The organism is Klebsiella sp. PK01 (assembly GCF_057624675.1).
In genome coordinates, this window is sequence record NZ_JBYEZM010000005.1 from 1 (window position 1) to 455,791 (window position 455,791).

Annotated in this window: 422 protein-coding genes, 2 tRNA genes, 2 pseudogenes, 1 riboswitch and 1 other annotated feature (1 of these 428 cut by a window edge); of the genes and pseudogenes, 233 read left to right on the forward strand and 193 right to left on the reverse strand. The window is 56.3% G+C overall.

The features are described from left to right. The first annotated feature begins 402 nt into the window (after window positions 1-402). Window positions 403-1,104, forward strand: coding sequence for a FadR/GntR family transcriptional regulator (locus tag AC22LX_RS16285; RefSeq protein ID WP_045396024.1), 702 nt, complete (start codon window positions 403-405; stop codon window positions 1,102-1,104). Window positions 1,105-1,117: 13 nt separating this feature from the next. After that, window positions 1,118-2,515, forward strand: coding sequence for a multidrug transporter subunit MdtD (gene mdtD / locus AC22LX_RS16290; protein ID WP_045396023.1), 1,398 nt, complete (start codon window positions 1,118-1,120; stop codon window positions 2,513-2,515). Here the strand turns inward: mdtD and rbsR are convergent. The 7 genes from rbsR to kup form a co-directional block, all read right to left on the reverse strand. Beyond that, the gene (gene rbsR, locus AC22LX_RS16295) at window positions 2,512-3,504 is read right to left on the reverse strand and encodes a ribose operon transcriptional repressor RbsR (protein WP_072251486.1); all 993 of its coding nucleotides are present in this window, start codon (window positions 3,502-3,504) and stop codon (window positions 2,512-2,514) included. The two genes, mdtD and rbsR, sit on opposite strands and share 4 nt — an antisense overlap. Window positions 3,505-3,507: 3 nt before the next feature. Beyond that, on the reverse strand, window positions 3,508-4,440 hold the full coding sequence (rbsK, locus tag AC22LX_RS16300) for a ribokinase (RefSeq protein WP_161801952.1): 933 nt from the start codon (window positions 4,438-4,440) through the stop codon (window positions 3,508-3,510). Window positions 4,441-4,539: 99 nt separating this feature from the next. Next, a complete protein-coding gene (gene rbsB, locus AC22LX_RS16305) occupies window positions 4,540-5,430 on the reverse strand; it encodes a ribose ABC transporter substrate-binding protein RbsB (protein ID WP_045396020.1) in 891 nt (296 codons plus the stop codon). Between the two features lie 27 nt (window positions 5,431-5,457). Next, a complete protein-coding gene (gene rbsC, locus AC22LX_RS16310; protein WP_015368991.1) occupies window positions 5,458-6,423 on the reverse strand; it encodes a ribose ABC transporter permease in 966 nt (321 codons plus the stop codon). A 5-nt stretch (window positions 6,424-6,428) separates the two neighbouring features. Continuing rightward, the gene (gene rbsA, locus AC22LX_RS16315) at window positions 6,429-7,934 is read right to left on the reverse strand and encodes a ribose ABC transporter ATP-binding protein RbsA (protein WP_015368992.1); all 1,506 of its coding nucleotides are present in this window, start codon (window positions 7,932-7,934) and stop codon (window positions 6,429-6,431) included. A 10-nt stretch (window positions 7,935-7,944) separates the two neighbouring features. Continuing rightward, window positions 7,945-8,364 carry a D-ribose pyranase gene (gene rbsD / locus AC22LX_RS16320; protein WP_045396015.1) on the reverse strand — a complete coding sequence of 140 codons (420 nt, stop codon included), beginning with the start codon at window positions 8,362-8,364 and terminating at the stop codon, window positions 7,945-7,947. Between the two features lie 186 nt (window positions 8,365-8,550). Further along, a complete protein-coding gene (gene kup, locus AC22LX_RS16325; protein ID WP_045396012.1) occupies window positions 8,551-10,419 on the reverse strand; it encodes a low affinity potassium transporter Kup in 1,869 nt (622 codons plus the stop codon). Window positions 10,420-10,636: 217 nt separating this feature from the next. On the opposite strand from kup, the gene ravA reads away from it, so the two are divergent. Both ravA and viaA read left to right on the forward strand, forming a co-directional pair. Beyond that, the gene (gene ravA, locus AC22LX_RS16330) at window positions 10,637-12,136 is read left to right on the forward strand and encodes an ATPase RavA (RefSeq protein ID WP_045396010.1); all 1,500 of its coding nucleotides are present in this window, start codon (window positions 10,637-10,639) and stop codon (window positions 12,134-12,136) included. Further along, window positions 12,133-13,581: an ATPase RavA stimulator ViaA gene (gene viaA, locus AC22LX_RS16335; protein ID WP_015703920.1), complete on the forward strand. Its 1,449-nt coding sequence runs from the start codon at window positions 12,133-12,135 to the stop codon at window positions 13,579-13,581. Before ravA ends, viaA begins: the two co-directional genes overlap by 4 nt. Before the next feature lie 3 nt (window positions 13,582-13,584). Here viaA and asnA read toward each other — a convergent pair whose 3' ends face one another. Beyond that, the gene (asnA, locus tag AC22LX_RS16340; RefSeq protein ID WP_015368997.1) at window positions 13,585-14,577 is read right to left on the reverse strand and encodes an aspartate--ammonia ligase; all 993 of its coding nucleotides are present in this window, start codon (window positions 14,575-14,577) and stop codon (window positions 13,585-13,587) included. Window positions 14,578-14,729: 152 nt separating this feature from the next. Here asnA and asnC point away from each other — a divergent pair, with 152 nt between their 5' ends. The 13 genes from asnC (at window position 14,730) to AC22LX_RS16405 (ending at window position 26,236) form a co-directional block, all read left to right on the forward strand. After that, window positions 14,730-15,188 (forward strand): transcriptional regulator AsnC, encoded by a 459-nt coding sequence (gene asnC, locus AC22LX_RS16345; protein ID WP_015368998.1) that lies wholly within the window; start codon window positions 14,730-14,732, stop codon window positions 15,186-15,188. Window positions 15,189-15,286: 98 nt separating this feature from the next. Continuing rightward, window positions 15,287-15,727, forward strand: coding sequence for an FMN-binding protein MioC (gene mioC, locus AC22LX_RS16350; protein ID WP_045396008.1), 441 nt, complete (start codon window positions 15,287-15,289; stop codon window positions 15,725-15,727). A gap of 383 nt (window positions 15,728-16,110) precedes the next feature. Beyond that, window positions 16,111-18,000 (forward strand): tRNA uridine-5-carboxymethylaminomethyl(34) synthesis enzyme MnmG, encoded by a 1,890-nt coding sequence (gene mnmG, locus AC22LX_RS16355; RefSeq protein ID WP_015369000.1) that lies wholly within the window; start codon window positions 16,111-16,113, stop codon window positions 17,998-18,000. Window positions 18,001-18,113: 113 nt separating this feature from the next. Next, window positions 18,114-18,737, forward strand: a complete 624-nt coding sequence (gene rsmG / locus AC22LX_RS16360; RefSeq protein WP_047065778.1) for a 16S rRNA (guanine(527)-N(7))-methyltransferase RsmG — start codon at window positions 18,114-18,116, stop codon at window positions 18,735-18,737. Window positions 18,738-19,353: 616 nt separating this feature from the next. Next, the gene (atpI, locus tag AC22LX_RS16365; protein WP_015703918.1) at window positions 19,354-19,734 is read left to right on the forward strand and encodes a F0F1 ATP synthase subunit I; all 381 of its coding nucleotides are present in this window, start codon (window positions 19,354-19,356) and stop codon (window positions 19,732-19,734) included. A gap of 8 nt (window positions 19,735-19,742) precedes the next feature. Then, window positions 19,743-20,558, forward strand: coding sequence for a F0F1 ATP synthase subunit A (gene atpB / locus AC22LX_RS16370; RefSeq protein ID WP_015369004.1), 816 nt, complete (start codon window positions 19,743-19,745; stop codon window positions 20,556-20,558). Window positions 20,559-20,606: 48 nt separating this feature from the next. Continuing rightward, window positions 20,607-20,846, forward strand: a complete 240-nt coding sequence (gene atpE / locus AC22LX_RS16375) for a F0F1 ATP synthase subunit C (protein WP_000429386.1) — start codon at window positions 20,607-20,609, stop codon at window positions 20,844-20,846. A gap of 54 nt (window positions 20,847-20,900) precedes the next feature. Further along, entirely contained in the window at window positions 20,901-21,371 is a 471-nt protein-coding gene (gene atpF, locus AC22LX_RS16380) for a F0F1 ATP synthase subunit B (RefSeq protein WP_004107293.1), read from the forward strand. Window positions 21,372-21,385: 14 nt separating this feature from the next. Beyond that, a complete protein-coding gene (gene atpH, locus AC22LX_RS16385; protein WP_015369005.1) occupies window positions 21,386-21,919 on the forward strand; it encodes a F0F1 ATP synthase subunit delta in 534 nt (177 codons plus the stop codon). A gap of 12 nt (window positions 21,920-21,931) precedes the next feature. Next, on the forward strand, window positions 21,932-23,473 hold the full coding sequence (gene atpA / locus AC22LX_RS16390; protein ID WP_015369006.1) for a F0F1 ATP synthase subunit alpha: 1,542 nt from the start codon (window positions 21,932-21,934) through the stop codon (window positions 23,471-23,473). A 50-nt stretch (window positions 23,474-23,523) separates the two neighbouring features. Beyond that, entirely contained in the window at window positions 23,524-24,387 is an 864-nt protein-coding gene (gene atpG, locus AC22LX_RS16395; protein ID WP_015369007.1) for a F0F1 ATP synthase subunit gamma, read from the forward strand. A gap of 26 nt (window positions 24,388-24,413) precedes the next feature. Continuing rightward, on the forward strand, window positions 24,414-25,796 hold the full coding sequence (gene atpD, locus AC22LX_RS16400; RefSeq protein WP_015369008.1) for a F0F1 ATP synthase subunit beta: 1,383 nt from the start codon (window positions 24,414-24,416) through the stop codon (window positions 25,794-25,796). A 20-nt stretch (window positions 25,797-25,816) separates the two neighbouring features. Then, entirely contained in the window at window positions 25,817-26,236 is a 420-nt protein-coding gene (locus AC22LX_RS16405; RefSeq protein ID WP_015703917.1) for a F0F1 ATP synthase subunit epsilon, read from the forward strand. A 78-nt stretch (window positions 26,237-26,314) separates the two neighbouring features. Here AC22LX_RS16405 and AC22LX_RS16410 read toward each other — a convergent pair whose 3' ends face one another. Both AC22LX_RS16410 and AC22LX_RS16415 read right to left on the reverse strand, forming a co-directional pair. Then, window positions 26,315-27,562: a TerD family protein gene (locus tag AC22LX_RS16410; protein WP_487334100.1), complete on the reverse strand. Its 1,248-nt coding sequence runs from the start codon at window positions 27,560-27,562 to the stop codon at window positions 26,315-26,317. A gap of 587 nt (window positions 27,563-28,149) precedes the next feature. Beyond that, entirely contained in the window at window positions 28,150-29,700 is a 1,551-nt protein-coding gene (locus AC22LX_RS16415) for a DKNYY domain-containing protein (RefSeq protein ID WP_487334101.1), read from the reverse strand. A 256-nt stretch (window positions 29,701-29,956) separates the two neighbouring features. Between AC22LX_RS16415 and glmU the strand changes: the two genes are divergently transcribed. From glmU to AC22LX_RS16470, 11 genes are all read left to right on the forward strand, one after another. Next, the gene (gene glmU, locus AC22LX_RS16420) at window positions 29,957-31,327 is read left to right on the forward strand and encodes a bifunctional UDP-N-acetylglucosamine diphosphorylase/glucosamine-1-phosphate N-acetyltransferase GlmU (RefSeq protein WP_045396006.1); all 1,371 of its coding nucleotides are present in this window, start codon (window positions 29,957-29,959) and stop codon (window positions 31,325-31,327) included. A 185-nt stretch (window positions 31,328-31,512) separates the two neighbouring features. Next, window positions 31,513-33,342: a glutamine--fructose-6-phosphate transaminase (isomerizing) gene (gene glmS / locus AC22LX_RS16425; protein ID WP_045396004.1), complete on the forward strand. Its 1,830-nt coding sequence runs from the start codon at window positions 31,513-31,515 to the stop codon at window positions 33,340-33,342. A gap of 168 nt (window positions 33,343-33,510) precedes the next feature. Continuing rightward, the gene (locus tag AC22LX_RS16430) at window positions 33,511-34,089 is read left to right on the forward strand and encodes a hypothetical protein (protein ID WP_049061545.1); all 579 of its coding nucleotides are present in this window, start codon (window positions 33,511-33,513) and stop codon (window positions 34,087-34,089) included. 226 nt (window positions 34,090-34,315) lie between these two features. Continuing rightward, complete coding sequence (pstS, locus tag AC22LX_RS16435; RefSeq protein WP_063447582.1) at window positions 34,316-35,356, forward strand: phosphate ABC transporter substrate-binding protein PstS; 1,041 nt, start codon at window positions 34,316-34,318, stop codon at window positions 35,354-35,356. 125 nt (window positions 35,357-35,481) lie between these two features. Beyond that, on the forward strand, window positions 35,482-36,441 hold the full coding sequence (gene pstC, locus AC22LX_RS16440; RefSeq protein ID WP_045396000.1) for a phosphate ABC transporter permease PstC: 960 nt from the start codon (window positions 35,482-35,484) through the stop codon (window positions 36,439-36,441). Beyond that, complete coding sequence (gene pstA / locus AC22LX_RS16445; RefSeq protein ID WP_045395998.1) at window positions 36,441-37,331, forward strand: phosphate ABC transporter permease PstA; 891 nt, start codon at window positions 36,441-36,443, stop codon at window positions 37,329-37,331. Before pstC ends, pstA begins: the two co-directional genes overlap by 1 nt. A 46-nt stretch (window positions 37,332-37,377) precedes the next feature. Then, window positions 37,378-38,151, forward strand: a complete 774-nt coding sequence (gene pstB, locus AC22LX_RS16450) for a phosphate ABC transporter ATP-binding protein PstB (RefSeq protein ID WP_015369015.1) — start codon at window positions 37,378-37,380, stop codon at window positions 38,149-38,151. Between the two features lie 49 nt (window positions 38,152-38,200). After that, window positions 38,201-38,926, forward strand: a complete 726-nt coding sequence (gene phoU / locus AC22LX_RS16455; RefSeq protein WP_004145007.1) for a phosphate signaling complex protein PhoU — start codon at window positions 38,201-38,203, stop codon at window positions 38,924-38,926. 475 nt (window positions 38,927-39,401) lie between these two features. Continuing rightward, the gene (locus tag AC22LX_RS16460; RefSeq protein ID WP_487334102.1) at window positions 39,402-41,036 is read left to right on the forward strand and encodes a carbohydrate porin; all 1,635 of its coding nucleotides are present in this window, start codon (window positions 39,402-39,404) and stop codon (window positions 41,034-41,036) included. Window positions 41,037-41,078: 42 nt separating this feature from the next. Further along, window positions 41,079-42,248 carry an alpha/beta hydrolase-fold protein gene (locus tag AC22LX_RS16465; protein WP_063447580.1) on the forward strand — a complete coding sequence of 390 codons (1,170 nt, stop codon included), beginning with the start codon at window positions 41,079-41,081 and terminating at the stop codon, window positions 42,246-42,248. Between the two features lie 49 nt (window positions 42,249-42,297). Continuing rightward, window positions 42,298-43,017 (forward strand): glucosamine-6-phosphate deaminase, encoded by a 720-nt coding sequence (locus tag AC22LX_RS16470; protein ID WP_045395991.1) that lies wholly within the window; start codon window positions 42,298-42,300, stop codon window positions 43,015-43,017. A 69-nt stretch (window positions 43,018-43,086) separates the two neighbouring features. Here the strand turns inward: AC22LX_RS16470 and yieH are convergent, their stop codons facing one another. Further along, the gene (yieH, locus tag AC22LX_RS16475) at window positions 43,087-43,752 is read right to left on the reverse strand and encodes a 6-phosphogluconate phosphatase (protein WP_032713001.1); all 666 of its coding nucleotides are present in this window, start codon (window positions 43,750-43,752) and stop codon (window positions 43,087-43,089) included. A 171-nt stretch (window positions 43,753-43,923) separates the two neighbouring features. Here yieH and AC22LX_RS16480 point away from each other — a divergent pair, with 171 nt between their 5' ends. Beyond that, entirely contained in the window at window positions 43,924-45,261 is a 1,338-nt protein-coding gene (locus tag AC22LX_RS16480; RefSeq protein WP_072206473.1) for an NCS2 family permease, read from the forward strand. Window positions 45,262-45,305: 44 nt separating this feature from the next. On the opposite strand, the gene AC22LX_RS16485 is transcribed toward AC22LX_RS16480, so the two are convergent. From AC22LX_RS16485 to AC22LX_RS16530, 10 genes are all read right to left on the reverse strand, one after another. After that, a complete protein-coding gene (locus AC22LX_RS16485) occupies window positions 45,306-45,872 on the reverse strand; it encodes an NADPH-dependent FMN reductase (protein ID WP_045378124.1) in 567 nt (188 codons plus the stop codon). Window positions 45,873-45,909: 37 nt separating this feature from the next. After that, on the reverse strand, window positions 45,910-46,494 hold the full coding sequence (locus AC22LX_RS16490; RefSeq protein WP_161798780.1) for a 4'-phosphopantetheinyl transferase family protein: 585 nt from the start codon (window positions 46,492-46,494) through the stop codon (window positions 45,910-45,912). 309 nt (window positions 46,495-46,803) lie between these two features. Next, window positions 46,804-47,763: an HTH-type transcriptional regulator YidZ gene (gene yidZ, locus AC22LX_RS16495; RefSeq protein WP_063414963.1), complete on the reverse strand. Its 960-nt coding sequence runs from the start codon at window positions 47,761-47,763 to the stop codon at window positions 46,804-46,806. Further along, a complete protein-coding gene (locus AC22LX_RS16500) occupies window positions 47,732-48,916 on the reverse strand; it encodes an MFS transporter (protein WP_063447578.1) in 1,185 nt (394 codons plus the stop codon). Before AC22LX_RS16500 ends, yidZ begins: the two co-directional genes overlap by 32 nt. A 196-nt stretch (window positions 48,917-49,112) precedes the next feature. Then, complete coding sequence (gene mnmE, locus AC22LX_RS16505; RefSeq protein ID WP_042894095.1) at window positions 49,113-50,477, reverse strand: tRNA uridine-5-carboxymethylaminomethyl(34) synthesis GTPase MnmE; 1,365 nt, start codon at window positions 50,475-50,477, stop codon at window positions 49,113-49,115. Between the two features lie 140 nt (window positions 50,478-50,617). Then, complete coding sequence (yidC, locus tag AC22LX_RS16510; protein ID WP_015369027.1) at window positions 50,618-52,264, reverse strand: membrane protein insertase YidC; 1,647 nt, start codon at window positions 52,262-52,264, stop codon at window positions 50,618-50,620. A gap of 2 nt (window positions 52,265-52,266) precedes the next feature. Beyond that, window positions 52,267-52,524, reverse strand: a complete 258-nt coding sequence (gene yidD, locus AC22LX_RS16515) for a membrane protein insertion efficiency factor YidD (protein ID WP_015703903.1) — start codon at window positions 52,522-52,524, stop codon at window positions 52,267-52,269. Then, entirely contained in the window at window positions 52,488-52,847 is a 360-nt protein-coding gene (rnpA, locus tag AC22LX_RS16520; protein ID WP_015703902.1) for a ribonuclease P protein component, read from the reverse strand. The genes yidD (AC22LX_RS16515) and rnpA overlap by 37 nt, the downstream gene beginning before the upstream one ends. Before the next feature lie 15 nt (window positions 52,848-52,862). After that, window positions 52,863-53,003, reverse strand: coding sequence for a 50S ribosomal protein L34 (rpmH, locus tag AC22LX_RS16525; RefSeq protein WP_015369029.1), 141 nt, complete (start codon window positions 53,001-53,003; stop codon window positions 52,863-52,865). A gap of 217 nt (window positions 53,004-53,220) precedes the next feature. Continuing rightward, the gene (locus AC22LX_RS16530) at window positions 53,221-53,301 is read right to left on the reverse strand and encodes a hypothetical protein (protein WP_419773121.1); all 81 of its coding nucleotides are present in this window, start codon (window positions 53,299-53,301) and stop codon (window positions 53,221-53,223) included. Between the two features lie 321 nt (window positions 53,302-53,622). On the opposite strand from AC22LX_RS16530, the gene dnaA reads away from it, so the two are divergent. The 13 genes from dnaA to AC22LX_RS16595 all read left to right on the forward strand — a co-directional run bounded on the left by dnaA (window position 53,623) and on the right by AC22LX_RS16595 (window position 69,672). Continuing rightward, entirely contained in the window at window positions 53,623-55,023 is a 1,401-nt protein-coding gene (gene dnaA / locus AC22LX_RS16535; protein ID WP_015703901.1) for a chromosomal replication initiator protein DnaA, read from the forward strand. Window positions 55,024-55,027: 4 nt separating this feature from the next. Further along, entirely contained in the window at window positions 55,028-56,128 is a 1,101-nt protein-coding gene (dnaN, locus tag AC22LX_RS16540; protein WP_045378110.1) for a DNA polymerase III subunit beta, read from the forward strand. Between the two features lie 207 nt (window positions 56,129-56,335). Next, complete coding sequence (gene recF, locus AC22LX_RS16545; RefSeq protein ID WP_045378107.1) at window positions 56,336-57,409, forward strand: DNA replication/repair protein RecF; 1,074 nt, start codon at window positions 56,336-56,338, stop codon at window positions 57,407-57,409. 28 nt (window positions 57,410-57,437) lie between these two features. Further along, complete coding sequence (gene gyrB, locus AC22LX_RS16550) at window positions 57,438-59,852, forward strand: DNA topoisomerase (ATP-hydrolyzing) subunit B (protein WP_063447577.1); 2,415 nt, start codon at window positions 57,438-57,440, stop codon at window positions 59,850-59,852. A gap of 202 nt (window positions 59,853-60,054) precedes the next feature. After that, window positions 60,055-60,867, forward strand: a complete 813-nt coding sequence (yidA, locus tag AC22LX_RS16555) for a sugar-phosphatase (RefSeq protein ID WP_032715358.1) — start codon at window positions 60,055-60,057, stop codon at window positions 60,865-60,867. A gap of 315 nt (window positions 60,868-61,182) precedes the next feature. Continuing rightward, window positions 61,183-62,196: a hypothetical protein gene (locus tag AC22LX_RS16560; protein WP_072251479.1), complete on the forward strand. Its 1,014-nt coding sequence runs from the start codon at window positions 61,183-61,185 to the stop codon at window positions 62,194-62,196. After that, the gene (locus AC22LX_RS16565) at window positions 62,193-63,338 is read left to right on the forward strand and encodes a BamA/TamA family outer membrane protein (RefSeq protein WP_063447576.1); all 1,146 of its coding nucleotides are present in this window, start codon (window positions 62,193-62,195) and stop codon (window positions 63,336-63,338) included. The genes AC22LX_RS16560 and AC22LX_RS16565 overlap by 4 nt, the downstream gene beginning before the upstream one ends. A 233-nt stretch (window positions 63,339-63,571) precedes the next feature. Further along, the gene (gene dgoR, locus AC22LX_RS16570) at window positions 63,572-64,261 is read left to right on the forward strand and encodes a D-galactonate utilization transcriptional regulator DgoR (RefSeq protein ID WP_015369039.1); all 690 of its coding nucleotides are present in this window, start codon (window positions 63,572-63,574) and stop codon (window positions 64,259-64,261) included. Next, window positions 64,258-65,136, forward strand: coding sequence for a 2-dehydro-3-deoxygalactonokinase (locus tag AC22LX_RS16575; RefSeq protein ID WP_049059246.1), 879 nt, complete (start codon window positions 64,258-64,260; stop codon window positions 65,134-65,136). The genes dgoR and AC22LX_RS16575 overlap by 4 nt, the downstream gene beginning before the upstream one ends. Beyond that, entirely contained in the window at window positions 65,120-65,737 is a 618-nt protein-coding gene (locus AC22LX_RS16580) for a 2-dehydro-3-deoxy-6-phosphogalactonate aldolase (RefSeq protein WP_487334103.1), read from the forward strand. The genes AC22LX_RS16575 and AC22LX_RS16580 overlap by 17 nt, the downstream gene beginning before the upstream one ends. Then, entirely contained in the window at window positions 65,734-66,882 is a 1,149-nt protein-coding gene (gene dgoD / locus AC22LX_RS16585; RefSeq protein WP_016946147.1) for a galactonate dehydratase, read from the forward strand. The genes AC22LX_RS16580 and dgoD overlap by 4 nt, the downstream gene beginning before the upstream one ends. A 174-nt stretch (window positions 66,883-67,056) precedes the next feature. Further along, window positions 67,057-68,394, forward strand: coding sequence for an MFS transporter (locus AC22LX_RS16590; RefSeq protein WP_032706561.1), 1,338 nt, complete (start codon window positions 67,057-67,059; stop codon window positions 68,392-68,394). A 51-nt stretch (window positions 68,395-68,445) separates the two neighbouring features. Then, window positions 68,446-69,672: a YidR family protein gene (locus AC22LX_RS16595; RefSeq protein ID WP_049060498.1), complete on the forward strand. Its 1,227-nt coding sequence runs from the start codon at window positions 68,446-68,448 to the stop codon at window positions 69,670-69,672. Between the two features lies 1 nt (window position 69,673). On the opposite strand, the gene AC22LX_RS16600 is transcribed toward AC22LX_RS16595, so the two are convergent. Then, on the reverse strand, window positions 69,674-70,003 hold the full coding sequence (locus tag AC22LX_RS16600) for a YceK/YidQ family lipoprotein (RefSeq protein ID WP_020077625.1): 330 nt from the start codon (window positions 70,001-70,003) through the stop codon (window positions 69,674-69,676). A gap of 233 nt (window positions 70,004-70,236) precedes the next feature. Continuing rightward, window positions 70,237-70,311: a sequence feature (ROSE (Repression Of Heat Shock gene Expression) occurs in the 5'-region of heat shock genes and acts as an RNA thermometer to modulate expression.), on the forward strand. On the opposite strand from AC22LX_RS16600, the gene ibpA reads away from it, so the two are divergent. From ibpA to AC22LX_RS16625, 5 genes are all read left to right on the forward strand, one after another. Then, window positions 70,305-70,718, forward strand: a complete 414-nt coding sequence (gene ibpA, locus AC22LX_RS16605; RefSeq protein WP_015703892.1) for a small heat shock chaperone IbpA — start codon at window positions 70,305-70,307, stop codon at window positions 70,716-70,718. (Overlaps the previous feature by 7 nt.) A 116-nt stretch (window positions 70,719-70,834) precedes the next feature. After that, window positions 70,835-71,263, forward strand: coding sequence for a small heat shock chaperone IbpB (gene ibpB, locus AC22LX_RS16610; RefSeq protein WP_015369047.1), 429 nt, complete (start codon window positions 70,835-70,837; stop codon window positions 71,261-71,263). 234 nt (window positions 71,264-71,497) lie between these two features. Next, entirely contained in the window at window positions 71,498-71,836 is a 339-nt protein-coding gene (locus tag AC22LX_RS16615) for a hypothetical protein (protein WP_343203488.1), read from the forward strand. Beyond that, on the forward strand, window positions 71,833-72,114 hold the full coding sequence (locus tag AC22LX_RS16620) for a hypothetical protein (RefSeq protein ID WP_343203489.1): 282 nt from the start codon (window positions 71,833-71,835) through the stop codon (window positions 72,112-72,114). The genes AC22LX_RS16615 and AC22LX_RS16620 overlap by 4 nt, the downstream gene beginning before the upstream one ends. A 514-nt stretch (window positions 72,115-72,628) precedes the next feature. Further along, the gene (locus AC22LX_RS16625) at window positions 72,629-74,290 is read left to right on the forward strand and encodes a putative transporter (RefSeq protein WP_049059679.1); all 1,662 of its coding nucleotides are present in this window, start codon (window positions 72,629-72,631) and stop codon (window positions 74,288-74,290) included. On the opposite strand, the gene AC22LX_RS16630 is transcribed toward AC22LX_RS16625, so the two are convergent. After that, entirely contained in the window at window positions 74,258-75,004 is a 747-nt protein-coding gene (locus tag AC22LX_RS16630) for a GntR family transcriptional regulator (RefSeq protein WP_049059680.1), read from the reverse strand. The two genes, AC22LX_RS16625 and AC22LX_RS16630, sit on opposite strands and share 33 nt — an antisense overlap. A gap of 298 nt (window positions 75,005-75,302) precedes the next feature. Here AC22LX_RS16630 and AC22LX_RS16635 point away from each other — a divergent pair, with 298 nt between their 5' ends. From AC22LX_RS16635 to AC22LX_RS16655, 5 genes are all read left to right on the forward strand, one after another. Then, window positions 75,303-76,925, forward strand: coding sequence for an alpha-glucoside-specific PTS transporter subunit IIBC (locus tag AC22LX_RS16635; protein WP_049059678.1), 1,623 nt, complete (start codon window positions 75,303-75,305; stop codon window positions 76,923-76,925). Beyond that, complete coding sequence (locus AC22LX_RS16640; RefSeq protein WP_020077628.1) at window positions 76,922-78,244, forward strand: 6-phospho-alpha-glucosidase; 1,323 nt, start codon at window positions 76,922-76,924, stop codon at window positions 78,242-78,244. The genes AC22LX_RS16635 and AC22LX_RS16640 overlap by 4 nt, the downstream gene beginning before the upstream one ends. Before the next feature lie 98 nt (window positions 78,245-78,342). Beyond that, window positions 78,343-78,690 carry a YidH family protein gene (locus AC22LX_RS16645; RefSeq protein WP_015369053.1) on the forward strand — a complete coding sequence of 116 codons (348 nt, stop codon included), beginning with the start codon at window positions 78,343-78,345 and terminating at the stop codon, window positions 78,688-78,690. Then, complete coding sequence (locus tag AC22LX_RS16650) at window positions 78,680-79,042, forward strand: DUF202 domain-containing protein (protein ID WP_015369054.1); 363 nt, start codon at window positions 78,680-78,682, stop codon at window positions 79,040-79,042. Before AC22LX_RS16645 ends, AC22LX_RS16650 begins: the two co-directional genes overlap by 11 nt. Further along, complete coding sequence (locus tag AC22LX_RS16655) at window positions 79,039-79,527, forward strand: radical SAM protein (RefSeq protein ID WP_063447573.1); 489 nt, start codon at window positions 79,039-79,041, stop codon at window positions 79,525-79,527. Before AC22LX_RS16650 ends, AC22LX_RS16655 begins: the two co-directional genes overlap by 4 nt. On the opposite strand, the gene dsdA is transcribed toward AC22LX_RS16655, so the two are convergent. Beyond that, window positions 79,524-80,852, reverse strand: a complete 1,329-nt coding sequence (gene dsdA, locus AC22LX_RS16660; RefSeq protein ID WP_047044636.1) for a D-serine ammonia-lyase — start codon at window positions 80,850-80,852, stop codon at window positions 79,524-79,526. The genes AC22LX_RS16655 and dsdA overlap by 4 nt on opposite strands. A gap of 16 nt (window positions 80,853-80,868) precedes the next feature. Beyond that, entirely contained in the window at window positions 80,869-82,206 is a 1,338-nt protein-coding gene (gene dsdX, locus AC22LX_RS16665) for a D-serine transporter DsdX (RefSeq protein WP_045389052.1), read from the reverse strand. A gap of 223 nt (window positions 82,207-82,429) precedes the next feature. Here dsdX and dsdC point away from each other — a divergent pair, with 223 nt between their 5' ends. Continuing rightward, window positions 82,430-83,353, forward strand: a complete 924-nt coding sequence (gene dsdC, locus AC22LX_RS16670; RefSeq protein WP_045395944.1) for a DNA-binding transcriptional regulator DsdC — start codon at window positions 82,430-82,432, stop codon at window positions 83,351-83,353. Between the two features lie 789 nt (window positions 83,354-84,142). On the opposite strand, the gene emrD is transcribed toward dsdC, so the two are convergent. The 5 genes and pseudogenes from emrD to AC22LX_RS16695 form a co-directional block, all read right to left on the reverse strand. Next, window positions 84,143-85,327, reverse strand: a complete 1,185-nt coding sequence (emrD, locus tag AC22LX_RS16675) for a multidrug efflux MFS transporter EmrD (protein ID WP_045397794.1) — start codon at window positions 85,325-85,327, stop codon at window positions 84,143-84,145. 175 nt (window positions 85,328-85,502) lie between these two features. After that, window positions 85,503-86,336, reverse strand: coding sequence for an EamA family transporter (locus AC22LX_RS16680; protein ID WP_487334104.1), 834 nt, complete (start codon window positions 86,334-86,336; stop codon window positions 85,503-85,505). A gap of 67 nt (window positions 86,337-86,403) precedes the next feature. After that, window positions 86,404-86,850 (reverse strand): GNAT family N-acetyltransferase, encoded by a 447-nt coding sequence (locus AC22LX_RS16685; RefSeq protein WP_045397801.1) that lies wholly within the window; start codon window positions 86,848-86,850, stop codon window positions 86,404-86,406. Window positions 86,851-86,939: 89 nt separating this feature from the next. Then, on the reverse strand, window positions 86,940-87,059 hold the full coding sequence (tisB, locus tag AC22LX_RS16690) for a type I toxin-antitoxin system toxin TisB (protein ID WP_004145059.1): 120 nt from the start codon (window positions 87,057-87,059) through the stop codon (window positions 86,940-86,942). A 370-nt stretch (window positions 87,060-87,429) separates the two neighbouring features. Beyond that, a pseudogene (locus AC22LX_RS16695) lies at window positions 87,430-87,598 on the reverse strand (hypothetical protein). Between the two features lie 12 nt (window positions 87,599-87,610). Here AC22LX_RS16695 and ivbL point away from each other — a divergent pair. The 8 genes from ivbL to AC22LX_RS16735 all read left to right on the forward strand — a co-directional run bounded on the left by ivbL (window position 87,611) and on the right by AC22LX_RS16735 (window position 95,499). Then, the gene (gene ivbL / locus AC22LX_RS16700) at window positions 87,611-87,706 is read left to right on the forward strand and encodes an ilvB operon leader peptide IvbL (RefSeq protein ID WP_016162016.1); all 96 of its coding nucleotides are present in this window, start codon (window positions 87,611-87,613) and stop codon (window positions 87,704-87,706) included. 104 nt (window positions 87,707-87,810) lie between these two features. Continuing rightward, window positions 87,811-89,499: an acetolactate synthase large subunit gene (gene ilvB / locus AC22LX_RS16705; RefSeq protein ID WP_063416240.1), complete on the forward strand. Its 1,689-nt coding sequence runs from the start codon at window positions 87,811-87,813 to the stop codon at window positions 89,497-89,499. Between the two features lie 3 nt (window positions 89,500-89,502). Next, entirely contained in the window at window positions 89,503-89,790 is a 288-nt protein-coding gene (gene ilvN, locus AC22LX_RS16710; RefSeq protein WP_016162014.1) for an acetolactate synthase small subunit, read from the forward strand. 150 nt (window positions 89,791-89,940) lie between these two features. Next, window positions 89,941-90,534 (forward strand): response regulator transcription factor UhpA, encoded by a 594-nt coding sequence (uhpA, locus tag AC22LX_RS16715; protein ID WP_015369064.1) that lies wholly within the window; start codon window positions 89,941-89,943, stop codon window positions 90,532-90,534. 17 nt (window positions 90,535-90,551) lie between these two features. Beyond that, complete coding sequence (uhpB, locus tag AC22LX_RS16720) at window positions 90,552-92,033, forward strand: signal transduction histidine-protein kinase/phosphatase UhpB (RefSeq protein ID WP_161801903.1); 1,482 nt, start codon at window positions 90,552-90,554, stop codon at window positions 92,031-92,033. Window positions 92,034-92,044: 11 nt separating this feature from the next. After that, the gene (gene uhpC, locus AC22LX_RS16725) at window positions 92,045-93,373 is read left to right on the forward strand and encodes an MFS transporter (RefSeq protein ID WP_213292914.1); all 1,329 of its coding nucleotides are present in this window, start codon (window positions 92,045-92,047) and stop codon (window positions 93,371-93,373) included. 145 nt (window positions 93,374-93,518) lie between these two features. After that, entirely contained in the window at window positions 93,519-94,910 is a 1,392-nt protein-coding gene (uhpT, locus tag AC22LX_RS16730) for a hexose-6-phosphate:phosphate antiporter UhpT (protein WP_015369067.1), read from the forward strand. Window positions 94,911-95,046: 136 nt separating this feature from the next. Beyond that, window positions 95,047-95,499, forward strand: a complete 453-nt coding sequence (locus AC22LX_RS16735; RefSeq protein ID WP_487334105.1) for a DUF1198 family protein — start codon at window positions 95,047-95,049, stop codon at window positions 95,497-95,499. A gap of 90 nt (window positions 95,500-95,589) precedes the next feature. On the opposite strand, the gene AC22LX_RS16740 is transcribed toward AC22LX_RS16735, so the two are convergent. Both AC22LX_RS16740 and AC22LX_RS16745 read right to left on the reverse strand, forming a co-directional pair. Beyond that, window positions 95,590-95,913: a helix-turn-helix domain-containing protein gene (locus AC22LX_RS16740; protein ID WP_004173862.1), complete on the reverse strand. Its 324-nt coding sequence runs from the start codon at window positions 95,911-95,913 to the stop codon at window positions 95,590-95,592. Continuing rightward, entirely contained in the window at window positions 95,897-96,256 is a 360-nt protein-coding gene (locus tag AC22LX_RS16745; protein ID WP_487334106.1) for a type II toxin-antitoxin system RelE/ParE family toxin, read from the reverse strand. The genes AC22LX_RS16740 and AC22LX_RS16745 overlap by 17 nt, the downstream gene beginning before the upstream one ends. A gap of 211 nt (window positions 96,257-96,467) precedes the next feature. Between AC22LX_RS16745 and nepI the strand changes: the two genes are divergently transcribed. After that, entirely contained in the window at window positions 96,468-97,652 is a 1,185-nt protein-coding gene (gene nepI / locus AC22LX_RS16750) for a purine ribonucleoside efflux pump NepI (protein WP_015369069.1), read from the forward strand. A 5-nt stretch (window positions 97,653-97,657) separates the two neighbouring features. Here nepI and phnX read toward each other — a convergent pair whose 3' ends face one another. Both phnX and phnW read right to left on the reverse strand, forming a co-directional pair. Continuing rightward, entirely contained in the window at window positions 97,658-98,467 is an 810-nt protein-coding gene (gene phnX, locus AC22LX_RS16755; RefSeq protein WP_063447568.1) for a phosphonoacetaldehyde hydrolase, read from the reverse strand. A 9-nt stretch (window positions 98,468-98,476) separates the two neighbouring features. Next, entirely contained in the window at window positions 98,477-99,580 is a 1,104-nt protein-coding gene (gene phnW / locus AC22LX_RS16760) for a 2-aminoethylphosphonate--pyruvate transaminase (RefSeq protein WP_063447567.1), read from the reverse strand. Window positions 99,581-99,721: 141 nt separating this feature from the next. Between phnW and phnR the strand changes: the two genes are divergently transcribed. From phnR to phnV, 5 genes are all read left to right on the forward strand, one after another. After that, the gene (gene phnR / locus AC22LX_RS16765) at window positions 99,722-100,441 is read left to right on the forward strand and encodes a phosphonate utilization transcriptional regulator PhnR (protein ID WP_045397821.1); all 720 of its coding nucleotides are present in this window, start codon (window positions 99,722-99,724) and stop codon (window positions 100,439-100,441) included. A 178-nt stretch (window positions 100,442-100,619) separates the two neighbouring features. Further along, a complete protein-coding gene (gene phnS, locus AC22LX_RS16770; RefSeq protein ID WP_063447566.1) occupies window positions 100,620-101,633 on the forward strand; it encodes a 2-aminoethylphosphonate ABC transporter substrate-binding protein in 1,014 nt (337 codons plus the stop codon). A 5-nt stretch (window positions 101,634-101,638) separates the two neighbouring features. After that, window positions 101,639-102,751: a 2-aminoethylphosphonate ABC transport system ATP-binding subunit PhnT gene (gene phnT, locus AC22LX_RS16775; protein ID WP_063447565.1), complete on the forward strand. Its 1,113-nt coding sequence runs from the start codon at window positions 101,639-101,641 to the stop codon at window positions 102,749-102,751. Next, window positions 102,751-103,611: a 2-aminoethylphosphonate ABC transporter permease subunit gene (gene phnU / locus AC22LX_RS16780; protein WP_002923191.1), complete on the forward strand. Its 861-nt coding sequence runs from the start codon at window positions 102,751-102,753 to the stop codon at window positions 103,609-103,611. Before phnT ends, phnU begins: the two co-directional genes overlap by 1 nt. 2 nt (window positions 103,612-103,613) lie before the next feature. Further along, window positions 103,614-104,411, forward strand: coding sequence for a 2-aminoethylphosphonate ABC transport system, membrane component PhnV (phnV, locus tag AC22LX_RS16785; protein ID WP_063447564.1), 798 nt, complete (start codon window positions 103,614-103,616; stop codon window positions 104,409-104,411). Between the two features lie 226 nt (window positions 104,412-104,637). On the opposite strand, the gene AC22LX_RS16790 is transcribed toward phnV, so the two are convergent. From AC22LX_RS16790 to AC22LX_RS16800, 3 genes are all read right to left on the reverse strand, one after another. Beyond that, the gene (locus AC22LX_RS16790) at window positions 104,638-106,017 is read right to left on the reverse strand and encodes a carbohydrate porin (protein ID WP_165430615.1); all 1,380 of its coding nucleotides are present in this window, start codon (window positions 106,015-106,017) and stop codon (window positions 104,638-104,640) included. Between the two features lie 278 nt (window positions 106,018-106,295). Then, window positions 106,296-107,621: a PTS sugar transporter subunit IIC gene (locus AC22LX_RS16795; RefSeq protein ID WP_045390501.1), complete on the reverse strand. Its 1,326-nt coding sequence runs from the start codon at window positions 107,619-107,621 to the stop codon at window positions 106,296-106,298. Window positions 107,622-107,632: 11 nt separating this feature from the next. Next, entirely contained in the window at window positions 107,633-107,947 is a 315-nt protein-coding gene (locus tag AC22LX_RS16800) for a PTS sugar transporter subunit IIB (RefSeq protein WP_213292919.1), read from the reverse strand. Between the two features lie 293 nt (window positions 107,948-108,240). On the opposite strand from AC22LX_RS16800, the gene AC22LX_RS16805 reads away from it, so the two are divergent. Next, complete coding sequence (locus tag AC22LX_RS16805) at window positions 108,241-109,176, forward strand: LacI family DNA-binding transcriptional regulator (protein ID WP_032709465.1); 936 nt, start codon at window positions 108,241-108,243, stop codon at window positions 109,174-109,176. 27 nt (window positions 109,177-109,203) lie between these two features. Here the strand turns inward: AC22LX_RS16805 and AC22LX_RS16810 are convergent, their stop codons facing one another. From AC22LX_RS16810 to AC22LX_RS16825, 4 genes are all read right to left on the reverse strand, one after another. Next, window positions 109,204-109,773, reverse strand: a complete 570-nt coding sequence (locus AC22LX_RS16810; RefSeq protein WP_213292920.1) for a hypothetical protein — start codon at window positions 109,771-109,773, stop codon at window positions 109,204-109,206. A gap of 27 nt (window positions 109,774-109,800) precedes the next feature. Next, on the reverse strand, window positions 109,801-110,091 hold the full coding sequence (locus tag AC22LX_RS16815; RefSeq protein WP_045390509.1) for a YicS family protein: 291 nt from the start codon (window positions 110,089-110,091) through the stop codon (window positions 109,801-109,803). Window positions 110,092-110,192: 101 nt separating this feature from the next. Next, complete coding sequence (locus tag AC22LX_RS16820; RefSeq protein WP_045375196.1) at window positions 110,193-111,095, reverse strand: EamA family transporter; 903 nt, start codon at window positions 111,093-111,095, stop codon at window positions 110,193-110,195. 63 nt (window positions 111,096-111,158) lie between these two features. Next, window positions 111,159-112,064 carry an AraC family transcriptional regulator gene (locus tag AC22LX_RS16825; protein WP_045390511.1) on the reverse strand — a complete coding sequence of 302 codons (906 nt, stop codon included), beginning with the start codon at window positions 112,062-112,064 and terminating at the stop codon, window positions 111,159-111,161. Between the two features lie 116 nt (window positions 112,065-112,180). Between AC22LX_RS16825 and AC22LX_RS16830 the strand changes: the two genes are divergently transcribed. Further along, entirely contained in the window at window positions 112,181-112,717 is a 537-nt protein-coding gene (locus AC22LX_RS16830; RefSeq protein WP_045362948.1) for a carboxymuconolactone decarboxylase family protein, read from the forward strand. Between the two features lie 19 nt (window positions 112,718-112,736). Here AC22LX_RS16830 and AC22LX_RS16835 read toward each other — a convergent pair whose 3' ends face one another. Both AC22LX_RS16835 and AC22LX_RS16840 read right to left on the reverse strand, forming a co-directional pair. Beyond that, on the reverse strand, window positions 112,737-113,207 hold the full coding sequence (locus AC22LX_RS16835) for a nuclear transport factor 2 family protein (protein ID WP_045411404.1): 471 nt from the start codon (window positions 113,205-113,207) through the stop codon (window positions 112,737-112,739). Next, the gene (locus AC22LX_RS16840; RefSeq protein ID WP_045390516.1) at window positions 113,207-113,836 is read right to left on the reverse strand and encodes a pyridoxamine 5'-phosphate oxidase family protein; all 630 of its coding nucleotides are present in this window, start codon (window positions 113,834-113,836) and stop codon (window positions 113,207-113,209) included. The genes AC22LX_RS16835 and AC22LX_RS16840 overlap by 1 nt, the downstream gene beginning before the upstream one ends. Before the next feature lie 39 nt (window positions 113,837-113,875). On the opposite strand from AC22LX_RS16840, the gene AC22LX_RS16845 reads away from it, so the two are divergent. Then, a complete protein-coding gene (locus AC22LX_RS16845) occupies window positions 113,876-114,847 on the forward strand; it encodes a LysR substrate-binding domain-containing protein (protein ID WP_161801962.1) in 972 nt (323 codons plus the stop codon). On the opposite strand, the gene AC22LX_RS16850 is transcribed toward AC22LX_RS16845, so the two are convergent. Beyond that, window positions 114,844-116,337: an MDR family MFS transporter gene (locus tag AC22LX_RS16850; RefSeq protein WP_047078228.1), complete on the reverse strand. Its 1,494-nt coding sequence runs from the start codon at window positions 116,335-116,337 to the stop codon at window positions 114,844-114,846. The genes AC22LX_RS16845 and AC22LX_RS16850 overlap by 4 nt on opposite strands. Before the next feature lie 80 nt (window positions 116,338-116,417). On the opposite strand from AC22LX_RS16850, the gene AC22LX_RS16855 reads away from it, so the two are divergent. Further along, window positions 116,418-117,065, forward strand: coding sequence for a TetR/AcrR family transcriptional regulator (locus tag AC22LX_RS16855; protein WP_032709455.1), 648 nt, complete (start codon window positions 116,418-116,420; stop codon window positions 117,063-117,065). A 166-nt stretch (window positions 117,066-117,231) separates the two neighbouring features. On the opposite strand, the gene AC22LX_RS16860 is transcribed toward AC22LX_RS16855, so the two are convergent. Then, window positions 117,232-117,648 carry a GNAT family N-acetyltransferase gene (locus AC22LX_RS16860; RefSeq protein WP_487334107.1) on the reverse strand — a complete coding sequence of 139 codons (417 nt, stop codon included), beginning with the start codon at window positions 117,646-117,648 and terminating at the stop codon, window positions 117,232-117,234. Window positions 117,649-117,936: 288 nt separating this feature from the next. Between AC22LX_RS16860 and eefA the strand changes: the two genes are divergently transcribed. The 5 genes from eefA to murP all read left to right on the forward strand — a co-directional run bounded on the left by eefA (window position 117,937) and on the right by murP (window position 126,113). Further along, window positions 117,937-119,061 (forward strand): multidrug efflux RND transporter periplasmic adaptor subunit EefA, encoded by a 1,125-nt coding sequence (gene eefA / locus AC22LX_RS16865; protein ID WP_045390528.1) that lies wholly within the window; start codon window positions 117,937-117,939, stop codon window positions 119,059-119,061. Beyond that, window positions 119,061-122,168 carry a multidrug efflux RND transporter permease subunit EefB gene (gene eefB / locus AC22LX_RS16870; RefSeq protein ID WP_047066676.1) on the forward strand — a complete coding sequence of 1,036 codons (3,108 nt, stop codon included), beginning with the start codon at window positions 119,061-119,063 and terminating at the stop codon, window positions 122,166-122,168. Before eefA ends, eefB begins: the two co-directional genes overlap by 1 nt. Window positions 122,169-122,171: 3 nt before the next feature. Continuing rightward, window positions 122,172-123,536, forward strand: coding sequence for a multidrug efflux RND transporter outer membrane subunit EefC (gene eefC / locus AC22LX_RS16875; RefSeq protein WP_487334108.1), 1,365 nt, complete (start codon window positions 122,172-122,174; stop codon window positions 123,534-123,536). A 216-nt stretch (window positions 123,537-123,752) separates the two neighbouring features. Beyond that, a complete protein-coding gene (gene murQ / locus AC22LX_RS16880) occupies window positions 123,753-124,655 on the forward strand; it encodes an N-acetylmuramic acid 6-phosphate etherase (RefSeq protein ID WP_045390537.1) in 903 nt (300 codons plus the stop codon). 24 nt (window positions 124,656-124,679) lie between these two features. Next, window positions 124,680-126,113 (forward strand): PTS N-acetylmuramic acid transporter subunit IIBC, encoded by a 1,434-nt coding sequence (murP, locus tag AC22LX_RS16885; RefSeq protein WP_487334109.1) that lies wholly within the window; start codon window positions 124,680-124,682, stop codon window positions 126,111-126,113. On the opposite strand, the gene AC22LX_RS16890 is transcribed toward murP, so the two are convergent. Both AC22LX_RS16890 and AC22LX_RS16895 read right to left on the reverse strand, forming a co-directional pair. Beyond that, window positions 126,057-126,473: a hypothetical protein gene (locus AC22LX_RS16890; protein WP_227509248.1), complete on the reverse strand. Its 417-nt coding sequence runs from the start codon at window positions 126,471-126,473 to the stop codon at window positions 126,057-126,059. The genes murP and AC22LX_RS16890 overlap by 57 nt on opposite strands. Beyond that, a complete protein-coding gene (locus AC22LX_RS16895; protein WP_487334110.1) occupies window positions 126,443-126,784 on the reverse strand; it encodes a hypothetical protein in 342 nt (113 codons plus the stop codon). Before AC22LX_RS16895 ends, AC22LX_RS16890 begins: the two co-directional genes overlap by 31 nt. A 130-nt stretch (window positions 126,785-126,914) precedes the next feature. Between AC22LX_RS16895 and nlpA the strand changes: the two genes are divergently transcribed. Continuing rightward, the gene (gene nlpA / locus AC22LX_RS16900) at window positions 126,915-127,724 is read left to right on the forward strand and encodes a lipoprotein NlpA (RefSeq protein ID WP_047047605.1); all 810 of its coding nucleotides are present in this window, start codon (window positions 126,915-126,917) and stop codon (window positions 127,722-127,724) included. Here the strand turns inward: nlpA and AC22LX_RS16905 are convergent, their stop codons facing one another. Beyond that, a complete protein-coding gene (locus AC22LX_RS16905) occupies window positions 127,725-128,267 on the reverse strand; it encodes an NUDIX domain-containing protein (RefSeq protein ID WP_045390543.1) in 543 nt (180 codons plus the stop codon). 167 nt (window positions 128,268-128,434) lie between these two features. Here AC22LX_RS16905 and AC22LX_RS16910 point away from each other — a divergent pair, with 167 nt between their 5' ends. Together AC22LX_RS16910 and AC22LX_RS16915 are read left to right on the forward strand one after the other, a co-directional pair. After that, entirely contained in the window at window positions 128,435-129,214 is a 780-nt protein-coding gene (locus tag AC22LX_RS16910; protein WP_045390545.1) for an MBL fold metallo-hydrolase, read from the forward strand. A gap of 21 nt (window positions 129,215-129,235) precedes the next feature. Further along, window positions 129,236-130,189, forward strand: coding sequence for a GlxA family transcriptional regulator (locus AC22LX_RS16915; protein WP_487334137.1), 954 nt, complete (start codon window positions 129,236-129,238; stop codon window positions 130,187-130,189). On the opposite strand, the gene AC22LX_RS16920 is transcribed toward AC22LX_RS16915, so the two are convergent. The 3 genes from AC22LX_RS16920 to AC22LX_RS16930 form a co-directional block, all read right to left on the reverse strand. After that, window positions 130,186-131,235 (reverse strand): NAD(P)-dependent alcohol dehydrogenase, encoded by a 1,050-nt coding sequence (locus AC22LX_RS16920; protein ID WP_047047612.1) that lies wholly within the window; start codon window positions 131,233-131,235, stop codon window positions 130,186-130,188. The genes AC22LX_RS16915 and AC22LX_RS16920 overlap by 4 nt on opposite strands. A gap of 157 nt (window positions 131,236-131,392) precedes the next feature. Beyond that, window positions 131,393-131,695, reverse strand: coding sequence for a putative quinol monooxygenase (locus AC22LX_RS16925; RefSeq protein WP_047078222.1), 303 nt, complete (start codon window positions 131,693-131,695; stop codon window positions 131,393-131,395). Continuing rightward, window positions 131,696-132,703, reverse strand: coding sequence for a zinc-binding alcohol dehydrogenase family protein (locus tag AC22LX_RS16930; RefSeq protein WP_045390550.1), 1,008 nt, complete (start codon window positions 132,701-132,703; stop codon window positions 131,696-131,698). It abuts the gene before it with no gap. Window positions 132,704-133,201: 498 nt separating this feature from the next. Between AC22LX_RS16930 and AC22LX_RS16935 the strand changes: the two genes are divergently transcribed. After that, the gene (locus AC22LX_RS16935) at window positions 133,202-134,398 is read left to right on the forward strand and encodes a porin family protein (RefSeq protein WP_063416202.1); all 1,197 of its coding nucleotides are present in this window, start codon (window positions 133,202-133,204) and stop codon (window positions 134,396-134,398) included. A 111-nt stretch (window positions 134,399-134,509) separates the two neighbouring features. Here the strand turns inward: AC22LX_RS16935 and AC22LX_RS16940 are convergent. From AC22LX_RS16940 to AC22LX_RS16950, 3 genes and pseudogenes are all read right to left on the reverse strand, one after another. Continuing rightward, window positions 134,510-134,797 (reverse strand): annotated as a pseudogene (locus tag AC22LX_RS16940) (SymE family type I addiction module toxin). Continuing rightward, window positions 134,790-135,074 carry a DUF6680 family protein gene (locus AC22LX_RS16945; protein WP_317852636.1) on the reverse strand — a complete coding sequence of 95 codons (285 nt, stop codon included), beginning with the start codon at window positions 135,072-135,074 and terminating at the stop codon, window positions 134,790-134,792. Before AC22LX_RS16945 ends, AC22LX_RS16940 begins: the two are co-directional and overlap by 8 nt. Window positions 135,075-135,241: 167 nt before the next feature. Then, a tRNA-Sec gene (locus AC22LX_RS16950) sits at window positions 135,242-135,336 on the reverse strand. A 291-nt stretch (window positions 135,337-135,627) separates the two neighbouring features. On the opposite strand from AC22LX_RS16950, the gene AC22LX_RS16955 reads away from it, so the two are divergent. The 11 genes from AC22LX_RS16955 (at window position 135,628) to AC22LX_RS17005 (ending at window position 147,360) form a co-directional block, all read left to right on the forward strand. Further along, on the forward strand, window positions 135,628-137,022 hold the full coding sequence (locus AC22LX_RS16955) for a glycoside-pentoside-hexuronide family transporter (RefSeq protein ID WP_487334111.1): 1,395 nt from the start codon (window positions 135,628-135,630) through the stop codon (window positions 137,020-137,022). Window positions 137,023-137,034: 12 nt separating this feature from the next. Then, window positions 137,035-139,353 (forward strand): alpha-xylosidase, encoded by a 2,319-nt coding sequence (gene yicI / locus AC22LX_RS16960; RefSeq protein ID WP_213292927.1) that lies wholly within the window; start codon window positions 137,035-137,037, stop codon window positions 139,351-139,353. 267 nt (window positions 139,354-139,620) lie between these two features. Further along, on the forward strand, window positions 139,621-141,192 hold the full coding sequence (locus tag AC22LX_RS16965) for a BglG family transcription antiterminator (protein ID WP_047078207.1): 1,572 nt from the start codon (window positions 139,621-139,623) through the stop codon (window positions 141,190-141,192). 10 nt (window positions 141,193-141,202) lie between these two features. Beyond that, the gene (locus AC22LX_RS16970; RefSeq protein ID WP_063447256.1) at window positions 141,203-141,673 is read left to right on the forward strand and encodes a PTS sugar transporter subunit IIA; all 471 of its coding nucleotides are present in this window, start codon (window positions 141,203-141,205) and stop codon (window positions 141,671-141,673) included. A 21-nt stretch (window positions 141,674-141,694) separates the two neighbouring features. After that, window positions 141,695-142,009, forward strand: a complete 315-nt coding sequence (locus AC22LX_RS16975) for a PTS fructose transporter subunit IIB (RefSeq protein WP_015369119.1) — start codon at window positions 141,695-141,697, stop codon at window positions 142,007-142,009. A gap of 23 nt (window positions 142,010-142,032) precedes the next feature. After that, complete coding sequence (locus tag AC22LX_RS16980) at window positions 142,033-143,124, forward strand: PTS fructose transporter subunit IIC (protein WP_015369120.1); 1,092 nt, start codon at window positions 142,033-142,035, stop codon at window positions 143,122-143,124. A gap of 11 nt (window positions 143,125-143,135) precedes the next feature. After that, the gene (locus tag AC22LX_RS16985) at window positions 143,136-143,987 is read left to right on the forward strand and encodes a class II fructose-bisphosphate aldolase (protein ID WP_047078204.1); all 852 of its coding nucleotides are present in this window, start codon (window positions 143,136-143,138) and stop codon (window positions 143,985-143,987) included. Between the two features lie 80 nt (window positions 143,988-144,067). Then, a complete protein-coding gene (locus tag AC22LX_RS16990; protein WP_045386571.1) occupies window positions 144,068-144,928 on the forward strand; it encodes a ketose-bisphosphate aldolase in 861 nt (286 codons plus the stop codon). 49 nt (window positions 144,929-144,977) lie between these two features. After that, window positions 144,978-145,895 (forward strand): ROK family protein, encoded by a 918-nt coding sequence (locus AC22LX_RS16995; RefSeq protein WP_396279304.1) that lies wholly within the window; start codon window positions 144,978-144,980, stop codon window positions 145,893-145,895. Beyond that, window positions 145,892-146,566, forward strand: coding sequence for a D-lyxose/D-mannose family sugar isomerase (locus AC22LX_RS17000; RefSeq protein ID WP_047078202.1), 675 nt, complete (start codon window positions 145,892-145,894; stop codon window positions 146,564-146,566). The genes AC22LX_RS16995 and AC22LX_RS17000 overlap by 4 nt, the downstream gene beginning before the upstream one ends. A 71-nt stretch (window positions 146,567-146,637) precedes the next feature. Further along, complete coding sequence (locus AC22LX_RS17005) at window positions 146,638-147,360, forward strand: MurR/RpiR family transcriptional regulator (protein WP_015369125.1); 723 nt, start codon at window positions 146,638-146,640, stop codon at window positions 147,358-147,360. Window positions 147,361-147,844: 484 nt separating this feature from the next. On the opposite strand, the gene AC22LX_RS17010 is transcribed toward AC22LX_RS17005, so the two are convergent. The 4 genes from AC22LX_RS17010 to AC22LX_RS17025 form a co-directional block, all read right to left on the reverse strand. Then, window positions 147,845-149,224: a family 4 glycosyl hydrolase gene (locus tag AC22LX_RS17010; RefSeq protein ID WP_045390560.1), complete on the reverse strand. Its 1,380-nt coding sequence runs from the start codon at window positions 149,222-149,224 to the stop codon at window positions 147,845-147,847. A gap of 13 nt (window positions 149,225-149,237) precedes the next feature. Continuing rightward, on the reverse strand, window positions 149,238-150,797 hold the full coding sequence (locus AC22LX_RS17015; RefSeq protein ID WP_487334112.1) for a PTS transporter subunit EIIC: 1,560 nt from the start codon (window positions 150,795-150,797) through the stop codon (window positions 149,238-149,240). A 216-nt stretch (window positions 150,798-151,013) separates the two neighbouring features. Beyond that, window positions 151,014-152,711, reverse strand: coding sequence for an AsmA family protein (locus AC22LX_RS17020; protein WP_063447239.1), 1,698 nt, complete (start codon window positions 152,709-152,711; stop codon window positions 151,014-151,016). Between the two features lie 161 nt (window positions 152,712-152,872). Then, window positions 152,873-154,264, reverse strand: a complete 1,392-nt coding sequence (locus tag AC22LX_RS17025) for a nucleobase:cation symporter-2 family protein (protein WP_015369129.1) — start codon at window positions 154,262-154,264, stop codon at window positions 152,873-152,875. A gap of 287 nt (window positions 154,265-154,551) precedes the next feature. Here AC22LX_RS17025 and gltS point away from each other — a divergent pair, with 287 nt between their 5' ends. Then, window positions 154,552-155,754 (forward strand): sodium/glutamate symporter, encoded by a 1,203-nt coding sequence (gene gltS / locus AC22LX_RS17030; RefSeq protein ID WP_015703819.1) that lies wholly within the window; start codon window positions 154,552-154,554, stop codon window positions 155,752-155,754. Between the two features lie 114 nt (window positions 155,755-155,868). On the opposite strand, the gene glpK is transcribed toward gltS, so the two are convergent. After that, window positions 155,869-157,380 carry a glycerol kinase GlpK gene (glpK, locus tag AC22LX_RS17035; protein ID WP_045411423.1) on the reverse strand — a complete coding sequence of 504 codons (1,512 nt, stop codon included), beginning with the start codon at window positions 157,378-157,380 and terminating at the stop codon, window positions 155,869-155,871. A 21-nt stretch (window positions 157,381-157,401) separates the two neighbouring features. After that, the gene (locus AC22LX_RS17040) at window positions 157,402-158,250 is read right to left on the reverse strand and encodes an MIP/aquaporin family protein (protein ID WP_015369132.1); all 849 of its coding nucleotides are present in this window, start codon (window positions 158,248-158,250) and stop codon (window positions 157,402-157,404) included. Window positions 158,251-158,688: 438 nt separating this feature from the next. On the opposite strand from AC22LX_RS17040, the gene zapB reads away from it, so the two are divergent. The 4 genes from zapB to AC22LX_RS17060 all read left to right on the forward strand — a co-directional run bounded on the left by zapB (window position 158,689) and on the right by AC22LX_RS17060 (window position 162,459). After that, window positions 158,689-158,934: a septal ring assembly protein ZapB gene (gene zapB / locus AC22LX_RS17045; RefSeq protein WP_020077673.1), complete on the forward strand. Its 246-nt coding sequence runs from the start codon at window positions 158,689-158,691 to the stop codon at window positions 158,932-158,934. Between the two features lie 151 nt (window positions 158,935-159,085). Beyond that, the gene (locus AC22LX_RS17050; RefSeq protein ID WP_487334113.1) at window positions 159,086-160,075 is read left to right on the forward strand and encodes a sulfate ABC transporter substrate-binding protein; all 990 of its coding nucleotides are present in this window, start codon (window positions 159,086-159,088) and stop codon (window positions 160,073-160,075) included. A 250-nt stretch (window positions 160,076-160,325) separates the two neighbouring features. Beyond that, window positions 160,326-161,090, forward strand: a complete 765-nt coding sequence (locus AC22LX_RS17055; protein WP_045390571.1) for a CDP-diacylglycerol diphosphatase — start codon at window positions 160,326-160,328, stop codon at window positions 161,088-161,090. Between the two features lie 64 nt (window positions 161,091-161,154). Next, on the forward strand, window positions 161,155-162,459 hold the full coding sequence (locus AC22LX_RS17060) for an SLC13 family permease (RefSeq protein ID WP_487334114.1): 1,305 nt from the start codon (window positions 161,155-161,157) through the stop codon (window positions 162,457-162,459). 98 nt (window positions 162,460-162,557) lie between these two features. Here the strand turns inward: AC22LX_RS17060 and tpiA are convergent, their stop codons facing one another. Continuing rightward, the gene (gene tpiA / locus AC22LX_RS17065) at window positions 162,558-163,325 is read right to left on the reverse strand and encodes a triose-phosphate isomerase (protein ID WP_002922909.1); all 768 of its coding nucleotides are present in this window, start codon (window positions 163,323-163,325) and stop codon (window positions 162,558-162,560) included. A gap of 108 nt (window positions 163,326-163,433) precedes the next feature. Further along, on the reverse strand, window positions 163,434-164,033 hold the full coding sequence (locus AC22LX_RS17070; RefSeq protein WP_487334115.1) for a DUF1454 family protein: 600 nt from the start codon (window positions 164,031-164,033) through the stop codon (window positions 163,434-163,436). Between the two features lie 112 nt (window positions 164,034-164,145). Between AC22LX_RS17070 and AC22LX_RS17075 the strand changes: the two genes are divergently transcribed. Further along, window positions 164,146-164,574 (forward strand): DUF805 domain-containing protein, encoded by a 429-nt coding sequence (locus AC22LX_RS17075; protein ID WP_045390577.1) that lies wholly within the window; start codon window positions 164,146-164,148, stop codon window positions 164,572-164,574. Here the strand turns inward: AC22LX_RS17075 and fpr are convergent, their stop codons facing one another. The 7 genes from fpr to gmk all read right to left on the reverse strand — a co-directional run bounded on the left by fpr (window position 164,575) and on the right by gmk (window position 172,444). Beyond that, window positions 164,575-165,321: a ferredoxin--NADP(+) reductase gene (gene fpr, locus AC22LX_RS17080; RefSeq protein WP_032709404.1), complete on the reverse strand. Its 747-nt coding sequence runs from the start codon at window positions 165,319-165,321 to the stop codon at window positions 164,575-164,577. A 95-nt stretch (window positions 165,322-165,416) separates the two neighbouring features. Then, window positions 165,417-166,427 (reverse strand): class II fructose-bisphosphatase, encoded by a 1,011-nt coding sequence (gene glpX / locus AC22LX_RS17085; RefSeq protein ID WP_045390580.1) that lies wholly within the window; start codon window positions 166,425-166,427, stop codon window positions 165,417-165,419. Window positions 166,428-166,478: 51 nt separating this feature from the next. Beyond that, window positions 166,479-168,560, reverse strand: a complete 2,082-nt coding sequence (gene recG / locus AC22LX_RS17090) for an ATP-dependent DNA helicase RecG (RefSeq protein WP_020077678.1) — start codon at window positions 168,558-168,560, stop codon at window positions 166,479-166,481. A gap of 5 nt (window positions 168,561-168,565) precedes the next feature. Further along, the gene (gene trmH, locus AC22LX_RS17095; RefSeq protein WP_047047644.1) at window positions 168,566-169,255 is read right to left on the reverse strand and encodes a tRNA (guanosine(18)-2'-O)-methyltransferase TrmH; all 690 of its coding nucleotides are present in this window, start codon (window positions 169,253-169,255) and stop codon (window positions 168,566-168,568) included. Between the two features lie 96 nt (window positions 169,256-169,351). Beyond that, complete coding sequence (spoT, locus tag AC22LX_RS17100) at window positions 169,352-171,472, reverse strand: bifunctional GTP diphosphokinase/guanosine-3',5'-bis pyrophosphate 3'-pyrophosphohydrolase (protein WP_015369143.1); 2,121 nt, start codon at window positions 171,470-171,472, stop codon at window positions 169,352-169,354. A gap of 18 nt (window positions 171,473-171,490) precedes the next feature. Next, window positions 171,491-171,766 carry a DNA-directed RNA polymerase subunit omega gene (rpoZ, locus tag AC22LX_RS17105; RefSeq protein ID WP_000135058.1) on the reverse strand — a complete coding sequence of 92 codons (276 nt, stop codon included), beginning with the start codon at window positions 171,764-171,766 and terminating at the stop codon, window positions 171,491-171,493. Between the two features lie 54 nt (window positions 171,767-171,820). Continuing rightward, the gene (gene gmk, locus AC22LX_RS17110) at window positions 171,821-172,444 is read right to left on the reverse strand and encodes a guanylate kinase (RefSeq protein ID WP_015369144.1); all 624 of its coding nucleotides are present in this window, start codon (window positions 172,442-172,444) and stop codon (window positions 171,821-171,823) included. 258 nt (window positions 172,445-172,702) lie between these two features. Between gmk and ligB the strand changes: the two genes are divergently transcribed. Beyond that, window positions 172,703-174,376, forward strand: a complete 1,674-nt coding sequence (gene ligB, locus AC22LX_RS17115; RefSeq protein ID WP_487334116.1) for an NAD-dependent DNA ligase LigB — start codon at window positions 172,703-172,705, stop codon at window positions 174,374-174,376. 4 nt (window positions 174,377-174,380) lie between these two features. Here the strand turns inward: ligB and AC22LX_RS17120 are convergent, their stop codons facing one another. Both AC22LX_RS17120 and AC22LX_RS17125 read right to left on the reverse strand, forming a co-directional pair. Continuing rightward, a complete protein-coding gene (locus AC22LX_RS17120) occupies window positions 174,381-174,998 on the reverse strand; it encodes a trimeric intracellular cation channel family protein (protein ID WP_015703812.1) in 618 nt (205 codons plus the stop codon). A 206-nt stretch (window positions 174,999-175,204) separates the two neighbouring features. Further along, window positions 175,205-176,068 (reverse strand): YicC/YloC family endoribonuclease, encoded by an 864-nt coding sequence (locus AC22LX_RS17125; RefSeq protein WP_045390591.1) that lies wholly within the window; start codon window positions 176,066-176,068, stop codon window positions 175,205-175,207. 170 nt (window positions 176,069-176,238) lie between these two features. Here AC22LX_RS17125 and rph point away from each other — a divergent pair, with 170 nt between their 5' ends. Then, on the forward strand, window positions 176,239-176,955 hold the full coding sequence (gene rph / locus AC22LX_RS17130) for a ribonuclease PH (protein ID WP_045390593.1): 717 nt from the start codon (window positions 176,239-176,241) through the stop codon (window positions 176,953-176,955). Window positions 176,956-177,067: 112 nt separating this feature from the next. Continuing rightward, a complete protein-coding gene (gene pyrE / locus AC22LX_RS17135) occupies window positions 177,068-177,709 on the forward strand; it encodes an orotate phosphoribosyltransferase (RefSeq protein WP_015703811.1) in 642 nt (213 codons plus the stop codon). A 94-nt stretch (window positions 177,710-177,803) separates the two neighbouring features. Here the strand turns inward: pyrE and slmA are convergent, their stop codons facing one another. The 3 genes from slmA to coaBC all read right to left on the reverse strand — a co-directional run bounded on the left by slmA (window position 177,804) and on the right by coaBC (window position 180,172). Beyond that, entirely contained in the window at window positions 177,804-178,400 is a 597-nt protein-coding gene (gene slmA, locus AC22LX_RS17140; RefSeq protein WP_015369151.1) for a nucleoid occlusion factor SlmA, read from the reverse strand. Window positions 178,401-178,524: 124 nt separating this feature from the next. Next, window positions 178,525-178,983 carry a dUTP diphosphatase gene (gene dut, locus AC22LX_RS17145; protein WP_020077682.1) on the reverse strand — a complete coding sequence of 153 codons (459 nt, stop codon included), beginning with the start codon at window positions 178,981-178,983 and terminating at the stop codon, window positions 178,525-178,527. Then, complete coding sequence (gene coaBC / locus AC22LX_RS17150; protein ID WP_072047952.1) at window positions 178,961-180,172, reverse strand: bifunctional phosphopantothenoylcysteine decarboxylase/phosphopantothenate--cysteine ligase CoaBC; 1,212 nt, start codon at window positions 180,170-180,172, stop codon at window positions 178,961-178,963. The genes dut and coaBC overlap by 23 nt, the downstream gene beginning before the upstream one ends. A 177-nt stretch (window positions 180,173-180,349) precedes the next feature. On the opposite strand from coaBC, the gene radC reads away from it, so the two are divergent. From radC to mutM, 4 genes are all read left to right on the forward strand, one after another. Beyond that, window positions 180,350-181,015: a RadC family protein gene (gene radC / locus AC22LX_RS17155; protein WP_487334117.1), complete on the forward strand. Its 666-nt coding sequence runs from the start codon at window positions 180,350-180,352 to the stop codon at window positions 181,013-181,015. A gap of 217 nt (window positions 181,016-181,232) precedes the next feature. After that, window positions 181,233-181,469 carry a 50S ribosomal protein L28 gene (gene rpmB, locus AC22LX_RS17160; RefSeq protein WP_002436699.1) on the forward strand — a complete coding sequence of 79 codons (237 nt, stop codon included), beginning with the start codon at window positions 181,233-181,235 and terminating at the stop codon, window positions 181,467-181,469. A gap of 20 nt (window positions 181,470-181,489) precedes the next feature. Further along, a complete protein-coding gene (gene rpmG / locus AC22LX_RS17165) occupies window positions 181,490-181,657 on the forward strand; it encodes a 50S ribosomal protein L33 (protein WP_002922510.1) in 168 nt (55 codons plus the stop codon). A gap of 179 nt (window positions 181,658-181,836) precedes the next feature. After that, the gene (gene mutM / locus AC22LX_RS17170) at window positions 181,837-182,646 is read left to right on the forward strand and encodes a bifunctional DNA-formamidopyrimidine glycosylase/DNA-(apurinic or apyrimidinic site) lyase (RefSeq protein ID WP_015369156.1); all 810 of its coding nucleotides are present in this window, start codon (window positions 181,837-181,839) and stop codon (window positions 182,644-182,646) included. Window positions 182,647-182,724: 78 nt separating this feature from the next. Here the strand turns inward: mutM and coaD are convergent, their stop codons facing one another. The 7 genes from coaD to rfaQ all read right to left on the reverse strand — a co-directional run bounded on the left by coaD (window position 182,725) and on the right by rfaQ (window position 189,661). Continuing rightward, the gene (coaD, locus tag AC22LX_RS17175; RefSeq protein WP_015703808.1) at window positions 182,725-183,204 is read right to left on the reverse strand and encodes a pantetheine-phosphate adenylyltransferase; all 480 of its coding nucleotides are present in this window, start codon (window positions 183,202-183,204) and stop codon (window positions 182,725-182,727) included. Window positions 183,205-183,206: 2 nt separating this feature from the next. Next, window positions 183,207-183,977: a glycosyltransferase family 2 protein gene (locus tag AC22LX_RS17180; RefSeq protein WP_032713074.1), complete on the reverse strand. Its 771-nt coding sequence runs from the start codon at window positions 183,975-183,977 to the stop codon at window positions 183,207-183,209. After that, window positions 183,977-185,251, reverse strand: coding sequence for a lipid IV(A) 3-deoxy-D-manno-octulosonic acid transferase (gene waaA / locus AC22LX_RS17185; RefSeq protein WP_015369159.1), 1,275 nt, complete (start codon window positions 185,249-185,251; stop codon window positions 183,977-183,979). Before waaA ends, AC22LX_RS17180 begins: the two co-directional genes overlap by 1 nt. 92 nt (window positions 185,252-185,343) lie before the next feature. Beyond that, window positions 185,344-186,333, reverse strand: coding sequence for a glycosyltransferase (locus AC22LX_RS17190; RefSeq protein ID WP_045390602.1), 990 nt, complete (start codon window positions 186,331-186,333; stop codon window positions 185,344-185,346). Window positions 186,334-186,363: 30 nt separating this feature from the next. Further along, the gene (locus AC22LX_RS17195) at window positions 186,364-187,458 is read right to left on the reverse strand and encodes a glycosyltransferase (RefSeq protein ID WP_047047653.1); all 1,095 of its coding nucleotides are present in this window, start codon (window positions 187,456-187,458) and stop codon (window positions 186,364-186,366) included. 2 nt (window positions 187,459-187,460) lie between these two features. Further along, entirely contained in the window at window positions 187,461-188,588 is a 1,128-nt protein-coding gene (locus AC22LX_RS17200; protein WP_045390608.1) for a glycosyltransferase family 4 protein, read from the reverse strand. Next, window positions 188,585-189,661: a putative lipopolysaccharide heptosyltransferase III gene (rfaQ, locus tag AC22LX_RS17205; protein WP_045390611.1), complete on the reverse strand. Its 1,077-nt coding sequence runs from the start codon at window positions 189,659-189,661 to the stop codon at window positions 188,585-188,587. The genes AC22LX_RS17200 and rfaQ overlap by 4 nt, the downstream gene beginning before the upstream one ends. Window positions 189,662-189,772: 111 nt before the next feature. On the opposite strand from rfaQ, the gene AC22LX_RS17210 reads away from it, so the two are divergent. The 3 genes from AC22LX_RS17210 to AC22LX_RS17220 all read left to right on the forward strand — a co-directional run bounded on the left by AC22LX_RS17210 (window position 189,773) and on the right by AC22LX_RS17220 (window position 192,709). Beyond that, a complete protein-coding gene (locus tag AC22LX_RS17210; protein ID WP_045390617.1) occupies window positions 189,773-190,735 on the forward strand; it encodes a polysaccharide deacetylase family protein in 963 nt (320 codons plus the stop codon). A gap of 96 nt (window positions 190,736-190,831) precedes the next feature. Next, a complete protein-coding gene (locus AC22LX_RS17215) occupies window positions 190,832-191,473 on the forward strand; it encodes a glycosyltransferase family protein (protein WP_045386549.1) in 642 nt (213 codons plus the stop codon). 6 nt (window positions 191,474-191,479) lie between these two features. Beyond that, entirely contained in the window at window positions 191,480-192,709 is a 1,230-nt protein-coding gene (locus tag AC22LX_RS17220; protein WP_080941141.1) for an O-antigen ligase family protein, read from the forward strand. A gap of 20 nt (window positions 192,710-192,729) precedes the next feature. Here AC22LX_RS17220 and AC22LX_RS17225 read toward each other — a convergent pair whose 3' ends face one another. The 4 genes from AC22LX_RS17225 to rfaD are packed head-to-tail and all read right to left on the reverse strand — an operon-like array spanning window position 192,730 to window position 196,619. Continuing rightward, entirely contained in the window at window positions 192,730-193,644 is a 915-nt protein-coding gene (locus tag AC22LX_RS17225; RefSeq protein WP_045390621.1) for a sugar glycosyltransferase, read from the reverse strand. After that, a complete protein-coding gene (gene rfaC, locus AC22LX_RS17230; RefSeq protein WP_045390623.1) occupies window positions 193,644-194,615 on the reverse strand; it encodes a lipopolysaccharide heptosyltransferase RfaC in 972 nt (323 codons plus the stop codon). Before rfaC ends, AC22LX_RS17225 begins: the two co-directional genes overlap by 1 nt. Window positions 194,616-194,618: 3 nt before the next feature. Continuing rightward, window positions 194,619-195,677, reverse strand: coding sequence for an ADP-heptose--LPS heptosyltransferase RfaF (gene rfaF, locus AC22LX_RS17235; RefSeq protein WP_015703797.1), 1,059 nt, complete (start codon window positions 195,675-195,677; stop codon window positions 194,619-194,621). Window positions 195,678-195,686: 9 nt separating this feature from the next. Then, window positions 195,687-196,619, reverse strand: coding sequence for an ADP-glyceromanno-heptose 6-epimerase (rfaD, locus tag AC22LX_RS17240; protein ID WP_045390625.1), 933 nt, complete (start codon window positions 196,617-196,619; stop codon window positions 195,687-195,689). Between the two features lie 212 nt (window positions 196,620-196,831). Between rfaD and kbl the strand changes: the two genes are divergently transcribed. The 4 genes from kbl to AC22LX_RS17260 all read left to right on the forward strand — a co-directional run bounded on the left by kbl (window position 196,832) and on the right by AC22LX_RS17260 (window position 200,925). After that, window positions 196,832-198,025, forward strand: coding sequence for a glycine C-acetyltransferase (gene kbl, locus AC22LX_RS17245; RefSeq protein WP_015703795.1), 1,194 nt, complete (start codon window positions 196,832-196,834; stop codon window positions 198,023-198,025). Between the two features lie 12 nt (window positions 198,026-198,037). Further along, window positions 198,038-199,063 (forward strand): L-threonine 3-dehydrogenase, encoded by a 1,026-nt coding sequence (tdh, locus tag AC22LX_RS17250; RefSeq protein ID WP_015369171.1) that lies wholly within the window; start codon window positions 198,038-198,040, stop codon window positions 199,061-199,063. Window positions 199,064-199,238: 175 nt separating this feature from the next. Continuing rightward, complete coding sequence (locus AC22LX_RS17255; protein WP_487334118.1) at window positions 199,239-199,967, forward strand: hypothetical protein; 729 nt, start codon at window positions 199,239-199,241, stop codon at window positions 199,965-199,967. Between the two features lie 166 nt (window positions 199,968-200,133). Continuing rightward, on the forward strand, window positions 200,134-200,925 hold the full coding sequence (locus AC22LX_RS17260; protein WP_063447245.1) for a glycosyltransferase family 2 protein: 792 nt from the start codon (window positions 200,134-200,136) through the stop codon (window positions 200,923-200,925). A 6-nt stretch (window positions 200,926-200,931) separates the two neighbouring features. On the opposite strand, the gene AC22LX_RS17265 is transcribed toward AC22LX_RS17260, so the two are convergent. The 3 genes from AC22LX_RS17265 to gpmM are packed head-to-tail and all read right to left on the reverse strand — an operon-like array spanning window position 200,932 to window position 204,708. After that, complete coding sequence (locus AC22LX_RS17265) at window positions 200,932-201,879, reverse strand: divergent polysaccharide deacetylase family protein (RefSeq protein ID WP_045390634.1); 948 nt, start codon at window positions 201,877-201,879, stop codon at window positions 200,932-200,934. A gap of 3 nt (window positions 201,880-201,882) precedes the next feature. Then, complete coding sequence (gene envC, locus AC22LX_RS17270) at window positions 201,883-203,154, reverse strand: murein hydrolase activator EnvC (RefSeq protein WP_045390637.1); 1,272 nt, start codon at window positions 203,152-203,154, stop codon at window positions 201,883-201,885. A gap of 9 nt (window positions 203,155-203,163) precedes the next feature. Next, window positions 203,164-204,708 (reverse strand): 2,3-bisphosphoglycerate-independent phosphoglycerate mutase, encoded by a 1,545-nt coding sequence (gpmM, locus tag AC22LX_RS17275; protein WP_045390640.1) that lies wholly within the window; start codon window positions 204,706-204,708, stop codon window positions 203,164-203,166. Window positions 204,709-204,954: 246 nt separating this feature from the next. On the opposite strand from gpmM, the gene AC22LX_RS17280 reads away from it, so the two are divergent. The 5 genes from AC22LX_RS17280 (at window position 204,955) to cysE (ending at window position 208,191) form a co-directional block, all read left to right on the forward strand. Next, window positions 204,955-205,386 (forward strand): rhodanese-like domain-containing protein, encoded by a 432-nt coding sequence (locus tag AC22LX_RS17280; protein WP_015369178.1) that lies wholly within the window; start codon window positions 204,955-204,957, stop codon window positions 205,384-205,386. Between the two features lie 104 nt (window positions 205,387-205,490). Next, window positions 205,491-205,742, forward strand: a complete 252-nt coding sequence (gene grxC, locus AC22LX_RS17285; RefSeq protein WP_063447246.1) for a glutaredoxin 3 — start codon at window positions 205,491-205,493, stop codon at window positions 205,740-205,742. Window positions 205,743-205,802: 60 nt separating this feature from the next. Further along, complete coding sequence (gene secB, locus AC22LX_RS17290) at window positions 205,803-206,270, forward strand: protein-export chaperone SecB (RefSeq protein WP_015369180.1); 468 nt, start codon at window positions 205,803-205,805, stop codon at window positions 206,268-206,270. Next, complete coding sequence (gene gpsA / locus AC22LX_RS17295; RefSeq protein WP_015369181.1) at window positions 206,270-207,289, forward strand: NAD(P)H-dependent glycerol-3-phosphate dehydrogenase; 1,020 nt, start codon at window positions 206,270-206,272, stop codon at window positions 207,287-207,289. The genes secB and gpsA overlap by 1 nt, the downstream gene beginning before the upstream one ends. 80 nt (window positions 207,290-207,369) lie before the next feature. Further along, on the forward strand, window positions 207,370-208,191 hold the full coding sequence (gene cysE / locus AC22LX_RS17300) for a serine O-acetyltransferase (RefSeq protein WP_004106845.1): 822 nt from the start codon (window positions 207,370-207,372) through the stop codon (window positions 208,189-208,191). 81 nt (window positions 208,192-208,272) lie between these two features. On the opposite strand, the gene trmL is transcribed toward cysE, so the two are convergent. The 5 genes from trmL to AC22LX_RS17325 form a co-directional block, all read right to left on the reverse strand. Next, window positions 208,273-208,746 (reverse strand): tRNA (uridine(34)/cytosine(34)/5-carboxymethylaminomethyluridine(34)-2'-O)-methyltransferase TrmL, encoded by a 474-nt coding sequence (gene trmL / locus AC22LX_RS17305; protein ID WP_045359275.1) that lies wholly within the window; start codon window positions 208,744-208,746, stop codon window positions 208,273-208,275. 139 nt (window positions 208,747-208,885) lie between these two features. Further along, window positions 208,886-210,070: an FMN-dependent L-lactate dehydrogenase LldD gene (gene lldD, locus AC22LX_RS17310; RefSeq protein WP_045390646.1), complete on the reverse strand. Its 1,185-nt coding sequence runs from the start codon at window positions 210,068-210,070 to the stop codon at window positions 208,886-208,888. Continuing rightward, window positions 210,070-210,843 (reverse strand): transcriptional regulator LldR, encoded by a 774-nt coding sequence (gene lldR, locus AC22LX_RS17315; protein ID WP_045390649.1) that lies wholly within the window; start codon window positions 210,841-210,843, stop codon window positions 210,070-210,072. The genes lldD and lldR overlap by 1 nt, the downstream gene beginning before the upstream one ends. After that, complete coding sequence (gene lldP, locus AC22LX_RS17320; protein WP_042893619.1) at window positions 210,840-212,495, reverse strand: L-lactate permease; 1,656 nt, start codon at window positions 212,493-212,495, stop codon at window positions 210,840-210,842. Before lldP ends, lldR begins: the two co-directional genes overlap by 4 nt. A gap of 300 nt (window positions 212,496-212,795) precedes the next feature. Beyond that, the gene (locus AC22LX_RS17325) at window positions 212,796-213,158 is read right to left on the reverse strand and encodes a YibL family ribosome-associated protein (protein ID WP_015369186.1); all 363 of its coding nucleotides are present in this window, start codon (window positions 213,156-213,158) and stop codon (window positions 212,796-212,798) included. A 275-nt stretch (window positions 213,159-213,433) separates the two neighbouring features. On the opposite strand from AC22LX_RS17325, the gene AC22LX_RS17330 reads away from it, so the two are divergent. Next, entirely contained in the window at window positions 213,434-213,658 is a 225-nt protein-coding gene (locus AC22LX_RS17330; RefSeq protein ID WP_045390655.1) for a hypothetical protein, read from the forward strand. Here AC22LX_RS17330 and mtlR read toward each other — a convergent pair. The 3 genes from mtlR to AC22LX_RS17345 form a co-directional block, all read right to left on the reverse strand. Beyond that, complete coding sequence (mtlR, locus tag AC22LX_RS17335; protein WP_045390658.1) at window positions 213,647-214,243, reverse strand: mannitol operon repressor MtlR; 597 nt, start codon at window positions 214,241-214,243, stop codon at window positions 213,647-213,649. The genes AC22LX_RS17330 and mtlR overlap by 12 nt on opposite strands. Then, the gene (mtlD, locus tag AC22LX_RS17340) at window positions 214,243-215,391 is read right to left on the reverse strand and encodes a mannitol-1-phosphate 5-dehydrogenase (RefSeq protein ID WP_063447247.1); all 1,149 of its coding nucleotides are present in this window, start codon (window positions 215,389-215,391) and stop codon (window positions 214,243-214,245) included. Before mtlD ends, mtlR begins: the two co-directional genes overlap by 1 nt. A gap of 101 nt (window positions 215,392-215,492) precedes the next feature. Then, entirely contained in the window at window positions 215,493-217,403 is a 1,911-nt protein-coding gene (locus AC22LX_RS17345; protein ID WP_049060718.1) for a PTS mannitol transporter subunit IICBA, read from the reverse strand. Between the two features lie 538 nt (window positions 217,404-217,941). Here AC22LX_RS17345 and AC22LX_RS17350 point away from each other — a divergent pair. From AC22LX_RS17350 to yiaY, 6 genes are all read left to right on the forward strand, one after another. Beyond that, window positions 217,942-218,307 carry a DUF3302 domain-containing protein gene (locus tag AC22LX_RS17350; RefSeq protein ID WP_045390667.1) on the forward strand — a complete coding sequence of 122 codons (366 nt, stop codon included), beginning with the start codon at window positions 217,942-217,944 and terminating at the stop codon, window positions 218,305-218,307. A gap of 2 nt (window positions 218,308-218,309) precedes the next feature. Further along, window positions 218,310-219,446 carry an HlyD family secretion protein gene (locus AC22LX_RS17355; RefSeq protein WP_063447248.1) on the forward strand — a complete coding sequence of 379 codons (1,137 nt, stop codon included), beginning with the start codon at window positions 218,310-218,312 and terminating at the stop codon, window positions 219,444-219,446. 91 nt (window positions 219,447-219,537) lie between these two features. Continuing rightward, complete coding sequence (locus AC22LX_RS17360; protein WP_045390670.1) at window positions 219,538-220,146, forward strand: glutathione S-transferase; 609 nt, start codon at window positions 219,538-219,540, stop codon at window positions 220,144-220,146. 105 nt (window positions 220,147-220,251) lie between these two features. Continuing rightward, the gene (selA, locus tag AC22LX_RS17365) at window positions 220,252-221,640 is read left to right on the forward strand and encodes an L-seryl-tRNA(Sec) selenium transferase (protein WP_063447250.1); all 1,389 of its coding nucleotides are present in this window, start codon (window positions 220,252-220,254) and stop codon (window positions 221,638-221,640) included. Beyond that, window positions 221,637-223,493 (forward strand): selenocysteine-specific translation elongation factor, encoded by a 1,857-nt coding sequence (gene selB / locus AC22LX_RS17370; protein WP_063447251.1) that lies wholly within the window; start codon window positions 221,637-221,639, stop codon window positions 223,491-223,493. The genes selA and selB overlap by 4 nt, the downstream gene beginning before the upstream one ends. Before the next feature lie 169 nt (window positions 223,494-223,662). Continuing rightward, window positions 223,663-224,814 (forward strand): L-threonine dehydrogenase, encoded by a 1,152-nt coding sequence (gene yiaY, locus AC22LX_RS17375; RefSeq protein WP_045359266.1) that lies wholly within the window; start codon window positions 223,663-223,665, stop codon window positions 224,812-224,814. A gap of 40 nt (window positions 224,815-224,854) precedes the next feature. Here yiaY and araD read toward each other — a convergent pair whose 3' ends face one another. From araD to yiaK, 8 genes are read right to left on the reverse strand one after another with little or no spacing between them, the layout of a single operon-like run. Continuing rightward, window positions 224,855-225,553, reverse strand: a complete 699-nt coding sequence (araD, locus tag AC22LX_RS17380; protein WP_487334119.1) for an L-ribulose-5-phosphate 4-epimerase — start codon at window positions 225,551-225,553, stop codon at window positions 224,855-224,857. After that, window positions 225,547-226,407 carry an L-ribulose-5-phosphate 3-epimerase gene (locus tag AC22LX_RS17385; RefSeq protein ID WP_213292934.1) on the reverse strand — a complete coding sequence of 287 codons (861 nt, stop codon included), beginning with the start codon at window positions 226,405-226,407 and terminating at the stop codon, window positions 225,547-225,549. Before AC22LX_RS17385 ends, araD begins: the two co-directional genes overlap by 7 nt. After that, entirely contained in the window at window positions 226,400-227,062 is a 663-nt protein-coding gene (gene ulaD, locus AC22LX_RS17390) for a 3-keto-L-gulonate-6-phosphate decarboxylase UlaD (RefSeq protein ID WP_045390684.1), read from the reverse strand. Before ulaD ends, AC22LX_RS17385 begins: the two co-directional genes overlap by 8 nt. Then, window positions 227,059-228,564, reverse strand: coding sequence for an FGGY-family carbohydrate kinase (locus AC22LX_RS17395; RefSeq protein WP_045390687.1), 1,506 nt, complete (start codon window positions 228,562-228,564; stop codon window positions 227,059-227,061). Before AC22LX_RS17395 ends, ulaD begins: the two co-directional genes overlap by 4 nt. Before the next feature lie 48 nt (window positions 228,565-228,612). Further along, the gene (locus tag AC22LX_RS17400; RefSeq protein WP_047047711.1) at window positions 228,613-229,932 is read right to left on the reverse strand and encodes an MFS transporter; all 1,320 of its coding nucleotides are present in this window, start codon (window positions 229,930-229,932) and stop codon (window positions 228,613-228,615) included. Window positions 229,933-229,982: 50 nt separating this feature from the next. After that, on the reverse strand, window positions 229,983-230,906 hold the full coding sequence (locus tag AC22LX_RS17405) for a DUF4862 family protein (protein ID WP_063447252.1): 924 nt from the start codon (window positions 230,904-230,906) through the stop codon (window positions 229,983-229,985). Between the two features lie 38 nt (window positions 230,907-230,944). Further along, on the reverse strand, window positions 230,945-231,409 hold the full coding sequence (locus tag AC22LX_RS17410) for a YhcH/YjgK/YiaL family protein (RefSeq protein WP_213292936.1): 465 nt from the start codon (window positions 231,407-231,409) through the stop codon (window positions 230,945-230,947). Between the two features lie 11 nt (window positions 231,410-231,420). Continuing rightward, a complete protein-coding gene (gene yiaK, locus AC22LX_RS17415; RefSeq protein ID WP_045390698.1) occupies window positions 231,421-232,419 on the reverse strand; it encodes a 3-dehydro-L-gulonate 2-dehydrogenase in 999 nt (332 codons plus the stop codon). A 217-nt stretch (window positions 232,420-232,636) separates the two neighbouring features. Between yiaK and yiaJ the strand changes: the two genes are divergently transcribed. Both yiaJ and AC22LX_RS17425 read left to right on the forward strand, forming a co-directional pair. After that, a complete protein-coding gene (yiaJ, locus tag AC22LX_RS17420) occupies window positions 232,637-233,455 on the forward strand; it encodes an IclR family transcriptional regulator YiaJ (RefSeq protein WP_045390824.1) in 819 nt (272 codons plus the stop codon). A gap of 118 nt (window positions 233,456-233,573) precedes the next feature. Then, window positions 233,574-234,062: a 4Fe-4S binding protein gene (locus AC22LX_RS17425; protein WP_045390701.1), complete on the forward strand. Its 489-nt coding sequence runs from the start codon at window positions 233,574-233,576 to the stop codon at window positions 234,060-234,062. A gap of 36 nt (window positions 234,063-234,098) precedes the next feature. Here AC22LX_RS17425 and avtA read toward each other — a convergent pair whose 3' ends face one another. Both avtA and AC22LX_RS17435 read right to left on the reverse strand, forming a co-directional pair. Continuing rightward, complete coding sequence (avtA, locus tag AC22LX_RS17430; RefSeq protein ID WP_015369199.1) at window positions 234,099-235,355, reverse strand: valine--pyruvate transaminase; 1,257 nt, start codon at window positions 235,353-235,355, stop codon at window positions 234,099-234,101. Between the two features lie 172 nt (window positions 235,356-235,527). Then, complete coding sequence (locus AC22LX_RS17435) at window positions 235,528-237,558, reverse strand: alpha-amylase (RefSeq protein ID WP_487334120.1); 2,031 nt, start codon at window positions 237,556-237,558, stop codon at window positions 235,528-235,530. A 315-nt stretch (window positions 237,559-237,873) separates the two neighbouring features. Here AC22LX_RS17435 and AC22LX_RS17440 point away from each other — a divergent pair, with 315 nt between their 5' ends. Continuing rightward, complete coding sequence (locus tag AC22LX_RS17440; protein ID WP_063447255.1) at window positions 237,874-238,701, forward strand: protein bax; 828 nt, start codon at window positions 237,874-237,876, stop codon at window positions 238,699-238,701. Between the two features lie 43 nt (window positions 238,702-238,744). Here AC22LX_RS17440 and xylR read toward each other — a convergent pair whose 3' ends face one another. The 4 genes from xylR to xylF form a co-directional block, all read right to left on the reverse strand. Next, window positions 238,745-239,923 (reverse strand): D-xylose utilization transcriptional activator XylR, encoded by a 1,179-nt coding sequence (gene xylR, locus AC22LX_RS17445; RefSeq protein ID WP_045390709.1) that lies wholly within the window; start codon window positions 239,921-239,923, stop codon window positions 238,745-238,747. A gap of 123 nt (window positions 239,924-240,046) precedes the next feature. Next, window positions 240,047-241,228, reverse strand: coding sequence for a xylose ABC transporter permease XylH (gene xylH, locus AC22LX_RS17450; RefSeq protein WP_045390712.1), 1,182 nt, complete (start codon window positions 241,226-241,228; stop codon window positions 240,047-240,049). Continuing rightward, complete coding sequence (locus AC22LX_RS17455) at window positions 241,206-242,747, reverse strand: xylose ABC transporter ATP-binding protein (RefSeq protein ID WP_045390714.1); 1,542 nt, start codon at window positions 242,745-242,747, stop codon at window positions 241,206-241,208. The genes xylH and AC22LX_RS17455 overlap by 23 nt, the downstream gene beginning before the upstream one ends. Before the next feature lie 64 nt (window positions 242,748-242,811). Beyond that, entirely contained in the window at window positions 242,812-243,807 is a 996-nt protein-coding gene (gene xylF / locus AC22LX_RS17460) for a D-xylose ABC transporter substrate-binding protein (protein WP_045390717.1), read from the reverse strand. Between the two features lie 372 nt (window positions 243,808-244,179). On the opposite strand from xylF, the gene xylA reads away from it, so the two are divergent. From xylA to yiaA, 4 genes are all read left to right on the forward strand, one after another. Beyond that, window positions 244,180-245,502, forward strand: a complete 1,323-nt coding sequence (xylA, locus tag AC22LX_RS17465) for a xylose isomerase (protein ID WP_047047733.1) — start codon at window positions 244,180-244,182, stop codon at window positions 245,500-245,502. Between the two features lie 94 nt (window positions 245,503-245,596). Next, the gene (gene xylB, locus AC22LX_RS17470; RefSeq protein WP_045390723.1) at window positions 245,597-247,051 is read left to right on the forward strand and encodes a xylulokinase; all 1,455 of its coding nucleotides are present in this window, start codon (window positions 245,597-245,599) and stop codon (window positions 247,049-247,051) included. A 169-nt stretch (window positions 247,052-247,220) separates the two neighbouring features. Continuing rightward, entirely contained in the window at window positions 247,221-247,598 is a 378-nt protein-coding gene (gene yiaB / locus AC22LX_RS17475; protein WP_045390725.1) for an inner membrane protein YiaB, read from the forward strand. Between the two features lie 34 nt (window positions 247,599-247,632). Then, a complete protein-coding gene (yiaA, locus tag AC22LX_RS17480) occupies window positions 247,633-248,073 on the forward strand; it encodes an inner membrane protein YiaA (protein WP_045390728.1) in 441 nt (146 codons plus the stop codon). A gap of 34 nt (window positions 248,074-248,107) precedes the next feature. On the opposite strand, the gene AC22LX_RS17485 is transcribed toward yiaA, so the two are convergent. Then, entirely contained in the window at window positions 248,108-249,103 is a 996-nt protein-coding gene (locus AC22LX_RS17485) for an acyltransferase (RefSeq protein ID WP_047047740.1), read from the reverse strand. Between the two features lie 184 nt (window positions 249,104-249,287). Here AC22LX_RS17485 and AC22LX_RS17490 point away from each other — a divergent pair, with 184 nt between their 5' ends. From AC22LX_RS17490 to yidD (AC22LX_RS17510), 5 genes are all read left to right on the forward strand, one after another. Next, entirely contained in the window at window positions 249,288-249,587 is a 300-nt protein-coding gene (locus AC22LX_RS17490; protein ID WP_045390734.1) for a YsaB family lipoprotein, read from the forward strand. Window positions 249,588-249,724: 137 nt separating this feature from the next. Next, window positions 249,725-250,636 carry a glycine--tRNA ligase subunit alpha gene (gene glyQ / locus AC22LX_RS17495; protein WP_001168551.1) on the forward strand — a complete coding sequence of 304 codons (912 nt, stop codon included), beginning with the start codon at window positions 249,725-249,727 and terminating at the stop codon, window positions 250,634-250,636. Window positions 250,637-250,645: 9 nt separating this feature from the next. Next, the gene (gene glyS, locus AC22LX_RS17500; protein WP_020077709.1) at window positions 250,646-252,715 is read left to right on the forward strand and encodes a glycine--tRNA ligase subunit beta; all 2,070 of its coding nucleotides are present in this window, start codon (window positions 250,646-250,648) and stop codon (window positions 252,713-252,715) included. 232 nt (window positions 252,716-252,947) lie between these two features. Further along, window positions 252,948-254,567: an ABC-F family ATP-binding cassette domain-containing protein gene (locus AC22LX_RS17505; RefSeq protein ID WP_163310975.1), complete on the forward strand. Its 1,620-nt coding sequence runs from the start codon at window positions 252,948-252,950 to the stop codon at window positions 254,565-254,567. Window positions 254,568-254,653: 86 nt separating this feature from the next. Further along, window positions 254,654-255,061 (forward strand): membrane protein insertion efficiency factor YidD, encoded by a 408-nt coding sequence (gene yidD, locus AC22LX_RS17510; RefSeq protein WP_074165800.1) that lies wholly within the window; start codon window positions 254,654-254,656, stop codon window positions 255,059-255,061. Between the two features lie 50 nt (window positions 255,062-255,111). On the opposite strand, the gene cspE is transcribed toward yidD (AC22LX_RS17510), so the two are convergent. The 3 genes from cspE to AC22LX_RS17525 form a co-directional block, all read right to left on the reverse strand. Continuing rightward, window positions 255,112-255,324: a transcription antiterminator/RNA stability regulator CspE gene (cspE, locus tag AC22LX_RS17515; RefSeq protein WP_000014594.1), complete on the reverse strand. Its 213-nt coding sequence runs from the start codon at window positions 255,322-255,324 to the stop codon at window positions 255,112-255,114. A 264-nt stretch (window positions 255,325-255,588) separates the two neighbouring features. Beyond that, on the reverse strand, window positions 255,589-255,879 hold the full coding sequence (locus AC22LX_RS17520; RefSeq protein WP_045390740.1) for an HTH-type transcriptional regulator: 291 nt from the start codon (window positions 255,877-255,879) through the stop codon (window positions 255,589-255,591). Window positions 255,880-256,125: 246 nt separating this feature from the next. Further along, entirely contained in the window at window positions 256,126-257,484 is a 1,359-nt protein-coding gene (locus AC22LX_RS17525) for an MFS transporter (protein WP_045390741.1), read from the reverse strand. Window positions 257,485-257,920: 436 nt separating this feature from the next. Between AC22LX_RS17525 and AC22LX_RS17530 the strand changes: the two genes are divergently transcribed. Beyond that, a complete protein-coding gene (locus tag AC22LX_RS17530) occupies window positions 257,921-258,631 on the forward strand; it encodes a DUF3053 domain-containing protein (RefSeq protein WP_045390744.1) in 711 nt (236 codons plus the stop codon). Between the two features lie 66 nt (window positions 258,632-258,697). On the opposite strand, the gene ghrB is transcribed toward AC22LX_RS17530, so the two are convergent. The 6 genes from ghrB to AC22LX_RS17560 form a co-directional block, all read right to left on the reverse strand. Continuing rightward, window positions 258,698-259,669, reverse strand: a complete 972-nt coding sequence (ghrB, locus tag AC22LX_RS17535; protein ID WP_045390747.1) for a glyoxylate/hydroxypyruvate reductase GhrB — start codon at window positions 259,667-259,669, stop codon at window positions 258,698-258,700. A 24-nt stretch (window positions 259,670-259,693) separates the two neighbouring features. After that, the gene (locus AC22LX_RS17540) at window positions 259,694-260,974 is read right to left on the reverse strand and encodes an MFS transporter (protein ID WP_045390750.1); all 1,281 of its coding nucleotides are present in this window, start codon (window positions 260,972-260,974) and stop codon (window positions 259,694-259,696) included. A 100-nt stretch (window positions 260,975-261,074) separates the two neighbouring features. Further along, window positions 261,075-262,010 carry a sugar kinase gene (locus tag AC22LX_RS17545; protein ID WP_063415758.1) on the reverse strand — a complete coding sequence of 312 codons (936 nt, stop codon included), beginning with the start codon at window positions 262,008-262,010 and terminating at the stop codon, window positions 261,075-261,077. Between the two features lie 3 nt (window positions 262,011-262,013). Beyond that, window positions 262,014-262,763 (reverse strand): sugar phosphate isomerase/epimerase family protein, encoded by a 750-nt coding sequence (locus tag AC22LX_RS17550; RefSeq protein WP_063447371.1) that lies wholly within the window; start codon window positions 262,761-262,763, stop codon window positions 262,014-262,016. Window positions 262,764-262,872: 109 nt separating this feature from the next. Beyond that, window positions 262,873-263,889 (reverse strand): LacI family DNA-binding transcriptional regulator, encoded by a 1,017-nt coding sequence (locus AC22LX_RS17555; RefSeq protein ID WP_045390758.1) that lies wholly within the window; start codon window positions 263,887-263,889, stop codon window positions 262,873-262,875. A gap of 102 nt (window positions 263,890-263,991) precedes the next feature. Further along, window positions 263,992-264,654, reverse strand: coding sequence for an OmpA family lipoprotein (locus AC22LX_RS17560; RefSeq protein ID WP_015369222.1), 663 nt, complete (start codon window positions 264,652-264,654; stop codon window positions 263,992-263,994). Window positions 264,655-264,822: 168 nt separating this feature from the next. Between AC22LX_RS17560 and AC22LX_RS17565 the strand changes: the two genes are divergently transcribed. Then, the gene (locus AC22LX_RS17565; RefSeq protein WP_063447372.1) at window positions 264,823-267,153 is read left to right on the forward strand and encodes a molybdopterin guanine dinucleotide-containing S/N-oxide reductase; all 2,331 of its coding nucleotides are present in this window, start codon (window positions 264,823-264,825) and stop codon (window positions 267,151-267,153) included. Here the strand turns inward: AC22LX_RS17565 and AC22LX_RS17570 are convergent. Together AC22LX_RS17570 and tag are read right to left on the reverse strand one after the other, a co-directional pair. Continuing rightward, window positions 267,122-267,562 carry an N-acetyltransferase gene (locus AC22LX_RS17570; RefSeq protein ID WP_049061521.1) on the reverse strand — a complete coding sequence of 147 codons (441 nt, stop codon included), beginning with the start codon at window positions 267,560-267,562 and terminating at the stop codon, window positions 267,122-267,124. The genes AC22LX_RS17565 and AC22LX_RS17570 overlap by 32 nt on opposite strands. Then, window positions 267,559-268,122, reverse strand: a complete 564-nt coding sequence (gene tag, locus AC22LX_RS17575; protein WP_047067270.1) for a DNA-3-methyladenine glycosylase I — start codon at window positions 268,120-268,122, stop codon at window positions 267,559-267,561. The genes AC22LX_RS17570 and tag overlap by 4 nt, the downstream gene beginning before the upstream one ends. Before the next feature lie 258 nt (window positions 268,123-268,380). Between tag and AC22LX_RS17580 the strand changes: the two genes are divergently transcribed. The 10 genes from AC22LX_RS17580 (at window position 268,381) to AC22LX_RS17625 (ending at window position 279,334) form a co-directional block, all read left to right on the forward strand. After that, window positions 268,381-268,965, forward strand: a complete 585-nt coding sequence (locus AC22LX_RS17580; RefSeq protein ID WP_161801957.1) for an autotransporter outer membrane beta-barrel domain-containing protein — start codon at window positions 268,381-268,383, stop codon at window positions 268,963-268,965. A gap of 240 nt (window positions 268,966-269,205) precedes the next feature. Next, window positions 269,206-270,411, forward strand: coding sequence for an L-lactate MFS transporter (locus AC22LX_RS17585; RefSeq protein WP_045390772.1), 1,206 nt, complete (start codon window positions 269,206-269,208; stop codon window positions 270,409-270,411). Window positions 270,412-270,633: 222 nt separating this feature from the next. Next, window positions 270,634-272,325 (forward strand): kdo(2)-lipid A phosphoethanolamine 7''-transferase, encoded by a 1,692-nt coding sequence (gene eptB, locus AC22LX_RS17590; protein ID WP_045390774.1) that lies wholly within the window; start codon window positions 270,634-270,636, stop codon window positions 272,323-272,325. A gap of 91 nt (window positions 272,326-272,416) precedes the next feature. Beyond that, window positions 272,417-272,493, forward strand: a tRNA-Pro gene (locus AC22LX_RS17595). A 757-nt stretch (window positions 272,494-273,250) separates the two neighbouring features. Then, window positions 273,251-274,858, forward strand: a complete 1,608-nt coding sequence (gene dppA / locus AC22LX_RS17600; RefSeq protein ID WP_047047780.1) for a dipeptide ABC transporter periplasmic-binding protein DppA — start codon at window positions 273,251-273,253, stop codon at window positions 274,856-274,858. A 133-nt stretch (window positions 274,859-274,991) separates the two neighbouring features. Further along, complete coding sequence (dppB, locus tag AC22LX_RS17605; protein ID WP_002921786.1) at window positions 274,992-276,011, forward strand: dipeptide ABC transporter permease DppB; 1,020 nt, start codon at window positions 274,992-274,994, stop codon at window positions 276,009-276,011. Between the two features lie 9 nt (window positions 276,012-276,020). Then, window positions 276,021-276,923, forward strand: a complete 903-nt coding sequence (dppC, locus tag AC22LX_RS17610) for a dipeptide ABC transporter permease DppC (protein WP_045390783.1) — start codon at window positions 276,021-276,023, stop codon at window positions 276,921-276,923. Between the two features lie 10 nt (window positions 276,924-276,933). Beyond that, window positions 276,934-277,917 (forward strand): dipeptide ABC transporter ATP-binding protein, encoded by a 984-nt coding sequence (gene dppD / locus AC22LX_RS17615; RefSeq protein ID WP_045390786.1) that lies wholly within the window; start codon window positions 276,934-276,936, stop codon window positions 277,915-277,917. Next, window positions 277,914-278,927 (forward strand): dipeptide ABC transporter ATP-binding subunit DppF, encoded by a 1,014-nt coding sequence (gene dppF / locus AC22LX_RS17620; protein WP_015369233.1) that lies wholly within the window; start codon window positions 277,914-277,916, stop codon window positions 278,925-278,927. The genes dppD and dppF overlap by 4 nt, the downstream gene beginning before the upstream one ends. Before the next feature lie 299 nt (window positions 278,928-279,226). After that, window positions 279,227-279,334 carry a type I toxin-antitoxin system toxin Ldr family protein gene (locus AC22LX_RS17625; RefSeq protein ID WP_015703763.1) on the forward strand — a complete coding sequence of 36 codons (108 nt, stop codon included), beginning with the start codon at window positions 279,227-279,229 and terminating at the stop codon, window positions 279,332-279,334. Between the two features lie 82 nt (window positions 279,335-279,416). On the opposite strand, the gene bcsG is transcribed toward AC22LX_RS17625, so the two are convergent. From bcsG to bcsE, 3 genes are read right to left on the reverse strand one after another with little or no spacing between them, the layout of a single operon-like run. Next, window positions 279,417-281,096: a cellulose biosynthesis protein BcsG gene (gene bcsG / locus AC22LX_RS17630; protein ID WP_047050368.1), complete on the reverse strand. Its 1,680-nt coding sequence runs from the start codon at window positions 281,094-281,096 to the stop codon at window positions 279,417-279,419. Continuing rightward, window positions 281,093-281,290 (reverse strand): cellulose biosynthesis protein BcsF, encoded by a 198-nt coding sequence (gene bcsF / locus AC22LX_RS17635; protein WP_045390791.1) that lies wholly within the window; start codon window positions 281,288-281,290, stop codon window positions 281,093-281,095. The genes bcsG and bcsF overlap by 4 nt, the downstream gene beginning before the upstream one ends. Continuing rightward, window positions 281,287-282,843 carry a cellulose biosynthesis protein BcsE gene (bcsE, locus tag AC22LX_RS17640; protein WP_045390794.1) on the reverse strand — a complete coding sequence of 519 codons (1,557 nt, stop codon included), beginning with the start codon at window positions 282,841-282,843 and terminating at the stop codon, window positions 281,287-281,289. The genes bcsF and bcsE overlap by 4 nt, the downstream gene beginning before the upstream one ends. Window positions 282,844-283,011: 168 nt before the next feature. Between bcsE and bcsR the strand changes: the two genes are divergently transcribed. From bcsR to AC22LX_RS17685, 9 genes are all read left to right on the forward strand, one after another. Continuing rightward, window positions 283,012-283,200, forward strand: a complete 189-nt coding sequence (gene bcsR / locus AC22LX_RS17645) for a cellulose biosynthesis protein BcsR (protein ID WP_045390797.1) — start codon at window positions 283,012-283,014, stop codon at window positions 283,198-283,200. An 11-nt stretch (window positions 283,201-283,211) separates the two neighbouring features. Beyond that, a complete protein-coding gene (gene bcsQ / locus AC22LX_RS17650) occupies window positions 283,212-283,949 on the forward strand; it encodes a cellulose biosynthesis protein BcsQ (RefSeq protein ID WP_045390800.1) in 738 nt (245 codons plus the stop codon). Further along, complete coding sequence (gene bcsA / locus AC22LX_RS17655; protein WP_045390803.1) at window positions 283,946-286,564, forward strand: UDP-forming cellulose synthase catalytic subunit; 2,619 nt, start codon at window positions 283,946-283,948, stop codon at window positions 286,562-286,564. The genes bcsQ and bcsA overlap by 4 nt, the downstream gene beginning before the upstream one ends. A gap of 10 nt (window positions 286,565-286,574) precedes the next feature. Then, a complete protein-coding gene (gene bcsB / locus AC22LX_RS17660; RefSeq protein WP_045390806.1) occupies window positions 286,575-288,929 on the forward strand; it encodes a cellulose biosynthesis cyclic di-GMP-binding regulatory protein BcsB in 2,355 nt (784 codons plus the stop codon). A gap of 6 nt (window positions 288,930-288,935) precedes the next feature. Continuing rightward, window positions 288,936-290,042 (forward strand): cellulose synthase complex periplasmic endoglucanase BcsZ, encoded by a 1,107-nt coding sequence (gene bcsZ, locus AC22LX_RS17665; protein ID WP_045390827.1) that lies wholly within the window; start codon window positions 288,936-288,938, stop codon window positions 290,040-290,042. Continuing rightward, on the forward strand, window positions 290,024-293,509 hold the full coding sequence (gene bcsC, locus AC22LX_RS17670) for a cellulose synthase complex outer membrane protein BcsC (protein ID WP_045390809.1): 3,486 nt from the start codon (window positions 290,024-290,026) through the stop codon (window positions 293,507-293,509). Before bcsZ ends, bcsC begins: the two co-directional genes overlap by 19 nt. Before the next feature lie 196 nt (window positions 293,510-293,705). Then, window positions 293,706-295,712 carry a biofilm formation regulator HmsP gene (gene hmsP, locus AC22LX_RS17675; RefSeq protein ID WP_045390812.1) on the forward strand — a complete coding sequence of 669 codons (2,007 nt, stop codon included), beginning with the start codon at window positions 293,706-293,708 and terminating at the stop codon, window positions 295,710-295,712. 155 nt (window positions 295,713-295,867) lie between these two features. Further along, window positions 295,868-297,154, forward strand: coding sequence for a dicarboxylate/amino acid:cation symporter (locus AC22LX_RS17680; protein WP_015369244.1), 1,287 nt, complete (start codon window positions 295,868-295,870; stop codon window positions 297,152-297,154). Between the two features lie 209 nt (window positions 297,155-297,363). After that, the gene (locus AC22LX_RS17685) at window positions 297,364-298,863 is read left to right on the forward strand and encodes a M16 family metallopeptidase (RefSeq protein WP_049061124.1); all 1,500 of its coding nucleotides are present in this window, start codon (window positions 297,364-297,366) and stop codon (window positions 298,861-298,863) included. 235 nt (window positions 298,864-299,098) lie between these two features. On the opposite strand, the gene kdgK is transcribed toward AC22LX_RS17685, so the two are convergent. After that, window positions 299,099-300,028 carry a 2-dehydro-3-deoxygluconokinase gene (gene kdgK / locus AC22LX_RS17690; RefSeq protein ID WP_045397203.1) on the reverse strand — a complete coding sequence of 310 codons (930 nt, stop codon included), beginning with the start codon at window positions 300,026-300,028 and terminating at the stop codon, window positions 299,099-299,101. 194 nt (window positions 300,029-300,222) lie between these two features. Between kdgK and AC22LX_RS17695 the strand changes: the two genes are divergently transcribed. Then, a complete protein-coding gene (locus tag AC22LX_RS17695) occupies window positions 300,223-302,274 on the forward strand; it encodes an AsmA family protein (RefSeq protein ID WP_213292942.1) in 2,052 nt (683 codons plus the stop codon). Window positions 302,275-302,323: 49 nt separating this feature from the next. Here AC22LX_RS17695 and AC22LX_RS17700 read toward each other — a convergent pair whose 3' ends face one another. From AC22LX_RS17700 to AC22LX_RS17710, 3 genes are all read right to left on the reverse strand, one after another. Next, the gene (locus AC22LX_RS17700) at window positions 302,324-303,646 is read right to left on the reverse strand and encodes an MFS transporter (RefSeq protein ID WP_045397190.1); all 1,323 of its coding nucleotides are present in this window, start codon (window positions 303,644-303,646) and stop codon (window positions 302,324-302,326) included. 271 nt (window positions 303,647-303,917) lie between these two features. Next, complete coding sequence (gene yhjD / locus AC22LX_RS17705) at window positions 303,918-304,949, reverse strand: inner membrane protein YhjD (RefSeq protein ID WP_045397187.1); 1,032 nt, start codon at window positions 304,947-304,949, stop codon at window positions 303,918-303,920. 107 nt (window positions 304,950-305,056) lie between these two features. Continuing rightward, entirely contained in the window at window positions 305,057-305,956 is a 900-nt protein-coding gene (locus AC22LX_RS17710; RefSeq protein ID WP_047065933.1) for a LysR family transcriptional regulator, read from the reverse strand. 118 nt (window positions 305,957-306,074) lie between these two features. Between AC22LX_RS17710 and AC22LX_RS17715 the strand changes: the two genes are divergently transcribed. Together AC22LX_RS17715 and AC22LX_RS17720 are read left to right on the forward strand one after the other, a co-directional pair. After that, complete coding sequence (locus AC22LX_RS17715) at window positions 306,075-306,833, forward strand: SDR family NAD(P)-dependent oxidoreductase (RefSeq protein ID WP_063447374.1); 759 nt, start codon at window positions 306,075-306,077, stop codon at window positions 306,831-306,833. Between the two features lie 359 nt (window positions 306,834-307,192). Next, entirely contained in the window at window positions 307,193-307,801 is a 609-nt protein-coding gene (locus tag AC22LX_RS17720) for a helix-turn-helix transcriptional regulator (RefSeq protein WP_015703753.1), read from the forward strand. Here the strand turns inward: AC22LX_RS17720 and AC22LX_RS17725 are convergent. The 4 genes from AC22LX_RS17725 to AC22LX_RS17740 form a co-directional block, all read right to left on the reverse strand. Beyond that, window positions 307,798-308,220, reverse strand: coding sequence for a glycoside hydrolase family protein (locus AC22LX_RS17725; RefSeq protein ID WP_047047822.1), 423 nt, complete (start codon window positions 308,218-308,220; stop codon window positions 307,798-307,800). The two genes, AC22LX_RS17720 and AC22LX_RS17725, sit on opposite strands and share 4 nt — an antisense overlap. 75 nt (window positions 308,221-308,295) lie before the next feature. After that, complete coding sequence (locus tag AC22LX_RS17730) at window positions 308,296-308,823, reverse strand: GNAT family N-acetyltransferase (RefSeq protein ID WP_049060536.1); 528 nt, start codon at window positions 308,821-308,823, stop codon at window positions 308,296-308,298. A gap of 63 nt (window positions 308,824-308,886) precedes the next feature. After that, window positions 308,887-310,545: an alpha,alpha-trehalase gene (locus AC22LX_RS17735; RefSeq protein WP_047078846.1), complete on the reverse strand. Its 1,659-nt coding sequence runs from the start codon at window positions 310,543-310,545 to the stop codon at window positions 308,887-308,889. A 270-nt stretch (window positions 310,546-310,815) separates the two neighbouring features. After that, on the reverse strand, window positions 310,816-311,964 hold the full coding sequence (locus AC22LX_RS17740; RefSeq protein ID WP_213292949.1) for an iron-containing alcohol dehydrogenase: 1,149 nt from the start codon (window positions 311,962-311,964) through the stop codon (window positions 310,816-310,818). A gap of 99 nt (window positions 311,965-312,063) precedes the next feature. Here AC22LX_RS17740 and AC22LX_RS17745 point away from each other — a divergent pair, with 99 nt between their 5' ends. Together AC22LX_RS17745 and AC22LX_RS17750 are read left to right on the forward strand one after the other, a co-directional pair. Then, the gene (locus tag AC22LX_RS17745; protein WP_487334121.1) at window positions 312,064-312,687 is read left to right on the forward strand and encodes a glutathione S-transferase family protein; all 624 of its coding nucleotides are present in this window, start codon (window positions 312,064-312,066) and stop codon (window positions 312,685-312,687) included. Between the two features lie 193 nt (window positions 312,688-312,880). Further along, complete coding sequence (locus AC22LX_RS17750) at window positions 312,881-313,975, forward strand: serine hydrolase domain-containing protein (RefSeq protein ID WP_047047836.1); 1,095 nt, start codon at window positions 312,881-312,883, stop codon at window positions 313,973-313,975. Window positions 313,976-314,007: 32 nt separating this feature from the next. On the opposite strand, the gene gorA is transcribed toward AC22LX_RS17750, so the two are convergent. Together gorA and AC22LX_RS17760 are read right to left on the reverse strand one after the other, a co-directional pair. Beyond that, window positions 314,008-315,360 (reverse strand): glutathione-disulfide reductase, encoded by a 1,353-nt coding sequence (gorA, locus tag AC22LX_RS17755; RefSeq protein ID WP_047040394.1) that lies wholly within the window; start codon window positions 315,358-315,360, stop codon window positions 314,008-314,010. A gap of 72 nt (window positions 315,361-315,432) precedes the next feature. After that, window positions 315,433-316,275 carry a 23S rRNA (adenine(2030)-N(6))-methyltransferase RlmJ gene (locus AC22LX_RS17760; RefSeq protein WP_015703746.1) on the reverse strand — a complete coding sequence of 281 codons (843 nt, stop codon included), beginning with the start codon at window positions 316,273-316,275 and terminating at the stop codon, window positions 315,433-315,435. A gap of 176 nt (window positions 316,276-316,451) precedes the next feature. On the opposite strand from AC22LX_RS17760, the gene prlC reads away from it, so the two are divergent. Next, the gene (gene prlC / locus AC22LX_RS17765; protein WP_045397157.1) at window positions 316,452-318,494 is read left to right on the forward strand and encodes an oligopeptidase A; all 2,043 of its coding nucleotides are present in this window, start codon (window positions 316,452-316,454) and stop codon (window positions 318,492-318,494) included. Between the two features lie 7 nt (window positions 318,495-318,501). Then, window positions 318,502-319,254, forward strand: coding sequence for a 16S rRNA (guanine(1516)-N(2))-methyltransferase RsmJ (rsmJ, locus tag AC22LX_RS17770; RefSeq protein ID WP_045397154.1), 753 nt, complete (start codon window positions 318,502-318,504; stop codon window positions 319,252-319,254). A 545-nt stretch (window positions 319,255-319,799) separates the two neighbouring features. Here the strand turns inward: rsmJ and AC22LX_RS17775 are convergent. From AC22LX_RS17775 to uspA, 3 genes are all read right to left on the reverse strand, one after another. Further along, entirely contained in the window at window positions 319,800-320,183 is a 384-nt protein-coding gene (locus tag AC22LX_RS17775) for a hypothetical protein (RefSeq protein ID WP_045397151.1), read from the reverse strand. 282 nt (window positions 320,184-320,465) lie between these two features. Beyond that, window positions 320,466-321,938 (reverse strand): dipeptide/tripeptide permease DtpB, encoded by a 1,473-nt coding sequence (dtpB, locus tag AC22LX_RS17780; protein WP_045397149.1) that lies wholly within the window; start codon window positions 321,936-321,938, stop codon window positions 320,466-320,468. Between the two features lie 267 nt (window positions 321,939-322,205). After that, complete coding sequence (gene uspA / locus AC22LX_RS17785; protein ID WP_004145166.1) at window positions 322,206-322,643, reverse strand: universal stress protein UspA; 438 nt, start codon at window positions 322,641-322,643, stop codon at window positions 322,206-322,208. Between the two features lie 384 nt (window positions 322,644-323,027). On the opposite strand from uspA, the gene uspB reads away from it, so the two are divergent. Continuing rightward, window positions 323,028-323,363 carry a universal stress protein UspB gene (gene uspB / locus AC22LX_RS17790; RefSeq protein WP_015703743.1) on the forward strand — a complete coding sequence of 112 codons (336 nt, stop codon included), beginning with the start codon at window positions 323,028-323,030 and terminating at the stop codon, window positions 323,361-323,363. A 66-nt stretch (window positions 323,364-323,429) separates the two neighbouring features. On the opposite strand, the gene pitA is transcribed toward uspB, so the two are convergent. Continuing rightward, complete coding sequence (gene pitA / locus AC22LX_RS17795) at window positions 323,430-324,926, reverse strand: inorganic phosphate transporter PitA (RefSeq protein ID WP_045397146.1); 1,497 nt, start codon at window positions 324,924-324,926, stop codon at window positions 323,430-323,432. A 230-nt stretch (window positions 324,927-325,156) separates the two neighbouring features. Here pitA and AC22LX_RS17800 point away from each other — a divergent pair, with 230 nt between their 5' ends. Continuing rightward, on the forward strand, window positions 325,157-326,350 hold the full coding sequence (locus tag AC22LX_RS17800; RefSeq protein WP_047047843.1) for a BaiN/RdsA family NAD(P)/FAD-dependent oxidoreductase: 1,194 nt from the start codon (window positions 325,157-325,159) through the stop codon (window positions 326,348-326,350). A gap of 39 nt (window positions 326,351-326,389) precedes the next feature. On the opposite strand, the gene AC22LX_RS17805 is transcribed toward AC22LX_RS17800, so the two are convergent. After that, on the reverse strand, window positions 326,390-327,403 hold the full coding sequence (locus AC22LX_RS17805; RefSeq protein WP_320482746.1) for a magnesium transporter: 1,014 nt from the start codon (window positions 327,401-327,403) through the stop codon (window positions 326,390-326,392). A gap of 56 nt (window positions 327,404-327,459) precedes the next feature. After that, a riboswitch (M-box (ykoK) riboswitch) is annotated at window positions 327,460-327,641 on the reverse strand. 168 nt (window positions 327,642-327,809) lie between these two features. Here AC22LX_RS17805 and AC22LX_RS17810 point away from each other — a divergent pair. Next, a complete protein-coding gene (locus tag AC22LX_RS17810) occupies window positions 327,810-328,169 on the forward strand; it encodes a type II toxin-antitoxin system HicB family antitoxin (RefSeq protein ID WP_015703740.1) in 360 nt (119 codons plus the stop codon). A gap of 27 nt (window positions 328,170-328,196) precedes the next feature. Here the strand turns inward: AC22LX_RS17810 and nikR are convergent, their stop codons facing one another. The 7 genes from nikR to AC22LX_RS17845 form a co-directional block, all read right to left on the reverse strand. Then, entirely contained in the window at window positions 328,197-328,598 is a 402-nt protein-coding gene (gene nikR, locus AC22LX_RS17815) for a nickel-responsive transcriptional regulator NikR (protein WP_049059221.1), read from the reverse strand. After that, window positions 328,586-329,377 (reverse strand): nickel import ATP-binding protein NikE, encoded by a 792-nt coding sequence (gene nikE / locus AC22LX_RS17820; RefSeq protein WP_487334122.1) that lies wholly within the window; start codon window positions 329,375-329,377, stop codon window positions 328,586-328,588. Before nikE ends, nikR begins: the two co-directional genes overlap by 13 nt. Next, the gene (gene nikD, locus AC22LX_RS17825; RefSeq protein ID WP_487334123.1) at window positions 329,374-330,138 is read right to left on the reverse strand and encodes a nickel import ATP-binding protein NikD; all 765 of its coding nucleotides are present in this window, start codon (window positions 330,136-330,138) and stop codon (window positions 329,374-329,376) included. Before nikD ends, nikE begins: the two co-directional genes overlap by 4 nt. Continuing rightward, window positions 330,138-330,971 carry a nickel ABC transporter permease subunit NikC gene (gene nikC, locus AC22LX_RS17830; RefSeq protein WP_487334124.1) on the reverse strand — a complete coding sequence of 278 codons (834 nt, stop codon included), beginning with the start codon at window positions 330,969-330,971 and terminating at the stop codon, window positions 330,138-330,140. The genes nikD and nikC overlap by 1 nt, the downstream gene beginning before the upstream one ends. Then, window positions 330,968-331,912 carry a nickel ABC transporter permease subunit NikB gene (gene nikB, locus AC22LX_RS17835; protein WP_045397197.1) on the reverse strand — a complete coding sequence of 315 codons (945 nt, stop codon included), beginning with the start codon at window positions 331,910-331,912 and terminating at the stop codon, window positions 330,968-330,970. The genes nikC and nikB overlap by 4 nt, the downstream gene beginning before the upstream one ends. After that, on the reverse strand, window positions 331,912-333,480 hold the full coding sequence (nikA, locus tag AC22LX_RS17840; protein ID WP_063447379.1) for a nickel ABC transporter substrate-binding protein: 1,569 nt from the start codon (window positions 333,478-333,480) through the stop codon (window positions 331,912-331,914). Before nikA ends, nikB begins: the two co-directional genes overlap by 1 nt. A gap of 117 nt (window positions 333,481-333,597) precedes the next feature. Beyond that, window positions 333,598-334,458 (reverse strand): LysR family transcriptional regulator, encoded by an 861-nt coding sequence (locus tag AC22LX_RS17845; protein WP_049059225.1) that lies wholly within the window; start codon window positions 334,456-334,458, stop codon window positions 333,598-333,600. Window positions 334,459-334,555: 97 nt separating this feature from the next. Here AC22LX_RS17845 and AC22LX_RS17850 point away from each other — a divergent pair, with 97 nt between their 5' ends. From AC22LX_RS17850 to arnF, 8 genes are all read left to right on the forward strand, one after another. After that, window positions 334,556-335,062 (forward strand): phenolic acid decarboxylase, encoded by a 507-nt coding sequence (locus AC22LX_RS17850; RefSeq protein WP_026612202.1) that lies wholly within the window; start codon window positions 334,556-334,558, stop codon window positions 335,060-335,062. 393 nt (window positions 335,063-335,455) lie between these two features. Continuing rightward, window positions 335,456-336,595 (forward strand): UDP-4-amino-4-deoxy-L-arabinose aminotransferase, encoded by a 1,140-nt coding sequence (gene arnB / locus AC22LX_RS17855; RefSeq protein ID WP_045397116.1) that lies wholly within the window; start codon window positions 335,456-335,458, stop codon window positions 336,593-336,595. A gap of 1 nt (window position 336,596) precedes the next feature. Then, window positions 336,597-337,580 carry an undecaprenyl-phosphate 4-deoxy-4-formamido-L-arabinose transferase gene (arnC, locus tag AC22LX_RS17860; protein WP_045397114.1) on the forward strand — a complete coding sequence of 328 codons (984 nt, stop codon included), beginning with the start codon at window positions 336,597-336,599 and terminating at the stop codon, window positions 337,578-337,580. Next, window positions 337,577-339,562, forward strand: coding sequence for a bifunctional UDP-4-amino-4-deoxy-L-arabinose formyltransferase/UDP-glucuronic acid oxidase ArnA (gene arnA, locus AC22LX_RS17865; protein ID WP_063447380.1), 1,986 nt, complete (start codon window positions 337,577-337,579; stop codon window positions 339,560-339,562). The genes arnC and arnA overlap by 4 nt, the downstream gene beginning before the upstream one ends. Then, window positions 339,559-340,461, forward strand: a complete 903-nt coding sequence (arnD, locus tag AC22LX_RS17870; RefSeq protein WP_045397107.1) for a 4-deoxy-4-formamido-L-arabinose-phosphoundecaprenol deformylase — start codon at window positions 339,559-339,561, stop codon at window positions 340,459-340,461. Before arnA ends, arnD begins: the two co-directional genes overlap by 4 nt. Continuing rightward, entirely contained in the window at window positions 340,458-342,113 is a 1,656-nt protein-coding gene (arnT, locus tag AC22LX_RS17875; RefSeq protein WP_045397104.1) for a lipid IV(A) 4-amino-4-deoxy-L-arabinosyltransferase, read from the forward strand. The genes arnD and arnT overlap by 4 nt, the downstream gene beginning before the upstream one ends. After that, window positions 342,110-342,448: a 4-amino-4-deoxy-L-arabinose-phosphoundecaprenol flippase subunit ArnE gene (arnE, locus tag AC22LX_RS17880; protein WP_045397101.1), complete on the forward strand. Its 339-nt coding sequence runs from the start codon at window positions 342,110-342,112 to the stop codon at window positions 342,446-342,448. Before arnT ends, arnE begins: the two co-directional genes overlap by 4 nt. Continuing rightward, complete coding sequence (arnF, locus tag AC22LX_RS17885; RefSeq protein ID WP_045397099.1) at window positions 342,448-342,831, forward strand: 4-amino-4-deoxy-L-arabinose-phosphoundecaprenol flippase subunit ArnF; 384 nt, start codon at window positions 342,448-342,450, stop codon at window positions 342,829-342,831. Before arnE ends, arnF begins: the two co-directional genes overlap by 1 nt. Here the strand turns inward: arnF and acpT are convergent. From acpT to AC22LX_RS17980, 19 genes are all read right to left on the reverse strand, one after another. Further along, window positions 342,815-343,402, reverse strand: a complete 588-nt coding sequence (acpT, locus tag AC22LX_RS17890) for a 4'-phosphopantetheinyl transferase AcpT (protein ID WP_045397096.1) — start codon at window positions 343,400-343,402, stop codon at window positions 342,815-342,817. The genes arnF and acpT overlap by 17 nt on opposite strands. A 1-nt stretch (window position 343,403) precedes the next feature. Then, window positions 343,404-344,633 carry a beta-ketoacyl-ACP synthase gene (locus AC22LX_RS17895; RefSeq protein ID WP_487334125.1) on the reverse strand — a complete coding sequence of 410 codons (1,230 nt, stop codon included), beginning with the start codon at window positions 344,631-344,633 and terminating at the stop codon, window positions 343,404-343,406. Continuing rightward, window positions 344,630-345,361: a 3-ketoacyl-ACP reductase FabG2 gene (locus AC22LX_RS17900; protein WP_045397090.1), complete on the reverse strand. Its 732-nt coding sequence runs from the start codon at window positions 345,359-345,361 to the stop codon at window positions 344,630-344,632. Before AC22LX_RS17900 ends, AC22LX_RS17895 begins: the two co-directional genes overlap by 4 nt. Further along, on the reverse strand, window positions 345,358-345,834 hold the full coding sequence (locus tag AC22LX_RS17905; RefSeq protein ID WP_045397087.1) for a hotdog family protein: 477 nt from the start codon (window positions 345,832-345,834) through the stop codon (window positions 345,358-345,360). Before AC22LX_RS17905 ends, AC22LX_RS17900 begins: the two co-directional genes overlap by 4 nt. Then, window positions 345,834-347,000: a beta-ketoacyl-[acyl-carrier-protein] synthase family protein gene (locus AC22LX_RS17910; protein ID WP_045397085.1), complete on the reverse strand. Its 1,167-nt coding sequence runs from the start codon at window positions 346,998-347,000 to the stop codon at window positions 345,834-345,836. Before AC22LX_RS17910 ends, AC22LX_RS17905 begins: the two co-directional genes overlap by 1 nt. A 1-nt stretch (window position 347,001) precedes the next feature. Next, window positions 347,002-347,586, reverse strand: a complete 585-nt coding sequence (locus tag AC22LX_RS17915; protein WP_045397082.1) for a DUF3261 domain-containing protein — start codon at window positions 347,584-347,586, stop codon at window positions 347,002-347,004. Next, window positions 347,583-349,901 (reverse strand): MMPL family transporter, encoded by a 2,319-nt coding sequence (locus AC22LX_RS17920; protein WP_049059965.1) that lies wholly within the window; start codon window positions 349,899-349,901, stop codon window positions 347,583-347,585. Before AC22LX_RS17920 ends, AC22LX_RS17915 begins: the two co-directional genes overlap by 4 nt. After that, window positions 349,870-350,475 (reverse strand): outer membrane lipoprotein carrier protein LolA, encoded by a 606-nt coding sequence (locus AC22LX_RS17925; protein ID WP_045397076.1) that lies wholly within the window; start codon window positions 350,473-350,475, stop codon window positions 349,870-349,872. The genes AC22LX_RS17920 and AC22LX_RS17925 overlap by 32 nt, the downstream gene beginning before the upstream one ends. Then, the gene (locus tag AC22LX_RS17930) at window positions 350,472-350,894 is read right to left on the reverse strand and encodes an acyl-CoA thioesterase (RefSeq protein ID WP_045397072.1); all 423 of its coding nucleotides are present in this window, start codon (window positions 350,892-350,894) and stop codon (window positions 350,472-350,474) included. The genes AC22LX_RS17925 and AC22LX_RS17930 overlap by 4 nt, the downstream gene beginning before the upstream one ends. Before the next feature lie 3 nt (window positions 350,895-350,897). Further along, complete coding sequence (locus AC22LX_RS17935; RefSeq protein ID WP_045397068.1) at window positions 350,898-352,589, reverse strand: glycosyltransferase family 2 protein; 1,692 nt, start codon at window positions 352,587-352,589, stop codon at window positions 350,898-350,900. After that, on the reverse strand, window positions 352,580-352,933 hold the full coding sequence (locus AC22LX_RS17940) for an ApeI family dehydratase (protein WP_063447385.1): 354 nt from the start codon (window positions 352,931-352,933) through the stop codon (window positions 352,580-352,582). The genes AC22LX_RS17935 and AC22LX_RS17940 overlap by 10 nt, the downstream gene beginning before the upstream one ends. Further along, window positions 352,920-354,269 (reverse strand): class I adenylate-forming enzyme family protein, encoded by a 1,350-nt coding sequence (locus AC22LX_RS17945; RefSeq protein ID WP_045397060.1) that lies wholly within the window; start codon window positions 354,267-354,269, stop codon window positions 352,920-352,922. The genes AC22LX_RS17940 and AC22LX_RS17945 overlap by 14 nt, the downstream gene beginning before the upstream one ends. Further along, entirely contained in the window at window positions 354,266-354,847 is a 582-nt protein-coding gene (locus tag AC22LX_RS17950; RefSeq protein ID WP_045397056.1) for a COG4648 family protein, read from the reverse strand. Before AC22LX_RS17950 ends, AC22LX_RS17945 begins: the two co-directional genes overlap by 4 nt. Before the next feature lie 6 nt (window positions 354,848-354,853). Continuing rightward, window positions 354,854-355,105: an acyl carrier protein gene (locus AC22LX_RS17955; protein WP_045397054.1), complete on the reverse strand. Its 252-nt coding sequence runs from the start codon at window positions 355,103-355,105 to the stop codon at window positions 354,854-354,856. 11 nt (window positions 355,106-355,116) lie between these two features. After that, window positions 355,117-355,374: a phosphopantetheine-binding protein gene (locus AC22LX_RS17960; protein WP_045397051.1), complete on the reverse strand. Its 258-nt coding sequence runs from the start codon at window positions 355,372-355,374 to the stop codon at window positions 355,117-355,119. Beyond that, window positions 355,355-356,170, reverse strand: a complete 816-nt coding sequence (locus tag AC22LX_RS17965; protein WP_045397047.1) for a lysophospholipid acyltransferase family protein — start codon at window positions 356,168-356,170, stop codon at window positions 355,355-355,357. The genes AC22LX_RS17960 and AC22LX_RS17965 overlap by 20 nt, the downstream gene beginning before the upstream one ends. Further along, window positions 356,167-356,889: a beta-ketoacyl synthase chain length factor gene (locus AC22LX_RS17970; RefSeq protein WP_045397042.1), complete on the reverse strand. Its 723-nt coding sequence runs from the start codon at window positions 356,887-356,889 to the stop codon at window positions 356,167-356,169. The genes AC22LX_RS17965 and AC22LX_RS17970 overlap by 4 nt, the downstream gene beginning before the upstream one ends. A gap of 20 nt (window positions 356,890-356,909) precedes the next feature. Then, on the reverse strand, window positions 356,910-357,971 hold the full coding sequence (locus tag AC22LX_RS17975; RefSeq protein ID WP_045397037.1) for a methyltransferase: 1,062 nt from the start codon (window positions 357,969-357,971) through the stop codon (window positions 356,910-356,912). A 61-nt stretch (window positions 357,972-358,032) separates the two neighbouring features. Further along, window positions 358,033-358,428 carry a lipoprotein gene (locus tag AC22LX_RS17980; RefSeq protein ID WP_045397034.1) on the reverse strand — a complete coding sequence of 132 codons (396 nt, stop codon included), beginning with the start codon at window positions 358,426-358,428 and terminating at the stop codon, window positions 358,033-358,035. A gap of 383 nt (window positions 358,429-358,811) precedes the next feature. On the opposite strand from AC22LX_RS17980, the gene AC22LX_RS17985 reads away from it, so the two are divergent. Beyond that, the gene (locus AC22LX_RS17985; RefSeq protein ID WP_045397030.1) at window positions 358,812-360,032 is read left to right on the forward strand and encodes an MFS transporter; all 1,221 of its coding nucleotides are present in this window, start codon (window positions 358,812-358,814) and stop codon (window positions 360,030-360,032) included. 2 nt (window positions 360,033-360,034) lie between these two features. Here the strand turns inward: AC22LX_RS17985 and AC22LX_RS17990 are convergent, their stop codons facing one another. Continuing rightward, entirely contained in the window at window positions 360,035-360,592 is a 558-nt protein-coding gene (locus AC22LX_RS17990) for a DcrB family lipoprotein (RefSeq protein ID WP_045397026.1), read from the reverse strand. 73 nt (window positions 360,593-360,665) lie between these two features. Beyond that, window positions 360,666-361,331: a 7-cyano-7-deazaguanine/7-aminomethyl-7-deazaguanine transporter gene (locus AC22LX_RS17995; RefSeq protein WP_045375765.1), complete on the reverse strand. Its 666-nt coding sequence runs from the start codon at window positions 361,329-361,331 to the stop codon at window positions 360,666-360,668. A 207-nt stretch (window positions 361,332-361,538) separates the two neighbouring features. Here AC22LX_RS17995 and tusA point away from each other — a divergent pair, with 207 nt between their 5' ends. Next, window positions 361,539-361,784, forward strand: a complete 246-nt coding sequence (gene tusA, locus AC22LX_RS18000) for a sulfurtransferase TusA (protein ID WP_015703711.1) — start codon at window positions 361,539-361,541, stop codon at window positions 361,782-361,784. A 630-nt stretch (window positions 361,785-362,414) separates the two neighbouring features. On the opposite strand, the gene zntA is transcribed toward tusA, so the two are convergent. Together zntA and AC22LX_RS18010 are read right to left on the reverse strand one after the other, a co-directional pair. Beyond that, window positions 362,415-364,622, reverse strand: a complete 2,208-nt coding sequence (zntA, locus tag AC22LX_RS18005; protein ID WP_213292966.1) for a Zn(II)/Cd(II)/Pb(II) translocating P-type ATPase ZntA — start codon at window positions 364,620-364,622, stop codon at window positions 362,415-362,417. Window positions 364,623-364,700: 78 nt separating this feature from the next. Continuing rightward, window positions 364,701-365,327, reverse strand: a complete 627-nt coding sequence (locus AC22LX_RS18010) for a lysoplasmalogenase (RefSeq protein WP_015369312.1) — start codon at window positions 365,325-365,327, stop codon at window positions 364,701-364,703. A gap of 141 nt (window positions 365,328-365,468) precedes the next feature. Here AC22LX_RS18010 and AC22LX_RS18015 point away from each other — a divergent pair, with 141 nt between their 5' ends. Continuing rightward, window positions 365,469-365,828, forward strand: coding sequence for a DUF2500 domain-containing protein (locus AC22LX_RS18015; RefSeq protein WP_020077761.1), 360 nt, complete (start codon window positions 365,469-365,471; stop codon window positions 365,826-365,828). A 15-nt stretch (window positions 365,829-365,843) separates the two neighbouring features. Here the strand turns inward: AC22LX_RS18015 and AC22LX_RS18020 are convergent, their stop codons facing one another. Together AC22LX_RS18020 and rsmD are read right to left on the reverse strand one after the other, a co-directional pair. Then, entirely contained in the window at window positions 365,844-366,122 is a 279-nt protein-coding gene (locus tag AC22LX_RS18020) for a DUF1145 family protein (protein WP_015369314.1), read from the reverse strand. Then, the gene (gene rsmD / locus AC22LX_RS18025; protein ID WP_015703709.1) at window positions 366,112-366,708 is read right to left on the reverse strand and encodes a 16S rRNA (guanine(966)-N(2))-methyltransferase; all 597 of its coding nucleotides are present in this window, start codon (window positions 366,706-366,708) and stop codon (window positions 366,112-366,114) included. The genes AC22LX_RS18020 and rsmD overlap by 11 nt, the downstream gene beginning before the upstream one ends. A gap of 193 nt (window positions 366,709-366,901) precedes the next feature. Here rsmD and ftsY point away from each other — a divergent pair, with 193 nt between their 5' ends. The 5 genes from ftsY to livJ all read left to right on the forward strand — a co-directional run bounded on the left by ftsY (window position 366,902) and on the right by livJ (window position 372,709). Next, a complete protein-coding gene (gene ftsY / locus AC22LX_RS18030) occupies window positions 366,902-368,452 on the forward strand; it encodes a signal recognition particle-docking protein FtsY (RefSeq protein WP_049060312.1) in 1,551 nt (516 codons plus the stop codon). Between the two features lie 2 nt (window positions 368,453-368,454). Continuing rightward, complete coding sequence (ftsE, locus tag AC22LX_RS18035; RefSeq protein WP_015369317.1) at window positions 368,455-369,123, forward strand: cell division ATP-binding protein FtsE; 669 nt, start codon at window positions 368,455-368,457, stop codon at window positions 369,121-369,123. Beyond that, a complete protein-coding gene (gene ftsX / locus AC22LX_RS18040) occupies window positions 369,116-370,171 on the forward strand; it encodes a permease-like cell division protein FtsX (RefSeq protein ID WP_015369318.1) in 1,056 nt (351 codons plus the stop codon). The genes ftsE and ftsX overlap by 8 nt, the downstream gene beginning before the upstream one ends. A gap of 255 nt (window positions 370,172-370,426) precedes the next feature. Continuing rightward, window positions 370,427-371,281 carry an RNA polymerase sigma factor RpoH gene (gene rpoH, locus AC22LX_RS18045; RefSeq protein WP_002920815.1) on the forward strand — a complete coding sequence of 285 codons (855 nt, stop codon included), beginning with the start codon at window positions 370,427-370,429 and terminating at the stop codon, window positions 371,279-371,281. A gap of 324 nt (window positions 371,282-371,605) precedes the next feature. Beyond that, window positions 371,606-372,709, forward strand: coding sequence for a branched chain amino acid ABC transporter substrate-binding protein LivJ (gene livJ / locus AC22LX_RS18050; RefSeq protein ID WP_015369319.1), 1,104 nt, complete (start codon window positions 371,606-371,608; stop codon window positions 372,707-372,709). Between the two features lie 395 nt (window positions 372,710-373,104). Here the strand turns inward: livJ and panM are convergent, their stop codons facing one another. Further along, window positions 373,105-373,488: an aspartate 1-decarboxylase autocleavage activator PanM gene (gene panM / locus AC22LX_RS18055; RefSeq protein WP_045394817.1), complete on the reverse strand. Its 384-nt coding sequence runs from the start codon at window positions 373,486-373,488 to the stop codon at window positions 373,105-373,107. A 422-nt stretch (window positions 373,489-373,910) separates the two neighbouring features. Between panM and livK the strand changes: the two genes are divergently transcribed. From livK to ugpQ, 10 genes are all read left to right on the forward strand, one after another. Next, window positions 373,911-375,020, forward strand: a complete 1,110-nt coding sequence (gene livK, locus AC22LX_RS18060; RefSeq protein WP_487334126.1) for a high-affinity branched-chain amino acid ABC transporter substrate-binding protein LivK — start codon at window positions 373,911-373,913, stop codon at window positions 375,018-375,020. Window positions 375,021-375,073: 53 nt separating this feature from the next. After that, window positions 375,074-376,000: a high-affinity branched-chain amino acid ABC transporter permease LivH gene (livH, locus tag AC22LX_RS18065; protein WP_047047924.1), complete on the forward strand. Its 927-nt coding sequence runs from the start codon at window positions 375,074-375,076 to the stop codon at window positions 375,998-376,000. Beyond that, window positions 375,997-377,274, forward strand: coding sequence for a branched chain amino acid ABC transporter permease LivM (gene livM / locus AC22LX_RS18070; protein ID WP_015369324.1), 1,278 nt, complete (start codon window positions 375,997-375,999; stop codon window positions 377,272-377,274). Before livH ends, livM begins: the two co-directional genes overlap by 4 nt. Next, window positions 377,271-378,038, forward strand: coding sequence for a high-affinity branched-chain amino acid ABC transporter ATP-binding protein LivG (livG, locus tag AC22LX_RS18075; RefSeq protein WP_015369325.1), 768 nt, complete (start codon window positions 377,271-377,273; stop codon window positions 378,036-378,038). The genes livM and livG overlap by 4 nt, the downstream gene beginning before the upstream one ends. 17 nt (window positions 378,039-378,055) lie before the next feature. Then, a complete protein-coding gene (gene livF / locus AC22LX_RS18080) occupies window positions 378,056-378,769 on the forward strand; it encodes a high-affinity branched-chain amino acid ABC transporter ATP-binding protein LivF (protein WP_086538103.1) in 714 nt (237 codons plus the stop codon). A gap of 271 nt (window positions 378,770-379,040) precedes the next feature. After that, the gene (gene ugpB, locus AC22LX_RS18085; RefSeq protein ID WP_045394824.1) at window positions 379,041-380,357 is read left to right on the forward strand and encodes a sn-glycerol-3-phosphate ABC transporter substrate-binding protein UgpB; all 1,317 of its coding nucleotides are present in this window, start codon (window positions 379,041-379,043) and stop codon (window positions 380,355-380,357) included. A gap of 106 nt (window positions 380,358-380,463) precedes the next feature. Then, window positions 380,464-381,351, forward strand: coding sequence for a sn-glycerol-3-phosphate ABC transporter permease UgpA (ugpA, locus tag AC22LX_RS18090; protein ID WP_015369328.1), 888 nt, complete (start codon window positions 380,464-380,466; stop codon window positions 381,349-381,351). Then, window positions 381,348-382,193 (forward strand): sn-glycerol-3-phosphate ABC transporter permease UgpE, encoded by an 846-nt coding sequence (gene ugpE, locus AC22LX_RS18095; protein WP_015369329.1) that lies wholly within the window; start codon window positions 381,348-381,350, stop codon window positions 382,191-382,193. The genes ugpA and ugpE overlap by 4 nt, the downstream gene beginning before the upstream one ends. Window position 382,194: 1 nt before the next feature. Beyond that, window positions 382,195-383,265, forward strand: coding sequence for a sn-glycerol-3-phosphate import ATP-binding protein UgpC (locus AC22LX_RS18100; protein WP_032709316.1), 1,071 nt, complete (start codon window positions 382,195-382,197; stop codon window positions 383,263-383,265). Continuing rightward, entirely contained in the window at window positions 383,262-384,002 is a 741-nt protein-coding gene (gene ugpQ / locus AC22LX_RS18105) for a glycerophosphodiester phosphodiesterase (protein WP_020077771.1), read from the forward strand. Before AC22LX_RS18100 ends, ugpQ begins: the two co-directional genes overlap by 4 nt. A 23-nt stretch (window positions 384,003-384,025) precedes the next feature. Here ugpQ and AC22LX_RS18110 read toward each other — a convergent pair whose 3' ends face one another. Then, complete coding sequence (locus AC22LX_RS18110; protein WP_045375783.1) at window positions 384,026-384,346, reverse strand: DUF2756 family protein; 321 nt, start codon at window positions 384,344-384,346, stop codon at window positions 384,026-384,028. Between the two features lie 123 nt (window positions 384,347-384,469). On the opposite strand from AC22LX_RS18110, the gene ggt reads away from it, so the two are divergent. Then, window positions 384,470-386,215 carry a gamma-glutamyltransferase gene (ggt, locus tag AC22LX_RS18115; RefSeq protein ID WP_487334127.1) on the forward strand — a complete coding sequence of 582 codons (1,746 nt, stop codon included), beginning with the start codon at window positions 384,470-384,472 and terminating at the stop codon, window positions 386,213-386,215. Between the two features lie 86 nt (window positions 386,216-386,301). Here the strand turns inward: ggt and yhhY are convergent, their stop codons facing one another. Together yhhY and AC22LX_RS18125 are read right to left on the reverse strand one after the other, a co-directional pair. Next, window positions 386,302-386,790, reverse strand: a complete 489-nt coding sequence (yhhY, locus tag AC22LX_RS18120) for an N-acetyltransferase (RefSeq protein ID WP_045394825.1) — start codon at window positions 386,788-386,790, stop codon at window positions 386,302-386,304. Between the two features lie 227 nt (window positions 386,791-387,017). Further along, complete coding sequence (locus AC22LX_RS18125) at window positions 387,018-387,665, reverse strand: bactofilin family protein (protein ID WP_063415107.1); 648 nt, start codon at window positions 387,663-387,665, stop codon at window positions 387,018-387,020. 265 nt (window positions 387,666-387,930) lie between these two features. Here AC22LX_RS18125 and AC22LX_RS18130 point away from each other — a divergent pair, with 265 nt between their 5' ends. The 13 genes from AC22LX_RS18130 (at window position 387,931) to AC22LX_RS18190 (ending at window position 405,243) form a co-directional block, all read left to right on the forward strand. Continuing rightward, on the forward strand, window positions 387,931-388,968 hold the full coding sequence (locus AC22LX_RS18130) for an oxidoreductase (protein WP_045394887.1): 1,038 nt from the start codon (window positions 387,931-387,933) through the stop codon (window positions 388,966-388,968). 121 nt (window positions 388,969-389,089) lie between these two features. Further along, a complete protein-coding gene (locus tag AC22LX_RS18135) occupies window positions 389,090-389,785 on the forward strand; it encodes a pirin family protein (RefSeq protein ID WP_045394827.1) in 696 nt (231 codons plus the stop codon). A gap of 294 nt (window positions 389,786-390,079) precedes the next feature. Next, a complete protein-coding gene (gene gntR / locus AC22LX_RS18140; protein WP_015369338.1) occupies window positions 390,080-391,075 on the forward strand; it encodes a gluconate operon transcriptional repressor GntR in 996 nt (331 codons plus the stop codon). 193 nt (window positions 391,076-391,268) lie between these two features. After that, window positions 391,269-391,799: a gluconokinase gene (gene gntK, locus AC22LX_RS18145; RefSeq protein WP_015369339.1), complete on the forward strand. Its 531-nt coding sequence runs from the start codon at window positions 391,269-391,271 to the stop codon at window positions 391,797-391,799. After that, window positions 391,799-393,139, forward strand: a complete 1,341-nt coding sequence (gntU, locus tag AC22LX_RS18150) for a gluconate transporter (protein ID WP_015369340.1) — start codon at window positions 391,799-391,801, stop codon at window positions 393,137-393,139. The genes gntK and gntU overlap by 1 nt, the downstream gene beginning before the upstream one ends. A gap of 474 nt (window positions 393,140-393,613) precedes the next feature. Beyond that, window positions 393,614-394,720 (forward strand): aspartate-semialdehyde dehydrogenase, encoded by a 1,107-nt coding sequence (gene asd, locus AC22LX_RS18155; protein ID WP_015369342.1) that lies wholly within the window; start codon window positions 393,614-393,616, stop codon window positions 394,718-394,720. Window positions 394,721-394,957: 237 nt separating this feature from the next. Next, window positions 394,958-397,141 (forward strand): 1,4-alpha-glucan branching enzyme, encoded by a 2,184-nt coding sequence (glgB, locus tag AC22LX_RS18160; RefSeq protein ID WP_032706494.1) that lies wholly within the window; start codon window positions 394,958-394,960, stop codon window positions 397,139-397,141. After that, on the forward strand, window positions 397,141-399,117 hold the full coding sequence (gene glgX, locus AC22LX_RS18165; RefSeq protein WP_045394828.1) for a glycogen debranching protein GlgX: 1,977 nt from the start codon (window positions 397,141-397,143) through the stop codon (window positions 399,115-399,117). Before glgB ends, glgX begins: the two co-directional genes overlap by 1 nt. A 68-nt stretch (window positions 399,118-399,185) precedes the next feature. Next, window positions 399,186-400,481, forward strand: coding sequence for a glucose-1-phosphate adenylyltransferase (gene glgC / locus AC22LX_RS18170; RefSeq protein WP_015703688.1), 1,296 nt, complete (start codon window positions 399,186-399,188; stop codon window positions 400,479-400,481). Further along, window positions 400,481-401,914 (forward strand): glycogen synthase GlgA, encoded by a 1,434-nt coding sequence (gene glgA, locus AC22LX_RS18175; RefSeq protein WP_045394829.1) that lies wholly within the window; start codon window positions 400,481-400,483, stop codon window positions 401,912-401,914. The genes glgC and glgA overlap by 1 nt, the downstream gene beginning before the upstream one ends. Window positions 401,915-401,931: 17 nt before the next feature. Beyond that, entirely contained in the window at window positions 401,932-404,379 is a 2,448-nt protein-coding gene (gene glgP, locus AC22LX_RS18180) for a glycogen phosphorylase (RefSeq protein ID WP_015369347.1), read from the forward strand. A 217-nt stretch (window positions 404,380-404,596) separates the two neighbouring features. Beyond that, window positions 404,597-404,944 carry a type II toxin-antitoxin system RelE/ParE family toxin gene (locus AC22LX_RS18185; protein ID WP_045394830.1) on the forward strand — a complete coding sequence of 116 codons (348 nt, stop codon included), beginning with the start codon at window positions 404,597-404,599 and terminating at the stop codon, window positions 404,942-404,944. Further along, complete coding sequence (locus AC22LX_RS18190) at window positions 404,944-405,243, forward strand: helix-turn-helix domain-containing protein (protein WP_045394831.1); 300 nt, start codon at window positions 404,944-404,946, stop codon at window positions 405,241-405,243. Before AC22LX_RS18185 ends, AC22LX_RS18190 begins: the two co-directional genes overlap by 1 nt. 344 nt (window positions 405,244-405,587) lie before the next feature. Here AC22LX_RS18190 and glpD read toward each other — a convergent pair whose 3' ends face one another. Beyond that, window positions 405,588-407,096 (reverse strand): glycerol-3-phosphate dehydrogenase, encoded by a 1,509-nt coding sequence (gene glpD / locus AC22LX_RS18195; protein ID WP_045394888.1) that lies wholly within the window; start codon window positions 407,094-407,096, stop codon window positions 405,588-405,590. 206 nt (window positions 407,097-407,302) lie between these two features. Between glpD and glpE the strand changes: the two genes are divergently transcribed. The 3 genes from glpE to AC22LX_RS18210 are packed head-to-tail and all read left to right on the forward strand — an operon-like array spanning window position 407,303 to window position 409,293. Further along, window positions 407,303-407,632: a thiosulfate sulfurtransferase GlpE gene (gene glpE, locus AC22LX_RS18200; protein WP_015369349.1), complete on the forward strand. Its 330-nt coding sequence runs from the start codon at window positions 407,303-407,305 to the stop codon at window positions 407,630-407,632. Window positions 407,633-407,684: 52 nt separating this feature from the next. Then, window positions 407,685-408,515 (forward strand): rhomboid family intramembrane serine protease GlpG, encoded by an 831-nt coding sequence (gene glpG, locus AC22LX_RS18205; protein ID WP_015703685.1) that lies wholly within the window; start codon window positions 407,685-407,687, stop codon window positions 408,513-408,515. Between the two features lie 19 nt (window positions 408,516-408,534). Then, on the forward strand, window positions 408,535-409,293 hold the full coding sequence (locus tag AC22LX_RS18210; protein ID WP_015369351.1) for a DeoR/GlpR family transcriptional regulator: 759 nt from the start codon (window positions 408,535-408,537) through the stop codon (window positions 409,291-409,293). Window positions 409,294-409,299: 6 nt separating this feature from the next. Here the strand turns inward: AC22LX_RS18210 and malT are convergent, their stop codons facing one another. Further along, complete coding sequence (malT, locus tag AC22LX_RS18215) at window positions 409,300-412,005, reverse strand: HTH-type transcriptional regulator MalT (RefSeq protein ID WP_045394833.1); 2,706 nt, start codon at window positions 412,003-412,005, stop codon at window positions 409,300-409,302. 621 nt (window positions 412,006-412,626) lie between these two features. On the opposite strand from malT, the gene malP reads away from it, so the two are divergent. Next, window positions 412,627-415,017, forward strand: coding sequence for a maltodextrin phosphorylase (malP, locus tag AC22LX_RS18220; protein WP_045394834.1), 2,391 nt, complete (start codon window positions 412,627-412,629; stop codon window positions 415,015-415,017). Between the two features lie 10 nt (window positions 415,018-415,027). Continuing rightward, a complete protein-coding gene (malQ, locus tag AC22LX_RS18225) occupies window positions 415,028-417,103 on the forward strand; it encodes a 4-alpha-glucanotransferase (protein ID WP_487334128.1) in 2,076 nt (691 codons plus the stop codon). Window positions 417,104-417,547: 444 nt separating this feature from the next. Here the strand turns inward: malQ and gntT are convergent, their stop codons facing one another. The 3 genes from gntT to gntX form a co-directional block, all read right to left on the reverse strand. Further along, window positions 417,548-418,864 (reverse strand): gluconate transporter, encoded by a 1,317-nt coding sequence (gene gntT / locus AC22LX_RS18230; RefSeq protein WP_015369355.1) that lies wholly within the window; start codon window positions 418,862-418,864, stop codon window positions 417,548-417,550. 343 nt (window positions 418,865-419,207) lie between these two features. Further along, window positions 419,208-419,783, reverse strand: a complete 576-nt coding sequence (nfuA, locus tag AC22LX_RS18235; RefSeq protein ID WP_015369356.1) for a Fe-S biogenesis protein NfuA — start codon at window positions 419,781-419,783, stop codon at window positions 419,208-419,210. A gap of 58 nt (window positions 419,784-419,841) precedes the next feature. After that, window positions 419,842-420,516: a DNA utilization protein GntX gene (gntX, locus tag AC22LX_RS18240; RefSeq protein ID WP_047050240.1), complete on the reverse strand. Its 675-nt coding sequence runs from the start codon at window positions 420,514-420,516 to the stop codon at window positions 419,842-419,844. 37 nt (window positions 420,517-420,553) lie between these two features. Here gntX and bioH point away from each other — a divergent pair, with 37 nt between their 5' ends. Continuing rightward, on the forward strand, window positions 420,554-421,336 hold the full coding sequence (gene bioH, locus AC22LX_RS18245) for a pimeloyl-ACP methyl ester esterase BioH (protein ID WP_020077784.1): 783 nt from the start codon (window positions 420,554-420,556) through the stop codon (window positions 421,334-421,336). Between the two features lie 112 nt (window positions 421,337-421,448). Beyond that, window positions 421,449-421,718, forward strand: a complete 270-nt coding sequence (locus AC22LX_RS18250; protein WP_015369359.1) for a YdgH/BhsA/McbA-like domain containing protein — start codon at window positions 421,449-421,451, stop codon at window positions 421,716-421,718. Between the two features lie 86 nt (window positions 421,719-421,804). On the opposite strand, the gene feoC is transcribed toward AC22LX_RS18250, so the two are convergent. The 6 genes from feoC to AC22LX_RS18280 form a co-directional block, all read right to left on the reverse strand. Then, window positions 421,805-422,041: a [Fe-S]-dependent transcriptional repressor FeoC gene (feoC, locus tag AC22LX_RS18255; RefSeq protein ID WP_045394837.1), complete on the reverse strand. Its 237-nt coding sequence runs from the start codon at window positions 422,039-422,041 to the stop codon at window positions 421,805-421,807. Between the two features lie 12 nt (window positions 422,042-422,053). Continuing rightward, window positions 422,054-424,372: a Fe(2+) transporter permease subunit FeoB gene (gene feoB / locus AC22LX_RS18260; protein ID WP_045394838.1), complete on the reverse strand. Its 2,319-nt coding sequence runs from the start codon at window positions 424,370-424,372 to the stop codon at window positions 422,054-422,056. 29 nt (window positions 424,373-424,401) lie between these two features. Beyond that, window positions 424,402-424,629 carry a ferrous iron transporter A gene (feoA, locus tag AC22LX_RS18265; RefSeq protein ID WP_015703677.1) on the reverse strand — a complete coding sequence of 76 codons (228 nt, stop codon included), beginning with the start codon at window positions 424,627-424,629 and terminating at the stop codon, window positions 424,402-424,404. A gap of 388 nt (window positions 424,630-425,017) precedes the next feature. Next, entirely contained in the window at window positions 425,018-427,348 is a 2,331-nt protein-coding gene (locus AC22LX_RS18270; RefSeq protein WP_015703676.1) for a Tex family protein, read from the reverse strand. A 100-nt stretch (window positions 427,349-427,448) separates the two neighbouring features. After that, on the reverse strand, window positions 427,449-427,922 hold the full coding sequence (gene greB / locus AC22LX_RS18275; protein WP_015703675.1) for a transcription elongation factor GreB: 474 nt from the start codon (window positions 427,920-427,922) through the stop codon (window positions 427,449-427,451). Between the two features lie 85 nt (window positions 427,923-428,007). Continuing rightward, window positions 428,008-428,766 carry a FadR/GntR family transcriptional regulator gene (locus AC22LX_RS18280; protein WP_045394839.1) on the reverse strand — a complete coding sequence of 253 codons (759 nt, stop codon included), beginning with the start codon at window positions 428,764-428,766 and terminating at the stop codon, window positions 428,008-428,010. 234 nt (window positions 428,767-429,000) lie between these two features. Between AC22LX_RS18280 and AC22LX_RS18285 the strand changes: the two genes are divergently transcribed. The 9 genes from AC22LX_RS18285 (at window position 429,001) to envZ (ending at window position 437,545) form a co-directional block, all read left to right on the forward strand. Continuing rightward, a complete protein-coding gene (locus tag AC22LX_RS18285; RefSeq protein ID WP_015703673.1) occupies window positions 429,001-429,741 on the forward strand; it encodes an SDR family oxidoreductase in 741 nt (246 codons plus the stop codon). A gap of 35 nt (window positions 429,742-429,776) precedes the next feature. Next, entirely contained in the window at window positions 429,777-430,628 is an 852-nt protein-coding gene (locus AC22LX_RS18290; protein ID WP_487334129.1) for a fumarylacetoacetate hydrolase family protein, read from the forward strand. Beyond that, on the forward strand, window positions 430,625-431,920 hold the full coding sequence (locus tag AC22LX_RS18295) for an L-fuconate dehydratase (RefSeq protein ID WP_045394842.1): 1,296 nt from the start codon (window positions 430,625-430,627) through the stop codon (window positions 431,918-431,920). The genes AC22LX_RS18290 and AC22LX_RS18295 overlap by 4 nt, the downstream gene beginning before the upstream one ends. Continuing rightward, window positions 431,907-432,758, forward strand: coding sequence for an amidohydrolase family protein (locus AC22LX_RS18300; protein WP_045394843.1), 852 nt, complete (start codon window positions 431,907-431,909; stop codon window positions 432,756-432,758). Before AC22LX_RS18295 ends, AC22LX_RS18300 begins: the two co-directional genes overlap by 14 nt. Beyond that, window positions 432,742-433,518 (forward strand): L-fucose dehydrogenase, encoded by a 777-nt coding sequence (locus AC22LX_RS18305; protein WP_045394844.1) that lies wholly within the window; start codon window positions 432,742-432,744, stop codon window positions 433,516-433,518. The genes AC22LX_RS18300 and AC22LX_RS18305 overlap by 17 nt, the downstream gene beginning before the upstream one ends. Next, window positions 433,515-433,871, forward strand: a complete 357-nt coding sequence (locus AC22LX_RS18310; protein ID WP_015369371.1) for an L-rhamnose mutarotase — start codon at window positions 433,515-433,517, stop codon at window positions 433,869-433,871. Before AC22LX_RS18305 ends, AC22LX_RS18310 begins: the two co-directional genes overlap by 4 nt. 31 nt (window positions 433,872-433,902) lie before the next feature. Further along, window positions 433,903-435,126 (forward strand): sugar MFS transporter, encoded by a 1,224-nt coding sequence (locus AC22LX_RS18315; protein WP_045394845.1) that lies wholly within the window; start codon window positions 433,903-433,905, stop codon window positions 435,124-435,126. Window positions 435,127-435,467: 341 nt separating this feature from the next. Further along, a complete protein-coding gene (ompR, locus tag AC22LX_RS18320; RefSeq protein WP_001157751.1) occupies window positions 435,468-436,187 on the forward strand; it encodes an osmolarity response regulator transcription factor OmpR in 720 nt (239 codons plus the stop codon). Next, window positions 436,184-437,545, forward strand: coding sequence for a two-component system sensor histidine kinase EnvZ (envZ, locus tag AC22LX_RS18325; protein ID WP_015369373.1), 1,362 nt, complete (start codon window positions 436,184-436,186; stop codon window positions 437,543-437,545). Before ompR ends, envZ begins: the two co-directional genes overlap by 4 nt. Before the next feature lie 221 nt (window positions 437,546-437,766). Here the strand turns inward: envZ and pckA are convergent, their stop codons facing one another. The 5 genes from pckA to AC22LX_RS18350 form a co-directional block, all read right to left on the reverse strand. Beyond that, window positions 437,767-439,386, reverse strand: a complete 1,620-nt coding sequence (gene pckA, locus AC22LX_RS18330; protein ID WP_045375850.1) for a phosphoenolpyruvate carboxykinase (ATP) — start codon at window positions 439,384-439,386, stop codon at window positions 437,767-437,769. 357 nt (window positions 439,387-439,743) lie between these two features. After that, window positions 439,744-440,622 (reverse strand): Hsp33 family molecular chaperone HslO, encoded by an 879-nt coding sequence (hslO, locus tag AC22LX_RS18335; protein WP_015703666.1) that lies wholly within the window; start codon window positions 440,620-440,622, stop codon window positions 439,744-439,746. Window positions 440,623-440,648: 26 nt separating this feature from the next. Further along, complete coding sequence (gene hslR / locus AC22LX_RS18340) at window positions 440,649-441,050, reverse strand: ribosome-associated heat shock protein Hsp15 (protein WP_015369376.1); 402 nt, start codon at window positions 441,048-441,050, stop codon at window positions 440,649-440,651. Then, window positions 441,047-441,730 carry a GMP/IMP nucleotidase gene (yrfG, locus tag AC22LX_RS18345; protein ID WP_045394847.1) on the reverse strand — a complete coding sequence of 228 codons (684 nt, stop codon included), beginning with the start codon at window positions 441,728-441,730 and terminating at the stop codon, window positions 441,047-441,049. Before yrfG ends, hslR begins: the two co-directional genes overlap by 4 nt. A 59-nt stretch (window positions 441,731-441,789) precedes the next feature. Next, complete coding sequence (locus AC22LX_RS18350) at window positions 441,790-443,919, reverse strand: intracellular growth attenuator family protein (RefSeq protein WP_045394848.1); 2,130 nt, start codon at window positions 443,917-443,919, stop codon at window positions 441,790-441,792. A 285-nt stretch (window positions 443,920-444,204) separates the two neighbouring features. Between AC22LX_RS18350 and nudE the strand changes: the two genes are divergently transcribed. Further along, a complete protein-coding gene (gene nudE / locus AC22LX_RS18355) occupies window positions 444,205-444,765 on the forward strand; it encodes an ADP compounds hydrolase NudE (RefSeq protein ID WP_045394890.1) in 561 nt (186 codons plus the stop codon). Window positions 444,766-444,817: 52 nt separating this feature from the next. Here the strand turns inward: nudE and mrcA are convergent, their stop codons facing one another. Next, window positions 444,818-447,376, reverse strand: a complete 2,559-nt coding sequence (gene mrcA, locus AC22LX_RS18360; protein ID WP_045394849.1) for a peptidoglycan glycosyltransferase/peptidoglycan DD-transpeptidase MrcA — start codon at window positions 447,374-447,376, stop codon at window positions 444,818-444,820. Between the two features lie 214 nt (window positions 447,377-447,590). On the opposite strand from mrcA, the gene pilM reads away from it, so the two are divergent. From pilM to rpe, 10 genes are all read left to right on the forward strand, one after another. Continuing rightward, entirely contained in the window at window positions 447,591-448,376 is a 786-nt protein-coding gene (gene pilM / locus AC22LX_RS18365) for a pilus assembly protein PilM (protein WP_045394850.1), read from the forward strand. A gap of 2 nt (window positions 448,377-448,378) precedes the next feature. Next, window positions 448,379-448,918, forward strand: coding sequence for a PilN domain-containing protein (locus AC22LX_RS18370; RefSeq protein WP_045394851.1), 540 nt, complete (start codon window positions 448,379-448,381; stop codon window positions 448,916-448,918). Continuing rightward, window positions 448,902-449,339, forward strand: coding sequence for a HofO family protein (locus AC22LX_RS18375; RefSeq protein ID WP_045394853.1), 438 nt, complete (start codon window positions 448,902-448,904; stop codon window positions 449,337-449,339). The genes AC22LX_RS18370 and AC22LX_RS18375 overlap by 17 nt, the downstream gene beginning before the upstream one ends. After that, window positions 449,329-449,730 (forward strand): HofP DNA utilization family protein, encoded by a 402-nt coding sequence (locus AC22LX_RS18380; RefSeq protein ID WP_045394855.1) that lies wholly within the window; start codon window positions 449,329-449,331, stop codon window positions 449,728-449,730. The genes AC22LX_RS18375 and AC22LX_RS18380 overlap by 11 nt, the downstream gene beginning before the upstream one ends. After that, complete coding sequence (gene hofQ, locus AC22LX_RS18385; protein WP_045394857.1) at window positions 449,642-450,883, forward strand: DNA uptake porin HofQ; 1,242 nt, start codon at window positions 449,642-449,644, stop codon at window positions 450,881-450,883. The genes AC22LX_RS18380 and hofQ overlap by 89 nt, the downstream gene beginning before the upstream one ends. A gap of 269 nt (window positions 450,884-451,152) precedes the next feature. After that, window positions 451,153-451,674 carry a shikimate kinase AroK gene (gene aroK, locus AC22LX_RS18390; RefSeq protein WP_002920267.1) on the forward strand — a complete coding sequence of 174 codons (522 nt, stop codon included), beginning with the start codon at window positions 451,153-451,155 and terminating at the stop codon, window positions 451,672-451,674. 53 nt (window positions 451,675-451,727) lie between these two features. Beyond that, on the forward strand, window positions 451,728-452,822 hold the full coding sequence (aroB, locus tag AC22LX_RS18395; RefSeq protein WP_015369386.1) for a 3-dehydroquinate synthase: 1,095 nt from the start codon (window positions 451,728-451,730) through the stop codon (window positions 452,820-452,822). Between the two features lie 84 nt (window positions 452,823-452,906). Then, window positions 452,907-454,199, forward strand: a complete 1,293-nt coding sequence (gene damX, locus AC22LX_RS18400; RefSeq protein ID WP_487334130.1) for a cell division protein DamX — start codon at window positions 452,907-452,909, stop codon at window positions 454,197-454,199. 79 nt (window positions 454,200-454,278) lie between these two features. Next, window positions 454,279-455,106: an adenine-specific DNA-methyltransferase gene (dam, locus tag AC22LX_RS18405; protein ID WP_045394863.1), complete on the forward strand. Its 828-nt coding sequence runs from the start codon at window positions 454,279-454,281 to the stop codon at window positions 455,104-455,106. A 17-nt stretch (window positions 455,107-455,123) separates the two neighbouring features. Beyond that, window positions 455,124-455,791 carry the 5' portion of a ribulose-phosphate 3-epimerase gene (rpe, locus tag AC22LX_RS18410; RefSeq protein ID WP_015369389.1) on the forward strand. It continues 10 nt past the right edge of the window, so only the first 668 of its 678 coding nucleotides appear in the window; it begins with the start codon at window positions 455,124-455,126; its stop codon lies off the right edge, out of view.

A 455,791-nucleotide genomic window follows, 5' to 3' on the forward strand; every position in this document is an offset into this window, starting at 1 on the left:
ATGTCACTTTGAGTGCCCACACAGATTGTCTGATAAATTGTTAAAGAGCAGTTGCAACGCGGCTTTCAGCTCACCGTTGCGAGGTCCCGTATATTACGTTTTCCTCATTCAGAGTCAAGCGTTTATTTTCACTTTTCTCTGTCGGTTTTCAGCGTCGTATTTTACTGCTGAAACCCTGCTGACCCGGCGGCTTGCTTGCCGTTGTTCCGTGTCAGTGGAGGCGCATTATAGGGAGTTCTGAGACGTTGACAAGCCCTGTTTTCAAAAAACTTTTCAACCGTCTCTTTTTTCGCCAAAGCGGATGTTGAAATCGTAAAAAATGGCCCTTTTGCTGTTTTAACCACCGAAATAAGCCGTCAGGTGGCATACTGATGAAGTAGAAAAGAGAAAGGAACGGCATTCATGTCTATAAGCGCACAGCAGCTGGCGGCACAAAAAAACATCTCCTGGGTCATCGCGGAGAAGATCGCCCAAAAAATCCTCACTGGCGAATATCCGCCAGAGAGCATCCTTCCCGGTGAAATGGAGCTGGGCGAACAGTTTGGCGTCAGCCGGACGGCAGTACGAGAAGCGGTAAAAACGCTGGCGGCTAAAGGCATGCTGCTTCCGCGTCCGCGTATCGGTACTCGCGTTCTGGCGCGCAGCAGCTGGAACTTTCTGGATAAAGAACTACTCGCCTGGTGGCTGACGGAAGATAATTTCGAAGAAGTGGTTAGCCATTTCCTGGTGATGCGTAGCAGCCTGGAGCCTCAGGCCTGTTTTCTGGCGGCGATTGCCGGTACCTCCGAGCAGAAAGCGCAGCTCAATACGTTAATGGAAGAAATGATCGAGCTGAAAAGACATTTTATCCGCGAACGCTGGATTGAAGTCGATATGGCCTGGCATGAACATATTTATGCGATGAGCGGCAACCCGTTTCTCACCTCTTTCGCGTCGTTATTCCATTCGGTCTATCAGACCTATTTCACCTCGATTACGCAAAATGAAGTCGTTAAACTGGATCTGCACCAGGCTATTGTTGACGCCATTCAGGAAAGCGATGGTCCACGCGCGCAGCTTGCCTGCCAGACATTGTTGAATACCCCAAACCACACAGGTAAATAAAGAAGGAAAAGGCATGACCGGGAAGAAAGGGCGGAGTATGGCCGGACTGCCGTGGATTGCGGCCATGGCTTTCTTTATGCAGGCGCTGGACGCCACTATTCTTAATACCGCGCTTCCCGCTATTGCGCATAGCCTTGGTCACTCCCCGCTGGCGATGCAATCCGCCATTATCAGCTACACCCTGACGGTAGCGATGCTGATCCCGGTGAGCGGTTGGTTGGCCGACCGCTTCGGCACCCGCAAAGTCTTTATCATTGCCGTCAGCCTGTTTACCTTAGGTTCCCTTGCCTGCGCGCTTTCCACTTCGCTACCCGAACTGGTTGTCTTCCGCGTCATCCAGGGGATCGGCGGCGCAATGATGATGCCGGTTGCGCGTCTGGCGCTGTTACGCGCCTATCCGCGTAGCGAACTGCTGCCGGTACTCAACTTCGTTACCATGCCTGGCCTGGTCGGCCCCATTCTCGGTCCTGTACTCGGCGGCGTGTTAGTCACCTGGGCCAGCTGGCACTGGATTTTCTTGATTAACATCCCGATTGGTATCATCGGCATTCTCTACGCCCGCAAATATATGCCGGACTTCACCACGCCCCGCCGTCGTTTCGATACCAGCGGCTTTGTTCTTTTTGGGTTAAGTCTGGTGCTGTTCTCCAGCGGTATTGAACTCTTTGGCGAGAAAATCGTTGCCAGCTGGATGGCGCTGTCCGTCATCGCCCTGAGCGTCGTGCTCATGCTGGCCTATATTCGCCATGCTCGTCGCCATCCCACGCCGCTGATTTCACTCTCCTTATTTAAGACCCATACCTTCTCTGTCGGGATCGCCGGCAACCTGGCCACACGGTTAGGAACCGGCTGCGTACCGTTCCTGATGCCTCTGATGCTACAGGTCGGTTTCGGCTACCCGGCCATTATCGCCGGCTGCATGATTGCGCCGACGGCCATTGGCTCGATTATCGCCAAGTCGACCGTCACACAGATACTACGCTGGTTTGGTTATCGCAAAACGTTGGTGGGGGTCACTATCTTTATTGGTTTGATGATCGCGCAGTTTGCGTTGCAGTCGCCAGGAATGCCGCTGTGGCTGCTACTACTGCCGCTATTTGTGCTGGGGATGGCGATGTCCACGCAGTTCACCTCGATGAACACCATTACGCTTGCTGATTTAACCGATGACAATGCCAGTAGCGGCAACAGCCTACTCGCGGTAACCCAGCAGCTGTCCATTAGCCTTGGCGTGGCCATCAGCGCGGCAGTCCTGCGTTTTTATGAAGGATTTGATAACGCCAGCACCATCGAACAATTCCACTATACCTTTATCACGATGGGTGCGATCACCGTGGTATCAGCGCTGATGTTTATGCTGCTCAGAGCTAAAGATGGCCGCAACCTGATAACGGAGCGTCACAAGCACTAAGCTGAACCGCGAACCACCAGCTCGGGGGTAAGCTGCACGCGCTGCTGTTTTTGCCCGGGATCCGCCATGCGGTGAATCAGCACATCGATAGCCAGCTCTCCCAGTTCATCTTTGGGTTGATGAATAGTGGTGAGCGGCGGGGTCATATAGCGCGCCAGTTCAATATCGTCATACCCCACCAGCGCCATATCCTGCGGAATACGCAACCCGGCCTGATACAGCGCCTGATACGCGCCGACCGCCATCGCATCATTACCGACAAATACCGCCTGCGGCCGTGGCGTTAACGCCAGCAGTTGCTGCATCGCGGTAAAACCGCCGCCAAATTCAAAATCGCTGGTAATGACATAACCTTCGGCGACATCCAGCCCGGCGCGCGCCATCGCCGCATGGTAGCCTTCCAGGCGCAGTCGCGACGGCGTCTTATCCAGCGGCCCGGCAATGCAGGCAATACGGGTATGACCGCGATCGATCAGATACTGGGTCGCCATATCGCCACCGAGCAACGAATTATCCTGAATGAGATCGCTGTCGCCGTCGAACGGCGCCCAGTCCATCATCACCGTCGGCACCGACGGATAACGCTGCATGATCTCCTGGGAAGGTTGATGCGTTTCGGTGCACAGCAGCAGCAGACCATCGACGCGTTTTTGCATCAGCGTTTCCAGATTGCGATTCATCCGCTGCTCATCGCCTTCGGTATTACATAAAACCAGGCTGTAGCCGCGCTCGAAACAGCTGCGTTCCACGCCGCGCACCAGCTCCGAATAAAACGGGTTAGTACTGGCGGTGATCAACATGCCGATGGTTCGCGTCTGATTTAACTTGAGGCTACGCGCCAGCGCCGAAGGTGCGTAGTTAAGACTTTTGATCGCCGCATCAACTTTGGCGGTAATCGCCTCGCTGACAAAGCGGTCTTTATTAATGACGTGAGAAACGGTCGAGGTGGAAACGCCCGCGACGCGGGCCACATCCTTCATGGTAGCCAAGCATTACCCCTGTTGACGCAAGAATTCGTCGATCTCTTTGCGCCACGGCACAGACGGTTGCGCTCCCTTACGGGTGACGGCAATCGCGGCGGCAGCATGGGCAAAACGGATGGCGTCTGCCACTTCACGGCCTTCCAGCAGCGCGGTGACAAATGCGCCATTAAAAGTGTCGCCAGCGGCGATCGTATCGATGGCCTGAACTTTAAATCCGGGGACCCGGCGGCTTTCGCCCTCGCAGCTTAACCACACGCCGCGGCTGCCGAGAGTAATCATCACCGTACCAATTCCCTTCGCATGAAGCGCACTGGCAGCTTTCGCGGCATCGTCGTCGCTTTCAACGCGAATACCGGTCAATTTTTCCGCTTCGGTTTCATTCGGCGTAATGACATCCACCAGCGCCAGCAGTTCATCCGAAAGTTCACGCGCCGGTGCGGGATTGAGTACCACGGTAGTCTGATGCTGATGAGCGATTTTCGCAGCGGCCATCACGCTCTCCAGCGGCGACTCCAGCTGCATTAACAATGCCTGCGCGCTGGCAATTCGTTCTTTTTCCGCCTCAACCTGAGAAACAGAAAGCGCAGCATTTGCGCCGGCATGAATACCGATGACATTCTCGCCTTCCGCGTTAACGAAGATCAACGCCACGCCGGTTGATTCGCCAGCAACGGCACGCACCGGCGCCACGTCGATGTTATCGCTCGCCAGTTGGCGGCGAACGCGTTCGCCGATATCGTCATCGCCAGTACAAGCAATGAAGGCAATATCCGCGCCGCTACGCCCGGCAGCGACAGCCTGATTGGCGCCTTTACCGCCGAAAGCCACTTGATAGTGGTTTCCGGTAACGGTTTCACCTGGAGTAGGGAAGGATTCAAGGTTAAGAATGTGATCGGCATTGATGCTGCCAAGGACGACAAGTTTACCTGCGGTTTTCATCATCTTTGTTCCCGGGAAAGCGCGCCACCGGACTCCGGTGGCGCATGCCCTGCTTTTCTTTTTTATGTTGTCCCTCGGACCGTTGCCGGCCCGAATCGCATTTTACTGCTTAATGACCAGTTTCAGCTCAACCGGATAGCTGGCATCCACTTTTTCACCCTTCAGCACTTTATCAGCGGTTTCGACGCCTTTAACGCCGATCTGCTCCGGCAACTGGGCGATGGTCGCTGCCAGTTTGCCACTATTTACTGCTTTTTCGCCATCCGGAGTGCCGTCAAATCCAACCACCATCACATCAGATTTTCCAGCAGTCTGCAGCGCACGCAGCGCGCCCAGCGCCATTTCGTCGTTCTGCGCAAACACCGCCTGCACGTCCGGATGCGCCGTCAGCAGGTTCTGCATCACGTTCAGACCTTTGGTACGGTCGAAGTCAGCGGGTTGGCTGGCCAGTACGTTGAACTTATGCGCCGCCACGGCCTGTTTGAAACCTTCGCCGCGCTCGCGCGCCGCAGAGGTACCGGCAATGCCTTGCAGCTCAATGACTTTCGCATTTTCCCCGACTTTCTTCGCGATATAGTCGCCGGCCATTTTACCGCCCAGCACGTTATCGGAAGCAATATGACTCACCACATCGCCTTTTGAAGCCTGGCGGTCCAGGGTAATAACCGGGATTTTGGCCTGGTTCGCCATCTTCACCGCATTGCCGACAGCATCGGAGTCGGTTGGGTTAATCAGCAGCAGTTTGGCGCCGCGAACCGTTAAGTCCTGTACGTTCGCCAGCTCTTTCGCCGGGTTATTCTGGGAATCCAGCACCACCAGGTTGTAGCCCAGCTTATCGGCTTCTTTCTGCGCGCCGTCTTTCAGAGAAACGAAGAAGGGGTTATTCAGGGTAGAGATAACCAGTGCGATGGTATCTTTCGCCATCGCGTTTGCGCTAACGGTCGCGCTTAGAGCAACAGCAGAGACCAGGGTCGCCAGTTTTTTCATATTCATAGTTAAGATGTCCTGTAGAGTTCTCAGTTACTGCTTTTTGTTATCTACCAGTACCGCCAGCAAAATCACCACCGCTTTGACGATCATCTGGTAATAGGAAGAAACGCCTAAAAGGTTCAGACCATTGTTCAGGAAGCCAAGAATCAACGCGCCAATCAGCGTGCCGACGATACGACCTTTACCACCGGCCAGGCTAGTGCCGCCAAGTACGACCGCTGCGATCGCGTCTAATTCATAGCCCGTCCCCGCCGTCGGCTGCGCAGAGGAAAGACGCGCCACTTCGATGATCCCGGCCAGTGAAGCCAACATTCCGCACAGCGCATAGACGATGATTTTCACTCTATTCACGCTGATGCCGGAAAGCCGCGTCGCCGCTTCGTTACCGCCCAGGGCATAAATATAACGGCCCAGGCGAGTATGGTGCAGCATGTACCAGGCCGCCAGGAAGACAATCGCCATAATCCATACCGGCGTCGGGATCCCAAGCGGGCGTCCGATACCGAACCAGCCGAACAGATCGGCGTTATCGCTAAAGCCGGTGTTGATCGGGCTGCCGTTGGTGTAAACCATCGTCACGCCGCGCAGCAGCAGCATCATTACCAAAGTGGCGATAAACGCCTGCACGCGCCCTTTCGCGACAATCACCCCTGTCACCGCGCCAATAGCCGCACCGAGCGCCAGCGCGGCGGCAACGGCCACCAGCGCATTCACTTCGATACCGACGATAGACGCCGCGACGGCGCCGGTCAACGCCAGCAGAGAACCGACGGACAGATCGATCCCCGATGTCAGAATGACCAGCGTCATCCCGACCGCCATGATGGCGTTAACGGAAGTCTGCTGCAGAATATTGAACAGGTTATTGACGGTAAAAAAGTTGGGGCTCATGGTCGAAACGATCGCGATCAGCACCAGCAGGGCGATCAGCGATTTTTGCTCCATCAGCCACGCTTTAGTGAAATAGCGGCGACCAGTAACAGCCTGGGTAGTCATCTTTTTTACTCCTGATTCACACGGTTAAGCTTGCCCACAGCGGCAGCCATCAATACTTCCTGGGTGGCCTGCTCGCGTGTGAATTCACCGCCGAGATGCCCTTCATGCATCACAATGATGCGATCGCTCATGCCCAGCACTTCCGGCATCTCCGAAGAGACGAGAATGATGCTCAGGCCATCGGCTTTAAACTGGTTAATCAGCTGGTAGATCTCTTTCTTCGCCCCAACGTCGACGCCACGGGTCGGTTCATCGAGGATCAGCACTTTCGGCCGTGTCATCAGTCCGCGAGCGATAGCGACTTTTTGCTGGTTACCGCCGGAAAGCAGGCCGATTGCCTGCTCCATTGAAGGCGTCTTCACATTAAACAGCCGAATGAAATCACTGACCGCCTGCTGTTCATCTTTATGCTTAAGGCTGCCGCCCGCCCGGCTGAAGTAGCGTAGCGCGGTCAATGACATGTTTTCTTTGACCGACATTCCGAGCACCAGGCCATCACGCTTACGGTCTTCGGAGATATAGACAATGCCGTTCGCCAGGCCATCCTGCGGCGAACGGGTGACGACTTCATGGCCATCCAGCGTCACGGAACCGCTGCTACGCGGCAGCGCGCCGTACAGCACCTTCATCAGTTCAGTACGCCCGGCGCCCATCAGCCCGGCAACGCCGAGGATTTCGCCCTGACGCAGGGTAAACGTCACGTTTTCCACCCCGGATCCGCAGAGATTATCGACCTTCAGACGTACCGCGCCGGGTGCCTTATCGAGATGCGGATATTGATCTTCCAGCTTACGGCCAACCATCATCTCGATCAGTCGGTCTTCATCCAGCGAAGCCACTTCACGCTCGGCAATAAATTGCCCGTCGCGAAATACGGTGACGTCATCGCAGATTTCGAAGATCTCTTTCATGCGGTGGGAAATATAGACAATGCCGCGCCCCTGCGATTTCAATTCGCGGATGACGCGGAACAGCGATTCGGTCTCGGTGTCGGTCAGGGCATCGGTGGGCTCATCCATAATGATGACCTTCGATTCGAAGCTCAGCACTTTGGCGATTTCCACCATTTGCTGATCGCCAATCGACAGATCGCCCACCAGCTTCTGGCTGTTAAAACGTAAATTCAGCTTCGCCAGCAGCTTGTCCGCTTCGGCATACATCTTTTTCCAGTCGATTTTGCCAAAGCGGTTAACGAACTCGCGGCCAAGGAAGATGTTCTCGGCAATCGTTAATTGCGGGATCAGGTTGAGTTCCTGGTGAATGATGCCGATACCGGCTTCCTGTGAGGATTTTGGGCCGTTAAAGGTCGTTTCTTTACCTAACCACAGCAAAGAACCGGCATCACGGGTATAGATACCGGTGAGTACCTTCATCATTGTCGATTTACCGGCGCCATTTTCCCCTACCAGCGCCATTACCCGGCCAGCATAGACATTCAGCGCCGCGCCGGAGAGCGCTTTGACGCCAGGGAACGCTTTATCGATCCCTTTCAGCTGTAATAAAGCTTCCATGGCGGCGACCTCAGAAAGTGACGCCGGCACAGAGAATAATATTCGCATACGGGGAACACTCCCCGCTGCGAATTACCGCCTGACTATCTGCGGTTTGTTTTTTGAACTGCTCATGACTGGTGTAACGAATTTCAATCGTATTTCCCTGGTGCTGCTGCAGCTGCTCAAGATGATTGAGCAACGTCGCGTGGAGTTGCGGATTATGGGTTTTAATCTCTTCCGCGATGACCGCCGCCTCAACCTGCATTTCCGTCGTTACGACCTCCAGAACCTGCATAAATGAAGGTACGCCCTGAGTAAGCGCCATATCGATTCGCGCGCTGCTGCGGGGAACCGGCAACCCGGCGTCGCAAACAACCAGCATATCGGTATGACCGAGGCGGGAGATAACGGAAGAAATATCAGCGTTAAGTACGGTGCCTTTTTTCATTTTTTCTCTTTTGCTCCACTAGCGAAACGTTTCGCTAACATTAGTATTGTAAATGCAGGAGCAAAAAACCATCATCAAAAGAGATAAATGTGATCGCCATCGAAACGTTTCGCAAGGCGTGGGCAGGAAATTGCATCGAGATGTGAGAGACAAAAAAGCCCTTCATTATTGAAGGGCTTTTTGACATCAGATTTCTACCTGAGTACCGAGTTCGATAACCCGGTTCGGCGGGATTTCAAACTGATCCGGCGCGCGCAGAGCGTTACGCTGCAACAGCAGATACAGTTTGCCGCGCAGGCGCAGATACCATGGCCGTTTGCCGATAATCAGCGACTCGTGGGACATAAAGAACGACGTTTCCATCATTCGGCAGCTCAGCCCTTCCAGGCCGCAGCGATGGAACACCTCTTCGACGTTCGGCGTTTCACGCCAGCCATAGCTTGCTACAACGCGCCAGAACGACGGCGACAGTTGCTCAATCTGCACGCGGCGAACGTTATGCACATACGGAGCATCTTCGGTGCGCAGGGTCAGCAGGATCACGCGTTCATGCAGCACCTTGTTGTGTTTCAGGTTATGCAGCAGCGCAAATGGGATCACGTTCAGGGCGCGAGACATATAGACCGCGGTACCCGGCACGCGCACCGGCGGCGATTTCTCCAGCGAGGAGATCATCGCTTCCAGCGAGTTGCCATGCTCATGCATCCGGCGCAACAGGCGGAAACGCTCGCTCTTCCAGGTGGTCATCACCGTAAACATCACCAGACCCAGTGATAACGGCAACCAACCGCCGGAGACGATTTTATCGAGGTTCGCCGAGAATAGCGGAATATCGATACACAGGAAGGCCACCAGCATCAGGCCGACAAACAGCTTATTCCAGTGCCAGTTTTTGCGCGCCACGGTCGCCGACAGAATGGAGGTCAACACCATGGTGCCCGTTACCGCAATACCGTACGCCGCCGCCAGATTAGAAGAGTGCTCGAAGCTGACAATGACGATGACCACAGAAACGTACAGCAGCCAGTTAATGAACGGGATGTAAATCTGCCCGGACTCCATTTCCGAAGTATGGATAATGCGCATTGGCGACAGATAGCCCAGACGCACGGCCTGGCGAGTCAGCGAGAAGACCCCGGAAATCACCGCCTGCGAGGCGATAACCGTCGCCAGGGTCGCGATAATCAGCATCGGGATCAGCGCCCATTCCGGCGCCAACAGGAAGAACGGGTTTTTAATGGCTTCCGGGTGCTTCAACAGCAGCGCGCCCTGGCCAAAATAGTTAAGCACCAGTGATGGCAGTACTACCGAGAACCACGCTACGCGAATCGGTAGTTTGCCGAAGTGACCCATATCGGCATACAGCGCTTCCACACCGGTAATCGACAGCACCACCGCGCCGAGCGCAATAAAGGAGACCGTTTTGTACTGCAGGAAGAAGTTCACTGCCCAGTAAGGGTTCAGCGCCTGCAGAACTTCCGGGTTATCGAGAATACTGCGCGCGCCAAGCACCGCCAGCAACAGGAACCAGATAAGCATAATTGGCGCGAACAGCTTGCCGACCATCCCGGTTCCGTGTTTTTGAATAGCAAAAAGCAGGGTCAGCACAATAATGGAGATGGGGACAATCCAGGTATCCAGCTGTGGGGCGATAATTTCCAACCCCTCTATCGCCGACATCACCGATATTGCCGGGGTTATTACCACTTCACCATAGAAGAAGCTACCGCCAATCAGGCCGAGGATCACCAATACGGAGGTCATCTTTGCCGAGGTGTTGCGCCCCGCCAGCGACATCAGCGTCAAGATCCCGCCCTCGCCGGCGTTATCCGCCCGCATCACGAAGGTGATGTATTTTATTGATACGGTAAAGATCAACAGCCAGAAAATCAGCGACAGAAAGCCAAAAACCGCATCGCGTTCAACGCCAAAGCCAAACTGGCCTGACAGACATTCGCGAAGGGTATACAGTGGACTGGTACCGATATCGCCGTAAACCACGCCGATTGCCGCCAGCGTTATTGCCGGCAACGATTGTTTATTATCAGTGCTCATAGACTAGTCTTTTCGTTTATAAAACAAATGTGTGCCTAGTCCCTTGGCCCACAAAAAGCGCACAGTATGCACGATTATTTGCTGAATCGTACCCCTAACTGACACCATATTAACTTAGCTCAAAGAAAATAAATCGATTCTTCAGGCTATTACCACCCCTAATCAAACATCTATACTCGACGCAATAACGACACACGACAAAGCACGCAACTCTATTATGGCTCAATCACATTTACTGGCAGAAAGAATTTCCCGACTTAGCGCCGCCCTGGAAAAAGGACTCTTTGAACGCAGCCACGCAATACGTCTGTGCCTGCTGGCTGCGCTCAGCGGCGAGAGCGTATTCCTGCTGGGTCCACCCGGCATCGCGAAAAGCCTGATCGCCCGCCGGCTTAAGTTCGCTTTCAGGCAGGCGCGCGCTTTCGAATATCTGATGACCCGCTTCTCCACCCCGGAAGAAGTTTTCGGCCCGCTGTCTATTCAGGCGCTCAAAGATGAAGGGCGCTATGAGCGTTTAACGGCAGGCTATCTGCCAGAGGCGGAAATCGTCTTCCTGGATGAAATCTGGAAAGCCGGCCCGGCTATCCTTAATACCCTGCTGACGGCCATCAACGAACGCCACTTCCGCAACGGCGCCCATGAAGAGAAAATCCCGATGCGCCTGCTGGTTGCGGCGTCGAACGAACTTCCCGAAGCGGATAACAGCCTCGAAGCCTTATATGACCGCATGCTGATCCGCCTGTGGCTGGATAAAGTGCAGGATAAAACTAACTTCCGCTCGATGCTGGTGAGCCAACAGGATGAAAACAGCAATCCGGTTCCCGAAAACCTGCAAATCAGCACCGAAGAGTTCACCCAGTGGCAGCATGACATTGGTACCGTGAAGTTGCCGGACAATGTCTTCGAGCTGGTTTTCCAACTGCGCCAACAATTAGATGCCTTGCCTAATGCGCCTTACGTTTCCGATCGCCGCTGGAAAAAAGCCATCCGTCTGCTGCAGGCCAGCGCCTTCTTTAGCGGCCGCGACGCCATCGCGCCTATCGACCTGATCCTGCTGAAAGATTGCCTGTGGCATAACATCGAAAGCATGAATCTGATGTCGCAGCAGTTGGAATCCCTGATGACCAGCCATGCCTGGGGCCAGCAGGCGATGCTGACTAAACTGGGCGCTATCATCCAACGCCGTATTCAAATCCAGCAGCAGCACAGCGATAAAACCGCGCTTAAAGTCACGCGCGTGGGCGGCATGTTCAGCCGTAAGCCGCATTACGAACTGCCGGACGGAATTGAAGGCGAGACGTTGACGCTGCTTCTCCAGCAACCGCTGAAATTGCACGATCTCGAAGTCATTCATATCGCCTTCGAACGCGAAGCGCTGGTCAACTGGCTGGAGAAAGGCGGCGAGATCCGCGGCAAGCTCAACGGCATCGGTTTTGCCCAGCCATTGACGATGGATGTCGATGCCAGCCAGCACCTGGTGGTGCGCGACGTCAGCCTGCAAGGCTCACGCCTGTCGCTGCCAGGCAGCGAATCTCAGGAAAATATGCCAGCCGAGATCCGCCAGCAGCTGGAAGCGCTGGATGACGAGTGGCACCAGCAACATAACCGCTTTAGCGAACAGCAAAAATGCCTGTTTATTCCCGGCGACTGGCTGGGGCGTATCGAAGCCAGCCTGCAGGACGTCGGCGCGCAAATTAAACAGGCGCGCCAGCCATGACGCTCGACATGCTGAATGTCATGCTGGCGGTCAGCGAAGAAGGGATGATCGAGGAGATGCTGCTGGCGCTGCTGGCCTCGCCTCAACTGGCGGTGTTCTTTGAAAAATTTCCGCGGCTGAAAAATATCATCGCCGCCGATATTCCGCGCTGGCGAGAAGCGGTTCGCGCCCGGCTCAAAGAGACGCAGATCCCTCCCGAGCTGGACGCCGAAGTGCAGATCTATCAGCAGGCCCAGCTGCTTTCAACATCGCAATTTATCGTGCAGCTGCCGCAGATCCTCGGCAAGCTGCATAAGCTCCAGTCGCCCTTTGCCGCCCAGGCGCAGCAGCTGGTGGACGATAACGCAACCTTCACCCCAGCGCTACATACTCTGTTCTTACAACGCTGGCGCTTAAGTCTGGTGGTACAGACCACCACCCTCAACCAGCACTTATTAGACGATGAGCGCGATCAGCTGCTCAGCGAGGTGCAGGAACGAATGACGCTGAGCGGGCAGCTAGAGCCGGTGCTGGTGGAAAACGACAACGCCGCCGGCCGCCTGTGGGATATGAGCGCCGGCGAGCTTAAACGCGGCGATTACCAGCTGATCGTGCGCTATGGCGATTTTCTCAGCCAACAGCCGGAACTGATGCAGCTTGCTGAGCAGTTGGGCAGATCGCGGGAAGCCAAACTGGTGCCGAAGAAAGATGCGCCGATGGAGACCTTCCGCGCGATGGTTCGTGAACCGGCAACGGTACCAGAGCAGGTCGATGGCCTGCAGCAAAGCGACGATATTCTACGTCTGTTGCCGCCAGAGTTGGCAACGCTCGGCATCACCGAACTGGAGTTCGAGTTCTACCGTAAGCTGGTGGAAAAACAGTTGTTAACCTATCGCCTGCATGGCGACGCATGGCGGGAGAAAATCACCGAACGCCCGGTAACCCGGCAGGATTTTGATGAGCAGCCGCGGGGGCCATTTATTGTCTGCGTAGATACCTCAGGTTCGATGGGCGGCTTTAACGAGCAATGCGCTAAAGCCTTTTGTCTGGCGCTGATGCGCGTCGCGCTGGCGGATAACCGTCGCTGCTACATCATGCTGTTCTCCAGCGAAGTGGTGCACTACGAACTAACCGGCCCGCAGGGGCTTGAACAGGCGATCCGTTTTTTAAGCCAGCGTTTTCGCGGCGGCACCGATCTGGCCAGCTGTTTTCGCGCGATCGTTGAACGTTTGCAAAGCCCGCAATGGGTCGATGCCGATGCGGTGGTGATTTCCGATTTTATCGCCCAGCGGTTGCCGGATGAGGTAGTCAATAAGGTGGGGGAGTTGCAGCACAAACATCAGCACCGTTTTCACGCGGTGGCGATGTCGGTACACGGCAAACCCGGCATCATGCGCATCTTCGATCATATCTGGCGCTTTGATACCGGATTGCGTAGCCGCCTGCTGCGTCGCTGGCGGCGTTAATCTTTACAACAGAGCGGCGACGCTTTCACGCACCTGCGTGGGCCATACGCCGCACTGTACCTGGCCGATATGGTCAAGCTGCAGCAACAGCATGGTTAAACGCGACTGGCCAATACCGCCGCCAATGGTCTGCGGCATTTCGCCGCGCAGCAGCGCCTGGTGCCATTCCAGCTGCAGACGGTCTTCATCGCCGGTCACCGCCAACTGGCGCTTCAGCGCCTCGGCGTCAACACGGATCCCCATAGAGGAAAGCTCAAAAGCGTCTTCCAGCACCGGGTTCCACACCAGGATATCGCCGTTCAGGCCGGCAAACCCCTCCGCCGATGGCGAGCTCCAGTCGTCATAATCCGGCGCGCGAACATCGTGGCGCTTGCCGTCAGACAGTTTACCGCCGATACCGATTAAGAAGACGGCGCCAAGCTCTTTAGCGATCGCCCGCTCGCGGCCTTTGGCATCCAGACCCGGATAACGGCTCAGCAGCTCCTGACTGTGAATAAAGTGGATCTGTTCCGGCAGGAATGGCGTCAGACCAAATTCCTGACTTACCGCCAGCTCGGTGGCTTTGATCCCGGCGTAGATCGCCTCAACGGTCGCTTTCAACGTGCCAGTATGGCGTTCGCCGTCGCCCATGACGCGTTCCCAGTCCCACTGGTCAACGTAAACGGAGTGAATTGGGGTGAGGCGGTCTTCATCGGGGCGAAGGGCCTTCATGTGCGTGTACAGCCCTTCGCCCGCGCTGAAGTCGTGTTGTCCCAGGGTTTGACGCTTCCACTTCGCCAGTGAATGAACCACTTCGAATTGGGCGTCTGGCAGTGTTTTCACTTTTACCTGAACCGCTTTCTCGCAGCCGGACAAGTTGTCCTGCGTCCCATCTCCTACGCGGCTTAAGATCGGCGCCTGCACTTCAATCAGGCCAAGCTTCTCTTCCAGCTGACGGGAAAAATGGGATTTAACGAAACTAATCTGGCGTTGTTTTGCGATGTATGCGGTTTTCATTTTTTATGACTCCTGCGTCCTGTTGATATTGATTAAGCAACAGAAATGGCACTGAATTCAATAATCAATCAATAAAAAGACGCCTTGAGTTTTGATTCATTAAATTAACAAGCTAAAATAGAAAGAATCATCAAACATCATAAGAAAAAACAATGGAAAATTATCAGATCGACAATCTGGACCGCGGCATTCTTGATGCCTTAATGGCCAATGCGCGCACTGCCTATGCCGAACTGGCCAAACAGTTCGGCGTGAGCCCAGGTACGATTCACGTACGCGTAGAGAAAATGAAACAGGCGGGCATTATTACCGGCGCGCGAATTGACGTTAGCCCGAAACAGCTCGGTTATGACGTCGGCTGTTTTATCGGCATCATTCTTAAGAGCGCTAAAGACTATCCTTCCGCCCTCGCCCGGCTGGAGAGCCTGGAAGAGGTGACAGAGGCTTACTACACCACCGGCCACTACAGCATCTTTATTAAGGTGATGTGTAAATCCATCGATGCCCTGCAGCAGGTACTTATCAACAAGATCCAAACAATCGATGAAATTCAGTCCACTGAAACCTTGATCGTGCTGCAGAACCCGATCATGCGTACCATCAAGCCCTGATCGCTTTTTTTAATCCCACATTTTTCCACAGGTAGATCCCAGCTCGCTCACAGCGTACAATACGCCACTCAGAATAGTTGAGCGAGCGATCGGCGATCATGGCAGACATTACACTTATCAGCGGCAGCACCCTGGGCAGTGCGGAATATGTAGCAGAACATCTGGCAGAAAAGCTGGAAGAAGCGGGCTACAGCACTGATATCCAGCACGGTCCGCTGGTTGACGATCTGCAGGCTGAAGGGATCTGGTTAGTTATCTCTTCTACCCATGGCGCCGGCGATATTCCGGACAACCTGGTCCCCTTTTATGAAGCGTTGCTGGAGAAGCAGGTCGAGCTTTCTGCCGTTCGCTTTGGCGCGGTGGGCATCGGTAGCCGCGAATATGACACTTTTTGCGGCGCAATCGACAAACTCGAAGCGGCATTAAAGGCCAACGGGGCAAAACAGATCGGTGAAACGCTGAAAATTAATGTCCTCGAACACGAGATTCCTGAAGATCCGGCCGAGGTTTGGGTGGGATCCTGGAAAGATTTACTCTGAGTTTTGTAAAGATCCACACTTTCTTCTGTGGATAAACCTGCTCAAAAGCTTGGATCAACCGGTAGTTATCCAAAGAATAACCGAAGTATGCTTTTTGAGCTGTGCATAACCCTTCATTCTGATCCCAGCTTATACGGAACAGGATCACCGATCATTCACAGATTGTGATCCTTCTTAAGCGTTTGATCTTAAATCGTGGATCCGACTTATCCACAAAGAGAGTCGATCCTAATAAGAGATCACAATAGAACAGATCTCTAAATAAAAGATCTTCTTTTTAATACTCAGGATCCCGGAGTCTTTCTCGAAAGAGCAAAGTTGAGTAGAATCCACGGCCCGGGCTTCAATCCATTTTCAAACCGCGTTATGCGAGGCAGATCACCATGTTTTATCAGGATCCTTTTGACGTCATCATCATTGGCGGGGGTCATGCAGGCACTGAGGCCGCGATGGCAGCAGCGCGAATGGGCCAACAAACCCTGCTTTTGACACACAATATCGACACGCTGGGGCAGATGAGCTGCAACCCGGCGATTGGCGGCATTGGGAAGGGACACCTGGTAAAAGAAGTGGATGCGCTCGGTGGTCTGATGGCGAAGGCGATCGATCAGGCAGGTATTCAGTTTAGGATACTAAACGGTAGCAAAGGCCCAGCTGTTCGTGCGACCCGCGCCCAGGCCGACCGCGTGCTGTATCGCCAGGCGGTACGCACCGCGCTGGAGAACCAGCCGAACCTGATGATCTTCCAGCAGGCGGTAGAAGATCTGATTGTCGAAAACGATCGTGTCGTCGGCGCGGTGACCCAAATGGGCCTCAAGTTCCGCGCTAAGTCGGTGGTGCTGACCGTCGGCACCTTCCTGGATGGCAAAATCCACATCGGTCTGGACAACTACAGCGGCGGCCGTGCCGGCGATCCGCCGTCAATCCCGCTGTCTCGCCGTCTGCGTGAACTGCCGCTGCGCGTAAGCCGCCTGAAAACCGGTACTCCGCCGCGAATTGACGCGCGCACCATCGATTTTAGCGTGCTGGCGCAACAGCACGGCGATAACCCGATGCCGGTCTTCTCGTTTATGGGATCCGCGGATCAACATCCGCGCCAGGTACCGTGCTATATCACTCACACCAACGAGAAAACCCATGATGTGATCCGCAGCAACCTCGATCGCAGCCCAATGTACGCCGGGGTGATTGAAGGTATCGGCCCACGTTACTGCCCGTCGATCGAAGACAAGGTCATGCGCTTTGCCGATCGCAACCAGCATCAGATCTTCCTTGAACCGGAAGGGCTGACTTCAAACGAAATTTATCCAAACGGTATCTCCACCAGCCTGCCGTTTGATGTGCAAATGCAAATCGTCCGCTCAATGCAGGGGATGGAAAACGCGAAGATCGTTCGCCCTGGCTACGCCATTGAGTACGATTTCTTTGACCCGCGTGACCTGAAGCCGACGCTGGAAAGCAAATACATTCAGGGTCTGTTCTTCGCCGGCCAGATCAACGGCACTACCGGCTATGAAGAAGCCGCCGCGCAGGGTCTGCTTGCCGGTCTTAATGCCGCCCGCTTCTCAGCGGAAAAAGAGGGGTGGGCGCCGCGTCGCGATCAGGCCTATCTTGGCGTTCTGGTGGACGATCTGTGCACCCTCGGCACCAAAGAACCGTACCGTATGTTTACCTCCCGTGCTGAATATCGCCTGATGCTGCGTGAAGACAACGCCGATCTGCGCCTGACCGAACAGGGACGAGAGCTGGGGCTGGTGGACGATGAGCGCTGGGCGCGTTTCAACGAGAAACTGGAAAGCATTGAGCGTGAACGCCAACGCCTGAAAACCAGCTGGGTTAACCCGCTGGCGGAAAGCGCAGCCGAAGTGAACGCTCATCTGACCGCGCCGTTATCGCGTGAAGCCAGCGGCGAAGATCTGCTGCGTCGCCCGGAAATGACCTACGAACAGCTGGTTCAGCTTTCTCCGTTCGCGCCGGGCCTGCAGGATCAACAGGCGGCCGAGCAGGTTGAGATTCAGGTTAAGTACGAAGGCTATATCGCTCGTCAGCAGGACGAGATCGAAAAACAGCAACGCAACGAGAATACTTTGCTGCCGGCAACGCTCGATTACCGTCAGGTATCCGGCTTGTCCAACGAGGTTATTGCCAAGCTAAACGACCATAAACCATCATCTATCGGTCAGGCATCGCGTATTTCCGGGATTACTCCGGCGGCAATTTCTATTTTGCTGGTGTGGCTGAAAAAGCAGGGGATGCTGCGCCGCAGCGCCTGATAGCCGTCAGAGCGCGTTAATTTGGCGGATGCAAAATCAGCGATCGCCTTTATAATTCACAGCCCGGTAAGCGTTAGCGCCTCCGGGCTCATTATTTTTAGAAGGTACTCACCGTGCTCAACAAACTTTCTCGTCTGCTGGACGAAGCGGGTATTTCGCTCACCGATCACCAGAAAAATCAGCTGGTGGCGTATGTCGGGATGCTGGATAAGTGGAACAAAGCCTATAACCTGACCTCTGTTCGCGATCCTAACGAGATGCTGGTTCGCCATATCCTCGATAGCATTATCGTTGCGCCGTATCTACAGGGCTCCCGCTTTATCGATGTGGGAACAGGCCCAGGCCTGCCGGGGATTCCGCTGGCTATCGTGCGCCCGGAATCTCATTTCACATTACTGGATAGCCTTGGCAAGCGTGTACGCTTCCTGCGCCAGGTCCAGCATGAGCTAAAACTGGATAACATCACCCCAGTGCAGAGCCGTGTGGAAGAATTTCCCGCAGAGCCGCCGTTTGATGGCGTCATTAGCCGTGCTTTTGCCTCGCTGAACGATATGGTGAGCTGGTGCCACCACCTGCCGGCGCCACACGGACATTTCTACGCGTTGAAAGGACAGGCGCAGGAAAGTGAAATGGCAAACCTGCCAGAAGGTTACCAGGTTTGTGACGTGATTGAACTGCATGTCCCCCAGCTGGAAGGGGAGAGACATTTGGTGGTCATTAAGCCAAACGCCTTATAATTTTTATCAAAAAATGTGGAAAAAATGTGGCCTGCGCATGTTACAAAAATCAAAGTTACCTGCGGGTATTATCTGGCCACTTTTAACCTTGTTTTTACTATGGCTTTTCTAGCGTTTAACTTTAGCGTGGTGGTTTACTGGCAGAATAGTCAACTTTGAAAATATCAGGGTGCTAAAAATCGATGAACTGTCAGTTCATATTGATGTTAAATTTTTATTATAAATGTCAATAAAAGGTTTTTATTGTATGTGGGGTTGTTTTGCAAAAAGACCTCACTTTTTATCTTGAATATCAAAAAGATGAAAACTTACTGATTCTGTACAGATTTAATTCGATTGCACCGAAAATGTTTATTATGTGATCTAATGCACGCTTTAATGGCCGCGTTTTCTCATTATTTGCACTTCTGGTTGATCCCTCACTGATTGACGAAATGCATGAAAAATTGCCGCTCAGAAAATAATTAAACATTTATTCACTATTTTGCTACTTAATGTTTGAAATCACGTGTTGTCACCGTATAATTTGTCCGCTTTTTGACGCTTGACTCTTGGTCTTAAAGAACGTTTTATACGACACGCGGCATACCTCGAAGGGAGCAGGAGTAAAAACGTGATGTCTATGTCGCTCGTGAGTCGAAACGTTGCTCGAAAGCTTCTGTTTATTCAGTTACTGGCAGTAATAGCAAGTGGACTGCTGTTCAGCCTCAAAGACCCCTTCTGGGGCATCTCCGCCATATGCGGAGGTTTGGCAGTTGTTTTGCCAAACGCGTTGTTTATGATTTTTGCCTGGCGCCATCAGGCGCATACACCAGCACAAGGCCGAGTGGCCTGGACCTTCGCCTTCGGTGAAGCATTCAAGGTGTTGCTGACCTTCGCCCTACTGGCGATGGCGCTGGCGGTTTTTGAAGTGGTATTTTTGCCGCTGATAGTGACGTGGGTTTTGGTGCTGGTGGTACAAATTCTGGCTCCAGCTGTAATTAACAACAAAGGGTAAAAGGCATCATGGCTTCAGAAAATATGACGCCGCAGGATTACATAGGACACCATCTGAATAACCTTCAGTTGGACCTACGTACATTCTCGCTGGTGGATCCGCACAACCCCCCAGCCACCTTCTGGACGCTCAATATTGACTCCATGTTTTTCTCGGTGGTTCTCGGTCTGCTGTTCCTTGCCATGTTCCGTAGCGTTGCTAAGAGAGCGACCAGCGGCGTACCAGGGAAATTCCAAACCTTCATCGAAATGATCATCGGCTTCGTCCATGGCAGCGTCAAAGACATGTACCATGGCAAGAGCAAGGTCATCGCGCCGCTGGCGCTTACCGTGTTCGTCTGGGTATTCCTGATGAACCTGATGGACCTGCTGCCAATCGACCTGATTCCTTATATCGGCGAACACATTTTCGGCCTGCCTGCACTGCGCGTGGTTCCGTCTGCGGACGTGAACATCACCCTGTCGATGGCGCTTGGCGTGTTCATCCTGATTATTTTCTACAGCATCAAAATGAAAGGCGTTGGTGGGTTCGTTAAAGAACTGACCATGCAGCCGTTCAATCACTGGGCGTTCATTCCTGTCAACTTAATCCTTGAAGGGGTAAGCCTGCTGTCCAAACCGGTTTCTCTCGGTCTGCGACTGTTCGGCAACATGTATGCCGGTGAGCTGATTTTCATTCTGATTGCTGGTCTGTTGCCGTGGTGGTCACAGTGGATTCTGAATGTGCCTTGGGCCATTTTCCACATCCTGATTATTACGCTGCAAGCCTTCATCTTCATGGTTCTGACGATTGTCTATCTGTCGATGGCATCCGAAGAGCATTGATTTTTACCAACACTACTACGTTTTAACTGAAACAAACTGGAGACTGTCATGGAAAACCTGAATATGGATCTGCTGTACATGGCTGCCGCTGTGATGATGGGTCTGGCGGCAATCGGTGCTGCGATCGGTATCGGCATCCTCGGGGGTAAATTCCTGGAAGGCGCAGCGCGTCAACCGGATCTGATTCCTCTGCTGCGTACTCAGTTCTTTATCGTTATGGGTCTGGTGGATGCTATCCCGATGATCGCTGTAGGTCTGGGTCTGTACGTGATGTTTGCTGTCGCGTAGTAAGTTGTTCGAAAGAAACCTAAGCCACAGAGTTAATTTAAGAGGTATTGTGCTGTGAACATGAACGCAACAATCCTCGGCCAGGCCATCGCGTTTGTTATCTTCGTATGGTTCTGCATGAAGTACGTATGGCCGCCGTTAATGGCTGCCATCGAAAAGCGCCAGAAAGAAATTTCTGACGGTTTAGCTTCTGCAGAACGCGCTAAGAAAGATTTGGACCTTGCACAGGCCAACGCGACCGACCAGCTGAAAAAAGCGAAAGCGGAAGCCCAGGTAATCATCGAGCAAGCGAACAAGCGTCGCTCTCAGATTCTGGACGAAGCTAAAGCTGAAGCAGAACAGGAACGCACCAAAATCGTCGCACAGGCGCAGGCTGAAATCGATGCCGAACGTAAACGTGCTCGCGAAGAACTGCGTAAGCAGGTTGCTATCCTGGCTGTTGCTGGCGCCGAGAAGATCATCGAACGTTCCGTGGATGAAGCTGCTAACAGCGACATCGTGGATAAACTTGTCGCTGAACTGTAAGGAGGGAGGGGCTGATGTCTGAATTTGTAACGGTAGCTCGCCCCTACGCCAAAGCAGCTTTTGACTTTGCCGTCGAACACAAAAGTGTTGAGCGCTGGCAGGATATGCTGGCGTTTGCCGCTGAAGTGACTAAAAACGAACAAATGGCAGAGCTTCTCTCCGGTGCCCTGGCGCCGGAAACGCTCTCAGATGCGTTTATCGCTATCTGCGGCGAGCAACTCGACGAAAATGGTCAGAACCTGATTCGGGTGATGGCTGAAAATGGTCGTCTGAAGGTGCTCCCGGATGTTCTTGAGCAGTTCATTCACCTGCGTGCGGCCAGCGAGGCCATCGCAGAGGTAGATGTTATTTCTGCCAACCAACTGAGTGAAGAACAGCTTGCGAAGATCTCCGGCGCGATGGAAAAGCGTCTGTCACGCAAAGTTAAGCTGAATTGCAAAATCGATAAGTCTGTTATGGCAGGAGTTATCATCCGCTCGGGTGATATGGTCATTGATGGTAGCGTACGCGGCCGTCTTGATCGCCTGGCAGACGTCTTGCAGTCTTAAGGGGACTGGAGCATGCAACTGAATTCCACCGAAATCAGCGAACTGATCAAGCAGCGCATTGCTCAGTTCAATGTTGTGAGTGAAGCTCACAACGAAGGTACTATTGTTTCTGTAAGTGACGGTGTTATCCGCATCCACGGCCTGGCCGATTGTATGCAGGGTGAAATGATCTCCCTGCCGGGTAACCGTTACGCTATCGCACTGAACCTGGAGCGCGACTCCGTTGGTGCGGTTGTGATGGGTCCGTATGCTGACCTCGCCGAAGGCATGAAGGTTAAGTGTACTGGCCGTATTCTGGAAGTTCCGGTCGGTCGTGGTCTGTTAGGCCGCGTGGTGAACACCCTGGGTGCGCCGATTGACGGTAAAGGTCCTGTTGAGCACGATGGCTTCTCGCCAATCGAAGTTATCGCTCCGGGCGTTATCGATCGTCAATCCGTAGACCAGCCGGTGCAGACCGGTTACAAATCTGTTGACGCCATGATTCCAATCGGCCGTGGCCAGCGTGAGCTGATCATCGGTGACCGTCAGACCGGTAAAACCGCGATGGCAATCGATGCGATCATCAACCAGCGTGATTCCGGCATCAAATGCGTATACGTAGCTATCGGCCAGAAAGCGTCCACCATCTCTAACGTGGTGCGTAAACTGGAAGAGCACGGCGCGCTGTCCAACACTATCGTTGTTGTGGCGACCGCTTCTGAATCTGCTGCGCTGCAATACCTGGCGCCGTATGCCGGTTGCGCAATGGGCGAATACTTCCGCGACCGCGGTGAAGATGCGCTGATCGTTTACGATGACCTGTCTAAACAGGCTGTTGCTTACCGTCAGGTTTCCCTGCTGCTCCGTCGTCCGCCAGGACGTGAAGCATTCCCGGGCGACGTGTTCTACCTCCACTCCCGTCTGCTGGAGCGCGCATCCCGCGTTAACGCGGAATACGTTGAGAAATTCACCAATGGTGAAGTTAAAGGTAAAACCGGCTCCCTGACTGCGCTGCCGATTATCGAGACGCAAGCGGGTGACGTTTCCGCATTCGTTCCGACCAACGTAATTTCCATTACCGATGGTCAGATCTTCCTGGAAACCAACCTGTTCAACTCCGGTATTCGTCCGGCGGTTAACCCGGGTATCTCCGTATCCCGTGTTGGTGGTGCTGCTCAGACCAAGATCATCAAGAAACTGTCCGGTGGTATCCGTACCGCGCTGGCGCAGTATCGTGAACTGGCTGCGTTCTCTCAGTTCGCATCCGATCTGGACGAAGCGACTCGTAAGCAGCTGAGCCACGGTCAGAAAGTGACCGAACTGCTGAAACAGAAACAGTATGCACCTATGTCTGTAGCACAGCAGGGCCTGGTACTGTTCGCTGCTGAACGCGGTTACCTCGAAGATGTGGAACTGGCGAAAATCGGTAGCTTCGAAGCCGCTCTGCTGGCTTACGTTGACCGTGACCACGCTCCGCTGATGCAAGAGATTAACCAGACCGGTGGCTATAACGACGAGATCGAAGGCAAGCTGAAAGGCATCCTCGACTCCTTCAAAGCAACCCAGTCCTGGTAAAGTCTGGCGGCTTGCCTTAGGGCAGGCCGCAAGGCATTGAGGAGAAGCTCATGGCCGGCGCAAAAGAGATACGTAGTAAGATCGCAAGCGTCCAGAACACGCAAAAGATCACCAAAGCGATGGAGATGGTCGCCGCCTCCAAAATGCGTAAAACGCAGGATCGCATGGCGGCCAGCCGTCCATATGCAGATACTATGCGCAAAGTGATTGGTCACCTTGCGAACGGTAATCTGGAATATAAGCACCCGTACCTGGAAGAACGCGACGTTAAACGCGTGGGCTACCTGGTGGTGTCGACCGACCGTGGTCTGTGCGGTGGCTTGAACATTAACCTGTTCAAAAAACTGCTGGCGGATATGAAAGCATGGTCCGATAAAGGCGTTCAGTGCGACCTCGCAATGATCGGCTCTAAAGGCGTGTCTTTCTTTAACTCCGTGGGCGGCAATATTGTGGCCCAGGTGACCGGTATGGGTGATAACCCGTCCCTGTCCGAACTGATCGGCCCGGTAAAAGTGATGTTGCAGGCCTACGATGAAGGCCGTCTGGACAAGCTTTACGTTGTCAGCAACAAATTTATTAACACCATGTCTCAGGCTCCGACCATCACTCAGCTGCTGCCATTACCGGCTTCAGAAGATGATGATCTGAAACGTAAGTCCTGGGATTACCTGTATGAGCCCGATCCGAAAGCGCTGCTGGATACCCTCCTGCGTCGTTATGTGGAATCTCAGGTTTATCAGGGCGTGGTAGAAAACCTGGCCAGCGAGCAGGCCGCCCGTATGGTGGCGATGAAAGCCGCGACCGATAATGGCGGCAGCCTGATTAAAGAGCTGCAGTTGGTATACAACAAAGCTCGTCAGGCCAGCATTACTCAGGAACTCACCGAGATCGTCTCGGGGGCCGCCGCGGTTTAACCAGGTTATTTCGTAGAGGATTTAAGATGGCTACTGGAAAGATTGTCCAGGTAATCGGCGCCGTGGTCGACGTCGAGTTCCCTCAGGATGCCGTACCACGCGTGTACGATGCCCTTGAGGTACAGAATGGTAATGAGAGCCTGGTGCTGGAAGTTCAGCAGCAGCTCGGCGGTGGCGTAGTTCGTGCTATCGCCATGGGTTCTTCCGACGGTCTGCGTCGTGGTCTGGAAGTTAAAGACCTCGAGCATCCGATCGAAGTCCCGGTAGGTAAAGCGACTCTGGGCCGTATCATGAACGTCCTGGGTCAGCCGATCGACATGAAAGGCGACATCGGCGAAGAAGAGCGTTGGGCTATCCACCGCGCGGCGCCTTCCTATGAAGAGCTGTCCAGCTCTCAGGAACTGCTGGAAACCGGCATCAAAGTTATCGACCTGATGTGTCCGTTCGCTAAGGGCGGTAAAGTTGGTCTGTTCGGTGGTGCGGGTGTAGGTAAAACCGTAAACATGATGGAGCTGATCCGTAACATCGCGATCGAGCACTCCGGTTACTCCGTGTTTGCGGGCGTCGGTGAGCGTACTCGTGAGGGTAACGACTTCTACCACGAAATGACCGACTCTAACGTTCTGGATAAAGTATCCCTGGTTTACGGCCAGATGAACGAGCCGCCGGGAAACCGTCTGCGCGTTGCGCTGACCGGCCTGACCATGGCTGAGAAATTCCGTGACGAAGGTCGTGACGTTCTGCTGTTCGTCGATAACATCTATCGTTACACCCTGGCCGGTACTGAAGTATCTGCACTGCTGGGCCGTATGCCTTCAGCGGTAGGTTATCAGCCGACTCTGGCGGAAGAGATGGGCGTTCTGCAGGAACGTATCACCTCCACCAAAACCGGTTCTATCACCTCCGTTCAGGCGGTATACGTACCTGCGGATGACTTGACTGACCCGTCCCCAGCAACCACCTTTGCGCACCTTGACGCAACCGTGGTACTGAGCCGTCAGATCGCGTCTCTGGGTATCTACCCGGCCGTTGACCCGCTGGATTCCACCAGCCGTCAGCTGGATCCGCTGGTTGTTGGTCAGGAACACTACGACACCGCGCGTGGCGTACAGTCCCTGCTGCAGCGTTATCAGGAACTGAAAGACATCATCGCCATCCTGGGTATGGATGAACTGTCTGAAGAAGATAAACTGGTGGTAGCTCGCGCTCGTAAGATCCAGCGCTTCCTGTCCCAGCCGTTCTTCGTAGCAGAAGTATTTACCGGTTCTCCGGGTAAATACGTTTCGCTGAAAGACACCATCCGTGGCTTTAAAGGCATCATGGAAGGCGAATACGATCACCTGCCGGAGCAGGCGTTCTACATGGTCGGTTCCATCGAAGAAGCCGTGGAAAAAGCCAAAAAACTTTAACGCCTTAATCGGAGGGTGATATGGCAATGACTTACCACCTGGATGTCGTCAGCGCAGAGAAACAAATGTTCTCTGGCCTAGTCGAGAAAATCCAGGTAACGGGTAGCGAAGGTGAACTGGGTATTTTCCCGGGTCACGCGCCGCTGCTCACCGCCATTAAGCCTGGTATGATTCGCATCGTTAAACAGTTCGGTCACGAAGAGTTTATCTATCTGTCCGGCGGCATTCTTGAAGTGCAACCGGGCAACGTGATCGTTCTGGCCGATACGGCAATTCGCGGTCAGGACCTCGACGAAGCACGAGCCCTGGAAGCGAAACGTAAAGCGGAAGAGCACATCAAGAGCTCTCACGGCGACGTGGATTACGCTCAGGCGTCCGCGGAACTGGCCAAAGCGATCGCTAAACTGCGCGTTATCGAATTGACCAAAAAAGCGATGTAACACCGGCTTGAAAGCTAAAAGCCAGTCTGGCAACAGACTGGCTTTTTTTATGCTTAATGACCTACCCTGAGTTTAGAATCAGATGTATTGTTTACTTCCGCTACGGTTGTTAGGTCTGCCTTTAAAGACGGCAGGGCCATTCATCGTGAGTTCCAGGCTGTTGTCTTGTCGGCGGGTTAACCAAGGAGTGGATTCACTCATCGGTTTAGATGTCACACCTGATGGATATAATTCGATAGTATCCTGATCTATTTCAATCAGGCCAATAACGTAGGTATAAATACAGCTACTGAAGAAACCTTTCTTTTTCGTGAAATCAAAAGAGCATTCTACAATCTTGTCACCATACTCCATGCGCATTTTCGGTTTTAATGACGCTACGGCTACCACACCGTTACTGACGGCGGAATAGACACTACATACCAGCGCAATTTTCCCACCCGCCAGTCGGGATATTTCAGGGTTAATTTCTACCTTTTCAACGCCAGGCGCAGAAAGACTTGCGCTAACGACGTCGCCCGTATGGTAAACCCAGGGTTTTTTATTAAACGCACCTGATTTATCCGGCGCCTGAATGAGGGACATATTACCGTCAGGCCACAGAATTCCTACTCGTAAATCCAGGTCATCATTATCGCGACCATCGCCGTTATCTACCCATGTGGCGCTAATCGTAATTTTTGGGGGCGCATCGCTTCCCTTTATAAGCGAAACGCGGTGTTTATCTTCTGGTTTTTTGAGCGAAACTACCGCATTGTTTATATTAGGTTTTTGTAAGCCAGCAGTTGCAGGCGCCGGTTCACTTTCTACCTCGACACCATACATATTACAAAGCCCGACCAGGCCTGAGGAAAATCCCTGCCACACGGATCGGGCTTTAAATTGACCGTTATGCACATATAATTCCAGCACGATAATCCCAGTCTCCTGATTAAATGAACCGGGAGCTAGTTCCAGTATTTGTTCGCCCGCTTTTATTTGTGCCTGCAGATCGTTAACAGTAGAAAACCCCGCAGCGCTTCCGTCTTGAGTCAATGTGATGGCTATTTTCGTGATGCCAGCTGGTAGCTTTGATAAATCAAAATGAATGCTATGGGACATCACATTATTTTGTAGTTCAGGTTGTATAAACATAGCACAACCAGAGCTATGCTTTTGAGCGTTAAAAAACACCATGCCGTTATCATCTTCCGTCTTTCCTGATGCAGTCAGTAAAAAAGCGGTAAGGTTGATATCCAGCCCATTGCCAGTCCGATGGGAAACGGTGACCAATCCAGTTGGCGCGTTTAAAGACGAGTTTTCGCCAGGTGTGAGGTATTTATGCATGGTTAATTGTTCTTAATTATTGTGGCATAATTTTTTGAGTCTACACTTTTTATTTTCTCTTGGCTTTTGATTTTATTATTGAGCTAGGTTATATATTTTCTGGATTTATTTAATTAGCTATTATTTTTAATAAGTGGGTTCGGCTAATTAAATATCAGAATTAAATATAGAGAGACCTTCAGGTTCCTGTTCGTAGCATAAAAAGTGCGAGGCCCTCCTTCTTTGTTATTGATTAGTTAAATGATGAGGCGTAGACTCTGTTTTGTGATGTGTATCACAAAAAAACATAACCCGCACCTGCAATCTGGAAATCATCATGAAACTGTTCCACAAAATCATCGCCAAATTTAGCGCCCTGAGCTTCTAATCGCTGCGCTACCACCCTGTTTTCACACACTATCGCTCATTCAAACGCCAACATATGTGATGTGAATCCGCGGACAAGAGGTCGCATGAGGGGGGATGCTGGTCACTTAAGGCGATCGGCATTTTTGTCAGGGTATGGTTCGTCACTGCGGTGAGTGCCCTGGGAGAATTTGTCCCCTCAATTCCCTTCTTCATTTCAGTAGAACAAAGGCCTGGTCATTTCAACAATCACCTTTGTTATCGTCGATGAACTGCTTTGTTTTTTTATCCTGAACTTTGGCTAATTCACCCTTAACTATAAAGTAACGGTATTCCTTATCGCTTAGAACGAATGTTCCTGGGGTTGTGTTTTTATCTTTATCCCAATGTAATCTTTTCTTGTTTTTTTCACCACATTTAAACAATGTCTTACGATTATCGATGCTTTGATTCGCTTCATCATAAATCACCCCATGGCTATCAATAAATTTTGAATAATCATAACTCATTAGAAAATCCGAAAAAACGACGGGGCCACGTCTATCATATTTATCTCTTCTATTATGATTTTCGAGATTATATAAAGTGTTGTTGATAATGAGGTACGCGCTTCCGCTATATTTTGCTTTAACAAGAAAGTAAATCTTGTCCTGTGGAGTGATGTCTATTTTATATATATCTTCATGATGGTGTTTGTTTATTTGTACCCATATATTATTTTTTGTACGAATAACAGTGTAACCATCATTCTTCATCGTATTATAAATACTATTATCAGGAAGGTAGCATTCCAGATGGGGAAAGCCAGGAACCGGGCACACAGGTGTTACGAGCGCCGGTGGGATACCCGCTAGCGTTTCAATAGCCTTTCCATAGTAAAAAAGGTGCTGGTTATCTGTGGATAAACCCCGACCACTTGGCAGCGCATAGAGATTGGCAGATATGTCGTTACGAGGCGTTAAAATTAAATTACCTTGTTGATTTTCTATTTTATAAATTTGCTTTCCGGTGCTAATTAATGATTCATTGATCAGATTGACTTCACCGGTAACTGGCACATCCAGAGGTTTTTCTAAGTAATAAATATTGTTCTTATCCCATGCCAGATTACATCCGAGAGAGTATATGTCATGCTCTTTCATTTCGTATGCTTTGAATGATTGAGGGTCGGCGTTTTTTATTTTTGTTCCTTTATAATAAACGTTCTTGTCATCTATGATGTAATTTATCCTACTATACCCACAGTTGTGATTTGGTTCTTTTATTATATTTATACGATTGACGTTAATATTGAGTGAATAATAGTGTTTTTTTTCACGTTCAATTTCCGGAAGGATATTTAAGTCAGGTGTCATGCAGATAACGCCAGCACAACCAGAGTGCCGATTATATGTCCTGCTATTGTAATTAGTATACCAGGCTTTGTTGTTTTTTAATACATAAGGGCTATCTGGTATTGGTTTGTAATTGCTGCCGCATGACATTTTTTCAACTTTGCCATCGTCGTGCCAATATTCCGTGCATGAATGAAATTTCGCATAGCATGCTGAAGTATTAATAAATAACAATAAAGTAAGGATAATTCCGAATTTTAATTTATGCATTGTATTACGCTTCCTGTGCGGATTAACGAGCAGCCTGTTCCTGGCTAACGGCATAGTGAAATAAAAATGAGCTAGCTCAGCGTAAACCAAAATGCCCATAGAGACTATTGAAATGAAACCATCACTGCTTCGCTGGCTAAACAGACTCGCCCATCCATTTGCATAAATGATAAAATGCATATTAATCATAAGATGGTATCCATTTACTCATGCTTTATTTATGTATAAAAAAAACAGCAAAAGCAGTGAGATAGGCGACTATCTCTCTCCCTGTCATCGTTTTTCAGCGTTAAACTGATTTGCGATGGTGAAAAATAGCGCCCTAAAATGGTGTATAGCATTGAGCCTGGACGTTTTCTCCGCGTCTCGTTTCATGATGAAAAATATGTAGCAATTTCAACGTGAAAGGCTTTTACTTTTCGTTCTAACAGCTGTCAGGATGCGTATGTCAAACAGTGCGATGAGCGTGGTTATCCTTGCCGCAGGCAAAGGGACCCGCATGTATTCCGATCTTCCTAAGGTGCTGCATACTCTGGCCGGGAAGCCAATGGTTCAGCACGTCATTGATGCGGCTAAAGATTTAGGCGCTGCCGCGGTACACCTGGTGTACGGCCACGGCGGCGATCTGCTGCGTCAAACGCTGCATGAAGATAACCTCAACTGGGTGCTGCAAGCAGAGCAGCTCGGTACCGGCCATGCGATGCAGCAGGCGGCGCCGTTCTTCAATGATGATGAAGATATCTTGATGCTCTATGGCGATGTGCCGCTGATTTCGGTTGAAACGCTACAGCGCCTGCGCGCCGCAAAACCGCAGGGCGGCATTGGCCTGTTAACGGTGAAGCTGGATGATCCAACCGGTTATGGGCGCATCACGCGTGAAAATGGCCAGGTAACAGGCATCGTTGAGCATAAAGACGCCAGCGAAGCACAGCGCCAGATTCAGGAGATCAATACCGGGATTCTGGTTGCTAACGGCGCGGACCTGAAACGCTGGTTGGCGAAGCTCACTAACAATAACGCCCAGGGCGAATACTACATCACCGATATTATCGCGATGGCTCATCAGGAAGGTCATGAGATCGTTGCGGTGCATCCACAGCGTCTGAGCGAAGTTGAAGGGGTGAACAACCGTCTGCAACTTTCGCGTCTGGAACGAGTATATCAGTCAGAGCAGGCAGAAAAACTGCTGCTGGCGGGCGTGATGCTGCGCGATCCGGCGCGTTTCGATCTGCGCGGCGTGCTGAAACACGGGCGCGATGTCGAAATTGATACTAACGTTATTCTGCAAGGTCATGTTGTGCTGGGCGATCGCGTGAAGATCGGCGCCGGCTGCGTCATCAAAGACAGCGTCATCGGTGATGACTGCGAAATCAGCCCGTATAGCGTGGTTGAAGATGCGCAACTGCAGGCTGCCTGCACCATCGGCCCGTTTGCGCGTCTGCGTCCGGGGGCTGAACTGCTGGAAGGCGCTCACGTTGGCAACTTTGTCGAAATGAAGAAAGCCCGTCTGGGCAAAGGTTCGAAGGCAGGACACCTCTCCTACCTCGGCGACGCTGAAATTGGCGACAACGTTAATATCGGCGCAGGTACCATCACCTGTAACTATGATGGCGCAAATAAGCATAAAACGATCATCGGCGATGACGTGTTTGTCGGTTCTGATACGCAACTGGTCGCGCCGGTCAGCGTCGGTAACGGCGTGACGATTGCCGCGGGCACCACCGTCACGCGTAATATTGCTGACAACGAACTAGTGCTAAGTCGCGTGCCGCAGGTCCACAAACAGGGCTGGCAGCGTCCGGTAAAGAAAAAGTAGTTTTTAGATTGTCGCCGGGTGAGAGTTCGCCCGGCGAACCAGGATGAGAGGATCAATATAGGTCCCCATCCGCAGGCAGTACCATAAAAATAACCCCACTCTCTACAAGGCTCGGGGCGCCCGTAAAGGGCAAATACAGGTCAGCGACAACGCATGGCATATCGCCATTATCAGGAAATTTAACTATGTGTGGAATTGTTGGCGCAGTCGCGCAGCGTGATATTGCTGAAATCCTTCTCGAAGGTTTACGTCGTCTGGAATACCGTGGCTATGACTCTGCTGGTCTGGCTGTGGTCGATAACGAAGGTCATATGACCCGCGTTCGTCGTCTCGGTAAAGTTCAGATGCTGGCTCAGGCGGTAGAAGAGCAACCGTTACACGGCGGTACCGGGATTGCCCATACCCGCTGGGCGACGCACGGCGAGCCGTCTGAGAGCAATGCGCATCCGCATGTTTCTGAACATATTGCGGTGGTCCATAACGGGATCATCGAGAACCATGAGCCGCTGCGCGCCCTGCTGCAGTCTCGCGGCTATGTCTTCGTCTCCGAAACCGATACCGAAGTTATCGCGCATCTGGTGCACTGGGAGCTGGAACAGGGCGGCACCTTGCGTGAGGCCGTACTGCGCGCAATCCCGCAGCTGCGCGGCGCCTATGGTACGGTGATCATGGATACCCGCGATCCGGGGACGCTGCTGGCGGCACGCTCCGGTAGCCCGCTGGTCATTGGCCTGGGCATGGGCGAAAACTTTATCGCTTCTGACCAGCTGGCGCTGCTGCCGGTGACCCGCCGCTTTATCTTCCTCGAAGAGGGCGATATTGCCGAAGTTACCCGTCGTACGGTGGTTATTTTCGATAAATCCGGCGCGGAAGTGAATCGCCAGGAGATCGAATCTAATCTGCAGTATGACGCCGGTGATAAGGGGATTTATCGCCACTATATGCAGAAAGAGATTTACGAACAGCCGAACGCGATTAAGAACACCCTGACCGGGCGTATCAGCCATGGCGAGGTCGATCTCAGCGAACTGGGGCCGAATGCCAACGCGCTGCTGTCGCAGGTTGAGCATATCCAGATTGTTGCCTGCGGAACCTCGTATAACTCCGGGATGGTCTCCCGTTACTGGTTCGAAGCGTTAGCCGGTGTGCCGTGCGATGTCGAGATTGCTTCCGAATTCCGCTACCGCAAATCCGCGGTGCGCCGCAACAGCCTGATGATCACCCTATCCCAGTCCGGTGAGACGGCGGATACCCTGGCGGCGCTGCGCCTCTCTAAAGAGCTTGGCTATCTGGGTTCGTTGGCCATCTGCAACGTTCCGGGCTCCTCGCTGGTGCGCGAGTCCGATCTGGCGTTGATGACCAAAGCCGGTACCGAAATCGGCGTGGCATCGACCAAGGCCTTTACCACTCAGCTGACCGTGCTGTTGATGCTGGTGGCGAAACTGGCGCGTCTCAAGGGCCAGGATGCGGCTATCGAGCAGGATATCGTGCATGGCCTGCAGGCGCTGCCGAACCGTATCGAGCAGATGCTGTCGCAGGATAAGCGCATCGAACAGCTGGCGGAACGTTTCTCCGATAAGCAGCACGCGCTGTTCCTTGGCCGCGGCGATCAGTACCCGATCGCGCTGGAAGGGGCGCTGAAGCTGAAAGAGATCTCCTATATTCATGCTGAAGCTTATGCGGCGGGCGAGCTGAAACATGGCCCGCTGGCGCTGATTGATGCCGAAATGCCGGTTATCGTGGTGGCGCCGAACAACGAACTGTTGGAAAAACTGAAATCCAATATTGAAGAAGTTCGCGCCCGCGGCGGTGAACTGTACGTCTTCGCCGATGGAGACGCCGGTTTCAGCGGCAGCGACAACATGCACATCATCGAGATGCCGCATGTCGAAGAGGTGATTGCGCCGATCTTCTACACCGTGCCGCTGCAGCTGCTGGCTTATCACGTTGCGCTGATCAAAGGCACCGACGTTGACCAGCCGCGTAACCTGGCGAAATCGGTGACCGTAGAGTAATCAGGCTGTACGGACCGACACTCTTTTGAGTGACGCTATAATCCGGTATTTCTGCAAAGGGATGCCGGATTTTTTTATCCGCTATCAACGGTTGATAGTGTGTTTGTGGATAGAGTTACGCCATTGCTTATAAAAAACCATTAAATTTTACTCAGTGGCGATTCTAAAATGAAAAACTTATGTGGTAATAATTTCTTAGCGCTTCTCAAGCATGGTGTGGAAATCGATCAACTTATCAAGCGAAGAGATAGAGATGAGATCGCGCAGCATACAACAACAGATATGATGAGCTTGTCTCATGGGCAACGCTTATCACCTTCTCCGCTAGTTCCTGCTTGTATTTATTTGATATTAATTGTTATTTTTTCAGTTAATGCGGCTTTTATATTGCAGAGTCTCCAACTTACTCCGCCCCGTTTTCTGGCTTTCTACTTTCCGCTGCTCTTAGGGGTTATTGTTATAACTAGCGTAGCTGCAGGGTTAGTAGGTCGAGGTCATGCTGTTGGATTACGTATTTTTATGTACCTATATCTCGCCAATTTGTTTGTTTTTTGTATAGTGCTGGCGCTTGCCGTCATCGCAGATGAAGCTATTGCTGCCAATAAGGTCATTCTTTTTATGTGTGAGATAGCCGTACTCTGGTTAGGCCGTAGATTGATGAATGGAACGGCTTTTACCCTGTTTACGCTTTATCGCCGTACGATCAGGCTTGCTATGGTTGCCCAACATCTCAACGTTGCCAGGTGATTTTACGTTATCCATAATCATGTAATAAAAGCAAAATCTTCCTGTCATATGACCAAAAGATAAAAATGTAATTAATTGATATTATTAATTTTATTTTAGGTTTTCTTACTTTCCCCTGGTGTGTCATAAAACTGTCATAATTCGTACATTTTACTGTCACCTGTTTGTCCTATTTTGCTCACCATAGCTTCGAAACAACGGTTTACGAATCCCAGCAGGAGACATTATGAACGTTATGCGTACCACCGTCGCAACAGTTGTCGCCGCGACCTTATCGATGAGCGCTTTCTCTGCTTTCGCAGCAGCAAGCCTGACTGGCGCAGGTGCAACTTTCCCTGCTCCGGTGTATGCCAAATGGGCTGATACCTATCAGAAAGAAACGAGCAATAAAGTTAACTACCAGGGTATTGGTTCCTCTGGCGGCGTTAAACAGATTATTGCCAACACCGTGGATTTCGGTGCTTCTGATGCTCCTCTGGCTGATGACAAACTGGCGCAGGAAGGCCTGTTCCAGTTCCCGACCGTGATCGGCGGCGTGGTGCTGGCGGTTAACCTGCCGGGCGTTAAATCCGGCGAGCTGGTGCTGGATGGTAAAACCCTCGGCGACATCTACCTGGGCAAAATCAAAAAATGGGATGACGAAGCGATCGCTAAACTCAACCCTGGCCTGAAGCTACCGGCTCAGAACATCGCTGTGGTTCGCCGCGCGGATGGTTCCGGTACTTCATTCGTCTTCACCAGCTATCTGGCGAAAGTGAACGAAGAGTGGAAATCTAAAATTGGCGCAGGATCTACCGTAAACTGGCCGACCGGTCTGGGCGGTAAAGGCAACGACGGTATCGCGGCCTTCGTTCAGCGTCTGCCGGGCGCGATCGGCTACGTCGAGTATGCTTACGCTAAGCAGAATAACCTGGCTTACACCAAACTGCTGTCCGCTGACGGCAAGCCGGTCAGCCCGACGGAAGATAACTTCGCTAATGCGGCGAAAGGTATCGACTGGAGCAAGTCCTTCGCTCAGGACCTGACTAACCAGAAAGGTGAAAATGCATGGCCGATCACCTCAACCACTTTCATCCTCGTCCACAAGGCCTCCAATAAGCCGGAGAATACCGCGGAAGTGCTGAAGTTCTTCGACTGGGCATATAAAAACGGCGGCAAAGAAGCGAATGCGCTGGATTACGCCAGCCTGCCGGACAGCGTGGTTGAGCAGGTTCGCGCCGCATGGAAAACCAACGTGAAAGACAGCAGCGGTAAAGCGCTGTACTAATACCCGCGGAATGTCGAGCTGCCGGCTAGCTTCCTGCAGCTCGAATTATTTCGGGTATAGCATTACCTTTGCCCGTAAGCTCAGTAAAATGCTGGCTTTTTGGGCCCGAACTTAAAGAGTAACCTATGGCTGCAAGCAAGCCGGCATTCAACCCTCCGGGGAAAAAGGGTGACATGATCTTCAGCGCGCTGGTAAAACTGGCTGCGCTGATTGTGCTATTGATGCTGGGTGGCATCATCGTTTCCCTCATCATCTCTTCATGGCCAAGTATTCAGAAATTTGGCTTTTCCTTTTTGTGGACCAAAGAGTGGGATGCGCCGAATGAGATCTTCGGTGCGCTGGTACCGATTTACGGGACTCTGGTTACCTCCATTATCGCGTTGTTGATCGCCGTTCCGGTGAGCTTCGGCATCGCGCTGTTCCTGACTGAACTCTCCCCAGCCTGGCTAAAACGCCCGCTGGGTATCGCTATTGAGCTGCTGGCGGCGATCCCAAGTATCGTATACGGCATGTGGGGCCTGTTTATTTTTGCCCCGCTGTTTGCGACTTACTTCCAGGAACCAGTCGGCAACGTCCTGTCGACGATCCCCTTTGTCGGCGCGCTGTTTGCCGGCCCGGCGTTCGGTATCGGCATCCTGGCGGCCGGCGTCATTCTGGCCATCATGATCATTCCTTATATCGCCGCGGTAATGCGTGACGTCTTCGAGCAGACGCCGGTGATGATGAAAGAGTCCGCTTATGGGATCGGCTGCACCACGTGGGAGGTGATTTGGCGCATCGTGCTGCCGTTTACTAAAAACGGGGTGATTGGCGGCGTCATGCTTGGTCTGGGGCGCGCGCTGGGCGAAACCATGGCGGTCACCTTTATCATCGGCAACACCTATCAGCTCGACAGCGCTTCGCTGTATATGCCGGGCAACAGTATTACCTCGGCGCTGGCCAATGAATTCGCGGAAGCGGAAAGCGGCCTGCACGTAGCGGCGCTGATGGAACTGGGCCTGATCCTGTTCGTTATCACCTTTATCGTTCTGGCCGCGTCGAAGTTCATGATTATGCGTCTCGCTAAGAACGAGGGGGCACGCTAATGGCAACGATCGAATTGCAAACCACCGCCGAACTGGCGGAATCCCGTCGCAAGATGCAGGCTAAGCGCCGCCTGAAGAACCGCATCGCCCTGACCCTGTCGATGGCGACCATGGCATTCGGCCTCTTCTGGCTTATCTGGATCCTGATGTCGACCATCACGCGTGGCATCGACGGCATGAGCCTGGCGCTGTTTACCGAAATGACGCCGCCGCCGAATACCGCGGGCGGCGGTCTGGCGAACGCCCTGGCGGGCAGCGGCCTGCTGATCCTGTGGGCGACCGTCTTTGGTACGCCGCTGGGTATCATGGCCGGTATCTATCTGGCGGAATATGGCCGTAAGTCGGTACTGGCGGAAATCATCCGCTTTATCAACGATATTCTGCTTTCCGCGCCGTCTATCGTCGTGGGTCTGTTTGTCTACACCATCGTGGTGGCGCAGATGCAGCATTTCTCCGGCTGGGCGGGCGTTATCGCGCTGGCGCTGCTGCAGGTGCCCATCGTGATTCGTACCACTGAAAACATGCTGAAGCTGGTGCCGGATAGCCTGCGTGAAGCAGCCTATGCGCTGGGGACGCCGAAATGGAAGATGATTTCCGCGATCACCCTTAAGGCGTCGGTATCCGGCATTATGACCGGTATCCTGCTGGCCATTGCCCGTATCGCCGGGGAGACGGCGCCGCTGCTGTTCACCGCGCTCTCCAACCAGTTCTGGAGCACCGATATGATGCAGCCGATCGCCAACCTGCCGGTGACCATTTTTAAATTTGCCATGAGTCCGTTCGCGGAATGGCAGCAACTGGCATGGGCCGGGGTATTGATTATTACCCTGTGCGTCTTGCTGCTGAATATTCTGGCGCGCGTTGTCTTCGCGAAGAAGAAACACGGTTAATTTTTGCGGCGCGGCCTAAGCGGCGCCGAATGAGGAAGAGATTGAGATGAGTATGGTGAACGCGAATCCGGGTAAAATTTCAGTTCGTGACCTGAACTTCTACTACGGCAAATTCCATGCCCTGAAGAACATCAACCTGGATATCGCTAAGAACCAGGTGACGGCGTTTATCGGCCCGTCAGGATGCGGTAAATCCACTCTGCTGCGTACGTTCAACAAGATGTTTGAGCTGTACCCGGAGCAGCGTGCGGAAGGCGAAATTCTGCTGGATGGCGACAATATTCTCACCAATACCCAGGATATCGCGCTGCTGCGCGCGAAGGTGGGGATGGTATTCCAGAAGCCGACGCCGTTTCCGATGTCCATCTACGACAACATCGCCTTCGGCGTGCGCCTGTTTGAGAAGCTGTCGCGAGCCGATATGGACGAGCGCGTGCAGTGGGCGTTGACCAAAGCCGCATTATGGAATGAAACCAAAGATAAACTGCACCAGAGCGGGTATTCTCTCTCCGGTGGTCAGCAGCAGCGTCTGTGTATCGCCCGCGGTATCGCGATTCGCCCGGAAGTGCTGCTGCTCGATGAACCTTGCTCAGCGCTGGACCCGATCTCCACCGGGCGCATCGAGGAACTTATCACCGAGCTGAAGCAGGATTACACCGTCGTTATCGTTACCCACAACATGCAGCAGGCTGCGCGTTGTTCCGACCATACGGCATTTATGTATCTCGGCGAGCTGATTGAATTCAGCAACACGGACGATCTGTTTACCAAGCCCGCTAAGAAGCAAACTGAAGATTATATTACTGGCCGCTACGGTTGATTGCCCTTCTGCTTTCAGGTGCTAACCCGATGGGCAATCAGGAGACATCATGGATAACTTAAATCTTAATAAACATATTTCCGGCCAGTTCAACGCAGAGCTGGAGTACATTCGCACCCAGGTGATGACCATGGGTGGGCTGGTGGAGCAGCAGCTTTCTGATGCGATCACCGCGATGCATAATCAGGACAGCGATCTGGCGAAGCGCGTAATCGACGGCGACAAGCAGGTCAATATGATGGAAGTGGCGATCGACGAGGCCTGCGTGCGCATCATCGCTAAACGTCAGCCGACCGCCAGCGACCTGCGCCTGGTGATGGCGATCATCAAGACTATCGCCGAGCTGGAACGTATTGGCGACGTAGCGGATAAAATCTGCCGCACCGCGCTGGAGAAGTTTTCCCAGCAGCACCAGCCGCTGCTGGTGAGCCTGGAGTCGCTGGGCCGCCATACCGTCCAGATGCTGCATGACGTGCTGGATGCCTTTGCGCGTATGGATCTTGATGAGGCGGTACGCATCTATCGTGAAGATAAGAAAGTCGACCAGGAATATGAAGGCATCGTGCGCCAGCTGATGACCTACATGATGGAAGACTCACGCACCATTCCGAGCGTCCTGACCGCGCTGTTCTGCGCGCGTTCCATCGAGCGTATTGGCGATCGCTGTCAGAATATTTGCGAATATATTTTCTACTTCGTCAAAGGCCAGGATTTCCGTCACGTAGGCGGCGACGAACTGGATAAACTGCTCGCGGGTAAAGATCCGAAAGAGTAAAGATCATGATGGTTGATTCTGGTAAAGGGAATAATCAGAATCAACAATGATTGTCTGCATCGCTGACATATTGCTGCGATTATCGTCACAATTAATACTCTGGCTATTTGAGTTTTAAATTTTATCGCGTAACAATCTTTCCCACTGACCGGGCGTTGCTGCTCAGAAGGTCAAATGGATTGTTACTGCGACAGCAGGCAAAACCTGATATTGCCCCAGGCGGCGATGTCAGGTTTTTTTGTTTTAGACGCTGAACGGTTGGTGATAAGGGTTGTTACCGCAATGAGCGGGCAAAACCTGAAGAGGATTATCTGTTAATGCAGATGGTCTCCTTCAGGTTTTTTTTTGCCACTTATTCGGCAGGGAAATAAAAGCTGCAGTTATGTGGAATGGTATTAATGCAGTTTATTAAAAACATAACGCTATTTATTCATTACGTGTTTCATTTACGCCAATGCTTATATAAGGGATTATTATGATTAGAAGAAATATGATCGCTTCGGCGATGGTTTTGCTGGCGCCGCTTTCTTATTCAACAAATCTTATTGCCGGGCAACTTACGGTTGAACAACGGCTGGAGCTTCTGGAAAAAGCGCTTCAGGACACGCAAAAAGAACTCAAGAAATATCAGGATCTGGAGAAAAAAAGGAACCAGGTCTGGGCCGCCTGGTCGCAATCGGTAAATAGCCAGAAGAGCCAGAGTGCGAAAGCGCCCACGGCGACCCAAGCGGCCGCTAAGCCGGATGCGGTACTGGTCAAAAATGAACAGCCGGCGCAGGGCGGCGAGCCAACCTATAGCGCCATGACGCTGAAAGATTTTAGCAAGTTTGTAAAAGATGAAATCGGCTTTAGCTATAACGGCTATTACCGTTCTGGCTGGGGGACCGCCTCGCACGGTTCGCCAAAATCGTGGGCCATCGGCTCGCTTGGCCGTTTGGGTAACGAGTATTCCGGCTGGTTTGATTTACAGCTTAAACAGCGCGTTTTTCAGGAGGGCGACAAACGTGTGGATGCCATCGTGATGCTCGATGGCAACGTGGGTCAGCAGTATTCTACCGGCTGGTTTGGCGACAATGCCGGCGGCGAAAACTACCTTCAGTTCTCGGATATGTACGTCAACACTAAAGGCTTTCTGCCGTTTGCCCCGGAAGCGGATTTCTGGGTCGGTAAGCACGGCGCGCCGAAAATCGAGATCCAGATGCTGGACTGGAAAACGCAAAGAACCGATGCGGCGGCCGGCGTGGGGCTTGAAAACTGGAAGGTGGGCGCCGGTAAATTTGATATCGCGCTGGTGCGCGAAGACATCGATGACTATGACCGCTCTTTGACTAATAAGCAGCAAATTAATACCAATACCCTGGATGTGCGTTACAAAGATATTCCGCTGTGGGATAAAGCCTCGCTGATGGTGAGCGGGCGCTATGTCGCCGCCAATCAAAGCTCATCAGAGAAATATAAAGAGGGGAATGAAGGTTACTACCAATGGAAAGATACCTGGATGGTGGGGACCTCATTAACGCAGAAATTTGATAACGGCGGCTTTAACGAGTTCTCATTATTACTGGCGAACAACTCTATCGCCAGCAGCTTCTCGCGCTATGCCGGTTCGAGCCCATATACCACCAATAATGGGCGCTATTATGGCGATCATACCAACGGCACCGCCGTGCGCTTAACCTCGCAGGGGGAAACCTATCTGCGCGATGATGTCATTATGGCGAATGCAACCGTCTACTCATTTGGTAATGACGTTTATAGCTATGAAACCGGCGCCCATTCAGATTTTGAATCTATTCGCGCCGTGGTCCGTCCGGCATATATCTGGAATAAATATAATCAGACCGGCGTTGAATTGGGCTACTTCAAACAGCAGAACAAAGATGTGACGGGGAAGAAATATAACGAATCCGGTTATAAGACCACCTTATTCCATACCTTCAAAGTCAATACCAGTATGCTGACCTCGCGCCCGGAAATCCGTTTTTATGCGACTTATATTAAAGCTGAAGATATCGATCTGGATAAGGCTGCTAACAATACCACCGCGGTTTTTGAAGATGGCAAGAACGACCAGTTCGCACTCGGCGCGCAGGCCGAAATTTGGTGGTAAGGCCGCAAGCGCCTGCTAATAAAAACGTAAAAAGGAATCAAAATGAAACGACATGCAATTTACTTCGCCCTGGCGCTGGCTGGCGCCACATTATTTACGGCGCACGCCGCACCGCTGCCGACGATGCCTGATGCCGCTATTCCTGTCAGCCAATATATTACTCAGGTGAATACGGATAACAGCGTGACTTTCCGGTTATTTGCCCCCGATGCCAGGCGCGTTTCCGTCGTCACGGGGTCGACGCCGGATACCTTTGTCTCTCATGACATGACCAAAGACACCCAGGGCGTATGGACGTGGAAAAGCGATCGCCTGGCCGCCAATCTTTATGAGTACTACTTCGATGTGGACGGTTTTCGTTCCGTCGATACCGGCAGTCGCTACCAGAAACCGCAACGCCAGGTGAATACCAGCCTGATCCTGGTGCCCGGCAGCATTCTTGACGATCGGGCGGTCCCGCACGGCGATCTGCGTACCGTCACCTACCATTCGACGGCGCTTAAGTCAGAGCGTCGCGTCTACGTCTGGACGCCACCGGGCTATAACGGCAGCGGCGAGCCTTTGCCGGTGCTCTATTTCTACCACGGTTTTGGCGATAGCGGTCTGTCGGCCATCGACCAGGGACGCATCCCGCAAATGATGGATAATCTGCTGGCGGAGGGCAAAATCAAGCCGATGCTGGTGGTGGTGCCGGATACCGAAACCGATATTCCTCAAGCGATCGCGGAAAACTTCCCGCCGCAGGAGCGGCGTAAAAACTTCTATCCACTCAATGCGAAAGCCGCAGACAACGAACTGATGCACGACATCATTCCGCTGATCGATTCCCGATTTAACGTGCGTAAAGATGCCGACGGCCGGGCGCTGGCGGGGCTGTCGCAGGGCGGTTACCAGGCGCTGGTGTCCGGGATGAACCATCTTGAGAGCTTCGGGTGGCTTGCCACCTTAAGCGGGGTTACGACAACCACGGTTCCCGACGCTGGCGTGGAGGCGCAGTTGAATAACCCTGACGCCATCAATAAGCAACTGCGTAACTTTACGCTGGTGGTTGGCGAAAAAGACGCCGTCACTGGCAAAGATATTGCCGGCCTGAAAAGCGAACTGGAAAAGCAGAAGGTCAAATTTGATTACCACTCTTATCCTGGCCTGAATCATGAAATGGACGTCTGGCGTCCGGCCTATGCCGAGTTTGTGCAAAAGCTCTTTAAATAACCGTCAGGGGGCATGGCGCCCCCTGTCTCAACCAGTAAAGGAAGATGAGATGAAATTGATTGTGACGGAAGATTATGAAGAGATGAGCCTGGTCGCCTGCCATCATCTTTTAGGCTATATCACGATGCCGCGACGAATGAATCTGGCGGTGACGGCGGGGAGTACGCCGAAGCGTATGTATGAGCATTTGGTGGCCGCCATCAAAGGGAAATCATTCTATGATCGGGTGCACTATTACAACTTTGATGAGATTCCTTTTCGCGGCCAGCAGCGTGAAGGGGTGACGATTTCCAACCTGCGCCAGCTGTTTTTTACTCCAGCGCAAATCAAAGAAGAGAACATCCATAAATTGACGCTGGAGAACGCGGCTCAACACGATCGCCGCCTCGAAGAGGCCGGCGGTCTTGACCTGGTCGTGCTGGGGCTGGGCGCCGACGGCCATTTTTGCGGCAACCTGCCGAACACCACGCGCTTTCATGATGAGACGGTCGAAGTGCCGATTCAGGGGGATCTGATTGGCATTGTCGCGAACGGTGAGATGGGGGGCGATTTCAACGTGGTGCCGGATAGCTATGTCACCATGGGGCCGAAAAGCGTGATGGCGGCAAAAAACCTGCTGCTGATTGTCAGCGGCGCGGCGAAAGCGCAAGCGCTAAAGCAGGTGGTGGAAGGCCCGGTCAGCGAACAGGTGCCGGCATCGGTGCTCAAATTGCACCCTTCGTTGGTGATTATTGCGGATAAAGCAGCAGCGGCGGAATTGCAGCACTAAAAAGCCGCTGGCCAGCGGGGCTACCGTTGTGATCAACCGTAGCCCGGCCGAGCGTAGCGACGCCGGGTCTTAACGAGTAATATCCCAGCCACGCGCTCTCCACAATGCCGGCAGCTCAGCTAAATCGGTGAAGGTCGTTACCTTTGGATGATCGATCGGTTGGTTGTGCGGGTCGGCGCAGAAGTAAAAGACTTCCATACCCGCGGCGATCCCCGATTGGGCTCCCGCGCTGGAATCATCGACCAGAATACAGTTTTCGACTTGTACCTGCATGGCCTCTGCCGCATGGAACATCAGCGCCGGGTCGGGTTTCCAGCGCTGAATGTCGTAACCGCTGTACAGCCGGTCGGGGAAGTGGTGCAGCATCTGTGTTCTACCGAGCGAATGCTGCATTTTACTGACCGGGCCATTCGACACCACGCACATCGGGATCTTCACCGCGTCCAGCAGCGCAGCGGCGCCGGGGATGACCTCCAGCTCGCTATCGAACAGACGGGCGACTTCGGCGCGATACACCGGCTCCAGAGTCTCTTTCTGCAGGTTAACGCCATATTCAGCGTTGATGGTGTCGATAATCTCGTACAGCTTAACGCCCTTGAAGCGCTTAAAAATTTCGGCTAAATCCAGCGTAATACCGAATTCCTGAAACATGTGAACATAGGCGCGTGAGCAAATCACCTCGCTGTCGACCAGCGTGCCGTCACAATCGAAAAATACTGCTTGTGGTTGGGTCATACTCTTTCCAGTTTAACAAGTTTAACGTTTTCGTAATGCTCAATGCCGCGACGCAATCGTTGCCGTATAAGCAAAATAAATGAAAAAAATTACCATACAACCGCGCCTGGTGCCGTAATTTGGTATAGGATAGCCTCGAATTTTCCCTCCTTTTACGTTCGGAAACCGATAATGAGTCAACAACAAACCAGCCAGTCTTCTGGCCAGGGTCTGCTGGAGCGCGTATTTAAACTGCGCGAGCACGGCACCACGGTGCGCACTGAAGCGATCGCCGGTTTCACCACGTTCCTGACGATGGTCTACATCGTCTTCGTGAACCCACAAATTCTTGGCGTGGCGGGTATGGATACCAGCGCTGTCTTTGTGACCACCTGTCTGATCGCGGCCTTCGGCAGCATCCTGATGGGGCTGTTCGCGAATCTGCCGGTGGCGCTGGCGCCAGCGATGGGTCTGAATGCCTTCTTTGCCTTCGTGGTGGTTCAGGCGATGGGCCTGCCGTGGCAGGTGGGGATGGGCGCGATTTTCTGGGGCGCCGTTGGCCTGCTGCTGCTGACCCTCTTCCGCGTACGCTACTGGATGATTGCCAATATCCCGGTGAGCCTGCGCGTGGGCATTACCAGCGGTATCGGGTTGTTTATCGGCATGATGGGCCTGAAGAACGCTGGCGTTATCGTGGCGAACCAGGACACGCTGGTCAGCATCGGTAACCTGACCTCCCACAGCGTGCTGCTGGGCGTGCTCGGATTCTTTATTATCGCTATCCTGGCATCGCGTAATATTCATGCCGCCGTGCTGGTCTCCATCGTGGTCACCACCCTGTTGGGCTGGATGCTCGGCGATGTGCACTATACCGGCATCGTCTCCGCGCCGCCGAGCGTAACCTCGGTTGTGGGTCAGGTCGATCTGGCCGGTTCGTTGAACCTTGGCCTGGCGGGCGTGATCTTCTCGTTCATGCTGGTTAACCTGTTCGACTCCTCCGGCACCCTGATTGGCGTCACCGATAAAGCCGGGCTGGCGGATGCGCAGGGTAAATTCCCGCGCATGAAGCAGGCGCTGTTCGTTGATAGCGTGTCGTCCGTCGCCGGCTCCTTTATTGGCACCTCTTCGGTTACGGCTTATATCGAATCCTCCTCCGGCGTTTCGGTTGGCGGGCGTACCGGCCTGACCGCCGTTGTCGTGGGTATCCTGTTCCTGCTGGTCATCTTCCTGTCGCCGCTGGCGGGGATGGTTCCGGCCTACGCCGCCGCCGGGGCGCTGATTTACGTTGGCGTGCTGATGACCTCAAGTCTGGCGCGCGTGAAGTGGGATGACCTGACGGAAGCGGTACCGGCGTTTATCACCGCGGTGATGATGCCGTTCAGCTTCTCGATCACCGAAGGTATCGCCCTGGGCTTTATTTCCTACTGCGTGATGAAGATTGGCACTGGCCGTCTGCGTGAACTCAGCCCGTGCGTGATTATCGTTTCGCTGCTGTTCGTGCTGAAAATTGTCTTTATCGATGCGCATTGATCCGCACGCATGATGAAATGGCCCGGCATCGCTGCCGGGCTTTTTTATGCTTTAACCCGCTGAATATAATCGCCAAAGGCGGTCAGCTGGCCGCGCAGATGGTCCAGCGTGCTCTGATCGACCACTTCACCCGCCTGCGGATCGACTTTATTCTGAATCACGCCGCCCATAAACTCCGGCTTGTTCATGACCATCGCATCGAGGAAGACCAGAATCTGGCGCAGATGATACTGGCAGCGGGCCCCGCCGATAGCGCCCATTGAGCTGGTCTGGATCAGCACCGGCTTACCGGCCAGCGGCTGTTCCGGTAGACGTGAGAGCCAGTCGATGGCGTTCTTCAGGCCGCCGGGTACCGAGTAGTTATATTCCGGGGTAACGATCACCACGCCGTCCGCTTCGCGGATTTGTTTCGCGATCTCCTGCACGCTCTGCGGGAACCCCTCTTCCTGTTGGATATCGGCATCGTACAGCGGGATATCGCCGATCGACGGCAGCGCGGAGATTTCCATGCCCGCAGGCGCAATGCCTGGCAGCGTACGCGCAACCATGGCATTAAAAGAACCTTTGCGCAGACTTCCGAGTAACGTAACAACTTTCAACGTATCAGACATGAGTGCTCCTTTGCATCATGATGGCCGGCTAAACCGGTCAGTTGAGGGAGAATACTTTTTCTACCGGTAAGCTGGTAAAGCGCATCAGGCGCGCGTCAGTCTCTTTGGCGCGCGTTTGCGCATCAGGCAGGCAGCGCCAGCCCTCTTTACTATCGAATTCCCAGACCTTCAGCGGCCCGATATTCGGGGTGACGGCAATTGACCACACCAGCAGCGTTTCGGCATCACAGATGGCTTCAATCGATTGGGTGCCAGCGGTACGCAGGCGACCAGACCCCGGCAGCAGTTGTACTCGTACCGGGGCTTCACCGGTGAGCTTCAGCACGCTGCGGCGCAGCGCGACCAGTTGGGCGCGGGCTTCATCCGGATCGTGCTGGATGTTAATCCATAAATTCTCATTGCTATTGAAGACATAGCGATCGGCGGCATGTAGCGGATGGACGCCACGCGAGGCGTGCTGCAGTTCCATATCGAGACCGCAGTCACCTTCCGTCGTTAGCGCTACGCCGACGATATTCCCGGCATAAGAGATGGAAAAGCGGGGAAGGTGGGGATCGCGAAATACGGGCCGTCCATTGGGTTCGCTGATGATTTCCGGCAGCTCGCCGATACCATAAAGCATGAAAAGCAGTTCAGCGAGCAGCGAACGCGAGGCGCGATAGCGGCTCTGTCGGTATTCGGGTAGGTTACGTGCGGATTGATGACATGCCGCCGACAAACGCGTCGATAGCGGCTCCCTGGTGTTGAGTATCCCTCTTGCAAAATGCGTTGCCATTCGTCGCTCCGTGATTAATGGTCAGAGATAAAAATTGTGAATGATATTATCGCTCACAATGAGCAGGTTTTAATGCGGAAATTCTTCCTTGAGAAGGGATAATGTCTGACTTTTACAATTTCTTGCGCAACAACGTGAGGATGATGGGCAAATTCCCTACAGCGTATTGGAATAGAGCTGTTTGAGGGTCTCTCTGAGCCATACGATCTTTGGATTATAGCTATTACGCTTATGCCACAGCAGGGTGAACGGCACGCGCATTTTTTCCAATAGCTGCGGCTCCAGCGGTAGCGGACGCGATACCAGCGGCAGATGGTGTTGCTGATTATAGTGCTGACAATAGCGCGGCGCGGTGGCTATCATGGTGTGATTCGGCTGCGCCGCCATAAACAATGACTGTTCAAAGCCGGGTAGGGTCAGCGCGACGGTGCGCTTGTAGCCCAGATCATGTAACACATCATCCAGCGCCCAGGTATCGCTCTGTTCCCAGCAGATGTTGATGTGCGGATAGCGCAGGAAAGCCGCCAGGTTCCACTCTTCATTAAGCGCCGGATGATCGGCGCGCAGCCACACCTGCGGCAGGTCGCTAAACAGGATATCAAAATCGATATACCACGGCAGCAGGCTCAGCTGTTCGCGCGAACGGGGATGGGTTTCCCGGCCGCAAAAACCGATATCGACCTCGCCGCGAATGATCGCATCCAGCGAGTCGTAATCCCAGTTGCGTAAGCGGATCAGCGCCTGTGGATAACGTTGATAAATTTGCTGGGAGAGGGTGTTGAACAGGATCATCAGCAGCGGCGATTCTGCCGCCAGCTCAAACTTCAGGCCGCTTGGCATGGTGTGGTGCGGTTTATCGAGGATCTGATTGCCCATCTGCATCCAGTCGGCGAGATCCTGCTCCATGCTGCTCATTAACGGCGTTGGCGCCAGCCCTAGTGGGGTTTTAACAAATAGCGGATCGTCAAACCAGGCGCGTAGCTTGGCCAATGATTTACTCACCGCCGACGGCGAAACGTTCATCCGTTTCGCCGTGCGGGTGACGCTGCGCTCCTGGGTCAGAAGCTGCAGGCACAGCAGGAGATTAAGATCGAGACTCGACAGGGATTTCTTCATTATCTTGCGTCGCGCGCGCCGGCGAGACGACCAGTATCAGAACAATACTGACTATGCTACAGGCAATGAGTATCCCGATCAGCATATTCATGGCGCTCAGCCCGATGATAGCCGCCAGCCAAATCCACAGCGAAGAACCACAGACCTGAGCGATACCGAGAGCGGAACTGGCGACGCCCGCGCGCAGCGTGAAAGGCCCTAGCGCCTGGCTCATCGCGACGCCAAAGCCGACCGAGAAACCCGCGCAGATCATGCCTAATCCCAGCATGGTGAGGGGCTGGCTGACGGCGAGGCTCAATACCACGCCAGCGACAAGGAACAACGTCTGCGAGGTCAGCATCAGGGTGCGTGGTTTAAACAGCGTCAGGGCGAACGGCGTGGAGAACGACACAGCCATGCTGACCATCGCCATCAGCGCCATCGCCATTGAATAAGTTCCGCGGTCGAAACCCATCTCTTCCATCATCAGCACCGGAGAGACGTTCACGTAGGTCAGAATTGCGGTGACGCTAAGAGTCGTAATGACTATGCGGCTAAGGAAAAACCGGTTTAGCAGCGATTCAGCAGTGGCATTATGCTGTGCGCCTGCCTGCGGATGCGTTGTCGGGCGCGTCTCGCGCAGCATAACCACCGACAATAACCCTACCATCACCCCCATGCCTGTCATGGTGTAGAACAGGCTCTGCCACGGATATTTCAACATGATCAGATGGCCAAGTACCGGCGCGAGAACGGGAATGATGCAGGTAATGCCATTAAGCAGCGACAGTACCTTGGCGCGGCGGCGCTCGTCCAGCGTATCGCGCAGAACGGCAAAAGCGACGACGTAGCAGCTTCCCGCGCCGATCCCCTGGATAAAGCGGCCGATCAGGAAATGCGTGCTGTTATGCGCCTGCGAGCACAGTAGCGAGGCCAGTATGAAGGTGATGGCGCCAAAAATCGCGACCGGTTTACGCCCGGATTTATCCGCCGCGCGCCCGGCAAAAAGCATCGCGGTAGCCATACCGGCTAAATAGACCGAAAAGGCGATATGCAGCTGCGCCTCGCTGGCGCCAAGATCCTGGGCGATGCGCGGTAGGCCGACCAGATACATATCAATGCCGGATGGATAGAGCAGTACCAAAGCGAAACTGCAGATAAGAAAGCGTGCCATAGGACCCTCGCAATAAGAATGGCGTACAGCATAGTGGCTAGCGCCAGGGAGTACGAGTTGCCATTTGGACAACACTCTTTTCCTGAAAGGAAAAACAGGTGATTGCTTCACAGAGTTGATGTGATTAGGGACATTAAATAAAAAACCCGCCATAACAGAACGTTATGGCGGGTTAGTAGATGCTTACCTGTAATGCTTACTTACCGATACAGAAACTGGAGAAGATGCGGCCCAGCAGGTCGTCAGAGGTAAATTCGCCGGTGATTTCGCTTAATGCCTGTTGCGACAGACGCAGCTCTTCCGCCAACAGTTCCCCGGCCCAGGCGCCCAGCAGTTGGGCTTTGCCCTGCTGCAGATGGTTCGCTGCCGTTTCCAGCGCCTGCAGGTGGCGACGACGGGCGAGGAAGCCGCCTTCCATGTTGGTATCGAAGCCCATGCTCTGTTTAAGGTGGTTGCGCAGCACCTCGACCCCTTCACCAGTACGCGCCGACAGGCGGATTAGTGAGTGGCCATTTACTTCGCTGAGCCCCAGCGCTTCGCCGGTGACGTCGGCTTTATTACGCACCACGGTAATCGGCAGTTTAGCGGGCAGGCGCTCGATAAAGTCCGGCCAGATCTCCGCCGGGTCAACGGCGCTGGTGGTTGTGCCGTCGACCATAAACAGCACCCGATCCGCCTGTTCAATTTCCTGCCAGGCGCGTTCAATACCGATGCGCTCCACTTCATCGCTGGCGTCACGCAGGCCTGCGGTATCGATGATATGCAGCGGCATACCGTCGATATGAATATGCTCGCGCAGCACGTCGCGGGTGGTGCCGGCGATATCGGTGACGATCGCCGCTTCACGGCCGGCCAGGGCGTTTAGCAGGCTGGATTTACCGGCGTTAGGCCGTCCAGCGATCACCACTTTCATCCCTTCACGCAACAGGCTGCCCTGACGGGCTTCGGCGCGGACGGCATCGAGATCGGCGATCACGTCGTTCAGTTGGGCTTCAATTTTACCGTCGGAGAGGAAATCAATTTCTTCATCCGGGAAATCAATCGCCGCTTCCACGTAGATGCGCAGGTGAGTGAGCGCTTCCACAAGATGGTTCACACGCGCGGAGAAGGCCCCTTGCAAGGAGTTCAACGCCGAACGGGCCGCCTGCTCTGAGCTGGCGTCGATAAGATCGGCGATGGCCTCTGCCTGCGCCAGGTCGAGCTTGTCGTTGAGGAACGCGCGCTCGGAAAACTCGCCAGGATTGGCGATGCGAACGCCGGGCAACGTCAGAATACGTTTGAGCAGCAGATCCAGAATGACCGGGCCGCCGTGGCCCTGCAGTTCGAGGACATCTTCGCCGGTAAAGGAATTGGGGCCCGGGAACCACAGCGCAATCCCCTGATCCAGCGGCGTACCGTCGGCGTCTTTGAACGGCAGATAGTCGGCATAGCGCGGCTTCGGCAGCTTGCCGAGTACCGCCTGCGCGACGTCTCGCGCCTTAAGGCCGGAGATACGCAGGATGCCCACACCTCCGCGTCCCGGAGGGGTTGCCTGGGCGACGATAGTGTCGTTATGGCTCATGATATGTCTCTTCAAATCGCAATAAAAAAAGGCGGTCATTCGACCGCCTTTTGATTGTAGGCCTGATAAGCGTTAGCGCCATCAGGCAACCCGGCGCGCATTGCCGGATGGCGGCTTCGCCTTATCCGGCCTACACCGAATCAGGATTTTTTCTTCTCGCGGCTATGCAGGCCACGCTTCTCCAGACCACGGTAAATCAGCTGCTGCTGAATAATGGTTACCAGGTTGCTGACGATGTAGTACACCACCAGACCAGACGGGAACCACAGGAAGAACACCGTGAAGATGACCGGCATAAAGGTCATGATCTTCTGCTGCATCGGGTCGGTCACGGTGGTCGGCGACATCTTCTGGATGAAGAACATGGTCGCGCCCATGATGATCGGCAGGATGTAGTACGGGTCTTGCGCGGACAGGTCGTGGATCCACAGGATAAACGGCGCATGACGCAGTTCAACCGAGGCGCTCAGCATGTAGTACAGCGCAAGGAAGATAGGCATCTGAATAATCAGCGGGAAGCAGCCACCCAGCGGGTTAACTTTTTCTGCTTTATACAGCGCCATCATTTCCTGGCTTTGACGTTGTTTATCGTCGCCCAGACGCTCGCGCATTGCCTGAATCTTCGGCTGCAGCATACGCATCTTCGCCATGGAGGTGTACTGCGCTTTAGTCAGCGGGTACATGATGCCACGAACGATAAAGGTGATGACGATAATCGAGAAGCCCCAGTTGCCGAGGAAGCCGTGGATGAATTTCAGCAGCTTAAACAGCGGTTGGGAGATGAACCACAGCCAGCCGTAGTCGACGGTCAGATCCAGGTGCGGCGCGACGGCAGCCATTTTATCCTGCAGAGCCGGGCCGACCCACAGCACGCTTTCCAGCTTGTCGGTTTGACCAGGCTGCACCAGTACCGGCTGTGATTTATAGCCGATAGCGACAACGCCATTACCGAGGTTAGCGGTATAGAAGTTGTTGGTGCCGTTGTTATGCGGAACCCACGCGGTGGTGAAGTACTGCTGCAACATCGCCACCCAACCATCTTTGGTGCTGACGTTCAGGTTTTCGTTGTCGACGATAGTATCGAATTTATATTTTTCGTATTTCGAATCAGCAGTGGAGTACGCCGCGCCACGGAAGGTGTGCATGGTAGACAGACCGCCGGTTTGCGTATCGCGGCTTGATGGCAGCGCTGCCGTTTGCTTCAGCTGACCGAAGGAGGAGATCTCCAGCGGTTTTTCGCCGACGTTTTTCACGTTATAGCCAACGTTCACCGCATAATCACCGCGTTTCAGGGTGAAAGTTTTGGTGAAGACGTTGCCCGCTTTGTCGGTGTAGGTCAGCGGAATAACGATTTCGTTCTGGCCGTCAGCCAGTACATACGCATCTTTATCAGCGTTATACAGCGGACGCGGGCCGTTAGCCGGGTTATCCGGGCCGTCACGACCGGTTAAGCCGCTCTGTGCCTGATAGATAAACTGTGGCGTGGTTTCCAGTAACTGGAACGGTTCAGTAGATTTCAGCGCTTTCGGGTAAGCCGGAAGCAGCGCTTGCTCAACATCACCACCGCTGGTGTTGATGGTCAGATCAAGCACATCAGTTTTAACCGTAATCAGTTTCCCCTGGCCACTGGCCGGTACGCCCTGGTCTGCGGCGCTACCCGCTGCTGTGGTCGTAGTCTGCGTGGTCTGCTGCTGGGTTTGCGGATTTTTGTCCTGCTCCCAGGCTTGCCAGATCATGAAAGACACGAACAACAAAGCGATGATAAGAAGATTGCGTTGCGAATCCATCGTTAGTGTTCTCTGGTATCAAATGGTCCAGGCGGGACGGGGTCGTCACCACCAGGGTGTAAAGGGTGGCATTTTAATACGCGTTTCACCGTCAACCAACTGCCTTTTATCACTCCAAACCTGCGCAATGCCTCAATTCCGTATTGAGAACAGGTTGGCGTGAAACGACAGTGCGGCCCGAGTAGCGGACTAATCAGGCGCTGATAGACCCTGATAAGGCCTATCAGGACCCGCGAGCCAGGCGACAATGGCGGCGCCATAATTTTTCCAACGCTTCCGAGAGAGCACGGTTATCGAGGTCGGCAACCCCTTTCTTTGCCACCACCACGAAATCCATTGGCGGGAGTTCATGTTGACGTAAACGGAAGCTTTCACGCGTCAGACGTTTAATCCGATTGCGTTCATGCGCGCGCTTAACGTTTTTCTTGGCGACGGTAAGACCGATGCGGGGATGCCCCAGCGAATTCAGGCGGCCGAGGATGGTGATTTGCGGCGTGCCAGCCCGTTGTGGCTGCTGGAAGACGAAAGTGAAATGACTGGGAGTTAACAAACGTAACTCCCTGGGAAATGCTAGCTTAACCACGCAGGGTTAGCTTTATTACTTGGAAACGGTCAGACGAGCGCGGCCTTTAGCACGACGACGTGCCAGAACCTGACGACCATTTTTATTAGCCATACGAGCACGGAAGCCGTGAGAACGGTTGCGCTTCAGTACAGACGGTTGAAAAGTGCGTTTCATGGCGATTTCTACCTAAACTTGAATAAATTCACTGACTTTTGCGTAGACCCGAACGAACTTCGAACGACTTACGCCTCAGCGTGGGTGATTAAAGAGGCCGGATTGTAATAATTGTACACTCCGGAGTCAATTCTCTTTCCTTATTTCTCGCACCTTGCCGCACAAAAAATAAGCTGAGACGAGTTGCGAAAACGGGCGTTACGCGCCGGGTGGGGGATTATACGGCCTGGCGGGTAAAGCGCAAGGATCGTAAAGGATCTTTGTTAGATCGATTCTGTTCAAAACCGGCATAGCTCATTAATTTTTCCAATATGCGGGCGAAATCGTGCCGCACTCTCGCCAGGATCGATTACACTTACCCGGTTTCGATCCTCCTGTGGATAAATCGGGAAGAATCTGTTGAGAAACACAAGATCTCTTTCTCAGTTTAGGCTATGATCCCCGGTCCCGATCGCGATCCACGGATCCGTCCCGGGTAAAACCGCAAATAGCGGTTCGCACGTCACCCCTTTTGCGCAGGGGCTTTTTCGGCTTATGCAGGGTCTTGCGACGTGTGCCAACAATCACGATTGTTTCAGTTTTTCTTTTATATCGATTTTATGTTCGAGTGGAGTCCGCCGTGTCACTTTCGCTTTGGCAGCAGTGTCTTGCCCGATTGCAGGATGAGTTACCAGCCACAGAATTCAGCATGTGGATCCGCCCATTGCAGGCGGAACTGAGCGATAACACGCTGGCACTGTATGCGCCAAACCGTTTTGTGCTCGATTGGGTAAGGGACAAATACCTCAATAATATCAATGGGCTCCTCAATGACTTTTGTGGTGCGGACGCCCCACAGCTGCGCTTTGAAGTGGGCGCGAAGCCTGCGGCGCCGTCCCACCAGGGTACGGCCAACGTCGCCACGGCGATCCCGGCCGCTCAGGTGCAAACCGCGCGCGTCGCGCCGGCTGTCGCCCGTCAGGGCTGGGATAACGTTCCGGCGCCGGCAGAGCCCACCTACCGTTCCAACGTCAACGTCAAGCATACGTTTGATAACTTCGTCGAAGGTAAATCTAACCAGCTGGCACGCGCGGCGGCGCGTCAGGTGGCCGATAACCCTGGCGGCGCGTATAACCCGCTGTTCCTATATGGCGGCACCGGTCTGGGTAAAACCCACCTGTTGCACGCCGTCGGCAACGGCATTGTGGCGCGTAAGCCAAATGCTAAAGTGGTCTATATGCACTCCGAGCGTTTCGTGCAGGACATGGTAAAAGCCCTGCAGAACAACGCCATCGAAGAATTTAAACGCTATTACCGCTCCGTTGACGCCCTGCTGATCGATGATATTCAGTTCTTCGCCAATAAAGAGCGTTCGCAGGAAGAGTTCTTCCACACCTTTAATGCCCTGCTGGAAGGTAATCAGCAGATCATCCTCACTTCGGATCGTTATCCAAAAGAGATCAACGGCGTTGAGGATCGTCTGAAATCGCGCTTTGGCTGGGGCCTGACGGTGGCGATCGAGCCGCCTGAGCTGGAAACCCGCGTTGCGATCCTGATGAAAAAAGCCGATGAGAACGACATCCGCCTGCCGGGCGAAGTCGCATTCTTTATCGCCAAGCGTCTGCGTTCGAATGTGCGTGAGCTGGAAGGGGCGCTGAACCGCGTGATTGCTAACGCCAACTTTACCGGCCGGGCTATCACCATTGATTTCGTGCGCGAAGCGCTGCGCGATTTACTGGCGCTGCAGGAAAAATTAGTCACCATCGACAATATTCAAAAGACGGTGGCGGAGTATTACAAGATTAAGGTAGCGGACCTGCTGTCCAAACGCCGCTCCCGTTCGGTGGCGCGCCCACGCCAGATGGCGATGGCGCTGGCCAAAGAGCTGACTAACCACAGCCTGCCGGAAATCGGCGATGCGTTTGGCGGCCGCGACCATACCACCGTGCTGCACGCCTGCCGTAAGATTGAGCAGTTGCGTGAAGAAAGCCACGATATTAAAGAAGATTTTTCCAATTTAATCAGAACATTATCCTCGTGACGCTATGAAATTTACCGTAGAACGTGAACATTTATTAAAACCGCTGCAACAGGTGAGCGGTCCGTTAGGTGGTCGTCCGACGCTGCCGATTCTCGGTAACCTGCTGCTTCAGGTCGCGGACGGCACGCTGTCGCTAACCGGTACCGATCTGGAAATGGAAATGGTCGCGCGCGTGTCGCTGATTCAGCCGCACGAAGCGGGCGCCACCACCGTTCCGGCGCGTAAATTCTTTGATATCTGCCGCGGCCTGCCTGAAGGCGCGGAGATCGCCGTGCAGCTTGAAGGCGACCGTATGCTGGTGCGCTCAGGCCGCAGCCGCTTCTCGCTGTCGACCCTGCCTGCCGCCGATTTCCCGAATCTCGACGACTGGCAGAGCGAAGTGGAATTTACCCTGCCGCAGGCGACGATGAAACGCCTGATTGAAGCCACCCAGTTTTCGATGGCGCACCAGGACGTTCGTTACTACTTAAACGGCATGCTCTTTGAAACCGAAGGTAGCGAACTGCGCACCGTCGCCACCGACGGCCACCGTCTGGCGGTTTGTTCAATGCCGCTGGAAGAGTCGCTGCCGAACCATTCGGTGATCGTGCCGCGTAAAGGGGTGATTGAGCTGATGCGTATGCTCGACGGCGGCGATACGCCGCTGCGCGTGCAGATCGGCAGCAACAATATCCGTGCTCACGTCGGCGATTTCATCTTCACCTCGAAGCTGGTTGACGGCCGTTTCCCGGACTATCGCCGCGTATTGCCGAAAAACCCGGATAAACACCTTGATGCCGGCTGCGACATTCTCAAGCAGGCTTTCGCCCGCGCGGCAATCCTCTCGAACGAGAAATTCCGCGGCGTGCGGCTGTACGTCAGCGAGAACCAGCTGAAAATCACCGCTAACAACCCGGAACAGGAAGAGGCGGAAGAGATCCTTGACGTGACCTACGCCGGAACGGAGATGGAGATTGGCTTCAACGTTAGCTACGTGCTGGATGTGCTCAATGCGCTGAAATGCGAGAATGTGCGCATTCTGCTGACGGATTCCGTATCGAGCGTGCAGATTGAGGATGCGGCTTCACAATCCGCCGCCTATGTTGTTATGCCTATGAGATTGTAGAATCTGCAAAGGGGCTGGTTTACTTGCCATTTCGCCTTCCGGCAGTGCTCGACAAAACGCTATGCGTTTTGGACGTCTGTAAGACGGTCCGAAGGACGAGCGGAGCGAGCAAATGCTCACGTACTTCGTGTACGCTCCGCTTTCTGCGCGCTGGCGGTAGACGAACTGGCTGCGACACCCACGCCCCTTGAATGATGACGAGTTGATATGTCGCTATCCCGACTCCTGATCAAAGATTTCCGCAATATTGAAAATGCGGATCTCGCTTTATCCCCCAGCTTTAACTTCCTGGTTGGCGCAAACGGCAGCGGCAAAACCAGCGTGCTGGAAGCTATCTATACGCTCGGCCACGGTCGGGCGTTTCGTAGTTTGCAAATTGGCCGGGTGATTCGCCACGAGCAGGATTCGTTTGTCCTGCACGGGCGTTTACAGGGCGAAGAGCGGGAAACCGCCATTGGCCTGACCAAAGACAAACAGGGTGACAGTAAGGTGCGTATCGACGGCACCGATGGCCACAAGGTGGCGGAACTGGCGCACCTGATGCCGATGCAGCTGATCACGCCGGAGGGGTTTACTTTACTCAACGGCGGCCCCAAATACAGAAGAGCGTTCATTGATTGGGGATGCTTTCATAACGAAGCCGGATTCTTCACCGCCTGGAGCAACCTGAAGCGCCTGCTGAAACAGCGCAACGCCGCGCTGCGCCAGGTGAGCCGATATGCGCAACTGCGGCCGTGGGACCTGGAATTAATCCCGTTGGCGGAACAAATCAGCCGCTGGCGTGCCGAATACAGCGCCGCTATTGTCGAAGACATGGCGGATACCTGTCAGCAATTTTTACCGGAATTCACCCTCACCTTCTCTTTCCAGCGCGGCTGGGAAAAAGAAACGGACTACGCCGAGGTGCTGGAGCGGAATTTCGAACGCGACAGAATGTTAACCTACACCGCCCACGGTCCGCATAAAGCGGATTTTCGCATTCGCGCCGATGGGGCGCCGGTGGAAGACACCTTGTCGCGCGGGCAGCTTAAGCTGCTGATGTGCGCCCTACGACTGGCGCAGGGCGAGTTCCTGACCCGCGAAAGCGGGCGGCGCTGCCTGTACCTGATAGATGATTTTGCCTCGGAGCTTGACGATGCCCGGCGCGGGCTGCTTGCCAGCCGCTTAAAAGCCACGCAATCGCAGGTTTTCGTCAGCGCAATCAGCGCTGAACACGTAATGGACATGTCGGACAAAAATTCGAAGATGTTCACCGTGGAAAAGGGTAAAATAACGGATTAACCCAAGATTAAATGAGCGAGAAACGTTGATGTCGAATTCTTATGACTCCTCCAGTATCAAAGTCCTGAAAGGGCTGGATGCGGTGCGTAAGCGCCCGGGTATGTATATCGGCGACACGGATGACGGCACCGGTCTGCACCACATGGTATTCGAGGTTGTGGATAACGCTATCGACGAAGCGCTCGCAGGTTACTGTAAAGACATCGTTGTTACTATCCACAGCGATAACTCCGTCTCCGTACAGGATGACGGTCGCGGCATCCCAACCGGCATTCACCCGGAAGAGGGCGTCTCCGCGGCGGAAGTTATCATGACCGTCCTGCACGCCGGCGGTAAATTCGATGATAACTCCTATAAAGTGTCCGGCGGTCTGCACGGCGTAGGCGTCTCGGTGGTTAACGCCCTGTCGCAGAAGCTGGAGCTGGTTATCCAACGCGATAACAAAGTCCACAAACAAATTTATGAGCACGGCGTGCCGCAGGCGCCGCTGGCGGTAACCGGCGAAACCGAAAGCACCGGTACCATGGTGCGTTTCTGGCCAAGCCTGGAAACCTTCACCAACGTCACTGAATTCGAATACGAAATCCTGGCGAAACGTCTGCGCGAGCTGTCGTTCCTGAACTCCGGGGTCTCTATCCGCCTGCGTGATAAGCGCGACGGTAAAGAAGACCATTTCCACTACGAAGGCGGCATCAAGGCGTTTGTTGAGTATCTCAACAAGAACAAAACGCCGATCCACCCGAATATCTTCTATTTCTCCACCGAAAAAGACGGTATCGGCGTTGAAGTGGCGCTGCAGTGGAACGACGGTTTCCAGGAAAATATCTACTGCTTTACCAACAACATTCCGCAGCGCGACGGCGGTACTCACCTGGCGGGCTTCCGCGCGGCGATGACCCGTACCCTGAACGCCTACATGGATAAAGAAGGCTACAGCAAAAAAGCGAAAGTCAGCGCCACCGGCGACGATGCGCGTGAAGGCCTGATTGCCGTGGTTTCCGTGAAGGTGCCGGATCCGAAGTTCTCCTCACAGACCAAAGACAAGCTGGTCTCCTCCGAGGTGAAATCGGCGGTTGAACAGCAGATGAACGAACTGCTGAGCGAATACCTGCTGGAAAACCCGTCCGATGCGAAAATCGTGGTCGGCAAAATTATCGACGCCGCGCGTGCGCGTGAAGCCGCGCGTCGCGCCCGTGAAATGACCCGTCGTAAAGGCGCGCTTGACCTGGCAGGTCTGCCGGGCAAACTGGCGGATTGTCAGGAACGCGACCCGGCGCTGTCTGAACTGTACCTCGTGGAAGGGGACTCCGCGGGCGGCTCTGCGAAACAGGGCCGTAACCGTAAGAACCAGGCTATCCTGCCGCTGAAGGGTAAAATCCTTAACGTCGAGAAAGCCCGCTTCGATAAAATGCTCTCTTCTCAGGAAGTGGCGACGCTGATTACCGCGCTGGGCTGCGGTATCGGCCGCGATGAGTACAACCCGGATAAACTGCGTTATCACAGCATCATCATCATGACCGATGCGGACGTCGACGGCTCGCACATTCGTACCCTGCTGTTGACCTTCTTCTATCGTCAGATGCCGGAAATCGTGGAGCGCGGTCACGTTTACATTGCTCAGCCGCCGCTGTACAAAGTGAAGAAAGGCAAGCAGGAACAGTACATTAAAGACGACGAAGCGATGGATCAGTACCAGATCTCCATCGCGCTCGACGGCGCGACCCTGCACACGAACGCCAGCGCACCGGCCTTAGCCGGCGAGTCTCTGGAAAAACTGGTGGCCGAGTACAACGCGACGCAGAAAATGATTGGCCGCATGGAGCGCCGTTTCCCGAAAGCGATGCTGAAAGAGCTTATCTATCAGCCGACGCTGACCGAAGCCGATCTGAGCAACGAGCAGACCGTCACCCGCTGGATTAACCAGCTGATTAGCGAGCTGAACGAAAAAGAGCAGCACGGCAGCCAGTGGAAGTTTGATATTCGTGAAAACAGCGAGCTGCAGCAGTTCGAGCCGATCGTGCGCGTGCGTACCCACGGCGTCGATACCGACTACCCGCTGGATAACGAGTTCATCACCGGCGCGGAATATCGCCGCATCTGCACCCTCGGCGAGAAGCTGCGCGGGCTTATCGAAGACGACGCGTTTATCGAACGCGGCGAGCGCCGCCAGCCGGTAGCCAGCTTCGAACAGGCGCTCGACTGGCTGGTGAAAGAGTCGCGTCGCGGCCTCTCTATCCAGCGTTATAAAGGTCTGGGCGAGATGAACCCGGATCAGCTGTGGGAAACCACCATGGATCCGGACAGCCGCCGCATGCTTCGCGTCACCGTGAAGGATGCGATTGCCGCCGACCAGCTGTTCACCACCCTGATGGGCGATGCCGTTGAACCGCGTCGCGCCTTTATCGAAGAGAACGCCCTGAAAGCGGCGAACATCGATATCTAAGCCTGTATTTCCCCGGTGACATGATGTCTACCGGGGCTACGGTTTTGCTAAACCCGGTACGCGTTGCGCTGCCGGGTTTTTCTTTTGCGGCAAAAGGGGAATCCGCCTGCGCAATCCATCCTCGTTTTCTCCCGCTGCGAGAGCTGTTTTTTGAGCGGAATCGCGTTAGCATGAGTGAAGACTCATCTTACCCGGGGATCCCATGGCTATTAAACTGATTGCAATTGATATGGACGGCACGCTGTTGCTGCCGGACCATACCATTTCTCCGGCGGTGAAAACCGCCATCGCGGCAGCGCGCGCCCGCGGCGTTAACGTGGTGCTGACGACCGGCCGCCCGTACGCTGGTGTCCATAGCTACCTGAAAGAGCTGCACATGGAACAGCCGGGCGACTACTGCATCACCTATAACGGCGCGCTGGTTCAGAAAGCCAGCGACGGCAGCACCGTGGCGCAAACGGCGTTAAGCTACGATGATTATCGCTTCCTTGAGCAACTCTCTCGCGAAGTTGGCTCGCACTTCCACGCGCTCGATCGTAATACGCTCTATACCGCGAACCGCGATATCAGCTACTACACGGTGCATGAATCCTACGTGGCGACCATTCCGCTGGTATTCTGCGAAGCAGAAAAGATGGACCGTAATATTCAGCTGCTGAAAGTGATGATGATCGATGAGCCTGCCGTTCTCGATCGGGCTATCGCCCGTATTCCGGCGGAAGTGAAAGAGAAGTATACCGTGCTGAAAAGTGCGCCGTACTTCCTCGAAATCCTCGATAAACGCGTCAATAAAGGCACCGGCGTGAAGTCGCTGGCCGATACGCTGGGCATCAAGCCGGAAGAAATTATGGCGATTGGCGATCAGGAAAATGATATCGCGATGATTGAATTTGCCGGCGTCGGCGTGGCGATGGATAACGCTATCCCGACCGTTAAAGAAGCGGCGAATTTCGTCACCAAATCGAACCTTGAAGATGGCGTTGCCTTCGCCATTGAAAAATACGTTTTAGCCTAAGCGCATTTCGGGCCCGGAATTCTCCGGGCCTCAGACTGCTGACAAAGAAGGAAAAAGCGTGGTTTTTCCTTCTTTGTGGTTATCAACCGAAAATCAATAAATTGATTTTCCATGTTTTTTGTCTGGTGCAATCTGTAAGTGCAACGGTTGCATGAGGTTTGTCATCAATCTCAGGCCCGGAATTCTCCGGGCCTGTCTTCTCTTTTTTCATGAATAGATGTTAATCCGCATTTAAATCCCTTAATCAGTATCCGGGATTCTATAAGCTACCCGCCCCCTTTTAACAATACGTTAATAACTAACATCATATTTCCTATGAATAAAAATCACTTTTTGATGTTGGTTGCGCTGCCTTTCTCCTCTCTTCAGGTCTGCGCGGCCGCAGAACCAACAACCCAACTTGAACCCGTATACGCCTGGCACGATAGCGAACCGGCGGATCTGCCCGCGCCTGACAATAGCCAGGCCGCGGCGCCGGAATCGACATCGGTATTGCCCTTTTTAGGTGATGAAGCCAGAAAACACGGCTACGTCCTGCCGCTGCCGTTTGGCGTCGGCGTTAACTATATGGATATGCGGCAAAATATTAATGTCGATAGCATTAATTTTACCGGCTTATCGTTAGGTAATTTTTCACTGGATAACGCCTTCCAGATTGGCGTCGGTAATACGCGGGAAAGCAGTAAAACCGAGACCCTTAAGCTGGATGCCTGGCTGCTGCCGTTTATGAACGTCTATGGCCTGGTTGGACATACTAAAGGCCATTCTATCTCGCAAATCGCCGTCGGTCTGAAAGGGCCGAATGGTAAAGTAGTACCTATGCCAGGTATGCAGGATCTTGATTTTCGTCTTGATTTTAAAGGCACTACCTACGGCGTCGGTACCACGCTGGTGGGCGGCGTCGGCAACTGGTTCACGGTATTAGATGCCAACTATACACAGACGCGTTTTGATATTCTCGACGGCAGCATTGATGCTTTTACCTTTTCGCCGCGTTTGGGCTATCGTTTCAATACGCCGTCGGTAGATGCGCTGCATCTGCCGAACGGGAAGCTGAATGTCTGGGTAGGCAGTATGTATCAGGATGTGCAGCAGGAATTTAAGGGCAGCCTGAACGATCTGTCGATGCCGTCGACGATGCTGCAAAACATGGTCAATCTTGCCAACAAGAACGGCAACGGTCGCTTTGATGTGAAACAGCATCTGCAGTCGCCGTGGAACGTGCTGGTAGGCGCGCAGTATGAGATGACCCGGAACTTTAATATCACCACGGAGTTTGGTTTTGCCGAACGTAACAGCTTCTTTATCGCCGGCGAGTATCGCTTTTGAGCCGACTGTTTAACCCTATCCTGCTGTTGCTAACATGCCTTGTTATTGGGCAGGCACAGGCACAGGCGCAGGCGCTCAGCCGCGAAAAAATCGACGGCTGGTTGCAAAACCTTGGCGCCAGCGACAAGTTTGACGCCAGCAAAGGCATCGACTGGGGCGTCATGCCGGGGCCATTTTATACGCCGGAGCTGGGGCTTGGGCTGGGCACGGCGGTCGTTGGCATGTATCGCCCGGACCCAAGTGACACCATCAGCCAGAACTCCACGCTGACGCTTAGCGGCTACGTTAGCTCCACCGGCGCATTTGGCCTCAGCGTTAAAAACTATGCTTTTTTCGACAACGATTTGTGGCGGGTATTTGTTGAAGGCTCAATGGCCAACACGCCGACATACTACTGGGGACAAGGTTTTCACGCCGGCGACAAAGACAATGAGAAAGAAAAATATACCGCCCAGGTGCTGACCCTGCGCCCGATGGTCTACCGGCAGCTCATCGATAATGTTTATCTGGGAGCGGGGTGGTCGCTGGCGGCGCAAAATGCCGATGAGATGGACCATGACGATCTGCCGAAAATAGAAAACACCCCACAGGGGCCGTCGGTATTCAGCTCCGGCGCCAGTATTGATATTAACTGGGACGATCGCGATTTTGTCCCCAACCCACGCAAGGGCCAGTACGCCAATTTTCGCTATACCCACTATGCGCCGGGACTTGGCAGCGACACGCGATTTGATGAGTTTCGCCTGCACTACAGCCGCTATCAGGCCCTGAGCGATAAAAGCGTGCTGGCCTGGGAAGCGGATGGCACCTTCACCCAGGGCGATGTGCCGTGGAGCATGATGCCGCTACTCGGCAGCGATGAACGTATGCGCGGCTATTACCAGGGGCGCTACCGCGACAAAAACGTGGTCAGCTCTCAGCTTGAATACCGTCGTCAGTTGACGTGGCGACACGGCGTTGTTGCCTGGGTCGGCGCGGGCACCATGGGGCCATCCATTGATTCACTGAATGATGGACGCTGGCTACCTTCGGCGGGCGTCGGCTACCGCTTTGAATTCAAACCTCGGGTTAATATTCGCCTCGACTACGGTATCGGTAAGGGCAGCAGCGGCTTTTACTTCCAGGTCGGCGAAGCGTTCTAACTCTTATTTACCCTCCTTTCCTGATTTGACGGCGCCATCTGTCGTGGTCACAGGCATTTTTATTTTTATGGGTTGTTCTTTTTGTGATCTAAATTGTAGTACAACACAATCATGTTGTACTACATTGAGCTCATGACGACGACGCCTGACATCACGCTAGTAGTACAAAAGTGAGGCGAAATTCGACAGCGACGGTAAAGTAGAGCAGTACACATAGAGCATAAGGACTCTCCATGACTCTCAATAAGACCGATCGCATCGTGATCACGCTGGGCAAACAGATTGTCAGCGGTAAGTACGTACCGGGTTCGGCGCTACCGGCCGAAGCGGAACTGTGTGAAGAGTTTGAAACTTCGCGCAACATCATCCGCGAAGTGTTTCGCTCGCTAATGGCGAAGCGGCTGATCGAAATGAAGCGTTATCGCGGCGCGTTTGTCGCTCCCAGAAACCAGTGGAACTACCTCGATACTGAGGTTCTGCAGTGGGTACTGGAAAATGATTATGACCCGCGTCTTATCAGCGCGATGAGTGAAGTGCGTAATCTGGTAGAGCCCGCCATTGCACGCTGGGCGGCGGAACGCGCCACCTCAAGCGATCTGGCGGAAATCGAGTCGGCGCTCAATGACATGATCGCCAACAACCAAAACCGGGATGCCTTTAACGAGGCCGATATTCGTTACCACGAAGCGGTGCTGCAGTCAGTACATAACCCGGTTTTGCAGCAGCTTAGCGTGGCGATCAGTTCGCTGCAGCGGGCGGTATTTGAACGTACCTGGATGGGCGATGAAGGCAACATGCCGAAAACCCTCCAGGAACATAAAGCGCTATTTGACGCCATTCGGCATCAGGATAGCGACGCGGCGGAGCAGGCGGCGTTGACGATGATCGCCAGCTCGACACGAAGGCTCAAGGAAATCACATGACGGCTCGCTACATCGCAATAGATTGGGGATCGACGAATTTACGCGCCTGGCTTTATCAGGGCGAAGAATGCCTGGAAAGCAGGCAATCTGAAGCAGGCGTAACGCGCCTGAACGGTCGCTCTCCCGCTGCGGTGTTAGCGGAAATTACCCAACACTGGCGCGATGGCGCCACACCAGTGGTGATGGCAGGTATGGTTGGCAGCAACGTGGGCTGGAAAATCGCCCCCTATTTGCCGCTTCCTGCCGCTTTCTCGGACATTGGCCAGCAGTTAACTGCCGTTGGCGACAATATCTGGATAATTCCCGGTCTTTGCGTTTCCCGTGACGATAACCATAACGTCATGCGTGGAGAAGAAACGCAACTGCTGGGCGCACGCGCCTTAGCGCCTTCATCTGTCTACGTGATGCCGGGAACCCACTGCAAGTGGGTACTGGCCGATCGCCTGCAAATTCACGATTTTCGTACCGTTTTGACCGGTGAGTTGCATCATCTGTTGCTTCAGCACTCGCTGGTGGGCGCCGGCTTACCGCCGCAGGAGACGTCCACCGACGCATTCGCGGCCGGTCTGCAGCGCGGTATCAACAACCCCGCCGTCCTGCCGCAGCTGTTTGAAGTTCGCGCTTCGCATGTGCTGGGCGCGCTGCCTCGCGAGCAGGTTAGCGAATTTCTTTCCGGTCTGCTGATTGGCGCTGAAGTTGCCACCCTCAGCGACACGTTCGCCGGGCAGCAGGCTATTAGCCTTGTCGCCGGGGCATCGTTAACGTCCCGCTATCAGCAGGCATTCGCCGCCATTGGCCGCGAAGTCACCGCGGTTGCGGGCGATACGGCATTTCAGACAGGAATAAGGAGCATCGCTTATGCAGTGGCAAACTAACCTTCCGCTTATCGCTATCCTGCGCGGTATTACGCCAGACGAGGCGCTGGCTCACGTTGGCGCCGTTATCGACGCCGGTTTCGACGCGGTCGAAATCCCGCTGAACTCGCCGCAGTGGGATAAAAGTATTCCGCAGGTCGTCGACGCTTACGGCGAGCAGGCGCTTATCGGTGCGGGCACCGTGCTGCAACCGGAGCAGGTCGACAGGCTGGCGGCCATGGGCTGTCGGCTGATTGTGACGCCAAACATTCAACCGGAAGTGATCCGGCGTGCGGTGGGTTACGGCATGACCGTGTGCCCAGGCTGCGCCACCGCCAGCGAAGCCTTCAGCGCCTTGGATGCTGGCGCGCAGGCGCTGAAAATTTTCCCGTCATCGGCTTTTGGCCCGGATTACATCAAAGCGTTGAAAGCCGTGCTACCGCCGGAGGTTCCGGTCTTTGCCGTCGGCGGCGTGACGCCGGAAAACCTGGCGCAGTGGATTAATGCCGGCTGTGTGGGGGCAGGGCTGGGTAGCGATCTCTATCGCGCCGGCCAGCTGGTTGAACGTACCGCGCAGCAGGCAGCCGCATTCGTAAAAGCGTATCGAGAGGCAGTGAAATGAAAATAACCAACATCACCACGTACCGTTTACCCCCACGCTGGATGTTCCTGAAAATTGAAACCGATGAAGGCATCGTCGGCTGGGGCGAACCGGTGATTGAAGGGCGCGCCCGCACGGTAGAGGCGGCCGTTCATGAATTTGGCGACTACCTGATTGGCCAGGATCCGGCGCGGATTAATGACCTGTGGCAGGTGATGTACCGCGGCGGCTTTTACCGCGGCGGCCCGATTATGATGAGCGCCATCGCCGGTATTGACCAGGCATTATGGGATATTAAAGGTAAGGTCCTGAATGCCCCGGTCTGGCAACTGATGGGCGGGCTGGTGCGCGACAAAATTAAAGCCTACAGCTGGGTGGGCGGCGACCGCCCCGCCGAAGTGATTGACGGGATTAAGAAACTGCGCGGCATTGGTTTCGACACCTTTAAATTAAACGGCTGCGAAGAGATGGGGCTCATCGATAATTCCCGCGCGGTTGATGCGGCGGTGAATACCGTGGCGCAAATCCGCGAAGCGTTTGGCAATGAAATTGAGTTTGGTCTCGATTTTCATGGCCGCGTTAGCGCGCCGATGGCTAAGGTATTAATTAAAGAGCTGGAGCCATATCGCCCATTATTTATTGAGGAGCCGGTATTAGCCGAGCAGGCGGAATATTATCCACGGCTGGCGGCGCAAACGCATATTCCAATTGCCGCCGGGGAACGTATGTTCTCGCGCTTTGAATTTAAACGAGTACTGGAAGCGGGCGGGGTGGCTATTTTACAGCCCGATTTGTCGCACGCAGGCGGTATTACCGAATGCTATAAAATTGCCGGAATGGCGGAAGCCTATGACGTTGGGCTGGCGCCGCACTGCCCGCTGGGGCCGATCGCGCTGGCGGCTTGTCTGCACGTCGATTTCGTTTCACATAACGCGGTCTTCCAGGAGCAGAGTATGGGGATCCACTACAACAAAGGTGCAGAACTGCTTGATTTTGTGAAAAATAAAGAAGATTTCAATATGGAAGGCGGCTTCTTTAAACCTCTGATGAAGCCGGGGCTGGGCGTAGAAATTGATGAGGCCCGCGTGATTGAGTTGAGTAAAAATGCGCCGGACTGGCGAAATCCGTTGTGGCGGTATGAGGATGGCTCTGTCGCCGAATGGTAAATGCTCTTCATATTTCACGCCACAGGTGCGTTGGCTGCGATTGCGCACCCCAGTCACTTACTAATGTAAGCTCCTGGGGATTTGCAATCTTGCCGCCTTCCTGCGACGTGAACTATTTAGAGCATTCGTAAGTAAAAAATAAAAAACAAAAACACCCTCTGTAAATTACCGGGCATGGTGAGCGGCTTCGCTATGCCCAAAATCTGGAGACAGATTGCGATGGATATTTCAGTTACCGCTGTAAAAACCGGGCGTCGCCGTTATCTGACGCTCATCATGATCTTTATTACCGTGGTTATTTGTTATGTTGACCGCGCCAACCTCGCCGTCGCCTCGGCGCATATTCAGGAGGAGTTTGGTATTAGCAAAGCGGAAATGGGCTATGTATTTTCCGCCTTTGCCTGGCTGTATACCCTCTGTCAGATCCCTGGCGGTTGGTTCCTTGACCGCGTGGGATCCAGACTTACCTACTTTATCGCTATATTTGGCTGGTCGGTGGCGACGTTGCTACAAGGTTTCGCCACCGGCTTAATGTCGCTGATTGGTTTACGCGCCATTACCGGCATCTTCGAAGCGCCAGCCTTCCCGACCAATAACCGCATGGTGACCAGTTGGTTCCCGGAGCACGAACGCGCCTCCGCCGTCGGGTTTTATACCTCGGGGCAATTTGTGGGCCTGGCCTTCCTCACGCCGCTACTGATCTGGATCCAGGAGCTATTAAGCTGGCACTGGGTATTTATCGTTACCGGTGGTATCGGCATTATCTGGTCGTTAATCTGGTTTAAGGTTTATCAACCGCCGCGCCTGACTAAAAGCATCAGCAAAGCCGAACTCGACTATATCCGCGACGGCGGCGGCCTGGTGGATGGCGATGCGCCGCTGAAGAAAGAGGCGCGGCAACCGTTATCGAAAGCGGACTGGAAGCTGGTCTTTCACCGTAAGCTGGTTGGCGTTTACCTTGGGCAGTTCGCGGTTACCTCGACGCTGTGGTTCTTCCTGACCTGGTTCCCGAACTACTTAACCCAGGAAAAAGGCATCACCGCGCTGAAGGCCGGCTTTATGACCACGGTGCCCTTCCTCGCCGCGTTTTTTGGCGTCCTGCTCTCCGGCTGGCTGGCGGATAAGCTGGTGAAAAAAGGCTACTCGCTGGGCGTGGCGCGCAAAACGCCGATTATCTGTGGGCTGCTGATCTCCACCTGCATCATGGGGGCGAACTATACCAACGACCCCGTTTGGATCATGGCGTTGATGGCGCTGGCATTCTTCGGCAACGGCTTTGCGTCTATCACCTGGTCGCTGGTCTCCTCCCTGGCGCCGATGCGCTTGATCGGCCTGACCGGTGGGGTCTTTAACTTTGTTGGCGGGCTGGGCGGCATCACCGTCCCGCTGGTGATTGGCTATCTGGCGCAGGATTACGGCTTTGGCCCGGCGCTGGTTTATATCTCCGTGGTGGCGCTGATAGGCGCGCTGTCTTATATCCTGCTGGTCGGCGATGTGAAACGTGTAGGCTAAATTTTGGTGATACGATACCCTGATGCGTAAGTCTCGCATCAGGGTATCGTCATGAAACAAGTCACTTTTGCTCCCCGTCATCATCAGCTTACCAATATCAATACCTGGACCCCGGACAGCCAGTGGCTGGTTTTCGACGTGCGCCCGTCGGGGGCCTCTTTCACCGGCGAGACCATTGAACGGGTGAATATCCATAGCGGCGCCGTTGAAACGCTGTATCGCGCCGCTGACGGCGCCTGCGTTGGCGTGGTCACCGTACACCCGACGCAAGATAAATACGTTTTTATTCACGGCCCGGAACACCCGGACGCCAACTGGCATTACGATTTTCATCACCGTCGCGGGGTGGTTAACTGGCAGGGTGAAACCCGCAATTTGGATGCGCTGGATATTACCGCGCCTTATACTCCCGGCGCGCTGCGCGGCGGCAGCCATGTTCATGTCTTCAGCCCTGACGGCCAGTTCGTTAGCTTCACCTATAACGACCACGTACTTCACGAATACGATCCGGCGCTGGATCTGCGCAACGTTGGCGTAGCCGCGCCCTATGGCCCGGTGAGCCCGCAGGGCACCCATCCACGCGAATATGCCGGCAGCCACTGGTGCGTGCTGGTAAGCCGTACCACGGCGAACCCAGGACCCGGCAGCGATGAGATCAATCGCGCTTATGAAGAGGGGTGGGTCGGCAATCATGCACTAGCCTTTATCGGCGATACGCTGGCGGAAAACGGCGACAAAGTGCCTGAACTGTTTATTGTGACGCTGCCCCGGGATGAGGCAGGGTGGAAGCGGCAGGGCGATGCGCCGCTGGCCGGAAGTGCAACGACGATGCCCGCGCCGCCGGCAGGCGTCAGCCAGCGTCGTTTGACCTTTACCCACCAGCGCCGCTATCCGGGGCTGGTGAATGTGCCGCGCCATTGGGTACGCGCCAATCCGCAGGCCACCGAGATCGCCTTTCTGATGCGTGATGATGCAGGCGTTGTACAGCTGTGGCTTATCCCGCCTGCGGGCGGCGAGCCGCGTCAGTTAACACATACTGCTACGGGGATTCAGTCGGCGTTTAACTGGCATCCATCGGGCGCGTGGCTGGGATGCGTGGTGGAAAACAAAATCGCGCTCTGCGATGCCCGCAGCGGCGCGGTAAGTTATTTGACGACCGATCGCGAAAATCCGCCGTCCGCGGATGCCGTCGTATTTTCGCCGGATGGCAAATACCTGGCGTGGATGGAAGACGTCGACGGTTATCGCCAGTTATGGATAACCGAAATGCAGCGCTAGCTTAGCGCGAAGGCATTGGCGCTGGCGGGATAACGGAGTTGGTCGCCAGCGTCTCCTGCTCGCTTTTCTCGACGCGCGATTTTACCGAGCTGTCGGTGCGGAACATATCCCACGGCAGCAGCAGCGTGTCCATGACCGCGGTGAACGGCATATCGAGGGCCACCAGCGATTTCACGCCCCAGTTGGTGTCGTCGTCGCCCAGCGTATGGGCGCTGGAGCGCGTGCCTGGGTAGGTTCCTTCCTTGCCGCCGGTATGCGACATTACGCTGGAGCAACCGCCCACACTAATCATCCCGCTGAACAGGACCAGCTTTAACAATCCGCTTTTCATCACTCTTCCGTCATTTTATCGGGGTTACTTCGGTTATAACGAGCCGTCCCGTGAATGCCTAGCGTTATTGCACTGCACTGTGGCGAGTATCGCACTTTGCCTTTTGTGCTTTGCAACCAGTCTAAGCATTCGCCAGCAAACTGCAAAAAAATTTGGCCGAAAAGGCCTTGAAAAGCGTCGGGGCACACCCATTTTAGTAGTGTCACCCAATGAGGATACGCCTGAGGGGTATTCCGGGTCATAACGGCTTGTCCATGATGGAAAGCCATTGAATTCTCGCTGATTTCAGGAGCTATTTACTATGCGTAATTTCGATCTCTCCCCGCTTTATCGTTCTGCTATTGGTTTCGACCGTCTGTTCAACCTGTTAGAAAATAATCAAAGCCAGGGCAACGGCGGCTACCCTCCGTATAACGTTGAATTAGTGGACGAAAACAATTACCGCATCGCGATTGCCGTCGCCGGTTTTGCGGAAAGCGAATTAGAGATAACCGCGCAAGACAATCTTCTGGTGGTGAAAGGCTCCCATGCCGCCGAGCAGAAAGAGCGCACCTACCTGTACCAGGGGATCGCGGAGCGCAACTTCGAGCGTAAATTCCAGCTCGCCGATAACATTCATATTCGCGGCGCTAACCTGGTCAACGGCCTGTTGTATATCGATCTGGAACGCGTGATTCCGGAAGCGAACAAACCGCGCCGTATCGAAATTAACTAATTGCCCGCTTCAGGCCGCGCGGCGGCCTGAATAAACAACTTGCTCGCCGTCAGGGAGCAGATGCGAATTCGCTGAATTCGCAGGTACCTACTCGCTTCTCAGAAGGAGAAAACACTATGCGTAACTACGATTTATCCCCACTGCTGCGTCAATGGATCGGTTTTGACAAACTGGCTAACGCCCTGCAAACCGCCGGTGAAAGCCAAACCTTCCCGCCCTATAACATCGAAAAAAGCGACGATAACCATTACCGCATTACCCTCGCGGTAGCCGGGTTCCGTCAGGAAGATTTGGATATTCAGCTGGAAGGTACGCGTCTGACCGTTAAAGGCACGCCGCAGGCGGCTGAAAAAGAGACCAAATGGCTGCATCAGGGGCTGGTGAATCAGGCCTTCAGCCTGAGTTTCACCCTCGCGGATAATATGGAAGTCTCCGGCGCCACCTTTACCAATGGCTTATTGCATATCGACTTAACCCGCCACGAGCCGGAAGTCGCCGCCCCGCAGCGTATCGCCATTAGCGAGCGCCCGGCGCTGAATAGTTAATTAAGCCACATCGCTTTCAAGCCCCGATAACTCGGGGCTTTTTTGTGCGTGAAAGCGCATTAAATCACCTTGCTGCAACAGATGTTTCAGTTTAAAAACGAATGCTTGCCATATAAGCTTACTAAAACAAGGGATATGTTATGAATGAACGGCAGTCACTTGAAGTGAGGGGAGCGGCCACCCGTTCCAGTGATGCTGTTAACAGCTATTATGATAAATGAAGCAAGGAGCGATATGTACTACCGGAATGAAGTTCAGGGATATTTTAAAAATAATAGAATCTTAGCTTTGAAATTTGATAGGGCTCTGTCCAGTGTCAGAGTGGGGGTGTCAAATCAGATTGAAATGATAGGTTCAGGAGCTAAAAGAGCGTTGTATTATTCCTCATGCTTTACCAGTGAATATCAGGATGTCTGCAAGCAACAAAAGCAAGAGGATATAAGATTTACAATAGGTCTTGGTCGTGTTATTGAAGGGGATAGTGTGGTTTTTGAAATGGTTAAGGTTTATTTTGATGAGGTTTTTAAGTCCAAAACGACACAGCAATTAGAAAAAATAAAAAAATCCTCATGACTGTAAATATTCACATAGCAGCAAGCACCTTGACACAACAGGGCTTTTCTCTGGGGGTGGCATCGGCTGTCGCAGTAAGTACAAATGTAAGCTTTAGCATGAGTGCATTAACCGGTCGGGCTGCTGGTATAGCTGTTGGGATTGCTGGAGTATATGGCATTGTACAAAAAGCTGCTGAGAGTGCTAATCAACTGCGCTCGCTTCATCCATGGTATTATTTTGCATTATATTCAAAGGGGCTGGAAATGATGTATTTTTCTTGTCTCATCTATATTTGAAAAGGCCGGTGCATTTAGAGTGCATCAAATCTCTGATGATGATATTGCTGATATTATTAAACGAATGATTAGGTAGATGATATGGGGTTTGTGAAGTCACTTTTGAAACGGTTTTTTAAAACGTTAATATCAGCTTATGTTCCAGCTTTGTTGGTTGTTATATTCGCCGTTGTGTTTTTCAGATTTTTCCCTGAAGGTCCTGTTTGGCCTGTGGGGGTATTTGTTATTTTTATTATTTATGTCTTTGCCCGCTATGTTAAGTAGGATGTATTTTAATGATGAGGAGCTTCAATAACGATCGATTCAAAATCCGCAGGCCCCTCGAGTCTTCTACGCAAAGCGCACCTTGCAGCGGCGTCCCTACTGCGCCTGTCGAGTAAAAAGTGCTGCAAAAAAGAAAATGCTCCCGAGTAGCGGAGCTACTCCGCAATTATTGTGCGCCATGCGGCATACAACCCACCCGGCAGCAGTCATAATCCCTGTTAATGATAATGTTATTCACAGGGAAAATAGTATGAGTGATATAGCATTGACCGTCAGCGTGTTGGCGCTGGTTGCGGTGGTGGGATTGTGGATCGGCAATGTCAAAATCCGCGGCGTTGGCTTTGGTATCGGCGGCGTGCTGTTTGGCGGCATTATCGTGGGCCACTTCGTGGATCAGGCAGGGATTACGCTGAGCAGCCCGATGCTGCATTTCATCCAGGAATTTGGCCTTATTCTCTTCGTTTATACCATCGGTATTCAGGTCGGTCCGGGCTTTTTTGCCTCGTTACGCGTCTCCGGCCTTAAGCTCAATCTGTTCGCGATCCTTATCGTCGTACTTGGCGGACTGGTGACTGCGATCCTGCATAAACTGTTCAATATTCCGCTTCCGGTCGTTCTCGGCATCTTCTCTGGGGCGGTCACTAACACCCCCGCGCTTGGCGCCGGGCAGCAAATCCTGCGCGATCTTGGCCTGCCGTTTGATGTCGTCGATCAGATGGGGATGAGCTACGCGATGGCCTACCCGTTTGGTATCTGCGGCATTCTGCTGACCATGTGGCTGGTGCGGCTGTTCTTTCGCATCAATGTGGAAAAAGAGGCGCAGCAGTTTGATGAGAGCAGCGGTAACGGCCATGCTCATCTGCATACCATTAACGTGCGGGTGGAAAACCCGAATCTAAATAATATGGCGATTCAGGACGTGCCAATGCTCAACAGCGACAAAATTATCTGCTCGCGGTTGAAGCGCGATGAGCTATTGATGGTGCCGGCGCCGGCTACGCTTATCCAGCATGGCGACCTGCTGCACCTGGTCGGGCGGCCGGAAGATTTACATAACGCGCAGTTGGTGATTGGTAAAGAAGTGGCGACTTCGCTCTCAACGCGCGGTACCGATCTCAAAGTGGAACGCGTGGTGGTCACTAACGAGAAGGTATTAGGGAAGAAAATCCGCGATCTGCACTTTAAACAACGCTATGACGTCGTGATTTCGCGGCTTAATCGCGCCGGGGTTGAGCTGGTGGCCAGCAGCCATGCCAGCCTGCAGTTTGGCGACATTCTTAACTTAGTTGGACGGCCTCAGGCCATTGATGCGGTGGCTAATGAACTCGGCAACGCGCAGCAAAAGCTGCAGCAGGTACAAATGCTACCGGTGTTTATCGGCATTGGTCTCGGGGTGCTGCTGGGGTCTATTCCGCTGTTTATTCCCGGTTTCCCGGCGGCGTTAAAACTGGGGCTGGCCGGCGGGCCGCTAATTATGGCGCTCATCCTCGGGCGTATCGGCAGCATCGGTAAGCTGTACTGGTTTATGCCGCCGAGCGCCAACCTGGCGCTGCGCGAACTCGGTATCGTGCTGTTTCTGGCGGTGGTGGGGCTGAAATCCGGCGGCGATTTTGTCGACACCCTGCTCCACGGCGAGGGGCTAAGTTGGATCGCCTACGGTATTTTCATCACCGCTATCCCGCTGCTGACGGTGGGCATAGTGGCGCGGATGCTGGCGAAGATGAACTATCTGACCCTCTGCGGCATGCTGGCGGGCTCAATGACCGACCCGCCGGCGCTGGCCTTCGCCAACAACCTGCACGCCACCAGCGGCGCGGCGGCGCTCTCCTACGCCACGGTTTATCCGCTGGTGATGTTCCTGCGGATAATCACCCCTCAACTACTGGCCGTGCTGTTCTGGGGGTTGAGTTAGCGGGCTCTGTGCCTGGACCCGGCGCAGGTGGTAATCCACCTGATACTCGCTGGCGTTGCGGAACATCACGGAATAGTTAAGAAACTCGCCGCTATCGCTGTAGGAAAGCGAGGTAATGCGCAGCAGCGGCGTCTGCTCCGGCACGTTCATTGAGCGTGCCAGCTGTTTATCCGCCAGTACCGGGGTGAGGGTTTCATAGTTGCCGCTGATGGTGATACCGCACTCTTTCTCGATATAGTCGAACTTCGACCCCTCCAGATGACCCAACGACAGATGGCGGAACAGTTTAACCGGCATATAACTGTCCTCCAGCATTAGCGGTTTACCATCGACGTAGCGCACCCGGCGTGAGAAATAGATCCGTTCATCAATTTTAATTCGCAGCTGACTGGCGATAGCCGGCGGCGCGGGCATCACTTCGAATACCAATACCTGACTTACCACTTCTTTACCCTGCTGGCGCAGAACTTCCGCCAGCCCGGTCAGGTTGCTGGTCTCATGGTGTACATCTTTGCGCGCGACATAGGTGCCGGAGCCTTGGCGGCGCACCACTAATCCACTTTCCACCAGCAGGTCAATGGCTTTGCGAATCGTCATGCGCGCCACGCCGAACTCCTGCGCCAGTTTTTTCTCGCCCGGTAACGGGCTGCCAATGTTGAAATCGGAAGAGTTGAGCCGTAAACGCAGTTTGTCAGCAATAGATTTGTAGATCACCAGTAGACCTCTATTCGTCATTGATGAATCAGCGATAGCCAGCTGACGTGAATTATAAAATTATAAAAAACAATAAATTAAAAACTATAAGTGACATTGATTTCGTCACCTCAATTCATCGTGTCTATGTTTTACGCAAAAAGTAGACAACATTGACCGAATTAAAACCATGAATGCGATCACGAATCGCAGCGGCGCAGCATGTTGCCGACGGGGCGAATTCCTATGCTCGAAGCAGGCCGGTAAAGAACAAAAAAAAGGCCACTTACCCTACGAGTTGTTACATGAGGATTTTCAAATGCTCAGTCAAATACAACGCTTTGGCGGCGCCATGTTTACCCCGGTTTTGCTGTTCCCATTCGCCGGGATTGTGGTGGGTATCGCCATTATGCTGCGTAATCCGATGTTTGTCGGCGAAGCGCTCACCGCACCCGATAGCCTGTTCGCGCAAATTGTTCACATCATTGAAGAGGGCGGCTGGACCGTCTTTCGTAATATGCCGCTGATTTTCGCCGTCGGCCTGCCGATTGGCCTGGCGAAGCAGGCCCAGGGCCGGGCCTGCCTGGCGGTACTGGTCAGTTTTCTTACCTGGAACTACTTCATCAACGCCATGGGGATGACCTGGGGCCACTTCTTCGGCGTTGATTTCACCCTGGATCCCACGGCGGGAAGCGGCCTGACGATGATTGCCGGGATTAAAACCCTGGATACCAGCATTATCGGGGCCATCGTTATCTCCGGCATCGTCACCGCGCTGCACAATCGTTACTTCGATAAACCGCTGCCGGTGTTCCTCGGTATTTTTCAGGGATCGTCGTTCGTGGTGATAGTTGCCTTTCTCGCGATGATCCCTTGTGCCTGGCTTACGCTGCTCGGCTGGCCGAAGGTACAGATGGGGATTGAGTCGCTGCAGGCTTTCCTGCGCTCAGCCGGCGCGCTCGGGGTGTGGGTTTACATCTTTCTTGAGCGCATTTTGATCCCGACCGGCCTGCATCACTTTGTCTATGGGCCATTTATCTTTGGTCCGGCGGTAGTGGAAGGCGGCATCCAGGTCTACTGGGCGCAGCATCTGCAGGAATTTAGCCAGAGCGTTGAACCGTTGAAAGCGCTGTTCCCTGAGGGCGGTTTTGCGCTGCATGGCAATTCGAAAGTCTTTGGTTCGGTGGGTATTGCGCTGGCGCTTTACTTCACCGCCGCGCCGCAAAACCGGGTGAAGGTCGCCGGTTTGCTGATCCCCGCCACTTTGACCGCGGTGCTGGTGGGCATTACCGAGCCACTCGAGTTTACCTTCTTGTTTATCTCACCGCTGCTATTTGCCGTGCATGCGCTGCTGGCGGCCACCATGGCGACGGTGATGTATATCTGCGGCGTCGTGGGGAACTTCGGCGGCGGCCTGCTCGATCAGTTCCTGCCGCAAAACTGGATCCCGATGTTCCATCACCACGCGTCGATGATGTTTATCCAGATAGGCATCGGCGTCTGCTTTACCGGCATCTACTTCGTCATCTTCCGCACCCTGATCCTGCGCCTGAACCTGAAAACGCCGGGTCGCGAAGACAGCGAAATCAAGCTTTACAGCAAAGCGGATTATCAGGAGGCGCGCGGTAAAACCAGCGTGGCGGCAGTTGCGGAAAACAAGCTGGGTCAGGCCGCCGGCTTCCTGCAGGCGCTGGGCGGGGCCGGCAATATTGAAAGCATCAATAACTGCGCCACCCGACTGCGTATCGCGCTGGTGGATATGGCGAAAACGCAAAGCGACGAGGTGTTTAAAGCACTCGGCGCTCACGGCGTGGTCCGCCGCGGCAACGGCATTCAGGTCATTGTTGGTCTGCATGTCCCGCAGGTTCGCGACCAGCTGGAAACCTTAATGAAAGATTCTTTATCGACCGAACACACCACCATGACGGAGGCAGTATCATGAAAAAATTCTCAGTTGTTATCGCAGGCGGCGGCAGCACCTTTACCCCTGGCATCGTTTTAATGCTGTTGGCAAACCGCGATCGTTTCCCGCTGCGGGCGCTAAAATTTTATGACAACGACGGCGCGCGTCAGGAGACTATCGCCGAAGCCTGTAAAATTATCCTCAAAGAACAGGCGCCAGAGATTGAGTTCAGCTACACCACCGACCCGCAGGCCGCCTTTAGCGATGTCGACTTCGTGATGGCGCACATCCGCGTCGGCAAATACCCGATGCGCGAGCAAGATGAAAAAATACCGCTGCGCCACGGCGTGTTGGGTCAGGAAACCTGCGGACCGGGCGGGATTGCCTATGGTATGCGCTCTATCGGCGGCGTGCTGGAGTTGGTGGATTATATGGAGAAATATTCGCCAAACGCCTGGATGCTCAACTACTCCAACCCGGCGGCGATAGTGGCTGAAGCCACCCGTCGCCTGCGGCCTAATGCTAAAATTCTCAATATTTGCGATATGCCGATCGGCATTGAAGGGCGGATGGCGCAAATCGTCGGGCTGAAAGACCGCAAACAGATGCGCGTGCGTTACTACGGCCTTAATCACTTCGGCTGGTGGACCTCGATTGAAGATCTCGACGGCAACGATTTGATGCCGAAACTGCGCGAGTATGTGGCGAAATACGGCTATGTACCGCCATCAAATGACCCGCACACCGAAGCCAGCTGGAACGATACGTTTGCCAAAGCGAAAGATGTACAGGCGCTGGATCCGCAAACGATGCCAAACACTTACCTGAAATATTATCTGTTCCCGGATTACGTGGTCGCGCACTCCAACCCGGAACGTACCCGCGCGAATGAGGTAATGGATCATCGGGAGAAAAACGTCTTTAGCGCCTGCCGGGCGATTATTGCCGCCGGTAAATCTTCCGCGGGCGATCTGGAGATTGACGAACACGCGTCGTATATCGTCGATTTAGCGACGGCTATCGCCTTTAACACTCAGGAACGAATGTTGTTGATTGTGCCGAACAATGGCGCAATCCATAACTTTGATGCCGACGCGATGGTAGAGATCCCTTGTCTGGTCGGTCATAACGGACCGGAGCCGTTGACGGTGGGCGATATTCCGCATTTCCAGAAAGGGATGATGAGCCAGCAGGTGGCGGTGGAAAAACTGGTGGTGGATGCGTGGGAGCAGCGTTCATATCACAAGCTGTGGCAGGCGATTACGCTATCGAAAACCGTACCGAGCGCCTCGGTGGCGAAAGCGATCCTCGATGACCTGATTGCCGCCAATAAAGCGTACTGGCCTGAGCTGCATTAACCCTCGTTTTACCGGCATCCATCGGGTGCCGGTTCTTCTCTCCTGTTCGTGATTTAGGCTATGCTGTGGCCTGCTTGCGTGACGAACAAGGACTGCTGATGAAAATTTCCCGCATTGGCGAAGCGCCGGATTACCGCTTTTCGCTGGCCAATGAACGCACCTTTCTGGCGTGGATCCGTACGGCGCTCGGCTTTCTCGCCGCGGGCGTCGGGCTCGATCAGCTGGCGCCGGATTTTGCCACTCCGCTTATTCGCGAAGTGCTGGCGCTGCTGCTGTGCCTGTTTGCCGGCGGGCTGGCGGTGTATGGCTATCTGCGCTGGTTGAGTAACGAAAAGGCGATGCGCCTGAAGCAGGATCTCCCCTATACCCGTACGCTGCTGGTGATTAGCGTCCTGCTGCTGGCGGTCGTGGCGGCGGTGATGCTGCTGGTGCTGTATGGCGGATAAACGCCGGGCGCGGCGGGAGAACGATCCCGGTTTACAGCCGGAGCGCACCTCGCTGGCGTGGTTCCGTACTCTGCTTGGCTACGGGGCGCTGATGGCGCTGGCGATCAAACATAACTGGCATAGCGCCGGGCTGGCGTTCTGGATATCGATTGGCGTACTGGCTGTGGTGGCGATCGTTCTCTGGCGCTACACCCGCAGCCGCCATTTAATGGATGTTGCCGAGAGCGATTTTTTGCAGCCGGGAGCAGTTCGTGACAAATTTTTGATCTCCCTCGCAGTGCTTTCGCTGTCATTATTGTTTGCTGTAACGCATCTACGGCAGATCATTTTATTTCTTAAGGATGTGACATGACAGGATGTCGGACAGAATGCCACTCCCTCGCTCACAACGAACCGGCAGTGCAGGAGGTCAAAGTTTATCGCCACCACTGCCAGCAACCGCAGCAGCTATATCGGGAGCTACGCGCGCAGGGCGTGCGCGCCGTTCGTTTTATTCCGCAGCTCAGAGCGGAAGATGCCAATGCATGGGGAAAATTCCTTTGCGCCATTTTCCATATCTGGGCGCGGGAAGATATTGGCCGCATAACGATTACGTTGTTTGAGGAAACCCTGCGTATCTGGTGCGGCGAACCGCTGCGCGAACAGCGGCAGGTGGCCGCCAATAGCGCCTGTTTTGTCTGTGCATGGCGGCGGCTGTGCGCGGGCGACGACGACCCGCTCTGTGAAGGCTACCGCCAGTTCTATGTCGCCAGCGCCCCCTGTATGCGGGTCATGCGCGATCTGCGTAAACAGCAGCGGTCACCGGGCGAACTGATGCCGCTGCTGCGAGCGATTTAACGTCCCTTCGCCAGATACTGCGCCATCTCTTCTTCCGGCACCATACCGCCGCCGGTCGCCCATACCAGGTGGGTGGCCTGACGTAGCTGTTCGTCGCTCAGTCCTTGTAGCTGATGGTACGCTTTACTGGCGCAGACGCGCTGCGGCCCTGCCATCCCGGCCAGCGCGGACGGCTCAAGGCGAATGTTTTCCGCCGTTGCCAGCCAGCCCAGCATGTCGTACATCGTTTGATCGTCAAGGGTATACAGGCCGTCGAGCAGGCGCTCCATCGCCCGGCCAACGAAGCCGGAAGCGCGGCCGACCGCCAGACCATCGGCGGCGGTCAGGTTATCAATCCCTAAATCCTGCACCGCAATCTGGTCATGGAGCCCGGTGTAAATGCCGAGCAGCATACAGGGCGAATGGGTCGGTTCGGCGAACAGACAGTGAACGTGGTCGCCAAACGCCAGTTTCAGGCCGAATGCGACGCCCCCGGGGCCGCCGCCAACGCCGCATGGCAGATAGACGAACAGCGGGTGATCGGCATCGACCACGCGTCCTGCCTGGGCAAACTGCGCTTTCAGGCGTTCGCCGGCCACGGCATAGCCGAGGAACAGCGTGCGCGAGTTTTCATCGTCGATGAAGAAACAGTTCGGGTCGGATTCCGCCGCCTTGCGCCCCTGTTCGACCGCCACGCCGTAATCTTCTTCATACTCAACGACCGTTACGCCGTGGCTGCGCAGTTTGGCCTTTTTCCATGCGCGGGCATCCGCCGACATATGCACCGTGACCTTAAAACCGATGCGCGCGCTCATGATGCCGATCGACATACCGAGGTTGCCGGTAGAACCGACGGCGATGCTGTACTGGCTGAAGAACTGTTTGAATTCCGGCGTCAGCAATTTGCGATAATCATCTGCGATGGTGAGCAGTCCGGCTTCCAGCGCGAGCTTTTCCGCATGGGTCAGCACTTCATAAATGCCGCCGCGCGCCTTAATGGAACCCGAAATCGGCAGGTGGCTATCTTTTTTCAGTAACAGATCGCCATTAATCGGCTGATTGAATTGTTGCTCGAGGCGGCGTTTCATTGCCGGAATGGCAACCACTTCTGATTCGATAATCCCGCCGGTGGCGGCCGTTTCTGGAAAGGCTTCCGCCAGATACGGCGCGAAGCGCTGCAGGCGTTCGTGAGCGTCTTTTACATCTGCGGCGGTCAAGCCGACATAGGGCAAACCTTGCGCCAGCGTCGTCGTCGCCGGGTTAAACCAGGTGGTTTCTTTCAGCGCGATCAGCTCCTGCACAAGCGGGAAGGTCGCGGTTAATTGGGTCAGGTCAGCGTTTTTCATATTACGTCTCGTTCGCTTAGATGATGAAAGAAAGCAGGAAGGTGGCGGCGAGTGCAAGTAAAGAAGCGATAAATGTCGCCGTCGTATAATACTTGAACGTTTCGCTGAGGCTTGCGCCACAGTATTGTTTCACCAGCCAGAACAGGGAATCCGTTACGATCGTGCAGCCAATGGCGCCGGAACCGATGGCAATAGCGATGATCTCCGGGCTTACGCCGGGATACAGCGGCAGCATCGGGGCGACGATAGCGGTGGCGCCCATCATGGCCACGGTAGCGGAACCGACGGCGGCGTGAAGGATCAGTGCCACCAGCCAGGCCAGCAGAATCGGATGCATATGCAGATTCGAGAGGATCACCGCCAGGCTATCGGCCAGGCCGCTGGATTTCAAAATCGCGTTGAACGCGCCGCCCGCGCCAATAATCAGCAGAATATTAGCAATCGATCCGAAGCCGTTTTCAGTATGAGTCAGCAGGACGCCCATCCCCATCTGGCGACGAATACCGAGAATGTAATAAGCGACAAAAACGGCAATAAACATCGCGGTGATCGGGTTGCCGATAAATTCCAGCAACATATACAGCGTGCCGCCTTTAGCCATGTTCAATTCAGCGACGGTTTTCACCAGCATCAGCCCAATCGGTAGCAGCACGGTAAATAGCGTAGCGCCGAGCGAGGGCAGCGTCGATTCTTCGCGTACTTCAAGGTTGGAAAACTCGGTCGGCACCGGTTTAAACGGCAGGCGGTTGCCGAGCAGCTTGAGGAACAATGGGCCGCCAACCAGCGAGGCAATCAGGCCCACCAGCAGGCCATAGACGATGACCGTACCGATATCTGCGCCGAGTTTATTCGCCACGAACAGCGCGGCCGGATGCGGCGGCACCACGCAATGCACCGCCATCAGCGCGGTACACAGGGGGATGGCCAGCTTCAGCAGCGAGGTATTGGTTTTTTTGGCAATGGAGAACGCCAGCGGGATTAGCAGCACCACGCCGACTTCAACAAACAGCGTAATACCGCAGATCAGGCCAACCAGCACCATAATTACGTCCGCCGACAACCAGCGACAGCGCTGTAGCGCCAGGCCGATGCGTTCCGCCGCGCCGGAGACTTCCATCATCTTCCCGAGGATGGTACCGAGACCGATCACCGCCGCCAGGAAGCCAAGCGTACCGCCAATACCGCTCTCAATGGCGTTGACCATATCCAGCGGCCCCATGCCCATCATCGCGCCGACGAAAAAGCTCGCCAGCAGGAGCGCCAGAAACGGATGAAACTTCAGTTTGACGATCGTTAAAACGATTAACACGATACTGATAAATAGCGTGCCTACCACCCAGATTTGAGATTCCATACCCCACCTCGCCGTAGATAACGTGTGGTTATTGAACAGAAAAGCGACATAGGCTGACAAACGATATAAATCGCTTTTCAGGTGAGCCAAATTGATGCAATAGCGTGATTTGGTTCTTAAATAGCCCGTTAAATGTGTATTGGGTCACTTTTATTCATCTTTCAGGCGCGCTCCGGCTGCGTTTTTTTTACACTTACCGGCAAAGAAAAGGCGAGGAATTGTGATGGATGTGATGAAAGAGATAGGCAATCGGCTGCTGAACGGCTGGCAGTTGTCAAAGCTGTACACCTTTGAAGTCGCGGCTCGCCATGAGTCCTTTGCACTGGCGGCGGAAGAGCTGTCGCTGACGCCGAGCGCAGTTAGCCATCGCATCAACCAGCTGGAAGAAGAGCTGGGTATTCAGCTATTTATACGTTCTCACCGCAGGGTGGAGCTGACCCGCGAGGGGCGGCGGGTATTCTGGGCGTTGAAATCCTCGCTGGATAGCCTTAACCAGGAGATTCTGGATATTAAAAATCAGGAGCTCTCCGGCACGCTGACGGTGTACTCGCGCCCGTCGATCGCGCAGTGCTGGCTGGTACCGGCGCTGGGCGATTTCACTCGCCGCTATCCGTCCATCTCGCTGACTGTGCTCACCGGCAACGATAACGTCAATCTACAGCGCGCGGGTATCGATCTGGCAATCTATTTTGATGACGCGCCGTCAACACAGCTCAGCCATCATTTTCTGATGGATGAAGCGATCGTGCCGGTATGTACGCCGAAATACGCGCAACAGCAGCAGTTAATCCACAATCCAGGCAATCTGCGCTACTGCACGTTACTCCATGACCGCCAGGCATGGAGCAATGATTCCGGCACCGATGAGTGGTTCAGCTGGGCGCAGCAATTTGCAATTGAATTGCCGCAATCGTCGGGTATCGGCTTCGATCGTTCTGATTTAGCGGTGATTGCGGCGATGAATGACGTCGGGGTAGCGATGGGGCGTAAGCGGTTGGTGCAGAAGCGGTTAGAGAGCGGGGAGCTTATTGCGCCGTTCGGCGACATGACGCTGAAGTGTCACCAGCACTACTATGTGACGACCCTGCCGGGCCGTCAGTGGCCGAAAATCGACGCCTTTATCGAATGGCTGCACAGCCTGACATAGGGCGTAAGCCGCCACCCGGGGGATTTCCCTGCTTGCGCTACGCTTAGCAGGGCTACGGTTCTGCGCAACCCACTGCCGGGGGCCTTCATCAGAACGGTAGCCCGGATAAGGCGTAAGCCGCTATCCGGGGATTTCCCTGCTTGCGCTGCGCTTAGCAGGGTTACGGTTCTACGGAACCCACCGCCGGGGCCTTCATCAGAACGGTAGCCCGGATAAGGCGTAAGCCGCTATCCGGGGATTTCCCTGCTTGCGCTACGCTTAGCAGGGCTACGGTTCTACGGAACCCACCGCCGGGGCCTTCATCAGAACGGTAGCCCGGATAAGGCGTAAGCCGCTATCCGGGGGATTTCCCTGCTTGCGCTACGCTTAGCAGGGCTACGGTTCTGCGCAACCCACTGCCGGGGGCCTTCATCAGAACGGTAGTCCGGATAAGGCGTAAGCCGCTATCCGGGGATTTCCCTGCTTGCGCTACGCTTAGCAGGGTTACGGTTCTACGGAACCCACCGCCGGGGCCCTTCATCAGAACGGTAGTCCGGATAAGGCGTAAGCCGCTATCCGGGGATTTCCCTGCTTGCGCTACGCTTAGCAGGGTTACGGTTCTACGGAACCCACCGCCGGGGCCTTCATCAGAACGGTAGCCCGGATAAGGCGTAAGCCGCATCCGGGGATTTCCCTGCTTGCTCTGCGCTTAGCAGGGCTACGGTTCTACGGAACCCACCGCCGGGGGCCTTCATCAGAACGGTAGCCCGGATAAGGCGTAAGCCGCTATCCGGGGAGCGCCATCGGCGCTTATACCGGCTGCTGGTGGCTGGTAAAGCGCGAGGCCAGCGGCAGCCAGCACAGCAGAATCAACAGCCCCATTAACATCATCAGCAGGCCGAGGCTGCTTTGCCCCGTTTGCGGCATCATCGCCGACAGCCAGGCCAGCACGCCGGAGCCGATATTCTGCAAGCCGCCAACCAGCGCGCCAGCGGTACCGGCGAGGAACGGAAATGGCTCCATCGCGCCGCTGGTAGCCAGCGGGAACAACATACCCGCGCCGAAGAAGAACAGCGCCGCAGGCACCAATAATGTCCAGACGGTCATAATGCCGAACAGCCCCGGCAACCACATCATAACTCCCGCCAGCAGGCAGCAGATAACCGACTGCCACATTAGCGTTGAGAAGCGTTTATTCGGACGGCCAGCGAACCACGCGCCGAAGAACGCCGCCGGGATCGGCAGAATAAACAGAATACTGACCGCCATACTGCTCAGGCCGAGCACCGCGCCCATCAGCACGCCGGAACAGGCTTCGAACACCGCAATCCCGGCCAGCCCGCCCACCAGCATCAGCAGGTAACAGTTAAAGGCGCCGGTACCGAACAGCGTTTTGTAACTGGCCAGTAGTTTCGTCCGCGGCGCGCCTTGTGGCCGCGTTTCCGGCATCCATTTCGCCATGCTGAAGGTCACGCCCGCGCACAGCACCAGTAAGAAGGCGTAGCAGGCGCGCCAGTTCCACAGGGTATCGAGGATGCCGCCGAGCAGCGGCGCAATCAGCGGGCTGACCAGTATCCCCATATTTAACAAACTGTTGGCGTGACGTAGCTGCGCGCCTTCATACAGGTCTCGCGGCAGGGTGCGCGCCATGACGCCGCCGACGCCGGTGCCCATCCCCTGCATGGCGCTGGCGGCGATCAACACCGGCAGGCTATGGGTGGTGATGGCAACCAGCGTCGCCAGCATAAAAATAGACATCCCGACGAGGATCACCGGGCGGCGGCCCACGCGGTCAGAGAGCGGGCCGTAGAACAGCTGCGAAATGCCGTACGTCAGGAGGTAGGCCGCCATTACGCTTTGTACTGCCCCTTCACGGACGTTAAGCGATACCGCCATGTCGGCGATAGCCGGAATATAAATGGTCTGCGCCATCTGGCCAACGGCCACCAGCAGTACCAGCATCAACAACAAATTGAAGTTCTTATGCCGTTTCATGTCGATGAATACTTCGTGAGCAATGAGAAATGAAGAATATGTGACTGGCACACCCCTTAAACGATGGAGGAATCTACCACAATAAAATGACAGAACAACTACATAGCACCGATTGTTGGGGAAAATTCAGGCAGGTTTTGTAAACAGGATCGGCAACTAATGTTGCCATTTTAATCTATGAGAGACGCAGCAGGATTGCTCCAGCGGCAATACCACAGGCGGCAACGATGCGCAGCGCTACCACTTGTTCCTTCAGGACGATAAATGCGATCAGCGCGCCGAACAGAATGGAGGTTTCACGCAGCGCGGCGACCACCGCCAGCGGCGCCTGAGTCATCGCCCATAGCGCCAGGCCGTAGGATCCCATGGTGCCGACGCCGCCGAAGATGCCCTTTTTCCAGTGCTGGCGTAAATAACGGCTGGCTTCGCGCCGCCGTGCCGCCATCGCCCAGCACAGCAGGCAGCAACTGTTCATAAAAAAGGTCCACAGGGTATAGCCGAGCGCCGATCCCGCCAGCCGAACCCCGGTGCCATCCACCAGCGTATAGCCCGCGATAAAACAGGCGTTGATCAGCGCCAGCATGATGCCTTTGCGGGAACTGACGCGGCCGTTGAAGGCCATTGCCAGAATCGCCAGACAGATGACGCCAATACCCAACCAGGCCAGCGGCGATAAGCGATCGCCGAGAAATATCACGCTGATAGCCGCGACCAGCAGCGGCGCGGTGCCGCGCATTAGCGGATAGGTCTGGCTCATATCCGACACCTGATAGGTCTTCGCCACCAGTACCGTATACACCACCTGTAATACACATGACGCCACCAGATAGGGGGCGCTGGCCAGCGTCGGTTGTGGCGCGAAGGGGAGCATCACCAGGGCGATCAGCGAGGCCGACCCGCTGACGCTTATCGCCGCGTACATTTTATCGCCGCTGGCTTTGACGATAGCGTTCCAGCTGGCGTGCAGCAGTGCGGCGAACAGCAAAATGCAGAATACGGTGATGGTCATCGCAGGCAAATTCAGCAGTTAAGGTCAGCGGACTGTAACACGCGCCCGCTGCGCCAACCAGCCGCGCTTACAGCGAGCAGAACAGGCGATGCGTAACCCGAGGCTCATCGTATACCGGGCGGAAACCAAAGCGTTCATAAAAGGGCCAGGCCTGCGCCGGGGCATGGGTATTAAGGAAATCGAACCAGGCGCCGGAATGCGTGATGACCGAGACCAGCAGCTGCTGGCCAATTCCCTGGCGGCGATGGCTATCGCGAATATAGAGATGGCGAATGCGCCCGGCCCGCGGCTGCTGGCTGAAGGGGTCGACGTTCAGACCGCAGACCCCAACTAACTGGCCACGGACGAACGCGCCCAGCAGCTTTTCACCAGGGGCGTTAAAGCGGTTTTTGCCGCTTTGCCAGTTTTCCGCCAGCCGACGCAGCATATTGAAGTGCTGTTCAAGGCTTTCGGCGCGTAGCGCGACGAACCCCGGATCATCCGGCGTCGTTGCGGCAATTAATAGCGGTGGCATGGTTCCTCCATCAAGTCATCCCGGAACGCCCGCAGGGCGCCTGCAGGGGGGCGGTTGCCCACCCCCCTCAGGTGCGACTTGAACCTGAATCAGCGGAACTGTTTCAGGACTGCATCAAGTAGTTGCAACACAGCAACCATGAGTTTCAGGATTAAAATAATAATATCCATTCCGCCCATACGCGCGTCTCCTGTGGTTAAGGAGCACAATAAGCTGACGTACCTTTCCGCTGCCTGTTGCCAGCTTATCCCTGTTCTCACAGGGGTTGCGCAGTGATGGCCGCACGGGCCGGACACGACGCATTGTTGACGTAACACAGTGTGCTCTCTCGGGGTTAAGGCACTGACGGCACCACCCGTTTCAGCCAGGACTTCGTTGCGCCGGTCAAACTTGCGGCCCCCGAATGGCACAAAGTGAACACATCCAGTATAGATAAATACTGTATGCATGAACAGTATTTTTTGGACAAATTCGCACCCGCCATCCATACTCTATGACAGAGAAATTTCGACCTTAAATTGCGCGAATTGCAGCGATCGCGTATACTTTTGTCGTTGACGTAATACAGTGTGCTTGCGGCTACCACCCGTAAAAATGCTGATAAAAACCTCGCTCCGGCGGGGTTTTTTGTTTTCTGCCGCTGATGTCGCGAATTGTGATCTTTCGCGCAAATTCTCGTGGATGAAAATAAATCCATTGTGAAAACGCAAAACCTGTGTTTGTATAAATTCAGCTTATTTTTTGACACAACAGGTCCCTAATGAACGCTGCCATGATGACTTCGACCCTACTAAAAACCGCGCCTGCCGCGGTGGTCGTCGTGTCTGTGGTGGTCGTCGTCGGCAATGCGCCGTAGGGTCCGGAACAACACGAATTCCAAACCCCGCCGGCGCAAACCGAGCGGGGTTTTTTGTTGGCGAGCCCCCCGGTAAAGTCGGCCCAGAATAAAAGGACTGGAGCATGGCAAGTTCGGGCACCACATCAAACACAATGCGCTTTACCGGCGCGCAGCTGGTTGTTCATTTACTGGAACGCCAGGGTATCACTATGGTCAGCGGCATTCCGGGCGGCTCCATCCTGCCCATCTACGATGCCTTGAGCCAAAGCACGCAGATCCGCCACATTCTGGCGCGCCACGAGCAGGGGGCGGGTTTTATCGCTCAGGGGATGGCGCGTACCGAAGGTAAACCCGCGGTCTGCATGGCCTGTAGCGGCCCGGGCGCCACCAACCTGATTACCGCCATCGCCGATGCCCGCCTCGATTCTATTCCGCTGGTCTGCATCACCGGCCAGGTTCCGGCCTCAATGATCGGCACCGATGCCTTCCAGGAAGTCGATACCTACGGCATCTCTATCCCCATCACCAAGCATAACTACCTGGTGCGCGACATCGCCGAGCTGCCGCAGGTGATGAGCGACGCCTTCCGTATTGCCCAGTCCGGGCGACCGGGCCCGGTGTGGATAGATATTCCTAAGGATGTGCAGTCGGCGACGATTGAACTGGAAACGCTGCCTGAGCCAGGCGAGCGCGCCCCGGCACCGGCATTCGCGCCTGAAAGCGTGCGTGAAGCGGCGGCAATGATCAACGCGGCGAAACGCCCGGTACTGTATCTGGGCGGCGGCGTGATTAACGCGCCGCAGCCGATTCGGGACCTGGCGGAAAAAGCCAACCTGCCGACCACCATGACCTTAATGGCGCTGGGTATGCTGCCGAAGGCGCATCCGTTGTCGCTGGGCATGCTGGGGATGCACGGCGCGCGCAGCACTAACTTTATTCTGCAAGAAGCTGACTTACTGATTGTTTTAGGTGCGCGTTTTGATGACCGGGCGATTGGCAAGACCGAGCAGTTCTGCCCGAACGCGAAGATTATTCACGTCGATATCGACCGCTCGGAGCTGGGCAAAATTAAGCAACCGCACGTAGCGATTCAGGGCGATGTGGCGGAGGTCTTAGCCCAGCTTATTCCGCAGATTGAAGCGCAGCCGCGTGATGAGTGGCGCCAGTTGGTGGCTGATTTACAAAGAGAATTCCCCTGCGCCATCCCGCAGGAAAGCGACCCGCTCTCCCATTACGGCCTGATTAACGCCGTGGCCGCCTGCGTTGATGATGAGGCGATCATCACCACCGACGTTGGCCAGCATCAGATGTGGACGGCGCAGGCCTATCCGCTCAACCGTCCGCGCCAGTGGCTGACTTCCGGCGGTCTCGGTACCATGGGCTTCGGCCTGCCGGCGGCCATCGGCGCGGCGCTGGCCAATCCACAGCGTAAGGTTATTTGCTTTTCTGGCGACGGCAGCCTGATGATGAATATTCAGGAGATGGCCACCGCTGCCGAAAATCAGCTGGATGTAAAAATCATCCTGATGAACAACGAAGCGCTGGGGCTGGTGCATCAGCAGCAGAGCCTGTTCTATCAACAGGGCGTCTTCGCCGCGACCTATCCGGGGATGATTAACTTTATGCAGATCGCTGCCGGTTTTGGTCTGCAAACCTGTGATTTAAATAACGAATCAGATCCGCAGGCGGCGCTGCAGGCGATTATCGACCGCCCAGGTCCGGCGCTGATCCACGTGCGTATCGACGCGCAGCAGAAAGTGTATCCGATGGTACCGCCGGGTGCGGCCAATACTGAGATGGTGGGGGAATAAGCCATGCAAAAGCAACACGATAACGTCATTCTGGAACTCACCGTCCGCAACCACCCTGGCGTCATGACCCACGTCTGCGGGCTATTTGCCCGCCGCGCGTTTAACGTTGAAGGCATTCTCTGCTTGCCGATCCAGGGCAGCGAGCACAGCCGCATCTGGCTGCTGGTAAATGATGACCAGCGGCTGGGGCAGATGATTAGCCAGATTGAAAAGCTGGAAGATGTCACCAACGTGGCGCGTAACCAGTCCGATCCCACCATGTTTAACAAAATTGCGGTGTTCTTCGAATAACGCTCAAGGCTTGAACAGCTACGCGCTTACCGCTAAGGTAAGCGCCTTTGCCGGATGGCGCTGCGCTTATCCGGCCTACAGGGAGTGAATCCGTAGGCCGGATAAGGCGTTTACGCCGCCATCCGGCGCTTTCAGGCACCAGGAAACACCATGACTACCATCGCCCTTATTGACGATCATTTGATTGTCCGCTCCGGTTTTGCTCAGCTGCTGGGGCTGGAAGCTGATTTTCAGGTTGTCGCTGAATTCGGCTGTGGACGGGAGGCGCTGGCGGGGCTACCGGGGCGCGGTGTACAGGTCTGTATCTGCGATATCTCAATGCCGGATATTTCCGGGCTGGAGCTGCTAAGCCAATTGCCGAAGGGGATGGCGACCATCATGCTGTCGGTGCACGATAGCCCAGCGCTGATCGAGCAGGCGCTGAACGCCGGCGCGCGCGGCTTCCTGTCGAAACGCTGCAGTCCGGATGAACTTATCGCCGCGGTCCGCACGGTGGCGGCGGGCGGTTGCTATCTCACGCCGGATATCGCCATGAAGCTGGCTGCAGGGCGCCAGGATCCGCTCACCAAACGTGAACGCCAGGTGGCGGAAAAGCTGGCGCAGGGCATGGCGGTGAAAGAGATCGCCGCCGAGCTTGGCCTATCGCCGAAAACCGTTCACGTTCACCGCGCCAACCTGCTGGAAAAACTGGGCGTCAGTAACGACGTTGAGCTGGCGCGCCGCATGTTCGATAGCTGGCAATGAAGGCCGTCGTCTCACGATTGCTGTCGGTGATCGGCTGCGCCTTTATCTTCTCAGCCGCCTGGTTCTGCCTGTGGAGCATCAGTCTGCATCTGGTGGAACGCGCGGACCTGGCGGTGCTGCTGTTTCCCTTTGGCCTGCGTTTAGGGCTGATGCTGCAGTGCCCGCGTGGCTACTGGCCGGTGCTGCTGGGAGCCGAGTGGCTGCTTATCTTCTGGCTGGCGCAGGAAGTGGCGCTGGCGCACCCTATAATATTGATGACCGGAAGTCTGCTGACCCTGCTGCCGGTAGCGTTGATTTCACGCTATCGCCATCAGCGCGACTGGCTGACATTATTGCGCCAGGGCGGGGCGCTGATCGCCGCCTCGCTGCTGCAATCGCTGCCGTGGTTGGCGCAAGGGAGCGAAGGATTGACCGCGCTGTTGTTGACGTTGACCGGCGGCCTGACGCTGGCGCCGACGTGCCTGGTTATCTGGCACTATCTTACCAGCACCGTCTGGCGGCCGCTGGGACCGTCGCTGGTGTCGCAGCCGGTTAACTGGCGTGGCCGACATCTGATCTGGTACCTGCTGCTCTTTACCGTCAGCCTGTGGCTACAGCTCGGGTTGCCCGCCGAACTCTCCCGCTTTACCCCTTTTTGTCTGGCGCTGCCGATTATCGCTCTCGCCTGGCACTATGGCTGGCAGGGGGCGCTGATCGCCACCCTGATGAACGCCATCGCGCTGATTGCCAGCCAGACCTGGCACGATCACCCGGTTGATTTATTGCTTTCACTGCTGGCCCAGAGCCTGACCGGACTGCTGCTGGGAGCAGGGATCCAGCGATTGCGCGAGCTTAACCTGTCGCTACAGAACGAGCTGGCGCGTAATCGGCGGCTGGCGGAACGCCTGCTGGAAACGGAAGAGAGCGTGCGGCGCGACGTGGCGCGCGAGCTCCACGATGATATTGGCCAGACTATCACGGCAATTCGCACCCAGGCGGGGATCGTGCAGCGTCTGGCGCCACACAACGGTAGCGTACGGCAGAGCGGTCAGTTGATAGAACAGCTATCGCTGGGGGTTTACGACTCCGTGCGAAGACTGCTTGGTCGTCTGCGTCCGCGCCAGCTTGACGATCTGCCGCTTGAACAGGCGATACGTTCGTTGATGCGCGAAATGGAACTGGAAGACCGCGGCATCGTCAGCCACCTTGAATGGCGGATTAACGAGGCGGGGCTGAGCGAAAACCAGCGCGTAACGCTGTTTCGCGTTTGCCAGGAGGGACTGAATAATATCGTCAAGCACGCCAGCGCCAGCGCCGTCACCCTCCAGGGCTGGCAGCAGGATGGGCGATTGATGCTGGTGCTGGAGGATGACGGCTGCGGCCTGCCGCCGGGTTCGAATCTGCAGGGATTCGGCCTGACCGGCATGCGTGAACGCGTGACCGCGCTGGGCGGTACGTTAACTATCTCCTGCACACACGGTACCCGCGTGTGCGTCAATCTACCGCTGCGTTACGCCTGAAAGGAGCGCCGATGTTTGCCTTTTTAAAAGCGCCGCCGGACGCCGCGCCAATTAGTGATAAACGCGAGCTGGACCAGCGTTATCGTTACTGGCGTCGACATATTCTGCTCACTATCTGGCTTGGTTACGCGCTATTTTATTTCACCCGCAAAAGCTTTAATGCTGCGGTACCTGAAATTCTGGCCAGCAATGTGCTGACCCGCAGCGATATCGGCCTGCTGGCCACGCTGTTTTACATCACTTACGGGCTGTCGAAATTTTTCTCCGGTATCGTCAGCGACCGCTCCGACGCCCGCTATTTTATGGGGCTGGGACTCATCGCCACCGGGGTGGTGAATATTCTGTTCGGTTTTTCCACCTCGCTGTGGGCTTTCGCGCTGCTATGGGCGCTGAATGCCTTCTTCCAGGGCTGGGGCTCGCCGGTGTGCGCCCGGCTGCTGACCGCCTGGTATTCGCGGACCGAACGCGGCGGCTGGTGGGCGCTGTGGAATACCGCGCATAACGTCGGCGGCGCGCTGATCCCGATGGTCGTGGGGGCGGCGGCGCTGCACTACGGCTGGCGTGCGGGGATGACGATTGCCGGCTGTCTGGCGATCCTCGCCGGACTGTATCTGTGCTGGCGGCTGCGCGATCGCCCGCAGGCGGTGGGGTTACCCGCCGTAGGCGACTGGCGTCACGATGCGCTGGAAATCGCCCAGCAGCAGGAAGGCGCAGGGCTGACGCGCAAAGAGATCCTGACCCGCTACGTATTGGCCAATCCCTATATCTGGCTGTTATCGCTGTGCTATGTGCTGGTGTACGTGGTGCGGGCGGCGATTAACGACTGGGGCAATCTGTATATGTCGGAGACGCTAGGCGTCGATCTGGTGACCGCTAACTCGGCGGTGACCATGTTTGAGCTGGGCGGTTTTATCGGCGCGCTGGTGGCGGGGTGGGGCTCGGATAAGCTGTTTAACGGCAATCGCGGGCCGATGAACCTGATTTTCGCCGCCGGAATTTTGCTGTCGGTTGGCGGGTTGTGGCTGATGCCGTTCGCCAGCTACGTCATGCAGGCGGCCTGCTTCTTCACCACCGGGTTCTTCGTTTTCGGCCCGCAGATGCTGATCGGCATGGCGGCGGCGGAATGTTCGCATAAAGAAGCCGCCGGGGCGGCGACCGGGTTTGTCGGCCTGTTCGCTTATCTTGGCGCCTCGCTTTCCGGCTGGCCGCTGGCGCAGGTGATGGATATCTGGCACTGGACCGGATTCTTCGTGGTGATTGCGATTGCCGCCGGCATTTCCGCGCTGCTGCTGCTGCCGTTTTTAAACGCGCAGGCGCCGCGTACCGCCAGCGAAGCGTGATGTAGCTCACCCTTTCGCCGCGAACGGGGCAAAACTAAGAAATTTTCCTGGTTTCACCTGGACGCCGTCTCAGGCCAGACGGCGCGCTGGTTTTTACAATGCCTGGTTATTACGCAGGCATAAAAAATCAGCTCAGGAGATACCCATGCTGGCCTTTCTGAATCAGGTGCGCAAGCCGACCCTGGATCTGCCGCTCGACGTGCGGCGCAAAATGTGGTTCAAACCTTTCATGCAGTCCTACCTGGTGGTCTTCATCGGCTACCTGACCATGTATCTGATCCGCAAGAACTTTAACATCGCTCAGAACGACATGATCTCCACCTACGGGTTGAGCATGACGCAACTGGGGATGATTGGCCTGGGCTTTTCCATTACCTATGGCGTGGGCAAGACACTGGTCTCTTATTATGCCGACGGTAAAAACACCAAGCAGTTCCTGCCGTTTATGCTGATCCTCTCCGCCATCTGTATGCTGGGCTTTAGCGCCAGCATGGGGGCGGGTTCAACCAGCCTGTTCCTGATGATCGCCTTCTATGCGCTGAGCGGTTTCTTCCAGAGCACCGGCGGCTCGTGCAGCTATTCCACCATCACCAAGTGGACGCCCAGACGCAAACGCGGCACCTTCCTCGGCTTCTGGAATATCTCCCACAACCTCGGCGGCGCGGGCGCGGCGGGCGTGGCGCTGTTTGGCGCCAACTATCTGTTCGACGGCCATGTGATAGGCATGTTTATCTTCCCGTCGATTATTGCGCTGATCGTTGGCTTTATTGGCCTGCGCTACGGTAGCGACTCTCCGGAATCCTACGGCCTCGGCACGGCGGAAGAGCTGTTTGGCGAAGCGATCAGCGAAGAGGACAAAGAGACTGAAGAAAATGCGATGACCAAGTGGCAGATCTTTGTTGAGTACGTGCTGAAAAACAAAGTGATCTGGCTGCTGTGTTTCTCCAACATCTTCCTCTACGTGGTGCGTATCGGTATCGATCAGTGGTCCACCGTGTATGCCTTCCAGGAGCTGAAGCTGTCTAAAGAGGTGGCGATTCAGGGCTTTACCCTGTTTGAAGTTGGCGCGCTGGTTGGCACGCTACTGTGGGGCTGGTTGTCGGACCTGGCCAACGGCCGCCGCGCGCTGGTAGCCTGCGTCGCGCTGGCGCTGATTATCGCCACCCTCGGGGTTTACCAACATGCCAGCAACCAGTACGTCTATCTGGCCTCGTTGTTTGCGCTGGGCTTCCTGGTGTTTGGTCCGCAACTGTTGATCGGCGTCGCCGCCGTCGGCTTTGTGCCGAAAAAAGCGATCGGCGCCGCCGATGGAATCAAGGGCACCTTCGCCTATCTGATCGGCGATAGCTTCGCCAAACTGGGGCTCGGGATGATCGCCGACGGCACGCCGGTCTTCGGCCTGACCGGCTGGGCCGGCACCTTTGCGGCGCTGGACGCCGCCGCCATCGGCTGTATCTGCCTGATGGCCATCGTGGCTATCTTCGAAGAGCGTAAAATTCGCCGCGAGAAAAAGAATCGAGTTTTGCAGACTGCCTGATTCACCAGGTATTTGGTAACCTTGCCCGGCCATTGCGCCGGGCTTTTTTATTTCTTGCGTAATATGCCAGGTCCGACAGTCGACAGCAGGCAAATTCCCATTATGATAGTGAGGCTGCGATTGGATGAGAGGATGCATGATCTGGATAGGACTGGCCACCCTGGTAGTGGTATTTGTTGTGGGATTTCGGGTGCTTACCTCTGATTCACGCCGCGCGATTCGTCGCCTGAGCGAACGCCTTGGCATTACGCCTGTTCCGTTGGAATCGATGATCGATCAGCTGGGAAAAACCGCCGGTAATGAGTATTTGCGTTACCTGGAGCGGCCGAATGAAGCACATTTGCAGAACGCCGCGCAGGTGCTGCTCATCTGGCAGGTCGCGATTGTCGACGCCAGCGAAAAAAACCTGCATTACTGGTATCGCCTGATGCAAAAAGCGCGATTAGCGGCGCCGATTACCGACGCGCAGATCCGCCTGGCGCAAGGTTTTCTGCGCGACCTGGACCCGGATGTGATCGATTTACATAACCTACAGCAGCGCTATAACGACCTGTTTCTCCCGGAAGACGGCGTGCACTGGCTGCACTGATCTCATTGTTATCCGGCCTGTGGTTCAAAACCATATCTCCCTTACGTTCTTTGTAGGCCGGATAAGCGTAAGCGCCATCCGGCAGAATGACTACAGTAGGATTTTCAGGCCGTGTTTTTGTACGACGCTAAGCAATTTTAATGACATTCCGCTCGGTCGTTTAGCGCCAGTCTCCCATTTTTGCACGGTAGACACGCTGGTATTCAGATAACGAGCGAACACGGGTTGGCTAACATTGAGTTGTTCACGTAGCGCTTTAATTTCAATGGGTTGAAGTGCGGCTACGCTACCGAGACATGATTCATCAAAATGGCGCATTGTTTCCTGTGGGATTGCGCCAACGCTGAATAGCCCCGACGCAGCGCTATGGATCGCTTCGAAAGCCGGGCTTTTGTATTTATTTTTTGCTGTCATCGCAAATCTCCACCAGTTCTTTACTTTTAACTAAGGCCGTCGTTTTCTCTTCAGAGAGATTGGCATAGTGTTTTGCTAACTCACGAAACCCCATTAATTCGCGATGGTTGATATTGGTCATATCCTGTTTGGCATATAGAAAGGTATAAAACCAATACCCTGCGCTTTTGGTAAGGATGATTGCGCGATCGCGATTCTTGTTGAGTCGCTTTTTATAAACCCCCCCTCCTAAATCAACCACTTTGCCCTGAAGCGCAGATTGAATTGCCTGATAGAGCTCGTCGTCGGAAATGCCATGAGAGCTAGCCTCTCTGGCGAACCATTTGGTTTTAAAGATACGCATTGCTGACATCCTGTCGTTAAAAGTATAGCACATAGTGCTATATTAAATTCTCCTGAGATTTGTTAAAGCGATAGCAAGCATCGTTTTTTTAAACATGCGAGCAGCTACGCATCCTCTTATGAAAAGCGAGAAGAGTTGCGAAAACGTTAAGTACGTCACATACAAAATGTTACACTGCGCAGCTTTCCGCCACTTTCTTCGCAGGTCACTCATGAGTCATTCAAATGAAACCAAACCCCATGCACGCGATCTCGCGCGGCCAAACTGGTCGGCGGTCTTCGCGGTTGCTTTCTGCGTCGCCTGCCTGATTACCGTCGAGTTTTTGCCGGTCAGCCTGTTAACGCCGATGGCGCTGGATTTAGGCATCTCCGAAGGGATGGCCGGGCAGTCGGTGACGACGACGGCATTCGTCGCGATGTTTTCCAGCCTGTTTATCACCACGGTGATAGGTAAAACCGATCGCCGCTACGTGGTTATCCTGTTTTCGCTGCTGCTGACCCTTTCTTGCCTGCTGGTATCGTTTGCCGATAGCTTCACCCTGCTACTGCTGGGGCGCGCCTGTTTGGGCCTGGCGCTCGGCGGTTTCTGGGCGATGTCGGCATCGCTGACCATGCGTCTGGTGCCGATGCGCGTGGTGCCGAAAGCGCTATCAATTATTTTCGGCGCGGTATCAATCGCGCTGGTGATCGCCGCCCCGTTGGGCAGTTTCCTTGGCGGGCTTATCGGCTGGCGCAACGTCTTTAACGGCGCGGCGGTGATGGGCGTGCTGTGTACGCTCTGGGTGCTGAAAGCGCTGCCGTCGCTGCCGGGTGAATCGGCGGCTCAGCAGCAAAATATGTTTGGTCTGCTGAAGCGTCCGGGGGTGATGGCCGGGATGTGCGCCATTTTCATGGCCTTTGCCGGACAGTTCGCCTTCTTTACCTATATTCGACCGGTATACATGACACTCGCCGGTTTTGACGTCGACGGCCTGACGCTGGTGCTGCTGAGCTTTGGTATCGCCAGCTTTATCGGCACCTCGCTCTCCTCGGTGGTGCTGAAGCGCTCGGTCAAAGCGGCGCTGGCGATTTCGCCGCTGGTGCTGACCGCCTGCGCGGCGGCGCTGGTACTGTGGGGAGAAAGCAAAATCGTCGCCTCGACGGTGGCGATTATCTGGGGCTTCGCGTTTGCGCTGATCCCGGTGGGGTGGTCAACGTGGATCACCCGTTCGCTCTCCGATCAGGCGGAAAAAGCCGGGTCGATTCAGGTGGCGGTGATCCAGCTTGCCAACACCTGCGGCGCCGCGGTCGGCGGCGTTGCGCTTGACCACTTAGGGCTGCTGTCGCCGCTGGTGTTGTCAGGAATATTAATGCTGTTTACCGGCCTGCTGGTGACGACCAAAGTGAAGGTGAATTAACCCGCTTACGGCCGCTCGCCTTTTGCCAGCCGGGCGTTGATGTCGGCAATCACTTCCGGCAGATCCGCTATGGTATCAACCACATAGTGAGCCCCGGCGGCATACAGTTGGCCTGCCGCCCGCTCGCGACGGGTGGCGATTTCCTCTTTCGACATCGTCTGGTACTCCTCCCAGGTAGCGCCGAATTCGTTACCGGACACCGCCAGGCCGACGCTCCACATCCCGGCATGTAACCCTTCGCTGATGCCCGGTGCGGCGTCGTCGACCTTCACGCAGTGGGCCACATCGTCTATGCCCAGGGTAATCACGTTTTGCAGCGCCATCCACGGCCCCGGACGACCGCCGACGGCAAGATCATCGGTGGCGACCCAGTGGTCCGGGGCGTAGCCCTGGGCGGCGGCGGCCGGTACCAGCTTTTCCATCACCGGGCGCGGATAACCCGAGCAGGAGCCAATCTTCAGACCCCCGGCGCGTAGCGCGGCGAGGGTGTCGACAACGCCGGCAATCGGTGCGGAAAAATCGACAACCTTAGCGATTTGCAGCGGCATAAACGCGGCATAGATCGCATCGATATCGGCGGCAGTCATCGCGCGGCCAAATTTGGCCTGCCAGCGGCTATCGACAGCAGGGAGTTTGCCCAGCGCCTCAATGTGCTGCCACTTGCCAAGCCCCATTGGCACGCGGGCCTCTTCAAGGGTGATCTCAATATCGAAGGCCTGGCGGAAGGCCTCGACGAAAATTTGCGTCGGGGCGAAAGAGCCGAAGTCTACGGTGGTGCCTGCCCAGTCAAGGATCAGTGCGCTAATACGGTTCATGGCGGTTCCTTATTGTTTCCAGTACATGGCGTTGTCGATAGCCGCCAGCAGGGCGGTGATATCGGCGTCGTAGACTTCGCCAATGTTGCCGATGCGGAAGCAGTCGCTTTGCGATACTTTGCCCGGATAGATAACGAAGCCCTGATCTTTCAGCTTCTGGTAGAAGGTGTGAAAGCGGTACTGCGGCGCATCCGGTGAATAAAAGGCGGTAATAATCGGCGAGTGCAGGCTATCGTCGAGCAGCGGCCGGAAGCCGAGCGCGCGCATTCCGGCGACCAGCCGGCGCTGGTTGTTGCGGTAACGCCGATGGCGGGCGCTGACGCCGCCTTCCTGCGCCAGCTCTTTCAGCGCCTGGGCGAAGGCCAGCACGGTATGGGTCGGCGAGGTGAAGCGCCACTTACCGTGGTTATCTTCCATGCAGCGCCACTGGGCATACAGATCCAGAGATAGCGAGCGCGAACGGCCTTTGCAGGCGGCCAGCTCCGCTTCGCGGGCAATCACGAAGGCAAAGCCCGGTACGCCCTGAATACATTTGTTGGCGGAGCTTATCAGGTAATCAATATTCAGCGCGGCGATATCCAACGGAATGCCGCCAAAGCTGCTCATCGCATCGACGATATAGCGTTTATCGTACCGTTTCGCCAGTTCGGCCACCTCGTCGATCGGATTCAGCATGCCGGTGGTGGTTTCGCTATGTACCATCGCGATATGGGTGATCGCCGGGTCGTTCTGCAGGATCTGTTCGATCGCCGCCGCGTCCGGACGGGAGACTTCGCCGCAGTCGTAAGGGTGGCAGGCGATGCCCATCATTTGCGCCATCTCAATCATACGCGCGCCATAGGCGCCATTGCTGACGATCAGCACTTTGCCTTGTTCGCCGATGACGCTGCCGAGTACCGCTTCGACCGCGTAGCTGCCGCTACCCTGCAGCAGCACCGCTGTATAACCGTCGGCCGGGGTAGCCAACTGTACCAGCTGCTGGCGAATGGTCTGTACCACGCCGAGATTGTAATCATCATCCCAGGTACAGCTATCGAACAACATCGCCTCTTTCACCGTACGGGAGGTGGTTAGCGGGCCGGGGGTCAGCAGCAGGTAGTTCCGTGAAGTCATTTGTCTCACCTTTTGGTCTATACCAGATTTGCATTTATCATGGAGACAAAGCCGGGGCAGGGTCAAAGGAAATGTGGCGTTGCAACAAAAAATTCATCTGGCTATGTATAATGAGCGCACGAAAAGTGGCAGTGAGTAAACATGAAATCACCCTCTGGCGAGATGCCGCAATACCTGATGATTAAGGCGCAGCTGCAGGCGCGTATTCAAAACGGCGCGTTGAAAAGCGGTGACAAGCTGCCTTCCGAGCGCGAGCTGTGCGCGCTGTTCAACACGACCCGGATTACGGTGCGTGAGAGCCTGGCGCAGCTGGAGGCCAGCGGCGTGATTTACCGCGCCGACCGCCGCGGCTGGTTTGTGACGCCGGAGCGTCTATGGCTGGATCCGACGCAGAACACCAACTTCCACAAGCTGTGTCTCGAGCAGGGGCGCGAGCCGAAAACGGTGCTGCTTGATGGCCGCCTGGCTGCCGTGCCGCTGGATGTGATGGCGCCGCTGGCGCTGCAGCCCTTCGATCAGGTCTATTTGCTGACCCGGCTGCGCTATGCCGACGGCCGGCCGGTGTGCTACTGCGAAAACCACTGTCTGCCCGCGCGGGTGCCTGAGCTGCTGCGCCACGATCTCAACGGCAGTCTGACCGAGATTTATCAAACACAGTACGACCTGATCTATACCAGTATGCATCTGTCGTTTTATCCCACCTCAATGCCGCCGCAGGCCGCAGAGGCGTTGGGGGTGATGGAAGGGCGCCCGGCGCTGCTGTTGCGCCGGCTGAATTACGATCAGCACGGGCGTATTCTCGATTACGATATTGAATACTGGCGGCATGACAGCCTGCGGATCGAAGTCGATACCCATTGATTTTATTGGTTAAATTTTTTGATCTCCCCGGGGCGCTAGCGCGTGCCGGGGCTACGCACTTCCCCTCGTTTTAACTCTTTCGACACACTTCTTTCATCGTTTTGTCATAAACCCCCGGTAGCGTGAAGGCAAATCTGGTCTACACCAGAATAACTGACTATCCGATGAGGCTTAAACGATGAAACTCTCCCGACTTGCTCTGCTGTCCCTGTTCGCGCTGACCAGCTCTCCGGTTTGGGCGGACGGCGTCGTCACGGTTTACTCCGCCGACGGCCTGCATGACGGCGATAACAGCTGGTATCAGAGCCAGTTCGCCGCCTTCACCAAAGCGACGGGCATCAAAGTGCAGTATGTGGAAGGCGGCTCCGGCGCGATTGTGGAACGTCTGGCGAAGGAGCGTACCAATCCGCAGGCTGACGTGTTGGTTACGGTGCCGCCGTTTATCCAGCGCGCCGCGAAAGAGCAATTGCTGGCAACCTTTACCCCGCAAGGTAGCGCGCAGATCCCCGGCGCTAACGACCGCTACGCGCCGCTGGTGAACAACTATCTGACCTTTATCTATAACAGCCAGTTGCTGAAAAGCGCGCCGGCCAGCTGGCAGGATCTGCTGGATAGCCGCTACAAGAACAAGTTGCAGTACTCCACGCCGGGGCAGGCGGGCGACGGTACCGCGGTGATGCTGCAGGCGTTCCACAGCCTCGGCGATAAAGACGCCGGTTTTGCGTATCTGGGTAAGCTACAGGCCAATAATGTCGGCCCGTCGGCCTCGACCGGCAAGCTGACGGCGCTGGTCAACAAAGGCGAGCTGTACGTCGCCAATGGCGATCTGCAGATGAACCTGTCGCAGATGGCGCGTAACCCGAACGTTAAAATTTTCTGGCCGGCGGATGACAAAGGCGAGCGCAGCGCGCTGGCGCTGCCCTACACTATCGGGCTGGTGCAGAACGGGCCGAACAGCGAAAACGGCAAGAAGCTGATCAATTTCCTGCTGGATAAACCGGCGCAATCCAGCGTCAGCGCGCGCTCCTGGGGCCTACCGGTACGCAGCGACGTGGCGCCGGATGACGCTAATTTTAAGGCGGCGAAAGCGGCGCTCGACGGCGTGAAGAGCTGGGAGCCGAACTGGGATGATGTCGCGGTATCGCTGTCGGCTGACATTGCCCGCTGGCACCAAGTGACCGATAGCGAGTAAGCCTGATGTTGATGAAAACCACCGTCACTTCCTCCCCGTCGCTGGCGGGGACTTCCGGGATCACCCTGGACTCGCTGCGCGTTTCATACCACGGCAACGTGGTCTTAAAACCGCTGTCATTGACCATTGAACCCGGTGAGGTACTGGCGCTGATAGGCCCTTCCGGTTCCGGGAAAACCACGGTGCTGCGGGCGATCGCCGGTTTTGTGCAACCGGCTGGCGGTCGGATTGTGATCGGCGATACTGACGTCACCCAGCTGCCGCCGTATCAACGCGGGCTGGCGATGGTGGTGCAGAACTACGCGCTGTTTCCGCATATGAAGGTAGAAGATAACGTCGCCTTCGGCCTGCGGGCGCAAAAGCAGCCCAGGGGGCTTATCGCCGAGCGGGTGGCTGAAGCCTTAAAAATCGTCGGTATGGCGGATTACGCCACCCGCTACCCGCATCAGCTTTCCGGCGGCCAGCAGCAGCGCGTCGCGATAGCCCGCGCGATTGCCGTGCGTCCTCGGGTACTGTTGCTTGATGAACCGCTGTCGGCGCTGGATGCGCAAATTCGTCATAACATGGTGGAAGAGATTGCCCGTCTGCATCGCGAACTGCCGGAACTGACCATTCTCTACGTCACCCACGATCAGACCGAAGCGCTGACCCTGGCGGACAAAATCGGCATCATGAAAGACGGTTCGCTGATTGCCCACGGTGAAACGCACGAGCTGTACCACTATCCGCCGAACCGCTTTAGCGCCGAATTCCTCGGCCGCGCTAATATTCTGCAGGCGACGGCGCTGAAGGATAGCACCGAGCCGGGACTGGTTAGCGTGAGCTGCGGCGGCGGCCTGATTAACGCCTTCAGCCGGGGCGGCCTGCATGGCAACAACAAGCTGTTATGCATTCGCCCGCAGCACATGAGCCTGGCGCCGCGATCGGCAACCAGTAATCGTCTCAACGCCACCCTGACCTCGGTACACTGGCAGGGCGATCTGACGCATCTGCTGTGCGATGTTGCCGGCGAAGCGGTGCGGATCGTCATGACCCACGTAAACCCGCTGCCGCGCGCGGGGGACAAGCTGGCGCTCTACTTCGAACCTGGCGATGCGGTTCTGATCGAGGTGCAATGATGGCGCAAACCCTAACGCTTGCGCGTCCGGCGCGAAACTTACGGCCTTACCTGTGGCTGGCATTGCCGCTGCTGGTGCTCGCGACGCTATTTTTCTATCCGCTACTGCTGATCGCCGAACAGGCGTTACGCGACGCCAGCGGCAATCTAAGCCTCGAAACTTTCTGGCAGGTGATTGACTCAAAACGCTTTATTGGCGCGCTGCTCAATACCTTACAGATTGCTGTGTTCGCCACCCTTGGCTGCCTGGTGCTCGGCAGCGTGCTGGCGCTGATTCTGGTATTTATTCCGTTCCCCGGCAGCCAACTGGTGAGCCGGGTCATTGATACTTTTATTGCGCTGCCGACCTTTCTTATCACTCTTGCGTTCACCTTTATTTACGGCTCGGCGGGGCTGCTCAACGGCACCCTGATGGCATTGTTTGCTTTTGAACTGCCGCCGGTAGACTTTCTCTATTCGATTAACGGCGTGATTCTGGCGGAGATTACCGTCTTTACGCCGCTGGTGATGCGCCCGCTGATGGCCGGACTGCGGCAGATAGATAAGAGCCAGCTGGAAGCGGCGAGTATTCTCGGCGCTCACCCGTTACGGGTGATTACCCAGGTTATCTTCCCGGCGGCGCTACCGGCGCTGATGGCGGGCGGCAGCCTGTGCCTGCTGTTGACCACTAACGAGTTCGGTATCGTGCTGTTTATTGGCGCCAAAGGGGTTAATACCCTGCCGATGATGGTCTACAGCAAGGCGATTCTGGAGTCGGATTACAGCGTGGCTTGCATGATTGCGCTGATTAATATTCTGCTGTCGCTGGGGCTGTTTATGCTCTATCGGCTGGCGGCGGCGCGCACTGGCGTAAGGAGTTAACGATGTTGATTTGGTCGCGTAAAGGCCGCGCGGCGGCGGGCGCGCTGGCGGTGACGCTTTTTGCCGGCGTTTTCCTGCTGCCGCTGGCGGTGATTTTACTCTCCAGCCTGAGTAAACAATGGAACGGCCTGCTGCCCACCGGTTTTACCTTTACCCACTTTGTTAACGCCTTTCGCGGCGCGGCGTGGGATTCGCTGTTTTCGAGCCTGATGGTGGGCTTCTGCGCCAGCCTGTTGGCGCTGCTGTGTGGGATGTGGGCGGCGCTGGCGCTGCGCCAGTATGGCGCGACGCTACAGAAATATCTTGGCCTGGCGTTTTATCTGCCCAGCGCTATCCCCTCGGTTTCCGTCGGGCTGGGCATTCTGGTGGCATTTAGTCAGGGACCGCTGCAGATGAACGGTACTTTTTGGATCGTCCTGGCGGCGCACTTTGTACTGATTTCCGCCTTTACCTTCAGCAACGTAACGACCGGGCTGGCGCGGATTTCCGCCGATATTGAAAACGTCGCCTCAAGCCTGGGCGCTTCGCCGTGGTATCGCCTGCGCCATGTGACGCTGCCGCTGATGACGCCGTGGATGATTTCAGCGCTGGCGCTGAGCCTATCGCTGTCGATGGGAGAGCTAGGGGCAACGGTGATGATCTATCCGCCGGGCTGGACGACGCTGCCGGTGGCCATTTTCAGCCTCACCGATCGCGGTAATATCGCCGATGGCTCGGCGCTGACCATTGTGCTGGTGGGCGTCACGCTGCTGTTGATGATGAAGCTTGAGCGCATCGCCCGCCGATTAAGCCAGAGATAATTTGTACCCGGAGCTGTAGCCCGGCTCAGCGTAGCGCCAGCCGGGAATCGGATTGCCTCAGCGCTGTAGCCCCGGTAAGCGGCAGCGCCACCGGGGATTTTGAGGCCGCCAACACCGGCAGTTTCAGCCAGCATGGTGAATAAATTAAAGGCAGGCCGCACGGACCGTAGGCCGGATAAGGCATTTATGTCGCCATCCGGCATAAATGCGGACACAGGTTATTGCCTCAGAACCATGCCTCAAACATGCCGCCGATGTTTAACGAATCCAGCCGCTCGTCGCTGGTGTCGTTGACCTTCGCGGTGTGCTCGTTATCCACCTGGCCGCCGGTAACATAGAAGCGCAGCATCGGGCGGAACTCGGGCCCCATGCCGATGGCGATGTTCTGCGACAGCGTCAGCTTCCAGCCGTGGTTATCCCCGCCCTGGTCGTAGTCAACGCGCTGGTAGCCCGCTTCCAGCCACGTCGAGTGAACGTCGTTCCAGAAGTACATTGGCCGGACGATCGCGCCGTAGTTTTTACGGTTATCGGTATTGTCCTTGCCGTTGTCGTAATCGTGGAAGGCCAACAGATACTCGATCTGCGCCTGCTGAGTGAATTTATGGCTGCCCTCGAAGCTGGCATAGACCGTGGTCAGGTCGTCGGTCTTGTTATAGACGCTGTTATCCGAGTTGTCGGAGTAACGCAGAATAACTTTGTTCACCCCGCTGTCGTTGCTATGGCTCAGCACCAGCCCGCCCTGCCAGGCATCGAGGCGCGCGTCGCTGTCCACCGCTTTTGAGTCAAATCCGTAGTTGGCATATACCTCGACGTCGATCGGCCCGGCCTTGATGTTGTGGGTTTTGGTGGTCAACGCGTAGTGGCCGTTGTCACCGGTATCAGAGCTGCCGGTACAGGTGATGCGCGACGGGTTGGTCTCGTCGGCCATCACTTCCGGGCTACAGGATTTCACCTGCGACACCGTCGCCACGTCGAACTGCACGCCGCCGATATCGAAATTCTTCACCCCGGCGCCCTGGCCGTCGTGGTTCATCCAGAAGTAGTCGTTGATCCCCTGTTGCGGCCGCTGGTGGAAGTCGCGGCCGGCCCAGATATAGGCGTTGGGGTTAGATTCGAGGACGTTGGTGACGCCGACGTAGGCTTTTTTCAGGTTAACCTCGTCGCTCCAGTGGTCAAACATGACGTTGAGATCCCAGATAGCCCCCTGCGCGCTTTTGAACGCTTTGCTGATCTGGAATTCGCCGCCGTTGCTTTCGTTGCCGAGACGGCCGATCGCCGAGGCGCCGTTATAGGAGCCGTCGACGCCGACATATTTCTGGTCGCCGGTCTGGAAGTGGGCGCCATAGCGGGCGTAACCGCTAAATTTCAGGCCGAAAGGGATCGCCAGATCCGGCGAAGCCGCGGTGGTTTGCGGGTTGGTCATCACGTCGACTTTTTTATTGGCCGCGGCGTCGATTTTGGCCTGGCGGTCGGCCAGCGCTTTATCGACGGCTTTCGCGACGATGGCGTCGATCTGCTCCTGGGTAAACTCCTGCGCCAGTACGGAAATTGGGCACAGCGCGGCGATAACCGCCATGGCTAATGGCAGCTTTTTAACTGTATTCATGGTTATCTCACTTTAATAATTAATATATGCAGACAATAACCGCCCCATTCTGGTTAAAATAAAAATAACCAAAATAAGCTGATTTGTTTTTTTCAGGGTACAGCTACGCCGGAGAATAAATATCTTATTCTCAGTGGCGAAATTTAACGACTAATACAGATGGATTAATTTATTAGAAAATAGATCATAATATTTCCTGAGGTTATTGAGTTTATTATCAGGTCAGTGGGTGAAAGTCCCTTTTCCGCATAAATTCATATTTTCAGGTAAGACAATAATTACTGGCTAACGGCTCCGGCGACAGCTGCAACGCTTTTCGCCTTTTCCACTTCATTCTTTATTAATGAACGCTCATAGGCACGCAGGAATGGCAGATAAATCACCGCCGACATCACCATGCAGATAACGCACATCACCACCGGGCTTAAGGTCCAGTTGGCCGCCCACGAGGCGCCAATCGGCGCGGGCGTCGTCCACGGCGTCAGCGACACCACCTGGCTCAGCCAGCCAAGACGGGTTGCGCCGTAAGCCAGCACCGCGTTAACCATCGGCACGCAGACGAAGGGGATAAACATCATTGGGTTCATGATGATCGGCGCGCCGAACAGAATCGGTTCGTTGATATTAAAGAAGCTCGGCACGATGCCCATTTTGCCGATAGTCCGCAGATGCGTGACCCGGCTACGCAGCAGCAGGAAGGCCAGCGGCAGGGTCGAACCGACGCCGCCAATCAGCAAATAGTGATCCCAGAAGCCCTGCAGGTAAACGTGCGGCAGCGCCGCGCCGGCCGCCAGCGCCGCCTGGTTTGCCGACAGATTGGCCATCCAGAACGGGTTCATAATGCCGGTGACGATAAGCGAGCCGTGAATACCGGCGAACCAGAAAATCTGGCACATCAGCACCGACAGCAGAATCGCCGGCAGCGAATCGGAGGCGGAGACCAGCGGTTCCAGCAGATGCATAATCGCCTGCGGCAGGATCATGCCGGTTTGCGCTTCAATGAACAGGTTGAGCGGATGCAGAGTACCGATGACCACCAGTACCGGAATGAGGATCTCAAATGAACGGGCGACGCCGGTCGGCACCTCTTTCGGCAGGCGAATGGTCACGTTGTTTTGCTTAAGCCAGGCGTAAACGCGGGTGGAGTAGATGGCGGTGATCAGCGCGGTGAAAATGCCCTGGCCGGATAAATACTGAGTAGAAATTTTGCCATCGGCATAGGGCGCGGCGACCAGCAGGAAGGCCATAAACGCCAGCAGGCCTGACATGACCGGATCGAGCTGGAACTGGCGTCCGAGGCTGGCGCCGATGCCGACCGAGATAAAGAAGGTCATGACGCCCATGCTGAGATTAAACGGCAACATCAGCTGTTCACGGTACTGCTGGGAAAAATCCAGCCAGCCGCGGGCAAAGCCGTTCGTGGTCTCCGGCGAGAAAGGCGGAAAGATAAATACCAGCATGAAAGAGCCGATGATCATGAACGGCAATGCGGCGGTAAAGCCATCGCGGATGGCGATAACATATTTCTGTTGCCCAAGGCGTCCTGCCAGCGGAGTAATAGACTGCTCGATCACGGCAATCATCGACTGATACAGAGAACTCATTTGAACACCTCTTAGTGCGCCGCGGCGATCAGCGACAGGGCATGATTCAGAACGTTATCTCCCCGCTGCATTCCGTAATCCATCGTATCGATAGGCTGGACGGGAATATTCAGGGGAGCGGCTTTCTCGCTAAGCATTTTCAGCATGTATTTGACCTGCGGGCCAAGCAGCACCACCTGGTATTGCGGAAACTGCATATCAAATTCGGCAACGCCATAGGCGTCAATCTGCACCGGCAGGTCGCGTTCCTTTGCGGCATCCACCATTTTCCTCACCAGCAGGCTGGTGGACATTCCGGCGGAGCAGCACAGCATAATCTTGTACATCGACGGCTTTCCTCATATGTAAAAAGTTATTGCGAGGATGATTTGATATCAGACGGAAACCGGTTTCCATTTATAAAAAACAGAACTGTGAGCGCGGTCAATAACTCATCGTTAGTGGCCTTACTAATTAGATTTTGCTCACAAAATAATGTCTATTTGGCGTGGTTTTTTGCCAAAATGGAAAATCGGTTTCCAAATAAAAAAGGAAACGGCTATACTGCCGCTGGTTATAATTGAAGCGATTCAGGACACAGCGTTACAGGGGCCTAACCGCGCCTGCCAGGGGAAAAAAGATGTCGACAATCAATGACGTATCACGGTTAGCCGGGGTATCGAAAGCCACGGTTTCGCGCGTGCTGAGCGGTTCGCGCGGGGTAAAAGAGGCCAGCCGCCAGGCGGTGCTCCAGGCGGCGGAAACGCTTAACTACCGGCCTAATATGATTGCCCAATCCTTACTGAGCCAGTCGACGGGCTGTATCGGCGTGATTTGCGCGCAGGACAACATCAATCAGACCACCAGCTATCTCTACGCCCTGGAAAAACAGCTCAGCCAGCATCAGAAACATCTACTGCTGCGCTTCGCCAATAACCGCGGCGACGTATTAAGTGCGCTGGATGAACTTACCTGTGGCCTGTGCGATGACGTGCTGATCATCGGCGCGCGCTTTCCGCTGCAGATCGAGCGCCCCGATGTGGTGCTGATTGATTGTCTGGAAAGCGATGGCGAGAACAGTATTCAGTTCGATCACGCCTTCGCCGCGGAAACCGCCTGTCATTATCTGATTAATCAGGGGCGGCGGCAGATTGCGCTGATCCATCCGCAGGGGAGCGGCTTTGCCGACCAGGTGCTGCTGGGCTATAAGCATGCGCTGGAGAAGAACTTCCTGCCGTTTAATCGCAACCTGGTCTTCCTGGACTGCGCCTCGTCGTCGGTGGCGGTGCAGGAGCTGATGAATAACGCCACTACCCTGAACTTTAATGCGCTGTTGGTGAGCGATGAACTGCAGGCGCAGCGGGTAGTGCCGCAGCTGCAGGCGTTTAACCGCGCGGTGCCGGAAAAGGTGATGGTCTTCAGTCTCGCGGGTTCGCTGCAGATGCCGGGTATTCCAACCATCCCGGCGATTGAGTATTCGATGGATGCGATGGCTTCGCGGATCGTCAACTGGCTGATCGGCAAAAGCCCGCAGCCCGGCGGCAGCCTGCTGCGCGGCGACTTAATTATTCCCTAATATCGGGCCAGGTTACGGGTCGCGCATTTAGCGCGTGAGTTTGATTAACTGGCGCCACGCGCGGTTATGCAGCGTGAACAACAGCATCTTATAAAAGGCGGTGGAATGGATACAGACGCCGCTGAGCAGCAACATAATGGCGCCCACCAGTGCCGCTGTTAGATTAACTCCCGGGTAAGAGGCGTCACTCAGTGCGTAAAGCAGGTAGACCACCGTTAATACCAGACTCATCACCGCTAACATAATATGCACTCGCACGGCGCGCATGCTGCCTTTGCCGATCATAAACATCGTGATGCCGTTGATACCAGCGATCAGCAACGAAATCAGCACTACCCACGCAAACACGCTTTCGGCAGGCTGATGGAGTACGCTCAGGATGCAGTAGCCTAACCACAACTGCGGAATAGCAAGACTGATAGTTATTCCGAGCGTGCTAAATGCTGCCGGGATCCCCATGGTATGGATTCCTACAGGCGCCCCCATTTCTGCGGCAAGCTGTGCCTTCAACTGTTGCAACTGCATAGTGCTGGCTTTGCTCATGCTGAGCGCCACGTCGTGACAGTGCTGCAGGCGGAGGGGTAGTACTTTAAACATATGAATATCCGCCTGCATCACTGCGGGTTATTTACCCGGGCAGCGAATTTTATCAATGGCGGCCAGATAGCCTTTTTGATTATTGCGCTCTTTCGCCAGCGTCGCTTCGCGAACGTAACTCTGGTTGTCTTTCGAGGCGAGGATTTTATTGGCGAAATCGTTATCGCTGAGGGTGCTCGCCGGGGCGCATTTTTCCTTCACCGCTTTCAACACCTGCTGTTTTTGCTGCTCAAACTGCAGGCTTTGCAGCGGCGATTCGGCCCACGCCGCGCTGGCGCTAAGGGCAGTAACCAGACACAACATCCAACACGCTTTCATGGCGCTTCTCCTTCACTTTTCGCTTCAGTCAACTATATGCGCAGCAGGTGAATTGCGCAAATGTTAGGCATTTTTTGTTGTTTAAAATCAGACAATTGCTATTACGCCGCGCGTACCCGCCGCCGGGAATCCACCGCGATAAGAATGACCGAAGAGAGAATCAACAGCGTCCCCAGCCAGTCCGGCAGAGTAAAGGTAATGCCCAACAGCAATAGAGAGAGCAGGGCGCTGCTCAGCGGCTCGGCGCAGCTGAGGATCCCCGCTTTCGCGCCGCCAATCTGCTGGGCGCCGTTGAGATATAGGCTGAAGGTCAGCGAGGTGCCGATCACCACGAGATAGAAAAACGCCAGCAGCAGACGGCCGTTCACCACAAAATTCGCGCTCTGGCTGCCATAAAACGGCAACAGCATCGCCCCGCCAATCAGCATGCTCCAGCCGACGATCGGCAGTGTGCCGTAGCGGGCGATAAGCGTTGAGGGATAGGTGGTATAAAACGCCGCCGCGAAGGCAGAAGCGATCCCCCAGAACAGCGCCGCCGGCGAGATGGAGAGCGAGGTCGGGTTGCCGTGGGTGACCAGCAGGAAGGTGCCGGCAAGCGAGGTGCCAATCGCCAGCAGCACAAAGGGACTGGGCCGCGCCTTACGCGCCAGCGCGAACCAGGCGACGATAATCGTCGGCGACAAAAACTGCAGCACCGTGGCGGTGGCGGCGTTCGACTTCTCGATAGTCATCAGGAAGGTGTACTGCACGGTTAACGCGCCGACCAGCGAGAAAAACAGCAGGCTAAGGGCATCTTTGCGGTTTTGCATGACGCGGAAAATCTTGTCGCCGTGAACGAAAGCGAGCATCAGCAAAATCAGCCCGGCGAACAGCAGGCGGATCATGGTCAGATAGGGCGATGACATCTGACTTTGCTGCATAATGTACTGCGCGCAGACCCCGGAACTGCCCCACAGGACGGCGGCGATCAATACGTTCAACATCCCTCTTTTGCTGGAACCCATTTTTCCCTCGCGTGAAATAGCGCAAAGCAGGAATCATAGCACGGCGATGACGCGGCGCGCGCTTTACTGCCGACGCCACTCGCCCGGCGTCATGCCGTAGTGTTTTTTAAAGGTTTTCGCAAATGAAGCCTGTGATTGAAAACCGCAGCGTTCGGCAATCACTTCCAGCCGCGCCTGGCGATCGAGATGCAGCAGGCGAGCGGCCATCGCCATCCGTAGCTGCGACAGCCACGCCTGCGGCGTCAGATGATAGACGCGGGCAAAATGGCGGGCGAAGGTGGCGCGCGATAAAAACGCCCGCGCCGCCATGCTCTCGATAGTCCACGGCTGTTCCGGCGCGGCCAGCACCGCGAGAACGGCCGGCATCAGCCGCGTATCGCTCATCAGGCGCAACAGGCCGCCCGGCGGCTCCTGCGCGCCGAGCAGGGTACGTAACAGCAGCACCAGCAGCGTATCGCCAAGGCTGCGCACGATAGCGCTGCCGCCGGGATGTTCCGCCAGGCTTTCGCGTACCAGTACGTTAAGCAATATATCCAGCTCCGGGCAATCTTCGCGCTCATCGGTATGTAAATGGATAAGCGCCGACTCTTCGGCGAACAGCCAGTCGACGTGCGGGCCGAAGTAAAACTCGCCGCACAGCATCTCCAGCGCGTCGCTTTCCACGGCGGTACGCACTTCCGTTAGCGTGCCGTTAAAGCGATGGGCGACGGGCAGTACCTGGCCCCACTCCACCAGGCTCTCCATCAGATGCGGCGAACCGTGCGGCAGCAGGATCACGTCGCCGGCGCGCATGTGGCGGGTTTGATGACCGACGGTTAACCGCCCTTCGCCGCGCAACACAAAGTGCCACGGCACCACGCCCGCTCGCATTTGATCGTGTCCGGCCTGCCAGCGGCCGCCGAAACGGCAATGCAGATTCACTTCGCAACGCGGGGCCAGCAGCGTCAACAGATGGCTCAAACTATCCATGCGACTCCTGAGACGATAAGACAAAAAAATGAGACGAAGAACGCCAGTCTAGCACGTCGCCGACCACTAAGATGTCTCCATTGCCACAACATACCCTCAAATAACAGGAGTACACCATGAGCCGTTTAGCCGATATCCGTGAACAAGATGCTACCGGGAAAGCCGCCGATATTTTCGCCGGAATTAAAAAAGCGATGGGTAAAGTGCCGAATGCCTATCTGACCATCGGCGGCCACTCGCCGGCGGCGCTGCAGCAGGCGCTGGCGCACAACGCGATGCTGCATAAAAGCAGCCTCAGCGCGCAGGAGCTGGAAGCGATTAATTTATCGGTCAGCGAAGCGACCGGCTGTGATTACTGCCTGGCCGCCCATACCCTGATGGCCAAAAAAGCGGGCTTCAGCGGCGAGCAAATCCACGCCCTGCGCCGCGGCGAGTATACGGAAGATGCGCACCTGGACGCGCTGGTGAAATTCGCCCAAACCCTGGTGACCACCACCGGTACGCTGCCGGAAGCGGATGTCGCCGCGCTGCGTCACGCCGGTTTTAGCGACCAGCAGGTGATTGAGATCATCAGCGCCGTCAGCGCCATCCTGTTCACCAACATGGTGAACCGGGTTAACGACACGGTAGTGGACTTCCCGAAAGCCGATTAACCCGTCGTCGCGCGCCTGTTTACAGTCCCAGTTCGCTTAGCCCCGGATGATCGTCAGGGCGGCGACCCTGAGGCCAGTGGAACAGGCGCTCGCTTTCCGCGATCGGCAAATCGTTGATGCAGGCGTAGCGCGTGGACATTAGGCCGTGCTCATCAAACTGCCAGTTTTCATTGCCGTACGAACGAAACCAGTTGCCGCTGTCGTCGCACCACTCATAGGCGAAGCGTACGGCGATGCGATTATCCTGCCATGCCCATAGCTCCTTAATCAGCCGGTATTGCAGCTCTTTACGCCATTTTCGCTGCAGAAACTCCACGATTTGCCCCCGTCCGTGGACAAATTCGCTGCGGTTGCGCCATTCGCTATCCACGGTGTATGCCAGCGCGACTTTTTGCGCATCGCGGCTGTTCCAGCCATCTTCGGCGGCGCGCACCTTCTGCGCGGCGCTGTCGCGGGTAAACGGCGGTAACGGGGGACGTTGTTCGCTCATCAGGACTCTCCTTTTGGGGATAATTGTTGCTGCAGGCGCTGATTCTCCTGCTCCAGTTCATGAATACGCTCTTGCAGGCTCTGGCTGTATTCCGCGACCTGCTGTGCGCTGTAGCGCGGCGTAATGTGCTGCGGGCAGTTCCAGTCAAAAGCCTGCAGATGAAAACGAAACAGGCGTTCGATGCGGGCGCGGTAGTTTGCCGGCGTCACTAACGCCAGCAGCTCAGGCTGCTCTTCCGCCGCCAGCACCTCGACGGTGGCGTAGATTTTCAGCCTGGCACGGCGCGGGTAATCCATCAAAAACAGGCAGGCCCGGTCGCTGCCGCGCAGGTTGCCGGTGGTGATGTACTGGCGATTACCGCCGAAATCGGCCATGGCCAGCGTGGTGTCATCCAGCAGGCGCAGAAAACCCGGCGGGCCGCCGCGATGCTGAATGTAGGGCCAGCCGCTTTGCGACACCGTCGCCAGATAAAAACTGTCGCGGGTGGCGATCATCCCCTCTTCGCTGGCGCCGAAGCGATCCGCCTGACGGCGGCTGTGCGGCGTTTGCCACAGCTGGTCGCTGCCCATTTCATGTTGCACATCCATGACATCCGGGGTGATCGCGATATCGAGAAAGGTTGCTGCCATAACGCCTCCTGAAGGTAGGGGGCTATCATGGACTGTGCTGTGAAAAATGATAATACTGCTTATCTGGTAATCATCTTTCCGGATAACGGGAGAATAATGGACCGATTAAGCGCTATGGCGCTGCTGGTGAAAGTCACTGAACTGGGCAGTATGTCGGCGGCGGCGCGGGCGCTGAATACGCCGTTGACGACCGTGAGCCGTAATATCGGCGAGCTGGAGAGCGCGCTGGGAGTCCGTTTATTGACGCGCACTACCCGTAAACTCACCCTCACCGATGCCGGCGTCGATTATGTCGCCGCCGCGCGGCGGATCCTCGAAGAGGTGGAAAACGCCGAACGCCGGGCAACGGGTGAATACCAGGAGCCGAAGGGCGAGCTGGTGATCTCCGCGCCGACCATGTTTGGTCGACAGCACGTTCTGCCAGTTATTAGTGAATTTATCGCCCGTTATCCGCAGATTCGCGTACGTTTGTTACTCAGCGACAGTAATGCCGATCTGGTCGGTGACCATATCGATCTGGCGGTACGGATTGGCGAACTGGCTGATAGCAGCATGGTGGCGACCCGGCTGGGTGCGATGCGCATTGTCGCCTGCGCCCATCCCGCGCTGTTGGCGAAATACGGCGAACCGCAGCGTCCGCGCGATCTGGCGGCGATGCCGATCATCCGTATTGAATCGCCGATGCCCTATCGCGGCTGGCGCTTTCGCGCCGTTGAGCGCGAGGACCAGCTCATTCATCTGCCGCCGGTGTTAGCCGTCACCACGCCGGAGAGCGCCGCCGATGCCGCCCGGCTGGGCGTTGGGGTGGCCCGCTTGCTGCACTATCAGGCGCTGGATGGCCTGCGCTGCGGGGAACTGCGTCTGCTGCTGGAAAGCGTCGAGCCGGAGCCCGCGCCGGTTCATTTGTTATATACCGCGCGGGAGCTGGCGCCGCTTAAGCTGCGGAAATTTATCGATTTTGCCGCGCCGGCGCTGCGCCAGTCCTTGCTGCGTATTGCCGGGGCCGCTTAATGCGCCGCGGTTTTCAGCGGCGCCTCCTTCAATAGCCAGGAAAGAACAAACGCGACGGCCATAATGCAGGCCGCCATCAGGAACGCCGCATGGATCGCCGCGCCGAAGGCGTCGAGATAATCGAGGCGGATCGCCGTTGGCAGATGCTGTACCGCCACCGGGTTCATGGCTGGCGGCAGCGCCGCGCCCTCCGGCAACAGTTTCTGCAGGTTATTTTGCAGCACATGGGTAAAGACCGCGCCGAACAATGCCACGCCGATGGAGCCGCCAATTGAGCGGAACAGGGTCACACCGGAGGTGGCGACGCCGTACATCTGCGCCGGCATTGCGTTCTGTACCGCCAGCACCAGTACCTGCATCACCAGCCCCAGGCCCGCGCCGAGCACGCCGGTAAACAGATAGAGCTGCCACATTGGCGAATGTATGGTGATGCGGGTCAGCAGCACCATGCCGGTCACGCCGAGCAGGGTACCGATAATCGGGAAAATCCGGTATTTCCCGGTGTGGCTAATCACCCGGCCGCTGATGATCGAGGTCAGCAACAGGCCGCCCATCAGCGGGATTAACTGTAACCCGGCCTCGGTTGGCGTCGCCTCTTTCACCACCTGCAGATAGAGCGGCAGGAAAGTGACCGAACCGAACAGCGACATGCCGATAACAAAGCCAATCAGACTACACAGCAGGAAGCTGCGGTTGCGGAATAGCGACAGCGGAATAATCGGCTCGGCGGCGATCCGTTCTTCATAGATAAAGCCGATGATCCCCACGATGCCGAAGGCCAGAATGCACCACAGCTGCGGGTCATTCCACGCATGGACGCTGCCGCCTTCCGAGGTAAACAGGATGATGCACAACAGCGCCATGCTGAGGTAAATCGCCCCCAGCCAGTCAATCTGATGCTGGCTGCGTTTGTTGCTGCTGTGGAATACCGCGCCGATAACCAGCAGCGCGAACAGACCCAGCGGCAGGTTGATATAGAAAATCCAGCGCCACGAGGCGTGCTGTACCAGGAAACCGCCGATCAGCGGGCCGATAACCGTCGCCAGGCCGAAGACGCCGCCGAACAGCCCCTGATAGCGTCCGCGGTTGGCAGGAGGGATAACGTCGGCGACCGCCGCCATGCTGATCACCATCAGGCCGCCGCCGCCGAGCCCCTGTAGCGCGCGCATCAGTACCAATTGCGTCATGTTCTGCGCCAGCCCGCAAAGCGCGGAACCGGCAAGAAACAACACGATCGCCACCTGCAGCACGATTTTACGCCCGAACAGATCGCCGAATTTACCGTACAGCGGCACTACGATGGTCGAGCTGAGGATATAGGCGGTGACCACCCACGAGAGTTTATCCAGCCCGCCGAGCTCGCCAACGATAGTAGGCAAGGCGGTGGAGACGATGGTCTGGTCCAGCGCCGACAGCAGCATCACCAGCAGCAGGGCGCTGAACAGCAGGCGGATTGACGGCGCCGGTTGGCTTGCGACTTCAGATGTCATTGCATCACTCGCTTGAAATTAATTAAATGCATAATTAATATTTAGGGAAATGATGAATCGGGTCAAGAGATCGCCAACATATGCCAGCACAAAAAGCTAATGAAGCGCCGCGCCGCCCCGGTCGGCCACGCGGTAAAAAGCCGGGAACCGCTAACCGCGAGCAGTTGATCGATATCGCCCTGGCGCTGTTTGCTCGTCACGGCGCGGCCCGTGTGTCGCTAAATGCCATTGCCAAAGAGGCCGGGGTGACGCCGGCGATGCTGAATTACTATTTTACGTCGCGTGAAGCGCTGATTGAGAATTTGCTGGAAGAGCGCTTTATGCCGCTGCGCAACGATATCAGCCGCATATTTGTCGACCATCCGCAGGATCCGGTGACGGCGTTGACGATGATGGTTGAGACGCTGGCGGACATGGCGGAGCAAAATGCCTGGTTCGCGCCGCTGTGGATGCAGGAGATCATCGGCGAGATGCCGATGCTGCGCCAGCACATGGATGCGCGCTTCGGCGAGGAGCGTTTTCAGGTGATGCTGGAGACGGTTCGCCGCTGGCAGCAGGAGGGGAAAATTAACCCGGCGCTGGCGCCGGAGCTGCTGTTTACCACGGTGATTAGCCTGGTGCTGGTGCCGTTCTCGCGCATCCATAGCGATCCGCGTTTACAGGCGGTAACCCGGCAGACCATTGTGAGCCACGCGCTGGCGTTAATGGGCCACGGGGTCGGCGGTTAAGGTGTTAATTCAGATGCCGACACTGCTTCTGCGTTATGACTCTCCTGGCGCAGGGATTTTCCCGGAGGCGGCGCGTTGCGCCTTGTCCGGGCTACCTAAGAACTGTAGGCCGGATAAGGCGTAGCCGCCATCCGGCGCAAAAGTCGCGCCTTATCCGCGGTTATCGTTACAGCGCTTTCGACAAGTAGTGCCGCTGCATACCCGCGTGCGGGAAATCGGGCAGCGACATCTGCAACTGATAGCCTAATTTCTGATAAAACGGCAGCGCCTGGAAGCTAAAGGTATCGACCAGCAAATGACTGCAGCCCAACGCCTGCGCCTGTCGTTCCGCTTCCTGCATAAGCTCGCGGCCCAGACCATTGCCGCGCGTCGCTTCGCTCACCCACAGGTATTCGATACACAGCCAGTTGCCTTTGCGTTTGGCGATAAGCCCGCCGCGCATCACCGCTTGCTCATCGCGGGAGTAAATGCCCAGATCGCTAAACTGATCTGCGTCGAGATACTGCTGATTATACTGCCGTAGGCCGGCAAACAATTCTTGTTGATCGTCGGGATTAATGCTTTTTGTAATTATTAGAGCCATTAAGTTTCTCCAGTTGCACAGGCTATCGTTATATTTTCCTCTACTGACTTTCACAAAATATTCTTATTTTCTCCATTATTTTTTGTCTTAATTTTGTCCTTCAAAGTAAGCGAAATAACCTTTCCATGACTTTCGAAAGGGCGGGCTGAGAATCCCCACAATAATAATAGTGTTAAGGAACATCTAAGCTTCATTGCGATATTTCCATTGAGACGAAAATGCCGCAGCGCCCCTCTTTTCCTCGCGATTTAATTCACGGGGGGACGTCTTACATCTTGAGAAAATAAAATGAAACACATCATAGCCCCCATCGCGACAGCATTATTTCTCCTGAGCGGATGCGATAATGCGCAGACAACTGCGCCGCAACAACCCACGCCGGAGGTGGGAATTGTTACGCTGCAAGCCCAGCCGGTGCCGGTGGTCAGCCAACTGACTGGCCGCACTACCGCCTCGCTCAGCGCCGAAGTGCGCCCGCAGGTCGGCGGCATCATTCAGAAGCGCCTGTTTACCGAAGGCGATATGGTGAAGGCCGGGCAGGCCCTTTACCAGATCGATCCCTCCAGTTATCGCGCCGCCTGGAACGAAGCGGCGGCCGCGTTGAAGCAGGCCCAGGCGCTGGTGGTCTCTGATTGCCAGAAAGCCCAACGCTACGCGTCGTTGGTCAGAGATAACGGCGTCTCTCGCCAGGATGCCGATGACGCTGCCTCCGCCTGCGCCCAGGACAAGGCCAGCGTGGAGTCGAAAAAAGCGGCGCTCGAGAGCGCGCGCATCAACCTGAACTGGACCACCGTCACCGCGCCGATTGCCGGGCGCATCGGCATCTCCTCGGTTACGCCGGGAGCGCTGGTCTCTGCCGACCAGGATACCGCGCTGGCGACGATCCGCGGCCTCGACACCATGTATGTCGATCTGACGCGATCCAGTGTCGATCTCCTGCGCTTACGCAGGCAGAGCCTGGCCAGCAATAGCGATACCCTCAGCGTGACGTTAACCCTTGAAGATGGCAGTACCTATCCCGAAAAAGGGCGCCTGGCGCTCACCGAAGTCGCCGTCGATGAATCCACTGGCTCGGTGACCCTGCGCGCCATCTTCCCCAACCCGCAGCACGTCCTGCTGCCGGGAATGTTTGTCCGCGCGCGTATCGATGAAGGCATCATGAACGACGCGATCCTCGCGCCGCAGCAGGGTATCACCCGCGATGCCAAAGGCGACGCCACGGCGCTGGTTGTCAATGCCGACAACAACGTTGAGCAGCGTACCGTGCAAACCGGCGATACCTACGGCGATAAATGGCTGGTGCTGAGCGGTCTGAAAGCGGGCGACAAGCTGATTGTCGAAGGCACCGGTAAAGTGTCCCCCGGACAAGCGGTGAAGGCCGTTGCCGTCAAAAATAACGGAGGCAATGCCTGATGTTCTCCCGTTTCTTCGTACGTCGCCCGGTCTTTGCCTGGGTGATCGCTATCCTTATCATGCTTGCCGGGGCGCTGGCGATCCGCACGCTGCCGGTGGGACAATATCCGGACGTCGCCCCGCCGGCGGTCAAAATATCCGCTACCTATACCGGAGCTTCCGCAGAAACCCTGGAAAACAGCGTCACCCAGGTTATCGAGCAGCAGCTCACCGGACTGGATAACTTACTTTATTTCACCTCCACCAGCAGTTCGGATGGTACGGTAAGTATTACCGTCACCTTTGAGCAGGGAACGGATCCGGATACTGCGCAGGTACAGGTACAAAACAAAGTGCAGCAGGCGGAATCGCGTCTGCCGAGTGAAGTACAGCAATCTGGCGTAACGGTAGAAAAATCGCAAAGCAGTTTCCTGTTAATCCTCGCGGTGTATGACAAAACCAACCGCGCCACCAGTTCTGATATCTCCGATTGGCTGGTCAGCAATATGCAGGACCCGCTGGCGCGCGTGGAGGGCGTCGGCAGCCTGCAGGTATTCGGCGCCGAATACGCGATGCGCGTCTGGATGGACCCGACCAAACTCGCCTCTTACTCGTTGATGCCTTCCGACGTACAGTCGGCTATTGAGGCGCAGAACGTGCAGGTTTCCGCGGGTAAAATCGGCGCGCTACCGTCGTCCAATGCCCAGCAATTGACCGCCACCGTGCGCGCGCAGTCGCGGCTGCAAACTCCTGACCAGTTCAAAGCGATCATTGTAAAGAGCCAGTCCGACGGTTCGGTGGTGCGCCTGAGCGATGTCGCGCGGGTGGAGATGGGCAGCGAGGATTACACCGCTACCGCTAATCTGAACGGCCACCCCGCAGCCGGGATTGCGGTGATGATGGCACCCGGCGCCAACGCGCTGGATACCGCAACGCTGGTGAAAAGCAAAATCGCTGAATTCCAGCGTCAAATGCCGCAGGGCTACGATATCGCCTACCCGAAAGACAGCACCGAGTTCATCAAAATCTCGGTCGAGGACGTCATTCAGACCCTGTTTGAAGCGATTATTCTCGTGGTCTGCGTAATGTATCTGTTCCTGCAGAATTTCCGCGCGACGCTCATTCCGGCGGTAGCGGTACCGGTCGTGTTACTTGGCACCTTTGGGGTGCTGGCGCTGTTCGGCTACTCCATTAATACCCTGACGCTGTTCGCCATGGTGCTGGCGATCGGCCTGCTGGTGGATGATGCCATTGTGGTGGTGGAAAACGTCGAACGTATTATGCGCGACGAAGGGCTGCCCGCTCGCGAAGCCACCGAAAAATCGATGGGCGAAATCTCCGGCGCGCTGGTGGCGATCGCCCTGGTGCTGTCGGCGGTATTCCTGCCAATGGCCTTTTTCGGCGGTTCGACCGGGGTAATCTATCGCCAGTTCTCGGTGACGATTATCTCGGCGATGATGCTGTCGGTGGTGGTAGCGCTAACCCTCACTCCGGCGCTGTGCGGCGCGCTGCTAAGCCACTCCAAACCTCATGACAAAGGATTCTTCGGCGCCTTTAATCGCCTGTGGGGGCGTACGGAAGAGGGCTACCAGCGTCGCGTACTCGGCGGCCTACGCCGCGGCGCGGTGATGATGGGCGCTTACGCCTTGATTTGCGGGGCGATGGCGTTGGCGATGTGGAAACTGCCGGGCAGCTTCCTGCCGGTGGAGGATCAGGGCGAAATCATGGTCCAGTACACCTTGCCTGCCGGGGCGACCGCGGTGCGTACCGCCGAGGTGCGCCGTCAGGTGACCAACTGGTTCCTCACCAAAGAGAAAGCCAATACCGAGGTTATCTTCACCGTCGACGGCTTCAGTTTCAGCGGCAGCGGTCAGAATGCCGGTATGGCCTTCGTCTCATTGAAAAACTGGTCGCAGCGCAAAGGCGACGAAAATACCGCGCAGGCCATTGCGCTGCGCGCCAACAAAGAGCTGGGCGCGATCCGCGACGCCACCCTGTTCGCTATGACGCCGCCATCGGTGGACGGCCTTGGGCAAAGTAATGGCTTCACTTTCGAGCTGATGGCCAGCGGGGGTACCGATCGCGATAGCCTGATGAAGCTGCGCAGCCAACTGCTGGCCGCAGCCAATCAGAGCGGCGAACTGCAGTCGGTTCGCGCCAACGATCTGCCACAAATGCCACAGCTGCAGGTGGATATCGATAACAACAAAGCCGTCTCGCTGGGGCTGTCGCTCAGCGACGTGACCGATACGCTCTCCAGCGCCTGGGGCGGCACGTACGTCAACGACTTTATCGATCGCGGCCGGGTGAAAAAGGTCTATATCCAGGGCGAGAGCGACGCGCGCGCCGTGCCGTCCGATCTTGGTAAATGGTTTGTCCGCGGCAGCGATAACAGCATGACGCCGTTCACCGCGTTCGCCACCACCCATTGGGAATACGGCCCGGAAAGCCTGGTACGCTACAACGGCTCGGCCGCCTTTGAGATCCAGGGGGAAAACGCCGCGGGCTTCAGCTCAGGGGCGGCAATGGACAAAATGGAAAAACTGGCCGATAGCCTGCCGGCGGGTTCCACCTGGGCATGGAGCGGTATTTCGCTGCAGGAAAAACTGGCCAGCGGCCAGGCGATGAGCCTGTACGCCATTTCGATTCTGGTGGTGTTCCTGTGCCTGGCGGCGCTGTATGAAAGCTGGTCAGTGCCGTTCTCGGTGATCATGGTCATCCCGTTAGGCCTGCTTGGCGCGGCGCTGGCGGCCACGCTGCGCGGCTTAAGTAATGACGTCTATTTCCAGGTGGCGCTGTTGACGACCATTGGCCTGTCGTCGAAGAACGCCATTCTTATCGTTGAGTTCGCTGAATCCGCGGTGGATGAGGGCTATTCGCTCTCGCGGGCGGCGATCCGCGCCGCGCAGACCCGTCTGCGCCCGATTGTCATGACCTCGCTGGCATTTATCGCCGGGGTACTGCCGCTGGCCATTGCTACCGGCGCCGGGGCCAACAGCCGCGTGGCGATTGGTACCGGGATTATCGGCGGCACCCTGACGGCGACGCTGCTAGCGGTGTTCTTCGTCCCGCTGTTCTTTGTGTTGGTGAAGCGTCTCTTTACCCGCCCACGTCCTTCTCAGGAGTAAGTTATGTTTCGTTTGAGTTTAATGTTTATCGCGCTCCTGACCGCGGGCTGTGTCTCTCTTGACCCGCACTACGAGCGCCCGGCCGCGCCGGTGCCGGCGACCCTTCCCGGCGCACACGGCGAATCAACGGCGGTGGTCGGCGACTGGCAAAAAGTGGTCAATGATGTGCGGTTAAAAAAAGTGGTCAGCATCGCGCTTAATAGCAACCGCGATGTGCAAAAAGCATTGGCCGATATTGAAGCCGCTCGCGCCCAGTATGGCGAAACGCGCGCATCGTTGTTTCCCACCGTCGATGCCGAGCTGAGCCATACCCGCAGCAAAACGATCGCCAGCGGCTTAAGTTCTACCTCGCAGGCTGACGGCGCGGTCTCGAGCTTCGAACTGGACTTGTTCGGCAAGAACCAGAGCCTGTCGCGTGCGGCGCGAGAAAGCTGGCTTGCCAGCGAATTCACCGCGCAAAATACCCGACTGACGATGATTGCCGATTTGACCACCGCCTGGGTGACGCTGGCGACGGATAATAGCAATCTGGCGCTGGCGCAGCAGACGATGGATAGCGCGGAGAACTCGCGCAAAATCGTCGCTCGCCAGATGGCGGTGGGCACCGCCTCCGCCGGTGATTTAAGTTCGGCGGAAAGCGTCTATCAGCAGGCGCGAGCCAGCGTCGCCAGCTACCGTACGCTGGTGGCGCAGGATAAAAACGCCATTAACCTGCTGGCGGGGGAAACCGCGCCGGAGAGCCTGCTGCCCGGTACGCTGGAGAGCCTGGGGGATAACAGCATCGCGCTGGTGCCGGCGGGGGTATCATCATCGGTACTGTTGCGCCGGCCGGATATTCAGGAGGCGGAACATAATCTCAAGAGCGCTAATGCCGATATCGGTGCGGCGCGAGCGAACTTTTTCCCCTCCATTTCGCTGACCGCCAGCGCCGGGGTCGGCAGCGATTCGCTATCGTCGCTGTTTAGCCATGGCATGCAGGTGTGGTCGTTCGCCCCGTCCATCAGCCTGCCGCTGTTCACCGGCGGCAGTAATCTGGCGCAGCTACGCTATGCGCAGGCTGAGAAAAAGGGGCTGATTGCCACCTACGAGAAATCCATTCAGAGCGCCTTTAAGGACGTTGCCGATGCGCTGGCGCGCCGGGAAACGCTGAGTGAACAGCTCGATGCCCAGCAGCAGTATGTTGCCGCCGAGCAGAAGTCGCTGGATATCGCGATGAAGAGTTACCAGGCTGGGGTCGGCGATTATCTGTCGGTGCTGACCGCCCAGCGGACGCTATGGTCGGCGAAGGCGACGCTGCTGTCGCTGCAGCAGACCGACCTCAATAACCGCATTACGCTCTGGCAATCGCTGGGCGGCGGCGCCAGTTAATGTTCCTCTTCGGACGCGTTATAGCACCTTAATCACTCCTGGCACATGCGTTAACTCCAGGTTGCGGTAATAAAATATTCCACCTTTATTACCGCAACATCTCTGGATATACCTACAATTCTCCTATTATCCCCAGCGTATTAATCGTGATACTCTTCACATGAATGGAATAAAAAATTCCTTATACTGCGCGCAACTGAGAATAACGAGGTTTTTATGAGTATCGACCTGAGCAAACTGCTGACCGAGCGACGCAACGCCAACAGCGCCAACATTGACACCCTCTCCACCGTCGACATGCTGACGGTGATAAACCATGAAGATCAGCTGGTGGCGCAGGCGATAACGCCTTACTTGCCGCAGATAGCGGAAGTCGTGGATAAAGTGGCGGCGGCGCTGCGGGCCGGCGGGCGGCTGATTTACATCGGCGCCGGTACGTCGGGGCGTTTGGGTATCCTGGACGCCAGCGAATGCCCGCCAACCTTTGGCACCCGTCCGGAGCAGGTGGTGGGGATTATCGCCGGCGGACATAAAGCGATTCTGAGCGCCGTGGAAAACGTGGAAGACAATAAAGCGCAAGGGGCGATGGATCTGCAGAACCTTAACTTCAGCAACCGTGATGTGCTGGTGGGGCTGGCGGCCAGCGGGCGTACGCCGTACGTCATTGGCGCGATGGAATACGCCCATAGCCAGAATGCGTTTGTCGCTATCGTCAGCTGTAACCCGCACGGTGAAATGGCGCAGCTGGCGGATGTCGCAATTACCCCGGTGGTCGGCCCGGAAGTGGTTACCGGATCGACCCGCCTGAAAGCCGGCACCGCACAGAAACTGGTGCTGAACATGATCTCCACCGGGGCGATGATCCGCATCGGTAAGGTCTACAGCAACCTGATGGTTGATGTGGAAGCGACCAACGCCAAGCTGATTGAGCGCCAGGTGTCTATCGTGATGGAAGCGACCGATTGCGATCGCGCCACCGCGCAGAATGCGCTGGATGCCTGCGGCCGCCACTGTAAGACGGCGATTGTGATGGTGTTGGCTGACTTAAGCGCCGCAGAAGCGCAGTCGCTGCTGGCGAAAAACAACGGTTATATCCGCAAGGCGCTAGGCAACACCTGAGCGCCGACAGACAGGTAACAGGCAATGGCAAAAATAACGAAAGAGATGATAGCGCGGATCCTGGCCCACGTCGGCGGGGCCGCAAACGTGGCGCAGGCGGGTAACTGCATGACGCGCCTGCGCTTGACCCTGCGCGATGAAAGCCTGGCCGATAGCGCCGCCATTCGCCAGATTGACGGCGTGATGGGGGTTATCGTCAGCGATGAACAGTTCCAGGTGGTATTAGGCCCCGGCAAGGCGCAGACCGCCGCGGAAATGATGAACGGCCTGATGGACGCGGCGCCGCAGGCAGCCGCCTCGCTGGCGGATATGGCGGCGGAAAAAAAGCAGGCGCTGAAGAGCAAACAGACCAGCGGGGTACAGAAATTTCTCGCGAAGTTCGCCACTATCTTTACGCCGTTGATCCCCGGATTCATCGCCGTCGGTCTGCTGCTGGGCTTTGCCACGTTGGCGGAACAAATCTTCGTGCTGGAGAACGCGCACCCTAACGCCAGCCTGGTGGCGCTGATTGGCTACATGAAGGTATTCAGCAAAGGGATGTTTACCTTCCTGAGTATCCTGATTGGCTATAACGCTCAGAAAGCCTTCGGCGGTTCGGGCGTGAACGGCGCGATTATCGCCTCGCTGTTCGTGCTGGGCTACAACCCGGAAGCAACCAGCGGATTCTACGCCGGAATTTCGACCTTCTTCGGCCACGGTATCGACCCGCGCGGCAATATTATCGGCGTGCTAATCGCCTCGATTCTTGGCGCGTGGGTGGAGCGTCAGGTGCGGCGGATAATGCCCGCTAACCTCGATATGATCCTCACCTCGGCGGTGACGCTGCTGATTATGGGCGCGGTGACCTTTACGGTGATTATGCCGATTGGCGGCTGGCTGTTTACCGGTATGTCGTGGCTGTTCCTGCATCTTAACGGCAATCCGTTTGGCTCGGCGGTGCTGGCCGGGCTGTTCCTGCTGGCGGTGATGTTCGGCGTGCATCAGGGGTTTGTGCCGGTCTATTTTGCGCTGGTGGATGCGCAGGGCTTTAACTCGCTGTTCCCGATCCTGGCGATGGCCGGGGCCGGGCAGGTGGGCGCGGCGCTGGCGCTGTTCTGGCGCGCGAAGCGCGATTCGCTGCTGCGAACCCAGATCAAAGGAGCGATCATTCCAGGCTTCCTCGGCATTGGCGAACCGCTGATTTACGGCGTAACCCTGCCGCGTATGAAACCGTTTATTACCGCCTGTATCGGCGGCGCCTGCGGCGGTTTCTTCGTGGGCCTGATTGCCTGGCTGGGGCTGCCGGTCGGCCTGAACACGGTGTTCGGCCCCTCGGGGCTGGTGGCGTTGCCGCTGATGACCTCCGGAAGCGGAATTTATGCCGGGATGGCGGTGTACGCCGGCGGTCTGGCGGTTTCGTATCTATGCGGTTTTGTGCTCACCTGGCTGTTCGCCAGCAAAAACGTCGACCTGAGTTAAGCGTATTTCCCCGGCTACGGTTGCCCCGGTAAGCGTAAGCGCTACCGGGGAAGAGTCCCGGATGTCGGCTAACGCCTCATCCGGGCTACGGTTGGGTATCCGGTCGGTAGCCCCGGTAAGCGTAAGCGCTACCGGGGAAGAGTCCCGGATATCGGCTAACGCCTCATCCGGGCCACGGTTGGGCATTCGGCCGGTAGCCCCGGTAAGCGTAAGCGCTACCGGGGAAGAGTCCCGGATGTCGGCTAACGCCTCATCCGGGCTACGGTTGGGCATTCGGCCGGTTGCCCCGGTAAGCGTAAGCGCTACCGGGGAAGAGTCCCGGACGTTGGCTAACGCCTCATCCGGGCCACGGTTGGGCATTCGGTCGGTAGCCCCGGTAGCGCAAGCGCTACCGGGGAAGAGTCCCGGATGTCGGCTAACGCCTCATCCGGGCTACGGTTGGGCATTCGGTCGGTAGCCCCGGTAAGCGTAAGCGCTACCGGCGAAGAGTCCCGGATGTCGGCTAACGCCTCATCCGGGCTACGGTTAGGCATTCGGCCGGTAGCCCCGGTAAGCGTAAGCGCTACCGGGGAAGAGTCCCGGATGTCGGCTAACGCCTCATCCGGGCTACGGTTGGGCATTCGGCCGGTAGCCCCGGTAAGCGCAAGCGCTACCGGGGAGCTGCTGGCCATCGCTTCATCCCGCGCTTAGACGATTTTCATCTTATTGATACCTTTTCGTATTTAAAAATCGAGCACAAAATCGTTATAGTTTTGCTCGAAAAATAATAATGATTTTCCATGGACTGACGGGGTACTAACGATGAAATGGCGTTTACGCACGGCGGCGGCAGTGATGCTGGCTGGCCTGCTGTTAGCGGGCTGTGACCAGAAGAATGACAATGCCAAACACATAAAAGTCGGCGTGATTAACGGCGCGGAACAGGATGTGGCGGAAGTGGCGAAGAAGGTGGCGAAAGAAAAATATGGCCTCGACGTCGAGCTGGTGGGCTTTAGCGGCTCGCTGCTGCCGAACGATGCCACCAACGCCGGGGAGCTGGATGCCAACGTCTTCCAGCATCGTCCCTATCTGGAACAAGACAACAAAGCGCACGGCTACCACCTGGTGGCCATCGGCAATACTTTCGTCTTTCCCATGGCCGGCTATTCGCGCAAGATTAAATCCGTTGCCGATATTAAAGATGGCGCGACCATCGCCATTCCCAACGACCCGACCAACCTCGGCCGCGCGCTATTGTTATTGCAAAAAGAGCAACTGATTACCCTCAAAGCGGGCACCGGCCTGCTGCCGACGGCGGTGGATATCACCAGCAACCCGCGCAACCTGAAAATTATGGAGCTGGAGGGCGCGCAGCTGCCGCGGGTGCTGGACGATCCGAAGGTCGATGTCGCCATTATCAGCACCACCTACCTGCAGCAAACCGGGTTATCGCCGGTGCGCGATGGCATCTTTATTGAAGACAAAAACTCGCCATACGTGAACATCATTGTGGCGCGTGAAGACAATAAAGACGCCGAAAACGTGAAAGAGTTTATGCAGTCGTACCAGTCGCCGGAAGTGGCGAAGGCGGCAGAAACCATCTTCAACGGCGGCGCGGTACCGGGCTGGTAATCATCTACGCTGCGCCATCAGGTGCAGTAGCGGCACCAGAGACAGCCCGTCCGGCATTTCGCCGCGGGCGATCAGCTGGTTTATCTCCTCGAAGGTAAACCAGCCGGTTTCCATCACTTCATCCTGATCTGCGTCCATGCCAACCCAGCTTAAATCGGTGGCGAGCCAGGTGATAAACAGCTGGTCGCTGCTGCCGTATGACGGGTTGTAGCGGATGATTTCCTCAGCGCGTTGCGCCTGCCAGCCGGTCTCTTCGCGCAGTTCGCGCAGCGCGGCGACGGCGGGCTCTTCACCTTCATCGATGCCGCCTGACGGGATAGCCCACACCACCTTATCGATCAGATAGCGGTAATGACGAATCAGCAGCACTTTGTCATCCTGGAGCGCCACAATTCCGACCGCCGGGCGCGGGTAGTGAATGGAATAAAAGTCGCGCCGCTCGCCGGGGGCGACATCAATACCTACCTTGCGCATGCTGAACCACGGCGTCTCGGCGATGACCTGCGGGTTGTGCATATCGGCGGCGGTTAGTTTCTTCTTCATCCTGCCATTCCTGTAGAAAGTTTAACCTTCAGAACAACATAGCCGGCTGTGATTGGCAACCGTCGCAGGTTGGCCCGATTCCATCGATCATTGCCCAAACGCCCATATTGCGCCAGGCTGGTACTCAGTACGATGTTCGTCAGATTACCCCACAGAGGAACGCTAACATGAACATCACCCATATCCGCAATGCTACACAGATTATTGAATACGCTGGTAAAAAGTTCCTGATCGACCCCATGCTGGCGGACAAAGGCGCCTGGCCGGGCTTTCCCGGAACTGCGCGCAGCGAGCTACGTAATCCGCTGGTGGCGCTGCCGTTTTCCCGCGAAAAGATTATCGACGTTGACGCGGTTATCGTCACCCATACCCATGACGATCATTGGGACGAGGCGGCGATCGCGGCGATCCCGAAAGCCCTGCCGGTTTTCGTCCAGCATGAGGCTGACGCCGCGCTGCTGCGCAGCCAGGGATTTCAGGATATCCGCCTGCTGTCGGCAGACAGTGAATTTGCCGGCGTTAGTCTGCAGAAAACCACTTCCGGGCAACATGGCAGCGACCGTACCTACGCGGTACCGGCGATGGCTGAACGTCTGGGCGAGGCCTGCGGCGTGGTGTTCCGTCATCCGCAGGAGAAGACGCTGTGGCTGGTCGGCGATACCATCTGGCGCGATGAGATCGAAGCCGACATGCTGAAGCTGCGCCCGGATGTGGTGGTGCTTAACGCCGGTTACGCTCACGTTATCGGCTTTGGCCCGATCATCATGGGTAAAGAGGATCTGCTGAAGGCGCATTTCGCCCTGCCGGAAGCGAAAATCATGGCCATCCACCTGGAGGCGGTTAACCATTGTCTGGTGAGCCGCGAAGAGATGCGCCAGTACGTCGCGGATAATCAGATTGCCGGGGTAGTGAGTATTCCGCAGGATGGGGAAACCGTTGTTTATTAACCTGCTCAAGGGGAAGGGATGATGACATTAACCGACGTGGCGATTGTCGCCGTAGAGGGCTTTAGCCCGTTTCATTATTCCGTCCCCTGTATGCTGTTTGGCGATACGGTCTCGGAAACCAAACGTTTTAATCTGCAGATTTGCGCCGAACAGCCGGGATTACTCAGCGCCCGCGACGGCTTTGCGCTATATGCCAGCGGTGATTTTACCGCGATGGAACAGGCCGATATCGTGGTGGTGCCCTACTGGGGCGAGGTTAACCAGCGCCCGCCGCAGGCGCTGATCGCGAGTTTGGTTCGAGCGCGCGATAACGGCGCGGAAATCGTCGGCCTGTGCCTCGGCGCGTTTGTCCTTGGCTACGCCGGGCTGCTCGACGGTAAGCGGGCGGCGACCCACTGGGAGTTCGAGCAGGATTTCCAGCGCCTGTTTCCGCAGGTGCGGCTCGATATCAACGCCCTGTACGTCGATGACCAGAAGGTGATTACCTCGGCGGGGACCGCGGCGGCGCTCGATTGCTGCCTGTATATCATTCGCCAGCGTTTTGGCAGCCTCGCCGCCAACCAGATCGCCCGGCGGATGATCGTGCCGCCGCACCGCGAGGGCGGCCAGGCGCAGTTTATCGCCCAGCCGGTGCCGCGCAACACCCGCGATGCGCGGATGAACTGCCTGCTGGATTATCTACAGCAGCACATTGCCGAGCCGCATAATCTTGATTCGCTGGCCGAAGTGGTGGCAATGAGCCGCCGTACGCTGACCCGCCACTTCGCCCGGGCGACCGGGATGAGCATCGCCGACTGGTTGACCGCCGAGCGCCTGCGCCGTAGCCAGAGCCTGCTCGAAGCGGGGGATTTACCGGTCGAGCAGGTGGCGGAAGCGGTGGGCTATCTTTCCGCCGTCACCTGGCGCCAGCAGTTTAAAGCGCGTTTTGGCGTCAGCCCGACGGAGTGGCGGCGGACTTTCCGCCGCGGCGTTTAGCCGGCGAGGGTCGAACTGTCGATCACGAAGCGATATTTCACGTCGCCCTTGACCATTCTTTCCCAGGCTTCGTTGATCTGATCGCCGCGAATCAGTTCGATATCGGCGACGATGCCGTGTTCGGCGCAGAAGTCGAGCATCTCCTGGGTTTCCGGGATACCGCCGATCATCGAGCCGGCAATCGAGCGGCGACGGAAGATCAAATTGAACACTTCCGGCGACGGATGCGGCGTGGCCGGGGCGCCAACCAGCGTCATGGTGCCATCGCGTTTCAGCAGCGTGGTGAAGGCATCGAGATTGTGCGGCGCCGCCACGGTGTTGAGGATGAAATCGAAGCTTTTGGCGTGGGCCGCCATTTCGTCTTCGTTACGCGACACTACGACCTCATCCGCGCCCAACGCTCTGGCCGCGTCGCGCTTGGATTCCGAGGTGGTAAAGGCCACTACGTGGGCCCCCATGGCGTGGGCCAACTTGATCCCCATATGTCCCAGGCCGCCAATGCCGACGACGCCGACTTTTTTGCCCGGCCCGGCGTGCCAGTGGCGCAGCGGCGAATAGGTAGTGATCCCGGCGCACAACAGCGGCGCGACGGCGGCGAGCTGCGCTTCGGGATGATTTATCCGCAATACGTAGCGTTCATTAACCACGATCTGCTGTGAATACCCGCCAAGCGTATGCCCTGGCGCGTCCTGGGTCGGCCCGTTATAGGTCAGCACCATATGGTCGCAGTAGTTCTCCAACCCTTCAGCGCACTCCTCGCACTGCTTACAGCTATCCACCATACAGCCGACGCCCACCAGATCGCCAACGGCGTAACCTGAGACGGCATCGCCGACCGCCGTCACCCGGCCAACGATTTCATGGCCCGGCACGCAGGGATACAACGTCCCGGCCCATTCCGCTCGCGCCTGATGGAGATCGGAATGGCAGACGCCGCAGTATGCAATGGCGATCTGCACATCCTGTGGGCCGGGTTCGCGGCGGGTGATAGACATCGATTCGAGCGGCTGGCTGGCGGAGTACGTACCTATGGCGTTGATCTGCATAGCATTACCTCTTGTGCAATAGCGTGATAAATCAAGCGGAAGGGAGTGAGCGTTTTTTGCGCGGCAAGGGTAAGCGTAGCCTGGCTAAGTCAGAATGAGAAAAGCGCAGCTCGAAGGGTTAAAAAAGGCGCCTCACCGAGATGAGGCGCCCGTGATATCAAGGCGCGATGGGTGTCAGATAATCCAGCCGCAGCGGCTCGGCGAGCAGGCTCTCCATTTGGCCGATAAAGGCCTGGAAGTAGGGCTGGGCGATATGCTCATCCAGCGCCTGTTGGTCGCGCCAGGACTCACGCATGTAGAAGGTATCCGGCGCGTCGCGCAGCTGAAACAGCGCGTAGTCGAGATTGCCCGGCTCCTCGCGGGTTGGCAGCAACAGCCCCTGCAGCGCGTCGCGCAGGGCCTCGGTTTGCCCGACCTTCGCCTTCAGAACCGCGATAAGCGCAATGGTGTCGTCGCGCATTTAGAAACCCTCCAGCACGATTTTGCCGACCGAGCGCCCGGTTTCCAGCTTAGCGTGGGCTTTTTGCAGATTGGCGGCGTTGATAGTGCCGTAGTGTTCGCCAAGGGTGGTGCGCAGCGTGTTATCGTCAATCAACGCGGCGACGCGGGTCAGTAGCTGATGTTGGGCGATCATATCATCCGTCTCAAACATTGAGCGGGTGAACATAAATTCCCAGTGCAGCGAAATGCTTTTCGCTTTCAGCGGCACCACGTCCAGGCTCTCCGGGTCATCAATCAGCGCCAGCTTACCCTGCGGGGCGAGCGCGGCGATCAGTTCGTTAAAGTGCTGATCGGTATTGGTCAGGCTGGCGACGTGGGTCACGGCATGAATGCCGATTTTCGCCAGTTCTTCACCGAGCGGTTTGCTGTGGTCGATGACGTGATGCGCCCCGGCCTCGCGTACCCACTTCTGGCTTTCCGGGCGCGATGCGGTGCCAATTACCGTCATGTTGGTGAGTTTGCTGGCCAACTGGGTGAGGATAGAGCCAACGCCGCCCGCCGCGCCGACAATCAGCAGCGTATCGCCGGCGTTACCGCCTTCCTGCACGCCAAGGCGGTGGAACAGCAATTCCCAGGCGGTGATAGCGGTCAGAGGCAGCGCGGCGGCGGCGGCATTCTCCAGCGAGCGCGGCTTCAGCGCCACGATGCGTTCATCAACCAGCTGCAGTTCGCTGTTGCTGCCGGGGCGGCCCAGCGCGCCGGCGTACCACACTTCATCGCCCAGCGCGAACAGCGTCACCGCATCGCCAACGGCTTTCACCACGCCAACCGCATCCCAGCCCAGCACTCGCGGGTTATCGGCATTAAACCCGGCGCGCACTTTGGTGTCGACCGGGTTCACCGAAATGGCTTTGACCTCGACCAGCAGATCGTGCCCCTGCGCCTGCGGATCCGGCAGATCGATATCGCGTAAAAAGGGGATGTTGTTGCCGTCGGCGGCGGCCTGGGTAATGGCAATGGCTTTCATAGGTTCTCCGATCTACAAAGAGGATTCATGGTGCGAATGCGTCGAGGATAGACCGGTCTAGCGTCGGGAAAAACGGCCCGGCGGCGATAACAGTTATATAAAAAAAGTGAAAATCGGCGACACCACCCATCCTGCGCCCGCCTGCCACTACAGATAAACAGTACGATGGTCAGGTACCAGGACCATGATGGTTCAACAATATAAATTACCATAAACATAGTGTTTCATATTTGAGAAAGTTACCTCCTCCATGTCGCAAATATTAATATCACTCCGGAAGAATAATAATATTGCGTTATGGCTCAAGGTTTATACCTTGACGCCCGACATCCTGCGTGCGATTTTTCTTCTATCAAATAATAAACAGAGTTTCATATTTGGAACAAAAATAAAATCATCATGCTATTTAATTAAGAGTTTCACCGCTGAGACAAAATAATAAGTCGATATTAATCGACGGTTTTTTATCGCTTATAAAAATAAAGTGAGGGATGTGCTATGCGTAAAATACTCCTTTCTCTGCTGCTGGCAGCCGCGACCAGTGGGCCGGCGCTGGCGGACGACGGCAAGCCGTTCCCGCATATCGGCTGGCGCAGCGCGGATAATCTCGCCGGGCTGGATTTCGGCGGCGCGCTGCGGGCAAACTATCGCTATGAAGACTGGAAAGGCAGTAATTATCGCAACCCGCCGCATCTGCGTTTTGATACCTTCCGTATCGACAGCAGCGGCTTCTATGATAATTATTTCTTTGATGCCGGATTCTGGTTCCAGGATCACCGTAAATACGCCATCGACCGCGCTTACGTAGGGTATCGCTTCGACAATAATAATAATATCCAGCTGGGGATCCCAGGCAAACCATTTGGCCTTGAACCTTATCCGCAATTTGGCTGGTCCTACGGTATTCCGTTTTATTTAGGCTTTGGCGTGAGCGCCGGTAGTGGCGTGAATTATCAATATCACGATAATAACTGGTCGCTGGATGTGGCCTATTTCCCGTGGATGGAACCGGAGAATTTGCGCTATGCGCCGGACGTTGGCGATTACGATCGGCTGAAAAACACTATCTATCCGACTCAGCATCAGCAGCATAATGAAAAGCGCGACCAGGTGAATGTGCGTATTGCGCGGGATTTTCACGGCGGCGGCTGGAATAACGAGCTGGGCGGCTCGCTGGCGCTGGCGCGGTTGCACAACCGCGAGACCGACGACGACGGCACCTTCTGGGCGGCAGGCGTGCACGGCATGTTGCATAACGGGCCGTGGCAACTGACCTCGCAGCTGATTCGCTACCAATACGATCCGAAGAACCCGGCGGGCGTCAGCGACGATACGATTCTGATGGGCGGCAACGGCCTGACGCCGGCCTACCTGATCCCGGCGAAAGCGACGACCGCGTCGCTGAACGTCGCCCGCGATGTCGACGTGAAGTGGGGCGGCGTGTCGAAGCTGCGTTTTTACAACGACTACAGCGTGCTGTGGAAAGATAAAAGCGGCTGGAGCGATTCGCAGATGAACACCCTTGGCGTACAGGTCTTCGCTCTGCCGGTGATGTTCTGGGTCGATCTCAGCTGGGCGAAGAACGTTAATCCGTGGGGCGGCGCGCTGAACGCTACCGGCTGGACCAGCACCCAGTCCGAGGGCAGCGGCAAATGGTACTTTCGCACTAACGTCAATATTGGCTATTACTTCTGAGGCGGGAATTTTCCCTGCTCGCGCTGTGCTCAGCAGGGCTACGGTTCTGCGCCGTCTGGTAGCCCGGGTAAGGCGCTAGCCGCCACCCGGGGATTTTTCTTGCTCGCGCTATCAGGTATGTTGCAGCGTGCCGTTGACGCTTTTCAGCGATTGTTGAATATGCCGTAATTCGGCTGTTAGCTTCTCTTCTTTATCGCTGAGAGGCAGCAATACAATGCAGCCATCCATCACCTTAACCGTGACCGGCTTCCCGGTATCGAACCCCGCTTCGCGTAGCTACTTGCCGGAAAGGGTAAGACTTAGTGTACTGGTATCCTGGCCATTGGGCCGATAGCCAACCAGCAGCTGACGCTCGGTTCCGCTAGCGGTGATATCTGGGGTAGAATGAAAATCAGCCATAATCAACTCCTTGATAGTTGGTGAGGTTAGCACTTATCAGATATTGCGAGTACCTGATGGGGTCGATGAACTTAACTCTCCTCTCGGCTGGGAACACCAACAATCTCCATTTTATAGTCCCTTCATCAGTGATTATGGATGCCAGACCCTTTCTTATTTTTAATTGATCGTTTTCAATTTCACCGTGTGCTATTGGCGAGTAGATAGCAGTTTGTAACTGAACGCGCTCAAAATCATAACCAATATCTTTTGCAATAGCTGAAAGAAGGTCACAAATAAATTATTGCTGTTTTGATTCCAGATAAGACCGCTGGCGTTATCGTTGTTTGGATATGTTGTATTTAGATGTGAGAAATACAACTTCCAGAAGGAAGTATTCAACAGGGTAGGCTAACAGCAGAATATTTAATATATGCCGAATGGCCGATAGAGAATGAGAAACTTTGGCGGAAGATCACAGGAGTTGAACCTGCCCGGGACCGCTGGCGGCCCCAACTGGATTTGAAGTCCAGCCACCTCACCGGAGATGACGATCTTCCGCGCCTCGATTGCTACATGGAGGCGGGCGCATTATAGCTACTTTCAGGCATTTACCACATACCTAAACGCACTTTTTTACTGTTAAAACTGGACTTTGCAGAACAGTCTGAGACAAATCCGTTCAAAATCCATGGGTTACACTTTTTCACACTCTTTCGGGCTACCGCGATCACAGAAAACAAGAAACGTAATTTGATAACGAGATATCGCAATTCATCTTACTGCGCCAAAGGTTTAAAAAAACCGTAACCGGTACCAATCCGCGGTGCCGCTAAGGGAATAGTGCGCAAATGAAAGATCATATTCTGTCCGTCAAAGAGAAAATTGGCTACGGTATGGGTGACGCCGCCAGCCACATCATTTTTGATAACGTCATGTTATACATGATGTTTTTCTACACCGATATTTTCGGTATCCCCGCCGGCTTTGTCGGCACCATGTTCCTGCTGGCGCGGGCGCTGGATGCGATTTCCGACCCGTGCATGGGCCTGCTTGCCGACCGTACCCGCAGCCGCTGGGGTAAGTTCCGCCCGTGGATACTCTTCGGCGCTATCCCGTTCGGTCTCGTCTGCGTGCTGGCCTACAGTTCGCCGGATTTAAGCCACAACGGCAAGCTGATCTACGCCGCCGTGACCTACACGCTGCTGACCCTGCTCTACACCGTGGTGAATATCCCCTACTGCGCGCTCGGCGGCGTGATCACCGATAACCCGACGCAGCGCATCTCGCTGCAGTCCTGGCGCTTCGTGCTGGCGACGGCGGGGGGCATGCTCTCCACCGTGCTGATGATGCCGCTGGTCAACTTTATCGGCGGCGAAAATAAAGCGCTGGGCTTCCAGGGTGGCATTGCGGTGCTCTCGGTGGTCGCCTTCCTGATGCTGGCCTTCTGTTTTTTCACCACCAAAGAGCGTGTCGAAGCGCCGCCGAGCAGTACCTCGATGCGTGAAGACCTGCGCGATATCTGGCGCAACGACCAGTGGCGGGTGGTCGGCGTACTCACCATCCTCAATATCCTCGCGGTCTGCGTTCGCGGCGGCGCGATGATGTACTACACCACCTGGATCATGGGCTCGGCGGCGCTGTTCACCGTCTTCCTCACCACCTACTGCGTCGGCAACCTGATTGGCTCGGCGCTGGCGAAGCCGCTGACCGACTGGAAATGCAAAGTCAGCGTCTTCTGGTGGACCAACGCCCTCCTGGCGGTGCTCAGCGTGGCGATGTTCTTCGTACCGATGGACGCCGAAATCACCATGTTTGTCTTTATCTTCGTTATTGGCGTACTGCACCAGCTGGTGACGCCAATCCAGTGGGTGATGATGTCCGACACCGTCGACTACGGCGAATGGTGTAACGGCAAACGCCTGACCGGCATCAGCTTCGCCGGCACCCTGTTTGTGCTCAAGTTGGGGCTGGCGCTGGGCGGCGCGCTGATCGGCTGGATGCTGGCCGGCGGCGGCTATGACGCCGCCGCTAAAACCCAGAACAGCGCCACCCTCACCATCATTATCGCCTTGTTCACCCTCGTTCCGGCGGTGTGCTACCTGCTGAGCGCGGTAATCGCCAAACGCTACTACACGCTAAAAACGCCGTTCCTGAAAAAAATGATGGCCGAGCTGGCCCAGGGCGCGCGTCGCAACGAACAAGAATTCACGGCAGCCCCGATCGACAAAGAATGGCAAAACTAAGAGGACGTTTTAATGAAAATCAGTGATGGAAACTGGCTCATTCAACCAGGGCTCAACCTGATCCAACCCGTACAGGTTTACGAGGTGGAGCAGCAGGGGAATGAAATGGTGGTTTATGCCGCGCCGCGCGATGTCCGCGAACGCGCCTGGCAGCTGGATACGCCATTGTTCACCCTGCGCTTTTTCTCGCCTCAGGAAGGGATAATCGGCGTGCGCATGGAGCACTTTCAGGGCGCGCTGGATAACGGTCCGCACTATCCGCTGAGCGTGCAGAAAGACGTCCATGTCGAAATAGAAAATACGGCAGAGTTCGCCGAGCTGAAAAGCGGCAGCCTCAGCGTGCGGGTGACTAAAGGTGAATTCTGGGCGCTGGATTTTCTGCGCGACGGCGTGCGTATCACCGGTAGCCAACTGAAAAACAACGGCTACGTGCAGGATAGCAAGACCCAGCGCAACTACATGTTTGAGCGCCTCGACCTCGGCGTCGGCGAAACCGTCTACGGCCTCGGCGAGCGCTTTACCGCGCTGGTGCGCAACGGCCAGACGGTAGAAACCTGGAACGAAGACGGCGGCACCAGCACCGAGCAATCCTACAAGAACATCCCGTTCTACCTGACCAACCGTGGCTATGGCGTGCTGGTGAATCACCCGCAGCGCGTCTCTTTCGAGGTGGGCTCGGAGAAAGTCTCTAAAGTCCAGTTCAGCGTTGAGGGCGAATACCTCGAGTACTTCGTGATCGACGGCCCTACGCCGAAAGCGGTGCTTAACCGCTATACCCAGTTCACCGGCCGCCCGGCGCTGCCGCCGGCATGGTCGTTCGGTCTGTGGCTGACGACCTCGTTCACCACCAACTATGACGAAGCGACTGTAAATAGCTTTATCGACGGTATGGCCGAGCGCCATCTGCCGCTGCACGTCTTCCACTTCGACTGCTTCTGGATGAAGGCCTTCCAGTGGTGCGATTTTGAATGGGATCCGCTAACTTTCCCGGACCCGGAGGGGATGATCAAGCGCCTGAAGGCGAAAGGGCTGAAGGTCTGCGTGTGGATCAACCCTTACATCGGCCAGCGCTCGCCGGTGTTCAAGGAGCTCAAAGAGAAGGGCTACCTGCTGAAGCGCCCCGACGGTTCGCTGTGGCAGTGGGATAAGTGGCAGCCGGGGCTGGCGATTTATGACTTCACCAACCCGGAAGCCTGCCAGTGGTACGCCGACAAGTTAAAAGGCCTGGTGGCGATGGGGGTCGATTGCTTTAAGACCGACTTCGGCGAGCGTATCCCGACCGACGTGCAGTGGTTTGACGGTTCCGATCCGCAGAAAATGCACAACCACTACGCATTCATCTATAACGAGCTGGTGTGGAAGGTGCTGAAAGAGACCGTCGGCGAGCAGGAGGCGGTGCTGTTCGCCCGCTCCGCCTCGGTGGGGGCACAGCAGTTCCCGGTGCACTGGGGCGGCGACTGCTACGCCAACTACGAATCAATGGCGGAAAGCCTGCGCGGCGGGCTGTCGATCGGCATGTCCGGCTTCGGCTTCTGGAGTCACGATATCGGCGGTTTCGAAAACACCGCGCCAGCCCACGTTTATAAGCGCTGGTGCGCCTTTGGCCTGCTCTCCAGCCACAGCCGCCTACACGGCAGCAAATCCTATCGTGTGCCGTGGGCCTACGACGAAGAGTCCTGTGACGTGGTGCGCCACTTCACGCAGTTGAAATGCCGCATGATGCCGTATCTCTATCGCCAGGCGGCGCTGGCCAACGAGTTCGGCACTCCGATGTTGCGCTCGATGATGCTCGAGTTCCCCGACGATCCCGCCTGCGACTATCTCGACCGCCAGTATATGCTGGGCGATTCGGTCATGGTGGCGCCGGTGTTCTCCGAAGCGGGCGAGGTGCAGTTTTATCTGCCGGAAGGGCGCTGGACGCATCTGTGGCATAACGATGAATTGCCTGGTAGCCGCTGGCATAAGCAGCGTCACAATGCGCTGAGCCTGCCGGTCTATGTTCGTGACAACACCCTGCTGGCGCTGGGCAACAACGACCAGAAACCCGATTATGCCTGGCATGAAGGCACCGCCTTCCAGCTGTTCCAGCTTGGCGATGGCAATGAAACGGTCTGTCAGGTTCCGGCGGCCGACGGTTCCGCGATCTTCACTCTGAAGGCGAAGCGCCAGGGCAACACCATCACCGTGAGCGGCGAAGGCGAAGCCCGCGGCTGGACGCTGTGTCTGCGCAATATCCCGCAGATAACAGGAGTGCAGGGTGGGACGCAGGTCGGCAGCGAACTGGGCGTGGTGGTGAGCGCCCAGGGCAATGCGCTGACGATTACGCTATAAATAACAACTCCCGCAGCATATCGCGGGAGTTATTCTTTCTGCGAATTTGAGATCGTTATCACGTATATTAATGACTGAAATGTGATCTGACTTATAAATATCGGTCATTTCTCTGTCTTGTCTTATTTCTGTCCGGATATCCGGACACGATTTAGTATTGTTGTTTACCCCCCGTCTCCCTATATTTATCCTCAATGATTTTCATAGAGATCGCGTCGTATAGCGATATCTTATTGGCATTAATCTGCTATGCAATAAGGGTAAATAATGCAAATGGTTACCTCGCGACAGAACAGATTATTAAAATTTCTCTTGCCTAAACGAGAATACGTTACGTTATTAAAAATGGCTGAATACTTAAATGTTTCAGAAAAAACAGTTCAGCGTGACTTACGTTTTCTTGAACAATGGCTCTCTGACTGGAAAATCAGTATTGATAAACGTGCCGGCGCGGGCGTCATGCTATTGGCTGATAACGTCGCCGATCTGTTGCAATTAGACCAGTTACTCAGTAGCGAAAGTGATGATACAGATGCCATGATGAATAATTCCCGGCGTGTGAAAATTGCTTCTCAGTTATTAAGTGAAACGCCGCGCGAAACATCGATCAGTAAATTGTCTGAACGTTATTTTATTAGCAGCGCCTCGATTGTAAATGATTTAAAAGTGATCGAATCATGGATTAGGCCACTGGGTCTGATGCTTATTCGTAGCCAGAGCGGCACTCATATTGAGGGGAGTGAATCACATGTTCGCCAGGCTATGGCCTTATTAATTAATGGTGTTATTAACCATAATGAACCAGGAAATATTATTCACTCCCGTCTGGATAGTGGTAGCTATAAGGCCCTGGTGCATTATTTTGGTGAAGAAGATGTCATCTTTGTGCAGTCGCTTCTTCAGGATATGGAACGAAAATTAAGTTGGTCGCTAGGCGAGCCATATTACGTCAATATCTTCACCCATATCCTGATTATGATGTATCGCATAACCCGCGGCAATGCCTTACCGCGCCGGGAACAGGGACATCCGTTATTTGATGAGTCCATCTTTCGTATCGCGCAGAATATGCTGCAAAAAATTGAGGCCCGCATTGCCCATCCTTTACCAGAGGACGAAAGCTGGTTTATTTATCAATACATTATTTCGTCCGGCATGCTGGTGGAAGAACGTGATGATGTCAGCATGCTGCGCAATATACATTCCAGCGATGAGGCCCGGCAAATCACCTCCCGGCTGATCGCCCTGTTTTCCTCGGTGGTTGATATCGATCTTACGCATGACACCGCGTTATATGAAGGGCTGCTCATTCATATTAAGCCGCTGCTTAACCGGCTGAATTATCGTATCTATATCCGTAATCCGCTGCTGGAAGATATCAAGGGCGAATTAACAGAGGTGTGGCCATTAACTCTGCGGGTGGTGAATCAGGTATTTGCCGCCTGGGGCGAGAACGCGGTTTCGGAAGATGAAGTGGGTTATTTAACCGTGCATTTCCAGGCCGCGATGGAGAGGCAGGTGGCCAGAAAGCGGGTTCTGTTGGTGTGTTCGACCGGGATTGGTACTTCGCATCTGTTGAAAAGCCGGGTCCTCAGGGCCTTTCCTGACTGGACCATCGTCGGCGTACTGCCTGCGGGTAGTCTACATACGCTACAGCGACAGGATGATATTGAACTGGTCATTTCAACCATTCATCTGCCGGAGATTGCGTTACCGGTAGTCTATGTCACGGCTTTTTTTAATGACGCCGATATTAAGCGGGTAACAGAAAAAGTTATCACCGAGAAATTACACCATGCTGCAACGTCAACTGCCAGCAATGAAATTTTATATCCATGAGGTAAATAATATGGACATCAGCCGGATTTTAAATACTAAGCGTGTATTGCTGGATATGAAGGCCACGACTAAAAGTGAAGTTATTGAAGAATTAACCGATCTGCTGCAGAAAGATGGGGCCATAAGCTGTCGCGAAACGTTTATTCAGGACGTTTGGCAGCGTGAATCGGAAGGTTCGACCGGATTTGAAAATCACATCGCTATTCCTCATGGGAAATCATCCGCGGTGCTGAATACTACGCTTGCCATTGGTCGTACTCGCCAGGATATTGCCTGGGAAACGCTCGATGGAAGCCAGGTTCGTTGCATTATTTTATTTGCTGTCCGTCTGGAAGACCAAAATACCACCCATATCCGCTTACTCTCCCAGGTCGCTGGAGCGTTGGCCGATGATGACATTATTGCGCAATTGCTCGAAGAAACCAGTCCGCAGAAGATTATTGATCTCTTTAGTCAATATGCTGAATCGGATGTTTACTAACAATAACTATTGGAGTCTGAGATGAATATTGTCTGTGTTGCCGCCTGTACGGCGGGTATTGCTCATACTTATATCGCACGTGAGAAGTTAATGAAAGGCGCGAAAGCGCTGGGCCACAATGTCAAAGTTGAAACTCAGGGAACAATAGGTACTGAGAATGAACTGACAACTGAAGATATCGCTGCCGCCGATGTCGTTATTCTTGCCGTTGATGTGAAAATTAAAGGCGAAGAGCGTTTTAAAAACAAACGAATTGTCCGCGTGAAAACGGAGGTCGTTATTAAGTCACCGATTCAGTTTATCGAAAAGGTCGAGAAATCCTTAGCTAATGCCTGATCCTTATTCTGGAGGGATCTACCATGAGTGAGAATAAACCACCTGTTTCGCAGGAAATTAAAAAGCATTTGTTAACGGGTATTTCATGGATGATACCGCTGATTGTTGCCGCCGGGATCTGCATTGCCCTCGGTCAGGTCCTGGGCGGTACCAATGTCGCCGAGAAAGTCGGCACCATTCCGTGGATGTTGAATCAAATCGGCGGTTGGGGGATGGGGCTCATCGTCCCGCTCATCTGCGCGGCGATTGCATATTCAATCGCCGACAGACCCGGTTTTGCCCCAGGTCTGATAGTTGGGTTTGTCTGCGGGCAAATCCACACCGGTTTCATCGGCGGGATGCTGGGCGGTTTCCTGGTGGGTTATACGGTGCTGCTGTTAAAGCATTACGTTCGATTGCCAAAATCGATGCAAGGGCTGATGCCCATTATGGTGTTGCCGGTATTAAGCACCATTATCAGCGGTCTGTTGATGATGACCCTGATAGGCAAGCCGATTGCCTGGCTGCAGGAGGCCTTGATTCATCTGTTGGAGTCGATGCAGGGCGGTTCACGATTCCTGTTGGGGGCCATTCTTGGCGCGATGGCCACCTTTGATTTTGGCGGGCCGGTGAATAAAACCATGTCGTTATTCGCCGATGGCTTGCTGGTGAGCGGGGTCTATGGGCCGGAGGCGGTCAAGTTTGTCGGCTCCATGATCCCGCCGTTCGGTATTACGTTGTCCTTCCTTCTGACCCGCCATAAATATACCCGTGCCGAAAGTGAAGCGTTAAAGGCCGCCTTCCCGATGGGTATTTGCATGATCACCGAAGGGGTGATCCCTATCGCGGCCCGCGATCTGCTGCGGGTGGTGGGATCCTGCGTCGTGGCTTCAGCGGTGGCAGGCGGTTTGATTATGACCTGGGGCGTGGAAAGCCCGGTGCCACATGGCGGTATGTTTGTGGTGCCGCTATTCACCCATCCACTGCTGTTTTGTCTGGCGCTGGCGATTGGGACGGTTATCTGCGGCGTGATGTTGTCGCTATGGAAAAAACCGGTCACGGAGCGTGATGAAGAGTTTGATGAACTGAGCGACCAAAAAGTCGCCGATGATGAAATCACCTTTACCCTTGAGTAAACGGAGGCCCTATGTTTGCCGATATGAAGCAGATGGTTGAGAAAGCCTGGCGTGAACAGTATGCCCTGCTGGCGATTAACTGTATGAATCTGGAGAGTGCCCGCGCCGCGGTACGCGTGGCGGAAAAATACCGCGCGCCGATTATTCTCAATCTCTATCAGGGCCATCTGGCGCATTTCCCTCCAGCGACGGCGATGGCGGTGGTCAGGACCCTTGCCGAAGAGGCCAGCGTTCCCGTGACCTTGAGTCTCGATCATGGGAAAGAACCGGTGAAGATCCGTCAGGCTTTTCGCGCTGGATTCAGCGGGTTGATGATTGATGCTTCTGCATTTCCACTTGCGGAAAATATCCGCCAGACCCGCGAGGTCACCACTCTGGCTGCCAGCATCGGGCTGTGTGTTGAAGGGGAATTGGGGCATCTGGCGGATGCTCCGCGCTATGACTCTGCGACGAACGCCGACCTGATGACGCAACCTGAGGACGTCGCTCCGTTTATCGAGCAAACCGGTATCGACTTACTGGCGGTCTCCGTCGGCACGGCCCACGGCATGTATGCGCCTGGGGTCACGCCCGCGCTGGACTTTGACCGTCTGGCGCAGGTGCAGCGAGCCTCTTCGGTGCCCTTGGCCCTGCACGGCGGCAGCGGCACGCCATTTGATCAGCTTGCCTGCTGCCCGGCATTTGGCGTGGCGAAGATTAATGTCGGCGCGGCGGTGTTTGAGGCAGGTAAAGCCGCACTACTCCATACCCTTTGCCATGACAGCTCTATTGAACTGGCCGATGCCATGGCGGTGATGGAACACGCCAGCGCTGAAGCTATCGTCCCTTACTTACAAGCATCCGGCGCGATAAACCGCGCCTGATTCACTTATCAGTCACGCCCTTTATGCCAGCGCATATTCGCCCTGGCAGGGCGAACTACACCCTGAAACTGGAGAAGACCATGTTAGTTTCCATGCAAGAAATACTTAAACCGACTCGTGAACACGGCTTTGCTATCGGCGCATTTAACGTTGCGGACAGCTGCTTTATTCGCGCCGTCGTGGAAGAGGCGGAAGCGACAAATACTCCCGCCATCATTTCAATTCACCCCAGCGAGCACGACTTTGTCGGCGATTCCTTTTTTAGCTACGTGCGGGATATCACCCAGCGTAGCCGGGTGCCGTTTACATTACATCTCGATCATGGCGCCTCGGTGGAGCATGTGCTGCGTGCGATCCAGTGCGGTTTTACCTCGGTGATGATCGATGGGTCGCTGCTGCCCTATGAAGAAAACGTCGCTCTAACTCGGGAAGTGGTCAGGCTGGCGCATGCGGTTGGCGTCTCTGTCGAAGGTGAACTGGGGACCATCGGCCAAACGGGAACGTCTGTAGAGGGCGGAGTGTCGAAAGTGACTTATACCGACCCGGCGCAGGCGCAGGATTTTGTCACGCGTACCGGCGTCGACACGCTGGCGGTGGCGATTGGTACCGCGCACGGCATCTATCCAAAAGGGATGCAGCCTGAACTGCAGATGCACATCCTGCGCGATATTGCCGGACGAGTGTCGATTCCGCTGGTGTTGCACGGCGGCTCCGCCAATCCGGATGCGGAAATTGCCGAGGCGGTCACGCTCGGAGTCGGGAAAATCAATATCTCCAGCGATATGAAACACGCCTACTTCCTGAAAGTACGTGAAATTTTAAGTAAAGAGAGCTGGTGGGATCCAAATGTGATTTATCCGGAACCGATTAATGCCGCACGTGAAGTTATTCGCCACAAAATGAAGTTGTTTGGTTCCACCGGCAAAGCAAGCTTGTATTGACCCAGTCGGAAGGCGGGTACGCCCGCCTTCCAATCGGCAGGAGGCAAAGATGAATTACCTCGGACTGGATGTCGGTGGGACGAAAATCGCCGCCGTCGTGATGGATGAGCAGGGACGGGAGCGGGGGCGTTACCGCCGCGCAACACGGAAAGAAAACCGTCAGGCATTTATATCGTGCATCGTGGATTTCGTTGCCGATATTCGCGCGCGGACGGGAACGCCGATGGCTATTGGCATCGCGTTGCCGGGTAGCGTTTCGCCACAGCATGGCGCCATTCGTAACGCCAACATTCAGGTAATTAACGGCTATCGTTTACAGGATGCGCTTGAACAGGCGCTCGGTCAGCCGGTGGTGTTAGCCAACGATGGCAATTGTTTCGCCTTATCAGAAGCATGCGATGGCGCCGGAGAAGGGTTTTCATCGGTTTTCGGCATGACGTTAGGGACCGGCTGCGGAGGTGGTATTACCCTGGAGCGGCAGCCTTTCGTCGGCGCCTCAGGTATTGCCGCAGAGTGCGGGCATATCGCCTTGCCCGGCTATTCTCCTGAGGAGGATGGGCCGCCGACACGTTGTTATTGCGGCAGATTTAACTGTGTGGAGTCTTTTATTTCCGCAACGGGGCTACGTGAACGCTATCGACAGCTCAGCGGAGAGCGTTTGTCGAGCGAGCAGATTCTCGCCCGCGCGCAGGCGGGAGAATCCGCCGCTTGCCATCAGATCCATCGCTTTCGTCAACAGTTGGCGCGGACGCTGGCGACTATTGTCAATATCATCGATCCCGGCGTGATTGTGTTGGGCGGCGGTTTATCCAACGCGCCGCAGCTGGTAGCGGATTTACCATCGGCGGTCGCCCCGTTGGTCTTCACCGACCATTTTTCTACCCCTATCATTTCTGCGCGGCATGGCGACAGTAGCGGTATGCGCGGCGCTGCCTGGCTTGCCGTGCGAAGCGGAGTTAAACCATGAAACGTTCCCAGATTAACTATGCGATAGATAAAGCGCTGGCGATGGCCGAAACTTTTCGCATCAGCCTGCCGGAATTTGCCCACTTTACGGCGTCAATCTGGCCGCAGAAGCGGCATGAAGGTTGGCATGAAGTCCAGGATCTACAGCTTGGATGGGATGTGACGGATTTCGCCAGCGGTTGCTTTCGCGAAACGGGCCTTACGCTGTTGACGTTACGCAACGGTTCCTTATCCGACCCGCGTTATACCAAACCCTACGCGGAAAAAATGTTGCAGATTCAGCAAGATCAGCAAACCCCCTGGCATTTCCATTACCACAAAATGGAGGACATCATTAACCGCGGCGGCGGCGACCTCTGCATGCAACTGGCCTGGGCGACGCAGGACGAACAGTTAGACCAACAGCGCCATGTTAGCGTGATGATCGATGGCTGCCAGCGTACGCTGAAACCCGCTGAGACGCTGGTGCTGCATCCGGGGCAGAGCGTCTGTCTACCGGTGGGCCTCTATCATCGCTTCTGGGCCGAAAAAGGGATAGTGATGGGTTGGGAGATTTCAATGGTTAATGACGACCATACGGATAATCGTTTTCTCGAAGCGGGCGGGCGCTTTCCCTCCATTGAGGAAGATGAACCTGCAAGATGGCTGCTGTGCAGTGAATACCGGCAGTGACGTTGAGAGCCATCCCACAGACCGATTTGCCCTCCGGTGGTAGCGTAATCTGCCGCTGAGAGGAGCCCGTAATGGACTTAGAAAATATCTTTCGTGACGTGAAGTTGAGTAAAACCGAAATGACCGTGCTGCGTTTTATTCAGAATGACCCGCAGCTATGTATCCGCGAAGGGATCCGCACCGTCGCGGAGCGCTGCTACAGTAATCCTTCTTCGCTGGTGCGGCTGGCGAAGAAGCTTAAGTTCAGCGGCTGGCTGGAGCTGGTCTATTTCATCAAGTTCAATATCACCATGCCAAAACTCGATGTCACCAACGATATTGATTATATGAGCATTCAGCCAGCAGAAGCGCTGACGCCGCTGCTGGCAGGCCTTGAGCAGCAGCGTATTTTGATCCACGGTAGCGGCTTTTCGCAGCTGATCGCCCAGTATATTTATAATAAGTTTCTCGTTACCGGCGTGAACGCCAGCCTGGCGCTGTGGCCCGATTACGAAATCCTTGAGCAAAAAAACGCTGCCCGCTTTGATTCTATCTGGATCATTTCGAAATCCGGACGCAGCAGTTCGGCGTTAAATTGGGTTAAGGCGCTGGAAGGTAAGGAGATAAACCTGGTTTGCTTTACCGGCGATTATCAAAGCCCGCTGGCGCAGGCCGCGAATACAGCGTTTATTATTCACGACCCGCAGAAGTTCGACGATGATATTTACTGGAGCAACCCGTTTTTTGGCTACTGCATATTGGGCTTTGAGCGGTTGTTAAAAATGTGGTTTACCAGCGTACGTAGCAATAGGTAGCCCCGCTAAGCGTAGCGCCGCCGGGCAATATCCGCGGATAAGGAGCCGCTTTTGCGCCGGGTGGCGGCTACGCCTTACCCGGCCTACAGTCCGTGCGACCTGCCTTTAATGTCTTCACCACGCTGGCTGAAACTGCCAGTGCTGATGGCCTCAAAATCGCTGAGACGTTCCCGGAAGGCCGGGGCAGCCCGCATGGATGCGGGCTGAGGGCCGTGATTTGCAGGGACGCTGCCTCGGCCCGACCCGAAGCCTGCAGGGATAAGTCGAGGGGACCGCGTAGCGGCGATTTTGGCGGCCAAAGCCCGGGGGTACAGGGGGCGGCGGCGACTGGCCGCCCCCTGTGCGCTCACTGCGCCACGGAAAACATATTGCATAAAAATCAACCGGGAGCGCAATGTCCTCTGAAGCGACATGCGATAAACGTTTTCTCAAGCGAAAAAGTTGCAAATCGATAACAGTATCTACTCAATCGAGCGTGAACTCGTTACCGCCACCCGGCGAACTGTTCATCGTCGAGATAGGCCGCAACCAGCCTCTTCGCCAGCGAATATGAACCGACCAGCGGATGAGCCATTAACGCCCTTACCGCCAGCGATTTGTCCTGCTGCAGAATCGCCGCCACCGCCAGCCGTTCATACTCCTTCACGCTGGCAATCATATTTTTCTGCGCCGTCGGTACCTTAACCGGCGTCACTGGCTTAAGACCCTCTTTGCTCAGATCGCAGCTGATTTCAATTACATCGTCGGGGCGTAAAAAATCGAGCGTGTCGTTATTCTGTATCGACACCACAATGCGTTTGGTGGTGGTGCTGTTGACCGCCTCCAGAATATCCAGCGCCACCCCGGCGTAGCCGCCGGTATCCGGCTCTTCGATAAACTGCCGCAACGTTAACGGCTCGCGAGTATGGAATTTTTCCTGCTGCGACTCGTTCTGCATATAGCTGTTTTCGCGGCGCAGGTAGTGCTTCATCCAGATGGTAAAGGCCGCCTGCGGATCCGCTTTAACATCCACGCCGCTGAGCTCCTGACGCATATCGTGGTTGATACGGGCAATCTGCTCGCCGCGGGTCTCCGGCGCCTGTTGAATCGCCCGTAGCGCCACTTCGCGATAGTAGTAGTAATAGAGATACTCGTTGAGCAACTGGTTATCGCACAGTTTGACCAGCTCCGGCGAGAAGTACTGCATCGCCGTTTTGCGATACAAATCCGGGTTGGCGACCAACTGAGCGGTAACATCTTCCCCGCGCACGGTGAAATGCGTAAACCAGGAAAAGTGGTTTAAGCCGTAGCATTCCACGCTCAGGTCGTGCGGGTCGCAGCTGAGGATCTCCGGCAGCTCGCGGATGAGCTCCGACGGCGCATCGCAAATCCCGTACACCCGGCGTTTGAAACCGGATTTGATAATCGCCTCGGTAACCAGCCCGGACGGATTGGTAAAGTTAAACAGGATCGCGTCTTTGTCGGCGTGTTCCTCGATCAACTGACAGTAGCGCAGGATCGCCGGGATCGAGCGCATCGCCATGGCAAAACCGCCCGCGCCGGTGGTCTCCTGGCCCAGCGTGTTATGCTCCAGCGCAATCCGCTCGTCGCGGATGCGGCTCTCATCGCCGCCGACGCGCAGCGTGGTAATCACGTAATGGGTACCCTGCAGCGCGGCAATCGGATCGCTGGTGGTAGTAAAATGAATATCCGGGCGAATGGTATTAAATACATAGCGGGCGATTTCACCAAATAGCGATAAATTCTCCGCTGAGCTATCCTGAAATACCACTTCCGTTAAACCAATGCGGTGCGCGTTATAAGCCAGCGACTTCGCCAGAAATGCAGAGCGTACGCCGCCCCCGCCTAATACGGTTAATTTCATACATTACTCCCAATTAATTTTCTGCTAGCCAGCTATCAACCCGGGAACGGACTTGCCCGACTTTGACGCCATAAATAACCTGAACTTCATTACGATTGCGTACTACGCCATTTGCGCCGGTGCTTTTTAATATTTCATCATCAACTAATGCCATATTATGGACGGCCACCCTCAGGCGCGTGAAACAGTTATCAACGGAGATAATATTGGCTTTACCGCCTAAACCATTAATAATTTCATCCGTTATTGACTGCGGGCCGCTAACTTTTTTACGGTAGTCCGCCTTACTGTATAACTTGACGTTATCGTCATCCTCGCGGCCCGGCGTTTTCAGATTTAACTTCACGACCAGCGTGCGGAATATCGCGTAATAAACGATAAATTGGCCAATACCGATCAGCACGTACCCAGGCCAGCGGGTTAACGACACTGGCAGCGGCAGGTTGTAGATCAGAAATTCAATCAGGCCGGAGGCGCCCCACGGTCGCACGGTGAAGATGTCGCAAATTGCCTGTGAAGCGGCGGTTAAGGTCGCATGGATCACCCACAGCAGCGGCGAGACAAATAAGAAGGTGAACTCAATGGGTTCGGTGATGCCGGTTAGCATCGAGGTGATAATCGCCGGCAGCAGAATCGCCTTCGCCATCGCTTTCTTCTCCGGCTTCGCGGTGTGATAAAACGCCAGCGATGCGCCCGCCAGGCCAAAGATGGTGGTCATCCCCTGTTGCGAGAAACGCAACGCGTCGTTCATCACCGGGGTCAGGTCTGGATGGCGCATATAGGCGAGGAAAATCGCCTGGGTGCCGGAGACCACCTGGCCATCGACATTCAGCGTGCCGCCGATTTGCGTGAGCTGGAAAGGCGACCACACGAAATGGTGCAAGCCGGTGGGAATAAGGAATTTTTCAAAGAAGCCGTAGACAAACACTCCCGCGACGCCGGCGTTCTTCATAAACCCGGTCAGCGCGCTAATACCGTGGGTCATAAACGGCCAAATCCAGGTAAAAGCAATGGCGTAGCAGATAATGACTGGCGTCATCGCGACCAGCGTCAGCTTCGCCCCGCCATACATCGATAGCGCGCCGGGCAGCTCAATATTGGAGACTTTATTATGTACCCAGGCAATGGTGCAGCCAAGGATGATTCCGAGGAATACCCCCATATCGACGACCACAAAGCCTAATAGCTGCGTTTGCCCGGTGCCGTAATATTCGCCGTTAATTTTTTCCGCAACCGCATGCGTATGTTCCAGCCATGAATGGTTGGCGCCGAGAAACATGATAAAACACATCACCGAGACAAGCGCGACTTCCGTTTTTTTATCTTTTGCCAGGCCGTAACTTATTCCCACGCAAAACAATAATCCGAGGTTGCCGAATAATGGCCAGAAGGTATCGCCAAGTAGTTGCCCTAATTGATGAAGGAAACTGGTTTCAGCAATAAGAGTTGGGTTAGTTAAGACGGAACTGAGAGCCAGAATTAATCCAATGACCGGCAAGAACAATACTGCGCCGATCATGGCCCTGGAGAATTTTTGCATATTCTCCAGAATACGTTGACGTATTACAGACATGGTTGTTCCTTTTATTTTTGTAGGTACAGGGGATCATTATTTTTATCAACTTCCAGTATTTTGGTTATAGCAATTCTGATATTTGAAAGGAACCTGTTGCGGGAAATAGGTACAAATAGCCGCTCATTGCGCACAGGTTTCAGAACCCTCTCCCTGAAAGGGAGAGGGTTCTGTCAGAGCTGAGTTTTGCGGGGAGAGGGCAGGGTGAGGATGACTTTACTGCGGCGCGGCGGGCGCGTTGCTAACCTCGCCGTTGCGCATCACCTGCGCCGCCTGCTGCTTATCCATATTGGCGGCGCTGAGCTGGCCGTTGACGCTCGGTTTCAGCGGCGCATTGGCCTGCACGCTACCGTTCGCGGTTAGCTGGAAGTTGCCGTCGCCGCTAATCGGCAGCGCAGGCCAGCCCCAGGCCTGCAGAATATTCAGCGGCACGCCGCGGCCGTTCAAGCTCAGATTAACCTGGCGTTGCGGCAATTGTGACACCGCGGCGGTCGCCTGCAGAATGCCGCGCTCGGTAAAAGCGCTCAGCTCGCTAATGTTGACCGTCGAAGCGTTCGCGCTCAGCTTCAGCGACGGGCGGCGTACGTCGATGCGGTTGAAGGTCGCGGCGGCGGCATTGAGGGTGGCGCTACCGTTCCACACGCCCCACTGACCATCTTTCACCAGCTGTAGTTCACCGCCGTAACCGTCCAGCGCGGTGATCTGCCACGGGAAGGCCGGGTCGATATCGATAATCAGATTTCGGCTGGCGCTGAATTTCTTCAGCGTCAGGCTTTGCAGCCAGCCCGGCATCGGCTCCATCCACAGCTGTTTCCAGTTGGACGGCAGCGTATATTCCAGCCCGGCGAAGACGGCATCGTCGAGCACCAGCGCATTACCGGCGCGCAGCCAGTTGCCGGAGGTACGCACCATGCCGCCCTCCCAGCGGGAGCTGAACTGGCGTAGCGCAATGCCCTGCGGCGAGAATTCGGCATTGACGATGGGATCGAGGAAATTCAACGAACCGTAGATAAACTCGCTGGCGTTCATCGATAGCGTCCCGTCGTCGCTCTGCCAGCCGTTATGGCTCAAAGTCAGATTGCGCAAGTTGAGGTCGAGGTCGGTCACCGCCCAGCCTGGCCCCTGCAAACGAGCATCGGTCACATCCAGCCGGCCAATCTGCAGCGACGGCACCGAGGTGAGCGGCGCAAGGAACTCATTCAGCGGTTTGGTGCTCTGTAGCCGAATTTCATTCAGGCGCAGGTTATCAACCAGCCAGCTACCGTCGGCGCGGCGTTTGGCGTTGCCGGTCAGCGTGCCGAGCGCGATATCGGCGCCAAGGGTGTTCAGAGTCACCTCGCCGTTATCAATTGCCCCCTGGATCAGGACGTTGCTGGCTTCGACGCCGTTAATATTCATCGAGCCCGCGCTCATCTGAATTTGCGCTTTTCTGCCCAGCACGTCGCCCGCTTCCGGCTGCCACGGCATCACGCCGCCGGTCACCCGCTGCGCGCTCAGGTTCCACTCGCTGTCCGGGCTGTTAAAGGCCATATCGCGTAGCTGCAGGCGGTCGGCGGCAAACGGCATCGAGGCGGAAGCCGGAGAGAGATTCAGCGTGCCGTCGCTGAGGACGATTTCATCGGCGTGCAGCGGGTCGCTGAACTGGCGGGTGCTAAAACCGATATCCACCGTTCTGGCGACCAGCGTCGGCGGCTTGCCGTCGCGGCCAAAGGTGACATTTTGCAACTGCAGATGCAGTGGGGAAGAGAAGTCATGCGCCATCTTATCGAAGGCGATTTTCCAGCCGGTGCTTTCGCTTAACCAACTGCTCGCCTGGCGCGCCCCCCAGCGGGTTTGCAGCGCAAAGTAAGCGGCGACAATAACGACCAGCAGGGCGATCAGCAGCCAGAGAATCAGCTTTCCAAGAAATTTCATGATCTTCCATCCTGATAAGTACACATCACCGTGTTATGCACGATTTATGCGCAATCCTCAAGGCAGGAATAGTGAAATGAGATGAAGTGAGGTGAAGAGATGTTACAGCCGCCGCGCTCCCTGGTCGCTGTGGCGATACCGGGGAGCGCAACTTCAATGCGTTAGTTCTTCTCAGGTGGGAAGATTAAATTCAGAACAATCGCCGTGATACCGCCAGCGGCAATACCGGAGGAGAGCAGGTTTTTCAGCCAGTCCGGCGCGAACTGCAGGATCAGCGGCTGCTGCGATACGCCGAGACCCACCGCCAGAGAGAGGGCGATAATCAGAATGGCGCGGCGATTCAGCGGCTCGCGGGAGACGATGCGCACGCCGGATGCGGCAATGGTACCGAACATCACCAGCGTCGCGCCGCCAAGTACCGGCTCAGGAATATGCTGCACAAAGCCGCTTACCGCCGGGAACAGGCCGAGCACAATCAGCATCAGCGCCACCACAAAGCCCACATAGCGGCTGGCGACGCCGGTCAGCTGGATCACGCCGTTGTTCTGGCCGAAGCAGGAGTTCGGGAAGGTATTGAAAACGGCGGAAACAAATGAGTTCAGGCCGTTCGCCAGTACGCCGCCTTTCAGGCGTTTCATATACAGCGGGCCGGAGACCGGTTGTTCAGAGACGTCGGAGGTGGCGGTGATATCGCCGATCGTTTCCAGCGAGGTGATCATAAAGACCAGCATCAGCGGCAGCAGCAGGCTCCAGTCGATGCCCAGGCCGTAATAGAGCGGCGTAGGGATAGTGATCAGGCTGCTGTTGGTAGGCGCGGTGTTAGCCGGCAGCATATCGAGGAACCACGCCGCCAGATAACCGGCAGCCATCGCGATGACCAGCGAGGCGATGCGCAGGTACGGGTTGCGCTGGCGGTTGAGGATAATGATCAGCGCCAGCACGATGCCCGCCAGCAGCAGGTTTTTCGGCGCGCCGAAGGTGTGGTCGGCCATCGCCGCATAGCCGCCGCCGATAGAAGTCAGGCCAACCTGAATCAGCGACAGGCCGATAATCATCACCACCACGCCGGAGACCAGCGGCGTAATAATGCGGCGCGCCAGATGCAGAACCCGCGAGAGGACCATTTCGGTGCAGCTCGCCAGCATCAGGGTGCCGAACAGCGCGGCCATCATCGTCGGCACGTCGGCGCCGCCGGTTTTCAGCGCGGTGCCGCCCATAATCAGCGGGGCGACGAAGTTGAAGCTGGTGCCCTGGATGGAGAGCAGGCCGGAGCCTACTGGTCCCCAGGCTTTAATCTGGATAATGGATGCCACGCCGGAGGCGAACAGCGACATGCTGATGATGTGTTGCGTATCTTCGGCCGGAAGGCCGAGCGCCTGACAGATAAGCAGCGCCGGGGTGATGACCGCGACAAACATCGCCAGCAGGTGCTGGAATGCGGCAAACAGCGTTTGCGGAAGCGGCGGGCGGTCTTCGAGGCGATAGATTAATTCGCTGGCTGGTTTATGCGCAACCGGTTGCGCATTTTCTGACTCTGCGGTCGTAACGGACATCACAAACAATCCCAAGGTGGCAAAGCGGGAATTTTATCGGACTGTAGACCAAAAGCAAACGTTTGCCACGATTTGGCGCAAAAAATATCCTCACTGAATAGATGTAACAAATTAATTAACATTTTGTATGCTTGATCGCATCAACACTAATACAAAATATCTTTTTCTGTCATTTTTTACGCACTTCTGCTTAAAATCGCTCTCCGACTCCTCAAGATGAGAAGTAATCGACACCGGGAATACCGTCGCGTGTGAATGAATCATGCGCCCATAAGGAGCTCTTTTTTATGTTGCATCTCGATACCTTATCGACGCTCGTTGCCGCAACCATGGTGTTGCTTTTAGGGCGAAAGCTCGTTCAGAACGTCCCATTCCTCAAAAAATATACCATTCCTGAACCCGTCGCCGGCGGCCTGCTGGTGGCGCTGGCGCTGCTGGTTTTGAAAAAAAGCATGGATATCGAAATTGATTTCGATATGAGCCTGAAGGACCCGCTGATGCTGGCATTCTTCGCCACTATCGGCCTTAACGCTAACCTTGCCAGCCTGCGGGCGGGCGGCAAAGTGCTTGGCACTTTCCTGATTGTGGTGGTAGGCCTGCTGCTGCTGCAGAACGCGCTCGGTATCGGCATGGCGAAGCTGCTGGGGCTGGATCCGCTGATGGGCCTGCTGGCCGGTTCTATTACGCTTTCCGGCGGTCACGGCACCGGGGCGGCGTGGAGTAAATTGTTCGTTGAGCGTTACGGATTTGCCAACGCCACCGAGGTCGCCATGGCTTGCGCAACCTTCGGCCTGGTGCTCGGCGGCCTGATCGGCGGGCCGGTGGCGCGTTATCTGGTGAAGCACTCTTCCTCGCCGGACGGTACGCCGGACGACCAGCTGGCGCCGACGGCGTTTGAGAAGCCGGATATGGGCCGCATGATCACCTCGCTGGTGCTGATTGAAAGTATTGCGTTAATCGCTATCTGCCTGACGGTAGGGAAGGTGGTTGCGCAACTGCTGGCAGGCACCGTGTTTGAATTGCCGACCTTCGTCTGCGTGCTGTTTATCGGCGTGATCCTCAGCAACGGCCTGGCGCTGGCTGGGCTGTATCGCGTGTTTGACCGCGCGGTATCGGTACTGGGCAACGTCAGCCTGTCGCTGTTCCTCGCGATGGCGCTGATGAGCCTCAAGCTGTGGGAACTGGCGTCGCTGGCGCTGCCGATGATTATTATTCTGGCGGTGCAGGCGGTGGCGATGGCGCTGTATGCGGTGTTTGTGACTTACCGGATGATGGGCAAGAACTATGATGCCGCCGTGCTGGCAGCCGGTCATTGCGGGTTCGGGCTTGGCGCGACGCCGACGGCGATTGCCAATATGCAGGCGATTACCGACCGTTTTGGCCCGTCGCATATGGCTTTCCTGGTGGTGCCGATGGTGGGGGCGTTCTTTATCGACATCGTCAACGCGCTGGTGATTAAGCTGTACCTGTTGCTGCCGATATTTGGCTGATAAAAAACCCGGAGGCGGTGCTGCGCACCTGTCCGGGCTACAAGATCGTGCTGTTTGGGATTTTGTAGCCCGGCTAAGGCGTTTACGCCGCAAGCCGGGAATACCTCCACAATCTTACGCTTCGTCGTGCTCTTCCCACGCTAACGCGCGTTTCACCGCTTTCTTCCAGCCGCTGTAACGATAGTTGCGCTCGGTGGTTTCAATACCCGGGCGGAATTCACGTTCAATCACCGCTTTCTCCTGCAGCTCGTCGAGGTTTTGCCAGAAGCCGACTGCCAGACCTGCCAGATAGGCGGCGCCCAGCGCCGTGACTTCACGCACTTCCGGGCGTTCCACGCGGGTGCCGAGAATATCGGACTGGAACTGCATCAGGAAGTTGTTGGCGACCGCGCCGCCGTCCACGCGCAGGGCGTGCAGACGGATACCGGAGTCGGCCTGCATCGCTTCCAGAACGTCACGCGTCTGATAGGCGATAGATTCCAGCGTGGCGCGGATAATATGGTTGGCGTTCACCCCGCGGGTCAGGCCGAAAATCGCGCCGCGGGCATACGGATCCCAGTACGGCGCGCCAAGACCGGTAAAGGCCGGCACCACATACACGCCGTTGGTGTCCTTCACCTTAGTGGCGAAGTATTCAGAATCGAAAGCATCGTTGATGAGTTTCATTTCATCACGCAGCCACTGAATCGACGCCCCGGCCATAAACACCGCGCCTTCCAGCGCGTAGTTCACTTCGCCGGTCGGGCCGCAGGCGATGGTGGTCAGCAGGCCGTGGGTTGAGGTCACCGCCTTTTCACCGGTGTTCATCAACATGAAGCAGCCGGTACCGTAGGTATTTTTCGCCATCCCTTCTTTCACGCACAGCTGGCCAAACAGCGCCGCCTGCTGGTCGCCGGCGATGCCGGAGATAGGAATACGGGTGCCGCCTTTGCCGCCGATGTTGGTCTGGCCGTACACTTCAGAAGACTTACGTACTTCCGGCAGCATGGCGCGCGGGATATCCAGCGCGTCGAGCATTTTGTCGTCCCAGTCCAGTTCATGGATGTTGAACAACATGGTACGCGAGGCGTTGGTGTAGTCGGTGACGTGCACGCGCCCCTGGGTCATTTTCCAGATAAGCCAGGTATCAACGGTACCGAACAGCAGCTCGCCGCGCTTGGCGCGCTCGCGGGCGCCTTCGACGTGGTCAAGGATCCACTTCACTTTGGTGCCGGAGAAGTACGGGTCCACCACCAGGCCGGTGGCTTTACGGATGTACTCTTCCATGCCGTCGCGCTTGAGCTGCTCGCAGATATCCGCGGTACGGCGACACTGCCAGACGATAGCGTTATAAATAGGCTTGCCGGTCTCACGCTCCCATACGATGGCGGTTTCACGCTGGTTGGTGATGCCGATGGCGGCAATTTCGTCGGAGTTGATGTCGGCTTTCGCCAACACTTCGACCAGCGTAGAGCTCTGCGAGGCCCAAATTTCCATCGGGTCGTGCTCAACCCAGCCTGGCTTCGGATAAATTTGTTCGAATTCACGCTGTGACACGCTGACGATATTGGCGTCGTGATCCATCACGACGGCGCGGGAGCTGGTAGTGCCCTGGTCGAGCGCAACGATATATTTTTTCTCGGTCATAATTGGTGTCCCGTAGTCAGATTACAGCGAAGCTTTTTGTTGCGACGCGGAAGAAGCGGATTCTTTTTCTTCCTCGACGCAGGTGTCGCAAGGCAGATGGCGGCCAATGAATTTGCGGTAGCTGAATGCGCCCAGCGCCGCGCCGACCACCGGTGCGCACAGCGGCACCAGGAAATAAGGAATATCTTTGCCGCCGGTGAAGGCGACGTTGCCCCAGCCTGCCAGCCAGGCGAAGGCTTTCGGTCCGATATCACGCGCCGGGTTCATCGCGAAGCCGGTCAGTGGGCCCATGGAGGCGCCGATAACAGCAATCAGCAGGCCAATCAGCAGCGGCGCCAGCGGGCCGCGCGGTACGCCGTTGCCGTCGTCGGTCAGTGCTAAAATCACGCCCATCAGGATAGCGGTAATCACCATTTCTACCGCGAAGGCCTGCACAAAATTGATATGCGGGTTAGGGTAGGTCGAGAAGATACCGGCGAGCTCAAGGCTTTCCACGCTGCCGCGTACCATGTTGTGGGTGTGTTCGAAATCGAAGAAAAGATTGTAATAAAGCCCGTAAACTAATGCCGCAGCGCAAAAGGCGCCGGCGAATTGCGAAATAATAAAAGGAACAACTTTGCGCCCATCAAAGCAGGCGAATAACCATAAGGCGATGGTGACCGCCGGATTAAGGTGCGCACCGGATACGCCCGCGGTCAGGTAGATAGCCATAGCCACCCCCAGACCCCAGATGATGCTGATTTCCCACTGACCGAAGCTGGCTCCTGCGACTTTGAGCGCAGCTACGCACCCAACGCCGAAAAAGATCAACAACCCGGTACCGAGAAACTCTGCGATGCACTGGCCTTTTAATGTTGATGTCTGGCTCATAATCGGATCCTGAAGCGAAGTGATTATTGTAAGTATGTTGGTCGCGGACGACCACGGTGCCTTGTAGGCATAGTGTTAATTTATCGTTAACGAGCATAAACGAGAAATATCGAAATTTAAATTTGTGTCCCTCGTCAAGAAAATGAGCGTTTTCGCGCCATAAACGCGTGTTGCGGCACATTTACCCACCTTTTTCTGCGTATTTTGTTATCTCATTGATTAACAATCGCCAGAGAAGTTCGGGGCAATTGCCGCGAACGCACCAGGTAAAGACTGAAAAGTGTTGCAAACCGCAATCTGCGCGGGTTGTCGCTGGACAGGTGAGGCGGGGATTCATACAATCGACGACAACACCGCTATTGTGCGCTAATTCGTTAAGGCGGGACCGCGTATACGAAACACGAGTTTCTATCAACGCCTTGCAAGATCAGGAGAGGTATGACGATGTCATTAGAAGTGTTTGAGAAATTAGAATCAAAAGTTCAGCAGGCGATTGATACCATCACTCTGTTGCAGATGGAAATCGAAGAGCTGAAAGAAAAGAACACCACGCTGGCGCAGGAAGTGCAGAGCGCGCAGCACGGCCGTGAAGAGCTGGAGCGTGAAAATAGCCAGCTGAGAGAACAACAGCAGGGCTGGCAGGATCGTCTGCAGGCGCTGCTGGGCCGCATGGAAGAAGTCTAATCGCTTCCCGCCCCTTCCCGCCCGGGAGGGGGTTTTCTCTATCCCCCGCTTTATATCTCCAGGTTATAGCCAATCTTTTTTTATTCTTTAATCATTGATTCGCTTTCTGGCAGGCTAAGTTCATCACAACACACATAAAGAGAGCGGTGCGATGAATAAGTGGGGCGTAGGGTTAACTCTGTTGCTGGCATCCGCCAGCGTGCTGGCAAAAGATTATCAGCTGTTGAACGTCTCGTACGATCCGACGCGCGAGCTGTACGAACAGTACAATAAAGCGTTTAGCGCGCACTGGAAGCAGGAAACCGGCGATAACGTGGTGATCCGTCAGTCGCACGGCGGCTCCGGCAAACAGGCGACGTCGGTTATCAACGGGATTGAAGCGGATGTCGTCACCCTGGCGCTGGCCTACGACGTAGACGCCATTGCCGAACGCGGTCGTATCGATAAAAACTGGCTGAAACGCCTGCCGGATAACTCCGCGCCGTATACCTCAACCATCGTGTTCCTCGTCCGTAAGGGCAACCCAAAACAGATCCATGACTGGAACGACCTGATTAAACCAGGTGTATCGGTCATCACCCCGAACCCGAAAAGCTCCGGCGGCGCCCGCTGGAACTATCTGGCGGCCTGGGGCTATGCCCTGCATCAGAATCACGGCGATCAGGCTAAAGCGCAGGAGTTCGTGAAGGCGCTGTATAAAAACGTGGAAGTGCTGGATTCCGGCGCGCGTGGTTCCACCAACACCTTCGTGGAACGCGGGATCGGCGACGTGCTGATTGCCTGGGAGAACGAAGCGCTGCTGGCGACGAAAGAGCTGGGCAAGGACAAGTTTGAAATCGTGACGCCGAGCGAGTCCATTCTGGCCGAGCCGACGGTTTCCGTCGTCGATAGAGTGGTGGATAAGAAAGGCACACGTCAGGTGGCGGAAGCGTACCTGAAGTATCTCTACTCGCCGGAAGGCCAGGAGATTGCGGCGAAGAATTTCTATCGTCCGCGCGATCCTGATGTGGCGAAGAAATATGCCAACGAGTTCCCGAAACTGAAGCTGTTTACCATCGATCAGGAGTTCGGCGGCTGGACGAAAGCGCAGAAGGAGCACTTCTCCAACGGCGGTACCTTCGACCAGATTAGCCAGCGTTAATCCTCTTGTCCCTGCTGGCGCTACGCTTAGCAGGGCTACAGTTCTGCGCCGTCCGGTAGTCCGGGTAAGGCGCCAGCCGCTACCCGGGAGTCCCTGCTTGCGCTACGTTAAGCAGAGCTACAGTTCTGCGCCGTCCGGTAGCCCGGTAAGGCGCCAGCCGTTACCCGGGATAACTCCTCGCCGACCATCTGTTTTCATTTAGTCATCAAATTACGTTACTCTTCCGGTTCAGGCTTAACAGGGAACGATAATGAGAAGAGTAAGATACTTTTTGTGGGCGCTGCTGGTGGTTATTCTGGCGGCTTTGGCCGGCGGCTACTATTGGCTGCATTCCGGCAACCCGAACGCGTTACGTCATATTGTCCTGCAGCAGTGCGTACCCAATCAGCAGCAACATCAGAACCCGTCGCCGTGCGCGGAAGTGAACCTGAAAGGCGGCTACGTATTGTTTAAAGATCGCAACGGCCCGCTGCAATATCTGCTAATGCCGACCTACCGTATTAACGGTACCGAAAGTCCGCTGCTGTTGGATCCGCTAACGCCGAATTTCTTCTGGCAGGCCTGGCAGGGGCGCGAAATTATGAGCCAGCGCCGCGGCGCGCCAATTGATGATAACGCGGTATCGCTGGCGATTAACTCGCGCAGCGGGCGCACGCAAAACCACTTCCATATTCATATCTCCTGCCTGCGTCCCGATGTCCGCGCGCAGTTAGATAATGATGCGGCGACAATTAGCAGCCGCTGGCTACCCTTGCCGGGCGGTCTGCAGGGCCATGAATATCTGGCGCGTCGGGTAACGGAAACCGAGCTGGCTCAGCGCAGCCCGTTCCTGATGCTGGCGGAAGAGGTACCGGAAGCGCGCGAACATATGGGGCGTTATGCGTTAGCGATGGCGCGACAAAGCGACGGCTCGCTGGTGCTGTTGGCGACAGAGCGTAACCTGCTGACTCTCAACCGTGCTTCGGCGGAAGAAATTCAGGATCATAGCTGCGCAATTCTTAACGCAAACCACTAGTTCTGGCGTTTACCTGTCTTTCCTGTCGTCGTATTCTTGCTGAAAAAAACGACAGGAGACAGGCATGTCGCTCTGGCTAACCCACCCGCTGTTCCTCCCTTCGCTGATCGTCGGCATCACCATTGTGCTCTGGGCGACTTCGCTGTTACCGGAATTTATCACCGCGCTGCTGTTCTTCGCGGCGGCGATGATGACCAAAATCGCTCCGCCGGAGGTGATCTTCGGCGGTTTTGCTTCCTCGGCGTTCTGGCTGGTGTTCAGCGGCTTTGTGTTGGGGATCGCCATTCGAAAAACCGGACTGGCGGATAGAGCGGCGCAGGCGCTATCGGCGCGGCTCACCGACTCCTGGCCGCGGATGGTCGGCAGCGTGGTATTACTGAGTTATGCGTTGGCGTTCGTGATGCCATCAAATATGGGGCGCATCGCGCTGTTAATGCCGATCGTGGCGGCGATGGCCCGGCGCGCGGGGATAGCCGACGGCACGCGTGGCTGGTACGGCCTGGCGCTGGCGGTGGGCTTTGGCACCTTCCAGCTATCTGCGACCATTTTGCCCGCTAATGTGCCGAATCTGGTGATGAGCGGCGCGGCGGAAGGCTCTTACGCGATCCATCTGAATTACGTTCCCTATTTACTGCTGCATACGCCGGTACTTGGCTGGCTGAAAGGGGCGGTGCTGGTGGCGCTGATCTGCTGGCTGTTTCCCGGCAAGCCGCATCCGCCGCGCGAGCTGGCGCCGCTGGCGCCTATGAGCCGCGACGAAAAGCGTCTGGCGTGGCTGCTGGCGGTGGTGTTGACGTTATGGGTGACAGAGAGCTGGCACGGCGTCGGCCCGGCGTGGACCGGCCTGGCGGCGGCGGTGGTCACGCTGCTGCCGCGAGTGGGATTTATCAGCGGCGAGGAGTTCGCCAGCGGGGTGAATATGCGCACCTGCATTTATGTTGCCGGCATTTTGGGACTGGCGATTACCGTGACCCAAACCGGGATTGGCGGCGCGGTGGGTAACGCGCTGCTGCAGGTGATGCCGCTGGATAAAGATAATCCGTTCACCAGCTTCCTGGCGCTGACCGGAATTACCAGCGCGCTGAATTTTATTATGACCGCCAACGGCGTCCCGGCGCTGTATACGACTTTTGCGCAGAGCTTTGCCGACGCGACCGGCTTTCCGCTGCTGAGCGTGATTATGATTCAGGTGCTGGGTTATTCCACGCCGCTGCTGCCGTACCAGGCGTCGCCGATCGTGGTGGCGATGGGATTAGGTAAAGTCCCGGCGAGAGCGGGGATGTTGCTATGTCTGGCGCTGGCGGCGGTGAGCTATTTGATTTTGCTGCCGCTGGATTACGCGTGGTATCAGCTATTGGGGAAATTGTAGCGATAATATAAAACCCGGCTCGCGCTGCGCTAAGCCGGGTTATGACTCGTGCGAATTTGTCAGCAACCCCGGCGGCGTTTCACCACCGGGAAAGCGAATTACGCTTTTTTCGCCGCTTCTGCAGCTTTAACGATCACCGCGAAAGCGTCTGCTTTCAGGGATGCGCCGCCAACCAGCGCGCCGTCGATGTCCGGCTGGGTGAACAGCTCTGCGGCGTTGCCAGCGTTAACGGAACCGCCGTACTGGATGATGACCTGCTCAGCGATTTTAGCGTCAGCTTTAGCAATGTGGTCACGGATGAATTTGTGTACCGCCTGAGCCTGCGCTGGGGTAGCGGATTTACCGGTACCGATAGCCCATACTGGTTCGTACGCGATAACCACGCCTTCAAAAGCGGCTGCGCCCTGAGTTTTCAGAACCGCGTCGATCTGACGTGCGCAAACTTCTTCAGTTTTGCCCGCTTCGTTTTCCGCTTCGGTTTCACCAATGCACAGAACCGGCGTCAGGCCCTGCTCTTTCAGTACAGCGAATTTCTTCGCGATCAGTTCGTCAGATTCTTTGTGGTAGGTACGGCGTTCGGAGTGGCCGATGATGATGTACTGCGCGCCGATATCTTTCAGCATTTCGGCGGAGGTTTCACCGGTGAATGCGCCGGACAGGTTCACGTCAACGTTCTGCGCGCCCAGGTGAATGTGGCTGCCTTCTGCCGCACGCTTAGCCAGGTCGAGATACATTTCCGGCGGCGCGATTGCCACTGCACAGCCGCTTACGCCGGCCAGTTCAGTACGCAGGTTAGCAACCAGTTCGTTTACCATGTGGCGGCTGCCGTTCAGTTTCCAGTTACCCATCACTAAAGGATGTCGCATTTTAATTCTCCACGCTACTAAGCGAATTAAGGAATATAGCCGCCCCAGAGGGCAGCATGGTCTGTGAAACAGTATAGAGACTCGTCACTGGAAAGGCTTTGCTTTTTGTCATTTATTGTTGTCTTCCAGCGTTTCAGATAGCGCCAGCTTAATCGGTTCAATGGCGAAAGTTAGCCCTTTTTCCCCGTGATCTGCCACTACATAGCGCACCGCGCCTTCGGTTTCGGTGTAGTAGCGTTTGCCTTTGCCGGCGGTCAGCAGTTTTTGCAGCTTTTGCCGGCTCTGCAGTGGACTTAGCGTCGGTACAAAAGCGCGAAGAATAGCGCTCATATACTCCTGCGCTTTCGCTTTCGCCGCTTTTTGCTCCGGCCCCTGAATCGGCAGCCAGGTTATCTGCATCGATTTAATCTTTAGCGTACCGCGCTCCAGCGCGGTAGAGGCATACAGATTCTCGTTAATCTTGGTGGCGGCGCGGGTCAGGTTGGCTTTATCGCGGCTGGAGGCGATAGAACGAAACTCGTTAAGCGGCAGTTTCGGATTATCGGCATTAAATTTCTCGCGGAACTCGCTGATGCTGACATCAAAAATCGGCGCGCTGGGTAAAAGATAGGGGGCGGTGGCGGCGGATTCCGTTTCTGCGGACAACGCCATCGGGCCGACAGATAACGCTGTCAGCCCAATCAAACTTAAGATTGCCCACTTCTTCATGCCCATCTTTCCTTTTTTTGCCTGCCGACGATTAAAACGGGAACCGTCACGCTTGTCAAAAAGTGACGCCTTCAGGGTAAACTACGCGAATGATGATGATAAGGAATAAAACATGACCCTACAGCAGTGGTTATTCTCAATTAAAGGCCGTATTGGCCGCCGGGATTTCTGGATTTGGATCGTTATCTGGGTGTTGACCATGAGCGCGCTGTTTACCCTCGCGGGCAGCAATTTGCTGAGTTTGCAGACCGCGGCGTTTATTCTCGTCTGCCTGCTCTGGCCGACGGCGGCGGTAGTGGTGAAGCGTCTGCACGATCGCGGGAGATCCGGCCTCTGGGCGCTGCTGATGATTCTGGCGTGGATGCTGCTGGCGGGCAACTGGGCGATGTTGCCGCAGGTCTGGCAGTGGGGCGTCGGGCGCTTTGTACCGACGCTGATTATCGTCATGATGTTGATCGACCTGGGCGCGTTTGTCGGCACCCAGGGCGAAAATAAGTTTGGCAAAGAGACGCAGGATGTCCGCTGGAAAGCGGACGTCTGATTACCAGTAGTGCTCTGCCGTCATATGGCCCGGTCGGCGACGCAGATGTTTGGTCATCTGCCGGGTCTCTTTCAGCAACTGCTGGGTATCACGCACCATCTGCGGGTTGCCGCACAGCATCACGTGGCTGGTATCGGCGGTCATCGGCAGGCCGACCGCCTCTTCCAGCGCGCCGGTTTCAATCAGGAACGGCACCCGGCCCGTCAGCGAACCTTCCGCTGTCTCGCGGCTGACCACGGTCTGGATACGTAATTTGCCGGCATAGCGCTGCTCCAGCTCGCGCATTTGCGGTAAATAGCTGAGGTCGGCGGCATAGCGCGCCGCATGCACCAGCACCAGATTCTTGAAGCGATCCAGGTCTTTCCCTTCTTCCAGAATCGACAGATAGGGGCCGATCGCCGTACCGGTGGCGAGCATCCACAACGTGTCGCAGTCCGGCACCTCTTCCAGCACGAAGAAACCGGCGGCTTCGCTGACAATCTGAACGTCGTCGCCGGGTTTCAGCGCGGCCAGTCGCGGGCTGAGTTTACCCTCCGGAACGGTGACCAGGTAGAACTCGAGATCGGGATTGCTGGGGGCGTTGACGTAGGAGTAGGCGCGCTGCACGCGCTCGCCGTCAACATCCAGGCCCAGTTTAGCAAACTGCCCTGCGGTGAACGGCTCAACGGGCGCGTGAATGGTGAGGCTAAACAGTGCATCGGTCCAGTTTTGCACTTTTACAACTTTACCTGTAACCCAGTTTGCCATTGCGTCTCTCCTTTCAATCTCGTCAGTCTATCTTCACCGCGACGGGAGAAGATTTCCAGCCCGAAAAAGCTGGAAAGCTCGATTGATCAAATGTTTTACAGGATGTGTTGCTGGACGTCCGGGTCTTTTCGGTCGAGGTAATGAATCGACTGAATACGGCGGATAGTCCGCGATTTACCGCGGATCAGCAGCGTTTCAGTAGTCGCCATATTGCCCTTGCGGGTAATGCCGTCCAGTAGATCGCCTTTGGTAATCCCGGTGGCGGAGAAGATGACGTTATCGCTGCGCGCCATTTCATCAAGACGCAGCACTTTGCCCGCTTCGATGCCCATGGTTTTGCAGCGCGCCAGTTCGTTTTCACCGATACGGCGGTTCTCTTCGCTGTCGCCCTTCACGTGGTGACGAGCCAGCAGGCGGCCCTGCATATCGCCGTCCAGCGCGCGGATCACCGCCGCCGAAACCACGCCTTCCGGCGCGCCGCCGATGCCGTACAGCACGTCGACTTCGCTATCCGGCATGCAGGTAAGGATAGAGGCCGCCACGTCGCCATCGGGGATCGCGAACACGCGCACGCCCAACTGCTGCAGTTGCGCAATGACCGCGTCGTGGCGGGGTTTCGCCAGCACGGTTACGGTCAGTTCAGCGAGCGGTTTATTCAACGCGCGGGCGATGTTGCGCAAATTATCTTCCAGCGGCAGATTGAGATCGATAGCGCCTTTAGCGCCGGGGCCGACAATCAGCTTTTCCATATACATATCCGGCGCGTTGAGGAAGCAGCCTTTATCGCCGACCGCCATCACTGCCAGCGCGTTGGCCTGGCCCATGGCCGTCATGCGGGTGCCTTCAATTGGGTCGACGGCGATATCTACCGCGTCGCCTTTGCCGGTACCCACTTTTTCGCCGATATAGAGCATCGGCGCTTCATCGATTTCGCCCTCGCCGATGACGATGGTGCCGTCGATATTGACGAGGTTAAGCATAATGCGCATGGCGTTAACCGCTGCGCCGTCGGCGGTATTTTTATCGCCGCGGCCCAGCCATTTATAGCCCGCCAGCGCGGCGGCTTCGGTGACACGCGAAAATTCGATGGCCAGTTCTCGTTTCATAATCCACTCATTGTGTAGAAAAGTTGCCCGTAGCGCGGCAAAAAGGACGCGCTACGCGTTGGAATAGCGTTCGGTTTCCGGCATCCAGCGCTCAATCAGCGCCTGCGCCTGCAGCGGATAGCGTTCGTGAATATGGCGAGCAATGCGCTGAACCTCGGGGATCATGGCCTGATCGCGCAGCAAGTCCGCTACTTTAAATTCGGCGTTGCCGGTCTGGCGGGTGCCGAGAAGCTCGCCGGGGCCGCGGATTTCAAGGTCTTTCTGGGCGATGACGAAACCGTCGTTGCTGTCGCGCAGCACCTGCAGGCGCTTCTGCGCCGTTTTGGAGAGCGGCGATTTATAGAGTAGCACGCAGTGGGAGGCGACGGCGCCGCGCCCGACGCGCCCGCGTAGCTGGTGCAGCTGCGCCAGACCCAGACGCTCCGGGTTTTCGATAATCATCAGGCTTGAGTTAGGGACGTCAACGCCGACTTCAATCACCGTGGTGGCGACCAGCAGGTGCATCTCGCCCTGCTTGAAGGCCTGCATCACGGCCTGTTTCTCCGCTGGTTTCATTCGCCCGTGAACGAGACCGATGTTAAGTTCCGGCAGCGCCAGCTTGAGCTCTTCCCAGGTGGCTTCCGCCGCCTGGGCTTCCAGCAGATCGGACTCTTCAATCAGTGTACAGACCCAATAGGCCTGGCGACCTTCCTGGGTGCAGGCGTTGCGCACGCGGTCGATAATGTCGCTGCGGCGCGTATCCGGGATAGCGACGGTAGTGACCGGGGTACGGCCCGGCGGCAGCTCGTCGATAACCGAGGTATCGAGATCGGCATAGGCGGTCATCGCCAGGGTGCGCGGGATAGGCGTCGCGGTCATGATCAGCTGATGCGGGTGGAAGCCCTGCTGCTGGCCCTTTTCCCACAGCGCCAGGCGTTGATGAACGCCAAAGCGATGTTGTTCGTCGATAATCACCAGCGCCAGGCCGTTAAACTGTACCTGCTCCTGGAAAATGGCGTGGGTGCCGACAATCATCTGCACTTCGCCGTTGGCAATGGCTTCCTGCTGCGCCTGGCGCGCTTTGCCTTTCTGTTTGCCAGCCAGCCAGCCGACTTCAATGCCCAGCGGCGCGAACCAGCTGCGGAAATTATTGGCGTGCTGCTCGGCCAGCAGTTCGGTCGGCGCCATCAGCGCCACCTGCTTACCATGGGCGATAGCGCGCAGGGCGGCCAGCGCGGCGACCAGCGTTTTACCAGATCCGACGTCGCCCTGCACCAGGCGCATCATCGGCACGTCCAGCGCCATATCGCGCTCGATCTCCGCGGTGACGCGCGCCTGCGCGCCCGTTGGTTTAAAGGGTAGAGAAGCCAGAAGCTGGGTTTTCAGCGTGTCGTTGGCGCTGAGCGGCAGCGCATGGTAGCGCTGGGCGCCGGCGCGGAGCGCCAGCATGCTGAGATTATGCGCCAGCAACTCTTCCAGGATAAGACGCTGCTGTGCCGGATGTTTACCGCTCTCCAGCTCGCTGAGCTGTAGCGACGGCGGCGGGCGGTGCAGCGTACGCAGCGCCTCCGGCAGACTCATCATCCCCTGCGCCAGCTCCGGCGGCAGCAGTTCGCTAATCGCGCAGGTTTCCAGCAGCTCAAGCGCCTGATCGGTGAGTTTGCGCAGCGTCGCCTGCTTAATGCCTTCAGTGGTCGGGTAGACTGGAGTCAGGGTTTCCTGCAGCTCCGGGGTGCTCATATCGCCCTGCACGCGATATTCCGGGTGGATCATCTCGGCGCCGAACTTGCCGCGTTTAGCTTCGCCGTAGGCCAGCACGCGACGACCGGTCGCCAGGCTGTTTTTCATCGCCGCATTGAAGTTGAAAAAACGCATGGTCAGGATGCCGGAGCCGTCGCTGATTTGACAGGTCATCATCCGGCGGCCGCCGAAGGTGATATTGCTGTTGAGCACTTCACCCTCTACGGTTGCGTAGACGCCCGGCAGCAGTTCGCCGATTTGGTACAGGTGAGTCCGGTCTTCATAGCGTAGCGGCAGGTGTAGTAGCAGGTCCTGAACCGTATGCAGACCGATTTTCGCCAGTTTGCTGCTCTGTGCGGCGCCAACGCCGGTCAGCGAGTTGAGCGGTACGGCATCTAACAGGCGGCCTGACATCGGATTTACCTCGCCGCCTGCATCGTTGCCCACCACTCGGCATCGGCTTCGACTTCGCCCTGCTCGTTGACGTGGGGATAAGGCAGACCTTTTTGCCTGGCGACGCGTGCCAGCACCGGGTACCCGCCTTCAAATAGCAGCCGCTGCTGCTCTTCAGGCGGCAGCATGCTATTGGCGCGTTGGTACATTCCGGCGTTCTGCCGCTGACGCTGCGCTTCGTAAAGGATCAGCGCGGAGGCGACGGAGACGTTCAGCGACTGCACCATACCGACCATTGGAATAATGATGTCCTGGTCTGCCAGCGCCAGCGCTTCCTGGGTGATGCCGGTTTTCTCCTGGCCCATCAGGATGCAGGTCGGGCGCGTATAGTCGATTTCGCGAAAATCGATGGCTTTGTCGGAAAGGTGCGTCGCGAGGATTTGCATGCCCCGGCCTTTTAAGTGGCTGACGGCATCGCCGATCGTGCGGTGTGTTTTCACCTGCACCCAACTATTGCTGCCGGCGGCGGCAGAGGCCATGGTGCGCATACGACTGCCAGGCCAGATGGCGTGTACTTCGTGTACGCCGATGGCGTCTGCGGTGCGGATGACCGCAGAGACGTTATGGGGTTTATGGACCTGCTCCATGCAGACCGTCAGATCAGGCTGACGCCTGGCGAGCATCTCGCAGATACGCGCATAACGCTGTGAATTCATTCTACTTAATCCTTCGAACTGCCTCGGCGTTAGCTGCACTCACTCACCCCAGTCACGTACTTCAGTACCTTCCTGGGGATTCGATTTTTGTAAAAGCTAATTTCGGTTACGAGTGACTTTAATCACGTCCGGCATGACGCGAATTTTGCGCATGATATTCGCCAGATGCACGCGGTCGCGCGCGGTCAGGCGGATAAAGGCGCTGTATACGCGGCCATCTTTTTCTTCCGTATTCAGGCTCTGAATATTGGAAGACGCGGTGTTGATTGCGGCCGTCAGGTTAGCCAGCGCGCCCTGGTGGTTGAACATATCCACCTTAATTTCGGCGATAAATTCCTGCGCAGTTTCTTTATCCCATTCGACCGCCATAAACTTCTCAGGCTCTTTCTGGTAGCCGCGGATGTTACGACAGGATTCATGGTGGATAACCAACCCTTTGCCTGGGCTGACGTGGGCGATGATCGGATCGCCCGGAATCGGACGACAGCACTTGGCGAAAGTAATCAGCACGCCATCGGCGCCCTTGATCGGCAGATGGCCGTGATTCGACGCGTTGGCCGGCACCGGTGCGGCAGAGGCTTCGCCCTGCTGCAGGTTTTTCGCCACCACCACGCTCATTGCGTTACCGAGACCGATTTCCGCCAGCAGATCGTCAAGCGTGGCAAGCTTCATGCGGTCAAGTTCGCGCTGGATGTTCTCCGGCGGGATTTCTGCCAGCTTGCGGCTGCCGCCTAACGCGTGGTTGAGCAATCGGCGGCCAAGGCTGACGGAATCGTCGCGCTTAAGGTTCTTCAGCAGTTGGCGGATCTTGGCGCGCGCTTTCGAGCTGACGACAAAGTTCAGCCATGCGGCATTCGGACGCGCGCCCGGCGCGGTAATGATTTCGACAGTCTGGCCGCTGGAGAGCGGCTGCGACAGCGGATAGGGCTGACGGTCGACGCGCGCGCCGACGCAGGCATGGCCGATATCGGTATGCACCGCGTAGGCGAAGTCCACCGGCGTGGCGCCGGCAGGCAGTTCGACAATGCGCCCTTCCGGGGTGAAAACGTAAATCTCATCCGGGAACAGATCGGATTTAACGCTCTCGATAAATTCAAACGAGCTACCGGCGCTCTGCTGCAGTTCCAGCAGGCTTTGCATCCAGCGCTGAGCGCGGATTTGCGCGGTCGTGCTGCTTTCGCCCCCGTGCTCTTTATAAGCCCAGTGCGCCGCAACCCCCATCTCCGCCATCTGATCCATATCTTCGGTACGGATTTGTACCTCGACCGGGACGCCGTGGGGGCCAATCATCGAGGTGTGCAAAGATTGATAGCCGTTCGCTTTCGGAATGGCGATGTAATCTTTGAAACGACCTGGACGCGGCTTGTAGAGGCTGTGCATTTGGCCCAGCACGCGATAGCAGATATCGGGATCGTGAACGATAACGCGGAAGGCGTAGATGTCCATAATCGAGTGAAAACGCTGCTCTTTGAGCACCATTTTGCAGTAAATAGAGTACAGATGCTTTTCGCGACCGCTAACGCGGCAGGGGATCCCCGCTTCCTGTAAACGCCCTTCGATCTCAGAGAGGATTTTCTGAATCATCTCTTTTCGGTTGCCGCGCGCCGCTTTGACCACTTCTTTAATGACGCGGTAGCGGTTAGGGTACAGCGCTTCAAAGCCCAGCTCTTCGAGCTCGGTTTTAATGTGATGGATACCTAAACGGTGCGCCAGAGGGCTATAAATTTCCAGCGTTTCGCGGGCGATGCGACGGCGTTTATCCGGGCGTAGCGAGCCCAGGGTGCGCATGTTGTGGGTGCGGTCGGCAAGCTTGATGAGGATGACGCGGATATCCTGCACCATCGCCATGATCATTTTGCGGAAGTTTTCGGCTTGCGCCTCTTTCTTATCGCGGAACTTGAGCTTATCAAGTTTCGACACCCCCTCTACCAGTTCGGCGACGCTTTTACCAAAAAGCTGTTCCATGTCCTGGTAGGTGGCAGGGGTATCTTCAATCACATCATGCAGCAGCGCGGCCATCAGCGTTTCGTAGTCGAGTTTCATCTCGGCCAGAATGCAGGCCACCGCTACCGGGTGCGTGATATAGGGTTCACCGCTTGAACGTGTCTGACCCTCGTGAGCGTCACGTGCAACGAGATACGCCTGCCGAAGGCGCTTGATTTGCTCTTCCGGCAGGTAGTTTTGAATCAGCTGATTCAGGCTTTCAAACAGATACAAGGGCGACCCGCTGTGTGATTAACGACGACCTTCAGCAATCGCGGTAACGGCTTGTAATTCAGCGGCTTCCTGCTCTTGCTGTTCCTGGCGCTCACGTACGTCGAGGATCTGGTTGTTGATCAGACCTTCTTCGATTTCGCGCAGTGCGATAACGGTGGTTTTATCGTTTTCTTCCGGTACCAGCGGATCCTTTCCGCCTACCTGCATCTGACGAGCGCGACGCGCGGCGACCAGTACCAGGTCAAAACGGTTACCAATTTTCTCTACAGCGTCCTGAACAGTTACGCGTGCCATACTTAAAATGCTCCACAGGTGAAGAAATGACTGGGCATGATACTGAATGTGGGTTCAGTCTGCCAATAGTTTGGTGATTAAAGCGCCATGTCGCTGCTTTTGGCGGCTCATGCGCAGACGTTCAGCGCGGATAATGTTTTTTAGATCGCCTAAAGCGGTATCAAAATCATCATTCACAATAAGGTAATCATATTCCGCGTAATGGCTCATTTCTGCAACTGCCTGCGCCATACGTTTTGCGATGACTTCTTCGCTGTCCTGGCCGCGGCCGCGCAGGCGGCGGTCAAGTTCGTCTTTTGACGGCGGCAGAATAAAGATACTGCGCGCGCCGGGCATTTTATTACGGATTTGCTGGGCGCCCTGCCAGTCGATATCAAGAAAAACATCAACGCCGGTCGCCAGAACCTGCTCGATAGCTTCACGAGAGGTCCCGTAATAATTGCCAAAAACCTCAGCGTGCTCAAGGAAAGCGTCTTCGCTAATCATCGACCTGAATTTATCGTGATCGACAAAGAAATAGTGTTCACCGTGAACTTCACCCGGGCGCGGATTGCGCGTGGTATGCGAAACAGAAACCTGGGAATCGTACAACGGTTGGGTTTTCAATAAAGCCTGAATCAGGCTGGATTTACCCGCGCCGCTAGGGGCGGAAACAATATAAAGCGTGCCTTGAGCCATGAGTGTCTTTTGTATGTGATTGTCGAAAGAGATCCTACATACGAGCCTATTATACACGCCGCCGCCGCGTGACGCAGTCATTGTCACACTTTTTGCCGCTGTTTCTTTCATTTTGCCTGCCGCTTTCCTGATTTCTTAAGCAGTTGCAGCAACAAGGCGTAAATCCTGGAAAGCTGCTCGCAGCGTAATGATTTGCCTGTCGCTGTGGCTTCGGTCTTTAGCGCACGATGTCGCAAGGTAGAACAAGGAGGTAAAGGCATGTGCAGATGGCTGATAGCGACAGCGTTATGGATGGCGGCGGCAATGGCAACGGCGGCCTGCCCGGCGTGGTCTTTGCAACAAGCCGGGCAGGAGATAGAGCGCCTGAGCCAGCAGATTGCCGACTGGAAAGCGGCCTACTGGCAGCAGGGCCGCAGCGAGGTCAGCGACGAGGTCTACGACATGCTATCTGCCCGGTTGGTGCAGTGGCGGCGCTGCTTCGGTCAGGAGACGCCTGAAGATGAGCTGCCGCCGCCGCGCGGCGAAGTCAAACATCCCATCGCGCATACCGGCGTGCGTAAACTGCCTGATGCCGCAAGCGTCGGCCGCTGGATGCGCGAGAAACCCAATCTGTGGGTACAGCCGAAAGTCGACGGGGTGGCGGTGACGCTGGTTTATCGCGGAGGGAGGTTAATACAGGCGATTAGCCGCGGCGACGGTCTGGCGGGGGAAGACTGGACGGTAAAAGTGCGCCGGATCCCCGGCGTACCGCAAACTACCGCAGGAGCGCTGGCAAATAGCGTGCTACAGGGCGAGATTTTTCAGCTGCAAGAGGGGCACATACAAAAACAGGCGGGCGGTATGAATTCACGGGCGAAAGTCGCCGGGATACTGATGCGCAAAGCGCCATCGGCAACGCTGAATACGCTGGGGGTGTTTATCTGGGCCTGGCCCGACGGTCCGGCCCGGATGTCCACCCGCCTGGCGCTGCTTGCCGACGGCGGGTTTCCTCTGGCGCAGCGCTATTCCCATCCGGTGAAAGACTGGCAGGAGACCGCCGTCTGGCGCGAGCGCTGGTTCGCCTCGCCGCTGCCCTTTGTCACCGATGGCATTGTGATCCGTGCGGAAAAAGAACCAGCCGGGGGCCGTTGGCTTCCAGGACAGGGGCACTGGGTGGCGGCCTGGAAATATCAGCCGTTTTCGCAGGTGGCGGAAGTGACCACAATCCAGTTCACTGTCGGGCGCAGCGGCAAGATAGCCGTTGTGGCGCATCTCGAACCGGTAAAACTGGACGATAAACTGGTGCGTCGGGTCAATATTGGCTCGGTGGCCCGCTGGCGGCAGTTAGACATCGTCGCCGGAGACCAGGTGCTAATAAGCCTGGCTGGACAGGGGATCCCGCGTCTGGATAGCGTGGTCTGGCGGGCCAGCCACCGCGATGCGCCACAACCGCCTTCGCCCCGTTTTCATTCCTTAACCTGTTATTTTGCGTCGTCCGAGTGCGCCGGGCAGTTTCTCTCCCGGCTTGTTTGGCTATCGTCTAAGCCAGTTCTGGATATGGGGGGAGCAGGAGAGGCGCTATGGCGCACGCTAATAGACGATCGCCGCATGGCACATCTGTTTTCATGGCTGGCTTTGACGCCTGAACAACTACAGAGCGTGCCAGGCATTACCAGCAAGCGTGGCCTGCGGCTGTGGCATCAGTTCAATTTGACCCGCGAGCAGCCGTTTATTCGTTGGGTGCTGGCGCTGGGGGTACCGATACCTCAGTCCGCGCAAGCGAGCGTTGCGTCAGAAAACTGGCAGCTATTGCAGGAGCGCAATGAGTCCCAGTGGCGGCAATTACCGGGGGTGGGGCAGGAAAGGGCGCGTCAGCTGGTCGCCTTTTTGCAAAACCCGGATATTGCCGCGCTGGCGCAGTGGCTCAACGGGCAACATATCCCGGGTTTTTGAGGAATCAATGTGCGTCGTGCTTGTAGTAGAAGACCGGCAGGCCGAGCTTCCAGCGCAGGGCGAGCATACGCGCGGTAAAGCCGAAGAGCAGCGTGGCGATGACCACGACGTCGTGGCTGCTGACGTAGTGCTGTAAGGCGATATAGAGCACCGCGGCGGCAAAAGAGATGCCAGCGTACAGTTCTTTCTGAAACACCAGCGGGATACGTTTACAGAACATATCGCGCAGCACGCCGCCAAAGACGCCGGTGATCACGGCGGCAATAGACGCGATTATCGGTCCTTCGCCCATATCCAGCGCGATTTGCGCGCCAATAATCGAGAATACAATCAGGCCCAGGGCATCCAGCACCAGAAACAGGCGGCGCAGGTGCGGCATTACCGGCGCGGCGATGGTGGTGAGAACGGCGGCAACCGCCACAATGATGACGTATTCCGGGTGCTTCACCCAACCGAGCGGATAATGGCCGAGCAGGATATCACGCACGGATCCCCCGCCGAGCGCGGTGGCGGTAGCGATAATAATCACCCCAAAAGTGTCCATCCGGCGACGCCCGGCCGCTAAGGCGCCGGTCATCGCTTCCGCCGTAATACCAATCAGATAAAGAACATGAAGCAGCATAAATCCCCCACAATGATGGGCAAAGGGTAGCGATTTGTGCGACAGATCACGATTGAGTTTTTCTAAAGTGAGCTGATTTTCATGAAAAAAGCTAATGCTGAATGATTGATATGGTCAATCACTGTGGGGGATTTGGCTTTTGCTTTTCAAAAATGAATAAGAAAAAGTAATGCTGGCCCGCGGGGGCAGGCCAGCCGGGGAAGAGATTACTCGATATTCTGGATCTGCTCGCGCATCTGCTCGATCAGCACCTTCAGCTCAATCGCTGAATTGGTCACTTCGGCATTGATGGATTTGGAGGCCAGAGTGTTCGACTCGCGGTTGAATTCCTGCATCATGAAGTCGAGGCGGCGACCCACGGCTTCTTTCTTCTTCAGAATGTTGTAGGTCTCTTTAACGTGCGCTTCCAGGCGATCGAGCTCTTCGGCGACGTCGATACGCTGCGCCATTAACACCAGCTCTTGCTCGAGGCGGTTGTTTTCCAGCTGCACTTCGGCGTCTTCAAGCTTGGCGACCAGGCGCTCGCGCTGCCACTGCAGGATTTCCGGCATATGGGCGCGGACTTTGCTGACTTCGGCGCTGACGCCTTCCAGACGCTGTTCGATCAGCGTTTTCAATGCCTGGCCTTCGGTCTCGCGAGCGACGATAAAATCGTCCAGCGCGCCATTCAGGGCGTTGAGGATTTCAGCGGCGATGGCATCAAGGTCTTGCTCCTGAGCGGCCATAACGCCAGGCCAGCGCAGGATATCAACCGGGTTGATTTCGCCTTCATCGCTCTGCATTTTTACCCAGTTAGCGGCGTTAACCAGCTGCTTGGCCAGGTTTTCATTAAGAATCAGCTCACCCTGGGCGCTGGGATCCTGCTCAAAACGCAGGGTACATTCGATTTTGCCGCGAGTCAGGCGAGAGCGGATGCGCTCGCGAACCACGGGCTCCAGGCTCCGGAACTGTTCCGGCAGGCGGAAGTAGGTTTCCAGATAGCGTTGGTTTACCGAGCGCAGTTCCCACGCGGCGCTACCCCAGTCACCCTTGATTTCACGCCGGGCATAGGCGGTCATACTGCGGATCATAGACGTTCCTGTTTTTTAAGGAGAGTGGGGAGGATTATAGCTTTCGAGGCCCTTTCAGGATAGGAATAAGCGCGCATTATCCACATTGGCAGGCGCGCGTCGTCGCGATGCAACTTGGCCGAATTTGTGTATAATGCGCAGCCACATTCGTTTCAAGCCGGAGAGTAATCATGCGTCCAGCAGGCCGTAGCGCTAATCAGGTGCGTCCAGTAACCCTGACCCGTAACTATACAAAACACGCTGAAGGCTCCGTGCTGGTCGAATTTGGCGACACCAAAGTGCTGTGCACTGCCTCTATCGACGAAGGCGTGCCGCGCTTCCTGAAAGGTCAGGGCCAGGGCTGGATCACCGCCGAATATGGCATGCTGCCGCGCTCCACCCATACCCGTAACGCTCGCGAAGCCGCAAAAGGCAAGCAGGGCGGCCGCACTATGGAAATTCAGCGTCTGATCGCTCGCGCGCTGCGCGCCGCGGTGGATCTGAAAGCGCTGGGCGAGTTCACCATTACGCTCGATTGCGACGTGCTGCAGGCCGATGGCGGTACCCGTACCGCGTCCATTACCGGCGCCTGCGTTGCGCTGGCCGATGCGCTGAACAAGCTGGTTGCTGCCGGTAAACTGAAAACCAACCCGATGAAGGGGATGGTAGCCGCCGTTTCCGTTGGTATCGTTAATGGTGAAGCCATCTGCGATCTGGAGTACGTGGAAGATTCCGCCGCGGAAACCGATATGAATGTGGTAATGACCGAAGACGGCCGCATTATTGAGGTGCAGGGCACGGCGGAAGGCGAGCCGTTCACCCATGAAGAGCTCCTCACTCTCCTGGCGTTAGCGCGAGGAGGAATCGAATCCATTATTACGACGCAGAAAGCGGCGTTAGAAAATTAATGATTAAGGCGACTGAGAAGTCGCCTTTTTTTTGCGCTTTATCCTTCATGACACCTGCGAAGGACAAAGCGTGTAGTCCGACATTGATGACAGTACTAAAAGGAGCGAATCCATGAAGCCGTATCAGCGCCAGTTTATTGAGTTTGCGCTTAGCAAGCAGGTTCTTAAGTTTGGCGAATTTACGCTGAAATCCGGGCGTAAAAGCCCCTATTTCTTCAACGCCGGCCTGTTTAATACCGGGCGCGATCTGGCTCTGCTGGGCCGTTTCTACGCCGAGGCGCTGGTGGATTCCGGGATCGAGTTCGACCTGCTGTTCGGCCCGGCCTATAAAGGTATCCCTATCGCCACCACTACCGCCGTCGCGCTGGCTGAGCATCATGATCGCGACCTGCCGTACTGCTTCAACCGTAAAGAAGCCAAGACCCACGGTGAAGGCGGCAACCTGGTCGGTAGCCCGCTCCAGGGCCGCGTGATGCTGGTGGACGACGTGATTACCGCCGGTACCGCAATTCGTGAATCAATGGAAATTATTCAGGCTAACGGCGCTGAACTGGCTGGCGTGCTCATCTCGCTTGACCGCCAGGAGCGTGGTCGCGGCGAGATCTCCGCGATTCAGGAAGTGGAACGTGATTACGGCTGCAAAGTGATTTCTATCGTCACCCTGAAAGATCTTATCGCCTATCTGGAAGAAAAGCCTGAGATGGCTGAGCATTTGGCATCGGTACGCGCTTACCGCGAAGCCTACGGCGTCTGAAGATGAGCCCGGCAGCCAGCGGCTGCCGGTATAGCCAGAGCACGCTGAGAAGGTGAATGATGAGCCATGCAGCCTTGCGGCTGCATATAGAGCTTTACTGCAGTTGCGCCGCGACCAGCGGCCAGCGGGCATCGAAATCATCCGTTGGGCGGTACTTGAACTCGCTACGCACAAAACGCGACAGCATGCCTTCGCAAAATGCCAGCAGCTGGCTTGCCAGTAGCGTCTCGTCGAGGGTGTAGCCCTCTCCCTCACGCATTTTCTTTTCACGCATCACCTGACGCAATTGAACTTCGATACGTTCAAATAGCTGGTTGATACGACCCTGCAGACGGTCCTGTTCGAACATTAAGGCGTGGCCGGTGAGGATACGCGTCAGCCCAGGATTACGCTCGCCAAACCCAAGAATCAGCAGAACAATCAGGCGCAGACGAGCCGTGGTGTCCTTTTCATCTTTCAAAATCAAATTGATGCGCGTAATCAGACTGTCTTCAATGAACTCGATCAGGCTGTCAAACATGCGGGTTTTACTGGGAAAATGACGGTATAACGCCGCTTCGGAAACACCGACGGAGGCCGCCAGCTTCGCCGTGGTAATACGTTGACTACCATCGCTGGATTCAAGCATCAGCGCCAGAGATTGAAGTATTTCTTCGCGACGATTCCTTTTCGCAGTTTGTTTTTCTGCCATGTTTTAAAATACCCCTGAAAATAAGCACTTGTCAGGCAGGCATCCACAAAGCGACCGCAAACCTTAGTTTGCGGTGATGTTATTGCATTATGCGCTTTGGGATGCGGGTTCCGTATAGCCGGGCTTATTTGCGCCCTGAGTGGCCGAAGCCGCCTTCGCCGCGGTCGGTGGCGTCAAACTCTTCCACCAGATTAAATTCCGCCTGTACCACCGGCACAAAGACCATCTGCGCGATGCGCTCGCCCGGCTCGATAGTAAAGCTCTGCTGGCCGCGGTTCCACACGGACACCATCAGCTGCCCCTGGTAGTCGGAGTCGATAAGGCCGACCAGGTTGCCCAGCACGACGCCATGTTTATGGCCCAGACCAGAACGCGGCAGAATCACCGCCGCCAGAGACGGATCGGCGATATGAATCGCAAGGCCAGTCGGCAACAGGGTGGTTGCGCCCGGCGCCAGCTCTACGGCGTCGTCAAGACAGGCGCGCAGGTCAAGTCCGGCCGAGCCGGAGGTGGCATAAGTCGGCAATGGGAACTGCTTGCCAACACGCGGGTCCAGAATCTTAACGTCGATTTTTTTCATCATAACGGGTAACGATCTCGTCGAGTAATAATTGGCCCAGGAATTCCTTGCGCTCAAGTGGTAAGCGCTTATCCCCATCCTGCCAGAAAAGGTGTAATGCGTTGTTATCGCTATTAAAACCTTGATTTGGCTGAGAAACATCATTGGCGCAAATCAGGTCGAGATTTTTGCGGGCACGTTTTTGCCGGGCGTATTCTTCCACATTATTTGTTTCGGCGGCAAATCCAACAACGTACGGGCGGTGATTTTTTAGTGCGGCCACCCCGGCGACGATGTCCGGATTTTTGACCATTTTTATTGTTAATTCATCACCTTGTTTTTTGATTTTCTCGTCGGCGACAATCGCTGCGCGGTAGTCGGCAACGGCGGCGCAGCCGATGAAAATATGCTGCTGTTGCACGCCATTCTGCACCGCCGCTTCCATTTCCAGCGCGGTGCCAACATCGATGCGCTGCACAAACGGCGGCGTCGGCAGCGACACCGGGCCGCTTACCAGCGTGACGTTCGCACCGCGTTGTGCGGCGGCGGCGGCAATCGCGAAGCCCATTTTGCCGGAGCTATGGTTGGTGATGTAGCGCACCGGATCCAGCGGCTCGCGGGTTGGGCCCGCGGTAATCATGATGTTGAGATGTTGCAAATCTTTGACAGGCGAGAAATGCTGCGCCGCCATCTCCACGATAGTGAGCGGATCGAGCATGCGGCCCGGGCCAACGTCGCCGCAGGCCTGGCTGCCGCTATCCGGGCCCCATACCAATAGGCCGCGTGCGGCAATTGTGCCAAGGTTGTCTTGGGTGGCGGCGGCGCGATACATCTGTTGGTTCATCGCCGGGACGACGGCCACCGGCGAGGGCGTAGCCAGGCAAATCGTGGAGACCAGATCGTTCGCCATACCGGCGGCGACGCGGGCGATTAAATCGGCGGTTGCCGGGGCAAGGATAACCAGATCGGCCCACTTGCCTAGTTCAATATGGCCCATTGCCGCTTCGGCAGCCGGATCCAGCAGGCTATCGGAGACCGGATAACCGGAAACCGCCTGCAGGCTCAACGGGGTAATAAAGGCCTTGGCGGCTTCCGTCATGGCGACGCGTACATCGGCGCCGCGTTCTCGCAGTCGGCGCACCAGTTCTGGCGTTTTATAGGCGGCGATACCGCCGCTCACGCCAAGAACGATCTTTTTACCAGCCAGACTCATCATGATTTTGTCCTGTTGAAATACACCAGAATCCGCGCATCTTATCACAATCCCTGTGGCATCGTGCGTATGCCGGGTATTCACTTTGCGAGGGTCTACGCAGACCTTGAAATCACCGGTCGGCAGCGCGGAGAGGCTATGCCAGGATGGGTGATGGACGGGTAAGGAGACAGGGTAATGGATATACAGGAATCATTGATGCCGCGGGAAAAAATGCTGCGCGACGGCATTGAAACATTGAGCGACATTGAGCTGCTGGCGTTGTTTTTGCGTACCGGCACGCGTACCCAGGATGTGCTGGCTTTTTCACATAGCTTGCTACAGCGCTTCGGTTCGCTGTACGGGCTGTTGTCGGCTGAGATAGAACAATTTGCCGATATCGACGGTATCGGCATTGCGAAATATGCGCAACTCAAAGGCATTGCCGAACTGGCGCGGCGCTATTTTAGCTTGCGGATGAGAGAGGAACCGTCGCTGGTGACGCCGCTCATGACGCGAGAATTTTTACAAAGCCAGCTCGCCGATGAAGAGCGGGAGATCTTTATGGCGATCTTTTTAGATAATCAGAATCGGGTATTGAAACATAGCCGCCTTTTTTCTGGTACTCTTAGCCACGTAGAGGTGCATCCGCGAGAAATTGTACGCGAAGCAATCAAAGTGAACGCCGCCGCGGTGATCCTTGCCCATAATCATCCTTCAGGTAGTCCTGAACCGAGTAAGTCGGATAAGTTGATGACCGACAGGGTGGTTAAGTGTTGTAGATTCATGGAGATACGCGTGCTTGATCATCTGATTATTGGCCGCGGCGCGTACGTCTCTTTTGCCGAACGTGGCTGGATTTAGCCCCGATCATGCGATCTATCGGGATCTTTGTCTGTTCGGGACTTGAGCACACCGCCGAGTCAGCGTATACTACGCCACCTTTGAGAATCTCGGGTTTGGCATTTGGGCCTGGCAATCGAGAGTTCAATAGAACTATGCGATGACCGGGCTGTAAAGCCTGACGAGGCGCCAATACCCCATACGAAGCTCGAGCTAATTTGATTTTTGGAGAATAGACATGTCCCGAGTCTGCCAAGTTACTGGCAAGCGTCCGGTGACCGGTAACAACCGTTCCCACGCACTGAACGCGACTAAACGCCGTTTCCTGCCGAACCTGCACTCTCACCGTTTCTGGGTTGAGAGCGAGAAGCGTTTTGTCACCCTGCGCGTATCTGCTAAAGGTATGCGTGTAATCGATAAGAAAGGCATCGATACAGTTCTGTCTGAACTGCGTGCCCGTGGCGAAAAGTACTAAGTACTTAGAGGAAATAAATCATGGCTAAAGGTATTCGTGAGAAAATCAAGCTGGTTTCTTCCGCTGGTACTGGTCACTTCTATACCACCACGAAGAACAAGCGTACCAAACCGGAAAAAATGGAACTGAAAAAGTACGATCCGGTTGTACGTCAGCACGTTATCTACAAAGAAGCTAAAATCAAATAATTTTAGTCTCCTTGTACTAAAACCCCGCTCCGGCGGGGTTTTTTGTTTTATGCTTCACCCTTCGAGCACAGGTGCGTTGGCTGCACGCGTACAGCCTGGCCGCTTGCTTTATTAAGCCTTCCGGCCTCTCTTCCCGCTGCCTCCCTGTCACCCGAAACTGTGTGGTTAAGAGGAAAAAAATGCCTGAATTACCTGAAGTCGAAACCAGCCGTCGCGGCATTGAGCCGCATCTGGTAGGCGCTAACATCCTGCACGCCGTAGTACGCAACGGGCGCCTGCGTTGGCCGGTATCCGAAGAGATTTATCGCCTGAGCGATGAACCGGTGCTGAGCGTGCGCCGACGCGCCAAATATCTGCTGCTGGAGCTGCGCCACGGCTGGATCATTATTCATCTTGGCATGTCCGGTAGCCTGCGCATCCTCAGTGAAGAGCAGCCGGCTGAAAAACACGACCACGTCGACCTGGTGCTGAGTAACGGTAAAGTGCTGCGCTATACCGATCCTCGCCGCTTCGGCGCCTGGTTATGGACTAAAGAGCTGGATGGTCATCCGGTGCTGGCGCATCTCGGCCCGGAGCCGCTAAGCGATGAATTCAACGCCGACTATCTCCAGCAGCGTTGCGCGAAGAAGAAAACCGCCATCAAACCCTGGCTGATGGATAACAAGCTGGTGGTGGGCGTGGGGAATATCTACGCCAGCGAATCGCTGTTTTCCGCCGGGATCCATCCCGATCGGCTGGCCTCGTCGCTCTCGCATCAAGAATGCGAGTGGTTAGTGAAGATGATTAAGCTGGTGCTGCTACGCTCAATTGAGCAAGGTGGAACGACGCTGAAGGATTTCCTGCAAAGCGACGGCAAACCGGGATATTTCGCCCAGGAGCTACAGGTTTATGGCCGCAAAGGCGAGCCGTGCCGGATCTGCGGTACGCCGATTATCGCCAGCAAACACGCGCAGCGAGCGACCTTTTATTGCCGCCAGTGTCAGAAGTAGTGGAGAGGGTTGGGGATTATGCTAGGCCAGGTAAGCTGGTAGCCCCGCTAAGCGTAGCGCGAGCGGGGGAAGGACATACTACTTCAGCTTATTTAACAACGCCTGATGCACGTTGGGCGGCAGGAAGTGGGAGACATCGCCCTGGTGGCGCGCCACTTCCTTAACCAGCGATGAAGAGATAAACGACCACTCTTTGCACGGCATCAGGAACACGCTTTCCAGGGTGGGCATCAGATGGCGGTTCATGTGCGCCAGCTGCATTTCATATTCGAAATCCGCCACTGCCCGCAGGCCGCGAATGAGAATATTGGCCTGCTGCGCGCGGGCGAAATTGGCCATCAAATCGCTAAAGCCAATCACCTCAACGTTGACCAGATGCGCCGTTGCCTGCTCCGCCAGCGCAATTCGTTCATCGAGGCTGAACATCGGTTTTTTGCTCGGGCTGGCGGCGATGGCCAGCAAAACCTTATCAAACATACCCGCCGCGCGGGTGACGATATCGATATGGCCGTTGGTGATAGGGTCAAAGGTGCCCGGATAGATCGCTTTTGTGCCCATAATTACACTTTCTCCGAGTAGCCGCGGCTGAGTGCCCACAGCTCGGTGTATTTATTAAACGTGTATTGCGCATTGACTACCGCCAGCAGCCAACCCTGTTTTCCATCCAGTACGCCGCCGCGCAGCAGCAGCGTTTTGACGAAGGCGCCCAGCGTATGGCTGAAAATCCCCGCCATCGAGGTCTTCTTGCCCTTCTGATGACGCTCAAGCGCCCAGGCTGCGGCATACGCCAGCTGTTTTTGCTGGAAGCCGGAGAAGTCGCGGCAGGTCAGGTGCAGCAGATCGCCGCTGAGCGGCACCACTTCGGCCCCAAGGCTATCCAGAGATTCATGCACCAGATTATCGTTATAGCGGTAACGCGCGCGTTCGTACAGGCGCATCACCCGATCGGGATACCAGCCGCTGTGGCGCATAAAGCGCCCGAGGAAGTAGTTACGCCGGGCGATGCTGTAGATAACGCCGCGCTGCGGCGCATCCAGTACCTTGAGGATAGACTCTTTCAACTCAGGCGTAACGCGCTCGTCGGTATCAATCATCAGCACCCAGTCGTGAGTGGCGTAATCTTGCGCGCGCTGGCGCTGAATGCCGTAGCCTTGCCAGTCGGTGTTGCTATAGACCTGGGCGCCCAGGCTACGGGCCAGTTCGACGGTATTGTCGGTACTGCCGGAGTCCAGCACCACCACTTCATCCGCCCAGCTTACCGACGCCAGGCAATCGGCGAGCAGGTCGGCGGCGTTTTTGGCGATCATCACGACGGAGAGTCGGGTTGACATTAGTGGCTCCGCTGCGGCAGGTAGGGTTGCAGTAACTGTAGCAGACGCGACAGCGCGCCCTGGTTTTGATGCAGCACTTCCACCGCGTGGCGGCCGTACCACAGGCGATAATCTTCGTCGGTCAGCAGGGTAGAAACTTCTCTGACCAGCGAGTCGGCGTCCGTGACGGTGATCAGACCATCGTCCTGCTGCAGCTTGGCGCAGATATCTTTAAAGTTAAAGGTGTGCGGACCCATCAGCACCGGAATAGCATGGGCGGCGGGTTCGAGCGGATTGTGTCCGCCGCGTTCAACCAGGCTGCCGCCGACGAACGCCAGGTCGGCAATGCCGTAGAGCAGCATCAGTTCGCCCATAGTATCGCCAATCACCACCTGGGTGCTGTTAGACGGAATTTCACCGGTGCTGCGCATGGTGAAGCTCATCCCGGCTTTTTGCACCATGTCGCGGGCGTCGCCGAAGCGTTCCGGATGGCGCGGCACGAGGATAAGCAGCAGGTCGGGGAAGGTTTCCAGCAGTTTTTTATGCGCCTGCAGGATGATCTGTTCTTCGCCGTCGTGAGTACTGGTGGCTATCCACACTTTACGGTGCGGCGCCCACTGGCGACGCAGGGTAACGGCGCGCGCCGCCAGTTCCGGGGTGACGGAGATATCGAATTTCAGGCTGCCGGTGACCGCCAGTTGGTTACGTTTGAGACCGAGCGCGAGGAAGCGGTTGCCGTCTTCTTCATTTTGCGCGGCGATAAGCGTGATACGGCTGAGCAGGCGGCGCATAAAACCGCCGAGTTTGGCATAGCCTTTCGCGGAACGTTCTGACAGTCGTGCGTTAGCAATTACCAGCGGAATTTTACGTTTGTGCAGCGCGGCGACCATGTTCGGCCACAGCTCGGTTTCCATCACGATGACCAGTTTCGGCTGCACGCTGTTGAGGAAACGGTTCATCGCGCAGGGGAGGTCATACGGCAGATAGACGTGGTGAACATCTTTGCCGAAAGCGGACATGGCGCGTTCAGAACCGGTCGGCGTCATGGTCGTGACGGTGATCGGCAGTGATGGATAACGATGGCGTAGCGCGCGCACCAGCGGGATTGCCGCCAGCGTTTCACCGACGGAGACGGAGTGCAGCAGAATGCCATCCGGCACTACCTTGTTTTGACAGAAGCCATAACGTTCAGCCCAGCGTTTACGGTATGCCGGGGCCTTACGGCTGCGCAGCAGCAGTCGCAGCCACACCAGCGGCTGAATGAGGTAGAGTAGGGTGGTATAAAGCAATTCCAAACTATTTATCCGTTTTAGGTTTTTTGCGGGCAAATTCTAAGCATTTAACCCGCGTAAAGCTATCTCTTTGGCGGAAACCGAGGGATTTCGACCTATGCGGCGTTGAGATAGCGCTTGATGCGCAAATAGCGGCGTCCCAGACGCCAGCGTAAACGGAACGTGCAGGCGTTACTCCAGATCAGGCGCCAGATGCCGCGTTCGAAGAATTCTTTGATGATAATATGCTTTTTCGACTCATCTTTCATGCAGTCGAAGGTATGAATAATCCCCAACCCCTCTTTGGCTATCTGCCAGCGGCAGGCGGAAATGTGCCGTACCTTGTCCGGATAGCGTTGGTTGATGGCGCTGAGCATCTCGAGGATCTTCATATAATGGCGCGCTGAGCGCATCAGCGTATCGTCGTTGTCCGGCTTATGCGAGACCGATTCCGAGTGAATGTAATAGTCGTAAAATTGCTCGCTGGTGTACTGCACGCGTTCGGCTGCCAGCAACGCTTCCGTCGTCCAGGGAATATCCTGATGGCGCAGGCCCGGCTCAAAGTGGAAATGGTGCTGGTTGATAAAATCGCGGCGATAGATGTTCAGCCAGGTGACGTGCAGAAACTTACGCGAGTCGAGCGCCTGCTTTAGCCAGACGTAACCCGGCAGGACGCCAGTAGACTGCAGGCGCTCCGGCGGGAAAATCGGGTGAATATCGTCGCGGCTTTCGTACACATAGCGGCCATTACAAGTCGCGACATCGAGATTGCCCTTCTCGGCCATTTCCAACAGCGTGCTGTACATGCCGGGATAGAACTTATCGTCAATGTCCGGGAAGGCGAGGTATTTACCGCTTGCCGCCGCCATACCGGTATTACGCGCCACCGAGACGCCCTGATTCTCCTGCTCCAGCACGGTGACGTTCTGCAGCCTGTCTTTCCATTGGTCGATAACCGCCAGGCTACCGTCGGTAGAACCGTCGTTCACCAGGATCAGCTCATAGCTTGCCAACTGCTGTTGTTCGAGGCATTCAAAGAATTGCGCAAGGAATTTTTCACCGTTATACACGGCGGCCACGATGCTCAATAAAGGCGTTTGACTCATAACTCATTCGATCCTGGTTAAAAAACGACGTCAGGCGCTGCGCAGCTGACGGTACTGTTGGCAAATCGACTCTACGCTGAATTTTTCCAGCGCGGCGGAATCAATGGCCGGCGGGCTATGGTAAATGCTTTGCATCGTCTGGGCTAGCGCAGAACTGTTGAGATCGGCCAGACCGCGGGACAGTTCGCCGCTGAGGATCTCGCTGACCCCGCCAGGACAGCGGGTGCTGGCAACCGGCGTATTCAGCAGTAGCGCTTCAACAATGACGTTGCCAAACCCTTCGCTGTCGGAGCTGAGCGTTAGCATTCGCGCATGTTTAATCCACGGCAGCGGGTTGGGCTGAAAGCCTTTAAACAGCACCCGATCGCCGACCTGCAGCTGCTGCGCCAGTTGACGAAGCCGCTGTTCCTGCTCCGGTTTGCCCTGCCCGAGCAGCACCAGCGGCGCCTCGATACCGCTTTGCGCGTAGGCTTCAATCAGCCGGTCATGGCGCTTACCGGGATGGAAGCGGCCGACGTGGATAATATAGTCCCCTTGAGGAATATCGGCCGGCTCCTCAGCCGCCGCGTGAATGGCGGCGATATCGAACGGGTTATAGATGGTTTTAAGCTGTGCCGGGCGCAGTGCGAACTGCTCGACCAAATCCTTTCCAACCGCATCGGAAACGGTCACCACGTTGCGCCCCTGGTATACGCGCTTGATTTTTTGCTGCTTCATCCAGCGGTCAAAACCGCTGCGATGGCCAAGATAAGAGGTAGAGAAAACGCCGTGCAGACAGAACCAGACGTTGCGATCCTGCAATGCCCGGCTGCGGGCGACGATGCGATCGGTTTTGTGCAGATTCGACAGTACCAGATCGAAGCGACCATGCTGTTCTGCTTGTTCAATCGCGCGATCAAGCTGGCGCGCGCGGCGGGAGAGTTCCGTTAGCTTGCGCCACGGTTTGCGGCAGCGGTCGGCAATCACCTGATAATCGAGCCCTTCCGGCAGCGGATAATCGCAGACGTCGCGCAGCGAAAACAGCGATACCTGTTCGCCCTGGCTGAGAAAATGTTCCGCCAGCGTGAGCACGACTTTCTCCGCGCCGCCGCCCGGCAGGCCATCGATAACAAACAATATGCGCATCGTTATTTCACCAGATCCTGATAGAGAGAAAGCAGCTGCGTCGACAGTCGTTCGCTGTTGCAGTCCATAATTCGTTCGCGGGCGCGTGCGCCTTCAGCCGAACCCAGCGCGCGCGCGGGCAGCGCCATGACCGCCTGCTGTAACGCGGCGATATCCAGCGCGTCGCAGACGTAGCCATTGCTGCCTTCGACGATGAACTCCGCGCCGCCGCAGCCGGTGGTGGTGATAACCGGCAGGCCGCAGGCCATCGCTTCCAGAATTACATTCGGGAATGGATCATACAGCGTCGGCAGCAGCAGTCCGTCGGCCATCTGATAGAACGGCAGCGTTTCGGACTGCATGCCGAAGAAACGCACGCGATCTTCGCAGTTCAGCGATTTTGCCAGCTGTTGATAGCGGTTCTGTTCTTTGTCTTTGCCGACCACCAACAGATAACGGTCGGTGGGGGCGATGGCGCGGATTGCCGCATCCAGCCCTTTTCGTTCAAAGCCGGAACCAACATAAATCAGGCAGCTTGCCTGTAGCGGCAACTGCCATTTAGCGCGTAATGCGGCAAAGGTCTCTTCGCCTGGCGGCAGAAAACGTTGGTTATCAATAGCGTTATAGATGACGTGGATTTTATCCGCCGGCAGGCCGAAGTCTTCGATAATTTCCTGCTTGATCATCTCCGCGTTGCAAATCACCCCACGCAGGTGCGCGTCCTGATACATCTCGCGTTCCGCCTGCATCACATAACGGTGATAGCGGTCGGCGAACAGCAGGCGGCTTTTCCAGGCCGGTAAAATGCGCGAGCGCTGTTGCAGCCAGCGGCGATGAACGCCGTCGCCTGCGCGGTACAGATCGCAACCCGGAATACGCTCATGGCTTTGCACCAGGTCGAATGATTCACTCTGCCAGAGCGCGCGCGCGGCGTTGGCGAAACCGCGTTCACGGCTGATGCGCCCCCATTTGCGCGGGTTGCAGATGTGAATATGCCAGTCCGGTTTGACAGGCCCTTGCCACTCGCGGGTGATGACGTTCAGTTCCAGATTACTGCTGTCGAGGGCTTCCAGCGCGCGGGAGACAAAGCGCTCCGCGCCGCCGTCGGGGCGATACTTTTGCCGTACCAGAGCCAGCCGGAATTTACTCATGCCAGTACCTTTTTCGCCGCCGCGATAACCGCGTCGGTAGGGATTAAATCAAGATAGCGTTCTTCGGTGTTGGTGTTGATGTCGTCAGGGTCGGGCAGCGGGCCGAAGTCGCCGGCCCAGATAACCTCGCCTTTCGCCTGCCACGGCCGCCAGAAGGTCAGTTTCGACGGGCCAAATAGCGCGACGAGCGGCGTACCCAGCGCTGCCGCCATATGCATCGGCACCGAATCTACGCCGATAAACAGGCGGGCGTGATCGATAACCGCCGCCAGCTGGCGGAGCGTCAACTGACCGGCTAATGAGTGCAGTCGCGCCTGCGGGCAGCCGCTGATGATGTTCTCTACCATCTGCTTTTCTTTGGCGTCAGGGCCAGAGGTAAGCACCACCGCGTAGCCTTCTGCTGACAGCGCATTAATCAGCGCGCTCATGCGCTCTTCGCGCCAGCATTTAAAGAACCAGCGCGAAGTCGGTTGAATAACGATGTAGTTCTCCTGGAAGCCGTCCGGCAGCAGCGAACGGCTGGTCGTCCAGTCAGATTCGCTGTAGCCCATCCGCGCCGGCGCATCGTTTATCTCAAGCCCCAGCGGCGCCAGAATAGAGAGGTTTTGCTGCACCGTATGCAGCTGATTGTGCTGCTGGGTAGAAGCAAGCGCGGTGTGGCAGTAGCGCCAGAACGGATGACGGCGCTTAGGGAAATCGAAACCGATGCGCGTCGGCGCGCCGGTTAATTTGCTGATGATCGCGCTGGGCCATTGATCGGCAAGGTTGAGCACCATGTCGTAGCGCTGCTGGCGCAGATTGCGGATGAGCTGCCATTCCATCTTAAGCTGATGCCGCTTGCCCTGCTTTTTCCAGCTGCGATCGATCGCGTAAATCTGGTTAATCTCCGGATTCGCCGCCAACATGTCGCGGGTTTCAGCATACAGCAGTACATCGACGCGAGCGGCGGGATATTGCTGTTTGAGCGCGTTTATCAGCGGGGTGATCAGCAACATGTCGCCATGATGGCGCAGCTTAATGACCAGGATCCGCGCCGGGTTCTGCTGGCCGGGGGAGAGGGTTTCAGGCGTCATACTCTGTTCTTCATCCAGGATAAGGGTTCCGATTCTAGGGGATCGTGCAGATTGAGAGAAGCGTTGTATTGCTCTACCATGGACCGATACGTATGGCCTGAGGACGTTTTCGTGCACAATCCCGCATTTCTCATCACGATTGATACAGAGGGTGACAACCTCTGGCAAAAACATGACAGCATCACCACGGAGAATGCGCGCTATCTTCCGCGTTTTCAGCAGCTTTGCGAAAAGTATGGCTTCAAACCGGTCTATTTGACCAATTATGAAATGGCCATCGACCCTTTTTATATCGAGTTTGCTAAAGATGTCATCGCGCGCGGCACGGCGGAAATCGGTATGCATCTGCATGCCTGGAACAGTCCGCCGACCGAGCCGCTGACCGCGGATGACTGGCGTCATAAGCCTTATCTCATCGAGTACAGCGATGCCGCCATGCGTGAGAAGGTCGACTATATGACCCATCTACTGGAAGATACCTTCCAGACCAAAATGGTGAGCCATCGCGCCGGGCGCTGGGCGTTTGACGAGCGCTACGCGCGCCTGCTGGTGGAGTACGGTTATCAGGTGGATTGCTCGGTGACGCCGCGGGTGAACTGGAAAACCGCTAAAGGCGCGCCGCAGGGCGATGGCGGTACGGATTATCGTCGCTTCCCGCAACATGCTTATTTTCTTGATGAAAATGATATCAGTCGCGAAGGTCATTCCCCGCTGCTGGAAGTGCCTATGAGCATTCAATACAAACACTCAGCATGGATGAATAGCGTTAAGCAAGGCTACGATAGGCTACGCGGCAAAGTCCGTTCGCCGTCCGTACACTGGCTGCGTCCGATGGGCGGTAACGTCGAGACCATGAAAAAAGTAGTTCAGCAGACGCTGGCGCAGGGTAATGATTATGTTGAGTATATGCTGCATTCATCGGAGTATATGCCAGGCGGTAGCCCGACCTTTAAGAATGAACAAGATATTGAACGTTTATATGCCGATCTGGAAGCGTTCTTTAGCTGGCTTGCGCCGCAGGTCCGCGGAATGTCTTTAGCAGAATATTATAATTTCAAGAGAAATCTTACATAAAACAATCATTACTGATAGAGGTGCGGCGTTAATCTGGTGTAATATCATCAGTCGAATGAATAATTAACGCCTGAATTATTAATATACTGAGGTTTTATGAAGATAGCAACCGTACTACGCTCTGGCGGTGATTATAACCAAAGCCATGTGCAGTGGTTATACAAACAATTGCCAGCAGACATCGAGAAAGTGTGCTTTACCGATTTAACTATTCCTGGCGTTAACACCATTAAACTAACTGAAGATTTGCCTGGCTGGTGGTCAAAAATCGAGATGTTTAATCCGGATTCGGTTGCCGAAGATATTTTTTATCTCGATTTAGATGTCGTCGTTGTCGGTGATATTAGTGATATTCTGGCAAATAAACAGCTGACCATGCTGAGTGATTTTTTCTTTCCGCAGAAAACCAAAAACTCCGCTATCATGCGCGTTCCGCATGAGGAAAAGTACAAGGTCTGGGAAGCTTTTAAGCGCTATCCGGAACTATTCATGACGCGCTATCAGAGCGGTGGTGACCAGGAGTTTATCAGCAAAATCTATCCACACGCCGCTATCTGGCAGGACATTTTACCCGGACAGATCGTTAGCTATAAAAAGCATGTCATTCATAAGAAGAAGAATGAACATGCCACCGGTGATGGCACCGTGCCTGCGGGGACGCGAATTGTCTGTTTCCATGGAAAACCACGCCCTTGGGACTGCGGTGAAGCTTGGGTGCCACCATTTGAGAAAGCTTAATTATTTATGAGTAAAGTGATGTCGCCAGTGACAATATTGCTTCTGGCAATATTGTCATGTGTTTTTGTGATGCCGGAGAAAATTATGGGTAGAAATCTCTTTTACCTGTCTTCGGTTATTACCTTAATTTATGCGGTAATTAACAGAAAACGTCTTACTATTAAAAAAGAGGAGATGTTTCTTTCTCTGACGCTATTGATGTTAGGAGCTTCACAGCTTATTTGGTCATATCGCTTTCCGGGTAATCCGGCTGAAATTTATATGGCTGATGTTAGCTATCCTCGCTCAGGCGCTTATTTGATGATCGGCGCTGTGATGATGTTACTCTTGCCTGCGGTATTAAGGACAACAGCAATACAATATGGCAAAAGCTTGAGTTACGCATTAGTCGCGGGCTTTTCAGTATTGACGCTATACGCTTTACATTATCATTTTTTTGTTTCCGGCGATCGCCTGAGAATCGATAACTCCGCAACCTTAAGCGCCTATCTTTATACGATATACTCGTTATTGACGCTATATGCTTTAGCTTGCGTCAATATCCGCTATCGCAACTATATTGCCAGCGGTGTGATATTTTTCTCGCTGTGGATTATTTTTCTGACTGAAACTCGCTCGGCGCTGCTTATTTATCCGGCGGTACTGCTCTATGCCCTACTGACCGGTAACGTGATGTCGAAGAAAAAATCAGCGCTGGCGTGCCTGATGCTGTTGGTTGCTGGCCTGGCAGTGATTGAGTTGGCGTTTCCCTCGCTGAAAGATCGGGCGAGTGAAGCGGTCACTGAGATCTCGGACTATCAAAGCGATAACAATACCTCGATGGGTTCCCGGCTCAGTATGTGGCATACCGGGATCTATGAAATTATTGCTCATCCCGGTGGCGTAAGCTCGCAGCAGCGTTTCCAGATCCTCTCGCAATTGATGTATGAGAAAGAGCAGGGGAATCCCGAGGGGTTACGCAACATTGTTTATCATCTTCATAATGATTTGATCGAAACCATGTCGCTACAGGGCGTTATTGGCGGCCTCTTCCTGCTGGCATTGTATGGCGCGATGCTGCTCTATGTTTACAGAAAGGCGACGCTGAAATGTGCATTGGCGTTTATTGGCGCGCCGGTGATTCTTTTTGGCTGCGTCGATACTCTGTTTATCCACGACAGATTTATCATTATGTTTATTGTGGCGTTAGCCGTTTTCACGGCGTTATCGCCGGAAAAATCTGCGGAAGAATCGTGATGGAGTGATGAAGTGGCCGTTCAGGCCACTTCATGTAGCGCTTGAGATAACGGCATTTTAGGAAATACCTGTTCAGGAATTGCGCTATTAAGGGAAAGATTAATTACCGTAATACCCTTTGCCTGTAAATGACGGCTGGCGAGTTCAAAGGCTGGGAAAACCATACCATCTACTTTATCGGCGAGATACGAGGGAAGCTTATTCTCACCGTTTTCATAAAATCGCGGTTGCTCAAAATTATTCATATCCAGACCGGCAATAATAATTCTGTTGAATCCCAGCCAGGCGATAATCTGCAGCGCCCAGTAAGCCACCGTTCCCGCGTCAAATATCCCTTTGCGAATATCGGTTGAGAAACCAATATGGCTTAAGTTTTGGTGCAGGAGCGCACTTGGGGAGCGGCTAAAGACCGTCGCGATATCGTTACCGGGGATCTTTGGCTGGTAAATCTTATAACAGGCATCTTCAATCAGGACTAGTCGACACTGAATATTGTTGAGCCCGATGCGCTCAATGATTTTGGCAATACCGTGGGTAGTGGTAAAAAAGAGGATCCGTGGATTGCTGACAATACCGGCGATAACCTCGGGTTTACGGTCAAAAAACTCCATATCAACGATCAGATACAGAGAAAACCCTACCTTTCCTTCGAGAAAGTAAGCGCCGTTGACGCCCATTACCGGCAACGATGACGGGATAATTGAAAAATCGACATCGTTGATCGATGGACCGGTCGCGGTGAGCAGCATTGGCCCGGAGAAAGCGTCTTTTAATTCACTTAGGCTACACAGCGGTACCGATTCGCCCTTGTATTGTAAGGCACAAATTTCACCGCTTTCCGCCCGGCGGATCTTTACCCACGGCCACAGGTTTTCATTGTGGCGGTAGGCGCGCGGGCGGGTATAGCGATAAATTTGCTTGAATAGCGATCCCATTAAACCAATCCCTGTGCTTGCAACAGTTGCTGAACATGCTCAGCGGTAATATCGCCGGTGCTGCTACCGTACGGCGGGCGGACGATATGCTGGTTTTTGCCATATCCGCCAATCAGTCCCGGATCGGTTGGGCCGTAGAGCGTGAAATTGGGTTTATCGAGCGCCGCGGTCAGATGGCTCAGCCCGGTGTCGACGGAAACTACGCCGCGTGCGCCAGCCAGAATCTGCGCAACCTGCTCAAGGCTCATGCGCGGGAGTACATCGACGTTATCGCGCCCTTCCGCTAGCCGTTTTGCCCGCGCCTCTTCGTGCGGTGCTCCCCACGGCAGCTTAATACGCACGGCGCTAGCCGCCAGCAGATCCAGAAGCGCTTGCCAGCGCGCTTCCGGCCAGTGTTTATCATCGCGGGTGGTGGCGTGCAGGAAGACCAGATACGGCTCTGCTACAGGCGCGTCAGGGCGAATAAAGTGGCTTGCGATGGCGTAATCACCCTGCGTTTGCGGCCTGGCATAGCCCAGGCTTTTGGCGAACAGTTCGCGCGTGCGCTCTACTGCGTGCTGCTCGACAGCAATATGGTGGCGACGGTTATAAAACAGGCTTGCCAGCGGCTCGCGGGCGGACTGCCAGTCCATGCCATGTTTGACGCCGTGCGCCAGACGAGTTACCAGCGCGGCGCTTTTCACCAGCCCCTGCGCATCAATAATGGCATCGTAGTTGACGGCCTTTACGGCATCGCGAAAGGCCTTTCTTTCCGCTTTGATAGGCGCGGAAAACCAGGCTTTGCGCCAGCGGCGAATCGCCACCGGAATCACCCGCTCGACGGCGGCATGCCATGAAGGGATCTGCGCGAAGCCTTCTTCAACCACCCAGTCAAAGCGGATACCGGGGATGGCCTGCGCGGCGTCGGTTAGCGCGGGCAGCGTGTGTAGCACGTCGCCCATGGACGAGGTTTTTACGATCAATACCCGCATCCGTTACGCTTCCTCGTGCTCGGTTTTTTCCGCTAACAGTTCGTTCAGCTCTTGCAGGACGCGTTCTGGAGTGATGTCGATCAGGCTTTGATGATAGCCCTCAGCGGCATCGCCTTTGCGCACCTTGTGGTAGCCGCTAATCAGGCGAATAACCCGCGCTTTATGCGATAGCGGCGGGGTAAAGTCCGGGCTGCTCGGGCCGTACAGCGCCACCAACGGGCGATCCAGCGCGGCGGCGACGTGCATCAGCCCCGAATCGTTGCTGACCACAGCCTGACAGGCGGCAATCAGAATCACGGCCTGTTCCAGCTGGGTTTCGCCGGCCAGGTTACGGCACCAGGCCTGCTGCTCGCTGCTGAGCGCGGCGATGATCTCTTTGCCGGCATCGTTATCTTTCGCCGAGCCGAAGAGCGCTATCTGATAACCATCGTCAATGAGCTTTTTCGCCAGCGCGGCATAGTGATAATGCGGCCAGCGTTTGGCCGGGCCGAATTCCGCGCCGGGGCAGAAGCCGATAATCGGCCGATCGTTCGAAAGATTAAAAGCGTTGCAGGCCTGTGATTTTTCGCCATCGTTGACCTGCAGCTGCGGCCACAGCAGCGGTTGTGGAAGGTCTTTAGCGCAGCGCATGACGCCATTGTCGTAGGCCAGCGCCACGTAGCGCTCCACCATCAGCGGCCAGGCGTCTTTGTCCAGCACGCGGGCGTCGTTAAGCAGGCCATAGCGCATCTCGCCGCGCCAGCCGGTGCGCAGCGGAATGTTGGCGAAGAAAGGCACTAATGCCGATTTAAACGAGTTCGGCAGCACGTAAGCGCGATCGTAGCGACGATCGCGCAGGCTGTGGCCGAGTTTACGACGCTCGCCGATAGCCAGCGCGCCGTGGCCGAGCGGCATGGCGATCGCTTCGTTGACTTCCGGCATGCGCGATAACAACGGACGGCACCATGCCGGCGCCATCACGTCAATAATCGCCTGGGGATAGCGCGCCCTGAGCGTACGATAAAGACTTTGCGACATCATCATGTCGCCCACCCAAGACGGGCCTATCACCAATATTTTCATGCTTGTTTCTTACGCGTCGCGGTTTAGCCAGGCCATATATTCCGTTACGCCTTCGGCAACGGTTTTGAACGGTTTGTCATAGCCCGCTTTACGCAGGTTAGTCAGGTCGGCCTGCGTGAATGCCTGATAGCGGCCTTTCAGTTTGTCCGGGAACGGGATGTATTCAATGCTGCCTTTCTTATGGTACGCCAGGGTCGCATCGGCGACGGCCTGGAAGGATTCCGCGCGGCCGGTACCGAGGTTGAAGATACCGGAAACGCCATTTTCCCAGAACCACAGGTTTACCGCGGCGACGTCGCCGACATAGACGAAGTCGCGTTTAAAGCCGTCGCTGCCTTCGAACAGTTTCGGACTTTCGCCATTATTCAGCTGGGTATTGAGGTGGAAGGCCACGCTCGCCATGCTGCCTTTGTGCCCTTCGCGCGGTCCGTAGACGTTGAAATAACGGAACCCGACGATCTGCGAATCCGCTTCCGGCAGGATCTGACGGACGTATTCGTCGAACAGGAATTTAGAGTAGCCGTAGACGTTCAGCGGTTTTTCAAATTCGCGTGATTCGATAAAGTCGCTGGTGCGCCCGCCGTAGGTGGCGGCAGAAGAGGCGTACAGGAACGGGATTTCGCGCTCCAGACAGTAGTGCAGCACCTCTTTGGAGTACTGATAGTTGTTATCCATCACATACTTGCCGTCCCACTCGGTCGTGGAAGAGCAGGCGCCTTCATGGAATACCGCTTCGATCTCGCCGAACTCTTCGCCGGCCATAATCTGGATCAGAAAATCTTCTTTATCCATGTAGTCAGCGATGTCCAGATCCACCAGGTTTACGAATTTGGTGCCGTCTTTCAGATTGTCTACAACCAGAATATCGGTGATGCCTTTGTCATTCAGGGCTTTAACGATGTTGCTGCCGATAAAGCCTGCGCCGCCGGTTACGATGATCATAACTGTACCTTTGAAGTAGAAAGCCCGGAAACAATCCGGACATGAATACTCATATCATATCACTACATCCGAAAGGCTTCAGCCATTCGCCGAAAAGGTGCTGGCCGTGCGTGATTTATGCTGCAAATTATTCATTCAGGCATGCATCATCTCGTATCAACGTATAGCTTTGGGTAATATGTGCCAAATTTTGCCGAATCTGGAGAGTTGCAATGCGTGGTGATTTCTACAAACAGTTAACCAATGACCTGGATACCGCGCGCGCGGAAGGGTTGTTTAAAGAAGAGCGTATCATTACTTCGGCTCAGCAGGCGGACATCACCGTCGGCGACAGCCACGTGATTAACTTCTGCGCCAATAACTATCTGGGTCTGGCGAACCACCCGGAACTGATTGCCGCGGCGAAATCCGGCATGGACAGCCATGGCTTCGGGATGGCCTCGGTGCGCTTCATCTGCGGTACCCAGGACACGCATAAGCAGCTCGAGAAGAAGCTGGCGGATTTCCTCGGTATGGAAGACGCGATTCTCTACTCCTCCTGCTTTGATGCCAACGGCGGCCTGTTTGAAACGCTGCTGGGACCGGAAGATGCCATTATCTCTGATGCCCTGAATCACGCGTCGATCATCGACGGCGTGCGCCTGTGCAAAGCTAAGCGTTTCCGCTATGCCAACAACGACATGCAGGAGCTGGAAGCGCGTCTGAAAGAAGCGCGCGAAGCCGGCGCTCGCCACGTGCTGATCGCCACCGATGGCGTTTTCTCGATGGACGGCGTGATCGCCAACCTGAAAGGCGTCTGCGACCTGGCGGATAAATATGATGCGCTGGTGATGGTCGATGATTCTCACGCTGTGGGCTTTGTCGGCGAAAACGGCCGCGGTTCCCATGAATATTGCGACGTGATGGGCCGCGTCGACATCATCACCGGCACGTTGGGTAAAGCGCTTGGCGGCGCGTCAGGCGGTTACACCGCCGCACGCAAAGAAGTCGTTGAGTGGCTGCGCCAGCGTTCTCGTCCGTATCTGTTCTCCAACTCCCTGGCGCCGGCCATTGTCGCCGCCTCCATCAAGGTGCTGGAGATGGTGGAAGCGGGCAGCGAACTGCGCGATCGCCTGTGGGCTAACGCGCGCCTGTTCCGCGAAAAAATGACCGCCGCAGGCTTTACCCTGGCAGGCGCCGACCACGCGATTATCCCGGTGATGCTCGGTGAAGCCACCATCGCCCAGGAGTTCGCGCGCGAATTGCAAAAAGAAGGTATTTACGTCACCGGATTCTTCTATCCGGTGGTTCCAAAAGGCCAGGCGCGTATTCGCACCCAGATGTCGGCGGCGCATACCCCTGAACAAATTGAACGTGCGGTAGAAGCCTTTACCCGCATCGGCAAACAACTGGGCGTCATCGCCTAATAAGGGTGTGAGATGAAAGCGTTATCCAAACTGAAAGCGGAAGAAGGCATCTGGATGACCGACGTACCGGAACCGGAAGTCGGCCATAACGATCTGCTGATTAAAATCCGTAAGACCGCGATTTGCGGTACCGATGTGCACATCTATAACTGGGATGAATGGTCGCAGAAAACCATCCCGGTACCGATGGTGGTGGGTCACGAGTATGTCGGTGAAGTCGTGGGTATCGGTCAGGAAGTGCGCGGCTTTAAGCTCGGCGATCGCGTTTCCGGCGAAGGGCACATCACCTGCGGACACTGCCGTAACTGTCGCGGCGGCCGCACGCATCTGTGCCGCAATACCATCGGCGTGGGGGTAAACCGCCCGGGCTGTTTCGCTGAATATCTGGTGATCCCGGCCTTCAACGCTTTCAAAATCCCGGACAATATCTCTGACGACCTGGCATCCATCTTCGACCCGTTCGGTAATGCGGTGCATACCGCGCTCTCCTTCGACCTGGTCGGTGAAGACGTGCTGGTTTCCGGCGCCGGCCCGATTGGCGTGATGGCCGCGGCGGTGGCGAAACATGTTGGCGCGCGTAACGTGGTGATTACCGATGTTAACGAATATCGCCTGGAACTGGCGCGTAAAATGGGCGTCACCCGCGCGGTCAACGTGGCGAAAGAGAATCTTAACGATGTGATGGCGGAGCTGGGGATGACCGAAGGCTTCGACGTGGGCCTGGAGATGTCCGGCGCGCCGCCTGCGTTCCGCACCATGCTTGATACCATGAACCACGGCGGACGTATTGCGATGCTGGGTATTCCTCCGTCGGATATGTCTATCGACTGGACCAAGGTCATCTTCAAGGGGCTGTTTATCAAAGGGATTTACGGCCGCGAAATGTTTGAAACCTGGTATAAGATGGCGGCGCTGATCCAGTCGGGCCTCGATCTTTCGCCGATTATCACCCATCGTTTCGGTATTGATGACTTCCAGAAAGGCTTTGACGCGATGCGTTCCGGTCAGTCTGGTAAAGTGGTACTGAGCTGGGATTAAGCGAATTATCGTCAGGATGACGATAATAAGCATTCTTGCTGCCCATGGTTTATGGGCAGCATATTCCCAACATATATATTAATAATAAATTTTTTGTTATTACTACGATCGCTATTGAACTGGCTCCGGTTTTATTTATATTCTGCCATATCTTCATATAACAAGGATGATATATATGGCATACCCTATTTTCATCAATCGTGTTTGGCAATTGAAGAATATCATCTTACCGGCGTTGCTGCTTTTAATGAGTTTTAGCATTCTGGCTGAGCAAAGGCTTGAACATGGCGTGCTGCAAGCCTACTGGAAGGCGCAATGGAGCGATAATGCTACCATTAATGTTCCGGCCCTCGGATTTCGCTATTATTGGCTGGATGACCAGGGGAAATTGAAAAAAGTCATCAATATATATGTTAAGGGAACGCTGAAAGAACAGTTGCTGTTTATTAGGCAGAACTTTAGTGATATCCCGGAAAATTTTATCAGATTTCGCGAGTGGTACGTTAACCAGCAGGGCAGTCTGCTGGTTAATAATATCGCGCAGTATACCGAATGTAGCAGTGAGAATTATAGCGCCGTATTGCTTTCTTTTGTTCCTGCGAGAAATAAACCTGCATCCTGGATAGACGATATGCATGCTCAGGTCCCCTGCGGCGGCGACGGGCGCTATCCCTGGTTAACGACATATCATTTACAGCATGAATGGAATCAGCTTTCATTCAAAGAATGGCCAGATGATAATGCGAATAATACATATTCCGTTATGGCTGATGACGTGGTGGTTAAAATACGCACTATTAACAAATACTGGATCTATGCCGCTCTTTACGATGACAGCAAAGCTGACCGTATGAGTGAAAAACGGGGGTACATAAGGAGAGGGCATCTCAAACCCGATAACTGACACCCGATGGTATCGGGCAAGGTGATGAAATTTATCTCAAGGTAGATTTATTTAGATTTGGATAACATTTCTAAAATAATACGCATCTACCGCACTATTTCCGCATCGATCTTTTGCCTATTCGTTTATACAGTTGGTTTACTCTTCGTTTAATCGCATAAACCCTATGTTTAAGCTCTCAGTATGCTTGCTTACCTGTAATTCGGCCCGCTTATTACGGGAAGTCTTGCCGCCGCTGTTGCGGGTGGCGGATGAGTTTATTGTCGTTGATTCAGGCAGTACGGATGAAACGCTGCAGATATGTCAGCAGTTTGGCATAACGGTTCACCATCACCCCTATGCCGCCCATGGCATGCAGATGAACTATGCGACCTCGCTGGCGACCCATGACTGGGTGCTATGTATGGATAGCGATGAAATTCTGGATGAAGAAGTGGTTGCGGCGATTCTGGCGCTTAAGGCGGGAGAGGAACCGGATCCGAGCTGCGCGTGGCGTCTGCCGCGCTACTGGTTCGTGCTTGGCGAGCAGGTGCGCACCATTTATCCCATCTCATCGCCGGATTACCCGGTACGCCTGTTCAACCGTCAGCGTGCCAGCTTTAACCAGCGGCCGGTGGACGATCAGGTGGTCGGCCATCTGACCTCGACCAGGCTACCGGGCTTTGTCCGCCACGATACCTTCTATTCACTGCATGAGGTGTTTAACAAGCTCAACAGCTACACCACCCGGCTGGTGAAGGCGCAAAAGGTCAGGCCGTCGCTCAGTCGCGGGATTATCAGCGCCATCGGCGCGTTTTTTAAGTGGTATCTGTTCAGCGGCGCGTGGCGTAGCGGTAAGGTGGGGGCTGTCACCGGACTGTATGCCACCTTGTACAGCTTCATGAAGTATTTTAAAGCCTGGTATGCTCACGACGGGAAGCGGCAGGGAACCGTGACGGAGAAGCGCACGGATCCCTGATGAAGATTAGTTGGTGGGGCTATCCCAGCCCTGCCATTTAAGCTGGTAATACTGGACCAGCGCGCTCTGGCTGATGCTTTCGCTGAGAATGCTAAAGAAGCGGCTGGCGTTCACCGGCTCCAGCGGACGCTTCGGTTTGCAGTACTTCACGCCGTGGAACGGGTTACGCGGCTTCTGCTGCTGCGGCACGTTTGGTTGCGCAGGCGTGTTCGGCGTCGAGTTATCGACCTGCGGTTCGTTCAGCAGGCTGCTCGGGCGCACCAGCGTGATATCCGGCGGCAGGTTATAAACCATTTGCTGTAGTACCCGCACCGTTGAAGGGTGTGGATGACCAATGGCGATCGCCGAACCGTTACGCCGCGCCAGCGCGATGGCGCGATTGAACTGGGTGCGGATGTCCGCCTCGTTCTGGGTATCGTCGAGAAACACTTTGCGTTTAATCACCTTCACGCCGGTCCCCTGGGCGGCGCGCATGGCCTGGGTGTTGCCGATGGTCACACTATCGAGAAAATAGAGATTGTAGCGTTCCAGCGCCTGCATCACCTTCTGCATGCCGAACAGGTTAGAGGTCATGGCGCTACCCATGTGGTTGTTCAGCCCGACGGCGTAAGGCACTTTCCCGTAAGCCTCACGAATAATACGTTCGATCTCATCGCTGCTCATATCCGGGCGCAGGGTGTCTTTTTCCAGCGGTTGCTTGCTGAGCGGCGCCATCGGCAGGTGGATCAGCACTTCGTGGCCCAGATTATGCGCTTTAGTGGCCATTTCCCGGGCGTGGGGGGCGTTCGGCAGCACGGCAACGGAGATGGTGGGCGGCAGCGCCAGCACCTTATTTTCCGTCTGTGGACGATAGCCGAAATCATCGATAACGATAGAGAGTTTACCGGCGAAAACCGGCGCAGCTATAGCCAGTGAACCGGCTACAGCAAGTGCAATCATGCGAAATTGGAGCAAAACTTATCTTCCCAACCACGGCTGTGGATTGACCGCCTGACCCTGGCGGCGAATTTCGAAATAGAGCGACGGACGACCCTGACCGCCGCTACTGCCTACCAGCGCGATAGCCTGGCCCGCGCGGACCTGGGTACCGACGCTGACCAGCGCGCTTTGGTTATAGCCGTAAAGACTCATGTCGCCTTTGCCGTGTTCAACGACGACCACCAGCCCGTAGCCCTGCAGCCAGTCGGCGAGGATCACCCGACCATCGGCAATAGCTTTGACTTCGGTGCCTTCAGACGCAGCGATAACCATCCCTTTCCAACGTAGTTCACCTTGCAGCTGTTCGCCATAACGATGAAGAATTGTTCCGCGAACCGGCCAGAAGGCCTGCCCGCGCGGCGCGCCGAGGCCGCCGGTTCGCGACATCAGCGAACGTTCGCTTTCGGTTGGTTTATAGGTGGTGCCTTTGCGCGAGGCTTCCTGCTGACGGTCGCGTACCGCCTGGGCATCGCGAGCCTCGCGGTCGGCGCGGGCTTTGGCTGCCGCTTCCGCCTGGGCGATGCGACCGCGCAGGCGCGATTCGTTAGCGCGCAGTTCGCTGAGCTGCTGTTGGCCTTTCTGAATGGAGGATTCGAGGCTGGAGAGCGTCTTTTTACGCTCGTTGCGCGCCTGCTCAAGCTTGGCCTGCTGCGCTTTTTGCTCGTAAACCAGCGTTTGCTGCTGGCTTTGTTTTTCTTCCAGCATCGATTTCTGCACCGCGACTTCTTCGCGCGTCTGCTTGAGCTGGGCGATAGTCTCCTGACGGGCCTGGTTAAAGTAACCAAAATAGGCCTGCAGGCGCTGGTTGCGCTGCCCCTCTTCGCCGCTGAGGATCATCTGCATGCCGGTATGCGGCCCCTGGCGGAAGGCGGCATCAAGCTGCGCGGCGAGGTTACGTTCCTGGGAGGCGCGCTGGCGCTCCAGCTTAGCGATAGACGCGTTCATCTCGTCGATCTGCTTATTGAGCTGGTTGAGGGTATCCTGAGTTTCACGCAGCTTACGCGCGGCGGCGGAGATCGCTTCTTCCTGCGCTTTTAGCTGGGCCAGCAGAGAGGAGCGTTGCTGCTGCTGTTGCTGAATCGCGCGCTGTTTGGCGGCGATATCGGCCTGAATGGATTTCAGCTGGTCGCGGTCATCGGCGTGAGCGGATGCGGCGCACAGCAATACGCCAGCGCTAAGCGCGCTGGCGTAAAGAACGGATCGAACAGCCGTTGCGATCCATGTATTTGAATAAGTCGCCTTTCCCCTCATGGGGAAGGATTATTCCACGATGAACAGCGGCTTGCCAGTCATCTCTTGCGGGATTTCCATTCCCATTAGCGACAACATGGTTGGCGCGATGTCGGAAAGCTTGCCGCCTTCGGCCACTTTCACGGTTTTGTCGCCAACGTAGATCAGCGGAACCGGCAGGTTAGTATGCGCGGTGTGCGCCTGTCCGGTCGCTGGATCGCGCATTTGCTCGGCGTTGCCGTGGTCGGCGGTGATCAGCAGCTGACCGCCGACGGATTCAACGGCCGCAGCCACTTGTTCGATGCAGTGATCCAGCGCTTCAACCGCTTTTACCGCCGCTTCCATCACCCCGGTATGGCCTACCATATCGCCGTTCGGGTAGTTACAGATAATGGTGTCATACTGGCCGCCTTTGATGGCCGCAACCAGTTTCTCGGTCAGCTCGGCGGAACTCATTTCCGGCTGCAGGTCGTAAGTGGCGACCTTCGGCGAGTTAATCAGAATACGGTCTTCGCCTTTGAACGGCTCTTCTACGCCGCCGTTAAAGAAGAAGGTCACGTGCGCATATTTCTCGGTTTCGGAGATGCGCAGCTGGGTTTTGTCGTGCTTCGCCATCCACTCGCCGAAAGTGTTAACCAGTGAAGCTGGCGGATAGGCGCAAGCGACTTTGATGTCGGCGGCGTATTCGGTCAGCATCACGAAGTCGAGGTTAACGACTTTCTTACGCGCGAAGCCGTCGAAGTCGGCGTTAACGAAGGCGCGGGTGATTTCGCGCGCGCGGTCAGCGCGGAAGTTCATGAAGATCAGCGCGTCGCCGTCTTCCATCGCGGCATCGGCCTGGCCGGCGGCGCGGATAACGGTCGCTTTGACGAACTCGTCGTTTTCGTCACGGGCATAGGCTGCCTGCAGGCCCGCCACGGCGGTGTCGGCCTGGAATTCGCCTTTGGCCAACGTCATCAGGTCATAGGCTTGTTCAACGCGATCCCAGCGGTTGTCGCGGTCCATGGCGTAGTAGCGACCAATGATAGAGGCGATACGGCCTTTGCCCAGCGCGGTGAATTTAGCTTCGAATTTAGCCAGCGTCGCTTCAGCGCTGCGCGGCGGCGTGTCGCGGCCATCGAGGAAAGCGTGCAGATAGATTTTCTCTGCGCCGCGCTCGGCGGCCAGTTCTACCATCGCCATGATATGGTCTTCGTGGCTGTGAACGCCGCCAGGCGACATCAGGCCCATGATATGTACCGCTTTACCTGCGGCGACGGCTTTGTCGACCGCGCCGGTCAGCACCGGATTGGCGAAGAAGGTGCGTTCTTTGATTTCAACGTCCAGACGGGTCAGATCCTGATACACGATACGACCCGCGCCGAGGTTTACGTGACCCACTTCGGAGTTACCCATCTGGCGGTCAGGCAGCCCGACTTCCAGACCGGATGCGTCAATCAGGGTGTGCGGACGTTTTGCCCACAGTGCGTCCATTACCGGCGTTTTCGCGCTATAAATGGCGTTATCCTGCTGGTCTTCACGGTAGCCGTAGCCATCCAGAATCACCAGTACCATAGGTTTTTTAGTAACCGACATTGCGACAACCTCATGCTCAAAGACAGAAAATTTGCGTAATTTTACTACAGCTGAATCGATCAAATCACCGTAAAAGATCAAAGAAAGGGAAGGGACGGCGCCAGAGCCGATGGCGAAGTCGGCTTTTTTTTCGTGACGGGCCGCAGAAAATACATTACATCGCGCTCACTGGCTGTATTTGCCGCAATGCACAGGTATACTCCTTGCCTGGTTTTTTTATCACTTAGTCGGGAGTTGTAACCCCCCATGCAAGAAATTATGCAATTCATCGGCCGTCACCCGGTCCTGAGCATCGCGTGGATCGCGCTGCTGGGTGCGGTACTGTTCACCACCTTTAAGGGCTTGATGTCGAAAGTTAAAGTCATCACCCGTGGTGAAGCGACGCGTCTTATCAACAAAGAAGAAGCCGTTGTTGTCGACCTGCGTCAGCGTGACGACTTCCGTAAAGGCCATATCGCCGGCGCTATCAACCTGCTGCCTGCCGATATCAAAGCAAATAACGTCGGCGAGTTGGAAAAACACAAAGCACAACCCATTATTGTTGTGGATGGGTCCGGCATGCAGGCGCAAGAACCTGCCAGCCTGCTGAATAAAGCCGGATTCGAAAAAGTCTTTGTACTGAAAGAAGGCATCGCAGGCTGGAGCGGCGAGAACCTTCCGCTGGTACGCGGCAAATAATTTACCCCCGCGTCGTTATGGCGCAGCGGTTCCCCCGATAACCTCTCAGGCGGCGGGGAGCCTCTGCGGCGTAAAATCCCTCGGGGTAAAAACAGGAGTGAGTCATGGCCAATATTGAGATCTATACCAAAGCGACCTGCCCGTTCTGCATCCGCGCCAAAGCGCTGCTGAACAGCAAGGGCGTGACGTTCAACGAACTGCCTATCGATGGCGATGCCGCAAAGCGTGAAGAGATGATCCAGCGCAGCGACCGGACGACGGTTCCGCAGATTTTTATTGATGCGCAGCACATTGGCGGCTGTGACGACTTGTATGCGCTTGATTCACGTGGTGGACTTGATCCCCTCTTGCGCTAATTTTTACGCTTTCCCCATTCAGGGGCCGCGTATTTAAGGACAACACGAAAGGGTTTTACTATGTCAGAACAAAACAGCACCGAAATGACTTTCCAGATTCAGCGCATCTACACCAAAGACGTTTCCTTCGAAGCGCCAAATGCGCCGCAGGTTTTCCAGAAAGATTGGCAGCCGGAAGTTAAACTTGATCTGGATACCGCTTCCAGCCAGCTGGCTGAAGGCGTTTATGAAGTGGTGCTGCGTGTCACCGTAACGGCATCGCTGGGCGAAGAAACCGCATTCCTGTGCGAAGTACAGCAGGGCGGCATCTTCTCCATCGACGGCATCGATGGCAACCAAATGGCGCACTGCCTCGGCGCGTACTGCCCGAACATTCTGTTCCCGTACGCTCGCGAGACCGTTACCAGCCTGGTTTCCCGCGGCACCTTCCCGCAACTCAACCTTGCGCCGGTGAACTTTGACGCGCTGTTTATGAACTATCTGCAACAGCAGGCTGGCGAAGGTGCTGAACAACATCAGGATGCCTGATGAACGCGCTTAATGCTGCAATGACTGTGATCGGTGCCGGCTCTTACGGCACCGCTCTTGCCATCACCCTGGCAAGAAATGGCCACGAGGTTGTCCTCTGGGGCCATGACCCGAAACATATCGCGACGCTGCAACACGATCGCTGCAACGCCGCGTTCCTTCCCGATGTGCCTTTCCCGGACACGCTGCGCCTTGAGAGCGATTTAGCGACGGCGCTGGCCGCCAGCCGCGATATCCTCGTGGTGGTGCCGAGCCACGTCTTCGGTCAGGTTTTGCGCCAGATTAAACCGCTGATGCGTTCCGATGCGCGTCTGGTGTGGGCGACGAAAGGTCTGGAGGCCGAAACCGGCCGTCTGCTGCAGGACGTGGCGCGTGAAGCGCTGGGCGATGACATCCCATTAGCGGTCATCTCCGGTCCGACTTTCGCCAAAGAGCTGGCCGCCGGCCTGCCGACGGCGATTTCTCTGGCGGCGACGGATCCGCAGTTTGCGGAAGACCTTCAGCGCCTGCTGCACTGCGGTAAAAGCTTCCGCGTCTACATCAACCCGGACTTTATCGGCGTGCAGCTGGGCGGCGCGGTGAAAAACGTTATCGCCATCGGCGCCGGGATGTCTGACGGTATCGGCTTTGGCGCGAATGCCCGTACGGCGTTGATCACCCGTGGTCTGGTGGAAATGTCCCGTCTCGGGGCAGCGCTGGGCGCCGATCCGGAAACCTTCATGGGCATGGCCGGGCTGGGCGACCTGGTACTGACTTGTACCGATAACCAATCGCGAAACCGCCGTTTTGGCATGATGCTCGGACAGGGCATGGACGTGCAAAGCGCGCAGGACAAGATTGGCCAGGTGGTTGAAGGCTATCGCAATACCAAAGAGGTTCGCGTTCTGGCGCAGCGTTTAGGCGTCGAAATGCCAATAACCGAGGAAATTTATCAGGTATTGTATTGCGGAAAAATTGCGCGCGAGGCAGCATTGACCTTATTGGGTCGCGCACGCAAGGACGAACGCAGCGCCAACTAGCCGCAGGGAAAGTCTGTTACCTGTATGACCCGGTCAGCGAAGAACTGACCGGTCATAATTCTTACCGTCTGGAGTATGCAATGCCGTGTGAAGAACTGGATATCGTCTGGAACAATATTAAAGCCGAAGCCCGGGCTTTGGCCGACTGTGAGCCGATGCTCGCCAGTTTTTACCACGCAACGCTACTCAAGCACGAAAATCTGGGCAGCGCCCTGAGCTATATGCTGGCGAATAAGCTGGCCTCGCCGATTATGCCCGCTATCGCCATTCGCGAAGTAGTGGAAGAGGCTTATGCCGCTGACCCTGAGATGATCGCTTCCGCCGCCTGTGATATCCAGGCGGTACGTACCCGCGACCCTGCGGTCGATAAATACTCAACGCCGCTGTTGTACCTGAAAGGCTTCCATGCGCTGCAGGCCTACCGCATCGGCCACTGGTTGTGGAATCAGGGGCGCCGCGCGCTGGCTATTTTCCTGCAGAACCAGGTCTCCGTCTCGTTCCAGGTCGATATCCATCCGGCGGCGAAGATTGGCCGTGGGATCATGCTCGACCACGCCACCGGTATCGTGGTCGGTGAAACGGCGGTGATTGAAGACGACGTATCCATTCTGCAGTCCGTGACCCTCGGCGGTACCGGCAAAACCAGCGGCGACCGTCACCCGAAAATTCGCGAAGGCGTGATGATTGGCGCCGGGGCGAAGATCCTCGGCAATATCGAAGTCGGGCGCGGGGCGAAGATTGGCGCCGGTTCCGTGGTGCTGCAACCTGTGCCGCCGCATACCACCGCTGCAGGCGTACCGGCGCGTATCGTCGGTAAGCCGGAGAGCGACAAACCGGCGATGGATATGGATCAGCATTTTAATGGCATCCACCATACCTTCGAGTACGGCGACGGGATTTGATTTATTGCCATTTGCCGCCGCGAAGCTCATAGAGGTAGCCCGGCTAAGGCGCAAAGCGCCGCAATCCGGGAACCGCTCAGGTTAGCTGCGTAACACGGCGCCCGGGTATCCCAACTGGCGCCAGGCTTCATACACCACCACCGACACCGCGTTTGACAGGTTCATGCTGCGACTGTCCGGCATCATTGGAATACGGATCTTTTGCTCCGCCGGTAGGGCATCGAGGATGCTGGCCGGCAGGCCGCGCGTTTCCGGACCAAACATCAAGAAATCACCATCCTGATAGCTTACCGCGCTGTGGGCGGGCGTGCCTTTGGTGGTGAGGGCGAACAGGCGCTGCGGCTTCGCGCTGGCGATAAACGCCGCATAATCCGCGTGGCGCTGTACGGCGGTGAACTCGTGATAATCCAACCCGGCGCGTCTCAGGCGTTTATCGTCCCAGGTAAAGCCCATTGGCTCAATGATATGTAAATTGAAGCCGGTGTTGGCGCACAGGCGGATGATATTGCCGGTGTTCGGCGGGATTTCTGGTTCGAATAACACGATGTTCAGCATACTGCCCCCTTAATTGCGGGGGGCAGAATAGCAGATATTTGCCGAACCCTCACCCCGACCCTCTCCCAGAGGGAGAGGGGGAAAACCGATGCCAGCCGGATGGTCTCTCTCCCTTTGGGAGAGGGGGAGAGTGAGGGAATTACGCGGCGTTGCCCTGCTTGAGCGCATCAAAGGTCTGCAGCGCTTCGGCATTCTGCACCAGCGAATCGCGGCTGATTTCACTGATGGATTTCGCCCCGGTCAGCGTCATCGCCACTTTCATCTCTTTCTCGATAAGATTGAGCAGATTCGCCACCCCCTGCTTGCCGTGGGTCGCCAGCGCGTACAGATACGCGCGGCCCAGCAGCACGCTGTCGGCACCAAGGGCGATCATCCGCACCACGTCGAGACCGTTGCGGATGCCGCTGTCGGCGAGAATAGTGATGTCGCCTTTAACCGCATCGGCAATGGCGGGCAGGGCGCGGGCGGAAGAGAGCACGCCGTCAAGCTGGCGGCCGCCGTGGTTGGAGACGACAATGCCGTCAGCGCCGAAGCGCACCGCGTCGCGGGCGTCTTCCGGGTCGAGGATCCCTTTGATCACCATCGGGCCGTCCCAGAAGTCGCGGATCCACTCCAGGTCTTTCCATGAAATCGACGGATCGAAATTATTCGCCAGCCAGCCGATGTAATCCTCAAGACCGGTCGGTTTGCCGAGATAGGCGGAGATATTACCCAGATCGTGCGGGCGTCCGTTGAGGCCGACGTCCCATGCCCACTGTGGATGAGTGACGGCCTGCCAGTAGCGGCGCATGGCGGCGTTTGGGCCGCTCATGCCAGAATGGGCGTCGCGATAGCGCGCGCCGGGGGTCGGCATATCCACGGTAAAGACCAGCGTGGAGCAGCCTGCGGCTTTAGCGCGCTCCAGCGCATTGCGCATAAATCCGCGATCGCGCAGGACGTACAGCTGGAACCACATCGGGCGTTTGATGGTCGGGGCGACCTCCTCAATCGGGCAAACGGAAACGGTAGAGAGGGTAAACGGGATGCCTTTGTCGTCTGCCGCACCCGCCGCCTGCACTTCGCCGCGGCGCGCGTACATGCCACATAGCCCGACCGGCGCCAGCGCCGTCGGCATTGACAGCTTCTCGTTGAATAACGTGGTTTCCAGGCTCAAATCCGACATATTGCGCAGAATGCGCTGGCGGAGCGCCACGTCGGAGAGGTCTTCAACGTTACGGCGCAGGGTGTGTTCGGCGTAGGCGCCGCCGTCGATATAGTGGAACAGAAACGGCGGCAGGATACGCTGTGCGGCGGCGCGATAGTCGCTGGCGGCGGAAATAATCATCACGAGTTCTCCCTGGAATTTTCATTGTGGTCACCGGGCAGGCGGGTAATGCGCGCCTGGCGGGCCTGGTCTTCATCAAAACGTTTAATGGTGGCGTGGACAAAACCGAGGTGGGCCATCATCGCCTGGCGCGCGCCTTCCGCGTCGCCGGCGAAGATCGCTTCCATCACCGCCTGATGTTGTTCGGTCAGACGCGCGAACACCGGCGGCACCAGATACATGCGCTGGCGGCTCTGCTTCACCGAGGATTGCAGAAGCTCGAAGAAACCGCGCATGGTTTGCAGCAGCACCACGTTATGCGAGGCTTCAGCGATCGCCAGGTGGAAGCGAACATCCGCCTGTGAGGCGAGATCCGGGTCATCGCTGAGGGTGGCTTCAAAACAGAGGCGGATTTTTTCTTTTTCGGCGTCGGTGGCCCGCATCGCCGCATGCCAGGCGGTGCTGGCTTCAATAGCGTGGCGGGCTTCGAGAATATCAAAACTGTAGTCGGGGTCGTCGGCGAGCAGCGTTTTCAGCGGCTGGACGATGTTTTGCTCCGACCAGGGCTCATGCTGCCAGCGCACGAAGGTGCCGCCGCCGCGACGGCTAAGTAGCACCCCTTCGTTGACCAGCATCGCCAGCGCTTCACGCAGCGAATTGCGTGAAACACCGAGCTGTACGGCAAGCTGGCGCTCGGCGGGCAAACGCATGCCCGCCTCCATCTGTTGTTCTTCTATCAGCGCCCGGACGCGATTTGCGACGTCGTCAGCCAGGCGTTTTGGCATTACTTTCACGGAATCATCCAGGTTAAGACATACGCCTGCAGGGTGGTAATCAGGCCCACCATGCAGGTGAATATCAGGCTGTGCTTGACGGTAAAGCGGAACAGGTCCGACTCTTTACCCACCAGGCCTACCGCGGCGCAGGCAATGGCGATCGACTGTGGCGAAATCATCTTGCCCGTCACCCCACCGGTGGTATTCGCGGCGACCAGCAGAATATCGGAGACGCCGATTTGCTGGGCTGCCGTCGCCTGCAGCGCGGCGAATAGCGCGTTAGACGAGGTATCCGAACCGGTCAGGAAAACCCCCAGCCAGCCGAGGAACGGCGAGAAGAAGGTAAACGCGTGGCCGGTATGCGCCAGCGCCAACGCCAGCGTCGATGACAGCCCGGAGTAGTTCGAGATAAAGGCGAACGCCAGCACCATGCCGATGGAGTAAATCGGCAGCGCCAGCTCTTTCAGCGTCCCGGCGAAGGTGGTCAGCGCATCCTTTGGCTTCATACGCAGCCAGACGATAGACAGTATAGCGGCGAACAGAATGGCGGTGCCGGTTGCCGACAGCCAGTCGAATTTATACACCGCGGCGTATGGCGTCGCGGCGCTCACCACCGGCGGCATACGGGCGACCATTTTGTCGAGGAACGGTACCGAAATATTAACCACGAAGTCATACATCGCCCCGCCCGGCGCAAACAGCGCTTTAAACGGCGGCACGCTCCACAGGGTGACGGTAGCGGTGAGGAACAGGAACGGCGACCAGGCGCGAATGACCTGACCGGCGGTGTAATGCGTGCGCGCCAGGGTTTGATCAACCTGCGCGGCGCCCATATCGCCAAAGCGGAAGATACGTACCGGCTGCCAGCGTTTGAGGAACAGCGTCAGGCATACCAGCGACACCAGCGAAGAGATGATGTCCGGCAGTTCCGGGCCGAGGAAGTTGGAGCTGAGGTACTGCGCGATGGCGAACGAACCACCCGCGACCATCACCGCCGGCCACGTCTCTTTCACCCCGCGCCAGCCGTCCATAATCGCCATGATCCAGAACAGCACGATAATGGTCAGGAACGGCAGCTGACGGCCAACCATCTGGCCAATGGCGAAGCTATCGATGCCGGTGACCTGGCCGGCGACCAGAATCGGGATCCCCATGGCGCCGAAAGCCACCGGCGCGGTGTTAACAATCAGGCACAGCCCGGCGGCGTACAGCGGATTGAAGCCGAGCCCGACCAGCAGCGCGGCGGTAATCGCCACCGGCGCGCCGAAACCGGCGGCCCCTTCGAGGAAGGCGCCAAAGGAGAAGCCGACAATCAGCATCTGCAGGCGCTGATCCGGCGTAATCGAAAGAATCGACGAGCGGATAATGTCGAACTGCCCGGTCTTCACCGAGATTTTATAGACGAAGACCGCGGCGATAATAATCCACGCGATAGGCCACAGGCCGTAGAAGAAGCCGTATACCACCGACGATAAAGCGCGATCGACCGGCATTTTGTAGAACAGCAGGGCGACAAGCAGCGCGATGGCAACGGTCCAGGTGGCGGCGATATAGCCTTTAAGCTTGAGCTTAATCAGGGCGAAAAAGAAAAACAGAATCGGCAGTGAGGCGATAAGGCTCGATAGCCAGATATTACCAGCCGGATCGTAATTTTGTTGCCAGAGGTTCATGCAGGTCTCCATCGGGCCACATCCAGTGCGTCAGGTTGGGTCTGCGCCCATTGCCGATCACACTGTTTGTAAAATTGGCCCAGCCAAATTGCGATTGTAGGGTTAACGACAATTGATGGTTAACCAAATGTTATGATATGGCAACGCGTTTGTGATGCAAAGTGATGGATATGTGAACCGATTGACGGTTTAAGAAATAATTGGTTGGGCCAATTTGGTGGGGAAGGAGAAATTGGCTGTGAGTTCACGGCCCGGTAGGGCTACCGGGTAATAGACGACGAACTCACAGCGGGCAAAAGATTAAAACTCGCTCTTCGCGAAGCCGGTCATCTCTTTGAGGCCCATTTCGCGGCCCAGCGCGGTCATCGGGTGGACGACAACCAGTCCGCGCACGCTTTTCTTCAGCTTGCCCATATCGGCCTGCTCTTTCTTGGTAATAGCGCGACGGTGCGGCATGCTCATCAGCTTCTGCGCTTCTTTGCTCAGCTTCTGCGACTGGACGGAACGCAGACGTTCGATTTCCGTTTCCAGGGTCGCTTTTTCTTTTTCCAGCTCCGCGTATTTATCGGCGGCTTCGACCAGCGACAGGTCGGCCTGCTGGTGGCGGATGGCGTCGAGACGGTCGCTCAAACGCTTGATTTCATTCTTTTCGACTTCTTTCATGGTAATTTTATCTGTGAATAAAAGGGCTTCGACGTTACATAGTATGGGCCGGGCGGGCCTTTGTTGATAGTTTTTTATCGAAATACTCGCGGCTATACGGCCATAAGCATGAGACCAGATAGATTATAATTATTTGAAAAATAATGATATTGTCGTTTTAATTAAGCTGTTTGTCATTTTTGTGAAGCCTGACGGCCATTCCGCACGTTTTCCTCAACTTGCTCCCTTTTTTTCGCCAATCCTTAATAAGATCCCCCTGAACAGAGGAGAGCGTGATGGCGAAAATCGGCGACGGCGTACCACGTATCATCGATAAAACGGTAGATTTCATGGCCTCGAGCCAGGCGTTTATGGAATATCTGAAAAAATGCCCGCGTTTACAGCGGATACCGCGCGATATTCCTGAGGATAAAAAGGAGCTATTCCTGAGTCGTCTGGAGTATTACCGGCAGCTGTACCGGCCGACGTGCGACCAGCAAGAAACGGAGTCAGAGCGTTGATTTCTGGAAGGCTTTTTTTAAGCTGATTCGAGAAATCAGCTCAGTCAGAGACAACACCATCGTTGAACGTACCATCTGCTGGTAGCGCAGTTTCTGCATTGCCAGCAGTTCCCTATCGCTCTCATCAAATAGCGGCGTCGGCGGAAGCGCGGCGACGCAGTGCAGTTCGCCTAACGGCCCGAGAATTTCATCATCGGTGAAAGTGTACTCATTACCGTCATGATTGAGCTCTTCACGCAGCGCCATCAATAGCTCGGCATCTTCGTATTCGGCGCGGCTTATCACCCCAAGGCCGTAGATAAGCTTCAGGCGTACGGAAAGGTCGCCCAGCGGCCCACTGCCGTCCAGCAATGGCTCCACTGCGTATTTCACCGCGTAATCGTCTTTGCGGAATACCTGAAGTACCAGAATATTGACCGCCTCCGTCAGGAGTTCGACGGCGGCTATCAGGAAACTTCTTACGGTCTTACCAGCATTTAAACGCTCAAGTACGCGGTTTTCAAATGCCTGTGTTTCTTCCATTATTGCCTGCATATCGGACAGGAGTGGTATTGGGCGCGGCATCGGCCGCGCCAGGTTGTACATCATTTTACCGCGTTGTAGTCGTTAACGGCTTCCGCCACTACCGCGCTTGCCGCATCCAGGCCGGAAATCTGCGCCAGCGCGGCCTGTGGGCCTTTTTCGCTAATCAGCGCCGCCAGCTCCTGCGCCTGCGGATCGTCTTCGCTGCGGAAATGCATAGCCGCGGCAATCCCTTTTACCAGGTTCCGATGCGGCAGGCCGTATTGCAGCGTGCCAAGCAGCGGCTTGATCAAACGATCGCCCGCGCTCAGTTTACGCAGCGGCTGGCGGCCGACGCGCTCCACATCATCTTTCAGATACGGGTTCTCAAAGCGACCAAGGATTTTCTGGATATAAGCCGCGTGTTTCTGCGCATCAAAGCTGTAGCGTTTGATCAGCACCGCGCCGCTCTCTTCCATTGCGCCTTTTACGACGGCGCGAATGTTCTCATCAAGAATCGCGTCGCGAATCGTTTGATGGCCCGCCAGTTTCCCGAGGTAGGCGGTTATAGCATGCCCGGTGTTTAAGGTGAATAGCTTACGTTCGACAAATGCCATCAGGTTATCGGTTAATTCCATTCCTGGGATGTTCGGCAGCTCGCCCTTAAACTGGGTTTTATCCACAATCCATTCGCTGAAGGTTTCAACGGTGACTTCCAGCGGATCGTTGGTGGCGGAAGCCGACGGCGGCACGATACGGTCTACGGCGGAATCGATGAAGCCGATATGCGCTTCAACCCACGATTTATCTTCTTCCGCCAGCGCGTTAAACACATGGCCTTTCAGCTGGGTGGTGCCGCGCACCATGTTTTCGCAGGCGATGATATTCAGCGGGCGTTCAATACCCTGCGCTTTGCGTTTCACCAGGCCTTTGGCGATGGCCGGAGCGATACGCTCCAGAACGACGGGACCGACGGCGGTGGTCACCAGGTCGACATCGGCGATCAGATCCACCACTTCATCGCCAATGCTGCTGACGGCATTCACGCCGGAGACGGTGTCAACCTGTTCGTTTTCGCCCACTACGTGAACCTGATAGCTATGACGGGCATTCAGGGCGTCAAGGACCACCTGATTGACATCGGCGAACGTGAGGGTGATACCGGCGTCAGCCAGCAGTTTGCCAATGAAGCCACGTCCGATATTACCTGCGCCAAAATGTAATGCTTTCATAGTATTAACCTTCAATTAATGTTTTTACCTGAGAGGGCTGGGGTGAGGCTTTTCCCTCACCCCAACCCTCTCCCTTTGGGAGAGGGTGTGGAGCGTTGTGGTTATTTATTCAGCAACGACAGGACTTCTTCGACGCTGGTGGTTTTCGCCAGCCGCTCAATCACGGTTTCATCATCCAGCGCGTTGGTAAGGCTGGTGATAACGTGAATGTGTTCGTTGTTGCGAGCGGCGATACCGATGACCAGACGCGCGACCTCATCTTCTTCTTCGCCGAAGCGCACGCCTTCCGGATACTGGCAGAAGACGACGCCGGTTTTCAGCACCCGGTCTTTCGCTTCGATGGTACCGTGCGGTACGGCGATGGATTCGCCAAGATAGGTCGAGGTCAGCTTCTCGCGCTCGAGCATCGCCTGCACGTATTCCGGCTCAACGTATCCGCCTTTCACCAGTTGTTCACCGGCGAAGCGAATCGCCTCTTCTTTGGTGGCCGCTTTACGCCCCAGGAAGATGTTATCCGCGCCCAGCTGGAACAGGTTTTTGTCGTCATTATCAAAGCTATCTTTCAGGCTATCGGTGACCTTTACTTCGTTGTCGATGTGGCGCTGCGCCGCAACCAGACGCTCGGTCAGGCTGGTGTACAGGCCGCTGTCGAGGAAGTTGGTCAGCGAAATATGCTGTGCCTGCGGTACCTGGCGCATGGCGCGCTCGGTCAGGTCGCGGTGGGTGATCACCAGGTCGACATCCGGCGGCAGATTGTTAATCGCGCTGTTGGTGACCGAAATGTTGCTCAGTCCGGCATCCTGCACCTTCTTACGCAGTACCCCGGCGCCCATGGCGCTGGAACCCATACCGGCGTCGCAGGCAACGATGATTTTACGCACGTGGCTCAGGTCGTTAGCCACGTCGCCCGCGGCCAGCGGCGTCGCCGCGCCTTTGGACTCGGCTTTCATGTCGTGCATGCGACGGGTTGCGGCTTCGATATCGTCTTCTTCTTTCACTTTGCTGGTTTTCAGCAGGATGGCAGAGACAATAAAGGAGACCGCCATCGCCGCAATGATGGCCGCGATGTTAGCGAAGTAGGCACCTTTTGGCGTCATCGCCAGTACCGCCAGAATGGAGCCTGGGGAAGCCGGAGAAACCAGGCCACCGTTGAGGATAGTCAGGGTGAAGACGCCGGTCATACCGCCGAGGATAACGGCCAGAATCAGACGCGGGTTCATCAGCACGTACGGGAAGTAAATTTCGTGAATACCGCCCAGGAAGTGAATGATTGCCGCACCACCCGCAGACTGCTTCGCGCTGCCGCGGCCAAAGAACATGTACGCCAGCAGGACGCCCATCCCCGGACCCGGGTTAGCTTCAATCAGGAAGAAGATGGATTTGCCAAGCTCATGGGACTGCTGAATACCCAGCGGCGAGAAGATACCGTGGTTAATCGCGTTATTGAGGAACAGGATTTTCGCCGGTTCAACAAAGATAGACGCCAGCGGCAGCATGTCGTGCGCCACCATGAAGTTAACGCCGGCCGCCAGCAGTTTTGACAGCACTTCAACCGCCGGGCCAATGCCGAGGAACGCCAGAATGGCAAGGATCATCCCGATGATACCGGCAGAGAAGTTATTCACCAGCATTTCGAAACCGGATTTGATCTTACCGTCTACCCAGGCGTCAAATTTCTTGATGCAGTAGCCGCCGAGCGGACCGGCGATCATCGAACCGAGGAACATCGGCATATCCGCGCCGACGATAACGCCCATGGTGGTGATAGCGCCGACGACGCCGCCGCGTTCGCCGCCCACCAGCTTACCGCCGGTATAACCGATCAGCAGCGGCAGCAGATAGGTGATCATCGGGCCGACCAGCTTCGCCAGCGTCTCGTTCGGCAACCACCCTGTTGGAATAAATAACGCGGTGATAATCCCCCACGCGATAAACGCGCCGATATTCGGCATCACCATATTGCTGAGGAAACGACCAAAGCTTTGCACTTTGATCTTGATATCGGATGACATAAAACACCCCTTCTTCTGTTTTGCTTATCGCGCAGGCTGAACGCCCGAGGTTTGTTGTTAATGTGGCGGCAGAGGTAGCCGGACCCTGATTGATAGTGCGAAATCTGGCACTGAATCGTTAAGCTGTCCAGCAAGTGACTTTTTATGTGATGTGCATCACATGAATATAGGGGGCTGGTACTTATATGTAGTGATCGTAATCACAAAAATGATGTGTAAAAAAACAACAACACGTAATGGGAGGCCATAAATCGCATATTTATGTGATGTTTGTCACATTATAACTTTGCTGTTTTGTTATTTGTTTGTGATATACGTCACAAAATATTTTGCGCTCAATTCCGTCATGTGTGATCTGCGGCAGGTTCTGTCTTCCCCAGCGGCCAACGATGTAACTTTGCAACTCGCCTGCATGAAGAACATTTTTTGCCGCTGATGGCGGAAATGAATACGGTGAATTATGCTCAAATTGTCAGCCAGGCGCCGCTTCGTGGTCGCTCACAATTCCAATAATCTATTAGCGTGAATCGAGGAAATTATGTTTCTCAATTATTTTGCGCTGGGCGTTCTGATCTTCGTTTTTCTGGTTATTTTTTACGGGATTATTATTTTGCACGATATTCCGTACCTGATTGCGAAGAAACGTAATCATCCGCACTCTGACGCAATTCACGTCGCGGGGTGGGTCAGCCTGTTTACGCTGCACGTAATATGGCCATTTTTATGGATCTGGGCCACCCTCTATCAGCCGGAGCGCGGCTGGGGAATGCAGCATAAGCCGAATGAAGCAGGGTCTGATGATGCCGACAGCGAGCTGGCGCAGCTCAATCAGCGTATCGCTGAACTCGAACATAAAATCGCGCATCTGCAGCCGACAGCGCCGCCATCCTCGACGGAGAAATAATCATGGACCTGTTGATCATTTTGACGTACGTGGCCATTGCGTGGTCGGTATTTAAAATATTCCGTATTCCGGTAAATAAATGGACGGTCCCGACCGCGGCCCTGGGCGGCGTATTTATTGTTAGCGCGCTTATTTTATTGATGAACTATAACCACCCTTATACTTTTACGGCGCAGAAAGCGGTTATTTCCATTCCTATTACGCCGCAGGTTACCGGCATTGTCAGCAGCGTGACCGATAAAGCCAACCAGCGGGTGAAAAAGGGCGAGGTATTATTTACTATCGACCCGGCGCGCTACCAGGCGCGTGTCGACCGACTGCAGGCCGATTTGGTCACCGCATTGCACAGTATCAACACCCTGAAAGCCCAACTGCAGGAAGCGCAGGCGAACACCGTGCGCGTTTCCGCCGAGCTCGACCGGCTGTATAAAGATTATCAGCGCTATTTGAAAGGCAGCCAGGCGCGGGTCAACCCGTTTTCGGAAAGCGATATCGATAATGCCCGGCAAAACTACCTTGCCCAGGATGCATTGGTGAAAGCCTCCGTCGCCGAGCAGGCGCAGATTCAGAGCCAACTGGATAGCACGCTGAATGGCGAACAGTCGCAGGTGGTGAGCCTGCGCGCGCAGTTGGCGGAAGCGAAATATAATCTCGATCAGACCACCGTCCGGGCGCCGAGCGATGGCTACATTACCCAGGTACTGATTCGCCCGGGAACCTACGCCGCGTCGCTGCCGCTGCGCCCGGTGATGGTCTTTATTCCGCAACAAAAACGGCTGATTGTCGCCCAGTTCCGCCAGAATTCGTTGCTCAGGCTGGAAGCCGGCGATGATGCCGAAGCGGTGTTTAACGCACTGCCAGGGCAGGTATTCCACGGTAAACTGGTAAACGTATTGCCGGTGGTGCCGGGGGGGACTTATCAGGCGCAGGGATCGCTGCAGTCGCTGAGCGTCACGCCGGGTACCGATGGCGTGCTGGCGACGATTGAACTGGATCCCGATGCGCAAGTCGATGCGCTGCCCGACGGCATCTACGCCCAGGTAGCGGTCTATTCCGACCATTTCACCCACGTGTCGGTGATGAGAAAAGTGCTGCTGCGCATGACCAGCTGGATGCACTACCTCTATCTCGATCATTAATGCGATCGGCGGCAGGTTGAGACAACGTCGCGCCTGCCATTTGCCTGCGCCTGAACCATACTGATCTTTTCGTTGGCGAAAGGAGCAGGCAATGAAACTTATCGGCAGCTATACCAGTCCTTTTGTACGTAAAATTTCCGTCATCTTGCTGGAAAAGGCGATTCCCTTCGAGTTTGTGAACGAATTCCCCTATAACGACGTCAACGGCGTGGCGCAGTACAACCCGCTGGGTAAAGTCCCGGCGCTGCTGACCGATGACGGCGCGTGCTGGTTTGATTCGCCCATTATTGCGCAATATCTGGAACTGCTTAACGTCGCGCCGGCGATGCTGCCCGCGGAACCTCTGGCGGCGCTGAAGATACGCCAGCTGGAAGCCTTATCTGACGGCATCATGGAGGCGGCGATCGCGCTGGTGCGGGAAAAAGCGCGTCCGGCGGCCCAGCAGTCAGAAACCGAGCTGCTCCGCCAGCGGGAAAAAATCGCCCGCGGTCTTGATATGTTGGAAGGGTATGCCGTCGACGGTACCTTGCGTAATGGTGAACTGAATCTGGCGACCATTACTGCCGCCTGCGCCATTGCTTATCTGAATTTCCGTCGCGTGGCTCCCGGATGGTGTGCGACGCGGCCAAAACTGGTCAAACTGGTCGAGACCTTATTTCAGCGCGCCAGTTTTGCGCGTACCGAACCGCCAGGGAGTTGACCCAGGCAGGTAACAGTTTCCTCGCGCAGGCGTTACAATCGCCACTCATTGTTGACTCCCTCTCCCGTCGGGAGGGGGGAAAATAACTTATCGTCAGGTTCACTCATGTCTACCGATACTCGCGCGCTTTATACCCGGCTTCCGGCCATTGATCGTTTACTTCGCGATCCCGCTTTTGCTTTACTGCTCGATCGTCATGGCCATTCGCAAATCGTGGCGCTGCTGCGCCAGATGTTGGATGAGGCGCGGGAGCATATCCGCCAGGCGCAGGCATTGCCAGAGTGGTGCGACGACTGGCCGCAAGAGACCGCCAGCCGGCTGAATCTTAATCAGCAGAGCGCGCTGCGTCCGGTATTCAACCTCACGGGCACCGTGCTGCACACCAATCTGGGGCGCGCAATCCAGGCGGAAGCCGCGGTACAGGCGGTAGCGCAGGCGATGCGCGCGCCGGTCACGCTGGAATACGATCTCGATGATGCCGGACGCGGTCATCGCGACCGGGCATTGGCCGATCTGCTGTGCCGCATTACCGGCGCGGAAGATGCCTGTATCGTCAATAACAACGCGGCGGCGGTGCTGCTGATGCTGGCGGCGACGGCCAGCGGGAAAGAAGTGGTGGTCTCGCGCGGCGAACTGGTCGAGATCGGCGGCGCATTTCGCATCCCCGACGTCATGCGCCAGGCCGGCTGTCTGCTGCATGAAGTGGGCACCACTAACCGCACCCACGCCAAAGATTATCGTCAGGCTATCAATGAGCAGACCGCCCTGCTGATGAAAGTGCATACCAGCAACTACAGCATTGAAGGTTTTACCAAAGCGATTGATGAAGCGGAACTGGCGGAAATTGGCCGCGAATATGGCGTACCGGTGGTGGCCGATCTCGGCAGCGGCTCGCTGGTGGATTTGAGCCAGTACGGTTTACCGAAAGAACCAATGCCGCAGGAATTGATTGCCGCGGGCGTGAACCTGGTGAGCTTTTCCGGCGATAAGCTGCTCGGCGGGCCGCAGGCGGGGATTATCGTCGGCGACAGGTCGCTGATCGCGAAGTTACAGAGTCATCCGCTTAAGCGCGCGCTGCGGGCGGATAAAATGACCCTGGCGGCGCTGGAGGCGACTCTGCGCCTGTATCTGCATCCGGAAGCGCTGGCCGACGAGTTGCCGACGCTACGCCTGCTAACCCGCCGCGCCGAGGATATTCGCCAGCAGGGCGAGCGCATACAGCCTGGGCTGGCGGCGCACTATAGCGATTTCGACGTGCGCGTTGAAGCGTGTTTGTCGCAGATTGGCAGCGGGTCGTTGCCGGTCGACCGACTGCCCAGCGCCGCGTTAACCTTTACGCCGCGCGATGGTCGCGGCAGCCAGCTGGAAGCGCTGGCCGCCCGCTGGCGCGCCTTACCGATACCGACGATCGGCAGAATCTATGATGGCCGTCTGTGGCTGGATCTGCGCTGTCTTGAAGATGAACCCCGGTTTATGGAGATGTTATTGAGATGATTATTGCCACCGCCGGTCATGTGGACCACGGCAAAACCACGCTGCTGCAGGCGATTACCGGCGTCAACGCCGATCGCCTGCCGGAAGAGAAATCACGCGGGATGACTATCGATCTCGGCTACGCCTATTGGCCGCAGCCCGATGGCCGGGTGTTGGGTTTTATCGATGTTCCGGGGCATGAAAAGTTTTTGTCCAACATGCTGGCCGGCGTGGGCGGGATCGATCACGCGCTGTTGGTGGTGGCCTGCGATGACGGCGTGATGGCGCAAACCCGCGAGCATCTGGCGATTCTGCAGCTGACGGGAAAACCGACGTTAACCGTCGCGTTGACCAAAACGGACCGCGTGGAAGCGGCCCGCGTTGCCGAAGTTCGGGCGCAGGTGGAATCCACGCTGAGCGAACTGGGGTTCAACGCCGCTGCTTTCTTCGCCACCGCGGCGACGGAAAATCTCGGCATTGCCGAACTGCGCAGCCATTTGCTTCAGCTGGCTGAGCGCGAGCATCCGCGACATCAGCGTTTTCGTCTGGCGCTGGATCGCGCCTTTACCGTCAAGGGCGCGGGGCTGGTGGTGACCGGGACGGCGTTATCCGGCGAGGTAAAAATCGGCGATACCCTCTGGCTGACCGGCGCCAATAAACCCATGCGCGTCCGCGGGCTGCATGCGCAAAATCAGCCGGTTGAGCAGGCGCGGGCCGGGCAGCGTATCGCGCTGAACATCGTCGGCGACGCGCAAAAAGAGGATCTCAGCCGCGGCGACTGGCTGCTCTCGGCGCAGCCCGCAGAACCTTGCGAGCGGGCGATTGTCGAGCTGACCTGCCACGCGCCGCTCAGCCAGTGGCAGTCGCTGCACATCCACCATGCCGCCAGCCATATCACCGGCCGCGTTTCGCTACTGGAAAGCAATTTGGCCGAGCTGGTGCTGGATACCCCGCTGTGGCTGGCGGATAACGATCGCCTGGTGTTGCGCGATATCTCCGCCCGTTTGACGCTGGCTGGCGCGCGGGTGGTGACGCTGAATCCGCCGCGCCGCGGTAAACGCAAACCGGAATATCTGCAGTGGCTCTCTTTGCTCGCCGCCGCGCGAGACGACGCGCAGGCGTTGGATATTCATCTGCAGCGTGATGCGGTGCGTCTTGACGAGTTTGCCTGGGCGCGGCAGCTGAGCGCCGACGGCCTGACGGCATTAATTAACCGTCCGGATTACCTGCAGGCCGGTAACAGTCTGCTTAGCGCGCCGCTGGCCGCCCGCTGGCAGAAAAAGCTGCTCGACGCGCTGGCCCGTTATCACGACCAGCATCGCGATGAGCCGGGGCCCGGTCGTGAACGCCTGCGGCGAATTGCGCTGCCGATGGAAGATGAAGCGCTGGTGCTGCTGTTGATTGAACAGATGCGCAGCAGCGGCGTCATTCAAAGCCATCACGGCTGGCTGCACCTGCCGGAGCATAAAGCCGGGTTTACCGATGAGCAGCAGGCCATCTGGCAGCGCGTGGAACCGCTCTTCGCCGATGAGCCATGGTGGGTACGCGACCTGGCGCGCGATCTGAACGTCGAAGAGTCGTTGATGCGCGCGGTGCTGCGGCAGGCGGCGCAGCAGGGGATGATTACGGCGATCGTAAAAGATCGTTATTATCGCAACGATCGCATCGTTGAATTTGCGCAGTTGATCCGCCGCCTGGATCTGCAGCGCGGTTCCACCTGCGCAGCGGATTTTCGCGATACGCTAAATATTGGCCGTAAACTGGCGATTCAAATTCTTGAATATTTCGACCGCATTGGCTTTACCCGCCGTCGTGGTAACGATCATCTTCTCCGCGACGCGCTGTTATTCCCTGAAAATAAAAACGGCGAATAATAACGCAAATGAAAAATTAAGCCGGTAATGTTTAACAGTACGTTAAAAATGAAAATATTAACGTACTGTTTTTCATCCAATTTCTTGCCAAAAATGGCGTTCAGGTCATGTTTTTTATTGCGACATCCTCGTACCCTTCCATGATATTCACCTAAATGAAGGAATCATCATGGCTGCATCGACTTTTTATATTCCGCCAGTAAACGTTATTGGCGCTGGTTCTGTTACTGAAGCGATGAATACTATCCAGCAATACGGATATCGTCGGGCATTAATCGTCACCGACGCGATGCTGAATAAATTAGGTATGGCGGGTGAAGTACAAAAGGCGTTGCAGGAACGGGATATCTTCAGCGTGGTGTATGACGGCGTGCACCCGAACCCGACGACTCTGAACGTCGAAAACGGCCTGGCGTTGCTGAAAGAGAATAACTGCGACTGCGTGATTTCTCTGGGCGGCGGTTCGCCGCACGATTGCGCGAAAGGGATCGCGCTGGTCGCGGCAAACGGCGGCAACATCCGTGACTATGAAGGGGTGGACCGTTCGGCAAAACCGCAACTGCCGATGATCGCTATCAATACCACCGCCGGTACGGCTTCTGAAATGACCCGCTTCTGCATCATCACCGATGTCGATCGCCACATCAAAATGGCGATTGTCGATAAGCACGTGACGCCGGTTCTGTCGGTTAACGACTCTTCGCTGATGATGGGGATGCCGAAATCACTGACCGCCGCTACCGGTATGGACGCGCTGACTCACGCTATCGAAGCCTATGTTTCTATCGCGGCGACGCCGATCACCGATGCCTGCGCGTTGAAAGCGATGACCATGATTTCACAGAATTTAACTCACGCAGTGGAAGATGGCGGTAATGAACAGGCGCGTGAAGCAATGGCCTATGCGCAGTTCCTCGCCGGGATGGCCTTCAACAACGCGTCGCTGGGCTATGTCCACGCGATGGCGCACCAGCTGGGCGGCTTCTACGATCTGCCGCACGGCGTCTGCAACGCCGTCCTGCTGCCATTCGTGCAGGAGTATAACTGCAGCGTCGCCGCCGCGCGTCTGCGTGACTGCGCGCAGGCGATGGGTGTGAACGTTGCCGGGCTGAATGACAAACAGGGCGCGGAAGCCTGCATCGCGGCCATCCGCGAGCTGGCGCGTAAAGTCGGCATTCCGGCCGGTCTGCGCGATCTGAACGTTAAAGAAGAGGATATTCCGCTACTGGCCAGCAACGCGCTGAAAGATGCCTGCGGTTTAACCAATCCGATTCAGGCGACCCACGAAGAAATCATGGCGATTTTCCGCGCCGCGATGTAATCCTAAAAACTCCCCGGCGGCGATACGCCGCCGGGTGATGTTAGTTTTGCCCGTAATAGGCATTCGCGCCGTGCTTACGCAGATAATGTTTGTCGAGCAGTTCTTGCTGCATATCGGTCAGCTGTGGCGTGAGCTGACGGGAAAAAAGCCCCATATAAGCGCACTCTTCGAGGACGACGGCATTATGCACGGCGTCGGCGGCGTTTTTACCCCACGCAAACGGACCGTGTGAATGCACTAGCACTGCCGGGACCTGCATGGGATCGAGATCGCGCGCTTCAAAGGTTTTAACGATCACCTCGCCGGTCTGATACTCATATTCACCATTAATTTCATCGGCAGTCATCAGGCGGGTACAGGGGATCGCGCCATAAAAATAATCCGCGTGCGTGGTGCCCCAGGCCGGTAAATCCAACCCTGCCTGCGACCAGATCGTCGCGTGGCGCGAGTGGGTGTGAACGATACCGCCGATTTGCGGGTAGCGGCGGTACAAGGCAAGGTGGGTTGGCGTATCGGAGGAGGGCTTTTTAGTGCCTTCAACCACATGGCCGCTGGCGATATCGACGACCACCATGTCGTCAGCGCGCATGACGTCGTACTCCACCCCGGATGGCTTGATAACCATCAGCTTGCCCGTTTCATCGACGGCGCTCACGTTGCCCCAGGTGAACGTCACTAGCTGATGCGCAGGTAGCGCCAGGTTGGCGGCTAATACCTCAGACTTCAATTGTTCTAACATGTGAAACCTCCTTCTTGCATCCGCGCTTCTATCCAGCGGCGCGCCTGTATAATTTCCAGTACCGGCTCTTTGGCTTTTTCCGTCCACATCTCAATTAAGAATGAACCGCGATAGTTCAGCTCATGCAGCGTTTTGAAGATGCCGACAAAATCGACACAACCCTCGCCGAAGGGGACGTCGCGAAACTGCCCCGGCGATTGTGCGGTTACGGGTAGCGCGTCTTTAAGATGGATAGCGGCGATGCGGTCGATGCCCAGTTTAAGCTCGGCGCTGACGTCGTTGCCCCAGGCGCTCAGATTGCCGACGTCCGGATAGACGCTGAACCACGGCGAGGCGAGCATCTCGTCCCACTTTTTCCATTTGCTGATGGAGTTCATAAACGCGGTGTCCATGATTTCGACCGCCAGCATAACCTGCGCCGCGGCCGCCTGTTCGACCGCCCACGCCAGCCCTTCGGCAAAACGCTGCTGCGTGCCGTCATCGTGTTCTTCGTAGTAGACGTCATAACCTGCCAGTTGGATGGTGCGGATCCCTAAATCGCGAGCCAGTTGAATGGCTTTGGTCATGATCTCGCGCGCCCGCAGCCGGGTTGGCTCATCGCGGCTGCCAAACGGGAAGCGGCGATGGGCAGACAGGCACATTGACGGAATGGCTACCCCGGTCTCCAGCATCGCCGCGACCAGAGAGGCGCGCTGGGTGGCGCTCCACTCCAGGCGCGCCAGACGTTCGTCGGTTTCATCGACCGACATTTCGACAAAATCAAAACCGCAGCTTTTCGCCAGCACCAGCCGTTCTGGCCAGCTAAGATTTTTCGCCAGCGCTTTCTCATAGATGCCTAAGGGATGATTACGCATGCTGTTCTCCCCAGATGGCGTTGATTTGGGTTTGGAAATCACTCGCAACCTGCGCGGGCTGCGCCGCGCCCGCCAGCGCGCGTCCGGCAATAAACGCTTTGACGTCAATATCGCTAAACAGGGGTAAGTCGGCCGGCGTGATGCCGCCGGTAATAGACAGTTGCAGGCCGATATCCGACAGCGCTTTCATACGCGCCAGATCGGCGTCGCCCCACTGCTGGCCGCTGGCCTGTGCATCGCGGCCGCGGTGATAAATCGCCTGGCGGACGCCGATGCGGTACCAGTCGCGCGCGTCATCCAGCGTCCAGTTACCGAAGAGTTCAATCTGAATATCGCCGCCGCAGGACTGGGCGACGGCATGGCCTTTCTCAACGGTCGCCAGCGGCGCGGCGCAGATAATGGTCATCCAGTTGGCGCCTGCGGCAAAGGCCTGTTGGGCCAGCGTTTCGCCAGCGTCGGCGACTTTCCAGTCGGCGACGATAATTTTATCCGGACACTGGGCGCGCAGGGCTTTTACCGCGTTGAGTCCTTCCGTCAGACACAGAATTGTGCCCGCTTCCACGATATCAACGTGATGGCGCAGTACGGCGACATCGCGCTGGGCGGCTTCCAGGCTGGTATGGTCGAGCGCCAGTTGTAGTAATGGTCGGCTCATAATGTGTGCTCCTTAATGCGGGCGTGATAGCCCTGTAGTGCGCTAATCAATTGCTGGTATTGGCGGTATTTACGCTGATAAAGACGGTGCGCGGTCATGTCAGGCAGCAGGGTTCGTACCGGATGCTGCAGGCTGCTCAGGGCCTCGCGGAAGTGGCGATAGACGCCGGTACCGACGCGGGCGGCAAGCGCGGCGCCAAAACAACCGGTCTCTTCAACCTGCGGCAGTTCGATGCGCAGACCGCTGACGTCCGCCAGCATTTGCATCCATACCTCGGAATGCGCCGGACCGCCGGTGACGCGCAGAGCCTGGACTTGGGTAAAGCGCTCGCGCATGCGGTTGAGATGTGTCATATGGCTGAAGACCACCCCTTCATACACCGCCTGTAGTAAATGCGCGCGGGTGTGCATGGCCTGCATGCCGTAAAAACCGCCGGTCATCTCCAGGCCGGCGTTGCTACCGTAAAGGAACGGCAGAAAGAAGAGCTCGCTTCCCGCTTTTGGCAGGCTGGCGACGGCCTCATTAATCTCGGTAAATGAGAGCCCGCCCCACTGCGCGGTAAACCATTCAAGATTGCCGGAAGAGGTGGGGCTCGCTTCGTGGACGATGTATTCACCGTCATTGACGAAACGGCCATAGACGTAAGGATGAGCCTCATGCTCACGCAGTCCGTGGGTGATCCCGCTGGTGACCGCCCAGGTCCCCATCACCGCATTGAGCACTGATTCATCATTGAGGCCCGCGCAGAGCGCGGTAGAAACCACATCAAACAGACCGCCGACAACGGGTGTTCCCGCCGCCAGACCGGTAACGGCGGCCGCCTGAGCGGTGATTTCCCCGCATATTTCCGCAGAGCCGACGATCGGCGGTAGCGCCTCGTCAATTTCACTTATGCCTAACCACTGGGTCAGGCGCGGATCGTATTGCCCGCTGTTCATGTTGTAGAGATTGGACTCAGAAATGTTGCTCTCTTCACAGCCCTTCATCCCGGTTAAACGCCAGCGAAGATAATCATGGGCCATCATGACGCAGCCGATTTGCCCATAGCGCTGCGGTTCATTTTCTTTCAGCCACCGCAGCAATGAAGCGGGATGGCCTGTCCACAGCGTCTGGCGGGTAAGGGGATACAGTCGCTCAGGGATGCCATCCTGCTGCCAGCGTTGAACGATTTCCAACGCCCGACGATCGGAGGAGAGCATCGCGTTACCTAACGGGCGATCCTGTTTATCAAGTAGAAATAGCCCTTTGCCCTGCGCGGAGATAGCGATGCCCTTGATTTGCTTACCATTGACGTTAGCGGCGCTGAGCAGCCTGGCGATGGTTTCATGGCAGCGTTGCCAGAGCAGATCCATTTCCCGCTCGGCGTATCCCGGCTGCGCGCTGAGGGTGCGTAAAGGGCAGCGCTCGATACGCCGCTCTACGCCCTGGCTGTTATATAAACCGGCTTTTAGATAAGTACCGCCACAATCGATACCCAGCCAGAAGGTCTCTTTTTCACTCATCTTAGTCTTCCAGTTTTTCCGGACGACGCCTGGCCGTCCGGGACAGTTTTAAGCTGCGTGGTTACGCGGAGTCATCGTCTTTGCGGGTGCTGCGCCGGCATCGCATTTTGCCGGCAGCAGCAGCGCCATCAGGGCCGCCAGCGCCAGTGAGATAGCCAGGCAATAGACGCCGGCATCTTTGCTGTAGAGGGTGATCAGTACGCCCACGGCGTAAGGACCGCAGAAGCCGCCGAGGTTACCGAGAGCGTTGATCACCCCGCGGGCGCCGCCGGCCATTTCGGCGCTGAACAGGCGTGCCGGTATGGTCCAGAACACGCCTGCGGCGGATTGCAGGAAGAATCCGCAGCCAACCAGCGCGGCATAGGCCAGCCAGATGTGATTTTTCAACGCCACGGAGAGGAACATGCACAGTGCGAAGCCGATCAGCGGCAGGCAGACGAATAGCTTGCGTTTGCCGGTACGATCGGAGAGCGAAGAGAAAAGGAACATACCGGCAATCGCGCCAACGTAGGGCAGGATGGCGAGCACGCCGACTTGTCCCATGCTGCTATGGGTCAGCTCTTTCAGAATGGTCGGCAGCCACAGGGTGTAACCGTAAATCCCGGTTTGGTAGAAGAAGTTAAGGGCGATGAGCTGCCACATGGTTTTGTCAGAGAGCACCGCGCCGAGCGAGGCATTTTTGACTTCAGTTCCGGCAATCGCCTTTTGTTCCGCCGCCAGCGTTTCGACCAGGTAGGTTTTTTCCGCTGCGGATATCCAGCGCGCTTCCTGCGGGCGGTCATAAACGGTGTATGCCCACAGCGCCAGCACGACCACCGAGAGCAAGCCTTCGATAATAAATAGCCAGCGCCAGTCGAGAACGGTGATGATCCAGCCTGACAGCGGGGCGGTAATAATCCCGGCAATCGGCACAAACATAATCACAATGGCGTTGGCGCGACCGCGTTCAGCGTCCGGGAACCAGTTGCTGATCATCGTTAGCACCACCGGCAGCATGCCGCCTTCCGCCACCCCTAATAAGAAGCGCAGGATCAGCAGTTGGTATTGATTGGTGATTAAACCGGTCAGTACGGAAATAATGGCCCAGGCGACCAGCGACCAGCCGATAAATTTCTTGCCGCTGCCGTGTACGGCAATTTTTCCGCCAGGGACTTGTAAGAATAAATAACCAATAAAGAAAATACCGCCAGCGAGCCCCGCCATGGTGGCGGAAATACCCAGTTCGGCATCCATACCGCCCGGCATCGCAAATGCGATATTAACGCGGTCCATATAGGAAATAATACAGGCAATAAGAATCGGTGGGATAATTCTCAGCCAACGCTGGCGTGGAATATCTTTTGCTGTAGGGCGAGAGGTCATGTTCATATTAATATTCTCGTAGAGTAAATATTATGACAATGAAAACGTAGTTGTTCTTATGCGTTTTTTAATATGGTGATACCGTCACGCAAAATGGCTATGCGGTGGTTAACATCGGCATTCGCGTCTATTTCCAGTAATTTAATACCGGCGAACTGCAACGATGCGCCGGCGGCGCAGGCGAAAATATCGCGGGCATGCTGCGCGGTCATCAGGCTTTGCGGGCAGAAGGGGGCAAACGGCGCGTGTAAATCCTGCCATTCGCCATATTCGCCTGTTTGGGTGGTGCCGGAAAACATCAGCGCGCCCAGTTTACCGGCCTGTTTAACCTGCCGGGTATGGGCCAACGGCAGCGCGGTATCGCGGCCTTCAATGGCCGAGCGCGCCCAGTTAATGCACACGCTTATCTCATAGTCGGCAATAACTTCCAGTACATTATCCAGGGGCAGAAAGCCTTTACGCGGCGCCGGGCCATTCATCGCGTCACAGTGTTCCAGCACCAGATCGCAGCGCCAGTCCCAACTGGCGATTTCTTTGAGCGAGCGGGAAAAGGCGTCCGTTGCCTGGGTGATGTTTTGATCTCCCGCCAGCGGCGCGGCCTGTAACTCAAGTGCGGTGACTTTGCCGGGTTGAATACCGTTGATTTTATTAATTTTGCGATGAAGGTGGCGGTAGTATTCAACGCAGGCTACACGCTGTTGTTCATCGCTGGAGGCCAGACCGAAACCCGCGTTCTCTCCGCGGCGGCGCATGGTTTCCATAATGGCGGTAATCACAATTTGCCAGTTATCCGGCGTATGGCGCAGCAGCCACTCATCGCCTAAAGGATGGATATGCTCAAGACAAGGCTGTTCTATGCCACGAATATCTGGAGTATCGGCAAGTTGTCGCCAGAATTCCTTCTCTTCCTCTTCACTCTTTTGGTGAAATGAGGGGGCACAGGGATACGCACCGATAATATAACCGGTAGTAATGTTCATTATGTGCTCCTGTAAATTTAATGAGATAATTAGTTCTTTTACAGAATATCGATAGCTACCTTGATGACTATTTTTCTAATAGGGGTGGCAGTCATTTTAATGCATCCAGGGCGATGCACATCTTGTGGAAAGAATATGGCATAGCTACCGGGTATCATTTCAATAAACGATTCGTGTTGACTATCGTGATAAAAAATAATATCGCGCTGTTCTAATAACGATTCGCTGATCTGGTTATTTCCGCTATCGATGGCGATACCTATTTTTTCTTCACCGGAAGCGAGAAATTGAATATCTAAATAACGCCGATGTACCTCCGGACGGTTTTCTGTCGCCGCGCGGGTGGTCAGATCGATGATCTGCGCAAAAATATTCTTACCCTCAATTTCGACGACGCCGGGCGGGTGGTGGCGAAAATCGGTAGTCCGAAGAAAATCGAGCGCCTTTTCAATCGCTGCCGGTAGACGGCACGGATTCGGTTGTGAAATATGGCCGAAGATCATAGTGGTTTCCCCTATAGAGCCTGAATTTTGGCCCATACGCTGTCGTCGACGGTGATCCCATTACGGCGGTTTTCTTCCAGCAATCGCGTAAACTCGTGGCCCGGTAGGCGGACCGCCACATTTTCATCGGCGCGTTCGGCGGTGGTGATAAAGTCCATGATCCGCTGTAGTTTGGCATCGCGAGTTTTGCCATCAATGAGCTTGTCGACTTCAATGGCGATGAAAATCTGCGATACGCCATATTCGTCGCTATTGTCCTGGGTGACTTCAGCAACGGAGGAACCGTTGGAAAGCAGAGTGGCTATCATATCCAGCACAATTGATAAACCGGAACCCTTCCAGTAGCCCATCGGCAGGATACGGCGATTTTTCTCAATCACGCCGGGTTCTTTCGTCAAATTACCGTCATCATCAAACCCGCCATCTACCGGCAGCGTGCGGCCAGCCAGGCGATTAACCTCCAGCATGCCGTAAGAGAACATCGACATCGACATATCGACCATTGTGATGGGAGTGGAGGGAATTGCCACGATCAGCGGATTGGTGCCAATGCGGCACTCTTTCGCGCCCCACGGCGGCATGACGGCGATGGAGTTGGTCCAGCAAATGCCGATATAGCCTTTTTCCGCCGCCTGCCAGCCGTAGCTGCCGCCGCGCATCCAGTGGTTGGCGTTGCGTAATGCCACCAGGCCAATGCCGTGGTCGGAGGCCAATTCAATGGCGCGATCCATCATCTTTTTCGCCGTCAGATTGCCAATCGAACGCCGGGCATCCCACTGCTCAATAGCGCCAAGGCTGGTGACGCGCTGAGGTTTCGCATCCGGAATGATATCGCCGTTATCCAGTTGCTGAATAAAACGTGGAAAGCGATTCACTCCGTGTGAGTAGACGCCGGATTCCGTGGTGCGGGCGAACATTTCCGCGCAGGCGTCGGCGGTTTCCGCCGCAATACCGCGTGAGAGTAATACCCGATTGAACGCCTCTTTTAGCTGCGCAAAAGTTACTTTCATTCCCGTGTTCCCCTTAGGATTTGAGTGATTTTTTATCTTCACGTTTCACATATCGAAATCTGATTTCAAATATAACGATCAATTTTTGACAGATCAACGGCAGATGCTATTTTTAAAAATCATTAAAATCAGTTGGTTGTGTTTTTTCGGTTCAGATCGTGAACTGAACCACACTTTGCGCTACCATCAGAGCGCGATTAAAAAGGAAGCCGAAGCGATGGGCACAAAAGAGAGTGAAATGACGCAAGAGAAAGAGAGGCCAGCTGGAAGCCAGAGTCTATTTCGCGGGTTAATGCTGATTGAGATCCTCAGTAACTATCCAAACGGTTGTCCGTTGGCGCATCTGTCTGAACTGGCGGGCCTGAACAAAAGTACCGTGCATCGGTTGTTGCAGGGCCTGCAGTCCTGTGGCTACGTTACGCCGGCGCCTGCCGCCGGAAGTTACCGCCTGACCACCAAATTTATAGCCGTGGGCCAAAAGGCGCTGTCGTCGCTGAATATTATTCATGTCGCTGCGCCGCATCTTGAAGCTTTAAACATCGCCACCGGCGAGACGGTGAACTTCTCCAGCCGTGAGGACGACCACGCGATTCTGATTTATAAGCTGGAGCCGACTACCGGTATGCTGCGTACCCGCGCCTATATTGGCCAGCATATGCCGCTGTACTGTTCGGCGATGGGTAAGATCTACATGGCGTTCGGCCATCCTGACTACGTTGCCAGCTACTGGGACAGCCATCAGGATATTATTCAGCCGTTGACCCGTAACACCATTACCGGCCTGCCGGCGATGAACGACGAGCTGGCGCAGATTCGCGAACGTAATATGGCGATGGACCGCGAAGAGAACGAACTCGGCGTCTCGTGCCTGGCGGTACCGGTATTCGATATTCACGGTCGCGTGCCTTACGCCATTTCGATTTCGCTGTCGACTTCGCGCCTGAAACAGGTTGGTGAGAAAAATCTGCTTAAACCATTGCGTGAAACGGCAGAGGCGATTTCCCGCGAGCTGGGGTTTGTTATTCGCGAAGGCTAAGGCAACTGGCGAGATCTTGCTGGGTATTTGCCTAAAACGCAGCTGATTCCATTCAGGATCAAAGCGCGCAGCGGGGTTTTTCTGGCACGCTGCGTTTTTATCCCGAAGGGAGTTGAGGATGAACCGGTTTATTATCGCCGATGCACAAAAGTGTATTGGCTGCCGAACCTGCGAGGTGGCCTGCGTGGTGTCGCATCAGCAGGGGCAGGATTGTTCTACCGTTTCTGCAAGACGCTTTGCGCCGCGGATCCGGGTAGTGAAGAGCGATGAGTTATCAACGGCGACGCTGTGTCGTCAGTGCGAAGATGCCCCTTGCGCGAACGTCTGCCCGGAAGGGGCAATACGCCATGAGGGCGACGTCTGGCGAGTCGATCAACGGCTGTGCATTGGTTGTAAAAGCTGTATGGTGGCGTGCCCTTATGGGGCGATGACGGTCATGTTGACCGACGAAGGCGTGCAGGCGCTGAAGTGCGACCTGTGCGCGCACCGGCAAACGGGGCCGGCGTGCGTAGCGGCCTGCCCGACTCAGGCGCTGCGCTGTATTGAGCCCGCCGAGCTGGAAAGATTAAGCGCCGAGCGCCGTCGTTGGGCGGCGCAGGCAATGTAACTGGATGTTCCCGGCCAGCGATGGCCGGGAACATCATCAGGCGTCTTGCTCCTGCCAGGCGCGCTCAATCTCTTCGGCAAGAATTTTAACCCCCGCCTCGATTTTCTCCGGGTCCGGCACGTAGTTCATGCGCATGCACTGATGCGTATGCGGCCACGGCTTGTCCAGCCCCGGGAAGAAGTAATCGCCCGGTACCATCAGCACGCCGCGTTGCTTCAGGCGCTGATACAGCAGCTCGGTGGAGATCGGCAGATCCTTAAACCACAGCCACAGGAAAATCGCCCCTTCCGGTTTATGAATCAGGCAGCGTTCTTCCGGCAAATAGCGGCGAATGGTAGCGATAGTTTCCTGAACACGCTGATAATAGAACGGTTTAATTACCGTTTCGGACAACCGCAGCAGGTCCTTGCGCTTGATCATTTCGCACATCATCGCCGGCCCAATTCCGCCCGGGGCGAGGCTGATAATGCCGTTCATATTACTGATCGCGGTGATGATTTTTTCGTTGGCGATGATGATGCCGCAGCGGGTGCCCGGCAGTCCGAGCTTGGATAAACTCATGCACAGCACAATATTCGGGTTCCACAGCGGGCGCGCTTCGCTAAAGATAATGCCGGGGAAAGGTACGCCATAGGCGTTATCAATAACCAGCGGGACGCCATGCTGGTTAGCGAGAGCATCCAGTTTGATGAGCTCTTCATCGGTAATGACGTTACCGGTCGGGTTGGTTGGCCGGGAGACGCAGATCATTCCCGTCTCTTCGGTGATCTGCAGGTGTTCGAAGTCCACGTGATATTTGAACTGGCCTTCCGGCAGCAGTTCAATGTTGGGGCGGGTGGCGACAAACAGATCCTCTTCCAGCCCGGAATCGGCGTAGCCGATATATTCCGGCGTCAGCGGGAACAGCACCTTGCGGGTGGTGCCGTCGGCACGGCGGCCGGCAAACAGGTTAAATAAGTAGAAAAATGCGCTCTGGCTGCCATTCGTCAGAGCAATATTCTGTGGTTCGATCTCCCAGCCTAATTCTTCGCGCAGCATTTGCGCAAGCAAGGTCAGAAGCTCGCTTTTCCCTTGCGGACCATCATAATTGCAAAGCGCATCAAGGGCTTTGCCGTTATCCAGCATATCGGCCAGCAGGCTATTGAAGTATTCATTCATCTCCGGGATTTGCGCGGGGTTGCCGCCGCCCAGCATGATCGCGCCCGGTGTGCGCAGGCCGTCATTGAGGTCTTCCATCAGGCGGGTGATGCCTGAATGACGGGTGAATTTGTCGCCGAAAAGTGAAAATGTCATCGCGGATATTCTGTTGGTCTTCTGGAAAGGGAATTACCATAACGCCAGCGTCAACGCGGTGCAAATCGGCACAGGAGGGAGCGATCTATTTTTTGTTCTGCTAATAGGGGAGATATTAGTAATTTGTGCTGAAAAGGCTCCCGCCAGCGGCAAGGAGCCCGGTAAGCGACTGCTATTGCTGTCCGGCCCAGACAACCATCACTTTATCAGCGCTGCTTTCACGCACGAAACCATAGCCCTGCTCTAGCATCAGCGTCTGTTGTTTACCCATACCAATGGCCGGATGGCGGGCGCGGAATTGGGCGATTTTTTGCCAGTGCGCGACGTTATCGGATGCGCTACCGACAACATCCTGCCAGTTCATATCGGAGCGGGTACCCTGCAGCGGGTCGGAACCCGTGGGGCCGAACGGACGTGAAGATTCATCGCCATAGAAGAGTTGTACGGCGCCTGGCGCGAGTAATAGCAGTTCCGCCGCCCGGCTTCCGCCTTCGCGGAACAGGCGGGTATCGTGCGAGGAGAGATAGCTCAGCACGTTGAAATCCTGCAGCTTGTCCGCCATCTGCTGCCAGGTGGCGTCCATGTTTGCGAGACAGTTTGCTGCTTTCGCCGCTTGATCCTGATAATCGAAATTAATCATCGCGTCGAAACCGTGGCGATAGTAGTCGCTCTGCATCACGCCGTGGCCCCAGGCCTCGCCGGTCATCCAGAATGGGGCGTCATCCAGCGCTTTCTGCGGATTCGCTTTTTTCCAGTCTGCCAGCGCGGCCGTGGCCTGCGTTTTGAGCTGCTGCCAGGCGTCCAGTTCGACGTGTTTCGCAGTATCGACGCGGAAACCGTCAATCCCATAGTCGCGTACCCATTGGCTAAGCCAGTGGGTCAGATAGTCGCGCGGCGTGTAGCCGGCTATCTCTTTGGCGGCGGTATCCGGCTTGTGACGGTAGAAATTTGGCAAGCCAGAAGGGAGCGTCGATTCGGTTTTCAGATCCGGCAGGAACGCCAGCGACATGGTGAGATCGTCGAAACCTGGATTGTCGTAGTCGCCGATATCGGTGCGGATCCATTTTTTCCCCCACCATTGTTCCCAGCCCGCTTTATCGCTGAAGTTGATATAGTCATTGAAGCTATGCCAACTTTGCCCCGGCGCCGGTTTCCAGTCGGTCCAGCGCTCGCCAAGTGTTTTTTTCAGTTCATCGCCTTTCAGGTACAAGGAACCGAAGTGAAATTCCTGCATATCGGCGAGCGTGGCGTAACCGGTGTGATTCATGACGATATCAAACAGGACGCGCATGCCGCGCCGATGGGCTTCATCGACCAGTTGCCGAAGATCGGCTTCGTCACCCATGTTGGCGTCAAGACGGGTCCAGTCCTGGGTGTAGTAACCGTGATAAGCGTAGTGGGGGAAGTCGCCTTTGGCGCCGCCGCCAACCCAGCCGTGAATTTGCTCCAGCGGCGAGCTTATCCACAGCGCGTTGACGCCAAGCTGTTGAAGATAATCCAGCTTGCTGGTCAGCCCCTGTAAATCGCCGCCGTGGAAGGTGCCTATCTCCTGCATACCGTCTTTATGGCGCCCGTAGCTGTTGTCGTTGGCCGGATTGCCGTTGACGAAGCGATCGGTCAGGACAAAATAGATCGTGGCGTTATGCCAGTTAAACGCCGCGCTGGCGGCGCTATCCGCTTTTTCAAGCAGCAGGAGCCCATTACTGCCTTCGGCGGGCCGCAGCGTGATTTTGCCCGCTTTCACCGTAGCGATATTACCGCTGTAAAAATCGCGGACCTGGCTTCCCTCGGCAAACGTCTGGCCGACATCAAACGTTAACGGTTTACCATCCCATTTCGGACACTGGCGCACCAGCGGCTGCGTGCTGGCTGTTTCCTGTTCCGCCAGCGACAGCATCAGCGTTGGCGTACCGGAGCGGGTATCGACTTCCAGCGTATAGCGCCCGTCGCGGAACACGCGCCACTGCGGCGGCGTATCCCGACAAGGTTCCAGCGATAGCATCTGATTGAGTTTTATCGCCCCCGCAGGCTGCCAGCACTGTTGGTCAAAACTTATCCGCAAAGGGCGGGTACCCTTCGTCACCTCATTTTGCGTCGTGAAGCGGCCTGCATCCTGTTCAGTGAAGGCGGGAAAGTCAGCGGTTGTCCAGGCGGCAAAAGCCATCCCGGGCAGCAGTAGCGAGGCGAGCGCAGCGAGTTTCATGCTGGAGTCCTGTTAGCGGTTTTTATCACAGTGTGCCTGCGCGCCATAAGGTTGAACTCATCCTGCCGCTAAATTTGCGGGGAGGATGAAAAGGGGTGAGTGATTTAGTTCAAAAAATGAGCTATAAATGAGACGGAGATAGCATTTCTGCACCTTCGCGACGGTGCAGAAACCGATTTCAGATGACAGCGATTCGGAATTGGACTATTTCTCTTGATGCTCTCTCTGGGTATTTTTGATACTATTCGCGATTCAACTATCGATTTTTTGCGAAAAACAAGGTGTTGGAATGAGTAAATCCGACCAGGAGACCTAATGATATCGATTCCCATGCGACGATATGGGGCTGCGATACTCATGTTACTTACCTGTATATTTTCAGGTAGTGTGTTGGCGACAACGCACACAGCAACAAAGAGTCATAAAGCCTCAGTAGTTAAGAAAGTAAAGAAGCCCAGTAGTATCAAGGTTAGCAGTAAACAAGAGTATTCTCGCAATAGTGTAAAGAGCAGTTCACTTCCTGATTTGCGAAAATACCCTTCCGGGACACCAAGGAAAAAAGCGTTTCTCCGGACGGTTATGCCTTACATTACAAAGCAAAATCAAGCGATCACGGCAGATCGTAACTGGCTTGTCTCTAAGCAATACGACGGCCGTTGGTCGCCGAGCGAGCAGGCGCGCCTGAAAGACATCGCCTCACGTTATAAAGTGAAGTGGTCTGGCAATACTCGCCATATACCATGGAACTCGCTGCTTGAGCGCGTCGACATTATTCCGAACAGCATGGTGGCAACCATGGCGGCGGCGGAAAGCGGTTGGGGCACCTCGAAGCTGGCGCGTGAGAACAACAACCTGTTTGGTATGAAGTGTGGCGGCGGTAACTGTCGCGGTGCAATGAAAGGCTACTCCCAGTTTGAATCTGTCGAGCAGTCGGTTCAGGCTTATGTAAAAAACCTGAATACGCACCCGGCTTATTCATCCTTCCGTAAGTCTCGCGCACAGCTGCGTAAGACGGATCAGGAAGTAACTGCCAGCGCGATGATCCACAAGCTGAAGGGATATTCGACAAAAGGGTCGAGCTACAACAACTATCTCTTCGCCATGTATCAGGACAATCAGCGCTTAATTGCCGCTCATATGTAATCATCAATGCCCGGTGCGTAAGCCCGGGCATTTTTCTTTCCCGCTACATCATTACTTCACTGTGCTGGTCGCGGTATTCCTTTGGCGTCACGTCGTACTCTTTCTTAAACACCGAATAGAAATACTGCAGCGACGGATAACCGCACATCTGCGAAATTTCGTTTATCGATAGCGTGGTGGAGACCAGCAGGCTGCGCGCTTTTTCCAGCTTTTCGCTGTGGATCACCGTGTGGATGGTCTCGCCGACCTCTTCTTTAAAGCGTTTCTCCAGATTAGAGCGGGAAATACCGACGGCGTCGAGCACCTGCTCAACCTTAATGCCTTTGCAGGCGTGGTTGCGGATGTAATGCATCGCCTGAATCACCGCAGGGTCGGTGAGTGAGCGATAATCGGTGGAACGCCGCTCAATGACGCGCATCGGCGGCACCAGCAGGCGCTGCAGCGGCAGCGCTTCGTTTTCCATTAAACGGTGCAGTAGTTTCGCCGCCTGGTAGCCCATTTGCCGGGTACCTTGCGCCACGGAAGAGAGCGCGACGCGGGAGAGATAGCGGGTCAATTCTTCGTTATCGATACCGATAACGCATAATTTTTCCGGCACCGGAATATGCAGCAGCTCACAGGCCTGCAGGACGTGACGTGCCCGGGCATCGGTCACGGCGATAATGCCGGTTTGCGGCGGCAGCGTTTGTAGCCAGTCGGCGAGCCGATTTTGCGCATGCTGCCAGTTCTCCGGCGCGGTCTCCAGCCCCTGATAGACCACGCCACGGTATTTTTCTTTGGCGACTAGCTGGCTGAAGGCGTGTTCGCGCTCCATCGCCCAGCGCTTGCCGCTGGAGGTCGGTAGCCCGTAAAAGGCGAAGCGGTTCACGCCTTTTTCTTTCAGATGCAGGAATGCGCTTTCGACCAGCGCGGCATTATCGGTGGCGATATAGTGAACAGGCGGATAGCATTCTGGCTTATGGTAGGAGCCGCCGACGCCGATAATCGGCACTTTGACATCCGCCAGTAGCTTTTCAATCTCCGGGTCGTCGTAATCGGCGATCACGCCATCACCCAGCCACTCTTTGATGTTTTCGATACGCGCGCGAAAATCCTCTTCGATAAAAATATCCCATTCCAGCTGTGATGCCTGCAGATATTCGCCAACGCCTTCAACCACCTGACGGTCATAGGCTTTGTTGGCGTTGAATAACAGCGTAATGCGGTGACGCTTTTCAAACATAGATGATATTCCTGCTCTTACCCCGGTCATACAATACCGGCTAATGCCCGAATTATTTCAAGCGCCTTATTGCGAAGTTTGGCGGTGGCGCAAGTTATTCGGGCATTTTTCATAGTGATACCGTTATGTTCTCCGTTTGGTAGCCGAATCCATCCAGACCGCCAACAGTAAAATGGCGCCTTTGACGATGTATTGCCAGAAGGTGGCGACGTCCATCATGCTCATGCCATTATCCAGCGCCGACATAATAAATGCCCCCATCACCGCGCCAGCAACGCTGCCGACGCCGCCCGCCAGACTGGTGCCGCCAATCACGCAGGCGGCGATAGCGTCCAGTTCGGCGATGTTGCCGGCGGAAGGCGAACCTGCTCCCAGCCGCGAGCTGAGAATCAACCCGGCGATGGCCACCATCAGGCCGTTAATGGCGAAGACCGCAAGCTTGGTGCGCTCGACGTTAATCCCGGAGAGGCGAGCCGCTTCCAGATTGCCGCCAATGGCATAGATGCGGCGGCCAAAAGCGGTGCGGGTCGCCATAAACATGCCCGCCAGCAGCAGAGCGGCGAGTATGAGCACCGGCGTCGGTACGCCGCGATAGTCATTGAGCAGCCAGATAGCGCCCAGCACAATAACCGCGGTGATGGTCTGACGACCAACGGCGCCGCCAGAACTGGTGGTCGCCAGCCCTAACGCCTGTCGGCGCATCCGTCCGCGCCATTGCCAGATGATAAAAGCCGCCATGCCAATAACGCCGATTCCAAAGCCGATGCCGTCCGGTAAATAACTTTGGCCGATTTGCGACATTGCCGGCGTGGTGGGCGAGACGGTGGTACCGTTGGTAATGCCGATTAAAATTCCGCGAAACGCCAGCATGCCGGCAAGGGTCACAATGAAAGAGGGCACCTTACGATAGGCGACCCACCATCCGTTCCACGCGCCGAGCAGTAGCCCCATAACCAACGTAACGAGGATGGTGAGCGGTAGCGGCCAGCCGAGCCAGACGTCGAAAATCGCCGCCGCCCCGCCGAGCAGACCCATCATCGAGCCGACGGAGAGGTCAATTTCCGCCGAAATGATCACAAACACCATGCCGACGGCGAGGATGCCGGTGATGGCGGTTTGCCGCAGGAGGTTGGAAATATTACGTGCGCTCAAATAGGCGCCGTCGGTAACCCAGGTAAAAAACAGCATAATGGCGATAATCGCGGCGATCATCACGAAAACCTGGAGATTGAGCCCTTTCAGCGCCGGAAAAGCGGCAGGGGCGGATGGGGTGAGTTTGATTTCAGACGACGTGTTTTTCGACATGGCGTTCGCTCCTCAGCGCGGCTTCCATCACCTGTTCCTGGGTCAGACCTTGATTAAGTAAATCGGCCTTAAGCTTGCCTTCGTGCATCACCAGTACCCTATCGCTCAGCCCGAGCACTTCAGGCAGTTCGGATGAGATGACGATGACGGCGATGCCTTGCTGCACCAGTTGATTGATAAGCTTGTAGATTTCGTATTTCGCGCCGATATCGATGCCGCGGGTTGGTTCATCGAGGATCAAGATGCGCGGGTTGAGCAGCAGGCAGCGGGCCAGAATCGCCTTTTGTTGATTGCCGCCGCTCAGGCGGCCAATCGCCAGATCCGGCGATGACGTTTTAATTTTCAGCCGCTGAATCGACTGCTGGATGCAGTGCTGCTCTGCGGCGTCGTCGAGACTGCTCACCGGGCCGGTGAACTGGTTTAACGCCGCGAGAGTGATGTTCTTGCCGACTGCCATCACCGGCACGATGCCGTCTTTTTTGCGATCTTCCGGCACCATGGCGATGCCATGGGCAATCGCCTGTTGGCAATTGTTAATTGTCACCGGTTGGCCATCGATAAAAATGCTTCCCTGCCAGCGCCCCGGCCAGACGCCAAACAGGCACTGTACGGCTTCGGTGCGCCCGGCGCCGACTAACCCGGCGATGCCGAGGATTTCGCCGCGGCGGAGGGTAAATGAGACGTCGTTGACGCGCTTAATATGGCGGTTTACCGGGTGCCATGCGGTGAGATGCTCGACACGCAAGATTTCTTCGCCATGGCTATGGGGTTCGTTTGGATACAGCGCCGTGAGCTCGCGCCCGACCATCATAGTGATGATGTCATCTTCGTTCATTCCGCTGGCGTCGCGGGTGCCAATATGCTGACCGTCACGTATTACGCAGATAGTGTCGGAGATGGCTTTAACTTCATTGAGCTTGTGCGAAATATAAATACAGGCGATACCGTGGTTTTGCAGATCGCGAATAATCGCCAGCAGCGTCGCGGTTTCTTGTTCAGTTAACGATGCCGTGGGTTCATCGAGGATCAGCAAACGTACCTGTTTATTCAGCGCCTTGGCGATCTCGACCAGCTGCTGCTGGCCCAGACCTAAATCACCGACGCGGGTATCCGGCGAGATCGATAAATTCACCTGCGCCAACAGCTTCTGGCAGCGCAGGGTCATGGTTTCGTAATCCAGCAGGCCATGGCGTGAGATCTCGGCGCCGAGAAAGATATTTTCCAGCACCGTGAGATGCTTCACCAACGCCAGCTCCTGGTGAATAATGGCGATACCTTTACGCTCGGTATCGCGAATATGATTCGCCTGCAGCGTCTCGCCGGCGAAAATAATTTCACCTTCGTAGCTGCCGTGCGGATAGATCCCGCACAGCACTTTCATCAGCGTTGATTTCCCCGAACCATTTTCACCGCATAACGACACCACTTCCCCGGCATTCAGCCGCAGGCTGACGTTATCCACGGCTTTAACCGCGCCGAAGGCTTTGGTGATGTTCTTCATTTCGAGTAACCAGGACATAGAGACTCCGCAAAAGCGATATCCGGCAGGACGAAAATGACGCCCCGTATCGGGGCGTCAGCCATTACAGTTCACTCTTTTTGTGGAAACCGTCTTTAATCACCGTGGCGTCAATATTCTCTTTATTGACTTCAATTGGCGTTAACAGGCGCGAGGGGACATCTTTTAAGCCGTTATTCAACGTGGCGTCGGCCTTGGGTTGCTGGTCGTTGCCTAATTCAACGGCGATTTCGGCAGCGTTGGTGGCAAGGGTGGTGATAGGTTTATAAACGGTCATCGTCTGGGTGCCGGAAATAATACGTTTCACGCCAGCCAAATCGGCGTCTTGCCCGGAGATAGCGACTTTACCCGCCAGCCCCTGGGCGCTTAGCGCCTGGATAGCGCCGCCGGCGGTCGCGTCATTGGAAGCCACTACCGCGTCAATTTTGTTGTTATTCGCCGTCAGCGCGTTTTCCATGATTTTTAACGCATTTTCCGGCAGCCAGCCGTCGACCCACTGATCGCCGACGATCTTAATTTTGCCCTCATCGACATAAGGTTTGAGTACCTTCATCTGGCCGGCGCGGAACAGTTTGGCGTTATTATCCACCGGCGAGCCGCCCATCAGGAAATAATTACCCTGCGGCACTTTGTCAACCAGGCTTTGGGCCTGCATTTCACCGACTTTTTCATTATCGAAAGAAATATAAAAATCGATATCAGCATTATTAATCATGCGATCGTAGGCGAGGACTTTAATTCCCTCTTGTTTTGCTTCCTTAATAACGTTGCTGAGCACCTGGCCGTTGTAAGGAATAATCACTAAAACATCGACGCCGCGGTTGATCATATTTTCAATTTGCGACATTTGCGTTTCTTCGTTGCCATTGGCGGACTGCACAAATACTTTGGCGCCTAAGGATTCTGCTTTATTAACGAAAATATCGCGATCTTTTTGCCAGCGTTCCAGACGAAGGTCGTCGATGGCCATCCCAATCTTAACTTCTTTAGCCATACCCGCCATGCTGGCGAGAAGGAGCGATGAGGCGCAGAGCGTAAGGCAAAGGTTCTTTATCTTCATAATAACGATACCTTTTCAAAGGGTAGGTAAGGCGTACAGGAATAAACTTCAGGTTGCAGATACGTTGCAGATTCTTAACGGGGAAGCGAGGGCTGGCAATTACCTGTTCTTATTTTCGCATTATGAAATTTAGTTTGTTTTGTAATTTATGACCGCGATCGTATTTTATTCAAGAGTATGCAGATTATTTCATTCTTCTTCCATCATAGGATTCCAGAAATTATGCGGAGAGGAATTATTTTTGCGAGCTGGCGCACGTTTGTGGATTCTCTCAATGGCGGTGTGAAATAACGTAATTGAGGAAGGCGAAAGTGGAATTCTATATTGGCGTATAACTTGTTACTCGCCGCACCCCTGAATATGGAGTTCTCTATGCAGACCTATTTCGATCAACTCGAACGCGTTCGTTATGAAGGCCCGAAATCGACTAACCCGCTGGCTTTCCGCCACTACAATCCGGATGAATTAGTACTGGGTAAACGCATGGAAGACCACCTGCGTTTCGCCGCCTGCTATTGGCACACTTTCTGCTGGAATGGCGCGGATATGTTTGGCGTGGGGTCCTTCGATCGACCATGGCAGCAGCCGGGCGAAGCGCTGGAAATGGCGAAGCGTAAAGCCGAAGTGGCATTTGAGTTTTTCCATAAGTTGAATGTGCCGTATTACTGCTTCCATGATGTCGACGTTTCTCCGGAAGGCGCTTCGCTGAAAGAGTACAGCAACAACTTCGCGCAGATGGTGGACGTGCTGGCGGAAAAACAGCAGCAGAGCGGCGTCAAACTGCTGTGGGGGACGGCAAACTGCTTTACCAACCCGCGTTATGGCGCAGGGGCGGCGACTAACCCCGATCCGGAAGTCTTTAGCTGGGCGGCGACTCAGGTAGTCACCGCAATGAATGCGACCCACAAGTTGGGTGGTGAAAACTATGTTCTGTGGGGCGGTCGCGAAGGCTATGAAACCCTGCTTAATACCGACCTGCGTCAGGAACGCGAGCAGATCGGCCGCTTTATGCAGCTGGTGGTTGAGCACAAACACAAAATTGGTTTCCAGGGCACCCTGCTGATCGAGCCGAAGCCGCAGGAGCCGACCAAGCACCAGTATGATTATGATGCCTCCACGGTTTATGGATTCCTGAAACAGTTTGGTCTGGAAAAAGAGATTAAACTGAACATTGAAGCCAACCACGCCACCCTTGCCGGCCACTCTTTCCATCACGAAATCGCGACGGCTATTGCGCTGGGCCTGTTCGGTTCGGTTGATGCTAACCGCGGCGATGCGCAGCTTGGCTGGGATACCGACCAGTTCCCGAACAGCGTGGAAGAGAACGCCCTGGTGATGTATGAGATCCTCAAAGCGGGCGGCTTCACCACCGGCGGCCTGAACTTTGATGCTAAAGTTCGTCGCCAGAGCACCGACAAATACGACCTGTTCTACGGTCATATCGGTGCGATGGACACCATGGCGCTGTCGCTGAAGGTCGCGGCGCGCATGATTGAAGATGGCGAGCTGGATAAACGCGTGGCAAAACGCTACGCCGGCTGGAACGGTGAATTGGGCCAGCAGATCCTTAAAGGCCAGATGACCCTGACCGACATCGCGCACTATGCGACTCAGCACAACCTGGCGCCGCAGCACCACAGCGGACATCAGGAACTGCTGGAAAACCTGGTGAATCATTACCTGTTCGATAAGTAATGCCGACAAAAGCGCCCGCTAAATCCGGGCGCTGGCTGTAACCATTTTTGCTGCGCCACGCTTTGCCGTGGCGTTCGTGTTAAGGAGACGCTGCATGTATATCGGGATTGATTTAGGGACCTCGGGCGTAAAAGCCATTCTGCTCAATGAACAGGGCGACGTACTGGCGACGCATACCGAAAAACTGACCGTCTCGCGCCCACATCCGCTCTGGTCCGAACAAGATCCCGAACAGTGGTGGCAGGCGACGAATACCGCGATGCAAGCGCTGGGATCGCAACACGCTCTGCGTGAGGTAAAAGCCTTAGGGATCGCCGGACAAATGCATGGCGCCACGCTGCTCGATAAACAGCAACGGGTGCTGCGTCCGGCGATTTTGTGGAATGATGGCCGCTGCGGCGAAGAGTGCATGCTGCTGGAAGAAAAAGTCGGCGCTTCGCGGCAAATCACCGGTAACCTGATGATGCCGGGCTTTACGGCGCCTAAGCTGCTGTGGGTGCAGCGTCATGAAACCGATATCTTTAAACAGGTTGATAAGGTCCTGTTGCCGAAAGATTATCTGCGGCTACGCATGAGCGGTGAATTCGCCAGCGATATGTCCGACGCCGCCGGCACGATGTGGATGAACGTCGCGCGTCGTGACTGGAGCGATGAGATGCTCGCCGCCTGCGGGCTCAGCCGCGACAATATGCCGTCGCTATTTGAAGGCTGTGAGGTGACCGGCCAACTGCGCGCTGAGGTAGCCCAGGCGTGGAATATGCCGCGGGCGCTGGTGGTTGCGGGCGGCGGTGATAACGCCGCAGGCGCTGTCGGCGTTGGCATGGCCGATGCCGGGCAGGCGATGTTATCGCTGGGAACCTCCGGCGTCTATTTCGCCGTCAGCGATGGTTTTCTGAGTAAACCGGAAAGCGCGGTGCATAGTTTCTGCCACGCGCTGCCGGGCCGCTGGCATCTGATGTCGGTGATGCTCAGCGCCGCGTCTTGTCTGGATTGGGCGGCGAAGTTGACCGGCCTTGGCAGCGTACCGGCGCTGCTCGCCGCGGCGCAGGGGGCGGACGAAAATGCCGATCCGGTGTGGTTTCTCCCCTATCTTTCCGGCGAGCGTACGCCGCACAACAATCCGCAGGCTAAAGGCGTGTTCTTCGGCCTTACCCATCAACATGGTCCCGCCGAACTGGCGCGGGCGGTGCTTGAAGGGGTGGGTTACGCGCTGGCCGACGGTATGGATGTTGTGCACTCCTGTGGCGTGAAACCGGAAAGCGTCACTCTTATCGGCGGCGGCGCGCGGAGCGCATACTGGCGGCAAATGCTAGCCGATATTAGCGGGCAGCAGCTGAATTTCCGCACCGGCGGCGATGTCGGCCCGGCGTTAGGCGCGGCAAGATTGGCGCAGCTGGGCGTTCATCAAGGTGCGGCTTTCTCTGACCTCCTGCCGCAGCTGCCGCTGGAGCAGGCGCACTTGCCTGATGCTCAACGGTTTGCCCGTTATGCGCCGCGTCGTGAAACATTCCGCCAGATCTATCAGCAGCTTAAGCCACTGATGTCATAAGATGTTCTCGCCCCATTTATTGGGGCGAATTCCCTTTCTGAATGATTCACTTTGCATTGATTTAATTCACATATTTATTTATTCCGAATTGTGGATTTCAATTCGCTGAAACCGCCGCAACTGGCAATTCCCCGGTCATAATGAGCGTTACGATGGCCAGGGAGGCGCAATGAAATTAAAACGTACGACGGCAAGATTGGTCATGCTGCTGGGCTCGCTGGTTTACTTAATCGGCATCTGGCGAACGTGTCCGCTATTCAGCGGCAAAGGGTACTTTCTTGGTGTGCTGGTGATGGGGATGTTTGCCGTGCTCACGCATCAGCGAACGGAGCTGGAAGCGCAGCGAGACGACGATTTTATCTCTCTGTGCCGGCTGGTGCTGTTGCTATCGGTGGGATTGCTGCTGGTCGGCGCCTGGTTTGTCCCCGCGCCGTGGCGTGAAAAAAGCATTTACGTGATGGCATGGTTTGTCTGTATGTATGGCGCTTCAGCGATATCTTATCCCGCCAAAGTCGCGGATAAAGCTCGCAATAGCTCAGTGGAATAAGCTGTCAGTCGACAGCGAAGAGAGGTAGTCAGTAATGGAAATGAAAGCGACGACATATTCACCCGCGTTTCACCTGATCTCATGGATTGCGCTGGTGGGCGGTATCCTCGTGTATTTGATTGGCCTGTGGAACGCGCCAATGGAGCTCAATGAAAAGGGCTACTATTTTGCCGTATTGGTATTGGGTCTTTTTTCCGCCGCTTCTTATCAGAAAACGGTACGTGATAAATACGACAAAATTCCAACCACCGCTATGTATTACATGTCCTGCCTGATCGCCTTCGTGATTGCGATAGGCCTGCTGGTAGTGGGATTGTGGAACGCAACGCTGATGTTAAGCGAGAAAGGCTTCTATGGCCTGGCATTCTTTTTGAGCCTGTTCGGCGCGGTAGCAGTACAGAAGAATATTCGTGACGCCTGGGATCGCTCGCCGTTAAGCGAGGGGAACGCAGTAATCGAAGAGACCGCAGAGTAACCGACGGCGCCCGCGTTGAACGGCGGGCGCTTTTTTAGCTCACTAACCGGCGGCGGTCAATTCGCTGCACCAGTACAGACAGCGCCAGGCTACCCAAGAGCGCAGCGGCGAAAATCCATACAATATCCAGTAATGGCCAGCGGCTAAGCTCCAGACCACTTGCGCGCAGCGCGTGTATAAACAGCGCGTGAAAACCATAAATGCCTAACGAATGTCTGGAAATTAACGCAATACCGGGGAGCTCGCGATTATTGAGGATGTTTTTGCCCAGCGTCAGCAACGAGGTCGCGCAGACAAATACTGCTGGTCCGCAATAAAGATACCAGGTATCGCCGAAATCGCCGCGCCATTGCAGTTCATGCAGCGTGCCGCGTGAAATGACCCACACCGCGGCGGTAAACAGCAGCGCGCACAGCAGGGTTAATCCTCTTCTGTCGGTGTTCATGGCGCCGATCGCCCGGCCCAGTATCCCGTACAGTACGTAGTAAAAGGTATCGCCGTTGATATAAAGATTGATCGGTAGCCATTCAATGCCGCCGGCTTTAATACTTACCGTATTAGGGTTGGCGATGAGGCCAATCACCAGCATCAGCGCCAGCAGCATTTTGCCGCTGACCTGCTTCACCTGAATCAGCGGCGAGAGCAGATAAATCACCACAATGGCAAAGAAAAACCACAGGTGATAAAACACCGGCTTCTGCAGTAAGTTTTTTAATGACAGCCCAACGTTGATATGGGTAAACAGGGTGATATAGAGCAGCGCCAGCGCGCTGTAGAACAGGATACACAGCACGATGCGCAGATAATGGCGCGGCTGGGCGCTGCGTTCGCCAAAAAAAAGATAACCTGAAATCATGAAAAAAAGCGGGACGCTGACGCGCGATGCCGAGTTAAGCAGGTTAGCGATATCCCATTCAAACAGGCTGATGCTATGCGGATGGGTAATATACCAGGTGGTGCTGTGAATCATCACGACCATCAGACATGCTATGCCGCGCAAGTTGGTAATCCAGCTTATTTTTTCCTGCATCTGTACCTCATGGCTCCTGCGTAAAAAGAGTCTGACTCCCGTAGTTTGTCGTCATCACAATGGAATATTCTGAGTTTATCGCCACACTCTTGTAGAGCATCAGTGAGATTCGCAAAATGTTTGTCTGGGTTTACATGGTCTGCACGATAACAATTGGCTAACAAGGCGGTTGAGAAAAATAGTGATGAAATATTTCGTATCAGTCCTGGTGGCGCTGCTGCTGGTCGGCTGCAGCCAGACACCTGCTCAACCTGTCCAAAAAGCGCAAAAGGCACGTATCACGCCGCAAACGACGCTGAATATGGAAAAACTATGCAAGGATCAGGCGGCGTTACGTTATAGCACAGACACCCGTCGCGTCGACGTCAATCATTTCGAGCAGTTCCAGGCGAGCTATGAGCTTTCCGGCCTGACTTCGAGGAATGAACGTTTTATCTGTTCTTTTGATCCAGACGGCCAGTTTTTGCATCTTTCTATGCGCTAAATGCGGCTTGAACGCCGCATGATGGTGCCGCTTTGCTCAAATTTCGCTAAACAAAGGCGTTTCATACTGTATATCTCGCAGCCAGCGGGTATACTGATCCCTTCCTTTAAATCCACACGTATCCAGCACGAAATAATATGCAAAAGTTTGATACCAGGACCTTCCAGGGCCTGATCCTGACCTTACAGGATTACTGGGCTCGTCAGGGCTGCACCATTGTTCAACCACTGGACATGGAAGTTGGCGCCGGCACCTCCCACCCGATGACCTGCTTACGCGCGTTGGGGCCAGAGCCGATGGCGACCGCCTACGTGCAGCCTTCTCGTCGCCCGACCGACGGTCGCTATGGCGAAAACCCGAACCGCTTACAGCACTATTACCAGTTCCAGGTGGTGATTAAGCCGTCTCCGGACAACATTCAGGAATTGTACCTCGGATCTCTGAAAGAGTTGGGTATGGATCCGACCATTCACGACATCCGCTTCGTTGAAGATAACTGGGAAAACCCGACGCTGGGCGCCTGGGGGCTGGGTTGGGAAGTGTGGCTGAACGGTATGGAAGTGACGCAGTTCACTTACTTCCAGCAGGTTGGCGGCCTGGAATGTAAACCGGTTACCGGTGAAATCACTTACGGCCTGGAGCGTCTGGCGATGTACATCCAGGGCGTGGACAGCGTCTACGATCTGGTCTGGAGCGATGGCCCGCTGGGCAAAACCACCTACGGCGACGTGTTCCACCAGAACGAAGTGGAACAATCCACCTATAACTTTGAATATGCGGACGTAGACTTCCTGTTCACCTGCTTCGAGCAGTACGAGAAAGAAGCGCAGCAACTGCTGGCGCTGGAAAACCCGCTGCCGCTTCCTGCCTACGAACGTATTCTCAAAGCCGCCCATAGCTTTAACCTGCTGGATGCGCGAAAAGCCATCTCCGTCACCGAGCGTCAGCGCTATATTCTGCGCATCCGCACCCTGACCAAAGCAGTGGCAGAAGCTTACTATGCTTCCCGTGAGGCCCTGGGCTTCCCGATGTGCAACAAAGACAAATAAGAGGCGGCCATGTCTGAGAAAACTTTCCTGGTGGAGATCGGCACCGAAGAGCTGCCACCAAAAGCACTGCGCAGCCTGGCTGAATCCTTCGCTGCCAACTTTACTGCGGAACTGGACAACGCTGGCCTTGCGCACGGCGCCGTCGAATGGTTTGCCGCGCCGCGCCGCCTGGCGCTGAAAGTGGCGAATCTGGCCGCCTCGCAGCCGGATCGCGAAGTCGAAAAACGCGGCCCGGCCATTGCCCAGGCGTTTGACGCGGAAGGTAAACCAAGCAAAGCGGCCGAAGGCTGGGCGCGCGGCTGTGGAATCACCGTCGATCAGGCTGAACGTCTGACCACCGATAAAGGCGAATGGCTGTTGTATCGCGCCCACGTTAAAGGTGAAAGCGCGCAGACTCTGCTGCCGAACATGGTTGCAACCTCGCTGGCGAAGCTGCCGATCCCGAAACTGATGCGCTGGGGCGCTTCTGACGTTCACTTCGTGCGTCCGGTACACACCGTGACCCTGCTGTTGGGCGATCAGGTTATTCCGGCGACCATTCTGGGCATCGCTTCCGACCGTATCATCCGCGGACATCGCTTTATGGGCGAGCCGGAATTCACCATCGACAATGCCGATCAGTATCCGCAGATTCTGCTGGAGCGCGGTAAAGTGATGGCGGACTACGCCGAGCGTAAAGCCAAAATCAAAGCGGACGCTGAAGCGGCGGCGCGTAAGATTGGCGGTAACGCTGACCTGAGCGAAAGCCTGCTGGAAGAAGTGACCTCTCTGGTCGAGTGGCCGGTAGTGCTGACGGCGAAGTTTGAAGAGAAATTCCTCGCGGTGCCATCCGAAGCGCTGGTTTACACCATGAAGGGCGACCAGAAGTACTTCCCGGTCTATGCTAACGACGGCAAACTGCTGCCGAACTTCATCTTCGTGGCGAATATCGAGTCCAAAGATCCGCAGCAGATCATCTCCGGTAACGAGAAGGTCGTTCGTCCGCGTCTGGCGGATGCCGAGTTCTTCTTCAATACCGACCGTAAAAAACGTCTGGAAGATAACCTGCCGCGTCTGGAAACCGTGCTGTTCCAACAGCAGCTGGGAACCCTGCGCGACAAGACCGATCGCATTCAGGCGCTGGCGGGCTGGATTGCCGAGCAAATCGGCGCTGACGTTAACCATGCGACCCGCGCGGGTCTGCTGTCCAAGTGTGACCTGATGACCAATATGGTCTTCGAGTTCACCGACACGCAGGGCGTGATGGGGATGCACTACGCGCGTCATGACGGCGAAGCGGAAGACGTCGCAGTGGCGCTGAACGAGCAGTATCAGCCGCGTTTTGCCGGCGATGCGCTGCCGTCTAACCCGGTTGCCTGCGCGGTGGCTATTGCCGACAAGATGGACACCCTGGCGGGTATTTTCGGTATCGGCCAGCATCCGAAAGGCGATAAAGACCCGTTTGCGCTGCGTCGTGCCGCGCTGGGCGTGCTGCGTATCATCGTTGAGAAGAACCTGAATCTCGATCTGCAAACGCTGACCGAAGAAGCGGTGCGTCTGTACGGCGAGAAACTCACTAACGCCAACGTCGTTGATGACGTCATCGACTTCATGCTGGGACGCTTCCGCGCCTGGTATCAGGACGAAGGCTACGGCGTTGACACTATTCAGGCGGTACTGGCGCGTCGTCCGACTCGCCCGGCGGATTTCGATGCGCGCATGAAGGCCGTATCGCACTTCCGTACGCTGGAAGAGTCCTCCGCCCTCGCGGCGGCAAACAAGCGCGTATCCAACATCCTGGCGAAATCCGACGAGACCCTGAACGATATCGTTCATGCCTCGGTGCTGAAAGAAGCGGCGGAAATCAAGCTGGCCGGTAATCTGGTGGTGCTGCGTGATAAGCTGCAGCCATACTTCGCCGAAGGCCGTTATCAGGATGCGCTGATTGAGCTGGCTGCGCTGCGCGAGCCGGTTGATGAGTTCTTCGAAAATGTGATGGTTAACGCCGAAGACAAAGATGTCCGCATCAACCGTCTGACGCTGCTGTCCAAACTGCGCGAGCTGTTCCTGCAGGTTGCGGATATTTCGCTGCTGCAGTAACTATCTCGAGAAAGGTCAAAAGCCTGCCATCCGGCAGGCTTTTTTTTGCCTTATCGCGATGGTGAAAAAATAATCTTGAAATCCAGGTTCAGGCCTGGCTATCCTATGTCCCGACGAATCCCTCGTCTCACTGGAGCGCGCACGACAAATGAACAAACACGACTGATGAATTTCACGCCTTACCTTGCAGACGCTGCGGGTAGGGGAGTATTGATTTCATTCAGGAGTGCTTATGGCTCATTGCGCCCACACCCCCTCATTTGTTTTACATCAGGTCACCTGTCAGTTCGCGACGGGGCAGACGCTTTTTGGCCCGCTGAATTTATCGCTGGAACCGTTGCTTTGCGGCCTTGTTGGACGCAACGGCGTTGGCAAGACACGCCTGTTGCGTCTGCTGGCGGGCCTCGATTCTCCTTCCGGCGGACATATCGAACGGTCGGCTACGGTTGCCTGGGTGGCGCAGCAGCCGACCCTCACGGCCGGGACCACCATTGCCTCGCTACTGGGTTATGCACCGCTATTTGACGCTTTGTCCCGTCTTGAACAGGGGAAAGGACTGGCAGATGACTTCGAACTGTTAGATGGTCGTTGGGATCTGCCCGATCGCCTGAGTTCAGCCTTTCGCGATGCCGATCTCCCGGCATTCTCCGCCGATCGTCCCGCTTTTTCGCTCAGCGGCGGCGAACGGATGAAGGCGCTGCTGTGCGGCGCATTTGTTTCCGGCGCGGACTATCTGTTGCTGGATGAACCCACGAATCATCTCGATCGTCAGGGCAGGGAGTGGCTGTATCAGCAGCTGGAAATCTGGCGGGGCGGGGCATTAATCGCCAGCCACGACCGTGAATTACTGGCTCGGATGTCGAAGATTATTGAGCTAACGCCGGCGGCGCTGCGCAGCTATGGCGGTAATTATGCCGCATATCAGCAGCAGCGCGAAGCGGAGCAACAGGCCGCCCGAGCGGCGCTGGAGCATGCCGCTATCGAACGGCGGCGCACCCGGGCGCGGATGCAAAAGGAGCATGATGCGGCCCAGCGGCGATCGGCGCAGACGCTGCGTACCGTCGATTCGCTGAATATCGCCTCTTTCGAACGTGTGAAGTACAAGGGTGCCGCAAAAGAGCGCCCGGGCACGCTGCGCCGTCAGCATCGTGAACAGAACAGCAGCCTGAATGCCGCCGTGCAGCAGGCGTGGGAGCGGGTAGAAGAAGATAGTCCGGTGATGTTCACGCTACCGGGCAGTGAAGTGGCCGCCGGCAAGCAGGTACTGGTGCTGGAATCACTGCAGTTAGCTCACTCATCCACCGCGCCGCTCGACTGGCGGGTGGATGGCCCGATGCGCATCGCGCTAAAGGGGCCAAACGGCTGTGGCAAAACAACATTGTTGAAAACCCTGATGGGGCTGGAGCAGGCAACCTCTGGCGATGTTCGGCTGTCGGTGAGCGCGGCGTATCTCGATCAGCATCTGTCGCAGCTGGATTTATCACTATCGGCAATGGAGCACCTGAACTTAGGAAACACTCCGCTGGATGAAGGAATGCTGCGTAGCCGTCTGGCGCAGCTCCAGCTGGGGGCTGACAAGGTCAGCCTTCCGCTGGCGGCGTTAAGCGGCGGCGAGCGACTGAAAGCGGCGCTTGCCTGCGCGCTCTGGCGGCGGGACTCAACACAACTTCTGCTACTGGATGAGCCGACCAATCACCTCGATCTGGCTTCGACCCAGGCAATTGAAAGCGCGCTGGCGGCGTTTCCCGGCGCGATACTGGTGGTATCGCATGACGAGGCATTTTTACAAGGCCTGAAATTGACCCATTGCCTGGAGTGGCGGGATACGGGCTGGCATTTCACTGTCATTTAAAAGTGGTCGTTTTTGGGAATTCATTTATACCCGTCGGGCGATCGGGAGGGATATGATGACTGATAGCCCGCACATTTTAGGTATATATGGACAACCTAATATTAAAATTAATTGCTTTTTATCAACGGATTATCTCTCCACGCAAAGGCTACCGCTGCGCCTATAGCGTTTTACATCATACGCAGGGTTGTTCAGGTGCGGTAAAAGACATTATTCATAACAAAGGCGTCGTTGACGGTTGGCGAGAAATTCGTCAGCGATTCGCCGACTGTCGGGTGGCTGCGGAAACCCTACAGCAACAAAAACTCGCGGCTAACCCAGCGGGTAAAAAAAGACGTAAACCGGGAAGAAAGCGCGATGCTTGCGATGGTTGTGATGTTGTCACTGGCTGCGACGGTAAGTGCTGTTCCCACCTGGTGCCGGATAATCTGCCGGATCTGGATTGTCCTTGCGACTGTTTATCAGTGAGATTGTGGCGCCGGAATAATAGATAAAAAAAATCCCCGCCATAGGGCAGGGATTTATTATTCTTAGCGGCTTGAACTTACAGAGAAGTTACGTTGCCAGCTGCCGGGCCTTTAGCGCCGCTTTCGATGGTGAAGGAAACTTTCTGACCTTCGTCCAGGGATTTGTAGCCATCGTTCTGGATAGCAGAGAAGTGTACGAACACGTCTTTAGAGCCATCGTCAGGAGTGATGAAGCCGAAGCCTTTGTCAGCGTTGAACCATTTTACGATACCAGTCATTTTACCGGACATAGTGAATTACCTTTAAAAAAATTAGTGAGCCTTGCGGCGTAGTGGTCTGGACTACAGATTTAAAGCGATAAAGGGAAAGTTCACTACGGGGATATCTAATGGATAACCTTTGAAGGACTGCTCTATTCGACTGCTCTGTGGTCTGTACATCAAACCTGCGAGCATTAACGCATGTTCTCAGTCGGATAGCAAACTTTTTTTCATCAGGATATAAAACGGCCCTGCATCAGGACCGTTACCAAAAGAAGATAGTAAACCAGTTTTTCAATCTATTAGCTGCCTTGAGAGCTGCGGATTGGCCATCATCAGGCGCATCAGTTTGAGTTCCGTGGATGACGGTTTTACCCGTCGCGACTCCCACTCTTCGACCATTGCGACGCTGACGCCCATGGCATTGGCGAAATCATCGGTCTTAAGCCCTGTGCCTTTACGCAGCCGTTCAAATTCATTAAAAACGCTTGGGGTACGGGCAAGCGTGGCCGTTTGCGGCTGATCTTTAAAAACAATTTGTTCCAGGTTACTCAACAAATCAAATACGGGATCTTTATATTCCATTGAGAGCTCCTATTCTGTCTCACTGCGGAGAGGAAAATACATCGAGCCATTTAAGAATAGTCGCAAAAGCAAGGAAAATAATAACAGCAGTGATTATTTGTTGGCGTGGTTTCGTTAATCACCCGGAAAAGCGGCGTGCGTAAAAGCTAAGATGATGATTCCTAACATCGACAGCGGCTTTAGAAAATTTATGTAAATGATGGTTTGCGGCAAGAAAAAGCCAGCGCAGAGCGCTGGCTGGATTGATTAGGCTTTTTGTAAATTCTTGCTGTCATTTTCGCTGACGGTTGGCTGGCGCTGGCTCATTTTGTATTTCACCAGCAGAGCGATAGCGGATAAAAACGCCGGGATCGCCAGCATCGTGAAGATAGTTTCAAACGACAATTGCGCCTGCATCAGGAAAGCGCCGCTGAAGGCGCCGAGGATCCCGCCGAAGCGGCCGATACCGAGCATCCAGGCAACGCCGGTGGCACGGCCCTGGGTTGGATAGAACCCGGCAGCCAGCGCCGGCATTGATGATTGCGCGCCGTTCATAATGCTGCCGGCGATGAACACCATCACTCCCATCAGCAGCAGATTGCTGGTTGAGAAACCGACCAGGCAAACAAAGACGCCGGTGAGCAGCCAGCCGACGGCAACTACCTTGTTAGGGTTGATCTTGTCCATTAGCGCGCCGAGTATCAGTACGCCAATCCCGCCGCCGAGCGGGAACAGCGCGGTGATGATAGAAGCCTGGCTCATCGAGGCGCCGGTTTCGCGGATCAGCAGCGGTAGCCAGCTGGTCAGCAGATAGAAAATCAATAATCCCATAAAATAGGTCAGGCACAGCATCACGGTGCCCACGGCGTAGCGCGGGGAGAAAATCACGCCAATGGCCGACTTTTCATTCACCTGGCCTGCTTCACGTAGCTCAAATTCAACCGCATCCGGCAGCGGCGCGATACGCTTCAGGATGGCGGCGATGCGTTGTGCCGGCTGCCGTTTCACGACCATATAGCGGGCGGATTCCGGCAGCAGGAACATTAACGCCACGGCCAGCAGCAGCGGCATCACGCCGCCAAGCACTAACACGCTTTGCCAGCCATAGTGCGGGATCATCCAGGCTGACAGGAAGCCCCCGAGCGACGATCCCATCGGGAAGCCGACGAACATCAGGTTTACCATCAGCGCGCGGCGGCGTTCCGGAGCATATTCGCTCATTAGCGTCGCGGCATTCGGCATTGCCGCGCCTAAGCCCAGACCGGTGAGGAAGCGTAATAATGTCAGTTGGTTCAGGCTGCTGGCAAACGCGGTTAACAAACTAAAGCCGCCGAACACCAGGATCGACATAATCAGCACTTTCTTGCGGCCAATACGGTCGGCGAGCGGCCCGGCCGTCAGCGCGCCGACGGCGAGCCCGACCAGAGCGGCGCTCATTACCGGGCCCAGTGCGGATTTCTCAACGCCCCATTCCTGTACCAGGTCTGAAGCAATAAATCCGATAATCGCGGTATCAAATCCGTCCATCGCGACGGTAATAAAACATAAGGCGAGAATCATCCATTGGTACTTAGTGAATGGATGTTCGTTGATAAAAGCCTGAATATCGATGGTTGTTTTCTTCATACGGCATTCCTGGCAGGCTGAGCGGGGGACAGAGGGATTGTTATAGTCTCCCTCGCTATCATTGATGTTGGTTGTGCGATAATCGAACATAACGCCGTTAATCGCTCATTAATCAAACCATTGAACCTGCCTGTAGACAATGTACCGCCGTCAGGAAGCGTGCGATTATCGTCCGCTTTGCCCAATTCATTCACCGATGATTTTATTAATTTTAATTAAATCAAAAAGATATTTACTATTTTTGCCGGTTAAGTTATCGCGTTAAATGTGATGAACTTAACAGCGGACATGGCTGGCGCCGGGGTGGCAAAAAAGGGCATTTTCCACGGTAAGATTATCAGGAAAGGGTATCCTGCAAGCCCGTCCTGGACTATCCTTGTCAGCGTCTGGCACGCGTGTGCCTGTTTGCGCTTTTTTTGGCTGAAGGAGTAAAAAAATGGCGACAGGAAAGTCCTGCTCTCGCTGGTTTGCGGCCGTTGCGGCCATATTAATGGTGGTTAGCCTGAGTGGGTGTTTTGATAAAGAAGGCGATCAGCGCAAAGCGTTCATCGACTTCCTGCAGAATACGGCGATGCGTAGCGGCGAACGTCTGCCAACGCTTACCGCCGATCAGAAAAAACAGTTCGGCCCCTTCGTTTCCGATTATGCGGTGATTTACGCTTATTCACAGCAGGTCAGCCAGGCGATGGATGCAGGTCTGCGCCCGGTGGTTGATAGCGTTAACGCCATTCGCGTGGCGCAGGATTATACCACTCAGCGTGAACCGCTGCGTCAGGCTAACGGCGCGCTGGGCGTGCTGAGCCAGCAGCTGGAAAACGCCAAAATGCAGGCCGATGCCGCGCATGGCGCGCTGAAGCAGGCTGATGACCTTAAGCCGGTTTATGACCAGGTTTTTAATAAAGTCGTGACGGCGCCGGCGAATGCGCTGCAGCCGCTGATCCCGGCCGCGCAGATCTTTACTCAGCAGCTGGTCCAGGTGGGTGATTTTGTCGCTCAGCAGGGGACGCAGGTGAGCTTCGTGGCCAACGGTATTCAGTTCCCGACGTCACAGCAGGCGAGCCAGTACAATGCGCTGATCGCCCCGCTGGCCGCACAGCATCAGGCCTTTAATCAGGCCTGGACGGCGGCGGTTAACGCCACGCGTTAATCGGTATATTGCTGTTCTCCCGGCTGACGGCGTAAGCGCCGCCGGCCGGGCTTCTGCTTTTCTCGCTTACTTCACCTGCGGGTTCACACAGTTCTTCTCTACCTTGCCGTTCAACGCGTCAATCAGATTGTCTACCGCGCAGGCCGCCATGTTATAACGCGTCTCGTGGGTAGCGGAACCAATGTGCGGCAGCGCGACCACGTTCGACAGTTTCAGTAATGGCGAATCTTTTGCCAGTGGTTCATGTTCAAAGACATCAAGACCGGCGGCGTGGATCTCACCGGCCTGCAGCGCCGCAATCAGCGCCTGCTCGTCAACCACCGGACCGCGCCCGGCGTTAATGAAGATGGCGGAAGATTTCATTTTGGCAAACTGCGCTGCGCCGAACAGGTGGTGGGTCTCTTCGCTCAGCGGCAGGATCAGGCAGATGAAATCCGCTTCCTGTAACAGGGTATCCAGATCGCAGTAGCGGGCGTTAAAGCGCTCTTCCGCCTGCGGATGCTGACGGCGCGCGTTATACAGAATCGGCATGCCGAAACCGAAGTGGGCGCGCTGCGCCAGCGCCATGCCAATGCGGCCCATGCCGACGATGCCTAAGGTTTTATGGTGTACATCGCAGCCGAACCAGTCCGGCCCGATGCTTTTGGTCCATTCGCCCGCTTTCACGCGTTCAGCGACCTCAACCACCCGACGCGCGGTGCTCAGCACCAGCGCCATCACCGTATCGGCGACGGTTTCGGTCAGCACGGTCGGCGTATGCATCAGCAAAATCTTGCGCGCGTTCAACGCATCGACATCAAAATTGTCGTAGCCGACAGACACGGTAGAGGTCGCACGCAGCTTCGGCATTTTCTCCAGTAACGCGGCGTTAACCTTTTCACTCGAACCCAGTAAACCTTCCGCCTGGGCGAAAGCCTCCGCGTGCTGTGAAACGGTTTCCGGACGCAGGTTTTTCACCTGGGTGACGGAAAAATGTTCCTCCAGACGATGTAACAGGTCGTCGGGAAGCGTTTTATAGAGAATGACAGACGGCTTCATGCGAATCTCCGTAGCGTAAGTAGTTCAGGCGTGATGAGCGCCAAGCGGAAGTTTTTGATTCTTAGCAGGCTTAACAATTAAAGTAAGCCATACCGAGGCGAAAAGCGCCACACCCATGAAAATGTACGAGGCGGACGGGCTGCCGGTTGCGCCGTTGAGATAGCCGACGAACCACGAGCCAAAGAAGGAACCCAGCGCTCCCATACTGTTGATCAGCGCCATCGCGCCGCCGGCGACGTTGCGCGGCAGCATCTCCGGGATAATCGCAAAGAACGGGCCGTACGGGGCGTACATGGCCGCGCCGGCGATCACCAGCAGGGTATAAGAGACCCAGAAATGGTTGGCGCCGACGGCCCACGAGCCGATGAACGCCAGCCCGCCAATGAGCAGCAGCGGCCAGACAAACAGCTTACGGTTCTGCATCTTATCGGAAGCCCAGGAGACGGCGATCATCGCAATCGTTGCCGCCAGATAGGGTACTGAAGAGAGCCAGCCTACCTCGACCATCCCCATGTTTTCGCCGCCGCTGCGGATGATTGACGGCAGCCACAGTACGAAACCGTACACGCCGATGCTCCAGGCGAAATATTGCATACACAGTAGCACCACGTTGCGTGAACGGAAGGCTTCGCCATAGTTACGCACCGCTTTGATACCCTGCTGCTCGCGCTCCAGCTGTTCCTGCAGCGCCGCTTTTTCACTTTCCGCCAGCCAGTTCACCTGCGACGGTTTGTCTTTCACCAGTACCCACCAGCAGAAGGCCCAAATTACTGCAGGGATCCCTTCAAAGATAAACATTTCACGCCAGCCGAAGGCCTGGATCAGATAACCCGATACGACCGACATCCACAGTACGGTGACCGGGTTGCCGAGGATCAGGAAGGTGTTGGCGCGCGAACGCTCTGATTTGGTAAACCAGTTACTGATGTAAATCAGCATCGCCGGCATGACCGCCGCTTCCACCACGCCAAGAATAAAGCGGATGGCCGCCAGCGCCGGGATGTTATGCACTACGCCGGTCAGCGAGGCGCAGCCGCCCCACAGGATCAGGCAGATAAAGATAAGTTTACGCACGCTGCGGCGTTCGGCGTAAATCGCTCCGGGGATTTGGAAGAAGAAGTATCCAAGGAAGAAAAGGGCGCCCAGCAGCGATGAGATGCCTTTAGTGATGCCAAGGTCTTCGGTAATGCCCGCGGCCGATGCAAAGCTGAAGTTGGCGCGGTCAAGGTACGCCAGGCTATACGTGATAAACACGATAGGCATGATGTACCACCAACGTTTTGCTGCATTTGTTGAACTGTTCATAGGCTTGCCTCTGTCAATGAGGTGACATACGCCCGCCGGGACGGGCGCTGCTGTGCCGCACTGCATGTAGGGTACAGGACGGCTGTTTTAGGTGAAAAGATTATTCGCCCAGCGCTTCGCGGGTGGGCAGCCCTTCGCTATCGCCCTGGACCTGAATGGCCAGCGAGCCAATTTTGTTACCGCGGTTCACGGCTTGCGTCAGCGTTTTGCCTTCCAGCAGCGCGCTGATCACGCCGACGGCAAAGCCATCGCCCGCGCCGACGGTGTCCACCACGTTATCGACTTTAATCGCGGCGATGGCGCCCTGTTCGCCGTCAGCGGTCTTGAACCAGGCGCCGTCGCAGCCGGTTTTAATCACCACCGCCTTAACGCCGCGCGACAGATAGAAATCAGCGATACCTTCCGGCGTCTGCTGGCCGGTAAGAATCACCCCCTCTTTTAAGCCTGGCAAAACCCAATCAGCCTTGAAGGCGAGGCGGTTCAGTTTCTCCACCATCTCGGCTTCGCTTTTCCACAGTACCGGGCGCAGGTTTGGGTCAAAAGAGAGGGTTTTCCCTTCGGCTTTCATCACGTTGGCCGCATGTTCCAGCAATGCATACGAACTGTCGGACAGCGCGGCGGCGACGCCGCTTAAGTGCAAATGGCGGGCGCTGGTGAAGTAATCGGCGCGGAAATCTTCCGTCGACAGATGGCTGGCAGCCGATCCTTTACGGAAATATTCCACGATGGGATCGGTTCCATTTTCGACTTTAGATTTCATCTGGAAGCCGGTAGCGTAGCGCTCGTCAACGGCTACGCCGCGCGCGTCGATACCTTCTTTGGCCAGTGAATTCAGCACGAAACGGCCAAAACTATCGTTGCCGACGCGGCTCACCCAGCCCACCTTCAGCCCCAGGCGCGCCAGACCGGTCGCCACGTTCAGTTCAGCGCCGGCCACGCGTTTGATAAAGCGTTCAACTTCCGCCAGTTCGCCGGTTTCGGTGGCGACAAACATCGCCATGGCTTCGCCAATGGTAATGACATCTAAGTTTTCCATGGCTTAATCCTCGCGTAACAGATCAACGTAATGGCGGGTGACGGCGGTCAGGTCGTCGCCGACCAGCGGGAATTCAATACCGCGCGGCGCGTCGGCGGGCAGGTTATCGAGCAGCGCCAGCCAGCGTGCGTCCGCCTGGTCCGGTGGGACGGCGCGATACTTCTCATGATGAGGCTCCGCCGCCTTCACATGAATATAGCTGACTGCGGGGGCCAGATGGCGTGCGGCTTCTTCCGGCGAATCGCCAACCCACAGCCAGTTCCCCATGTCGAAAGTCAGCGTCACCGGCATCTGATGGACCCGGCAGGCGGCTTTGAAACGCTGCATCGGCGCCAGTTGGCCGCAATCGGTCTGGTCATTTTCGACCACCAGAGCCATGCCGCTGTCGCTCAGAATATCGCGCAGCGTCTCCAGCTGTTGATTATGGATGAAATGACCGAGGGAGAGCTTCAGCCACAGGGCGTTGAGGGCTTGCGCTTCCTCAAGTAATGACGGGAGATTAGGATTGAGCTCGCCATTGTCGGCGAACAGCGCCTGCGGCGCGGAGTAGCAGGCCAGCAGGCCCCGTTTTTCAATGTCGGCCGCCAGCGTCGGCAACTGCTTCAGTTCCGCCGCGCTGAACAGCTCGCGGCGAATTTCCACGCCATCGGCGCCGGAACCGGCGATAAAGGGTAATACGGCGGACTGCCCGCCAAGCGCTTTAACGTGGTCGTTGCCATAAGCGGCGGTGACGACAATGATTTTTCTGGCCATTGAACAAACTCCTGGCGTGGTGGGGCTTAACTCCCTATTACGCTAGATGGTACCGGTTCCAAAGAAAAGGCCAGGATGTTTAATTTATGATCGTCATCACGATGAATCGTTAACGAGAAGTTGATCCCCGCACAATGAGCTCGCCGGAGAACACCCGCTCGCAGATGGGGTCGCTGCCGCCTTCGATACGTCTGACGACCTGTTCGACTGCGGCATAGCCAATCTGCCAGGTTGGTTGTTTGAGGGTGGTGATGCCGACGCCGGCCAGCTCCGCCCATTCCAGCTCATCGAAGCCCAGCAGGCCGATATCGCTGCCCCAGATGAGGTCAACGCGCTTCAGCGAGCGGGCTACCTGTAACGTCAGGGCGCCGTTGGCGGAAATCACCGCTTTGCGCATTCCGCGGTGGCGGGCGTGGAACTGGCGCAGGACGTTATCCATCATAGCGCCGTCGTTGAGCGGCACCTCGGCGTTTTCCGCCACTACGCCAGTATAGCGCTGTAGGGTGGCGCGAAAGGCGTCCAGACGTTCGCGGCGGGTGTTAACGGAGCCAATCGGCTCGCTTAAAAACAGCAGCGCTTCAAAACCCTTTTCTACCAGATGCTCGGTGGCGGTGGTGGCGGCCTGGGTGTTATCCAGCCCCACGACATCACAGGCGAAATCGGGGATTTTACGGTCGATAAGCACCATCGGCAGCGCGGATTGCTGCAGACGGTTGAGGCCTTCTTCGCGCATGCCGACCGCATTAACCACAATCCCTTCAACCTGATAGCTGCGTAAGAGGTCGAGATAGTGGAGCTCCTGATCGATTTCGTTGTTGGTATTACATACCAGCAAGGTGAAGCCTTTTTCGCGGCAGGCGGCTTCGATCCCGCTTAACACGTTCACGGAGTAAGGGTTAGTGATATCGGCGATGATCAGGCCAATCAGGCGGGTACGGCCATGTTTCAGGCCACGGGCCATCAGGCTGGGACGGTAGTTGAGCTCGGCAATCGCTTTTTCAATCCGCGCCAGTAGATCGTCGGATAGCAGATGTTTTTCGCCGTTGAGATAGCGTGAAATGCTGGTTTTACCGGTCTTCGCGGCTTTCGCCACGTCGCTGATGGTTGCTCGCGCCGCTTTCGCCATGATGGCTTCCTTTGCTGAAAATCTGCCAACACCTTAGCGCGAAAAATAGCGATATCAAGCATTTTGCCCGGCAGGAAGGCTGCCGGGCCGGAAACGAGAAGATTACTGCAGCGGGCTGAGGGTAATTTCCACGCGACGGTTCTGCGCTTTGCCTTCCGCCGTGCTGTTGCTGGCGATCGGGTTCGCCGGGCCCATGCCGGTGGTGCGAATACGGTTAGCTGCCACGCCCTGAGTGATGAGCGCGCTGGCGACGCTGTCGGCACGCTGTTGTGACAGACGCATGTTCAGATCGTTGCTGCCGGTGCTATCGGTATATCCGACGACGTTAACGGCGGTTTTCTCGTACTCTTTCAGCACCATCGCGACGCCGGTCAGGGTGTTGGCGCCTGCAGGTTTCAGGTTGGCGCTGCTGCTGTCAAAGGTGACGTTATTCGGCATGTTAAGCACGATATTGTCGCCATTTCGCGTCACGCTGACGCCGGTTCCCTGCATTTTTTCGCGCAGTTTCGCTTCCTGCACGTCCATGTAGTAACCGATGCCGCCGCCGAGCGCCGCGCCTGCCGCTGCGCCAATCAGCGCGCCTTTGCCGCGGTCATGTTTGGAAGAGGAGAGCGCGCCGACGCCTGCGCCCACTAAGGAGCCGATACCCGCGCCGATGCCGGATTTTCCTGCTTCGCGTTCGCCGGTATAAGGGTTGGTAGTACAACCAGAAATAGCCAGTGTGCCGCTAACGATAGCAGCAATCATCAGTACGCGTTTTTTCATCTTATTTCCTTAATCCTTTTTATTCTTTGCCACCGCAAGCGTGACGGTTGATTATGACGTCCGAATACGGAGAAAATTCCCCGCAGGGTATCTCTTTTTGTAAGTAACATTGAACGGTTGACTAACAAACCGCCACAACACCTGCATTCGCTGACCCAGGAGCCTGCTTTGCCAACCTCATCTGCAACTAAAACCATCCTAACCGCGGCCCACTGGGGGCCAATGCTGGTAGAGACGGATGGTGAAAATGTGATTTCGTCCCGCGGCGCGCTGGACACTCCCTTCGCCAACTCGCTGCAAACGGCGGTGCGCGAACAGGTGCATAGTAAAACTCGCGTTCGCTATCCGATGGTGCGAAAAGGCTATCTCGCCTCGCCGCAACAGCCGCAGGGCGTACGCGGCCAGGATGAATTCGTGCGGGTAAGCTGGGAGCAGGCACTTGATCTGATTGATGCCCAGCATCGACGGATCCGCGAAAGCTACGGCCCGCAGTCGATTTTCGCCGGTTCCTATGGCTGGCGTTCTAACGGCGTGTTGCATAAGGCGGCAACCTTGCTGCAGCGCTATATGAGTCTTGCCGGGGGCTATACCGGACACCTCGGCGATTATTCAACCGGCGCGGCGCAGGCGATCATGCCTTACGTGGTAGGCGGTAATGAAGTTTATCAGCAGCAGACCAGCTGGCCGCTTATTCTGGAGCACAGCGAGGTGGTGGTGCTGTGGAGCGCTAATCCGCTGAATACGCTGAAAATTGCCTGGAACGCCTCGGATGAACAAGGGATCCCCTGGTTTGATCGCCTGCGCCAGAGCGGCAAACGGCTGATCTGTATCGATCCCATGCGATCGGAAAGCGTTGATTTCTTTGGCGAATCAATGGAGTGGATCGCGCCGCATATGGGCACTGACGTCGCGTTGATGCTGGGGATCGCCCATACCCTGGTCGAGCATGGCTGGCAGGACGATGAATTCCTCGCCCGCTGTACCAGCGGTTATGACATTTTCGCCCGCTATTTGAGTGGTGAAAGCGATGGCGTCGCCAAAACCGCCGAATGGGCTGCGGCGATCTGCGGCGTAGCGGCGGATAAAATCCGCGAACTGGCAAAACTTTTCCATGAAAATACCACCATGCTGATGTCCGGCTGGGGCATGCAGCGCCAGCAGTTTGGCGAGCAAAAACACTGGATGCTGGTGACGCTGGCGGCGATGCTGGGGCAGATTGGCACGCCCGGCGGCGGTTTTGGTCTTTCTTACCACTTTGCCAACGGCGGCAACCCGACGCGCCGCGCCGCGGTGCTGGCCTCTATGCAGGGGAGCGTGGCGGGAGGAACCGATGCGGTGGAGAAAATCCCGGTCGCCCGTATCGTTGAGGCGCTGGAAAACCCTGGGGCAAGCTATCAGCACAACGGGATGACGCGACGCTTTCCCGATATCCGCTTTATCTGGTGGGCGGGCGGCGCCAACTTTACCCATCATCAGGATACCAACCGCCTGATTCAGGCCTGGCAGAAGCCGGAGCTGGTTGTGATTTCCGAATGCTTCTGGACCGCCGCCGCGCGCCATGCCGATATCGTCTTACCGGCGACCACTTCGTTTGAGCGCAATGATCTGACCATGACCGGCGATTACAGCAATCAGCATCTGGTGCCGATGAAGCGGGTAGTCGCGCCGCGCGATGAAGCGCGCGACGATTTTGATGTCTTTGCGGACCTGAGCGAACGCTGGGAGGCGGGCGGTCGCGAACGTTTCACCGAAGGAAAAAACGATTTGCAATGGCTGGAGACCTTCTACCAGATTGCCGTCCAACGCGGGGCGCAGCAGCAGGTGACGCTGCCGCCGTTTGCCGAATTCTGGCAGGCTAACCAGCTAATTGAAATGCCGGAAAACCCGGATAACGCCCGTTTCTCCCGCTTCGCGGCATTCCGCGCAGACCCGCAGGCTAACCCGTTAAAAACCGCGAGCGGGAAAATTGAAATTCACTCGCCGACCATTGCCGGCTTTGGCTATGCCGATTGTCCGCCGCACCCGATGTGGCTCGAGCCTGATGAGTGGCACGGCAACGCCGAGGCGGGTCAGCTACAGGTGCTTTCCGCCCACCCGGCGCACCGCCTGCATAGCCAGTTGAACCAGACTTCGCTGCGAGAACGCTACGCCGTCGCCGGGCGCGAACCGCTGACTATCCATCCGCTGGACGCGCAGGCGCGCAATATCGCCGACGGCGATCTGGTGCGGGTGTGGAATTCACGTGGTCAGGTACTGGCCGGCGCGGTGGTCACGGAAGGTATTCGCCCGGGGGTGATTTGCCTGCATGAAGGCGCGTGGCCGGATATCGACCCCGATGCCGGAATTTGCAAAAACGGCGCGGTGAACGTGCTGACGAAAGATATTCCGACCTCGCGTCTGGGCAACGGTTGCGCCGGGAATACGGCGCTGGCATGGCTGGAAAAATATGATGGACCCGCGCTGGCGCTCAGCGCATTTGACCCGCCGGCCAATGCATAATCCAGGTCGGATGCTGGGTGTCGTCCTGCCACGCGCAGTCTTCTATACGGAAGCCCTGCGCGTGGTAGAAATTCACCGCCCGCACGTTTTTCTGATAAACCTCCAGACTTAGCCAGTCGTAGTGCTGCTTGACCTCATCAAGCAGCGCGCGGCCGATACCGTGGCGGATCGCTTGCGGGGCGACGAAAAGTGCCCCGACGAAGCGCGAATCCATCACGCTGACAAACCCTTTCAGCGCATCATTCTCCTGCCACACCCAGGTGGCGGCGGCGGGAAGATAGACATCGCGCACGACTTCCAGACTCTCCCGCCAGTAGCTTTCTGCAATGAACGGATGCGCGTAAATAGTGCTTTCCAGCCACAACTCGAGTAGCGGGCCGGTCTCTGCGGCATCCCATTTTTTGATCATGCTGGTCTCCCGGGGTGGCAACAGCAACCGGTCACGTGATCGTTGACTAACCCGCAGGCCTGCATAAATGAATAACAGATAGTGGAGCCGACGAATTTAAAGCCGCGCTTTTTCAGCGCCTTAGATAGCGCATCGGAGGCTGGTGTGGTGGTGGGGATTTCGGCGAGCGTCGCGGCATGAGTAATTTGCGGCTGATTATCGACAAACGACCAGACAAAATCGCTGAATGCTTCACCGTTGGCTTCCATGGCGAGAAACGCCCGAGCATTGCCGATGATGGCCTGGATCTTCCCCCGATGGCGGATGATGCCCGCATCCTGTAGCAGGCGCTCGACGTCTGCTTCATCCATGGCCGCTACGCGAACCGGGTCGAACTGGTGAAAGGCCTGACGATAGTTTTCCCGTTTTTTCAGTACGGTTATCCACGAGAGTCCCGCCTGCTGGCCTTCGAGGCAGATCATTTCAAACAGCTTTTGCGGCGTTCTCTCGGCGACTCCCCATTCGTTATCGTGATACTGGATATAAAGAGGATCCTGGCTTACCCATCCGCAACGTTGCATGTTTCTCTCCCTTTCGTCAGAAAACTTTTTCATCCGCCTTGACGGCTGAAAGATAAAGATAATAGTTAATACAGGGAAACCACTTCCCATCAACTCCTTATACTTCAAGTTGCGTAGAAGTGGGCGGCAGCTCGAATTATTTTGAGTATAAAAACACAGCAACATTGCCGATTCGGCTCTTTTGGAGTCGCATTAATGATAATAAAGAAATGCAATGGCCTCCGGGGTGGGTTGGCCCCGGCGTGCATCACTATCTGGGTGTCGTGTGTTTCAGGCGCCAATGCCTGGCAACAGGAATATATCGCTAACGATACAAAAAGTAATACGTCGGAACGCTATACATGGGATAGCGATCACCAACCGCGTTATGAAGATATTCTCGCCGAGCGAATGAGGGCGTCAGAAGCGCCCGCCGGACTGGCGTTGAATCAGGCGCTGGCGCCGCCGGATTTGAGTCACGGCATGAGCGTGGGATGGAACTACTCGCTGGCCAGCGGGGTGACCTCCGGGCCGGTCGCCAGCTTGCGTAGCGATCTCAACCCGCCGCCCGCGACGCGCCGTGCGGGCGAAAGTATTTACGTCAACACGCTCGGCTGGCGTATGGATTACCAACAGCTATGGGGCGTGCATCCATGGGCGCAGGTGAGCTATAACCAGTCTATCTCTATCGATAACAATGCGTCGATTAGCCGCGGAAAAGACGGTAGCTGGGGCGACGTCACGCTGGGCGCAGATATGCCGCTGGGTTCACATCTGGCGGCGTGGGCCACACTTTCACAGGCAGATAACGTTCCGTCGGGTGAAAATACGCTGTATCTGATGGGCGTCAGCGCCAATTTCTGACCGAATTTGTTACGCATTTGAAATGCAGTCGTTACTGTAAAATCTCAGTAACGGCGCGTTTCTGTGAGGTAGCGCACACTAACTTTTTGAGTGAAATTTAGGGAATGAATGTTTTGCAATGTCATTCATTCCGCCATAAATGCATTTCATTCCTCGTTGATGGCAGTTCATGCCGTTTTCCCCCACCGGATTTGGGGATTTGGTTATTGTGGCGGCAGTTAATCCTTCAGGACATCTGCTATGAACGCTGCAAACACTCAATATACCCGTTGGCTCACGCTGATTGGCACGATCATTACGCAATTCGCTCTGGGATCGGTTTATACATGGAGTTTGTTTAATAGTTCTCTGGCCAGCAAATTGGACGAGCCAGTAAGCCAGGTGGCATTTTCTTTCGGCCTGTTAAGTCTTGGGCTGGCGCTATCCTCTTCCGTTGCCGGTAAATTGCAGGAACGCTTTGGCGTGAAACGCGTCACCATGGCATCCGGCATCCTGCTTGGCGTCGGCTTTTTCCTCACAGCCCATGCCAACAGCCTGATGATGCTGTGGTTGAGCGCCGGCCTGCTGGTCGGTCTGGCGGACGGCGCGGGCTATCTGCTGACGTTGTCGAACTGCGTGAAGTGGTTCCCCGAGCGTAAAGGTCTGATTTCCGCCTTCTCAATTGGCGCTTATGGCCTTGGCAGCCTCGGTTTTAAATTTATCGATAGTCACCTGCTGGCGACGGTCGGGCTGGAAAAAACCTTTGTTATCTGGGGCGCTATCGTACTGGTGATGATCGTCTTTGGCGCCACCATGATGAAAGATGCGCCGAATCATCCCGCGACCACTACCGCCAACGGCGTTGTCGAAAATGATTTCACCCTTGCTGAATCCATGCGTAAACCGCAGTACTGGATGCTGGCGGTGATGTTCCTGACGGCCTGCATGAGCGGTCTGTATGTGATTGGTGTAGCAAAAGATATCGCGCAGGGCATGGTGCATCTCGACGTGGCGACGGCGGCGAATGCGGTTACCGTGATTTCTATCGCTAACCTGAGCGGCCGCCTGGTGCTGGGTATCCTGTCCGACAAAATCTCCCGTATCCGCGTGATTACCATCGGTCAGGTGGTCTCCCTGGTTGGTATGGCGGCCCTGCTGTTCGCGCCGCTAAATGCGATGACCTTCTTTGCGGCGATTGCCTGTGTGGCCTTTAACTTCGGCGGCACCATTACCGTCTTCCCGTCGCTGGTAAGCGAGTTCTTTGGCCTCAATAACCTGGCGAAAAACTACGGCGTGATTTATCTCGGCTTCGGTATCGGTAGTATTTGCGGTTCGCTGATTGCCTCCGTGTTCGGCGGCTTCTACGTCACCTTCTGCGTCATCTTCGCTCTGCTGATTTTGTCGCTGGCGCTTTCCACTACCATTCGTCAGCCGAAAAGCGAAATTTACCACCAGGCGCACGCCTGATAGCATCGCCCTTCCTAAGCGAATAATGCCTTACCAGCCAGATATTTTGTAAATATCTGGCTGAATCACATTCCTCGCGGATACTTTTCCCATTTGCTGTGGTCTACTTAGCGCGCTTTGTAGAGGTTTCCGATAACCAACCCAGACGCACTTAATTAATCTTCCTGTTTATATCGTTTTAATCAGGGCGGTTTTATCTCTTCGTTTCCCAGGTTTGCTTGCATGAAATACATTAAAACGATGTCGCAGCAGAAGCTGAGTTTTTGGCTTGCGCTGTACATCGGCTGGTTTATGAACGCCGCGGTGTTTTTCCGTCGTTTCGATGGTTACGCTCAAGAGTTTACCGTCTGGAAAGGGTTGTCCGGAGTGGTGGAACTGGTGGCGACGGTGCTGGTCACCTTCTTCCTGCTGCGTCTGCTCTCGTTATTTGGCCGTCGGGTCTGGCGCATCTTAGCCACGCTGGTGGTGCTGTTTTCCGCAGGGGCAAGTTATTACATGACTTTCCTCAATGTGGTGATTGGCTACGGCATAATCGCTTCGGTGATGACCACCGATATTGACCTGTCGAAAGAGGTTATCGGCTGGCATCTGATCCTCTGGCTGGCCGCGGTTAGCGTGTTGCCGCTCCTTCTTATCTGGAGCAACCGCTGCCGTAAGACGCTGCTGCAACAGGTCAAAACGCCGGGTCAGCGGGTGAAAAATATCCTGATAGTCGTGCTGGCCGGGCTGATGGTCTGGGGGCCGATTCGCCTGCTTGAGCTACGTCAGCATGATATCGAGCGCAACTCTGAAGTCGATATGCCAAGCTACGGCGGCGTCATTGCCAACTCGTATCTGCCTTCTAACTGGCTGTCGGCGCTCGGGCTGTACGCCTGGGCGCAGGTGGATGAGTCGTCTGATAATAAATCATTGATTAACCCAGCGAAAAAATTTACCTACGTGGCGCCGCAGGATCTTGATGATACTTACGTGGTGTTTATTATCGGCGAGACCACCCGCTGGGATCATATGGGTATACTCGGCTATAACCGTAATACCACGCCGAAGCTGGCGCAGGAGAAGAATCTTGTCGCCTTCCGCGGCACCTCTTGCGATACCGCCACCAAGTTATCGTTGCGCTGTATGTTCGTACGCGAGGGCGGGGCGGATGATAATCCGCAGCGGACGTTGAAAGAGCAGAATGTGTTCGCTGTTCTGCACCAGCTAGGTTTTGCCGGCGACCTGTACGCCATGCAGAGCGAGATGTGGTTCTACAGCAATACGATGGCCAACAATATCGCCTATCGCGAGCAGATCGGCGCCGAGCCGCGCAACCGCGGCAAGAACGTGGATGATATGCTGCTGGTCGATGAGATGAAGCGCGGTATGGAGCAAAATCCTGATGGCAAGCGCTTGATTATCCTGCATACCAAGGGATCGCACTTTAACTACACCCAGCGGTATCCGCGCAGCTTCGCGCAATGGAAACCGGAGTGTATCGGCGTGGATAGCAAATGTTCGAAGGCCGAGTTGATAAACTCTTACGATAATAGCGTCACCTACGTGGATCACTTTATCGTTAGCGTGCTGGACCAACTGCGGGATAAAAAGGCTATCGTGTTCTACGCCGCCGATCACGGCGAGTCGATTAATGAACACGAACATCTGCACGGTACGCCGCGCATGATGGCGCCGCCGGAACAGTTCCGCGTGCCGATGATGGTCTGGATGTCGGATAAGTATCTGGCGAACCCGGACCATGCCGCCTCCTTTGCGCGTCTCAAGCAGCAGGCGGCGACGAAGGCTCCGCACCGTCACGTTGAGCTGTATGACACCATTATGGGTTGTCTTGGTTATACCTCGCCGGACGGCGGGATTAATGAAAACAATAACTGGTGTCGCGTGCCGGCTTCGAAGAAAGCGGTGAAAGAATAGCTGCAGTGGCGAGATTCTCGCCGCTTGATTGATTTTTTGCTAATAAGGCATTGACGGGTGTGCATCCCAGCAGTAAGATGCGCCCCGCATTCGGTGATTGGCGCAGCCTGGTAGCGCACTTCGTTCGGGACGAAGGGGTCGGAGGTTCGAATCCTCTATCACCGACCAAATTCGAAAAGCCTGCTCAATGAGCAGGCTTTTTTGCATCTGCGGCCCGAAGAGGATGAGAACCTCCGGGGGCAGGGGTTCGACTCGAGCGCTTCCCTGATCGCGGCGCAAGCGCCTTATCAGGGCTACATTCGCACAGCGCATAACCAGCCCGGTAGCCCGGCTCAGCGCAGCGCAAGCCGGGGTGAAAACCTTGTCAGAATCACAAAAATCGCATTTCCCCGCGCATCTCGCCAGCTGTTCGCTGTTTTGTGACATCTTCCATTGCTTTTTTTTATCGATGAATAGATCTTTTTTCGCGAAGCTTATGACTAAGTACAGCATTTTCCGCTGTGCGTTTTAACGTTCGCGCTATTAATCGCTCACATAATGGCCACATGGGAAGAAATTTTCACCATTTTTAAGAATTGTTTATCACCAGATGTTGCAAACTATTAAGGGCTTTATTCTGGTTTATTACCGGTAGCATAAATTTCTCTGCTGAAAATAGCGCCATCAAGTTTTTTTAATCTTTGCCCACCGATTCTCACCCCTGACGCAAAACCCGGTTAGCTGTATTGACGTTTCTCCATTCTGTTGACAGATTGTACGGCATGAGGGGCATTTCATGGAGAATCCGTACTGCAACTCAGTCGTTTTAGCGAACGGAATCCCCATCTCTCTCAACGCCTTCGGGCACCACCGACCAGACCGGGTAAAAAATAAATAAAGGTCTGGCGGCTATATGCAAACAACATCACAGTTTTGGAGCAGAATAATGAGTATTTCCTTGAAAAAGTCAGGGATGCTGAAGCTTGGTCTGAGCCTGGTCGCCATGACCGTCGCCGCAAGCGTACAAGCTAAAACCCTGGTTTATTGTTCTGAAGGTTCGCCGGAAGGCTTTAACCCACAGCTATTCACCTCTGGTACCACCTATGACGCCAGCTCGGTACCTATTTACAACCGCCTGGTTGAATTCAAAACCGGTACGACCGAAGTTATTCCTGGCCTGGCTGAGAAGTGGGATGTCAGCGAGGATGGTAAAACCTATACTTTCCACCTGCGTAAAGGCGTGAAGTGGCAGGATAATAAAGATTTTAAACCGACGCGCGATCTGAATGCCGACGATGTGGTGTTCTCCTTCGACCGTCAGAAAAATGACAAAAATCCTTACCATAAAGTCTCTGGCGGCAGCTATGAGTACTTCGAAGGGATGGGCCTGCAGGACCTGATTAGCGAAGTGAAGAAAGTGGACGATAATACCGTCCAGTTCGTGCTGACTCGCCCGGAAGCGCCGTTCCTCGCTGACCTGGCGATGGACTTTGCTTCTATCCTGTCGAAAGAGTATGCCGACAACATGCTGAAAGCCGGCACGCCGGAAAAAGTAGACCTCAACCCAATCGGCACCGGCCCATTCCAGCTGCTGCAGTACCAAAAAGACTCGCGCATTCTGTATAAAGCCTTCCCGGGCTACTGGGGCACCAAGCCGCAGATCGATCGTCTGGTCTTCTCCATCACTCCGGACGCTTCCGTACGCTACGCCAAGCTGCAGAAAAACGAATGCCAGGTGATGCCTTATCCGAACCCGGCTGACATCGCGCGCATGAAGGAAGATAAAAACATCAACCTGCTGGAACAGCCGGGTCTGAACGTGGGTTATCTCTCCTTCAACACCGAGAAAAAACCGCTCGATAACGTCAAAGTTCGCCAGGCGCTGACCTACGCGGTGAACAAAGAAGCGATCATCAAGGCCGTTTATCAGGGCGCCGGCCAGTCGGCGAAGAACCTGATCCCGCCGACCATGTGGGGCTATAACGATGACGTTAAAGACTACACCTACGATCCTGAAAAGGCGAAGCAGCTGCTGAAAGAAGCGGGCATGGAAAAAGGCTTCACCATCGACCTGTGGGCAATGCCGGTACAGCGTCCGTATAACCCGAACGCGCGCCGTATGGCTGAAATGATCCAGGCCGACTGGGCGAAAGTCGGCGTACAGGCCAAGATCGTCACCTATGAGTGGGGCGAGTACCTGAAACGTGCGAAAGCGGGCGAACACCAGACCGTGATGATGGGCTGGACCGGCGACAACGGGGATCCGGATAACTTCTTCGCAACTCTGTTCAGCTGCGCCGCGGCGAAAGACGGCTCTAACTACTCTCGCTGGTGCTACAAGCCGTTTGAAGACCTCATTCAACCGGCACGCGCCACCGACGACCACAACAAGCGTATTGAACTGTACAAACAGGCTCAGGTAGTGATGCATGACCAGGCTCCGGCGCTGATCATCGCCCACTCCACCGTTTACGAGCCAGTGCGTAAAGAAGTCAAAGGCTATGTGGTTGATCCGCTTGGCAAACACCACTTCGATAACGTCTCTGTCGAATAATAAGCACGATGCCTGACCCCCTCTCCCCGCGTGGGAGAGGCGGGGGGCGTATTCCCGCTATTCGGGGAATACATTTGTGAGCAATACAGACGCCTTGTCACCAGGCCTGGCGTCACTAGAGAGAATCCGGGTTATGTTGCAGTTTATTCTCCGACGTTTGGGACTCGTCATCCCGACATTTATCGGTATTACCCTTCTCACCTTTGCCTTCGTGCATATGATCCCCGGCGATCCGGTGATGATTATGGCGGGCGAACGTGGTATTTCCCCCGAACGTCACGCGCAGCTGCTGGCCGAAATGGGCCTCGATAAGCCGCTGTGGCAGCAATATGCCCATTATATTTGGGGCGTACTGCACGGTGATTTAGGGATCTCGCTGAAAAGCCGCATTCCCGTGTGGCAAGAGTTTGTCCCGCGTTTTAAGGCCACCCTCGAACTGGGCGTCTGCGCGATGATTTTCGCCGTCGCCGTCGGTATTCCGGTGGGCGTGCTGGCTGCGGTAAAACGCGGCTCCATCTTTGACCATACCGCCGTGGGCCTGGCGCTGACCGGCTACTCGATGCCTATCTTCTGGTGGGGCATGATGCTGATTATGCTGGTTTCGGTGCAGTTGAACCTGACGCCGGTATCCGGGCGTATCAGCGATACGGTATTCCTTGACGATACCCTGCCGCTGACCGGTTTTATGCTGATTGACACCGCCATCTGGGGTGAACAGGGCGACTTTATCGATGCCTTAATGCATATGATCCTACCCGCCATCGTGCTGGGTACGATTCCGCTGGCGGTGATCGTGCGTATGACCCGATCGTCGATGCTGGAAGTGCTTGGCGAGGATTACATCCGTACCGCTCGCGCTAAGGGGTTAACCCGCATGCGGGTGATTGTCATCCATGCGCTACGCAACGCGATGCTGCCGGTGGTCACGGTGATTGGTCTGCAGGTGGGCACGCTGCTGGCGGGCGCCATTCTGACCGAAACGATTTTTTCGTGGCCAGGTTTAGGCCGCTGGCTTATCGATGCGCTACAGCGCCGCGATTATCCAGTTGTGCAGGGCGGGGTGCTGCTGGTGGCGACGATGATTATTCTCGTCAACCTGCTGGTCGACCTGCTGTACGGCGTGGTGAACCCGCGTATCCGGCATAAGAAGTAAGGGGCCATCATGTCACAAATTACAGAAAATAAAGTTGTCGCCGCGCCGGTGCCAATGACCCCGCTGCAGGAGTTCTGGCACTATTTCAAACGCAACAAAGGGGCAGTCGTCGGGTTGGTATACGTGGCGGTGATGATTATCATCGCGGTATTCGCCAACTTTCTCGCCCCTTATAACCCGGCGGATCAGTTCCGTGATTCGCTGCTGGCGCCGCCGTTCTGGCAGGATGGCGGCAGTATGGCGCACCTGCTTGGCACCGATGACGTGGGGCGCGATATTCTCTCGCGCCTGATGTACGGCGCGCGCCTGTCGCTGCTGGTGGGCTGTCTGGTGGTGGTGTTGTCGCTAATCCTCGGCGTGGTGCTGGGGCTGGTTGCTGGCTATTTCGGCGGGGTGGTGGACTCCATCATCATGCGCGTGGTCGATATCATGCTGGCGCTGCCCAGCCTGCTGCTGGCGTTGGTGCTGGTGGCTATCTTCGGACCATCAATCGTCAATGCTTCGCTGGCGCTCACCTTCGTCGCCCTACCGCACTATGTGCGTCTGACGCGCGCGGCGGTGCTGGTGGAAGTGCACCGCGATTACGTGACCGCTTCCCGCGTAGCGGGCGCCGGCGCGATGCGCCAGATGTTCGTTAATATTCTCCCTAACTGTCTTGCGCCGTTGATCGTTCAGGCGTCGCTGGGCTTCTCTAACGCCATTCTCGACATGGCAGCGCTGGGGTTCCTCGGCATGGGCGCGCAGCCGCCGACGCCTGAGTGGGGCACCATGCTTTCCGACGTATTGCAGTTCGCACAAAGCGCCTGGTGGGTGGTGACCTTCCCGGGCGTGGCGATCCTGCTGACGGTGCTGGCATTTAACCTGATGGGTGACGGTCTGCGTGACGCGCTCGATCCCAAACTGAAGCAGTAAGAGGTTCGAGATGGCGTTATTAAATGTAGATAAATTATCGGTGCATTTCGGCGAGCAAAATGCGCCGTTCCGCGCCGTGGACCGCATCAGCTATAGCGTGAAGCAGGGCGAAGTGGTCGGTATCGTAGGCGAGTCGGGTTCAGGTAAGTCGGTGAGTTCGCTGGCGATTATGGGCCTGATTGACTACCCCGGTCGGGTGATGGCGGACAAACTGGAATTTAACGGCCGCGATCTGCAGCGAATTTCGGAAAAAGAGCGGCGTCAACTGGTGGGGGCGGAAGTGGCAATGATCTTCCAGGATCCGATGACCAGCCTCAACCCGTGCTTTACCGTCGGCTATCAGATAATGGAAGCGATTAAGGTCCATCAGGGCGGCAATAAGCAAACCCGCCGCCAGCGGGCGATCGACCTGCTGAACCTGGTGGGTATTCCTGACCCGGCGTCGCGGTTGGACGTTTACCCGCATCAGCTTTCCGGTGGGATGAGCCAGCGCGTGATGATCGCGATGGCTATCGCCTGCCGGCCAAAACTGCTGATTGCCGATGAACCGACCACCGCGCTGGATGTGACCATTCAGGCGCAGATTATCGAACTGCTGCTGGAGTTGCAGCAGCAAGAAAATATGGCGCTGGTGTTGATTACCCATGACCTGGCGCTGGTGGCGGAAGCCGCGCATAAAATTATCGTCATGTACGCGGGTCAGGTGGTGGAGACCGGGGATGCGAAAGATATCTTCCGCGCGCCGCGCCATCCTTACACCCAGGCGCTGCTGCGCGCGCTGCCGGAGTTTGCCCAGGATAAGGCGCGTCTGGCATCGCTACCGGGGGTTGTTCCGGGGAAATATGACCGCCCAAACGGCTGCCTGCTGAACCCGCGCTGCCCCTATGCCACGGATAAATGCCGGAGCGAAGAGCCCGCGCTCGCGGATCTCGACGGCGGCCGTCAGTCAAAATGCCACTACCCACTCGATGATGCCGGGAGGCCTGGATTATGAGTACGCAAAAGGCCGCCACGCAACAACCGCTGTTGCAGGCCATTGATCTGAAAAAACACTATCCGGTAAAGAAAGGGTTGTTTGCTCCGGAACGGTTGGTAAAAGCGCTGGACGGCGTCTCCTTTACCCTTGAACGCGGTAAAACGCTGGCGGTGGTGGGGGAGTCGGGATGCGGCAAATCGACGCTGGGTCGTTTGCTGACGATGATTGAAATTCCCACCGGCGGCGAGCTGTATTATCAGGGGCAGGATCTGCTCAAGCACGACCCGCAGGCGCAAAAGCTGCGGCGGCAAAAAATCCAGATTGTGTTTCAGAATCCATATGGTTCGCTGAACCCGCGTAAAAAAGTGGGGCAGATTCTGGAAGAGCCGCTGTTGATCAACAGTAGCCTGAGCAAAGAGCAGCGGCGTGAAAAAGCGCTGGCGATGATGGCGAAGGTGGGTCTGAAAACGGAACATTACGATCGCTACCCGCATATGTTCTCCGGCGGCCAGCGCCAGCGTATCGCTATTGCCCGCGGGCTGATGCTGGATCCGGATGTGGTGATTGCCGATGAGCCGGTCTCCGCGCTGGATGTTTCGGTACGTGCCCAGGTGCTGAACCTGATGATGGACCTGCAGCAGGATTTAGGCTTGTCCTACGTGTTTATTTCCCACGATCTCTCGGTCGTCGAGCACATCGCTGATGAAGTCATGGTGATGTATCTTGGCCGCTGCGTGGAGAAGGGGACCAAGGACCAGATCTTTAATAACCCGCGTCATCCGTATACTCAGGCCCTGTTGTCAGCGACGCCGCGTCTGAACCCGGACGATCGACGCGAGCGCATTAAGCTCACCGGCGAACTGCCGAGCCCGCTGAATCCGCCGCCGGGCTGCGCCTTCAATGCGCGCTGCCGCCGACGCTTTGGCCCATGCACCCAGCTTCAGCCGCAGCTTAAGGATTACGGTGGCCAACTGGTGGCCTGCTTTGCCGTTGATCAGGATGAGAATCCCGAGAAAGCGCGGGCGTGATGGGAAGCGGGTTGTCGCGTGATGATTTCTGCGGGGGAGGGCTGGAATGCGCCTCGCAGATTGCCAAAGGGCGTGGTGAAGGCGATGACAAGGAGCAGTAGAATCGACGCCAAGCCGGGTTCGCCCGGTGAGGCGCAATGTTGCGGGGGCTTGAACCCCGGCGGCATAGATAAGTTGCTGGAAAGAGAAAACCCTCGCACGTTGCTGGTGTTAACCAGGCAACTGAACGAGGGCTATCACTAACTCCAGACAAGTTAAAGATAGCCGCGAACGGTTGCCATTGCAATACAGGCGGCTCTATGACGCTCACACAGTTAGGTCTGATCTTATGGGACGATCTGGCGGCGCCGATAATTGCTGGCATCGTGGTCAGCATTATCGTCAGCTGGATGCACAACCAGAAGTGACGGACCGGCGGGCGTGAGTCTGCTGCGTTGGCAATTTGCGCCCGAACAGGCCGCAGGAATTCTCCTGCGGCCTTTTTCGTCTTTACTGCGGATACGGTACCCAACTGCCGCCGTTTAGCTGCACGTAGGGTTTGCCCTGATACTGAATGACAATGGCGTTGGAGTTTTCTGATACCGCCGCGGTCTGCGGCAGATTTGCGGTGTATTGCTGCCAGTTGACGTTATCTTCGGTAAACATCTTACCGTCCAGGGCGCGCACCACCAGTTCAGAAACCGCGAGGTAGCTGGAAGGCTGAGTGATTTCCACCGCGGCGCCCTGATGCGGAGCCTTCATGCCGAAGAATTTCACCGCCGCAGGTACGTTGGTAATCGACGGGCTTGGGATATCGCGCAGCCCGGAAACCTGCATCTTATCCCCCTTCAGCGCGGCGCCGTGTTCCGGCACCACCACCACCATCACTTTACGCCCCGATTTTTCCAGTTCGGTGAAGAAGGCGTCCAGCTCATCAAAGAACTTCTGCGCGCGGGCCTTATAGTCGGCCGTTTTGCTTTGGCCGGGATAATGGTTGCCATCGTGCAGCGGCAGCGTGTTGTAGAAGGTCGCGGTACGGGGCGTGTTAAGCTTCTCGGTAGACTGTAGCCAGCGATCGAGCGTCGCCTGGTCGTCGTAAACCGGCGATCCGTCGAAGCCTTGCAGGATTACCGGCAAACCGCTCTGATCCATCAGCGGACTCTGCATGCCGCCGAGCGAGCGAACCTCTTTGAGGAAGTCGCCGAATACGCCGTTGTGCCCCAGCATCAACTGTTGGGTAAAGCCGAGTTTGGCCAGATTTTCGAACAGGTAGCACTCGTTGCCAGACGGCTGATACAGGTTGTTATGCGATAGCTGGCCGCAGCTGGCGCGCAGCAGGCGAACGGCTGCCGGGCCGCTGTAGGAAGTGGCGGAGTTGAAGTTTTTGAAGAGGATATCGAAATGTTTCCACAGCGGATGATCCATCAACCCGGCAGCCTCAATGTCTGACCATGACAGGGAACAGATATTAATAACCAGCAGATCGAACGGCTGCGCATCCCCAGGCAGCTGATCCGGGAACGGTGTTTTTCTTTTCTGTTCAGAAGCATAGAAAGTTTTCAGCCAATTGCTAAGGTTAGCTGAGGTTGGCGGTTCGGTCTGCGGTGGGATATCGCCGCTGGCGGCGGCGCTGGTTGATGCCGCGGCTGATGTCGTTCCACCGGTCGTTGCCGCCGGCGTGGCCGCTGCGGTGTTCGGCTGGCCGGCGGGCCATAAAGTAAAGGAGGGCAGCAGCGGGCTGATAACCAGCCAGACCATGATCGCCGAAACGAAGACGGTAACGCGCAGCCATTGGCTGATGAATAGCCACAGCACCAGCAGCACAAAGAAGGCGCCGACCATATTCCAGTTAATAAAACGGGTGATCAGGTCCCAGATGTAATCGGCGCTGAAACCGGCGATTTGCGAGCCCTGGCTCATGATGCTTTCCGGACCCGGTAACCAGGTGTCATGCCAGAACAGGGCAAAGCCGAGCGGAATCGCTATCCAGTGGCGTATCCGGTGCAGTTTTTCACGGGGGATCGGCACCAGCAAAAAGGCGAGGAACACCAGGTTGAGCATTGGATGGAAGTTCAGGTATCCCGCCCACAGCAGGGCAAACTTCACGAGAAAATAGAAGTTCCAGCCGGACAGGCCGCGCCAGTACTGCCATAGCGGAAGCGGCGTAGCGGTAGTTTTTGCTTTGGTCATTTTTTCGGTTTGCCCTGCCTGGTCGCGCTCTCCCGGCGCAGTACGCCGGCCGGTTTCACGAAACGGGGTTTAAAGAACATCAAACGTAAAGTGGTGCGAATACGGCGCTGATAATGGCGCGTCAGGTATCCCAGCGGGAAAAATAGCAGGGCGCACAATACGATCAGCTGAATGATATCGGCGATAGACATCATGACCGCGGTTCTCCGTCGGTGGAGAGTCGCCAGGGTTCAGGGATTCGCCGCCACTGGCGCCCATCGTGTTTAACGTTAAGGGCTTCGTTTTTGCCCACCGTAATCGGCAGCGGCGTGTTCCAGTTGTCAGGAGATATGCCGCGCATCAACAGGATTTCCGCGGAAATTTGCTTATCTTCAAACCAAATCATACGGTTAGAAAAAATGTCTCCGGTCGGTAAAGGGAAGATATGGTTTAACGCCGTGTCCAGGTCATTTACCCGGCAAAACGATAAAAACAGCACTAATCGATTATTACCGATCGTCGCGATATCGCCCATGCGGTTGGGTTTACAAAGGGTTAACGCCTGTTCGACACGTAGCCCCGGCGCGGGGCGCAGCGCCACCATTACCCCTTTGCTATCCGGCGGCAGCAGCGTGTTGGCCATGATATTGCTGACCGCTTCACAGAAGGCGTCCCACTTTTGATAACCGCGAAGTTTAAGCGGCCGGCTCCAGGTCAACAGCGTGTTGAAGTCTTCCGGAACGTGGCGAGTAAATTTCTGCTTTTGCACGCTTTCAATAAGCGTAAGGCAGCGAGAAAGCCCGGCGCTGCAGGGGATTACCATGTTGGCGCCGCTGCTTAACAGCAAGCGTTCATCGGTGGCGCGCAGGCTCGGCGTTTGTTCACGTACCACGATTTTTAAGGCGCTGCCGCGCTGGCGACGCAGGGTATGGATATAGCGTCCGAGCTGCTCTATTTGCTCATTTTGGGTAATGGAAAATAGCAAGGTGGCCGCCTGCGCGGTACGACCGGCTTCAAAGACGGCGTCATTGGTTTCGAACAACGTCCAGTATTCGGAAAGCGCAGGCGCCCCTTCCAGCACGCGCAAATTACTGAGGACGATTTTTTCGTCGCTACGCGGTTGCACTGCCGCTTCTTCGCTCTGCGCCAGCCGCCAGCCTTCATCATCGTGTAAAATAACCAGCTGCTGCTGCGCGCTAATACCTTTCTCACTGCCCCACCACGCGATATCAAATAGATGGCTATCGCCCTGATAACGAATGCTCGCCAGCCCGGAAAGGGCGCGGTACTGGCGTAATAACGGAGAAAGTTGTTTGTCGGTATCATTAGCCGAATTAAGTACCATAAGAGAGCAGTTATGGTATTTGGCCCATCGATTAGATTTTTCTACCCAATGGAGTAATTCTTCGGTTTTTATATTTTGCCAGGAATTTTCTGTACATAGCAGAATAAATAAATAGTTGCCAGGTTCCATAGAACAAAGTATGTCGCGGTGCAACTCCTGCAGGCCTTCCGGGCGATCTGGCATCGTGAATAGTGCGATTTTATCAGGACCGCGATCTTTTTTTAATGATATGACTTCATTAGGTTTTTTACCCATTATTATGGCGGCGACCTTGCTTTCCGGAGCCTGGCTTTCCAGCGTTTGATTCAGCAGGCTGACGGCGTCGGCATAGCGGTCGACATTAAGCCACCATACCCCGCCAACGGGCATATGGCATACTTCGTCCCATAATGATGAAATACCCAATGTATATACAATATCCACGATGTTCCTCGCGTGCCCTATTTACAATGATTAGTTTACTAGCGAAAGCGTGAGAGTAAACCTAACATTGAAATTAAAGGACATCAGTTTTAGCATGTACACGTAATTTTAGGGATGAGCGGTTTCCACTTCCTGGTTTTATAATGTGTTTTTCGAATGGACAGAGAAATGCCGGAAAAAGACCCTACGGTACCTGGCGATGCAACGCTGGGATATACCTTCCAAAATGATTTCCTGGCATTAAGCCGGGCATTTTCCCTGCCGGATATTGATTACCACGACATTTCCCGACGCGAACAGCTCGCTGCGGCGTTGCAACGCTGGCCGCTGTTGGCCGAATTAGCTGAGAAAAAGTAAGGAAGCCGTCGATGGCGATTCTGGGATTACAAGGCATACGCGGCGGCGTAGGCACCACATCTATTACCGCCGCACTGGCCTGGGCGCTACAGCTGCTCGGTGAAACCGTGCTGGTGGTCGATGCCAGCCCGGACAATATGCTGCGCTTTTTCTTCAACGTTGATTTCGACCATCGCAACGGCTGGGCGCGCTCGTTGATTGACGGAGGTGACTGGCGCGACGCCGGGCTGCGCTACACCGCGCATATCGATCTTCTGCCGTTTGGCCGCCTGACGCCTGGCGAACGTGAGCACGTAGATAAGTTCAGTCCGACGCTGGAACCCATCGCGGAGCAAATCAAATTGCTCGACCAGCAGGGGAGCCACCGCTGGCTGCTGATTGATATACCCGAAGGCTACTCTCCGCTTACCCGCGAATTACTGAGCGTTTGCCATCGCGCTCTACAGGTTGTGCATCCCGACGGCAATAGCCATATTCGCCTGCATCAGCAGGCGCTGCCTGCTAATGCGGATATTTTGATTAACGACCTGCGCGTCGGCAGTCAGCTGCAGGAAGATCTCTATCAACTGTGGCTGGAAAGCCAGCGCCGTATTCTGCCGGTCACGATTCACCGCGATGAAGCGATGGCGGAATGTCTGGCGGCTAAACAGCCGCTTGGCGAATATCGCCAGGATTCGCTGGCGGCGGAAGAGGTGCTGACGCTGGCCAACTGGTGTCTGCTGCACTATGCCAGAGAGGGAGCGGCATGATCCGCCTGAGTACGTTGCTGCTGGCGCCGCCGGTGGGCGAGCGCTTGAGCGCACGTTATGATGACTATCGTCAGCATGGCGCGTCGGTGCTTTCAGCTTTTCTCGGATGCCTGTGGGTGTCGTTGGCGTGGGCGTTAATGCCGCTTGAGACGCCGCGCTGGCAAGCTATTCGCGAACACCACGGCGACTATTTTCCGCATATTAATCCGCATCGCCCACGCCCGTTAGATCCGATACGCTATTTGCTGCAGTCGCTCTGGCTACTGGCGACCCGGGTGCCGGAACCGGATAAAAAAATTAACTGGCGCTCGCTGGCGGCGCTGGAAGGGGTTCACGGGCGCTACGCGCAGTGGATGGAAAAATTACCGGAAAAGGTCAACACCCGTACCGGCCATCTCGATAAGCAGAAAGAGCTTGAGCACCTGCATCCACAGCTGCGGCGGCTGGTGCTGGGTACCATCACCTTCTTCTCGCTGATTCTGGCGCTGTTGTGTATCACCCAGCCGTTTAACCCGCTGTCGCAATTTATTTTCCTGCTGCTGTTGTGGGGCGTCGCGCTGCTGGTGCGGCGTATTCCGGGGCGTTTCTCCGCCCTGATGTTGATCGTGTTGTCGCTGACCGTTTCCTGTCGCTACATCTGGTGGCGCTATACCTCCACGCTGAACTGGAACGATCCGGTCAGCCTGGTGTGCGGGTTGATTTTGCTGTTTGCCGAAACCTACGCCTGGATTGTGCTGGTGTTGGGCTATTTCCAGGTGGTGTGGCCGCTCAATCGCCAGCCGGTGCCGCTGCCGGAAGATATGAACGAATGGCCGACGGTGGATATCTTCGTCCCGACCTACAACGAAGATCTTAGCGTGGTGAAAAATACCATCTACGCGTCGCAGGGTATCGACTGGCCGAAGGATAAGCTCAATATCTGGATCCTTGATGACGGCGGGCGCGAAGAGTTTCGCCAGTTCGCAAAAGATGTCGGCGTCCATTACATCGCGCGTACCAGCCACGAACATGCCAAGGCCGGTAATATCAACAATGCGTTGAAGTATGCGAAGGGCGAGTTCGTCTCTATTTTCGACTGCGACCACGTGCCGACCCGCTCCTTCCTGCAGATGACCATGGGCTGGTTCCTGAAGGATAAAAAGCTGGCGATGATGCAGACGCCGCACCACTTTTTCTCGCCGGATCCGTTCGAACGCAACCTGGGCCGTTTTCGTAAAACGCCGAACGAGGGGACGCTGTTTTACGGCCTGGTGCAGGACGGCAACGATATGTGGGATGCGACCTTTTTCTGCGGATCCTGCGCGGTCATTCGCCGCGGCCCGCTGGATGAAATCGGCGGTATCGCCGTCGAGACGGTCACCGAGGATGCCCACACCTCACTGCGCCTGCATCGTCGTGGCCATACCTCCGCCTATATGCGCATCCCTCAGGCGGCGGGGCTGGCGACGGAAAGCTTGTCGGCGCATATCGGCCAGCGTATTCGCTGGGCGCGCGGAATGGTGCAGATTTTCCGTCTTGATAACCCGCTGTTTGGTAAAGGGTTGAAGCTGGCGCAGCGTATCTGCTACGTCAACGCGATGCTGCACTTTTTGTCCGGTATCCCGCGGCTTATCTTCCTTACCGCGCCGCTGGCATTCCTGCTGTTACACGCCTATATCATCTATGCGCCGGCGCTTATGATCGCGCTGTTCGTGCTGCCGCATATGATCCATGCCAGCCTGACGAACTCGAAGATCCAGGGCAAGTACCGCCACTCCTTCTGGAGTGAAATCTACGAAACGGTGCTGGCATGGTATATCGCGCCGCCGACCTTCGTCGCGCTGATTAACCCGCACAAAGGCAAGTTCAACGTCACCGCCAAAGGCGGACTAGTGAAAGATGAGTATGTCGATTGGGTTATCTCACGCCCCTATATTTATCTGGTGTTGCTTAATCTGGTGGGCGTGGCGGTCGGCATCTGGCGCTTTATGTACGGACCCGAGAACGAAATTTTAACCGTCTGGGTCAGCATCATCTGGGTGTTTTATAACTTAATCATCCTCGGCGGCGCCGTGGCGGTGTCGGTGGAGAGCAAGCAGGTGCGGCGTTCGCACCGCGTAGAGATGTCGATGCCGGCGGCGATTGCCCGCCCGGATGGCCACCTGTTCTCCTGTACCGTTCATGACTACTCTGACGGCGGCCTGGGGATAAAAATTCACGGCGACGCGCGGGTACTGGAAGGGCAACACGTGAATTTGCTGCTCAAACGCGGACAGCAAGAATACGTCTTCCCGGTTCGCGTCGCGCGGGTCAACGGCGGTGAAGTCGGCCTGCAATTGCTGCCGCTGACTAACCAGCAACATATTGATTTTGTGCAGTGTACGTTTGCCCGCGCTGATACGTGGGCGCTTTGGCAGGACAGCTTCCCGGAAGATAAGCCGATGGAAAGCCTGCTGGATATCCTCAAGCTGGGGTTCCGTGGATATCGTCACCTGGCGGAGTTCTCGCCGCCGTCGGTGAAGGTTATTTTCCGCTCGCTCACCTCGCTGGTGGCCTGGATTGTATCGTTTTTGCCGCGCCGTCCCGAACGCGCCGCGGCGGTGCTTTCGGCAGAACCAGCAATGGCTCAACAATGATGATAATGCGATGAAAAGAAAACTTTCCTTGATTTGTGCAGTGGCGGTGGGAATGAGCAGCTGGTACCCCTTCGCAACATTTTCGGCTCCGGCGGCGACGCCGAATGCCGCGGTGGTCGACGCTCCCGCCACAACGGGTGCGGCCCAGCCAGCGCCGGTGATTATCGATGGCCAGCCGACGGCGGCGGTTATCGATCCTGCCGCGCCGGTGGTGGTGGCGGACAACATTCCCTCTCGCGACGTGAAGCTGACTTTTGCGCAAATCGCACCGCCGCCGGGGAGTATGGTGCTACGCGGTTCGCACCCAGAGGGCGCCGTGGAATTCGGCATGCGCAGTGATGAAGTGGTCGCCAAAGCGCTGCTCAATCTTGACTACACGCCGTCGCCATCGCTGCTGCCGGTGCAATCGCAGCTGAAGGTTTATCTCAACGACGAGCTGATGGGCGTACTGCCGGTCACCAAAGAGCAACTGGGTAAAAAAGTGAGCGCCCAGATCCCCGTCGATCCACTGTATATCACCGATTTTAACCGCGTGCGGCTGGAGTTTGTCGGCCACTATCGCGACGTTTGCGAAAACCCGGCCAGCAGTACGCTGTGGCTCGATATCGGCCGTGAGAGCTCGCTGGATTTAACCTATCAGTCGCTGCAGGTACGTAACGACCTGTCCCACTTCCCGGTACCGTTCTACGACTCGCGCGACAACCGTCCGCTGACGTTGCCGATGGTTTTTGCTGCTGCGCCTGACGTCAAACAGCAGCAGGCGGCGGCGATTGTCGCCTCCTGGTTTGGCAGCAAGGCCGGCTGGCGCGGTCAGCAGTTCCCGGTCCACTTCAATGAGATACCGGAACGCAACGCTATCATCTTCGCCACCAACGATAAGCGTCCGGACTTCCTGCGCGACCATCCGCCGGTGAAAGCGCCGACCATCGAAATGGTCAACCACCCGAGCAACCCGTACGTCAAGCTGCTGGTGATCTTCGGTCGCAACGATCAAGACCTGCTGGTGGCGGCGAAGGGTATTGCCCAGGGCAATATTCTGTTCCGCGGCGATAGCGTGGTAGTGGATGGCGTGAAAGAGTTGAAGGCGCGCCAGCCGTATGACGCGCCGAACTGGGTCCGTACCGACAGACCGGTGACTTTCGGCGAGCTGAAAACCTATGAGCAGCAGCTGCAATCAAGCGGCCTGGTGCCAGATTCGATTAACCTGGCGCTGAATCTACCGCCGGATCTATACCTGCTTCGCGCCAACGGCATCGATATGGATCTGAAATATCGCTATACCATGCCGCCTATCAAAGACAGCTCGCGGATGGATATCAGCCTTAACGATCAGTTCCTGCAGTCGTTTAGCCTCAATAGCTCGCAGGATGTGAATAAGCTAATTTTACGCCTGCCGGTGCTGCAGGGGCTGTTGGATGGCCAGAACCAGGTGACCATACCCGCGCTGCGTCTTGGCGCGATGAACCAGCTGCGCTTCGATTTTCAGTACATGAACCCGATGCCCGGCGGCAACATCGATAACTGTATTACCTTCCAGCCGGTGCAGAACCACGTGGTGATCGGCGATGACTCCACCATCGACTTTTCGAAGTATTACCACTTCCTGGCGATGCCGGATCTGCGCGTCTTCGCTAATGCCGGTTTCCCGTATACCCGCATGGCCGATCTTTCTCAGACGCTAATCGTGGTGCCGAAAACGCCTGATGCGGGTCAGGTTGAGACGCTGCTGCAGGCGGTAGGCGGCATCGGCGCACAGACCGGGCTGGCGGCTATCAACGTGCAGATGACCGACGACGGCAACCAGATTAAGGGCAAAGATGCCGATCTGATGCTGATTGGCGCTATTCCGCCGTCGCTGAAAGACGATACCAAAATCAATCTACTGGTCGAGGCGACCAAAAGCTGGGTGAAAACGCCGATGCGTCATTATGACCTGGCGAGCATCTATCCGGATGATGACGCGCGCACGCCGCATACGCGAACCGACATCACCTCTTCCGGGCCGATGGCGGCCATTATTGGCTTCCAGTCGCCCTACAACGACCAACGCAGCGTGATCGCCCTGATGGCCGATAGCCCACGCGGTAACGAGCTGCTCACAAACGCCTTAAATGACAGCGGTAAACGGGCGGCGATGTTCGGTTCGGTGGCGGTGATTCGTGAATCCGGCGTCAATAGCCTGCGGGTTGGCGATATCTATTATGTCGGCCACCTGCCGTGGTTCGAGCGCATCTGGTTTGCGCTCTCCAGCCATCCGATACTGTTGGCGATTCTGGCGGCCGTCAGCATTGTGCTGCTGGCGTGGGTGCTGTGGCGTATGCTGCGTATTCTCAGCCGTCGCCGTCTTGATCCTGATGATGAGTAATTGCTGATGAACGCATTTCGTGGGGTACTTCTCTCGGTTTTAATGCTGGCGGCGGGGCAGGTGAGCGCCGCCTGCCAGTGGCCCGCCTGGGAGCAGTTTAAAAAAGCGTATGTCAGCGCCGAAGGACGAGTCATCGACCCCAGCGATGCGCGCAAAATCACTACCTCCGAAGGGCAAAGCTACGCGTTGTTCTTCGCCCTGGCGGCCAACGATCGTCAGGGCTTCGATAAGCTATTTCAGTGGACGCAGAACAACCTGGCGCAGGGCGATCTGCGCGCCCATCTGCCGGGATGGCTATGGGGGAAAAAGAGCGAGGATGAATGGACGGTGCTGGACACCAATTCGGCATCGGATTCTGATTTGTGGATTGCCTGGGCGCTGCTGGAAGCCGGACGCCTGTGGAAGGTTGATAACTATACTGAGGTAGGAAAAGCGCTGCTGGCGCGGATTGCCGATGAAGAAGTCGCTGATGTTCCGGGACTGGGGCCGTCGGTACTGCCGGGGAAAGTCGGTTTCGCGGACGACAAGGGCTGGCGCTTTAATCCAAGCTATCTGCCGCCGCAGCTCGCCACCTACTTTACCCGCTTTGGCGCGCCGTGGCCGAAGATCCGCGACAGCAATCTGCGGCTGCTGCTGGAAACGGCGCCGAAAGGCTTCTCGCCGGACTGGGTGCGCTATGAGAAAGGCAGCGGCTGGCAGCTGAAAACCGATAAGCCGATTATTGGTAGCTATGACGCTATTCGCGTCTATCTGTGGGTCGGGATGCTCAATAACGCCGATAAACAAAAAGCGCCGCTGTTGGCGCGTTTCAAACCGATGGCGACTCAGACGATCAAACAGGGATTGCCGCCGGAAAAAACCAATATCGCCAGCGGGAAAACCACCGGTGAGGGTCCGGTTGGTTTCTCCGCTTCCATGTTGCCGTTTTTACAAGATGAGGACGCCCGCGCGCTACAGCGCCAACGGGTCGCCGATCATTATCCCGACGCGGATGCCTACTATAGCGCGGTGCTGACGCTGTTCGGCCAGGGGTGGGATCAACATCGTTTTCGTTTCGCCGCAGGTGGCGAATTACAACCTGACTGGAACCAGGAATGCGCAAGTTCTCACTAAGCTTCATCACGCTGTCTGTCGGTCTCGCACTACTGCCGCTGGCGCAGGCGGCGAATACCCCTGCGCAGCAGCATCTGCTGGAACAAGTGCGTCTCGGCGAGGCGAGCAGCCGTGAAGACCTGGTACGTCAGTCGCTTTATCGACTGGAATTGATCGACCCGAATAACCCAGATTATCTCGCCGCGCGGGCTCGCTACCTGCTGCGTCAGGGCGACACCGCCGGCGCGCAAAAGCAGCTCGATCTGCTGGCGAAACTGGCCCCTGACTCAGCGGCATTAAAAGCGACGCGCAGCGAGATCGATCTCAGCGGAGACAAAGGACAGCAAGAGCTGCAGCAGGCGCGCCTGCTCGGCGTGGCCGGAAAGGTCGATGAAGCCATCGCCGCCTATGAAAAGCTCTTCGGCGGCGTCCCGACGGATACCGAAGCGGCTATCGAATACTGGACGCTGGTGGCGCGATTGCCCGCTCGCCATAGTGAAGGCGTTAGCCAGCTAAAAAAACTCAATGCCAGTACCCCGGATAACGTCACTCTGCTGACCTCGCTGGCGAAGCAGATGTTTTCAGATAACAAGCAGCAGGAAGGCTTCGCCTATCTGGAACAGATGGCGCGTTCGGCTTCAGGTCGCGGCATCGCGGCAGATATGTGGCTCGGCGAAATTAAAACTATGTCGGTCAGCAGCGGCAGCGTTCAGGCATTACAGCGATTCCTGCTCTTGTTTCCCGCCGGATCCGCCGCCGCTAACGCCCGGCTGCTGCTGGCGCAGCAACAAACTCAACTGAAAGATCCGACCTTCCGCGCTAAAAGCGAAGGACTGGCGGCGGTGAAATCCGGCAATGCGGCGCAGGCGGTGGCCGATCTGCAGCAGGCGGTACGCGCCGATGCCCGCGATAGCGATGCCGTCGGCGCGCTGGGCGCCGCTTACTCACAGCGCGGCGACCGGGTGCGGGCGGTGGCGCAGCTCAATAAAGCGATCGCGATGGATCCGAAAAGCCCGAATCGCGATAAGTGGGACAGTCTGCTGAAGACCAACCGCTATTGGCTGTTGATTAAACAGGGTGATAACGCGCTGAAAGCAGGCCAACTGGCGCAGGCGCAAAATGCTTACGCCCAGGCGCAGCGGGTGGATAACACTGACAGCTACGCGGTACTGGGGTTAGGCGATGTCGCCGCGGCGCGCAAAGATGACGCCGCTGCCGAGCGCTACTATCGACAGGCGCTGCGGATGGATCGCGGCAATAACCTCGCGGTACGCGGTCTGGCGAATGTTTATCGCCGTGAGTCGCCTGAAAAAGCCAGCGCCTATATTGCCAGCCTATCCGCTAGTCAGCGGCGCAGTATTGATGATATCGAACGCAGTCTCACTAACGACCGACTGGAAAAACAGGCTGAAGCGCTGGAAAGCCAGGGCAGTTGGGCGCAGGCCGCGGAGGTGCAGCGGCGGCGTCTGGCGTTGGATCCCGAAAGCGTGTGGATAACCTATCGGCTGGCGAAAGATCTGGTCAGCGCCGGCCAGCGGCCGGAAGCGGACGCGCTGATGCGTAACATGGCCAACCGCAAGCCGGGCGATGCCGAACGGGTTTACGCCTACGGGCTCTATCTGTCCGGTAATAATCAGGATGATGCGGCGCTGGCGCAAATTAACGCGCTGCCGCGCGGACAGTGGACCGATAATATCCGTGAACTGGAAGGGCGTTTGCAAAGCGACAAAGTGATGCGCGAGGTCAACCAACTTCGCGATAGCGGGCAGGAAGCGCAGGCTATTGCCTTGATTAAACGGCAGCCGGAATCGGTACGCTACGATCTGGCATTGGCGGATTGGGCGCAGCAGCGCGGCGATAGCGCAGAGGCGATAGCCCAGTACCATCGGGTGCTGAGCCAGCAGGCTGATAATGGCGATGCGCGCCTGGGACTTGCGGAAGTCTATCTTGCCGAGGGCGATAAAAATGCCGCCCGCGCGCAGGTCGCGCAGTTGAAGGATGCGGATACGGAATCGATCAACATGCAGCGCCGGGTAGCGCTGGCCCGCGCCGGATTTGACGATACCGCGGGCGCGCAACAAATATTCGACCGCATCGTGCCGCAGGCGAAAAGCCAGCCGCCGTCGATGGAAAGCGCGCTGGTGCTGCGTGATGCCGCGCGCTTCCAGACGCAAAGCGATCAACCACAGCAGGCCCTGGAAAGCTATAAAGACGCGATGGTAGCCTCTGGCGTGACCCGCGTTCGCCCGCAGGATAATGACACCTTTACCCGCCTGACCCGCAACGATAGCCAGGATGACTGGCTGAAGCGCGGGATCCGCAGCGACGCCGCCGATCTTTATCGCCAGCAGGATCTTAACGTTACCCTTGAGCACGACTACTGGGGATCGAGCGGCACCGGCGGTTATTCAGACCTCAAAGCGCACACCACCATGCTGCAGGTGGACGCGCCGCTGTATGACGGACGGATGTTCTTCCGTACCGATGTGGTGAATATGAACGCCGGGACGTTTTCCACCAATAGCGACGGCGGCTACTCGCCGAGCTGGGGGACCTGCGGCGAAATTAGCTGCTATGGCGGCAGCAAAAATCAGAGCGACGGCGGCGCCAGCGTGGCGGTCGGCTGGAAGAACGATACCTGGAGCGGCGATATCGGCACCACGCCGATGGGCTTTAACGTGGTCGATGTCGTGGGGGGACTGAGTTATAGCGGCGATGCCGGGCCGGTCGGCTATACCGTCAACGTCCACCGGCGGCCCATTTCCAGCTCGCTGCTCTCCTTCGGCGGGCAAAAAGATAACCCTAACGACGGCCACACCGGTACCACCTGGGGCGGGGTACGCGCCGCCGGCGGCGGTATCAGCCTGAGCTACGATAAAGGCGAGGCGAACGGCATCTGGTCATCGTTGGGTGCGGACCAACTCACCGGCAAAAACGTCGAGGACAACTGGCGCGTGCGCTGGATGACCGGTTACTACTATAAAGCGATCAATGAAAATAATCGCCGGGTGACCGTCGGCCTGACCAATATGATCTGGCACTACGACAAAGACCTCAGCGGCTACACGCTGGGTCAGGGCGGTTACTACAGCCCGCAGGAGTATCTCTCTTTCTCGGTGCCGGTCATCTGGCGTCAGCGTACCGAAAACTGGTCATGGGAACTCGGCGGTTCGGTGTCATGGTCCCATTCGCGCACGCAAACTCAGGCGCGCTATCCGTTGCTGAATTTGATTCCGTCGCAGTATCGCTACGAGGCCAGCCAGCTAAAAGAAGAGGGCGGCAGCAGCCAGGGCTTCGGTTATACCGCACGGGCGCTGGTGGAACGGCGAGTTACCGGCAACTGGTTTGTCGGCGCGGCGGTGGATATTCAGCAGGCCAAAGATTACACGCCGAGCCACGCGCTGCTGTACGTGCGCTATTCCGCTTCCGGTTGGCAGGGTGACATGGATATGCCGCCGCAGCCGTTGGTGCCTTATGCGGATTGGTAGCAGATTAGCCTGATTTCTACGGCTAATCGCCAATCCACCCCGCTGTTCGCGTATACTCGCCGTACCTCGCCCGCCGCTTTCGGGAAGAACCCGTCTTGCGGGCGAGAGCGAACAATTTGCGTATATAATCAGCCTGAAAACGACCGGTAGTGATGGATCTCGCCGGATAGTCGTTCAGTTTCAGTGGAGAACACAGTTGCGCGTCAGCCGCTCACTTACAATTAAACAGATGGCGATGGTCGCGAGCGTGTCCATGGCGTTTGTCCTGGTCTTTTGTTCCATTTTACTGTTTCACTTTGTGCAACAGAGTCGCTATACCACGGCCACGCAATTAGAAAGTATCGCCCGTTCCGTTCGCGAACCGCTGTCGGCGGCAATTTTGAAAGCCGACATTCCCGAAGCGGAAGCCATTCTGGGCCGCATTCAGCCTGCTGGCATCGTCAGCCGGGCGGATGTGGTGCTACCGAATCAATTCCAGGCGCTGCGGATGCGCTTTATTCCCGAACGCCCGGTGCCGGTGATGATCACTCGCCTGTTTGAACTGCCGGTGCAGATATCTCTGCCAATCTACTCGCTGGAACGCCCGGCTAACCCGCAGCCGCTGGCTTATCTGGTGCTGCAGGCGGATTCCTATCGCATGTACAAATTCGTCATGAGCGCGCTTGCGACGTTAGTGACTACTTACTTACTTTTGGTGCTGGTTTTAACGGTAGCGCTCACCTGGTGCATCAACCGACTGATTGTTCGCCCACTGCGCGCCATCGCTCGCGAGCTCAACGATATTCCGCCTCAGGATCGTCTCGGGCATCAACTGAGCCTACCGCGACTGCACCAGGACGATGAAATCGGCATGCTGGTGCGCTGCTACAACCGCAATCAGCAGTCCTTGTTGCGCCAGTATGATGAGCTATCGCTGCAATCGACCCGTTTTCCGGTGTCTGAGCTCCCCAACAAAGCCTTTCTGATGGCGATGCTGGAGCAGACCGCGACCCGTCCGCAGCCTTCGGCGCTGCTGGTGGTGGCGTGTGAAACCCTGCAAGATGCCGCGGGCGTCCTGAAAGAGAGCCAGCGCGAGATGCTGCTCTTAACGCTGGTCGAGAAACTAAAAGCGGTTATCCCGGCCAATATGGTACTGGCGCAGGTGAGCGGTTACGATTTCGCCATTTACGCGCCCGGACTTAGCGAGCCTTGGGAAGCGGTGTCGCTAAGTAAGCGAGTGCTCACTTCTATTAGCGAGCGATTGCCGCTGCACGGTGTCCAGCTGCGCCCTTGCGCCAGCGTCGGCATCGCGATGTTTAATAGCGAGCTGAATGCCGAGCAGTTCTACCGCCGTGCGGTTTCCGCCGCGGTGACGGCGCGGCGTAAGGGTAAAAATCAGATCGAGTTCTTTGACCCTGAGCAGATGGAAAAAGCCCAGCGCCGGTTAATGGAAGAGCATGACATCCTCACCGCGCTCGATAATCAGCAGTTCGCCATCTGGTTCCAGCCGCAGGTGGATATTGCCAACGGCGATATTTGCGGTGCGGAAGTTCTGCTGCGTCAGCGACAGGCCGATGGCAGCTGGTCGCTACCGTGCGATCTGATCGAGCGTATTGAAAACTGCGGGTTGATGGTGCCGGTAGGTTATTGGGTAATGGAAGAAGCCTGCCGTCAACTGGCAGCCTGGCAGCAACAAGGGATCATGCTGCCGCTGTCGGTGAACGTCTCTCTCCTGCAACTGCTGCATCCCGAGCGCGGCGTTGAGCTACTGGCGCTCATTGAACGCTACCGTATCGCCCCGGGCACGCTGGTGCTGGAGGTGACGGAAAGCCGCCGTCTTGACGATCCGCAGGCGGTGATTGCCCTGCTGCGCCCGCTGCGCGACGCCGGTACGCGCATTGCGCTGGATGATTTCGGCATGGGTTATGCCGGGTTGCGCCAGCTGCAACATATGAAATCGCTGCCGGTGGATATCCTGAAAATCGACAAGGCGTTTATTGATATGGTGCCGGATGATACCAGCATGGTCCCGGCGATAATTCAGCTGGCACGCGGGCTCAAGCTGCGGATTGTCGCTGAGGGCGTCGAAAAAGAAGAACAGCTGAAATGGTTGCAAGCGGCGGGGGTGGACATCGCTCAGGGTTACCTGTTTGGTTGCGCCTTACCGCTGGAAAGCTTTATGCAGCGCTTCCTGCACGCTGAAAAGGATGATGCAAGTTTGTAACATTTTTAGTTGTTTGTGCGAGTCAGCTCAAATATTTTAACAATTCCGTTGCAACTTCGCGGTTACTTATTTCTGAAATGTTTCCAGGGTGTTATTTTTAAGCCACAGACACAGATAACCTTTCATTGTCTGTGGTTATTCCCAAAGGACACCCTATGAAACTCTCTCTCTTCAAAAGCCTCTATGTCCAGGTTTTATCGGCCATAGCCATCGGTATTTTGCTGGGCCATTTCTACCCGGAACTTGGCGCGCAGATGAAACCGTTCGGCGACGCCTTCGTAAAACTGATTAAAATGGTCATTGCTCCAGTTATCTTCTGTACCGTTGTGACAGGGATCGCCGGAATGGAAAGCATGAAGGCCGTCGGTCGTACCGGTGCGGTGGCGTTACTCTACTTTGAAGTGGTGAGTACCATTGCGTTGATTATCGGTCTTATCATTGTCAACGTGGTGCAACCCGGCGCGGGCATGAACGTCGATCCGGCGACGCTGGACGCGCACGCGGTGGCGGTCTACGCCGAGCAGGCTAAAGATCAGGGTGTTGTCGCCTTCTTACTCGATATTATCCCGGGCAGCGTAATTGGCGCTTTCGCCAGCGGTAATATTTTGCAGGTGCTGATGTTTGCCGTCCTGTTTGGCTTTGCGCTGCATCGTTTAGGTAGCAAAGGCCAGCTGATTTTCAACGTCATTGAAAGCTTCTCGCAGGTCATTTTCGGCATCATTAACATGATTATGCGCCTGGCGCCGATCGGTGCTTTCGGGGCGATGGCCTTCACTATCGGTAAATACGGCGTCGGTACTCTGGTACAGCTGGGCCAACTGATCATCTGCTTCTACATCACCTGTATTCTGTTCGTGGTGCTGGTACTGGGCTCAATCGCGCGGGCCACCGGCTTTAGCATCTTCAAGTTCATTCGCTATATCCGCGAAGAGCTGCTGATTGTGCTCGGTACCTCCTCTTCGGAGTCCGCGCTGCCGCGAATGCTGGATAAGATGGAGAAGTTGGGTTGCCGCAAATCGGTGGTGGGGCTGGTAATACCGACCGGCTACTCCTTTAACCTCGACGGCACCTCCATCTACCTGACGATGGCGGCAGTGTTCATCGCCCAGGCCACCAATAGCCATATGGATATCTTCCATCAGATCACCTTGCTGGTGGTGCTGCTGCTCTCTTCGAAAGGGGCGGCGGGCGTTACCGGTAGCGGATTTATCGTACTGGCGGCAACCATCTCCGCGGTGGGGCATCTGCCGGTGGCGGGTCTGGCGCTGATTCTCGGTATCGACCGCTTTATGTCGGAAGCGCGCGCGTTGACCAACCTGGTGGGTAACGGCGTGGCGACCGTGGTCGTCGCGAAATGGGTGAAAGAACTCGATGCCAAACAGCTCGATGATGTGTTGAATAACCGCGTTCCCGCGGACAAATCACAAGAATTATCCTCGTAATTCCTCATGTTATGCCCATGAACTATGGGCTCCTGCGCAAAATTAGGTATCATTCCCCTTCTGGGGGAATGATACCTCATGATTATTTTACGTCTTCATGCGACATTTTCGCCTTCGCGTGGTCTAACCGACGTATTTGATTCACCACCTTTTTCGGCAATCCGACGATGGGTTGCCTATGTAACCAGGAATGTTCATCAGGGGTTCACATGCAGGGCACAAAAATTCGACTCTTAACCGGTGGTTTGCTGATGATAGCGACGGCCGGTTCTGTGCAGGCAGAAGCGCTCCAGCCGGACCCGGCCTGGCAACAGGGGACTTTGGCGAACGGTTTTTCGTGGCAGGTACTGGCCACGCCGCAGCGTCCTAGCGATCGCGTCGAAGTCCGCCTGGCTGTGAATATTGGCTCGCTGAGCGAAAGCACTCAGCAGAGCGGCTTCAGTCATTTCATTCCGCGCCTGGCGCTGACCCAAAGCGGCAGCCTCCCGACGATGCAGGCGCGTTCGCTGTGGCAGCAGAGTATTGACCCGAAGCGTCCTCTGCCGCCGGCGATCGTTTCGTACGATTTCACCTTGTTTAATCTGAGCCTGCCGAACAACCGCAACGACCTGCTTAAAGAGGCGTTGAACTGGCTGGCGGATGCTAACGGTAAGTTGAGCATCACCCAGCAAGCGGTCAATCATGCGCTGCAGGGCAGCGATATGGTGGCGACCTGGCCGCTGGATACTCAGGAAGGCTGGTGGCGCTATCGCCTGAAGGGCTCGACGATGCTCGGCCACGATCCGGCGGCGCCGTTGAAACAACCGGTTGATATTAAACAGCTGAAAGAATTTTATCAGAAATGGTACACCCCGGACGCGATGACGCTGATTGTCGTCGGCAACGTCGATAGCCGCAGCGTCGCGGAGCAAATCAACAAAATCTTCGGCGAACTGAAAGGTAAACGCGAGACGCCGGCGGCGGTGCCAACGCTTTCACCTCTGCCGGCTACGCCGGTCAGCATCATGACCGATGCCGTGCGTCAGGATAAGCTGTCGATCATGTGGGATTCCCCATGGCAGCCGATCCGCGATTCCGCCGCGCTGCAGCGCTACTGGCGCGATGACCTGGCTCGGGAAGCGCTGTTCTGGCACGTGCAGCAGAACCTGAGCAAAAGCAACATAAAAGATATCGGCCTCGGTTTTGATTGCCGCGTGCTTTACCAGCGCGCCCAGTGCGCAATCAACATTGACTCGCCGGGCGAACGCCTGAACGCCAACCTGAGCGCGGTATCGCGCGAGCTGGCGAAGGTGCGCGACAACGGCCTGCCGCAGGAAGAGTTTGATGCGCTGATTGCGCAGAAAAACCTCGAACTGCAAAAGCTGTTCGCTACCTATGCGCGCACGGATACCGATATTCTGATTAGCCAACGCATGCGTTCGCTGCAAAATCAGGTGGTGGACATCGCGCCGGAGCAGTATCAAAAGCTGCGCCAGGAGTTCCTTAACTCACTGACGGTCGACATGTTGAACCAGTATCTGCGCCAGCAGTTATCGCAGGATATGGCGCTGGTGCTGCAGCAGCCGAAAGGCGAGCCGGAGTACAACATGAAGGATCTGAAAGCGACGTGGGAAAAACTGATGGCGCCAGCGCCCGCTGCGGCGGTGAGCGCCACGCCGGATGCGGCTGATGCGCATAATGAGGCGACGGATATTCCTCCAGCGCAGTAACACAGGAAGCGGGTGCGGATCCGCTTTTGCGCCGGATGGCGGCTACGCCTTATCCGGCCTACGGTTCGTGCCATTGCGAGCTGGAGTTGTTAACTCTACCTCTGTCCCCATGGCTACTGAAACTGCCGCGGTTGGTGGCCTCAAAATCCCCGGTGGCGCTACCGCTTACCGGGGCTACAGCACTGTTCGATTTGGTAGCCCTGCTAAGCGCAGCGCAAGCAGGGGGAATCGGAGCTCAGTCCGGCATCGCTTCGCGTGGGATAATCGCCCCGCGATACTGGATAACCGTGCTGGCGGTGAGGTGTCCGCGTTTCGCCGCGGATTCCGCGTCGCCGCCGGTCAGGCGCACCGCCAGATAGCCGGCGCTGAACGAATCGCCCGCCGCGGTGGTATCGACGACTTTCTCTTTCGCCAGCTTCACCGCGGGCACCTCCAGCAGCGGCTGGCCGGCAATCGCCACCAGACAGGAGTCGGCGCCGCGCTTCACCACCACCTCTTCGACGCCAGCGGCGTGGGTACGGGCGATAACCTCGGCAACCGGTACCGCTCCCCACAGCGCATCCTCATCATCCAGCGTCAGAAAAGCGATATCGGTACATTCCAGCATTTGCTGGTACACCTGGCGAGTCTCTTGCTGGCTGGCCCACAGGCGCGGACGGTAGTTGTTATCGAAAATCACTTTCCCGCCGTTAGCACGGCATTCGCGCAGCAGCGTGAGCAGCTTTTCCCGGCTGGACGGGCTGAGGATGGCGAGGCTGATACCGCTCAGATAGAGGTAATCAAAGGTCGCCAGCTCTTCACAGATGGCGTCCGCGCGCTCGCTTTCGAGCCAGAATTTGGCCGCCGCTTCGTTGCGCCAGTAGTAGAAGGTGCGCTCGCCGGTCTCGTCCGTTTCAATGTAGTAGAGGCCAGGCAGACGGTCAGCCATGCGCTGAATCAGATCGGTTTTTACCTGCTCGCCCTGCCAGGATTCCAGCATCTGCTGGCTGAAGGTGTCGGTGCCCAGCGCGGTCACGTAGTGCACGCTAAGGGCATCCGCGCTGGTCTGGCGCGCGATGTAGACCGATGTGTTTAAGGTATCGCCACCGAAACCGCGATTCACCGCCGCGTTTTTCTCTGACAGTTCAATCATGCATTCGCCAATCACGGCAATTTTCTTAGACATAGTGCTGACCTGAAATTGAATCGAAATTAGCGGTAGTTTGCGCTGGGCACCCGGCAGGGTCAATCATATTAAAACATCGTTCCATTATTTTTTGACCTGACGCGCAAAATGTGACGAAAAGCGCATTTGGCGGATGAATCTCCGCTCTTCAACTATAGTGAGGAGTGACGAGACGCAAAAGGAGCGGAGAGGGGATGACCAGAACCCGTAAAACGATTGCTATTATCTCGGGAACGATTGTGCTGTTAATCGTTCTTTTTTTCATCGTGTTGGCGACCTTTGACTGGAACCGGCTCAAGCCGACGATCAATCAGAAAGTCTCCGCCGAACTCAATCGGCCATTCGCCATTCGCGGCGACCTTGGCGTGGTGTGGGAGCGACAGCCCGAGGAGCGCGGCTGGCGCAGCTGGATCCCGTGGCCGCATGTGCATGCCGAAGATATCGTGTTGGGCAACCCGCCCGACATTCCGCAAGTGACGATGGTGCATCTGCCGCGCGTGGAAGCGACGCTGGCCCCGCTGGCGCTGCTGAGCAAAACGGTCTATTTGCCGTGGATTAAGCTCGAACAGCCTGACGTCCGGCTGATAAGGCTGACGGAAAACACCAATAACTGGACCTTTAAATTAGCTGCGGACCCGTCCTCCGAAAAAGCCAACCCGCCATCGGCCTGGTCTTTCCGCCTTGATAATATTCTCTTCGATCGCGGCAACATCGGTATTGACGATAAGGTAACCCGCAGCGATATCGCGATCGTGGTCGATCCGCTCGGCAAAGCGCTGCCGTTTAGCGAAGTTACCGGTGCGGGCGACAAAGCGCAGGCGAAAAAAGCCGGCGACTATATCTTTGGCCTGTCGGTGAAGGGGCGCTACAAAGGCCAGCCGCTGAGCGGCAGCGGAAAAATTGGCGGCATGCTGGCGCTGCGTAGCAATAGTACGCCGTTCCCGCTACAAGGGGATTTTCACTCTGGTAACACCCGGATTGCGTTTAGCGGCACAGTCAGCGATCCGCTTAACGTCGGCGGGCTCGATCTGCGGCTGAAATTCGCCGGCGACTCGCTGCGCGACCTCTACGATCTGACCGGCGTCCTGCTGCCGGAAACGCCGTCCTTTTCCACCGATGGCCGCCTGCGCGCCGACTTTAAGCACAAAAACGGCATGCGTTTTGCCTATCGCGATTTTAACGGCCGGATTGGCGACAGCGATATCCACGGTTCGTTGACCTATACTACCGGCAAACCGCGACCGAAGCTCACCGGCGATCTGGAGTCTAAACAGCTGCGGCTGGCGGACCTCGGCCCGCTGATTGGCGTTGATTCCGGCGGCGGGGCGAAGAAATCCTCATCACGTAAAGCGGGCGATGCCGTACAGCCGGCGGGGAAAGTCCTGCCGGCCGATCGCTTTGAGACGGATAAATGGCAGGTGATGGACGCCGATGTGCGCTTCAAGGGGCGGCGAATCGAACACGGCGGTACTCTGCCCATCAGCGACCTGGCGACCCATATTATTCTTGAACGCGGCGACCTGCGCCTGCAGCCGGTGCGTTTTGGCCTGGCTAACGGTTCGATTGCCGGCAGCGTGCATCTGCAGGGCGATAAAAAACCGCTACAGGGCGAGGCCAATCTGCAGGCGCGGCGGCTCAAGCTTAAGGCGTTGATGCCGAACGTCGAGATGATGCAGAAAACGCTCGGTGAGATGAGCGGCGATGTGCAACTGCGCGGCAGCGGTAACTCGGTGGCGGCGCTGCTTGGCAACAGCAACGGCAACCTTAAGCTGCTGATGAATGATGGTCTGATTAGCCGCAACCTGATGGAAATTCTCGGCTTAAACGTCGGTAATTTTATCATCGGGCAGATTTTCGGCGATGAGGAGGTTCGGGTGAACTGTGCGGCGGCTAATATCGATGTGGTCAACGGCGTGGCGCGACCGCAAATTTTCGCCTTCGATACCGAGAACGCGTTGATTAACGTGACCGGCACCGCCAGCTTTGCCTCTGAACAGCTGGATCTGACCGTTGACCCGGAAAGTAAGGGCCTGCGGGTGATTACTCTGCGCTCGCCGCTGTACGTGCGCGGCACATTTAAATCGCCGGATGCCGGGGTGAAAGCCGGGCCGCTGATTGCCCGCGGCGCGGTGGCGGCAGCGTTGGCGACGTTGGTTACGCCGGCGGCCGCTTTACTGGCGCTGATCTCGCCGGCGGAAGGCGAGGCGAATCAGTGCCGGACGATTTTGTCACAGATGAAAAAGTAAGGATGGGATGAGTGATGGCCCTGACGGCAACAGCGTCAGGGCCTGCAGCTTACAGCGATTGATGGCGGGTTTCGTGGGTCAACAGCAGGGCGATAAGCGTCAGCGCCGCCATCGCCGCCAGGTAGATACCGACAGCCGGCAGGCCGTAATTGCCCTGCAGCCAGGCGGCAATATACGGTGCGACCGACGCGCCAAGGATCGACGACACGTTATAGGAGAAAGAGGCGCCGGTATAACGTACTTCCGTCGGGAACAGCTCCGGCAGCAGCGCGCCCATCGGGCCGAAGGTCAGCCCCATCAGGCTGAGGCCCAGCAGCAGGAAGGCGAAGACCAGCAGCGGGTTGCCGGAACCGAGCAGCGGTTTAAAGGCGAACAGCGCGAACAGAATAATCATCGTGGTGATGATGATCATGCTCTTACGACGGCCAAAGGCATCCGCCAGCAGGCCCGCCACCGGCACCATCACGCCAAAACCAATGACCGCCATCATCAGCATCCACAGCACTTCGTTACGCGGCAAACCTAAACCAATCGGCGCGGCAGCGGTACTGAAGGTCATGGAGTAAACGGTCATGATATAGAACAGGGTATAGGTCGCCAGCATGATGAAGGTGCCGAGCACGGTTACGCGTACGTGCTTAGTCAGCAGCGTACCCAGCGGGATTTTGACCTGTTTTTTCGCCGCCGCCACTTTGGCGAACACCGGGGTTTCATGCAGCGACACGCGAACATACAGACCGATAATGACCAGTACCGCAGAGAAGATGAACGGCACGCGCCAGCCCCATTCCATAAACTGCTGGTCGCTCAACAGCCACGACAGCAGCAGGAAGGTGCCGTTGGCGAAGAAGAAGCCGATTGGCGCCCCCAGTTGCGGGAAGGAGCCATATAGCGCGCGTTTGCGCGGCGGAGCGTTTTCCGTCGCCAGCAGCGCCGCGCCGCCCCATTCGCCGCCCAGGCCGAGACCCTGACCAAAGCGCGCCAGCGCCAGCAGCATCGGCGCCAGAATGCCAATGCTTTCATAGCCCGGCAGCAGGCCGATGACCACGGTGGATATCCCCATGGTCAGCAGCGAGGCGACGAGTGTGACCTTCCGGCCTACACGGTCGCCGAAGTGGCCGAATAGCGCTGAGCCAATCGGGCGCGCGACAAAGGCGATGGCGAACGTCGCCAGCGACTGGAGCGTCGCGGCGGCGGCATCACCCTGTGGGAAAAAGATATGGGGGAAGACGATAACCGCGGCGGTGGCGTAAATATAGAAGTCGAAGAACTCAATGGCGGTGCCGATGAGCGAGGCGACGACGACTTTATTACGCGAGTTAACCGGCGTGGCGTCTTGCGCGTTGTCGATAGTAGTGGCTGTGGCTTGCATAGATCTTTCTTATTTTTGAGCGAACGAAAAGCCATATAGCCACAGCAAAAGAGACATTTCAATCTGTAACAAAACTCGCCATTGCGCAAAAAACAGGCAAAAAGCGGATAATTTTCGCCCTGAGAAAATATCTTCTATGAAATGCTTCACATAATTAAAATATTAGAGAATAAAACCAGTTTTAGGTTAAATAAAAGTTACGCACTGGATTTATCTGCTGAAATGATAGGTCGGGCTGAATTTTGCGTCTTTATTCAGCCCGATAATGACTTTAATCGTGGGTTTTCCCCGGCATCCGCTTATCGTCTTTATACTCTGCGGTCGCAATCCACGCGGCGCAGAAGAGGGTCAGACGGGCGAAGAAGTAGAAGAAGGCCATCAGCCCCAGTACCGAACCAAAGGCGGCGCCGGATGGGGATTTCACCAGCGCCGGCAGCGTCCAGGTCATCACGATTTTGATAATCTCAAAGCCAATCGCCGCAATTAGCGTACCGCGGAACAGCGCTTTGCGGCGTGGACGGTGGCGCGGCAATCGCCAGAAGATCCAGAAAAACAGCAGATAGTTAGCGAAGATGGAAATCGCCAGACCAATCAGGCGCCATGCGGGTTTAAGCCATTCAATATAATCGAGGTACAGCGCGGAGATGATCATCTGCTGCGCGGATCCGGCGACGGAGGTAATCGACAGGGTGATCACCAGCGCGACCAGCAGGCCAATCAGCGAGATCAGGTCGCGGAAGTATTTTACCCAGATTTTTTCCTGATCCTGCGGCGTACGTTCCCACACGTCGCGTGACTGGGCGCGAATCGCTTCACGCAGGTTGCCCATCCAGTTAATACCGGAGTAGAGCGCGACCAACAGGCCGACCAGCCCGACGGCGGTACGCTGCTGCACGGCGGTGTTGATGGTGTTTTTAAGCGTTGCCGCCAGCGTCGGGTCGCTGACGTTCTGCAGAATTTTATCGAAGATGTCCTGCAGCAGGGTCGGATGCCAGGCCAGCACGAAACCGGCGGCGGCGAACGAGACCATCAGAATCGGAATCATCGACAAGAATGAGAAGTAGGTAATGGCTGCGCCAAACTGATTGCCAAGCCTGTCATTGAAGCGCTCGGCGGCGCGCAGCAGGTGGGCTATCACCGGATTTCGTTGGACTTTCGCCGCTGTTCCGGTGACCGTTTTCAGCGCCTGGTTAGCTTTCTGCCCAACGGCGGAATCGTTGATGGCGGCGAGCGTACTTTTGTTTTTCTCCGGCAGCTGGTCCGTTTCCTGTGGCGGCTGGCGATCGTCGTTTTCCGGCGTCATAAGTGATTTCTTCCTTTCTTTACAGCGATATTCAGCCAAAAGTATACCTTAAACGACGCATCTTGCAGGCGCCCATCGGCCCGACGGGTGTTGACGACCCGCGCCGATTAATCGACATAACCTTTCATCAATCCGCCCAGCCACTCCATAAAGAGATGTACGCGGCGGGAGAGATTACGCCGATGTGGATAGATAATCGACACCGGCATCGGTTCGGCGCGGTACTGCGGCAGGATCTCAACCAGCTCGCCGGTACGCAGCGGTTCGCGTACCGCAATGCGCGGAACCTGAATAATGCCGAGCCCGGCCTGACAGGCGGCCTGGTAGGTTTCGGTGCTATTGACGGTCAACACGCCGCCGATTTTGACCCAGCGCACGACGCCGTCGCTGACGACCTCAAAACCTGACTGCCGCGCGCCGAAGTTGCTGGCATAGTGGATCAGGGCATGATCCGCCAGATCGTCGAGGCTTTCCGGGTAGCCGAAGCGCGCCAGATAATGTGGACTGGCACAGTTAATTTGCGTGAGCTTGCCGAGCGGGCGGGCGATGAGTCCCGAGTCTTTAAGCGTACCCACCCGGATCACGCAGTCGAAACCTTCGCGCACCACATCGACCAGCCGGTCACTACTGCTCAGTTCGACTTCAATACCGGGATACTGTTGTAAAAACGCGGGAAGTTTCGGGATAACCAGTTTTTTGGCGACGCTGATCGGCATATCGACACGCAGGCGGCCACTGATGCTCGACGGATCGCCCTGAAACATACCATCCAGCTCTTCGAGATTGCTTAACAGGTCTTTGGCGCGTTCGTAATAGACCATGCCGTCCTGAGTCAGCTGCACCCGGCGGGTGGTGCGGTGGAGCAGGCGGGCGCCAAGATGGCTTTCCAGTGCCTGGATCTGTCGCGATACGCTACCTTTGGGCAACCCAAGGGTATCGGCGGCGCGAGAGAAGCTCTCCAGCTCCGCGACGCGGATGAAGAGTTGCATTGCGTGAATTTTATCCATACTTACTGCCTATTGTTGTTAATACTGAAACAGTAAAACGTAATTTAGCCCATTTATTGTTACTGCGTCTGCTAATAAGCTCTTTATTCACACACACGTAATGACGAAGAGGTTTCTGATGACACAACGTATCGCTTTAGTGACCGGCGGCAGCCGCGGTCTGGGAAAAAACGCGGCGCTGAAGCTGGCGGCCAAGGGAACCGATATTATTCTGACCTACCACAGTAACCAGCAGGCGGCGCTGGAAGTGGTGGGCGAAATTGAGCAAACAGGCGCGAAAGCAGCAGCATTACCGCTGAACGTCGGTGATAGCGCCAGTTTTGCTGGCTTTGCGCAACAGTTGACGCAATGTCTGAAGGAGAAGTGGCAGCGCGATAGCTTCGATTATTTATTGAACAATGCCGGCATCGGGTTGACCGCGCCGTTTAGCGAGACCAGCGAAGCGCAGTTTGACGAGCTGATGAGCATCCACTTTAAGGGACCGTTCTTCCTTACCCAGCAGCTGCTGCCTTTGATTAAAGATGGCGGGCGCATTCTGAACGTCTCCAGCGGGCTGGCGCGTTTTGCGCTACCGGGCTATTCCGCTTATGCGGCGATGAAAGGCGCGATGGAGGTATTAACCCGTTATCAGGCCAAAGAGCTCGGCGCGCGCGGGGTATCGGTCAATATTATCGCTCCCGGGGCAATTGAAACCGACTTTGGCGGCGGTGCGGTGCGTGATAATGCCCAGCTTAACCAGCATATTGCCGCCCAGACGGCGCTGGGACGCGTCGGTCTGCCGGATGATATCGGCGATGCTATCGCCGCGTTGCTGAGCGACGAGCTTGGCTGGATGAACGCTCAGCGCATTGAGGTTTCCGGCGGCATGTTTTTGTAATGAGAACGCCCTGCGCATAATGGCGCAGGGCGTCACCATATTGTGCGTTTTATTATTCCGTAACACTCTTTTTCCTCATGCATATCGCTGATTTTTTGCGAGTGGATTACACTGGCGGAAATAATATTATTTTCCGCTTAGCTGTCCGTTTAATTAAGGAATTCCTTACATCAAATGTAATAAATATTATGAATGGGTAATCGTTCCGCGCTGGCGTGTAACTATTCATCTTCATGATATTTATATCATCTACTCCATCGGTAAAATGGCTTAGGTCATACGGCGAGTTCTTATTTTTGTCGGCTGATATTACCCTTCCCCCACTTTTTAAGGGGTATTTTTTCGATGGAGAGCAGTCCATGCAAGTAATCATGTTTGACAGGCAGTCAATATTTATTCATGGAATGAAGGTCGGCTTACAACAACGTATTCCTGAAATTAATATTCATAGCACCTGTCAGGCAGAACAGCTGTGGCAACTGCTCACGGCTCATCCGCAGGCGCTTCTTATCCTTGATGGCGACCTGAACAGCGAATTTTGTTGCTGGTTGCTCCAGGAGAAGCAGCAGCGTTTTCCGCATGCCAAAGTATTATTAGTGGTTTCGGATGATAATAAAAGCTGGCTGCAACGAGCGCTGGCGTGGAACGTGCGCGCCATTGCCCAACGTGAGGATAGCGCCGATATGTTTGCCCAGATCATTAATAGCATCATGTTGGGCATGATGTGTCTGCCTGGCACCTGGTTAATGACTTCGGCGGAGCGCGGGAAACACGCTGTGCATTTAAGTCGTCGCCAGCAGGAAATTTTAAAACTGCTGGCGGAAGGCAGCTCTAATAAGGAAATTAGCCGTACGTTAAATATCAGCGCCGGGACCGTGAAAGCGCATCTTGAGTCGTTATATCGGCGGCTGGATGTGAAAAATCGGACCCAGGCGGCGATGGCATTTAATAGCGTCGGTGAAAATTAACTGGTCTGAGAAAACCACTCGCACTCCTGCAGGCGGAAGGCGTTATCGCGGTCAATTTTCCGCCATATCGCCAGCGCCTGCGTTATGTTGTGGCTGTTAAGAGAACGCAAAATAGCCTCCAACTCCGGTTGGGCGCTGCCATCTAAACTGAATACCAGCGCCAGCAGGGCATCGCACTGCGGCTGAGTCAGTTCCACGACTAACCTTCGCTGTAATATCTGTTGGCAACGCAGCAGGTCTAGCGTCAATAGCATCATCGCCAGTTCGGCGGTGATGGGCGTCTCTTTCTCATCTTCACCGATAGCGTGGCCGTAGCCGACCCGCCATTGCCCAAATTTGTCCTGATACGGCAGTAGCGCCAGCCCTTGCGTCTGCTGGATAAAACGCAGCCCCGGCAGGCTTAACGTGGTGACGGTCATGATCTTTTCCTCTGTGGTTGGCGGCAGTGTAGAGGAAAAGCGGGGTCGCCCCCATTCGCCGGATGGCCCAGGGCCTTATTGGTAATCGTGGCGCATCAGGCCAAACAGCCAGTCATTGTGCCAACGGCCATGTAGCCAGTAGCTCTCGCGTAGCTCTCCTTCCTGAATAAATCCTGTTTTTAGCAGCAGTTGTTTTGAGGCCTGGTTCCCGGCGGTGACGCTGGCGGTCAGGCGACGGATGCCGCCTGTAGAAAACGCGTAATCACATAGCGCCCGCAGTGATTCATATCCGTAGCCCTGGCCCTGCGCCTGTGGGGCGAAGAGAAAGCCCACTTCGGCAATATCATCATCGTGGTGGCAATAGCCGGTCAGGCCGAGGGGCGTATGGCTTTGCCGATCGCGAACCACCAGACATAACCAGTGCGCGGCCTTAGGCGACCAGGCCGGCAGGCGCGCATCAAACGCGGCGCGGATATCGGCGATGGGCCGGTCATCCGCGACATAGAGCATCACCTGCGGATCCTGTTGCAGGCTGAGAAAAAAAGACCAGTCGTCAAGCTGCAGCGGCGAGCAGCGCAGCCGCGGCGTAAGCAGTTCGGGCATGTTGTCGGCTCTGGCAAGGGGAAAATAAAACCTTAGCAGCACAGCATGCCGACGGAAAGTGCCTCATGAAGACCTCGGCTCGCCGTACAGGCTGATGAGTCGCCGTACCACGCCGTTGGTCCAGCCGAAGCCATCCTGCAGCGGATACTCCCCGCCGCCGCCCTCATGTGGGACGCCGCTGGCGATATGATATTTCTCAATCAGCTTGTGGTGTTTGAGATAAAATTGATTCACCGTCTGCAGCCAGCTCTGGGCGATTTCATCGCCGAGCGGGTCGTGGCCGTACATTTTGAATCCCTGTACCGCCATCCACTGCAGCGGCGCCCAGCCGTTGGGTTTATCCCACTGTTCTCCGCTTTCATATTCCGTCGCCATGATGCCGCCAGGGGTGAGCAGACGCGCGCGTACGGCGTCCGCCAGCCGTTCGGCCTGGGCGTGAGTCGCCATCCCGACATATAGCGTGACGATACTGGCGGCGGAGAACAAGGCCAACTGTTCGCGGCGCCAGTCGTAATCGCGAAAACAGCCGCACTCTTCATCCCACAGATAGCGGGTCACCGCCTCCCGGCGCGCGTTGGCTTTACGGCGAAATTCGGCTTCAGCTTCGCGATCGCCCTTCAGGCCGGAGAGATTGGCGATGGTATTTTCCAGCTTAAACAGAAAAGCGTTGAGGTCGATGGGAATAAACTGGGTGGTGCGGATACTCGCCAGCCGGGTGATATCGCGCAGCCAGCGGCTGGAGTAGTCCCAGCCGGAAGCCGCGCCGGCGCGCAGGTCACGATAGACCTCGTTCGGCGGGCGGCCGGAATGTTTTGCCGTTTCTACATCTTCTCGCCAGGATTCATCGCGCGGCGTATCGCGGTCGTCCCAGTAGCGGTTAAGCAGCGAACCATCAGGCATACGCACCACGTGACGGTAGGCCTGGTTAGGGATCAGCGATTCCGCGCCGTCCATCCAGAAGGCGTGCTCTAATTTGAGATGGTCAAGATAGCGGCGCGCGCCGCGAACGCCATCTTCCTCAAACAGCTCAACCATCAGGGCGAACACCGGCGGCTGGGAGCGGCTGAGATAGTAGGTGCGATTGCCGTTGGGAATGTGGCCGTAGGTTTCAATCATCCAGGCGAAGTTGTCGGCCATACATTTGAGCAAATCTTCACGGCCGCTTTCCGCCAGCCCCAGCATGGTGAAGTAGGAATCCCAGTAGTAGGTTTCGCTAAACCGCCCGCCGGGGACGATATATGACTGCGGTAGCGCCAGCAGCGACGACCACGGAATATGATCCTGCGGTTCACGTGTGAGGACTGGCCAGAGCTTATCGATATGCTCTTTTAGCGTCAGTTTCGGATCAGAAGTGTAATCATCGGCGCGGTTATCCGGCAGCCAGAAGTTGTCTTCCACAAACTGACGCAAATCGAACTCCGGCGTACGCTTAACCCGTCGATAGTGCATCAGGATATCCAGCGGATCGTGTTTCGGCGCGCAGTCGGGAAAGGTTTTACTATCAAGAAAAATGCGCGACTTTTGGACGTTGGTAAACAACTCGAGATAGCGGTCGGCGGGGGTCAGCGCGTCGGACGCCGGTAGCCCTTCGATGATCTCCGGCTCCGGTTCGGCGTCGAACATTTCATCCAGTTTTAACTCATACGGATCGGCTTCGTAGCACGGATCGTTTTCGATCCTCAACTCGTCGTCATCAACGTTGCGTAGTTTCTGGCTGAACATAGCGATACAGGCCTCCGGATAGCGTGAGTTTAGGGGCCGGGCATGCCCGGGCTCTCTAATAAGCGTAGACACTCGCTTCGGTCTGCGGAAGACAAACTGTGCGTCAGGTCACGCTTTTCAGTGCATAAAAACGACAGGGAAGTAGAGCAGGTCTTTGAAATTAAAGGGTGAATATTTACCGGTATCGTGAATGCGCGAAAACGAAATTCGGAGCATTCATTATGCAACAAAATTTGAACCGCCCCGGGTAAACGCAGGCGGTTGGCTCATTTACTCCCAGGCGGCTTCCAGCATCTCCAGCAGTTGCTCTGAATCCAGCGTGACCGGATTGGCTTTCATCGACGATGAACTACTGGCCGCCAGCGCGGCGGGTTCCAGCGCTTCGCGCGACACGCCGAGGTCGCGTAAATTGCCGAGCCCCGAGCGCTGGCTCCATTCGCGCAGGCTTTGCCAGGCGTCATCCGGCGAGACGCCAAGCCCGGCGGCGATCCACTGGCGCACGTCGAGGAAACGCTGGCGCAGCGCCAGATTGGTTACCTGCGACTCATTGAGTTCCAGCCCAAAGGGCAGCAGGCAGCCGCAGAGCGCGCCGTGGGAGGCATCGCTTAGCCCGCCAAGCGGCCCCGCAAGACCGTGAACCACGCCCAGCCCGGCGTTGGCCAGCGCCAGCCCGCCGCACAGGCTGACCCAGGCCAGCTCGTCGCGGCTGTCGGCACACTCTTTTTCCATCAGCGTTTTTAACGCGGCGATGCCGCGGGGGATCGCCTCCCGGCACAGAGCATCGGTGAAGGGCGTCGCCCGGGTGCACAGCCAGGGTTCGATAACCTGAGTTAAGGCATCAAGGCCGGAGCCGAGGGTGACGGCGCGGGGGGCGTTATCCGTTAACGCCGGATCGACAATCGCCAGCTGCGGCAGCATGCGGTCGTCACGCAGGCTGACTTTGCGCTGCTGCTGCGGGACGTTGATGACCGCGTTTTTAGTGACCTCCGCGCCGGTGCCGGACGTTGTGGGAATAGCGGCAAACGGTAGCGGGCTGGCTTCCAGTATTCTCCCCGTTCCGACGACTTCCAGATAGTCGATGGCAGGCCCGCTTGCCGGGACCAGCGCGGCAATGGCTTTACCGGCATCAATGACCGCGCCGCCGCCAAGGCTGACCACCGCGCCGACGCCGCGCTTGCGCGCCAGCCGTACGCCGCGTTCTATATCGTCCAGCGTGGGTTCATTGGCGATAGCAAACGTGCTGACCTGAAGATGCAATGCGGTCAGTTCACTCAATAAAAATTGGGCGCGGCTTTTGGTCGCGCCGTGAACCAGCAGCACCGGGGCATCATATTGCGCCAGCCACGGCGCGGCGCTGCGGGCCTGCCCGCGGCCAAAGCGGATATTGCCCGGCGTTAAAATGTTGAAGGGAGTGACCATGTGTAAGAGTACCTGTAGTGGATAATTATTCTGCAATCCACTATACACATTATCCGGCAAGCTTCATGTCTGCCATATTACGAAAAAGGGTTGCTGACGATGATAAGAATCTTGGGTAAACGCTCGTCTATTAACGTGCGTAAAGTCCTCTGGACCTGCGAAGAGGCGGGGATCGAGTATCAGCAGGAAGATTATGGCAGCGGCTGTAGCCCGCTTGATACGCCGGAATTTTTGGCGCTCAATCCGAATGCGTTAGTGCCGGTGCTGATGGATGACGATTTTGTCCTTTGGGAGTCGAACAGCATCTGCCGCTATCTGGCGCGTAAGGCCGGACGTGAGGATTTGCTACCCTCGGCGTTACGTGCCGCGGCGCAGGTAGAGCACTGGATGGACTGGCAGGCGACGGAGTTTAATAGCGCCTGGCGCTACGCTTTCACGGGACTGGTGCGTAAAGACCCGCGTTTCCAGGACCCCGCGGCGATTAAAGAGAGTATCGCCGCGTGGACGCGCTGCGTACAGATTGTCGACAACCAGCTACAGCGCACCGGCGCGTGGCTGACCGGCGAGACGTTTACGCTGGCGGATATCGTGCTGGGACTTTCGGTGCACCGCTGGAAAATGACGCCGTTCGCCCACCCGGAGATGGCAAACGTCGAACGCTGGTATATGGCCCTTAACCAGCGTCCGGCATTTATGCGCCATGGCAATAACGGCGTGGCGTAGCGTCCTAAGCCTGGAGCTTATTTATTTTTCAGCGTATTCGCTTTGCGCTGGCGGAGTAATACCGCTACGATCCGCGTCTATTTTTTATCTCATCCCAAAATGCGCGGCAGGTAGGTGAAGTTTGAACAGGCGGTTAGGCCTTGTGCTATTGGCATTACTGTTGGTTTCAGGCTGTTCCGGCACGCTGTCGCAAATGAGTCCGCCCAGCAATGAAACCAGCCTGGTGGGGAATGATGGGCAGCGGCTTTCCATCGACGCTTTCGTCAGCCATTACATGCGTGAAAAGCAGGTTAGCGGCGTGGTGGTGGCGGTTATTCATCACAACGGTCCGGCTGAATTTCACTGCTTCGGCGTGACGGATGATAAGCAGCGCTACCCGATAACCCCGCAAACGCTTTTTGCCCTCGGCTCGTTAAGTAAAGGCGTAACCGCTGAAGTGGTGACGATGCTGGTTAACAAGGGGCGTTTGCACTGGAACGACACCTTACAAACTCTGCTGCCGCCGGGTACGGCGCTGAGCGAAGATGCCCGTAAGATAACCTTGCTGCAGCTGGTCACCCATACCTCCGGGCTGCCGCGTCAGCCGATGAATATGCTGTCGCTTGAGCATCTATTGGCCTATCTTAACGACGGTGAAAACTTCTATCACGAGCTCGATGCCGATGGCGTGTTGAGCTATCTGAGCAACTTCAATGCGCCGCAGGAACGCGAGCCGGGCTACTCCAACCTTGGTTTTGCGATACTGGGATATATCCTCAAATACCAAACCGGCGAATCGATTGAGACGCTGGCTTCACGGATGATCTTCCGGCCGTTGGCGATGGGGAATACCAGCTTCCAGCCGCAAACGCTGCGCGAATACCCGTGGCGGGCGCTGGGACATGCAGGCGATCAGCCGAAATTTAAACCGCGCGGCGCGCTGACGCCGGACTGGCAGTTCACCAATAACATGGTTGGCGCGGCGAGTCTGTACAGCGACGCCGGCGATCTGATTAATTATGCCCGCGCTCACTTCGCGCCCACGGGGCAGACGGCGCTGGATAAGGCATTCAGGGACGTTAGCGTCGATTATTATCCGCGGCAAATTGAAGCAGCGAACATTGCCTGGGTGACCGATACGTTTGGTCAGCAGCAATTGACCTATCAGGTGGGTTACATCGGCGGCTATTCAAGCTATATCGGCTTCGATAAAGCGAATCAGAATGCGGTGGTGGTGCTGCAAAACAGCTTTAACTGGAGTAACTACATCGGCCATCAGATCCTGCGTAATCTGGTGACGGAGCAATAATGAAGCCCCGTCCTGAGACGGGGCTGTGCGGATTAACGCATGGTGACAAACTCTTCCGCTGCGGTCGGGTGAATGGCAACAGTGTTGTCGAAGTCTTTTTTGGTGGCGCCCATCTTCAGCGCTACCGCAAAGCCCTGCAGCATCTCATCCATTCCGAAGCCGATACCGTGAATACCGACAATCTTTTCTTCCGGACCGACGCAGACCAGCTTCATACGGCACGGCTGGCGGTGAGAGGTCACGGCGGTATACATCGCGGTGAAGGACGATTTGTACACCTTCACGGCGTCATCGCCGTACTGCTCGCGCGCCTGCGGCTCGGTTAAGCCGACGGTGCCGATTGGCGGGTGGCTGAAGACTACGGTCGGGATATTGCTGTAGTCGAGGTGCTCTTCCGGCTTGTTGTTAAACAGGCGTTCGGACAGACGACGGCCTGCGGCCACGGCGACCGGCGTCAGCTCGACGGCGCCAGTATTATCGCCCACCGCGTAGATGCCCGGTACGTTGGTGTTCTGGAACTTATCAACGATGATGTAGCCTTTATCGTTGGTTTTAACGCCCGTTGCCGCCAGGTTGAAGTTATCGGTCGCCGGTTCGCGGCCAATCGCCCAAATCAGGCAATCTACGGTCTGGCTGCGGCCATCTTCCAGCTCCAGAGTCAGGCTGCCGTCGGCATTCTTGACTACCGCCTTCGGAATTGCGTTGGTGTGCAGCTGCGGGCCTTCGGCGTTCATCACTTCCACCAGAGTCTCAACAATCAATGGATCGAAGCTACGCAGCGGCGCGTGTTTACGCACGAACAGGTGGGTTTCGGCGCCGAGGCCGTTAATCACGCCGGCCAGTTCAACGGCAATATAGCCCGCGCCGACTACCGCTACGCGCTTCGGCAACGCCGGCAGTTCGAAGAAACCGTCGGAATCAATACCGTATTCCACACCCGGAATGTTCGGATGGCTCGGTCGGCCGCCGGTGGCGATCAGGATATGATCGGCGGTAATGGTCTCGCCGTTGACTTCCACGGTGTGGGCATCGACAAAGCGCGCGAACCCTTTGATAACATCAACGTTATTCTTACCCAGTACGTTGTCGTAAGAGGTATGAATACGGTCAATATAGGCGCTGCGGCTGGCGACCAGCTTATCCCAGTCGAAATGATTGATGGTGGTATCGAAACCATAATCCGGGCCATACAGATGAATCGCTTCGCGGATCTGCGCCGCATGCCACATCACTTTTTTCGGCACGCAGCCGACGTTGACGCAGGTGCCGCCCAGCTCTTTGGCTTCAATCAGCGCGCACTTCTGGCCGTACATCGCCGCACGGTTAATCGAGGCGATACCGCCGCTGCCGCCGCCGATGGCGAGGTAATCATAATGTTTGCTCATGCCCATATGTCCTTAATCGTTAATTGCCGCGATTGTAGCGCGAGGCTTAAAAGGTTCCACCGATGGTTGCGATTACTCCGGTACGATCCAACTTACGGTCGCGTGACCGGTACCGGCTGGAACCAGTTTGCTGTGCAGCCACGGCAGCACGTTATTCATCTGCTGTTCCAGCTTCCACGGCGGGTTGATGACGATCATCCCGGAGGCGGTCATGCCGCGCTGGTCGCTGTCCGGACGCACCGCCAGCTCGATTTGCAGAATTTTGCGAATACCTGTGGCTTCTAAATCTTTAATCATGCGTTTGATTTGCGCGCGCAGCACCACCGGATACCACAGCGCGTAGGTGCCGGTGGCGAAGCGTTTATAACCTTCGTTAATCCCGGTGACCACCGCCTGATAATCGGTTTTAATTTCGTACGGCGGGTCGATAAGAATCAGACCGCGACGGGAAACCGGCGGCAGCTTGGCCTTCAGCTGCTGATAGCCATCGGCTTTGTCGACGCGCGCGCGGCTGTCTTTCTGGAACTCGGCGCGCAGCAGCGGGAAGTCGCTCGGGTGCAGTTCGGTCATCTGCAGGCTGTCCTGCTCGCGCAGCAGCTGGCGCGCGATAAGCGGCGAACCCGGGTAGTAACGCAGCTGGCCGCTGCGGTTGAAGTGCTCGACGACCGAAATATACGGCTCCAGCTCGGTCGGCAGATCGTCCTGCTGCCAGATACGGGCGATGCCTTCAAGGTATTCGCCAGTACGTTCGGCGTGCTCGCCGCTCAGCTGATAGCGGCCCGCGCCGGCGTGGGTGTCCAGGTAGAGAAACGGTTTTTCTTTCTCTTTCAGCGATTCAATGATCAAACTCTGAACGGTGTGTTTAAGGACGTCGGCGTGGTTGCCTGCGTGAAAGCTGTGGCGATAACTGAGCATGGATGCAGAGATTCCGGGAAGTAAACAAGTTAACCGACAGTTTACCGCAGTTCGCCCAGGATTGCCGCTGTCGCACCGCCTGTCATTGAAATTCCCGCAACTATCCCCCATTCTAGATCTCATGCAAAAGCGCCGGAACGCGCGCTTCATTCACCTTCTTCAACAGGACAGCGCATATGACCAATCCATTACTGACGCCTTTTTCATTGCCGCCTTTTTCTGCGATTAAACCAGAGCACGTGGTCCCTGCGGTCACCAAAGCGCTGGATGATTGCCGGGCCGCGGTGGAAAGCGCGGTGGCGCACGGCGCGCCGTATAGCTGGGAAAATCTTTGCCAGCCGCTGGCGGAAGTGGACGATGTGCTGGGACGCATCTTCTCGCCAATCAGCCATTTGAATTCGGTAAAAAACAGCCCGGAACTGCGTGAAGCCTACGAACAGACGCTGCCGCTGCTCTCCGAGTACAGCACCTGGGTCGGCCAGCATGAAGGCCTGTATAAAGCCTACCGCGATCTGCGCGACGGCGATAACTACGCCACCTTGAATACCGCGCAGAAAAAAGCGGTCGATAACGCCCTGCGCGATTTCGAATTATCCGGTATTGGCCTGCCGGCAGAAGCGCAGAAACGCTACGGCGAAATCGCCGCGCGCCTCTCTGAGCTTGGCAATCTGTACAGCAACAACGTGCTTGATGCCACCATGGGCTGGAACAAGCTGGTGACCGACGTCGCCGATCTCGCTGGCATGCCGGAAAGCGCGCTGGCCGCCGCTCAGGCCCAGGCGCAGGCGAAAGAGCAGGAAGGGTATCTGCTGACGCTGGATATCCCGAGCTATCTGCCGGTGATGACCTACTGCGACAATCAGGCGCTGCGCGAAGAGATGTATCGCGCCTATTCCACCCGCGCCTCCGATCAGGGCCCGAACGCTGGTAAATGGGATAACAGCCCGGTGATGGCGGAGATCCTCGCGCTGCGTCACGAACTGGCGCAACTGTTGGGCTTTGACAGCTACGCCTTTAAATCTCTGGCCACCAAAATGGCCGAAAACCCGCAGCAGGTGCTCGATTTCCTGACCGACCTCGCAAAACGCGCGCGTCCTCAGGGCGAGAAAGAGCTAGCTCAGCTGCGTGCTTTCGCCAAAGCCGAGTTTGGCGTCGATGAACTGCAACCGTGGGATATCGCTTACTACAGCGAAAAACAGAAACAGCATCTCTACAGCATCAGCGATGAGCAGCTGCGCCCGTATTTCCCGGAAAACAAAGCCGTTAACGGCCTGTTTGAAGTGGTTAAGCGCATTTATGGCATCACCGCCAAAGAGCGTACCGATGTCGATGTGTGGCATCCGGAAGTGCGTTTCTTCGAGCTGTATGACGAAAATAACGAGCTGCGCGGCAGCTTCTATCTCGACCTGTATGCTCGCGAACATAAACGCGGCGGGGCGTGGATGGACGACTGCGTCGGCCAGATGCGTAAACTGGATGGCTCCTTGCAAAAACCGGTCGCTTATCTGACCTGTAACTTCAACCGCCCGGTAAACGGCAAACCGGCGCTGTTCACGCACGATGAAGTAATTACCCTGTTCCACGAGTTCGGCCATGGTCTGCACCACATGCTGACCCGCATTGATACCGCTGGCGTTTCCGGCATCAGCGGGGTGCCGTGGGATGCGGTCGAGCTGCCGAGCCAGTTTATGGAAAACTGGTGCTGGGAGCCGGAAGCGCTGGCCTTTATCTCCGGTCATTACGAAACCGGTGAACCGCTGCCGCAGGAACTGCTGGAGAAAATGCTGGCGGCGAAAAACTACCAGGCGGCGATGTTTATTCTGCGCCAACTGGAGTTCGGTCTGTTCGATTTCCGTCTACACGCGGAATACTCGCCGGAGCAGGGGGCGAAAATCCTCGAGACGCTGGCCGAGATTAAAAAGCAGGTCGCCGTGGTGCCTGGCCCAACCTGGGGCCGCTTCCCGCATGCATTCAGCCACATCTTTGCGGGCGGCTACGCGGCGGGCTACTACAGCTACCTGTGGGCCGACGTGCTGGCGGCGGATGCCTTCTCGCGCTTCGAAGAAGAGGGGATTTTCAACCGCGAAACCGGTCAGTCATTCCTCGACAATATCCTGAGCCGCGGCGGTTCCGAAGAGCCGATGGTGCTGTTCAAACGCTTCCGCGGGCGCGAGCCGCAGCTGGACGCGATGCTTGAGCATTACGGGATCAAAGGCTGATTGCTACGTGAAGATCTGCTTAATTGATGAAACAGGCGCCGGTGACGGCGCCTTATCTGTTTTGGCCACCCGTTGGGAGCTGGAGCATGATGCTGAGAATCCGATGGCGCTGGTGTTGACGGCCGAGCATCTGGAACTGCGCAAGCGTGATGAGCCCAAACTTGGCGGCATCTTTGTCGATTTCGTCGGCGGGGCGATGGCCCATCGGCGCAAGTTTGGCGGCGGCCGCGGCGAAGCGGTAGCCAAAGCGGTGGGTATTAAAGGCGATTATCTGCCGGATGTTGTCGACGCCACCGCCGGCCTGGGGCGTGATGCCTTTGTGCTGGCGTCGGTCGGCTGCCGCGTGCGGATGCTGGAGCGTAATCCGGTGGTCGCCGCGCTGCTCGACGATGGTTTGAAACGTGGCTATGCCGATGCGGAGATCGGCGGCTGGCTGCAGGAGCGCCTGCAGCTGATTCATGCTTCCAGTCTGAATGCGCTGACCGATATCACCCCGCGCCCGCAGGTGGTGTATCTGGATCCAATGTTTCCCCATAAGCAGAAAAGCGCGCTGGTCAAAAAAGAGATGCGGGTATTTCAGTCGCTGGTAGGGCCGGATTTAGACGCCGATGGCCTGCTGGCGCCGGCGCGACAGCTGGCGACCAAACGAGTGGTGGTGAAGCGTCCGGATTATGCGCCGCCGCTGGCGGATGTCGCCACGCCGAACGCGGTGGTGACCAAAGGGCATCGGTTTGATATTTATGCCGGTACGCCGGAGTAATATTATGCCGTGATGGTATCTCCCGGATAGCGGCGCAACGCGCCTTATCCGGGCTACGGCTTAAGCCTTACCTGGGCTCGCTACTCGCGGTGTCGTTTTTTGTCGGGTGGCGGCTAACGCCTTACCCGACTTACGGTCCGCGCCATTGCGAGCTTAAGATCTCTACTTTGTCCCCATGGCTACTGAAACTGCCGGTGTTGGCGGCCAGAGCCCTCTGTGCGCTCCCTGCGCCATGAGAGACATAACGCAGAAGAAATATCGGGAGCGCAATCTGCTCTGAAATAATAAAAAACAACTCTTTTTCCCGGACTAAAAAAGTTGCCAACCGATAATAGTATCTACGGTCCGTGCGGCCTGCCTTTAATTAATTAATCATGATGGCTGACACTACTGGTGCTGGCGATCTCAAAATCCCCCGGTGGCGCTGCCGCTTACCGGGGCTACAGCACGATGCGATTTGGTAGCCCGGAGAAGGCGCAACGCGCCGCGTCCGGGAAAAACCCTTAAAAAGTTGCCAACCGATAACAGTATCTACTTAATAAGGCCTAATGAGGCCAACTATTCTGAAAGAAATCATTCTCTAATAGATAGCTTAAGTTTTCAGCCTGCCATGGGCAACCGAGGCATTTGCCGGGCATTTCAACTTCAATGGGCGCGATCGGATTGGTATATATGAGCGCGAACTTTCGCCAGAGAACGTTGCGCATTTTAATTTCGCGTATATCAGTATAAGGGATGCGCTGGTAATTATCTTTGTAATCATAAAACAATGAAAGATTGAGCTGGACTATTTGTGTATCGGCGAAGTACAGCACCGCTGGCTTCGAACGAATAAGACCATGAACATATTTCCGTTCATCAATGGTTTCATTTGGCAATAATTCGCTCAGTATCTGGAGCAAGTTATCCCTTTTAAACCCATTATTCATAATAATTCCTTTTATATTATTCGCCGCATGATTACGTATAAATATGAACGTAGTTTGCCATTTTTATGAGGTGAGGCCTGACGCGCTGTAATGTACTCTAGCATAATAAGGCGGGGAAAAAGTGTGGTGGGGAGAAAACTGAGAATTATGCTTGCTCTACTACAGACATATTATAAATATATATTAAAGCCAGCTTTTCATTTGTTCTCTAGATTAAAATAATGGCGGCCGTTGCCGCCTTTTATTCTCGCCCCGGCGGTTGTCGCCGGGGCGGCTAACGGGTTACTCGGCGCTGGCTGGGGTATTTATCATCCGGTTCAGCCACGGCACCATAAAGGCCATCACCACCGTCACCGCCAGGGTCACGAGGCCAATTTTACTGAACACGTTGGTGTAGATCGGTAGCGTCTGCAGGGGGTCGGTTATATTTTCCGGTACCGCGGTGAAGGTAGCGACATAGCCGCCCATCAGGAACGCGGCGGCCTGAGTCAGGAACCACATCCCCAGAATAAAGCCCATCAGCCGCTGCGGCACCAGCGCGGCAACCATCGCCAGTCCCAGGGCGCTAATCAGCAGTTCGCCGAGACTCTGGAACAGATAAACCAGCACGATAAACCACGGCGAGGTCAGTCCCTGCGGGTCGGCAAACCACATCCCGGCCGCCGCGGCGGTCAGAAAGCCCAGCGCGCACAGGAACATGCCGAGAGTGAATTTCATCGGCATGGTCAGGTCTTTGCCTTTGTTGCCAAGACGGGTGTAGATAGCCGCCAGTACCGGGCTGGCGACCACCACCCAGAACGGATTCAACGCCTGGAAACTCACCGGGTTAATCGTCATGCCGAGAATGTCGTGATGCACGTTATTGATGGCGAAGAAGTTGAGCGAGGTCGGCATCTGGGCGTACAGGATATAAAACACCACCGCTTCGAGCATCAGGATGAAGGCGACGAACATCTTGTTGCGGCCGGTTTTATCGAGGCGAAAAGCTTCGCGGAAGAAGAAAATCGTCACCACGATGGACAGCACAATCAGCACCAGGTTGGCGATTTTAACGTTATGCATCAGCCAGGCGCAGAGGAAAATCATCACCACGGTGCCGACCAGCACGTACAGCAGATTACGGAAACTCAGCGGCTGGTGATCCGGGGTGGAACCGATATCTTTCACCATTCCGCGGCAGGCGAAGTAGACCAGCAACGCGACGATAAGCCCGGCGCCGCACAGGTTGTAGGTTACCGCGTAGCCAAACTTATCGGCAATAACCGGCGCCAGCGACAGCGACAGCAGCGAACCGATGTTAATCGACATATAAAACAGGGTGAAGGCGCCGTCGAGACGGGCATCTTTAGGCGGATAGCATTTTGACAGTAGGCTCGCGGGATTGGCTTTAAACAGACCGTTGCCGACGGCGATCGTGCCAAGCGCGATAAAGATAAGATCGGGTTTGAGCAGCGACAGGCCGGTCATAAAGTAGCCGATAGCCAGCACGACGGCGCCGAGCACCAGCGTGCGTTTGGTTCCCAGCAGATGGTCACCGACATAGCCGCCAATGGAAATGAGGCCGTAGACCAGCGCCGCGAAGGCGCCAAAGGTGATAAATGCCTGTTCCTGAGAGAAACCAAGCTGTTTAACAAAGAACACCGCCAGGATGCCCTGGACGCCGTAATAGCCAAAACGCTCCCATAACTCTACAAAAAAGATCATGAAGAACGGACGGGGTTGCTGCAGCAAGCCCGTAGGTGCAGTTGTTTTCATATTCCTTCGCCTTTTAGTGCTATCCCAAAAAGTATGAACGCGTCTGCCAAAACGCGCCGAAAAAGTCTGATGACCCATCATGATGCGGTCATTGGCTGAATGTATAGATTATTATATAGATATTATTTCTGATAAATGGTTGATCACACTAACCGATATTAATTATCTGGATTGATATCCTGATGTGGTCGGTGCGCTTCAGGCGGGATACAGCATAAAAACAAAAACGCCCGCAGGTGCGGGCGTTGGCTGGCGAGGAGAAGCGGATTATTCGTCTTCTTCGTCGCGCAACGGTACGATCAGCATATCAACGTGAACGGTGTTGATCAGCTGACGCGCGGAGGACATCAGCTTGCTCCAGAAGTCCTGATGGTGACCGCAGACCACCAGGTCCATATCGTATTTTTTGATCGCGTCGACCAGCACCTGGCCAAGATCGCCGCTGCCGCTCAGGGTTTCGGTAATCGGGTAGCCGGCGTTAGTGGAAAGCTCGGTCAGCGCGTGGTGCGTCTCTTCAGAGATGCGTTTCTGCATGTCGCCCAGATTGACATCGATAAGACCGGTGTAGAGGTCGGAGTAATTCACATCCACGTGAATCAGGGAAACTTTCGCATTGTAGGGGCGCGCCATAGAAACCGCTTTCTCTACCAGCACTTTGCTTTCCGGTGATAGGTCTACTGCAATAAGAATGTGTTTGTAAGCCATAGTGTTACTCCTTCCATAAGTTGTCGATGACCGTTGGACCAGACAGCCTGTGCTGCCGATTCGCCCGCGTCCTGCAAGCTAGATTCGCGGGGGGCTAAGCCTTTAAGGACTTAATTGTAGAAGATAATTTCTACAATATAGCGCCCCTCGCACTCCGTCAATGCACCTGGTTCACCGTTAGTTAAACAAATTATTCCGTCTTACGTATTGATAACGATTAACCTTGTGGTAAAAAAATTAACTGATCTCCTACACTATTTAATGAGCCGGTTGGATAAATAAACGTGACCGGTATCGCACTCTTTTACTGTACGGTGGGTTGGATGATATTGGGGAGCGGTAGTCCCGGAGGGATCTCCGTGGATGGGTCGCCGGGGAGGAAGTATGATCAGCACTGTTGCGCTGTTTTGGGCCCTGTGTATCGTTTGTGTGGTGAATATGGCACGCTACTTCTCATCGTTGCGTGCATTATTGGTTGTGCTACGTGGTTGCGATCCCTTGCTCTATCAATATGTTGATGGCGGAGGTTTTTTCACCTCGCATGGGCAGCCCAGTAAACAAATGCGGCTGGTTTGGTATATCTATGCCCAACGATATCGCGATCATCATGATGACGAGTTTATTCGTCGCTGTGAGCGTGTTCGCCGGCAGTTCATCCTGACCAGCGCGCTATGTGGTCTGGTGCTGGTGAGTATGATTGCGCTGCTTATCTGGCATTGAGCTGCGCTGAATAGACGGCAAAAAAAATGGGCCAGTTTCCTGACCCATTTTTCGCATGACTACTGCTTAGATAAGCTTCAGAGCCAGCCAGTACAGCACGCCTGACAGCAAAATCGCTGCCGGCAGGGTGAGAACCCATGCCATCAGGATGCTGGTGACGGTTTTCTTCTGCAGGCCGCCGCCATCAACGAGCATCGTCCCCGCAACCGAGGAGGAGAGCACGTGGGTGGTAGAAACAGGCATCCCGGTGTAGCTTGCAAGGCCGATAGACACCGCAGCGGTCATCTGTGCGGACATACCTTGCGCGTAGGTCATACCCTTCTTACCAATCTTCTCGCCGATAGTGGTCGCCACGCGGCGCCAGCCGATCATGGTACCAATACCCAGCGCCAGCGCGACCGCCATAATGATCCAGATTGGCGCATACTCGATGGTGCTCAGCATATCGGTTTTCAGTTTCTTCAGCAGGCGCTGGTCGTCAGAGCTCACATCCGGCAGTTTGGCCACTTTGTCGGTGGTGTCGGAGATGCAGAGCATAATACGACGCAGCTGGCCGCGCTGATCCACTGACAGCGAATCGTAGCTTTCCGTTCCGGTGAGCATTGTCTTCACGCGGTCAAGCGCATTGATGGTGTTCGCCGGATGGCAGTGGAACTCGCCGTTGGCCGCGGTGTTGGTCTCCGGCGACGGAACCAGTTGATCAACGCCGGTGGCTTTCTTCAGCAGCTCAGGACGCTGTTGGAAGAAGGTTTCCACGTTGTTGACCGCATCGCGGGTACGAGTGATTTCGTAACCTGACGCGTTCATGTTGACCACGAAGCCCGCCGGCGCGACGCCAATCAGTACCAGCATGACCAGACCAATGCCTTTCTGCCCATCGTTGGCGCCGTGCGAGAACGACACGCCAATAGCGGACAGGATCAGCGCGATACGGGTCCAGAACGGCGGTTTTTTCTTACCGTCTTTCTTTTCGCGTTCCGCTGGGGTCAGGTGGATACGAGCACGTTTTTTGGTACCGCTCCAGTAACGACGCAGAATGAAAATCAGGCCGCCCGCTACCACCAGGCCAACGATCGGCGAGACGATAAGCGAGGCAAAAATGCCGATGACTTTCGGGATATTCAGCGCATCAACCACTGAAGTACCGGTCATCAGCGCATTGGTTAAACCAATACCGATGATGGCGCCAATCAGGGTGTGAGAACTGGAGGCCGGGAGGCCGAAATACCAGGTTCCGAGGTTCCAGATGATGGCCGCCAGCAGCATAGAGAACACCATGGCGAGGCCATGTGCGGAACCCATGTTAAGCAGCAGGTCCGTTGGCAGCATATGCACGATGGCATAGGCTACGCTGAGACCGCCCAGCAGAACGCCGAAAAAGTTGAAGAGTGCCGCCATCGCAACAGCAAGCTGCGACCGCATTGCGCGAGTGTAGATCACCGTTGCAACAGCGTTTGCGGTATCATGAAAACCGTTAATCGCTTCGTAAAACAGTACAAAAGCTAAAGCAAGCAATAATAATAGTCCGGTATGTAAATCCAGACCGGCAAATAAATGTAGCATAGGACGTTACGCCATTTTGAGGACATGAACGCGGCGCATTATCAGTGACTTTAGCGGCGCGGGCAAAGTGAAATATAGACTTTTTTTGATTTTCTTCCTGTTTGGGTTTTACCCGGTTGGGAGTAATCCTATATCTTTCAAAGACGTAACTGAATGTTGTTTTTTTCGTGCTGGTGTGACCAGAGTGAAATATTTACAATTCCCGACAATTCGGGAATGAGGAAAGTTGAGTGGAAAGGTTTGATGCCATTGTGATCGGCGCCGGTGCGGCGGGAATGTTTTGTGCGGCGCAGGCGGGGCAGTTGGGTTGCCGGGTGCTGCTGCTCGATAATGGCAAAAAGCCGGGGCGCAAAATCCTGATGTCCGGCGGCGGACGCTGCAACTTTACCAACATGTATGTCGAACCCGCGGCATATCTCAGCCAAAACCCGCATTTTTGCAAATCTGCGCTGGCGCGCTACACCCAGTGGGATTTTATAGAACTGGTCGGTAAATATGGCATTGCCTGGCATGAGAAAACGCTGGGCCAGCTGTTTTGTGATGATTCAGCGGAGCAAATCGTCAATCTGCTGCTGTCGGAATGTGAAAAGGGCGGCGTACAGATCCGTCTGCGCAGCGAAATTCTTAGCGTCGAGCGCGATGAACAAGGCTACCGGCTACAGGTTAACGGTGAAACGCTGGCGGCGAAGAAGCTGGTAATCGCCTCCGGCGGCCTGTCGATGCCGGGGCTCGGCGCGTCGCCGTTTGGCTACAAGGTAGCCGAGCAGTTTGGCCTGAAGGTATTGCCGACCCGCGCCGGGCTGGTGCCGTTTACCCTGCATAAACCGCTGCTTGAACAGCTGCAGGTGCTTTCCGGCGTTTCGGTTCCTGCTACCATTACCGCCGAGAACGGTACGCTGTTCCGCGAAAATTTGCTGTTTACCCATCGCGGCCTTTCCGGCCCGGCGGTGCTGCAGATTTCCAGCTACTGGCAGCCCGGCGAGTTTGTCACCGTCAACCTGCTGCCGGACTGCGATCTTGAGGCGTTCCTCAACGAGCAGCGAGGCGCTCATCCGAACCAAAGCCTGAAAAATACCCTCGCGATGCAGTTGCCGAAGCGGCTGGTCGAATGTTTACAGCAGCTTGGGCAAATTCCGGACGTGACGCTCAAGCAGTTGAACGTTCGCGATCAGCAGGCGCTGGTGGAGACGCTAACCGCGTGGCGCGTGCAGCCGAACGGCACTGAAGGTTATCGTACTGCGGAAGTGACGCTCGGCGGCGTGGATACCAATGAGCTTTCGTCACGCACCATGGAGGCGCGCAAAGCGCCGGGGCTTTACTTTATCGGTGAAGTGATGGACGTCACCGGTTGGCTCGGCGGCTATAACTTCCAGTGGGCGTGGTCAAGCGCCTGGGCCTGCGCGCAGGCATTGGCGGAAATTTAATCCGAGAGCCCGGGCACCCTGGCGCCCGGGCTGTTTCGATCAGTTCAGCCCAAGAAAATACTGGGCGATTTTGAAATAGATAATCAGCCCGGTGCCATCAATCAGCGTGGCGATAAACGGCGCGGAAACCACCGCCGGGTCGATACCGACCCGCTTAAGCAACATCGGAATAACCGAAGACACCACCGCGCTCCACAGAGTAATGCAGACCAGCGTCAGGCTGACGATCAGCGTGATTTCCATGCCAATCCCCATCATCCAGGCGCGCAGGCAGCCCGCCAGACCCAGGGTCAGGGCAATCAGAAACGAGGTCGACACCTCTTTGCGGATAACCCGTCCCATGTCACGTAAGCGGACTTCACCCAACGCCATCGAACGCACCAGCGTTGAGGTTATCTGAGTTCCGCTGTTGCCGCCGGTGCCGATCAGTAACGGGATGAAGAAGGCCAGCGCGATGGCAGATTCCAGCGCCTCTTCAAAATGCTGCAGCACGCTGCTGGTGTAGGCTTCGGCAACAAATAACAGTAGCAGCCAGACCGAGCGTTTCTTCCACAGCGTCCATGGACTGATTTCCAGATACGGTTTTTCCAGCGGTAGCGTCGCCCCTTGCAGCTGGGCGTCTTCGGTGACGTCATCCTCCAGCAGATGGGCAATTTCTTTTTCCATCAGGCAGCCGACCAGCTCCCCTTTATCGACAACCGGCACCAGATCGAGGCCGCGCTCGGTGAGTTCGGCAATGACCTGAGGGCGCTCATCGTCGGGTTTAACGCGGAACAGACAGCTGTCCATCAGGTAGCGAATAGACTGGCCTACCTCTACCTCCTGCAATAGTTTTTTGACTGATAAGCTGCCGCGCAACTTGTTACCGGCGACGACAAATACCTGGCCGGGGATATCGTCGCTGGCGAGCTGCGAGATAAAGTGTTCACGCGCCTCATGGACGCTGAAATGTTCCTGCAACGTAATAAAATCGGTACGCATGTACTGGGCGATCGCATCGCCGTCGAAGCCAGAGGTCGCCTGATGCGCGGCGCAGAGTTGAATGGAAGACATGATTAAAATCCCTATAAAAAATCACTCATAGGGGCGAACAAGACAGGGTTAGCGCAGGCAGATCCCTACGTCCTGGTTTTAGCACTGCATAACGTATCTGAACGGTTATGACCGCCAGAAGTTACCTTGGCAACACCTTGATTCGATGGAAGCCTGTATTTCCCTGAGTGGTCTCTCTCGATACCAACAGGGCGGTAACTTGTATTTATGCAGGAGCCTCGCCATAACGAGATCGTTAAGTGAGGCGCCATTATTGGCGAACAGGGATAATTCACATAGCGTATAGTTTATGTGGTTTATCAACTGTTGATAAACAAAGTTTGCCTGGTAAGAAGTTGACTTCACATTGTGCTATCAGAAAAATGATTTCAGTAGGTGAACTCATGCGGCAAGGAGGGGTAAAACCATGATCAAACCTAAAACGCCAAATTCAATGGAGATTGCCGGGCAGCCTGCTGTTATCAACTACGTGCCTGAACTCAATGCATTCCGCGGTAAGTTCCTGGGATTATCAGGATATTGCGATTTTGTTTCCGATAGCATTCAAGGGTTACAACAGGAGGGCGAGATATCATTACAGGAATATCTTGCTGATTGTCGTGAAGCGGGCATCGAGCCTTACGCTCAGCCGGAAAAGCTGAAAACCTTCACATTGCGCTATCCTGAATCATTTGGTGAGCGTCTTAGCTCCGCCGCTGCAGAGGAGCAGGTTTCCGTAAATACCTGGATCCTTGAGACGCTCAATGAACGTCTCAAACAGGCTTAAAACAGTCTGCATCAAATTGCCATCGTTTTAATTATCATCCGCTAAACACTGCAAATGCCCATGCCGCACGCCGCGCTGGGCAATAACCTCGTCGGCAAAATGCTGTACTTCGTCCATGTTGCCTTTTAGCACCGCGATCTCCAGACAGTCATCATGATTGATGTGGACATGTAACGTGGCGACCGAGAGATCGTGATGCTGATGCGAGGAGGCGACCAGCCGGCTCGCCAGTTCGCGTTTTTCATGCTCATACACGTACGACAGGACCGCATAGCCGCGCTGCGCCGCCTGCTGTAGCGGATTGTGGTGGAGCGCGTCACGCAGAATATCGCGCACCGCTTCCGAGCGGTTGTGATAGCCGCGGTGGGCGCTGTGCGCGTCGAGCGCGGCCAGCAGGTCATCATCCAGAGTCAGGGTTACGCGCTGCATGGCATGGCCTCGTTAAGCAGAGTGTGGGGAAAGGGCGGGAGCACCGCGCGCTGTAGCGCCTGTCCGGCAGCGGATGTAAGGCGCAGCGGCAGACTAACCGTTGCCGTTTCGACGATACGTCCGCTCTCCATCACCAGCACCCGCTGGCAAAAACGCTCCACCAGCCGCAGGTCGTGGGTGATAAACAGGCAGGCGGTGGCGAACTGCGCCTGCAGGCGTTTGAGCAGGGCGATAATTTCCGCCTGAAGCATCAGATCGAGATTCGATACCGCTTCGTCGAGAATTAATAGCTGCGGCCGGACCACCAGCGCCCGCGCCAGGCACACGCGCTGCAGCTGTCCGCCGCTGAGCTGCGCCGGACGCTTGTCGAGCAGCGCCGGGGCGAGGTCAACCGCCAGCAGCATCTCCTCCACCCGCTGCGTACGCTCATCGCGCGATAAACTAAACAGGTGCCGCAGCGGCTCGTTGATAATCTCGCGCACCGTTTTGCGCGGATTCACCGCGCTAATGGCATCCTGAAACACCAGCTGAATATCGCGGCGAAAGGCGCCGATCGCCTCCCCCTTCAGGGAGGTCAGCGACGCGCCGCGCCAGGCTACCTCGCCATACCGCGGCGTTTCGAGACCGACCAGCATCCGCGCCAGGGTACTTTTGCCGCAGCCGCTGCGCCCGAGCAGCGCCATCGTTTCACCGGGGGCGATGTCGAACTGGATATCGCGCAATACCGGGCCATGATGGGGGTAATCGTGGCTCACTGCGTTTACGCTGAGTAAATTCATGGTGTTTTCTCCAGGCCATACAGCGCCAGATGGGCGGCCAGCAGGCGCTGGCTGAGCGAGTGCTGCGGGGCGCTAAATAGCGTGTTAACGTCGCAGCGTTCAACAAGACGACCGTTTTCCATCACCGCCACGTCATGCGCCAGACGGGCGACAACGCCCATATCATGGGTCACCAGCAGCAGCCCCTGTCCGCGGTTGGCGACGATATCCGCCAGCAGGTCGAGAATGCGCGCCTGGGCGACGGCATCAAGGTCGGTGGTCGGCTCGTCGGCGATAATAAACGGCGCGCGGCTGAGCAGGGCCAGGGCCACCATCATCCGCTGCAGCATGCCGCCGCTCATCTCGAAGGGATAACGCTTAAGTAGCGAGAGCGGATTTTCCAGTCCCACTTCTTCCATCGTTGCCAGCAGGGCGGCGTTATTGACTTCGTAACCTGTCGCCCGACAGGTCTCCCGCGCATGCGCCGCCATGGTGTGCAGCGGATTAAAGGCGCTGCGCGGATTTTGCATAATGGTGGCGATGGTCGCGCCGCGCAGCTGTTCGCCATACACCGGGATACCGTCGAGCAGCACCCGGCCCGCGGTTTGCCTGACGCCAGGCGGTAAAATACCGAGCGTGGCGGCGCAGGTCAGCGATTTACCGCTGCCGCTACTGCCGAGCAGCGCCAGCACCTGACCGCGGCGCAGGGTAAGGGAAACGTCGCTGACCAGCGGACGGTCGGCGACGAGCGAAAGTTGTTCCAGTTGGATCTTTTGCGGCATCAGTGGTTATGCTCCGCGATCAGCTGAGGATCGAGACGATCGCGCAGCGCGTCGCCCACCAGATTAAAAGCCATCACGCTGATAAACAGCGCCAGTCCGGGCCAGACCATTTGCAGCGGCTGCGTCCAGATGTACTGGCGGGCGTCGTTGATCATCACCCCCCATTCCGCCGTTGGCGCGCTGACGCCGAGGCCGAGGAACGACATCCCGGCTACGTGGAGCATCATATGACCGATATCCAGCGAGGCGAGCACCAGCAGCGAAGGGAGCACCGCACCGGCCAGATGGTCACGGAACAATGGCCAATGGCCCGCGCCGCTCAGGCGCGCGGCGAGAATAAACTCGCGCTGGCGCAGAGAGACCACCAGGTTACGCACCATCCTTGCGTACCAGGCCCAGTGCGACAGCGCAATGGCGATAATCACGTTGCTAAGACCGGTACCGAGTACGCCGACCATAAAGAACGAAAGTATTGAGGTCGGGAAGGTCATAAATAGCTCGGCCAGGCGCATCAGGCCGCGATCGACGCGGCCGCCCACCATCCCGGCGCTGCCGCCGACCGTAAGGCCTATCAGCAGCACCAGCAGCAGGCAGGCCATCACCGCGCCCAGCGAGACGCGGGTGGCGGCCAGCAGGCGCGAGAAAATATCCCGGCCGAGGTGATCGGTACCGAGCCAGTGGGCGTCGCCTGGAGAGAGCAGACGTTGATGGAGATCGATGGCCGCCGGGTCATAGGGCAGCCACCAGCCGCTGCTCATGGCGATTGCCGCCAGCAGCGCAATAATGAGTAGCGCCAGTTTTACCGGCCAGCGGAAGGTCGCGAACAGCGTCATACGGCGGCCTCCTCATGGCGGCGCAGGCGCGGATCGAGCGCGGCGTTAAGCAGGTCGACCGCCAGATTGGCCAGCACGAACACTGCCACCATCATCAGGGTAAAGCATTGGATCACCGGGTAGTCGCGATTGAAAATCGCGGAAACCGCATAGCGACCGACGCCGGGCCAGGCGAAGATATTTTCGATGATCATCGTGCCGCCAATCAGCTCGCCGATGTGCATACCCAGTGCCGTCACCACCGGCAAGGTCGCGTTACGCAGCACGTGCCGCCGCTCAATCTGACCTTCGCTCAGCCCGCGCAGACGCGCCCAGACCACGTGGCGCTGGCTGGACACTTCCAGCATGCTGGCGCGCAGCAGACGGGCATTGATCGCCAGCGACATCAGGGCGATGGAAAACGCCGGCAGCAGCAGATGTCGCCAGCCGCCGTAGCCCATCGCCGGTAGCCAGCGCAGATGGACGGAAAAGAACATTACCAGCAAAAAGGCCAGCCAGAAGTTGGGCATTGAGACGCCGAGAAAGGCAATCAAACGTACGGCGAAATCGGGTAAGCGGTCGCGATGGCGCGCGGCCCAGATCCCCAGCGGCAGCGAGGTCAGCAGAATAATCACCAGCGCCGCGCCGGTGAGTTGCAGCGTCGCCGGCAGAAAATGCAGCAGGTCGTCCAGCACCGGGCGCTGGCTGGCGTAGGAGACGCCGAAATCGAGATGTAGCGCGCGCCACAGCCAGTGTAGATACTGCCGCGCCAGCGGCTGATTGAGCCCGAGCTGCTCGCGGGTAGCGGCAATCATTTCGCTGGTGGGCGGCACGTTGGAGAGACGCAGATAGTCCAGCGCCGGGTCGCCGGCGCCAAGACGTAACAACAGGAAGATGATCGCCGAGGCGGCAAGCAGCATCAACGGCAGCGGGAGCAGGCGGCGAAGAAGATATTTCAGCATCATGGCGCCACCGGCGTAATCAGCTCTAACGGCAGATCGGTGGTCACCGGCGCGAAGGGCACTTCGCCCAGCGTTTTGCGGGCGACGGACATCAGCGAGACGTAGCTTATCGGCAGATAGACCGCTTCGTTGTGCAGACGGGTGAGGATATCGCGATACAGTTCGCGACGGCGGCTCTCGTCGGTGGTGGTCAGGACCTCTCCTATCTCTTGATCAATCATTGCCTTATCCGGCAGGCCACGCTGCGCCTGATAGTCGGCGTGCGAAGGGACGCGCATCGAACTCATAAACGCGTGCGGGTCGAATGGCGCTCCCCAGGTATGGTTGAAGATCATCGTGAAGCGGCCATCGTGCTGGCGGGCATAGATACTGCTCTCCTCTTCGCCGACCAGCCCGACATCGATACCTACCTGGCGCAGGTCGGCCTGGATGATTTCCGCCATCGACTTAGCCAGCGCATCGGTGCCGATAAAAGCCAGTTCAAGTCGCAACGGGCGCCCGTCTTTTTCACGAATATCCTTGCCGGGCGTTAGCGTCCAGCCGGCGTTTTCCAGTAGCGTACGGGCCTTATCCGGATTGAAGCGGCGCGCCAGCAGGTTATCCGGCGCGTAAGGTACCGAGGGCGCGAAAAGCGTATCGGCGACCTGCTGAGTGCCGTACAGCACGCCGTCAATGAGCGCCTGTTTATTGACGGCATAGTTAAGCGCCTCGCGTACCGCCAGTTCATTCGTTGGCGCTTGCAGCGTATTGAGCGCCAGCATCACGGTTTGCGTCGGGGCGGAAAGACGCGTGCGGTACGCGTCCTGCTGGCGAAAACGGGCGAACGTATCCAGCGGCAATAGCCCTTCATCACCATACAGCAGATCAACTTCACCGGTTTCAAAGGCGACCGCCCGGCTGGTAGCATCAGGGATAACTTTCACGGTGACTTTCTCAAGCGCCGGTTTTTTGCCCCAGTAGCGCGGGTTGCGTACCAGTACATCCTGCTGATTAAGCTGCGAGCTGGCCAGCATCCACGGACCGGTGCCGATGGGCGCCTTGATGCCTCGCTGGGTACTACCGTCAACAAACTGCGAGGGGGCGATAAAACGAAACGGGCGGGGAAGGGCGAGTTCCTGCAGGAACGGGTAGTAGGCGCTTTTCAGGGTGATTTGTAGTTCGTTATCGCTGAGCGCTTGAACGTCCGTTATCTGATTGGTCAACTCCAGCCAGGCGTGCCGCTGGCGGTTGGCCAGCACCGCCTGAAAATTGGCCACCGCGGCCTGGGCGTTAAAAGGTTCGCCGTTGGAGAAGTAGACATCATCACGTAGGGTGAAACGCCAGATTTTACCATCGGCTGAGTGGATCCAACGGGTAGCCAGCCAGGGGGTAACCCGGCCATTAGCCTGATATTTGACTAGCGGCTCATACACCATACTTTGGGCGAACATTTGGTTCGGCGTATACAGATGTGGATTGAGAGGACCGACGTTAACCGGCCAGGCGATGGCGATTTCATGCATGGCGGCGGGCGCGAGCAGAGGAATGCAGGCGCAGAGCGCCAGCAAGGTGGTGCGGAAAATAGACAAGGTTTACATCCAGAAGGAACGAAAAGTATGACGATTTTAATAATTTGTCATACTTAAGGAGTAACCTGGATCAATATGTTGGGAGAAAACCATAACAAAATCATATGTAGCATATGATTACGATTGTCTGAACAAATCCAGCAGGGTGGTGACCTGTTCATCGAGCGGCGCCAGATCCCGCTTGACTATCAAATGCAGCGGCGTGGCGCGGCGGGCGCCATGGCTCAGCGGCAGCGCTTTCAGCACGCCCTGTTCCAGGTGTGCGCGTATCCGCTCCTCCGGCAACCAGCCGAATCCCACCTGATACAGCACCGCATCTATAGCGGCATCAATAGTAGAAAAGGTCCAGGCATCGCGGGTGGATGAGGCGTCGCCGCTACGGTCGGCAATGCGGATCAGCGGCCAGGGGGCCAGCGCGTTGTCGTCAAGCAATTCATCCGATTGCGACAGCGGATGGTCGCGATGGGCGACCGCGATAAAGTCGATATTCATCAGCCATTCGCCGCGTCCGGTAATATCCTGGCGACGCGTTAAGACCATCACGTCGGCCTCGCTGCGGGCGGCGCTTGCCTCATCGACGTTTTCCAGCACTTCGGTCAGCCGAACCTGAGTTTGCGGGTAGCGTTGCTGAAACTGACGCAGAATGGCGAACAGCCGCTGGCGGGGGAAAATGCTGTCGACGACCAGATCCAGACGGGTGCGTACGCCGTTGCGCAGCGTCGCGGCGTGGGTCTCAACCCACGAAAAGGCCTTCAGTAACGGTTTCACCTGATTGAGCAGCAGTTCGCCAGCGGGCGTCAGCACCGCTCGCCGTCCGGACGGCGCCAGCAGCGCCACTCCTAAACGTTCCTGCAGCAGCGCCAGGTTATAGCTCACGGAAGACTGGCTGCGGTTGGTCTCTTCCGCGGCTTTGGCAAAGCTGCCCAGCTCAATCACTTTTTCCAATAGCGCCCATTGTTCCAGCGTGGTCTTGTGCATGATTCATCTAAAAATTAGATTATTTTCATCCAAACATAGCGTTATTCATTCAATTTTTAAAGCCGTATTCTTACCTCAACGAAACAGAGGAGAATAAATAATGAGCACTTTCGACAAACATGACCTCAGCGGCTTTATCGGTAAACATCTGGTTTATACCTACGACAACGGCTGGAACTACGAAATTTACGTTAAAAATGGCACCACTCTGGACTATCGTATTCACAGCGGCATCGTTGCCAACCGTTGGGTGAAAGACCAGCATGCGTACATCGTGCGGGTAGGCGAAAGCATTTATAAAATTTCCTGGACCGAACCAACCGGTACCGACGTCAGCCTGATCGTCAACCTGGGCGACAAACTGTTCCACGGCACTATATTCTTCCCCCGCTGGATCATGAATAACCCGGAAAAAACCGTCTGCTTCCAGAACGATCATATTCCGTTAATGAACGCCTATCGTGACGCCGGCCCGGCCTATCCGACCGAAGTGATTGATGAATTCGCGACTATCACCTTTGTTCGCGATTGCGGCGCGGATAATAACGATGTAATTAATTGCCCGGCTAATGAATTACCCGCAGATTTTCCTGCAAATTTGTAATACAGCAGAAATAATTCTGTGATCTAACGCTAATTTTTACCGATAGATTAAAACGTAAATAAAAATTTATTGCGGGCTGGTTGACGATTCGTTTACTTTTACCCGTTAAGCCCCAGTTTTCTCTATGAAACTGGGGCTTTTTGCTGCTGATTCCTGTCATAAGAAAATACTATCTATCTGATTCTAAATGAGATATTACTATTCTCGCGAAAAATATTAATTTCTTAATATTATCCTAAGCAACAGCGACTAGATTTATAACCGTCGAAATACCCTGGAATGAAATGTGGCGGTGAACCGACTTCATTTTCATTTTGTTTAAGTCCGCTGGCGCAGGATATTTCTTTCTACCGGCCCCCTTTTTTAGTGGGTTATTAATAGAACAGGAAAAAGATGAGCGAATTTCTGCCGTTTTCGCGCCCGTCGATGGGCGACGCAGAGCTGGCTGCGCTGCGTGAAGTTTTGCAATCAGGATGGATTACTACCGGTCCTAAAAACCAGGCGCTGGAAGAGGCATTTTGCCAACTGACCGGCAACCGCCACGCCATCGCCGTCAGCTCCGCTACCGGCGGTATGCACGTCACGCTAATGGCGATGGGCATTGGCCCTGGCGACGAAGTGATCACCCCTTCGCAAACCTGGGTGTCGACGCTGAATATGATCTGTCTGCTGGGCGCTACGCCGGTGATGATCGATGTCGATCACGACAATCTGATGATTACCCCCGAGGCGGTGGAAGCGGCGATCACCTCGCGGACGAAAGCGATTATTCCCGTCCACTACGCGGGCGCGCCTGCGGATATCGATGCGATCCGCGCCGTTGGCGAGCGCCACGGTATTCCGGTTATCGAAGATGCCGCGCATGCCGCGGGAACGCACTATAAGGGCCGCCACGTCGGCTGGCGCGGCACCGCGATTTTCTCGTTCCACGCGATCAAAAATATGACCTGCGCCGAAGGGGGGCTTATCGTCACCGATGATGACGAGCTGGCTTCCCGCATCCGCAGCCTCAAATTCCACGGCCTGGGCGTTGACGCCTACGACCGCCAGACCCACGGCCGCGCGCCGCAGGCGGAAGTGATTACCCCCGGCTTCAAATACAATCTGGCCGATATCAACGCCGCGCTGGCGCTGGTGCAGTTGGATAAGCTGGCGCAGGCGAATCAACGTCGCGCTGCAATCGCCCAGCGCTACCTGCGCGAGCTGGCTGATACCCCGTTTAAGCCGCTGACCGTTCCGGCATGGGATCACCAGCACGCCTGGCACCTGTTTATTATCCGCGTTGATGAAGCGGCCTGCGGCATCAGCCGCGATGCCCTGATGGAAAAACTCAAAGCCATGGGCATAGGCACCGGTCTGCACTTCCGCGCGGCCCATACGCAAAAGTATTACCGCGAGCGTTTTCCTGAAGTTTCGTTACCGAATACCGAATGGAACAGCGCGCGCATTTGTTCCATCCCGCTGTTCCCGGATATGACCGACGACGATGTCACCCGCGTCATTACCGCGCTACATCAGTTGTCAGGACGTTGATATGCTTACTTATCCTCCCGTAAAAAAAGTCTCGGTGGTTATTCCGGTTTATAACGAACAGGATAGTCTGCCGGAGCTGCTGCGTCGCACCGACGCCGCCTGTGCGACGCTAGGGCGCCAATATGAAATTCTGCTGATCGACGACGGCAGCAGCGACGATTCCGCGCGCATGCTGACCGAGGCCGCCGAAGCCGAAGGCAGCCACGTGGTGGCGGTGCTGTTGAACCGTAACTACGGCCAGCACTCGGCGATTATGGCCGGTTTCAGCCATGTCACCGGCGATCTGATCATCACCCTTGATGCCGACCTGCAAAACCCGCCGGAAGAGATCCCGCGGCTGGTGGAAAAAGCCGATGAAGGCTACGACGTGGTCGGTACCGTGCGCCAGAACCGTCAGGACAGCATCTTCCGTAAATCTGCCTCGAAGATGATTAACCGCCTGATCCAGCGTACCACCGGTAAAGCCATGGGCGATTACGGCTGCATGTTGCGCGCCTATCGCCGCCATATCATCGACGCCATGCTCAACTGCCATGAGCGCAGCACCTTTATCCCGATTCTGGCGAATACTTTCGCCCGCCGGGCGGTCGAGATCCCGGTGATGCACGCCGAGCGCGAATTCGGCGACTCCAAATACAGCTTCATGCGTCTGATTAACCTGATGTATGACCTGGTGACCTGTCTGACCACCACCCCGCTGCGTTTACTGAGCATTTTCGGCAGCGTGATAGCCCTGTTGGGCTTCGCCTTCGGCCTGCTGCTGGTAGTGCTGCGTCTGGCCTTCGGTCCACAGTGGGCGGCGGAAGGGGTGTTCATGCTCTTCGCCGTGCTGTTCATGTTTATCGGCGCCCAGTTTGTCGGTATGGGCCTGCTCGGGGAGTATATCGGCCGCATCTATAACGATGTCCGCGCCCGTCCCCGTTACTTTATTCAACGTGTTGTTCGTCAGCCGGAAACGGCGTCTCAAGAGGAAGATCGTTCATGAAAGCAGTAGTCTTCGCTTATCACGATATGGGTTGCGCAGGTATTCAGTCACTGCTGGATGCCGGTTATGAAATCGCCGCTATTTTTACCCATCCGGATAACCCTGGCGAAAACCATTTCTTTGGTTCCGTTGCCCGTATTGCCGCCGAGCAAGGTATTCCGGTATGGGCGCCGGAAGATGTTAACCATCCGCTGTGGATTGAACGTATTCGCGAGATGAAGCCGGATGTGCTGTTCTCGTTCTACTACCGCAACCTGCTGTGCGATGAGATCCTGAATATCGCGCCGAAGGGGGCTTTCAACCTGCATGGTTCTCTGCTGCCGAAATACCGCGGTCGCGCGCCGCTGAACTGGGTGCTGGTCAACGGCGAAAGTGAAACCGGCGTAACCCTGCATCGAATGGTTAACCGCGCCGACGCGGGCGATATCGTCGCCCAACAAGCTGTGGCTATCGGTCCGGATGAAGCGGCGCTGGCGCTGCACCGTAAACTGTGCGCCGCCGCCTCCGATCTGCTGGGCCAGGCGCTGCCGGCTATCCGTGAGGGTAAGACTCAGGAACGCGCGCAGGACCACAGCCAGGCGACCTACGTTGGCCGTCGTACCCCGGAAGATGGGCGTCTCGATTGGGACAAACCGGCGCAGACTCTGCACAATCTGGTGCGCGCGGTGTCCGATCCGTGGCCGGGCGCTTTCGCCTATGCCGGCGCGAACAAATTTATCGTCTGGAAATCCCGCGTGCGCGCCGACCTGCCGGCAGCCAAGCCCGGCACCGTGATCTCTGTCGCGCCGCTGGTGGTCGCCTGTCAGCAGGGGGCGCTGGAAATTGTCACCGGCCAGACCGAACGCGGCGTTTATATGCAGGGTACCCAACTGGCGCAGGCGCTGGGGCTGGTGACCAGCGCGGTGCTGAGCAGCAAACCGGTGGTGGCGATTAAGCGCCGTACCCGCGTGCTGATTCTCGGCGTTAATGGCTTTATCGGTAACCATCTGACCGAACGTCTGTTGCAGGACGACAACTATGAGATTTACGGCCTGGATATCGGCTCTGACGCCATCAGCCGTTTCCTCGATAACCCGCGTTTCCACTTCGTGGAAGGCGATATCAGTATCCACTCCGAGTGGATCGAATACCACATTAAGAAATGCGACGTGGTACTGCCGCTGGTCGCGATCGCCACGCCTATCGAATACACCCGTAACCCGCTGCGCGTGTTCGAGCTGGATTTCGAAGAGAACCTGAAAATTATCCGCGACTGCGTGAAATACAATAAGCGCATCATCTTCCCGTCGACCTCGGAAGTGTACGGCATGTGCACCGACAAAAACTTCGACGAAGATACCTCCAATCTGGTGGTCGGGCCGATCAACAAACAGCGTTGGATCTACTCGGTTTCTAAACAGCTGCTGGACCGCGTGATCTGGGCCTATGGCGATAAGAACGGCCTCAAGTTCACCCTGTTCCGTCCGTTCAACTGGATGGGACCGCGTCTGGATAACCTTAATGCCGCGCGCATCGGTAGCTCCCGCGCCATCACTCAGCTGATCCTTAATCTGGTGGAAGGTTCGCCGATTAAGCTTATCGAAGGCGGCAAGCAGAAGCGCTGCTTCACCGATATCAGCGACGGTATCGAAGCGCTGTTCCGCATCATTGAGAACAAAGACGGTCGCTGCGATGGTCAGATCATCAACATCGGTAACCCGGAAAACGAAGCGAGCATCAAAGAGCTGGCGGAAATGCTGCTTGCCTGCTTCGAGCGCCACCCGCTGCGCGATCGCTTCCCGCCGTTCGCCGGTTTCCGTGAAGTGGAAAGCAGCGATTACTACGGTAAAGGCTACCAGGACGTTGAGCATCGTAAGCCGAGCATTCGTAACGCAAAACGCTGCCTGAACTGGGAACCGACCGTCGAGATGGAAGAGACCGTTGAGCATACTCTGGACTTCTTCCTGCGCACCGTTGAGCTCACGGACGATAAAAACTCATGAAACAAGTCGGCTTACGCATAGATGTCGATACCTTTCGCGGGACGCGTGATGGCGTACCGCGGCTGCTGGCCCTGCTGGGCAAGCATGGAATTCAGGCAAGCTTCTTTTTCAGCGTCGGGCCGGACAATATGGGGCGCCATTTATGGCGCCTGGTAAAACCGAAGTTTCTGTGGAAAATGCTGCGCTCTAACGCGGCGTCGCTGTACGGCTGGGATATTCTGCTGGCCGGTACCGCGTGGCCGGGGCGCAGGATTGGCGCGGGTAACGAAGAGGTTATTCGCGCCGCCGCGCAGATCCATGAAGTGGGCCTGCATGCCTGGGACCACTACAGCTGGCAGGCATGGAGCGGCGTGTGGCCGCAGGAACGTCTGACGCTGGAAGTGGAACGCGGTCTGCTCGAACTGGAACGCATTATCGGTCGCCCGGTAACCTGCTCAGCCGTCGCCGGCTGGCGTGCCGACCAGCGGGTGGTAAAAGCGAAAGAATCCTTCGATTTCCTCTACAACAGCGATTGTCGCGGCACGCGGCCATTCCTACCGCAGCTTGGCGGCGGGGCCTCCGGCACCGTACAAATCCCGGTGACGCTTCCCACCTGGGATGAAGTGGTCGGTAGCGCCGTAGATAGCGCTGGCTTTAACCGCTATCTGCTGGACTGCATCCATCGCGACAAGGGAACGCCGGTCTATACCATCCACGCCGAAGTGGAAGGCATTGCCTACGCCGACCAGTTCGATGCGCTGCTGGCCATGGCGGAGGAAGAAGAAATACAATTTTGCCCACTGAGCCAGCTGTTGCCCGCTGACTTTAGCGAGCTGCCGTCAGGCAAAGTGGTCCGTGGTGAACTGGCTGGCCGGGAAGGTTGGCTTGGACGTGAACAATTACTGGGCTCGGGTGTATGAAAAGCATTCGTTATGGCGTCTCTCTGGTTGTACTCTTTGCGCTGTATTACTTATTGCCGCTGAATTTCCGTTTGCTGTGGCAGCCTGATGAAACCCGTTATGCCGAGATCAGCCGTGAAATGCTGGCCTCCGGCGACTGGGTTGTGCCTCATCTTCTGGGCTTGCGTTACTTTGAAAAGCCAATTGCCGGTTACTGGATTAACAGTATCGGCCAGTGGCTGTTCGGCCATAATAACTTTGGCGTGCGTTTCGGTTCGGTCTTCGCCATTACCGTCAGCGCGTTGCTGGTGGCGTGGCTGGCGTGGCGTATTTTCCGCGATAAACGCGTGGCGATTCTGTCGCCCATTATCTTCCTGACCGCGCTGCTGGTATACGGTATCGGAACCTACGCGGTGCTGGATCCGATGATCACCATGTGGCTGGCGCTGGCGATGTGCAGCTTCTGGGGTGCCTCCCAGGCGCAGAGCCGCGGCGGTAAGATTTTAGGTTATGTCCTGCTGGGCTTCGCCTGCGGTATGGGGGTGATGACCAAGGGCTTCCTGGCGCTGGCGGTACCGGTGATTGGCGTGCTGCCGTGGGTGATTGCGCGTAAGCGCTGGCGCGAGGTGCTAACCTACGGTTGGCTGGCGGTGGTGGTCTGTACGTTGGTGGTGCTGCCGTGGGGATTGGCTATCGCTAATCGCGAACCGGATTTCTGGCGCTATTTCTTCTGGGTCGAACATATCCAGCGTTTCGCCGAGAAAGACGCGCAGCATAAAGCGCCCTTCTGGTACTACATTCCGTTCCTGATAGCCGGCAGCCTGCCGTGGCTGGCGCTTCTGCCGGGCGCGCTCAAGCGCGGCTGGAGCGAACGCGATGATGCCCGCGGCGCGCTGTATCTGCTAGGCTGGGTGGCGATGCCGTTCCTGTTCTTCAGCATCGCCAAGGGAAAACTGCCGACCTACATTCTGCCGTGCTTTATGCCGCTGTCGATTTTGATGGCCCGCTACGCGCTGGATGCCGCGAAGGCGGGGGCGAAAGCGCTGCGCATCAACGGCATGATCAACCTCGGTTTTGGTCTGCTCGGCCTGGTCGCGGTGCTGGTGGTCTCACCGTGGGGTGTCATGCATAAACCGGTGTGGACGAAGATCGAGCTGTATAAATGTCTGCTGGCGGCGATCGCCTTTGCCGTATGGGCGCTAATGGGCTGGTTGGCAATCAAGGACAACGGTCGTCGCTGGACGCTGGCCGCCATCTGCCCGCTGGGGCTGGCGCTGCTGGTGGGCTTCGCTATTCCGGATCGGGTTATTGACAGTAAACAGCCGCAGTTCCTGGTGGATATCGTGAGTGAATCGTTGGCGCCAAGCCGCTATGTACTGACCAACAGTGTCGGTATCGGCGCGGGGCTGGCGTGGGAGCTCAAGCGTGATGACATCATCCTGTATGACAAGCAGGGGGAGCTAAAATATGGCCTCGGCTGGCCGGATGCGCAGAGCAAATTCCTGGCGACTCACGAATTTGCTGATTGGCTGGCGGCGCACCGCCAGCAGGGACCCATCTCTCTGGTGCTGCTGATGGATAAAGGTGAAACGATGAACGAACTGGCGTTACCGAAACCTGATAACTCCTACGTGCTGGGGCGCGTGGTATTTATTCAGTATCTGCCGCAATGAGTGTCTGGTTCTGTCTGGTACTCGCCAGCCTGCTTAGCTGCGCCGGTCAGTTGTGCCAGAAGCAGGCAACCCGGCCGTCCCGTAGCGGACGGCGCGGGCGGCATATCCTGGTCTGGTTGGGATTAGCCCTGCTGGCGCTCGGCGGCGGTATGCTGCTGTGGCTGGGGGTATTGCAGGCAATCCCGGTCGGTATTGCCTATCCGATGCTGAGCCTCAATTTTGTCTGGGTGACGCTGGCGGCATGGGGCATCTGGCGCGAGCCGGTGGCGCGCCGCCACTGGCTTGGCGTCGGACTGATCGTCGTCGGTATCGCCGTTCTGGGGAGTAGCGTCTGATGGGCTTAATCTGGGCGTTATTGAGCGTTGGCCTGGTCAGCGGCGCACAGCTGCTGTTGCGCAGCGCGATGGTCGAACTGCCGCCGTTGACCGATATCCTGACCTTCCTCAATCATCTGCTGCATTTTCGCACCGGTACCTTCAGCCTGGGTTTCGGCCTGGTTGGCTATCTGCTGTCGATGGTCTGCTGGTATTTCGCGCTACACCGCTTACCGCTGGCCAAAGCTTACGCGCTGCTAAGCCTGAGCTACATTCTGGTGTGGGCCGCCGCCATCTGGCTGCCCGGCTGGCATGAACCGTTTTACTGGCAATCGCTGCTGGGCGTGCTGATTATTATCGCCGGCGTGCTGACTATCTTCTGGCCGGTTAAGCCGCGCCGTTAAAACATTGAATGTGCGCCGCCGTCAGCTTAAACGGCGTTGGCGTACAGAGCGCAATACTTAACCCTTCATACTGAATCTGGCTTAATGACAGCGCGCCGTGAAAGGCGCTGTCAACAGAGGCCATCTGCCAGGCGCTGCCGCCGCGCTGTTTCACCAGGGCCTCTTTGCGCGTCCAGATACGCCAGAAGGCGACTAACCGCCGCTCCGGCGGTTCACGCTCCAGTTCCTGGTGCTCGCCTTCGCTGAACAGGGCGTTAGCCAGCCGCTGCCAGCCGTTGCGCGGGCGAATCACTTCAATGTCGCAGCCAACCTCGCCTTCATCGCTCAACAGCAGAGCAATATGGTCGCCGCTGTGGCTAAGGTTAAACCACCGCCCGCTACCGGGCGGGAAAGCCGGTTTACCCTCTTCGCCATACTGAATATCCATTAGCGGGGTAGTCGCATGCGCCAGCAGCGCGCGCCCGGCAAGCCAGCTGGCCCGCCGCGGGCCGTCCGGCGCCTGCGCCATCAGCACAGGCGGCAGCGGCAGGGCGCTAAGGGTTGAGATGTGGCCGAGGATAAGCTGATACATCTTACGGCCAGCGCTGAATAATGATTGAGGTGTTAATGCCGCCGAAGGCGAAGTTGTTGCTCTGCAGGAATTCACAATCAATCTTGCGCGATTCGCCCATGATGTAGTCAAGATTGCCGCAGTTAGCATCCGGATTATGCAGATTCAGCGTAGGCGCGAACCAGCCCTCGCGCATCATCTGCAGACTCATCCACGCCTCCAGCGCCCCGCAGGCGCCAAGGGTATGGCCGAAATAGCTTTTCAGCGAGGAGATCGGCACGCTGTCGCCGTAAATCGCCGCCGTCGCCTGGCTTTCGGCGACATCGCCGCGATCGGTTGCGGTGCCGTGGGCCGAAATGTAGCCAATATCCCGGGCGCTTAAGCCCGCCCTTTTTAACGATTGTTCCATGCAGATCTGCATGGTTTCACGCTGCGGTTGGGTGATATGCGCGGCATCGCAGTTGGTGGCGAAGCCGATGATTTCACCGTAGATAGTCGCGCCGCGCGCTTTGGCGTGTTCCAGCTCTTCCAGTATGAGAGTACCGGCGCCTTCGCCGATCACCAGCCCATCGCGCTGTTCATCGAACGGGGCGGGGGTGAGGTCGGGCTGTTCATTACGCTGGCTGGTGGCGAACAGGGTGTCGAATACCGCGGCTTCCGACGGGCATAGCTCTTCCGCGCCGCCGGCGACCATCACCGTTTGATAGCCGTGACGAATCGCTTCCCAGGCGTAACCGATCGCCTGGCTACCGGAGGTACAGGCGCTTGACGTTGGAATAACGCGGCCGCGCAGGCCGAAAAACAGCCCGGTATTAACGGCGGTGGTGTGGGGCATCATCTGCACGTAGGTGGTGCCGGTAATATTGTTGGTGTGCTTTTCCGTCAACATAGTGGCGAACTCGCTCACCGGGCCGGTACTGCCGGTTGACGAGCCGTAAGCGATGCCGGTTTCGCCGTTGCTCAGCACGGCATCATCGATAAGCCCGGCCTGCTCGAGCGCCAGTTCAGTGGCGCGGGTAGAAAGTAGCGACACGCGGCCCATCGCGCGAATACGCTTACGGGTATAGTGGGCCGGTAGGGTGAAATCATCGATTGGCGCGCCCAGTAGCGTATGCAGACCCTCGTAAATACGCCACTCCGGCATGGCGCGCACGGCGTTTTTATAACGCTGCAGCCCCGCCGAAACATCCTGCCAGTTGTCGCCAAAGGCGGTGATGCCGCCCATCCCGGTAATGACCACACGACGTGTCATAACATCCCTCCATTGATTGAAATGACCTGTCGGGTGACATATCCCGCAATATCCGACATTAAATAACTGGCAAGCCCTGCCACCTCGTCCGCCTGTCCCATGCGTTTCATCGGGATCATCGACATCGCCTCTTTTAGCGCAGTCTCTTCCATTTCGATCATCCCGGTGTCGATAAGCCCCGGGGCGATGCAGTTGACGGTGATTTTGCGCTTCGCCAGTTCAATGGCCAGCGCTTTGGTGGCGCCGATGATCCCCGCCTTCGCGGCGCTATAGTTGACCTGACCCCGGTTGCCCATGACGCCGGATACGGACGAGAGCGTGATGATACGCCCGCCCTGGCGCGCGCTAATCATCGGCATGATGCAGGGATGAATGACGTTATAGAAACTGTCGAGGTTGGTGTGGATCACCGCGTCCCAGTCCTCTTCGCCGAGCGCCGGGAAAGCGCCGTCGCGGGCGATGCCGGCGTTGCTGATAATGCCGTACCATGCGCCGTGTTCGGCCATATCCTGCTCAAGCACGTCGCGACACTGCGCGCGGTTGGCGACATCAAAGCTCAGCAGACGACCCGAGCCGCCAGCGGCGGTAATCGCCTCCAGCGTTTGCTGTGCGCCCGACGCATCGCGATGAAAGTGGATACCGACCACAAAGCCATCCGCCGCCAGCTGACGGGCGATAGCGCGACCGATGCCTTTACTGGCGCCGGTGACCAAAACTGAACGACTCATTCTGACGCTCCTTGTTGAAATAGGGTGTTAAGTTCTGTTGGCGTCGGCTGGAAAGTATTGACCCGTCCGCTTGCCAGTTCTTCATCGTCTGCCGTAATGGCACATTCGAAGCTGCCGAAACGCTCGTCCTGCATTAACAGCTTTACGGTGATGGACAGCGCCTTGCCGCCCGGCAGGTATCCTGCCGCGCAGACTAACTCGCGCGCGCCAAGCACCATGCCTAGTGAGATGGACGTTTGCCCCTGTTGTTGGCGGTGCCATCCGGACCAGACGCCAACGGTTTGCGCCATGAGTTCCAGGGCGAACCAGCCGGGGAGATTGCCCTCGGCATCAATAAACGGCGCCAGGACGCCATGGGTCGAGACCGTGACCCGGCAGGTAGCGGTTTCGTCGGTGACATTGACGACCTCTTCCAGCAGCAGCATTGGCGGCTTGTGCGGTAGATAAGCGCCGGGCGATAAGTAGTGGCTCATTAAATGCTCCCGAGCAGAATGCTGGCGTTATTACCGCCAAAGGCAAACGAGTTCGACAGGATAATCGGCCGCGGCAACGGTAGGGGACGTTCGATAATCCCGCACGGCGGAAGGGTCGCGTCGCGCGGCGACTGGCTGAAGTCCTGCGCCGGCAGCAGCAGATTGCGTTGCAGGATCAGCATGCCGATGGCGGCTTCGGTGATCCCCGCCGCGCCCAGCGTATGCCCGGTCAGATGTTTGGTGGAGCTGCATGGCACCTGCTCGCCAAATAGCGCGTTGACGACGTGAGACTCTATCCGATCGTTCAGCGGCGTGGCGGTGCCGTGCAGGTTGATATAGCCCACCTGTTCAGGGGCGATGCCCGCATCGTCCAGCGCCTGCTGGATAGCGCGAATTGCCCCTTCTCCCTCAGGATGCGGGGCGGAAATATGCCAGGCGTCGCTGGACTCGCCGATACCCAGCAGCGCGATAGGCTGCGGCTCGCGGGTCAGCAGCATCAGCGCCGCCCCTTCGCCGATAGTGATGCCGCAGCGATCGCGGCCAAACGGCTGGCACTGAGTCGTGGAGAGCGACTCCAGGCTGTGAAAGCCGTTGATCGGCATTCGGCTGAGGGTATCCGCGCCGCCGACAATCGCCACATCCGCCAGCCCGGCTTCAATCAGTCGGCGTCCGCTGATAATGGCTCTGGCGCTGGAGGAGCAGGCGGTTGATAGCGTAAATGCCGGGCCATCCAGCGCCAGCCAGTGGCTGAGAAAACGCGACGGGTCTCCCAGCTCCTGCTGCGGATATTGCCAGGCCGCGCTTTCCGCGCCGCTAAGGGTCAACGTGACGTGCGCGTCACCTTCGTCGAGCCCCGAGGTGCTGGTGCCAAGCACTACGGCAACGCGCTCACGCCCGTATTGGGCGATAGCGTCATCCACCTGCGGCTGAATTTGCGCCAGCGCCGCCAGCAGCAGTTGATTATTGCGCGAACGATGGGCGCTAAAGGTATCGGGAATGGCGGGTAATTCGCCGTCCACGCCCGCGAAAACCGCCTGCGGATGTCCCTGTAGCCACCCCTCGCGCGGGCGCATGCCGGGCGCGATACCGCGAGCCAGATTGGCGGCGACTTCATCATTATCGCGACCCAGCGCGTTAATCATGCCGACGGCAGAAATGTAGATCATCTCAGTCACCCAGGTATTGAATGGTGATGTGGTATTTAAAGACGTGCTGTTCGATGCTAATCGGCACGCGCTTGCCTTTGCGGTTGATATAGGTGATTTCCGTGACCAGCTTCCCGCGCGCGTTACGCAGTTCGCGTTTGTCGCCGCGGTCGGTTAGCGTCCAGCCTTTCGGCAACTGCGGCAGCCATGCGCTAACCGGCCAATGGCTGAGCATGACATCGGCCAGCACCTGGCTGGCTGGCGGCAGTTGCGGAACCACGATTGACTGTTCAGCGCGCAGCCCTTTTTCATCGTAGGTCACAAGAAACAGACGGATACCGACGGACGACAGGCCCGCCAGCGTGAGCTTTTTATCATCGGCATTGAGCATGACCAGCAGCGATTGGGTTTGGCCGCTGAAGCTGCCGGTGAGCAACTGTTGCGAGCTGATAGCCGGCGAGATACCAGGCGGCGGCAACGTGACGCGCGTACCCGGCTCAAGCCATGCCTGCGGGCGGCCTTGCGACTCCGGCTGCGAATGGCTGCAGCCGGCCAGTACTAAGGCGGCGAGTAGCGCGAAGGCGCGCCAGAATGATGGTCTTATCATCGTCTTTTTTTCTCTTTTTTGGTCGGCATCGCCAGCGGCGAAAGCAGGAAAGCGGTGAAAATGCCGCTCACCAGAACAATGCCAAAACTGCTAATGGCCTGAGTGGCGCTAAAGACCAGCATGCCAAGCGTTAATAAGGTGGTCATCATCGCCAGCGTGACCGCCAGCAGCGATGTCAGCGGCGTGCCGCGCGGGTTGCTGAAAAACAGCGTGTAGTTAATGCCGATGCCCAGTACCAGCACCAGCGCCAGCAAGGAGAACAGGTTAACCGGGTGGCCGCTAAGCGCCAGCGCCGCCAGCCCGCAGCCCAGCGACAGTACCGACGGCACCAGGCTTATTAGCCCTTTGCGCCAGCCAAGGCGGAGAACGGCGCCGCAGGCAATCACCGCCAGCGCAACGCACAACAGTCCGGTTAAAATATGGCGGTAGAGCGCGAAAAGCTGGTCGAAATCGCTTTTACGATCGACCCACGCAACGCCAGCCTGCTTTGCGCTGAGCGCCTTTAGCGCCGCGCTGTCTTTCACGCCGCTCACCGGGACCAGTACGCCGCTTTCGCCATCCTGCAACGTCAGCCATAGCAGCCGCCAGCCTTCGCTGGCCGGGCTGGCAAGCCAGTCGTCGACCGTTACCGGCATCGGGTTGAGATCGGGATTAACTTTTGCCAGCCCGGCGTGACTTAGCGCCTGGCCGACGACGGGCGCGGCGCGTTGCAGCAGGGTAAGATCCTGCTGCTGTCGGGCGAGCGAATTCAGCGGAATGGCGCGATATCCGCCGAGTATACCGTCGGTTTGCGCCTTAGCCAGCGCGGGCATAAATGCTTCCAGGCGTTCCAGCGTTTGCTGGGCGGATTCGCCGTACACCACAAACCACTTCTGGTCGACGCTTTGTCCGGTGAGCGCGGTAATCGCTTTTTCCTGAGCCAGAATATCCTGCGGCAGCGCCTGGAGCTGCGAAATATCATCATCCACCCGCAGCGTCACGAGTCCCGCCAGCGACAACAGCGCCAGCGCAACGGGGAGGCCGATGGACAGCTTTTTATTGCGCCGCCAGGCGGCGAGCCAGCGTAACAGTAGCAGCATTGCCGGTACCGGGCGCACGGGGAGCCCGCGGCACAGCCATGGATGCCAGAAAATCACCGTCAGGCATGAGGCGCTCAGGCCGACCGCCGCGAAGAGCGCCATCTGGCGAATCGCCGGGAAGGGGGCCAGCATCATAATCAGATACGCCACGACGGTGGTGAGCAGCGCCAGCAGCAGCGCATGACGCACTTTGGCGAGACTCTGCCACGGGGTTAATTCCGCGCCATGCACCATCCGTTCGGTCAGATAATAGAGCGTATAGTCGGCGGAGATGCCGATGATGCTCATGCTCATCACCAGGGTCATCAGATGCAGCTCGCCAAATAGCAGCAGCGTGACGACGGTGCCGGCCAGCGCGCCGATCGTGATAGAGAGCAGACATAGCAACAGCGGGCGGAGCGAGCGAAACGTTGCGACGATCAGCAGGATCACGCCGAACAGCGTCGCCGCGCCGAGCGTAGAAATATCGTGCTTCGCCTGCTGGCTGGCGTAATCGCTATAGAACACGGTGCCGCGTGACAATAGCTGCGCCTGCGGATACCGCGTTTTCCACTCCTTCTCCAGCTCGCCGAGGGTCGTGACCAGCCGGTGCGTCTGCTGCATATCGAATGACGATCCCGCCAGTTCGCCATGCAACAGATACCATACATTGCCCTGGGCGTCTTTGGTCACCAGCCAGCCGTCCTGCAGCTGCATCCGCTGGCCGCCTTTCGCCATCGCCAGCTGCGAACCGCGCATCAGCATCAGCGGATCGTTTTGCAGTTCTTTGCCGCTGACGCCGGAAAATGCCGAATAGAGCTGCGTGAGGATCCATTGCGCCTGCGCTTCGCCGCCGTTTTGCAGGCGCGCGCGGGTAGCGGGGTCAATTAAACCGTTGCGATGTTGCCAGAAAAACGCGCCCCAGGCCTGCTGGCTATCGGCATCCATTGGGCCTTTTACCTCGGCCAACGCCTGCGATTGTTGCAGCCGCTGCAGCCAGTCGCGGGCCGCCTGCGGATCGGCCTGTTTACCGGGGCTGACCAGCCACACCAGCTGGCGGTCCAGCCGCTGCATAAAACCGTCGTTCAGGCTGGGCGGGATCGCGCCAAGCGTCTGTTTCGGCAGCATAGCCAGTACGCTGCTGTTAAGCCGGGCCTGCGGCAGCAGCGACAGCAGCGCGCCCGCCAGGATCAGGCAGACGACGGCCCATAACAGCGCAGGGCGTTTACTGGGCGGCAAAGCGTTGGCGTTCGTCATCGGTCAGTTGCGCTGGCGTCAGTTGATGTTGGGAAAGCGTAATATCGGTGCGATCGCCCTGTTTGTCGTTGAGCTGAATATGCTCCAGATAGGTTTTTCCGGCTAAATCGATGCGGGCAAAAATCTTATCCAGCGGCGTAGTGATGGGCGTCAGGCGCAGCGTCCACTGGCCGTTGCCTTTATCGGCAAATTCCACGCGGAAGTTTTCTTCCAGGACTTTACGATCCGCCTGGAACAGCGCGCGCAGTAAATGGTTGAACTGGAACATCTGCGGGTTGTTTTCGGCGGTGATGGTCTGCGGCGGCTGGCCGTTAATCGCCTGCACCATCCGTTTGTCATCCAGCAACAGCTGCATTGGGAACGGCGAGGTTTGATCCCACAGCAATCCCTTGTCGCGGGCGATCAACATCTTCCCCTGGGATCGCAGCGGCTGCGGCAGATCCTTAATCGTGCGAACTTGATCGAAGTGGGCGCGTACCACCGGCTGTTCGGTAAAACGTTGTTGCAGGGTATCAAGCGTCAGGGCGCTGACCAGCGGGCTGATAAACAGCCCTAACAGCAGCAGTAATCTCATGGCGTGACCCCCATGCGTTCAAACAGGATATCCGGGCTGACGAAACACATCTCGCGGCTATTTTCATCTACCGCGACCTGGATGGTGTACCCGGTGGTGGTGCGCTTGCCGCTGACGGCATCAAAAATTTCGTAGCCGATGCGCAAGCGGTTCTCAAACTCTTCTATCCGCGCGCGGACGAGAATGCGCTGTTCGAAGGTAATGACGTCGCGGTATTTCACGCGGGTATCCACCACCGGCCACAAATAACCCGAGGCTTTCATCTGCCGGTAGCCGTAGTTGAACTGGTTAAGCAGCGCCTCACGGGCAATTTCGAAGTAGCGAAAATAGTTGCCATGCCACACGACGCCCATCATATCGATGTCATGAAACGGGATAGTCAGCTCTACTTCAGCAGTAAAACGGGGATCGTTAAGCACCCTTTACTCCTTATCTTTGGGATCCGGCAAACGCCAGAAATCGAAAAAGTTAAACCAGTCGAGCGGCGACTGCAGCGCGTAGTGTTCCAGCCGTTCGGCGTAGCGGTCGATGCATTGCTGGAGCGCCTGTTGGCGATCGGCGCGCGGCAGCAGCAGCGGATCGGCGAACGGCTCGCAGTAAATGCGCAGTTTGTCCTGCTGGCGGAGAGCGAAAATCAAATTCACCGGGCAGCGCAAAATAGCCGCGAGAATGAACGGCCCCTGCGGGAAGGGGGCGTCTTGTCCCATAAAACGGCTCCAGCAGACGCGCCATTCGCCGCCGCGCTGCGGGTTAACCGCAATACGGTCGCCGACAATAGCGATCCATTCGCCGCGATCCAGCTTTTCTTGCAACAGCATGGCGGTTTCCGGGCCGATATCGGTCACCGGCATCAGGTTGAGTCCGGCCTGAGGCGCCATCTCCGCCATAATTTGTTTAAAACGTTGCGCGTTTTCGCTGAATACCAGGGCGTTGATGGTTTTGCTGCCCTGCAGTTGCGCCAGCGCGCGGCAGGCCTCGACATCGCCGAGATGCGAGGCCAGCAGTAGTTTTCCTCGCGGATCGCTGATATTCAGCATCTCCTCGGCGCCTGCGGCAAAGACCACGTCGCGACCAAACTGTAGCTCGCCGCGCCAGCTGGCGATTTTATCCAGCATCGCCTCGCCAAAGCGCAGGAAGTGCCGGTAGCTGGTCAGGGTTGGCGGTATCGGCATCTGGCGCGCGGCGAGCTGTTCGCGCGCGCGGGTGATCCATTGTTGCGACGCGCGGCGCGCCGTCGCTGCCGTCAGCCAGTACACGCCGACTACCGGATAAAGCAGCAGCGTGAACGCCTTGCGCCCCAGCAGCCGCCACACCAGCAGCATCAGGCGCATTCCCCATAATCCTTTTACCTCCTGCTGGCGCGCCCAGTGCGGCGAGGCGCGGCGAAACAGCAGCGACGGCATCCGCGGCAGCATGCCGAGGAACAGACGCGTGTGCATCAGCGAGATGCGGCAGTTATCTTTGAAGGCATCAAAATGCGACAAACCGTCCGGTGGATAGGTCACGCGGGTCGGAACAAAGTAGCTGGTATTCCCCTGCCAGTAGAGGCGCACCATCACTTCGGTATCGAAATCCATACGCTGGCCGAGCGTCACGCGCTGCGCCAGCCGTAGCGTTGGCGTTATCGGATAGACGCGAAAGCCGCACATGCTGTCTTTCAACTGCAGCGACAGCGTTTCAATCCATACCCAGACGTGGGTTATCCAGCGCCCGTACAGGCGCGAACGCGGGATAGAGTCGTCGTAAATCGGCTGCCCGGAAATCAGCGCTTCAGGATGCGTCTGCGCCAGCGCCAGCAGTTGCGGAATATCTTCGATGGCGTGCTGACCATCGGCATCGACCTGCACCGCATGGCTGAACCCGGCTTCCGCCGCGGCCTGTAGCCCACGGATCACCGCTGCGCCTTTGCCCGCGTTCTGTGGTAAGCGGATTAGGGTCAGGCTGGCGGTTTCCGCCGCCAGCCGCTCCAGCTGCTGCCGCGTACTGGTATCGCTGCCGTCGTCCACCACGATGCACGGCAGGCCAAAGGGCTGCAGGCGCGCCAGCACCCGCGGCATCATTGCGCCGTGGTTATAGCAGGGGATCAGAACGCAGGGAGAGAAATCTAGCGGCATAAGCGAATTTTCCCGCTGCTGGCGGTGTGTCGCGCTTCGCCGTCGTGGCGCAGATAGCTAAACGTCAGAGTCTGGCGCGCCTCCTGCCAGTTGAGGGCGAGCGTAACGGTCGTGTCCGGCAATAGCGGCGACTGAAACTTCACATTCTGAACGCTGTGAAAACGCCAGCCGGGGGCCAGCAGCATGGTGGCGTAATGCATCGCCCAGTCCATCTGCGCGACGCCGGGGAGCAGCGGCTGCACGGCAAAATGGCCGCGAAACCAGAATAGAGCCGGGTCGAGAGAGAGTACGATTTCAACCCGATCGGCTTGCGGCTGACGGCGCCCAATTTCATGGGGCTTCATGAAATAACTCCTGTAATTGCGCGTAGACACGCTTGTTCATGCTGTTAACGGGGATCTCGTCAATCACCCGCCAGTAGCGAGGGATGGCCACAGGTTCCAGCAAGGCGCGCAGCGCTTTTCGCCACTGTAATTCCTGACTTTTTCCCCAGCGGCGACGGGCGTCTGGGTGCAGAACTAACAACGCGCCAACGCTCTGGCGACTGCCGCGGGTAATAGGCAGGGCGGCGGCATCAAGAATGCCATCCAGTTCCAGTAATCGATGTTCCACTTCGCTTAGTGAAATGCGTTTCTCTTCAATTTTCACCACCCGGTCGCGACGACCTGCCAGATGGAATTGACCGCTTTCATTGAAATGCAAAATATCATCGATAACCAGGCCGTTATCGTCGGCGATAAGCGGCGAAAATAGACGAATTGTGTTGCCCTGCGGCTGAAAGCGAATGCCGGGGAACGGCTGCCACGGCGTATCATCCTGCAGGCGCTGGCGGCAGGCGATAACTCCGCTTTCCGTGCTGCCGTAAATTTCATCCGGCCAGACAGCAAACCAACTGGCGGTTTGCACCGCATCCTGCCACAGAAGCTTGCCGCCGGCGGACAAAATCATCGCGACCGGTGGCGGGGGCAACTGGCGATCGAGACGTTTGAGGAAAGCCGGACTGCTGATAAAAAGATAGCGATAGTCAGGGTTCAATGCCGTTAACTGCTCGGCGTACTCAATCATCGCCGCGTGGAGCGGCAAACCTAGCGCCATGGGCAGGAACAGGCGGAAAGTCAGGCCATATAAATGCTGTGGCGCGACCGATGCCACTACCCGGCTGTCTGCCAGGCGTCCGGCATAGTGCGCGGCTAACAGCGCCGCCTCGCGGTCGAGACTCTTGACGGGCTTACTAATTCGCTTCGGTTCACCGGTAGAACCGGAGGTAAAAAGCTCAATATCGGCGTCATCGTCGATTGCCGGGAATGCGTATTCGTGGGGGGCGGTCGTCATGGCGGAATGCACAACCTGTAACGGCCCGCGCCACGCCAGCGCCTTATCGCTCAATATGCCGTCGAAAAGCGTCCGCTGTTCGTTTAATAACGACGCGCGACTGTGGCCGGGAAGCACAGGCGTTTTTCCAGCATGCAGCGTGGCCAGCAGGGCGACCAGAAACAGATAGCTGTTATCAAAACAGAGCGCCCAGCGTTCGCCTTGCTGTTGCTGCAAACAGGCAAGCAGCTGGGCGACATCGTAGCGCAGATGCGCCAGCGTCCAGCGGTGTTCTTCCTGCCACGCAATCAGCGTGTCCGACGGACGCGCTGTGCTGAGCCACTGGGCCAGCATAAGGGGCTGCTTCATGGTTTATCTCGTTTAATCATCTGCTGGCGGGTCAGCCACTCGCCGGCCATCAGAGTTCCCATCAGAAGATAGGAAATCATGCCGTTCCACGCCGTCCACAGGGACATATCGCCGTATAGCGCAGTAAACAGCGCAACGCCGCCGTTGAGGATGAAAAAGGCGCACCAGATTTGGGTAACCCGGCGGGTGTAACGCACGGCGCGCTCGGGAAGAACCGGTTCCCGCAGCCGCGCCAGGCGCTCGACTATCGGCATGCTTGACCACAGCGAACCGCCAAACACTGCCAGCATGACGCTATTTACTACTACCGGATAAAACAGCAGCAGCTGATGGGTTTTTAGCAGATAGCTGGCAATGCACAGCGTCATGCCAGCTGCCGCTACGACCTGAGTAACCACGCTCAGTGGTCCCGCCTGTCGCCGGGTCTGGCGAAAGCGTAAAAACAGCAGCAGCGCCATTAACGGTAGTAGCCATTGCAGACTATTATGCGCGAGGCCAAACCAGACTAAGAACGGCCAGGCCAGCAGCAATACCCCTGTCATTAACGGAACGACCGGCAGCGAGCGTATGCCCGACACGGTGAATTACGCTTCTTTCAGTAAGTGTTCTACCGCATCGACGACATCCTGCACGGTGCGTACGGTTTTAAACTCTTCTGGCTTGATTTTCTTGCCGATTTTCTTTTGCAGATGGACGATCATGTCGATGGCGTCGATGCTGTCCAGTTCGAGATCTTCGTACAGGCGGGCCTCAGGTTTAATATCCCGCGGATCGATTTCAAATACCTTCACCAGCAGCGAGGAGACTTCTTCGTAAATGGCTTGTTGTTCGGTCATGACGGTTCTCCTCAGGCACGCTGCGCTTGAATAAATGATGCCAGCGTGGCGACGGAGAAGAAGTGCTGACGCATCTCTTCGCTCTCAGCCGACAGCACCACGCCGTACTGATTTTTCACCGCCAGGCCCAGCTCCAGCGCATCGATGGAGTCCAGACCCAGGCCATCGCCAAACAGGGCGGCATCGGTGTCGATATCATCAGCGGACAACTCGTCCAGGTTCAATGTACTGATTATCAGATTCTTAATTTCAAGATAAAGCGCTTGCATCATTAATTCCTGTTTCAGGTGTAGTGCCTGATTCTAATTTAAGCAAAATATGCCGGTTTAACTGCCGTGCGGCCAGCGCCGGTTCTTGTTTATTTGCCTCGTAAAACTGGTCTATTCGCAGCCGTTCTCCGACTTCGACGGTAAATAACGGCTTCGTTCGCGGCGCGTCGTACCATTTGCTCTGTTTACCCAGCATATGCTCGGTGCAGCGGATGATGACGACGCGCAAGTCGCTGCCGCAGCGCACGGCGATATTGGCCGCGCCGCGCTGCAGCTGCATTTTTTCTCCCGGCACCGTTCGGGTTCCTTCCGGGAAAATCAAAATGGTATCGCCCTGCTGTAAGCGCTGCCGGCTGGCCGGGAGCAGGGCATCGGCGCGATCGTTAATCAAATAATCCGCCGCGCGGATCACGCCGCTGACAAATGGGTTTTTCAGCAACGCGCTTTTCACCAGGCAGTCGGTCTCCGGCATCACCGAGGCCAGCATAACGTAGTCGATAAGGCTGGGATGGTTGGCGACCACCAGGCAACCGCGCTCCTGACGTAAAATATCGCGCCCTTCAATCTGGTAATCGAGTACGCCGACGCCTTTCACCACGATGAGAAAACAGCGGAAACTGAGCGAAATACTGCGCCGTGCGATGCGGCGACGGCGGGCCTTATCGCGCACCAGAATCAGCAATAGATTGAACCAAACAACAGAGAGCAGCAGCCCGCCAAGGCCAAACAGCGCGAAACAAAAACCGGTCATCGCCGCGCGCCAGAGCCGATTAAGGCGACACAGAAGAGTGTTCATGAACAGCTCCACTGCCATTGCACGCGTTCGCCGGGCAGCGTGAATGCGCGCGCATTCTGCAAATAATACTGTAAAAACAACAGGCTTTGCGGCAGCGTGCTCTCTTCGACTGCGTCATGACGTTGCGCTTTGCAGCGCCATTGGCTTCCCGCTTCAATGACCCACGCCACCGCGTAGGGCCAGGTTGGCATCGCCGGTGGTAGCTGCGAGTGATAAAATTCTGGCAGAAAACCATCGAAATCCACCATCAAGACGCGCTGATAGCCCGCCTGTAGTAGAGCCATCACTTCATATAAACCCTGTTGGAAAGTATCGCGCCCAGCGGAAAGCGATGACGATGCAATGGGCTTTTTCGCTGCAATCGTCAGATTGCCGACGGCGGAGTTATGTACCGATAGGGCGAAATCGGTAGGCGAGAGCGCCTGCTCCAGCGCCAGGGCGTGCAGGATGCGATAGTTGCGCTCGAGTTCGCCGTGACGGCTGGTATAGAGAACGGCGTCGATCTCATGGCGGCGCAGCATCGCCAGCCCGCACTCCACGGCCAGCCTGCTGCCTGAACTGAGTCGACGGGCGGTCATCATCGGTAATTCGCTAAGTTTGGCCGGCGCCGCGGTTGGATCGATGGCGTGCAAATGCTGTGACCACCGTTGCCACTGCTTGGTGTCACTGACTCCAGGCGCGAAGGCCTGCCAATCAACTATGTTAAATGCAAATGTCATCTACACGCGTCCGCGAAAAATCAATTATTCTTCTGACATATCAACAAGGTATGCCCAACGCCTAAATTATCGTGGCGTTGTTCTACCCGGAAACCCGCCATTTCCAGATAGCGATAAAACTTCTCTACGCTGTAGAAACGACTGTTGCCGTTGGCCATACAGGTAAAGTAGAGCGAAGACGCATTCAGACTAAATGATGCTGCTTCAAACTTCTGCGCATCCCAGAACAGCTCCAGAATACACAGGCGCGCGCCGGGTTTCATGACCTGCGCGACGTTACTGAGTAGGGTGATAATTTGTTCCGGGGAAAAACAGTCAAGGAACTGGCTCATCCACCAGATATCCGCCTCTCCTGGTAAGGGGGCGTCACTCAGCATATCCACAGCATGACAGTCAATGCGATGGGTAAGGCCCGCATTTTCTATATTTTCGCGGGCCAGCGCAATTTGTTGTGGCAAATCTAATAACGTAATCGCGATATTTTCATCATACTCACAGCAGCGCAGCGCCCACTTACCGGTATTTCCGCCGACATCGTACAGGGTTGCGGGCCGACTGGCGAATACATGTGGCAGCGCGGCGCTGAACGCACCGTCGGAATAGTAATGATCGAAAGCAAACCAGCTTTTACGCGCCGCTTGCGGAAGTTGCGATAATGCCGGGTAAATTGTTGGCCACTCACCAAAAACTTTTAAACCAGATGGTTTACCTTCCTGTAACGCATTTTCCAGAAAGAATAATCCCTGATAACAAACGTCCTGAGTAAAATCCATATTTACACGGGTCATCGTATCATGGAGTAAGAAATGTCCCACTTTAGCGAGGTAATAGCGTTCTTCTTTATAGGTAACAATACGGCCGCTTAATCCCATATCCAGCAAAACGCCTACAGCATATTCATTTCCCTCACAATTTTCGCTAATTGCTTCAAGGGTCGCGCCGCGTTTACCTTGCCGATCGAGATAACCGAGGATACCTGAGTTACGCAGACATAACGCGGTTTGAAAGAGCATGGGGGCGAAAGCGATGCGTTGCGCTTCCGTGATGGCATCCAGCGCGCTAAGAGAGTCCTGTTGATACACGTTCGGCACAACCTTTTATATCAATGTGAGGGGAACGGGCCAATACTGGCCCGTTGGGGAGTTACTTCTGTAACGCCGTATTAGCGGCGAGGGCGACCTGAATATCTTTATCGAGATTGTGCACCCAGCGATTATAGTTTCTATGAATCTTTCCGCCGGAAGCCATCAGGTTAAGGCTACTCACGTAATTAATAGAATAACCTGTTGCAGAGTAGTTGATTTTAATATCCGCGGAGTGGGCCCGGTTTTGTAAATGTCCTTTGATAACGCCAGGGCCTGCATCGGACATAATCCATTCACGCTGGACACCAGCCTGGAGAATAGCGCTTTTGACCTGAGCTTCAGTATGACCCGCGCTAACCGTAGTTTGGACCTGTTCGATCGGCGCGGTGCGCGCGCAACCCGCCAGCGCGCCAACAACCGTGGCGGCAACAATCCAGTGAATAACCTTTTTCATGAATACTCCCTATCAATATATTGGTTGAGAAAATACTTAGGTCAATGGCAAAAATAATAATGTCGTCATGATGTCGTGTTTTTTATTCAGGTTGTTTATTAAATTTGCTTTACTTTAAAAATGTGACAGATAAATATCCTAATGTTATAGGAATGCTGATTTTAGGATAAAACGACGGCGCAGGTACGCTGCGGGGCGAAGTATAAGTAAATTAACTCTGCTTAATCAATGAATATCATCGGTAAGTTATGTCGTAATTTTACGACTTTTAAATTGCAAATCGCCGTTTAATTATTGGCAGGGTAATATTGCAGATAAAGGGCTGCTTTTTTGTACACGCCGTGATAATAGTGAAGCGTGTCGTATCAATTTGGTGGACCCCGATGCCTGAACCCGTCGCCGAACCCGTGCTCAGTGGATTGCGCCTCAATCTGCGGATTGTCTCCGTCGTTATTTTCAACTTTGCCAGCTATCTCACTATCGGCCTGCCGTTGGCGGTTTTGCCGGGCTACGTTCACGATGTGATGGGATTTAGCGCCTTCTGGGCCGGGCTGGTGATTAGCCTGCAGTATTTCGCCACGCTACTGAGCCGACCGCAGGCCGGGCGCTATGCCGACCTGCTAGGGCCGAAAAAAATTGTCGTTTTCGGCCTGTGCGGCTGTTTTCTGAGCGGCTTGAGTTACCTGCTGGCAGCCTGGAGTAGCGGTTGGCCGTTGCTGAGTCTGCTGCTGTTATGTCTGGGACGAGCGATCCTCGGCATTGGCCAGAGCTTCGCCGGCACGGGGTCGACGCTATGGGGCGTAGGCGTTGTCGGCTCGCTGCATATCGGGCGGGTGATTTCGTGGAACGGCATTGTGACCTACGGCGCGATGGCGATGGGCGCGCCGCTGGGCGTGCTGTGCTATTCATACATTGGCCTCAGCGGCCTGGCGATGGTCATTATGGCGGTTGCTCTGGTGGCTATCATTTGCGCGCTACCGCGAACGGCGGTGAAGGCAACGAAAGGGAAAGCGATGTCATTTCGTGCGGTGCTCGGCCGGGTTTGGCCTTACGGCATGGCGCTGGCGTTGGCTTCTGCCGGCTTCGGGGTTATCGCGACCTTTATTACCCTGTTTTATGACGCGAAAGGCTGGGACGGCGCGGCCTTTGCGTTAACGCTGTTCAGCTGCGCGTTTGTCGGCACGCGGCTGCTTTTTCCCAACGGTATTAACCGCCTCGGCGGCCTGAACGTGGCGATGCTCTGTTTTAGCGTGGAGGTTATTGGCCTGCTGCTGGTGGGCTTTGCACAGACGCCGCTGATGGCGAAAGTCGGGACTTTCCTCACCGGCGCGGGGTTCTCGCTGGTCTTCCCGGCGCTGGGTGTGGTGGCGGTAAAAGCCGTACCGCAGCACAATCAGGGCTCGGCGCTGGCGACCTATACCGTCTTTATGGATTTGTCGTTGGGGATAACCGGGCCGCTGGCCGGGCTTTTGATGGCGTGGACCGGGATACCGACGATTTATCTGGCGGCGGCAGGGCTGGTGATGGCCGCGCTACTGCTGGGCTGGCGGTTAAAAAAACGGCCCCCGGTCGTTGAACCGGAGGCCGCTGCATCAGGGCAATAAAATTAGTTAATGACCAGCGTGTTGACGATGCTTTCCGCTTCGGTTTGCGCCTGCTGCTGGTTGTCCGCTGGCAGTGTGACCTGCAGGGTCAGCAGTTTGTCATCGACCTTACCGAGCAGCACGGAAGACCATGCGGTCTGCCCCTTGGCGGAGATGATGCTGTCCAGTTGCTGTAAGGTGTGCCCTTTAATCTCAATAGATTTGTTAGACACAACCTGCAGCTGCGGGTCGCGGCTGCGCTGCTGATCTTCCAGACGTTTGGACAGCACCGCCAGATCTTCATTAGTGCTGTCGCCAACAATCACGATCACCGCTTTCTGGCCGGTGGCGTCGGAATAGACGTGCATATTGTTGGCCTGGGTACCGAGCTTACCGCTCTGATCTGCCATACCCGCAGGCAGGGTGAAGCTCAGTTTACCATCCAGCAGGCTAATCGCCTGGCCGCTGGTGTTGCTCTCTGCTGCTGCCCCGACGGTCGGCGCTTTTGAATCGCTGTTATCACAGGCCGCAAGCCCCATAACCAGCAGGCCAATACCGACATATTTAACCAAATTGCGCATTGACATCTTCCTTTCGATAAACGGCCATTAACGGCTCATCCGGTTATCTTATCACAACCGTTAGCGAGTACCTTTAACCTGGCTGCAATGCCGACAAATCAGATTTATCCGCCAGTCTTTTCAACAGCATATTCAACAGCACGCCGTACATCGGCAGGAAGAAGACGATGCTGATGAGCACTTTAAAGCAGTAGTCGACGGTGGCGATTTCCCCCCAGTGGGCGGCCATAAACGGATCCGGGCTGCGCCAGAAGGCGATGAAGAAGAAAGCCAGGGTATCGCTGACGTTGCCAAACAGGGTCGACGCGGTCGGCGCCAGCCACCAGCGGCGATTCTGACGCAGGCGGTTGAAGACGTGGACATCGAGAATTTGCCCCAGCGCATAGGCCATAAAGCTGGCGGCGGCGATACGGGCAACGAACAGATTAAAGGTGCCCAGCGCGGCAAAGCCCTGCCACTCGCCCATGTAAAACAGCGCCGAAATGCCATAGGAAATAATCAGCGCCGGGATCATCACCGCGAAGATGATGCGTCGCGCCAGCGGGGCGCCAAAAATGCGTACCGTCAGATCGGTGGCGAGAAAAATAAAGGGAAAACTGAACGCGCCCCAGGTGGTATGAAAACCAAAAATGGAGATCGGCAGCTGGACCAGATAGTTGCTGGAGGTGATCACCAGCAGATGAAATAGCGAAAGCCAGACGAGCGCTTTCTTACGCTGTACGGTAGTAAAGGGATTCATATTGTGACCTTTTTATGCCCGTCATGCTTCACATCAATGAAGGAATCGGGAGCGGAACGTTGGGGTGAGGGAACCCAATTAAAAACGGCTGCATGATACTGCGTTGCGAGCGTAATGCAATGGTTGTTTTTCGCGCAAACGTTAACCTGGCTTGCGTACTGGCGAAGTGGGGGTAAACTAGGGCCGTTTTGTTGAAGTGAGATAAAAATGAGCGAACTTTTCTCCAGTCCTGACCATACGCTGGACGCCCTGGGGCTCCGCTGCCCGGAGCCGGTGATGATGGTGCGTAAAACCGTACGCACCATGCCGGTGGGCGAGACCCTGCTGATTATTGCCGACGACCCGGCCACCACCCGTGATATCCCCGGTTTTTGCCTCTTTATGGAGCATGAATTGGTGGCGCAGGAAACCGAAGCCCTGCCGTACCGTTATCTGATCCGTAAAAGCCACTGAGCCCATCCCGGATGGCGGCGCGTTGCGCCTTATCCGGGCTACCCAACGGTCTGGAACCGTAGCCCTGCTAAGCGTAGCGCGAGCAGGGAATACCCCCGGATGGCGGCGTGTTGCGCCTTATCCGGGCTACCCAAAGGCCTGGAATCGTAGCCCTGCTAAGCGCAGCGCGAGCAGGGAATATCCCCGGATAGCGGCGCGTTGCGCCTTATCCGGGCTACTCAATGGTCTGGAATCGTAGCCCTGCTAAGCGCAGCGCGAGCAGGGAATATCCCCGGATGGCGGCGCGTTGCGCCTTATCCGGGCTACCCTACGGTCCGCAACCGTAGCCCTGCTAAGCGCAGCGCGAGCAGGGAATACCCCCGGATGGCGGCGCGTTGCGCCTTATCCGGGCTACCCTACGGTCCGCAACCGTAGCCCTGCCAGGTGCAGTGCGAGCAGGGAATATCCCCGGATGGCGGCGCGTTGCGCCTTATCCGGGCTACCCAAAGGCTGGAACCGTAGCCCTGCTAAGCGCAGCGCGAGCAGGGAATCCCCCCGGATGGCGGCGCGTTGCGCCTTATCCGGGCTACCCTACGGTCCGCAACCGTAGCCCTGCCAGGTGCAGTGCGAGCAGGGAATATCGCTTCAACATTACTTTTTACGCAATAACCGCAGTGCGTTAGCCGTTACCAGCACCGTCGCGCCGGTATCCGCCAGCACCGCCAGCCACAACCCGGTCAGGCCGAGAAGGGTCGTGACGAGGAAAATCCCCTTCAACCCTAAAGCGATGGCGATATTCTGGCGAATATTGGCATGGGTGGCGCGAGCCAGCGAAATCATCTGCGCCAGGCCGGTGAGGCGGTTATGGGTTAGCGCCGCGTCGGCGGTCTCCAGCGCTACATCGGTGCCGCTGCCCATCGCAATACCGATGGTTGCCGCTTTCATCGCCGGGGCATCGTTGATACCGTCGCCGACCATAGCCAGCGGCGCATTGGCGTTAAGCGCCATCACCGCTTGCACTTTGTCTGCCGGCAGCAATCCGGCGCGGAACTCCAGACCCAGTTCATTGGCGATAGCCGCCGCAGCGCGCGGGTTATCCCCGGTAAGAATCACTCCTTGCACACCCAATTGATGCAGCTCATCCACCGCCTGACGCGCATCGTCGCGCAGGGTATCGCGCAGCGCCAGAATGCCGAGCAGCGTATCATCGCGCATCACCAGCACCACCGTCTGTCCGGCGCTCTCCAGTTGCTGGATCTGCGCCTCATGCTCAGCAGATGCAGCCTTACTGGCCGCGCAGATTAAGATGCGGCTGCCGTTGACCTCGGCCTCTATCCCGGAACCGGCCAGCGCCCGCTGGTTGTGCGCAACGGGAATAGTCAGCTTACGCTGCTGCGCTTCGCGGATGATAGCCTGCGCCAGCGGGTGGCTGGAGCCTTGTTCAACCGCTGCCGCCAGCGCCAGCAGGCCGTTTTCATCAACGTTGGCGGCGGCGATAACGCGGGTGACCTGCGGTTGGCCGATGGTCAGAGTACCGGTTTTATCGAACGCCACCTGGCGCACCTGGCCCAATTGTTCCAGCGCCGCGCCGCCTTTAATCAGCGCCCCGCGCCGCGCGGCGACCGCCAGACCGGAGGTAATCGCCGCCGGGGTAGAGATGACCAGCGCGCAAGGGCAGCCGATTAACAGCAGCGTTAAGCCTTTATAGATCCACGGGAGCCAGGCGCTGGCGAAGAACAGCGGCGGTACGATGGCAACCAGCAGGGCGACCACCATAATGGCCGGGGTGTAGATCCGGCTGAAGCGATCGATGAAGCGCTCAATCGGCGCCCGGCGCTCCTCGGCTTCTTCAATCAGTTTGAGGATCCGGTCAATGGCGCTATCGCCCGGTTCGGAGATAACGGTCAACTGTACCAGGCGATCGACGCTGGTGGCGCCGGCGGCTACGCGCTCGCCGGCTTTACGCTCCACCGGTACCGATTCGCCGGTCAGCGCGCTTTCGTCAAAACTGGCAAACGGCGATAGCAGCTCGCCATCGGCCGGCAGACGCCCGCCGGCGGCGACCTCAATCACATCGCCGGGGCGAAGGTCACGTTGGGCGACGGTCTCACGCTCGCCGTTGCGCAGGCGAACGGCGGTATCAGGTTTGAGCGCCATCAGGGCGCTCACGCCTTGGCGCGCGCGGCTGGCGGCCCAGCCTTCAAGCCGTTCGCCGATCAGAAACAGCAGCAGAACCATTGCCGCTTCGGCGGTGGCGCCGATAAACAACGCGCCGATAGCGGCAACGCTCATCAGCGTTTCAATGGCAAACCAGCTGCCGCTTTTAATCAACCGCAGCGCCTGGCGGGCAACCGGCCACAGGCCGACGAGGGTAGTGGCGACAAACGCCAGCTTGCCGAACGGGTGGTTAAACTGCTCGAGCCCCCAGCTGAGCGCCATCATCACTACCAGACTCAATAACGCCAGGTTTTCCTGCAGCCATGAACGTTGCGGTTTCTCTTCCTGCGGCGCGTCAGCATCGCGCAGGGTATAACCCGCGGCGCGTACCGCGTTTTCGACCTGCGAACGGATATCGCTTTCGGCATTGACCAGCAGCTTCTCGGTGGCGAACAGCACCTGCACCTGGCTGACGCCGTCGATTTGGCGCACGGCGGTTTCCACCTTACGAGCGCAGGCCGCGCAGTCCATGCCGTCTACCTGCCAGCTATAACGGGCGCCGTTGAGCGGCTGTTCAGCGGCGGCGGTTTCCCCGGCGCAGGCGCGATCGGTACAGCAGCTTTCAGCGGGCTCTGTCGCCGGGGTAAATTTGAATGACGAGAACTGGGGGACTTTTTTGTCCTGAGATTCTGGTGTCGACATGGCACCCTCCGGGTAATGATAATTTTCTCATTACCCGCAGGATACACTCTGGAGTCGACTCCAGAGTCAAGCAGTAAATTACAGATATAGCGCGCGAACGATCAGGAAGTGCCCGGCAAAGTAGAAGGCCGCGGAAATGGCGTTATCGGCGCGGAAGCGACGGCGATAGTGGCTAATCAGCCAGACGGCGTTACCCAACAGCAGCGAAGCGGCGCCAAGGAATCCGGAGAGCGCGGTATCGGTCGGCCGCACGAACCACAGTTCGCCCGCCAGCCACACCATCACCAGCGTCATACCGATAAAGGTTAATACCGGCATGCGCATCTCTTCCAGACGCGTCCAGATAATCGCCAGCAGCAGCGCGCCGAGCACCAACAGGACCAGCGGCAGCGGCCAGAAGAACGATAGCGTCATCTGGCTGGCGAACCAGATCGTATACAGCAGATGAGAGAGGAAGAATGCGCCGACCGCGTACATCACCCGCTGGCGCGGCAGCAGGGTTAACGCATCGCCGAGCAGCGAAGCGCACAGGCCCGCCAGCACCAGGTAGCTAATGGCGTTGAACATCGGCGCCTGCCAGGCTAACAGCAGCAACAGAAGCAGGGTGACCGGTTTAAAGACCCAGCGCTGCCAGGCTGGCCCACGATAGGACGCATCGACGTACAGCCATGCGGAGAAACAGACAGCAATAAACGACCAAAGCATAGTAAGTCCCTGTATCTGTTATCATTAAATAAGCGATTACGCTTACGGTACCGGATCTCAGTGTAGTGGTTTGGGCCAGAAGATGACAACGTTATTCAATGCGCGTTATCCTTATTCCTGATAATTCTTATGGGTACGCAAATGAGTAAAGTTCCGCTATTTTTTGTGCTGGTGGTCGCGGTGATTGTGGTGGCGGCCTCGTTTCGCTACGTGCAGCAGCGCCGGGAGAAAATGGATAACGACGCCGCGCCGCTGCTGCAGAAGCGGGTGGTGGTCAGCAATAAGCGGGAAAAGGTGATTAACGATCGTCGCTCGCGCCAGCAGACGGTGACGCCAGCCGGAAGCGAGATGCGTTATGAAGCGAGCTTCCGCCCGGAAAATGGCGGACTGGAAGTGGTGTTCCGCCTTGATGCGCCGCAATACCACGCGCTGAGCGTTGGCGACCGGGGAATGCTGAGCTATAAGGGCTCTAAATTCGTCGACTTTGTTGCCGATAACTGAGCCCTCGATTAACCGTTACTTCTTCTTCAGCGTGGCCTTCAGCTTTTTCTGCCAGGCCACCAGTTCAAATACGCCGAAGATGAAAATACGAATCTGCTCAAAACGGCTCAGCGGCGGCGCATCTTTCGTTTGCGTCGCTTTCAACAGCGTCAGCTGCAGGCCATGCATCAGAATCATAAAAATCAGCGCCACGTTAACGAAGATATTCAGCGGTTTTGGGAAAGGTTGAAACAGGTTCAACAGCAAAAACGCCCAAACGCATAGCATCAGCAGGCGGCCTAAATTAATCAGCATGGTTTTCTCCTTGTGCCTCGCGTTGATACAGGCGGTAGGCGACCTGTCCGGCGACTTTTTCGCGATACAGCTGCCAGTTTGCCGGAACCGGCGGTAGTCCGTTTTCTACTTCGCTCTCGACATAAATCAGCGCTTCATCAGCGAGCCAGTGGTTTTTTTCCAGCAGGCTGAGCGTTTCTTCCAGCAGCCCTTTGCGGAAGGGGGGATCGACGAAGACAATGTGGTGCGGCGTGCCCGGCTGGCTGAGAAACGCCAGCGTGTTGGTGTTGACCACCTTGCCGTTGCTGGCTTTCAGCGTCGCGAGATTTTTTTGTAGCTGCTGCGCGACGCCGCGCTCCATTTCCAGTAGCGTGGTGCTGGCGGCATAGCGTGATAGCGCTTCCAGCCCCAGCGCGCCGCTGCCGGCGAAGCAGTCAAGGCAGTGGGCGTCGACCATCGACGGCGCCAGCCAGTTAAAAAGCGTTTCCCGAACCCGGTCGGTGGTCGGGCGCAGACCCGGGCTCTCCGGCACCGGTAATTTACGGCCCCGCCACTGTCCGCCAATAATGCGGATCTGGCCGCTGCCTGCGTGATTTGGTTTCTTCATCTCTTTGCTCAAGTCTCAACTTCCAGCCTGCTATTCTAACGATCGAAGACCATTGACGAAACCTTAATCCGGGGGCGGTGATGCGAGTTAAGTTAAGTGATAGACTATCCAACTAATTTCATCATTTTTTCAGCTTCTGAATCGGTTGTATCGAAGCTGCGCCATGAATAAACAGCGAGGAGTGTGGTCGCAAATGGCAAAAGAGAAAAAACGTGGCTTCTTTTCCTGGCTGGGCTTTGGGCAAAAAGAACAGGCTCAGGAAAGCGAAACAGAACAAAAAGTAGAAGAACAACAAGAGGTTGCGGAACAGACTCCGGCGGCGGAAACGCCTGCGGAAACCGTACCCGCGGCGGAAACGGTAAAAGAAGACCCGGAGGCCTTTGCTGCCGAGGTCGTAGAAGTTACCGAACAAGTTGTTGAGAGCGAACTGCCGCATCCGGTGGCGACCGAAGCCGTTTCGCAAGAAAACGTGGCTGAATCGCCAGTGGCGGAAGAAATTTCTGTCCCAGAGACCGCAGTTGAAGAAGAGCCGGTTGTTCCTGCGGTAGAAGAAAAAGTCGCTGAACCGCTGGTTGAAGAGGTGATTGCCGAGCCGGTTATCGCCGAAGCGGTCGCTGAACAGACGCCGGAAGAGGTTATCGTCGCGGAGCCTGAAGTCATCGAAGATGAGGTCCTCCCGGAAGAGTCTGAAGCCGAATTAAGCGATGAAGAGCTTGAAGCGCAGGCGCTGGCGGCGCAAGACGTCGAAGAGGCGCCGGAAGAGCTGGCGGAAGAAGACGCGGAAACTCAGGAAGCGCCGCAGCAGGAGCAGGAAAAACCGACTAAAGAAGGTTTCTTCGCCCGCTTAAAACGCAGCCTGGTGAAAACCAAACAGAATCTGGGTTCCGGGTTTATCAGCCTGTTCCGCGGTAAAAAAATCGACGACGATCTGTTTGAAGAGCTGGAAGAACAGCTGCTGATTGCCGACGTTGGGGTGGAAACCACGCGTAAGATTATTACCAATCTTACCGAGGGGGCCAGCCGTAAGCAGCTGCGCGACGCCGAGGCGTTATACGGTCTGCTGAAAGAAGAGATGAGCGAGATCCTGACGAAAGTTGAGGAACCGCTGAATGTTGAAGGGAAAACGCCATTTGTTATTCTGATGGTCGGCGTTAATGGCGTGGGTAAAACCACCACCATCGGTAAGCTGGCGCGTCAGTTCGAGCAGCAGGGTAAATCAGTGATGCTGGCGGCGGGGGATACCTTCCGCGCGGCGGCGGTGGAACAGCTGCAGGTCTGGGGCCAGCGTAACGAGATCCCGGTGATTGCCCAGCATACCGGCGCTGATTCAGCCTCGGTTATTTTTGACGCCATTCAGGCGGCGAAAGCGCGCAATATTGATGTGCTGATTGCCGATACCGCGGGTCGTCTGCAGAATAAATCGCACCTGATGGAAGAACTGAAGAAGATTGTCCGCGTAATGAAGAAACTGGATGTCGACGCGCCGCATGAAGTCATGCTGACCATCGACGCCAGCACCGGGCAGAACGCGATAAGCCAGGCCAAACTGTTCCACGAAGCGGTGGGGCTGACCGGCATTACGTTGACTAAGCTTGACGGAACCGCGAAGGGCGGGGTTATCTTCTCAGTGGCTGACCAGTTCAGTATTCCGATTCGCTATATTGGCGTCGGCGAACGTATTGAAGATCTGCGTCCGTTTAATGCGGGCGACTTTATTGAGGCACTTTTTGCCCGAGAGGATTAAGAATGATTCGCTTTGAACAAGTCAGCAAAGCCTATCTCGGTGGGAGACAAGCGCTGCAGGGGGTGACGTTCCACCTGCAGCAGGGCGAGATGGCGTTCCTGACCGGCCATTCCGGCGCGGGGAAAAGTACCTTGCTGAAGCTTATCTGTGGTATCGAACGGCCGAGCGCCGGGAAAATTCTGTTCAGCGGCCATGATATCAGCCGCCTGAAGAGCCGCGAGGTGCCGTTCCTGCGCCGCCAAATCGGCATGATTTTCCAGGACCACCACCTGCTGATGGATCGCACCGTGTTCGATAATGTGGCGATCCCGCTGATTATCGCCGGCGCCAGCGGCGATGATATTCGCCGTCGCGTATCCGCAGCGCTGGATAAAGTCGGGCTGCTGGACAAAGCGAAAAATTTCCCCATCCAACTCTCCGGCGGTGAGCAACAGCGCGTGGGCATTGCCCGCGCGGTGGTCAACAAGCCGGCGGTGCTGCTGGCGGATGAACCGACCGGTAACCTCGATGAGGCGCTCTCGGAAGGGATTTTACGTCTGTTTGAAGAGTTTAACCGCGTAGGTGTAACGGTACTGATGGCGACGCACGACCTGGGGCTTATTTCCAGCCGTCCGTACCGCGTCCTGACGCTGAGCGACGGTCATATGCATGGAGGCCATCGGGGTGAATAAGCGCGACGCAGTGAACCAGATTCGCCAGTTCGGCAGCAAGTTCGATCGTCTCCGTAACGCCACGGGCGGCGGCAACGGCGGACGCAATGCGCCAAAACGGCCAAAAGCGGCGCCGAACCCGGCATCGCGGAAGAGTAACGTCTTTAACGAGCAGGTGCGCTACGCCTGGCACGGCGCGTTACAGGATTTAAAAAGCACGCCGCTGGCGACCTTCCTCACCATCATGGTAATCGCCATTTCGCTGACGCTGCCGAGCGTCTGCTATATGGTCTACAAAAACGTCAATAGCGCGGCGTCGCAGTATTATCCGTCACCGCAGATCACCGTCTACCTGGAAAAAACGCTGGATGACGATGCGGCGGCGCGGGTGGTTGGCCAGCTGCAGGCGGAGCAGGGCGTTGAGAAGGTAAATTATCTGTCGCGCGATGAGGCGCTGGGCGAGTTCCGCAACTGGTCCGGGTTCGGCGGCGCGCTGGATATGCTGGAAGAGAACCCGCTGCCGGCGGTAGCGATTGTGGTGCCGAAGCTCGATTTCCAGAATACCGATTCGCTTAACACCCTGCGCGATCGCGTCTCCCGTATTCAGGGGGTCGACGAAGTGCGTATGGACGATAGCTGGTTTGCGCGCCTGGCGTCGCTGACCGGTCTGGTTGGCCGGGTGTCGGCGATGATCGGCGTGCTGATGATTGCCGCGGTGTTCCTGGTGATTGGCAACAGCGTGCGCCTGAGCATCTTCGCCCGTCGCGATACCATTAACGTCCAGAAGCTGATCGGCGCTACCGACGGTTTCATCCTGCGTCCGTTCCTTTATGGCGGCGCGCTGCTGGGTTTCGCCGGGGCGTTTTTGTCGCTGATCCTGTCGGAGATTCTGGTGATGCGCCTCTCCTCGGCGGTGACCGAAGTGGCGAAAGTGTTCGGCACCAAATTCGAACTCAGCGGTTTAGGCTTCGATGAGTGTTTGCTGATGCTAATCGTCTGCTCGATGATTGGCTGGGTCGCAGCCTGGCTGGCGACGGTGCAACATTTACGTCACTTTACCCCCGACTAAAAATTTTCTGGTATAATCTTTCCCTGCACTGAATATCTCTCTGCAGGGAAAGAGTCCCTGTTCGCCTCTTCCCTAATCTTTCATCTCCATGTCACATTTTGTGCGTAATTTACTCACAACGTTGCATGGAACTTGTGGATAAAATCACTGTCTGATACTACTGTGGGTGATATTCTCGTTGCTCATAAATGCTGGCATGTTTGTTGCCTGATGGGGACAAGATCATGTCAGACACTATCGATTGAGAGGATTTGAATGACCAAAGAAATGCAAACTTTAGCTTTAGCCCCCGTTGGTAACCTGGAATCGTACATCCGGGCCGCTAACACTTGGCCGATGTTATCGGCTGATGAAGAGCGGGAGCTTGCTGAAAAGCTGCATTACCAGGGCGATCTGGAAGCAGCGAAAAAGCTGATTCTGTCTCACCTGCGCTTTGTTGTTCATATTGCTCGTAACTACTCGGGCTATGGCCTGCCGCAGGCGGACCTGATTCAGGAAGGCAACATCGGTCTGATGAAAGCCGTACGTCGTTTCAACCCGGAAGTGGGTGTGCGACTGGTTTCCTTCGCCGTGCACTGGATTAAAGCGGAAATCCACGAATACGTGCTGCGTAACTGGCGTATCGTTAAAGTCGCAACCACCAAAGCGCAGCGTAAGCTGTTCTTCAACCTGCGTAAAACCAAGCAGCGTCTGGGCTGGTTTAACCAGGACGAAGTAGAGATGGTTGCCCGCGAGCTGGGTGTGTCGAGCAAAGACGTGCGTGAGATGGAATCACGTATGGCAGCGCAGGACATGACCTTTGATATGTCGTCCGATGACGAATCCGACAGCCAGCCGATGGCGCCGGTGCTCTATCTGCAGGACAAAACGTCTAACTTTGCCGACGGCATCGAAGACGATAACTGGGAAGAGCAGGCTGCTAATAAACTGACTGACGCGATGCAGGGCCTGGACGAGCGTAGCCAGGACATCATCCGCGCTCGCTGGCTGGACGAGGACAACAAGTCCACGCTGCAGGAGCTGGCGGATCGTTATGGCGTCTCGGCTGAACGTGTTCGTCAGCTGGAAAAGAACGCGATGAAAAAACTGCGCGCCGCTATCGAAGCCTAATCTTCGTCTTTCAGCGCCGTAGTGAATTGAGCCTCTGCTGTTTCAGCGGGGGCTTTTTGTTTTATATCCCCGTCATACCCGTTTCCCCTCTCCGCGCGAATTGCCGCGACGTTTTACTTCAGTCACATAACTTTTACATCTCCTGCAAATTGTTGTTTCAAATTCTGAAAAATGGGGTATGTTTTGGCATAGTGTGCTGCAAAAGCGCAGGCGGCAGACCCAAATACAGCCATACTATTCTTGGTATGGACTAAAAATCAGAATAATGCGCTAACAAACAACATCACAACAAATGCAAAAACCATAATAATGGGGAGCCTCAGGATGAATATGAAGGGTAAAGCGTTACTGGCAGGATGTATTGCTTTAATTATGAGCGGTTCCGCGCTGGCGGAAGACATTAAAATTGCCGTCGTGGGAGCGATGTCCGGCCCGGTTGCCCAGTATGGCGACCAGGAATTTACCGGCGCGGAGCAGGCGGTAGCTGATATCAACGCCAAGGGCGGTATCAAAGGCAATAAATTGCAGATCGTAAAATATGACGATGCCTGCGACCCGAAACAAGCGGTGGCGGTTGCGAACAAAGTGGTGAATGACGGCATTAAATACGTTATCGGTCACCTGTGTTCCTCATCCACTCAGCCGGCGTCTGACATCTATGAAGATGAAGGCATCCTGATGATTACCCCGGCGGCAACCGCGCCGGAACTGACGGCGCGCGGCTATAAGCTGATTCTGCGCACCACCGGTCTCGATTCCGATCAGGGGCCGACGGCGGCGAAATATATTCTCGGCACGGTGAAGCCGCAGCGCATTGCCGTCGTTCATGACAAACAGCAATATGGCGAAGGGCTGGCGCGCTCGGTTCAGGAAAACCTGAAGAAAGGCGGCGCCAACGTGGTGTTCTTTGACGGAATCACCGCCGGTGAGAAAGATTTCTCTACCCTGGTGGCGCGCCTTAAGAAAGAAAATATCGACTTCGTCTACTACGGCGGTTATCACCCGGAAATGGGGCAGATCCTGCGCCAGGCACGGGCTGCCGGCCTGAAAACCCAGTTTATGGGTCCGGAAGGCGTGGCTAACGTTTCCCTGTCTAATATCGCCGGCGAGTCGGCAGAAGGCCTGCTGGTCACCAAACCGAAAAACTACGATCAGGTTCCGGCGAACAAACCGATTGTGGATGCTATCAAAGCGAAGAAACAGGATCCGAGCGGCGCCTTCGTGTGGACCACCTATGCGGCACTGCAGTCGCTGCAGGCGGGGTTAAATCAGTCTGAAGATCCGGCGGAAATCGCGAAATACCTGAAAGGGGCGAAGGTGGATACCGTTATGGGGCCGCTGTCGTGGGATGAGAAAGGCGACCTGAAAGGGTTCGAGTTCGGCGTGTTTACCTGGCATGCTAACGGTACAGCGACCGACGCCAAATAATTTAACCGGCGCCTTTCACGCCGCAGATGCGTTGTCTGCGGCCCTCAACCCCGGTCACTTACTGATGTAAGCTCCCGGGGATTTCGGGTCTTGACGCCTTGCTGCAACGCGAAATGCTGGGTTAAATGTGGGGGAGCCTTTCACGCCGCAGATGCATTGTCTGCGGCCCTCAACCCCGGTCACTTACTGATGTAAGCTCCCGGGGATTTCGGGTCTTGACGCCTTGCTGCGACGCGAAATGCTGGGTTAAATGTGGAGGAGCCTTTCACGCCGTAGATGCGTTGTCTGACCCCGGTTGCGCTGCGCTTACCGGGGCTACAATTTGCAGGTAGCCCGGCTAAGCGAAGCGCCGCCGGGTTCTTCCTTGGTCACGCTGCGTTTATTAGGGCTACGGCCTAATGCTTTTCCCAACCATTCTGCTGGGCGCTGAAACCGAGCGCCTGCATAAATGCCGCCATCACGCCGCGGTCTTCCACCCCCCTATCGGCAACGCGCCAGCTATTGATATTCGGGTTATCGCTTAACGTCTCTTCCACTAAATATTGCCCCACGCCGCGGCGGCGGGTGACTTCACGCACGCACAGATCGCTGAGCTCGCCTTCGACGCCGCGCAGGGTAACGCGTACGGCGCCGAGCAGACGTTCGTTAAAGCGGGCGGCGTAAATACGATGGTTTTCATCCAGCATCAGCGCCGCAGGATCCTGCGACGGCCAGATTTTGCCTAAATCAATGCGATCCTGATCGCTGAAGTGCTGTAAACGGATAATGGTGAGCTTCATACGCGGCAGTTCCAGTCAAAACAGATGCGACAGTGTACTCAAATTTCTTGTTTGGCGGGGCGCTGTTTTGCACTCATTCATTAGGGGATTCGTTTTCCTGGTTGCGTGGGGGTAGCGCAATACATTATGGATCGAAAAATAAGCAGAATTTTAACCTGATATGTAGCGTTTTATTCCGCCTTATATGCCGTTATTTTATGCTGTGAACTGGACTTTTTTTTGTTTATCTTCGCCTTAAACCAGAATATTATCTTTTCTTAATCACCTGAAAAATAGAGATTTTAATCATAATTCAGGTAAAAAACTGCGCTAAACCATTAAACTTCATGGTAAAAATGGCGTTGTTTAATAAAAGCACAGAATGCTTTTTAACCATAAAAATACAAAACATTTACACCACATCACGAACGGGGTTCTGAAGCATGAAAAGGAACGCGAAAACGATCGTCGCGGGAGTCGTTGCATTAGCGATTTCCCACGCGGCGATGGCAAAGGATATTAAAGTCGCCGTCGTCGGCGCGATGTCTGGCCCGGTTGCCCAGTGGGGCGATATGGAATTCAACGGCGCGCGCCAGGCGATTAAAGACATTAACGCCAGCGGCGGCATTAAAGGCGACAAACTGGTTGGCGTTGAGTATGACGACGCCTGCGACCCGAAACAGGCGGTCGCGGTCGCTAACAAAATCGTCAATGACGGCATTCAGTACGTTATTGGTCACCTGTGTTCCTCTTCTACCCAGCCGGCTTCGGATATCTATGAAGACGAAGGTATCCTGATGATCTCCCCGGGGGCGACCAACCCTGAGCTGACCCAGCGTGGCTACCAGTACATCATGCGGACCGCCGGGCTTGACTCTTCCCAGGGGCCGACCGCCGCGAAATATATCCTCGAACACGTGAAGCCGCAGCGTATTGCGATTATTCATGACAAGCAGCAGTACGGCGAAGGGCTGGCGCGTTCCGTGCAGGACAACCTGAAGAAAGCCGGCGCCAATATCGTCTTCTTTGATGGCATCACCGCCGGTGAGAAAGACTTCTCCGCGCTGCTGGCGCGCCTGAAGAAAGAGAACATCGACTTCGTCTACTACGGCGGCTACTACCCGGAAATGGGGCAGATGCTGCGCCAGGCGCGCTCCGTCGGCCTGAAAACGCAGTTTATGGGGCCGGAAGGCGTCGGTAACGCCTCGCTGTCCAACATCGCCGGCGCGGCGGCGGAAGGTATGCTGGTGACGATGCCAAAACGCTATGACCAGGATCCGGCCAACAGCGCTATTGTTGATGCGCTGAAATCGGATAAAAAAGATCCGAGCGGCCCGTACGTCTGGATCACCTATGCCGCCGTTCAGTCGCTGGCGCAGGCGATGGACAGAACCGGCAGCCAGCAGCCGCTGGATTTAATTAAAGATTTGAAAGCTCACGGCGCGAAGACCGTGATTGGGCCGCTGAATTGGGATGAAAAAGGCGATCTGAAGGGATTTGAATTTGGTGTCTTCCAGTGGCACGCGGATGGTTCATCCACCGTCGCTAAGTAAGACGCGTTATCCCACCGCCCGCACCGCGCGGGCGGCATGAAAAAGGTTACCTTATGTCCGAGCAGTTTCTCTATTTTCTGCAGCAGATGTTTAACGGCGTCACGCTGGGCAGTACCTATGCGCTGATCGCCATCGGCTATACGATGGTGTACGGCATTATCGGCATGATTAACTTCGCCCACGGCGAGGTCTACATGATCGGCAGCTACGTCTCGTTCATGATTATCGCCGCCCTGATGATGCTGGGTATCGATACCGGCTGGCTGCTGGTCGCCGCAGGCTTTGTTGGCGCTATCATTATCGCCAGCGCCTACGGCTGGAGTATCGAACGCGTGGCCTATCGTCCGGTACGTAGCTCCAAGCGCCTGATCGCGCTGATTTCCGCCATCGGGATGTCGATATTCCTGCAGAACTTCGTCAGCCTGACCGAAGGTTCGCGCGATGTCGCGCTGCCGAGTCTCTTTAACGGCCAGTGGATTGTCGGCCACAGCGATAATTTCTCCGCCACTATCACTACCATGCAGCTGGTGATCTGGGTGGTCACCTTTATTGCCATGCTGGCGCTGACGCTGTTTATTCGCTATTCGCGAATGGGCCGCGCCTGTCGCGCCTGTGCGGAAGATCTTAAAATGGCGAGCCTGCTGGGCATCAATACCGACCGCGTTATTGCGCTGACCTTCGTCATTGGCGCGGCGATGGCGGCGGTCGCTGGCGTCCTGCTGGGGCAGTTCTACGGCGTTATTAATCCCTACATCGGCTTTATGGCCGGGATGAAGGCCTTTACCGCGGCTGTGCTCGGCGGTATCGGTAGTATCCCTGGCGCGATGATCGGCGGCCTGATTCTGGGTATCGCCGAGGCGCTCTCTTCTGCCTATCTCAGCACCGAATATAAGGACGTCGTCTCCTTCGCGCTGCTGATTCTGGTGCTGTTAGTGATGCCGACCGGCATTCTGGGCCGCCCGGAGGTAGAAAAAGTATGAAACCGATGCAAATTGCGATGGCGCTGCTTTCCGCCGCGATGTTCTTTGTTCTGGCGGGCGTCTTTATGGGCGTGCAGCTGGAGCTGAATGGCACCAAACTGGTGGTCGACACCGCCGCCGATATTCGTTGGCAGTGGATCTTCATCGGCACCGCGGTGGTCTTTTTCTTCCAGCTGCTGCGCCCGCTGTTCCAGAAAGCGGTTAAGAACGTCTCCGGGCCGAAATTTATTATGCCGGCGATTGACGGGTCGACGGTCAAGCAGAAGCTGTTCCTGATAGCCCTGCTGGTGATTGCCGTGGCCTGGCCGTTTATGGTGTCGCGCGGCACGGTGGATATCGCGACTCTGACGATGATTTATATCATCCTTGGTCTCGGGTTGAACGTGGTGGTTGGGCTTTCCGGTCTGCTGGTATTGGGCTACGGCGGGTTTTACGCCATCGGCGCCTATACCTTTGCGCTGCTTAACCACTATTACGGTCTCGGTTTCTGGACCTGCCTGCCGCTGGCCGGCCTGGTCTCCGCGGCGGCTGGCTTCCTGCTTGGCTTCCCGGTGCTGCGTCTGCGCGGCGACTACCTGGCGATTGTGACCTTAGGCTTCGGCGAGATCGTGCGCATTCTGCTGCTCAACAATACCGAGATCACCGGCGGGCCGAACGGTATCAGCCAGATCCCGAAACCGACCTTCTTTGGTCTTGAATTTAGCCGTACCGCCCGCGAAGGCGGCTGGGATACCTTCAGCAACTTCTTCGGCCTGAAGTACGATCCCAGCGACCGGGTGATTTTCCTCTATCTGGTGGCGTTGTTGCTGGTGGTGCTCAGCCTGTTCGTTATTAACCGTCTGCTGCGGATGCCGCTTGGGCGGGCATGGGAAGCGCTGCGTGAAGATGAAATCGCCTGCCGTTCTCTGGGCCTGAGCCCGACGCGCATCAAGCTGACCGCCTTTACTATCAGCGCCGCGTTTGCCGGCTTCGCCGGCACGCTGTTCGCCGCGCGCCAGGGCTTCGTGAGCCCGGAGTCCTTTACCTTCGCCGAGTCGGCCTTTGTGCTGGCGATCGTCGTGCTGGGTGGGATGGGCTCGCAGTTTGCGGTGATCCTGGCGGCTATTCTGCTGGTGGTATCGCGCGAGCTGATGCGTGATTTCAACGAATACAGCATGTTAATGCTCGGTGGGTTGATGGTGCTGATGATGATCTGGCGTCCGCAGGGGCTGCTGCCGATGACGCGCCCGCAGCTGAAGCTGAAAAACGGTCAGGCGAAAGGAGAGCAGGCATGAGTCAGCCAATATTATCCGTGAACGGCCTGATGATGCGTTTTGGCGGCCTGCTGGCGGTCAATAACGTCTCTCTTGAGCTACGTCCGCAGGAAATCGTTTCCTTAATCGGCCCGAACGGCGCGGGTAAGACCACCGTTTTTAACTGTCTGACCGGTTTCTATAAACCTACCGGCGGCACCATTATGCTGCGCGACCAGCACCTGGAAGGGTTACCGGGCCAGCAGATTGCGCGGATGGGGGTGGTGCGAACCTTCCAGCACGTGCGTCTGTTCCGCGAAATGACGGTGATTGAAAACCTACTGGTGGCGCAGCATCAACAGCTGAAAACCGGCGTCTTCTCCGGCCTGCTGAAAACGCCAGCCTTCCGTCGCGCGCAGAGCGAAGCCCTGGATCGGGCCGCCACCTGGCTTGAGCGTATCGGCCTGCTGGAGCATGCCAACCGTCAGGCCAGTAACCTGGCCTACGGCGACCAGCGCCGGCTGGAGATCGCCCGCTGTATGGTGACGCAGCCGGAGATCCTGATGCTTGATGAACCGGCGGCGGGGCTTAACCCGAAAGAGACCAAAGAGCTGGATGAGCTTATCGCCGAGCTGCGTAGCCATCACAACACCACCATCCTGCTTATCGAACATGATATGAAGCTGGTGATGGGCATTTCCGATCGCATCTACGTCGTGAATCAGGGGACGCCGCTGGCCAACGGGACGCCGGAAGAGATTCGTAATAACCCGGACGTGATCCGCGCCTATTTAGGTGAAGCATAATGGTGGTGACGCATAAGATGGAAAAAGCGATGTTAACTTTTGACAATGTCAGCGCCCACTACGGCAAGATTCAGGCGCTGCACAACGTCAGCCTGCATATCAAACAGGGTGAGATCGTCACGCTTATCGGCGCTAACGGCGCGGGGAAAACTACCCTGCTCGGCACGCTGTGCGGCGATCCGCGGGCCTCCAGCGGGCGCATTGTCTTTGACGGTAAGGATATTACCGACTGGCAGACGGCGAAAATCATGCGTGAAGCGGTGGCGATCGTGCCGGAAGGGCGACGCGTCTTTTCGCGCATGACGGTGGAAGAGAACCTGGCGATGGGCGGTTTTTTTGCCGACCGCGACCAGTTTCATACCCGCATCAAATGGGTGTATGAGTTGTTCCCGCGTCTGCATGAACGCCGTATTCAGCGCGCCGGCACCATGTCCGGCGGCGAGCAGCAGATGCTGGCGATCGGTCGCGCTCTGATGAGCCAGCCGCGCCTGCTGCTGCTTGATGAGCCTTCATTAGGGCTGGCGCCGATTATCATTCAGCAGATTTTCGACACCATCGAGCAGCTGCGTGAACAGGGGATGACTATCTTCCTGGTTGAGCAGAACGCCAACCAGGCGCTGAAGCTGGCCGATCGCGGCTACGTACTTGAAAACGGTCACGTGGTGCTTGAGGATACCGGCGATGCGCTGTTAGCCAACGAGGCGGTGCGCAGCGCCTATCTCGGCGGTTAGTTTATCGTAACCCGGCGTCGTTCGCTTCGCCGGTTTGTAGCCCGGGCGAGGCGCTTGCGCCGACCCCGGGAGCCGATCGCACAAATATTATCCGTGTCTCAGCTCCCACTTTACTTCCCCCATCCTTTCATCGGCTTGTCATCTCTCTGACCCGTTACTATCTTTTTTTTGTAATAAAAAAGTTATTTTTCTGTAATTCGAACATGTCATGTTACCCCGCGAACATAAAACGCGTGAAATCGCGCATCCGGAACAACAAGAGAGATAACCGATGATATCGTTACGACATACAGCTTTAGGACTGGCGCTGAGCCTGGCATTTGCTGGTCAGGCACTGGCAGTAACCACCATCCCTTTCTGGCATTCAATGGAAGGGGAGCTGGGTAAAGAAGTTGATTCTCTGGCGCAACGTTTCAACGCGGCCAATCCTGATTACAAAATTGTTCCGGTGTACAAAGGCAACTACGAACAGAGCCTGAGCGCCGGTATCGCTGCCTTCCGTACCGGCAACGCGCCGGCGATTCTGCAGGTGTATGAAGTTGGTACCGCCACCATGATGGCGTCAAAAGCCATTAAGCCGGTATACCAGGTCTTTAGCGATGCGGGTATTAAGTTCGATGAATCGCAGTTCGTGCCGACGGTGTCCGGTTATTACACCGATTCAAAAACCGGTCATCTGCTCTCCCAGCCGTTTAACAGCTCCACGCCGGTGCTGTACTACAACAAAGACGCCTTCAAGAAAGCGGGCTTAGACCCTGAGCAGCCGCCGAAAACCTGGCAGGATCTGGCGGCCTACACCGCGAAGCTGAAAGCGTCCGGGATGAAGTGCGGCTACGCCAGCGGCTGGCAGGGCTGGATCCAGATTGAAAACTTCAGCGCCTGGCACGGCCTGCCGGTCGCCACGAAAAATAACGGTTTTGACGGCACCGACGCGGTGCTTGAGTTCAACAAGCCGGAGCAGGTGAAACATATCGCCCTGCTCGAAGAGATGAACAAGAAGGGCGATTTCAGCTATTTCGGGCGTAAGGATGAATCCACCGAGAAGTTCTATAACGGCGACTGCGCGATCACTACCGCGTCATCCGGCTCGCTGGCGGATATTCGTCAGTACGCGAAATTCAACTACGGCGTCGGCATGATGCCTTACGACGCCGATGTTAAAGGCGCGCCGCAGAACGCCATTATCGGCGGGGCCAGCCTGTGGGTGATGCAGGGCAAGGACAAAGAGACCTACACCGGCGTGGCGAAGTTCCTCGACTTCCTGACCAAACCGGAAAACGCCGCCGAGTGGCACCAGAAAACCGGCTATCTGCCGATTACCACCGCGGCCTACGATCTGACGCGCCAGCAGGGCTTCTATGATAAGAACCCGGGCGCTGATATCGCCACCCGCCAGATGCTGAATAAGCCGCCGTTGCCGTTCACCAAAGGCCTGCGCCTGGGCAACATGCCGCAAATTCGCACCATCGTCGATGAAGAGCTGGAGAGCGTGTGGACCGGCAAGAAAACCCCGCAACAGGCGCTGGACTCCGCCGTTCAGCGCGGGAATCAACTGCTGCGCCGTTTCGAGCAAGCCACCAAATCGTAATCTGTAACTTGCCCGGTGGCGCTGCGCTTACCGGGCCTACGATGTGCCCTATGTAGGCCGGGTAAGGCGTAGCCGCCACCCGGCATTGTTCAGGAACCAAATCTCAATGTCATCATCCCGTCCGGTATTCCGCTCGCGCTGGCTGCCCTATGTGCTGGTCGCGCCGCAGCTGATTATCACGCTGATTTTCTTTATCTGGCCCGCGGGCGAAGCGCTGTGGTACTCGCTGCAGAGCGTCGATCCGTTTGGCCTTTCCAGCCAGTTTGTCGGCCTGGATAACTTCGTCACGCTGTTCCACGACCCGTACTATCTGGACTCGTTCTGGACGACCATAAAATTCAGCACCCTGGTAACCGTCAGCGGCCTGCTTATTTCGCTGTTTTTTGCCGCGCTGGTCGACTATGTGGTGCGCGGCAGCCGCTTTTATCAAACGCTGATGCTGCTGCCGTATGCCGTGGCCCCCGCTGTCGCGGCGGTGCTGTGGATCTTCCTCTTCAATCCCGGACGCGGGCTGATCACGCATTTTCTTGGCGAATTGGGTTACGACTGGAACCACGCGCAAAACAGCGGCCAGGCGATGTTCCTGGTGGTCTTCGCCTCGGTCTGGAAGCAGATAAGCTACAACTTCCTGTTCTTCTTCGCCGCGCTGCAGTCGATCCCGCGTTCGCTGGTTGAGGCCGCCGCCATCGACGGCGCCGGGCCGATTCGCCGCTTCTTCAAGCTGGCGCTGCCGCTGATTGCGCCGGTGAGCTTCTTCCTGCTGGTGGTCAACCTGGTTTACGCCTTCTTCGATACCTTCCCGGTGATCGATGCCGCCACCGCCGGCGGCCCGGTGCAGGCGACCACCACCCTAATCTACAAAATTTATCGCGAAGGTTTCGCCGGGCTCGATCTTTCCGCTTCCGCCGCGCAGTCGGTGGTGCTGATGTTCCTCGTCATTATCCTGACGGTGGTGCAGTTCCGTTACGTTGAAAGTAAGGTGCGTTACCAATGATTGAGAACCGTCGCGGGCTGACGATTTTCAGCCACACCATGCTGATTCTGGGCATTGCCGTCATTTTATTCCCGCTGTACGTCGCCTTCGTGGCGGCGACGCTGGATAACAAATCGGTATTTGAAACGCCGATGACGCTGATCCCCGGCGGGCATCTGCTGGAGAACATGAAGACCATCTGGGTGAACGGCGTCGGCGTCAACAGCGCGCCGTTCTGGCTGATGATGCTCAACAGCTTCATCATGGCGTTCGCCATTACGGTCGGCAAAATCGTGGTGTCGATGCTTTCGGCGTTCGCCATCGTGTGGTTCCGCTTTCCGCTGCGTAACCTGTTCTTCTGGATGATCTTTATCACCCTGATGCTGCCGGTCGAGGTGCGTATTTTCCCGACGGTGGAAGTGATCGCCAACCTCAAAATGCTCGACAGTTATGCCGGGTTAACGCTGCCGTTAATGGCTTCGGCTACCGCCACCTTCTTGTTCCGCCAGTTCTTTATGACCCTGCCGGACGAGCTGATTGAAGCGGCGCGTATCGATGGCGCTTCGCCGATGCGCTTCTTCCGCGACATCGTGCTGCCGCTGTCGAAAACCAACCTCGCCGCGCTGTTCGTTATCACCTTTATCTACGGCTGGAACCAGTATCTGTGGCCGTTGCTGATTATTCAGGATGTGAATCTTGGCACCGCCGTCGCCGGTATTAAAGGCATGATCGCCACCGGCGAAGGTACTACCCAGTGGAATCAGGTGATGGCGGCGATGCTGCTGACCCTGATCCCGCCGGTCGTCATCGTTTTAGCCATGCAGCGCGCGTTTGTGCGCGGCCTGGTCGATAGTGAGAAATAAAATGGCTGGTTTAAAACTACAGGCAGTAAGCAAAAGCTGGGATGGCAAAACCCAGGTGATTCAACCGCTGACGCTGGACGTGGCGGACGGGGAGTTTATCGTTATGGTCGGCCCGTCAGGCTGCGGGAAATCAACGCTGCTGCGGATGGTCGCCGGACTTGAACGGGTGACCAGCGGCGATATCTGGATTGACCGTAAACGGGTGACCGAGATGGAGCCGAAAGATCGCGGCATCGCGATGGTGTTCCAGAACTATGCGCTTTATCCGCATATGAGCGTGGAAGAGAACATGGCGTGGGGGCTGAAGATTCGCGGCATGGGTAAGGGATTGATCGCCGAGCGCGTGCAGGAGGCGGCGCGTATTCTTGAGCTGGATGGCCTGCTCAAGCGCCGCCCGCGGGAACTGTCCGGCGGTCAGCGCCAGCGCGTGGCGATGGGCCGCGCTATCGTGCGTGACCCGGCGGTTTTCCTGTTCGACGAACCGTTGTCAAACCTCGACGCCAAGCTGCGCGTGCAGATGCGTCTGGAACTGCAGCAGCTGCATCGGCGCCTGAAAACGACTTCGCTGTATGTCACCCACGATCAGGTCGAAGCGATGACCCTCGCCCAGCGGGTGATGGTGATGAATAAAGGCATTGCCGAGCAGATCGGCACGCCGGTTGAGGTGTATGAAAAGCCAGCCAGCCGCTTTGTGGCGAGCTTTATCGGCAGCCCGGCCATGAATCTACTGGAGGGGCGGGTGAGCGATGACGGCGGCCGCTTTGAGCTGGAAGGCGGCATACAGCTGCCGATGAATCACGAGCATCGGCGCCACGCCGGGCGTAAAATGACTCTCGGTATTCGCCCGGAGCACTTTATTTTAAGCTCGCAGGCGCAAGGCGGCATCCCGCTGCTGATGGATACGCTGGAAATTTTAGGTGCCGATAACCTCGCTCACGGGCGCTGGGGCGAGCAGAAGCTGGTGGTCAGATTGCCGCATCAGCAGCGCCCGGCGGGCGGCAGTACGCTATGGCTGCATCTGCCATTGGAACATCTGCACCTCTTTGATGGTGAAACAGGACAACGCGCATGAGTAACTGGCCTTATCCCCGCATCGTCGCCCATCGCGGCGGCGGTAAACTGGCGCCGGAGAACACCCTGGCGGCTATCGACGTCGGCGCCCGCTACGGGCACACGATGATTGAATTTGACGCCAAGCTGTCGAAGGACGGGCAGATCTTTCTGCTGCATGACGATAATCTCGAACGCACGAGCAATGGCTGGGGCGTGGCGGGCGAGCTGGCGTGGGACGATCTGCTGAAGGTCGATGCCGGCAGCTGGTACAGCCGCGAGTTTAAGGGCGAACCGCTGCCGCTGCTCTCCCAGGTGGCGGAGCGCTGCCGCCGTCACGGCATGATGGCGAATATCGAAATTAAGCCGACTACCGGGCAGGGGCCGCAGACCGGAAAAGTGGTGGCGCTGGCCGCGCGCGATCTGTGGGCCGATATGACCGCGCCGCTGCTCTCATCCTTTGAAATTGATGCGCTGGAAGCGGCGCAGGAAGCCGCGCCCGAGCTGCCGCGCGGGCTGCTTCTGGATGAGTGGCGCGATGACTGGCGCGAATTGACCGCCCGGCTGGGCTGCGTCTCAATTCATCTCAATCACAAGCTGCTGGATGCGGCGCGGGTGGCGAGCCTGAAACAGGCCGGCCTGCATATTCTGGTGTATACGGTCAATAAACCCCAGCGCGCCGCCGAGCTGCTGCGCTGGGGCGTAGATTGCATCTGCACCGATGCTATTGACGTCATCGGGCCGAATTTCCAGCCTTAAGACTGATTTGCGGCGGACGATCTTTACGGGTTAGTCTGCCGCAGCATTCCGCCGTTGTTGTTCGGCAGTACCTGCGGCTGCGAATTGAGATTGCCGCCCTGCGCCGCGCGCTGCTGATTGGTCTGCAGCTGATTTTGCAAATGCTGCTGCTGCGTGCGGGTCTGGTTGTTCAGATTCTGCTTCAACATGCTTTGCTGCTGCTGTTGCTGCACCTTCATCTCATTTTGCATACGCTGCTGGCTGGGCACCACATAACCCGGCTGGTTAGGGTTGTTATCGATGTTGATCGGCTGTGCTAAAACGCCGAGCGGCATCAGCGCCGCCAGGAATAAAATCGCTTTCATTGTTTTCTCCTCCCGTGCGTGGGATCATTTAGTGTACCTCGAATTCGCCATAACAATGATTTTTTAGGAGTTATCAACCAGGCTTAAGCCGGGATATAAAACCTACCTTTCAGGAGTAAGACAATGATAAAAACAACAATATGGCGTCAGGTGGTCATCGCAGCGTTACTGGCGGGGGGCAGCTTTACCGTCGCCGCCAATCCGCCGCCCCCGCCGCCGGTCTCGTATGGCGTTGAGGAAGATGTGTTTCACCCGGTGCGCGCCCAGCAGGGGATGGTGGCCTCGGTGGATGCGCTGGCGACCCGCGTCGGCGTAGATATTCTGCGTCAGGGCGGCAACGCCGTCGATGCAGCGGTGGCTGTCGGCTACGCGCTGGCGGTCACGCATCCGCAGGCCGGTAATATCGGCGGCGGCGGGTTTATGATGCTGCGTACTAAAGACGGTAAAACCACGGCGATCGATTTCCGCGAGATGGCCCCGGAACAGGCCACCCGCGATATGTTCCTTGATGAACATGGCAATCCTGACAGTAAAAAATCGCTGACTTCGCATCTCGCTTCCGGCACGCCAGGCAGCGTCGCGGGTTTCTCACTCGCGCTGGAAAAATACGGCACCATGTCGCTAAACAAAGTGATCCGCCCGGCAATTAAGCTGGCGGAAGAGGGGTTTATCGTTAATGATGCGCTGGCTGACGATTTAAAAACCTACGGCAGCGAAGTGATCCCGCAGCATGAAAACAGCAAAGCGATCTTCTGGAAGAACGGCGAGCCGCTGAAAAAAGGCGACCGGCTGGTGCAAAAGAATCTGGGGAAAAGCCTGGAGCTGATTGCCGAGCACGGCCCGGACGCTTTCTATAAAGGGGCTATCGCCGACCAGATTGCCGGCGAGATGAAAAAACACGGCGGGCTTATCACCAAAGCCGACCTCGCCAACTACAAGGCCGTGGAGCGTACGCCGATTAGCGGTGAATATCGCGGCTATGAGGTCTACTCCATGCCGCCGCCGTCCTCCGGCGGGATCCACATCGTGCAGATCCTCAATATCCTCGAAAACTTCGATATGCAGAAATATGGCTTTGGCAGCGCCGACGCCATGCAGGTAATGGCGGAAGCGGAGAAACACGCCTACGCCGACCGTTCTGAATATCTCGGCGATCCTGACTTCGTCAAAGTGCCGTGGCAGGCGTTGACCAGCAAGGCTTACGCCAAAGCGATAGCCGCCGAGATTGACGTAAACAAGGCGAAGCCTTCCAGCCAGATCCGTCCAGGCAAGCTGGCGCCGTATGAAAGCAACCAGACCACCCACTTCTCGGTGGTCGATAAAGACGGCAATGCGGTGGCGGTCACCTATACGTTGAATACCACCTTTGGCACCGGCATCGTGGCCGGCGACTCCGGAATTATACTCAACAACCAGATGGATGATTTCTCGGCGAAGCCCGGCGTGCCTAACGTTTATGGTTTAGTTGGCGGCGACGCCAATGCGGTAGGGCCGAAAAAGCGCCCTCTGTCGTCGATGTCGCCGACGATTGTGGTGAAAGACGGGAAAACCTGGCTGGTGACCGGTAGCCCGGGCGGTAGCCGTATTATTACCACCGTGCTGCAAATGGTGGTCAACACCATTGATTTCGGGATGAACGTCGCGGAAGCCACCAACGCGCCGCGCTTCCACCACCAGTGGCTGCCGGACGAGCTGCGGGTGGAGAAAGGTTTTAGCCCGGATACCGTGAAATTGCTGGAAGCGAAAGGGCAGAAAGTCGCGCTGAAAGAGGCGATGGGTAGTACCCAGAGCATTATGGTAGGGCCGGATGGTACGCTGTATGGCGCTTCCGATCCGCGTTCGCCCGGTGATTTGACCGCGGGGTATTAAGGTGTTGCCCAGTGGCGCTGCGCTTACCGGGCCTACAATTGTGCGAACGTAGGCCGGGTAAGGCGAAGCCGCCACCCGGCAACACGCTACTTCATTCTCGCCATATAATACGCATCCACATACTCGCCGTTGCGCAATGCGTAACCCTTGGCGGTGCCTTCGATCTCAAAGCCGTACTTCTTATACACCGCGACCGCCGGGGCGTTATCGGCAAAGACGGTGAGTTCGATGCGATCGACCCGCAGCCAGTTGTCGCACATATCAATCATGGTGCGCATCAGGGCGCTGGCGACGCCTCGGTTATGCCAACGCGAATCTACGCTGATACCAAAATCGGCGACGTGGCTACGGCGGGGGCGTTGGACGACGGCAATGCTTAAATGGCCGACGACTTGCCCATCGATACAGGCCACCAGCTGCTTCACGCCGGGAGTATCGGTTAGCCGCTCCCGCCACATATGCTCGGATGGATGAGGAACCTGTAGCGTGTTGTGATACACCTCCGGCTGGGCGTGAATTTGACGAATCGCGTCAACATCTTTCGGTTCAGCATGGCGTATCACGATGTCACTCATTCCTTGTTCCTCATTCAGGTGAAAAGTCCCATTAAACATCACTGACTACGGCGTTTGAGTCAACACGCATTATTTGCAAAAAAAATGTAGACAAGTGCGAATGAGAATGATTATTATTGTCCTGCATTCAGGGGGACCCGTGCGGAAAGCCTGAAAGCACGACATTGCTCACATTGCTTCCAGTATTACTTTAGCCAGCCGGGTGCTGGCTTTTTTTTTGCGTCAATTCAGGCGTGTTGCGATTTGGCGGATTTCACCGCTTCTTCTGCGATCAGGCCGACGATATTGTTTTTATTTTTGCTCTCCGCGGTGGCCAATACCTCCGCGCTGCCGGTAAACAGGCCTCCCTTTTTAATCGCCAGCGTGCGATAGGCAAGGGTGCCGTCGAGGTTGCCATGTTCCTCAATAGCGATGCTATCGCCACGGCACTGGCCGTGTACCTTGCCGTCGACGATCAGCTCCCGGCAGCTGATATTGCCCTCCACGTGACCCTCGCGCATCACCTTAATCAGATGTTCTTTGGCCTCAATGTTGCCGGTGACCTGGCCATGGATATAGACATGACCGCAGGCGACGATATTGCCGACAAAATGCACCCCGCTGGCGATCACGGTGGTTTCCTGTTTTTTGACGCTCGCCGTTTCCGGTTCTGCTGCCGCCACGGTTGGCGCAGCGACTTCAGCAGCCTGCGCTTCGGTTTTATTTTTCTTCATAAACATAGCGTTAATTTTTTCCCGTTGGGTATGAGTAAGGAAAGCGAAGAGGGTACAGGCGGCCGCCAGGCGCGCCAGCGCGGTCTCATCGCTAAACCAGGCGATCAGGGCGAGAAGCCAGAAAAAAATGGCGCAGTTTATGGCGAGATACTTTTTTTCCATCAGCAGCGGCTGGCTACTCCGTTAGTCTTTAGCAACGTCCTGGTTTTGCCCTTCACTTATCCGCAGTTTCGTCATTGGAATCAAGACTTTCTGTTGAAAAATAGCGTTTTAATGACTTATTAATCAATCTCTTATTAAAAATTACGTATGAGTGATAACCGAAATATTTTGCCGGTGAATTTTCCTGCTCAGAGGAAAAGGAGGATGAAGTGAGCCGCCTGCTTGCGCTATGGTTAAAGGCAGCACATCAACTAAGGACAGCGTTATGATTCTGCACTGCGCATTTATTGGCTTTGGTAAAAGCACGACCCGCTACCATCTTCCTTACGTCCTGCATCGCAAAGACAGCTGGCACGTCGCGCATATTTATCGCCGCAGCGCCAGGCCGGAAGAACAGGCGCCGGCGTATTCCCATATCCACTTCACCAGCGACCTCGATGAAGTGCTGAATGACCCGCAGGTCAAGCTGGTAGTGGTCTGCACCCATGCTGATAGCCACTTCGAATACGCGAAGCGGGCGCTGGAAGCCGGGAAAAACGTACTGGTTGAAAAACCCTTCACCCCGACGCTTGCAGAGGCGAAGACCCTGTTCGCGCTGGCGAAAAGCAAAGGGTTGACGGTGACGCCTTACCAGAACCGCCGCTTCGATTCCTGTTTCCTGACCACCAAAAAGGTGATTGAAAGCGGGAAGCTCGGCGAACTGGTGGAAATTGAAAGTCATTTTGATAACTACCGACCGGTGGCGGAAACCATCCAGGGGGGACCGCAAAGTGGCGATTTCTACGGTCTCGGCGTACATACCATGGATCAGATCATTTCGCTGTTTGGTCGCCCGGATCATGTTGCCTACGATCTGCGCTCACTACGTAATAAAGCCAATCCCGATGACACGTTTGAAGCTCAACTGTTTTATGGCGACCTGAAAGCGATCGTCAAAACCAGCCACCTGGTGCAGATTGACTACCCGAAATTTATCGTTCATGGGCATAAAGGCTCGTTTGTGAAATACGGTATTGACCAGCAGGAGACCAGCCTGAAGGCCAACATTATGCCGGGCGATGCGGGGTTCGGCGCCGATGACAGCGTGGGGCAACTGGTTTACATCAACGAGGCGGGCGTGGCGGTACGTGAAGAGGTGCCGCTGGAAACCGGCGACTACGGACGAGTGTATGACGCGCTGTATGACACCCTCGTTAACGGCCAGCCGAATTACGTCAAGGAATCTGAAGTTCTCACCAATATGGAGATTCTGCAGCGCGGCTTTGAACAGCCTTCTCCGGCCACCATTACCCTCGCGAAATAAGAAACGCTGGCTCCTCGACGCTTGTTCATATTTTTTGAACAGAGGAGTCAATTTTCACCCTCTATGATCGCCGGCGGAATGGGTCCACACTTACTCCATCGAAAACATACGGGGGTGCAACATGATCTACTTACGCAAAGCTAACGAACGTGGCCACGCTAACCATGGCTGGCTGGATTCCTGGCATACTTTCTCTTTCGCCAACTACTACGACCCGAACTTTATGGGTTTCTCCGCGCTGCGCGTGATTAACGATGACGTAATCGACGCCGGCCAGGGGTTTGGCACCCATCCGCACAAAGACATGGAAATCCTGACTTATGTGCTGGAAGGGGCGGTTGAGCACCAGGACAGCATGGGTAACAAAGAGCAGGTTCCGGCCGGCGAGTTCCAGATCATGAGCGCGGGTACCGGCGTGCGTCACTCTGAGTACAACCCGAGCAGCACCGACCGCCTGCGTTTGTATCAGATCTGGATTATTCCAGAAGAAACCGGCATTACGCCGCGCTACGAGCAGCGCCGCTTTGATGCCGCGCAGGGCAAACAGCTGGTGCTGTCGCCAGATGCGCGCGAGGGTTCGCTGAAAGTGTACCAGGATATGGAGCTGTATCGCTGGGCGCTGCTGAAAGATGAGCAGTCGGTTCACCAGATTGCCGCGGAACGTCGCGTGTGGATCCAGGTAGTGAAAGGCGAAGTGACGATTAACGGCACCAAAGCCACCACCAGCGATGGTCTGGCGATTTGGGACGAGCAGGCGATTTCGGTTCACGCCGACAGCGATAGCGAAATATTGCTGTTCGATCTGCCGCCGGTTTGATACGCGTCATCCTTCAAGCCGCATTTTTGTTGGCTCTCCTCACTCACCCCGGTCGCGTACCCTTTGTACGCTTCCGGGGATTAAATGAGGGACATCCCAGTCCCTCACCGAAGGCAGCCTTTGGCTGTTCAAATTCGTTACTGCGAATTTGTCGTGCGTTGCCGCCTCAATGCAACTTGAATGATTTTGCGTATTAACTCTAAATAAATCTTTTGGCCCTTTTTTCTCCGGGAAGGTTGCGCTTTGTCCGTGATAAACTGAGAAAATGTTTCCCAGCCGATCACAGTCAGGACGATGAAAAAGAAAAGACCCGTACTTCAGGATGTAGCCGATCTTGTCGGCGTGACCAAAATGACGGTCAGTCGCTATTTACGTAACCCGGAACAGGTTTCTGAGGCCCTGCGTGGCAAGATTGCCGTTGCACTCGATGAGCTGGGTTATATTCCCAATCGTGCTCCTGATATTCTCTCCAACGCCACCAGCCGCGCCATCGGCGTGCTGCTGCCATCGTTAACCAACCAGGTCTTCTCGGAAGTGCTGCGCGGCATCGAAAGCGTCACCGACGCCTTCGGTTATCAAACCATGCTGGCGCACTACGGCTATAAGCCGGAGATGGAAGAGAAGCGTCTCGAATCGATGCTCTCCTGGAATATTGACGGCCTGATCCTCACCGAACGTACCCACACGCCGCGCACGCTGAAAATGATCGAAGTCGCCGGCATCCCGGTGGTTGAGCTGATGGACAGCCAGTCGCCGTGCCTCGACATTGCCGTCGGTTTCGATAACTTCGAAGCGGCGCGGCAGATGACGGCGGCGATTATCGCCCGCGGCCACCGCCACGTTGCTTATCTCGGCGCGCGTCTTGATGAACGTACTATCATCAAACAGAAGGGGTACGAGCAGGCGATGCTCGATGCCGGCATGACGCCCTACAGCGTGATGGTGGAGCAATCTTCTTCTTACTCGTCGGGGATTGAGCTGATGCGTCAGGCGCGCCGCGAATATCCGCAGCTCGACGGTATCTTCTGTACCAACGATGACCTCGCGGTCGGCGCGGCGTTCGAGTGCCAGCGTCTGGGGCTGAAAATCCCGGACGACATGGCGATAGCCGGTTTCCACGGTCACGATATCGGTCAGGTGATGGAGCCGCGTCTCGCCAGCGTACTGACCCCGCGCGAGCGCATGGGCCGCATCGGCGCCGAGCGTCTGCTGGCGCGCATCCGTGGTGAGACGATTACCCCTAAGATGTTAGATTTAGGTTTCACATTGTCACCGGGTGGATCTATTTAAACCGACAAGTTTGAAGTAGATCACACATATTCACATCTGGCACGAATGGTTATTGCTTCTCCCAGGGTCCGGCATGACAATGTTACCGATAACAGTTACCCGTAACACTCGCCCGTAATCATTAACCAGTACGCCGCTTTCGCGCTGTATCAGTCAGCCCCGGCGCGGCGTACCAGTCCAGTGGGAGGACGCTTTGAGCACGACTAACCATGATCACCACGTCTATGTCCTGATGGGCGTTTCCGGCAGTGGTAAATCCGCCGTCGCCAGCGAAGTGGCGCATCAACTGAAAGCCGCGTTTCTCGATGGCGATTTTCTGCATCCGCGCAGCAACATCACCAAGATGGCTTCCGGCGAGCCGCTGAACGACGATGACCGTACCCCGTGGCTGCAGGCGTTGAATGACGCGGCATTTGCCATGCAGCGTACCAACAAAGTTTCGCTGATCGTCTGCTCGGCGCTGAAAAAAAGCTACCGCGACATTCTGCGCAAAGGCAACCCGAACCTCTCCTTTATCTACCTGAAAGGCGACTTCGACGTGATTGAAAGCCGTCTGAAGGCGCGTAAAGGGCACTTCTTCAAAACCCAAATGTTGGTGACGCAGTTTGAAACACTGCAGGAACCAGGCGCTGACGAAAGCGATGTGCTTATCGTCGATATCGACCAGTCACTGGAAGGCGTGGTCGCCAGCACCATTGAGGTGATTAACAAAGGCAGTAACTAGTGAGTACTTTAACGCTTGTTTTAACAGCAGTCGGCTCGGTATTGCTGCTGCTGTTTTTAGTCATGAAGGCGCGTATGCACGCCTTCGTGGCTTTGATGGTGGTTTCTATTGGCGCAGGTCTCTTTTCCGGTATGCCGCTGGATAAAATCGCGGCGACGATGGAAAAAGGGATGGGCGGCACGCTGGGCTTCCTGGCGATAGTCGTCGCGCTGGGCGCGATGTTCGGTAAAATTTTGCATGAAACCGGCGCGGTCGACCAGATTGCGGTGAAAATGCTGAAGTCCTTCGGCCATAACCGCGCGCACTATGCGATTGGTCTTGCCGGTCTTATCTGCGCGCTGCCGTTGTTCTTTGAAGTGGCGATCGTGCTGCTGATTAGCGTCGCGTTTTCCATGGCGCGCCATACCGGCACTAACCTTGTGAAGCTGGTGATCCCGCTGTTCGCCGGCGTAGCCGCCGCCGCGGCATTCCTGCTGCCGGGGCCTGCGCCGATGCTGCTGGCTTCGCAGATGCACGCCGATTTCGGCTGGATGATCCTGATTGGCCTCTGCGCCGCTATTCCGGGGATGATTATCGCCGGTCCGCTATGGGGTAACTTCATCAGCCGCTACGTTGAGCTGCATATTCCTGACGATATCAGCGAACCGCATCTCGGCGAAGGTAAAATGCCGTCCTTCGGCTTTAGCCTCTCGCTGATCCTGCTGCCGCTGGTGCTGGTCGGCCTGAAAACCATCGCCGCGCGCTTTGTGCCGGTGGGATCCACCGCCTATGAATGGTTCGAGTTTATCGGCCACCCATTCACCGCGATTCTGGTTGCCTGCCTGGTAGCGATTTACGGCCTGGCGGTACGTCAGGGGATGGCGAAAGATCGCGTGATGGAGATCTGCGGCGCGGCGCTGCAGCCGGCGGGGATTATTCTGCTGGTGATTGGCGCAGGCGGCGTCTTCAAGCAGGTGCTGGTGGACTCCGGCGTCGGCCCGGCGCTCGGCGAAGCGCTGACTGGCCTGGGTCTGCCGATTGCGATTACCTGCTTCGTGCTGGCGGCTGCCGTGCGTATTATTCAGGGCTCCGCGACCGTGGCGTGCCTGACGGCGGTCGGCCTGGTGATGCCGGTCATTGAGCAACTGAACTACAGCGGCGCGCAAATGGCGGCTCTCTCCATCTGTATCGCGGGTGGTTCGATTGTGGTAAGTCACGTCAACGATGCCGGCTTCTGGCTGTTCGGTAAGTTCACCGGCGCCAGCGAAGCGCAGACGCTGAAAACCTGGACGATGATGGAAACCATCCTTGGCACCACCGGCGCCATTGTCGGGATGATTGCTTTCCAGCTGCTGAGCTAAGTAAAAATAATTTCCCCGGACACCACCACGGTATCCGGGGGAAAAACCAGGGTAATACCGCTTACCCTGGATTCTCTTCGGTAACACGCTTTTTTCCCCTCTTTTCCACTTCCTTTTGCCGTAAATATCAGCTCTACGACAATGATCGTATTGCTCGTCAGGCCTTGCGGCGCAAGGCTTTGTCCGTTTTTTTTCGCAAGCGTGAAAGCGATATTTTTCGCGCTGAATCCATAATCAGGATCAATAAAATAGCGACGGAAAATATTCCATTACGCGGGTTATTTGCCCGATAATCTTTACGCTTTTTATGACTACCAGCGACGGTAGGCGGAGTGCGGGATAAGTTGCTTTTCTGATTGGCGCGCAATCATTGATTAATTTCACTTGCGACTTTAGCTGCATTTTGTAATGTGAAGGACATCCCAGTTGGAAACTGGCCTGGCACTAACAGCACACACCTCGCAGGAATACGTTATGAAAAATGTTGGTTTTATCGGTTGGCGTGGAATGGTCGGCTCTGTTCTCATGCAACGCATGGTGGAAGAGCGTGATTTCGACGCCATTCGCCCTGTTTTCTTCTCCACCTCTCAGCTGGGTCAGCCCGCGCCGTCATTCGGCGGCAGTACCGGGGGGACGCTTCAGGATGCATTCGATCTGGAAGCGCTGAAGGCGCTGGACATTATTGTTACCTGCCAGGGCGGCGATTACACCAACGAGATTTACCCGAAGCTGCGCGAAAGCGGCTGGCAGGGGTACTGGATTGACGCGGCGTCTTCGCTGCGCATGAAAGACGATGCGATCATTATTCTCGACCCGGTTAACCAGGATGTGATTACCGCTGGCCTGAATAACGGCATTAAAACCTTCGTCGGCGGCAACTGTACGGTGAGCCTGATGCTGATGTCCCTCGGCGGCCTGTTTGCCCATGACCTGGTGGAGTGGGTCAGCGTGGCGACCTACCAGGCGGCTTCCGGCGGCGGCGCGCGCCATATGCGCGAACTGCTGAGCCAGATGGGCCAACTGCATGGCCACGTGGCGAGCGAGCTGGCGAACCCGGCGTCCGCGATTCTCGATATCGAGCGCAAAGTGACGTCGCTGACCCGCAGCGGCGATCTGCCGGTCGATAACTTTGGCGTGCCGCTGGCGGGCAGCCTGATCCCATGGATCGACAAACAGCTTGATAACGGCCAGAGCCGCGAAGAGTGGAAAGGCCAGGCGGAGACGAACAAAATTCTCGCCACCGCGTCGCCGATCCCGGTCGATGGTCTGTGCGTGCGCGTCGGCGCGCTGCGCTGCCACAGCCAGGCGTTTACCATCAAGCTGAAGAAAGATGTTTCTATCCCGACCGTTGAGGAACTGCTGGCCGCGCATAACCCGTGGGCCAAAGTGGTGCCAAACGATCGCGACATCACCATGCGCGAGCTGACCCCAGCCGCGGTGACCGGCACCCTGACCACCCCGGTAGGGCGCCTGCGTAAACTGAACATGGGTCCTGAGTACCTGTCGGCCTTTACCGTCGGCGACCAGCTGCTGTGGGGCGCCGCCGAACCGTTGCGCCGCATGCTACGACAGCTGGCGTAAACGCAGGACAAACGATAAGGGGTGTGGATACACCCCTTTTTTTTGCGTAATACAAGGAGTAAACGCGGATGTTGGATTTTTCCCCACGGAGGTAACGCAGCCTTGGCTATGCTTTAAGTAAGGAGTTCCTTACCTGAAGGTGGGACGGAGCAGGAGGATGCACGTTGGTGCTGCGCCGTTCAGGTCAAAAAAGTCGCCGGGTACAGGAAAGGGCGACACTTACAACAGGATGAAAGCATGTCGAATCGAATCGATAGAGACGTGATTAATGCGCTTATTGCAGGTCATTTCGCGGATCCCTTTTCCGTGCTTGGCATGCACCGCACCGAGGCGGGGCTGGAAGTTCGCGCATTATTACCAGATGCCACCGAAGTGTGGGTTATTGAACCGAAAACCGGGCGTAAAGTCGGCAAACTCGAATGCCTCGACTCGCGCGGATTCTTTAGCGGCCTCCTGCCGCGGCGTAAAAACGCTTTTCGCTACCAGCTGGCCGTCACCTGGCACGGACAGCAAAACCTGATTGACGACCCTTACCGTTTCGGCCCGCTGCTGCAGGATGTTGATGCCTGGCTGTTGTCCGAGGGGACGCACCTGCGCCCTTACGAAACTCTGGGCGCGCACGCCGACACCATGGATGGCGTCACCGGTACGCGCTTTTCGGTTTGGGCGCCAAACGCCCGCCGGGTCTCGGTGGTGGGGCAATTTAACTACTGGGATGGCCGACGCCATCCGATGCGCCTGCGCAAAGAGTCCGGTATCTGGGAACTCTTCATTCCCGGCGCGCTTAATGGCCAGCTGTATAAATTCGAGCTGATCGATGCTCATGGCAATCTACGGGTCAAAGCCGATCCTTACGCCTTCGAGTCGCAGATGCGCCCGGAAAGCGCGTCGCTTATCTGCGATTTGCCGCCCAAAGTCGAGCAGCCGGCGGCGCGCAAAGCCGCGAACCAGTTTGATGCGCCGATCTCTATCTATGAAGTGCACCTCGGGTCCTGGCGCCGCCATACCGACAATAACTTCTGGCTTAGCTACCGCGAACTGGCAGACCAACTGGTGCCATATGCAAAATGGATGGGTTTCACCCACCTCGAACTGCTGCCGGTGAACGAACACCCGTTCGACGGCAGCTGGGGCTACCAGCCGACCGGCCTCTACGCGCCGACACGCCGCTTCGGCACCCGTGAAGATTTCCGCTATTTCATCGATGCCGCCCACGCCGCGGGCCTTAACGTGATCCTCGATTGGGTTCCGGGTCATTTTCCGGCGGATGATTTTGCGCTGGCCTCATTTGACGGCACCTCGCTGTATGAACACAGCGATCCGCGCGAAGGTTATCACCAGGACTGGAATACCCTTATCTATAACTACGGCCGCCGCGAAGTCAGCAATTACCTGGTGGGTAACGCGCTGTACTGGATCGAGCGCTTCGGCATTGATGCGCTGCGCGTCGACGCGGTGGCGTCGATGATCTACCGCGACTATAGCCGTAAAGCGGGCGAGTGGATCCCCAACGAATACGGCGGGCGGGAAAATCTCGAAGCGATCGAGTTTCTGCGTAACACCAACCGTATTCTCGGCGAGCAGACGCCAGGGGCGGTAACGATGGCGGAAGAGTCCACCGATTTTGCCGGCGTGACGCGCCCGCCCGCCGACGGCGGCCTCGGCTTCTGGTTCAAATGGAATCTCGGCTGGATGCACGACACGCTGGACTATATGAAGCTCGATCCTGTCCATCGTCGCTACCATCACGACAAAATGACCTTCGGCATGCTCTACAACTACACCGAGAACTTCGTGCTGCCGCTCTCCCACGATGAAGTGGTGCACGGCAAAAAATCGATTCTCGACCGCATGCCGGGCGACGCATGGCAGCGCTTTGCCAACCTGCGCGCCTATTACGGCTGGCTGTTCGCCTTCCCGGGCAAAAAGCTGCTGTTTATGGGCAATGAATTCGCCCAGGGCCGCGAGTGGAACCACGACGCCAGTCTCGACTGGCATCTGCTGGAGGGTGGCGACAACTGGCACCACGGCGTCCAGCGGCTGGTGCGCGACCTGAACCATACCTACCGCCACCATAAAGCGCTGCACGAGCTTGATTTCGATCCCTACGGCTTCGAATGGCTGGTGGTCGACGATCATGAGCGTTCGGTATTTATCTTTGTGCGCCGCGATAAAGCCGGCAATGAGATTATCGTCGCCAGCAACTTCACGCCGGTGCCGCGGCACAACTACCGTTTCGGCATCAACCAGCCGGGACGCTGGCGCGAGGAGCTGAATACCGACTCGATGCATTATCACGGTAGTAACGCCGGAAATGGCGGAGTGGTTGAGAGCGAGTCCGTCGCCAGTCACGGTCGTCAGCATTCGTTGTCGATTACCCTGCCGCCGCTGGCGACCATCTGGCTGGTACGGGAGGCCTGATGACGACGCTTGCCGCGGGAAAACCGATGCCTTTGGGCGCCAGCTATGACGGCAAAGGGGTGAACTTCACCCTGTTTTCCGCCCACGCCGAGCGGGTGGAGCTCTGCGTGTTCGACCAGCAGGGTAACGAGCGGCGCTACGACCTACCGGCGCGCAGCGGCGACATCTGGCACGGCTGGCTGGCCGATGCGCGTCCGGGGCTACGCTACGGTTATCGGGTGCACGGGCCGTGGGATCCGGCGCAGGGGCATCGCTTCAATCCGGCCAAGCTGCTGCTCGACCCCTGCGCGCATCAGGTGGCGGGCGAACTGCTGGACGACGAGCGTTTACATGGCGGGATGCATGAACCGGATGCCCGCGATAGCGCAGCCATTGCGCCAAAGTCGCAGGTAGTCGATCTGCATTACGACTGGCTCGGCGATAAACCGCCGCGCACGCCGTGGGGCGAAACGGTCATTTATGAAGCCCACGTCAAAGGGTTGACCTGGCTGCATCCGGAGCTGCCGGAGGCCATCCGCGGCACCTATCAGGCGCTGGGCCACCCGCTGATGATCGACTATTTCCGCCGCCTGGGTATTACCGCGCTGGAGCTAATGCCGGTAGCGCAGTTCGCCAGCGAACCTCGCCTGCAGCGGATGGGGCTGAGCAACTACTGGGGCTATAACCCGCTGGCGCTGTTTGCGCTGGAGCCGCGCTACGCCAGCCAGCCGCAGCGGGCGCTCGATGAGTTCCGCGATGCGGTGAAAGCGCTGCACGCGGCGGGCATCGAGGTGATCCTCGATATCGTGCTGAACCATAGCGCGGAAATCGATCTTGAAGGGCCGACCATCTCCCTGCGCGGTATCGATAACCGCAGCTATTATTGGATCAGGGACGACGGCGATTATCACAACTGGACCGGCTGCGGTAACACGCTCAACCTCAGTCATCCCGGCGTGGTGGAGTATGCCCTGCAGTGCCTGCGCTTTTGGGTTGATGAGTGCCACGTTGACGGCTTTCGCTTCGATCTGGCGTCGGTGATGGGGCGCACGCCGGAATTTCGTCAGGACGCGCCGCTGTTTGAGGCCATTCGCCGCGACCCGGTATTGTCGGCGATCAAGCTGATTGCCGAACCCTGGGATATTGGCCAGGGCGGTTATCAGGTGGGGAACTTCCCGCCGCTGTTTGCCGAATGGAACGACCATTTTCGCGATACCGCGCGCCGTTTCTGGCTGCAACAAAACGTATCGTTGGGTGACTTCGCCCAGCGCTTCGCCGCCTCCAGCGATCTCTTTGCCCGCGATGGCAAACGGCCTGCGGCGACGATCAATCTGATCACGGCGCATGATGGATTCACCCTACGTGATTGTGTTTGTTTCAATCAGAAACACAATCAGGCGAACGGCGAAGAGAATCGCGATGGGACTAACAATAACTACAGCAACAATCATGGTATAGAGGGATTAGAAGCCAATCTTGCCGTGATTGAGCGGCGGCGCGATAGCGTACATGCGCTCTTGACCACGCTGCTGCTGTCGCAAGGCACGCCGATGCTGCTGGCGGGCGATGAGCATGGCCATAGCCAGCACGGCAACAATAATGCGTACTGTCAGGACAATGCTTTGACCTGGCTGGACTGGCGGCGGGCAAATCACGGGTTAACCGCGTTTGTCGCCGCGCTTATCCACCTGCGTCGGCGCATTCCGGCGTTAACCCGTAATCAGTGGTGGCAGGAGCATGACGGCAATGTGAGCTGGCTCAATCAGCGCGGAGAACCGTTAAACGCCGACGAGTGGCAGCATGGCGCCGCGCGGCTGCAAATCCTGTTATCCGATCGCTGGCTGATCGCGCTGAATGCCACCGCTGAGGTGGCGGATATGGTTTTACCCGCGGGGGAATGGCGCGCCGTTCCTCCATTCGCCGGAGAGGATAATCCGGTCATCATGGCTGTCTGGCATGGGCCCGCGCACGGAGTTTGCGTATTTCAAAGGTCATAGTCCCTGGGGGTTTTCGGCGCGTTCATGATGAATGGGCCGTGAAGCAGGGGAATCAAAAGGAGTTAATCATGGTTGGGCTTGAAAAGAACGATCCGTTGATGCTGGCGCGTCAACTTCCTCTCAAATCGGTGGCGCTGATCCTTGCTGGCGGGCGTGGTACCCGGCTTAAGGATTTAACCATTAAGCGCGCGAAGCCTGCCGTCCACTTTGGCGGTAAGTTCCGTATTATCGACTTCGCGTTATCTAACTGTCTTAACTCAGGTATTCGCCGCATCGGCGTAATTACCCAGTATCAGTCGCACACCCTGGTGCAGCATATCCAGCGCGGCTGGTCTTTCTTCAGCGAAGAGATGAATGAGTTTGTCGATCTGCTGCCGGCGCAGCAGCGGGTACACGGTGAAAACTGGTATCGCGGTACGGCCGATGCGGTGACTCAGAACCTCGACATTATTCGTCGCTATAAAGCCGAATATGTGGTGATCCTCGCCGGCGACCACATCTACAAACAAGACTACTCGCGCATGCTGATCGACCATGTCGAAAAAGGCGCGCGCTGCACCGTCGCCTGTATGCCGGTGCCCATCGAAGAAGCATCCGCCTTTGGCGTGATGGCGGTCGACGAAAGCGAGAAGATCATCGAGTTCGTCGAGAAACCGGCCAACCCGCCGGCGATGCCGAACGACGCTACCCGCTCGCTTGCCAGTATGGGCATCTATGTCTTTGATGCGGATTACCTTTATGAACTGCTGGCCGCCGACGATCTCGACGAAAACTCCAGCCACGACTTCGGCAAAGATATCATCCCGAAAATTACCGAAGCTGGCATGGCTTATGCACATCCTTTCCCGCTCTCCTGCGTGCAGTCCGACCCGCAAGCCGAGCCGTACTGGCGCGATGTCGGGACGCTGGAGGCCTACTGGAAGGCCAACCTCGACCTGGCCTCGGTGACGCCGGAGCTGGATATGTACGACCAGCACTGGCCTATCCGTACCCATATGGAATCGCTGCCGCCGGCGAAGTTCGTGCAGGACCGCTCCGGCAGTCACGGCATGACGCTGAACTCGCTGGTTTCCGGCGGCTGCATTATCTCGGGCTCGGTGGTGGTGCAGTCGGTGCTGTTCCCGCGGGTGCGGGTGAATTCGTTTTGTAACATTGATTCGGCAGTCTTATTGCCGGATGTCTGGGTCGGGCGCTCGTGCCGCCTGCGCCGCTGCGTGATAGATCGCGCCTGCGTCATCCCGGAAGGGATGGTCATTGGGGAGAATGCGGAAGAAGATGCCAGCCGCTTCTATCGTTCAGAAGAAGGGATCGTGCTGGTTACGCGCGACATGCTGCGGAAACTGGGGCACAAACAGGAGCGATAATGCAGGTTTTACACGTATGTTCAGAGATGTTCCCGTTGTTAAAAACCGGCGGTCTGGCTGATGTTATCGGCGCGCTGCCTGCGGCGCAGATCGCAGACGGCGTGGATACCCGCGTGCTGCTGCCGGGGTATCCGGATATCCGCCGCGGGATTACCGACGCGCAGGTCGTCACCCGTCGGGATACCTTTGCCGGGCGCATCACCCTGCTGTTCGGCCATTTTAACGGCGTCGGTATCTATCTGATCGACGCTCCGCATCTCTACGATCGCCCGGGGAGCCCGTATCACGACGCCAACATGAACGCCTATACCGATAACGTGCTGCGCTTTGCGCTGCTTGGCTGGGTAGGTAGCGAAATGGCCTGCGGGCTGGATCCATTCTGGCGCCCGGAGGTGGTACACGCCCATGACTGGCATGCGGGCCTGACGCCGGCCTACCTGGCGGCGCGTGGGCGTCCGGCGAAATCGGTGTTTACGGTGCACAATCTCGCCTACCAGGGGATGTTTTACTCCTGGCATATGAATGAGATAGAGCTGCCGTGGTCGTTCTATAACATGCACGGCCTCGAATTTAACGGCCAGATCTCGTTCCTCAAAGCCGGGCTGTATTATGCCGACCATATCACGGCGGTGAGCCCAACCTACGCGCGGGAAATCACCGAACCGCAATATGCCTACGGCATGGAAGGGCTGCTGCGCCAGCGCCAGCACGAGGGCCGCTTGTCCGGCATCCTTAACGGCGTCGATGATGGTATCTGGAATCCGCAAAGCGATCTGCTGCTGGCGGCGCGCTATGACCGCGACTGCCTGGAGGAGAAAGCCGAGAATAAACGGCAGCTGCAAATCGCCATGGGGCTGAAGGTGGATGACAAAGCGCCGCTGTTCGCCGTGGTGAGCCGCCTGACCAGCCAAAAAGGGCTGGATCTGGTGCTGGAGGCACTGCCGGGCCTGCTGGAGCAGGGCGGGCAACTGGCGCTGTTGGGCGCCGGCGATCCGGTCCTGCAGGAGGGCTTCCTCGCCGCCGCCGCCGAACATCCGGGCCAGGTCGGCGTGCAGATTGGCTATCACGAGGCGTTTTCGCACCGCATCATGGGCGGCGCCGATGTGATTCTGGTTCCCAGCCGCTTTGAACCGTGCGGTCTGACTCAGCTGTATGGCCTGAAATACGGCACTCTGCCGCTGGTGCGCCGCACCGGCGGTCTCGCCGATACCGTGGCCGACTGTTCGCTGGAAAACCTCGCCGACGGCGTCGCCAGCGGCTTTGTCTTTGAGGACAGTAACGCGGTGTCGTTGCTGCGGGCCATCCGGCGCACCTTTGTGTTGTGGTCGCGGCCATCGCTGTGGCGCTACGTTCAGCGTCAGGCGATGAATATGGACTTTAGCTGGCAGGTGGCGGCGAAATCCTATCGTGAACTCTATCAACGCTTGATGTAACCACAGGAGCTATGGCTATGAATGCACCCTTTAGTTATGCATCACCCACGCTGAGCGTTGAGGCGTTAAAGCATTCTATCGCGTATAAGCTGATGTTTATCATCGGCAAAGATCCGGCGATCGCCAACAAACACGAATGGCTGAACGCCACCCTGTTCGCCGTTCGCGACCGCATGGTCGAGCGCTGGCTGCGTTCAAACCGCGCCCAGCTGTCGCAGGAAGTGCGGCAGGTTTACTATCTGTCGATGGAGTTTTTGATTGGCCGCACCCTCTCTAACGCGCTGTTGTCGTTAGGGATTTATGAAGATGTGAATAATGCGCTGGCCGATATGGGGCTCGATCTGGAAGAGCTTATTGATGAAGAAAACGACCCCGGTTTAGGCAACGGCGGTTTAGGGCGCCTGGCCGCCTGCTTCCTCGATTCGCTGGCGACGCTGGGTCTGCCGGGCCGCGGCTACGGTATCCGCTACGACTATGGGATGTTCAAGCAGAACATCGTCGACGGACGACAGAAAGAGTCGCCGGATTACTGGCTGGAGTACGGCAACCCGTGGGAGTTCGAACGGCACAATACGCGCTATAAAGTGCGTTTCGGCGGCCGCGTGCAGCAGGAAGGAAAAAATACCCGCTGGATAGAGACCGAAGAGATTATCGCCGAAGCCTACGATCAGATTATCCCCGGTTTCGATACCGATGCCACCAACACCCTGCGGTTGTGGAGCGCGCAGGCCAGTAGCGAAATCAACCTCGGTAAATTCAACCAGGGCGACTACTTCGCGGCGGTGGAAGATAAGAACCACTCCGAGAACGTTTCGCGGGTACTTTATCCGGACGATTCCACCTATTCCGGGCGCGAGCTGCGCCTGCGTCAGGAGTATTTCCTGGTCTCGGCGACGGTACAGGATATCCTCAGCCGCCACTACCAGCTGCACCGCACCTACGACAATCTGGCGGCGAAAATCGCCATTCACCTCAATGACACCCACCCGGTGCTGTCGATCCCTGAGCTGATGCGTCTGCTGATCGATGAGCACAAATTTAGCTGGGATGAAGCCTTCGAGGTGACCTGCCAGGTCTTCTCCTATACCAACCATACGTTGATGAGCGAAGCGCTGGAGACCTGGCCGGTCGATATGCTGGGGAAAATCCTGCCGCGCCATCTGCAGATTATCTTCGAGATTAACGATTACTTCCTCAAGACGCTGCAGGAGCAGTATCCCAACGATACCGCGCTGCTCAGCCGTACCTCCATCATTGATGAATCCAATGGGCGCCGGGTACGTATGGCATGGCTGGCGGTTGTCGTCAGCCATAAAGTCAACGGCGTGTCCGAGCTGCATTCGCGCTTAATGGTCGAGTCGCTGTTTGCCGAGTTTGCAAAGATTTTCCCGATGCGCTTTACCAACGTCACCAACGGCGTCACGCCGCGGCGCTGGCTGGCGTTGGCGAACCCGCCGCTGTCGCAGGTGCTGGATGAGAATATCGGCCACACCTGGCGCACCGACTTAAGCCAACTAAGCGATCTGCAGCAGCATATTGATTACCCGACGGTGAACCAGGCGGTGCGCCGCGCCAAGCTTGAGAATAAGCAGCGGCTGGCGAACTATATCGCCCAGCAGTTGAACGTGGTGGTCAATCCTAAGGCGCTGTTTGATGTGCAGATCAAACGCATCCACGAATATAAACGCCAGCTGATGAATATCCTGCACGTCATCACCCGCTACAACCGGATCAAAGCCGATCCTCAGGCGGAGTGGGTGCCGCGAGTGAATATCTTCGCCGGTAAGGCCGCGTCGGCCTACTATATGGCGAAGCATATTATTCATCTGATCAACGATGTGGCGGCGGTGGTGAACAACGATCCGCAGATTGGCGATAAGCTGAAAGTGGTGTTTATCCCCAACTACAGCGTGAGCCTGGCGCAGCTGATTATCCCGGCGGCGGATCTCTCCGAGCAGATCTCGCTGGCGGGGACGGAAGCCTCCGGTACCAGTAATATGAAGTTTGCGCTCAACGGCGCGCTGACCATTGGTACGCTGGATGGCGCTAACGTCGAGATGCTGGAGCACGTCGGCGAGGACAATATCTTTATCTTCGGTAATACCGCGGAACAGGTAGAAGCCCTGCGCAGTAACGGCTATAAACCTCGCGATTACTATGAGCAGGATGAGGAGCTGCATCAGGCGTTGACGCAGATTGGCACCGGCCTGTTCAGCCCGTCGGAACCTGGTCGCTACCGCGACCTGCTGGATTCGCTGATCAACTTCGGCGACCACTATCAGGTACTGGCGGACTACCGCAGCTACGTTGATTGCCAGGATAAGGTGGACGAGCTGTACCGCCATCCGGAGGAGTGGGCCAATAAAGCGATGATGAACATCGCCAACATGGGCTATTTCTCATCCGACCGCACGATCCAGGAGTACGCCAAACATATCTGGCATATCGACCCGGTTCGTTTGTAATCGGTTAAGCATCAGCAAAACGGGGCCAAAACTGGCCCCGTTTCTGTTTGTGTAGCGAACGTTTTATTCGGAAAAGTGCCGGGAGGGATTCAGGCTATTGCGGGAATATACTATTGACGTGAATTTGCCAGCAGTACGATAAATGCTCAAATAGTTTACGTTCATAGCCTAATAGCTATAATGTTGATGATAGCCTTTAGGCTATGAGGGATCGTCTATGTGGGATGTAGAAACGACGGATACGTTTGATACCTGGTTCGAATTACAAAGCAGAGCTTTAAAAGAGGATATGTTGGCCACGATGCTTATCCTGTCTGAGTTTGGTCCGCAGCTTGGGCGTCCGTATGTTGATACGGTTAAAGGTTCAAAGTTTCAGAATATGAAAGAACTTCGGGTTCAGCATCATGGGCTCCCAGTCCGCGCCTTTTTTGCTTTTGATCCTCTTCGGAAAGCTATCGTTTTATGTGCGGGCAATAAGGATGGCATGAATGAGAAACGTTTTTACAAAGAGATGATTACCCTGGCTGATAGAGAATTCAGCCAGCACCTGACTAAGGAGCGATAATGGGCACGCTAAAAGAACTCATGGCGAAACAGAGTCCTGAAAGCCAGCAGCGTATTGCAGCGAAAGCGGCAGAGATACGTCAGTCTGTCGCTTTAAACTTGCTTCGCGAAGAGTTACAAATTTCACAAACGGAGATGGCTGCGGCTATGGGGGTTAAGCAGCCAACGATCGCTAAAATGGAACAGGCTGATAACGACCCGAGGCTTTCGACCCTAAAGCGCTACATTGCGGCCTTGGGTGGGGAACTAAGTATAAATGTCACGTTGCCGACTGGAAAAAAAGTCTCGTTTAATTTGTGAATCGGTAACCCGGGTCAGGCGCAAGCCGTAGATACGGTTATCGGTTGGCAACTGTTTTGGTTCGGGAAAACGTGTGTTTTGTGTTAATTCAGAGCACATTGCGCTCCCAGTCTTCCGGGAACGTCTCAGCGATTTTGAGGCCACCAACACCGGTGGTTTTAGTGGCCATGGGTACAAGATAGAGATCTTAAGCTCACCTTGGCACTGTCCGTAGGCCGGATAAGGCGCAGCCGCTATCCGGCGCAAAAGCGGCGCTTTACCCGTGGTTATTGCCCCGCTCGCGGGGCTACAGATTTGCGCTGTGATGTAGCCCGGGCCAGGCGTAAGCCGCCGCCCGGGGTATGTCAGGACGCTAACGACAGTTCAGACTTTCCCGTATGTTGCGCCAGCCACTCGCTGATACGCGCCTGCTGCTCGGCATTCAGCCACATCCCCTGTTTGGTACGGCGCCAGATAGCGTCATCCAGGCTGCGAACCCACTCGTGTTCGACCAGGTACTTCAGCTCGGCTTCATAAAACTCGTGGCCAAAATCTTCTCCCAGATCGACAAGCGAAGTCGCTTCGCCAAGGATCCACTCGCTGTTGCTGCCGTAGGTGCGGGCGTAGTGGCGGGCCATTGATTCGCTGATAAACGCGAAGCGACGGCGCAGTTTCGCCGCGTAGTCGTCGCGGTCGCCGCCGATATCGCCGCCGGGCAGAACGGCGGTTTTGGTCCACGCCGGGCCAATCCCCTGATAATACGGCGTCAGTTTTTCCAGCGCATGTTCCGCCAGTTTACGGTAGGTGGTGAGCTTGCCGCCGAATACCGACAGCAGCGGCGCCTGACCGTTCTCATCGTGAATATCGAGCGTATAGTCGCGGGTAATCGCCTGCGGTGAGTCGGATTCATCGTCGCACAGCGGACGCACGCCGGAGTAAGTCCAGACGATATCGTCGCGCGACAGCGTCTTTTTAAAGTGCGCGTTGTAGACGTTCAGCAGGTAGTTGATTTCTTTATCATCGATCGCCACCTCTTTCGGATCGCCGTTGTACTCGACGTCGGTGGTGCCGATAATCGAGAACTCATCCATCCACGGGATAACAAACACGATACGTTTATCTTCGTTTTGCAGGATATAGGCCTGCTTCTGGGTGTGCACGCGCGGCACCACGATATGGCTGCCTTTGATCAGGCGGATGCCATACGGCGAGCGCAGATGCATGCCTTCGTCGAAGAAATGTTTCACCCACGGGCCGGTAGCGTTAACCAGACCGCGCGCGTGCCAGGTGAATTTTTCGCCGCTATCGATATCTTCCGCTTCCACCACCCACAGGCCGTTTTCGCGTTTTGCCGAGATAGCGCGGGTGCGGGTGCGAACTTCGCCTCCTTTACGTACCACCATCTGGGCGTTGGCAAGAACCAGACGCGCATCGTCGACCCAGCAGTCGGAATATTCGAAACCGCGCACGATTTCCGGCTTAAGTACCGATTCCGCGCCAAAGCGCAAACCGGTCGAGCCCGGCAGGCTGGTGCGTTTGCCGAGGTGATCGTATAAAAACAGACCGATACGAATCATCCACGCCGGGCGCAGATGCGGGCGATGCGGTAAGCGGAAGCGCATCGGGAAGGCCAAATGCGGCGCCATTTTTAATAACACCTCGCGCTCCGCCAGCGCTTCGCTGACCAGGCGGAATTCGTAGTGTTCCAGATAGCGCAGGCCGCCGTGAATCAGTTTCGAGCTGGCGCTTGAGGTGGCGCAGGCAAGGTCTCTCGCTTCCAGCATCAGCACGGATAAACCGCGCCCGGCGGCGTCTGCCGCGATACCGGCACCGTTGATGCCTCCGCCTATCACAATCAGATCTTTGATTTCCACGCTCGCACCTCGTTCGCTTTCGTTTAAGCTCATAAATGTTCGATATCGCTCACTATAGCAAACAAACGCGCTTTTGGTAACATCAAAAAAACATTTCAGAGTGATGCATGTAACATATTGGCGTTTATTTACCGCCTGACGGTACACTAGCGGGTAAAATCAGGGTCGGTCACCGCCCGTCATGAAGTGCAATAGAGAAGAGAATCATGGAACAATTTGAATGTATCAATGTAGAAGAAGCGCATCAGAAACTGCATCAGCAGAAGGCGGTGCTGGTCGATATCCGTGACCCGCAAAGCTATGCCATGGGGCACACGCCGGGCGCGTTTCATCTGACCAACGATACCCTGGGCGCTTTTATGCGCGATAACGATTTTGAGACGCCGGTGATGGTGATGTGCTACCACGGCAACAGCAGTAAAGGCGCCGCGCAGTATCTGCTGCAGCAGGGCTTCGAGAACGTCTACAGCGTCGATGGCGGTTTTGACGCCTGGCATCGTCATTTCCCGGCGGAAGTCGCGCACGGCTCGCTATAAGCGCGGTACGGTATATACTAGCCCCCTTTGTGTGGAATAAGCGATCCGCTGTATGTTAATGATTACCTCTTTTGCCAACCCGCGCGTGGCCCAGGCGTTTGTCGACTATATGGCGACGCAGGGGGTCATCCTGACTATCCAACAGCACACGCAGAGCGATGTCTGGCTGGCAGATGAAAGCCAGGCCGCGCGGGTGCAGGCCGAGCTGGCCCGTTTTCTCGAAAACCCGGCCGACCCGCGCTATCTCGCCGCCAGCTGGCAATCGGGGCATACCAATAGCGGATTGCATTATCAACGCTTCCCGTTTTTAGCTACCCTGCGTAACAACGCCGGGCCGTTTACGTGGGCGATTTTGCTGGCCTGTATCCTGGTCTTCATACTGCAAAACGTTCTGGGCGATCAGACGATGATGATCTGGCTTGCCTGGCCTTACGATCCTTCGCTGAAATTCGAAGCCTGGCGCTATCTTACCCACGCTTTCATGCACTTCTCGCTGATGCATATTCTGTTTAACCTGCTATGGTGGTGGTACCTCGGCGGTGCGGTGGAGAAGCGCATCGGTAGCGGTAAGCTGGTGGTGATTACCATTATCAGCGCTCTGCTGAGCGGATTCGTCCAGCATCAGGTTAGCGGCCCGTGGTTCGGCGGTTTGTCGGGGGTAGTCTATGCATTAATGGGCTATGTCTGGCTGCGCGGCGAGCGCGACCCGCAGAGCGGTATTTATCTGCAGCGTGGTCTGATCCTCTTCTCTTTAGTGTGGTTAGTGGCAGGATGGTTTGATGTTTTCGGCATGTCGATCGCCAATGGCGCGCACGTGGCGGGCCTGGCAGTCGGGCTGGCGATGGCGTTTGTCGATACGCTAAATGTGCGAAAACGAACGTAGAGATTCCCAGGGATATTTCATGAAACAAACACAACGTCATGACGCGATTATCGAGCTGGTAAAAAAACAGGGATACGTCAGTACCGAAGAACTGGTGGAGCAGTTTGCCGTCAGCCCGCAGACTATTCGTCGCGACCTGAATGATTTAGCGGAACAAAAAATGATCCTGCGCCACCACGGCGGCGCGGCGATGCCTTCCAGCTCGGTCAACACCTCGTGGCACGACAGGAAAGCGACCCAGACGGCGGAAAAAGAGCGTATCGCGCGGAAAGTGGCGAGCGAAATCCCCGACGGCGCAACCCTGTTTATCGATATCGGCACAACGCCGGAAGCGGTGGCCCACGCGTTGCTCGACCATAATGACCTGCGGATTGTGACCAACAATCTCAACGTCGCAAATACGCTGATGGTGAAAGATGATTTTCGCATTATCCTTGCCGGCGGCGAGCTACGCAGCCGCGACGGCGGGATCATCGGCGAAGCGACGCTCGATTTTATCTCCCAGTTCCGCCTCGACTTCGGCATTCTCGGTATTAGCGGTATTGATAGCGACGGTTCGCTGCTGGAGTTTGATTACCATGAAGTGCGCACCAAGCGGGCGATTATCGAAAACTCGCGCCACGTGATGCTGGTGGTGGATCACTCGAAGTTTGGGCGTAATGCGATGGTGAACATGGGCAGCATTAGTATGGTCGATGCGGTTTATACCGATATCATGCCGCCCGCAGGCGTGCTGAAGGTGATTAAAGACAACAACCTGCAGCTGGAGCTTTGCTAAACGGCGTTATACGCCGTATCCCATCATTTTGAGCAACCGCTGGGCATGCTGAACGGCATCCTGGCGGTGCGCGACGCCCAGTTTCTGATACAGATTGCGAATATGCGTTTTAATCGTGGTGGCCGCGACATCGAGTTCGCCGGCGATCTGCTCGTTGCTGTAACCGGAATAGATTAACCCTAACACCTGCCACTCGCGCTGGGTCAGCGGGCTGGTGCGGATAAGCTCCGGCACTTCCGGGTGGTTTAACAGCCGTTCGACGAAGCTCTCGTCAAAGTGGGCGAATTTATGCCGATGATGCTGGTTAATATCGCGCAGGATGCGCTGCGCGCGGTGCTGCTCAAGCTCCGGCAGCGTATTCAGTTGAATCAGCTGGCGCAGCTGCTGGGCCATGGCTTCCCCTTCAATCACGAAGTGGTTAATAAAGCCGGTGCGGTTAGCGAGGGTTAAGGCTTCCATTAACACTTTTTGCGCCTCACCCTTGCGATCCGCCTGCCAGTACAGCTGGTTCAACAGCAGCAGGTTACGGTTGATATCGCTCATCAGCCGCAGCGAGCGGGCGTTTTCATTTAACTCTTCCAGCACCATTTCGGCGGAATCAAAATCACCGAGCAGGATCTGCGCGCGGGCAATGTTGCGCCACTGGCTTTGCAGGAAGTGGTTATTGGCGAATTCAGGTTTCGGCGTCTGGCGCAGCCAGTTGGCCGCTGCGGTTTTATCGCCGGTCATCTGCCAGTAGATCACCCGTACTTTGTCGGCGTTGGAAACCCAGTCGCTGTGATAGTGGCCGTTGCCCAGCAGATTCTCCAGTCGGTTTAATAAGCTGCGGGCGTTATCGAGATCGCCGCGCGCCAGCGAGCACTGCACCATCAGCGCCAGGCACTGCAGCTGCTGTTGCGGCTGGTAGTTTGCCAGCACCGCGATGCCGCTGCGGGCGCTCTCTTCTGCTTCATCAAGACGCGCCCATGCCCACAGCAGCTGCGCGCGGATGCGCAACAGGAACTCATGCATCGGCAGCTGTTCAAGATGCTGATCGCGGATAAGCTGGAAAGCTTTATCCTGAATCTCCCATGCCGCCTGCAGGAAGCCCTGAGCAAACAGAATCTCGCTCTGCTGGATCATGCTCCACAGGGCGTAGTGCCAGACGTCATGACGGCGAGCCATCTGTTCTGTTTGCTGCATCACCGCCAGCGATTTACTCAGGTGGCCTTTGCAGTGCAGCACTTCGCCGTGGACGGAAGTGGCAACGATACGGCTGTAATAGCTCGCCAGCGGCAGTTCATCCAGCGCCACCATTGCCAGACGTTCGGCTTCGTCCTGATCGCCGGCGTTGATAGCGACCTGCGCGCGCAGGGCGTTGAAATCGCCGTGCATCGCGGTATCCATTTCGACATCCATCTCCTGCTCGGCGCGTGCCAGCAGGGTATTCACTTCGCTATAGCGATGCTGGCTCTGCATCAGCCAGGCCTGCAGCAGGATCAGCCGCGGGTTTTCCAGCAGGTTCGACCACGGCAGCGCCGCCAGCGATTGTTCCAGCAGACCCAGCTCGCTGTGGTTGAACATGCCCCAGGCGTGGTTGAGCAAAATATCGCGCAGCATGGCGGCATCGCCAGCGGCAAGCGCATGATGGATGGCTTCGGTGGGGAATCCCTGCGCCATCCACGCTTCGGCGGCGGCGCGGTGAATTTCCGGTAGCTCGGTGGCCATTTCCCACTGACAGCGCTGGCGCAGGAAGTTGCCGAATAGCGGGTGATAGCGGAACCACTCGCCGGAGTCATCCATTCGGTGCAGGAACAGCCCCTGACGTTCGATCTCTTCCAGCTGCATCTGGCCGTTCTCTTCGCCGGTGACGCGGACGATAAGCGCGTCATTCATCGAGCGCAGCAGCGAGCTTTTTAACAAGAAGCTGCGGGTACGGGCATCGACGTTATCCAGCACTTCATCGACCAGATAGTCGGAAAGGTGGCTGGCGTTAATCCCGGCGAGACGACGGGCGGAGTGCTGGGCTGAGGTGTTTTTCTGCCGGGCGGAGAGGGCGATGAGCTGCAGGGCGGTGGCCCAGCCGGCGACGTCATCGCACAGGCGACTGCTGTCATCGGCTTCAATGGGGGAGGCGAGGCGGCAGTCAAAGAACTGTTTCGCCTCCTGATGAGTAAAAGCCAGCTGTTGGCTGCCGATTTCCAGTAACTGCTCGCGCACCCGCAGATTGGCGATCCCCAACTGCGGCAGGTTGCGCGACAGCACTACCAGCGTCATGGTCTCTGGCTGATGGCGCAAGAAGAAGCGCATGGCGTCGTGGATCACCGGATTGGTAATCAGGTGATAATCATCAATGACCAGGTACAGCGGACGCTGCCAGTCGGCAAGCTCAATAAACAGTTGCGCAAACAGCGACGGCAGGCTGGCGTACTGGCGCTTTTGCACCATGGCTTCGCTGGCGGCGCAGTGGCCGCCTGTCGCCTGTTGAATCGCCGCAATCAGATAGCTGGCGAAGCGCTCTTGTTGATTGTCGCCCTCATCCAGCGAAAACCAGCCAAGGTCATGCTTACCCGAAGCCCACTGCGAAACGAGCGTGGTTTTGCCGTAACCTGCCGGGCTGGTCACCAACGCGAGACGATAATTGTTCGCGCCGGAAAGTTTCGCCAGCAACCGTTCGCGAACCACAGTGTGTTCAAGACGGGATGGACGACTTAATTTTGACGGAATCAACATAGTTCACTTTTTCGCTGTGCAAGAAAGGGATGGGGATTTTTTTTGCGCTTCGTAATTAATGACTCCTAAGGTCGGCGATAATGAAAGTTATTGCAAGTTATGTCCAAAATTGATGCTCTTGAATTTGCTCTCGGTCACAATTTCTCGCTTCGGTTTTTAATTAGCTTTAAACCGGTACCAGAACGCGTCATGCCTCGGTTTACGACGATTTCGTCCGGGACGAAATTACTTTACCCGGCATTTTTTGTAGTTGATTGTTTTTATTAAATTATCGTCAGTGGATTCTTAGGGTTAATCTATTTCACGTATTTTTGTCATGGCATCTTTTTATTCTGTCAGTTGTTTGTTTTTTATTTCACGATAATGGTACGAGCGAATTTTGCCTGGCGATATGAATTGCGCTGTAACAAATTTGCCGTTCGTCGCGCTGGCGAAATTATTGTTCTACACGCGCAATAAGGCGGCGAATTCCCGACGACGAGCTAACGTTAAAGTGGCCGCGATCACAATTTTCGCTCATCCCCGCTACTCCTCCCTGTCTAATCCCCCTCGGGAGGAGGCAGCGGCATCAGGAGGTCGGCACACTAAGGCTAACGTTTTAGTAAAGGACCAGGATTTCTTATGTCACAGACTTCTTTTAACCAGGCTCAGTTTCAGGCTGCACTGACGCGTCAGTGGCAGCGTTTCGGTTTATCGTCAGCCGCAGAGATGACTCAACGCCAGTGGTGGCGCGCGGTCAGCGGCGCGCTGGCGGAGCTTTTGGCGGCGCAACCGGCGGCGGAAGCCGTTAAAGGACAGCGCCACGTTAACTACATTTCGATGGAGTTCCTGATCGGTCGCCTGACCGGTAATAACCTGCTCAACCTGGGCTGGTATGAAGGAGTGAGCGAGACGCTGAAGGCGTATGACATTCAGCTGACCGACCTGCTGGAAGAAGAGACCGATCCGGCGCTGGGCAACGGCGGCCTGGGCCGTCTGGCGGCCTGCTTCCTGGATTCTATGGCCACCGTTGGCCAGTCGGCGACCGGTTACGGCCTGAACTACCAATACGGTCTGTTCCGTCAATCCTTCGCTGACGGCCAGCAGATGGAAGCGCCGGATGACTGGGGACGCGGCAGCTATCCGTGGTTCCGCCACAACGAAGCGCTGGATGTGCAGGTGGGCATCGGCGGTAAAGTCAGCAAAAGCGGCGAATGGCAACCGGCTTTCGTGATTACCGGCGAAGCCTGGGATTTACCGGTGCTTGGCTATCGCAATAACGTCGCGCAACCGCTGCGCCTGTGGCAGGCGAAACATGCCCATCCGTTCAACCTGACCAAATTCAACGACGGCGATTTCCTGCGCGCGGAGCAACAGGGTATCGACGCCGAAAAATTGACCAAGGTGCTGTATCCGAATGACAACCACCTGGCGGGGAAAAAACTGCGCCTGATGCAGCAGTACTTCCAGTGCGCCTGCTCGGTGGCGGACATTCTGCGTCGCCACCATCTGGCTGGCCGCAAGCTGCATCAGCTGGCGGATTATGAAGTGATCCAGTTGAACGACACCCACCCGACCATCGCCATCCCGGAACTGCTGCGCGTGCTGATTGATGAGCACCAGATGAGCTGGGACGATGCGTGGGCCATCACCAGCAAAACCTTCGCTTACACCAACCATACCCTGATGCCGGAAGCGCTGGAGTGCTGGGATGAGAAGCTGGTGAAGGCGCTGCTGCCGCGTCATATGCAGATAATCAAAGAGATTAACGACAGATTTAAACTGCTGGTGGAGAAAACCTGGCCGGGCGATAAGCAGGTGTGGGCGAAGCTGGCGGTGGTCCATGATAAACAGGTTCGCATGGCCAACATGTGCGTGGTGAGCGGCTTTGCGGTCAACGGCGTCGCGGCGCTGCACTCCGATCTGGTGGTGAAGGATCTGTTCCCGGAATATCACCAGCTGTGGCCGAACAAATTCCATAACGTGACCAACGGCATTACGCCGCGTCGCTGGATTAAACAGTGTAATCCGGCGCTCGCTGCCCTGCTCGATAAGACGCTGAAGAAAGAGTGGGCCAACGATCTCGACCAGCTGATCAAGCTGGAGAAGTACGCCGACGATGCCAAATTCCGTCAGGTTTATCGCGACATTAAGCAGGCGAATAAAGTGCGTCTCGCTGAGTTCGTGAAGCGGCGTACCGGTATCGACATCAACCCGCAGGCGATTTTCGATATCCAGATTAAGCGTCTGCACGAGTACAAACGCCAGCACCTCAACCTGCTGAATATTCTGGCGCAGTATAAAGAGATCCGCGAAAACCCGCAGGCCGACCGCGTACCGCGCGTCTTCCTGTTTGGCGCCAAAGCCGCGCCGGGCTACTACCTGGCGAAGAATATTATTCTGGCGATCAACAAGGTGGCCGAGGCGATCAACAACGATCCGCTGGTGGGCGATAAGCTAAAAGTGGTCTTCCTGCCGGATTACTGCGTATCGGCGGCGGAAATGCTGATCCCGGCGGCGGACGTCTCCGAGCAGATTTCTACGGCGGGTAAAGAGGCCTCCGGTACCGGCAACATGAAGCTGGCGCTGAATGGCGCGCTGACCGTCGGCACCCTTGACGGCGCCAACGTTGAAATCGCCGAGCAGGTTGGCGAGGACAATATCTTTATCTTCGGCCATACCGTGGAAGAAGTTAAGGCGCTGAAAGCGAAAGGCTACGATCCGCTCAAATGGCGCAAAAAAGACAAACTGCTGGACGCGGTGCTGAAAGAGCTGGAGAGCGGAAAATATAGCGGCGGCGACAAACACGCCTTTGATCAGATGCTGCATAGCCTGCTGCAAGGCGGCGATCCGTACCTGGTGCTGGCTGACTTTAGCGCTTACGTCGCGGCGCAGAAGCAGGTGGATGAACTGTATCGCGACCAGGAAGCCTGGACCCGTGCGGCGATCCTCAACACCGCGCGCTGCGGCATGTTCAGCTCCGACCGTTCTATCCGTGATTATCAGCAACGTATCTGGCAGGCAAAACGCTAAGGACAGGCCTATGGAGAATAAACGCCTTGATAACGCCGCGCTGGCGGCGGGGATCAGCCCCAGCTATATCAACGCGCACGGGCAGCCGCAGTCGATCGCGGCGGCCACCAAACAACGTTTGCTGGATGCTATGCATCGTACGTCTACTGCCGCGAAAGCGGCGGTAGAACCGCTGCCCAGCGTCAAGGTTTTTACCCACGGTAAAAAAATGCAGCTGTCGGTCGCGGGAAGCGGCGCGTTTCATTGGCTGCTGACGACCGAAGATGGTAAGCAGTATCAGGGCGAGACGCGCGGCGGCGAAGCGCTCACCCTGCCTGGGCGATTGCCGACGGGCTATCACACCCTGACCCTCACGCGGGACGGCGAACGCTGGCACTGCCGGGCGATCGTCGCCCCGGCGCGTTGCTACGAACCGCAGGCGCTCAAAGAGGGCAAAAAGCTTTGGGGCGCCTGCGTCCAGCTCTACACCCTGCGTTCTGAGAATAACTGGGGCATCGGTGACTTCGGCGATCTACGCGCCATGCTGCCGGAAATCGCCCGTCGCGGCGGCGCGTTTATCGGTCTCAACCCGATTCACGCGCTCTATCCGGCGAACCCGGAGAGCGCCAGTCCGTACAGTCCGTCATCGCGCCGCTGGCTCAACGTTATCTATATCGACGTCAACGTGGTGGAAGATTTCCAGCGTAGCCCTGCCGCGCAGGCATGGTGGCAGCTTGCGGAAACCCAGCAGGCCTTGCAGGCCGCGCGGCAGACCGCTGATGTCGACTATACCGCTGTCACCGCGCTGAAGCTGACCGCGCTGCGTCTGGCGTGGGCCGAGTTTTCTACGCGTGAAGATGAGCAGATGGCGGAGTTCCGTCAGTTCGTGCTGCGCGAGGGCGAAAGTCTCTACTGGCAGGCGGCGTTTGATGCGCTGCATGCCTGGCAAAGCCGTCAGGATCCGATGCGCTGGGGCTGGCCGGCATGGCCGGAAGCGTATCAAAGTACGAGCAGCCCGCAGGTGAAAACCTTCTGTACTGAGCATGCCGATGAGGTGAGTTTCTATCTATGGCTGCAGTGGCTGGCTTATACGCAGTTCGCCGCCTGCTGGCACACCAGTCAGCAGGACGGGATGCCGATTGGCCTGTATCGCGATCTGGCGGTCGGCGTCGCCGAAGGCGGATCGGAGACGTGGTGCGATCGCGAGCTGTATTGCCTGAAGGCTTCCGTCGGCGCGCCGCCGGACATCCTCGGCCCGCTGGGACAAAACTGGGGCCTGCCGCCGATGGATCCGCACGTGATGGTCGCCCGCGCCTACGAGCCGTTTATCGAACTGCTGCGGGCGAATATGCAAAACTGCGGCGCATTACGTATTGACCACGTGATGTCGGTGCTGCGTTTGTGGTGGATACCGTATGGCGAAACCGCCGACCACGGCGCCTATGTGCAGTATCCCGTGGATGACCTGCTGGCGATCCTGGCGCTGGAGAGCCAGCGGCACCGCTGCATGGTGATCGGCGAAGACCTCGGTACCGTACCGGTCGAAATCGTCGGCAAGCTGCGCAAAAGCGGGGTCTACTCGTACAAAGTGCTCTACTTCGAGAATGGCCCTGATAAAACGTTCCGCGCGCCGAAGGCTTATCCGCAACAGTCGATGGCGGTCGCGACGACCCACGATCTACCGACGCTGCGCGGTTATTGGGAGAGCGGCGATTTGACGCTTGGGAAGACGCTGGGCCTGTATCCGGATGAAGTGGTGCTGCGCGGCTTATATGCCGATCGCGAACAAGCGAAGCAGGGGTTGCTGGATGCGCTGCATCGGCACGGCTGTTTGCCGAAGCGCGCCGGGCATAAAGCCTCGCTGATGGCGATGACCTCAACGCTCAATCGCGGGATGCAGCGCTATATCGCCGACAGCAACAGCGCCCTGCTTGGGCTGCAGCCGGAAGATTGGCTGGAGATGGCTTCACCGGTCAACATCCCGGGCACCAGTACCGAGTATCCCAACTGGCGGCGTAAGCTTACCGTGACGCTCGAGCAGATGTTTGCCGATGCGCAGGTGAATAAGCTGATTAAAGACCTGGATAAGCGCCGCAAGGCCCGCTAATCCAGAGAGAATTCCCCGGTGGCGCTGCGCTTACCGGGGCTACTGGTAGATACTGTTATCGGTTTGCAACGGTTTTGGTCGGGGAAAACATGTGCTTTGTGTTAATTCCGGGCACATTGCGCTCCCGATATTTCTTCTGCGTTATGTCTCTCATGGCGCAGGGAGCGCGCAGCGGGCGACCAGTCGCCACCGCCCCCTGTACCCCCGGCCTTCCGGGAACGTCTCATCGATTTTGAGGCCGCCAACACCGGTAGTTTCAGCCAGCATGGTGAATAAATTAAATGCAGGCCGCGCGGACCGTAGGTCGGGTAAGCGCAGCGCCACCCGACAAAAACGGCACCGCGGGTAGCCCGGATAAGGCGTTAGCCGCTATCCGGGAAACGAATAATAAAAAGGCCGGGGCGTACGATGCGCACCCGGCCTTTTTTTTTCAGGGAGGGAGGGTTACACCACCATCCCCAGCAGCAGACAACCAACCAGGCCGCACACGGAAATGATGGTTTCCAGTACCGACCAGGACTTGATGGTCTCGCCAATGGTCAGGTTGAAATACTCTTTGAACAGCCAGAAACCTGGGTCGTTCACGTGCGAGAAGATGACGCTACCGGAACCCACGGCGATAACCATCAGCTCCGGGCTGACGCCGGTGGTGGCAATCAGCGGCGCGGCGATACCACCCGCGGTGATAGCGGCAACGGTAGCTGAACCCAGCGCAATACGCAGCACCGCAGCAATAGACCACGCCATAAACAGCGGTGACATATTGGATTCGTGCATGATAGAGGCGATGTACTTATCCATGCCGCTATCCACCAGCACCTGCTTAAAGGCGCCACCGCCGCCGATGATCAACAGCATCATGGCAATGATTTTGATAGAGGAGGTCAGCGTATCGTTGATCTGCTCCATGGAGCGGCCGCGGTTCAGGCCGAAAGTGAACAGCGCGATCAGCACCGCAATCAGGGTCGCCATCACCGGGTCGCCGAAGAACTCGGCAACGGGCAGGAAGGCGTGGCCCTTCGGCAGAACCATCTCGGCGACGGCGCGCATCGCCATCAGGATCACCGGTACCAGAGAGGTCCAGACGCTGACGCCAAAGCCCGGCATCTCTTCTTCGGTGAAGGTTTTTGGGTTGTGCAGGCCTTCCGGGATCGGCTTATCAATACCTTTCAGGAAACGGGCGAAAACCGGACCGGCGAGAATAACCGTCGGGATAGCCAGAATCGTACCGTAGAGCAGCGTTTTGCCCATATCGGCGTGGAAAATTGTCGCGATAGCGGTCGGGCCAGGGTGCGGCGGCAGGAAACCGTGGGTGACGGAGAGCGCCGCGGCCATCGGTACGCCAACGTACAGCAGCGGGATACGCGCGGAGGCGGCGATGGTAAAGACCAGCGGCAGCATCAGCACGAAACCGACTTCATAGAACAGGGCGAAACCGACGGTGAAACCGGTCAGTACAACGGCCCATTGAATATGTTTTTTACCGAATTTATCAATCAGGGTGGTGGCGATACGCTGCGCGCCGCCGCAGTCCGCCAGCATTTTACCGAGCATGGCGCCGAAGCCCATGATCAGCGCGAGGCTGCCGAGCGTGCCCCCGACGCCGTTTTTGATGGATACGATGACTTTATCCAGAGGCATACCCTGCATTAATCCGACGGCGAGCGCCACCAGAACCAGAGCGATGAAGCCGTTCATTTTGAAACGGATCATCAGCAACAATAACAGGGCAACCCCGATAGCTACGATGACTAATGGCATGATTTACCTGGCCTTAACTTGTTATGGGTAACGTTAAAGTCTGAACATCTACAGTATCCGTTCCGCAGAGGAACAAGGATGTCTGGCACCGTAAAGCTGGCTTATACCTGACCCAGAGAAAGGATAGCTGGCTATTTTTTTGTCGGTGGTGCTTGTCGTGGATGATACGGGTAACATGTGAGCTTTGAGAATGCCCTGAACGGGGTAAATTTTAAATATGAGACTTAAGTCATACTCTCTGCCGGGTTTTTGACGTGTCGACTAGTCAGAAATGTTGCGCGGTAACATGCTGGAGGGGAAATTCACCCGGCAAATGGTTGTTGCCGGGCGAGAAGGCGAAAGCTTAGTAGTAGGAGTGCTCGCCGCGCTGGTGTTCGGTCAGGTCGCGCACGCCTTTCAGCTCCGGGAATTCGTTCAGCAGTTGCTTTTCGATCCCTTCTTTCAGGGTCACGTCGACCATTGAGCAGCCGTTGCAACCGCCGCCGAACTGCAGGATAGCCAGCCCGTCTTCGGTGATTTCCATCAGCGAAACGCGGCCGCCGTGGCCTGCCAGCTGTGGGTTGATCTGCGACTGCAGCAGATACTCGACGCGCTCCATCAGCGGGGCATCGTCGGAAACCTTACGCATTTTGGCGTTCGGCGCTTTCAGCGTCAGCTGGGAACCGAGCTGGTCAGTGACGAAGTCGATTTCAGCATCTTCCAGATAAGGGGCGCTGAGTTCATCAACATACGCGGTCAGCTGTTCAAATTTCAGCGCCGTGTCGGTGTCTTCCACCGCATCCGGTGGGCAGTAGGATACGCCGCACTCAGCGTTTGGGGTGCCGGGATTAATCACAAATACGCGAATTTGCGTCCCTTCTTCCTGATTTGCCAGCAGTTTGGCAAAGTGCGCTTGTGCAGCATCGGAAATACGGATCATAGCGTTGGCCTAATAGTTGACTATTTTACTGGGTTATAATACGCCCATCAGCGGGGGTCTACAAGGTACGGCACACACACCATACCTGAACCGTCGCGGCGCCGTTTCGCAAAAGCAGGCGGGAAATCTCGGCGACGGTGCTTCCGGTTGTGACGACATCATCCACAATGGCGATATGGTGGCCCCGAACGGATAATTCAACCTGGAAAGCATTTTTCAGGTTCTGCTTACGTAATCTGGCGCTTAACTGATGCTGTGTTGCGGTACGCCGGATTCGCGTCAGCGCATCACCGCGCCAGGCGCAGTCCATCCACCGCGCCAGCGGGCGGCATAGGGCCTCGCTTTGGTTAAATCCCCGATGCCAGTGGCGGCGCTGCCAGAGAGGCACGCTGATAATCCGGTCTACCGGCGGCAGCGCGCGGTAAAGGCGCAGGCGTAAAAGAAGCAGTCGCGCCAGCGCGGGTCCCAACTCCGGATGAGAGGCAAACTTGAACTGATGTACCAGTCCGCTTAGCGGCGGGGCATAGCTATTCACCGTCACCAGCCGCTGCCAGGGCGGCGGTTTTTGCAGGCAGCGTCCACAGGGCAAGGCGGGCGCCAATGCCGGTAAACCGCACTGTGGACAGAGCGATGGCGTGGCGAGCAGCGAGGCGGTGCAGCGCGAGCACATCCCCCAGTGAGCGATGGCCAGCGGCATTTGGCATAGCCAGCATAAGCTGTGTGCTGTTAGCATAATTCCCCTCATAGTGATGGAAAGAGAACAGTAACTGATGAATGACATCTGGTGGCAAACCACGGGCGAAGGAAATTGTCATCTTGTGCTGCTGCACGGCTGGGGGCTGAATGCCAACGTATGGGATTGCATTACGCCGGAACTGGCTACGCATTTTACCCTTCACCTGGTGGATCTACCGGGCTATGGCCGCAGCGGTGGTTTTGGCGCCTTAACGCTTGAAGAGATGGCGCAGCAGGTCGTTGAAAAAGCGCCGGAGCAGGCTATCTGGCTTGGCTGGAGCCTGGGCGGGTTGGTAGCGAGCCTGGTGGCGCTGCAGCACCCGCAACGCGTGCAGGCGCTGGTGACCGTCGCTTCTTCGCCGTGTTTTGGCGCGCGCGACCAGTGGCCGGGGATTAAACCGGAAGTGCTGAGCGGCTTCCAGCAACAGCTGAGTGAAGATTTCCAGCGTACCGTCGAGCGTTTTCTCGCCCTGCAAACCATGGGCACCGAAAGCGCGCGCCAGGACGCCCGGGCGCTGAAAAGCACCGTTCTGTCTCTGCCGATGCCGCCTGCCGAGGTGCTCAATGGCGGGCTGGAAATCCTCAAAACCACCGATTTGCGTCAACCGCTCGCCGCGCTGACCATGCCGTTTTTGCGCCTCTATGGCCGACTGGATGGGCTGGTGCCGCGTAAAATCGTTCCTCTGTTGGATGAGCTGTGGCCGCAAAGTGAGTCTGTTGTCTTCGAAAAGGCGGCCCATGCGCCGTTTATTTCGCATCCCCAGCCATTCTGTGAGCCTCTCATCGCGCTGAAAAACCGGCTGAATAATTATTTTTAGCGCCGCGTGGTAAATCATCAGGATCGGGCAATACTTAGGTTGTTGCGGTGGTTGATTATTTCGTTTTTGCCGCCGCAAACTAAAAATAACAACCTTATGGAGAGTAAAGGCTATGAAACTTGTTACAGGTATTGTTGCATCTCTGGTGATAGGCTCCCTCTCTTTTGGCGCGTTCGCGGCGAAAGAGATTCAAAAAGATGAAGTCGCGAAGATGAATCTGACCAAGGTCGGTAGCATCACGACTTCCCGTACCACGTCGCCGATGGACGCGAAGCGCGATCTGTCGAAGAAAGCGGATGAGTTGGGTGGTAAGTACTTCGTAGTGATTGCCGGCGAGAAGAACGAGAAGACGGTTCACGCGAACGCCGACGTGTATAAGTAAGCCTAATTTTCCCTGCCAGCGCTGCGCCTGGCAGGGCTTCAGGTAGCCCGGATAAGGCGCTACGCGCCGCCAGCCGGGATGTCTATTCAGCGCAAAGACCACCATTCCCGCAGGCAGGCTTTCCCTTCCGGGCAGCTTTTACAGCTGCCGGAAAGGCAGCCATCGGCATCTTCGGTCATCTTGACCGCTTTCCCCATCGCTTCCAGGCGGCTTAACATGGCGTCGATCAGCGGCCGCGGCGTATGCAGGCGGGCACTCAGCTGTGCAGCTTCCATTCGCCCTTGCAGGGCCAGCATATCGCGGACTTCTATTAACGATGCCATGATGAGAACTCCTTAGTGGCAGTCGCCGGCCGGACTCTGGCAGCAGGACGTCGGGGTTTTACGCGTCGCCAGCAGGGAAACATCCACCCGGCTACGCGCCCGACGCAACAGGCCAAAGACCACGACGTTAAACAGAATTACCGCCAGAATGCATACCAGGCTGTAGCGCGGGTGTTGGCTAAAGCTCACGGTCTGGTAGTACAGCGTCGACAGCGAGTAGGCGATATTCAATCCCCACAACACCGAGAACATCATCCAACCGCGGCTGGACTCACGGGCAATCGCCCCCATCACGGAAATGCATGGAATATAGAGCAGGACGAAGATCAGGTAGCTGTACGCGGCGGCGGCGCTGCCGAATTTACTGCCCATCACCCCCATGGCGCCGGTTTCCATTTCGCCATCGCCTTTGCTTGCTTCAATCGGGTTCGCCAGCACGCTCAGGCTAAAGGTGTCTTTCAGCCCCTGCCAGGTTTCATCGACGGCAGCTAACAGCTCGTCGCCAAGGCTAAACTCCTGTGGGTTAAACTCTTCATTCTGGATATCTTCCGCGGTGTAGAGGGTGTTCAACGTACCGACCACCACTTCTTTCGCCATCGCGCCGGTAAACAGGCCGACGGTTGCCTGCCAGTTATCTTCGTGCACGCCAATGGGCTTAAACACCGGGGTAATCACCCGACTGACCGAAGCCAGCGCCGAGTCGTTGATGTTATCGACCACTTTGCCGCTAAGCGAGAAGCTGTTCAGTGCGCTGAGGAAAATACTGACGATCACAATGACCTTACCGGCGCGCAGGACGAAGCCTTTCAGGCGCTGCCAGGTCTGGATAACCAGGCTCTTGATGTGCGGTACGTGATACACCGGCAGCTCCATCACGAACGGCGAGGCTTCGCCGCGCATAATGGTGTATTTGAGCATCAGGCCGGTAAGAATCGCCATCACGATGCCCAGTACGTACAGTGAGAAGACCGCCAGCGCGCCGTTCTGCCCGAAGAAGGCGGCGGCGAAGACCGCAAAAATCGCCAGTCGGGCGCCGCAGGACATAAACGGCGCCATCATGATGGTCATCAGCCGTTCACGCGGCGCATCCAGCGTACGGGCGCCCATAACGGAAGGCACGTTACAGCCGAAACCAACGATCAGCGGCACGAAGGATTTCCCCGGCAAACCTAACGCCTGCATCAGGCGGTCCATCACGAAGGCCGCGCGCGCCATATACCCGGAGTCCTCAAGGAAGGAGAGGAACAGGTACATCATGCCGATTTGCGGCACCAGCGGCAGCACGGTATTGATACCGCCGCCCAGCCCTTGCGCGAGGAACACGGTCAGCCAGTCCGGGAAGTGCAGGGTGTAGCCCAGCCACTGGATGCCGTGAATGAAGATAGCCACCGAACCGGCGTCGAAAATCGGCTGCAGGGCGCCGCCGATGTTGATAGCCAGCAGGAACATCAGGTACATCACGAACAGGAAGATCGGTAAGCCGAGGAAGCGGTTAAGGATAATTTTATCCATCGCCGTGGTGAAGCGGCTCGGCTCGGCGGTCAGGGTGTTACTGACGGCATCGCATACCGCGGCAATGCTTTGATAGCGGGCATCGGCGATATACAGCGCCGGATCGTCCATCTCGCCGCTCAGGTTGGCCAGCGCCAGATCGAGTTTGTCGGCGGCGTTGCCGGCGAAGGCGCGGCTATAAATATCGCCTTCCAGCATCTGCAGCCCCAGCCAGCGGCGTTGACGCAGCGGCATATCATCAGGCATCGCCTGCGCCAGCATATCGGCTTCGCGCTGCAGGGATTGCGGATAGTGCACCAGTTCCAGCGGCTGATTGTGTTCATGGCGGTCAAGCGCCATTTTCAGCGCTTCGATGCCGCGGCCGCGGGTGGAGACCAGCGGGATAACCGGGCAGCCGAGACGGGCCGCCAGCGCGTCGACGTCGATGCGGATTTGCTGTTTTTCGGCAATATCGAGCATGTTTAACGCGACGACGCAGGGAATACCCAGCTCCAGCAGCTGCAGGGTCAGATAGAGGTTACGTTCCAGGTTCGAGGCGTCGATGACGTTAATCAGCAGATCGGCATCGCCGCTAAGAATATAGTGACAGGCAATCTGTTCATCGAGCGACGTTTGCGAGGAGATGGTGGTCAGCGAATAGGTGCCCGGTAGGTCGACCAGGGTGACCTGGTGGTCGGTAGTGGCGAAGGCGCCTTCTTTGCGCTCAACGGTGACCCCCGCCCAGTTCCCCACCCGCTGGCGCGCGCCGGTTAGCTGATTGAATAACGTTGTTTTGCCGGAATTAGGATTACCAATTAAACCAACGGTTAATTTTTTCATTTTTCAGACTCTTAGTGCCGGGTCAGGTGTTATTGCGCAACCGCTTCCAGTTCAATTAACGCGAGGTCTTTTTTACGTAATACCAGGCTCACCCGCCGGGTCTCAATATGAATAGGATCGCCCAACGGCGCCACGCGCACGACATGAAACGAAGAGCCGGGCAACATTCCCAGGGAGAGCAGTTTCTGCCGATAAGCCGGGCTAATATCGCGGGAAAAACCGGTGATTTTCCACGCACTATCAGGAGTGAATTGCATAGGGCCTACTTGTTATCGCTAACCGAAAAGAGAATTTCCAGGCGCGGCTATAAAAGCGGCGCTGGGGACTATAGCCAACGAAGAAGAATAAAACTTAACTGATAACGATGATAATGAGAATGGTTTGTATCATCAATACATGACATGGATAATAAATGCGGTTTTCCGGGGAATTTGCTTATTTTTTGATATGACGCAAGAACGTTGCTGTAGCTAAAAATAAGGGAAAAATTAATTTATTCACTTAATGTTTAATAAAGGTTTCATTGGTTAACAGAATGAAACTTTATAAAGTTCGAACTTATTGAAAGGTTACTGGAATATATTAATCGAGGTTCAGGCATTAAAAAGCGGAAAATTGCCCCTCGTATTGAGGGGCAGGGAAAGATTAGCGTTTTTTGCCCATCGCGGCGGCCAGCGCATCCATCATCGCGCTGTTGCCGGCTGGCTGAGCATCGCGACCGCGCGGCTTCGCTGCTTTTGCCGCCGGGCGGTTACCCTGCGGGCGATCGTTGCCGCCGCCGCGGCGCGCGTTGCTGTCGCCCGGCTGTTCATCGAGTCGCATCGTTAACGCGATGCGTTTACGCGGCAGGTCGACTTCCATCACCTTCACTTTGACGATATCGCCCGCTTTGACCACGGTATGCGGGTCTTCAACGAACTTATTCGACAGCGAAGAGATATGGACCAGGCCATCCTGGTGCACGCCGATATCGACGAAGGCGCCAAAGTTGGTGACGTTGGTGACCGCGCCTTCCAGAATCATCCCCGGCAGCAGGTCGTTCATCGTCTCAACGCCGTCGGCGAACTGGGCGGTTTTAAACTCAGGGCGCGGATCGCGGCCCGGTTTTTCCAGCTCTTTGATGATATCGGATACCGTCGGCACGCCGAACTTATCATCGGTAAAATCAGAGGCTTTCAGGTTGCGCAGCTCGCTGCTGTTGCCCATCAGATCTTTCAGCGCCTGCTGGGTAGCGGCCAGAATACGCTCGACCACCGGGTAGGCTTCCGGGTGAACGGTTGAGGCGTCCAGCGGGTTGTCGCCGTGGTTAATGCGCAGGAAGCCGGCGCACTGTTCAAAGGCTTTTGGCCCCAGACGGCTAACCTTCAGCAACTGCTGGCGGTTATGGAACTGGCCGTTCTCGTCGCGCCAGGCGACGATATTCTGCGCCATCATGCGGGTCAGGCCGGCGACGCGGGTCAACAGCGCTACCGAGGCGGTGTTAAGGTCAACGCCGACGGCGTTAACGCAGTCTTCCACCACCGCATCCAGCTTACGCGCCAGCTGCGTCTGACTAACGTCATGCTGATACTGACCGACGCCGATTGATTTCGGATCGATTTTCACCAGCTCGGCCAGCGGATCCTGCAGACGGCGGGCGATAGAGACCGCGCCGCGTAGGGAAACGTCGAGGTCCGGGAACTCCTGCGCCGCCAGTTCGGAAGCCGAGTAGACCGACGCGCCGGCTTCGCTGACGATCACCTTCTGGGCGGTCACTTTCGGGAACTGCTTTTGCACGTCGAGGAAGAAACGCTCGGTCTCGCGGGAAGCGGTACCGTTGCCGATAGCCACCAGCTCAACGTTATGTTTCTCGCACAGCGCCGCCACGACGACGGCGGCTTTAGCCGCCTGTCCGGTATGCGGGTAGATGGTATCGGTGGCCACCAGTTTGCCGGTGCCATCGACTACCGCCACTTTGACGCCGGTACGCAGGCCCGGATCGAGGCCCATGGTGGCGCGCAGGCCGGCAGGCGCGGCCATCAGCAGGTCATGGAGGTTACGGGCGAATACGTTAATCGCTTCGTCTTCCGCGCGTTCGCGCACGGTGCCCATTAATTCGGTTTCGAGGTGCATCAGCACCTTGATGCGCCAGGTCCAACTGACGACGCCTTTGCGCCAGCTGTCCGCCGGGGCGTTGTTCAGGCGCAGGCCGAGATGATCGATAATGATCTGCTCGCAGTGGCTCTCTTTCGGCGGCTCGTCAAACTGCGGGTCGGCGTTGAGCGACAGCTGCAGCACGCCCTCATTGCGCCCGCGGAACATCGCCAGCGCGCGGTGCGACGGCACGGAAGCGATCGGTTCATGGTGGTCGAAGTAATCGCGGAATTTAGCGCCTTCTTCTTCCTTGCCGCTGACGACGCTGGCCACCAGATGGGCGTTTTTCCACAGATAATCACGTACTTTCGCCAGCAGGGCGGCGTCTTCCGCGAAGCGTTCCATCAGGATATAGCGCGCGCCGTCGAGAGCGGCTTTGCTATCCGCCACGCCTTTATCGGCATCGATATAGTTTGCCGCTTCGGTTTCCGGATCGTGGGAGGGCTCATTCCACAGCAGATCGGCCAGCGGTTCGAGACCGGCTTCAATGGCGATTTGCCCGCGGGTGCGGCGTTTGGGTTTGTACGGCAGGTAGAGATCTTCGAGCTCGGTTTTGCTGAGGGTGGCGTTGATGGCTTTTTCCAGCGCTTCGCTGAGCTTGCCCTGTTCGCCGATCGATTTGAGGATCGCCTGGCGGCGGTCTTCCAGTTCGCGCAGATACCCGAGGCGAGTTTCCAGATTACGCAGCTGCGTGTCATCCAGACCGCCGGTGACTTCCTTACGATAACGTGCAATAAACGGCACGGTGTTCCCTTCATCAAGCAGGCGAACGGCAGCTTCTACCTGTTCGGCTCTGGCCTGAAGTTCACCCGCAATAATGCGGCAGAGCGAATCATTCATCATCGGTTTTATTCATCATTAGGGTCAAAAATCAGGGGATAGTTATACGGGCTGCCAGGCTAAAATGCCAGCCGCGACCGGGTTCTCTCGGAATGTTCCGGCGCTATTTCACGTATTCAATTTCATTGACGTACCAGCTGGCTTCGCCCGCCGGGGTGTTAACGATAGCCAGGTCGCCCACCTCTTTCTTCAGTAAAGCGCGCGCCATTGGCGAATCGATAGAGATATAGTCTTTGCGGCCGAAGATTTCATCGTAGCCGACAATGCGAAAGCGCTTGGTATCACCATCGTCGTTCTCGATTTCCACCCACGCGCCGAAGAACACTTTGCCTTCCTGCTGCGGGGAATAATCGACGATTTTTAGATTTTCCAGACACTTGGTGAGATAACGCACCCGGCGGTCGATTTCGCGCAGGCGCTTTTTATTGTACTGATAATCGGCGTTTTCGCTGCGGTCGCCAAGACTCGCCGCCCAGGTCACTTTCTTGGTGACTTCCGGGCGCTCTGTACGCCACAAGTAATCCATCTCTTGCTTCAGTTTTTCATACCCTTCACGGGTGATCAGCGGCGTTTTCATCTGTGGTTCATCCAAAATAATCTCGTCCCGCCGTACCTTAACCAGCCGTTTCGGCAAGGTAAAGCGCCAGGCGCAGAAATCGCGGCTACTGGCTGCGGGTAAAAATGGTAATCACCTGATCAATATGATTTTTCATTGCTTTTTTTGCCGCACGTACGTCGTGGGCCTCAATGGCTTCAAGGATCGCGCGATGCTCCTGTTCCGAGCGATGTGGCATATCGTCCGGGGTGTAATGGCGCTGCAGCATGCGGAACATACTGCCGTAGCGGTGGCCGAGCAGGTGGCCGATGATAAACGCGTACGCCGGGTTGCCGCTGGCCTGAGCGATACGGATATGGAACAGGCGGTCGCCGGGATGGGTGGTTGAACCGGCACGGTTATCGCGACAGTTCTGTTCAAAGGCCTCGCGGATAGCGACCAGCTCCTCGGGGCTGGCATGGCGCGCCGCCAGCGCGGCGGTTTCCGGTTCGATTAACAGGCGCGCCTGCAGCAGGGAAAAGGGCGGAAGTTCGGCGTTAAAATCGAGGTCTATGTTGAGTTCGTCGTCGATCTCCGTCCACTGGTCGCGACCGGCCTGCGCCATCACCGGTTCTTTGGTGGCGGCGAGCGGCGTCTGCGATTTGACGATTACCCCGTTGCCGACGCGCACGTCCACCAGGCCAATCACCTCCAGCGCAATCAGCGCTTCGCGTACCGATGCGCGGCTGACGTTCAACTGCTGGGCTAAATCTCGCTCAGACGGGAGACGACTGCCGGGTGGAAATTCGTTGTTCTCAATTAATCGCTTGAGTTGGTCTGCTATCTGTCTGTAAATCCTTGGGTTTTCCAGTCTGGTAATCGGCATGTTTCACCTTTGCTCATGCGATAGACAGTGATAAAGCGCACAAATATTGGCCAGCACACTTGAGTGTTTGTTAGTCGAGTGTAATTAATTGGTTAACCAATGTGCCGTTTGTGGCCGTTTTTGCAACATCTAAGCTTCACGATAGCGGGTTATGCCTGACTTGTCATGCGAAAGGTCAGGCCTTTGACTACCACCAATGGCCTGACCATTAGTCCTTTAGACCAGGGGAGAGAAATGGAACTAACCGGAAAACGCGTTCTGATTACCGCCGCAGGGCAGGGGATTGGCAATAGCTGCGCGCGGCTATTTGCCGCCGCTGGCGCGGAAGTGATTGCCAGCGATATCAACATTGCCGGATTGAGCGATATCCCCGGCGTGCAGCCGCTGCAGCTGGATGTCACTCGCGCCGACGCTATTGCCGCCGCCGCGGAAACGCTGGGCCCGCTGGATGTCTTGTTCAACTGTGCCGGGGTGGTGCATAGCGGCAGCATTCTTGAATGTAGCGAGCGGGAGTGGCAGTTCGCTCTCGATCTGAATGTCACCGCCATGTTCCACACGATTCGCGCCTTTTTGCCGGCGATGATCGCCCGCGGCGGCGGCTCGATTATCAACATGTCATCGGTGGCTTCCAGCGTGAAAGGGGTACCAAACCGCTTCGCCTACAGCGCCAGTAAAGCGGCGGTCATTGGCCTGACCCGCTCGGTGGCGGCGGATTTCGTCACCCAGGGCATTCGTTGTAATGCGATTTGTCCGGGCACCGTCGATTCACCTTCGCTGCGCGGACGTATTGCCGAGCAGGCGCGTGAACAAGGGTTGAGCGAAGAGGCGGTTTATGAGGCGTTTGTCGCCCGCCAGCCTATTGGCCGCATCGGCAAGCCGGAAGAGATCGCCCAGCTGGCGCTGTATCTGGCTTCCGACGCCAGCGCCTACACCACCGGTACGGTACAGATTATTGACGGCGGCTGGAGCAACTAACCGCACGGCGCTTTATTTCACTATCAGGAAAACGCATGAAATTACTTCGTTTTGGCAATCCCGGCAGCGAGCGTCCGGGCGTACTCGATAACGACGGCCGCCTGCGCGACCTGTCGCAATATATTAACGATCTGCGCGGCGACGCGCTGCTGCCGGAGAGTCTGGCGCGTCTGCGCCAGCTGGATCTCTACAGCCTGCCGCTGGTTGAAGGCAATCCGCGTATTGGCGCCTGCGTCGGCAGTATCGGTAAGTTTATCTGTATTGGCCTGAACTATGCCGATCACGCCGCAGAGACCGGCGCCGACATTCCGCAGGAACCGGTGGTATTCAGCAAGTGGACCAGCGCGGTGGTCGGGCCTAATGACAACGTGATTATCCCGCGCGGTTCGCAAAAGACCGACTGGGAAGTTGAATTAGGGATAGTGATTGGCAAAGGCGGGCGCTATATCGACGAGCGCGACGCCATGCAGCACGTTGCTGGCTACTGCGTGATTAATGACGTCTCCGAGCGCGAGTATCAAATCGAGCGCGGCGGCACCTGGGATAAGGGCAAAGGCTGCGACACGTTCGGGCCGACGGGCCCCTGGCTGGTGACTGCCGATGAAATCCCCGATCCCAATGCGCTTAACCTGTGGCTGGAGGTCGACGGCAAGCGCTATCAGGACGGCAACACCCGCACCATGATTTTCAAAGTGCCCTATATCATCAGCTACCTGAGCCGCTTTATGAGCCTGCAGCCGGGCGATGTCATCTCCACCGGCACGCCGCCAGGGGTGGGTATGGGCCAGAAACCGCAGCCGGTTTATTTACGCGCCGGCCAGACTATTCGTTTGGGCATTGAAGGGTTGGGCGAACAGCAGCAGCTGACCGTGGAGGACAAACAATGACGCAAATTACCGCCCTGCGGGTAGAGGATATTCGCTTCCCCACTTCGCAGCAGTTGGACGGCTCCGACGCGATGAATCCCGATCCGGATTACTCCGCCGCCTACGTGATCCTCGAAACCGACAATCCTAAGCTCACCGGTCACGGGCTGACCTTCACCATTGGCCGCGGCAACGAAATTTGCTGCGCGGCGATTAAGGCGCTGGAGCATTTAATCGTCGGCGAGCAACTCGAGGCGATCGCCGACGATATGGGCGCCTTCTGGCGGCGCTTTACCAGCGATAGCCAGCTGCGCTGGATTGGCCCGGACAAAGGCGCGATTCACCTGGCGACCGGCGCGGTGGTCAATGCGGTGTGGGATTTGTGGGCGAAGGCCGAAGGCAAACCGGTCTGGCGACTGGTCGCCGATATGAGCCCGGCCGAGCTGGTGCGCTGCATCGATTTTCGCTACATCACCGACTGCATTACCCCGGAGGAGGCGTTGCGCCTGCTGGAAAGCCGTGAAGAGGGCAAAGCCCAGCGGCTTGAACAACTGCAGACGCATGGTTATCCGTGTTACACCACCTCAGCGGGCTGGTTGGGTTACGGTGATGACAAACTGCGTCGTCTTTGTCAGCAGGCGGTGGACGCCGGTTTCTCGCATATCAAGCTGAAGGTCGGGCGCGACATTGAAGACGATATCCGCCGCGTGCGCATTGCCCGTGAAGTGATTGGCCCCGAGCGGAAACTGATGATTGACGCCAACCAGGTATGGGAAGTGGATGCCGCGATTCCGTGGGTCAAAGCGCTGGCCTTCGCCAACCCGTGGTTTATCGAAGAGCCGACCAGCCCGGATGATATCGAAGGTCACCGCAAGATCCGCGAGAACATCGGCGCGGTGAAGGTCGCCACCGGCGAGATGTGCCAGAACCGGATTATGTTCAAACAGTTCATTATGCGCGGCGCGATTGACGTGGTGCAGATCGATGCCTGCCGGTTAGGCGGCGTCAACGAAGTGCTGGCGGTGATGCTGATGGCGGCGAAGTACAACCTGCCGGTTTGCCCGCACGCCGGCGGCGTCGGACTGTGCGAATACGTCCAGCACCTGTCGATGATTGACTACCTGTGCATCGCCGGTACCCATGAAGGGCGGGTGATTGAGTTTGTCGACCATCTGCACGAGCACTTCCTGCACCCTTGCGAAATCCGCGGCGCAGCTTATATGCCGCCGCAGGCGCCGGGCTACTCGATTGAAATGCATCAGGCTTCTATCGAGCAGTACCGCTACCGTGGAGAAGCGCATGTTGCGCATTGACGCCCACCACCACTACTGGCGCTATCAGCCACAGGATTACCCGTGGATTGATGACGACATGCCGCAACTGCGCCGGGATTTTTACCCCCCGCAGCTCCAGCCGCTGCTGGCGCAGCACCGGCTCGATGGCGCGGTGGTAGTGCAGGCGCGTCATGATGAAAACGAAACCGCCTGGCTGGTGGCGCAGGTTTCTCAAGCAGCAGGCGTATGCGGCGTGGTGGGCTGGCTGGATATTACCGCCGCGGATCTCGAAGACAAGCTGACGCAGTGGCGCGGCCAGCTGTGCGGGTTGCGCCATCAGGTGCAGGATGAAGCCGACCCGGCAGCGTGGCTTGAGCGCGAGGCGGTCTCGCGAGGAATGCAGCAGTTGCAGCGCCAGGGCTATAGCTGGGATCTGTTGGTTACCCATCGTCATCTCGCGGCGGCGGCGCGCTTTGCCGCCCGCCACGATGACCACTGGCTGGTGCTCGATCATTTCGGCAAGCCGGATATCGCGCGCGGCGCGGCCCACTGGGCCGAACAGGCGCGGCCGCTGGCGGCATTACCGCATGTGGTGGGCAAACTTTCCGGCCTGGTGACCGAAGCCGGGCGCGGATGCTGGACTGAGGAACAGCTGCTGCCTTTCTTCGACGCCGCGCTGGAGCTGTTTGGCCCGCAGCGGCTAATGTTTGGTTCCGACTGGCCGGTATGCCTGCTGGCGGCGGAGTACCGCCAGGTTTACCAGCTGTGCGAAACGGCGCTGGCTCCGCTGACGGAAACGCAGCGGTCAGCTATTTGGGGCGGCACTGCCTGTCGGGTTTATGGTTTAACGGAGGCGAAGCGTGGATCTATTTCTTAAAGACAAAGTGGTTATCGTCACCGGCGGCGGCTCGGGGATCGGCGCGGCCGTGACGCAACTGCTGGCGGAAGAGGGGGCGGTGCCGGTCATCGTCACTAACGCCCTGCCAGAGCAGGGGTTTATGGATAGGTTGAAGCAAATCGCGCCGCAAAGTGAGCTCATTATCGCCGACCTGTGCCAGGAGGCTGAATGCGCCGGGGCGGTAGGTCAGGTGCTGGCGCGATTTGGCCGCATTGATGCGCTGGTGAATAACGCCGGAGTGAACGATGGCGTAGGGCTCGAGGCCGGGCGTGAGGCGTTTCTCGGATCGCTTGAGAAAAACCTGATCCACTACTATCAGATGGCCCACCTGTGCCGCGAAGCGTTAGAGGTGGCGCGGGGCGCTATCGTCAATATCGCCTCGAAAACCGCGCTCAGCGGCCAGGGCGGCACCAGCGGCTATACCGCGGCGAAAGGGGCGGTGCTGGCATTAACCCGTGAATGGGCGGTATCGCTGCGCGAGAGCGGCGTGCGCGTCAACGCGGTGGTTCCGGCGGAAGTGCTGACGCCGCAGTACCAGCGCTGGATAAATACCTTCCCCGATCCGCAGCGGCAGATGGCGGCGATTAACCAACGCATTCCGCTGGGCAAACGCATGACCACGCCGGAAGAGATCGCCAACACCGTGGTGTTTCTTATCTCCTCGCGCGCGTCGCACACTACCGGGCAGTGGCTATCGGTGGACGGCGGATATTTGCATCTCGACAGGGCGCTGTCATGAGCGTTACCGCCGCGCGGCGGCGACTGTGTCAGGCGTTGGATTTGGTCGATTCGGCAGAGAAAATTGCCGAATACCAGCGTCTGCATGAACGTATCTGGCCGGAAGTCGCCGGGCATCTGCGCGCCCATGGCGTGCTGGATATGGAGATTTACCGGCTTGGCACGCGGCTGTTTATGGTGATGGAGGTCGCCGGGGATTTCGATGGCGAACGCTTTGCTCAGCACAGCCTGAACCACCCGGTCATTCAGCGCTGGGAAGCGCTGATGTGGCAATACCAGGTTCCCACCCCCTGGACGCCGGCAGGCGAAAAATGGGTGTCGATGGAGCGCATATTCTCTTTGCAGGATCAATAAAACAACTCTGTACTCTACTGAGGATCTCACCATGCTAGTGAATAAAACGGCGGAGCCGCTGGCGGCCCGCGCCGGGGCGACCCCTAATCTGCGCTGGGCATTTATGCTGGTCACCAGCCTGTTCTTTATGTGGGGGCTCTCTTACGGCCTGCTCGATGTTCTCAATAAACACTTTCAGGAGACCCTGCACGTCACCAAAGCGCAGTCCGGTTTACTGCAGGCGGCCTATTTTGGCGCCTACTTCCTGGTGGCGCTGCCCGCCGGCTATTTTATGGATAAACGCGGTTATAAAGCGGGGATCCTGGTCGGTTTGTGCCTGTATGCACTTGGCGCGCTGCTGTTTGTGCCGGCGGCGAGCGTGAATAGCTTTGCGCTATTCCTCTTCGCGCTGTTTGTGATTGCCTGTGGATTAGGCTGCCTTGAGACCGCGGCGAACCCTTATGCGACGGTACTTGGCGACAGTAAAGGCGCCGAGCGGCGGTTGAATCTGGCGCAGTCGTTTAACGGACTGGGGCAGTTTATTGGCCCGCTGATCGGCGGCACGCTGTTCTTTTCAGCCACTCAGAGCGATACCGGCGATCAGAGCTCGGTAAAAATCACCTATGTCGCTATCGCCGTGCTGGTGCTGGCCATCGCGCTGCTGTTCCGCCGCACGCCGATGCCGGATATTCGCGAAGATGAGGGCAATCAGCAAGAAGCGGCGCAAGGGCTGTGGCAGCATCGCCACTTTACCGGCGGGGTCATCGCCCAGTTCTTTTACGTTGCCGCGCAGGTCGGTGTGGGGGCGTTCTTTATCAACTATGCGACCGAGCACTGGCATGGCGTGACAAACCAGCACGCTTCCTATCTGCTGTCGATTGCGATGATTAGCTTTATGGTCGGTCGTTTCTTCAGTACCTGGCTGATGGGGCGGGTGCAGGCGGCGACCCTGCTGATGGTTTACTCGCTGGTCAATATCGTGCTCTGCGGTCTGGTGATGATGAGCATTGATGGCGTGTCGGTGGTGGCGCTGATTGCGGTCTTCTTTTTTATGTCGATTATGTTCCCGACCATTTTCGCGCTGGGCGTTAAAAATATGGGCAGCCATACCAAACGCGCCAGCTCGTTTATGATTATGGCCATCGTCGGCGGGGCGATTATGCCTTACTTCATGGGGGCGCTGGCCGACCGCTACAGTACCGCGTTGGCCTATGGGTTGCCGCTGCTATGCTTCCTGGTGGTGCTGTGGTACGGCATGAGCCAACGACGCGCGTAAGCGGCAAAATTAGCTAAAAAGGCGGAGGAGACCCTCCGCCTTTTTCTTTTTTGTCGCGCCGGTGGTAAATTTTGCTCAGAATGACGGGTTTACCCTAAATAATTCGAGTTGCAGGAAGGCGGCAAGTGTGTGAATCCCCAGGAGCATAGATAACTATGTGACTGGGGTGAGCGCACGCAGCCAACGCACGTGCAACTTGAAGAATGACGGGTATAAACTGCTGTTTAATATGCTTTGTAACAATTTCGACTAGAATATATACCAGATTTGGCTGGTCGTATTAGCGTGGGTTTTTAAGAATACGCACTAACGATTGCAGTGAACCTTTGGGAGTACAAACAATGCAAGAGAATTATAAGATTCTGGTTGTGGATGACGACATGCGCCTGCGCGCGCTGCTGGAACGTTATCTGACCGAGCAGGGCTTCCAGGTTCGTAGCGTGGCGAACGCCGAACAGATGGATCGCCTGCTGACCCGTGAATCCTTCCACCTGATGGTGCTGGATCTGATGCTGCCGGGCGAAGATGGTTTATCTATCTGCCGCCGTCTGCGTAGCCAGAGCAACCCGATGCCGATCATTATGGTGACGGCGAAAGGGGAAGAAGTGGACCGTATCGTGGGCCTGGAAATCGGCGCCGATGATTACATTCCTAAACCGTTTAACCCGCGCGAACTGCTGGCCCGTATCCGCGCCGTGCTGCGCCGCCAGGCGAACGAGCTGCCGGGCGCGCCATCGCAAGAAGAAGCGGTGATTGCTTTTGGCAAGTTCAAACTGAACCTCGGCACCCGCGAGATGTTCCGTGAAGATGAGCCGATGCCGCTCACCAGCGGTGAGTTCGCGGTATTAAAAGCGCTGGTTAGCCATCCGCGCGAGCCGCTGTCCCGCGATAAGCTGATGAACCTTGCCCGCGGCCGCGAATACTCGGCGATGGAGCGCTCCATCGACGTACAAATCTCCCGCCTGCGCCGCATGGTGGAAGAAGATCCGGCGCACCCGCGCTACATCCAGACCGTTTGGGGACTGGGCTACGTCTTCGTACCGGACGGTTCTAAGGCATGAAGCGCGTGCGTTTTTCGCCGCGAAGCTCATTTGCCCGCACCCTGTTACTGATCGTCACCCTGCTGTTCGTCAGCCTGGTGACGACCTATCTGGTGGTGCTGAATTTCGCGATCCTGCCCAGCCTGCAGCAGTTTAACAAGGTGTTGGCATACGAAGTCCGTATGCTGATGACCGATAAACTGCAGCTGGAAGACGGCACTCAACTGGTGGTACCGCCGGCGTTTCGCCGCGAAATTTACCGCGAGCTGGGGATTTCGCTCTATTCCAATGAGGCGGCGGAAGACGCAGGCCTGCGCTGGGCGCAGCATTATGAATTCTTAAGCCAGCAGATGGCGCACCAGCTTGGCGGGCCGACCGAAGTGCGGGTTGAGGTCAACAAAAGCTCGCCGGTGGTGTGGCTGAAGACCTGGCTGTCGCCGAATATCTGGGTGCGGGTACCGCTGACTGAAATCCATCAGGGCGATTTCTCGCCGCTATTCCGCTATACGCTGGCGATAATGCTGCTGGCCATTGGCGGCGCGTGGCTATTTATCCGCATTCAGAACCGGCCGCTTGTCGACCTTGAACATGCCGCGCTGCAGGTCGGGCGCGGGATTATTCCGCCGCCGCTGCGCGAATACGGCGCGTCAGAAGTGCGTTCGGTGACCCGCGCCTTCAACCATATGGCCGCCGGGGTCAAACAGCTGGCGGACGACCGTACGCTGCTGATGGCCGGGGTCAGCCACGATTTGCGCACGCCGCTGACGCGGATCCGGCTGGCGACGGAGATGATGGGCGAGCAGGACGGCTATCTCGCCGAGTCGATCAATAAAGATATCGAAGAGTGCAACGCCATCATCGAGCAGTTTATTGATTACCTGCGCACCGGCCAGGAGATGCCGATGGAGCTTGCGGATCTCAACGCCGTGTTAGGCGAAGTGATCGCCGCCGAAAGCGGCTACGAGCGGGAAATCGCCACCGATCTGCAGGCCGGAGAAATTCCGCTGCGCCTGCATCCGCTGTCGATCAAACGCGCGTTAGCCAATATGGTGGTGAACGCCGCTCGTTACGGTAAGGGCTGGATTAAAGTCAGCAGCGGCAGCGAAGCCAGCCGCGCCTGGTTCCAGGTGGAAGATGACGGCCCGGGGATTAAACCGGAACAGCGCGAACATCTGTTCCAGCCGTTTGTGCGCGGCGATAGCGCCCGTAGCACCAGCGGCACCGGGCTGGGGCTGGCGATAGTGCAGCGTATTATCGACAATCATAACGGCCGACTGGAGATTGGCACCAGCGAACGCGGCGGCCTGCTGATCCGCGCCTGGCTACCGATTCCGGTGCATCGCGCGTTGTCGCCGGCGAAGCCCGCGAAAGAGAGTTGATTAGCGTATAAATATAAAAAAGCCGGGCATCGCCCGGCTTCAGACTGCTGACAAAGAAGGAAAAAGCGTGGTTTTTCCTTCTTTGTGGTTATCAGCCGAAAATCAATAAATTGATTTTCCTTGTTATTTGTCTCTTGCAATCTGTAAGTCCAATGGTTGCATGAGGTTTGTCATCAATCTCAAGCCGGGCATCGCCCGGCTTTGTTGTTTCTGCGATCTGATTAACGCTTCGGACCGGCCGCAACCAGCGCAGCGCCGGCCGGGGTATCGGTATACTTCTCGAAGTTCTCAATAAACAGTTTCGCCAGCTGATCGGCTTTCTCCTGCCACTGCTCCGGAGAACCGTAGGTATTACGCGGGTCGAGGATATGGGTATCGACACCCGGCAGCTCGGTTGGGATCTGCAGGTTGAACATCGGCAGAGTGAAGGTTTCGGCGTTATCCAGCGAACCGTCGAGGATGGCGTCGATAATCGCGCGGGTATCTTTAATTGAGATACGTTTGCCGGTACCGTTCCAGCCGGTGTTGACCAGGTAGGCCTGGGCGCCGGAAGCCTGCATGCGTTTTACCAGCACTTCAGCGTACTGCGTCGGGTGCAGCGACAGGAACGCGGCGCCGAAGCAGGCGGAGAAGGTTGGGGTTGGCTCGGTGACGCCGCGCTCGGTACCGGCCAGCTTGGCGGTAAAGCCAGACAGGAAGTGGTACTGGGTCTGGTCAGCGGTCAGGCGTGAAACCGGCGGCAATACGCCAAAGGCATCGGCGGTCAGGAAGATGACCTTGGTAGCGTGACCGGCTTTCGACACCGGCTTAACGATATTTTCGATATGGTCGATCGGGTAGGAGACGCGGGTGTTCTCGGTCTTCGAACCGTCATCAAAATCGATGGTGCCGTCAGCCAGTACCACGACGTTTTCCAGCAGCGCATCGCGGCGGATCGCGTGATAGATATCCGGCTCGTTGGCTTCCGACAGCTTAATGGTCTTCGCGTAGCAGCCGCCTTCGAAGTTAAACACGCCGTCATCATCCCAACCGTGCTCGTCATCGCCAATCAGGCGGCGTTTCGGGTCGGTGGAGAGGGTGGTTTTACCGGTGCCGGACAGGCCGAAGAACACGGCGACATCGCCTTTTTCGCCGACGTTAGCGGAGCAGTGCATCGAAGCGATGCCCTGCAGCGGCAGCAGGTAGTTCATGATCGAGAACATCCCTTTCTTCATTTCGCCGCCGTACCAGGTGCCGCCGATAAGCTGGATGCGCTCGGTCAGGTTGAAAGCCACGAAGTTTTCGGAGTTCAGACCCTGCTCTTTCCACTGCGGGTTGGTGCACTTAGCGCCATTCATGACGATAAAGTCCGGCTCGAAGGCTGCCAGCTCTTCTTCGCTCGGGCGAATGAACATGTTCTTAACAAAGTGTGCCTGCCAGGCGACTTCAGTAATGAAGCGCACGCTGAGGCGGGTGTCGGCGTTGGCGCCGCAGAAGGCGTCGACGATAAACAGGCGTTTGCCCGACAGCTGGTGAGTCACCAGGCCTTTCAGGTGCTGCCAGGTTTCCTGGGAGAGCGGCTTGTTGTCGTTCTTGCCATTGCCTTTATCAGACCACCACACGGTATCGCGAGTGGTATCGTCACGGACGATATATTTATCTTTCGGCGAACGGCCGGTGAAAATGCCGGTATCGACGGCGATGGCGCCAAGATTGGTTAATACGCCACGCTCATAACCTTCCAGTTTCGGGTCGAGCTCTTCCTGATACAGCGTATCGAAGCTCGGGTTGTGGACAATTTCCTGGACGTCATTGATACCGTAAGCCTTGAGATCCTGCGGGGTTAAACTATTAACGCGCATGTCACTGCTCCTTAGCCAATATGTACTGCTTTAAATTGTAGGGTTTCTTTCAGGGAATAGACCGCGACCAGGCTCATAGATTTACGTATCTCGACAAACGCCTTTCTTACGAAAAACACAGTGACTCCTGTCACGAAGTGCGCGTGATTATCTCAGGAAAACGGCCGCAGGTGGCGATAGATGTTTCCGAATGGTTAAAAAGTAATTAAAAAAACTGCTGAAATGTGAATGTAATCGCTTTCTTGAAAGAAAGTTACGTAACTCTTTCAGTGAAAATCGATTCAACACGCGGTCGAAATAGTTGACGCCAGGCGCGGCGGGTTAGAAAAACCCGGCAACGCCCGGCGAGAGGGGCGATTAGTGTACCTGCGGATCCGCCGGCGAGGCGTTATTGCGGATCTCGGCGATGTCCATCGCGTTGAACAGATAATGATTACCGCAGTAGTCGCAATGCATATCAATTTCGCCTTCGTCGGCGAGGATGCTGTCGACTTCTTCATCCGGCAGCGTCTTCAGCGCATCGGCGCAGCGCTGGCGAGAACAGGTGCATTTGAACTCGACGTCTTGCGGGTCGTATACCGTCACCTCTTCCTCATGGTACAGGCGCCATAATACATCGGTCGCCGGCAGGGTGAACAGCTCTTCCGCCTTGATGGTCTCGGTCAGGGTCGCCAGATGCTCGAAGTCGTTAAGCTGCGCGTCCTGAGCCGGCATCACCTGCAGCAGCATGCCGCCGGCCACCGCTTTACCGTCGTGCTCGCCGGTACGAATAAACAGACGGGTCGGCAGCTGTTCGGAACGCTGGAAGTAATCTTCCAGGCATGCCGCCAGGGTATCACCTTCCAGGCCAACAACGCCCTGATAGCGCTCGCCTTCCTGTGGAGAGATGGTAATGACCAGATAGCCGTTGCCGACCAGCGTTTTCAGGTCCGCGCCTTCCGGGATTTCACCCTGAACGCGAGCGACGCCGCGCAGCTGCTGCTGGTTATTGCCGTTGATCACCGCCAGCGAGAGCGGGCCGTCGCCCTGCAGCTGAACGGTAATATCGCCGGCGAACTTCAGCGTGGCGGTCAGCAGGCTGGTGGCGACCAGCAGCTCCGACAGCACGGTTTTCACCGGCTGCGGGTAGCTATGGTTGGCCAGGATCTGTTCCAACGTGTCCGATACGGTGACCAGTTCACCGCGCACGGCATAGTTTTCAAACAGATAACGATGTAATTGATCGTGTTGAGTCATAATCATCTCTCTTGCTGGCGGCAGCGTTATTCGCTGTCGCCGTGTTTAAATCTCATCAGGTCGCGGCGCTCTTTTTTGTCCGGACGTCTGTCTGGGTGCGGCATCGTGAGCGCATTCAGCTTACGCGCCAGCGCCACTTTTTCGCGTTTCTCGATACTCTCCGCCGTCTCTTCGTACAGCATAACGGCTTCGCTGGCTGGCCTGCGCTGTTCGGTAACGCTTTTGACGATAACGGTGCGCTCGTCGTTGCCCTGGCGCAGGGTCAGGGTGGCATTCAGCTCGACGATTTTGCTCGGCTTACTACGTTGTCCGTTGTAGTGCACCTTGCCGCCTTCAACCATTTCGCGCGCAATGGCGCGAGTTTTATAAAAGCGGGCTGCCCAGAGCCATTTGTCCAGCCTGACGCTTTCTGCGGGCTTATCTTTCATGGCCTCTCCTCCGGAGTCAGGGAAGGGATCAGCCGCCGGTAATCGTTCACGCCGGGATGGCGGGTATACTGTTTTTCCGCCAGGCCGGAATCCGGATTGGTGACGCCCAGGCAATAACGAATACCGAACTGCGCCGCCGCGTCCAGGATAGCCTCGCTGTCATCGACAAACAGCGTTTTGCGCGCATCAAGGCCGGTTTCATCCGCCACCGCGCGCCACAGGCGCTGATCCTCTTTCGGATAACCAAATGTGTGGGTGGAAAGTAATAAATCAAGGTGCGCGTCCAGACCGGTGTGCTTGAGCTTCACCGCCAGATTATGCGGGTGCGCGTTGGTCAGCAGGATGCGGCGCTTGCCGCTGGCCCGCAGCGCATCAAGGAATGGCACGGTATCTTCCCGCAGTTTTGCCCGCGGTCCCTGCTCGCTGGTCATCGCACAAATATCCAAACCCAGTCGCTCGCTCCAGTAATCAAGACAGTACCAGTTTAGCGTATGCTGCACGGCGTGATACTCCTGGTGCATTGCCGCTTTGGCTTCCTGCAGGTTGAGTCCGCGCGCGGCGCCCCAGGTTTCCGGGACCAATTTTTGCCAGAAGTAGTTGTCGAAGGCGAGGTCGAGCAGCGTACCATCCATATCCAGCAGAACGGTATCAACCTCCTGCCACGCGATATTGATTTGCATGGTGAGTCTCCAGCGAGGGGGAAATGCGCGACAGGGTATCACACCCTGTCGCGCAGGAATTAATCTTGATGATCCGGGGAAGGGATAAGAACCGGATTCAGGCAGCTTTCATAATATTTTTGAATTTCTTCCATGCGCAGGCGCTGGCGCTGATAGCGACGGATCGCCTGCACGCCGTGCCACGCCATACAACCAAGCATCGCCAGCAGCAGCAGAGTGGTGCCAAGATAGCGCCACAGTCCGCTGCGATCGGGAATGCGGTGCAGGTTGATATGCTGGGTGCCATTGGCATCGGTATAAAGATTAGTGACAATCCCCTCCGCATGGAATGGCGTGTGCATCAACATGCCCGCCAGGCGCTGCAGCTCGCCCCACTGCTCGTGGGCGGGATAATCGTACAGGCTGATAGCCGGCCACGGCTGATTGACCAGTTCGCTGCCTTCATCGCTGGCGATCAGGAATCCGCCAGGGGCCGGGCTATTTAGCGCCTGCGCCGCACGGGAGGTTTCACGCATCACAAACGGCGCGGTGGAAGTGGTCACCAGATTCTCCAGCGATTCGGCGCTTACCGGGCGCAGCAATACGTTCACCCCATCGAGCTTACCGGCGGTGGCGCGTTTGGTTAGCGCTTCCCAGTTGCGGGTATTGCCAAGGTTGACCAGCGCGTTCTTCAGACGCACGCAGTCATCTTTCGCCGAGCAGAGATCGTTGGTTTTCAGCACGATATCGCCGAAGTCATCCAGCAGCACCATTCCTGATTTCTGAATTGCCGAACGTAATGCCGGGCTAACGTGCGAATCGTCGTCCGGGTCAGGATGCAACTGGCGCTGTACCGCCTGGACCAGCGCCGTGGCCTTCCCGACGATATCGGACTCCGGCAGCGGCAGGGGAGGCGCGTCGTTCCAGATAATCTGCGAACAATCGAATGGCGTAAACGGTGACGCGTCTTTCGCGCTCCAGGCGCCCGGCGTACGGATGTTGCACATCCCGGTACCTTTTAATTGCAGCGTGTCGCCGATTCGTACTTTCGCCTTCTCAAGCTGGCCGACGGTGGTGGCTTCGATGGTCTGCGCCCCCTTAAGCCAGGAGAGGGTGAATTTAAAGGGCATATTCAGCGGTACGCTAATCCACAGCATGATGACGACCAGCAGCGCGCCGGCGGCGATAATCGCGCTGCGCAGCCAGTACTGCAGCGGGAAGTGTTTCACTTCATCGTGCAGCGACAGGAATCGCCCCTGGCGAACAACATGGCGGTTAAGATAAATATCAATATCGGTTTGCTGCCCCAGATCCTGGGCGATCCACGGTTGCCAGTGACGCGGATAGATAAGGTCGATAATCCCCAGCGAAATATTATTAACGTGTTCCTGGTCGTTCTCGCCAAACAGTCCCCAGCGTTTCGGCATCCCGCGCAGGCAGTGGATTTCGCGTAGCGAACCGGCCAGCGGCGGCGCGTAAATGCCCCATACGCCCGCGGCCAACAGCAGCACGCCGCCGCCGAGCAGCCACGGCGCGAAGACATCCGGGGAGATCAGACAGCAATAGAACAGCAGGAAGGCTGCGACGATCATAATCCCTTCGCGCAGGCTGTCAGGACGGCTGAGAGCATGCTCTTCCTGAGTTTCCTGGCGGATGTTCAGCAGCTCGACCTGCTCGCTCTCCTCACCGCGAATCGACGCCTGGGTAGCCGATGCGCGTTCAAGCGCGTAGCTGCGGGCTTCCTGCGGATAGTCGCGCAAGGTGTGGTCATTGAGAACAATCACCAGCGGCAGGCTGTCGGTTGGGATCAGCGAGACGCTGTTCTCGTCGTTGATATGCTGTTCCCAGAACGGCGGCAGGTGAACCTCCACCGAGTCGAGGAAGTATCGCCATTTGTTGGGCTCATCAGACGAAATGCCATAGCGGGTGACGGCGCGGGTGACGGTATAAACGGTGTCGCTCTGCTCATTCAGTTTCAGGGCGACAGGCGCGACGCTGGCGCCGGTCGCCGGTACCTGTTGCGACTGGCTGAGGCCATCGAGATACTTTTCGACCGCCTGGCGTTCATCATCAGAAAGCTTGCGGGTCGTCGCGTCGCTAAAGGCTTGCAGTAAGGGGAGGCGACGACGTCTGGCATGAGATCGATACCACCACCCGATAAGCAAGACACAGAGTAGCAGAGCTGTGAAAAAGGTCAGAAAGGTGCCCATGCCCATCCCATCGTCATAGTAATTTTAATTGTTTATCGGCACATGTTGTCTAATGCAGGAAATTTTATTGTGCAATGCAGCAGCATGTAAGCTTATCAAAAACGGGAAAACTCAGGAATCGGTAAATTCTCAAAACAAATTCAACCTATTGACTTTTTTATCTTTATGAATCTTTGCATCGCAAGCAAAACGTTGCAACTATGTAAATTAGTGGCAATTTGGATTGCCGAAACCGTGCTGCGTATCGCACAATGACTTCTGTAATCACAGCATAGACCGATGACAATGAGCAAATCATTACAAAAACCCACCATTCTCAACGTTGAAACGGTAGCGCGTTCGCGTCTTTTTAATGTTGAAAGCGTGGACCTGGAGTTCAGCAACGGCGTGCGTCGCGTTTATGAACGCATGCGGCCCACCGCGCGTGAAGCCGTAATGATTGTGCCGATTGTTGACGACCACATTATTTTAATCCGCGAATATGCGGTCGGCACCGAATCCTACGAGCTGGGTTTCTCCAAAGGGCTTATCGACCCCGGCGAAACCGCCGTGGAAGCCGCCAACCGCGAGCTGAAAGAAGAGGTGGGCTTCGGCGCGCGTCAATTGACCTTCCTGAAGAAGCTCAGCATGGCGCCATCTTATTTCTCCAGCAAAATGAACATTATGGTGGCGGAAGATCTCTATCCGGAATCGCTGCCGGGCGATGAGCCGGAACCGCTGCCGCAGGTGCGCTGGCCGCTGTCGCAGCTGATGTCTCTACTGGAAGAAGAAGACTTCAATGAAGCGCGTAACGTCAGCGCGCTGTTTCTGGTGCGTGAATGGCTACAGGCGCAGGGGCGTTTGTAGTTATAAGCGTCTCATCCGGACATAAAAAAAGCGCCTGCAGGCGCTTTTTTTATTAGAACAATTCGTGGGTTTCGCCACCGCTATCGGTAATGGTGGTGCCGACTTCGCGCACTGCCTGATGGGTAGGCTGCGTGCCCTCGATGAAGTACTCGGCGCGGCTGTTGCCGCCGTTAGCCAGTTGACCTGTACTGCGGTCGATATTCACCGTCACAATACCCGGCGGCGGCGTTAACGGCTCTTCCGGCACGCCTTCCAGCACCCGTTTCATAAAATCATCCCAGGCCGGTTGGGCGCTTTTAGCGCCGCCTTCATAACCCGAAATCTGATCTTTAATCGCGCCGGAAGCGGTGGTACGGCCCAAATCGCGACGGTGGTCATCGAAACCAATCCACACCGACGTCACGACGCCCGGACCGTATCCGGAGAACCACGCATCTTTCGAACTGTTGGTGGTACCGGTTTTGCCGCCGATATCATGACGCTGCAGATCGCGGCCCGCACGCCAGCCGGTGCCCATCCAGCCCGGTTCGCCGAAAATATTGGTATTCAGCGCGCTCTTAATCAAGAAGGCCAGCGGCGTGTTGATAACATGCGGGGCATACTCCGGCGCGCCGCTTTGCGCGACCAGCGACTGATTAGCCTGCTCAAGCTGCGGTTGCGGCGGGACGTCGCCGTTTTGCGGCTCCTGAGAGGTGGCGACCTCTTCGACATCCTGGTTTTCCAGCACGTTGGATTTCGGCGTATCGCCGTAGATCACCGGCGAATTACATTGCGGACAGGCGACCTTAGGCCGCTCTTCAAACAGCACGCCGCCCTGGTCGTTCTCGATCTTGCTAATGAAGTACGGGTTAATCAGGAAGCCGCCGTTAGCCATTACCGAGTAGCCGCGGGCGACCTGTAGCGGGGTAAAGGAAGCGGAACCCAGCGCCAGTGATTCGGTATGGACGATGTTCTGCGCCGGGAAGCCGAAACGCTGCAGATACTCTGCCGCATAATCGACGCCCATTGCGCGCATCGCGCGCACCATCACCACGTTCTTCGACTGACCTAATCCCTGACGCAAACGAATAGGGCCGGCGTACTGCGGCGGCGAGTTTTTTGGCCGCCAGTCGGAGCCCGCGCCGGCATCCCAGCGGGAGATCGGCACATCGTTAAGCATACTGGCGAGGGTTAAGCCTTTGTCCATCGCCGCGGTATAAAGGAACGGCTTGATATTGGAGCCAACCTGACGTAGCGCCTGGGTAGCGCGGTTGAATTTACTCTGATTGAAGTCAAAGCCGCCGACCAGAGCGATAATCGCGCCATTTTGCGGGTTGATAGAGACCAGCGCGGAGTTCACTTCCGGCACCTGCGACAGCCACCATTTGTCGCCCTCTTTGCGCACCCAAATTTGCTGCCCGGTCTGAATGACGTCGGTCACTTTGCGTGGCGTCGAGCCTTGTTGCGTATCGGAAACGTAGCGACGCGCCCAGCGGACGCCATCCATCGTTAACGCCACCGACGTGCCGTTGCCCAGCAACGCGACGGCTTCCTGCGGGTTCGCGGAGGTGACTACCGCCGGCGCCAGCGGGCCGACGCCCGGCAGTTTTTTCAGCGTATCGAGGATTTTTTTGTTATCCCACGGGGTCTCGCCAACTTTCCACAGCACGTTGGCCGGGCCGCGATAGCCGTGGCGCATGTCGTAATCGAGCACGTTTTTACGCACCGATTGCTGTGCGGCCTGCTGGTTTTTACGCGTGATGGTGGTGTAGACGCGATAGCCGTCTTCGTAGGCCTGCTCGCCGTAGCGGTTGACCATCTCCTGACGCACCATTTCGCTCAAATACGGGGCGGAGAAGGCGATTTCCGGCGTGTGATAGCTGGCGTCAATCGCCTCGCTGCGCGCCTGATCGTACTGTGCCTGGGTGATATAGCCTTCGCCCAGCATACGCGACAGCACCACGTTGCGACGCGAGGTCGCGCGATCCAGCGAATAGAGCGGGTTAAAGGTGGAAGGCGCTTTTGGTAGACCGGCGATGACCGCCATTTCGCTCAGCGTCAGCTGATCGACCGTTTTACCGAAGTAAACCTGCGCGGCGGCGCCGACGCCATAGGCGCGGTAGCCGAGGTAAATTTTATTGAGGTAAAGATCGAGAATTTCGTCTTTATTCAGCAGCTGTTCGATGCGGATCGCGAGGAAAACCTCTTTGATCTTACGCGTTATCGTTTTTTCCGGGCTGAGGAAGAAGTTACGCGCAAGCTGCTGAGTAATAGTACTGGCGCCCTGCGAAGCATGGCCTGAGAACATCGCCACGCTGGCGGCGCGGAAAATCCCCACCGGATCGACGCCATGATGCTCATAGAAGCGGCTATCTTCAGTCGCGATAAACGCTTTTATCAGCTCCGGCGGCATCTGCTGCAGAGTGACGGGGATGCGGCGCTTTTCGCCATATTGCGCAATGAGCTCGCCGTCCGCGCTATAAACCTGCATCGGGATCTGCAAGCGCACATCCTTTAAGGTCGCGACGTCGGGGAGTTGCGGCTCTATAAATTTGTAGAGGCCATAAATCGAGCCTGCTCCCAGCAGAACGCAACAAACTGCAAGGATAAAAAGATACTTTACGAACTTCACCGGAGAATTCCCATTTAGTTTTATTTGGGCAGTTTATAAACAAACGCGCGGTAGTATAAAGGCAAGCCAGGAGCATTGATATACCCCCACGGGGCGGCTTGCTGGCGCTATGCCTTCCAGACGGCGTGTCGATCGACGCTAAAAGCCCCCATTTCGCCACATGGTATATCCAGGCTGCTCCTTGAATCGCAATCGCGGATAAGGAGATCTAAGCATGACTTTCAGAAATTGGCGTATAGGAATTCACATTCAACAGGATAGCGTCGCCATAGTGGCGCTATTGTACGAACGTGGACGCTGGGCGTTGCGTCGCTGGTGGCGAATTCCGCTGCCGCCCGGCCTGGTGGCGCAGGGCAGCATCGTTGACATCAATGAGGTGGTGAAGCGGTTACGTGATTGGCGCCGCGAGCTGCCGTTACAGCATCAGGTGTGCATTGCGCTTCCTGCCAGCCGTACTCTGCAAAAGCAGTTGCCGGCGCCACAGGTGTCGCTGCGGGAAAACGAAAGAGCAATGTGGATAGCGGGTACGATGGCGCGTCAGCTGGAAATGCCTGCCTCTTCGCTGTGTATCGATTACACCGCCCGCGCGGCTAACGATGGCTGGCAGGCGACGGCGGCTCAGCGTTTGGATATCGACGCGCTGCGTCAACTGGCTCGGCGGCTGAAGCTGCGCCTGGCGGCGATCGTGCCGGATGCGGCTGCTCTCACTTCTTTTTTTCCCTGGCTTACTGACGCGACTCAGGGATTGGTCTGGCAGGGGGACGCGCAGTGGTTATGGGCGACCCAGGAGCGCTGGGGCTATTGTCCATGCGCTGAAGCCCCCTCTTTCTCGCACTTAACCTCGCGCCTCAACGATGAACAGTTCCAGCTCTGTAGCAGCCTGCCGTTGGCGGAAAATAGCTTTGATTGCTGGAGCGTGATCCACCGCCTGCAGCCGCCGCTTCCCGCCTGCGGCGATCGCTTTGCTATCGCGCTTGGTTTGGCGCTGGGAGGTAAATAACCATGGCGCAGCCGATTAATCTTCTGCCGTGGCGCGAGACGCGACGGCGGCAACGCTTGCGTCTGGGCGGGCTGCTGGTGGTGGCGATGGCGCTAAACATCGCCGCCCTGACGATAGCGACGCGCGCGTTGCGTCAGATGGACGCGGCGCAGCAGGCGATGCGCGCCCAGGCCGACAATCTGCTTTATTCCGCGCTGTTGCAACGCGAGCGGGAGATGCGCGAAGAAATACAGCGCAGTGAGCGACAGGTACGGCAAGCGCAGCGGCGAGCCGAAATGCAGGCCTGGCAGACACGATTGCTCACGTTAGCGTCGCTGTTGCCGGAGCCGCTGTGGTTAACCAGACTGGACTACCAACCGCAGGGCATCACCCTCAGCGGCCTGGCGCTGAACCTCAAGGCGGTGGCGGCGCTGGAAAAGGCGCTTGGCAAGCTGGAGGGGTTTCAACCGGCGATGGCAGGAGGAACGCATCGCGATACACAGGGACGCTGGTCATTTAGCTTTTTTCTACCTGGGGACACTGCCGATGCGGACAGCGATTGAACGCCTGCAGGCGCTGCGCGGATGGCCGTTAGCGTTACTTTGCGCCACAGTTTTGGCTGCGGCAGTGTATCTGGCGTTTTCGCTTGTTGTTGTCAGCGCTTCGCAGCCTGCGCCGCCGCCCCTACAGACGCAATGGCGGCGAGTAATGCCGCTGCGGGCCACGCTGCAGCAGCGCGTGGTTGATGATTGGACGGCCCGGCGTTTTTCACCGCTGGAGCCACCCGTGGCCGGTATCTTGTTACAGGCCTGGCAACCGCGAGGGCGCGGCGGTGAGATGCTGGCGGCGGTTAACTGGCAGTCGGTGCCGCCGCTGTTCGCCTGGCTTGCCGATTGCGGGGTACACGCTAGCGCTTTTTCACTAAATGATGAAAAAGGGGTACTACAGATGTCGTTGCAACTGGAGCGCGACGATGAAATATAAAGGATACATGCTGCTGCTGGTTTGCCCGCTGCTGGCAGGAGCGCGCGATCCTTTTTTACCGGTCGAGGACCACTGCCAGACCGCGCAGCTGACGCAGTGGCGTTACGGCGGCGGGGTTGGCCGCCCGGCCCAGTGGCTGGGTCTTGTTCAGGATCATACCGGTCAGTGGCGGCGTGTACGAATTAACGACGTTTTGCCTGGCGGCTGGCGAATTCGACAGCTAACGGCAGAAACATTAACTCTGGAGGCCAATACCGGGTGTGAACCCGCACGCTGGGTCTGGTCACGTAAGGAAAGCCAACATGATGCGAAGGATAAGCCTGCTACTTCTGCTGCTGCCGCTGCTGGCCGCGGCGGCGAAAAAAGAACCGCCGGTATCGCTGGTGATTGATGATGTACCGGTGGCCCAGGTACTGCAAAGCCTGGCGGAAATGCAACATCTTAATTTAATCGTGGCGCCGGAGGTCAGCGGCACGCTGTCGCTCCACTTAAATAGCGTCCCCTGGCAACAGGCGCTCCAGTCGGTTCTCGATAGCGCCGGACTGACAATGGCCCGTCAGGGCACGGTGTTGTACATCCACACGCTGGCGTGGCAGCAAGCGAAACGGACGCAGCAGGAAGCCGAGCAGGCTAAACGCTGGCAGAATCTGCCATTACGTAACCACAGTATCCCGCTTCGCTATGCCGACGCAGACGAACTGGCGAAATCCGGGGGCAAGCTGTTGAGCGCCCGCGGCACGATGACCGTCGATCGGCGAACTAATCGTCTGTTAATCCGCGACGACGATCGGCATCTGCCGGCGCTGAAGGCGTGGGCTGAAGAGATGGATCTGCCGGTCGGGCAGGTGGAGCTGGCGGCGCACATTGTGTCAATGAGCGCGACCAGCCTGCGTGAGCTTGGCGTGAAGTGGAGCCTGGCGGAGGCCAGCAGCACGCCGGGGATGGGGAAAATGACCAACCTGGGCAGTAATCTGGCGGTATCAGACGCGACCACCCGCGGCGGGTTTAATATCGGCCGGATTAACGGGCGGCTACTGGAGCTTGAGCTTTCCGCGTTGGAGCAAAAGCAGCAGGTGGACATCATCGCCAGTCCGCGCCTGCTGGCGTCGCATATGCAACCCGCTAGTATCAAACAGGGCAGCGAGATCCCCTATCAGGTCTCCAGCGGAGAAAGCGGCGCCACCTCGGTTGAGTTTAAAGAGGCGGTCCTGGGTATGGAGGTGACGCCGACGGTGCTACAGCAGGATCGCGTGCGCCTGAAACTGCGCATTAGCGAAAATACGCCAGGCCAGGTACTGCAGCAGGAAAACGGCGAAGCGCTGGCAATTGATAAGCAAGAGATTGAAACCTTAGTCGAGGTGAAAAGTGGCGAGACCCTGGCGCTGGGCGGTATTTTTTCGCAGAAGAATAAGTCGGCGCGCGACAGCGTGCCGTTGCTTGGCGAAATCCCCTTACTCGGGCAGCTGTTTCGCCATGATGGTAAAGATAATGAACGACGTGAACTGGTTGTCTTCATCACGCCGCGTATTCTGGCAGTACATTAAGCGGGTTTTTCATGCTAAACACGTTTCAGGTGTTTGACGCGGGGACGGATTTAGCATACAAGGGGTACCGATTTGAGAGTCGGGTACGACATCAATCCTCCCTTTATGTCCGGTGATTTTATTCTGTTGCCAAACCAGCCGGAGTATTGAGATAATTTTTAGTCTGACTCTCGCTCTATTGCATATGAGGTTTCAGTTCATGTCCTGCTGCGCTGGGTGTCTGCGAAGCGGGTTTATCATTAACGAATAGTCTTAGTAGTACCGAAAAAATGGCAGAGAAACGCAATATCTTTCTGGTTGGGCCTATGGGTGCCGGCAAAAGCACTATTGGGCGCCAGTTAGCCCAACAGCTCAACATGGAATTTTACGATTCTGATCAAGAGATTGAGAAACGCACTGGCGCAGACGTCGGCTGGGTCTTCGATGTCGAAGGCGAAGAAGGCTTCCGCGATCGTGAAGAAAAAATCATCAATGAGTTGACGGAAAAACAGGGAATCGTACTCGCCACTGGCGGCGGCTCAGTAAAATCCCGTGAAACGCGTAACCGTCTCTCCGCCCGCGGCGTGGTGGTCTACCTGGAAACAACGATCGAAAAACAACTTGCTCGTACGCAGCGCGATAAAAAGCGTCCTTTATTACAAGTAGATGCGCCGCCACGTGAAGTTCTTGAAGCGTTGGCAGATGAGCGTAATCCGCTGTATGAAGAGATTGCCGATGTGACTATCCGCACCGACGATCAAAGCGCGAAAGTCGTTGCAAACCAGATTATTCATATGCTGGAAAGCAACTGATTCTGGCTTAATAAAGTGCGTCAGAGTAAAGCAACTGAGGTGGACGTCGCGTTATGGAGAAGCTGACTGTAACTCTCGGGGAACGTAGTTACCCGATTACCATCGCGGCTGGTTTGTTTAACGATCCAGCTTCTTTTCTGCCACTGAAATCAGGCGACCAGGTTATGCTGGTCACCAATGAAACGCTGGCGCCGCTTTATCTTGATACCGTTCGCTCCGTACTGGAGCAAGCGGGTGTCAATGTCGACAGCGTGATCCTGCCGGATGGCGAGCAGTATAAAAGCCTGGCGGTGATGGATACGGTATTTACCGCGCTGTTGCAAAAACCACATGGCCGCGACACCACACTCGTGGCGCTCGGCGGCGGCGTGGTTGGCGATTTAACCGGTTTTGCCGCGGCGAGCTATCAGCGCGGCGTACGTTTTATTCAAGTTCCCACCACGCTGCTTTCGCAGGTGGACTCTTCGGTTGGCGGCAAAACGGCCGTAAACCATCCCCTCGGTAAAAATATGATTGGCGCCTTCTGGCAGCCGGTTTCCGTGGTCGTCGACCTTAATTGTCTCAAAACATTGCCGAAGCGCGAGCTCTCCTCCGGCCTGGCTGAGGTCATTAAGTACGGCATTATCCTCGACGGCGAGTTCTTCTGCTGGCTTGAAGACAACATCGATGCGCTGATGGCGCTGGATGAATCAGCGATGGCGTACTGTATTCGCCGTTGTTGTGAGCTAAAAGCCGAAGTTGTCGCTGCCGACGAGCGCGAAACCGGGTTACGTGCTTTACTGAATCTGGGACATACATTTGGTCATGCTATCGAAGCTGAAATGGGCTACGGTAACTGGCTACATGGCGAAGCTGTGGCGGCAGGAATGGTCATGGCGGCGCATACGTCCGAGCGTTTAGGGCAGTTTAGCGCGCAGGATACGCAGCGTATGATTGCGCTGTTGCAACGTGCAGGGTTGCCGGTACGCGGGCCGCAGGAAATGTCTGCAGAAGCGTACTTGCCTCACATGATGCGTGATAAAAAGGTACTGGCAGGCGAAATGCGCCTGGTATTGCCGCTCGCTATAGGAAAGAGCGAGGTCCGCGGCGGAGTGTCGCACGATGTAGTTCTTGGCGCGATTGCTGATACTCAGCAGGCGCAACAATAAGAAGGTCTAGCCGCGTCCGCGCGGCGTTATCATTTCGGGCAACATGCAATAATCGTGAGCATAAGCCTTTTAGTGGGGTGTTAAATGGATGATTTCAAACCAGAAGACGATATGAAAGCCGATCGCAACGATCGTCGTACTGGTCGTTCCCGTCAGTCTTCCGAGCGTGACGCCGATCCGCAGATCAATTTCGACGATCTCGATCTCGAGGCTGATGAAAGCCGTCCGACGCGCGCGAACAAAGCCCGTCGTGAACGCGATGAAGAAGAGTATGAAGAGGACCTTGAGTCCGAAGAAGAAGCAGAAGAAGAGCAGCAGGTTGAACGCCGTCCGCGTAAACGCAAAAAGGCCCCTGCTAAACCGGCTTCCCGCCAGTATGTCATGATGGGCGTCGGGGTGCTGGTACTCCTGCTGCTGATTGTCGGCGTGGGTTCGGCGCTGAAATCGCCATCTTCTTCCAATGAATCCGCTTCTGGTGAGAAGAGCGTTAACCTGTCAGGCGATCAAAGCATGACCGCTGACCAGAACAACAATGCCGCGCAGCCGGTCGATCAAACTGCGGGCAACACCAACCAGCAGCAGCCGCAGGACGTTTCTCTGCCGCCGATCGCCTCTAATCCGACTCAGGGTCAACCCGCCTCTGAGCCGCAGAGCCAGCAGCGTGTGGAAGTTCAGGGCGACCTGAACAACGCACTGACTCAGCAGCAGGGTCAACTGGATAGCGCCGTTGCTAACTCCACCTTACCGACCGAACCTGCGACCGTTGCGCCAATGCGTAATGGCGCCGCGCCGCGTCAAACGACCGAACGCCAGACGGCTGCCGCGCCGCGTCCTGCCGAGCGTAAACAGGTGGTGATTGAACCGAAACCGCAAAGCAAGCCGCAGGCTACCGCCAAAGCGCCGGTTGAAACCAAACCTAAGCGCGTAGAGAGCGCGCCGGCGGCTACCGCCAGCAAGCCTGTCGCCACTGCGCAGACTAAACCGGCTGCGACAACCGCGCCAACGGCTACCGCGACTGCGCCTGCCGCAACGACCTCCACCCCGGCGGCCACTGCGCCTGCGGCGACCGCAGCGGCTGGTAGCAAAACGGCTGGCGATGTTGGTTCGATGAAGTCTGCGCCGTCAGGTAACTATACGTTGCAGCTCAGCAGCTCCTCTAACTACAACAACCTGAACAACTGGGCGAAGAAAGAGAAGCTGGAAAAATATGTTGTCTATGAGACGACTCGCAACGGTCAACCGTGGTATGTGCTGGTCAGCGGCATCTACGCTTCGAAAGATGAAGCGAAACGTGCCGTCGCCACGCTCCCTGCGGATGTTCAGGCGAAAAATCCATGGGCAAAACCGCTGCATCAGGTACAAGCTGACCTGAAGTAATGCCGCGAGTAGTCTTAAGCGCAGGATGCTGTCGGAGCGATTTCTCCACAGCCGGAGAAAGTGTAATTAGTTAGGCAGCATGAAAAAGAATCGCGCTTTTCTGAAGTGGGCAGGGGGGAAATACCCCCTGCTTGACGATATTAAAAAGCATTTGCCGGAAGGTGAATGCTTAATTGAGCCCTTTGTGGGCGCCGGGTCGGTATTCCTGAATACCGACTTTTCTCGTTATATCCTCGCGGATATCAATAGCGATCTGATCGGTCTGTATAACATCGTCAAATTGCGCACTGACGAATACGTCAGCGCCGCACGCGAGATGTTTACGCCGGAAAACAACGCCGCGGAGCGCTACTACCAGTACCGTGATGAATTCAACCAGAGTCAGGATCCCCTGCGTCGCGCGGTGCTGTTCCTGTATCTGAATCGCCATGGCTACAACGGATTGTGCCGCTACAACCTGCGCGGCGAGTTCAACGTGCCGTTTGGCCGCTACAAAAAGCCCTATTTCCCCGAGGCTGAGCTCTATCACTTCGCCGCCAAGGCGCAGAACGCCGAGTTTTACTGCGAATCTTATGAAGAGTGCATGAAGCGAGCCGATAGCCGGGCGGTGGTCTATTGCGACCCGCCGTACGCGCCGCTGACGGCGACGGCGAATTTTACCGCCTACCACACCAACAGTTTCAACCTTGATCAGCAGGTAATGCTGGCGAAAAAGGCGGAATCGTTGATGAAAAAGCGGATCCCGGTGCTTATCTCAAACCACCGCACGCCGCTGACGCAGGAGTGGTATAAAAACGCGGCGGAAACGCATATTGTGAAGGTTCGGCGCAGCATCAGCAGCAACGGTGGTACGCGTAAAAAGGTGGACGAGCTCTTAGCGCTGTACCGTCCGCCGAAGACCAAATAAATTTCAAGGAGATGCGGATGAAGCAGTATTTGATTGCCCCTTCGATTCTGTCGGCTGATTTTGCCCGTTTGGGCGAGGATACCGCTAAGGCACTGGCGGCGGGCGCGGATGTCGTACACTTCGACGTCATGGACAACCACTACGTGCCGAATCTGACGATTGGCCCGATGGTGCTGAAGTCGCTGCGCAACTACGGCATTACCGCGCCGATCGATGTGCACCTGATGGTAAAGCCGGTCGACCGCATCATTCCTGATTTTGCCGAAGCCGGCGCCAGCATTATCACTTTCCACCCGGAAGCCTCTGAACACGTCGACCGCAGCCTGCAGCTTATCAAAGAGCACGGTTGTAAAGCAGGGCTGGTATTCAACCCGGCAACGCCGCTGAGCTATCTCGATTACGTTATGGATAAGCTGGATGTGATTCTGCTGATGTCGGTTAACCCAGGCTTTGGCGGCCAGTCCTTTATTCCGCACACTCTTGAAAAACTGCGTCAGGTGCGTCAGCTTATCGATCAATCCGGCTACGACATTCGCCTTGAAGTCGATGGCGGCGTGAAAGCCAGCAATATTGGTGAAATTGCCGCCGCCGGTGCGGATATGTTTGTCGCCGGTTCGGCGATTTTCGGCCAGCCGGACTACAAAAAAGTTATTGATCAAATGCGCAGTGAATTAGCGAAGGTTAG

Excerpts from the sequence above, each read along its gene's own strand:
- AC22LX_RS16795 (WP_045390501.1), bottom strand. The coding sequence starts at position 107,621 with ATGAGTTCTCTGTATCAGTCGATGATTGCCGTGATCGAGCAGTCTATT.
- AC22LX_RS16920 (WP_047047612.1), bottom strand. The coding sequence starts at position 131,235 with ATGCAGATCAACGCCATAGGTACGTACTCCGCCAGCCAGCCGCTCGAA.
- ilvN (WP_016162014.1), top strand. The coding sequence starts at position 89,503 with ATGCAAAAGCAACACGATAACGTCATTCTGGAACTCACCGTCCGCAAC.
- pitA (WP_045397146.1), bottom strand. The coding sequence starts at position 324,926 with ATGCTACATTTATTTGCCGGTCTGGATTTACATACCGGACTATTATTA.
- nepI (WP_015369069.1), top strand. The coding sequence starts at position 96,468 with ATGAGTCATTCAAATGAAACCAAACCCCATGCACGCGATCTCGCGCGG.
- AC22LX_RS17940 (WP_063447385.1), bottom strand. The coding sequence starts at position 352,933 with ATGAAGCCCCATGAAATTGGGCGCCGTCAGCCGCAAGCCGATCGGGTT.
- AC22LX_RS16600 (WP_020077625.1), bottom strand. The coding sequence starts at position 70,003 with ATGAAAAGCGGATTGTTAAAGCTGGTCCTGTTCAGCGGGATGATTAGT.
- AC22LX_RS16285 (WP_045396024.1), top strand. The coding sequence starts at position 403 with ATGTCTATAAGCGCACAGCAGCTGGCGGCACAAAAAAACATCTCCTGG.
- AC22LX_RS18300 (WP_045394843.1), top strand. The coding sequence starts at position 431,907 with ATGTTGCGCATTGACGCCCACCACCACTACTGGCGCTATCAGCCACAG.
- AC22LX_RS18295 (WP_045394842.1), top strand. The coding sequence starts at position 430,625 with ATGACGCAAATTACCGCCCTGCGGGTAGAGGATATTCGCTTCCCCACT.
- yicI (WP_213292927.1), top strand. The coding sequence starts at position 137,035 with ATGAAAATCAGTGATGGAAACTGGCTCATTCAACCAGGGCTCAACCTG.
- livG (WP_015369325.1), top strand. The coding sequence starts at position 377,271 with ATGAGTCAGCCAATATTATCCGTGAACGGCCTGATGATGCGTTTTGGC.
- radC (WP_487334117.1), top strand. The coding sequence starts at position 180,350 with ATGGATATACAGGAATCATTGATGCCGCGGGAAAAAATGCTGCGCGAC.
- rfaC (WP_045390623.1), bottom strand. The coding sequence starts at position 194,615 with ATGCGGGTATTGATCGTAAAAACCTCGTCCATGGGCGACGTGCTACAC.
- AC22LX_RS17585 (WP_045390772.1), top strand. The coding sequence starts at position 269,206 with ATGAACGCTGCAAACACTCAATATACCCGTTGGCTCACGCTGATTGGC.
- kbl (WP_015703795.1), top strand. The coding sequence starts at position 196,832 with ATGCGTGGTGATTTCTACAAACAGTTAACCAATGACCTGGATACCGCG.
- lldD (WP_045390646.1), bottom strand. The coding sequence starts at position 210,070 with ATGATTATTTCCGCCGCCAGCGACTATCGCGCCGCCGCACAGCGTATC.
- bcsG (WP_047050368.1), bottom strand. The coding sequence starts at position 281,096 with ATGACCAAAGCAAAAACTACCGCTACGCCGCTTCCGCTATGGCAGTAC.
- AC22LX_RS17895 (WP_487334125.1), bottom strand. The coding sequence starts at position 344,633 with ATGACACGTCGTGTGGTCATTACCGGGATGGGCGGCATCACCGCCTTT.
- AC22LX_RS17400 (WP_047047711.1), bottom strand. The coding sequence starts at position 229,932 with ATGAACATGACCTCTCGCCCTACAGCAAAAGATATTCCACGCCAGCGT.
- rfaD (WP_045390625.1), bottom strand. The coding sequence starts at position 196,619 with ATGATCATCGTAACCGGCGGCGCAGGCTTTATCGGCAGCAACATCGTT.
- gpsA (WP_015369181.1), top strand. The coding sequence starts at position 206,270 with ATGAACGCGCTTAATGCTGCAATGACTGTGATCGGTGCCGGCTCTTAC.
- dsdC (WP_045395944.1), top strand. The coding sequence starts at position 82,430 with ATGGATGTGATGAAAGAGATAGGCAATCGGCTGCTGAACGGCTGGCAG.
- AC22LX_RS18285 (WP_015703673.1), top strand. The coding sequence starts at position 429,001 with ATGGAACTAACCGGAAAACGCGTTCTGATTACCGCCGCAGGGCAGGGG.
- slmA (WP_015369151.1), bottom strand. The coding sequence starts at position 178,400 with ATGGCAGAAAAACAAACTGCGAAAAGGAATCGTCGCGAAGAAATACTT.
- AC22LX_RS16405 (WP_015703917.1), top strand. The coding sequence starts at position 25,817 with ATGGCAATGACTTACCACCTGGATGTCGTCAGCGCAGAGAAACAAATG.
- glgC (WP_015703688.1), top strand. The coding sequence starts at position 399,186 with ATGGTTGGGCTTGAAAAGAACGATCCGTTGATGCTGGCGCGTCAACTT.
- AC22LX_RS16850 (WP_047078228.1), bottom strand. The coding sequence starts at position 116,337 with ATGACATCTGAAGTCGCAAGCCAACCGGCGCCGTCAATCCGCCTGCTG.
- rpmH (WP_015369029.1), bottom strand. The coding sequence starts at position 53,003 with ATGAAACGCACTTTTCAACCGTCTGTACTGAAGCGCAACCGTTCTCAC.
- selA (WP_063447250.1), top strand. The coding sequence starts at position 220,252 with ATGTCTACCGATACTCGCGCGCTTTATACCCGGCTTCCGGCCATTGAT.
- AC22LX_RS17935 (WP_045397068.1), bottom strand. The coding sequence starts at position 352,589 with ATGCCGCTAGATTTCTCTCCCTGCGTTCTGATCCCCTGCTATAACCAC.
- AC22LX_RS16560 (WP_072251479.1), top strand. The coding sequence starts at position 61,183 with ATGAATAAAAATCACTTTTTGATGTTGGTTGCGCTGCCTTTCTCCTCT.
- AC22LX_RS17945 (WP_045397060.1), bottom strand. The coding sequence starts at position 354,269 with ATGAAGCAGCCCCTTATGCTGGCCCAGTGGCTCAGCACAGCGCGTCCG.
- araD (WP_487334119.1), bottom strand. The coding sequence starts at position 225,553 with ATGTTAGAACAATTGAAGTCTGAGGTATTAGCCGCCAACCTGGCGCTA.
- AC22LX_RS18350 (WP_045394848.1), bottom strand. The coding sequence starts at position 443,919 with ATGGGCACCTTTCTGACCTTTTTCACAGCTCTGCTACTCTGTGTCTTG.
- AC22LX_RS16740 (WP_004173862.1), bottom strand. The coding sequence starts at position 95,913 with ATGACAGCAAAAAATAAATACAAAAGCCCGGCTTTCGAAGCGATCCAT.
- AC22LX_RS18270 (WP_015703676.1), bottom strand. The coding sequence starts at position 427,348 with ATGATGAATGATTCGCTCTGCCGCATTATTGCGGGTGAACTTCAGGCC.
- AC22LX_RS18130 (WP_045394887.1), top strand. The coding sequence starts at position 387,931 with ATGATTCTGCACTGCGCATTTATTGGCTTTGGTAAAAGCACGACCCGC.
- nudE (WP_045394890.1), top strand. The coding sequence starts at position 444,205 with ATGAGCAAATCATTACAAAAACCCACCATTCTCAACGTTGAAACGGTA.
- glyQ (WP_001168551.1), top strand. The coding sequence starts at position 249,725 with ATGCAAAAGTTTGATACCAGGACCTTCCAGGGCCTGATCCTGACCTTA.
- bcsZ (WP_045390827.1), top strand. The coding sequence starts at position 288,936 with ATGAACGCATTTCGTGGGGTACTTCTCTCGGTTTTAATGCTGGCGGCG.
- asd (WP_015369342.1), top strand. The coding sequence starts at position 393,614 with ATGAAAAATGTTGGTTTTATCGGTTGGCGTGGAATGGTCGGCTCTGTT.
- AC22LX_RS16615 (WP_343203488.1), top strand. The coding sequence starts at position 71,498 with ATGTACTACCGGAATGAAGTTCAGGGATATTTTAAAAATAATAGAATC.
- phnU (WP_002923191.1), top strand. The coding sequence starts at position 102,751 with ATGGCGCAAACCCTAACGCTTGCGCGTCCGGCGCGAAACTTACGGCCT.
- greB (WP_015703675.1), bottom strand. The coding sequence starts at position 427,922 with ATGAAAACGCCGCTGATCACCCGTGAAGGGTATGAAAAACTGAAGCAA.
- AC22LX_RS16855 (WP_032709455.1), top strand. The coding sequence starts at position 116,418 with ATGCCAGCACAAAAAGCTAATGAAGCGCCGCGCCGCCCCGGTCGGCCA.
- AC22LX_RS16500 (WP_063447578.1), bottom strand. The coding sequence starts at position 48,916 with ATGGCACGCTTTCTTATCTGCAGTTTCGCTTTGGTACTGCTCTATCCA.
- livH (WP_047047924.1), top strand. The coding sequence starts at position 375,074 with ATGTCCGAGCAGTTTCTCTATTTTCTGCAGCAGATGTTTAACGGCGTC.
- ugpQ (WP_020077771.1), top strand. The coding sequence starts at position 383,262 with ATGAGTAACTGGCCTTATCCCCGCATCGTCGCCCATCGCGGCGGCGGT.
- AC22LX_RS18290 (WP_487334129.1), top strand. The coding sequence starts at position 429,777 with ATGAAATTACTTCGTTTTGGCAATCCCGGCAGCGAGCGTCCGGGCGTA.
- AC22LX_RS16470 (WP_045395991.1), top strand. The coding sequence starts at position 42,298 with ATGAAATTGATTGTGACGGAAGATTATGAAGAGATGAGCCTGGTCGCC.
- arnA (WP_063447380.1), top strand. The coding sequence starts at position 337,577 with ATGAAAGCAGTAGTCTTCGCTTATCACGATATGGGTTGCGCAGGTATT.
- AC22LX_RS17505 (WP_163310975.1), top strand. The coding sequence starts at position 252,948 with ATGGCTCATTGCGCCCACACCCCCTCATTTGTTTTACATCAGGTCACC.
- dnaN (WP_045378110.1), top strand. The coding sequence starts at position 55,028 with ATGAAATTTACCGTAGAACGTGAACATTTATTAAAACCGCTGCAACAG.
- AC22LX_RS17845 (WP_049059225.1), bottom strand. The coding sequence starts at position 334,458 with ATGCACAAGACCACGCTGGAACAATGGGCGCTATTGGAAAAAGTGATT.
- yhhY (WP_045394825.1), bottom strand. The coding sequence starts at position 386,790 with ATGAGTGACATCGTGATACGCCATGCTGAACCGAAAGATGTTGACGCG.
- rpoH (WP_002920815.1), top strand. The coding sequence starts at position 370,427 with ATGACCAAAGAAATGCAAACTTTAGCTTTAGCCCCCGTTGGTAACCTG.
- dppD (WP_045390786.1), top strand. The coding sequence starts at position 276,934 with ATGGCGTTATTAAATGTAGATAAATTATCGGTGCATTTCGGCGAGCAA.
- AC22LX_RS17215 (WP_045386549.1), top strand. The coding sequence starts at position 190,832 with ATGAAGATAGCAACCGTACTACGCTCTGGCGGTGATTATAACCAAAGC.
- AC22LX_RS16650 (WP_015369054.1), top strand. The coding sequence starts at position 78,680 with ATGGCGGATAAACGCCGGGCGCGGCGGGAGAACGATCCCGGTTTACAG.
- selB (WP_063447251.1), top strand. The coding sequence starts at position 221,637 with ATGATTATTGCCACCGCCGGTCATGTGGACCACGGCAAAACCACGCTG.
- eptB (WP_045390774.1), top strand. The coding sequence starts at position 270,634 with ATGAAATACATTAAAACGATGTCGCAGCAGAAGCTGAGTTTTTGGCTT.
- malT (WP_045394833.1), bottom strand. The coding sequence starts at position 412,005 with ATGTTGATTCCGTCAAAATTAAGTCGTCCATCCCGTCTTGAACACACT.
- gpmM (WP_045390640.1), bottom strand. The coding sequence starts at position 204,708 with ATGTCGGTTACTAAAAAACCTATGGTACTGGTGATTCTGGATGGCTAC.
- hslR (WP_015369376.1), bottom strand. The coding sequence starts at position 441,050 with ATGAAAGATAAGCCCGCAGAAAGCGTCAGGCTGGACAAATGGCTCTGG.
- uspA (WP_004145166.1), bottom strand. The coding sequence starts at position 322,643 with ATGGCTTACAAACACATTCTTATTGCAGTAGACCTATCACCGGAAAGC.
- AC22LX_RS17750 (WP_047047836.1), top strand. The coding sequence starts at position 312,881 with ATGAGTCCGCCCAGCAATGAAACCAGCCTGGTGGGGAATGATGGGCAG.
- arnE (WP_045397101.1), top strand. The coding sequence starts at position 342,110 with ATGAGTGTCTGGTTCTGTCTGGTACTCGCCAGCCTGCTTAGCTGCGCC.
- AC22LX_RS17540 (WP_045390750.1), bottom strand. The coding sequence starts at position 260,974 with ATGAACAGTTCAACAAATGCAGCAAAACGTTGGTGGTACATCATGCCT.
- rbsA (WP_015368992.1), bottom strand. The coding sequence starts at position 7,934 with ATGGAAGCTTTATTACAGCTGAAAGGGATCGATAAAGCGTTCCCTGGC.
- yiaJ (WP_045390824.1), top strand. The coding sequence starts at position 232,637 with ATGGGCACAAAAGAGAGTGAAATGACGCAAGAGAAAGAGAGGCCAGCT.
- AC22LX_RS17355 (WP_063447248.1), top strand. The coding sequence starts at position 218,310 with ATGGACCTGTTGATCATTTTGACGTACGTGGCCATTGCGTGGTCGGTA.
- phnV (WP_063447564.1), top strand. The coding sequence starts at position 103,614 with ATGTTGATTTGGTCGCGTAAAGGCCGCGCGGCGGCGGGCGCGCTGGCG.
- aroB (WP_015369386.1), top strand. The coding sequence starts at position 451,728 with ATGGAGAAGCTGACTGTAACTCTCGGGGAACGTAGTTACCCGATTACC.
- AC22LX_RS17070 (WP_487334115.1), bottom strand. The coding sequence starts at position 164,033 with ATGAAGAAGTGGGCAATCTTAAGTTTGATTGGGCTGACAGCGTTATCT.
- yiaB (WP_045390725.1), top strand. The coding sequence starts at position 247,221 with ATGAAATTAAAACGTACGACGGCAAGATTGGTCATGCTGCTGGGCTCG.
- mioC (WP_045396008.1), top strand. The coding sequence starts at position 15,287 with ATGGCAGACATTACACTTATCAGCGGCAGCACCCTGGGCAGTGCGGAA.
- AC22LX_RS17190 (WP_045390602.1), bottom strand. The coding sequence starts at position 186,333 with ATGAGTCAAACGCCTTTATTGAGCATCGTGGCCGCCGTGTATAACGGT.
- dut (WP_020077682.1), bottom strand. The coding sequence starts at position 178,983 with ATGATGAAAAAAATCGACGTTAAGATTCTGGACCCGCGTGTTGGCAAG.
- AC22LX_RS17425 (WP_045390701.1), top strand. The coding sequence starts at position 233,574 with ATGAACCGGTTTATTATCGCCGATGCACAAAAGTGTATTGGCTGCCGA.
- AC22LX_RS16640 (WP_020077628.1), top strand. The coding sequence starts at position 76,922 with ATGAAAAAATTCTCAGTTGTTATCGCAGGCGGCGGCAGCACCTTTACC.
- asnC (WP_015368998.1), top strand. The coding sequence starts at position 14,730 with ATGGAAAATTATCAGATCGACAATCTGGACCGCGGCATTCTTGATGCC.
- AC22LX_RS16985 (WP_047078204.1), top strand. The coding sequence starts at position 143,136 with ATGTTTGCCGATATGAAGCAGATGGTTGAGAAAGCCTGGCGTGAACAG.
- AC22LX_RS17965 (WP_045397047.1), bottom strand. The coding sequence starts at position 356,170 with ATGAACACTCTTCTGTGTCGCCTTAATCGGCTCTGGCGCGCGGCGATG.
- rpmG (WP_002922510.1), top strand. The coding sequence starts at position 181,490 with ATGGCTAAAGGTATTCGTGAGAAAATCAAGCTGGTTTCTTCCGCTGGT.
- rpoZ (WP_000135058.1), bottom strand. The coding sequence starts at position 171,766 with ATGGCACGCGTAACTGTTCAGGACGCTGTAGAGAAAATTGGTAACCGT.
- atpE (WP_000429386.1), top strand. The coding sequence starts at position 20,607 with ATGGAAAACCTGAATATGGATCTGCTGTACATGGCTGCCGCTGTGATG.
- coaBC (WP_072047952.1), bottom strand. The coding sequence starts at position 180,172 with ATGAGTCTGGCTGGTAAAAAGATCGTTCTTGGCGTGAGCGGCGGTATC.
- AC22LX_RS17440 (WP_063447255.1), top strand. The coding sequence starts at position 237,874 with ATGATATCGATTCCCATGCGACGATATGGGGCTGCGATACTCATGTTA.
- envZ (WP_015369373.1), top strand. The coding sequence starts at position 436,184 with ATGAAGCGCGTGCGTTTTTCGCCGCGAAGCTCATTTGCCCGCACCCTG.
- gntX (WP_047050240.1), bottom strand. The coding sequence starts at position 420,516 with ATGCTAACAGCACACAGCTTATGCTGGCTATGCCAAATGCCGCTGGCC.
- yiaA (WP_045390728.1), top strand. The coding sequence starts at position 247,633 with ATGGAAATGAAAGCGACGACATATTCACCCGCGTTTCACCTGATCTCA.
- AC22LX_RS18015 (WP_020077761.1), top strand. The coding sequence starts at position 365,469 with ATGAGTAAAGTTCCGCTATTTTTTGTGCTGGTGGTCGCGGTGATTGTG.
- AC22LX_RS16910 (WP_045390545.1), top strand. The coding sequence starts at position 128,435 with ATGAACATCACCCATATCCGCAATGCTACACAGATTATTGAATACGCT.
- arnT (WP_045397104.1), top strand. The coding sequence starts at position 340,458 with ATGAAAAGCATTCGTTATGGCGTCTCTCTGGTTGTACTCTTTGCGCTG.
- AC22LX_RS17520 (WP_045390740.1), bottom strand. The coding sequence starts at position 255,879 with ATGGAATATAAAGATCCCGTATTTGATTTGTTGAGTAACCTGGAACAA.
- yidZ (WP_063414963.1), bottom strand. The coding sequence starts at position 47,763 with ATGAAGAAATCCCTGTCGAGTCTCGATCTTAATCTCCTGCTGTGCCTG.
- AC22LX_RS16990 (WP_045386571.1), top strand. The coding sequence starts at position 144,068 with ATGTTAGTTTCCATGCAAGAAATACTTAAACCGACTCGTGAACACGGC.
- AC22LX_RS17720 (WP_015703753.1), top strand. The coding sequence starts at position 307,193 with ATGCAAGTAATCATGTTTGACAGGCAGTCAATATTTATTCATGGAATG.
- AC22LX_RS16815 (WP_045390509.1), bottom strand. The coding sequence starts at position 110,091 with ATGAAAGCGTGTTGGATGTTGTGTCTGGTTACTGCCCTTAGCGCCAGC.
- AC22LX_RS16905 (WP_045390543.1), bottom strand. The coding sequence starts at position 128,267 with ATGAAGAAGAAACTAACCGCCGCCGATATGCACAACCCGCAGGTCATC.
- AC22LX_RS16810 (WP_213292920.1), bottom strand. The coding sequence starts at position 109,773 with ATGTTTAAAGTACTACCCCTCCGCCTGCAGCACTGTCACGACGTGGCG.
- AC22LX_RS17405 (WP_063447252.1), bottom strand. The coding sequence starts at position 230,906 with ATGAACATTACTACCGGTTATATTATCGGTGCGTATCCCTGTGCCCCC.
- AC22LX_RS18370 (WP_045394851.1), top strand. The coding sequence starts at position 448,379 with ATGGCGCAGCCGATTAATCTTCTGCCGTGGCGCGAGACGCGACGGCGG.
- arnD (WP_045397107.1), top strand. The coding sequence starts at position 339,559 with ATGAAACAAGTCGGCTTACGCATAGATGTCGATACCTTTCGCGGGACG.
- uhpT (WP_015369067.1), top strand. The coding sequence starts at position 93,519 with ATGCTGGCCTTTCTGAATCAGGTGCGCAAGCCGACCCTGGATCTGCCG.
- AC22LX_RS18310 (WP_015369371.1), top strand. The coding sequence starts at position 433,515 with ATGAGCGTTACCGCCGCGCGGCGGCGACTGTGTCAGGCGTTGGATTTG.
- dgoD (WP_016946147.1), top strand. The coding sequence starts at position 65,734 with ATGAAAATAACCAACATCACCACGTACCGTTTACCCCCACGCTGGATG.
- atpD (WP_015369008.1), top strand. The coding sequence starts at position 24,414 with ATGGCTACTGGAAAGATTGTCCAGGTAATCGGCGCCGTGGTCGACGTC.
- AC22LX_RS16465 (WP_063447580.1), top strand. The coding sequence starts at position 41,079 with ATGAAACGACATGCAATTTACTTCGCCCTGGCGCTGGCTGGCGCCACA.
- pyrE (WP_015703811.1), top strand. The coding sequence starts at position 177,068 with ATGAAGCCGTATCAGCGCCAGTTTATTGAGTTTGCGCTTAGCAAGCAG.
- gntR (WP_015369338.1), top strand. The coding sequence starts at position 390,080 with ATGAAAAAGAAAAGACCCGTACTTCAGGATGTAGCCGATCTTGTCGGC.
- AC22LX_RS18020 (WP_015369314.1), bottom strand. The coding sequence starts at position 366,122 with ATGCTGATTAATTTAGGCCGCCTGCTGATGCTATGCGTTTGGGCGTTT.
- AC22LX_RS17120 (WP_015703812.1), bottom strand. The coding sequence starts at position 174,998 with ATGCTGCTTCATGTTCTTTATCTGATTGGTATTACGGCGGAAGCGATG.
- glmU (WP_045396006.1), top strand. The coding sequence starts at position 29,957 with ATGTCAAACAGTGCGATGAGCGTGGTTATCCTTGCCGCAGGCAAAGGG.
- nikR (WP_049059221.1), bottom strand. The coding sequence starts at position 328,598 with ATGCAGCGCGTAACCCTGACTCTGGATGATGACCTGCTGGCCGCGCTC.
- bioH (WP_020077784.1), top strand. The coding sequence starts at position 420,554 with ATGAATGACATCTGGTGGCAAACCACGGGCGAAGGAAATTGTCATCTT.
- AC22LX_RS16635 (WP_049059678.1), top strand. The coding sequence starts at position 75,303 with ATGCTCAGTCAAATACAACGCTTTGGCGGCGCCATGTTTACCCCGGTT.
- AC22LX_RS18315 (WP_045394845.1), top strand. The coding sequence starts at position 433,903 with ATGCTAGTGAATAAAACGGCGGAGCCGCTGGCGGCCCGCGCCGGGGCG.
- AC22LX_RS16830 (WP_045362948.1), top strand. The coding sequence starts at position 112,181 with ATGAGCCGTTTAGCCGATATCCGTGAACAAGATGCTACCGGGAAAGCC.
- yhjD (WP_045397187.1), bottom strand. The coding sequence starts at position 304,949 with ATGACGCCGGAAAACGACGATCGCCAGCCGCCACAGGAAACGGACCAG.
- AC22LX_RS17195 (WP_047047653.1), bottom strand. The coding sequence starts at position 187,458 with ATGCGCATATTGTTTGTTATCGATGGCCTGCCGGGCGGCGGCGCGGAG.
- dam (WP_045394863.1), top strand. The coding sequence starts at position 454,279 with ATGAAAAAGAATCGCGCTTTTCTGAAGTGGGCAGGGGGGAAATACCCC.
- ligB (WP_487334116.1), top strand. The coding sequence starts at position 172,703 with ATGTGCAGATGGCTGATAGCGACAGCGTTATGGATGGCGGCGGCAATG.
- AC22LX_RS17545 (WP_063415758.1), bottom strand. The coding sequence starts at position 262,010 with ATGGAAAACTTAGATGTCATTACCATTGGCGAAGCCATGGCGATGTTT.
- AC22LX_RS16975 (WP_015369119.1), top strand. The coding sequence starts at position 141,695 with ATGAATATTGTCTGTGTTGCCGCCTGTACGGCGGGTATTGCTCATACT.
- dppC (WP_045390783.1), top strand. The coding sequence starts at position 276,021 with ATGTCACAAATTACAGAAAATAAAGTTGTCGCCGCGCCGGTGCCAATG.
- aroK (WP_002920267.1), top strand. The coding sequence starts at position 451,153 with ATGGCAGAGAAACGCAATATCTTTCTGGTTGGGCCTATGGGTGCCGGC.
- ftsE (WP_015369317.1), top strand. The coding sequence starts at position 368,455 with ATGATTCGCTTTGAACAAGTCAGCAAAGCCTATCTCGGTGGGAGACAA.
- pstA (WP_045395998.1), top strand. The coding sequence starts at position 36,441 with ATGGCAACGATCGAATTGCAAACCACCGCCGAACTGGCGGAATCCCGT.
- AC22LX_RS16825 (WP_045390511.1), bottom strand. The coding sequence starts at position 112,064 with ATGGATAGTTTGAGCCATCTGTTGACGCTGCTGGCCCCGCGTTGCGAA.
- AC22LX_RS17225 (WP_045390621.1), bottom strand. The coding sequence starts at position 193,644 with ATGGGATCGCTATTCAAGCAAATTTATCGCTATACCCGCCCGCGCGCC.
- AC22LX_RS16735 (WP_487334105.1), top strand. The coding sequence starts at position 95,047 with ATGATCTGGATAGGACTGGCCACCCTGGTAGTGGTATTTGTTGTGGGA.
- AC22LX_RS16590 (WP_032706561.1), top strand. The coding sequence starts at position 67,057 with ATGGTGAGCGGCTTCGCTATGCCCAAAATCTGGAGACAGATTGCGATG.
- mutM (WP_015369156.1), top strand. The coding sequence starts at position 181,837 with ATGCCTGAATTACCTGAAGTCGAAACCAGCCGTCGCGGCATTGAGCCG.
- bcsR (WP_045390797.1), top strand. The coding sequence starts at position 283,012 with ATGCCGGAAAAAGACCCTACGGTACCTGGCGATGCAACGCTGGGATAT.
- nikC (WP_487334124.1), bottom strand. The coding sequence starts at position 330,971 with ATGACGCTGTTCGCGACCTTCCGCTGGCCGGTAAAACTGGCGCTACTC.
- AC22LX_RS17805 (WP_320482746.1), bottom strand. The coding sequence starts at position 327,403 with ATGTCTTCCATTCAACTCTGCGCCGCGCATCAGGCGACCTCTGGCTTC.
- atpA (WP_015369006.1), top strand. The coding sequence starts at position 21,932 with ATGCAACTGAATTCCACCGAAATCAGCGAACTGATCAAGCAGCGCATT.
- AC22LX_RS17485 (WP_047047740.1), bottom strand. The coding sequence starts at position 249,103 with ATGCAGGAAAAAATAAGCTGGATTACCAACTTGCGCGGCATAGCATGT.
- AC22LX_RS16480 (WP_072206473.1), top strand. The coding sequence starts at position 43,924 with ATGAGTCAACAACAAACCAGCCAGTCTTCTGGCCAGGGTCTGCTGGAG.
- xylF (WP_045390717.1), bottom strand. The coding sequence starts at position 243,807 with ATGAAGATAAAGAACCTTTGCCTTACGCTCTGCGCCTCATCGCTCCTT.
- AC22LX_RS17075 (WP_045390577.1), top strand. The coding sequence starts at position 164,146 with ATGACCCTACAGCAGTGGTTATTCTCAATTAAAGGCCGTATTGGCCGC.
- feoA (WP_015703677.1), bottom strand. The coding sequence starts at position 424,629 with ATGCAATTCACTCCTGATAGTGCGTGGAAAATCACCGGTTTTTCCCGC.
- phnW (WP_063447567.1), bottom strand. The coding sequence starts at position 99,580 with ATGACTTCACGGAACTACCTGCTGCTGACCCCCGGCCCGCTAACCACC.
- AC22LX_RS17040 (WP_015369132.1), bottom strand. The coding sequence starts at position 158,250 with ATGAGCCAGACATCAACATTAAAAGGCCAGTGCATCGCAGAGTTTCTC.
- AC22LX_RS18010 (WP_015369312.1), bottom strand. The coding sequence starts at position 365,327 with ATGCTTTGGTCGTTTATTGCTGTCTGTTTCTCCGCATGGCTGTACGTC.
- AC22LX_RS18210 (WP_015369351.1), top strand. The coding sequence starts at position 408,535 with ATGAAACAAACACAACGTCATGACGCGATTATCGAGCTGGTAAAAAAA.
- pilM (WP_045394850.1), top strand. The coding sequence starts at position 447,591 with ATGACTTTCAGAAATTGGCGTATAGGAATTCACATTCAACAGGATAGC.
- eefB (WP_047066676.1), top strand. The coding sequence starts at position 119,061 with ATGTTCTCCCGTTTCTTCGTACGTCGCCCGGTCTTTGCCTGGGTGATC.
- AC22LX_RS17530 (WP_045390744.1), top strand. The coding sequence starts at position 257,921 with ATGGCGACAGGAAAGTCCTGCTCTCGCTGGTTTGCGGCCGTTGCGGCC.
- AC22LX_RS17995 (WP_045375765.1), bottom strand. The coding sequence starts at position 361,331 with ATGAATCCCTTTACTACCGTACAGCGTAAGAAAGCGCTCGTCTGGCTT.
- AC22LX_RS18100 (WP_032709316.1), top strand. The coding sequence starts at position 382,195 with ATGGCTGGTTTAAAACTACAGGCAGTAAGCAAAAGCTGGGATGGCAAA.
- gmk (WP_015369144.1), bottom strand. The coding sequence starts at position 172,444 with ATGGCTCAAGGCACGCTTTATATTGTTTCCGCCCCTAGCGGCGCGGGT.
- glgP (WP_015369347.1), top strand. The coding sequence starts at position 401,932 with ATGAATGCACCCTTTAGTTATGCATCACCCACGCTGAGCGTTGAGGCG.
- AC22LX_RS16460 (WP_487334102.1), top strand. The coding sequence starts at position 39,402 with ATGATTAGAAGAAATATGATCGCTTCGGCGATGGTTTTGCTGGCGCCG.
- AC22LX_RS16895 (WP_487334110.1), bottom strand. The coding sequence starts at position 126,784 with ATGGCCAGCAGCTCCCCGGTAGCGCTTGCGCTTACCGGGGCTACCGGC.
- AC22LX_RS17915 (WP_045397082.1), bottom strand. The coding sequence starts at position 347,586 with ATGATAAGACCATCATTCTGGCGCGCCTTCGCGCTACTCGCCGCCTTA.
- zntA (WP_213292966.1), bottom strand. The coding sequence starts at position 364,622 with ATGTCGACACCAGAATCTCAGGACAAAAAAGTCCCCCAGTTCTCGTCA.
- glgA (WP_045394829.1), top strand. The coding sequence starts at position 400,481 with ATGCAGGTTTTACACGTATGTTCAGAGATGTTCCCGTTGTTAAAAACC.
- ghrB (WP_045390747.1), bottom strand. The coding sequence starts at position 259,669 with ATGAAGCCGTCTGTCATTCTCTATAAAACGCTTCCCGACGACCTGTTA.
- xylH (WP_045390712.1), bottom strand. The coding sequence starts at position 241,228 with ATGTCGAAAAACACGTCGTCTGAAATCAAACTCACCCCATCCGCCCCT.
- arnC (WP_045397114.1), top strand. The coding sequence starts at position 336,597 with ATGCTTACTTATCCTCCCGTAAAAAAAGTCTCGGTGGTTATTCCGGTT.
- phnS (WP_063447566.1), top strand. The coding sequence starts at position 100,620 with ATGAAACTCTCCCGACTTGCTCTGCTGTCCCTGTTCGCGCTGACCAGC.
- rpmB (WP_002436699.1), top strand. The coding sequence starts at position 181,233 with ATGTCCCGAGTCTGCCAAGTTACTGGCAAGCGTCCGGTGACCGGTAAC.
- ugpB (WP_045394824.1), top strand. The coding sequence starts at position 379,041 with ATGATATCGTTACGACATACAGCTTTAGGACTGGCGCTGAGCCTGGCA.
- AC22LX_RS17345 (WP_049060718.1), bottom strand. The coding sequence starts at position 217,403 with ATGTCATCCGATATCAAGATCAAAGTGCAAAGCTTTGGTCGTTTCCTC.
- dppB (WP_002921786.1), top strand. The coding sequence starts at position 274,992 with ATGTTGCAGTTTATTCTCCGACGTTTGGGACTCGTCATCCCGACATTT.
- ravA (WP_045396010.1), top strand. The coding sequence starts at position 10,637 with ATGGCTCAATCACATTTACTGGCAGAAAGAATTTCCCGACTTAGCGCC.
- AC22LX_RS16790 (WP_165430615.1), bottom strand. The coding sequence starts at position 106,017 with ATGAATACAGTTAAAAAGCTGCCATTAGCCATGGCGGTTATCGCCGCG.
- tag (WP_047067270.1), bottom strand. The coding sequence starts at position 268,122 with ATGCAACGTTGCGGATGGGTAAGCCAGGATCCTCTTTATATCCAGTAT.
- hslO (WP_015703666.1), bottom strand. The coding sequence starts at position 440,622 with ATGACTCAACACGATCAATTACATCGTTATCTGTTTGAAAACTATGCC.
- AC22LX_RS17905 (WP_045397087.1), bottom strand. The coding sequence starts at position 345,834 with ATGAGCCACTACTTATCGCCCGGCGCTTATCTACCGCACAAGCCGCCA.
- yiaK (WP_045390698.1), bottom strand. The coding sequence starts at position 232,419 with ATGAAAGTAACTTTTGCGCAGCTAAAAGAGGCGTTCAATCGGGTATTA.
- AC22LX_RS17560 (WP_015369222.1), bottom strand. The coding sequence starts at position 264,654 with ATGAAAAAACGCGTACTGATGATTGCTGCTATCGTTAGCGGCACACTG.
- tdh (WP_015369171.1), top strand. The coding sequence starts at position 198,038 with ATGAAAGCGTTATCCAAACTGAAAGCGGAAGAAGGCATCTGGATGACC.
- AC22LX_RS17490 (WP_045390734.1), top strand. The coding sequence starts at position 249,288 with ATGAAATATTTCGTATCAGTCCTGGTGGCGCTGCTGCTGGTCGGCTGC.
- AC22LX_RS17735 (WP_047078846.1), bottom strand. The coding sequence starts at position 310,545 with ATGTTCAGCCAGAAACTACGCAACGTTGATGACGACGAGTTGAGGATC.
- AC22LX_RS17960 (WP_045397051.1), bottom strand. The coding sequence starts at position 355,374 with ATGCAAGCGCTTTATCTTGAAATTAAGAATCTGATAATCAGTACATTG.
- AC22LX_RS17955 (WP_045397054.1), bottom strand. The coding sequence starts at position 355,105 with ATGACCGAACAACAAGCCATTTACGAAGAAGTCTCCTCGCTGCTGGTG.
- yidA (WP_032715358.1), top strand. The coding sequence starts at position 60,055 with ATGGCTATTAAACTGATTGCAATTGATATGGACGGCACGCTGTTGCTG.
- AC22LX_RS17570 (WP_049061521.1), bottom strand. The coding sequence starts at position 267,562 with ATGATCAAAAAATGGGATGCCGCAGAGACCGGCCCGCTACTCGAGTTG.
- acpT (WP_045397096.1), bottom strand. The coding sequence starts at position 343,402 with ATGTATCAGCTTATCCTCGGCCACATCTCAACCCTTAGCGCCCTGCCG.
- AC22LX_RS17990 (WP_045397026.1), bottom strand. The coding sequence starts at position 360,592 with ATGCGCAATTTGGTTAAATATGTCGGTATTGGCCTGCTGGTTATGGGG.
- AC22LX_RS17260 (WP_063447245.1), top strand. The coding sequence starts at position 200,134 with ATGTTTAAGCTCTCAGTATGCTTGCTTACCTGTAATTCGGCCCGCTTA.
- nikB (WP_045397197.1), bottom strand. The coding sequence starts at position 331,912 with ATGCTGAAATATCTTCTTCGCCGCCTGCTCCCGCTGCCGTTGATGCTG.
- trmH (WP_047047644.1), bottom strand. The coding sequence starts at position 169,255 with ATGAATTCACAGCGTTATGCGCGTATCTGCGAGATGCTCGCCAGGCGT.
- AC22LX_RS18135 (WP_045394827.1), top strand. The coding sequence starts at position 389,090 with ATGATCTACTTACGCAAAGCTAACGAACGTGGCCACGCTAACCATGGC.
- xylA (WP_047047733.1), top strand. The coding sequence starts at position 244,180 with ATGCAGACCTATTTCGATCAACTCGAACGCGTTCGTTATGAAGGCCCG.
- glpG (WP_015703685.1), top strand. The coding sequence starts at position 407,685 with ATGTTAATGATTACCTCTTTTGCCAACCCGCGCGTGGCCCAGGCGTTT.
- feoB (WP_045394838.1), bottom strand. The coding sequence starts at position 424,372 with ATGAAAAAATTAACCGTTGGTTTAATTGGTAATCCTAATTCCGGCAAA.
- AC22LX_RS16820 (WP_045375196.1), bottom strand. The coding sequence starts at position 111,095 with ATGGGTTCCAGCAAAAGAGGGATGTTGAACGTATTGATCGCCGCCGTC.
- AC22LX_RS17025 (WP_015369129.1), bottom strand. The coding sequence starts at position 154,264 with ATGTCCGTTACGACCGCAGAGTCAGAAAATGCGCAACCGGTTGCGCAT.
- AC22LX_RS18380 (WP_045394855.1), top strand. The coding sequence starts at position 449,329 with ATGAAATATAAAGGATACATGCTGCTGCTGGTTTGCCCGCTGCTGGCA.
- AC22LX_RS18250 (WP_015369359.1), top strand. The coding sequence starts at position 421,449 with ATGAAACTTGTTACAGGTATTGTTGCATCTCTGGTGATAGGCTCCCTC.
- prlC (WP_045397157.1), top strand. The coding sequence starts at position 316,452 with ATGACCAATCCATTACTGACGCCTTTTTCATTGCCGCCTTTTTCTGCG.
- ugpA (WP_015369328.1), top strand. The coding sequence starts at position 380,464 with ATGTCATCATCCCGTCCGGTATTCCGCTCGCGCTGGCTGCCCTATGTG.
- damX (WP_487334130.1), top strand. The coding sequence starts at position 452,907 with ATGGATGATTTCAAACCAGAAGACGATATGAAAGCCGATCGCAACGAT.
- AC22LX_RS16800 (WP_213292919.1), bottom strand. The coding sequence starts at position 107,947 with ATGTACAAGATTATGCTGTGCTGCTCCGCCGGAATGTCCACCAGCCTG.
- gorA (WP_047040394.1), bottom strand. The coding sequence starts at position 315,360 with ATGAGCAAACATTATGATTACCTCGCCATCGGCGGCGGCAGCGGCGGT.
- AC22LX_RS16490 (WP_161798780.1), bottom strand. The coding sequence starts at position 46,494 with ATGCTTTATGGTATCGGCGAGCTGCCGGAAATCATCAGCGAACCCAAT.
- AC22LX_RS17715 (WP_063447374.1), top strand. The coding sequence starts at position 306,075 with ATGACACAACGTATCGCTTTAGTGACCGGCGGCAGCCGCGGTCTGGGA.
- tusA (WP_015703711.1), top strand. The coding sequence starts at position 361,539 with ATGAGCGAACTTTTCTCCAGTCCTGACCATACGCTGGACGCCCTGGGG.
- phnX (WP_063447568.1), bottom strand. The coding sequence starts at position 98,467 with ATGAACCGTATTAGCGCACTGATCCTTGACTGGGCAGGCACCACCGTA.
- AC22LX_RS17810 (WP_015703740.1), top strand. The coding sequence starts at position 327,810 with ATGATCAAACCTAAAACGCCAAATTCAATGGAGATTGCCGGGCAGCCT.
- AC22LX_RS17395 (WP_045390687.1), bottom strand. The coding sequence starts at position 228,564 with ATGAGTGAAAAAGAGACCTTCTGGCTGGGTATCGATTGTGGCGGTACT.
- rph (WP_045390593.1), top strand. The coding sequence starts at position 176,239 with ATGCGTCCAGCAGGCCGTAGCGCTAATCAGGTGCGTCCAGTAACCCTG.
- feoC (WP_045394837.1), bottom strand. The coding sequence starts at position 422,041 with ATGGCATCGTTAATAGAAGTCCGCGATATGCTGGCCCTGCAAGGGCGA.
- arnB (WP_045397116.1), top strand. The coding sequence starts at position 335,456 with ATGAGCGAATTTCTGCCGTTTTCGCGCCCGTCGATGGGCGACGCAGAG.
- glyS (WP_020077709.1), top strand. The coding sequence starts at position 250,646 with ATGTCTGAGAAAACTTTCCTGGTGGAGATCGGCACCGAAGAGCTGCCA.
- dppA (WP_047047780.1), top strand. The coding sequence starts at position 273,251 with ATGAGTATTTCCTTGAAAAAGTCAGGGATGCTGAAGCTTGGTCTGAGC.
- rbsB (WP_045396020.1), bottom strand. The coding sequence starts at position 5,430 with ATGAATATGAAAAAACTGGCGACCCTGGTCTCTGCTGTTGCTCTAAGC.
- zapB (WP_020077673.1), top strand. The coding sequence starts at position 158,689 with ATGACGATGTCATTAGAAGTGTTTGAGAAATTAGAATCAAAAGTTCAG.
- livM (WP_015369324.1), top strand. The coding sequence starts at position 375,997 with ATGAAACCGATGCAAATTGCGATGGCGCTGCTTTCCGCCGCGATGTTC.
- cspE (WP_000014594.1), bottom strand. The coding sequence starts at position 255,324 with ATGTCCGGTAAAATGACTGGTATCGTAAAATGGTTCAACGCTGACAAA.
- AC22LX_RS17555 (WP_045390758.1), bottom strand. The coding sequence starts at position 263,889 with ATGGCGAAAGCGGCGCGAGCAACCATCAGCGACGTGGCGAAAGCCGCG.
- trmL (WP_045359275.1), bottom strand. The coding sequence starts at position 208,746 with ATGCTGAACATCGTGTTATTCGAACCAGAAATCCCGCCGAACACCGGC.
- pstS (WP_063447582.1), top strand. The coding sequence starts at position 34,316 with ATGAACGTTATGCGTACCACCGTCGCAACAGTTGTCGCCGCGACCTTA.
- AC22LX_RS16925 (WP_047078222.1), bottom strand. The coding sequence starts at position 131,695 with ATGCGCGACGACACCATTGCGCTTATCGCGGTTCTGAAGGCGAAGGTC.
- phnR (WP_045397821.1), top strand. The coding sequence starts at position 99,722 with ATGAAATCACCCTCTGGCGAGATGCCGCAATACCTGATGATTAAGGCG.
- coaD (WP_015703808.1), bottom strand. The coding sequence starts at position 183,204 with ATGGGCACAAAAGCGATCTATCCGGGCACCTTTGACCCTATCACCAAC.
- AC22LX_RS17050 (WP_487334113.1), top strand. The coding sequence starts at position 159,086 with ATGAATAAGTGGGGCGTAGGGTTAACTCTGTTGCTGGCATCCGCCAGC.
- gntT (WP_015369355.1), bottom strand. The coding sequence starts at position 418,864 with ATGCCATTAGTCATCGTAGCTATCGGGGTTGCCCTGTTATTGTTGCTG.
- glmS (WP_045396004.1), top strand. The coding sequence starts at position 31,513 with ATGTGTGGAATTGTTGGCGCAGTCGCGCAGCGTGATATTGCTGAAATC.
- murP (WP_487334109.1), top strand. The coding sequence starts at position 124,680 with ATGGCAAAAATAACGAAAGAGATGATAGCGCGGATCCTGGCCCACGTC.
- fpr (WP_032709404.1), bottom strand. The coding sequence starts at position 165,321 with ATGGCAAACTGGGTTACAGGTAAAGTTGTAAAAGTGCAAAACTGGACC.
- AC22LX_RS18280 (WP_045394839.1), bottom strand. The coding sequence starts at position 428,766 with ATGCCGATTACCAGACTGGAAAACCCAAGGATTTACAGACAGATAGCA.
- yrfG (WP_045394847.1), bottom strand. The coding sequence starts at position 441,730 with ATGCAAATCAATATCGCGTGGCAGGAGGTTGATACCGTTCTGCTGGAT.
- ggt (WP_487334127.1), top strand. The coding sequence starts at position 384,470 with ATGATAAAAACAACAATATGGCGTCAGGTGGTCATCGCAGCGTTACTG.
- AC22LX_RS17280 (WP_015369178.1), top strand. The coding sequence starts at position 204,955 with ATGCAAGAAATTATGCAATTCATCGGCCGTCACCCGGTCCTGAGCATC.
- AC22LX_RS17125 (WP_045390591.1), bottom strand. The coding sequence starts at position 176,068 with ATGATCCGCAGTATGACCGCCTATGCCCGGCGTGAAATCAAGGGTGAC.
- AC22LX_RS16680 (WP_487334104.1), bottom strand. The coding sequence starts at position 86,336 with ATGACCATCACCGTATTCTGCATTTTGCTGTTCGCCGCACTGCTGCAC.
- ibpA (WP_015703892.1), top strand. The coding sequence starts at position 70,305 with ATGCGTAATTTCGATCTCTCCCCGCTTTATCGTTCTGCTATTGGTTTC.
- hofQ (WP_045394857.1), top strand. The coding sequence starts at position 449,642 with ATGATGCGAAGGATAAGCCTGCTACTTCTGCTGCTGCCGCTGCTGGCC.
- ulaD (WP_045390684.1), bottom strand. The coding sequence starts at position 227,062 with ATGAGCCGACCATTACTACAACTGGCGCTCGACCATACCAGCCTGGAA.
- AC22LX_RS17330 (WP_045390655.1), top strand. The coding sequence starts at position 213,434 with ATGGCGAAAATCGGCGACGGCGTACCACGTATCATCGATAAAACGGTA.
- emrD (WP_045397794.1), bottom strand. The coding sequence starts at position 85,327 with ATGAAACGGCATAAGAACTTCAATTTGTTGTTGATGCTGGTACTGCTG.
- ftsY (WP_049060312.1), top strand. The coding sequence starts at position 366,902 with ATGGCAAAAGAGAAAAAACGTGGCTTCTTTTCCTGGCTGGGCTTTGGG.
- rsmD (WP_015703709.1), bottom strand. The coding sequence starts at position 366,708 with ATGAAGAAACCAAATCACGCAGGCAGCGGCCAGATCCGCATTATTGGC.
- rfaF (WP_015703797.1), bottom strand. The coding sequence starts at position 195,677 with ATGAAAATATTGGTGATAGGCCCGTCTTGGGTGGGCGACATGATGATG.
- rfaQ (WP_045390611.1), bottom strand. The coding sequence starts at position 189,661 with ATGACGCCTGAAACCCTCTCCCCCGGCCAGCAGAACCCGGCGCGGATC.
- dsdX (WP_045389052.1), bottom strand. The coding sequence starts at position 82,206 with ATGGAATCTCAAATCTGGGTGGTAGGCACGCTATTTATCAGTATCGTG.
- AC22LX_RS17435 (WP_487334120.1), bottom strand. The coding sequence starts at position 237,558 with ATGAAACTCGCTGCGCTCGCCTCGCTACTGCTGCCCGGGATGGCTTTT.
- AC22LX_RS16430 (WP_049061545.1), top strand. The coding sequence starts at position 33,511 with ATGAAAAACTTATGTGGTAATAATTTCTTAGCGCTTCTCAAGCATGGT.
- livJ (WP_015369319.1), top strand. The coding sequence starts at position 371,606 with ATGAATATGAAGGGTAAAGCGTTACTGGCAGGATGTATTGCTTTAATT.
- AC22LX_RS17455 (WP_045390714.1), bottom strand. The coding sequence starts at position 242,747 with ATGTCCTGGTTACTCGAAATGAAGAACATCACCAAAGCCTTCGGCGCG.
- asnA (WP_015368997.1), bottom strand. The coding sequence starts at position 14,577 with ATGAAAACCGCATACATCGCAAAACAACGCCAGATTAGTTTCGTTAAA.
- AC22LX_RS18185 (WP_045394830.1), top strand. The coding sequence starts at position 404,597 with ATGTGGGATGTAGAAACGACGGATACGTTTGATACCTGGTTCGAATTA.
- atpH (WP_015369005.1), top strand. The coding sequence starts at position 21,386 with ATGTCTGAATTTGTAACGGTAGCTCGCCCCTACGCCAAAGCAGCTTTT.
- bcsA (WP_045390803.1), top strand. The coding sequence starts at position 283,946 with ATGATCCGCCTGAGTACGTTGCTGCTGGCGCCGCCGGTGGGCGAGCGC.
- AC22LX_RS16970 (WP_063447256.1), top strand. The coding sequence starts at position 141,203 with ATGGACATCAGCCGGATTTTAAATACTAAGCGTGTATTGCTGGATATG.
- kup (WP_045396012.1), bottom strand. The coding sequence starts at position 10,419 with ATGAGCACTGATAATAAACAATCGTTGCCGGCAATAACGCTGGCGGCA.
- glgX (WP_045394828.1), top strand. The coding sequence starts at position 397,141 with ATGACGACGCTTGCCGCGGGAAAACCGATGCCTTTGGGCGCCAGCTAT.
- AC22LX_RS17325 (WP_015369186.1), bottom strand. The coding sequence starts at position 213,158 with ATGAAAGAAGTCGAAAAGAATGAAATCAAGCGTTTGAGCGACCGTCTC.
- glpE (WP_015369349.1), top strand. The coding sequence starts at position 407,303 with ATGGAACAATTTGAATGTATCAATGTAGAAGAAGCGCATCAGAAACTG.
- mtlR (WP_045390658.1), bottom strand. The coding sequence starts at position 214,243 with ATGTACAACCTGGCGCGGCCGATGCCGCGCCCAATACCACTCCTGTCC.
- AC22LX_RS16745 (WP_487334106.1), bottom strand. The coding sequence starts at position 96,256 with ATGCGTATCTTTAAAACCAAATGGTTCGCCAGAGAGGCTAGCTCTCAT.
- AC22LX_RS17525 (WP_045390741.1), bottom strand. The coding sequence starts at position 257,484 with ATGAAGAAAACAACCATCGATATTCAGGCTTTTATCAACGAACATCCA.
- dtpB (WP_045397149.1), bottom strand. The coding sequence starts at position 321,938 with ATGAAAACAACTGCACCTACGGGCTTGCTGCAGCAACCCCGTCCGTTC.
- xylR (WP_045390709.1), bottom strand. The coding sequence starts at position 239,923 with ATGTTTGAAAAGCGTCACCGCATTACGCTGTTATTCAACGCCAACAAA.
- AC22LX_RS17920 (WP_049059965.1), bottom strand. The coding sequence starts at position 349,901 with ATGACGAACGCCAACGCTTTGCCGCCCAGTAAACGCCCTGCGCTGTTA.
- ugpE (WP_015369329.1), top strand. The coding sequence starts at position 381,348 with ATGATTGAGAACCGTCGCGGGCTGACGATTTTCAGCCACACCATGCTG.
- phoU (WP_004145007.1), top strand. The coding sequence starts at position 38,201 with ATGGATAACTTAAATCTTAATAAACATATTTCCGGCCAGTTCAACGCA.
- pstC (WP_045396000.1), top strand. The coding sequence starts at position 35,482 with ATGGCTGCAAGCAAGCCGGCATTCAACCCTCCGGGGAAAAAGGGTGAC.
- AC22LX_RS16955 (WP_487334111.1), top strand. The coding sequence starts at position 135,628 with ATGAAAGATCATATTCTGTCCGTCAAAGAGAAAATTGGCTACGGTATG.
- AC22LX_RS17730 (WP_049060536.1), bottom strand. The coding sequence starts at position 308,823 with ATGCCCGAACTGCTTACGCCGCGGCTGCGCTGCTCGCCGCTGCAGCTT.
- bcsC (WP_045390809.1), top strand. The coding sequence starts at position 290,024 with ATGCGCAAGTTCTCACTAAGCTTCATCACGCTGTCTGTCGGTCTCGCA.
- AC22LX_RS17985 (WP_045397030.1), top strand. The coding sequence starts at position 358,812 with ATGCCTGAACCCGTCGCCGAACCCGTGCTCAGTGGATTGCGCCTCAAT.
- eefA (WP_045390528.1), top strand. The coding sequence starts at position 117,937 with ATGAAACACATCATAGCCCCCATCGCGACAGCATTATTTCTCCTGAGC.
- AC22LX_RS17900 (WP_045397090.1), bottom strand. The coding sequence starts at position 345,361 with ATGAGTCGTTCAGTTTTGGTCACCGGCGCCAGTAAAGGCATCGGTCGC.
- atpG (WP_015369007.1), top strand. The coding sequence starts at position 23,524 with ATGGCCGGCGCAAAAGAGATACGTAGTAAGATCGCAAGCGTCCAGAAC.
- AC22LX_RS17360 (WP_045390670.1), top strand. The coding sequence starts at position 219,538 with ATGAAACTTATCGGCAGCTATACCAGTCCTTTTGTACGTAAAATTTCC.
- kdgK (WP_045397203.1), bottom strand. The coding sequence starts at position 300,028 with ATGTCTAAGAAAATTGCCGTGATTGGCGAATGCATGATTGAACTGTCA.
- livF (WP_086538103.1), top strand. The coding sequence starts at position 378,056 with ATGGAAAAAGCGATGTTAACTTTTGACAATGTCAGCGCCCACTACGGC.
- AC22LX_RS17740 (WP_213292949.1), bottom strand. The coding sequence starts at position 311,964 with ATGGTCACTCCCTTCAACATTTTAACGCCGGGCAATATCCGCTTTGGC.
- rbsK (WP_161801952.1), bottom strand. The coding sequence starts at position 4,440 with ATGATGAAAACCGCAGGTAAACTTGTCGTCCTTGGCAGCATCAATGCC.
- AC22LX_RS16645 (WP_015369053.1), top strand. The coding sequence starts at position 78,343 with ATGAAAATTTCCCGCATTGGCGAAGCGCCGGATTACCGCTTTTCGCTG.
- atpB (WP_015369004.1), top strand. The coding sequence starts at position 19,743 with ATGGCTTCAGAAAATATGACGCCGCAGGATTACATAGGACACCATCTG.
- dppF (WP_015369233.1), top strand. The coding sequence starts at position 277,914 with ATGAGTACGCAAAAGGCCGCCACGCAACAACCGCTGTTGCAGGCCATT.
- AC22LX_RS17350 (WP_045390667.1), top strand. The coding sequence starts at position 217,942 with ATGTTTCTCAATTATTTTGCGCTGGGCGTTCTGATCTTCGTTTTTCTG.
- livK (WP_487334126.1), top strand. The coding sequence starts at position 373,911 with ATGAAAAGGAACGCGAAAACGATCGTCGCGGGAGTCGTTGCATTAGCG.
- mdtD (WP_045396023.1), top strand. The coding sequence starts at position 1,118 with ATGACCGGGAAGAAAGGGCGGAGTATGGCCGGACTGCCGTGGATTGCG.
- envC (WP_045390637.1), bottom strand. The coding sequence starts at position 203,154 with ATGAGGGGAAAGGCGACTTATTCAAATACATGGATCGCAACGGCTGTT.
- AC22LX_RS17015 (WP_487334112.1), bottom strand. The coding sequence starts at position 150,797 with ATGTCTGTAATACGTCAACGTATTCTGGAGAATATGCAAAAATTCTCC.
- AC22LX_RS17200 (WP_045390608.1), bottom strand. The coding sequence starts at position 188,588 with ATGAGTAAATTCCGGCTGGCTCTGGTACGGCAAAAGTATCGCCCCGAC.
- lldP (WP_042893619.1), bottom strand. The coding sequence starts at position 212,495 with ATGAACCTCTGGCAACAAAATTACGATCCGGCTGGTAATATCTGGCTA.
- nikD (WP_487334123.1), bottom strand. The coding sequence starts at position 330,138 with ATGCCGCAAAAGATCCAACTGGAACAACTTTCGCTCGTCGCCGACCGT.
- secB (WP_015369180.1), top strand. The coding sequence starts at position 205,803 with ATGTCAGAACAAAACAGCACCGAAATGACTTTCCAGATTCAGCGCATC.
- AC22LX_RS18110 (WP_045375783.1), bottom strand. The coding sequence starts at position 384,346 with ATGAAAGCGATTTTATTCCTGGCGGCGCTGATGCCGCTCGGCGTTTTA.
- grxC (WP_063447246.1), top strand. The coding sequence starts at position 205,491 with ATGGCCAATATTGAGATCTATACCAAAGCGACCTGCCCGTTCTGCATC.
- AC22LX_RS16890 (WP_227509248.1), bottom strand. The coding sequence starts at position 126,473 with ATGCCCAACCGTGGCCCGGATGAGGCGTTAGCCAACGTCCGGGACTCT.
- tpiA (WP_002922909.1), bottom strand. The coding sequence starts at position 163,325 with ATGCGACATCCTTTAGTGATGGGTAACTGGAAACTGAACGGCAGCCGC.
- AC22LX_RS17680 (WP_015369244.1), top strand. The coding sequence starts at position 295,868 with ATGAAACTCTCTCTCTTCAAAAGCCTCTATGTCCAGGTTTTATCGGCC.
- AC22LX_RS16655 (WP_063447573.1), top strand. The coding sequence starts at position 79,039 with ATGACAGGATGTCGGACAGAATGCCACTCCCTCGCTCACAACGAACCG.
- AC22LX_RS16915 (WP_487334137.1), top strand. The coding sequence starts at position 129,236 with ATGACATTAACCGACGTGGCGATTGTCGCCGTAGAGGGCTTTAGCCCG.
- bcsQ (WP_045390800.1), top strand. The coding sequence starts at position 283,212 with ATGGCGATTCTGGGATTACAAGGCATACGCGGCGGCGTAGGCACCACA.
- malQ (WP_487334128.1), top strand. The coding sequence starts at position 415,028 with ATGGAGAATAAACGCCTTGATAACGCCGCGCTGGCGGCGGGGATCAGC.
- AC22LX_RS16410 (WP_487334100.1), bottom strand. The coding sequence starts at position 27,562 with ATGCATAAATACCTCACACCTGGCGAAAACTCGTCTTTAAACGCGCCA.
- atpI (WP_015703918.1), top strand. The coding sequence starts at position 19,354 with ATGTCTATGTCGCTCGTGAGTCGAAACGTTGCTCGAAAGCTTCTGTTT.
- AC22LX_RS17000 (WP_047078202.1), top strand. The coding sequence starts at position 145,892 with ATGAAACGTTCCCAGATTAACTATGCGATAGATAAAGCGCTGGCGATG.
- bcsF (WP_045390791.1), bottom strand. The coding sequence starts at position 281,290 with ATGATGTCTATCGCCGATATCATTCAGCTGATCGTATTGTGCGCCCTG.
- AC22LX_RS16485 (WP_045378124.1), bottom strand. The coding sequence starts at position 45,872 with ATGTCTGATACGTTGAAAGTTGTTACGTTACTCGGAAGTCTGCGCAAA.
- AC22LX_RS16835 (WP_045411404.1), bottom strand. The coding sequence starts at position 113,207 with ATGAGCGAACAACGTCCCCCGTTACCGCCGTTTACCCGCGACAGCGCC.
- AC22LX_RS16685 (WP_045397801.1), bottom strand. The coding sequence starts at position 86,850 with ATGCCACCGCTATTAATTGCCGCAACGACGCCGGATGATCCGGGGTTC.
- uhpC (WP_213292914.1), top strand. The coding sequence starts at position 92,045 with ATGTTTGCCTTTTTAAAAGCGCCGCCGGACGCCGCGCCAATTAGTGAT.
- yieH (WP_032713001.1), bottom strand. The coding sequence starts at position 43,752 with ATGACCCAACCACAAGCAGTATTTTTCGATTGTGACGGCACGCTGGTC.
- AC22LX_RS17695 (WP_213292942.1), top strand. The coding sequence starts at position 300,223 with ATGACCAGAACCCGTAAAACGATTGCTATTATCTCGGGAACGATTGTG.
- yidD (WP_074165800.1), top strand. The coding sequence starts at position 254,654 with ATGGACAACCTAATATTAAAATTAATTGCTTTTTATCAACGGATTATC.
- uspB (WP_015703743.1), top strand. The coding sequence starts at position 323,028 with ATGATCAGCACTGTTGCGCTGTTTTGGGCCCTGTGTATCGTTTGTGTG.
- AC22LX_RS17925 (WP_045397076.1), bottom strand. The coding sequence starts at position 350,475 with ATGAGATTACTGCTGCTGTTAGGGCTGTTTATCAGCCCGCTGGTCAGC.
- pckA (WP_045375850.1), bottom strand. The coding sequence starts at position 439,386 with ATGCGCGTTAATAGTTTAACCCCGCAGGATCTCAAGGCTTACGGTATC.
- AC22LX_RS16980 (WP_015369120.1), top strand. The coding sequence starts at position 142,033 with ATGAGTGAGAATAAACCACCTGTTTCGCAGGAAATTAAAAAGCATTTG.
- nlpA (WP_047047605.1), top strand. The coding sequence starts at position 126,915 with ATGAAATGGCGTTTACGCACGGCGGCGGCAGTGATGCTGGCTGGCCTG.
- AC22LX_RS17385 (WP_213292934.1), bottom strand. The coding sequence starts at position 226,407 with ATGCGTAATCATCCCTTAGGCATCTATGAGAAAGCGCTGGCGAAAAAT.
- AC22LX_RS16620 (WP_343203489.1), top strand. The coding sequence starts at position 71,833 with ATGACTGTAAATATTCACATAGCAGCAAGCACCTTGACACAACAGGGC.
- recF (WP_045378107.1), top strand. The coding sequence starts at position 56,336 with ATGTCGCTATCCCGACTCCTGATCAAAGATTTCCGCAATATTGAAAAT.
- arnF (WP_045397099.1), top strand. The coding sequence starts at position 342,448 with ATGGGCTTAATCTGGGCGTTATTGAGCGTTGGCCTGGTCAGCGGCGCA.
- eefC (WP_487334108.1), top strand. The coding sequence starts at position 122,172 with ATGTTTCGTTTGAGTTTAATGTTTATCGCGCTCCTGACCGCGGGCTGT.
- glpX (WP_045390580.1), bottom strand. The coding sequence starts at position 166,427 with ATGAAACGAGAACTGGCCATCGAATTTTCGCGTGTCACCGAAGCCGCC.
- nikE (WP_487334122.1), bottom strand. The coding sequence starts at position 329,377 with ATGAATTTACTCAGCGTAAACGCAGTGAGCCACGATTACCCCCATCAT.
- AC22LX_RS17910 (WP_045397085.1), bottom strand. The coding sequence starts at position 347,000 with ATGATCTACATTTCTGCCGTCGGCATGATTAACGCGCTGGGTCGCGAT.
- AC22LX_RS16965 (WP_047078207.1), top strand. The coding sequence starts at position 139,621 with ATGCAAATGGTTACCTCGCGACAGAACAGATTATTAAAATTTCTCTTG.
- mtlD (WP_063447247.1), bottom strand. The coding sequence starts at position 215,391 with ATGAAAGCATTACATTTTGGCGCAGGTAATATCGGACGTGGCTTCATT.
- AC22LX_RS16530 (WP_419773121.1), bottom strand. The coding sequence starts at position 53,301 with ATGAGCTATGCCGGTTTTGAACAGAATCGATCTAACAAAGATCCTTTA.
- AC22LX_RS16805 (WP_032709465.1), top strand. The coding sequence starts at position 108,241 with ATGTCGACAATCAATGACGTATCACGGTTAGCCGGGGTATCGAAAGCC.
- malP (WP_045394834.1), top strand. The coding sequence starts at position 412,627 with ATGTCACAGACTTCTTTTAACCAGGCTCAGTTTCAGGCTGCACTGACG.
- panM (WP_045394817.1), bottom strand. The coding sequence starts at position 373,488 with ATGAAGCTCACCATTATCCGTTTACAGCACTTCAGCGATCAGGATCGC.
- AC22LX_RS17700 (WP_045397190.1), bottom strand. The coding sequence starts at position 303,646 with ATGCAAGCCACAGCCACTACTATCGACAACGCGCAAGACGCCACGCCG.
- mnmG (WP_015369000.1), top strand. The coding sequence starts at position 16,111 with ATGTTTTATCAGGATCCTTTTGACGTCATCATCATTGGCGGGGGTCAT.
- AC22LX_RS17550 (WP_063447371.1), bottom strand. The coding sequence starts at position 262,763 with ATGGCCAGAAAAATCATTGTCGTCACCGCCGCTTATGGCAACGACCAC.
- AC22LX_RS16580 (WP_487334103.1), top strand. The coding sequence starts at position 65,120 with ATGCAGTGGCAAACTAACCTTCCGCTTATCGCTATCCTGCGCGGTATT.
- xylB (WP_045390723.1), top strand. The coding sequence starts at position 245,597 with ATGTATATCGGGATTGATTTAGGGACCTCGGGCGTAAAAGCCATTCTG.
- AC22LX_RS17970 (WP_045397042.1), bottom strand. The coding sequence starts at position 356,889 with ATGACATTTGCATTTAACATAGTTGATTGGCAGGCCTTCGCGCCTGGA.
- yidD (WP_015703903.1), bottom strand. The coding sequence starts at position 52,524 with ATGGCGCCGCCATTGTCGCCTGGCTCGCGGGTCCTGATAGGCCTTATC.
- AC22LX_RS17725 (WP_047047822.1), bottom strand. The coding sequence starts at position 308,220 with ATGACCGTCACCACGTTAAGCCTGCCGGGGCTGCGTTTTATCCAGCAG.
- AC22LX_RS16415 (WP_487334101.1), bottom strand. The coding sequence starts at position 29,700 with ATGATTAATATGCATTTTATCATTTATGCAAATGGATGGGCGAGTCTG.
- yidC (WP_015369027.1), bottom strand. The coding sequence starts at position 52,264 with ATGGATTCGCAACGCAATCTTCTTATCATCGCTTTGTTGTTCGTGTCT.
- AC22LX_RS16995 (WP_396279304.1), top strand. The coding sequence starts at position 144,978 with ATGAATTACCTCGGACTGGATGTCGGTGGGACGAAAATCGCCGCCGTC.
- AC22LX_RS16860 (WP_487334107.1), bottom strand. The coding sequence starts at position 117,648 with ATGGCTCTAATAATTACAAAAAGCATTAATCCCGACGATCAACAAGAA.
- AC22LX_RS18375 (WP_045394853.1), top strand. The coding sequence starts at position 448,902 with ATGCGGACAGCGATTGAACGCCTGCAGGCGCTGCGCGGATGGCCGTTA.
- AC22LX_RS16840 (WP_045390516.1), bottom strand. The coding sequence starts at position 113,836 with ATGGCAGCAACCTTTCTCGATATCGCGATCACCCCGGATGTCATGGAT.
- cysE (WP_004106845.1), top strand. The coding sequence starts at position 207,370 with ATGCCGTGTGAAGAACTGGATATCGTCTGGAACAATATTAAAGCCGAA.
- AC22LX_RS17775 (WP_045397151.1), bottom strand. The coding sequence starts at position 320,183 with ATGAATAATGGGTTTAAAAGGGATAACTTGCTCCAGATACTGAGCGAA.
- AC22LX_RS17220 (WP_080941141.1), top strand. The coding sequence starts at position 191,480 with ATGAGTAAAGTGATGTCGCCAGTGACAATATTGCTTCTGGCAATATTG.
- yiaY (WP_045359266.1), top strand. The coding sequence starts at position 223,663 with ATGGCTGCATCGACTTTTTATATTCCGCCAGTAAACGTTATTGGCGCT.
- AC22LX_RS17760 (WP_015703746.1), bottom strand. The coding sequence starts at position 316,275 with ATGCTCAGTTATCGCCACAGCTTTCACGCAGGCAACCACGCCGACGTC.
- AC22LX_RS18190 (WP_045394831.1), top strand. The coding sequence starts at position 404,944 with ATGGGCACGCTAAAAGAACTCATGGCGAAACAGAGTCCTGAAAGCCAG.
- ivbL (WP_016162016.1), top strand. The coding sequence starts at position 87,611 with ATGAACGCTGCCATGATGACTTCGACCCTACTAAAAACCGCGCCTGCC.
- AC22LX_RS17685 (WP_049061124.1), top strand. The coding sequence starts at position 297,364 with ATGCAGGGCACAAAAATTCGACTCTTAACCGGTGGTTTGCTGATGATA.
- AC22LX_RS17060 (WP_487334114.1), top strand. The coding sequence starts at position 161,155 with ATGTCGCTCTGGCTAACCCACCCGCTGTTCCTCCCTTCGCTGATCGTC.
- AC22LX_RS17010 (WP_045390560.1), bottom strand. The coding sequence starts at position 149,224 with ATGAAATTAACCGTATTAGGCGGGGGCGGCGTACGCTCTGCATTTCTG.
- mnmE (WP_042894095.1), bottom strand. The coding sequence starts at position 50,477 with ATGAGCCATAACGACACTATCGTCGCCCAGGCAACCCCTCCGGGACGC.
- dgoR (WP_015369039.1), top strand. The coding sequence starts at position 63,572 with ATGACTCTCAATAAGACCGATCGCATCGTGATCACGCTGGGCAAACAG.
- bcsB (WP_045390806.1), top strand. The coding sequence starts at position 286,575 with ATGAAAAGAAAACTTTCCTTGATTTGTGCAGTGGCGGTGGGAATGAGC.
- AC22LX_RS17980 (WP_045397034.1), bottom strand. The coding sequence starts at position 358,428 with ATGAAAAAGGTTATTCACTGGATTGTTGCCGCCACGGTTGTTGGCGCG.
- AC22LX_RS16625 (WP_049059679.1), top strand. The coding sequence starts at position 72,629 with ATGAGTGATATAGCATTGACCGTCAGCGTGTTGGCGCTGGTTGCGGTG.
- AC22LX_RS17255 (WP_487334118.1), top strand. The coding sequence starts at position 199,239 with ATGGCATACCCTATTTTCATCAATCGTGTTTGGCAATTGAAGAATATC.
- murQ (WP_045390537.1), top strand. The coding sequence starts at position 123,753 with ATGAGTATCGACCTGAGCAAACTGCTGACCGAGCGACGCAACGCCAAC.
- nfuA (WP_015369356.1), bottom strand. The coding sequence starts at position 419,783 with ATGATCCGTATTTCCGATGCTGCACAAGCGCACTTTGCCAAACTGCTG.
- AC22LX_RS18125 (WP_063415107.1), bottom strand. The coding sequence starts at position 387,665 with ATGGAAAAAAAGTATCTCGCCATAAACTGCGCCATTTTTTTCTGGCTT.
- rbsC (WP_015368991.1), bottom strand. The coding sequence starts at position 6,423 with ATGACTACCCAGGCTGTTACTGGTCGCCGCTATTTCACTAAAGCGTGG.
- rbsD (WP_045396015.1), bottom strand. The coding sequence starts at position 8,364 with ATGAAAAAAGGCACCGTACTTAACGCTGATATTTCTTCCGTTATCTCC.
- ibpB (WP_015369047.1), top strand. The coding sequence starts at position 70,835 with ATGCGTAACTACGATTTATCCCCACTGCTGCGTCAATGGATCGGTTTT.
- AC22LX_RS17055 (WP_045390571.1), top strand. The coding sequence starts at position 160,326 with ATGAGAAGAGTAAGATACTTTTTGTGGGCGCTGCTGGTGGTTATTCTG.
- AC22LX_RS17745 (WP_487334121.1), top strand. The coding sequence starts at position 312,064 with ATGATAAGAATCTTGGGTAAACGCTCGTCTATTAACGTGCGTAAAGTC.
- glgB (WP_032706494.1), top strand. The coding sequence starts at position 394,958 with ATGTCGAATCGAATCGATAGAGACGTGATTAATGCGCTTATTGCAGGT.
- AC22LX_RS17005 (WP_015369125.1), top strand. The coding sequence starts at position 146,638 with ATGGACTTAGAAAATATCTTTCGTGACGTGAAGTTGAGTAAAACCGAA.
- AC22LX_RS16935 (WP_063416202.1), top strand. The coding sequence starts at position 133,202 with ATGCGTAAAATACTCCTTTCTCTGCTGCTGGCAGCCGCGACCAGTGGG.
- dsdA (WP_047044636.1), bottom strand. The coding sequence starts at position 80,852 with ATGAAAAACGCTGACCTGACCCAATTAACCGCGACCTTCCCGCTTGTG.
- AC22LX_RS17180 (WP_032713074.1), bottom strand. The coding sequence starts at position 183,977 with ATGTCAACCCGACTCTCCGTCGTGATGATCGCCAAAAACGCCGCCGAC.
- AC22LX_RS17625 (WP_015703763.1), top strand. The coding sequence starts at position 279,227 with ATGACGCTCACACAGTTAGGTCTGATCTTATGGGACGATCTGGCGGCG.
- AC22LX_RS17410 (WP_213292936.1), bottom strand. The coding sequence starts at position 231,409 with ATGATCTTCGGCCATATTTCACAACCGAATCCGTGCCGTCTACCGGCA.
- AC22LX_RS16575 (WP_049059246.1), top strand. The coding sequence starts at position 64,258 with ATGACGGCTCGCTACATCGCAATAGATTGGGGATCGACGAATTTACGC.
- AC22LX_RS17020 (WP_063447239.1), bottom strand. The coding sequence starts at position 152,711 with ATGAAATTTCTTGGAAAGCTGATTCTCTGGCTGCTGATCGCCCTGCTG.
- gyrB (WP_063447577.1), top strand. The coding sequence starts at position 57,438 with ATGTCGAATTCTTATGACTCCTCCAGTATCAAAGTCCTGAAAGGGCTG.
- gltS (WP_015703819.1), top strand. The coding sequence starts at position 154,552 with ATGTTGCATCTCGATACCTTATCGACGCTCGTTGCCGCAACCATGGTG.
- AC22LX_RS16930 (WP_045390550.1), bottom strand. The coding sequence starts at position 132,703 with ATGAAAGCCATTGCCATTACCCAGGCCGCCGCCGACGGCAACAACATC.
- AC22LX_RS16595 (WP_049060498.1), top strand. The coding sequence starts at position 68,446 with ATGAAACAAGTCACTTTTGCTCCCCGTCATCATCAGCTTACCAATATC.
- AC22LX_RS17710 (WP_047065933.1), bottom strand. The coding sequence starts at position 305,956 with ATGGATAAAATTCACGCAATGCAACTCTTCATCCGCGTCGCGGAGCTG.
- uhpA (WP_015369064.1), top strand. The coding sequence starts at position 89,941 with ATGACTACCATCGCCCTTATTGACGATCATTTGATTGTCCGCTCCGGT.
- recG (WP_020077678.1), bottom strand. The coding sequence starts at position 168,560 with ATGTCAGGCCGCCTGTTAGATGCCGTACCGCTCAACTCGCTGACCGGC.
- ompR (WP_001157751.1), top strand. The coding sequence starts at position 435,468 with ATGCAAGAGAATTATAAGATTCTGGTTGTGGATGACGACATGCGCCTG.
- glpK (WP_045411423.1), bottom strand. The coding sequence starts at position 157,380 with ATGACCGAGAAAAAATATATCGTTGCGCTCGACCAGGGCACTACCAGC.
- viaA (WP_015703920.1), top strand. The coding sequence starts at position 12,133 with ATGACGCTCGACATGCTGAATGTCATGCTGGCGGTCAGCGAAGAAGGG.
- avtA (WP_015369199.1), bottom strand. The coding sequence starts at position 235,355 with ATGACATTTTCACTTTTCGGCGACAAATTCACCCGTCATTCAGGCATC.
- phnT (WP_063447565.1), top strand. The coding sequence starts at position 101,639 with ATGTTGATGAAAACCACCGTCACTTCCTCCCCGTCGCTGGCGGGGACT.
- ilvB (WP_063416240.1), top strand. The coding sequence starts at position 87,811 with ATGGCAAGTTCGGGCACCACATCAAACACAATGCGCTTTACCGGCGCG.
- pstB (WP_015369015.1), top strand. The coding sequence starts at position 37,378 with ATGAGTATGGTGAACGCGAATCCGGGTAAAATTTCAGTTCGTGACCTG.